Source organism: Methylotuvimicrobium sp. KM1 (genome assembly GCF_044788715.1).
Classification (GTDB): domain Bacteria; phylum Pseudomonadota; class Gammaproteobacteria; order Methylococcales; family Methylomonadaceae; genus Methylotuvimicrobium.
On record NZ_CP173170.1, the window covers coordinates 1498736 to 1960108 of the forward strand.

General features: G+C 48.3%; 367 protein-coding genes, 1 tRNA gene, 1 other RNA gene, 4 pseudogenes and 1 CRISPR repeat array (2 of these 374 only partly in view). Of the genes and pseudogenes, 224 read left to right on the plus strand and 149 right to left on the minus strand.

The window, feature by feature from the left end; all coding sequences use genetic code 11:
- Window positions 1-666: pseudogene (locus ACINK7_RS06395) on the minus strand (IS1595 family transposase); it reaches 359 nt to the left of the window's first position.
- Between the two features lie 136 nt (window positions 667-802).
- On the opposite strand from ACINK7_RS06395, the gene ACINK7_RS06400 reads away from it, so the two are divergent.
- The 5 genes from ACINK7_RS06400 to ACINK7_RS06420 all read left to right on the plus strand — a co-directional run bounded on the left by ACINK7_RS06400 (window position 803) and on the right by ACINK7_RS06420 (window position 3149).
- Entirely contained in the window at window positions 803-1558 is a 756-nt protein-coding gene (locus tag ACINK7_RS06400) for an IS1595 family transposase (protein ID WP_404360478.1), read from the plus strand.
- Between the two features lie 126 nt (window positions 1559-1684).
- The gene (locus ACINK7_RS06405) at window positions 1685-1921 is read left to right on the plus strand and encodes a hypothetical protein (RefSeq protein WP_404360479.1); all 237 of its coding nucleotides are present in this window, start codon (window positions 1685-1687) and stop codon (window positions 1919-1921) included.
- Window positions 1922-1927: 6 nt separating this feature from the next.
- Window positions 1928-2062, plus strand: a complete 135-nt coding sequence (locus ACINK7_RS06410) for a hypothetical protein (RefSeq protein ID WP_404360480.1) — start codon at window positions 1928-1930, stop codon at window positions 2060-2062.
- 491 nt (window positions 2063-2553) lie between these two features.
- Window positions 2554-2784, plus strand: a complete 231-nt coding sequence (locus ACINK7_RS06415; protein WP_404361419.1) for a DUF6516 family protein — start codon at window positions 2554-2556, stop codon at window positions 2782-2784.
- Window positions 2781-3149, plus strand: a complete 369-nt coding sequence (locus tag ACINK7_RS06420; protein ID WP_404360481.1) for a hypothetical protein — start codon at window positions 2781-2783, stop codon at window positions 3147-3149. The genes ACINK7_RS06415 and ACINK7_RS06420 overlap by 4 nt, the downstream gene beginning before the upstream one ends.
- Window positions 3150-3379: 230 nt before the next feature.
- Here ACINK7_RS06420 and ACINK7_RS06425 read toward each other — a convergent pair whose 3' ends face one another.
- Window positions 3380-3598, minus strand: coding sequence for an MbtH family NRPS accessory protein (locus ACINK7_RS06425; RefSeq protein ID WP_014148017.1), 219 nt, complete (start codon window positions 3596-3598; stop codon window positions 3380-3382).
- 98 nt (window positions 3599-3696) lie between these two features.
- Complete coding sequence (locus ACINK7_RS06430; RefSeq protein ID WP_404360482.1) at window positions 3697-4203, minus strand: RNA polymerase sigma factor; 507 nt, start codon at window positions 4201-4203, stop codon at window positions 3697-3699.
- Window positions 4204-5169: 966 nt separating this feature from the next.
- On the opposite strand from ACINK7_RS06430, the gene ACINK7_RS06435 reads away from it, so the two are divergent.
- From ACINK7_RS06435 to ACINK7_RS06485, 11 genes are all read left to right on the plus strand, one after another.
- Window positions 5170-6837, plus strand: coding sequence for a cyclic peptide export ABC transporter (locus ACINK7_RS06435; protein WP_404360483.1), 1668 nt, complete (start codon window positions 5170-5172; stop codon window positions 6835-6837).
- Window positions 6838-6864: 27 nt separating this feature from the next.
- A complete protein-coding gene (locus tag ACINK7_RS06440) occupies window positions 6865-9252 on the plus strand; it encodes a penicillin acylase family protein (RefSeq protein ID WP_404360484.1) in 2388 nt (795 codons plus the stop codon).
- A gap of 177 nt (window positions 9253-9429) precedes the next feature.
- Window positions 9430-10383, plus strand: a complete 954-nt coding sequence (locus ACINK7_RS06445) for a FecR family protein (protein ID WP_404360485.1) — start codon at window positions 9430-9432, stop codon at window positions 10381-10383.
- Window positions 10384-10674: 291 nt separating this feature from the next.
- Entirely contained in the window at window positions 10675-10929 is a 255-nt protein-coding gene (locus tag ACINK7_RS06450; RefSeq protein ID WP_404360487.1) for a PepSY domain-containing protein, read from the plus strand.
- Window positions 10930-11060: 131 nt separating this feature from the next.
- On the plus strand, window positions 11061-12443 hold the full coding sequence (locus tag ACINK7_RS06455) for an efflux transporter outer membrane subunit (RefSeq protein WP_404360488.1): 1383 nt from the start codon (window positions 11061-11063) through the stop codon (window positions 12441-12443).
- Window positions 12440-13615: an efflux RND transporter periplasmic adaptor subunit gene (locus tag ACINK7_RS06460; RefSeq protein ID WP_404360489.1), complete on the plus strand. Its 1176-nt coding sequence runs from the start codon at window positions 12440-12442 to the stop codon at window positions 13613-13615. The genes ACINK7_RS06455 and ACINK7_RS06460 overlap by 4 nt, the downstream gene beginning before the upstream one ends.
- Window positions 13612-16779, plus strand: a complete 3168-nt coding sequence (locus ACINK7_RS06465) for an efflux RND transporter permease subunit (protein WP_404360490.1) — start codon at window positions 13612-13614, stop codon at window positions 16777-16779. The genes ACINK7_RS06460 and ACINK7_RS06465 overlap by 4 nt, the downstream gene beginning before the upstream one ends.
- A 27-nt stretch (window positions 16780-16806) precedes the next feature.
- Window positions 16807-17103, plus strand: a complete 297-nt coding sequence (locus ACINK7_RS06470; protein ID WP_404360491.1) for a hypothetical protein — start codon at window positions 16807-16809, stop codon at window positions 17101-17103.
- A complete protein-coding gene (locus tag ACINK7_RS06475) occupies window positions 17100-17891 on the plus strand; it encodes an energy transducer TonB (RefSeq protein WP_404360492.1) in 792 nt (263 codons plus the stop codon). Before ACINK7_RS06470 ends, ACINK7_RS06475 begins: the two co-directional genes overlap by 4 nt.
- 144 nt (window positions 17892-18035) lie before the next feature.
- Window positions 18036-18731, plus strand: coding sequence for a MotA/TolQ/ExbB proton channel family protein (locus ACINK7_RS06480; protein ID WP_404360493.1), 696 nt, complete (start codon window positions 18036-18038; stop codon window positions 18729-18731).
- 3 nt (window positions 18732-18734) lie between these two features.
- Window positions 18735-19145, plus strand: a complete 411-nt coding sequence (locus tag ACINK7_RS06485) for an ExbD/TolR family protein (protein ID WP_404360494.1) — start codon at window positions 18735-18737, stop codon at window positions 19143-19145.
- A 347-nt stretch (window positions 19146-19492) separates the two neighbouring features.
- On the opposite strand, the gene ACINK7_RS06490 is transcribed toward ACINK7_RS06485, so the two are convergent.
- Together ACINK7_RS06490 and ACINK7_RS06495 are read right to left on the minus strand one after the other, a co-directional pair.
- Window positions 19493-19702, minus strand: a complete 210-nt coding sequence (locus tag ACINK7_RS06490; protein ID WP_404360495.1) for a transposase — start codon at window positions 19700-19702, stop codon at window positions 19493-19495.
- Entirely contained in the window at window positions 19608-20471 is an 864-nt protein-coding gene (locus ACINK7_RS06495) for an IS630 family transposase (RefSeq protein ID WP_404360496.1), read from the minus strand. The genes ACINK7_RS06490 and ACINK7_RS06495 overlap by 95 nt, the downstream gene beginning before the upstream one ends.
- Window positions 20472-20818: 347 nt before the next feature.
- Between ACINK7_RS06495 and mobH the strand changes: the two genes are divergently transcribed.
- The 10 genes from mobH (at window position 20819) to ACINK7_RS06545 (ending at window position 44927) form a co-directional block, all read left to right on the plus strand.
- On the plus strand, window positions 20819-22693 hold the full coding sequence (gene mobH, locus ACINK7_RS06500; RefSeq protein WP_404360497.1) for a MobH family relaxase: 1875 nt from the start codon (window positions 20819-20821) through the stop codon (window positions 22691-22693).
- A gap of 419 nt (window positions 22694-23112) precedes the next feature.
- Entirely contained in the window at window positions 23113-24606 is a 1494-nt protein-coding gene (locus ACINK7_RS06505; protein ID WP_404360498.1) for a sigma-54 interaction domain-containing protein, read from the plus strand.
- A gap of 49 nt (window positions 24607-24655) precedes the next feature.
- Window positions 24656-28027, plus strand: coding sequence for a DEAD/DEAH box helicase family protein (locus ACINK7_RS06510; RefSeq protein WP_404360499.1), 3372 nt, complete (start codon window positions 24656-24658; stop codon window positions 28025-28027).
- Between the two features lie 300 nt (window positions 28028-28327).
- Window positions 28328-29932: an N-6 DNA methylase gene (locus ACINK7_RS06515; protein ID WP_404360500.1), complete on the plus strand. Its 1605-nt coding sequence runs from the start codon at window positions 28328-28330 to the stop codon at window positions 29930-29932.
- Window positions 29929-30987, plus strand: coding sequence for a YhcG family protein (locus ACINK7_RS06520; protein WP_404360501.1), 1059 nt, complete (start codon window positions 29929-29931; stop codon window positions 30985-30987). Before ACINK7_RS06515 ends, ACINK7_RS06520 begins: the two co-directional genes overlap by 4 nt.
- A gap of 60 nt (window positions 30988-31047) precedes the next feature.
- On the plus strand, window positions 31048-32250 hold the full coding sequence (locus ACINK7_RS06525; RefSeq protein WP_404361420.1) for a restriction endonuclease subunit S: 1203 nt from the start codon (window positions 31048-31050) through the stop codon (window positions 32248-32250).
- On the plus strand, window positions 32250-33716 hold the full coding sequence (locus tag ACINK7_RS06530; RefSeq protein WP_404360503.1) for an ATP-binding protein: 1467 nt from the start codon (window positions 32250-32252) through the stop codon (window positions 33714-33716). The genes ACINK7_RS06525 and ACINK7_RS06530 overlap by 1 nt, the downstream gene beginning before the upstream one ends.
- A 222-nt stretch (window positions 33717-33938) precedes the next feature.
- Window positions 33939-35261, plus strand: coding sequence for a hypothetical protein (locus tag ACINK7_RS06535; RefSeq protein ID WP_404360504.1), 1323 nt, complete (start codon window positions 33939-33941; stop codon window positions 35259-35261).
- A gap of 49 nt (window positions 35262-35310) precedes the next feature.
- Window positions 35311-38622 (plus strand): STY4851/ECs_5259 family protein, encoded by a 3312-nt coding sequence (locus tag ACINK7_RS06540; RefSeq protein WP_404360505.1) that lies wholly within the window; start codon window positions 35311-35313, stop codon window positions 38620-38622.
- 14 nt (window positions 38623-38636) lie between these two features.
- The gene (locus tag ACINK7_RS06545) at window positions 38637-44927 is read left to right on the plus strand and encodes a DEAD/DEAH box helicase (protein WP_404360507.1); all 6291 of its coding nucleotides are present in this window, start codon (window positions 38637-38639) and stop codon (window positions 44925-44927) included.
- 244 nt (window positions 44928-45171) lie between these two features.
- Here ACINK7_RS06545 and ACINK7_RS06550 read toward each other — a convergent pair whose 3' ends face one another.
- Window positions 45172-46482: a tyrosine-type recombinase/integrase gene (locus ACINK7_RS06550; protein ID WP_404360508.1), complete on the minus strand. Its 1311-nt coding sequence runs from the start codon at window positions 46480-46482 to the stop codon at window positions 45172-45174.
- A gap of 425 nt (window positions 46483-46907) precedes the next feature.
- On the opposite strand from ACINK7_RS06550, the gene ACINK7_RS06555 reads away from it, so the two are divergent.
- The 7 genes from ACINK7_RS06555 to ACINK7_RS06585 all read left to right on the plus strand — a co-directional run bounded on the left by ACINK7_RS06555 (window position 46908) and on the right by ACINK7_RS06585 (window position 55175).
- The gene (locus ACINK7_RS06555; RefSeq protein WP_404360509.1) at window positions 46908-47576 is read left to right on the plus strand and encodes a hypothetical protein; all 669 of its coding nucleotides are present in this window, start codon (window positions 46908-46910) and stop codon (window positions 47574-47576) included.
- Window positions 47577-48214: 638 nt separating this feature from the next.
- The gene (locus tag ACINK7_RS06560) at window positions 48215-49699 is read left to right on the plus strand and encodes an N-6 DNA methylase (protein ID WP_404360510.1); all 1485 of its coding nucleotides are present in this window, start codon (window positions 48215-48217) and stop codon (window positions 49697-49699) included.
- On the plus strand, window positions 49696-50946 hold the full coding sequence (locus tag ACINK7_RS06565) for a restriction endonuclease subunit S (RefSeq protein ID WP_404360511.1): 1251 nt from the start codon (window positions 49696-49698) through the stop codon (window positions 50944-50946). The genes ACINK7_RS06560 and ACINK7_RS06565 overlap by 4 nt, the downstream gene beginning before the upstream one ends.
- Window positions 50943-53336, plus strand: a complete 2394-nt coding sequence (hsdR, locus tag ACINK7_RS06570; RefSeq protein WP_404360512.1) for an EcoAI/FtnUII family type I restriction enzme subunit R — start codon at window positions 50943-50945, stop codon at window positions 53334-53336. Before ACINK7_RS06565 ends, hsdR begins: the two co-directional genes overlap by 4 nt.
- Before the next feature lie 294 nt (window positions 53337-53630).
- Window positions 53631-53900, plus strand: coding sequence for a hypothetical protein (locus ACINK7_RS06575; protein WP_404360513.1), 270 nt, complete (start codon window positions 53631-53633; stop codon window positions 53898-53900).
- Between the two features lie 240 nt (window positions 53901-54140).
- A complete protein-coding gene (locus ACINK7_RS06580; RefSeq protein WP_404360514.1) occupies window positions 54141-54596 on the plus strand; it encodes a hypothetical protein in 456 nt (151 codons plus the stop codon).
- 96 nt (window positions 54597-54692) lie between these two features.
- A complete protein-coding gene (locus ACINK7_RS06585; protein WP_404360515.1) occupies window positions 54693-55175 on the plus strand; it encodes a DUF5063 domain-containing protein in 483 nt (160 codons plus the stop codon).
- Here ACINK7_RS06585 and ACINK7_RS06590 read toward each other — a convergent pair.
- Window positions 55172-55309, minus strand: a complete 138-nt coding sequence (locus tag ACINK7_RS06590; RefSeq protein WP_404360516.1) for a hypothetical protein — start codon at window positions 55307-55309, stop codon at window positions 55172-55174. The genes ACINK7_RS06585 and ACINK7_RS06590 overlap by 4 nt on opposite strands.
- 79 nt (window positions 55310-55388) lie before the next feature.
- Between ACINK7_RS06590 and ACINK7_RS06595 the strand changes: the two genes are divergently transcribed.
- The 3 genes from ACINK7_RS06595 (at window position 55389) to ACINK7_RS06605 (ending at window position 56855) form a co-directional block, all read left to right on the plus strand.
- Entirely contained in the window at window positions 55389-55994 is a 606-nt protein-coding gene (locus tag ACINK7_RS06595; protein ID WP_404360517.1) for a hypothetical protein, read from the plus strand.
- A gap of 285 nt (window positions 55995-56279) precedes the next feature.
- The gene (locus ACINK7_RS06600) at window positions 56280-56558 is read left to right on the plus strand and encodes a type II toxin-antitoxin system RelE/ParE family toxin (protein ID WP_404360519.1); all 279 of its coding nucleotides are present in this window, start codon (window positions 56280-56282) and stop codon (window positions 56556-56558) included.
- A 9-nt stretch (window positions 56559-56567) separates the two neighbouring features.
- A complete protein-coding gene (locus tag ACINK7_RS06605; RefSeq protein ID WP_404360520.1) occupies window positions 56568-56855 on the plus strand; it encodes a HigA family addiction module antitoxin in 288 nt (95 codons plus the stop codon).
- Window positions 56856-57099: 244 nt separating this feature from the next.
- Here ACINK7_RS06605 and ACINK7_RS06610 read toward each other — a convergent pair whose 3' ends face one another.
- The 6 genes and pseudogenes from ACINK7_RS06610 to ACINK7_RS06635 form a co-directional block, all read right to left on the minus strand.
- On the minus strand, window positions 57100-58416 hold the full coding sequence (locus ACINK7_RS06610) for a hypothetical protein (RefSeq protein WP_404360522.1): 1317 nt from the start codon (window positions 58414-58416) through the stop codon (window positions 57100-57102).
- 497 nt (window positions 58417-58913) lie between these two features.
- Window positions 58914-59321, minus strand: a pseudogene (locus ACINK7_RS06615) (putative toxin-antitoxin system toxin component, PIN family).
- Window positions 59321-59560 (minus strand): ribbon-helix-helix domain-containing protein, encoded by a 240-nt coding sequence (locus ACINK7_RS06620; protein WP_404360523.1) that lies wholly within the window; start codon window positions 59558-59560, stop codon window positions 59321-59323. The pseudogene ACINK7_RS06615 and the gene ACINK7_RS06620 overlap by 1 nt, the downstream one beginning before the upstream one ends.
- A gap of 207 nt (window positions 59561-59767) precedes the next feature.
- Complete coding sequence (locus ACINK7_RS06625) at window positions 59768-63016, minus strand: hypothetical protein (RefSeq protein ID WP_404360524.1); 3249 nt, start codon at window positions 63014-63016, stop codon at window positions 59768-59770.
- A gap of 196 nt (window positions 63017-63212) precedes the next feature.
- Window positions 63213-63761 (minus strand): endonuclease V, encoded by a 549-nt coding sequence (locus tag ACINK7_RS06630; RefSeq protein ID WP_404360526.1) that lies wholly within the window; start codon window positions 63759-63761, stop codon window positions 63213-63215.
- Window positions 63762-63860: 99 nt separating this feature from the next.
- A complete protein-coding gene (locus ACINK7_RS06635; RefSeq protein ID WP_404360527.1) occupies window positions 63861-64403 on the minus strand; it encodes a flavin reductase family protein in 543 nt (180 codons plus the stop codon).
- Between the two features lie 172 nt (window positions 64404-64575).
- Between ACINK7_RS06635 and ACINK7_RS06640 the strand changes: the two genes are divergently transcribed.
- From ACINK7_RS06640 to ACINK7_RS06665, 6 genes and pseudogenes are all read left to right on the plus strand, one after another.
- Window positions 64576-64890: a hypothetical protein gene (locus tag ACINK7_RS06640; protein WP_404360528.1), complete on the plus strand. Its 315-nt coding sequence runs from the start codon at window positions 64576-64578 to the stop codon at window positions 64888-64890.
- Between the two features lie 131 nt (window positions 64891-65021).
- Window positions 65022-65231 (plus strand): DUF3820 family protein, encoded by a 210-nt coding sequence (locus tag ACINK7_RS06645; RefSeq protein WP_125217289.1) that lies wholly within the window; start codon window positions 65022-65024, stop codon window positions 65229-65231.
- 33 nt (window positions 65232-65264) lie between these two features.
- On the plus strand, window positions 65265-66302 hold the full coding sequence (rlmN, locus tag ACINK7_RS06650; RefSeq protein WP_404360529.1) for a 23S rRNA (adenine(2503)-C(2))-methyltransferase RlmN: 1038 nt from the start codon (window positions 65265-65267) through the stop codon (window positions 66300-66302).
- 178 nt (window positions 66303-66480) lie between these two features.
- Window positions 66481-66835 (plus strand): annotated as a pseudogene (locus ACINK7_RS06655) (transposase); the annotation flags it as partial.
- 11 nt (window positions 66836-66846) lie between these two features.
- On the plus strand, window positions 66847-67068 hold the full coding sequence (locus ACINK7_RS06660) for a hypothetical protein (RefSeq protein ID WP_404360530.1): 222 nt from the start codon (window positions 66847-66849) through the stop codon (window positions 67066-67068).
- Window positions 67068-67415, plus strand: a complete 348-nt coding sequence (locus ACINK7_RS06665) for an integrase core domain-containing protein (RefSeq protein ID WP_404360531.1) — start codon at window positions 67068-67070, stop codon at window positions 67413-67415. The genes ACINK7_RS06660 and ACINK7_RS06665 overlap by 1 nt, the downstream gene beginning before the upstream one ends.
- A gap of 279 nt (window positions 67416-67694) precedes the next feature.
- Here ACINK7_RS06665 and ACINK7_RS06670 read toward each other — a convergent pair whose 3' ends face one another.
- The 8 genes and pseudogenes from ACINK7_RS06670 to ACINK7_RS06705 all read right to left on the minus strand — a co-directional run.
- Complete coding sequence (locus ACINK7_RS06670) at window positions 67695-68423, minus strand: tellurite resistance TerB family protein (RefSeq protein WP_404360532.1); 729 nt, start codon at window positions 68421-68423, stop codon at window positions 67695-67697.
- Between the two features lie 15 nt (window positions 68424-68438).
- Window positions 68439-68681 carry a ferritin-like domain-containing protein gene (locus ACINK7_RS06675; RefSeq protein ID WP_404361421.1) on the minus strand — a complete coding sequence of 81 codons (243 nt, stop codon included), beginning with the start codon at window positions 68679-68681 and terminating at the stop codon, window positions 68439-68441.
- A gap of 21 nt (window positions 68682-68702) precedes the next feature.
- The gene (locus ACINK7_RS06680; protein ID WP_404360533.1) at window positions 68703-69359 is read right to left on the minus strand and encodes an exopolysaccharide biosynthesis protein; all 657 of its coding nucleotides are present in this window, start codon (window positions 69357-69359) and stop codon (window positions 68703-68705) included.
- 216 nt (window positions 69360-69575) lie between these two features.
- Window positions 69576-69761, minus strand: a complete 186-nt coding sequence (locus tag ACINK7_RS06685) for a hypothetical protein (RefSeq protein ID WP_404360534.1) — start codon at window positions 69759-69761, stop codon at window positions 69576-69578.
- Between the two features lie 46 nt (window positions 69762-69807).
- Window positions 69808-70266, minus strand: a complete 459-nt coding sequence (locus ACINK7_RS06690; RefSeq protein WP_404360535.1) for a hypothetical protein — start codon at window positions 70264-70266, stop codon at window positions 69808-69810.
- Between the two features lie 89 nt (window positions 70267-70355).
- Window positions 70356-70970 (minus strand): DUF502 domain-containing protein, encoded by a 615-nt coding sequence (locus tag ACINK7_RS06695; protein WP_404360536.1) that lies wholly within the window; start codon window positions 70968-70970, stop codon window positions 70356-70358.
- Between the two features lie 375 nt (window positions 70971-71345).
- Window positions 71346-72329, minus strand: a complete 984-nt coding sequence (locus tag ACINK7_RS06700) for a class I SAM-dependent methyltransferase (protein WP_404360537.1) — start codon at window positions 72327-72329, stop codon at window positions 71346-71348.
- Window positions 72330-72378: 49 nt separating this feature from the next.
- A pseudogene (locus tag ACINK7_RS06705) lies at window positions 72379-72639 on the minus strand (integrase core domain-containing protein); the annotation flags it as partial.
- A gap of 117 nt (window positions 72640-72756) precedes the next feature.
- Here ACINK7_RS06705 and ACINK7_RS06710 point away from each other — a divergent pair.
- The 4 genes from ACINK7_RS06710 to ACINK7_RS06725 all read left to right on the plus strand — a co-directional run bounded on the left by ACINK7_RS06710 (window position 72757) and on the right by ACINK7_RS06725 (window position 75797).
- Window positions 72757-72978: a hypothetical protein gene (locus ACINK7_RS06710; protein ID WP_404360538.1), complete on the plus strand. Its 222-nt coding sequence runs from the start codon at window positions 72757-72759 to the stop codon at window positions 72976-72978.
- Window positions 72975-73157 (plus strand): hypothetical protein, encoded by a 183-nt coding sequence (locus ACINK7_RS06715; protein ID WP_404360539.1) that lies wholly within the window; start codon window positions 72975-72977, stop codon window positions 73155-73157. The genes ACINK7_RS06710 and ACINK7_RS06715 overlap by 4 nt, the downstream gene beginning before the upstream one ends.
- 605 nt (window positions 73158-73762) lie before the next feature.
- Window positions 73763-74443, plus strand: a complete 681-nt coding sequence (locus ACINK7_RS06720; protein WP_404360540.1) for a response regulator — start codon at window positions 73763-73765, stop codon at window positions 74441-74443.
- Window positions 74430-75797: a sensor histidine kinase N-terminal domain-containing protein gene (locus ACINK7_RS06725; protein WP_404360541.1), complete on the plus strand. Its 1368-nt coding sequence runs from the start codon at window positions 74430-74432 to the stop codon at window positions 75795-75797. The genes ACINK7_RS06720 and ACINK7_RS06725 overlap by 14 nt, the downstream gene beginning before the upstream one ends.
- 26 nt (window positions 75798-75823) lie before the next feature.
- On the opposite strand, the gene ACINK7_RS06730 is transcribed toward ACINK7_RS06725, so the two are convergent.
- The 6 genes from ACINK7_RS06730 to ACINK7_RS06755 form a co-directional block, all read right to left on the minus strand.
- Window positions 75824-77587, minus strand: a complete 1764-nt coding sequence (locus ACINK7_RS06730) for a DUF3300 domain-containing protein (protein ID WP_404360542.1) — start codon at window positions 77585-77587, stop codon at window positions 75824-75826.
- A gap of 314 nt (window positions 77588-77901) precedes the next feature.
- Window positions 77902-80952 carry an efflux RND transporter permease subunit gene (locus ACINK7_RS06735; protein WP_404360543.1) on the minus strand — a complete coding sequence of 1017 codons (3051 nt, stop codon included), beginning with the start codon at window positions 80950-80952 and terminating at the stop codon, window positions 77902-77904.
- An 11-nt stretch (window positions 80953-80963) separates the two neighbouring features.
- Window positions 80964-82031: an efflux RND transporter periplasmic adaptor subunit gene (locus tag ACINK7_RS06740; protein ID WP_404360545.1), complete on the minus strand. Its 1068-nt coding sequence runs from the start codon at window positions 82029-82031 to the stop codon at window positions 80964-80966.
- A gap of 225 nt (window positions 82032-82256) precedes the next feature.
- Window positions 82257-83534, minus strand: coding sequence for a TolC family protein (locus ACINK7_RS06745; protein ID WP_404360546.1), 1278 nt, complete (start codon window positions 83532-83534; stop codon window positions 82257-82259).
- Entirely contained in the window at window positions 83521-84135 is a 615-nt protein-coding gene (locus tag ACINK7_RS06750) for a TetR/AcrR family transcriptional regulator (RefSeq protein WP_404360547.1), read from the minus strand. Before ACINK7_RS06750 ends, ACINK7_RS06745 begins: the two co-directional genes overlap by 14 nt.
- A gap of 247 nt (window positions 84136-84382) precedes the next feature.
- Window positions 84383-85030, minus strand: a complete 648-nt coding sequence (locus ACINK7_RS06755; RefSeq protein ID WP_404360549.1) for a DNA-binding response regulator — start codon at window positions 85028-85030, stop codon at window positions 84383-84385.
- Between the two features lie 780 nt (window positions 85031-85810).
- On the opposite strand from ACINK7_RS06755, the gene ACINK7_RS06760 reads away from it, so the two are divergent.
- From ACINK7_RS06760 to ACINK7_RS06805, 10 genes are all read left to right on the plus strand, one after another.
- Window positions 85811-87154 (plus strand): ATP-binding protein, encoded by a 1344-nt coding sequence (locus tag ACINK7_RS06760; protein WP_404360550.1) that lies wholly within the window; start codon window positions 85811-85813, stop codon window positions 87152-87154.
- 104 nt (window positions 87155-87258) lie between these two features.
- Window positions 87259-87594: a hypothetical protein gene (locus ACINK7_RS06765; RefSeq protein ID WP_404360551.1), complete on the plus strand. Its 336-nt coding sequence runs from the start codon at window positions 87259-87261 to the stop codon at window positions 87592-87594.
- Window positions 87595-88147: 553 nt separating this feature from the next.
- Window positions 88148-88244: signal recognition particle sRNA small type (gene ffs / locus ACINK7_RS06770), an RNA gene on the plus strand.
- 41 nt (window positions 88245-88285) lie between these two features.
- Window positions 88286-89914, plus strand: coding sequence for a DNA polymerase III subunit gamma/tau (gene dnaX, locus ACINK7_RS06775; RefSeq protein WP_404360552.1), 1629 nt, complete (start codon window positions 88286-88288; stop codon window positions 89912-89914).
- Window positions 89911-90234, plus strand: a complete 324-nt coding sequence (locus ACINK7_RS06780; protein ID WP_014148863.1) for a YbaB/EbfC family nucleoid-associated protein — start codon at window positions 89911-89913, stop codon at window positions 90232-90234. Before dnaX ends, ACINK7_RS06780 begins: the two co-directional genes overlap by 4 nt.
- A 1-nt stretch (window position 90235) precedes the next feature.
- Window positions 90236-90832, plus strand: coding sequence for a recombination mediator RecR (gene recR / locus ACINK7_RS06785; RefSeq protein ID WP_404360553.1), 597 nt, complete (start codon window positions 90236-90238; stop codon window positions 90830-90832).
- Between the two features lie 10 nt (window positions 90833-90842).
- A complete protein-coding gene (locus tag ACINK7_RS06790; RefSeq protein WP_404360554.1) occupies window positions 90843-91181 on the plus strand; it encodes a histidine triad nucleotide-binding protein in 339 nt (112 codons plus the stop codon).
- Window positions 91182-91311: 130 nt separating this feature from the next.
- Window positions 91312-92262: a cysteine synthase A gene (gene cysK / locus ACINK7_RS06795; RefSeq protein WP_404360555.1), complete on the plus strand. Its 951-nt coding sequence runs from the start codon at window positions 91312-91314 to the stop codon at window positions 92260-92262.
- Between the two features lie 24 nt (window positions 92263-92286).
- Entirely contained in the window at window positions 92287-92949 is a 663-nt protein-coding gene (locus ACINK7_RS06800) for a TatD family hydrolase (protein WP_404360556.1), read from the plus strand.
- A complete protein-coding gene (locus ACINK7_RS06805) occupies window positions 92942-93688 on the plus strand; it encodes a ThiF family adenylyltransferase (RefSeq protein WP_404360557.1) in 747 nt (248 codons plus the stop codon). The genes ACINK7_RS06800 and ACINK7_RS06805 overlap by 8 nt, the downstream gene beginning before the upstream one ends.
- A 302-nt stretch (window positions 93689-93990) precedes the next feature.
- On the opposite strand, the gene ACINK7_RS06810 is transcribed toward ACINK7_RS06805, so the two are convergent.
- Window positions 93991-95652 carry a putative transporter gene (locus tag ACINK7_RS06810; protein WP_404360558.1) on the minus strand — a complete coding sequence of 554 codons (1662 nt, stop codon included), beginning with the start codon at window positions 95650-95652 and terminating at the stop codon, window positions 93991-93993.
- Between the two features lie 271 nt (window positions 95653-95923).
- The gene (locus tag ACINK7_RS06815; protein ID WP_404360559.1) at window positions 95924-96520 is read right to left on the minus strand and encodes a hypothetical protein; all 597 of its coding nucleotides are present in this window, start codon (window positions 96518-96520) and stop codon (window positions 95924-95926) included.
- Window positions 96521-97115: 595 nt separating this feature from the next.
- On the opposite strand from ACINK7_RS06815, the gene ACINK7_RS06820 reads away from it, so the two are divergent.
- The 3 genes from ACINK7_RS06820 to nhaD all read left to right on the plus strand — a co-directional run bounded on the left by ACINK7_RS06820 (window position 97116) and on the right by nhaD (window position 102142).
- Complete coding sequence (locus ACINK7_RS06820; protein ID WP_404360560.1) at window positions 97116-99203, plus strand: cation:proton antiporter; 2088 nt, start codon at window positions 97116-97118, stop codon at window positions 99201-99203.
- 304 nt (window positions 99204-99507) lie between these two features.
- A complete protein-coding gene (locus tag ACINK7_RS06825) occupies window positions 99508-100089 on the plus strand; it encodes a DUF1269 domain-containing protein (RefSeq protein ID WP_404360561.1) in 582 nt (193 codons plus the stop codon).
- A gap of 646 nt (window positions 100090-100735) precedes the next feature.
- Complete coding sequence (nhaD, locus tag ACINK7_RS06830; RefSeq protein ID WP_404361422.1) at window positions 100736-102142, plus strand: sodium:proton antiporter NhaD; 1407 nt, start codon at window positions 100736-100738, stop codon at window positions 102140-102142.
- Between the two features lie 277 nt (window positions 102143-102419).
- Here nhaD and ACINK7_RS06835 read toward each other — a convergent pair whose 3' ends face one another.
- The 3 genes from ACINK7_RS06835 to ACINK7_RS06845 all read right to left on the minus strand — a co-directional run bounded on the left by ACINK7_RS06835 (window position 102420) and on the right by ACINK7_RS06845 (window position 108749).
- Window positions 102420-103160, minus strand: coding sequence for a DUF5020 family protein (locus ACINK7_RS06835; protein WP_404360562.1), 741 nt, complete (start codon window positions 103158-103160; stop codon window positions 102420-102422).
- A gap of 184 nt (window positions 103161-103344) precedes the next feature.
- Window positions 103345-105582 carry a spermidine synthase gene (locus ACINK7_RS06840; protein WP_404360563.1) on the minus strand — a complete coding sequence of 746 codons (2238 nt, stop codon included), beginning with the start codon at window positions 105580-105582 and terminating at the stop codon, window positions 103345-103347.
- A gap of 374 nt (window positions 105583-105956) precedes the next feature.
- Window positions 105957-108749 carry a bifunctional diguanylate cyclase/phosphodiesterase gene (locus ACINK7_RS06845; protein WP_404360564.1) on the minus strand — a complete coding sequence of 931 codons (2793 nt, stop codon included), beginning with the start codon at window positions 108747-108749 and terminating at the stop codon, window positions 105957-105959.
- Window positions 108750-109138: 389 nt separating this feature from the next.
- Between ACINK7_RS06845 and ACINK7_RS06850 the strand changes: the two genes are divergently transcribed.
- Both ACINK7_RS06850 and ACINK7_RS06855 read left to right on the plus strand, forming a co-directional pair.
- Entirely contained in the window at window positions 109139-110194 is a 1056-nt protein-coding gene (locus tag ACINK7_RS06850) for an HD domain-containing phosphohydrolase (RefSeq protein WP_404360565.1), read from the plus strand.
- The gene (locus ACINK7_RS06855; protein ID WP_404360566.1) at window positions 110191-114618 is read left to right on the plus strand and encodes an ABC transporter substrate-binding protein; all 4428 of its coding nucleotides are present in this window, start codon (window positions 110191-110193) and stop codon (window positions 114616-114618) included. Before ACINK7_RS06850 ends, ACINK7_RS06855 begins: the two co-directional genes overlap by 4 nt.
- A 275-nt stretch (window positions 114619-114893) precedes the next feature.
- On the opposite strand, the gene ACINK7_RS06860 is transcribed toward ACINK7_RS06855, so the two are convergent.
- The 3 genes from ACINK7_RS06860 to ACINK7_RS06870 form a co-directional block, all read right to left on the minus strand.
- Window positions 114894-116426 (minus strand): methyl-accepting chemotaxis protein, encoded by a 1533-nt coding sequence (locus tag ACINK7_RS06860; protein ID WP_404360567.1) that lies wholly within the window; start codon window positions 116424-116426, stop codon window positions 114894-114896.
- Window positions 116427-116609: 183 nt separating this feature from the next.
- Window positions 116610-119696, minus strand: coding sequence for an efflux RND transporter permease subunit (locus tag ACINK7_RS06865; RefSeq protein ID WP_404360568.1), 3087 nt, complete (start codon window positions 119694-119696; stop codon window positions 116610-116612).
- Window positions 119697-119968: 272 nt separating this feature from the next.
- Window positions 119969-121009, minus strand: a complete 1041-nt coding sequence (locus ACINK7_RS06870; protein WP_404360569.1) for a hypothetical protein — start codon at window positions 121007-121009, stop codon at window positions 119969-119971.
- A gap of 184 nt (window positions 121010-121193) precedes the next feature.
- On the opposite strand from ACINK7_RS06870, the gene gcvH reads away from it, so the two are divergent.
- The 4 genes from gcvH (at window position 121194) to mazG (ending at window position 124258) form a co-directional block, all read left to right on the plus strand.
- Window positions 121194-121577: a glycine cleavage system protein GcvH gene (gene gcvH, locus ACINK7_RS06875; protein ID WP_404360570.1), complete on the plus strand. Its 384-nt coding sequence runs from the start codon at window positions 121194-121196 to the stop codon at window positions 121575-121577.
- A gap of 577 nt (window positions 121578-122154) precedes the next feature.
- The gene (locus ACINK7_RS06880) at window positions 122155-122517 is read left to right on the plus strand and encodes a diacylglycerol kinase (RefSeq protein WP_404360571.1); all 363 of its coding nucleotides are present in this window, start codon (window positions 122155-122157) and stop codon (window positions 122515-122517) included.
- A gap of 8 nt (window positions 122518-122525) precedes the next feature.
- Window positions 122526-123458 carry a carbohydrate kinase family protein gene (locus tag ACINK7_RS06885; RefSeq protein WP_404360572.1) on the plus strand — a complete coding sequence of 311 codons (933 nt, stop codon included), beginning with the start codon at window positions 122526-122528 and terminating at the stop codon, window positions 123456-123458.
- The gene (gene mazG / locus ACINK7_RS06890) at window positions 123455-124258 is read left to right on the plus strand and encodes a nucleoside triphosphate pyrophosphohydrolase (RefSeq protein WP_404360574.1); all 804 of its coding nucleotides are present in this window, start codon (window positions 123455-123457) and stop codon (window positions 124256-124258) included. Before ACINK7_RS06885 ends, mazG begins: the two co-directional genes overlap by 4 nt.
- A gap of 244 nt (window positions 124259-124502) precedes the next feature.
- Here mazG and modC read toward each other — a convergent pair whose 3' ends face one another.
- Genes modC through ACINK7_RS06910 form a run of 4 tightly spaced genes read right to left on the minus strand, consistent with a single transcriptional unit; the run spans window position 124503 to window position 128568 of the window.
- On the minus strand, window positions 124503-125579 hold the full coding sequence (gene modC, locus ACINK7_RS06895; protein ID WP_404360575.1) for a molybdenum ABC transporter ATP-binding protein: 1077 nt from the start codon (window positions 125577-125579) through the stop codon (window positions 124503-124505).
- Window positions 125580-125582: 3 nt separating this feature from the next.
- Entirely contained in the window at window positions 125583-126260 is a 678-nt protein-coding gene (modB, locus tag ACINK7_RS06900; protein WP_404361423.1) for a molybdate ABC transporter permease subunit, read from the minus strand.
- Window positions 126260-127021 carry a molybdate ABC transporter substrate-binding protein gene (gene modA / locus ACINK7_RS06905; protein ID WP_404360576.1) on the minus strand — a complete coding sequence of 254 codons (762 nt, stop codon included), beginning with the start codon at window positions 127019-127021 and terminating at the stop codon, window positions 126260-126262. Before modA ends, modB begins: the two co-directional genes overlap by 1 nt.
- A 32-nt stretch (window positions 127022-127053) precedes the next feature.
- Window positions 127054-128568 (minus strand): alginate export family protein, encoded by a 1515-nt coding sequence (locus ACINK7_RS06910; protein ID WP_404360577.1) that lies wholly within the window; start codon window positions 128566-128568, stop codon window positions 127054-127056.
- 437 nt (window positions 128569-129005) lie between these two features.
- Between ACINK7_RS06910 and ACINK7_RS06915 the strand changes: the two genes are divergently transcribed.
- From ACINK7_RS06915 to ACINK7_RS06930, 4 genes are all read left to right on the plus strand, one after another.
- Window positions 129006-129917 carry a LysR family transcriptional regulator gene (locus ACINK7_RS06915; protein ID WP_404360578.1) on the plus strand — a complete coding sequence of 304 codons (912 nt, stop codon included), beginning with the start codon at window positions 129006-129008 and terminating at the stop codon, window positions 129915-129917.
- Between the two features lie 298 nt (window positions 129918-130215).
- Entirely contained in the window at window positions 130216-132219 is a 2004-nt protein-coding gene (locus ACINK7_RS06920) for a TonB-dependent receptor plug domain-containing protein (protein WP_404360579.1), read from the plus strand.
- Between the two features lie 14 nt (window positions 132220-132233).
- Window positions 132234-133613, plus strand: coding sequence for a di-heme oxidoredictase family protein (locus ACINK7_RS06925; protein WP_404360580.1), 1380 nt, complete (start codon window positions 132234-132236; stop codon window positions 133611-133613).
- A 52-nt stretch (window positions 133614-133665) separates the two neighbouring features.
- Window positions 133666-134499, plus strand: coding sequence for a TOBE domain-containing protein (locus ACINK7_RS06930; protein WP_404360581.1), 834 nt, complete (start codon window positions 133666-133668; stop codon window positions 134497-134499).
- Window positions 134500-134785: 286 nt separating this feature from the next.
- Here ACINK7_RS06930 and ACINK7_RS06935 read toward each other — a convergent pair whose 3' ends face one another.
- From ACINK7_RS06935 to ACINK7_RS06975, 9 genes are all read right to left on the minus strand, one after another.
- Window positions 134786-135445, minus strand: a complete 660-nt coding sequence (locus ACINK7_RS06935; RefSeq protein WP_404360582.1) for a hypothetical protein — start codon at window positions 135443-135445, stop codon at window positions 134786-134788.
- A 358-nt stretch (window positions 135446-135803) separates the two neighbouring features.
- Complete coding sequence (locus ACINK7_RS06940) at window positions 135804-138623, minus strand: EAL domain-containing protein (RefSeq protein ID WP_404360583.1); 2820 nt, start codon at window positions 138621-138623, stop codon at window positions 135804-135806.
- Window positions 138624-138632: 9 nt separating this feature from the next.
- Complete coding sequence (locus ACINK7_RS06945) at window positions 138633-140288, minus strand: FecR domain-containing protein (protein ID WP_404360584.1); 1656 nt, start codon at window positions 140286-140288, stop codon at window positions 138633-138635.
- A gap of 662 nt (window positions 140289-140950) precedes the next feature.
- Window positions 140951-143179: a CHASE2 domain-containing protein gene (locus ACINK7_RS06950; RefSeq protein ID WP_404360585.1), complete on the minus strand. Its 2229-nt coding sequence runs from the start codon at window positions 143177-143179 to the stop codon at window positions 140951-140953.
- Window positions 143180-143307: 128 nt separating this feature from the next.
- Window positions 143308-143796, minus strand: coding sequence for a hypothetical protein (locus tag ACINK7_RS06955; RefSeq protein WP_404360586.1), 489 nt, complete (start codon window positions 143794-143796; stop codon window positions 143308-143310).
- Complete coding sequence (locus ACINK7_RS06960) at window positions 143793-144446, minus strand: hypothetical protein (protein WP_404360587.1); 654 nt, start codon at window positions 144444-144446, stop codon at window positions 143793-143795. Before ACINK7_RS06960 ends, ACINK7_RS06955 begins: the two co-directional genes overlap by 4 nt.
- 855 nt (window positions 144447-145301) lie before the next feature.
- Entirely contained in the window at window positions 145302-146654 is a 1353-nt protein-coding gene (gene gorA, locus ACINK7_RS06965) for a glutathione-disulfide reductase (RefSeq protein WP_404360588.1), read from the minus strand.
- A gap of 271 nt (window positions 146655-146925) precedes the next feature.
- Complete coding sequence (locus ACINK7_RS06970) at window positions 146926-147447, minus strand: peroxiredoxin (protein WP_404360589.1); 522 nt, start codon at window positions 147445-147447, stop codon at window positions 146926-146928.
- Between the two features lie 21 nt (window positions 147448-147468).
- Window positions 147469-147753, minus strand: a complete 285-nt coding sequence (locus ACINK7_RS06975) for an encapsulin-associated ferritin-like protein (RefSeq protein ID WP_404360591.1) — start codon at window positions 147751-147753, stop codon at window positions 147469-147471.
- Window positions 147754-148086: 333 nt separating this feature from the next.
- On the opposite strand from ACINK7_RS06975, the gene ACINK7_RS06980 reads away from it, so the two are divergent.
- From ACINK7_RS06980 to ACINK7_RS07035, 12 genes are all read left to right on the plus strand, one after another.
- Window positions 148087-149550 carry a DUF3375 domain-containing protein gene (locus tag ACINK7_RS06980; RefSeq protein ID WP_404360592.1) on the plus strand — a complete coding sequence of 488 codons (1464 nt, stop codon included), beginning with the start codon at window positions 148087-148089 and terminating at the stop codon, window positions 149548-149550.
- The gene (locus ACINK7_RS06985) at window positions 149547-150332 is read left to right on the plus strand and encodes a DUF4194 domain-containing protein (protein WP_404360593.1); all 786 of its coding nucleotides are present in this window, start codon (window positions 149547-149549) and stop codon (window positions 150330-150332) included. The genes ACINK7_RS06980 and ACINK7_RS06985 overlap by 4 nt, the downstream gene beginning before the upstream one ends.
- The gene (locus ACINK7_RS06990) at window positions 150325-153678 is read left to right on the plus strand and encodes an ATP-binding protein (protein ID WP_404360594.1); all 3354 of its coding nucleotides are present in this window, start codon (window positions 150325-150327) and stop codon (window positions 153676-153678) included. The genes ACINK7_RS06985 and ACINK7_RS06990 overlap by 8 nt, the downstream gene beginning before the upstream one ends.
- Window positions 153679-154262: 584 nt before the next feature.
- Window positions 154263-154829, plus strand: coding sequence for a Uma2 family endonuclease (locus tag ACINK7_RS06995; RefSeq protein WP_404360595.1), 567 nt, complete (start codon window positions 154263-154265; stop codon window positions 154827-154829).
- Window positions 154830-155104: 275 nt separating this feature from the next.
- Window positions 155105-155962 carry a transposase gene (locus ACINK7_RS07000; protein WP_404360596.1) on the plus strand — a complete coding sequence of 286 codons (858 nt, stop codon included), beginning with the start codon at window positions 155105-155107 and terminating at the stop codon, window positions 155960-155962.
- A gap of 134 nt (window positions 155963-156096) precedes the next feature.
- On the plus strand, window positions 156097-156363 hold the full coding sequence (locus ACINK7_RS07005) for a DUF4160 domain-containing protein (protein ID WP_404360597.1): 267 nt from the start codon (window positions 156097-156099) through the stop codon (window positions 156361-156363).
- An 11-nt stretch (window positions 156364-156374) separates the two neighbouring features.
- On the plus strand, window positions 156375-156620 hold the full coding sequence (locus ACINK7_RS07010; RefSeq protein WP_404360598.1) for a DUF2442 domain-containing protein: 246 nt from the start codon (window positions 156375-156377) through the stop codon (window positions 156618-156620).
- 166 nt (window positions 156621-156786) lie between these two features.
- On the plus strand, window positions 156787-157233 hold the full coding sequence (locus ACINK7_RS07015) for a transposase (protein ID WP_404360599.1): 447 nt from the start codon (window positions 156787-156789) through the stop codon (window positions 157231-157233).
- A 160-nt stretch (window positions 157234-157393) separates the two neighbouring features.
- A complete protein-coding gene (locus tag ACINK7_RS07020) occupies window positions 157394-158071 on the plus strand; it encodes a hypothetical protein (protein ID WP_404360600.1) in 678 nt (225 codons plus the stop codon).
- Between the two features lie 216 nt (window positions 158072-158287).
- The gene (locus tag ACINK7_RS07025) at window positions 158288-159067 is read left to right on the plus strand and encodes a hypothetical protein (protein ID WP_404360601.1); all 780 of its coding nucleotides are present in this window, start codon (window positions 158288-158290) and stop codon (window positions 159065-159067) included.
- Window positions 159068-159070: 3 nt separating this feature from the next.
- Window positions 159071-160252 carry a DUF3322 domain-containing protein gene (locus ACINK7_RS07030; protein ID WP_404360602.1) on the plus strand — a complete coding sequence of 394 codons (1182 nt, stop codon included), beginning with the start codon at window positions 159071-159073 and terminating at the stop codon, window positions 160250-160252.
- A gap of 430 nt (window positions 160253-160682) precedes the next feature.
- Window positions 160683-162302: a SulP family inorganic anion transporter gene (locus ACINK7_RS07035; protein ID WP_404360603.1), complete on the plus strand. Its 1620-nt coding sequence runs from the start codon at window positions 160683-160685 to the stop codon at window positions 162300-162302.
- A gap of 263 nt (window positions 162303-162565) precedes the next feature.
- Here ACINK7_RS07035 and ACINK7_RS07040 read toward each other — a convergent pair whose 3' ends face one another.
- Window positions 162566-163201, minus strand: a complete 636-nt coding sequence (locus ACINK7_RS07040; RefSeq protein WP_404360604.1) for a helix-turn-helix transcriptional regulator — start codon at window positions 163199-163201, stop codon at window positions 162566-162568.
- Window positions 163202-163398: 197 nt separating this feature from the next.
- Here ACINK7_RS07040 and ACINK7_RS07045 point away from each other — a divergent pair, with 197 nt between their 5' ends.
- The 12 genes from ACINK7_RS07045 to ACINK7_RS07100 all read left to right on the plus strand — a co-directional run bounded on the left by ACINK7_RS07045 (window position 163399) and on the right by ACINK7_RS07100 (window position 177252).
- A complete protein-coding gene (locus ACINK7_RS07045) occupies window positions 163399-163782 on the plus strand; it encodes a group 1 truncated hemoglobin (RefSeq protein ID WP_017840409.1) in 384 nt (127 codons plus the stop codon).
- 17 nt (window positions 163783-163799) lie between these two features.
- Window positions 163800-164786, plus strand: coding sequence for a 2Fe-2S iron-sulfur cluster-binding protein (locus ACINK7_RS07050; RefSeq protein WP_404360605.1), 987 nt, complete (start codon window positions 163800-163802; stop codon window positions 164784-164786).
- A gap of 1068 nt (window positions 164787-165854) precedes the next feature.
- Window positions 165855-166193, plus strand: coding sequence for a hypothetical protein (locus ACINK7_RS07055; protein ID WP_404360606.1), 339 nt, complete (start codon window positions 165855-165857; stop codon window positions 166191-166193).
- Complete coding sequence (locus ACINK7_RS07060; protein ID WP_404360607.1) at window positions 166186-166782, plus strand: c-type cytochrome; 597 nt, start codon at window positions 166186-166188, stop codon at window positions 166780-166782. Before ACINK7_RS07055 ends, ACINK7_RS07060 begins: the two co-directional genes overlap by 8 nt.
- A 2-nt stretch (window positions 166783-166784) precedes the next feature.
- The gene (locus ACINK7_RS07065) at window positions 166785-168302 is read left to right on the plus strand and encodes a cbb3-type cytochrome c oxidase subunit I (protein WP_404360608.1); all 1518 of its coding nucleotides are present in this window, start codon (window positions 166785-166787) and stop codon (window positions 168300-168302) included.
- Between the two features lie 357 nt (window positions 168303-168659).
- Window positions 168660-168830, plus strand: coding sequence for a hypothetical protein (locus tag ACINK7_RS07070; protein ID WP_404360609.1), 171 nt, complete (start codon window positions 168660-168662; stop codon window positions 168828-168830).
- A gap of 873 nt (window positions 168831-169703) precedes the next feature.
- A complete protein-coding gene (locus ACINK7_RS07075; protein ID WP_404360610.1) occupies window positions 169704-170294 on the plus strand; it encodes a hypothetical protein in 591 nt (196 codons plus the stop codon).
- Window positions 170295-170325: 31 nt separating this feature from the next.
- On the plus strand, window positions 170326-170454 hold the full coding sequence (locus ACINK7_RS07080) for a hypothetical protein (protein ID WP_404360611.1): 129 nt from the start codon (window positions 170326-170328) through the stop codon (window positions 170452-170454).
- 20 nt (window positions 170455-170474) lie between these two features.
- Entirely contained in the window at window positions 170475-171785 is a 1311-nt protein-coding gene (locus ACINK7_RS07085; RefSeq protein WP_404360612.1) for a TRAFs-binding domain-containing protein, read from the plus strand.
- Window positions 171786-171795: 10 nt separating this feature from the next.
- Complete coding sequence (locus ACINK7_RS07090; RefSeq protein WP_404360613.1) at window positions 171796-174402, plus strand: tetratricopeptide repeat-containing protein; 2607 nt, start codon at window positions 171796-171798, stop codon at window positions 174400-174402.
- A 63-nt stretch (window positions 174403-174465) separates the two neighbouring features.
- Complete coding sequence (locus ACINK7_RS07095; protein WP_404360614.1) at window positions 174466-176211, plus strand: hypothetical protein; 1746 nt, start codon at window positions 174466-174468, stop codon at window positions 176209-176211.
- Window positions 176212-176265: 54 nt separating this feature from the next.
- Window positions 176266-177252, plus strand: a complete 987-nt coding sequence (locus ACINK7_RS07100; RefSeq protein ID WP_404360615.1) for an N-acetylmuramidase domain-containing protein — start codon at window positions 176266-176268, stop codon at window positions 177250-177252.
- Between the two features lie 924 nt (window positions 177253-178176).
- Here the strand turns inward: ACINK7_RS07100 and ACINK7_RS07105 are convergent.
- The 4 genes from ACINK7_RS07105 to ACINK7_RS07120 form a co-directional block, all read right to left on the minus strand.
- The gene (locus ACINK7_RS07105; RefSeq protein WP_404360616.1) at window positions 178177-178572 is read right to left on the minus strand and encodes a hypothetical protein; all 396 of its coding nucleotides are present in this window, start codon (window positions 178570-178572) and stop codon (window positions 178177-178179) included.
- Between the two features lie 847 nt (window positions 178573-179419).
- Window positions 179420-180502 (minus strand): efflux RND transporter periplasmic adaptor subunit, encoded by a 1083-nt coding sequence (locus tag ACINK7_RS07110; protein WP_404360617.1) that lies wholly within the window; start codon window positions 180500-180502, stop codon window positions 179420-179422.
- Window positions 180499-183771, minus strand: coding sequence for an efflux RND transporter permease subunit (locus tag ACINK7_RS07115; RefSeq protein WP_404360618.1), 3273 nt, complete (start codon window positions 183769-183771; stop codon window positions 180499-180501). Before ACINK7_RS07115 ends, ACINK7_RS07110 begins: the two co-directional genes overlap by 4 nt.
- Before the next feature lie 59 nt (window positions 183772-183830).
- Window positions 183831-185096, minus strand: coding sequence for a hypothetical protein (locus ACINK7_RS07120; RefSeq protein WP_404360620.1), 1266 nt, complete (start codon window positions 185094-185096; stop codon window positions 183831-183833).
- A 628-nt stretch (window positions 185097-185724) separates the two neighbouring features.
- Between ACINK7_RS07120 and ACINK7_RS07125 the strand changes: the two genes are divergently transcribed.
- Window positions 185725-187029, plus strand: a complete 1305-nt coding sequence (locus ACINK7_RS07125) for a TolC family outer membrane protein (RefSeq protein WP_404360622.1) — start codon at window positions 185725-185727, stop codon at window positions 187027-187029.
- Window positions 187030-187326: 297 nt separating this feature from the next.
- Window positions 187327-189441: a phosphate acetyltransferase gene (pta, locus tag ACINK7_RS07130; RefSeq protein ID WP_404360623.1), complete on the plus strand. Its 2115-nt coding sequence runs from the start codon at window positions 187327-187329 to the stop codon at window positions 189439-189441.
- Between the two features lie 355 nt (window positions 189442-189796).
- Here pta and ACINK7_RS07135 read toward each other — a convergent pair whose 3' ends face one another.
- The 11 genes from ACINK7_RS07135 to ACINK7_RS07185 form a co-directional block, all read right to left on the minus strand.
- Complete coding sequence (locus tag ACINK7_RS07135) at window positions 189797-189967, minus strand: hypothetical protein (protein WP_404360624.1); 171 nt, start codon at window positions 189965-189967, stop codon at window positions 189797-189799.
- 379 nt (window positions 189968-190346) lie between these two features.
- The gene (locus ACINK7_RS07140) at window positions 190347-191333 is read right to left on the minus strand and encodes an L-threonylcarbamoyladenylate synthase (protein ID WP_404360625.1); all 987 of its coding nucleotides are present in this window, start codon (window positions 191331-191333) and stop codon (window positions 190347-190349) included.
- A gap of 4 nt (window positions 191334-191337) precedes the next feature.
- Complete coding sequence (gene oadA, locus ACINK7_RS07145) at window positions 191338-193164, minus strand: sodium-extruding oxaloacetate decarboxylase subunit alpha (protein WP_404360626.1); 1827 nt, start codon at window positions 193162-193164, stop codon at window positions 191338-191340.
- Window positions 193165-193213: 49 nt separating this feature from the next.
- Entirely contained in the window at window positions 193214-194632 is a 1419-nt protein-coding gene (locus tag ACINK7_RS07150) for an acetyl-CoA carboxylase biotin carboxylase subunit (protein WP_125218856.1), read from the minus strand.
- Between the two features lie 219 nt (window positions 194633-194851).
- The gene (locus ACINK7_RS07155; RefSeq protein ID WP_404360627.1) at window positions 194852-197932 is read right to left on the minus strand and encodes an EAL domain-containing protein; all 3081 of its coding nucleotides are present in this window, start codon (window positions 197930-197932) and stop codon (window positions 194852-194854) included.
- 386 nt (window positions 197933-198318) lie between these two features.
- Window positions 198319-199977 (minus strand): glutamine--tRNA ligase/YqeY domain fusion protein, encoded by a 1659-nt coding sequence (locus ACINK7_RS07160; RefSeq protein ID WP_404360628.1) that lies wholly within the window; start codon window positions 199975-199977, stop codon window positions 198319-198321.
- Between the two features lie 1030 nt (window positions 199978-201007).
- Window positions 201008-201268, minus strand: a complete 261-nt coding sequence (locus ACINK7_RS07165; protein WP_404360629.1) for a hypothetical protein — start codon at window positions 201266-201268, stop codon at window positions 201008-201010.
- Window positions 201269-201555: 287 nt separating this feature from the next.
- Window positions 201556-201795 (minus strand): hypothetical protein, encoded by a 240-nt coding sequence (locus ACINK7_RS07170; RefSeq protein ID WP_404360630.1) that lies wholly within the window; start codon window positions 201793-201795, stop codon window positions 201556-201558.
- A gap of 242 nt (window positions 201796-202037) precedes the next feature.
- Window positions 202038-203684, minus strand: coding sequence for an efflux transporter outer membrane subunit (locus ACINK7_RS07175; protein WP_404360631.1), 1647 nt, complete (start codon window positions 203682-203684; stop codon window positions 202038-202040).
- Window positions 203685-203688: 4 nt separating this feature from the next.
- Entirely contained in the window at window positions 203689-206856 is a 3168-nt protein-coding gene (locus tag ACINK7_RS07180; RefSeq protein ID WP_404360632.1) for an efflux RND transporter permease subunit, read from the minus strand.
- 9 nt (window positions 206857-206865) lie between these two features.
- Entirely contained in the window at window positions 206866-208005 is a 1140-nt protein-coding gene (locus ACINK7_RS07185) for an efflux RND transporter periplasmic adaptor subunit (protein ID WP_404360633.1), read from the minus strand.
- Window positions 208006-208336: 331 nt separating this feature from the next.
- Between ACINK7_RS07185 and ACINK7_RS07190 the strand changes: the two genes are divergently transcribed.
- Together ACINK7_RS07190 and tnpC (ACINK7_RS07195) are read left to right on the plus strand one after the other, a co-directional pair.
- Window positions 208337-208792: a DUF6444 domain-containing protein gene (locus ACINK7_RS07190; RefSeq protein WP_404360634.1), complete on the plus strand. Its 456-nt coding sequence runs from the start codon at window positions 208337-208339 to the stop codon at window positions 208790-208792.
- Between the two features lie 50 nt (window positions 208793-208842).
- Window positions 208843-209727: an IS66 family transposase gene (gene tnpC / locus ACINK7_RS07195; protein ID WP_404360635.1), complete on the plus strand. Its 885-nt coding sequence runs from the start codon at window positions 208843-208845 to the stop codon at window positions 209725-209727.
- 499 nt (window positions 209728-210226) lie between these two features.
- On the opposite strand, the gene ACINK7_RS07200 is transcribed toward tnpC (ACINK7_RS07195), so the two are convergent.
- From ACINK7_RS07200 to ACINK7_RS07215, 4 genes are all read right to left on the minus strand, one after another.
- A complete protein-coding gene (locus ACINK7_RS07200) occupies window positions 210227-212029 on the minus strand; it encodes a Na/Pi cotransporter family protein (protein ID WP_404360636.1) in 1803 nt (600 codons plus the stop codon).
- Between the two features lie 227 nt (window positions 212030-212256).
- The gene (locus ACINK7_RS07205) at window positions 212257-213087 is read right to left on the minus strand and encodes an MOSC domain-containing protein (RefSeq protein WP_404360637.1); all 831 of its coding nucleotides are present in this window, start codon (window positions 213085-213087) and stop codon (window positions 212257-212259) included.
- Complete coding sequence (locus ACINK7_RS07210; protein ID WP_404360638.1) at window positions 213088-213438, minus strand: hypothetical protein; 351 nt, start codon at window positions 213436-213438, stop codon at window positions 213088-213090.
- A 218-nt stretch (window positions 213439-213656) separates the two neighbouring features.
- A complete protein-coding gene (locus ACINK7_RS07215) occupies window positions 213657-214061 on the minus strand; it encodes a PilZ domain-containing protein (protein WP_404360639.1) in 405 nt (134 codons plus the stop codon).
- Between the two features lie 434 nt (window positions 214062-214495).
- Here ACINK7_RS07215 and ACINK7_RS07220 point away from each other — a divergent pair, with 434 nt between their 5' ends.
- The 10 genes from ACINK7_RS07220 (at window position 214496) to ACINK7_RS07265 (ending at window position 224186) form a co-directional block, all read left to right on the plus strand.
- A complete protein-coding gene (locus ACINK7_RS07220; protein ID WP_404360640.1) occupies window positions 214496-215659 on the plus strand; it encodes an ABC transporter substrate-binding protein in 1164 nt (387 codons plus the stop codon).
- Between the two features lie 13 nt (window positions 215660-215672).
- Window positions 215673-216629: a PQQ-dependent catabolism-associated beta-propeller protein gene (locus ACINK7_RS07225; RefSeq protein ID WP_404360641.1), complete on the plus strand. Its 957-nt coding sequence runs from the start codon at window positions 215673-215675 to the stop codon at window positions 216627-216629.
- Window positions 216626-217363 (plus strand): ABC transporter ATP-binding protein, encoded by a 738-nt coding sequence (locus ACINK7_RS07230; protein WP_404360642.1) that lies wholly within the window; start codon window positions 216626-216628, stop codon window positions 217361-217363. Before ACINK7_RS07225 ends, ACINK7_RS07230 begins: the two co-directional genes overlap by 4 nt.
- On the plus strand, window positions 217360-218166 hold the full coding sequence (locus tag ACINK7_RS07235) for an ABC transporter permease (protein WP_341328465.1): 807 nt from the start codon (window positions 217360-217362) through the stop codon (window positions 218164-218166). Before ACINK7_RS07230 ends, ACINK7_RS07235 begins: the two co-directional genes overlap by 4 nt.
- On the plus strand, window positions 218166-219233 hold the full coding sequence (gene rfbB, locus ACINK7_RS07240; protein WP_404360644.1) for a dTDP-glucose 4,6-dehydratase: 1068 nt from the start codon (window positions 218166-218168) through the stop codon (window positions 219231-219233). The genes ACINK7_RS07235 and rfbB overlap by 1 nt, the downstream gene beginning before the upstream one ends.
- 113 nt (window positions 219234-219346) lie before the next feature.
- Complete coding sequence (locus ACINK7_RS07245) at window positions 219347-220504, plus strand: tetratricopeptide repeat protein (protein WP_404360645.1); 1158 nt, start codon at window positions 219347-219349, stop codon at window positions 220502-220504.
- Window positions 220489-221253: a J domain-containing protein gene (locus tag ACINK7_RS07250; RefSeq protein ID WP_404360646.1), complete on the plus strand. Its 765-nt coding sequence runs from the start codon at window positions 220489-220491 to the stop codon at window positions 221251-221253. The genes ACINK7_RS07245 and ACINK7_RS07250 overlap by 16 nt, the downstream gene beginning before the upstream one ends.
- 24 nt (window positions 221254-221277) lie before the next feature.
- Window positions 221278-222033: an ATP-binding protein gene (locus ACINK7_RS07255; protein WP_404360648.1), complete on the plus strand. Its 756-nt coding sequence runs from the start codon at window positions 221278-221280 to the stop codon at window positions 222031-222033.
- 378 nt (window positions 222034-222411) lie between these two features.
- Window positions 222412-223197, plus strand: coding sequence for a YopT-type cysteine protease domain-containing protein (locus ACINK7_RS07260; RefSeq protein ID WP_404360649.1), 786 nt, complete (start codon window positions 222412-222414; stop codon window positions 223195-223197).
- A 413-nt stretch (window positions 223198-223610) separates the two neighbouring features.
- Complete coding sequence (locus ACINK7_RS07265) at window positions 223611-224186, plus strand: hypothetical protein (protein ID WP_341328471.1); 576 nt, start codon at window positions 223611-223613, stop codon at window positions 224184-224186.
- A gap of 586 nt (window positions 224187-224772) precedes the next feature.
- Here the strand turns inward: ACINK7_RS07265 and ACINK7_RS07270 are convergent.
- On the minus strand, window positions 224773-225474 hold the full coding sequence (locus ACINK7_RS07270) for a ComF family protein (protein WP_404360650.1): 702 nt from the start codon (window positions 225472-225474) through the stop codon (window positions 224773-224775).
- 120 nt (window positions 225475-225594) lie between these two features.
- On the opposite strand from ACINK7_RS07270, the gene bioB reads away from it, so the two are divergent.
- From bioB to ACINK7_RS07325, 11 genes are all read left to right on the plus strand, one after another.
- Window positions 225595-226575: a biotin synthase BioB gene (gene bioB / locus ACINK7_RS07275; protein ID WP_404360651.1), complete on the plus strand. Its 981-nt coding sequence runs from the start codon at window positions 225595-225597 to the stop codon at window positions 226573-226575.
- The gene (gene bioF, locus ACINK7_RS07280) at window positions 226572-227735 is read left to right on the plus strand and encodes an 8-amino-7-oxononanoate synthase (RefSeq protein ID WP_404360652.1); all 1164 of its coding nucleotides are present in this window, start codon (window positions 226572-226574) and stop codon (window positions 227733-227735) included. The genes bioB and bioF overlap by 4 nt, the downstream gene beginning before the upstream one ends.
- Window positions 227732-228496, plus strand: a complete 765-nt coding sequence (bioH, locus tag ACINK7_RS07285) for a pimeloyl-ACP methyl ester esterase BioH (protein WP_404360654.1) — start codon at window positions 227732-227734, stop codon at window positions 228494-228496. Before bioF ends, bioH begins: the two co-directional genes overlap by 4 nt.
- The gene (gene bioC, locus ACINK7_RS07290; protein WP_404360655.1) at window positions 228493-229293 is read left to right on the plus strand and encodes a malonyl-ACP O-methyltransferase BioC; all 801 of its coding nucleotides are present in this window, start codon (window positions 228493-228495) and stop codon (window positions 229291-229293) included. The genes bioH and bioC overlap by 4 nt, the downstream gene beginning before the upstream one ends.
- Window positions 229286-229951, plus strand: coding sequence for a dethiobiotin synthase (gene bioD / locus ACINK7_RS07295; RefSeq protein WP_404360656.1), 666 nt, complete (start codon window positions 229286-229288; stop codon window positions 229949-229951). The genes bioC and bioD overlap by 8 nt, the downstream gene beginning before the upstream one ends.
- A gap of 170 nt (window positions 229952-230121) precedes the next feature.
- Window positions 230122-230517 carry a bacteriohemerythrin gene (locus tag ACINK7_RS07300; RefSeq protein WP_404360657.1) on the plus strand — a complete coding sequence of 132 codons (396 nt, stop codon included), beginning with the start codon at window positions 230122-230124 and terminating at the stop codon, window positions 230515-230517.
- Between the two features lie 353 nt (window positions 230518-230870).
- Window positions 230871-231074 carry a hypothetical protein gene (locus ACINK7_RS07305; RefSeq protein WP_404360659.1) on the plus strand — a complete coding sequence of 68 codons (204 nt, stop codon included), beginning with the start codon at window positions 230871-230873 and terminating at the stop codon, window positions 231072-231074.
- 189 nt (window positions 231075-231263) lie between these two features.
- Window positions 231264-232433 (plus strand): cytochrome c oxidase subunit II, encoded by a 1170-nt coding sequence (gene coxB, locus ACINK7_RS07310; protein WP_404360661.1) that lies wholly within the window; start codon window positions 231264-231266, stop codon window positions 232431-232433.
- A gap of 52 nt (window positions 232434-232485) precedes the next feature.
- Window positions 232486-234102, plus strand: a complete 1617-nt coding sequence (ctaD, locus tag ACINK7_RS07315) for a cytochrome c oxidase subunit I (protein ID WP_404360662.1) — start codon at window positions 232486-232488, stop codon at window positions 234100-234102.
- A 181-nt stretch (window positions 234103-234283) separates the two neighbouring features.
- Window positions 234284-234835: a cytochrome c oxidase assembly protein gene (locus tag ACINK7_RS07320; RefSeq protein WP_404360663.1), complete on the plus strand. Its 552-nt coding sequence runs from the start codon at window positions 234284-234286 to the stop codon at window positions 234833-234835.
- Between the two features lie 9 nt (window positions 234836-234844).
- Complete coding sequence (locus ACINK7_RS07325) at window positions 234845-235711, plus strand: cytochrome c oxidase subunit 3 (protein WP_404360664.1); 867 nt, start codon at window positions 234845-234847, stop codon at window positions 235709-235711.
- Between the two features lie 270 nt (window positions 235712-235981).
- Here ACINK7_RS07325 and ACINK7_RS07330 read toward each other — a convergent pair whose 3' ends face one another.
- On the minus strand, window positions 235982-236239 hold the full coding sequence (locus ACINK7_RS07330) for a twin transmembrane helix small protein (RefSeq protein WP_404360665.1): 258 nt from the start codon (window positions 236237-236239) through the stop codon (window positions 235982-235984).
- 80 nt (window positions 236240-236319) lie between these two features.
- On the opposite strand from ACINK7_RS07330, the gene ACINK7_RS07335 reads away from it, so the two are divergent.
- The 6 genes from ACINK7_RS07335 (at window position 236320) to rpoH (ending at window position 242464) form a co-directional block, all read left to right on the plus strand.
- Window positions 236320-237057 (plus strand): SURF1 family protein, encoded by a 738-nt coding sequence (locus tag ACINK7_RS07335; RefSeq protein WP_404360666.1) that lies wholly within the window; start codon window positions 236320-236322, stop codon window positions 237055-237057.
- Complete coding sequence (locus ACINK7_RS07340; RefSeq protein WP_404360667.1) at window positions 237050-237646, plus strand: hypothetical protein; 597 nt, start codon at window positions 237050-237052, stop codon at window positions 237644-237646. Before ACINK7_RS07335 ends, ACINK7_RS07340 begins: the two co-directional genes overlap by 8 nt.
- 26 nt (window positions 237647-237672) lie before the next feature.
- Window positions 237673-239673, plus strand: a complete 2001-nt coding sequence (ftsY, locus tag ACINK7_RS07345) for a signal recognition particle-docking protein FtsY (protein ID WP_404360668.1) — start codon at window positions 237673-237675, stop codon at window positions 239671-239673.
- 4 nt (window positions 239674-239677) lie between these two features.
- Window positions 239678-240334 (plus strand): cell division ATP-binding protein FtsE, encoded by a 657-nt coding sequence (gene ftsE, locus ACINK7_RS07350; RefSeq protein ID WP_404360669.1) that lies wholly within the window; start codon window positions 239678-239680, stop codon window positions 240332-240334.
- 93 nt (window positions 240335-240427) lie between these two features.
- Window positions 240428-241345 carry a permease-like cell division protein FtsX gene (gene ftsX, locus ACINK7_RS07355; RefSeq protein ID WP_404360670.1) on the plus strand — a complete coding sequence of 306 codons (918 nt, stop codon included), beginning with the start codon at window positions 240428-240430 and terminating at the stop codon, window positions 241343-241345.
- Between the two features lie 252 nt (window positions 241346-241597).
- Window positions 241598-242464 carry an RNA polymerase sigma factor RpoH gene (rpoH, locus tag ACINK7_RS07360; protein WP_404360671.1) on the plus strand — a complete coding sequence of 289 codons (867 nt, stop codon included), beginning with the start codon at window positions 241598-241600 and terminating at the stop codon, window positions 242462-242464.
- 648 nt (window positions 242465-243112) lie between these two features.
- Here the strand turns inward: rpoH and ACINK7_RS07365 are convergent.
- Together ACINK7_RS07365 and ACINK7_RS07370 are read right to left on the minus strand one after the other, a co-directional pair.
- Window positions 243113-243685, minus strand: a complete 573-nt coding sequence (locus tag ACINK7_RS07365) for a DNA-3-methyladenine glycosylase I (protein ID WP_404360673.1) — start codon at window positions 243683-243685, stop codon at window positions 243113-243115.
- A gap of 45 nt (window positions 243686-243730) precedes the next feature.
- Window positions 243731-244597 carry a WYL domain-containing protein gene (locus tag ACINK7_RS07370; RefSeq protein WP_404360674.1) on the minus strand — a complete coding sequence of 289 codons (867 nt, stop codon included), beginning with the start codon at window positions 244595-244597 and terminating at the stop codon, window positions 243731-243733.
- Between the two features lie 207 nt (window positions 244598-244804).
- Here ACINK7_RS07370 and cas1f point away from each other — a divergent pair, with 207 nt between their 5' ends.
- Complete coding sequence (cas1f, locus tag ACINK7_RS07375; protein WP_404360676.1) at window positions 244805-245752, plus strand: type I-F CRISPR-associated endonuclease Cas1f; 948 nt, start codon at window positions 244805-244807, stop codon at window positions 245750-245752.
- Between the two features lie 56 nt (window positions 245753-245808).
- On the opposite strand, the gene ACINK7_RS07380 is transcribed toward cas1f, so the two are convergent.
- Together ACINK7_RS07380 and ACINK7_RS07385 are read right to left on the minus strand one after the other, a co-directional pair.
- Window positions 245809-246216: a type II toxin-antitoxin system VapC family toxin gene (locus tag ACINK7_RS07380; protein ID WP_404360678.1), complete on the minus strand. Its 408-nt coding sequence runs from the start codon at window positions 246214-246216 to the stop codon at window positions 245809-245811.
- Window positions 246216-246446: an antitoxin gene (locus tag ACINK7_RS07385; RefSeq protein ID WP_404360680.1), complete on the minus strand. Its 231-nt coding sequence runs from the start codon at window positions 246444-246446 to the stop codon at window positions 246216-246218. The genes ACINK7_RS07380 and ACINK7_RS07385 overlap by 1 nt, the downstream gene beginning before the upstream one ends.
- A 78-nt stretch (window positions 246447-246524) precedes the next feature.
- On the opposite strand from ACINK7_RS07385, the gene ACINK7_RS07390 reads away from it, so the two are divergent.
- The 4 genes from ACINK7_RS07390 (at window position 246525) to ACINK7_RS07405 (ending at window position 248155) form a co-directional block, all read left to right on the plus strand.
- Window positions 246525-246878, plus strand: a complete 354-nt coding sequence (locus ACINK7_RS07390) for a hypothetical protein (protein ID WP_404360682.1) — start codon at window positions 246525-246527, stop codon at window positions 246876-246878.
- 448 nt (window positions 246879-247326) lie between these two features.
- Window positions 247327-247557, plus strand: coding sequence for a hypothetical protein (locus ACINK7_RS07395; RefSeq protein ID WP_404360683.1), 231 nt, complete (start codon window positions 247327-247329; stop codon window positions 247555-247557).
- Window positions 247557-247952: a type II toxin-antitoxin system VapC family toxin gene (locus ACINK7_RS07400; protein WP_404360684.1), complete on the plus strand. Its 396-nt coding sequence runs from the start codon at window positions 247557-247559 to the stop codon at window positions 247950-247952. Before ACINK7_RS07395 ends, ACINK7_RS07400 begins: the two co-directional genes overlap by 1 nt.
- 29 nt (window positions 247953-247981) lie before the next feature.
- A complete protein-coding gene (locus tag ACINK7_RS07405) occupies window positions 247982-248155 on the plus strand; it encodes a hypothetical protein (RefSeq protein WP_404360685.1) in 174 nt (57 codons plus the stop codon).
- Window positions 248156-248192: 37 nt separating this feature from the next.
- Here ACINK7_RS07405 and ACINK7_RS07410 read toward each other — a convergent pair whose 3' ends face one another.
- Window positions 248193-248423: an antitoxin gene (locus tag ACINK7_RS07410; RefSeq protein ID WP_404360686.1), complete on the minus strand. Its 231-nt coding sequence runs from the start codon at window positions 248421-248423 to the stop codon at window positions 248193-248195.
- 77 nt (window positions 248424-248500) lie between these two features.
- On the opposite strand from ACINK7_RS07410, the gene cas3f reads away from it, so the two are divergent.
- From cas3f to ACINK7_RS07440, 6 genes are all read left to right on the plus strand, one after another.
- On the plus strand, window positions 248501-251848 hold the full coding sequence (gene cas3f, locus ACINK7_RS07415) for a type I-F CRISPR-associated helicase Cas3f (protein ID WP_404360687.1): 3348 nt from the start codon (window positions 248501-248503) through the stop codon (window positions 251846-251848).
- Window positions 251838-253352 (plus strand): type I-F CRISPR-associated protein Csy1, encoded by a 1515-nt coding sequence (gene csy1 / locus ACINK7_RS07420; protein ID WP_404360688.1) that lies wholly within the window; start codon window positions 251838-251840, stop codon window positions 253350-253352. The genes cas3f and csy1 overlap by 11 nt, the downstream gene beginning before the upstream one ends.
- Entirely contained in the window at window positions 253349-254368 is a 1020-nt protein-coding gene (csy2, locus tag ACINK7_RS07425; RefSeq protein ID WP_404360689.1) for a type I-F CRISPR-associated protein Csy2, read from the plus strand. The genes csy1 and csy2 overlap by 4 nt, the downstream gene beginning before the upstream one ends.
- 11 nt (window positions 254369-254379) lie before the next feature.
- A complete protein-coding gene (gene csy3, locus ACINK7_RS07430; RefSeq protein ID WP_404360690.1) occupies window positions 254380-255366 on the plus strand; it encodes a type I-F CRISPR-associated protein Csy3 in 987 nt (328 codons plus the stop codon).
- 13 nt (window positions 255367-255379) lie between these two features.
- Window positions 255380-255970, plus strand: coding sequence for a type I-F CRISPR-associated endoribonuclease Cas6/Csy4 (gene cas6f, locus ACINK7_RS07435; RefSeq protein WP_404360691.1), 591 nt, complete (start codon window positions 255380-255382; stop codon window positions 255968-255970).
- Between the two features lie 269 nt (window positions 255971-256239).
- Window positions 256240-256656, plus strand: coding sequence for a hypothetical protein (locus ACINK7_RS07440; protein ID WP_404360692.1), 417 nt, complete (start codon window positions 256240-256242; stop codon window positions 256654-256656).
- 731 nt (window positions 256657-257387) lie between these two features.
- Window positions 257388-261858: direct repeats of the CRISPR family, unit length 28 nt; unit sequence GTTCACTGCCGCACAGGCAGCTTAGAAA.
- An 876-nt stretch (window positions 261859-262734) separates the two neighbouring features.
- Here ACINK7_RS07440 and ACINK7_RS07445 read toward each other — a convergent pair.
- Window positions 262735-262866 (minus strand): hypothetical protein, encoded by a 132-nt coding sequence (locus ACINK7_RS07445; protein ID WP_404360694.1) that lies wholly within the window; start codon window positions 262864-262866, stop codon window positions 262735-262737.
- A 120-nt stretch (window positions 262867-262986) separates the two neighbouring features.
- On the opposite strand from ACINK7_RS07445, the gene ACINK7_RS07450 reads away from it, so the two are divergent.
- The 4 genes from ACINK7_RS07450 (at window position 262987) to ACINK7_RS07465 (ending at window position 265160) form a co-directional block, all read left to right on the plus strand.
- Entirely contained in the window at window positions 262987-263223 is a 237-nt protein-coding gene (locus tag ACINK7_RS07450; RefSeq protein WP_404360695.1) for a hypothetical protein, read from the plus strand.
- Between the two features lie 34 nt (window positions 263224-263257).
- The gene (vap15, locus tag ACINK7_RS07455; RefSeq protein WP_404360696.1) at window positions 263258-263482 is read left to right on the plus strand and encodes a type II toxin-antitoxin system VapB15 family antitoxin; all 225 of its coding nucleotides are present in this window, start codon (window positions 263258-263260) and stop codon (window positions 263480-263482) included.
- Window positions 263466-263600 carry a putative toxin-antitoxin system toxin component, PIN family gene (locus ACINK7_RS07460; protein WP_404360697.1) on the plus strand — a complete coding sequence of 45 codons (135 nt, stop codon included), beginning with the start codon at window positions 263466-263468 and terminating at the stop codon, window positions 263598-263600. Before vap15 ends, ACINK7_RS07460 begins: the two co-directional genes overlap by 17 nt.
- A gap of 546 nt (window positions 263601-264146) precedes the next feature.
- Window positions 264147-265160: a L,D-transpeptidase family protein gene (locus tag ACINK7_RS07465; protein WP_404360698.1), complete on the plus strand. Its 1014-nt coding sequence runs from the start codon at window positions 264147-264149 to the stop codon at window positions 265158-265160.
- A gap of 46 nt (window positions 265161-265206) precedes the next feature.
- Here the strand turns inward: ACINK7_RS07465 and ACINK7_RS07470 are convergent, their stop codons facing one another.
- The 10 genes from ACINK7_RS07470 to ACINK7_RS07515 all read right to left on the minus strand — a co-directional run bounded on the left by ACINK7_RS07470 (window position 265207) and on the right by ACINK7_RS07515 (window position 277404).
- Window positions 265207-265401: a hypothetical protein gene (locus ACINK7_RS07470; protein WP_014147839.1), complete on the minus strand. Its 195-nt coding sequence runs from the start codon at window positions 265399-265401 to the stop codon at window positions 265207-265209.
- Window positions 265398-265601, minus strand: a complete 204-nt coding sequence (locus ACINK7_RS07475) for a hypothetical protein (RefSeq protein WP_404360699.1) — start codon at window positions 265599-265601, stop codon at window positions 265398-265400. The genes ACINK7_RS07470 and ACINK7_RS07475 overlap by 4 nt, the downstream gene beginning before the upstream one ends.
- A 155-nt stretch (window positions 265602-265756) precedes the next feature.
- Complete coding sequence (locus ACINK7_RS07480; protein WP_404360700.1) at window positions 265757-266341, minus strand: phosphoribosylglycinamide formyltransferase; 585 nt, start codon at window positions 266339-266341, stop codon at window positions 265757-265759.
- Window positions 266342-266683: 342 nt separating this feature from the next.
- Window positions 266684-268123, minus strand: a complete 1440-nt coding sequence (gene lpdA / locus ACINK7_RS07485) for a dihydrolipoyl dehydrogenase (RefSeq protein WP_404360701.1) — start codon at window positions 268121-268123, stop codon at window positions 266684-266686.
- Between the two features lie 99 nt (window positions 268124-268222).
- Complete coding sequence (gene aceF / locus ACINK7_RS07490) at window positions 268223-269536, minus strand: dihydrolipoyllysine-residue acetyltransferase (protein WP_404360702.1); 1314 nt, start codon at window positions 269534-269536, stop codon at window positions 268223-268225.
- 16 nt (window positions 269537-269552) lie between these two features.
- Entirely contained in the window at window positions 269553-272231 is a 2679-nt protein-coding gene (gene aceE, locus ACINK7_RS07495; protein WP_404360703.1) for a pyruvate dehydrogenase (acetyl-transferring), homodimeric type, read from the minus strand.
- Window positions 272232-273130: 899 nt separating this feature from the next.
- Window positions 273131-274429, minus strand: coding sequence for a citrate synthase (gene gltA / locus ACINK7_RS07500; protein ID WP_404360705.1), 1299 nt, complete (start codon window positions 274427-274429; stop codon window positions 273131-273133).
- A 248-nt stretch (window positions 274430-274677) separates the two neighbouring features.
- On the minus strand, window positions 274678-275328 hold the full coding sequence (locus tag ACINK7_RS07505) for a bifunctional 4-hydroxy-2-oxoglutarate aldolase/2-dehydro-3-deoxy-phosphogluconate aldolase (protein ID WP_404360706.1): 651 nt from the start codon (window positions 275326-275328) through the stop codon (window positions 274678-274680).
- 55 nt (window positions 275329-275383) lie between these two features.
- Window positions 275384-277204 carry a phosphogluconate dehydratase gene (gene edd / locus ACINK7_RS07510; protein WP_404360707.1) on the minus strand — a complete coding sequence of 607 codons (1821 nt, stop codon included), beginning with the start codon at window positions 277202-277204 and terminating at the stop codon, window positions 275384-275386.
- Window positions 277205-277272: 68 nt separating this feature from the next.
- Window positions 277273-277404: a hypothetical protein gene (locus ACINK7_RS07515; protein ID WP_404360708.1), complete on the minus strand. Its 132-nt coding sequence runs from the start codon at window positions 277402-277404 to the stop codon at window positions 277273-277275.
- Between the two features lie 358 nt (window positions 277405-277762).
- Here ACINK7_RS07515 and purE point away from each other — a divergent pair, with 358 nt between their 5' ends.
- The 3 genes from purE to ACINK7_RS07530 all read left to right on the plus strand — a co-directional run bounded on the left by purE (window position 277763) and on the right by ACINK7_RS07530 (window position 280189).
- A complete protein-coding gene (gene purE / locus ACINK7_RS07520; protein WP_404360709.1) occupies window positions 277763-278257 on the plus strand; it encodes a 5-(carboxyamino)imidazole ribonucleotide mutase in 495 nt (164 codons plus the stop codon).
- On the plus strand, window positions 278257-279351 hold the full coding sequence (locus ACINK7_RS07525) for a 5-(carboxyamino)imidazole ribonucleotide synthase (RefSeq protein ID WP_404360710.1): 1095 nt from the start codon (window positions 278257-278259) through the stop codon (window positions 279349-279351). Before purE ends, ACINK7_RS07525 begins: the two co-directional genes overlap by 1 nt.
- An 82-nt stretch (window positions 279352-279433) precedes the next feature.
- Entirely contained in the window at window positions 279434-280189 is a 756-nt protein-coding gene (locus tag ACINK7_RS07530; RefSeq protein ID WP_404360711.1) for a peptidase, read from the plus strand.
- Between the two features lie 517 nt (window positions 280190-280706).
- Here ACINK7_RS07530 and ACINK7_RS07535 read toward each other — a convergent pair.
- The 3 genes from ACINK7_RS07535 to ACINK7_RS07545 form a co-directional block, all read right to left on the minus strand.
- Window positions 280707-281942 (minus strand): hypothetical protein, encoded by a 1236-nt coding sequence (locus tag ACINK7_RS07535; RefSeq protein ID WP_404360712.1) that lies wholly within the window; start codon window positions 281940-281942, stop codon window positions 280707-280709.
- Window positions 281943-282872: 930 nt separating this feature from the next.
- A complete protein-coding gene (locus ACINK7_RS07540) occupies window positions 282873-283751 on the minus strand; it encodes a flagellar motor protein MotB (RefSeq protein WP_404360713.1) in 879 nt (292 codons plus the stop codon).
- Window positions 283744-284430, minus strand: coding sequence for a motility protein A (locus ACINK7_RS07545; RefSeq protein ID WP_404360714.1), 687 nt, complete (start codon window positions 284428-284430; stop codon window positions 283744-283746). The genes ACINK7_RS07540 and ACINK7_RS07545 overlap by 8 nt, the downstream gene beginning before the upstream one ends.
- A gap of 754 nt (window positions 284431-285184) precedes the next feature.
- Between ACINK7_RS07545 and ACINK7_RS07550 the strand changes: the two genes are divergently transcribed.
- Window positions 285185-285826 (plus strand): response regulator, encoded by a 642-nt coding sequence (locus ACINK7_RS07550; protein WP_404360715.1) that lies wholly within the window; start codon window positions 285185-285187, stop codon window positions 285824-285826.
- Between the two features lie 34 nt (window positions 285827-285860).
- On the opposite strand, the gene ACINK7_RS07555 is transcribed toward ACINK7_RS07550, so the two are convergent.
- Together ACINK7_RS07555 and ACINK7_RS07560 are read right to left on the minus strand one after the other, a co-directional pair.
- The gene (locus tag ACINK7_RS07555) at window positions 285861-286757 is read right to left on the minus strand and encodes an NAD(P)-dependent methylenetetrahydromethanopterin dehydrogenase (protein WP_404360717.1); all 897 of its coding nucleotides are present in this window, start codon (window positions 286755-286757) and stop codon (window positions 285861-285863) included.
- Window positions 286758-286782: 25 nt separating this feature from the next.
- Window positions 286783-287691 carry an NAD(P)-dependent methylenetetrahydromethanopterin dehydrogenase gene (locus tag ACINK7_RS07560; RefSeq protein ID WP_404360718.1) on the minus strand — a complete coding sequence of 303 codons (909 nt, stop codon included), beginning with the start codon at window positions 287689-287691 and terminating at the stop codon, window positions 286783-286785.
- Window positions 287692-287933: 242 nt separating this feature from the next.
- Here ACINK7_RS07560 and ACINK7_RS07565 point away from each other — a divergent pair, with 242 nt between their 5' ends.
- Genes ACINK7_RS07565 through ACINK7_RS07575 form a run of 3 tightly spaced genes read left to right on the plus strand, consistent with a single transcriptional unit; the run spans window position 287934 to window position 290720 of the window.
- A complete protein-coding gene (locus ACINK7_RS07565) occupies window positions 287934-288536 on the plus strand; it encodes a 5-formyltetrahydrofolate cyclo-ligase (RefSeq protein ID WP_404360719.1) in 603 nt (200 codons plus the stop codon).
- Between the two features lie 2 nt (window positions 288537-288538).
- On the plus strand, window positions 288539-289690 hold the full coding sequence (locus ACINK7_RS07570) for a carboxynorspermidine decarboxylase (RefSeq protein WP_404360720.1): 1152 nt from the start codon (window positions 288539-288541) through the stop codon (window positions 289688-289690).
- A 34-nt stretch (window positions 289691-289724) separates the two neighbouring features.
- Entirely contained in the window at window positions 289725-290720 is a 996-nt protein-coding gene (locus tag ACINK7_RS07575; protein WP_404360721.1) for a zinc-dependent alcohol dehydrogenase family protein, read from the plus strand.
- Window positions 290721-290736: 16 nt separating this feature from the next.
- Here ACINK7_RS07575 and ACINK7_RS07580 read toward each other — a convergent pair whose 3' ends face one another.
- On the minus strand, window positions 290737-291600 hold the full coding sequence (locus ACINK7_RS07580; protein ID WP_404360723.1) for an HDOD domain-containing protein: 864 nt from the start codon (window positions 291598-291600) through the stop codon (window positions 290737-290739).
- Between the two features lie 138 nt (window positions 291601-291738).
- On the opposite strand from ACINK7_RS07580, the gene ACINK7_RS07585 reads away from it, so the two are divergent.
- The 3 genes from ACINK7_RS07585 (at window position 291739) to ACINK7_RS07595 (ending at window position 297490) form a co-directional block, all read left to right on the plus strand.
- Window positions 291739-293568, plus strand: coding sequence for a putative bifunctional diguanylate cyclase/phosphodiesterase (locus ACINK7_RS07585; protein WP_404360725.1), 1830 nt, complete (start codon window positions 291739-291741; stop codon window positions 293566-293568).
- Window positions 293569-293905: 337 nt separating this feature from the next.
- A complete protein-coding gene (gene mrcB, locus ACINK7_RS07590) occupies window positions 293906-296275 on the plus strand; it encodes a penicillin-binding protein 1B (RefSeq protein ID WP_404360726.1) in 2370 nt (789 codons plus the stop codon).
- A gap of 390 nt (window positions 296276-296665) precedes the next feature.
- Window positions 296666-297490 (plus strand): YbgA family protein, encoded by an 825-nt coding sequence (locus ACINK7_RS07595; protein ID WP_404360728.1) that lies wholly within the window; start codon window positions 296666-296668, stop codon window positions 297488-297490.
- A gap of 495 nt (window positions 297491-297985) precedes the next feature.
- Here ACINK7_RS07595 and ACINK7_RS07600 read toward each other — a convergent pair whose 3' ends face one another.
- A complete protein-coding gene (locus tag ACINK7_RS07600; RefSeq protein WP_404360729.1) occupies window positions 297986-298543 on the minus strand; it encodes a carboxymuconolactone decarboxylase family protein in 558 nt (185 codons plus the stop codon).
- 496 nt (window positions 298544-299039) lie between these two features.
- On the opposite strand from ACINK7_RS07600, the gene ACINK7_RS07605 reads away from it, so the two are divergent.
- The 3 genes from ACINK7_RS07605 (at window position 299040) to ACINK7_RS07615 (ending at window position 302601) form a co-directional block, all read left to right on the plus strand.
- Window positions 299040-299927, plus strand: coding sequence for an AraC family transcriptional regulator (locus ACINK7_RS07605; protein ID WP_404360730.1), 888 nt, complete (start codon window positions 299040-299042; stop codon window positions 299925-299927).
- A 148-nt stretch (window positions 299928-300075) separates the two neighbouring features.
- Window positions 300076-302223, plus strand: coding sequence for an FAD-dependent oxidoreductase (locus tag ACINK7_RS07610; RefSeq protein WP_404360731.1), 2148 nt, complete (start codon window positions 300076-300078; stop codon window positions 302221-302223).
- A 96-nt stretch (window positions 302224-302319) separates the two neighbouring features.
- The gene (locus tag ACINK7_RS07615) at window positions 302320-302601 is read left to right on the plus strand and encodes a hypothetical protein (RefSeq protein WP_404361424.1); all 282 of its coding nucleotides are present in this window, start codon (window positions 302320-302322) and stop codon (window positions 302599-302601) included.
- On the opposite strand, the gene ACINK7_RS07620 is transcribed toward ACINK7_RS07615, so the two are convergent.
- From ACINK7_RS07620 to ACINK7_RS07630, 3 genes are all read right to left on the minus strand, one after another.
- Entirely contained in the window at window positions 302504-302977 is a 474-nt protein-coding gene (locus tag ACINK7_RS07620) for a DUF1348 family protein (protein WP_404360732.1), read from the minus strand. The genes ACINK7_RS07615 and ACINK7_RS07620 overlap by 98 nt on opposite strands.
- Window positions 302978-303138: 161 nt before the next feature.
- Complete coding sequence (locus tag ACINK7_RS07625; protein ID WP_404360733.1) at window positions 303139-304422, minus strand: pyridoxamine 5'-phosphate oxidase family protein; 1284 nt, start codon at window positions 304420-304422, stop codon at window positions 303139-303141.
- 145 nt (window positions 304423-304567) lie between these two features.
- Window positions 304568-305113 carry a carboxymuconolactone decarboxylase family protein gene (locus ACINK7_RS07630; protein ID WP_125218932.1) on the minus strand — a complete coding sequence of 182 codons (546 nt, stop codon included), beginning with the start codon at window positions 305111-305113 and terminating at the stop codon, window positions 304568-304570.
- A 137-nt stretch (window positions 305114-305250) separates the two neighbouring features.
- Between ACINK7_RS07630 and ACINK7_RS07635 the strand changes: the two genes are divergently transcribed.
- Window positions 305251-306150, plus strand: a complete 900-nt coding sequence (locus tag ACINK7_RS07635) for a LysR family transcriptional regulator (protein ID WP_404360734.1) — start codon at window positions 305251-305253, stop codon at window positions 306148-306150.
- Between the two features lie 81 nt (window positions 306151-306231).
- Here the strand turns inward: ACINK7_RS07635 and ACINK7_RS07640 are convergent, their stop codons facing one another.
- From ACINK7_RS07640 to ACINK7_RS07660, 5 genes are all read right to left on the minus strand, one after another.
- On the minus strand, window positions 306232-307110 hold the full coding sequence (locus tag ACINK7_RS07640) for a phosphate ABC transporter ATP-binding protein (RefSeq protein WP_404360735.1): 879 nt from the start codon (window positions 307108-307110) through the stop codon (window positions 306232-306234).
- Complete coding sequence (pstA, locus tag ACINK7_RS07645) at window positions 307107-307943, minus strand: phosphate ABC transporter permease PstA (protein ID WP_404360736.1); 837 nt, start codon at window positions 307941-307943, stop codon at window positions 307107-307109. Before pstA ends, ACINK7_RS07640 begins: the two co-directional genes overlap by 4 nt.
- Window positions 307930-308814 (minus strand): phosphate ABC transporter permease subunit PstC, encoded by an 885-nt coding sequence (pstC, locus tag ACINK7_RS07650; RefSeq protein ID WP_404360737.1) that lies wholly within the window; start codon window positions 308812-308814, stop codon window positions 307930-307932. Before pstC ends, pstA begins: the two co-directional genes overlap by 14 nt.
- Window positions 308771-309610: a phosphate ABC transporter substrate-binding protein gene (locus ACINK7_RS07655; RefSeq protein ID WP_404360738.1), complete on the minus strand. Its 840-nt coding sequence runs from the start codon at window positions 309608-309610 to the stop codon at window positions 308771-308773. Before ACINK7_RS07655 ends, pstC begins: the two co-directional genes overlap by 44 nt.
- Before the next feature lie 95 nt (window positions 309611-309705).
- Window positions 309706-310458 (minus strand): DUF6969 family protein, encoded by a 753-nt coding sequence (locus ACINK7_RS07660; RefSeq protein WP_404360739.1) that lies wholly within the window; start codon window positions 310456-310458, stop codon window positions 309706-309708.
- On the opposite strand from ACINK7_RS07660, the gene ACINK7_RS07665 reads away from it, so the two are divergent.
- Both ACINK7_RS07665 and ACINK7_RS07670 read left to right on the plus strand, forming a co-directional pair.
- Window positions 310457-310579 carry a hypothetical protein gene (locus ACINK7_RS07665; protein WP_404360740.1) on the plus strand — a complete coding sequence of 41 codons (123 nt, stop codon included), beginning with the start codon at window positions 310457-310459 and terminating at the stop codon, window positions 310577-310579. The genes ACINK7_RS07660 and ACINK7_RS07665 overlap by 2 nt on opposite strands.
- Window positions 310580-311161: 582 nt before the next feature.
- Entirely contained in the window at window positions 311162-311296 is a 135-nt protein-coding gene (locus ACINK7_RS07670; RefSeq protein ID WP_404360741.1) for a hypothetical protein, read from the plus strand.
- A gap of 23 nt (window positions 311297-311319) precedes the next feature.
- On the opposite strand, the gene ACINK7_RS07675 is transcribed toward ACINK7_RS07670, so the two are convergent.
- Entirely contained in the window at window positions 311320-311484 is a 165-nt protein-coding gene (locus ACINK7_RS07675) for a hypothetical protein (RefSeq protein ID WP_404360742.1), read from the minus strand.
- Window positions 311485-311916: 432 nt separating this feature from the next.
- On the opposite strand from ACINK7_RS07675, the gene ACINK7_RS07680 reads away from it, so the two are divergent.
- From ACINK7_RS07680 to ACINK7_RS07695, 4 genes are all read left to right on the plus strand, one after another.
- Complete coding sequence (locus tag ACINK7_RS07680) at window positions 311917-312237, plus strand: thiamine pyrophosphate-binding protein (protein ID WP_404360743.1); 321 nt, start codon at window positions 311917-311919, stop codon at window positions 312235-312237.
- 17 nt (window positions 312238-312254) lie between these two features.
- Window positions 312255-312473 carry a hypothetical protein gene (locus tag ACINK7_RS07685; RefSeq protein WP_404360745.1) on the plus strand — a complete coding sequence of 73 codons (219 nt, stop codon included), beginning with the start codon at window positions 312255-312257 and terminating at the stop codon, window positions 312471-312473.
- Between the two features lie 300 nt (window positions 312474-312773).
- On the plus strand, window positions 312774-313421 hold the full coding sequence (locus tag ACINK7_RS07690) for a DUF3179 domain-containing protein (protein WP_404361425.1): 648 nt from the start codon (window positions 312774-312776) through the stop codon (window positions 313419-313421).
- A gap of 13 nt (window positions 313422-313434) precedes the next feature.
- Complete coding sequence (locus ACINK7_RS07695; protein WP_404360746.1) at window positions 313435-314502, plus strand: cobalamin-independent methionine synthase II family protein; 1068 nt, start codon at window positions 313435-313437, stop codon at window positions 314500-314502.
- Window positions 314503-315196: 694 nt separating this feature from the next.
- Here ACINK7_RS07695 and ACINK7_RS07700 read toward each other — a convergent pair.
- The 3 genes from ACINK7_RS07700 to ACINK7_RS07710 form a co-directional block, all read right to left on the minus strand.
- Complete coding sequence (locus ACINK7_RS07700) at window positions 315197-315961, minus strand: VacJ family lipoprotein (protein WP_404360747.1); 765 nt, start codon at window positions 315959-315961, stop codon at window positions 315197-315199.
- A gap of 982 nt (window positions 315962-316943) precedes the next feature.
- The gene (locus tag ACINK7_RS07705) at window positions 316944-317660 is read right to left on the minus strand and encodes a ZIP family metal transporter (RefSeq protein WP_404360748.1); all 717 of its coding nucleotides are present in this window, start codon (window positions 317658-317660) and stop codon (window positions 316944-316946) included.
- Window positions 317661-317853: 193 nt separating this feature from the next.
- Window positions 317854-318450, minus strand: a complete 597-nt coding sequence (locus ACINK7_RS07710) for a TetR/AcrR family transcriptional regulator (protein ID WP_404360749.1) — start codon at window positions 318448-318450, stop codon at window positions 317854-317856.
- Window positions 318451-318575: 125 nt separating this feature from the next.
- Between ACINK7_RS07710 and ACINK7_RS07715 the strand changes: the two genes are divergently transcribed.
- Both ACINK7_RS07715 and ACINK7_RS07720 read left to right on the plus strand, forming a co-directional pair.
- Window positions 318576-319007: an SRPBCC family protein gene (locus tag ACINK7_RS07715; RefSeq protein WP_404360750.1), complete on the plus strand. Its 432-nt coding sequence runs from the start codon at window positions 318576-318578 to the stop codon at window positions 319005-319007.
- Window positions 319004-319405, plus strand: a complete 402-nt coding sequence (locus ACINK7_RS07720) for a hypothetical protein (RefSeq protein WP_404360751.1) — start codon at window positions 319004-319006, stop codon at window positions 319403-319405. Before ACINK7_RS07715 ends, ACINK7_RS07720 begins: the two co-directional genes overlap by 4 nt.
- Window positions 319406-319491: 86 nt before the next feature.
- On the opposite strand, the gene ACINK7_RS07725 is transcribed toward ACINK7_RS07720, so the two are convergent.
- Window positions 319492-321096 carry an FMN-binding glutamate synthase family protein gene (locus tag ACINK7_RS07725; protein WP_404360752.1) on the minus strand — a complete coding sequence of 535 codons (1605 nt, stop codon included), beginning with the start codon at window positions 321094-321096 and terminating at the stop codon, window positions 319492-319494.
- A 462-nt stretch (window positions 321097-321558) separates the two neighbouring features.
- Here ACINK7_RS07725 and ACINK7_RS07730 point away from each other — a divergent pair, with 462 nt between their 5' ends.
- The 16 genes from ACINK7_RS07730 to ACINK7_RS07805 all read left to right on the plus strand — a co-directional run bounded on the left by ACINK7_RS07730 (window position 321559) and on the right by ACINK7_RS07805 (window position 336887).
- The gene (locus ACINK7_RS07730) at window positions 321559-322326 is read left to right on the plus strand and encodes a DUF547 domain-containing protein (protein ID WP_404360753.1); all 768 of its coding nucleotides are present in this window, start codon (window positions 321559-321561) and stop codon (window positions 322324-322326) included.
- Window positions 322327-322436: 110 nt separating this feature from the next.
- A complete protein-coding gene (locus ACINK7_RS07735; RefSeq protein WP_404360754.1) occupies window positions 322437-323000 on the plus strand; it encodes a sigma-70 family RNA polymerase sigma factor in 564 nt (187 codons plus the stop codon).
- Window positions 323001-323014: 14 nt separating this feature from the next.
- Window positions 323015-323281, plus strand: a complete 267-nt coding sequence (locus tag ACINK7_RS07740) for a zf-HC2 domain-containing protein (protein WP_404360755.1) — start codon at window positions 323015-323017, stop codon at window positions 323279-323281.
- 768 nt (window positions 323282-324049) lie between these two features.
- The gene (locus tag ACINK7_RS07745) at window positions 324050-325030 is read left to right on the plus strand and encodes a DUF3641 domain-containing protein (protein WP_404360757.1); all 981 of its coding nucleotides are present in this window, start codon (window positions 324050-324052) and stop codon (window positions 325028-325030) included.
- Between the two features lie 162 nt (window positions 325031-325192).
- Entirely contained in the window at window positions 325193-325756 is a 564-nt protein-coding gene (locus tag ACINK7_RS07750; RefSeq protein ID WP_404360758.1) for a hypothetical protein, read from the plus strand.
- Window positions 325757-325970: 214 nt separating this feature from the next.
- The gene (locus tag ACINK7_RS07755; protein ID WP_404360759.1) at window positions 325971-326573 is read left to right on the plus strand and encodes a hypothetical protein; all 603 of its coding nucleotides are present in this window, start codon (window positions 325971-325973) and stop codon (window positions 326571-326573) included.
- A 680-nt stretch (window positions 326574-327253) separates the two neighbouring features.
- The gene (locus tag ACINK7_RS07760) at window positions 327254-328039 is read left to right on the plus strand and encodes a hypothetical protein (protein WP_404360760.1); all 786 of its coding nucleotides are present in this window, start codon (window positions 327254-327256) and stop codon (window positions 328037-328039) included.
- A gap of 150 nt (window positions 328040-328189) precedes the next feature.
- The gene (locus ACINK7_RS07765) at window positions 328190-328735 is read left to right on the plus strand and encodes a DVUA0089 family protein (protein ID WP_404360761.1); all 546 of its coding nucleotides are present in this window, start codon (window positions 328190-328192) and stop codon (window positions 328733-328735) included.
- A 231-nt stretch (window positions 328736-328966) separates the two neighbouring features.
- Entirely contained in the window at window positions 328967-329734 is a 768-nt protein-coding gene (locus ACINK7_RS07770) for a hypothetical protein (protein ID WP_404360762.1), read from the plus strand.
- 49 nt (window positions 329735-329783) lie between these two features.
- Window positions 329784-330677, plus strand: coding sequence for a HEAT repeat domain-containing protein (locus ACINK7_RS07775; protein WP_404360763.1), 894 nt, complete (start codon window positions 329784-329786; stop codon window positions 330675-330677).
- 122 nt (window positions 330678-330799) lie between these two features.
- On the plus strand, window positions 330800-331258 hold the full coding sequence (locus ACINK7_RS07780) for a hypothetical protein (RefSeq protein WP_404360764.1): 459 nt from the start codon (window positions 330800-330802) through the stop codon (window positions 331256-331258).
- A 362-nt stretch (window positions 331259-331620) separates the two neighbouring features.
- Complete coding sequence (locus ACINK7_RS07785; RefSeq protein WP_404360765.1) at window positions 331621-331803, plus strand: hypothetical protein; 183 nt, start codon at window positions 331621-331623, stop codon at window positions 331801-331803.
- 27 nt (window positions 331804-331830) lie between these two features.
- The gene (locus tag ACINK7_RS07790; RefSeq protein ID WP_404360767.1) at window positions 331831-332043 is read left to right on the plus strand and encodes a DUF4266 domain-containing protein; all 213 of its coding nucleotides are present in this window, start codon (window positions 331831-331833) and stop codon (window positions 332041-332043) included.
- Complete coding sequence (locus ACINK7_RS07795; protein WP_404360768.1) at window positions 332030-334603, plus strand: DUF3570 domain-containing protein; 2574 nt, start codon at window positions 332030-332032, stop codon at window positions 334601-334603. The genes ACINK7_RS07790 and ACINK7_RS07795 overlap by 14 nt, the downstream gene beginning before the upstream one ends.
- Window positions 334604-334666: 63 nt before the next feature.
- The gene (locus tag ACINK7_RS07800) at window positions 334667-335065 is read left to right on the plus strand and encodes a hypothetical protein (protein WP_404360769.1); all 399 of its coding nucleotides are present in this window, start codon (window positions 334667-334669) and stop codon (window positions 335063-335065) included.
- 274 nt (window positions 335066-335339) lie between these two features.
- The gene (locus ACINK7_RS07805; RefSeq protein ID WP_404360771.1) at window positions 335340-336887 is read left to right on the plus strand and encodes a fused MFS/spermidine synthase; all 1548 of its coding nucleotides are present in this window, start codon (window positions 335340-335342) and stop codon (window positions 336885-336887) included.
- Here ACINK7_RS07805 and ACINK7_RS07810 read toward each other — a convergent pair.
- The 3 genes from ACINK7_RS07810 to ACINK7_RS07820 all read right to left on the minus strand — a co-directional run bounded on the left by ACINK7_RS07810 (window position 336836) and on the right by ACINK7_RS07820 (window position 338998).
- Window positions 336836-337234 carry a hypothetical protein gene (locus tag ACINK7_RS07810; protein ID WP_404360772.1) on the minus strand — a complete coding sequence of 133 codons (399 nt, stop codon included), beginning with the start codon at window positions 337232-337234 and terminating at the stop codon, window positions 336836-336838. The two genes, ACINK7_RS07805 and ACINK7_RS07810, sit on opposite strands and share 52 nt — an antisense overlap.
- 146 nt (window positions 337235-337380) lie before the next feature.
- Entirely contained in the window at window positions 337381-337947 is a 567-nt protein-coding gene (locus tag ACINK7_RS07815; RefSeq protein ID WP_404360773.1) for a Slp family lipoprotein, read from the minus strand.
- Between the two features lie 463 nt (window positions 337948-338410).
- Complete coding sequence (locus ACINK7_RS07820) at window positions 338411-338998, minus strand: TetR/AcrR family transcriptional regulator (protein ID WP_404360774.1); 588 nt, start codon at window positions 338996-338998, stop codon at window positions 338411-338413.
- A 394-nt stretch (window positions 338999-339392) separates the two neighbouring features.
- Between ACINK7_RS07820 and ACINK7_RS07825 the strand changes: the two genes are divergently transcribed.
- The 3 genes from ACINK7_RS07825 to arsS are packed head-to-tail and all read left to right on the plus strand — an operon-like array spanning window position 339393 to window position 342128.
- A complete protein-coding gene (locus ACINK7_RS07825) occupies window positions 339393-340439 on the plus strand; it encodes a methyltransferase domain-containing protein (protein ID WP_404360775.1) in 1047 nt (348 codons plus the stop codon).
- The gene (locus ACINK7_RS07830; RefSeq protein WP_404360776.1) at window positions 340439-341152 is read left to right on the plus strand and encodes a TIGR04282 family arsenosugar biosynthesis glycosyltransferase; all 714 of its coding nucleotides are present in this window, start codon (window positions 340439-340441) and stop codon (window positions 341150-341152) included. The genes ACINK7_RS07825 and ACINK7_RS07830 overlap by 1 nt, the downstream gene beginning before the upstream one ends.
- A complete protein-coding gene (arsS, locus tag ACINK7_RS07835) occupies window positions 341145-342128 on the plus strand; it encodes an arsenosugar biosynthesis radical SAM (seleno)protein ArsS (RefSeq protein WP_404360777.1) in 984 nt (327 codons plus the stop codon). Before ACINK7_RS07830 ends, arsS begins: the two co-directional genes overlap by 8 nt.
- Window positions 342129-342408: 280 nt before the next feature.
- Here the strand turns inward: arsS and ACINK7_RS07840 are convergent, their stop codons facing one another.
- Genes ACINK7_RS07840 through ACINK7_RS07855 form a run of 4 tightly spaced genes read right to left on the minus strand, consistent with a single transcriptional unit; the run spans window position 342409 to window position 344990 of the window.
- Window positions 342409-342984 (minus strand): DoxX family protein, encoded by a 576-nt coding sequence (locus ACINK7_RS07840; protein ID WP_404360778.1) that lies wholly within the window; start codon window positions 342982-342984, stop codon window positions 342409-342411.
- Window positions 342974-343798, minus strand: a complete 825-nt coding sequence (locus ACINK7_RS07845; protein ID WP_404360779.1) for a DUF2063 domain-containing protein — start codon at window positions 343796-343798, stop codon at window positions 342974-342976. Before ACINK7_RS07845 ends, ACINK7_RS07840 begins: the two co-directional genes overlap by 11 nt.
- A 9-nt stretch (window positions 343799-343807) precedes the next feature.
- On the minus strand, window positions 343808-344656 hold the full coding sequence (locus ACINK7_RS07850; protein ID WP_404360780.1) for a DUF692 domain-containing protein: 849 nt from the start codon (window positions 344654-344656) through the stop codon (window positions 343808-343810).
- 16 nt (window positions 344657-344672) lie between these two features.
- Window positions 344673-344990: a hypothetical protein gene (locus ACINK7_RS07855; protein ID WP_404360781.1), complete on the minus strand. Its 318-nt coding sequence runs from the start codon at window positions 344988-344990 to the stop codon at window positions 344673-344675.
- 751 nt (window positions 344991-345741) lie between these two features.
- Between ACINK7_RS07855 and ACINK7_RS07860 the strand changes: the two genes are divergently transcribed.
- The 5 genes from ACINK7_RS07860 (at window position 345742) to ACINK7_RS07880 (ending at window position 354250) form a co-directional block, all read left to right on the plus strand.
- Window positions 345742-347724: an N-6 DNA methylase gene (locus ACINK7_RS07860; protein ID WP_404360783.1), complete on the plus strand. Its 1983-nt coding sequence runs from the start codon at window positions 345742-345744 to the stop codon at window positions 347722-347724.
- Complete coding sequence (locus tag ACINK7_RS07865; RefSeq protein WP_404360784.1) at window positions 347721-349046, plus strand: restriction endonuclease subunit S; 1326 nt, start codon at window positions 347721-347723, stop codon at window positions 349044-349046. Before ACINK7_RS07860 ends, ACINK7_RS07865 begins: the two co-directional genes overlap by 4 nt.
- Before the next feature lie 152 nt (window positions 349047-349198).
- On the plus strand, window positions 349199-349501 hold the full coding sequence (locus ACINK7_RS07870; RefSeq protein WP_404360785.1) for a GIY-YIG nuclease family protein: 303 nt from the start codon (window positions 349199-349201) through the stop codon (window positions 349499-349501).
- Between the two features lie 497 nt (window positions 349502-349998).
- Window positions 349999-350361: a HigA family addiction module antitoxin gene (locus ACINK7_RS07875; RefSeq protein ID WP_404360786.1), complete on the plus strand. Its 363-nt coding sequence runs from the start codon at window positions 349999-350001 to the stop codon at window positions 350359-350361.
- A gap of 682 nt (window positions 350362-351043) precedes the next feature.
- Entirely contained in the window at window positions 351044-354250 is a 3207-nt protein-coding gene (locus ACINK7_RS07880) for a type I restriction endonuclease subunit R (RefSeq protein ID WP_404360787.1), read from the plus strand.
- 327 nt (window positions 354251-354577) lie between these two features.
- On the opposite strand, the gene ACINK7_RS07885 is transcribed toward ACINK7_RS07880, so the two are convergent.
- Together ACINK7_RS07885 and ACINK7_RS07890 are read right to left on the minus strand one after the other, a co-directional pair.
- Window positions 354578-355885, minus strand: a complete 1308-nt coding sequence (locus ACINK7_RS07885) for a cytochrome-c peroxidase (protein ID WP_404360788.1) — start codon at window positions 355883-355885, stop codon at window positions 354578-354580.
- Window positions 355886-357323: 1438 nt separating this feature from the next.
- Window positions 357324-357410, minus strand: a tRNA-Leu gene (locus ACINK7_RS07890).
- Window positions 357411-357626: 216 nt separating this feature from the next.
- On the opposite strand from ACINK7_RS07890, the gene rnr reads away from it, so the two are divergent.
- On the plus strand, window positions 357627-359861 hold the full coding sequence (rnr, locus tag ACINK7_RS07895; protein WP_404360789.1) for a ribonuclease R: 2235 nt from the start codon (window positions 357627-357629) through the stop codon (window positions 359859-359861).
- On the plus strand, window positions 359858-360604 hold the full coding sequence (rlmB, locus tag ACINK7_RS07900; protein WP_404360790.1) for a 23S rRNA (guanosine(2251)-2'-O)-methyltransferase RlmB: 747 nt from the start codon (window positions 359858-359860) through the stop codon (window positions 360602-360604). The genes rnr and rlmB overlap by 4 nt, the downstream gene beginning before the upstream one ends.
- Before the next feature lie 54 nt (window positions 360605-360658).
- Here the strand turns inward: rlmB and ACINK7_RS07905 are convergent, their stop codons facing one another.
- Genes ACINK7_RS07905 through tssJ form a run of 3 tightly spaced genes read right to left on the minus strand, consistent with a single transcriptional unit; the run spans window position 360659 to window position 364586 of the window.
- Entirely contained in the window at window positions 360659-361552 is an 894-nt protein-coding gene (locus ACINK7_RS07905) for an alpha/beta fold hydrolase (RefSeq protein ID WP_404360791.1), read from the minus strand.
- Between the two features lie 24 nt (window positions 361553-361576).
- A complete protein-coding gene (locus ACINK7_RS07910; RefSeq protein ID WP_404360792.1) occupies window positions 361577-364015 on the minus strand; it encodes a caspase family protein in 2439 nt (812 codons plus the stop codon).
- Between the two features lie 49 nt (window positions 364016-364064).
- Window positions 364065-364586, minus strand: a complete 522-nt coding sequence (tssJ, locus tag ACINK7_RS07915) for a type VI secretion system lipoprotein TssJ (protein WP_404360793.1) — start codon at window positions 364584-364586, stop codon at window positions 364065-364067.
- A gap of 309 nt (window positions 364587-364895) precedes the next feature.
- Between tssJ and ACINK7_RS07920 the strand changes: the two genes are divergently transcribed.
- The 3 genes from ACINK7_RS07920 to parC all read left to right on the plus strand — a co-directional run bounded on the left by ACINK7_RS07920 (window position 364896) and on the right by parC (window position 369346).
- Window positions 364896-365735: a transglycosylase SLT domain-containing protein gene (locus ACINK7_RS07920; protein ID WP_404360794.1), complete on the plus strand. Its 840-nt coding sequence runs from the start codon at window positions 364896-364898 to the stop codon at window positions 365733-365735.
- A 905-nt stretch (window positions 365736-366640) separates the two neighbouring features.
- A complete protein-coding gene (locus ACINK7_RS07925; protein ID WP_040575583.1) occupies window positions 366641-367111 on the plus strand; it encodes an acyl-CoA thioesterase in 471 nt (156 codons plus the stop codon).
- Window positions 367112-367114: 3 nt separating this feature from the next.
- Window positions 367115-369346, plus strand: coding sequence for a DNA topoisomerase IV subunit A (parC, locus tag ACINK7_RS07930; protein WP_404360795.1), 2232 nt, complete (start codon window positions 367115-367117; stop codon window positions 369344-369346).
- Window positions 369347-369976: 630 nt separating this feature from the next.
- Here the strand turns inward: parC and folD are convergent.
- The 4 genes from folD to ACINK7_RS07950 form a co-directional block, all read right to left on the minus strand.
- The gene (folD, locus tag ACINK7_RS07935; protein ID WP_404360796.1) at window positions 369977-370828 is read right to left on the minus strand and encodes a bifunctional methylenetetrahydrofolate dehydrogenase/methenyltetrahydrofolate cyclohydrolase FolD; all 852 of its coding nucleotides are present in this window, start codon (window positions 370826-370828) and stop codon (window positions 369977-369979) included.
- 101 nt (window positions 370829-370929) lie between these two features.
- Window positions 370930-372285, minus strand: coding sequence for a PEP-CTERM-box response regulator transcription factor (gene prsR / locus ACINK7_RS07940; protein ID WP_404360797.1), 1356 nt, complete (start codon window positions 372283-372285; stop codon window positions 370930-370932).
- Window positions 372282-374435 (minus strand): XrtA/PEP-CTERM system histidine kinase PrsK, encoded by a 2154-nt coding sequence (gene prsK, locus ACINK7_RS07945; RefSeq protein WP_404360798.1) that lies wholly within the window; start codon window positions 374433-374435, stop codon window positions 372282-372284. Before prsK ends, prsR begins: the two co-directional genes overlap by 4 nt.
- 59 nt (window positions 374436-374494) lie before the next feature.
- Window positions 374495-374800 (minus strand): hypothetical protein, encoded by a 306-nt coding sequence (locus ACINK7_RS07950; protein WP_404360799.1) that lies wholly within the window; start codon window positions 374798-374800, stop codon window positions 374495-374497.
- A gap of 253 nt (window positions 374801-375053) precedes the next feature.
- Between ACINK7_RS07950 and ACINK7_RS07955 the strand changes: the two genes are divergently transcribed.
- From ACINK7_RS07955 to ACINK7_RS07990, 8 genes are all read left to right on the plus strand, one after another.
- Window positions 375054-377522, plus strand: a complete 2469-nt coding sequence (locus ACINK7_RS07955) for a tetratricopeptide repeat protein (protein ID WP_404360800.1) — start codon at window positions 375054-375056, stop codon at window positions 377520-377522.
- Between the two features lie 756 nt (window positions 377523-378278).
- Window positions 378279-378998, plus strand: a complete 720-nt coding sequence (locus ACINK7_RS07960) for a polysaccharide biosynthesis/export family protein (protein ID WP_404360801.1) — start codon at window positions 378279-378281, stop codon at window positions 378996-378998.
- Window positions 378999-379087: 89 nt separating this feature from the next.
- Window positions 379088-380605, plus strand: a complete 1518-nt coding sequence (locus tag ACINK7_RS07965) for an XrtA system polysaccharide chain length determinant (RefSeq protein WP_404360802.1) — start codon at window positions 379088-379090, stop codon at window positions 380603-380605.
- Between the two features lie 468 nt (window positions 380606-381073).
- Window positions 381074-381979 (plus strand): XrtA-associated tyrosine autokinase, encoded by a 906-nt coding sequence (locus ACINK7_RS07970; RefSeq protein WP_404360803.1) that lies wholly within the window; start codon window positions 381074-381076, stop codon window positions 381977-381979.
- 6 nt (window positions 381980-381985) lie between these two features.
- Window positions 381986-383482 carry a TIGR03016 family PEP-CTERM system-associated outer membrane protein gene (locus ACINK7_RS07975; protein ID WP_404360804.1) on the plus strand — a complete coding sequence of 499 codons (1497 nt, stop codon included), beginning with the start codon at window positions 381986-381988 and terminating at the stop codon, window positions 383480-383482.
- A 24-nt stretch (window positions 383483-383506) separates the two neighbouring features.
- Window positions 383507-384364 carry an XrtA system polysaccharide deacetylase gene (locus tag ACINK7_RS07980; protein ID WP_404360805.1) on the plus strand — a complete coding sequence of 286 codons (858 nt, stop codon included), beginning with the start codon at window positions 383507-383509 and terminating at the stop codon, window positions 384362-384364.
- A gap of 30 nt (window positions 384365-384394) precedes the next feature.
- A complete protein-coding gene (locus ACINK7_RS07985; protein ID WP_404360806.1) occupies window positions 384395-385414 on the plus strand; it encodes a FemAB family XrtA/PEP-CTERM system-associated protein in 1020 nt (339 codons plus the stop codon).
- Between the two features lie 3 nt (window positions 385415-385417).
- On the plus strand, window positions 385418-386611 hold the full coding sequence (locus tag ACINK7_RS07990; protein WP_404360807.1) for a TIGR03087 family PEP-CTERM/XrtA system glycosyltransferase: 1194 nt from the start codon (window positions 385418-385420) through the stop codon (window positions 386609-386611).
- A 422-nt stretch (window positions 386612-387033) separates the two neighbouring features.
- Here the strand turns inward: ACINK7_RS07990 and ppdK are convergent, their stop codons facing one another.
- The 4 genes from ppdK to ispG all read right to left on the minus strand — a co-directional run bounded on the left by ppdK (window position 387034) and on the right by ispG (window position 392751).
- Window positions 387034-389784, minus strand: coding sequence for a pyruvate, phosphate dikinase (gene ppdK, locus ACINK7_RS07995; RefSeq protein ID WP_404360808.1), 2751 nt, complete (start codon window positions 389782-389784; stop codon window positions 387034-387036).
- A 76-nt stretch (window positions 389785-389860) separates the two neighbouring features.
- Window positions 389861-390808: a histone deacetylase family protein gene (locus tag ACINK7_RS08000; protein ID WP_404360809.1), complete on the minus strand. Its 948-nt coding sequence runs from the start codon at window positions 390806-390808 to the stop codon at window positions 389861-389863.
- A gap of 166 nt (window positions 390809-390974) precedes the next feature.
- Complete coding sequence (locus ACINK7_RS08005; RefSeq protein WP_404360810.1) at window positions 390975-391469, minus strand: ATP-dependent zinc protease; 495 nt, start codon at window positions 391467-391469, stop codon at window positions 390975-390977.
- 55 nt (window positions 391470-391524) lie between these two features.
- Window positions 391525-392751 carry a flavodoxin-dependent (E)-4-hydroxy-3-methylbut-2-enyl-diphosphate synthase gene (gene ispG, locus ACINK7_RS08010; protein ID WP_404360811.1) on the minus strand — a complete coding sequence of 409 codons (1227 nt, stop codon included), beginning with the start codon at window positions 392749-392751 and terminating at the stop codon, window positions 391525-391527.
- An 88-nt stretch (window positions 392752-392839) separates the two neighbouring features.
- On the opposite strand from ispG, the gene ACINK7_RS08015 reads away from it, so the two are divergent.
- From ACINK7_RS08015 to ACINK7_RS08025, 3 genes are all read left to right on the plus strand, one after another.
- Entirely contained in the window at window positions 392840-393568 is a 729-nt protein-coding gene (locus ACINK7_RS08015; RefSeq protein ID WP_404360812.1) for a metallophosphoesterase, read from the plus strand.
- Window positions 393569-393797: 229 nt separating this feature from the next.
- On the plus strand, window positions 393798-396074 hold the full coding sequence (locus tag ACINK7_RS08020; protein WP_404360813.1) for a DNA translocase FtsK: 2277 nt from the start codon (window positions 393798-393800) through the stop codon (window positions 396072-396074).
- Window positions 396075-396093: 19 nt separating this feature from the next.
- Complete coding sequence (locus tag ACINK7_RS08025) at window positions 396094-396303, plus strand: hypothetical protein (RefSeq protein ID WP_341325288.1); 210 nt, start codon at window positions 396094-396096, stop codon at window positions 396301-396303.
- 504 nt (window positions 396304-396807) lie between these two features.
- Here the strand turns inward: ACINK7_RS08025 and queG are convergent.
- Window positions 396808-397887, minus strand: a complete 1080-nt coding sequence (gene queG, locus ACINK7_RS08030) for a tRNA epoxyqueuosine(34) reductase QueG (RefSeq protein ID WP_404360814.1) — start codon at window positions 397885-397887, stop codon at window positions 396808-396810.
- Between the two features lie 273 nt (window positions 397888-398160).
- On the opposite strand from queG, the gene ACINK7_RS08035 reads away from it, so the two are divergent.
- On the plus strand, window positions 398161-398721 hold the full coding sequence (locus ACINK7_RS08035) for a tetratricopeptide repeat protein (protein ID WP_404360815.1): 561 nt from the start codon (window positions 398161-398163) through the stop codon (window positions 398719-398721).
- A 352-nt stretch (window positions 398722-399073) separates the two neighbouring features.
- Here ACINK7_RS08035 and ACINK7_RS08040 read toward each other — a convergent pair whose 3' ends face one another.
- The gene (locus tag ACINK7_RS08040) at window positions 399074-399643 is read right to left on the minus strand and encodes a PEP-CTERM sorting domain-containing protein (protein ID WP_404360817.1); all 570 of its coding nucleotides are present in this window, start codon (window positions 399641-399643) and stop codon (window positions 399074-399076) included.
- A gap of 806 nt (window positions 399644-400449) precedes the next feature.
- Between ACINK7_RS08040 and ACINK7_RS08045 the strand changes: the two genes are divergently transcribed.
- The gene (locus tag ACINK7_RS08045; protein WP_404360818.1) at window positions 400450-400869 is read left to right on the plus strand and encodes a hypothetical protein; all 420 of its coding nucleotides are present in this window, start codon (window positions 400450-400452) and stop codon (window positions 400867-400869) included.
- Window positions 400870-400930: 61 nt separating this feature from the next.
- Here the strand turns inward: ACINK7_RS08045 and ACINK7_RS08050 are convergent, their stop codons facing one another.
- The 3 genes from ACINK7_RS08050 to ACINK7_RS08060 form a co-directional block, all read right to left on the minus strand.
- Entirely contained in the window at window positions 400931-401800 is an 870-nt protein-coding gene (locus tag ACINK7_RS08050; protein ID WP_404360819.1) for an HDOD domain-containing protein, read from the minus strand.
- 617 nt (window positions 401801-402417) lie between these two features.
- Window positions 402418-403980 carry a flagellar hook-length control protein FliK gene (locus ACINK7_RS08055; protein WP_404360820.1) on the minus strand — a complete coding sequence of 521 codons (1563 nt, stop codon included), beginning with the start codon at window positions 403978-403980 and terminating at the stop codon, window positions 402418-402420.
- Entirely contained in the window at window positions 403932-405143 is a 1212-nt protein-coding gene (locus ACINK7_RS08060) for an alpha/beta fold hydrolase (protein WP_404360821.1), read from the minus strand. The genes ACINK7_RS08055 and ACINK7_RS08060 overlap by 49 nt, the downstream gene beginning before the upstream one ends.
- Before the next feature lie 920 nt (window positions 405144-406063).
- Here ACINK7_RS08060 and ACINK7_RS08065 point away from each other — a divergent pair.
- Both ACINK7_RS08065 and ACINK7_RS08070 read left to right on the plus strand, forming a co-directional pair.
- A complete protein-coding gene (locus ACINK7_RS08065) occupies window positions 406064-406801 on the plus strand; it encodes a protein-L-isoaspartate(D-aspartate) O-methyltransferase (RefSeq protein WP_404360822.1) in 738 nt (245 codons plus the stop codon).
- Between the two features lie 3 nt (window positions 406802-406804).
- The gene (locus ACINK7_RS08070; protein ID WP_404360824.1) at window positions 406805-409249 is read left to right on the plus strand and encodes an SAM-dependent methyltransferase; all 2445 of its coding nucleotides are present in this window, start codon (window positions 406805-406807) and stop codon (window positions 409247-409249) included.
- A 1-nt stretch (window position 409250) separates the two neighbouring features.
- Here the strand turns inward: ACINK7_RS08070 and ACINK7_RS08075 are convergent, their stop codons facing one another.
- On the minus strand, window positions 409251-410312 hold the full coding sequence (locus ACINK7_RS08075) for a PA0069 family radical SAM protein (protein WP_404360825.1): 1062 nt from the start codon (window positions 410310-410312) through the stop codon (window positions 409251-409253).
- Window positions 410313-410611: 299 nt separating this feature from the next.
- Window positions 410612-411073, minus strand: a complete 462-nt coding sequence (locus tag ACINK7_RS08080) for a hypothetical protein (protein ID WP_404360826.1) — start codon at window positions 411071-411073, stop codon at window positions 410612-410614.
- 282 nt (window positions 411074-411355) lie between these two features.
- On the opposite strand from ACINK7_RS08080, the gene ACINK7_RS08085 reads away from it, so the two are divergent.
- The gene (locus ACINK7_RS08085; RefSeq protein WP_404360828.1) at window positions 411356-412879 is read left to right on the plus strand and encodes a sodium-dependent transporter; all 1524 of its coding nucleotides are present in this window, start codon (window positions 411356-411358) and stop codon (window positions 412877-412879) included.
- A 67-nt stretch (window positions 412880-412946) separates the two neighbouring features.
- Here the strand turns inward: ACINK7_RS08085 and grxC are convergent, their stop codons facing one another.
- From grxC to putA, 5 genes are all read right to left on the minus strand, one after another.
- Complete coding sequence (gene grxC / locus ACINK7_RS08090; RefSeq protein WP_404360829.1) at window positions 412947-413201, minus strand: glutaredoxin 3; 255 nt, start codon at window positions 413199-413201, stop codon at window positions 412947-412949.
- A 33-nt stretch (window positions 413202-413234) separates the two neighbouring features.
- Entirely contained in the window at window positions 413235-413885 is a 651-nt protein-coding gene (locus ACINK7_RS08095) for a class II aldolase/adducin family protein (RefSeq protein ID WP_404360830.1), read from the minus strand.
- A 118-nt stretch (window positions 413886-414003) separates the two neighbouring features.
- Window positions 414004-414468, minus strand: a complete 465-nt coding sequence (gene bfr / locus ACINK7_RS08100) for a bacterioferritin (RefSeq protein ID WP_404360831.1) — start codon at window positions 414466-414468, stop codon at window positions 414004-414006.
- Between the two features lie 248 nt (window positions 414469-414716).
- Window positions 414717-414914 carry a (2Fe-2S)-binding protein gene (locus ACINK7_RS08105; protein ID WP_404360832.1) on the minus strand — a complete coding sequence of 66 codons (198 nt, stop codon included), beginning with the start codon at window positions 414912-414914 and terminating at the stop codon, window positions 414717-414719.
- 169 nt (window positions 414915-415083) lie between these two features.
- Window positions 415084-418194, minus strand: a complete 3111-nt coding sequence (gene putA / locus ACINK7_RS08110) for a bifunctional proline dehydrogenase/L-glutamate gamma-semialdehyde dehydrogenase PutA (protein ID WP_404360833.1) — start codon at window positions 418192-418194, stop codon at window positions 415084-415086.
- A gap of 130 nt (window positions 418195-418324) precedes the next feature.
- Between putA and ACINK7_RS08115 the strand changes: the two genes are divergently transcribed.
- Together ACINK7_RS08115 and ACINK7_RS08120 are read left to right on the plus strand one after the other, a co-directional pair.
- The gene (locus ACINK7_RS08115; protein WP_404360834.1) at window positions 418325-419320 is read left to right on the plus strand and encodes a lysophospholipase; all 996 of its coding nucleotides are present in this window, start codon (window positions 418325-418327) and stop codon (window positions 419318-419320) included.
- Between the two features lie 249 nt (window positions 419321-419569).
- Window positions 419570-419731 (plus strand): hypothetical protein, encoded by a 162-nt coding sequence (locus ACINK7_RS08120; RefSeq protein ID WP_404360835.1) that lies wholly within the window; start codon window positions 419570-419572, stop codon window positions 419729-419731.
- A gap of 75 nt (window positions 419732-419806) precedes the next feature.
- On the opposite strand, the gene ACINK7_RS08125 is transcribed toward ACINK7_RS08120, so the two are convergent.
- The 8 genes from ACINK7_RS08125 to ACINK7_RS08160 form a co-directional block, all read right to left on the minus strand.
- Complete coding sequence (locus ACINK7_RS08125; protein WP_404360836.1) at window positions 419807-421129, minus strand: erythromycin esterase family protein; 1323 nt, start codon at window positions 421127-421129, stop codon at window positions 419807-419809.
- Window position 421130: 1 nt separating this feature from the next.
- Window positions 421131-421706: a hypothetical protein gene (locus ACINK7_RS08130; protein ID WP_404360838.1), complete on the minus strand. Its 576-nt coding sequence runs from the start codon at window positions 421704-421706 to the stop codon at window positions 421131-421133.
- Between the two features lie 64 nt (window positions 421707-421770).
- The gene (locus ACINK7_RS08135; protein ID WP_404360840.1) at window positions 421771-422040 is read right to left on the minus strand and encodes a hypothetical protein; all 270 of its coding nucleotides are present in this window, start codon (window positions 422038-422040) and stop codon (window positions 421771-421773) included.
- A 774-nt stretch (window positions 422041-422814) separates the two neighbouring features.
- Window positions 422815-424101: a tRNA (N(6)-L-threonylcarbamoyladenosine(37)-C(2))-methylthiotransferase MtaB gene (gene mtaB / locus ACINK7_RS08140; RefSeq protein ID WP_404360841.1), complete on the minus strand. Its 1287-nt coding sequence runs from the start codon at window positions 424099-424101 to the stop codon at window positions 422815-422817.
- Entirely contained in the window at window positions 424101-425330 is a 1230-nt protein-coding gene (locus ACINK7_RS08145; RefSeq protein WP_404360843.1) for a nucleoside recognition domain-containing protein, read from the minus strand. The genes mtaB and ACINK7_RS08145 overlap by 1 nt, the downstream gene beginning before the upstream one ends.
- Window positions 425331-425663: 333 nt before the next feature.
- Window positions 425664-426647: a response regulator gene (locus ACINK7_RS08150; RefSeq protein ID WP_404360845.1), complete on the minus strand. Its 984-nt coding sequence runs from the start codon at window positions 426645-426647 to the stop codon at window positions 425664-425666.
- A gap of 248 nt (window positions 426648-426895) precedes the next feature.
- Entirely contained in the window at window positions 426896-430297 is a 3402-nt protein-coding gene (locus tag ACINK7_RS08155) for an ATP-binding protein (RefSeq protein WP_404360847.1), read from the minus strand.
- A 597-nt stretch (window positions 430298-430894) separates the two neighbouring features.
- Window positions 430895-431656 carry a hypothetical protein gene (locus ACINK7_RS08160; RefSeq protein ID WP_404360848.1) on the minus strand — a complete coding sequence of 254 codons (762 nt, stop codon included), beginning with the start codon at window positions 431654-431656 and terminating at the stop codon, window positions 430895-430897.
- Between the two features lie 137 nt (window positions 431657-431793).
- On the opposite strand from ACINK7_RS08160, the gene ACINK7_RS08165 reads away from it, so the two are divergent.
- The 3 genes from ACINK7_RS08165 to ACINK7_RS08175 all read left to right on the plus strand — a co-directional run bounded on the left by ACINK7_RS08165 (window position 431794) and on the right by ACINK7_RS08175 (window position 434461).
- A complete protein-coding gene (locus ACINK7_RS08165; RefSeq protein WP_404360849.1) occupies window positions 431794-431967 on the plus strand; it encodes a hypothetical protein in 174 nt (57 codons plus the stop codon).
- A 232-nt stretch (window positions 431968-432199) separates the two neighbouring features.
- Window positions 432200-433117, plus strand: coding sequence for a hypothetical protein (locus ACINK7_RS08170; RefSeq protein ID WP_404360850.1), 918 nt, complete (start codon window positions 432200-432202; stop codon window positions 433115-433117).
- Between the two features lie 492 nt (window positions 433118-433609).
- Entirely contained in the window at window positions 433610-434461 is an 852-nt protein-coding gene (locus ACINK7_RS08175) for an SdiA-regulated domain-containing protein (protein WP_404360851.1), read from the plus strand.
- Between the two features lie 327 nt (window positions 434462-434788).
- On the opposite strand, the gene ACINK7_RS08180 is transcribed toward ACINK7_RS08175, so the two are convergent.
- Together ACINK7_RS08180 and ACINK7_RS08185 are read right to left on the minus strand one after the other, a co-directional pair.
- On the minus strand, window positions 434789-435706 hold the full coding sequence (locus ACINK7_RS08180; RefSeq protein ID WP_404360852.1) for a response regulator: 918 nt from the start codon (window positions 435704-435706) through the stop codon (window positions 434789-434791).
- Window positions 435703-439125: an ATP-binding protein gene (locus ACINK7_RS08185; RefSeq protein ID WP_404360853.1), complete on the minus strand. Its 3423-nt coding sequence runs from the start codon at window positions 439123-439125 to the stop codon at window positions 435703-435705. The genes ACINK7_RS08180 and ACINK7_RS08185 overlap by 4 nt, the downstream gene beginning before the upstream one ends.
- Before the next feature lie 308 nt (window positions 439126-439433).
- Here ACINK7_RS08185 and urtA point away from each other — a divergent pair, with 308 nt between their 5' ends.
- From urtA to ACINK7_RS08220, 7 genes are all read left to right on the plus strand, one after another.
- Window positions 439434-440714 carry an urea ABC transporter substrate-binding protein gene (gene urtA, locus ACINK7_RS08190; protein WP_404360855.1) on the plus strand — a complete coding sequence of 427 codons (1281 nt, stop codon included), beginning with the start codon at window positions 439434-439436 and terminating at the stop codon, window positions 440712-440714.
- A 108-nt stretch (window positions 440715-440822) separates the two neighbouring features.
- Window positions 440823-441749, plus strand: coding sequence for an urea ABC transporter permease subunit UrtB (gene urtB / locus ACINK7_RS08195; protein ID WP_404360856.1), 927 nt, complete (start codon window positions 440823-440825; stop codon window positions 441747-441749).
- 13 nt (window positions 441750-441762) lie between these two features.
- On the plus strand, window positions 441763-443046 hold the full coding sequence (urtC, locus tag ACINK7_RS08200; protein ID WP_404360857.1) for an urea ABC transporter permease subunit UrtC: 1284 nt from the start codon (window positions 441763-441765) through the stop codon (window positions 443044-443046).
- A complete protein-coding gene (gene urtD, locus ACINK7_RS08205; protein ID WP_404360858.1) occupies window positions 443036-443785 on the plus strand; it encodes an urea ABC transporter ATP-binding protein UrtD in 750 nt (249 codons plus the stop codon). Before urtC ends, urtD begins: the two co-directional genes overlap by 11 nt.
- A gap of 24 nt (window positions 443786-443809) precedes the next feature.
- On the plus strand, window positions 443810-444499 hold the full coding sequence (gene urtE / locus ACINK7_RS08210) for an urea ABC transporter ATP-binding subunit UrtE (RefSeq protein WP_017839899.1): 690 nt from the start codon (window positions 443810-443812) through the stop codon (window positions 444497-444499).
- Window positions 444500-444707: 208 nt separating this feature from the next.
- Entirely contained in the window at window positions 444708-445937 is a 1230-nt protein-coding gene (gene fmdA / locus ACINK7_RS08215; RefSeq protein WP_404360859.1) for a formamidase, read from the plus strand.
- 21 nt (window positions 445938-445958) lie between these two features.
- On the plus strand, window positions 445959-446351 hold the full coding sequence (locus ACINK7_RS08220) for a zinc ribbon domain-containing protein (RefSeq protein WP_404360860.1): 393 nt from the start codon (window positions 445959-445961) through the stop codon (window positions 446349-446351).
- Between the two features lie 69 nt (window positions 446352-446420).
- Here the strand turns inward: ACINK7_RS08220 and ACINK7_RS08225 are convergent, their stop codons facing one another.
- On the minus strand, window positions 446421-446642 hold the full coding sequence (locus tag ACINK7_RS08225) for a hypothetical protein (protein ID WP_404360861.1): 222 nt from the start codon (window positions 446640-446642) through the stop codon (window positions 446421-446423).
- Window positions 446643-446883: 241 nt separating this feature from the next.
- Here ACINK7_RS08225 and ACINK7_RS08230 point away from each other — a divergent pair, with 241 nt between their 5' ends.
- The 6 genes from ACINK7_RS08230 to tnpC (ACINK7_RS08255) form a co-directional block, all read left to right on the plus strand.
- On the plus strand, window positions 446884-447999 hold the full coding sequence (locus tag ACINK7_RS08230) for an HD domain-containing phosphohydrolase (RefSeq protein WP_404360862.1): 1116 nt from the start codon (window positions 446884-446886) through the stop codon (window positions 447997-447999).
- Window positions 447996-452735 carry a PAS domain S-box protein gene (locus ACINK7_RS08235; protein WP_404360863.1) on the plus strand — a complete coding sequence of 1580 codons (4740 nt, stop codon included), beginning with the start codon at window positions 447996-447998 and terminating at the stop codon, window positions 452733-452735. Before ACINK7_RS08230 ends, ACINK7_RS08235 begins: the two co-directional genes overlap by 4 nt.
- Window positions 452736-452749: 14 nt before the next feature.
- Window positions 452750-453295, plus strand: a complete 546-nt coding sequence (locus tag ACINK7_RS08240) for a hypothetical protein (protein WP_404360864.1) — start codon at window positions 452750-452752, stop codon at window positions 453293-453295.
- 90 nt (window positions 453296-453385) lie between these two features.
- Entirely contained in the window at window positions 453386-456379 is a 2994-nt protein-coding gene (locus ACINK7_RS08245; protein WP_404360865.1) for a chemotaxis protein CheB, read from the plus strand.
- Window positions 456372-459896, plus strand: coding sequence for an EAL domain-containing protein (locus ACINK7_RS08250; RefSeq protein ID WP_404360867.1), 3525 nt, complete (start codon window positions 456372-456374; stop codon window positions 459894-459896). The genes ACINK7_RS08245 and ACINK7_RS08250 overlap by 8 nt, the downstream gene beginning before the upstream one ends.
- Window positions 459897-460212: 316 nt before the next feature.
- Window positions 460213-461373, plus strand: partial view of an IS66 family transposase gene (gene tnpC / locus ACINK7_RS08255; RefSeq protein WP_404360868.1) — the 5' portion only. It continues 288 nt past the right edge of the window; 1161 of the gene's 1449 nt are visible here — the first part of the coding sequence; the start codon lies at window positions 460213-460215; the stop codon falls past the right edge of the window.

Sequence of the window (461373 nt, forward strand, 5' to 3'; positions counted from 1 at the left end):
CCACAACGCTTTCAATAAAACCGCAAAGCGAATCGGCGCTCCGGTCAGGCACCAAAGCAAGCCGGACGCGTCCGGCGTAGCGGCCACTCCTTCGCGGATTGGGCTTGGTGCCTGGCTTGCGTTGTCGCACCTCGACCGCAGCAGCCACAAGGGTCTTATGGTGGACGCCTCGCCCCTCTCCGCGCGTACGGCCGCCCACCCAGGTTTCATCGGCCTCGACGTGCTCGCCTGGCTTTCCGCCGATCCGATCCTGATCCGGGCGCACCATGCCGACACGCAGCTTGTGAAGGATCTGGAAAGCGGTCTCATAGCGCGAAAGCCCGAGTTGCCGCTGGAATTGAACGGCCGAGATACCGGGTGTTTGGCTGGCAACCAGATAGGCCGCCCAGAACCAGACAGAGAGCGGCGTGTGCGTGCCTTCCATGACGGTTCCGGCTGTGAGACGAGTGTCGCGCGGCGGCACTTCCGGCAACGAAGCACCCCTGGGCGGGTGGTGATGCGATACGGTTCGCCAGAAGCCCCGCAATATGGGCAGGCGAATCCGCCACCCCACCGGGCGCGCTCAAGGTATGCCGCGCACGCCGCCTCGTCTGGAAAAAGCCGCTGAAACTCTGGCAACGAGCGAGGAAATGGCAGGTCGCCTCGCTGAAACACATCGATAGCCATGATCGCCTCGCATTGATGCAAACACTCAACATACTACATATAGTGGGTGTGTGTGGCAACCGGATAAGCACGGAATAAAGCATGGCTTACGGGCAGAGGGTTACTTCGATGTGCAAGTTGTCAGCGGCAGACTTCGGTGATTGCGGGTACGCTTTTCGAAGGCACTCGAAAACCGCTTCGCACATGGTTTCAAGCGATGTGGTATATAACGAGTCAGAAGTACGGTGGTAATGCACTTGGCCTAAAGCGAGTGGTCGGGTTCGGGAGTTATCAGACAGCATGGGCTTGGTTGCATAAGATGCGGCATGCGATGGTACGACCGGGCCGAGATCGCCTCAGGGGTAAGGTTGAAGTAGATGAAACCTATGTTGGTGGAGTAGAGACGGGTGTTCGCGGCCGCGAAACCGAGAAAAAAGCGATTGTGGTAGTGGCTATCGAAATACATAAACCTTTTGGCTTCGGTCGTGTGCGTCTTCGGCAAGTGCCTGATGTGTCAGGAGCTAGTCTTGTTTCCTTCGTATGCGAAATGATAGAGCCCGGATCAGAAGTACTGACCGATGGTTGGGGCGGGTACAATACATTGGAAGAGCACAACTACATCCATAGTAAAACTATTCTCTCATCGTCTGGCGATCCTGCTCATGTCTTGATGCCAGGAGTACACCGGATTGCTGCACTGCTTAAGCGCTGGTTACTGGGTACCTACCAAGGGTCTGTCAGTAGTAAGTATCTTGACTACTACCTTGATGAGTATACGTTCCGATTCAACCGACGTAGCGCTAAATCTCGCGGCTTGCTATTCTATCGTCTAATCGAGCAGGCAGTTCAAGTTGAGCATATTTCACGGAATCAGATCATCCTTGGGGAACAGATAATCGACCACAACATATAGATGTTACGAGATTAAAGTGGATACCCCCCTTAAAATAATTTGCTATGGTTGAAAATTGAAAGATAAGTTGGTTTTTTCGTATACATTGGTAGAAAAAGGGGTTACATATTTGAGCAATTATTTCGGTTGTCGCGCGATTACGCGCGGCTGGATATTATGGAGTTGTTACGGGTCATAGATTGGCTGATGCAGTTCCCGGATGAGTTAGAACGGCAATTAAGCGATGAAATCAAACAACTGGAGGCGGAAACGATGACTTATGTGATGTCGATAGAGCGTTTGGCTCTGGAACAAGGTAAATTGGAAGGTAAGGCTGAAGGAAAAGTGGAAGGAAAAATAGAGGGCGAGGCTAGGCTGCTTTAGCGCCAATTGATCAAGCGCTTCGGCCCGTTGCCGGACGCGATTCAACGGCGACTGGATCAAGCCACGTCGGAACAACTCGAAATCTGGGCCGAGCGCATTCTGGATGCGCCGAACTTGTCGGCGGTGTTCGACGATCATTGAACACCGAAGCCCGGATGGAGCGCAGTGCAATCCGGGACAGGCGAGGCTACGAATTCCCCGTATTCCGCTGGCGCTGCATACGGGCTACGCGCTACGAAAGTATTCGCGGATACATCATAAAAAATTCATTCGCCATGAAGATAAACGATTATAAAGTCAACAACATAATGCCTCATGTAATATGTAACTTATTGTTATTCCGCAATGTTGAATATTGTCACAGGCTCTCCGGTTTGGGAAATCCTTAACGTAAGCTCTTACTTACCGGTTTCGAGAAGCTCTTGCCCTGAGCTCTTGTCGAAGGGGGAGCTTCTCGCACTGCGTTCCCAAGCAAAGAGCTTGGGAACGAGCGATTTGTGGGGGATACCTCAGGATCTGACCTTTTAAAACATTGCTTCTAAGCACTATATTGCTTAGGATGCAATACATGAAAAACTAAAGCCGAACCGGTTTTAAATGAAAAAGTCGTCTTGGGAGAATGGACGGTGCAGATGGTCATTTGGCGGTTAGCCGCGCCGGTGGTGGGTAGCGACCATTTATATAAATACCGTCTATATTGCGGCCGTAATGGTCAATGCCGATTGCGTTATGACAATGAGCGCGGTAAGGGTGATCGCATTCACGATGGCGAGAATGAAAGACCGTATTGGTTTACCGATTATGAAACCCTGATTAGTGATTTTCGCCGCGATGTGCGGCGCGTGATGGAGCGTGAACAATGAATAAAGCGATTATTGAATTGAGCACTCTGGATAGTGTATTTACCCGTTCGCGGGCGTTGGTCAAGGCGATTGACGCCGGCGAGTCAGCCCCGGCCGATTATCATCTGGGGTTTACCGATGCCGGGCAATTGTTTGCCGAGTTTACCGGCGAACGCTGCCGGTTGCTGGATGTGTTGAAAGCTACCGGGGCGCAATCCATTTACGCACTGGCCAAGCGACTCGGATGCAATTACAGTAACGTGCGCCGCGATATTCAAGCCATGATGGCGCACGGGTTGATTGAAAAAAGCGATGAGAATAAAGTGTATGTACCGTGGGATAGCGTAGAAATCCGGGTTACTCTGGGGGAGAGGCGGGCGGCGTGATTCCGGGGTCCGGCAGTAATACTGGCAGAGTTAATCCTATATTCGAATATAAAAAAGCAGCGTAGCCCGGATGGAGTGTAGCGCAATCCGGGGCCGGCGTGGCGATGAATTCCCCGTATTCCGCTACGCTGCATACGGGCTACGTGTTTTTTGGCGGGACGGGTTAAATAACCCGTCCTGCAGAGTTGCCGATGTTTTTTCAACCGCCAACGAGAACAGAATGTAATTTTTTACTCTAATCCGGCTTGCTGCATATGCTGCCGTAAACTTAATGGTCGCATATCCGTCCAGGCTTCGTTGATATAATCAAGGCATATCTGTTTTAGGCCTTTGGGGCCGACGGCTTTCCAACCGTTTGGAATGTCTTTGTATTCCGGCCAAATGGAGTATTGTTCTTCGTGATTGATTACGACCTGATAAATGGTTGTGTCTTCCTCGTCCCAATTCATGTCATTCTCCGTAGGTTAGATTGTCAGTATGTAAGGTTGGGCGCTTTGCCGGTTATAGCCTTTCCTCTGAAGTAAGACGATTTGCTTTCATTTTCACCTCAGTCGTTACTTAAATCGGACTGACGGATTTTGAATTGTTGACGGTAATGCAGTAATGCTCTCGATATCAGCTTTTCTACTGCGCTATCGGATATGTTGAGTTCTATGGCGATTTCCGCGTAGGTCATGCCGTATACGCGGTTTAAAATAAAAGCTTCTCTGACGCGCTCCGGCAATTCGTCGACAATAGCGGAAAAGATGGAAAGTTTTTCTTCGACCAAGGCCTGGTGCTCGGCAGAAGGCGCTTCTTCGCTAGGAAGCAGCAAGATGTTGTCGATATGTTTTTCGGTTACTTTTCGGTGTTTGATGTGGTCGTAGGCAAGGTTTTTGGCGGTACGAAATAGAAATCCCCGCGGATGATCTATCTTTTGTCTCCGGATTTCTGTGGAAAAAATGATAAAGACTTCCTGTACCAGCTCGGCAGCGATCTCCGGACAATCGACGATGCGAGCCAAGTGCAGTTGTAATTCCGATTGATGTTTAGCGTAAACGGATTCAAGATTCATGTTCTATTCCCGATTTTGGTCGGCTGGACTATTTTCCGGCGGATAAAGTTGTGGGCACTTGGGTGGCGGTAACTGCCAAGCTATTCTTTGCAATAGTTAACTTATATTAAGCAATTTTCGAGCTATGGCTTATATGGCTTAAAAATCTAATATATAGCTGCGCAAAGTAAGTTCATTTGGGCATGAATTATGTGATATGCCGCAATTTAGCTATGGTAAATGACGCAGTTTACTATTCCTGCAGTAAGCGCGTAGCCCGTATGAAGCGTAGCGGAATACGGGAATGGCGTGGCTTCGAACTTCCCGGATTGCGCTGCGCTCCATCCGGGTTGCGCTGTTATAAAGACTCATTTGCAAAGTTATGCAAGCAATTATCGAGCCATATATTGTTAGTCTTAAACATCAACAGCTTAGATTCATACAGTAAGTCCATATGAGCATGATGTGTGTGATATACCTTAATTTAGCTATGGCAAATAACACAGTTTAATATTTCTTCCTCCCTTGGCTGTTTACAGACAATGTGCGTTGTTTTGCTTCGCAACGACTGTCTGTCAATTTTAGCTAACTTTTCCTTTTATACCTGCCTTACAACTGTGGTTATTTCACCTTCAAAGCGTCTTCCTAATATAAGAGGGGTAGACAGTTCTTATTTCTATGATTTATCCGAGATGATGAATTCATAATTCGGCTCGAAATCGACATGCCGACCACCTTTTTTACGGGTTCATTATTTCGTGTCGATAGGCATGAAATCGGCTAACTTCCCGGTTGTACTGTAGGCGACATTTCAATTTAACGTTGCAAGTCTTATTCACGTTTTTTTCTAGCCATGTAGCCCGTATGCAGCGTAGCGGAATACGGGACTGCGCGGCTTCGAACTTCCCGGATTGCGCTGCGCTCCATCCGGGCTACGCGAAATGAATAATCGGGCGATACTGTCAATTCGTAACCTTTGGAGTCGATATGTTGTTTTTTTTATGGCGATCATCGTGGATCATCATTACCGGAGTATTTCTATCGGGCGCTGTAAGCGGCCTAAGTAATGCCGCATTGATTGCCTACATCAATACCAGTTTGGCCGGTAAGCTTGATATGGTTGCCGCCCCTTGGTGGTTTGCAGGACTTGCGGTTATCGTATTAGTCAGCCGATTTATCTCGCACTATTTGTTGAATCGATTCAGTACCAAAATGGTTCGGGATCTGCGGTTGCACATTAGTCGGTTGATCTTGAACGCGCCTTACCCTAATTTACAGAAAATCGGGAAACCGGTATTGCTGAGCCATTTGACCGAGGATGTCGCCGCGATTGCTAATGCAAGCGAACTTTTTCCGTTGCTGTGTATAAATTTTGCCATCGTAATCGGGTGCATGACCTATTTGAGCTGGCTGTCCTGGCAATTGGCGTCAGTATTGGCCGGCGTGATCCTGTTCGGCATAACAACGTTTAATCTGTGCAAAGACATACCGATGCGATCCGTGCGCAACGCGCGGGACGAATACGATGTGCTCAGCAGAGGATTTGCCGCATTGACCGAAGGTGTGCGGGAGCTGAAGCTGCATCGCCGGCGAAGCGATCAGTTTATTTCCGAATCTCTTGCCGGCAGCGCGGATGCCTATCGCGGCCATTCTTTCCGCGCTACTGTGGCTTATTTATGGGTAAATCAGTGGATACAATTTCTTTATTATCTAACCATCGGCTTGATTTTGTATGTATTCCCTGTATGGCAAACCCTTAATCAAGAAATTGTGAGCGGTTATGTCATCGTGTTTTTATTCATGATGTCGCCGCTCACTATCTTAACCAACAGCCTACCGGCATTCAGCAAGGCTAAAGTATCGTTGAATAGGATTCTTCAATTAGACGATAGACTGGCTGAATGCCATTCGGCTGATCGATTGGCCGAATTGACCATGCCGGAAAAGTTTAACGCATTAATTTTGTCGGGTCTGACCCATAATTTTCATCGGGAAAAGGAAAACCGCAATTTCATTCTCGGCCCTATCGATTTGGAATTCCGACCGGGCGAGTTAGTGTTCCTGATCGGCGGCAACGGCAGCGGCAAGACGACTTTGGCAATGCTGTTGCTGGGTCTTTATCATCCCGAACAAGGCGTTATCCGCTGGAATGGCCGCGCTATCGAGGCCGGTAACCGCGACGCCTATATGCAGAACTTTTCGGCGATTTTTTCCGACTTTTATTTATTCGATCAATTGTACGGCGTGGATATCGAGCGGAATCGATCGTTGATGGACGATTATTTGCAACGCCTACATCTCAATCATAAGGTCGAAATCGTAGACGGCCGGTTTTCTTCGCTGAATTTGTCTCAAGGTCAGCGTAAACGCTTAGCGCTACTGGTGGCTTATTTAGAGGATAGACCGTTTTATGTATTCGACGAATGGGCGGCCGATCAAGATCCGGAATTCAAACATTTGTTTTATACCGACTTGTTGCCGGCATTGAAAGCACAAGGAAAAACGGTGCTGGCCATCACGCATGACGACAAATATTTTAATCTGGCCGACCGTTGCATCAAGCTCGATGAAGGTCGTATTACAAGTGTTGAGTATCCTCATGCGCATCGGCACCAATCGGCCGATCAAGACGGATTGCAAACTACCGATGCGTAAACATTATCTCTTTGACAACCGTTTTCAATGATGACTAAGACTAACAAAACTTGGTTAACGATTAGCTTGGGAGCTGTTGGTTTGGTAGCCGCGGTGGCAGGCTTCGGCACTTGGTGGTTGTTCCAACCGCTGCCGGTTTTGGATGGCGAGTTTCAGTTGGCCCGATTGTCCGCTCCGGCCGGCATTGACACCGGTAGCCACGGTATTCCGCTGATTCGCGCCGATAACCGGATCGATGCCGCACGGGTATTGGGTTACGTTACTGCCCGCGACCGCTTGTTTCAAATGGATTTGATGCGTCGTAAAACCGCCGGTCGTTTATCGGAAGTTTTCGGAGTAATGGCCGTAAATAGCGACACGCAAGCGCGAATCTATGGTTTCAACGTCAAAGCCAAGCAACTATTGCCAAAGTTGCCCGCGCACCACCGTCAATATTTGCAGGCCTATGCCGAGGGAGTAAACAGCTATCTTCAGCAAAATACTGCATTACCGTTCGAGTTTAAAGTGCTCGGTTATCGCCCAGAGCCTTGGCAAGCCGCAGACAGTTTGCTGATTGTGTTTGGTATGTTCGACAATCTGACCGCTTGGGCCGAACGCGGCGAGCGAATGCTTAGCGTTATGGAGCGCACCTTGCCCGCCGATGTCGTGGCGTTTTTTACTCCGGATAGCGACCGCTTTACCGATGCATTGATGCAACATGCCGCGTCGTTAAGGCCGCCGCAACCAATCCCTGTTCAATCCATGCAGACCTTGTTGGCCAACCGCTCTACCAGCTTCGGAACATTAGCCACCGCTTCGCCCGGCGAAGAGCTGGCCGGTTCGAATGCCTGGGCGGTAAGCGGCAGCAAAACGGGCGATGGCCGAGCGATATTGGCTAACGACATGCATCTAGGCATTAGTGTGCCTAACATTTGGTACCGGGTCGAACTTCACTATCCCAAAGTTAAAGCGGCTGGTCTCAATTTACCGGGTACGCCTTTTCTAATTGCCGGCAGTAACCAACATGTTGCATGGGGTATGACGAATTTAGCCGGCGACTTTCTGGATTTGGTCAAGCTGGAAATCAATCCGGATAACTCCGGGCAATATCGGCATGGCGATGCTTGGTGCGATTTCGGCGAACGCCGGGAAGTGATTGAGATTAAGGGCGAAGAGTCCAAGTTATTAACGGTTAGAGAAACGCTTTGGGGGCCGGTTGCTCAACAACCTATACTGGACGAGCCGGTCGCGATTCATTGGGTTGCCTTGGATGTCGATGCGGTTAATATCAATATTTTGGAACTGGAACAGAGTGAAACGTTGGAGCAGTCGTTGGCGGTTGCCAATCGGGCCGGCGGACCGCAATTGAATGTCGTACTCGCCGATGAACACGGGCATATCGCCTGGACTCTGACCGGTAAAATTCCTCACCGATTTGGCGGAGACGGCTTGATTAGCCGTTCTTGGGCGGACGGCAAAACCGGCTGGAATCACTATGTTCAGCCCAGCGACATGCCTCGGATTGTCGATCCGCCGGCAGGCATTATAGTTTCGGCCAACGAGCGGCGTTTTGCCGCCGATTTCCCTTACACGATCGGTCATCAGTTTGCCAACGGCTATCGTGCCTATCGGATCGATCAGCGCCTCAAGCAAACGAAACAGCATAGCGAATGGTCCCTGTTTAACCTGCAACAAGATACCGAAACCGAATTCTACAGCTATTATCAGCAATTGGCTTTACAAGTGCTGACGCCGGAAGTGGTCAACCAGCAGCCGGCATTGGCGGAATTGCGCGGCTATTTGATGCGTTGGAACGGCCGCGCCGATATCGAAAGCTTGGGGCTGCCGGTCTTGATCGAATTTCGCAAACAATTGATCGATGCGGTGCTCTCGCCGTTTTTGAGCGCATGCAAACAAGCCGACAAGGACTTTGTTTATGCCTGGAATTACGTCGATACTCCTTTGCAGACTTTGTTGAATGAAAAACCCGCGCCATTATTGCCGGACCCAAGGTATAACAACTGGGATCGGTTTATCCTGGCGCAATTGGTCGTCAGTACCGAAAAAGCCATGTCCCGCCATTCGGGCATTACCTTGGCCGACCTAAATTGGGGTAAACAAAATGTCGTCGGTCACGCCCATCCTTTCTCCAAGGCCTTTTCGCTGCTGTCGCCGGTGCTGGATATGCCGCGTCGGCCGGTGGCCGGTTGCGGCGGTTATTGCGTGCGGGTGACAGGTCCCGACTATGGTGCCAGCGAGCGCTTGGTGGTGTCGCCGAATCATCTGCAAGACGGCATTTTGCATATGCCGGGCGGGCAATCCGGCCATCCGCTGTCTGCATTTTACCGGGACCAGCAACCGTTTTGGCTGGACGGTTTACCTCTCTCTCTGATCGCGGACCATCCGGAGCACACGCTTCGTTTGATTCCTGAATAAATAATTAAATGCTGACGGCGCTTTTCGATAAAATACACAAATATTGTGGCTATTCAAGGAAGGTTGAAAATACCCCGGACTATTGTCATTCTCCTTTGAATGACAATAGTCCGGTCGGCGGCATTCGCTGAGTAGTTTCCAAAATATCAATGCAATTTAGAGGTCGGGTGAACTATTGTGGGACCCAATAATAACGACAGCATAGATGAACAAGCCGTAACATGGTTTGTTCGATTGCGTGCCGATAACGTCAGCCGGCAAGAAAGAGCGTCATTTATTCAGTGGTTGGAGCAAGCCGCCGAACACCGCACAGCGTTCTATGAAATCTGCGTCATGTGGGGCGATGAAGCCTTTTTACAAAGCCTTACCGACAGCGCGAACAAACACGGTATTGTCCCGAAGCCCAAAAAAAAACGCCGCATTAAAACCGCAATCCCTTTGGCTTTAGCCGCCTGTTTCGTCCTTGCCGTTTCGCTTTCGGGGCAGCTTCATGTCCTGTTGAATGCGGATTACTCGGCAAGGCAGGGCGAGCTTAAAACAGTTCAACTGGAAGACGGTACGACCGTGATGCTCAATACTGACAGTGCGGTGGCAGTAAAAATGGAAGCCGGGCAACGCTTGGTAGAATTGCTGAAAGGCGAAGTCTATTTCGATGTAAAACCCGACCGCAGCCGCCCCTTTCTTGTAAAAGCGGACCGCTCGACGACTCGTGTATTGGGTACTCGTTTCTTCGTTCATCGCAAAAGCGATAGCGATGAAATCAAGGTGCTTTCCGGGCGAGTTGAAGTTTCTGAAAGCAGGTATGGGAAAAAACCACTGATACTAAGCAATCAGGAGTCCGTGACCGTTTACGAGACAACCATGGGCCAATTGAAAAAACTGGATTCCAAGTTGACTACGTCTTGGATTAACGGCGTCTTGGTATATGAAAATGAGACGTTGGAAACCGTTATCGATCAGATCAATCGATACCGGTTCGGAGTGGTCTATTTCAGAGACGAAAGGTTACGCAATTTAAGAATCAATGGCCGCCTTAAAATCAAGGATTCCCGCGATATGTTGAATGTTTTGCAAAAAACAATGAATATCAAGATAACTTATCTAACCGATTGGGTGGTTATAGTCGGTTAGTCAGCATGCAAGTTTAATCGTCGCATGCGCCTCCAAAAGCGTAGCCCGGATGGAGCGTAGCGCAATCCGGGGAGTACGAAGCCACGCCGTTCCCGTATTCCGCTACGCTGCATACGGGCTACGTGTGCAGCGTGTTACGTCAATTAACAGTATTTTTTGGCGACTCCCAATTGCTTAGCCAATTGTCGGCAGTTTTTCAAACTCTTCGCGGTAGTCGGGTATTTTTAATACTTAATCGTCTTCTTATAAATATGTCTAAACCTTATTGACTGAGAAGACTTTGGAGTTTTTATGAAAATCCGCCCGTTTGGGGTACTCGTTCATCTATATTCGGGGTTGGCGATGACCGTTTTTTTGGTTATTGTCGGTGTAACCGGGAGTTTTTTGGCTTTTTACAAGGAGCTAGATAGCGCTATCAATCCGCAATTGTATGTTGAGGTCGATGTGCAATCATTATGGATGAGTTCTGAAGCCGCACAAATTTCGGTGTCGCCTCGACTTAACGCACAAAGCGGACATATGTTCGAACTGGATACGATCAATTGATCATCGATATTATCGGTGGCCGGTGTCGTGATTTGGCTAAAGAAGCGCCGCTAAAGCCAGTGCCGCATCTGCCCATGAGTTCGTCGAGAATAGCGAATGTTAGCTGTTCCGCAAGGTCCTGCGGCAAAACAATGAAAGTGTCTTCGCGGCTGCTTGCTCAGTTATCGCTAACCATCAGTGTAGCGTTGGCGGGTTGCACTACAGCTCAAGAACGCGATGCTCAGGCATTGGATTTTCCGGTTGCCGAACAATGGCGTGAAGCCGACGCCATTGTCGAGCCGTTAGCCGCTTCCTGGGTGGAGACGTTTAACGACCCGCTATTGACTGCCATGGTACACGAAGGTCTAGTTAACAACTTCGATCTGAAAGCCGCCGTAGCTCGCATCGATGCGGCTCGCGAACAAGCCGTTATTGCCGGCTCGGAGCGCTTGCCTGAATTATTTTTTTCGCCCGGTTACCAAAGAAGCAAGAACGATAGCAACATCGGTGCTTCGGTATTCGGCGCGTTTAGCGCCCTATTCAATTTCAACTGGGAATTGGACGTCTGGGGCCGTATCAAGGCCGGGCAACAGGCGGCCGAGGAAGAGGCCTTGGCCGCCGTCGACGATTTTCGGGCGGCGCAATTATCGTTAGCGGCACGAATCGCTCAGGTATATTTCGAATGGCTCGAAGCGCAATTACAAACGCAGGTTGCGGAACAGTCGGTCAAGGATAGAAGCATCATCGCCGGTCTGATACGCGGTCGCTTCAATAAAGGCTTGAGCCGTGGCCTCGATCTCAGGCTGGTATTGACCGATGTAGCCAATGCCGAGGCGCAACTGGCGCAAGCCCGTAACGATGTGCAGCGTCTTGGGCGCCTGTTGCAAACGCTGCTGGCCCGCTATCCGGATGACAGTTTACTCATGCGGCATCGAGCCTTGCCGCAACAGCCGATGGCTTTAACGGCGGGCCTTCCCTCCGAATTGTTGGCGCGCCGCCCCGATGTGATGGCTGCTTTCAAACGTTTACGCGCTGCCGATTCCCGACTGGAAAGCGCCGAGAAAGCGCTGCTGCCGCGAATTACGTTAACTGCTGCCGGCGGCACCGGCAGTCCAGCGCTAACCGAATTGGTCGACCCGCGCGCTGTGGCTTGGAACGTGGCGATCGGACTGGTACAACCGTTGTTCACCGGCGGTCGCCTACAAGGCGAGATTCGCCTGAACGAAGCCAGGGTCAGTGATGTTTTCAATCAATACCAAAGCGTGGCACTCAATGCCTTTCGCGAGGTAGAGCAAGCGCTGGCTGCCGAATCCCGGCTGCGTGCGCAAGAAAAGGCCTTACGGGAAGCGGTCGACCAAACCGAAGCCAGCCGGAAACTGGCCGTGTATTCCTATCAGCAGGGGCTGATTGAAATTCTGACCTTGCTCGATAGCTATCGTAGTACGCTCAATGCGCAAAGCGCGCATCTACAAGTGCAAAGACAATTACTCAACAACCGAATCACTCTGTACTTGGCATTAGGCGGTGCCGTTTGAACGAACAAAAATACTTGATGAAAGCACTATTACCGATAGCGGTGTTACTGGGTGCCGTGGGTGCGGCCTGGGCCATGATCGAATTACGTCCCGGCATGTTGCCGCAGGCCGAACAATCCACGCTGCCCATGGTGGAAATCGTCCGGGTTAAACCGCAAACCGTTAGACTCAATGTGATGTCGCAAGGCGTTGTAACGCCGCGCGAAGAAATCGATTTAATCGCCGAAGTGAGCGGTAAAATAGTAGAGTTGCATCCTGCGTTGGTATCCGGCGGTTATTTCGAAGCAGGCGATTTATTAGTGATGATCGATCCGCGCGATTACGATTTCGCCATTGTGGCCGCCCAAGCTAAAATCGCCGAGGCCAAACGGGTACTGATCAACGAAAAGGCATTAGCCGAGCAGGCTCAAAGCGAATGGCTGGCACTCGGGCAAGGCGAGGCGAGCGATCTTGCGTTGCGCAAACCTCAATTGGCCGAAGCCGAAGCAAAATTATCGGCTGCCGAAGCCGATCTAGCCAAGGCCAAGCTGAATCGGGGGCGCTGTGAACTCAAGGCACCTTTTTCCGGCCGCGTGTTGAGCAAACAAGCCGGTAACGGACAGTACCTGTCGGCCGGTAGTGCGGTTGCCCGTATTTATGCCAATGATGTTGCCGAAATTCGCTTGCCTATCGGGATCGATCAACTGGCGTTTTTGGATTTGCCGCAGAATAATCGCAGCAAGCACCGTTGGCCTAACGTGACGCTACGCGCCGAAGTGGGCGGTCGACTGCAGCACTGGCAAGGCCGTATTGTTCGAAGCGAAGCGGCACTGGACGGCAGCAGCGGCCAATTAATTTTGGTGGCGCAAGTCGACCAGCCGGAATGGGAGGGTCCGGGTCGTGCGCCTCTGTTGAGCGGATTGTTCGTACAGGCCGAAATTGAAGGCGTCACACGGGAAAAAGTGTTTACGCTGCCGCCCACGGCATTAAACGCTTTACAGCAGGTAAAAGTGGTTAATGGAGAACAGCGCTTGGAATTTCGCAAGGTAGACGTATTGCGTAACCAAACCGACAGGGTGATCGTCAGGTCCGGTCTCTATTCCGGCGAAAGTGTGGTGATTTCCGAAATGCCGATGCCGGTTGCGGGTATGCAAGTCGTGATTGCGAATACGCAAGCGGTTGAAAACCCATGAGTAAGCCGATGAATCAAGTAAAGTTTTCCGGCATACTAGCCTGGTTTGTCAATAACCCGGTCGCCGCCAATCTGTTGATGCTGGTGATACTCACCGGAGGCGCACTCGGCATGATCGATGTCGACAAAGAGGTATTCCCTCGCTTCAGTCCGCATCAGATCGAGGTGACAACTATTTTTCCCGGCGCGGGCCCGGCGGAAGTCGAACAGTCCGTCTGTATCCCTATTGAAGAGGCGGTACACGATTTGCCGGGCATCAAACATCTGCATGGCTGGATCCGCGGCGAAACCTGTACCATAGGGGTTGAGATACTGCCGAACCGCGACCGTGAACAAATGATGGCGCTGTTGCGCAGCCGAGTCCAGTCAATTCAGCGTCTACCGGCACAACTGGAAAAAATCGACGTATTGCCGGCCGATCGCAAAGACGATGACGGCGTGATTTGGGTGGCTCTGCATGGCGATACCGATGCGTTTAGCCTGCAGCAGTTCGGCGACCGGATTCAACAGCAATTGGCGACGATTCCAGGCGTCAGCCGCGTGCGTAATTACGGCGAAATCGGTTACGAAATCAGCATTGAAATTGCCCCGGAACAACTGCGCAAATATCGGCTGACGTTGGATGACGTTGCGGGGGCCATCCGTCAAGCATCGGTCGAATTGCCGGGCGGTTTGATCAAAAACCCGGACGGCGAGTTGTTGTTACGCGTCAACGGACGCGCAAAAGATGCCGACGCAGTCGGCAGTTTGATCATTAAAACCTTACCCGACGGCAACCGTTTGCAGTTGGATCGAATCGCTACGATCAAGGACGGTTTGGAAGAGCGCTTATACACCTGGCGGCATAACGGTCAAACGGCTCAAGGCTGGGAAATACATACCGAACAGGATAGCGTCGCGGTGGCACGGCAGGTGAAATCGACGATTGAAGCCATGCGCGCCAATTTACCGGAAGGCTTGCGTTTGATTACTTGGTGGGACGATTCGCAAGCCTATGATGAGCGGATTGGAACTTTGTTGGAAGACGGTCTAATCGGATTTTTATTGGTTTATTCGGTATTGACGCTGTTCTTACGATTACGCGTAGCCTTATGGGCCAGTGCGGGTATATTTACTTCGGTACTCGGCGCCTTTTGGCTGATGCCGATGCTGGATATTTCCTTGAATATGCTGTCTCTGTTCGGTTTTTTACTGGCAATGGGCGTCCTGGTGGACGACGCCATTATCATCGGCGAAAGCGTTCATAGCCGGCAAATGGAGGGGCGCGAGACGCCCTTACAAGCTGCAATCAATGGCGTGAAAGCCGTTGCACTGCCTGTCACGTTATCGGTCTTGATTGTGCTGGCGGCATTTTTGCCCGGCTTATATCTTCCGGGCTGGGCCGGACAGATGATGCGGCCTATTTGCCTGATCATGATTTTGACCTTAGTCTTTTCTCTGATCGAAGCATTATTGATATTACCCTCGCATTTGGTTGCCGCTGTCGAATCGAACGCTAAACCGACATATTTACAGCAGTTACGTACCCGACTCAATCAAGGCATGGACCGTTTCGTCGACCGGGTGTACCGGCCGTTTTTGACAGTTGCCTTGAGTTGGCGCTATTTGACGGTAGCCTTATTCGCGGCCTTGTTGATTTTATGTTTCGGACTGGTCGCAAGCGATCGCGTCCGGCAGTCGATCAATCCCGATGTGACCAAGGACAGTTTCTGGGTATCGATACAGTTACCGCAAAGCGCGCCCTACAGTGAAGCCCAAGCGTTGACCACTCGCGTTGAAAATGCTTTGTTTGCATTGCGCGATGAACTGGATGGCGTCACTCAGATCGGCCGAGATGTAAATAACAGGGATAACGGAACGCAGACGTATGAACGGAGCGTTATCGTTGGTATTGAAACGATTATTTGGGAGCATGGCGCCGGTATCTGGCTGGAGCTCTCATCGGAAGGACGACAACGAATCAAGGTTGAAAAGTTTATCCGGGATTGGCGGCAACGGATCGGCGATATCGGCCGCGGTAAAGTGGACTTTATTTTCAAGGAAGGTGACGAGCCTTATGACATCGAATTGATGCTGGGCTCCGATCAGCCGAAAGTTTTGGCCCCGGCTGTCGAACAACTCAAGCAGCAACTCAAGGATTTTCCGGGCGTATACGATGTTATCGACTCGGCTGAACCCGGTAAACCGGAAATCCATTTGACGCTGAAACCGGATGCGGAACGGTTAGGGTTGCGTTTGGAACAATTGGCCGAACAAGTCCGTCAGGGCTATTACGGCGCGGAGGTGTATCGATTCATGCGTGGTCGTAAAGAAGTCAAGGTGATGGTGCGTTATCCGTTGCACGAACGGCGATCGCTGGATCGATTGAAAGCCCAGCCGATCCGCTTGCCGAACGGAACGAGCGCACCGTTAACCAATTTAGCAGACGTCCATTTGATTCAAGGTTACTCCCGTATCCACCGGGAAGACCGGCAGCGCGTATTGAAGGTGCAAGCACGCGTCGACCCGACGCTAGCCGATGTCAATGAACTCTATGCCGTACTCGAGCAGGATGTCTTTCAAGCCATGGAAAAGCAATTTCCCGAGTTAAATATTCATACCGGTCAACAGCGTCAAGAACAAAAAGCGTTGCTGGCTGCTTTTAGTAAAAACACACTGATTGCGCTGCTGGTGATTTATGCACTGATTGCGGTGCCGTTTCGTTCCTATAGCAAACCGGTCATTTTTTTGTTAGCCGCCCCTGTGGCTTGGTGCGGTGCGGTGCTGGCGCATTGGGTCGCCGGCTTGCCGTTATCGATGGAATCCTTGGTCGGCATGATCGCCGCCAGCGGGATCGTGGTTAATGACAGTTTGGTATTATTGTACTTCATACGCCAATCCGGCGGCCGAGACCGGCCTATGGAAGCCCTAATCATTGAGGTATGTACTTCGCGCTTCCGCCCCATTTTATTGGCATTTTTGACCACGTTTGCCGGCTTTTTACCGACGCTGCTGGAAACCAGTCCGCAGGCGCAATTTCTGATTCCGATGACCTTGTCGCTGTCCGCGGGCTTACTGGTCGGTATGTTGGCCAGCCTGATCCTGACGCCGGTCTGTTACGCCATTTTGGATCGTCGTAGTTCGCCGGACGTCCCCCGTACTCAGGCCGCTCTATCGTCTGACTGAATTTTAAAAAAATGAGGAGCCAGTTCCATGCATAGCCCATCCGAAACAGAACAATCCGAAACCGAACCGGTTCAATGCGCGGAAACTTCATTCCCGTCGGCGCGCTATTTTCAAATTCATTTTGAGTTTCTGCATCAGCAGTTTCAACAGACATTGGGAATGCTGGAATCTTTACAAACGCGAATGCAGCAGCTTGAGCAGCAAATGGCGAACGGTAAAGCCAGGCAAGAAAGCTTTACAGTCTCATTGCAAAGACTCGACGACCATCGAGATGCGTTATCGCGATCGCCGCGGATGTCGGAAAAATGGGTCGGACGGCGATGAATAGCAAACTGTTCAATTGGTATAGACCCGGGCGAGGAAACCGGCATTTTTTTTTGGCGGATTCCGCGGCGAATGGCCGGGACGATTTTTCACCCAAGCTCATACAAATCCCGGCAAAATCCCGCCACAGGCCTATCGCCGTGGCGCTGGTCACGCTAGTCGTAACGTTGTTGCATGGGTATCTGTTGTTCTGGTATGCAACAAGACCCGCGCCTTTGCCGTTTTCCGCGGCAGCGCCGCTGCCGATGATCTCGATGGAATTATCGGCACCGCCGGCACCTGTTGCGAATCAAGACTTGGCGCCGCCCAAGCCGGATCCTCCGAAGAAAGTTACCCAGCCCAAGCCTGACAAGCCGAAGGTTAAACCTAAACCCAAGTTACGCCCCGCTGAAACGGCTGTGAAACAAGTCGAGGTCCAAAAAGAAGAACAGGACAGTGTGCAGCCTGCCGCCGCGGCACTTCAAACCCAACAACACGACGCCATGGCCGCGCCAAGGAACGACATCTTTGTGCCTGCCGACAGTAATGCCGCTTATCTGAATAACCCCAAGCCGGTTTATCCCATGTTTGCCCGGCGCCGGGGGTGGGAAGGCACCGTCGTGTTGCGCGTCTATGTCGGTGCCGATGGTCATACGCAACGGGTGACTATTCAACGCTCCAGCGGCCATGACGTACTCGACGAATCGGCCCTGGATGCCGTCAAGGAATGGCGGTTTGTGCCGGCTAAACGCGGAGAAATCGCCGAGGCCAGTTGGGTCAATATCCCTATCGTATTTCAATTGAAATAGCTTCCTTGTAATGCCGGGCTGCCTACCTTGTCTGGATGCTAATGGATGCCGGCCTGACCGGATCATGAGGATCCGGCAGGATTACAAGGAGCGGCAAGACATAATTATGATTGACAAAAACTACAAACTATTCAGGAGCAAATCATGAACTTTTCCGAAACCGCCATCGTCGACGGCACGTTATACACGCTGGGCTTTTTTTCATTGCTGACTTGGAGCGTGATCTTGCTAAAGGCCGGCGAAATCGGCTGGCATCGCTATCGCAATCAACGATTGATCAAAAGACTGAGAGGCGAGATGTCGCCGAAATCGGTGTCTTCGCTGGTGGAGCAGCGGCGGCGTAAGCTTCGGTTTATCCAAGCCGGGAGGGTATTGGCGGTCGGCCATCAAACCTATGTTCGGGCTCAGAGCCAACCCCGCTATGAAAAAGCCGACCATGCCGCCTGGCATGAGCTGATCGAACGGACGTTGCGCCAACAGTTACAAAAGGAAAAGGCTTTGCTGGACTCAGGATTGGGCTGGTTGGCCAGCATCGGCAGCACTGCGCCGTTTATCGGTCTATTCGGTACGGTGTGGGGCATCATGCATGCCTTAAAAGATATCGGAGTTCAAGGTTCGGCCAGTCTTGAGGTCGTTGCAGGACCGATCGGCGAAGCCTTGATTGCTACGGCTTTGGGAATAGCCGTGGCCATTCCGGCAGTGATTGGCTACAACTTTTTTCTACGCCGGAACCGTCAGCTGCTAGCCGGTTTGGAACATATCGCCACCGACTTCATGCGCAGTTGTATCGAGACCGATTTAGTTGCCACCCAATCCCAACGCCAAACTCAGGAGATCTAAGCCATGGCCATGCAATTTCCCAGCGAAGAAGATGGCGGAGAAATGAGTGAAATCAATGTCACGCCTTTGGTGGATGTGATGCTGGTACTGTTGGTAGTGTTTATCGTCACCGCACCGTTATTAACCCAAGTCGTCAAAGTCAAGCTACCCAAAACCGAACAGACCGAACCGGCACCGGATAAGCATGTCGCCATTCTGGCCGTTACCGCCGGCGGCGAAGTGCAACTGGATGACAAAACTATCCCGCTACCGAATCTGGAAGGCGAACTGAAAGCCTTGCAAGAACGTGATCCTGAAATCAGCATTCAGCTGCAAGCCGATCGGGCCGCGTTGTTCGAATCGGTTGCCAAGGTGATGGCCAGCGCGCAACGCTCCGGTATCGATAAGTTGTCGTTTGTTACGGTAGCGCAATAGCTTAGGTAAGTATGTCTCTTTGCTGGATTCTTAGCGGGGCGTCGTAATCTTACAGCTTAAGCTTTTTAACTGCCTCTTCAGCGCTTTCATACCGGTCGCGCAAGGCCAGCAGCAACAAATCCCAGGTCCGCTCGACGCGCTTTGCGCTTTGTACAGCCCATAACTATACCTATCGCACATAATTTCGGCAGTTACGCGCAGCCGATGAGCTGAAGACTATCGGTCAATAGCGAACGCAAAGTCTCTCGATAACGATCCGTCGAGGCGGAGAATTGGTCGCAGGCCGCTTTGAATGAATCGAAGGTCTCATAATATCGGCCGTAGAGCACTTTCTTCTTGAAGAACTTTCAATATCGCTCGATCAAATTAAGATTCGGCGCATAAGGAGACAGGAATTCCAGTTGATTCTTGGAATTCTCTAAATACTCGGTCACGAGTCGAGACCGGTAATAACGAGCATTGTCACAAATCAATGTCAATCTTACCGGCATGAGGGTGTTGCGCTTCGATTTGCTGAAACAAGGCAATCGTGGATTGCGCGTTGATGGTGTCGTCATAGCGCACAATGGCGTGCTGCTTCACACAATCGATTACGCCATTGATGTTGAGACGGCGTCGACCGGTGTTGCTGCGAATCTCGCGGTCTTGACCGCGTTTGATCCAGCCATAGCCGGCAATTGGGTTGTGCTGAGGATGGACGGCGTCCATGAAGTAAATCGTATCCTCGGGCGCTTTGGTCGCCTTGAGTTCGTGATAGAGCTTGATGAATTCGCGCTGTTTTTCGGCATTGGTTTTGCCAGGTACCAGTTTCGGTTTTTTATAGACATAGCCCATACGCTTGAGCAATTGCGTAATTCCGCTTTCGCTGTAAGAAACGCCCCACGTCTGTTTCACATAGCGGGCGATTTCTTTGGCCGTCAAATAAAGGTGCTCTTTTAAATGCCGATCTAAAGCGCGTTGTTGTTCTTCTTCGTTGAGGAGCGCCTGACTGCCGCCGGCCTCATTCTGCCGAAGCGCTTCGATACCGCCTTTGCGATATCGCTTAAAGTGATTCCGTACAGTTTCCCGATCAATCAACAGCGCTTCGGCAACTTTAGACGTCGTCCAACCTTTTCCTAACAGGTAGACGGTTTTGATCCTCAGCGAATCAATGGGCCTGATTGGTGAGCAAAGAATATTTAGAGTCCGACGAATGCGCAAAAAATCGTCGTTACAAGAATCGGGAGCAGGCGATATCGGCGTCCAGAGCATGCATCTGGATTCTTTATTTGCCGAGGCAAGCAAAATCAATACCCGACAGTTGCGCCAAACGAGCAAAGATATCATTATTGCAGGGTATTCGATTGCTATTTTCAGGCCTCTAAACCTAACGCTTACTTCAGTCGCACCAGAAAATAGTATCCATCATAAATTCTTATGAAATAAGGATCACCAGAATCTTGAACGACACGACGGTGCTAAAACTTGTATCGCTTTTTCCAAAGGTTTGTTTCTCCAAAGCTATTCGGCGATGGTTCGTTGGTACGGGAGTGGGGCAGGTTTGACTCATTCAGAACTGTGCGCAAAAATGGGTTTGACACGGAGTCGAAAGCCATCGATATCGCACCACTATCTCGCTCCGGATGGGGCATTGCGATAATACCGCGAGAAAGTGTTAGGAGATGAGTAAGCCCATGTTGCATTTTAAGTGGTTAAAAAAAGACCGGAATAAATCCGAAGCAATCACGCCGGCTCCGCCAAATGTTCGCGGTATTCTGACCGTTCGGAAAGTAGACGATCTGTTGGCTCGCCACAAGGGCATGATTGTACAAATCAATGAATTGGCCGGTTTGTCGGAACGTAATTTCAACCGCTATTATCTTCATGCGCTGCGCAATTTCGCGCGATTCGTACAACTGCTGCCGGCCTCGGAAGTGCATCATCATGCCGGCCCTGGAGGCATGCTGGCCCATACCCTGGAAGTCTGTGTCAATGCGTTGAAGCTACGACGCTCGTATCTTTTATCGGAAACCGGCGGTGCCGAAGAAATAGCGGCCAAACAAGACTTATGGACCTACGCCGTTTTCCTGGCTGCGCTCTGTCATGACTTGGCCAAGGTCGCCGTCGACCAAACCGTAACCGTTTACGACCTTGATCATCAAGCAAAGTCATGGTCGCCTTGGGACTCGTTTTTGGACGAGCAGGGCGCCTGGTACAGCACTGCATTCCTGCATGGCCGGCAATACCGCTTACACGAAAAAGCGTCATTATTATTAATCCATCGGATTATTCCTGGCTACGCATTAAATTGGATCTCAGGAGATCGATACATATTTGCTCAATGGTTAGCGTGCGTATCGGGCGACCTCGACAATGCGTCATCCATCGGGGAGATTGTCGGGATCGCCGATGGCAAATCGGTGGCCACCAACTTAGGGGCAGACGCCAGCCGGATGCCGATGGTCAAGACTAAACCGTTGCATGAAAAAATGCTGACGGCTTTACGCTATTTATTGAACGCAGGAGAGCTGCCGTTAAACAGAAACGGAGCCGCCGGATGGATTAGCGGAGATGACTGTTGGTTGGTGAGTAAGCGAACCGTGGATGCGATCAGAGATCAATTAACCCAAGAAGGACATACCGGCATACCCACGAAAAACGGCCGACTGTTCGACATTCTTCAGGAGCATGGCGTATTGATCCCGTGCGGCGATAAAGCCATCTGGCCGGTCGTTGTCCAAGGGGAAGGGTGGCGTAATGAATTGACGATGATCCGGATAGCAGTGGCGAAAATTTGGAGTAATCCTGAAAATCGACCGAAGGCATTCGAGGGACGCATCATTCCGGTCGAAATGGAGGCATCAACGAAGTTAGACGCCTCGGCGGGCAACGAAAAAAGTCGGCCACGTCATGAAATAATGCAAATGAAGACCGGTTCGGATCAAGCACTATTCGAAGAATCACAGCATAATCAGGTAATCGACACGAATTTGACCACGGAGCCAGAAGAGGAGTCATCGGTCTCAATTCGGCAACGACCTCAGCACGAATTCGATTTATTGAATTTCTTACCCTCAGACGAGAGTGCCCTCGATGAAAGTCAACCGGCAAATCCCGATCCGGATACCATCACAACAGAACCGAAAAACCATCTTAATGCACAATCGGAATCGGCTGTACCGGTCAATGATGAAACGGACGATCCAGCCGAAACGTTTTTTGCGTGGCTACGCAACGGCATACAAAGCGGCGAAATAAAAACCAATCGGCCCAAAGCGCGGGTGCATGTGGTCAACGAAGGCGTCGCGCTAATGACGCCCGGTATATTCCAAGATTATGCTTCGGCACAAACCAACGGCAACACAGACTGGGCGTCCATCCAGAAAAAAGTATTGAAGAAAAATTGGCATGTGCGCGATGCCCAAAGCTTGAATGTGATCAAATACCGAGTCGAAGGCGGCAACAAATCGGCCGCGATCAATGTGATACTTTTTCATGAGGTGTCGCTGGTATTCGGAGGAAAAGAGCTGCCAACGGCTAATCCGCATTTGACTAAGATTCATTCTTGATAACAGGGTCATCGGGGGCTGTCGACCCTGAAGGGATATTAAGCCATAGGATAGACGGCTGTCAGCTTCTTCCCTTAATTTTTCCTAATTTAACGGCATTACTTTTAGTCGCTTGTGCTAATTAATTTTTGTTAAAAAACTAAGGCCTTTCCGCATCCCTTAGCCAATCCTGCAAACCAGTAAGCCCGGTCACTAAAAGCATCTTGCAATGCGATAACACGATTAAGTAATGCGCCTATCTGTTTCTTCTGGATCCTCAGTCTTCCGAAATAAGTTAGCCAGCAGCTGGGAACATCTTCAACCATTTCGGTGAAAATGCCTCAACAGGATAGCATTCAAGTAACGATTACAGGATTGACAGTACTTCATTTTCGCGGATACTAAACATAAATTATTTTATTAAATTGATAAAATTATCAATGAAAAATAGATTGCTTTTTTCTTGGATTGGCAACACGGATATTCGTGAGGCATCGAATCCGGAGCGTTCAGGACCGTTAGAAAGTATCTTGGAGGCTTCGCGTTATGATGTCCTATACCTGATATACGATAAACCTGAAACTGAGGTTACTTCGTTTCTCCGCCATATTGAGGAGCGATTCGACGTAACCATTATAAAAAATCCGGTTTCATTATCCGATCCAACGCATTTTGGAGATATTTATCGCGTCTTTGATTCGATGCTGGATAAAGCCCAAAGCGCTTATCCAAACGCCGAGCATACAATCCAAATAACGTCGGGCACTCCGGCTATGACGGCTGTTTCGATACTATTGGGTAAAGCCAAGTACTCGACGAAGTTCGTGCAGTCCTCCATCGAACAAGGAGTCTCTGAGCCGGACTTGCCATTTGATATCGTTGCCGACTTTTTACCTGCATTAGCAAAAAGGACTGATGCGAAGTTTTCAAACTTGTTTTCAGGACAAGCGCCCAATACTGCGGCATTTGCCGACATATTGACGCAATCTGGCATAATGGAAACTTTGAAACAGAAAGCGGCGACTATTGCTCAACGAGACGTTCCGGTGTTGATTCATGGCGAAACCGGAACGGGAAAAGAGTTATTTGCCAAGGCAATTCACAATGCGAGTCGCCGGTCTGACATGCCATTATTGACATTAAATTGTGGTGCAATTCCAAAAGATCTAATAGATACGACGCTATTTGGCCATACTAAAGGTGCGTTTACTGGAGCGAATGTATCAAAGAAAGGATATTTTGAGCAGGCTGATGGCGGCACCTTATTCTTGGACGAGTTTGGCGAATTGCCGTTGGAATCACAGGTAAGACTTTTACGGGTACTTCAACAAGGAACGCTGACTCCGGTAGGTTCTACAACTGAGAAACGGGTCGATGTGCGCATTATTGCTGCCACTAACCGTAACCTGATTGACTGTATTGCCGAAGGCAAATTTCGAGAAGATTTATTTTATCGAGTGGCAGTAGGCATGATTACCCTTCCATCGCTTCGTGAGCGACAAGGTGATTTGCCTTTGCTTGCAAAAAAGTTATTGGAAAAAGTTAACCATGATGCCGCTAATGTTCCTGGTTATATTCATAAAAAATTTTCTGCTAACGCAATAAAATTTATAACGCACTACGGTTGGCCTGGTAATGTAAGAGAGCTTCAAGCGACCATACTCCGTGCATCTCTATGGCAACCGAGTGAGCTTCTGTCCGCGGACGATATTCGCGATGCATTGCTTGAAAGCCGCCCGAGTCAAGACCGAATATTAGGTAGGGATATATCTCAAGGTATTGATATAAGTGAAATTATAAAAGAAGTTAGCACGCATTACATCGAACGTGCACTCAATGAAAACCATGGCAATAAAAGTAAAGCGGCGGCCATGCTAGGTCTGAAAAATTATCAGACATTGAATAATTGGATCGAAAAATACGATGTAAAATAAACATTGGCACGGCTTTCGCTGTAAAGCCGGTATGGACAGAATAATCTTTATGAAATCTATCAATTTTGAATTTCTCAGGCCACAGCATCAGGTGCTGGCCAATTTAGGCGGATTGGCCGAGGCTGTGCTTCATATCGATCCAGGTAGTGCATTAACGCGTTTAAGAAACTTTGCGGAAGAACTCACCAAAACGATCTACAAGGAAGAGCGATTACCACGACTGCCGCAATCCAGCTTTTATGAGCTAATCAAGAATCCGGTGTTTAAAGATTGCGTCAGTCAATCGCTCATTCACCAGATCAATTTTCTACGGATTCAAGGCAACGACACCGCGCATGGCGCCAAAGGCGAAATTCGTAATGCGCAAATGGCTTTGGGTACGGCGCATCAGATTGCCATGTATATGGGGATCAAATACTACGGTAAAACGAAAGACGCCATCCCCGCCTTTCAGGACGTAAAAGATCCTACCTCTACCCTCAACCAGCTGCAAAAATCGGTTTCCAGTTACGAAAAGGAGCTGCAAAAACAGCAAGACGAACTGCAGCGCGTCATGGATGCGCTTGAGCGTGAGCGCACCAAAAACATCGATCGTTTGGAGCCGCCTGCCAAGCCGGATCAGCAAAAACGTAAACAACAAAGCCAGCAGGTGGCCGACAGTTTGCAATGGAACGAAGCCAAAACCCGAGCCTTACTGATCGACGCCATGTTATTGCAAGCCGGTTGGGACATTAAAAATCCACAGCAGATCGGGCAAGAATTTGAAGTACTCTATCCCGACAACCCATCAGGCAAGGGCTATGTGGATTACGTGCTTTGGGGCGATAACGGCCAGCCCTTGGCGTTGATCGAAGCGAAAAAATCCGGTCAAACCAACTTGCAAGCGGGGCGAGAACAAGCCCGTCTATACGCGGATGCCTTTGAATACATGGGTTACCAGCGACCGGTCATTTTCTACGGCAACGGTTACGAGACATTTATCTGGGATGATCATCAATATAACACCTACCGCCCGGTTTATGGCTTTTACAGCAAAGAAAGCCTGGACTACCTGATTTACCAGCGTCATTATCGCGCCGCCGAATTGGAAAAATTCAATCCCAAACTCAGCATTGCCGATCGCCCCTATCAGATCGAAGCAGTTAAAACGGTTGCCGCGCACTTCCAGAACCAACGCCGCAAAGCATTGATCATTCAGGCAACGGGAACCGGTAAAACCCGAGTGGCCATCGCCTTGGACGAACTCCTGTTGCGCACCGGTTGGGCCAAGCGCGTACTGTTCCTGTGCGATCGCAAAGAACTGCGGATACAGGCCGATGAGGCCTTTAAGCAAAACCTGCCCAGCGAACCCCGTTGCATCATCGGTGAAACCAACCGCATCGATCAAACGGCTCGCGTTTTTATTGCAACCTATCCGGGCATGATGAACCGATTTACTCAGCTCGATGTCGGCTTTTTCGATCTCATCATCGCCGATGAAAGCCATCGCAGTATCTATAACAAATACCGGGATCTGTTCGACTACTTTGACGCCTTACAAGTAGGGCTCACCGCCACGCCGGTTAAATTCATCAGCCGTAACACCTTCGAACTATTCGATTGCGAAACCACCGATCCCACCTTCGAATTTGGCCTCGATGCCGCGATCAATAACGAACCGCCTTATCTAGTACCGTTCCGGGCTAAGGATCTCACCACGGATTTCTTGCGCGACGGGATTCATTACAACGATCTAACAGAAGCGCAACAACGCCAGCTCGAAGAAGACCTAGGCGAGGAAGAAGCCAAAAACACTACCATCGCCGGCAAAGACATCGGCCGTAAAATTTTCAGCGAAGATACCGATCGTATCATTTTGGAAAATCTCATCAACAACGGCATTAAAGACGAAACCGGGTCTTTGGTCGGTAAGACCATTATTTTTGCCCAGCGCCAAGATCATGCCGAGCATCTGGAAAAGCTATTTTGCAAACTGTACCCGCAATACGGCAGCAAAGTATGTAAAGTGATTCATAACGCGATTCCGCATGTGGACAGCCTGATCAAAGAATTCAAAAAGCCCGACAATGATTTCCGCATCGCCATATCGGTCGATATGCTCGACACCGGTATCGATGTGCCCGAAGTGGTTAACCTGGTCTTTGCGAAGTCGGTCAAGTCTTGGGTGAAATTCTGGCAAATGATTGGCCGGGGTACCCGTTTGCGCCCCAATCTGTTCGGACCGGGCAAACACAAAACCGAGTTTTTAATCTTCGATCATTACGGCAATTTCGATTTTTTCGAACAAGAATACCAAGAGCCGGAAGACACGGGCGGCAAGTCGCTGTTGCAAACTACCTTCGAAGCGCGCTTGGCACTCGCCCAGGCGGCGCTCAAGCAAAATCATGCATCCGCTTTTGATACGGCCATTGAATTGTTGCGCGCGGACATCAATGACCTGCCCGACACCAGCATTGCAGTCAAACGAGAACTGCGCGTGGTGCATCAACTCCAGCAAACCGATTCGTTAAAAACGCTGGACGCAAAAACCCAACACCTATTGGCGAATACGATTGCGCCGTTGATGGCCGCCCGAGTATTACGCGACAAGCACGCCACCGCATTGGACAAGCTCATTGTAAATATTGAACGTTGCCTGGTTGAGCAAGCCAGTTGCTTTGATGACGGTCGCGATCAGTTATTGGCCGAACTCGACAAACTCGCAGTCAACATTCAAGCCGTTCGTCAAAAAGACGCGGTCATCGCCGAGGTACGCAGCGCCGAATTCTGGCAGCAACCCAGCATCGAAAAACTGGAAACCGCCCGTAAAGAATTGCGCGGCATCATGAAATACCGGCAATCGGGTAGCGGAGGCGCCTATGTCACACCAAACACTAAAACCGGTGATTCGGGAGTTGAGGAATTTGAACGCGAAGTAAGAATCGCCGGCGCCAACGAAGCGATGCTCTACCGTCGCCGCTTGAAAGGCATATTGGATGGCATGATCGCCGCAAACCCGACTTTGCAGAAAATACGCAAAGGCGAAGCCATCGCCGAGTCTGAATTGAAGTCACTGACATCGACCATACTCACCAGCCATCCGGGCGTTAGTCTGGAGATCCTTAATGAATTTTATGGGCGCACCGCAGACCAATTGCAGTTGACGGTGCGCGAATTGATCGGCCTCGATCCAGAAGCCATAGAAGACCACTTCAAAGGCTTTCTGCACGATCATCCCAGCCTCACGGCCCAGCAAGTACGATTCTTAAACTTGCTAAAAAACTACATTGCCCAGCACGGCTCCATCGTGGTGGAAAAACTTTACGAACCGCCTTTCGACAGCGTTTCGCACGAAGGTATCGACGGGGTATTCAAACCGGAGGATGCCGATGATCTGATTGCCGTACTGAAACCTTTCTTAAAGCAGGAGGCGCAAGCATGATGGGTAAGCACTCGATCCCAGAAAACCTTTATACTCGTTGTATGTAGCTCGTTCCCGAGCTCTGCTCTCGCCGTTATACACAAGTGCCAAAAACACTTATAAATCAATGCTGTTGCTAAACGACAACAGCATTGATTTCATTGGCTTATTAAGACTTATGTATAACGATGAGAGCTCTGCTTGGGAATGCCTACCGTCAAGCTCTGCTTGGAGAAATCTGACCTTTCCAATTCGGGAGACACTGTCTCTCGAATTAAGCCGGACACATAATTGCGTACTCACACGGATTAACAAAAACACATGCTAACAGGCCAACTAAGAAACGACATCGACAAACTTTGGGAAAAGTTCTGGACCGGGGGCATCACCAACCCCTTAACCGTAATCGAGCAAATCAGCTACCTGATGTTCGCCCGCATGCTGGACATGCAGGAAGATGTGGCCGAACGCAAAGCCGCGCGCACGGGCAAAAACTTCGACCGGCTATTCCCCAACACACCCGAAGGCCAACTTTTGCGTTGGAAGAACTTTAAGAACCTTAGCGGTACAGAGCTGCACAAACACCTTAAAAATAATGTTTATCCTAACTTTGCCAAACTAGGCCAAAAATCCGATGACGAAGAGGGATTGGGTAACGAAGGCGATGCACTGGAAGCATTGGGTCATATTGGCGAATACATGCAGGATGCCGACCTGGAAATTAAAAACGAGTCGGTCTTGGTATCCGCTATCGAAAGGGTCGACGAACTGCCGCTGATGCAAAGCGATGTTAAAGGCGATATCTACGAATACCTGCTCAGTAAACTGACCACTGCCGGTATTAACGGGCAGTTTCGCACGCCGCGTCATATTATCGATGCGATGGTCGAGCTGATCGATCCGCAGCCGAGCGAGGTGATCGGAGATCCGGCTTGCGGCACCGCCGGGTTTCTAGCGCGGACTATGGAATACTTAAACCGACAGCATTCCAGCGACGCAGGTACTTTCGAAGACGAAGACGGCAACAAGCATTATACCGGCGACTTGTTGGAGCCTTTTCGCGGCCACATCAACAAGCACATGTTCTGGGGCTTCGATTTCGACACCACCATGCTGCGCGTCTCCAGCATGAACATGGCGCTGCATGGCGTCAACGGTGCGAATATTTTGTATCAGGACTCTTTAAGCAAATCCGTTAAAGAGCATTATCCCAGACAGGAAGAAAATTTCTTTGATGTGGTGTTGGCGAACCCGCCATTCAAAGGCAGTCTGGACGAAACCAATACCAATCCTGATGTGTTAGGGCTGGTTAAAACCAAGAAAACCGAACTACTGTTCGTCGCCCATATTCTACGCGCGCTGAAACTCGGTGGCCGGGCCGCGGTGATTGTGCCCGATGGGGTTCTGTTTGGCTCCTCCAAAGCCCATCAGCAATTGCGCCAAGAGTTAATCGACAACAACCAGCTCGAAGGCATTGTCAGTTTGCCCAGCGGTGTGTTCAAACCCTATGCCGGAGTCAGCACCGCCATTCTGATATTCACCAAAGGCGGCGCCACCGAACGGGTTTGGTTCTACGACCTGCAAGCGGATGGTTATTCCTTAGATGATAAGCGCACACCACTGAAAGGCGAGGGGAGTAACGACCTGCCGGACGCCATTGCCCAGTGGAAAAAATATAGGGCGTTCGTTGAAACAAATGCGCCGGCAGCCGAAATTGAAAAAGCCTTTGGCGACAAAACGCAAAAGGCGTTTGTCGTCGATGCCAAAGTCATTGCCGACAACAAATATGATCTGTCCATCAATCGCTATAAGGAAACGGTGTATCAGGAAGAGGAATATGAAGAACCGAAAGTTATATTGAAACGCCTGATGGATTTGGAAACCGATATCATGCAAGACCTCAAGGACCTAGAGGGGATGTTATGAATAAAAATGATGCCATCACGCAAAGCAAAGACTACCAGCAATGGCTTGCCGAACTGAAACAAAGCTTTCGGCAACGTCAGCTAAAAGCTGCCGTTGCCGTCAACAGGGAATTGCTGGAGTTTTACTGGCAGCTGGGTGGTGAAATTCTTGACAAGCAACAAAACAGCCAGTGGGGACAAGGGTTTTTAACCCAATTAAGCCAAGACTTGATGAGGGAGTTTCCCGACGTCAAAGGTTTTTCCAAGCGTAATCTGGAACAGATTCGCAGGTGGTATCGCTTTTGGTCCGGTGATATCGAATTTGCGCAGCAGGCTGCTACGCAATTTTTACAAATCCCATGGTGGCATAATGTCATCATCGTCAGTAAAGCACAAAGCCGGGAAGAAGCCCTATTTTATGTACGCGAAACGCTGGAGTTTGGCTGGAGCCGTAATGTCTTAGTGCATCAGATAGACAGCGGATTATGGCAACGCAAGGGCAAAGCGATAAGCAATTTTTCCAAGACCTTACCCTCTACACAATCCGATCTCGCACAACAAAGTTTAAAAGACCCTTATGTTTTCGACTTTCTGGCGTTGACCGAAGACCACAACGAACATGAACTGGAAAAAGGCCTGGTAAAACACATGACCCAGTTTTTGCTGGAATTGGGCGCCGGTTTTGCGTATATGGGCCAGCAGGTGCCCATTGCCGTCGGTGATAAAGACTTCTATCTGGATCTTTTGTTCTACCACACGCAATTGCACTGTTATGTGGTGATCGAACTCAAGGCCACCGATTTTGCGCCGGAATACGCCGGCAAGCTCAACTTCTACATTAACGCCGTTGACGGCCAATTAAAAAGCGAAAGCGACCAACCCACCGTTGGCTTGTTACTCTGCCGCACTAAAGACAAACTGATTGCGGAATATGCCTTAAGGGGCATTAACACACCCATTGGCGTATCGGAATATCAACTGACCCAAGCATTGCCGGACGACCTGAAAGCCAGTCTGCCCAGTATTGAAATGATCGAGGCGGAATTGGCGAAGGAACTGGGAGAGGATGATGAATAACGCGTTGATTGGGTTTGGTGAGGTTTCGGTTGTGGTGTGGATGTTGGAGGGGGGGTTGTGATGCGTCGTGTTCAGCTTGAATCCGTGGCCACAGTAAATCCTAGGTTGCCTAAAGATATTGACCAAAGCCAAAACGTAAATTTCCTTCCAATGGCGGCTGTTTCGGAGGATGGTCAAATATTGGAAGAAGAAACCAGAGTATTGTCAGACACCAAAAAAGGGTTCACATATTTTGAGCGTGGAGATGTTCTATTAGCGAAAATTACACCTTGTTTCGAAAATGGGAAAGCGGCTTATATTGAGAAAATGAGTCATCAAGTTGGATTCGGATCTACAGAGTTTCATGTCATTCGACCTGATGCAGGTCTGCTTGATGGAAAGTATCTATTCTATCTTTTATGGAATCCAGCATTACGCTTCGTTGGAGAACGAAATATGACAGGTAGCGCAGGACAAAAGCGTGTGCCTGCTGATTTCTTAAAGCGATTAGAAATCCCCCTCCCACCGCTACCCGAACAAAAGCGCATCGCCGCCATCCTCGACAAAGCCGACGCCATCCGCCGCAAACGCCAGCAAGCCATCCAACTCGCCGACGAATTCCTGCGTTCCGTGTTTCTGGATATGTTTGGCGACCCAATATCGAACCCTAAAGGTTGGGAGGTTAAAAAGTTAAAGGATTTATCTTCACAAATTGGGAGTGGTTCTACGCCAAAAGGAGGAAAAGAAAATTACGTTGAGAAAGGAATAACTTTTTTCAGAAGTCAGAATGTCTGGAAAAGAAAATTAATCCTGGATGATGTCGTTTATATCGACGAAGCTACCCATCAAAAGTTGCGAAAAAGTAGCCTGAAAAATAGAGATATTTTGGTGACTAAAACTGGGCGCTTTAACACTGAAAATAGCAGTTTAGGGCGAGCCTCTATGTTCTTAGGTAAGGATGATAGTGCTAATGTTAACGGCCACGTATACTTTATAAGATTAACGGAAAAGATAATCAATGAGTTCGTTTTATACATCCTTACAACTGATGAATATCGTGACTATATTCGCAGTGTTTGCGTTGGCGGGATCGATAAGCGTCAGATTAACAAAGAGCATCTTGAAGAATTTCCAATTATTTTTCCTTCAATTGATGCTCAACAAAAATTCGCACGGTTAATGGGTGCAATCGAAAGGAAGAAAGATAAAGCGATTCAAAGTTTAAAAATCTCTGAAGATATCTTTAATTCACTAAGCCAAAAAGCCTTCTCAGGTGAACTCTAATGGCAGTTCAACTCAACCAAGAACAACTGGCCAGCTTGCTCCGAGAATTATGCAAACTTCCAAAAGAAACGGAATGGGTCGAGTTTAAGCTTAACAACGACGATCCTTCGATGATCGGGGAATATATTTCCGCGCTGGCTAATTCCGCCGCCTTACTGGGTAAACAATCGGCTTATATCGTGTGGGGCATTGCCGATGAAGATCATGCGCTTGTCGGAACCGACTTTAAGCCGTCTAAAGCACGCCATAAACAACAGGAGTTGGAAAATTGGTTATTACAGAAAATGAACCCCAAAATTCATTTTCAGTTTCTGGAGTTCGAGAGTGATGGCAAGCCGTTTGTTATTCTTGAAATTGCCGCAGCAAATCATACACCTGTTCAATTTGACGGCACTGAGTATATTCGTATTGGGTCGTACAAGAAAAAACTTAGGGATCACTCGGCAAAGGAACGTGAATTATGGCGTGCGTTTGATCGAATTCCGTTTGAACGACAGTTGGCGGCAGAAAACCAAAGCAGCGAGCAGGTTTTAAAGAAATTAGATTACCCCAGCTATTTCGATTTACTTGATCAACCTTTACCCGAAAATCGTACCGGTATATTAGAGGCTTTAGAAGCTGACCGCATGATTGTCAAAAGTGACAGTGGAGATTGGCATATTTCCAATTTAGGTGCGGTATTGCTTGCTAAGCAGTTGAACGATTTTCCTCATTTGTCGCGTAAAGCGGTTCGAGTCATCGTGTATAGAAGCAATAACCGGATTGAAACGATTCGCGAGATTAGTGGAAATAAAGGCTATGCTTCAGGCTTTGAAGGTTTAATCGGATTTATCAATAATCTTCTGCCCGAAAACGAGGTGATCGGGCAAGCATTGCGGAAATCGGTTCCGATGTTTCCTGAATTGGCGATTCGAGAATTGGTTGCTAACGCCATCATCCATCAGGATTTTACACTTTCAGGTACCGGGCCGATGATCGAGATTTTTTCCGATCGCATGGAAATTACCAATCCCGGAATTCCTCTGGTTGATACTCAACGCTTCCTTGATAGCCCGCCTCGTAGCCGTAACGAAGGCTTGGCGTCGTTTCTGCGTAGGATAGGAATTTGCGAAGAACGCGGCAGCGGTATCGACAAAGTTGTTTTCCAAACCGAAGTTTATCAGCTTCCGGCACCAGCCTTCGAAGTGACTTCGGAACATACTCGCGCAGTACTTTTCGGTCATAAAGCATTTAAAGACATGGATAAAGAAGACCGTATTCGGGCTTGTTACCTGCATTGTTGCCTTAAATACGTTAATCGAGAGCCCATGAACAATACCTCTCTGCGAGAGCGTTTGGGCTTTGCTGAAAAAAACAGCGCAATGATCAGCCGAATCATCAAACAAGCTTCGGACGTAGGAGTTATTCGCCCTTATGACCCGGATGCCGGAACCAAGGCAATGCGCTACATTCCGTTTTGGGCTTAGCATTTTGCTTGACTGATGCTTGACTGAGATGAATTCCTGCAACAGTCATTAGCTATAACTTTATGATAATCAATACAAATATAAAATATATTTGCTTGACCGTTGCTTGATCGGAATGGAAATAAGTATAGCTCTGTTGGGTTAAAGCCATCCGGCAATTTGCTTAAATCGCTATGTAAACAGGGCATTATTCGCTAATAGCAAAAACATAAGGGGAAAGTAGTGGGCGATAAATTGTTAATTCTTGGCGCAGGCGTCGATCGGACGACTGGTATCGATTTCCCGCTTGCCAATACGTTGTTGGCCGATGTGACCCGTTACCTTGATGGCCCAGGAAAAAGCGTTGATGAAGCATTGCGTGCAATGCTTCCGGGGTTGCGGTTCAGCTTTAACAATATGATTGCTAGAGCAGTGGACAAAATAGCCACCAGAGACACGCACGAGCAGAAAGCGATGGTGCAACGTGTTCAAGAAGTAATAAAAAACCTACCTCCTGGCAAAGAAAATGTCCATAAGCACGGCGAATTGATTATTCGGCTATTTAACAAGCTTGCCTCCATTGCAGAGCAAAGTTACCTGGATGACGAAACGGAAGCACTAATTCGGGAGGTGTTCCCAGTCGATGCAGACGACTTAATCGACAGTGATTCAATCCTTGATATTCATAAGTTGTCACTTTCCGATACTTTTAAAACTGTTCTAAAACGTACTCTGAAAATAGGGTTGAGTGGTGACCGCCACGAAGTGGCTGCTGCCTTGGGTGCGGATATGCTGAATATTGAGAACTTGTTGATAGAGAAGTTTCTTGGTTTTTATAACGATAAACCATCGGATATAAAAAATTACTTGTATATCTCATGGTCACTTTGGGCCTATCTGGTTGCGAAGCAAAAAGAAGTTATTTGTACTCATAGTGGAAAACTACTTCCTTTTTACGGGACGCTTCCTAAAGACCTCAGAGCTATCACTCTTAATTACACCGCATTCTTACAGCAACACCTCGGTGATTCGACGGTTTACTTCCACGGAGGGCTTGCAGACTATGTTCGTATGGATACCCGTGACTTGCTACCTATAGAAAACATTCTTGATTGTGATCCGGCAACATTTATCCGTGAAATTATTGCTCCAAATGTCGATGTGGTGTCAGAGGACCTTCGGCAACAGAAGCACGTTATTCCGGCCTTAGTGCCGCCACTCAAGCTAAAACCTATCCTGTCACATCGCTACATTGAACTTTGGGGTAAAGCTTCGGAATGGGTGAGGAATGCTCAGCATATAGTCGTTATCGGGTATTCCTTCAATAATGCTGATGAACATTTCAACGATATTCTTCGCAGTCATCCTAATAGTAAGATTGACATTGTGGTGCCTGAGGCCACTAGCGAATACTTCCTTTCTAGAATGGAAAAGATATTCGGTACGGCTGCCGCTCAGTATTCTAAAGTCACTGTCAATGGACATAATGCGTTACAAGCGAAGAAAGTTCGTCTCATTGGTGTAACAGCTGCCGAAGTCGATGTTATGAAGCTTTTTGGAGCTTGATGCATTTATCCAGTATGTCCACCTTTCTATTAAAAATAGGTTGAAATATATGGAAGTAAGTATTCAAAAAGTTAAAAATGATTCAGTCTTTACATTTTCTTCCTGGCTCACTGCCTTTTTAACGCGAAGGTCGTTGAAGCAGCCCGATCAGCGACCGCTGTATGAATATCACGTCAGTAATGAGGAGTACGTTGATTTAAAGCGTTTGCTGTCGGAGTGTGGCAATGTGGCTAATTTCACCTCCGATAAGACTGCGAATGCTTGTTTTACGTTGTTCTGTGCGGAGTGGTATCGGCGCGAATACCAGCGTGACTGCGGTTGGAGTTGGGAGTCGATTTGGTCGACTTTGGGCTTTTCTTTTTCTGCAGTTGAGTTGAGCCGGGTTGTACCTAATGGGCTAGAAGGGTTCTGGCACCGCCCCATACGGTATTATGAATCGGAAAGACGGAACTTCCTGGGTTCGCTATTTAGTGAAGGCGGATTGCCATTTCGTCTTCTTAAGCAATCCGATAGTCGTTTTCAAACGGTATTCGGAAAGATACTAAAACAATACGAAAATGCCGAGCTTTTGGGACAAACCACACGACAGCTTGTAACTGGCCTGATTGAACAAGCGGGCCTTCCGCAGGTTTTCATGGAGGACACGTCGGTAGATTTAATTGCGCAAATAGCAGATGAGTTGGTCGCTATTGTTCATTTATACGGGCTGGATACAAAAGATGAACCGGTAAATGAACTCGATGCCGCAAGTCCAAATTGGCGTGAACGTTTTCCGATTCCCCTTGATGAAGAAACCGGTAGTGAGTTTTTGAATGGTCTACTCCAATCAGCTTCAAAAGAAACGCGTACGCGACGAGGAACTGACAGGCAGTGGAATTGCACACACTTCTTTACCAACCAAAGCAGTGATGCTCTTCAATCAGAAATTAGCTTCCCAAAAGAAGTCACTTTTAACCTGGATGGTGATCCGCCTTCATGCCGCTTAGAACTTGCAATTTTTGAAGCAGAAGAACAGTTGGTCAGCTTAGGCGTGGGTTACGCAGTTTTAGAAGAGAAGAGAGCTAGAGTCCGTTTGAAACATAAGCTTGTTAGATGTAAGCGGCAGTCGCCAAGTGATGGCCTGACGCTCGCTGCGTTATACGGTGGCTCCAAACTGGCTGAAATACCCATTCAAAATACTGCCGTCGCAGTTGGCGAAGTGCCGCTTGGTTTTGAGTTTGTTGACGACCATTGGCAACTCTGTGGGCAAGCTAGCTTCAAAACCAAATGTGTCGACGTATTGCTTTTGTTACCCAATGGCTCGGAATTGAACGTTGATGACGGCGTTTACACCGACCGCGAACAATGCCTTGGTTGTCATACCGTCAATGTTCAAGGTACTTGTGTTGCCATGGTATTGGGCGAGGAACGGTTTCGAATTCGGATAGGGGATTCGGCCTCGGCAAATCTGGCTCTTGATTTGAAAGGTCATCTTTTGAAATGGCCGTGTGTGCCCAGCCTAACATTCTTAGGCGTGCCTACCGTCGAATGGGTCAATTCTGAACCGGATCTCGGTGCGAAAGGGGCGCATATCTATCTTTCCGGGCGTCCAATTGATACATGCTCTCTGCAACAGCAACTGGGGCGTCACTATTTGTCGGTTCGTAATAATGATAATGAAACGCTGCTTCGAAAACGTATTGGCTTGCTTCCGGCTGATTTTAAAATTGAGCTAAAAAGCGGCCAGCAGTCCAATCAAGGTAGTATTCATTTTTATTCAAAAATTACTTGCCTTTATCGATTGGAATCTTCTCAAGTTAAAGCACGGCGTGTGCGTCATGATGACCATACCGAATTGTCTCTCGAAGTAGAAGGGATTCCGCCAGCCCATGTGAAGGTACTGGTCACTCCAAATCTCGAAAGCGACCCGATCAGCATTGAACTGCCGTTTCCGGGTTCGGGTTATCTGGCGTTCGATAAAGATGAAAAGCCTTTGCCGAAATCATTGCCTGTTTCGGATCTTTTGGGAGCCCGTATTTATTTATTTGGACGTGCCGAGCAATCGGCAACAAACTATCGGATGGAATTAAGTTTAAAAGGAAATTCAGCCGCACATGCTTTCTATACGTGGCATGCAAAGGTTCGTGATAAACCGGTCGAAGTGAATCTATTTAACCTGAAAGACCAGGTAGAGAGCTTGCTTTCATTACAAACCGGTATTGACCAAGCTGTAGAGCTGTCGATCGATAGCAATATCGTTTGTCGAATTGGTCGGTATGCTGTCGGGATAGATTTCGGTCCCAGTCGTCGTACATTGATTTCATCGGCTAATAACAGGAAAGTACCCAAACCCATGCTAATGCTGTTGAGTGAGCCGGAGCGTCATCCCATCGAGTTACACTCTCGCATGAGCCAAGGCGTTGCTACAGGCGAGTTTGAATTGCCGGCGATTATTGATAGAGCAGGCCCTTGGTTGATCGTTCCTGCCAAAAGTTCATCAGTTACATTTCGGCCGGTATTTATACCCGGAAATTCAAATCCGTCTGAGCCTGTAAGTGAGATACGCAATTTGCAGAGAGCGGTTTTGACATTCGACCCGAAATCGCCTGTGAATGCATTTGAGCCGGTGCTCAATGCAATGGCATTGAATCCAGCGCATAGCAGTTGGCAATTTTTAAAGAATTTATACGACAATTACGGCTACTTACCTCTGTCCACTTTTGAAGTTTGGCGTGCCTTGGTAAGAATTCCTGCTGCTCTAGCAATGGCAATGTTTAAGTTTGAAATGTCCGTCGACTTTATATCTCGCATTGAAACGGAGTTTCCTTTTTTATGGGAGTTGTTTCCAATTGTAGAGATAAGAAACGCAGCGGAAAGATTAAAGCATGACTTATTGCAGAAAGGTGTTAGAGAGGAATTCGTGCCCGAGCTTATCAAGAAAATGTACGACTGTTTCAGCGAGGCAGTTTCATCATACAACGGCAATATTAAAAAGTGGCTAAATGATGGAAGCATTCCTCAAGAGACGCAAATGCCGAACGCCGTGATGCAACATGCCGTCTCCACTTGGTATCAAGAATTGATCCGAACTAGAAGAGATGATAGCTGGCCAGCGTTTGGTGGAACTCGTTTGAAACGCTGGAGCTTAACTCAAGAAGAAAGTCCTATCTCATTCGAGCCCGAGATGGACTATCGCAATGCAGTTGTGTATCTGCCTGTGTTTGCCGCAGCTGTAGCAGCAGGGAAAAGTAACTTTGACGATGTTTTTGCAAATTCAACAGATGCAGTCTTTTTTTTAAGACAAGTAAGAGATTTTGATAACCAGTGGTTTTCCGACATGTATCAGTATTCTCTGCTTCGCTATACCGCTAACAATAAATAAGGGACCGGGTTTCCATGACGAAATATTTTTCTTCTCTTGTAGAGCAATCTTTATCGCGCTCAACCGAAGCAACACTGGGTGTTTTGGGGATTACAAATCCTGCATTACGTGAGCACTTAACCGGTTTAATGAAGTCTGAATGCGGAAAAGAAGGGTCTTTTCTAGCACCACCGATCTTTGAACAAATGTTTGGTTGGCAAGAATCAGGCATTACCATGCATGATTTAGCATTCAAAAAGAAACTTTTAAGTAAGGAAGTTGTGGAATCGCTTGATGGCAAGCAAAATGGACGCTACCGTTTTGGCGCGAACTGGCACCCTTTTACGCATCAGCTTGCGAGTTGGAAATCGCTACTCGAGGATAAACATTCCGTCGTCGTGACTAGCGGTACCGGTTCTGGGAAAACCGAATGTTTTATGGTTCCGGTGCTGGAAGATCTTTACCGGGAATATAAGGATAACGGCAGCAAGCCTTTGATTGGCGTTCGCGCATTATTTCTCTATCCTCTCAATGCACTGATCAACTCTCAAAGAGAACGTTTAAACGCCTGGACACAATCCTTTGATAAAGGAATTCGGTATTGCCTTTACAACGGCAAAACTGAAGAGCTTCACGCGAAAGTTCGGAGTGAGCAGCCCCTGAAGCCGAATGAGATCTTATCTCGTGAACTGATGCGGGAAGAGCCGGCGCCTATCCTCGTCACCAATGGCACGATGCTGGAATATATGCTTGTGCGCCAGATTGATGCGCCGATCTTACAACAGTCCCGGAAAGAACAGTCTCTTCGCTGGATAGTATTGGACGAAGCACATACGTATGCCGGTTCACAGGCAGCGGAATTGGCTTTGCAGTTGCGCCGAGTGATGCATGCCTTTGGGGTGAGCCCCAAGCAGGTTCGCTTTGTGGCGACTTCCGCAACCATCGCAGGCGATGATACTGAACAACAGTTGAAGAAGTTTCTCTCCGACCTGTCGGGAGTTCCAATCGAACAAATTGATGTTTGGGGTGGAAGTCGGGTCATTCCGAGCCTACCGAGTAGCAAGAATATTTCCGTCAAATTGGATGATTTGGAAGGGATACAGAGTGCGAATACCAAGGCACCTCATATTCATCCCGAACGCTACCAAATGCTTGTCCATTCGCCGGAAGCCAGACTGCTTAGGGATATCTTAGTGACTACGCCTAAGCCGCTAAAATTGTCAGAAATCTCAGGCCAGTTTAATCGACGAATAGGCCATAGTCTTTCTCAATCCGAACTTCTACGTTGGCTGGATGTTTGTACAGGTACTCAACCGTCCGAAGATGACCCCGCGTTTTTGAAACTTAGAGCGCATTTTTTTCAGCGGACCATTCAAGGGCTCTGGTCGTGTTTCAATAAAGATTGTGAGGCTAAAAGGAACACGCCTTTACAAGAACACTGGCCTTTCGGCTATGTCTATGTGAGCCAACGCCAAACCTGTAGCTGTGGCAGTCCTGTTTTTGAAGTGGGCTTCTGTAATGAATGCAACGAGCCGCATTTATTGGTAAGGGATAAACGGGGCAAGTTGGTGCAATGGAACGAGTCGGGCGGAGACGAGTTTTCTTTGTTGAGCGAGGCGGGTAGCGAGGACGAAACGCCATCCGATGGGGAATTGTCCCAGCGTTCCGCTAAAAACCCGCTCATTTTGTCCTCCAGCCCCAATGAAGACCTAGGGTTTATTCCTGTTGAGCTGGATAGGAATAGTGCTGAATTTCACGTTAAGTCAGGAGAGACTGTGAGACTTGGTCTGAATGATGGTGACGTGGTTTGTAGTAAAGTTGGCTGCGAATATACGGGTAGCAAGGGTATGTTGCCTTTTCGGCGATCATTATTGGGTGCCCCGTTTTATGTAGCGAATGCGGTACCCACCGTCTTGGAATATTGCCCCGATTTCAAAAATGAAGTTGGGCAAAAAGGGCCTGGCGCACAGTCACTGCCCGGCCGTGGTCGCAGACTGATTACTTTTACCGATAGTCGCCAAGGGACTGCGCGTATGGCGGTGAGCATGCAGCAAGAAGCGGAACGAAATCGCGTGCGCGGCCTTATCGTAGAAGTGCTTTCATCTCACCAAAGGACTTCTTTAGTTCAGTTTAAGCCTGCAGAGGGTGTTACAGCACAAGATATTCTGGAGCAGGCCAAGATATTAAAAAATATGGGAATGGTTCATGAGGCAAAAAATCTGGAAGAAAAAGCGAAAGCTATGTCTTCAGGTGCTCGAATATCATTGGTTGAGCTCACATGGAGTGAATTGGCAAATGAGCTTAGGCAAAAGAATGATATTAAAACGTCGATGCTGCTTTATAACCAATACCATAAACCGGAAATTTTTAAGCAAAATGATGGGCCATTAAAATTAGCTGAAATGCTGTTGTTTCGCGAGTTTAGGCGTAGACCTAAATTAAAAAACAGTCTTGAAACCCAAGGGCTGGTTAAGGTCGGTTATGCGGGTTTAAAAGATATAAGTACGTTGCCGGATTATTGGCAAGAGAGCGGACTCTCTCTAACGGATTGGAAAGATTTCTTAAAAGTTGCACTCGATTTTTATGTCAGAGAAGGGAGCTTTATCCAGCTTGAGGAAGATTGGCGTTCATGGATTGGTACTCGCTTTTCGTCTAAGCTCTTGCGAAACCCTGCTTCCGAAGAAACCGACGATTATCAAGTGAAGCGGTGGCCTAACATTCGTAATGGAAATTTCAGCCAGCGATTGATCAAAATGCTGTTATTGGCCACCAACCTGGATCCAGCCAAAACGGTCGATGTTGACCGAGTGAATCTTTGGTTACGGAAAGCATGGTTACAATTGACCGAAAATAATCGGGTATTGAAGTCCGATGGGAATCGTTTCTATCTGGCAAAAGAACAAATGACGTTCTCATTAGTCGATAAAGCGTTTGTTTGTCCAGTCACCAATAAATTGTTGGATACCGCTTTTAAAGAGTTAACCCCTTACTTGCCCACGAATATCAAATTCAACCGTTTGACTGATGAAGAACGTAACCGCTTTAAGGTTACAGAGGTGATGTTGCCAGAGGTTTGGGAGTTTGATCATTCGCAGGAAGATTATGTTCTCGGATTGGAACAAGTGAGAAAGTTGGTAGGCGGCAATGAGGCGATCAGAAATCTACGGTCGCAAAACCTGTGGACGAACCTTAACGATAGAGCAGTCGAAGGCGGGTTTTACTATCGCACTGCTGAGCACTCGGCACAGCAGTCTTCGGAACGTTTGGAAGACTACGAAGAAATGTTCAAAAAAGGGCAAATTAATGTACTCAACTGTTCCACCACCATGGAAATGGGGGTCGATATTGGTGGTATTGCTGCCGTCGTAATGAATAACGTACCGCCGCACCCGGCTAACTATTTGCAGCGAGCAGGTCGGGCTGGGCGCAGTAAGGAAGCGAGAGCACTCGCTTATACCTTGTGTAAGGGTAATCCGCATGATCAACAGGTTTTTGCAAACCCTTCTTGGCCTTTTGAAACCGTCATACCAGCACCCGCCGTCGCGCTTAATTCCGCTAGATTAGTTCAAAGGCATGTCAATTCTCTGATGTTGGCGAATTTTTTATGTCACGAGGTAGGAATAACAAAAACCGAAAGGACCCGGCTCGATACACAATGGTTTTTTAACGACGAACATGGAGAGTCCCTTTGCGATCGTTTTATCAGTTGGCTTGGCAACGCAGTATTAGATATAGACATAGCTGTAAACGGTTTGGCTAAAGGCACTGCGTTACAAGGTCTCGCGTCATTCCAGTTGCGTACTGAGACTATTGTCAAGATTAAACAACTTCAATCGCGCTGGTTAGAGGATTACCGTTATCTTGTCGCCGAAGAAAGCAATGCAAAACCTGAAAGTCCCTACTTAATGCGTATTCGAATAGAAAAGCGCCGTCATTCAGAAGAATATCTTTTGCGGGATCTGGCCGCTCGTACTTTCTTGCCGGGGTATGGTTTTCCTACCGATGTTGTAAATTTTGATAACTTCACGATTGAAGATTACATTCGAGGGAAGGAAAACAAAAAAAATTCTAAGAAAGACCGTGATGATAATGTATCCAGATATAAAGGATTACCTGCGCGCAACCTTGCTATCGCCATTCGTGAATATGCTCCGGGAGCCGAAGTTGTCTTGGATGGTAGAGTGTTTCGTTCGGCTGGTGTTTCGTTACATTGGCATAATCTACATAGCGACACCAATGAAGCTCAGAAATTTGATATTGCATGGCGCTGTGACAGCTGTGGTGCGCTTGGTTACGATGAAGGTGTTCTTAGAGATTCGGAACTGCTTTGTTCCAATAGTGATTGTAGGAAACCGATAAAGACAGACAATATTAAAAAGGTTATGCAGCCGGCAGGTTTCGTGACGGATGCATATGCAGGTGTATCCAATAATATCGAGCATCAAAAATTTATTCCCGTCGAACCATCTTGGGTTTTCGTGGAAGCAAATAAGGCACCTCTTCCAAATCCAGTGCTTGGCTACATGTCTTATGGCGTCAATGGGAAAATCTTCCACCATAGCTCTGGTGAATTCGGATATGGCTATGCGCTTTGCTTATCCTGCGGAAGGGCAGAATCCATGGTTACAGCTAAAGATTATCCTTCCGCACTGTCGCCATCAGGCAGCCATTTTCCCCCTAGGCCAAGCAAAGAAGATAAGGATAATAACAACAAGCGTTTACCATGTTCAGGCTCGTCGAGTTTAGTTCCAAATGTCGTTTTGGGAGCCTACGCTTACACCGATGTTTTTGAATTGATTCTTCGTCACCCTGTGTCGGGAGAGTTTCTCGCCGATGGTTCGGAAGAAGCCAAGTCAATAGCGATAACTTTAGCCGTTGCGTTACGCGCTGCGCTTTCCGGCATTCTTGGTATTTCCCCTTCCGAGCTAGGTTACGCAACTCGTCCGGCGAGACTAGAAAACGGTGCGGCCATTCGAGTTATTCAACTGTACGACATAATAAGTGGCGGAGCAGGATTCGCTTCTAGTGCGCCGATTCATATCGAAACATTGCTAGCGAAAATGGTTAAACATTTGGAGTGTAGTCACTGCGAAACTGCGTGTAGCGAATGTTTACTTGATTCCCAAACCCGTCATGACCATGACTCACTGGATCGTAAATTAGCATTAGATTGGCTTGGAGCTAACTTTGCGAACTATGCAAGGCTCCCTGAAGAGGAGCAATTGATTACGGATGCCAAATACTGCCCCGGCTCAATCGAAGAAGTGTTGCGTAGGCATATCAATGAAGGCGCTGAACGTCTTACTCTTTGGCTTAAGGGAAATGAAAATGAATGGGATCTTCTCGCTCCAGCGTTTCGAAAAGCAATTCACAATTATCTTCTGCAAGATGAAGTGAAGGTTGATTTGGTTATAGGGGTTGATCCGCTAGACCCGGATTTACAACATGATCTTTATCGCCTGTCCACTGTTGGAGCACGTTTTTTCAAAAGTGCGGTTGGTGACGATAATCCTATCGTTGCACAAGTCGTAAAAGGCGAAGCCGTCTTCACCATTGCATCTAAATTTTCAAATGCGGTGGTTCCAGGCCCTTCATGGCATCAGCGAGGAGAAATCGTGGTTGAAACACTAGCCAATGTTTCAGCCGAAGTAGCAGAGCTCGATACATCTCGGTGGATGCACAGAACCAAAACATCGGTTTTCGATATTGAAATCTGCTCCGAACTTAACGGTGATCTAAACAGTTTCGGCTCTAAATTTTGGGAGCTTATCAGCGGTCAACATGAAGAATTAAGCGACTTATGGGAGAGAGGCGAGGTAACTGAGGTTGTTTATTCCGACCGATACATTCAAAATCCTGCCGCTGTATCGCTTTTGACTGCCTTATTTAAGCCAGTATTTGAAAAGAACCCAAAGATTAATAAATTTACGGTGAATACGCTATTCAAGGCGCGAGACCGAAATGGGAACCGGGCTCATCATGACTGGGCAAAACGAGATGAATTTGCTTCTTTTGCTCAGGAGTGGATCAATAAAAAGCTTAATACCGCTGTCATGTTGAATATTTTCGATAGTAAAAAAGATATACCGCACCACAGAAAACTAATCATAAAATTCGACTCAGGTAAGGCAATAAAAATTCGCTTCGATCAGGGAGTCGCATACTGGAATATACGATTTGCAAAACCTGCCGAGAGCTATTTTGACTTTGGCAATAGCGTAGATTATCAATTGGTTTCCATGTCTGATTCATGTGGAAAGGCGCAGGCAATAAACGGTGAACGATGGTCGACAGATGTACTTTTGGAAGTATTGTGTTTAGATTAGTTGTAGAAATGCAGTATCGAGAGGGTATTGTCTGGGTGAAATTCATACCAGATCGTGGGCTTGGATGCGAAGCCTTGTTAGACAATAGTTTCAGAAAATGTCATTTCTACATAAAAGTTGAATTAGCAATCATTTCATTATTGCGCTAATAAAGTAATAGAGAGCTCATGTGCTTGGTGATTCAAATTCGTTTCACTATCTGATAATAATTAACTATTTATGATTCAGTTATTTCATATATGATTCAATCATTTGTAACTAACTCTTCTAGCCAATCAATCCACAGTTCGATTCCTAGCCGCTTTTCTTTTAAATAATCATATCGGTCATAATGGATGGATCCAATGTCTTGAGAAGCGTGCCCCTGGATTTTGTTTCTAACTTCTAAACCAATCCCGATACTGCCTGCTAATGTTTTCCAAGTTCTACGCAAGTCTCTAGGAGCGAATTTTGGAAAAGAGGAGCGCTTGCTTTTTCCTTGTGGTAAGCAGAACCGGTAAACGGCTTGAGATAATGAATCGCTAGTTCGTGGTTTTGAAGCATCTTGATGATGTGGGAATAAAAATCTACTGCTGCCGGAATATTGCTTAATTTCATCTAACAAGCGAAGATGAAATTCAGTCAAAGGTACTAAGTGAGGTTCTCTGCTTTTATTTTTTTCTCTATTTTTTCTTCGTTCCGCTGGAATGGTCCACAATAATTCTTGGCGATCAAACTCAGGCCAAGTTGCGCTGAGTACTTCCTCAACTCTTTGGCCAGTCGAAATTAAGAGCTTAATGGCAAGGGCCATATCGGCACTCATTGCATCGACACCAATTGAATTCCACAGTTTTTTTACTTCTTCTTTAGTGAGGTAGTTATTTCCGACTCGATTTTCACCTGTCGCTTTTTTGGTATCAATAACAGGATTGATGCGGATATTGAAATCAGGGAGATCTTGGTTTTTCTTCCAACGAGGCGATGATTTACAATGCTGCCCAAAGGTAAATGCAGCTCTGAGGTAAGATCGCGTTCTATTGGCAAGAGTTGGAGCGCCTCTGTTTTCTATAAGGGCGAGAATGTCTACGATGTGATCGGTGCTTACTTCGCAGCATTTGATATGTCCAATGTTAGGACCAATATCTCTTAAGTAAATTGACTTGACTTGTTTGGCAGAACGTTTCTGATCCATTTCCAAGTCAAGCAAATAGAAATTAAATAACTGCTCAACTGTTCCTAATCTTTTTTGATGTTCTTTTTCAGTTATTGCTTTAAGTTTCGATTGTTCGGCATGAGTAATAGGGTCTAAGCCATTGTCAAGTAGTATACGAGCCTGTCTAGCTGCTTCTCGGCCTTCTTTTAAAGACATGGCCGGGTAGGTGCCTAATTTTAAAAATCGTCTTTTACTTGTTTCGGGGCTGGTGAAAGAAAGTACAAAAGTTTTAAGACCGCTAGGTAAGATTTGGAGCATAAAACCTTTCAAAGCAGGGTCAGAGGAGTTATCCCTCAATCTGATGGTATTCGTTCCAGCCTTAGAATTTTTAATCAACCTATCAGTTAAGTTTGGCTTTTTCATTATAATCGCCTCAATCGAAATCGTTCACTAATCGATTTGGAAATTATGGCAAATTATATCATAAAAATGTCGCATTTAATGTCGCGTTGTGCATAATATTTTGTGGGTTTTGGTGAGACGAACTGATTTGAAAAATTTTATAAATATATGATATATAAAATAAATATAGTTAATATGATTCTTTCTGATATATTGTGTTTTGTGACTGTTAATCACTAGGTCGGCGGTTCGAGCCTGTCCGGGGGAGCCAAATAAATCAAGGCCTGTAGAGTTTTTCTCTACAGGCCTTTTTTATTTGTAGTGCCTTTGAAAAAATACAGTATTGCTCCATAATTCCTATAGTGTTCCGGTAGGGGCGGTATCGGGCCGGCAAAAACGATACGGCCTGTTAAGAACAAACTTCGTATCATCATTCAAGATAGCTCATGGCCAATTCTACCTTTACTCCAGCCGATTATCCCGAGATGCGTCATCGAATGATGGATTTGAACAGCAAGATTTTCAGAAAGCTCACGAAAGACGATATTAAAACCTGCGGCAAGCATCTGGGGATTTGGCATCAAAAGACATTGATGGTCAAAAAAGAAAACGAAATGGACTTGTTTACCGATTATGCGATTTACGGCTATCGTCCAAACGGCTTCAACATGGCGGAGAAGTTCTTGCGTCTATTCAGTAAAGAAGCCGACGCATACGAACTTGAATTGCTTCGACGCATGGGCAACGCGCATTATGCGATTTACCGACTGGATGAAACGAATCGCAAAGATACCATCAAAGCGGAGAATGTATTCAGCAAAGCGACTTTTCAGATTATCGATTACAACATGGCGAAAGCAACTAGTTTAGGAGTGGTTCTGGCGGGCTATTTGGTCGATTTCGATGGCTTTTCGATTCAAACAGGTGGAACGGTTTTTCTCAGCAAAGAAATACTCCAAGCGGAGCAGGTCAAACGAATAATTGACCGGATTGATGATAATGAGTTGAGTCATTTTCTGAACAAACCGGCAAACGGCGCCAAGATGGCGAAAGCGATCTTTTCAGCGACTTTCCAATTGGATAAAACCTCCAATTTTGGGCATAGGCCGATTTAAACAGTCAAAGATAGACACTCGATCGGTCGTATATCTCGTCCGCGGTAAATAAAGCAAGGGCTTACGTTAGCACGTAGGCCCTTTTTTATTGACCGAATTTCTGATGGCCTCCCGATCGGCATCGGGCGGAAATATCCCTTCAACAGCATTCCGCAAAGCGGGACGGGGCTCAATCAATTACATTGTGAAGCCTCGGTATCGAGTCGGTTGAATTGTCAGTTACGAGAGAACCACGCATATTTTTCAAAGAGACGAACTGCCCCCATCAAACTTGGCAATTATTTGCCTATTACATCTATGATTGGTGGCAGGTTCGAGCTAATGGTTTAAAATCCTAGGCCGACGGTATTATTCGCTAACTCCCAAAGACAGTATCAAAAATGGTAAGTTGCAATGGCCAGAGTATTTGAAAAATGCATAACAATAACGCTATAGATAGCATTTCTTGCACTCGAAGTGGTTGTTCTCTGAAGTTTGGCGTCTATAGGGGCGATTACAATTGTTACCATTAGAGACTAAAGATTAGGGATAGGCCTTGTATTTTGCGACCGCTGTATTAATTAAAATATAAGGCCTGACATCAAATTGTTTCAACCACACAACTTGGCAAGAAAAGCCAAACTAAAAACAGGGACCCAATGTTCGAACAAACCTTCAAAAATATCGACGATGTACTCTGGAAAGAGGCCGGCTGTACCACCGAGCTGGATTATACCGAACAGACCTCGTGGATGTTGTTTCTCAAATACCTGGACGATCTGGAGCAGGACAAGGCCATGCAGGCCGAGCTACAGGGCAAGAGCTACGAATTTATCATTGATGCACCGCACCGCTGGTCGAGCTGGGCGGCACCCAAGGACGACAAAGGCAACTTTGACCATAACAACGCCCTGACCGGCGATGACCTGATCGATTTCGTCAATCGCGATCTGTTTCCTTATCTACAGGGCTTCAAGCAACGCGCCAGCGGCCCGGCGACCATCGAATACAAGATCGGTGAAATCTTCGCCGAGATCAAAAACCGCTTCACCAGCGGCTACTCGCTGCGCGATGCACTGGAATATATCGACGCGCTGCGCTTTCGCTCACAGAAAGAAAAGCACGAGCTGTCGCATATCTACGAAGCCAAAATCAAGAACATGGGCAATGCCGGGCGCAACGGCGGTGAATATTACACGCCACGACCACTGATTCGCGCCATGATCCAGGTGATTAATCCCAAAATCGGCGAACGTATTTACGATGGCGCCTGCGGTTCGGCGGGCTTTCTCTGCGAAGCCTACGACTACCTGCGTTATGGCGGATTTGAGGCGGCGGAAGGCGGCAAGAGTGTCAATCTCAGCACCGACCAGCTCAACACCCTGCAAACCCGGACCTTCTACGGCAAGGAAAAGAAGAGCCTGGCCTATGTCATTGCCATTATGAACATGATTCTGCATGGCATCGAAGCGCCGAATATTATTCACACCAACACCTTGGCCGAGAATATCAGCGATATTCAGGAAAAAGACCGCTTTGACGTGACTCTGGCCAATCCGCCCTTTGGCGGCAAAGAGCGCAAAGAGGTGCAGCAGAACTTCCCGATCAAGACCGGCGAAACCGCCTTTCTGTTCTTGCAGCACTTTATTAAAAACCTCAAAGCCGGTGGCCGTGCGGCGGTGGTGATTAAAAACACCTTCCTGTCCAATTCCGACAACGCCTCCAAAGCGCTGCGTCAGGAACTGCTGGAAAACTGCAATCTGCACAGCATCCTCGACTGTCCCGGCGGCACCTTTTTAGGGGCGGGGGTCAAAACCGTGGTGCTGTTTTTCGAGAAAGGCGCACCGACGCGCACTATCTGGTATTACCACCTCGACCCCGGCCGCAGTCTGGGCAAGACCAATCCGCTCAACGACAACGACCTGAAAGAATTTGTGCAACTGCAAAAAACTTTTGCCGATTCCGATGAATCCTGGAGCGTGAGTATCAAGGATATCGACCCGACCAGTTTTGACCTGTCGGTGAAGAACCCCAATAAGGTAGAAGAAGACCCGCTGCGCGATCCGGAGGTGATCATCAACGAGATCGAAACGCTGGATGCGGAGAGCGTGGAGATACTGGAAGGGATTCGGGGGATGTTATGAGGGAAGGGTGGAAAATTTCAACTCTTGGGGAACTCTGTAAGTTTGAAAATGGTGATAGAGGGAAAAATTACCCTGGCAGAAAAGCGTTTGTGCCAAGCGGAATACCTTTTATCAATGCAGGGCATTTAGATGACGGTAAGATTGATTGGCAAGGAATGGATTTTATCCCCCAAAATCGATATGACCTCCTAGGTAACGGAAAAGTCCAAAAGTTCGATCTGCTATTTTGTTTGCGCGGTTCACTTGGGAAGTTTGGTTTTGTTGACCGGGATATTGAAGGTGCTATTGCCTCGTCGTTGGTGATAGTGCGCCCCAGCGAACAACTAGAATGTGACTTTCTTGCCGCTTATTTCCGTTCTGCCTTATGTGCCGAGATGATCTCTAAATATGCTAATGGAGCAGCACAGCCAAACCTCTCAGCAAAAAGTTTAAAGGAGTTTCAAATTCCTTTCCCACCTATCCCTGAACAAAAACGCATCGTCGCCATTCTCGATGAAGCCTTTGCCGGCATCGACACCGCGATAGCCAACACCGAAAAAAACCTCGCCAATGCCCGCGAGTTGTTTGAGAGTTATTTGTTAAGTGCATTTGAAAATAAAGATGAGAATTGGGAGGTAAAAAAATGGGGTGATCTTTGTCAATTTGTCAGGGGGCCATTTGGCGGTAGTTTAAAAAAATCTATGTTTAAAGACCAAGGGTATGCTGTGTATGAGCAAAAGCATGCAATACATGATCATTTTAATCAATTACGGTACTTTATTGATGAAAATAAATTCAAAGAAATGAAGAGATTTGAAGTTAAATCTGGTGATATTATCATGAGTTGTTCTGGAGTTACTTTAGGTAGAGTTGCGATCATTCCTGATAATATTCCCAGAGGAATCATAAACCAAGCTCTTTTAAAGTTGACGCCAAATAAATTGATTTCTGTCCATTTTCTTAAATATTGGCTTAGAAGTAAGATTTTTCAAGATATAATATTTAAACATTCTGGCGGCGCTGCAATTCCAAACGTTCCTTCGGCGAAAATATTAAAGGAAATAGTAATCCCATTGCCTTGTTTAAAAGAACAAGAACAAATTGTTAACAGCATTGAAATGCTGTTAACTGAAACCAAAAGGCTACACGCTATATATCAACAAAAACTCAACTCCCTAAAAGAACTCAAACAATCCCTACTCCAAAAAGCCTTCTCCGGCGAATTAACCGCTGAGGCTGACAAACTCATAGACGAGGCGGTGGCATGATAGCAGTCGGCCTTAATGAAGCAGAGACGCGTTCCGAACTGATCGACCCCGCGTTAAAAGCCGCCGGCTGGGGCGTGGTGGACGGCAGCCGAGTGCGGCGTGAGGTGATTACCCTGGGGCGTTTGCAAGGCGCGGGTAAGCGCGGAAAGCAGGATATTGCCGATTATGTGCTCTTCTACAAAGGCCAGAAGCTGGGCGTTATCGAGGCGAAAAAGCAAAGCCTGGCGGATACCGAAGGCGTGGCACAGGCCAAACGCTACGCCGAGCGCCTGCAAACCCGTTTTACCTATTCCACCAATGGCGTCGGCATTTATCAGATCGACATGCACACAGGCAAGGAAGCTTATGTCGAGCGCTACCCCACGCCCGATGAGCTATGGGCGCTGACCTTCGCCAAACCGAACCCCTGGCGTGAGCGTTTCGGCGAAGTGCCTTTTGAAGACAAGGGCGGTTTCTGGCAGCCGCGTTATTACCAGCACAATGCGATCAATAACGCTCTGGAAGCCATCGCCGAGGGCGAGCAACGCATATTATTAACGCTGGCCACCGGCACCGGTAAAACCGCGATTGCCTTTCAACTGGCCTGGAAACTGTTCCACAGCCGCTGGAATTTAAGCAGAGAACCCAATCGACGGCCGAGGATTCTGTTTCTGGCGGATCGCAATATTCTGGCAGATCAGGCCTACAACAGTTTTTCCGCCTTTCCGGAAGATGCGCTGGTCCGCATTGATCCTGAAACCATTCGCAAGAAAGGCCAGGTGCCGAAAAACGGCAGCCTCTTTTTTACCATTTTCCAGACCTTTATGTCGGGCCAGGATAGCCAAGGCAACTCGCTGCCCAGTTTTGGCGAATATCCGCCGGACTTCTTTGATTTGATTATTATCGATGAATGTCACCGGGGCGGTGCCAATGACGAGAGCAACTGGCGCGGCATTTTGGAATATTTCTCGCCCGCCGTGCAGTTGGGTTTAACCGCCACGCCCAAACGCAAACACAATGCAGATACCTATGCCTATTTTGGCGATCCGGTGTATGTCTATTCATTGAAAGAAGGCATTAACGACGGTTTCCTTACTCCGTTTCGGGTGCAGCAGATTGCCACCACGCTCGATGATTATGTGTACACGCCCGATGACACCCTCATTGAAGGCGAAATAGAAGAAGGCCGGCGCTATACCGAAGATGACTTTAATCGAGTAATCGAGATTAAAGAGCGCGAAGCCTACCGGGTGAAACTGTTTATGGACATGATTGACCCGAATCAGAAGACGCTGGTGTTCTGCGCCACCCAGGAACATGCCCTGGCCGTGCGGGATTTGATTAACCAGTATAAAACCAGTAGCGATCCGAATTACTGCGTGCGAGTAACTGCCAATGACGGCGCCGAAGGTGAGCGTTTTCTGCGCCTGTTTCAGGATAACGAAAAAACCATTCCCACCATTTTGACGACATCGCAGAAGCTCTCCACCGGAGTGGATGCGCGCAATATCCGCAATATTGTGCTGTTGCGCCCGGTGAACTCGATGATCGAGTTCAAGCAGATTATCGGTCGCGGCACGCGCCTGTTTGACGGCAAGGACTATTTCACCATCTATGATTTTGTAAAGGCCTATGAGCACTTCAACGACCCGGAATGGGACGGCGAGCCGTTGGAGCCGGAAGTCTGCAAACGCTGTGGCAATATCCCCTGTAGCTGCGCGGTGACACCGCCCGAACCCTGTAAACTATGCGGACGGACCCCGTGTGAGTGTGATCAGCCGTTGCCGGAACCTTGCCCGGATTGTGGTGAATCCCCTTGTGTCTGTAAGAAGGCGGTTAAAGTGAAGATCAAACTGGCCGATGGCAAAGAACGATTGATTCAATACATGAGTTCCACCAGTTTCTGGGGGCCGGATGGAAAACCCCTGTCAGCCGCGCAATTTGTCGAGCGCCTGTTTGGCCAACTGCCGGAATTATTCAAAAACGAAGACGAACTGCGCAACATTTGGGGTCAGCCGCAAACCCGCAAGAAACTGCTCGAAGGGCTGCAAGAACGTGGCTACGGCATGGCGCAGTTGCGGGAAATCGGCAACATGATCCATGCCGAGAAAAGCGATCTCTACGATGTGCTTGCCTATATTGCGTTTAATCTGCCGCCGCTCAGCCGCGCCGAGCGTGTCGAATCACACCGCGCGACTATTTTTAGCCATTACAAGGATTATCCGCAACAGGAATTCCTTCAGTTTGTGCTCGGCCACTATGTTGAACGCGGTGTCGGTGAATTGGATCTGGAAAAACTGCCGCAGTTGATCGAGCTGAAATACCACAGCCTCCACGATGCCGTTAACGAACTGGGCGAGGTAAAGCACATTCGGGAGGTGTTTGTGGGATTTCAGCAGGATTTATACTGAAGGCGATGTTTGCTCGGCCAGGTTGGAGCTCACAAGGCGTTCCATTACCGCCGGTGAGCTTGGCGTTAACGTCGGCTATGGAAACCATCCAAACTAAGGATTACAAATGCTGAAAGTCAAATTATGTCCGTTACCCGCTACAAAAAAAGCCGTTAGGTTTTTGATTTATCATAAATCCTCAGGAAAAGTTTTGCACGAACGGGGTCAATATTAGAAAGAAAGGGAGGCAGACCTGATCCACTTACGCAAATGGTCGCGAATCAAAAACAATAGACTATTCACGGGAGGTGGAGTATGCAGTTTTTAAAGACTTTTATTGCCGCTTTATTCATGAGCGTATTGTTACCCGTCAACGATGCTGTTGCAAGAGATAAAAGGATTGAGTCCTACGATGAAAAAGGCCGGAGGGATTTAGGCCGGGATCTGGTGATAAGAGATGGAAAGGTCTATCAATCGGATCGACGGGGCAGGGTTCTCCATGAGAAAGGCTCCATTCGCTTGAAGGATGGCGAGGAGTTCGATGGTCAAGGACGCCGGACGGGAAGAAGGTATAAACTGTACTGACTTGAACTCAATCTGACATTGATACAATGTCATCGCAATCAAATCGGATGCCGAAAGACCGTCATCGACCCATTGCGGTCATTTAAAACGTGGCTTTGGTATTAACCCGACCGGTTTATTATAAATGAAATGTAGGTTATCCCGTTTAAAAAATCTACCGTTGAAGCTGCATTATTGACAATAAAGCAGGAAAAGCCGTATGTTAGCCCGGTCGGGACAATAACTTGTTAGGGGTATTCAATGAGCACTGAACGCGAAGAAATTGCAAATGAAGTATTCCACGGAATACCTAGCGACGAAAAGCTTAAATCCATGTCATTCTCCGATCTTGCTGTTGAGTGCGGTGATTGCCCAAAGGATTCTCCAAAATTTAAGGTCATAGAACGCGAAATGAAGAAACATCTCGCAAAAGTCCAAGCAGAAATAAATCTGCGAAACGTACTAATTGGTGTTTGCATAGGAGGGCTATTCACCATTATTGGTGCATTTCTTGGTTGGTGGCTAAGAACCTGCCCATCCTGTGAACAAATACCCCCAGCCAGTGCCATGCAACAAATGGAGAACGGCAGTCTCGGTGTACAACAACCAATCCGGGATGTTCATTTTCAGTCGTCTATACCAGCGGTCTCCAGTCAGCCAAAACCCGTACCAAGCCCAGTAGAAAACAATGCACAGCCAAGCCAGAATCACCCCTAACATGTCGCTCAACCGGAGCGCGGCCTCAATATTCGTTTCCATCTTCATTCCTTCGGGCCGCGCCCGGTTAGCTCTACGTTAGAGCTCAAGAAAAGCATGAACGAACCGACGGAAAAATTTGTTTCAGTGGTTAGAGAATATTGCAGTTGGGCTGAATCAAAACCGAAAACAGAAAATGAAGAGGCAAAAGCAGCCATAAGATTACTCGCAAATCTCTATTCTAATGTTCTGAGCCTGCCGAAAAATGGTCCTGGCCGAGACATTGATGGGAAGCGAATATCTGATGAAGAATGGAAAAATATGTTTAAACGGTTTGGAGCATTGCCTTTTAATTACTATTCGGAGTTTTTTAGTCCAGCCAAAGTTGCAGAAGAAGAACCAGTAACAGGTGACTTGGCTGATGATCTGGCGGATATATATAGAGATTTAAAAGAGGGACTAGAGCTATATGAAGCAGGTCACGTTGCTGAGGCGCTTTGGGAATGGAGTCAGAGCTTTAATACACATTGGGGGCGGCATGCCTCAAGTGCTTTGCATGCATTGCACGCCTACGCGGCAGATGAAGACATTGAGCTCTAACAAGCGCATCCAGCCGACGCCAAAAAGCGGCGCGGCTGATGCTTGTCGTTCCCGGCGGCTTCGCCGCCGGGAATCGCGGCGCTCACTTCGTTCGGCCTTGTCCCGTCGCCTTGCGCCGGAACAAGGCGCTTCACCAGACTGCGCAGCCGTCAAGCTTACAGCTTGCCGCCCACTCCGCTGGTGAGCGCCGCGATTATGTGCTAAAGGTAAATCATGTCTTCTGACGACTGGTATAGAAATATAGATTGGAACGAAGAAATAGAAGAAGCATTCTTCTCAAAGTTGAAGCGCGCTAGGTCGCAACGCGATCAATATTTAGTTATCCAAGCATTGACGCTAACAGATGTTCATCCAAAAGTATCACTGCGATTGGTTGATGAGTACTTTGGTTCACGTAAGGATGGATTTGATGATGTTCGTGCTCTTTTGGCTAGAGCAAAATCATATTTGGCTCTAGATGAAATTGATAATGCAATAGTAGCGTTTAGAGCTATATTGGCTCGCGAAGCAGAACTTCAAAAGCATCAATCTACCACTTATGTCGATTATTCATATATTGTTGCAACAAGAAAGATTGAAAAAGAATATGACAATGCTGTTAGGGTTCTAAATGAAAATGTAGAGCGTCTAATGTTTCCAGTCGATTGTTTTAAATGGCATGCTGCTAAGGCATTAATCCAGGAAGATGGAAAGCAAGCCACTAAAGCATTGGAAGCGGCACAAGTAAAAAAGTCAGGGTTTCGCTTTCATCAGGATGTTGGTTTAGTTGGGAAAGAACATGAAAAAACAATCAAACAACTGTGCAAAATCAGCACATAACAAGGCAAATTCACGCGGACAAATTTCCGCAACGTTCGTTTGTGGCGAATGCCACAAGCCTCGCGTTGCTCCAATTTGCCGGTGATTTGCGGCGTTCCCGGCGGCTTCGCCGCCGGGAATCGCGGCGCTCACTTCGTTCGGCCTTGTCCCGTCGCCTTGCGCCGGAACAAGGCACTTCACCAGACGGAGCGGTCGTCAAGCATACAGCTTGCCGCCCGCTCCGCTGTTGAGCGCCGCGATTATGCCACTTGACACCTGATACGTACCAGGTTACGATCTGATTCTATGATTCGAAGCTTCAAACACAAAGGTTTAGCCACGTTTTTCAAATCCGGCAGCACTGCTGGTATACAGGCAGCCCATGCTAATAAGCTTCGCCTCATTCTCGGCAGACTCAACGTCTCTATAGCTCCTAAAGACATGGATTTACCAGGGCTTCGATTGCATGAATTGTCGGGTAACCGCTCTGGTACATGGTCAGTCACGGTTAGTGGCAATTGGCGTGTTACTTTTCGTTTTGAAGGTGAGGATGTTGAGGTAGTGAATTACGAAGACTATCATTGAGGTGTCACCATGTTAATGTACAATCCGCCGCATCCTGGCGAAATTATCAAAGAGCTTTGCCTTGATCCGCTTGACCTTTCTGTTACTGAGGCTTCTAAAGCCCTTGGCGTCAGCCGGAAAACCCTGAGTGCTGTGCTCAATGGTCGTGCAGGCATCAGTCCTGAAATGGCAATTCGATTGTCCATAGCTTTTAATACGTCATCAGAGAGCTGGCTTATGCAACAGACCCAATACGATCTATGGCATGCTGAGCAGCACCGCAATGAATTGCACGTTAAAAAGCTTGTGGCTGCTTGAATCGTCGCATAACGGGTCAGATAAGGAGCGCCCAAGCGCCTGCTTGATCTGATTGATGGCGTTGCGTTTGATACTGTATGTCGTTTTGACATGCTCAAGCTCCTTATCTGACCCGATGGCTCCGCGAAGCGGAGCCATCGCTTAGCTCACCTGCGAATATTGCGGAGAGCGTTTTTGTGTAAAATGAAGCTGCGCGACATACACAAAAACGAGCGCAGCAATATTTGTCAGGTGCAGCTACTTGTTAGTTTTTTTTGATTCTAGGAAGGATCTTTGTAAAAAATTCTTCTGTTTTATCTTCATCGCATAAACTTTCAATAAAGTCATTTGAGTCATCTGAAGCAATTTCATTTTCAAGTAGAATATTACCCAAAATTCTTAACCGATCCAGCTGGCCTGGCCCCCTGATTCTTCTTCTGATTTTGGTGTCTTCTTTAACTATAGAAACAAAAATATCAATACTCTCAACATCAAAAGATTGAAACATTTCTTTGATAGTTGGAGCCGCTGAGTCTGAGTAAAAATTAGTCCTTGAAAATCGACTACTACTGCCTTCATAGCCAACATATGTTCTCGTTATCGCCTGTATGAATTTAGGCAATAATTCTTCTGGTATAAAGCGGGAAAATGGCTTTATTTCTTTCACTAACTTCGATTCTTTATCCCAGTCATCTAAAGAATCAAATAATTCATCGACTACTGGCTCTATAATAATCCGCCTTGAAGCCTTGTTAACATACATCATTCCGGCGACTAAATTTATATATGATAAACCTCGATCTATCTTCTTTTGGTCACTCTCAACAATGAGCTTATCAAAACGCTTACCAATTTGTTTCTTATCCTCTTTTGTTAAAGAAGACCACAATATCGGAGCGCAAAACTCGATGTTTCCTCGCAAGTCACTAGATATGTTCTCACTTATATATGTTGTCAAAAATCGATTGGACAGTTCAGTTTTATATACAGAAGGCAAATCAGTGAATGCTTGATCAACTGCAATTTTGTTCCGCGAATAATCTACCGAGTCCATTTGAGTAAGATAAGTTTCAATATTGATAATTGAAGGAGGGAATTCCTGAGAAAGAACATATTTATTGCAGTCTGATATTAAATTCAAAACCTTAAGCAATCCAGGGTCTGAGCTTTTGGGATGCCCATGAAACATATTTCTTGTTTCACGACATTGATGCATCAACTTCCTACCCTCCCAACTCAAAACTCCAATTTTGTATGCTCCATCAATCAAGTCATTGTCAGTCACATGATCTTGAAAATCTTCATAGTGTACTATTGTTTTCTTAGGATTAACCTCCTTATTAAACAAGTCCAAACTCCTATGAATTATTTTCTGCCTAATGTCGTCAATGACCGCATTCCAGTAAGCTCCAATTGCACTTCTATATCCCTTAACAGGCAAAACCTTTAGCGCCTCCTCTAGGTATGGGCAATCCCGCACTTCTTCCCGAACATTCACAATTTCTTTTGACACAAGATGAGCCTCTTCCTTGGTAATCATCTTAAGTTTCTTTACGTCAAATACAATTAGGTCGTTTCCCATAAAATTTCCATGATAATTGTGAGGCGCTGAAAAACTAATCGCGGCGCTCACCAGCGGAGCGGGCGGCAAGCTGTATGCTTGACGGCCGGTCCGTCTGGTGAAGCGCCTTGTTCCGGCGCAAGGCGACGGGACAAGGCCGAACGAAGTGAGCGCCGCGATTCCCGGCGGCGAAGCCGCCGGGAACAAGTTATTATCTCTACCGGGCTAACATACGGCTTTCCCTGCCAAATTGTCAATAATGCAGCTTCAACGCTAGATTTTCTAAACGGTATAACCGACTTTTCATTCATGATAAACCGATCGGGATAATTGCAAAGACACATATTTAACGACCGCAATAACCTACCCAAGCGACATTTAAACATCTGAATTAAGAGACCGACCGGTTTGGGGCAGACTGTCACATTCATTGAAGTGAAAGAATTAAATTATCGAACGGCTGGTATGGAGAAGCTAAATTTCAATGTTTTTATATCGAGGTGATATTCTGCTTATAGTTATAGCGCCTCAGCGCAAAATTCCGCAGGATTAACAATGCGTGTTCTACCAATGCTGCCGCGTGCAACAAACCTGCACGGTGATCCCTGTCACTAGATAATCGGCATCACCAGTAATAGCTATCGCAAGCAAAAATAGCGTCGTCAGGATCCTCGACTTCAATTTCGATAATGAGTCGCTCTAGGACGATGATACGTTGAAGGTTATTACCATAGTGCCTACTCTAGTCGGTTGAAGGATTTCCTTAAATTTTGGGTATCTGCTTGCTCGGCGTATCTCCTCTAGCTGTTCACGCGAGGTTCCAACATCAAAGCGAGCTGATCGCCATGCCCGATAAATCTTATCCGGAAAACCGTGAGGGGAATTAAAGCACTAAATAAAATATTGGTGTCTAGGACAACCCGCATCAGCGTTTACGAGCCCACTCGAGCGCTTCGTCAACTATTGAGCCTAATTCCTTTTCATTAACCATGGCATTGTCAGCCTTGGCTTGTTCGGCGGTCAGTTCCAGAATATGCGCCCGAACAGCGTCCTCAATAAAGCGTGATAAATCGCCCTTTTTGCCGCCTCCTTGACTGGCCAAAAACATTCGAAGGGAGCGATCAGTTTCGGTGGAGACAGCTAGATTCCAGCGTGTTGTTGCCATAAAAATCTCTAATAATTTGTGTATATATGTTTATGCATCATATTAATAAGAAAAAATTAATTATCAATAAATTTATAAAAAAATATTAAAAAAAATGTTATTTAATGCTTCAAAGGAGGCATTGACTCATATCAACCATTTTTGAAAGAGCGGCCATAAAGCGGACGTAGAAAATTTACAAACGTTTTCCAAATGCCCTATAAAAGTCTAGGAAAAACCTCGAATTCGTAGCGCTATTGATTCAAGGTCATGTTCGCCAACATTTGCCGCTAATTTAACAGTAAGATCACGTTTCAATATGGCGAGATCAAAGACTAATTCGGGGACTCCTGAATCGCCTAAAAGGGCTGGCAATATGTAGAACGCCCCGAAGTGACGGTACGATTCCAGAAATCTTTCTAGATTAGTACCGTTGTCGGGTGTCATAGTTAAAGATCGGCTGGCCATTGTCACCACTTGATTTGGTTTAAAGCTGCCCGTTTCCGACAATTTGGAGGTTATCAGGACGCAATAGTGATGTTCGTTCTGTTCCGGCAGTCGACGGATAATGGATAAAGAAATTTCTTCATTTTTATCCTGCGTACCGAACCGTTCCCGCCAGCGCTCAAAAATTTTCCTGCCGCCTTCTTCATTTTCAAAAAGAAACGCCACACATGGAGGTTGAGAAGAGCTGAATTGAGCATAAGCAGTTCCTCTCCATTGCGCCTGATCCCAAGTATGAATATCAATAACAGATTTAACGCTATACGCCCGATGATCTTTTGGCATGGACGGCTTGTCGCTTTGAGATTCTGGATTATCGTTTTCTTCTGTAAGAGGGATAAACTTGAGTGCCGGGCGCTGGCTGCGCAATTCGTAAGATTGCTGTATAGCTTTTTGCCAATCTGATAGTCGGGAAATGTTTCGCGTCGCGACTCTGTGGTAACTGGTAGAAGCGAGTGCCACCATTGTCATTCTGTGTTGCACTGCTTCATCAGCATAAAGTTTTTTCAAAAATTCCTCAGCATCTTCAATAATGCAGCATGTGGCAAGGACGTGGCCTGATACCTCTGCCCAAAATTTATGGATCTCTCTTTGATTGTCAAAATTGCTGGGAGAAAGATTAGTAGGCCAGGTGATGGTGCCGGTCATATCCATGGCGCTCACCTCAAAGGATGGTTCGGGTATTTCCGCGTTTTCTAACACATTAAGCCGTAATTTTTCTGTGTGGGGGATAATGCGTTGTTCAATCGCCGTGGCAAAAAACGCTTCCAAAGAACCCAGAATAGCTTCCGCAATAAGGACGGATTGAACGCTGCCTTCAATATGGATTTCGACGGCCATACCCAGAATGGTTGTATTTAAAATCTGCGCCTCTTCAGTGTTCAGAACAAGAGGGCCGTGTACATTTTGTGCAACTGGTTGGCTTGCGAGTATTGAAAAAATCCGGTTCACGTCGTCATCGGATTCTTCCTCTGGCAAACTGCCGTCAGCCCGCAAAACATCTCCGTGTCCAAGCGTATAAAGAAGCGCAGACCGCGCCATGAATAATCCCAGCGCCTCAAGTATATCCGGTAGGTCCCTCAGCTTGCGAAGATTGGTTTCACCCAAATTCAGGAACAGACTGCCCAGCACCACATCTAATTCCCGAATATCTTCGCCAACCTTTTCTTTTGAATCATCCGCCAAAGGTAAGGTGGCCAGAGCACCGTTCAGTAATTGAATGGCAAACAGAAAATCAGGAATGTGGCGCAATTCCAATGCTATCCACGCCCAGGTTTTCATTGTTGGAACAAAACTGACCGGCAGTTCACTATCTTCTTCGCCCTTCATAACAAGGGATGCGGCGAGGAAGGCGCAGCTTGCCCGTGCTGCCCACAATAGCCCAGCACTCCGATAGGCAAGCATCAAAAGCTGAAGGGCTTCGATGAGATGATCCGCATATTCCTTTTTTGTCAGCCCTATAGAGGCTTTGCCAAGCAGGCGGATCATTTCAAAGTTATTATCAAAATCAAGTTTCTGCGCCCGCTTAAGAAGTATCAACGCACCTTCAGCCTCACTTTTCCGGTTGGAAACAAATTCCGCTGTTTTCTCCACCAGATCGTTATAAGTGGGATCATTTCCGGCTATATTTCCAGCTATCTCTATCATTTGCACTAGCCTATCAGCTTTAAACTCGCCAAGACCGCTTGCTTTTTCCAAGACGACAGAAAAATCACTCCAAACGCTGGCCAGTTCCTCGCGCTTGTTATCAAGCATAGCTTGGTTCATCCGGATAATGAGAAGAGAAGTTTGCGCTTCAAGAGCGTTATTGGGACGGTCTTTATCTGCGGCTATCTTTTCCAAAGCTTCCTTGAGCCTCTCTGTGCGTTCATCCAGCCTGCATTCATCGCGCGACATATGGTCATGGATAACCGAATTTACGAACAGTTGAAGCAGATTGCTCAAAAATTCCAGATTTAAGGCATGATCGGATTTTAGCGCTAGCTCCTCAAAGACTTCATATGAATCCTTTAAAAACTGAAAATCATCAAACCACCAGAATGCCGTCCAGATATGTTCATATTTAGCTTCCAGCTTTTGCCGATAAGTGCCGTCTGCCTCTGCCACTCGGATAGCCCGAAGAAACCTGCCATCAGTTTCATGACGAGGGCGTTCCATATTACGGGAGAGCTTTGCTGCCAAGAGGGCTTCCGTAACCCGCTGTTGTTCTATGCCCTTGAAGGCGTCAGGGCTATCAATGGACTTTTCAATCTCTGTGAGTTGCTGTGCGCGGGAATAATCCGTTGGCCCCAGCCTAAGCGGATCATCTTTGGCTTCGCCAACTTTCAGGTAATTGTAAGCAATATCTTTGCGGTCATTCTCTATGATCTCTTTTACGATCCATGATCTGTCATGAATTGTAACCGGAATGCCGTATTCTTTTGTAAGGGCATCCTCCACATCTGCACGGTCTTTATCCTTGGCAAATCGGCTCGTGACGAAAAATATCTTTTTATAACCCCTGTCAGTTTCAGCGATTTTCTTTACGTCGTCTTTTACCTTGGTTTTCCAATCTTCTTTTGCGCTGAACGCGAAAGCCCATCTTTCTTCTGCGGCCTTCGTCTCGTCAATGTAAAATAAGGCGGCGATTTCCTCAGCAACGGGATAAGTCTCGGTATCTACTTTGCTGTCACCCCCGCCGTCCGGCCCTGTATGCGCACGCAAGTTCGGGCAAATTGTTCGTTCGCAGAGTTTCCGGCAAAAGATTTCAAAATCATGGGTCTGATTGCGTGAGGTAATAGAATCCAAATGATATTCCAAGGCCAAGGCTTCCAGAAGATAGGCTATACGGCCTTCGGTGTCCGAATAATATTCAGGCCGAAGCTCTCTCATAAACTGAGACGGTCTGACTCTCTTAATATCTTCGCCATCACTTTTGGTCATTAATACCACTACTATATTATTAAACTGCTGCTGAAAACCTAATTCATTCAAGTTTTATATGTCCGCTTTGGGTCGAATTTTGACATAACAAGCTCTGCCAATCAGCGACATTCCAGAATATCAGTGTGATGGCGGTTGCAATCCAGAACGTCACTGTTCGACATTCAATATAATCGGTGGCTAACCCGCGTAGCTGGTTTGAAGTCCGTTTGATGGTGAGGCGAGGCTACACTGCTTTGGTCTGGTCTCAAAGCTTCCCTCTCGCTAATTGGTCAGCCATTCGTGCCAACTTTGGGATTCGGTACTTCCCTGCGATTCCACGCACCCACTGTGCTGCCGATTCGACCTCAATTCCAGCTGCGGTAATATAAAGAGGACGCTTTGACATGCCCCGGTGAACCGGAATGACAAAGGCACAAGCTTCAGTACCGGCGAACGAGCTCTTGGCAATCCCAATCACAGGTGTTGTTTTTCCAAGGGCTTCGTACAGATAGGCACCTAGACCGGAGCGACCTGATGGGGGCAGCCAAACGTAGCCATCGACAACAACAACGGTTGGAGTCTCAGGCAACAATCGAAGCACGGCCATCAGGCATGGTAATTCTCTCCGGTAGAAACTTCCCGGCTTGTAAGGCTCAACTTTCTCAATGAATTGAACATACGTTGAACTTGGCGCTGGCGCTGCCCACGAGTCAGCCAATACGCAAGCTGCACGCGCCCCCTCCTTACGGTAGTAGACGTCAAGCACCGCGACTGTCATTGTGTTTTCTAATTTTGAATACACAAGTCTACGCATTTTTTCGCGCTGTTTCGGTGGAAAGACGGATTTGACTGAGCATCGAAAAACCACCCGACAGCTCCAATTGTTAACACCACATTTTCAAGATTTTCAGCGTTAGACCCCTTCTGGAAGTTTCGATCGCATCATTTCTCGCCGATCCAACTTGTCTCCATCGACTACAAATGTCCCATCACCGACCGCGTGAATGGTGCGCTTCTCTTCTCGGGGTTCATCAAAGTAGGCCTCAACACCTTCAAGGACAAGGATATTGTGCTTTTCGACGATATCGATCACCTTGCATTCAATATTTGCCAGGCATTCCTTGATCAGTGGCGCCGCGACATGCTTTGCCTTGAGTGGGGTTAGTCCAAATTTTTCCAATTTATCCGTATCGGCACCGGAACAAGTCCCCGCCCCAACCACCTGATCTATTAGATCCACCGTGGGTATAGCAATGACGCACTCTTTGCAATTCCGAAGCGTGTTATAGGAATAATTCCAGGATCCCGTCGTTATGGCAAATCTCGGTGCAAAATCCATGACCATCGTCCAAGAGATGGTCATGATGTTATTCTTCTCGCCATCATTTGTCGTAATCAACACAACAGGACCAGGCTCGATCAGCGTGAACGCTTTGCTAATGGGCATTGTCTTCATCACCGTACACCTCATGCTGTTTGCCAAAATATATTCGACAGTACAGAGCTCTTATAATGCCGGCTTTCGATTAGGAGAATCGTAAAATACCGTTGCACTGCTTGCGCCATCGTGCGGGCGACGACACCTTCGCCCAACACGATCTATCCGTCTTCAACCTTTGGCCCGGCCTATGTTCAAAATCTACAAGCGAAGCATTCATATCAGCTCCTCGGAAAATTCTCAGCAGCGACTTAAAAAACAGATTGAAAAAAATTCCCGTTCCAGCATTTCCAATATCCTGGCAATTCCGGCTATCATTGTCGGAGCTATCGTTGGAACACTAGTCTTTTCCGTGTTTTTTGCCGTTTTGCTGATTCCTCTTGTAATTTTGGGATTCAAAGCATGGCGTATGATGAAATCTGCGCAGAAACAAACCATGCACGGAACAGAGGATGACAGAATTACCGCCGAATACACGGTGCTTTCAGATGACGAAAAGGAATAATCCATCCAGCATAGTGGCTAAATTTAATCCACAGAACCTGTGGATAAGCCTGTGTCGATCCCGTTACAAGTAACGACAAGTCATTGTCCACACTAGCGCCAGGTTAAATTGGTTGACTTCGAGCCACCATCATGAATTCGGAAGACTTAAAAAAGCTAGTTACATTTGCTATGCCTTTCGGCAAATACAAGGGGCGAGTCATCGCGGATTTGCCTGGCCATTACCTTAACTGGTTTGCACGAGAGGGATTTCCAAACGGTGAATTGGGCCGGCTATTGGCCTTGATGCAGGAAATTGATCATAACGGTCTTAAGCCACTGCTAGATCCCCTAAGAAAATGAGTCATTGAATTATTAATATGCCAGGAGAAATTTTTGAAACAGTCTTTTTATGACCTAAGCTATTCTGATTTAGAGGCGATTATAAATCAAAATAACTTAAACCCGTCTGTATCAGCCATACTTTTCAATTGGCATTATAAGAAAAAAGAAACCACTCAGTGGCGTGATAAAGTTTCTAAATTGGCGTTAGCTTTTCTTGAGAAAAGTTTCGACTTTTCGCTGCCCGAAATTGATACGGTTTATGAGTCAAAAAAAGATAGAGCAGTAAAATTTCTTTTTAAGCTTAAAGACAATCATAAGGTTGAAACCGTCCTAATCCCATTTAACAATAAATATTCAATTTGCCTTTCATCACAGGTTGGCTGCGCAATGAATTGTTCGTTTTGTTTTACCGGAGAACAAGGGCTGAAAAGGAATTTGACCACCAATGAAATTGTTGGCCAGTTCCTGCAGGCTTGGCGTTGGTTGGCGACAAATAGACCTGGAGAAGAGCGGATTATAAATATTGTTTTTATGGGGCAAGGCGAGCCTTTACATAATTTTGATTCTGTTAAAAAAGCGTGTGAAATTTTCTTATCTCAACACGGAACTTCAGTGGGAGTACAAAAAATCACTATTTCAACAGCCGGTTATATTCCTGGACTTAAAAGGTGGAGCCAGGAAATCCCTGGAGTGAACCTTGCATTGTCTCTTCATTCGCCATTTGAAGAAAAGAGAAATGAACTTATTCCCATTAATAAAAAATATCCACTAGCTGAGGTATTGACCTATATTGACAAGATACCTTTGAATAAAAAACAATTTATTACTTACGAATACATACTAATAAAAGATTTTAATGATTCACTAAACGACGCTGAGCAACTCGGGATGTTACTCGCTGGCAAAAGTGCTTATATCAACTTGATTCCTTTCAACCCATACCCGGGATCACACTACAAGAGCCCGAGTTTGGATAAAGTTGAAAAGTTTAAAGAAGTTTTAGATACTTTTAAAATCCCTACTTTAATAAGAAGCGCTAAAGGCGATGACGTATTAGCCGCATGTGGACAACTTAATTCCAATAATTAAATAACTGCATATTCTGACTCAACCTGAACATCCATTCTGGAGCAATCTGAACACTAGTTCTGATTCAAGTTGAACACTTGGCGTAAAAAAACCCACGTCCACCGATGCGTTAGGTTTTAGGTGTTCAAGTTCGTCCAGAATCAGTGTTCAAATTAGTCAGAATACGCACTTACACGACTGGCTGCACCAAACCCGGTTGCGCACCGCACCGAATACCGCGACCGCCAAAGCCATCGATCACGCGTTAAAACGCTGGAAAGCCCTGACACGATATGCCGAAACTGGCGATTTACCCATAGACAACAACCCGGTAGAAAACGCCATCCGACCGATTGCCCTGGGCAAAAAAAAACTGGCTGTTCGCCGGATCCGAGCGTGCCGGTCAACGGACCGCCGTCATCCAAACCCTGCTCGGCACTGCCAAACTCAATGGCCTCGATCCCGCCGCTTGGTTAAATGAAACACTGGAAAAACTCCCTACCTGGCCCAATAGCCGGATCGACGAGCTATTGCCTTTCGACCATCTGGATTAAATCATGCTCAGTTGAGTACGAATAGGTGGCTCGGCTGGACGCTTACGCTGCAAAAGCGCGGGCGCAAGACCGAGCCGGCTCAGGCCGAGGACCGTCGTGTGCGCCAACTTACCCAGGATAATGAGCGCCTGCGCCGTAGACTCGCTCAGGCCAATGCCATTATTGATGTCCAAAAAAAACTTTGCGTCTTGTTCGGACTGCCGACGGACGAGACGCCGAGCGAGTCCAGCTGATGCAAGCCCTTAACCAGTTGGCCCCGGAGGTCGGCCTGGCTCCGGCTTGTGCAGCCCTGAATTTGAACCGCAGTTCGGTCTATCGCGAGGATGCCCGCAGCCATTGCCAATGCTTCTTCCCGTGGTACAACCAGTCCCATTGCCACTCGGGCATCGGTTACATGACCCCGGCCACCGTCCATTTCGACCAAGCGGCTACGGTATACCAAGCACGCGCAAAAACCCTGGAGATTGCCTTCCTCGCCAATCCCAAGCGATTCAAAGGAAAGTGCCCTTTGCCACCCAGCTTGCCTAACGCCGTTTGGATTAATCCGCCTATAAACACAAAGGAGAACCTCGACCCATAAATACACAACAATTAGACACTAAATAAATCAACTTGGTGTCTCAAAGTCATTGACACATTCCGCCGCTCTCTAAGAGCTGAATGTCTGTTATCGGAAATGGTGTGTGGCTGCTAATGGTCGATTGGGTGAGGTCGCCAACGACTGCATGGAAAAGAAGTTAAATGGAAAGTTATAGAAAGTCTCTGCAAAAACATTAACTTAACCATTCAAAACACGGCCATCCTCGCATCGGTGCGAGGATGGCATGTTATGTAGGGTGTTTCTAATTGGTTAGGCTGCCTACTGTTGCGACATAGCGAGCAGTTCTTGCTGAAGGCTGGCGGTGAAAGCTGGTTCCAGCTTTAGTGCGGTAGCTAAGGACAAGAGAAATTCTTGTTCAAGCTGACATTGGCTGTCGCAAACCAGTAAAGCAGCAAGATAAATCTGTGCTGATTCCTGTGGAGATTTTGCAGCAGCAGCGATGGTACTGACTTCTGGTGTGTTCGCCATCTCCTGCATCAGTAGAATTTTTTCCTGTGCGTTTGCTCCAGCGGATTCAAGCTGCTCCATAATTTTCTGAGTTTCTACTGCATCCATATGCCCATCAGCTTTAGCTGCGGCGATCATTGCACGGATGATAGAAAGTGAAAGTTCGTTGCTTGTTGTTGCAGGAGCAGCGATTGCTTCTGCTGTTTGCGGCTGAGTATTGGTCATCAGTCCAGACAATAATCCGCCAGCTTGTTCTATCATGCCTTGTGCGGACTGAGTTACCGCACTGCCCAAACTCGCATTTCCACCAGCCGCTTTTTGCTGCTGATAGTTCCCAAATGCTTTATAAGCAAGCGTTCCAAGCAGTGCAATACCGCCGACCTTTGCCGCAGTTTCAACGGTATCTTTACCTAGGAGTGATGTCGCGGCGCCTCCAGTTAGCAACCCGGCCGCAAAGTTTTTTGTTGCCATTCCTCCTAGCATTTTACCGACAAGACCATTTGAATCAACATTAGCGAGTAAGTTTTTTGCGTCTAACATAAGTAATCCTCTTCATTAGATTGTTTTAAGGTGGTTTTCAACTTTGGAAATATGCTTTTCCTCGTCAGAAATCATTTGGCGTTCATATTCTTCAAGTACGATCGAATGCGCTTCGACTAGTTTCAGTAGCGTGCGATAATTTTCTGCTTGCTTCTTTTCATGTTCCAAGCTTTTCTGAAGTATGTCGTTTATGGAATGTTTGTGCGTTTCCAGAAGGTTGGAAACTTTAATGGATGGATGACCTTTAAGTGTAGTGATATGTTTACCAGCTGTTTTTGCTCATGGCTGTCCGTTCAAACTGAAGAGCAGGGTGCCGCCCATAAACAAGCCATACAGGATGGATACAGAGAAGATAGCGGCTATCAAACACATCGCGAGTCCGGCCAGACTAATGGCTCCATCATCGTTCAGGAGTCCAAGGCCGGTGACGAAAATGCCGATAGCAGGCAGGGTATTGGAACCCGGAACGGGTACCATCATAAAGAGTGTCATCGAGGCAACCGCGCAGCCGATCATCGCACGACCCGGACCGCTTGAGCATACGAGAGTCAGCCGCGGTTTTGTCAAGCCCTCGATGCGCCGTATCCAGGGAATACCGTGCTTCACGAATGCCTGCAACCGGCTCAAGGCGATTGGCCGGTTTATGATCCACCCTGGTAGCCAAGGACTTTTGCTACCCATCAGCAACTGAACCGCCAGTAAAAACAACAACAATCCAAACGGTAGGGCATATCCCGCCGCCGGAACCGGGAGTGCCGAGGGCAGTGCTAGCAAGACAAACAAAAAACCGAAGGTGCGCTCACCTGCCAACCTCAGTACATTGGCCAAGGTAAGTGGATCGCCAGTCGATTCTTCAAAAAAATAACGCTGAAGGTCTTTGGAAAGCTGAGCCATAATCAGTACGGTAATTTTATGTTGGAACCACGCAACTTGCATCCTTTGTGCAAGATCGTAAGATTTACACGTTTCAGTTTGTTTAGCAAATAGCCACCTTTAAGTTACTTTTTTCTGATTAAAATTCTAATACCGCAGCTTGATGCCTATGATAATTGTTATCTTTTGTTGCGATAACATTTCCCCTTCCTCTCAAAACCAGGAGGAAAGGGAAAAAATTTATCGGGTTTAAGCCGGGTAATTATTGCCTGCTATTCCTTATTGATGCTGCCAGGTCAAATCGGTTGTTTCCGGTTTGTCAGTGCCATGCTGATATGGGGTTCTTTCACAGGCCCCTGTTAGCAAGAATTCACGCAACAGCATAAAGCCCTGCAATAAAAGAGCGGATAATAAAATGCCGGGAATCAAGGATCGTCCCGGGATTTTACTTAAAAAATCATTCACTCACTACAGCCTAAAAAGTATCAAATTGAGATTAAAACAGGTTCATTCAGGTGAAGAGTAAAAGGGTCGCGCTCAGCGAGCTGATGATAAGAGCAATCCGAATCCAGACGACGATTTTAGATGATTCGGCTAGCGCCAACCGCTGTTCCTGAACGTTGGTGTATGCACGTCGAGAAATAACTTTCGCCATGTGTATGAAATACCACGTTAAGCCAATGGCGGCTGCTAGGCTACTCCAGAAAATGATAATTTCCGACGTTCTCTTAGAGAGATGGAAGGCCCACTCAAAGAAATGTTCGGCTATTGTTTCAAAAAGCTCGAACAGTATATGTAAAGCATGTTCGAGCGCTATAAGACCATGTCCGAGCAACGATAACAGGGTATCGCCAAACATGAACAAAGTGGGGATACCTAACACAAGGCCAACTGTGATACCACCCAAAAAGCGATACAGGGTTCTTGCGTAAGCAATCAACTCTGTTCCAAGCAGTTCAATTTTGGTCATGAAATTTTCCTCGCAATCACTCGATAGGCGAGACACCTGCTTTTGACATTTGCTTGGCTAACGATCAGGGCGTTTTGCCGGTGGGGGCTTTATCTGGGCAGATTCCGCGCTTCATGTGATTTGGGAAAATCGGAACCTACGCTGATCATAAAGCTGGTGACTTCCTCAAAATTCAATTCCGATTTAATCACCTTGGATTCATGGATGATCACCGTGAAGCCATTGCTGGGATTCGGCGAGGTAGGTATATAGAGCACATAGCGGTCGTCCTCTCGGTTGGTTACGTAGGCTGGCACCCACACGCCGTCTTTGGGGTATTCCACGTAGACCACTTCCCGCACCGGGTTCCCGCCTTGGCCGCGAAACATGTCGATCACCTTCTTGCTGACCCGGTAAACGCCGCTCAGGAACGGTACCCGCTCGATGAGCATGTCAAACAGGGAAATGATCAGGGACTGCCAGTATTTCGCCAACTCGCGTCCGATATACACCAGCAGAGCATAGACGGCAATGAACACAGCGGCGGTAATCAGATAGTGCCCCATCCATTCCCTGACATCGAAAACGGACTGCAGTACAAAACTGACCAGCCAGACGAAGATCTGCACGACGATATAGACAGGCAGGATGCGAATGCTCCCACCAGGAAGTGATTGAGCGAGAGTTTGACGAATTTTAAAAGTTCGGACATCGATAAGCTCCAATAGTTTTTCTTGGCTAATGTTAGAGGCATCACATCAAGTGCGACTCTTTAAAAGCAATTGCCGGTAAATAAACTCAAAGGTCCGGTTATGAAATAAATAATAATCGGTCAGACGAACTCAATGGTTTTATGTTGACACCTGCACTCCCTGACATTGAGTCAATTCTGCAATGTGCAGCAACTGAGAAATTGGTTTCTTTTAGTGAGCCTCGGGTATATGGCAGAGCACTTCCAGTTTTAGCCACTAAGTTTGTTTGCATTAATAAAATGCCAACACTACTCAAACTTAATTCCGTGTTGATCTTGCCGCATTATTAGCGCGATAGTAATTCGAGGTCAGAGTAAGCTGAGATTAACTTTTCCCTGACCCCCCCGGTTAATTCGGATTTTGAATTGACAACAATTTATTGCATACGGAGTCGCAGATGTCTTTGCCGTTTTTAAACTTATTGATATAGATCTGTTCTTTGTAGTACTGATGACTTTTTCTCAAAAATCTCAAATAAGGGGTAGGTGTAAAGAAATGTCTTTGCATGGTGTGCTGTTGAAGCACCTCTGAGATAGTTTCAGCATTGCCCGCAACCAATGAATTAACTTCTATTTCTGTTGCTGTTGATTCGTCGCATTTTGTTAGCACTATATTGATGTGCTTGGTGCCATTTATAATTTGTATATCATCAATAAGAAAGCCGAGTTGAAGCGCCAAAGCTCGAATTGTATTAGGGTTGTACCAGTAAAGATGACCGACATGAAATATTTTATTCGGAGCATGATATGTCGCCTCGATATTAGGTATCTCCATAAGCACATGCCCGCCTTTTTTAAGTAGTTTGTGCATTTGTACCATTGCTTCGCGAGGATTGGGCAGATGTTCGAACACATGATTAATGGTTATAAGGTCATATTGGTTTTCAGTTGTTAAATCTCGAAGAAACCCTGTTCTTATAGTGTTCAAGTGAAGATTAGATCGCGCATAGTTTGCATACTCTTCGTTAGGCTCAACTCCATCAATTAAGATGCCTATCCTTTGTAAAACATATGCAAAAAAACCTGCACCTGCACCTACATCAAGCACTCGCATACCATCTCTGTATACAGATAGAAAGCGAGTGTTTCTGTCTATGGCTCTCAGCGTTTCTCGATAACAGTGCTTGTGTTTTGGTTGAAAAGCCTTTTTGTACTGTTTTCGATACTCAGAAGCATAAAACTTTTCAGTACGTTCAATAGTCGGCTGAGGATCGACCCATACCAAACCGCAGTTTATGCACATGACATTAATAAGCGGCTGACCATTTCTGTCTTTTTTGGCAATGATTTTTGTCTGATTGTTTCCGCATACTGCGCAAGCGGAATGTGTCAATGACTTTGAGACACCAAGTTGATTTATTTAGTGTCTAATTGTTGTGTATTTATGGGTCGAGGTTCTCCTTTGTGTTTATAGGCGGATTAATCCAAACGGCGTTAGGCAAGCTGGGTGGCAAAGGGCACTTTCCTTTGAATCGCTTTGGATTGGCGAGGAAGGCAATCTCCAGGGTTTTTGCGCGTGCTTGGTATACCGTAGCCGCTTGGTCGAAATGGACGGTGGCCGGGGTCATGTAACCGATGCCCGAGTGGCAATGGGACTGGTTGTACCACGGGAAGAAGCGTTGGCAATGGCTGCGGGCATCCTCAAGGCATCCGAAGCGAAGCTTATAGGGTCAGGTCTGGAATTTTACAAATATGTGCTTGCATAAACGAGATATGATGCAAATTAAAAGACTTGACCCCATGCGCGTGTTGCCGAACGTGTGGCGCATGGCGGTCATAATATTCCGGAGCAAGCCATAGAGCGACGCTTTGCGCGTATTTTTCGCAACTTACTAACTCAGTTTAGTTATGCCGTCGATCGTTGCGCTTGTTTTATGAATACCTGTGACGAAACCACGTTGATCTTTGAACAGCAAGGTGAACAACGCAATGTCATTCACGCCCCTTTTTATCAACATCTTTTAAACAAGGCCGACCTATGAAACTTGCCAAAAATACACCATCACAAAAAAGTCAGGTTATTGAAACGGTATTAAATAAGGCCATTGCCGCCGCCTTGGAAAAAAAGCATCGCCTCGGCCAATATGCCGTGTTCTGGGAGGACGACAAGGTCGTTTACCGCGGCGACGATGCTCCTAGACTGGAGCAAAAACAGGATTAACCACCTGTCTATGCTTCGAATACTGGAATAATTCTGTCTGGTGCCCGGAAACTAGTGGCAAGGCAATGCGTTATATTCTGTTTTGGGCTTAGCATTTTGCTTGACTGGTGCTTGATCGGCCCCACTTAAACTAGGTTGAAATATATGGAAATCAATATGAAAACAGCTAGAGGGGCTACGGTATTTCAATGATTAACTATTTGGGATAATTTAGGTGCTGGGTTCACGGCGGTCCTCGGTAGAGATATCCCATACCTTTTATTCATAGACAGTTTTTCGGTCAAAAGGGCGTACTTGTAGAAGTTATTATTTTGTGTGCATCTTTCTAAGATGGTTGATTCATGACGGCTATAAGCTATAAAGAGTCGAATACGAAATTTTTCCGTATTTCATCATGAACTTTTCCTCGATAATTGTTTCAAGAATCTCTGCGGAGTTGCGTAGAGGAGGGTGAGCATGCCCGTCCAGTGTATAATCGTTGTATAGGAACTGTGGCGATGTTATAGGTCGTTGTTATGTAATGGTAAAAAAGATTCTGGTTTATTTGGCTGTTTGACGGATTTTTTTACGCTTTCGCTTTATCGTTTTGTTTATGCTTTAACTATATGAATATTTTATTGATTGAAGATGACTCAGTTCTTACTGACGGATTGATTCATACGCTTAAAAAAACCGGCTACGTTGTTACCGCCACCAAAAGCGGACGGTATGCCGAGCAATTAGTTGAGGCACAAGATTTCGATTTGATTGTGCTGGATTTGGGGTTGCCCGATATGGACGGTTTAGAATTATTGCGCAAATTTCGAAACAGTAGGATTTCGTTGCCGATTTTGATTTTAACGGCAAGGGAAAGTATGAACGACCGCATCGAAGGTATTCGTCAAGGTGCGGACGACTACATGACCAAACCTTTCGAACTAATGGAGTTGGAAGCGCGTATTCACGCATTGATCAGGCGTTGTTATGGAGGCTTCAGCCATACCATCGAAGTGGGTCGACTTTCGCTCGATACTCAAAATAATCAAGTTTCCGCTGATGGGCAGTTACTGGTTTTATCGGCTCGTGAAGCGGCGGTTCTCGAAATTTTGTTATTACAAGCAGGCAAAGTAGTTTGTAAGGACCGTATCGCGCAGCGTTTGTCTGCGGACGGCGATGCTTTGGCCGATAATGCGATCGAAGTATATGTGCACCGCGTTCGAAAACGCATCGAACCTTATGATGCCGTTATACGGACCGTACGGGGCTTAGGTTACTTGCTGGAGACGGGTAGCGATGGAGCAAAATAGAACGCTAAGAACCGAAATATTGATTCGGTTAATTACGCCGGTTTTGTTGTTTGTCGTATTTGAAGCCGTCAGTTCCTATTACGTTACGCGGCATTATGTCGATGAAGCTTACGATCGATGGCTATTGGATTCTGCAGGTTCTTTGGTGCAGGAAATCAAAGTTAGTGATAATCTGATTGTTGCTGAATTACCGCCAGCTGCGTTAACTATTTTTAAATGGGATGAATTAGACAAGACTTATTTTAAAATCATCGCTGAAAATCAAGGCATGATCGCTGGAGATAGCTTCGTTCCCGAACCTTTCGATGAATCGACCGATTGGTCGGCGCCGGTTTTTTTCAATGATACGGTTCGAGGCGAGTCGGTACGAGGAGTTTCTATCCTTGTCGCGCGGAAAGACCTTCCGGAAATCGTATTCGTGCATGTAGCCGAGACGCTTAACAAGCGCCGCAACATGATGATGGATATTTTATTGGCCGATTTGATACCGCCGATTTTTTTAGCGATTTTTATTGGTTTTTATATGCGTAAGGCCGTTTATCGAGGCTTGAACCCTTTACGCGAATTGGCCGATGAAATTGCCATGCGCTCCCCGAAAGACTTAAGCCCGATTCCTGAAGCACATGTTTTTGCCGAAGTGCGGATCTTGACCGATACCATTAATGGTTTGTTGAAGCGCTTGGACGGCGCGATCGCTTCTCAGCAACGCTTTATCGCCAATGCCGCGCATCAACTTCGTACGCCGCTGGCGGGGCTGAAATTGCAATCGGAAAGAGCGTTACGGGAAGATGACATGGCGGCAATGAAACCGGCTTTACTGCAAATTCAAAGCAGTGCCGACAGGGTTTCTCATATCATCTCTCAGCTTTTGGCCTTAGCCAAATCGGGGGCAATTGAAAGCGGACTACTATTGGCAAAGTTCGATCTATTGACGCTGGTGAGGGAAGTCAGTAGCGAGTGGGTTCCTAAGGCTTTGCAAAATGATATCGAACTCAGTTTCGAAGGTCCTAAACAACCGGTTTATATCAATGGCAATGAAATTTTAATTCGCGAATTGTTGGTCAATCTTCTTGATAACGCGGTCTGTTATGGACGAGAGAACGGTAACATAATCGTAAGGCTTAAGCCGGGGCCTTCGCCTACGTTGACTATCGAGGACGATGGGCCGGGTATACCGGCATCAGAAATGGATAAAATCTTCGAGCGCTTTTATCGAATTCCGGGAAGTCCTGGAGATGGTTGCGGGTTAGGGCTTCCTATTGTTAAGGAAATTGCCGACTTACATCAAGCGGAGCTTTTTCTCGGAACTTCGAGCAACACGGGCGGAACGAAGGCCGATGTGGTGTTCAAGTAAACATCGATTGAAGAGTAGTGGGATAGCTAATTCGATGACTCTCTTCGATTGGATGATCGGCCAGAGGAATAATTGCCTGAGTCGCTGCGTCTATTTTTACTGTTTGAGGATCGATAATGCAGGCCTGTCGATGCGCCGCCTCTATCGCGATTAACAGTCGTTGAGAAAGACGGACTCTGACGTCGGCTTTCGGATCTCGTTACGCGTCCGTTACTGGGGGTTCGGGTTCGTTGACGTTCTGGTGAAACAGCTGGAGACGATGGGCCGAATGAACTGCCACGTTTATTTTGAAGCGTTGTCCCACTAGACATTTGACGCCGGGAATCTTGGTTTCGATTCGCTTCACGGTTAGGGGCGCTAGAGCGTCGTTGCGCAGGAAAATTCCCGGTTTCGCGGTTTGAAGAGATATCTGAGGTCGTTCGCCGCGAAGAAGGTTCTCGGCGCCGCGCATTGTCACGACTATAGCTACTGTTTTGCCTGCGGGTATTGCCGGATGAAGCGCTTTGAGCGCTGGAGCCGGAATTGCGCGAACTTAAATCGCTTGCCAAGCTGTTTGGCGAAATGTTGCTGGATTGGCGCCAACGCTCTCTTGTTGACATTCTGTCGGTGTCGGATCGGTTATTTCTCCGTCCGGTGCTTTGGGGTGTTGATCGATCGTCATGACTTTGCGTGGTTGCAAAACCGCTCCGATCTCGATTGCGCCAGTCGGATGGGGTCGGGTTTGTGCTATTAATGCGCCAACGCTCTCTTGTTGATACTCTGTCGGTGTCGGATCGGTTATTTCTCCGTCCGGTGCTTTGGGGCGTTGATCGATCGCCATGACTTTGCGTGTTTGCATAACTGTTCCAGCCATGGTTGCGCCGCCCGGATTGAGGCCGGTTTATGTTATCGGTGCGATCGAATTTATTTCGGCGGGTATCGGCATAGCCGTTACCGGAACGTCTGGATGTGCCGAATTGCCGCTGCAGCGAATCATGACGATAGGCAACGCCTCGGCGGTGATTCGAATTATGCCGCCATCTAGGATAGTCGGCGTAACGGATATGTCTTCCTGAAACGAAATGCGGCCTGTGATAGTAGTTATGCCGGCGGTGGACAACCACGGTCTGGCGTCGATACCAGTCGAAACTGCTGAAAAAAAATCCCGGCGATACGAAGATGCCGCGTCCCCAGCCCCAATTAAAACCTAGATTCAAATGAATGCCGGGCGGCGGCCCCCAATAAACAGGAGCGTAACCGGGCCACCACCATGAACCGTAAACGACCTGTGGATTATAATAAGGCACATAGACGACTTGAGGGTTGGCAGGTTCGATAACGATAACTTGATTTTCGCGTACGACTCGCGCATTGTTTGTCGAATTGAGATTGCCCGCCTCATAGGCTCGTTGCCGCAAGTTCTGAACGCTACCCATGACTTGCGCTTCTTGAAATAAAAACGCGTCGCCGAGCGCTCGCGTCCAATTCAGGTCTTCATTCATTCGGTTTAGGACTTCCGGAAATGCAACCAAGGCTTTGACGCTGGGGTCCCAGGCTTGATGTTCGACGGCAGTCACAGCCTGTTCGCCTTCGAGGCCCGGATTGGCTGCCGACCAACGGGCCGCTTCGACGACTTCTAAAGGGTAGGTGGCCGCCACCAGTATTTGCGACAATAGTACGTCTGGATATAATGCGATCGGCGCCAGCATTTGATCGAGTTCGGCTTGACTGAAAGCCGGATTCTCTTGTTGAGCGGATGCGGTCGGCACGTAAGACAGCAATGCGATAAGCAGCATGATAATCGTTTTCATCGTAAATACCTCCAGGCTTGGGCCTTGGCGGGTTGGGCTGGGAAAGTATGTCATCGAAGGAGGTCGGTGTCAGTCAATTTCCCCGCGTTTGGGCAATTGTTACATTTGACGCTTAATCTCTGCTGAATAAGGAACGCAACCGACGCCACGATTTTTGTTCTTTGGCGGGACGGGGTTTGCAACTCCGTCCCGCAGGAGAAAAATCTTTTGTGGGAGCGACGCCTTCGTCGTCCCTCACCTAACGCTAGGTGAGGGACGACGTCGTTCAAGTTGCCGTTGTCCTCTTTCGAAGTCTGCAACCGTCCCGCAGAGAGTTATTTCGCCGCTGCTTCGGCTTTTACCCCAAAAAACAACGCATACAACACCGGTACGGCGATCAGTGTCAGCACGGTCGCGAAGGCTAGGCCGCCCATGATCGTGACTGCCATGCTGGCAAAGAAGGCGTCGGTTAATAATGGGATCATGCCGAGTATCGTTGTGCCGGCGGCTAGGAATACCGGGCGAAGACGGCTAACGCCGGCGTCGACGATCGCGGAATGACCGTGTTTGCCTTCGACGATTTGCGCGTCGATTTCGTCGACCAGTACGATCGCATTTTTCATTAGCATGCCGGACAAGCTCAACAGACCGAGTAGGGCCATGAAGCTGAACGGCTGATTGGAAATCAGCAAGCCGATCACGACGCCGCAGACCGACATCGGCACGACCAGCCAGATGATCAGCGGTTGACGCACTTTGCCGAACAACAAAATACTGATGATGAGCATGACGACGAAGCCGACCGGTATCTGAGCATTGAGCGCGGTTTGTGCGTCGGTCGAGCTTTCGTATTCGCCGCCCCATTCGAAACGATAACCGGACGGAAGCGGGATGGCTTCGATTTTCGCGCGGATGCCGCGGAAAGCTTGATCTGCGGTTAGTTCCGGTAGCGGGTCGGCCTGAGCGGTCAGTGTACGCACCCGGTTGCGTCGGTGTATCAATGTATCCTCGCTGACCGTTTCGAAACGCTCGGCGATTTGCGCGACCGGAACATAGGATTGGTCGGCATTACTCCAAACGAGGCGATCGCGTAATTGTTTGGCATCCCGCCGCTCGGCATCCGGCGGGCGAACGACGATGGGGATTTGTTTGTCGTCCTCGCGGTAAGTGCCGGCCTGGACGCCGGTGCTGGCGAATTGCAAGGCCAGCGCCAAGTCGCTCAAACCGATGCCGGCGATGCGCGCGCGTTCTGGACTGTAGACCGGTTTCATCACCAGTTCTTTTTGCCGCCAATTTGTGCGCAGATCGATGAGATTGCCATCGGCGCGCATGATGTCCAAAGCTTCATTACCGAGCCTGCGCAGTACGGCGGAGTCGGGGCCTGAAAAACGCGCTTCGATTTTTGCGCCGCCGCCGGGGCCAAACATCAGTCGTTCGGTACGGATTTCGGCGTTGGGGTAGGCGGCGCTCAGTTCACTTTTCAATTCTGCGGCTAAGGCGGGAATGGGGTCGAGGTTTTCGGTACGGATAATCAATAGTCCATAGGCGCTGTTCGGTTGTTCCGGCGCGTAAGTCAGCATATAACGACTGGCGCCTCGTCCGATGAAGCTTGCCACCGAAACGACGTCCGGTTTGGCGCGGATGATTGCGTTGATTTCGCCGATATCGCGCTCGGTCGAGCGGATATCGCTGCCTTGCGGCAATTGATAATGAATGTAAAACAGCGGGGTATTGGAATCGGGAAAAAAGGCTTGCTTGACCATGCCGAAACCGGCGAAGCAGGCCGCAGTCAACAGGATCATAATCAATGCGGTCAAGGCTCTGGTTTTTAAGGTGCCGGTCAGGATTTTTCGGTAGGTTTGATAAATCCATGCGCGATAAGGATCTTCGCCGGTTTGCTCGACCTTCAAAAACAAGTGCCCGAACAGCGGGGTGACCGTGATCGCCAAAACCCAGCTCAGCAGCAACGACATCCCGATTACCGCAAACAGCGAAAACAAAAATTCGCCGGTGACGTCCGGCGACAATCCGATGCCGGAAAAGGCCATGATGCCGATCACGGTCGCGCCGAGCAAAGGCAGCTGCGTGCGTTTGACCGATACGGTCGCGGCATCCTTGCCGTTCATGCCGTGCTGCATATTGATAAGCATGCCTTCGGCAACCACGATCGCATTATCGACCAGCATGCCCATCGCGATAATCAACGCGCCAAGCGAAATGCGCTCCATATCGATGTGAAAAACGCGCATCAGGAACACCGTTCCGAGCACGGTCAATAGCAGCGTCGCGCCGACGATCAAACCGACCCGCCAGCCCATCATCAGGCACAGCGACAGTATCACGATCGAAACCGATACAGCCAAGTTGACGATGAAGTCGTCGATCGATTCATCGACGACTTTGTGTTGCTCATAAATCGGATGTATCTCTATTCCTAATGGTATTCGCGGCGCCAGTTCCGCTAAGCGTGCTTCGACCGCTTGTCCAACCATGACGATATTGGCGTCGCGGACGCCCGATATTGCCAGCGTAAAGGCCGGCATGCCGTTAAAGTGTATGAGATGATCCGGTATTTCGGTCGGTTCGCGGCGGATTTCGGCCAGATCGATCAGGCTGATTTGTTCCGTGCTGCCGGGGCGGCCGATGCGTAAGGCCTCTATCGCGTCGACCGAGTCGAAGCCGGCGGCTGTGGTAATGCGAATGCGCCGGTCATCGATGGTGACCGCGCCGGCGTCGGCGATTCTGTTTTCCGAGGAAATGGTATTCAAGACCTGAGCCATCGGTAGACCGAAACGTGCGAGCCTGGCATTCGATACTTCGACATAGATGGTTTCGGTGCGCATGCCGGCGGTTTCGACTTTGGCGACATTGGTCACGGTCAGCAGTTCGCGGCGTAAAAATTTGGCCAAATCCAAAATTTCTCGGTCGGAAAATCCGGGAGCGGTGATCGCATAAAAAATTCCGAATACATCGCCGAAGTCGTCGTTGACGGTCGATGGATTCGCGCTTTCCGGCAAGGTTTGTTGAGCATCGCCGACTTTGCGCCTCAGCTCGTCCCAGACCTGCGGCATCGTACGGCCGTCGTAGGTATCCTTGATTTCGACTTCGATTTCGGAAATGCCGGGTTTGGATTTCGATTTGATATGCTTGATTTGTGGTAATTGTTGAATCGCCGACTCCAAGGGTTCGGTGACTTCCAGTTCAACCTCTTCGGCCGTCGCGCCCGGATAGGGCGTAATGACCAAGGCTTGTTTGATGGTAAAGGCCGGGTCTTCGAGGCGCCCGACCGTGGACAGGCCCCACAGACCTCCGATCAGGCAAGTCAGGATGATCAACCAGGTATTGACCGGGCGTTCGATGGCCGCGCGTGCGATATCGATAGACATGGCTATGGTCCTTAAAATCCGGTAAAACGGCGTACCTTCATGCCGTCATGCAGCAAATGGCCGCCGGCCGTGACGATGTGTTCGCCCCCGCTCAAGCCCGACAGCACCGGAACGCGACTGGCTGCTACGGCGCCGATTTCGATAGCCTGTGGAGAGACGATTTCGGTTTGCGGGTCAAATAGCCAAGCCCGGGTCTTGCCGTCTTCATTGGTATCGATCGCCGAGAGCGGTATCGTGATTTCGGTTGATCCGTTGACGAAAGGGCTACCGACAGAGACGCTGACGGTCATGCCCGGTAAAATCGTCATGTCGTTCGTGCGTTGCAATTCCAGTGTCACTTCGTAGGTCTGCGCGACCGCGTCGGCTTCGGTGGCATGTTCAAGATAGCGTAGCGGCAGGCGTTTACCGGGCTGGCCCGGAAACTCCGCCTCGATATTCATTGCATCGGCAAGGCCGATCAGTCTGATTAGATCTTCCGGCACATTGATCTTGACATGCAAGGCGCTAACGTCCTGGACTCGGACCACGGCTTGGTGCGGTGCGACATGAGAGTGGATGTCGAGCAGGCGGCGCGTGACCAGCGCATCGAATGGCGCGGCGATTCGGGTATAGGAGAGATTGCGGCGGGCATTGTCCAGTGCGACTTGGCGCAGTTTAAAAGCGGTTTCGGCTTCGTCCAGCATGACCTTCGGTATCGTATCCGAGGCCGCGAGATTGCGTTTGCGACCGAGATCGAGTTGTGCGAAGGCGTATTGTGTTTTGGCTTCTTGTTCGTTCAGGCGAAAATCGGTCGGATCAAGCGCAGCAATCAAGCCGCCTTTGGCAACCACGGTACCTTGTTGTAACGGCAATTCGGCCAGGCGTCCGCCGACTTGAAACGAAAGGTCGACCGTTTTTAACGCATCCACGCGGCCGACGAAGCGGCGTTGCGCAAGCGCCTCGCTAACCTTGACCGTTTCGATACGCACGGTGCGGACGATTTCTTGTTCAGGCTCTCCGTCGTTATTGCCGCAGGCGCTGATTAGCGCGGTGATAACAAGTAATAAAACCGCATGTCCGGTCGATTTGGATTTCCCCATGTTACGATTCCTTTGCAAAGATAGGTAGAGTGTCAAGATAATGATTATACTCATCGTAGATTAAAATTCGGCACCGGGGGCCCGTCAAAGGACGCCGTGAATACATCCATGTAGGCTCTATGCCAGCATCCATGCTGGCAAAGCCTTTGCCGAGCACCCGGCGCCTCCTTAGGCACTGCCGAAATTTGAAGTGCGAAAGGTATATTTCGAGATGCGTTGGGCGGATTACAAAATCCCGAGCGCACGGCGCAAATTCAGTTTCGCCAATGCAGCATCGTAACGGGCATTATTGAAGTTGTTGTGTGTCGTGATTCTGAGCTCTTCGGCTTTCAATACTTCGGTTTGCGTGGATAAGCCCTGCCGATAGCGTTCGCGGTTGACCCGCAAATTTTCATCGGCTTGGGCGATTGCTTGTTGGTTGACCTCGATACGCTTTTCGGTTTCCTGAATGTCCAGCCAGGCGCGCCGGACTTCGAGTCCGATCATGCTAGCCATGTCATCCCGCTGTGCCTGCAAGGCCAACGCCTGTCTATTGAGCGATTTGCTTTGGTGATGGGTACCGCCGTCGAGTTTCCATTCCATGCCGACATTGACCATCCACATGCCTTCGAAGGCCATGTAACGGTTTTCCTGGTATTGATAGCCGCCGTTGACCGCGACTTGCGGTAATAGGCCGGCTTGAACGCTTCTGGCTTGTTCTTGCAAGGCGGTGATTTGGCTGTTTAATGCGTTGAGCTCAGGACGTTGTGCGAGTGCTTGGGCGGATAATTCGTCCGGTGCGCCGCCGGGCTGCTTAGGAAAGCGTTCTTCCAGTTCGACAGGGTCGTCGAGTCGGCGGTTTAGTAACCGATTATACTGCGCTTTGGCGATATCAAGCCGGTTGCCGTTTTGCACGACGAGTTGCCGGGCATTGGCGTATTCGACTTCGGCGGCAAGTCGGTCGTTTTTCGAAACCATGCCTTGGCTATGTAAGCGCTCAACATCGGCGGCATTCGCTTTCAGCGTTTCGGCGTGGCTTTCCGCTACTTGCAGCGCGCTTTGTGCACGTAATACGGACAGGAAAGCTTCGGCGATCTGCAATTTAATCCTCAATGCGGTTGCGACTTCATTTTGTTGTGTCGCCGATAAGGCGGCTTCGGCCGCGTCGATACCATGGCTGATGCGCCCGCTGGTGAAAATCGGAACCGACGCAATCACTTCGGCTTGCCCGCTGCCGGCTTGTGACATTGGAAATTGCGCGGCTTGGCCTTCGATCTCGGTTTTCGCGGCGGGAGTTTCGCTCAATTGAGTATATCCCCCTTTGATGTTGAGCGAGGGTAGGCGTTGATTTTGCGCCGAGTATAGTTGTTGTTCGGATGCCTCGGTATCGGCCTTGGCCGATTTAATCAGGTGATTTTGGTTCAATGCATGCTCGAAAGCTTCTTCTAGTGTTTCTGCTTGAACGCAAAAAACCGGCAAGATTGCCAACAATGCAATGTATTGTTTAATGCTAATCGGTCGCATTCAAAACACCTCGCAGGTAAAGCGCAATAACTTGGTCAATCAAGAGGCGCTTTTGTTCGGGGGAGGGCGGTGCACTGATGCCGAGCAAGCATTGAAAATGCAAATCACCTTTGAGCAGGCTGAAAAAAGCATCGGCAGCAAATTCAATATCGGAAATATCAATGTGCCCGCTAGCTTTCAAATTATGCAGATAATGCTCCAATTGAGTTAGTGCTATTTTAGGCGCGCTGTCGTATACGACTTGTCCAAGCTCAGGGAAGTCTCGGCATTCGGCGATTACGAGCCGGTAAATTGCCAGGGCCTCCTCGGTAAAAATCAAATCGATAAATGCTTGTGCGATTTCACGAAGATTTTTTTTGATGTCGTTCGAATCGGGTGTGATTTCGGCCATGGTGTCCAGTAAGGATCGGCACAATTCAAAAATGACCGCGGAAAAAAGCGCGTTTTTATTCTCAAAATGTTGGTACAAGGTTGCTTTTGAAACCGGCGCTTCTTTGGCGATTTTGTCCATGCTGACTTGATGAAAGCCATATTTTAAAAACATTCGTGTCGCGCCTTCAATGATGGCTTCTCGTTTGGGTTCGCAAGATTCCGATGGCATAGGTAGATTAAAAGATGATTTGGTTAACGCAATACTAAACTAAACGGTTTAGTTTTTAAAGAGGAGATTATCGTCCTTGGTGATGATTTTTTATCGTCGACATCCATGCCTATGGGGCACTGCCATTAAATTAAGGATTTCTGTTCGACCTGAGCTTAGCCGAAGGGCTCACCACGAAGGGCTTAGCTTAATGGCATTGACGTCTATGGGTAAGTAAGACTAGTTTCTTATGCGGTTTTACGGTTTATTATGGCGAACTCATTTCTTTTAGAAATAATGCTAGATGTAGCCGATCCGGTATTTCTAATTTATTGAAAATAGAGGTTAGATGGGCTTTGACCGTTCTTTCGGATATGTTGAGCTTGGCTGCGATTGCTTTGTTGCTTTCGCCGGTTTTGATAAGCTCGGCAACATCTAATTCGCGTTTAGAAAGCAGGGTTAATTTATTTTCAATATCCTGTTGGTGATGTCGATTTTTTCTTATGTCTCCGCTTAACTCTGACAGTGCATTGATTAAACGAGGGATTAAATGTCTTTGTATCCAGATATCTCCAGTCAGTAGGTGGTTTGCAGCTTTCAAGAGTAATTGGTCGACGGTATCCATTTCGCAATAACCGGAGCATCCGGAAGCCAGGGCTTCGATTTGATTGTCGTCGGACCAATTTTGGCCAATAACAAGCACTTTAAGATTTAGTTGCGCTAGTGAAACTAAGGTGGAAAAACTCGAATCGAGAAGTTTCGCGTCGATAACGACCAAGTTAAAAGTTGCGTTAGCAGTATTTTCAGAAACTTTGTTCAGATCATGCAAAACTTTGGTTTTATGTTCCTTACTGAGGATGCTTGCCCAGCGTTCGGCTTGATTTGGAGCTTCGGATAAAATAATAATATGTGCCACTTTTGCCTGATTCCTTAATTAATCGCCGGCATAAGATTTGCCTATGTAATAGCTCGCGCGTTTAGGAGAGCTTGCGATCGGCTTGGATGCTTAGATTAATTTGTTTCGATTATACCGGCGAATGACGATATAGGGTACGAGTTGTGATTTCTTCATGCAATTCGATGGGTTAATTTTTACTTTAGAGTGAGAATAGGGTCGATAATGATTTCTCAAAATACAAAATAATATGCCCCGAACGACTATTTCCATGGTCGAAAGTGAAACTTCCGACTTCCTGATAGTCAGAATAAACCTGCAAAATGCGTTTTACCATGAAGGTCATGAAGAATAATACTCCCTTTATACTCAAAAATTAGCTAACTTTATGAAGGTATGGGGTGTGGCTAGCGAGGATGTCGGCAGCAGGGCAGATTTTTGCTCCTCGGCAACTGCTCCTGCGTTGCTCTAATACACGCCATCCATGGCGTAATGCAAAATCTGCATTCACGCCATCCTTGGCGTTCGAGCGTTGCCGTCAAGCCCCCATGGACGGGTTCACGGCGTTCCTCGATAGACGCATCCCATACCTTTTATTCTTAGACGGTTTTTCAATCAAAAGGGAGTAAGTTAATTCAATAACTTCTTATTTGTTTGTATAGAGCTTTCGTTCACCCGAAAGATTAGCTGGAATGTTTAGTTGATCTCTTGAAATACTTCATTAACTTCATGTGCTTCATGGTTGAACTGCCGAATTTACGATAAAACCTTTCTTTCCGTCACTTACTACTGTGGTCTGCTTTGAATTCTAAATCGCTTAGTTTTCGTTTATTGGTTTCCGCCGGCGTCGTTTTGGCCTCGTTTTTTATATTGGTTGCCATCGTCTTGGAGCAAGGCTATCGAGAAAGTGCCGAGCAAACGCTCCGGGAAAACTTAAAAATTCAAGTTTACTCGTTGTTGTCGGCAGCTGAGCTGACTCGAGCCGGACGAATCAAAATGCCCAAAGAGTTACGAGAGCCGCGCTTCTCGAATCCAGGGTCCGGCCTTTATGCTTGGATACAGCCGGTCGATGCGGATGTGGTGTGGTTTTCCCCTTCGGCAATCGGTTTGAACGCCTCTTCAGCGCCGGACATGGATTCTGGTCAATTTGTATTCTTGCTCGACGAACAAGGTCGTTATGTGTTGCATTACAGAGTGATTTGGGAAAATCACCGAGGCAAGGAGCAAAAATATATTTTCAGCGTAGCCGAGGAAAGTATGTTTGTCGCTAAGCAAGTCGATCGATTTAAAACTGCATTAGGTTCTTGGTTGTTGGCGATGGGCTTGATTTTAATTTTGATTCAATTTTTAGTGCTGCGCTGGGGCTTGAGTCCGCTTCGTTTGATCGTGAGAGATCTGGAGTCGATCGAGCGAGGAGAAAAGTCTCTTCTTGACGGGAGTTATTCGACTGAATTGCGAGGATTGGCTGGAAATCTTAATGCGTTGATCAGCAGCGAGCGAGCGCATTTAGAACGTTATCGCAATACGTTGGCCGATTTGGCGCATAGCTTAAAGACCCCGCTAGCTATTTTAAGGGGGAGTATTGATTCGCCGGTGTTGGATAAAAAGACCGTACACGATCAGATTTCTCGGATGGACGAAATCGTTGAATATCAACTGCAACGGGCAGCGGCTAAGGGCGAAAAGAAAATTACCGGTACAATGGATGCCGCTCTGGGAGTTGATAAAATTATAGCGTCAATGAAAAAAGTACATGCCGATAAGCCAATTGTGTTTGAGATCAAAAAGCCTGATAAATTTAAGATTTATTGCGAACAAGGGGATTTTTATGAGGTCGCCGGTAATTTAATCGACAATGCTTGCAAATGGTGCGATAAAAAAGTCAGGGTCAGTATTTTGAATAAAAATCAAATCAAGCAAGACGGCTTTTCGTTTTTATTGCAAATCGAGGACGACGGACCGGGAATTCCTGCCGACCATCTGAGTGATATTCTTAAACGAGGTGTCCGGGCCGACCAAAATACCGATGGGCACGGGATAGGCATGGCGGTGGTCAATGAAATTATCGATTTGTTGGGAGGGCAATTGTTGGGCGATAAAAGCCAAAGTTTGGGCGGCATGCGTTGGAGGGTTTATTTGCCGTAAAATTTATATGTGGTTTTCAGTTAATAATTTATACTGTTAGCTAAACTTCTTTAAACAATTTCTATGTTTTTTGGCCAAATTAAAGCTTCTCCGGGGGTATGTCTATGAACGAACCTAAATTATCATTTCCTAATGAATTAACTGAAAATGGCAATGAACCGGAATGGAGTGGCGGGGGGTTCTCGAGACTTAAAAAAGAGCCGCAAATGAATTGGGATAAAAATCCGGTCGATATTACGGAATTTCTAAAAAAAGAACCGGCCGCATCGGCGGTTGAAGTCAAGTCGGTCGATTGGAAAGAATATGCCGTTCCCGATATGAATGAAAAAGAAAAATTGCTGAATGATTTATTGCTGGAAAAAGATAAAACCATTGCGGCTAAAGATGAAATTATCGATTTACAAAGGAAGTTGATCGAGCAATTGTTGAAAGACCGCTAAATTGGCACCATTAACCTTTTTGGCGATAATGCTTTTTCGATAATTGAATCCGCGATGTGACGAAGGGTTGAGACAAGTATACTCATCGTCGTATATCAAAATTCGACGCAGGGGTGTCCGTCAAAGGACGCCGTGAATACGTCCCTATAGGCTCTATGCCAGCTCCATGCTGATCCCCCACCTAGTGTTAGGTGAGGGATCGAACACCCTGGGGCCTCTTCTGGCATTGCCGAAATTTGAAGTGCGAAAGGTATACATTGGATTTAGTTTAGCAAAGTAACGTTCATGAAGGCCTAGCTATCGCCCGGGCAAATGAAAGTTCTCTGGTTGAGAGGGTGCGGTCACTCGCCCGACAGGACGCCGTGAATACGTCCATGTAGGCTCGACGGCGGCTGTCCTTGCCGCCGACGCCTGTCGATCGAGCAACCGCACCCTCTTCGGTTCGCATACTTTCACAGTAAAATAAATTCAAAATTACGGTTGAATTAAACGAATAATTCAAGGATAATGCTCTTTCTCAGCCAAGCAGGCTGTTAAGTAATTATGGTAACCATGTCGGTCCTCCCGCAACGATACGCTGTAAACCCCGCCAGGCCCGGAAGGGAGCAACGGTAGCAGCAGATTCGTGTGCCGGGATGTGGCTGGCAAGGTTACCGCCCAATCTTAAAGTAACCTTCTCCCCGAGTCTGTAATGACTTACCAGGTTCTCGCCAGAAAATGGCGGCCTCATAATTTCTCCGAAATTGTTGGTCAAGAACATGTTGTCAAATCGCTGATCAATGCATTGCAACATGATCGTTTGCATCATGCTTATTTATTCACTGGTACCCGCGGCGTGGGTAAAACCACGATAGCCCGTATTCTTGCCAAAGCCATCAACTGCGAAAATCTCCAAGGTCATAATCCTTGCGGCAAATGTAATGTCTGCGTTCAACTCGACCAGGGCCGCTTTCTGGATTTAATCGAAGTCGATGCCGCTTCCCGCACCAAAGTCGAAGACACGCGGGATTTGCTTGAAAATGCGCAATATGCCCCGAATAGTGGTCGTTACAAAGTCTATCTGATCGATGAAGTCCATATGCTGTCGGGACATAGCTTTAACGCCTTATTGAAGACGCTTGAAGAGCCCCCTCCGCACGTCAAGTTTTTGCTGGCGACTACCGATCCGCATAAAATTCCGGTAACCGTGCTATCTCGTTGCCTGCAGTTCAATCTAAAAAGAATGCTGCCGGAGCAAGTCTTCAAGCAAATGGAATTCATTCTTCAACAAGAGGGCATCGAGTTAGAGCCGGCGGCGCTTAGATTACTGGCGCGCGCGGCCGACGGGAGTATGCGCGATGGCTTGAGCTTGCTCGATCAAGCGATTATTTATGGCAACGGTAAAGTTGGCCTCGACGATGTGTGTTTAATGCTAGGAACCATTGCACAACATCCCGTCAACGATTTGCTGACCGCCTTAGCGGCAGCCAATGCACCGGAAATGCTTAAAGTGATTGGCCAAATGGCCGATTTGACACCCGACTTCGGCGATGTATTGCAACAAATCTTGCAAGCATTGCACAGGATTGCGCTCTATCAAGCGGTGCCGGCCTCGATCGAACACGAGTTCGATGGAGAGATGATTGTCGAGTTGGCTAAACTGTTCAGTCCCGAGGATATTCAGCTTTATTATCAAATTGCATTGATCGGCCGGCGCGATTTAGATTTAGCTCCCGATCCTAAAAGCGGTTTTGAAATGGTCATGCTGAGGATGCTTGCCTTTAAGCCTTCCACGTTACAGACGCCAACTTCGTCGTCCCCGCAACCGGTAAACAGCGAACCGGCAAAAAACACTACAAATAAATCCGTTGCATCGCTCAAGGGTGCCGCACACGCTATAAAACCCGCGGACGCTTTTGAGCCCGGTCCGTCCGGATCGGATACAAGCCAATGGGCCGACATGATAGCCGCGATGAGAATCGGCGGCATGACCCGCGAATTGGCGAATAATTGTGTGCTGCAAAGTATTGATGATAAAGTTTGTATATTGCTGCTCGACCCGGGGCATAAGCAATTAAGCGGCGCTCGAACGGTAGAGAAATTACAAAAATCGCTGCAAGATTTTTGCGGCAAACCGATAAAGCTCAACATTATTACCGAGAAAGCCGAAGTCGATACGCCCGCAGTGCAATTGCAAAAAGACCGAGAAGATTTGCAGCGCTCGGCGGTAGAGTCTATCGAAAACGACGAGACGGTACATGCGCTTAAAGAACGATTCGACGCCAGAATTTTGCCCGGAACGATAGAACCGGTTGCTCAACAAGACAGGAGAAACACATGAAAAATGCCTTAGGCTCATTAATGCAACAAGCCCAAAAAGTGCAGGAAGAATTAAAAAAAGCCCAGGAAGAACTTGCGTTGATGCAAGTACAAGGCGAATCCGGCGGCGGTCTGGTAACGGTCGTGATGACCGGTAAAAGGGAAGTAAGAAAAATCAACATTGATGACTCGTTGGTCGGCGACGATAAGGATATGCTGGAAGATTTAGTGGCGGCAGCGGTTAATGATGCGGTCCACAAAGTCGCTAAAATGAAGGAAGAAAAAATGTCCGCATTCACTTCCGGCTTCCCGATGCCTCCCGGTTTTCAAATGCCGTTCTGATATGATCAGACAGGGGTTGCTCGGGCAACTGATTACAGATTTATGCGCCTTGCCCGGCGTCGGCCCTAAATCGGCGCAGCGAATGGCGTTTTATTTGTTGCAGCGAGACAGGGATGGAGCTATGCGCTTGGCCGAAACATTATTATCGGCCAGCAAAAAAATCGCTTATTGCAAACAATGTAGAACCTTGACCGAGGATACGCTATGCCGGCTTTGCGCCGATAAGTCGAGAGATGCATCGATGGTTTGCGTCGTCGAAAGTCCGGCCGATGTTTGGGCGGTCGAGCAAGCAGCAACCTTTAAGGGCGTTTATTTTGTGTTGCATGGGCACTTGTCACCGCTCGATGGCATCGGTCCCGAAGAAATCGGTTTGAATTTGCTAGAGAATAGATTGGCGGCAGGTGATGTCGGCGAAATTATTTTAGCGACTAATTCGACCGTTGAAGGCGAAGCGACCGCCCATCTGATTGCCGAGATGGCCAAGAAATATCAAGTCAAAGCCACGCGTATTGCACATGGCGTGCCGATGGGCGGCGAATTGGAGTATATCGACAGCGGCACGTTATCGCACGCGTTTAACGGACGCCGTCAAGTTTGAGGAGCTTACGATGACAGATTGTTTGTTTTGCAAAATGGTGAGCGGCGAGATCAAGCCGAATACGGTTTATGAAGACGATAAAGTCTTGGCGTTCAGGGATATTCATCCACAAGCGCCGGTTCATATCTTGATCATTCCGAAAATTCATATTTCCACGTTGAACGAGCTCGACGATGCCGGCTTGGCCGGTCATCTATTACTGACCGCAACTAAGTTGGCGGCTCAGGAAGGCTTGTCCGAGGACGGTTACCGGACCGTCATTAACTGCAACGAGCATGGCGGCCAAGCGGTGTATCATCTGCATCTGCATTTGCTCGGCGGACGTTCGATGCGCTGGCCACCGGGGTGATGGGTTTGCAATAAACGTTTCGCATAATGCCAAGTTGTCAGAATTCGATCGGCAAGAAAAAACTTGCCAGGTTAGGACCAATAATGAAATCATCAGGCCCTCGTCAAGTTAATAAAAACAGGAGGGGGATATGAATATTTTTGATGACAATTCATTATCGATAGGCCGTACGCCATTAGTGAAACTAAACCGTATCGCGGGCAACAAGGCTACGGTATTGGCCAAGATCGAAGGCCGGAACCCGGCTTATTCGGTCAAATGCAGAATCGGCGCGGCAATGATTTGGGATGCCGAACAACGAGGCATCTTGAAACCCGGCATCGAAATCGTCGAACCGACCAGCGGCAATACCGGTATTGCCCTAGCTTATGTCGCCGCAGCGCGCGGTTATTCATTGACGTTGACGATGCCTGATACGATGAGTATCGAGCGGCGTAAAGTCTTGGCCGCGTTCGGTGCGCAACTGATGTTGACGCCGGGTGCCGAAGGCATGAAGGGCGCGATTCAGCGTGCCGAGGAAATCGTGCAAAGCGATCCGGCGCGTTATTTTATGCCGCAGCAATTTAAAAATCCGGCCAATCCCGCGATTCATGAAAAAACCACCGGTCCTGAAATTTGGGACGATACCGACGGCAGTGTCGATGTTTTGGTTAGCGGTGTCGGTACCGGTGGAACGATCACCGGTGTGTCGCGCTATTTGAAGCACACCCAAGGCAAAAATATCTTGTCCGTCGCGGTCGAGCCGAAGGAAAGTCCGGTGATTTCGCAAAAATTAGCGGGTCAGGAATTGCAACCGGGTCCGCATAAAATTCAAGGCATCGGCGCCGGATTCATCCCGGATACGCTCGATTTGTCAGTCGTCGACCGGGTCGAACAAGTCGAAAGTATGGAGGCGGTCGAGATGGCCAGGCGATTAGCGCTCGAGGAAGGCATTCTTTGCGGAATATCTTGCGGCGCGGCCATGGTTGCGGCGATTCGGTTAGCCGAACAAGACGAATTTGCGGGTAAAACTATCGTCGTGATTCTGCCCGATTCCGGCGAACGCTATTTGAGTTCGGTGTTGTTCGAGTCCCTCCACTAACTCACGCTTGAATCCAGTCTATCGATGCCCCCCGGTATTTTTATCGATATTCATAGGCATGGCAAAGGTGAGGGCAGGGGCATTGTCAATTTCGATACCTCGGAATGGACCGGTAAAGAACATTGGGACGGTTATTATTCATTAGGAATTCATCCGTGGTTTATCGAACGGCAGGATTGTAGGGCTGCCCTGCAAACTCTAGAGTCCGCGTTAGCCGATGCGAATCTATTGGCACTCGGCGAATGCGGTCTTGATAGATTGGTCGGCACGCCTTTTTCCGAGCAAGAATCGATCTTCATCGCGCAGCTTGAACTCGCCGAGCAATGCGGGAAACCGGTCGTGATTCATTGCGTGCGCGCCTTCAACGAATTACTCCGTATCAAATCGAAACGAAAATCCTCGGTGCCTTGGATCGTGCATGGCTTCAATAATAAGCCTTCAATCGCCGCGTGCCTGGTTGATCGGGGGTGTTATCTGTCATTTGGCAAGGCTTTATTGCATCCTAACAGCAATGCCGCTAAGGTATTGCCCGCCGTGCCCGGAGACCGCACTTTTTTGGAAACCGACGATTCCGGTCTGGGCATCGATAGCATATACCGGGCCGCGGCGGCTATTTTGCAAATCGATTTGCCCGAACTTCAACAACACCTCGAAAACAATTTTAACCGAGTTTTTTTACATGACTGATTTGAGCTGGCTATCCCGTACCGAATTATTGATCGGGCCGGCCAAACTGGAGAGTTTGCAGAAGGCCCATGTGCTAGTGGTCGGCATGGGCGGAGTCGGCTCGTTCGCGGCCGAATTCATATGCCGCGCCGGTGTCGGTGAAATGACCATCGTGGACGGCGACGTGGTCGAGGCGAGTAACCGTAATCGTCAACTGCCGGCGTTGGCGACGACGCATGGACAATCGAAAGCAGATATCATGGGCGAGCGCCTGCTTGCGATCAATCCCGACTTGAAACTGCATGTCAGGCACGAGTTCATCACGCCCGATACCGCGCCCGAGATATTGAACACGCCATACGACTATGTAGTCGATGCGATCGATAGTTTGACGCCGAAAATTACGTTGATACAGGCGGCTAAGCGACGCAAAATGAAGATCGTCAGTTCGATGGGGGCGGGGGGTAAGCTTGATCCGACACAAATCAAAGTGGTCGATATTTCCAAGACCTATCATTGTCCGTTCGCACAGTTCATTCGGATTCGCTTGCGAAAAATGGGTATTCGGAGCGGCGTTAAAACGGTGTTTTCGCCCGAGGCCGTGATCAAGGAATCGTTGATGATGACCGAAGGTAGTCGGTATAAAAAATCCGCCTACGGAACGATCTCGTATTTACCGGCGGCTTTTGGCGGGGTCTGCGCATCGGTCGTGATACGCGCTTTAATGCAGAAACAAGTACTCGATTCGAAAAAGCCTTGATCCTAGAAAAAGAATTCATTATGAAGAATAAGAAGTGAATACAATAACTTGTCATTCGTTTGTGTACAATTTTCACACACCCGAAAGGTTAGCTGCAATGTTTAGGTAATCTCTTGAAGCTCTATATGAAATTCATGTTCTTCAGGGTTAAAATGCCGGATTTTGATCTGCGATAAGATAATGGGGTCAGTCCATCCAAGCAGGCAAATAGCCAGCCCAACAAGTCCGTGTAGCTTGCCATCGATAAGAGGAGAATCAAGGAGTAAAAACGGTTGGCGATCGTATGGCGTTTCATGGATTCGCTAAATTAACAAGATGATCATCAATTGTGCTGCCATAATTCTGAGAATCATAACTAAGGGATAAACGGTTGCATAGGCGATCGAGACAGCAGGAGAAGGGCTAAGTCCATTTGCAAAAGCCAAGGCCGGCGGATCGGTCATGCTGCCGGCCAACAAGCCGCATAGCGATAGATAATTTAGCTTAAAAAATAGTCGTGCAATGAAACCGACGAGCAGCAATGGCAATAGCGTAATCAATGCCGCGCAAGCCATCCAATAGAAACCGTCACCATGAATTAGCGTGTCGATGAATCGATCGCCGGAATGAAGGCCCACTGCGGCGAGAAATAAAACGATTCCCATATCCTTGAGAATAATGTTCGAGCTTTTCGGTAGATGCCAGGTCATCGTGCCCCAATTGCCTATGCGGCTCAATATAATCGCGATAATCAACGGTCCGCCGGCCAGGCCTAATTTGACCGCCGAAGGCATGCCGGGAATCCAGATCGGCCAACTGCCGAGTAATATACCAAGGCCGATGCCGATGAAAATCGGCACGATTTGCGGATGATTCAAGGTTTCGAGCGAATTGCCCAGCATTTCTTCGAGACCTGCCAGGCCTTCTTTGCTGCCGACAGCCAGCAACTCGTCGCCGAAATGGACATGCATCGCGCCGGTCGGCGTAAATTCGACGTCGGGTCGATGTATTCTCGATATCGTAACGCCGAATAAAGCGCGAAGATGCGCGATTGATTGTCCGACGGCCTTTTTATTAGTGACGACGAAACGGCCGGTGTAAAGGTTGCTGCTTATATCATGAATATTAACGTTAGCCTCAGGGCCGATTAGCATTTTTAGTTTTGCCAATTGTTTTGGGCTTCCAACTACGCGAATTGAGTCGCCGGTATGCAGTCGGCTGTCAATTGAGGCAACATGGACTTGGCCGTCATGAAGTATTCGAGTTACCACGACGCCCATGGCTTCGAAAAATGAAATCTCGCCAATGGCGATATTATTAAGATTCGAATTTTCGACAGTTAGATCCTTCCAGACCGGTGCTTGAGCATTGGCCCGCTGAATTCGAGAGAACACATCGGCTTCGTGCTGAATCATCACGTTGAAAACCCGCTTGATCAGAAGCATGGACAAAATGATGCCGATAATTCCGAACGGATAGGCGACCGCATAGCCCATGCCGGGGAGTTTTAAGGTTTCTGCATTGATCGTCGGTAAACCGCCTAACACTTCTTGAGCCGCTGCAAGCGACGGTGTATTGGTCGTCGCGCCCGAAAATAGACCGACTATCGCGGCAATCGGAATATTTTCGATTAGACCGATCGATACGGCCGTTAGGGCGCCAAGCAACACGATCGTCGCGGCTAAGATGTTTAACAAAATGCCGTGATGATAAAATGCATGAATAAAGCCGGGACCGACTTGAAGTCCGATTGCATAAACGAACAGAATGAGTCCGAATTCCCTCAAAAAATGCAGGATTTCGGAGGAAATAGTGATCTCGAAATGGCCGAAAGCCAATCCAGTAAACAATACGCCTGCAATTCCTAGGTTAAAGTTAAATAGTTTAAGGCGGCCTAGAGCTAGCCCCGACGCGGAAACTAGGCTGATGACGATTAGGCTGTGCGGGACCGATTCTTCGCTGAAAAGCTCGATAAACCAATTCATAGAAAACGAATGACTCCCTAAATGCTCGACTAAAAAAATTGGTTAAAGGCGTGGAGTGTGACAGACAAGGAGCCTATCTGATAAATTTTTATAGTTATTAAGGATATGGCCGCATATTACCAAGAGATCCTGGAATTTAGTAGTTAGAAGCTTGGCGTTAGTTTGAGTGTTACCGGCATTCTCGCAAAATAGAGCTTATGTTGGCTTGTTATTAGGCAACAGTCGGTTAAAATGGAGGTCGACAATAAAATTTGCCGAAGTCAGTCCTGCTTTACTCTTCATCTTCGTAAATTTCATCGTCTCGATAGGCCTGCTCGATTTTGTTTCGGATAGAAGGAAACAAAAAATATTTTTCATAATAGAGTCCTAAAATAATAACGGGTATCACGATGACTACCGAGCGCCCGACTTCGCCTTCTACCGCAATTGTCAGTCCCGCTGTTAGGAAAAGAAAAAAACCGATTAAATAAAAGCGAATGCCGAGTAGCGTTCCGGTTAGGAGCATGGTATGAGCAAGAATGATGTGAATAATCAAGCCGGTTGCTTCGGTTTCGATAATGCTGGCATGCCAAAGTAGCATAATTAACATTACCGCCATGAAAGCACTCAGCCAAAAAATCGATTCGTATTTTAGAAAATGCGGCGTATCTTTTCCGCTTTGCAGTGCCGCTGCTTTTTCACTAATAACTGAGCTAATAAAAAAAATCGGCGTCATCGTCAACCAGTAAAAAAGCACTGCTCGTTCGGAGAGGTATCCGATCAGGTCGCCGATAAAACACAATCCGATTAGGCCTAGAAAAATAATTTCATGGAGGTAGATATTCCGGATAATGCCGTCAATGTTCCAAGTTTTTTTTTGTCGGCTCATGAGTGAGTTCCTAACGATTAGATTAGTCGCTAATATACGGCAAAAATAGGCTTTTTAAAAAATATTGTCTGTGATAACGGTAAATGCTCAACGTATTCTGACTATTATCGTCGAGGAACCGAACCGCCGAAAAGCCTACGACTTGTAGAAGTTCTTTTGTGCATATTTCTAAGTATATTATTCTTATTGAAAACTACATAAGACGCCGCGTAAAACATGGCCATACCTGGTAGAGTAACGCGTTTTTTTATACACCTTTCGCACTTCAAATTTCGGCAGTGCCTTAGGAGGCACCGGGGTGTTCGGCAAAGGCTTTGCCAGCATGGAGCTGGCATAGAGCCTACATGGATGTATCACGGCGTCCTTTGACGGACACCCCGGTGCCGAATTTTGATCTCCGATGGGTATACACGGCCTACCCTCTAACTTCCTTGCAGGCGTCGAACAAAATAGCATTGTCATAAAATCCGCAAACGTGACCGCGCGAAGTATATGTAAAAAGCCGATTGGGCGTTAAAATGATCGGCCGATTCGAAGTCGTTTATGAAAAACTACTTGTCGGTATTACCCGTTCTTTTCTATTCGAGGCTTCTGAATGAATCTTGAAGTATTTTTAGCGTTGTTTAGCTTGATGCTAATTTCGTTGGTTGTATTCATGGTGGCGCAAAAAGCCCGCATTCCTTATACCGTGCTGTTAGTGATTGTCGGTTCGTTATTGGTGCCCTTGTCGCGGGTCGAAGCCTTCGCTTTTATCAACAGTTTTGAGTTGACTCCCGAGTTGTTGTTTTTCGTATTTTTACCGATTTTGATTTTCGAATCGGCTTATAACATCAAAATCGGCGACATGATTAACAATATCCGGGCGATCAGTTTGCTGGCGATACCGGGCATGCTGGCATCAACCTTTTTTATCGGTATTGCCGGTTTTTATGTGTTCAGATGGGTTGGTTTTGAAGTGCCGATTATTGTGACCTTATTGTTCGGCGCGATCATTTCATCGACCGACCCGGTTGCGGTATTGTCTTTATTCAAAGATTACGGCGCGCCGAAAAGACTCACGTTGATTTTCGAAGGCGAAAGTTTGTTTAACGACGGTACCGCGTTCGCTATTTTTTTGGTGTTTCTCGAAATTTTACTGCACGGTTTTGCTGGATCGACCTCGATCGGGAACGGTTTTTTGAATTTTTTCATCATGCTGTTCGGCGGAATTATGTTCGGCTTGTTGATGGGTTTTGTATTCGCGAAACTGATTGAATGGGTTAAAGGTTATGAGCATTTAGAAATTACGCTGACGTTGTTGGTTGCGCATTTTACGTTTATTTTGACTGAGGTGATTTCCGAGCATATTGTGCTCTTCGGTCAGCAGCTTCGCTTCTCATCGATTATCGCGACCTTGGTCGCGTCGATGGTGATCGGTAATTTCGGCCGGTTCAAAATGTCGCACGGCGTCGAAGAATACATGGAAAAGTTTTGGAGTTATTTCGGTTTCGTGACGAATTCGCTGGTTTTCATCTTAATGGGTTTGTTGTTCGTCAAACAATCGATTGATTTGCATGTTGCGATTCTGCCTATACTACTGGCGATTGTTGTCGTGATGCTGGGGCGTGCGTTGTCGATTTATCCGTTGCTGGGCTTGTTGAATCTGACTCGGAAGGAAGAGCCGATTCCCGTTTCTTGGATGCATTTGTTGTCCTGGGGTAGTTTGAGAGGGTCGTTAGCGGTCATCATGGTCTTATTGATTCCTGACGATGCGACCTTGCCGGGATGGACTTATGACTTTTCGGTCAAGGATTTCGTTACCGCAATCACTATCGGTTGTATTTATTTTACCTTGTTGGTCAAAGCGACCACGATCGGTAAAGTGATGCACGCGCTCGGTATCGACGCTTTAACGGATTATGAAGAAGTCAGTTATTACAAAGGTAAGGCATTGATATATGATGAAGTCTTGAGCTCCCTGGAACGTTTGTTTCAACATAGAAAAATCAGCGAGGTACAATACAGGGAGATGCGCGATAGTTATCAGCGGTTACATGACAAGGCTTTGAGCGAATATAAAGGCAAGTTTCCGAATGCCGCGGAATTGACTGAGAAGTTACTGCGTATTTTTGTGCTGGGCATGGAAAAGAGCGAACTGAAAGAAATCTATCAACGCGGCGACATTAATGAGAAAGTCTATAAAAAAATTCTCAATTTGCTGGATATTCAAATGGCCCGTATCGAAAATGGACATTCTCAATTAAATAAGTTGGACGAAAAGTTTCCGGTGGACGGAATAGAGCGTCTGATCAATGGCGTGCGAAGATTGTTATTTTTGTCGTCGCAGAATTTGCAGCCCCAAGAGCTTTATATTTATTACCGAACTCAATATCAAATGCTCGAAATGGTGGTGGGAAGGTTGGAAGGCTTGCAAGATAGCAGTCTAGGCGAGATTTTCGACGACGCCGATGCATTGTGTCGAACTATCGATCTATACAAAGCGTTGGCTGCGAATACCAAGCAAAACCTCGATAAGATGATTGAGTCGAATTACGAATTGTTAACGGATTTCAATTCGGTTAGCGGGAAAAAAACGCTCGATGCTCAGCAAATGGCAACGCTGGCTAAATTGAGTAAAAACGAGATAATTAGCGCGAAACTTTATATTATGCTGTTTAATGAATTACGCGATGGGCGGAAATAGGTGAAAGGTGAAAGGTGAAAGGTGAAAGGTGAAAGGTGAAAGGTGAAAGGTGAAAGGTGAAAGGTGAAAGGTGAAAGGTGAAAGGTGAAAGGTGAAAGGTGAAAGGTGAAAGGTGAAAGGTGAAAGGTGAAAGGTGAAAGGTGAAAGGTGAAAGGTGAAAGGTGAAATTGGCGCTTGACAATCGGTCAAAACCCTGAATCATTTCTCTATTCTCTATTCTCTATTCTCTATTCTCTATTCTCTATTCTCTATTCTCTATTCACCGCTCACTACCGTCAATTTCGAATAATTGTTGAACCGACCCTTGAAAATCGGAATCAATGTAGAGAAGGGAGTTTTATATCGATTTGGATGTTATCCTGCTAATTTTGCGGAGAAGATCATGAGACGAATCTATTTTTTGGTTCCGGATATTGCCACCACGCATAAAATTGTCGATGAACTTAAGTCCGAAGGCATCGAGGAGTGCCATATTCATATTTTGGCGAAACGCGATACGCCGCTCGAAGGGCTGCCGGAAGCGGGCGTGACGATAAAAACGGATTTTCTTGCGGCTGCCGAGCGGGGCGCAGCGCTCGGCGGTTCGACAGGAGTGCTGGCGGGGTTGGTAGGATTACGGTTTGCAGGTTTTGCGATTGCCGGAGGTCCTATATTGGGCGTACTTTTAGCCGGCGCGACTATTGGTTCTTTGATGGGAGGGCTTTCGGGGATGAATTCGGGTAATTCTCGCTTAAGGCAATTCGAGCAAGCTATAGAAGAAGGGCAGCTGTTAGTGTTGGTCGATATAAATAAAAATAAAATTGATGAAATTAGTCGGTTGATTAAAAAGCACCACCCAACCGTCGAGTTCGAAGGCATTGAGCCGATTATGCCTCCTTCTTACTGAAAAATTATTCAACTTTGCAGGGATGCTTCGATAACGGTAAGCATACCCTGCACCTTCAGTAAGCTTTAGCGATTTTCAGTATGAAGGGGTTAGGCTACATACGCGTCAAGCCAAGCCTGCTCCCCGCTTTAATAGCAACTTGGAAAAGAGCGGATATGGGTTGGCCGTTTTAGCCTGATGCGTATGGCCGTCAAGCCCTAAGTACGGGTTTCCCAGCACCTAAATTCCATAGTCCATTGGCTATGATTAACTATCTGGGATAATTTAGGTGCTGGGTGAACGGGGTTCCTCGACAGGCATATTCCACGCCTTAATATCAGCGAAACTGCTCGAACTGGGAATTACTGGCTCCAACTGATTTTCTGATTAAGTATAAGCTTCAGCTTATTTGAAGTCCAAGTTTAGGAGAATCGGAATTCGAGGTTATGAATACAAAAAGTATCGATTCAATACATTTTTACTGTTTATTATATTATTGAAAAATAAGTAAAACATTTTTTTTAAAGGGTATTTTAAGTTTGTTGTTACGGGTGTTTGCTTTGCATCGTTCAACGACTTATTGGATAATGGTTATTTTTTGTGCAAGCGAATTTAACTTCTCCTTGCGACTCTCCTCACGTCATTTAGGATATATTTTGTGAAGAAAATGTTGTCTATCCGATTTATTCCTTTAACCTTATTTTTCTTGTTATTACCGGCATCCGCGTTCGCTTCGGCCATAGGGCTCGAAACGCTCAATTTGACAGATCATGCAGTCGGTTATTTTGCATTATTGATATTTGCCGTTGCTTATGTGTTAGTCATACTCGAAGAGCAAACACATTTGCAAAAATCTAAGCCCGTGCTGCTTGCGGCCGGTATCATTTGGGCGATGATCGCCTATGTCTACGCATCGCATGGACTGAATGAAACGACCGAAGAAGCGTTGCGCCATAACTTTTTGGAATATGCCGAGCTATTTTTCTTTTTGTTAGTGGCGATGACCTATATCAGTGCGATGATAGAGCGGGATGTTTTTCAGGCATTGCACTTCTGGTTGGTTTCGAAAGGATTCAGTTATCGGCAAATGTTTTGGATGACCGGTATTCTCGCCTTCTTTATTTCACCGATAGCCGATAACCTGACGACCGCGCTGATTATGTGTACCGTGGTGATGACGGTCGGCTCAAGTAGGCCGGAGTTTGTCGCGATATCCTGTGTCAATATCGTCGTCGCTGCGAATGCCGGAGGTGCGTTTAGCCCGTTCGGCGATATCACGACACTGATGGTTTGGCAAAAAGGCATTATCGACTTTGGTGACTTTTTCAAGCTGTTTGTTCCTTCGGTCGTCAATTTTGTCGTGCCGGCCGCGATCATGCATTATTTTATTCCGGTGGGTTTACCAACTTTACCGGAAGAAGACAGCGCCGAGATCAAACATGGCGGTTTGGTCATTGTCGGTCTGTTCTTATTTACTATCTTAACAGCGGTACTATTTCATCAGGTTTTGCATCTGCCATCGGCCTTCGGCATGTTAACCGGTCTTGGGTACCTGAAATTTTTCGGTTATTACCTGCGCATGAAGCATCGACGCGAGTTTTCCAGCTTCGATTCGGTTCCGGGCAGCGAAGGTCAAGGCAGCGGTTTCAATGTCTTCAGCCAGATCGCTAAAGCCGAGTGGGATACGCTGTTCTTTTTCTACGGCGTCATCATGTGTGTCGGCGGTTTAGGCTTTATCGGTTATTTGAGCATCGCTTCGGAATTCATTTACGGCGAATTGGGCGCGACTTACGCCAATATTATCGTCGGTGTAATGTCCGCGATTGTCGATAACATTCCAGTCATGTTTGCGGTATTAACGATGAATCCCGACATGCCCGAAGTACAATGGTTGCTGGTCACATTGACTGCGGGCGTCGGCGGTAGTTTACTGTCGGTCGGTTCGGCGGCCGGTGTCGCGTTGATGGGTCAGGCGCGTGGCCATTATACCTTTTTCAGTCATTTGAAATGGACACCCGCAATTGCATTAGGCTATGCGGCCAGTATCGGCGCACATATGCTGATTAACGGTTGATTGATAATTTCCCGCAAAGGCGTGGAGCCTAAAACGTATTTTTACGTTGACTACAACGCTTTGCGTCTTTGCAAAATGATATTGCCCAATTAAGCATTAAAACCTAAATTCGGCAGTTTAACCATGAAGCACACGAAATTCATATAGCCTTTCAAGAGGTTATCCATAAATTTTGAGTAACCTTTCTGGAGAACAAAATTGTTTTGCAAAGTCACGATAACCTATTGAATTAAATTATTGTTCTTCATGATCTTCATGGTGAAATGCTTTTTCTAGGTTAAAAAAATCCGATGATCATAGCTTGAACTGCTCTTTCATCGACACCCTTGACGCCGTATTTGTTGTACCAGTGCGAATATTCGGTGCCGATGTAAATCGTGTCTTTTTTCCAACCGGCCAAATTGCCGATGTCGACCAATAACTGTGGCTGGGCCAGAATGTTGAAGTTTCCCGATGTATTGGTATTGCCGGTTCTGAAATCGGTAAAACCCCGAAATTTAAAGTTCACACAGCCTATCGTAAAAGGGAGGCTCCAAACCGGCGTAAACTGCAAGCCGTAGCGGCTGCTAACATCGTCGGCTTTATAGACGGTCACGTCGAATTGCAGATAATCGAATTGACTATTCGTTAGGTCGAAGCTCAAACCGAACATATAGGCTTTGAAGTGGTCTTGTTCCGGTAGATTGCTGATGTTGAGGCCTAGCGCCAATGAAATATCCTTGACTGGGCCTAGGGTCAGATTGAGACCGGTCACTTTATTCCAACTTAAATAGGTGTAGACCTCGGCATAGACTTCGGTGCCGACATCGTCGCGGGGCATGACGTCGACAAAGAAAAAATTGGTGCCGTATTGCCAGCCATGGGCATGTTCTACCGTGACCGTCGTGCGTTTCGGCTCGCCGAATTCGAAATCCCCTCCGTACAATAGTTGAACATTACTCGCGGTCCAGTCGACCGCGTGAACGGGCAAGGCACAGCAAAACAGTAAGGCAGGTAGGTAACCTGCCGGTTTTTTCATGTTAGGATTTCGTGATAAATAACGTCCTGGAGCTATGAGCTTTGTTGAGGGGTCGGCAACTCGCTTGACAGGACGCCGTGAATACGTCCATGTAGGCTTGACGGCGGCTTTCCTTGCCGCCGACATCTGCCAATCGAGCAACCGAACTCTCCATAAAATAGGGCAGTTATTTACGGCCAAATCCTTATTTCCAAATGCTGATGATATTCGTAAAATCATCGGTCCAAGGCCGCATGTCGAAATACAACGGCATTTTTTCCCAGTTTCCGAGCCGACTGGCGATGAGCGGGGTCAATAGCTTCTCGTCTTTCGCCATCACGACCCAATCGGTAGCCGTGACCAATGGTATTGAGCCGTCCGTTTTAAATTCTTGGATCAATGCGGCTAATTGCATTTGTTTAGCATGGTCGGCCAGCACTTTTTTCAAGGCCAAATGGCGGTTGGTGATATGAAACGCCAAAATACCATTCGGTTTGAGTTTTTCGAAATACAAATCGAGGGCTTCGCGTGTCAACAGGTGGGTCGGTACGGCATCCGAGCTGAATGCATCCATGATCAACAAATCGAATTTACCATCCGGTTCTTCCGCCAACGATAGGCGAGCATCGCCGATGCTGTGAGTCACATTGCGACCGCAACGTTTCAGGTAGGTGAAATAGTCCGGATTTTCCGCTATTTCGACGACTAACGGGTCGATCTCGTAAAAAGTCCATCGTTGATTGTCCTTGGCATAACAGGCCAACGCGCCGGCACCTAGGCCGACCGCGCCGATAACCCAATCGCCGTTTTGTTCGTCGTAACTTTTAAATAACTGGCCCATCGGGCCGGGGCGGCTGTAATAGGTCAACGGTATGGTTTCCAAATGGGTTGCCAAGCGTTGCGCTCCGTGCTTGGTCGTGCCATGAAACAGCTCGTGGTATTTTTCTGGACGGTTTTGTTCGTCGAGTAAAACATTTTCACGCACCGACAGTACGCCAAAAAAGGTTCGATCTTGAAAAATCGTGTTGGACACCAAGCCATGCAGACCCTGCGTGAAGAAGATTAACGCTCCCGCAAGCAAGGCCAAAGATAACGGCTGATTTCTGAACGCATAAGTCAGGCCGGCCAATAGAATCAAGCCAGTGCCTATGGTGTCTAGATATTGCGGCAGATCGTCGACCGTTAAATAGATGATCATTCCGCAGGCAATCACGATGGCCGGAAAAACGGCTTGCATAGTCCAGCGATAACCGGTCGAGATATCCAGTCCGGGGCGCAGCAGTAATGCTGCAATGATCATGATTGGATATTCGTAAACCGCATTGAAAACGAACGGCGCGACAAAGGTGTTGAACATGCCCCCGAGCATGCCGGCGAACGACATGATCAAATAAAAGTCGGTCAAATGCCGCGTGTGGGGGCGTAGTCTGGCTAGTTCGCCGTGACAAACCATGATGGCCAGAAAAAAAGCGGTTGAATGTAGTACCAGATCCAGCCAATAGGGCAAGATTGCCGGATTGATGAACGAATAAGCGATAAACGGTAGCAATATTACCGGCTGCAGTGCCGTCATGATCGGATGTGTTTTTAGGTTCCATTTCGAAAAAACGATGATGAAAGACAGCAAATAGAGCGTTAGCGGAATGATCCACAGCAACGGCACCGATGCGATATCGGTGCTGATAAAGTTAGTTAAGCCCAACAGTAAGCTCGACGGCACGAAGGCCAAGGCTAGCCAATGAAGGCGGGTTTTGTTGTCGAGCTCAGGGGACAGCAGGATGTCTTCCTGTGTCGATGCGTCCGTTCGCGGCGTGTTTTGCCACAAGCTCCACCCGCAACCGACAATCATCAAACATAAGACTGCATAGCCACCGCTCCAAGCGATTTGTTGCAAAGCCAATCCGATATTCGGTTCGATCACAAATGGGTAGCTTAATAAGGCCAACAGGCTTCCGGCATTGCTTGCGGCATAAAGATAATAAGGGTCGTGACTGGTGTGGTGGCCGACTTGCGCGAACCATTTTTGCAACAGAGGCGCTGTGGCCGAAACGACAAAGAAGGGCAGGCCGATCGCCAGGAAAAGTGTGCCAAGCAGCCATAACGTCGGGTTGGTCTCGGTTGGAGGCGATAGATTATCCGGCAAAGCGACCGGCAATATCAACAGACTGATGAATAGGACGGCGGCATGGATCTGAAGCTGTCGCCGAGTGTCTTGGCGTGTCGATAAAAAATGCGCATACATATAACCTAGAAATAGTATGCTTTGATAAAACACCATGCAGGTATTCCAAACCGCGGGCGTGCCGCCCAATTTAGGTAAAATCAGCTTGCCGAACATCGGTTGTAGGCTAAACATCAGTGTGGCGCTGGTGAATAGCGTCGCGGCGAAAAGTAGAATGAGCGAGAATCTGCGGTCTTGTAAGGAGAGTGACGGGGTGTTCATTATTATTATCGGCTGTAAGAGTATGCTGTTTCGAGTGCGCTATGATAAAGCATTTTTAATGGTATTTGGGTGTTGGTCTTTGAAATGGAGGTGGGTTGCCGGCCCGGTGTATGCCTTGATCAACAGCGCCAATATACGCCCCCTTTGCTAATCAAATTTCGGCAACGATAGATATGTCAATTCCGAAATTTGAAGTGTGGATAGGTATATATACTTCGCGCGGTCACATTTGCGGCTTTCTGACGCGCTCTTTTGTCCGAGAGCGGCGTTGCGAAAACAGTTACATAGCTTGCTATGCGCCTGTTTTCGCGCCTTGCTCTCGAACAAAATAGCCTTGCCATAAAATCCGCAAACATGACCGCGCGAAGTATAATTTAGTCGTCTTTATCAAGAAACCATGACAAACTCTTGAGAAAGTTTTCTGCGTCGGCTGCTGGTAGGGGCTTGCTGAAATAGAATCCTTGCACGTTATCGCAGTGGTTTGCTTTGAGAAAATCTAATTGATTTTCACTTTCTACTCCTTCCGCCGTAACAGCTTTACCATGAGCGTGCGCTTTATTGATGATCGATATGACGCTGTCCGCATTTTCGATATTCACAGGTAGAGTGCGAATGAGTGCTCGATCGATTTTGATGGTTTGCGCCGGAAGAGAATCGAGCCGCTCCAAAATAGGCGAGTCGGAATTGATATCGTCTATGGCAACCGAAAGGCCCGCAGCATTTAGTCGATGAAGGATGTTAATGGCATGATCGATATCTTGCATGATCGTGCTCTCTTTAATCTCAATTTCCAGCCAATTCGGAATTGCTCCGAGGTTATCGATATCGCGTAGGATTCTTTCTACCAAGTTCTGTTGTTGAATTTGATTGAGCGAAAGATTAATGCTTATTTTGGCGGGTCTGAGGTTCATCTTTTCCCAAGCCAGTGCCTGACTACAGACCTGTCTGACCACCCAGTCGGTAATTTTATCGATTAAGCCAGATTTTTCGGCGATCGGTAAAAATTCCGAAGGCGACAAGATGCCTTGTTCGGGGTGATACCAGCGGACTAAACTCTCGAAACCGATGATGCCGCTGTTGATTAATGCATGTCGACTCTGATAATAAATCAAAAAGTGACCGTTCATGCCTGGATTTTGAGTATTTTCCAACGAACTTGCTGAGGTTGTCCGGCTTATTCGCAGGCAATGTTTAACGGTTTTCGCCAAGTCTTCGGTCAGTTGTTCGGAGCTTATGAAAGCCGGTTGCATGTCCTCGGAATAAAAAGCATAACCCAATTTTTCTTTCTTGGCGTGATACATCGCGGTATCGGCATGACTGATTAGGCTATCGCCGTCGGTGCCGTTGTCCGGATATACAGAGATACCGATACTGCTGCCGACGGTCAGCATTTGTTCGCCGATGTAATAAGGCTGTTGCAAGACTTTAATGAGCTTTTCAGCGACCGATACGGCGGCTTGAGCGTCGGAATCGGGCAGGAGTATGACGAATTCATCTCCGCCCATGCGGGCCGCAATATCGGAATCGCGTATTACTGACAGTATTTTTTGCGCCGTTTCCTTAAGAACTTCGTCTCCTGCAACATGGCCGAGCGTGTCATTGATCGATTTAAACTTATCTAGGTCAAGATAAAACAACGTAATCGAAGCTTTGTTCCGGTGCGCAAGATTGATCGCTTGTTGTAAGCGATCGGCGAATAAGCGCCGGTTGGCCAAACCGGTCAGTTCGTCATAATAAGACAGCGATGTGAGCAATTCATGCGTTTCTTTACGCTCGGTAATATCGTGTGCAATGCCATCGACGCCTATGCATTGGCCGTTTTGGTCGAATACGGGCGAGTCCATGACTTCAAGCCAATGAATATAACCGTTGTTATCATAAACCTCGACTTCGTAAGGCGGTTGAGGCATGCCTTTTAAGCATAAATCCGTGTTTTTATCGATATTTAAATTAGCGGGGTTGTCGGTCAGGAAATCGCGGTGATTGGCGATAAACTCTTCCGTACTGTAGCCGAGTATATTACTGACCGAAGGGCTCACATAAGTCAGTAATCCCGAAGGGTCTTGACGATAGAAAAAATATTCATGGCGCAGATTCTCGACTAAGCTACGGTATTTTTGTTCGCTGGCTTTAAGTTCGGCAGTCCGTTGCTCGACCAAGTTTTCCAGTTCGTTTTGTAGATTGACTAACTGTTGATTGGCGAGCAACACTTCATCCTTGGATTGTTCGATACGGCGATTTTGTCTCCGGACTTGAACAATCCAAAGCAACATGATGAGTAGCACGAATGCGAATGCAACGATAATTTTTCCGATCAGCACATAGTCGGTGACTACGGTTTCAACCTTGGGTACCCATTTTTCGAAGATCGCCTGTTTTTCATCGGAGCTGAGCGAGTCGAGCCCTTTTTGTAATATCGAAGCCAATTCCGGCCAATCTTTACGTATCGCAATACTTTCGTTTGCGCTGTTGTGATCATAGAACGCCGCTATATTAAGATCATTGAGTTGGTGTTTATCGATTAAAAAATGACCTGTTCCGGTAAAAGTGATTGCGGCATCCGCTTGTCGGTTAGCAACCGCTTTAAGTCCTTCGAGGAAAGATTCGACCGCATGTATTTTGATCGAAGGAAATTCTTCGCGAACGCGGTCGACATATTGATAATTGTCGACTAAGGCGATTTTTTTGCCGGCGATATCGGTGCGGCGCTTGATGGTGAAATTGTCTTTTCGGGCAATGATGACTAGCGATTTGTTGAGATAGGGTTGAGTAAAGAAAAACCATGTACGACGCTCCGGTCTATTAACCATCGTTGCCACGACATCGGTTTTTCTTGCGACGGCTGCTTCGTAAATTCGGTTCCATTCGGTGTGCGGATAAATTTCGAAGTCAATGCCTAGTCGCCGGCTTAGTAGGCTAATGATTTCAACGGCGACACCTTCGACAATGCCTTCATCATTGACAAAGCTAAATGGAGGAAAGTCTCCGTCGAAAGCGATTCGGATTTTTTTATGCTTTTCCAGCCACTTCTGTTCTTCTGGATTCAAAGTTATAGTGCTTACCGGAACCGATGCTGAGGCCGAGTCGATCGTTAAATCAGCGGCAACCGACGGCATCGATAAAAAAAGTAAAATAAATGGGATAATCAGTTGCACAATGAGATTCATGAATGAGTAAGAGTACGGAAAGAGTTTTACGCCCGTAATTTGTAATAAATTATAGATGGTTTTGTATTGAGTATGGGCAAGTTTTAGGCAGTTCGGTTCCCGGGAGCCTATTCTTAACATTTATAGGTCGTAAGTTATTGAAAAAATAATCGGAATGGCGATTCAGGATTCAGTTGGGCATTATTTATAATACTGTTGTTTCAATCATATCCTGCGAGAGCCTTATTGAGTCCAGGCTATCCCGCCGCGATTTGCAATAGAAATCCTTTATATAATTTAAAAATCATTCAAATCGGCAAGTCATTGATTGCTCAATATGGACCATGGACAATTTCGGATTTGATTGCTACGCTTAATAGCACATTTCATGAAGCAATCGAACACACCCTATGCTTACATCCAATCGTATTCTGATTGTCGATGACGTCATCGATAACATTCGTGTCGCCATGAACTTTTTAAAGGAAGACAATTACGATCTCTCGTTTGCCGGTAGCGGAGAGGAAGCGTTGCGACTCATTCGAGATAATCCTGCGCCGTTCGATTTGATTCTGCTGGATATTATGATGCCGGGCATAGAAGGCTTCGAAGTCTGCCGAATTTTAAAAGCTAATCCGCGCTATCAGGATGTGCCGATTATTTTTTTGACCGCTCGTGTCGATGTCGATTCGATGGCGAAAGGCTTTACCGTCGGCGGTGTCGATTATATTACCAAGCCGTTTCATGCCGATGAATTGTTGGCGCGCGTCAAGACGCATATCGATTTGTTTCATGCCAAAAAAATACTGCGCGAACATAACATCGCTCTGGAAGCGAAAGTCGCCTATGAGCGGGTCCGCTTACTTTCGGAGTTGGAGGAAAATCAAAAAGAGATGATATTTATCCTGACCGAATTGATGGAGTCGACTTCGGATGAAACCGGAAAGCATATCAAGCGCTTGTCCGAGATTTCAGCATTACTGGCTAAATATCATAAAAGCCTCTCCGTTCACGATATGGATATGTTGTATCATGCCTCCCCGATGCATGATATCGGTAAGATGTTGATACCTAAGGAAACATTGAATAAGCCGGGACGATTGACCGAGGAAGAATTTAATGTCATCAAGTCGCATACCACCAACGGTTATCAATTACTATGCCGTTCGGATCGAAGAATCATTAAATCCGCCGCCATCATTGCCTACGAACATCATGAAAAATGGGACGGTAGCGGATATCCGCGCGGATTGAAGGGTAACGATATTCATATTTACGGCCGAATCGTCGCATTAGCCGATGTGTTCGATGCGTTGACTCATGCACGATGTTATAAAGCCGTTTGGAGTCGCGATCGGGTTGTCGATTACATTGAGGGACATCGCGAAACGCAGTTCGACCCGGAATTGGTCGATATTTTCCTGGATCATGTCGATGAGTTTTTTGCAATCGCCGATTTAAAGTGAGTGCCGGTTCAATGCCGCCGATGCTTGTAAAAAGCGCTATTGTCATTTTGTTGTGCTTCTTTTATCTATTTTTAAGTGGTGCGTACGCCGCAGCAGACGAATCGGCACTAGACCTGGATTCTGTCAGTATTCAATTACGTTGGGAACATGGCTTTCAATTTGCCGGTTATTATGCGGCCATCGAGAAAGGTTTTTACCGGGACGAGGGACTCGATGTCCGGCTGAAGGAGATCGATTACTCGAAAGACTTTGTCAAACTAGTCCTCGGCGGGGAGTCGGAATACGGCGTAACCGATAGCACTTTGCTGATCTATCATCTACAGGGCGAACCTGTCGTTCTGATCAATCAATTTTTTCAACATTCTCCGCTGGTATTCATAGCCCGCCGTGAATCGGGCATCGTCAGTCCTTATGAAATGATCGGCAAAAAGGTCGCGCTCGATTTATCCAGTCGCGGCGATGCGGCGCTGAATGCGTTGCTGCTGAAAACCCTCGGCAACCTCAATAAAGTGCAACGGATCAAGGCAAGCGGAGATTCCTATCAGGATTTAATCGACGGCAAGATCGATGTTGTTACCGCCTATGCGACTTCTCAACCGTTTCTTCTAAAAGAGCAAGGGATTGAAGTCAATGTCATCAATCCGCAAAATTACGGAATCGATTATTACGGAGACAATTTATTTACCACCCGAGATGAAATCATCGAGCATCCCGAGCGAGTCGAAAAAATCAGCCGGGCGACGCTCAAAGGTTGGCAGTATGCGCTCGATCACCCGGAAGAAATCATCGAGCTGATTATCGCTCGTTATAACCCTAAGCTTTCCCGCGATTATCTGGACTACGAAGCGCGTATGACTCGGCAGATGATTATTCCCGAGTTGATACAGTTAGGCTCGGTCGATCCTAAGCGTTATCGGTTGACGGCCGAGGATTATCAACGTTTGGGATTTGTCGAGCACAGTCGCATCGGGGATGACTTTTTTTTTCGCTTGCCGGATGCCGAGACCGGTCCGGTATTGGCTTTTTCGGCTAAAGAGCGAGCTTGGATAAAACGCAACCCGGTAGTCCATTACGGTGGAGAGCGGGATTGGGCGCCTTATGATTTTGTCGATCGCAACGATGCTCATACCGGCTTGAGTCGGGATATGTTGCAATTGATCGGGCAATATACCGGTCTGACTTTCGAAGCCGAGATCGATGATTGGAGTAATCTTCTGCAAAAGATCCGGCAACGCGAAATCGACTTATTACCTTCGCTTTATTATTCCGAGGAACGAGCGGGGGATATGCTTTTTACCGAACCATACCAATGGATGCTGGATTATTTTTTTATTCATGAAGATGTTCAAGCCAAGTCCTTGGCGGATTTAGCCGGCAAAACGATCGCGATACCGAGAGGTTTTTTGCATGATAAAACCATAAAAAAAATGTTCCCGGAGCTGAATATTCTCGAAGCCGAGGATCTAATGGGAGCTTTGCAAAGCGTTATTGAGAGAAAAGCGGATTTACTGATCGATGCGCATTCGGTTATCACCTATTGGCTGAAACGCAATGCGATCACAACGATCCGTCCGTTTAAGGTATTGCCTCCCGGCGAGGCTCAGCAATTGCACATGGCGGTACGTACGGATTTGCCGGAGTTGCATTCGATCTTGAACAAAGCGCTTGCGGCGATTCCCGAACAGGAAAAACAAGAATTGCAGGACCAATGGTTCGGCCCCAGATTTAAGGGGAGAACGGTCGCTATGACTGCGGACGAGCAAAAATGGTTAGCCGAACATCCGGTGATTCGAATTGCCGCCAAGAGAAATAGGTTGCCTTACGAAAGCGTCGATCGCCAGGGCCGATATATCGGCATGGCGGCGGACTATTTGGCATTGATCGCCAAAATACTCCGTATCGAGTTTGATATCATTCCTGTCGAGTCGTGGCGAGAAACTAGGCAAAAAATCGAGCTCGGCGAAGTTGATGTCGCAATTCAGTCTCTTGAGAGTCTAGACGACGAGCGGTCGGTTTTTAGCAATCCCTTTTTCAGTAGTCCAGTCGTGATTGTGATGAGCGACAGAGAGTCCTATGTCGATAGTATCCGGCAGATTCGGCATCGCCGATTGGCGATCGTCAAGGGATACGGTTATGCCTCGGCCATTGCCGCCCAATATCCGGAAATCGATTTTCATTATGTGGATTCGGTCGCCGAAGGGGTGACTGCGGTTTCGACAGGCAAGGTAGACGCACTGTTTTGTACGCTAGCCGCAGCCGGCTACCAAATGGCTGACCAAGGCATCCATAATATCCGGATCGTCGGTAAAACCGAATTTACCAGCGAGCTGGGTTTCGGAGTTGCTGCGAAGCAGGCACAACTGGCTCCGCTGTTAAATCGTGCCTTACATGCGATCGGCCCCAGTGAACAGCAGAAAATACGCAATGCTTGGGCAAGCAAAAGTATTGCCGAAAAAATCGATTATCGTTTGATCGCGTGGATCGTTGGGGGCTTTTTACTGATATTGGCGTTCGTGTTCTTTTGGAACCGGCGTTTGGCCGACGAAGTGGTTCGGCGAAAGCAGAGCGAACAAAAAGTCGCATTATTGAACGAACGGCTAACGCTCGCGGCCGGAATTGCATCAATCGGAGTTTGGGAGCTAAATTTGACCGGCGAACCCTATTTGCTGTTCGACGATAGGATGTTCGACATATACGGTTTGCCGAAACAGCCGAGTCTTGCCTTTACCGAATGGATAGAACGTATCCATCCGGAAGACCGGTCGCTGGTTCATAGCTCGATCAGTCAGTTACAACAACGCGATGATCAAGCTCATAAGGAATACCGGATTATTCGTCCAGACGGTATCATTCGTACACTTTACAGCGCCAGCCGAATTATTGGCAACGAAAATAAACCGGGGAAAATCATTGGGGTGAGCTGGGATATCAGCGAGCGAAAAAATGCTGAAATCGCGCTGGCCAACGCCAAGGAGCAGGCGGAATCGGCCAATCAAGCCAAATCCCGTTTTCTTGCGAACATGAGTCATGAAATCCGAACGCCGATGAATGCGATTATCGGTTTTACCGAATTGCTCGACGAGCAAATCAAGGAACCCCATCTCAAATCTTTCGTGAAAACGATTAAAGCCGCCGGACAAAGCTTGCTGGCATTGATCAACGATATTCTGGATTTATCGAAAATCGAGGCCGGTAAACTCAGTATCGAAAAGCAAGCTTGCAATCCGCATGAATTATTTGCCGAACTGGGCGGAATTTTTACGATGAAAATGAGAGAAAAAAATTTGGCATTGATTTTAAATGTCGACCCCGCCATTCCGAGCAGCTTGGTGCTCGATGCCACGCGTTTGCGCCAGGTGCTATTCAACTTAATCGGCAATGCCGTGAAATTTACCGATCAGGGTCATATTCGTTTGATTGCGCGTACCGCTAATGAAGACGAGATTCGTAGTCGATTGGATTTATGTATCGATGTCGAGGATACTGGTATCGGCATTTCACAGGAGCATCAACAAGTTATTTTTCAAGAATTCGAGCAATCGGAAGGACAGGATATTCGTAAATACGGCGGTACCGGTTTAGGGCTTGCGATCAGCCGTCGTTTGGTCGAAATGATGGGTGGCGAGATTACTGTGAGTAGCCGTTTGGGCGAAGGCTCTACGTTTACCGTCAGACTTTACAATGTCGATATCGCGTCCATCGACGAATCCGAACAAATGCCAATCGGGACGAGTCATCAAAAAATCCGGTTTCACCCGGCAACGGTTTTGGTCGTCGACGATATCGAAAATAATCGGCGTTTATTGCAGGAGAATTTTTCCGGAACGGCTTTGACTGTTTTGACGGCTGAAAACGGGAGGGATGCCGTTGAAGCGGTTAAACGGCAGACTGTCGATTTGATATTGATGGACATTCGTATGCCGGTGATGAACGGCTACGAGGCGGCCGAGATAATAAAATCGGTTAGCGATACGCCGATTATCGCGTTGACCGCGTCGGTCATGAAAGACGAATACGACCGGGTAAAAACCGCGCACTTCGACGCTTATCTGAGAAAACCGGTGTTGAAAGCCAATTTGATTGAAGAGTTGGCCAAGTTTTTACCGTTCGATAGAGACGAGACGGCGCAAGTCGAGTCAAATTCGCTCGTATTAACGACGGAGCAACAAGCGGTCTTGCCCGAAGTGCTGGCGGCCCTGGAAAAATTAAGCCCGCAATGTGAACTGGCTGCCTCCAGCAATAATATATCGGCAACGAAAACATTTGCCGATAAGGTTCTGGAAATCGGTAATCGATACCGGTTTACAGCAGTCCTTGAGTACGCCGAACGGCTCGAACGGTATGTCGATAGTTTCGATATTGCCGAAATTAAGCAAGGTTTGAATGAGTTCTCGGCTTTACTCGAGAAATTGAGGGATTCGTAGGGCATTGCACTTGTTAGTTGAATCCGCATTTCAAATCCACGAACTTTCACAGTAAGGTTTATGAAGGCCTAGCCATCGCCCCGGTAAATGAAAGCTCTCTGGGGTGGGGAGGGTGCAGTCACTCGCCCCCTCTTCGGAACCGGCATTGTGTTGAATATCGAAAAACTAGATTAAGATTTCAAATCCGCGAACTTTCACAATAACGTTATCCACTATTTTAGGGCAAGTTTTTGAAAGACTTCATGAACTTCATGGTTAAACTGCCGAATTTAGAATTAATGGTTTTGGACGTCATCGTCGACTTTGAAAAAAGCCATGGCTTGCTGGAGTTCCTCGGCATTGCCGGAAAGTTCTTCGGCCGTCGCCGCAAGCTGTTCGGAAGCGGCGGCATTTTGTTGGGTGGCCTTGTCCAGTTGAGTCATCGCTTCGTTGATTTGGGCCAAGCCCGATGCTTGTTCGTTACTGGCGGATGTGATTTCTTCGATCAAGGTTGCGGTTTTGCCGATATCCGGAACGATTTGTTGTAGCAATTGTCCGGCTTGGTTGGCGATATCGACACTGTCGATGGCCAGTTCCCCGATTTGTTCCGCGGCTTTGCGGCTATTTTCGGCGAGATTTCGAACTTCCGATGCGACGACCGAAAAGCCGCGCCCGTGTTCGCCGGCGCGAGCCGCTTCGATCGCGGCATTCAGCGAAAGCAAATTGGTCTTTCTGGCAATGTCTTCGATAATCTCGATTTTATCGGCAATTTCGCGCATTGCCTGCACGGTTCGTGTTACTGCATCGCCGCCTTGTTGCGCTTCCGCTGCCGTTCCTGTCGCGATTTTGCTGGTTGCAACAGCATTCTCGCTATTGTGCTGCACGGATGCGGTCAGTTCTTCCAAGCTAGAGGTTGTTTCCTCCAGTCCCGAGGCTTGTTCCGTGGCGCTTTGGCTAAGGCTCTGCGAGGTCGCGCTAACTTCATTCGCGGCACTGGTCAAATAATCCGCACGGTTTCTTACTTCCTCAACTGTTTGCTTAAGGTTGTTGATCATTTCCGCCATCGATGCATACAAGCTTTCCTGATCGCCAGGTTTGACATCTAATTTCATTGTCAAGTCGCCAAAGGCCATACGTTTCGATATCGCCGCCAGTTCCGCTGGTTCGCCGCCGAGCTGTTTAAGAATGTATCTGACGATGACAGTGGCCAGGATGATACCCGCCAAAACCGCAGCAATTGTAATGACAGTTAAAACGAAACGAGCTTGAGTGCTGTCGTTTTCCATGGCTTGTTGAATGGCGGCTGCCGAAGTATTGACGATGTCGCGCATTTGCCCAAGATAATGCTGCACGCTTTGGAGATTGGGCACTGTTTCGTTTTTATATAGCGCGCTGGTTTGTTGAGTGTCGCTCAGGTCAGTGTTTCGGGTCGTGTTGACGCGTGCATCCCGGATTAATTTCGCCGATTCGTGCAAGAGTCGATGCGGTTCTTCGACATCGGCGAGTAGTGGTTTTAATTCCGGAAAGCGCGATTCGGCGTGCCGTCTTTCCTGACCGTAAAACCATTTTCCGAAGGCACATTGCGTATGATCCAACTGTATATTCAAATCATGCGCATGATCGTCATAAACAAAGTCATTGAGTTGGGCCGCCCAATTTAGATGATCGACCTCGCGCTCGACCAAAGCGGTGCGCAGGTTATCGGCTTCGACGACATTTCGAGTTTCGCCGACGAGTGAAATAAGTCGTTGAATACCGATTCCGGATGTCAACAATAACAGAACCAGGATGCCGGCGAAACCAAGTGAAATTTGCGTTCTGAGTTTCATGGAGGAGATTTGAAATTAAGTGTAAGGTTATTTAAATTTTAGCGCACAAAATTTTAAATGCTGCTATTTATTCTAAGGGTCGGCGTCCTTTGACGGGCACCCCGGGGCCGAATTTTGATCTACGAAGGGTATAACTTCTTCTTCATGATCTTCATGGTGAAATGCTTTTTCTAGGTTCAACGCTTAAAGTTTTCCCTGAAATCTGCCGAATCGTAACAAAATAACCGGCATCAGTAGTAGGTTGAGTAGCGTCGAGGATACCAAACCGCCGATGATGATTGCGGCCATCGGACCCATGATTTCGCGCCCCGGATTATCGCTATTCAGTGCGATAGGCAGCATCGCAAGTGCGGTGACCAATGCGGTCATTAGAATCGACGGCAGGCGTTCTTCCGCACCTTGCATGGCTGTGGCGAAATCCCAGCTTTTGCCTTCGGATTGCACCAGATGCCGATAATGAGCAATCAACATAATGCTGTTTCGTACGGTGATGCCGAACAGCGTAATGAAACCGACGACTGAACCGACCGATAGTGTCGCACCGGTCAAGAATACTGCCGCAACACCGCCGATCAATGAAAACGGCAGATTCACGAGTGTTAATACTGTGTGACGAAAGCTGCCGATTGCAATGTGGATTAGCATCAACACGCCTGCAGCGGCCAACAGCGAATGCAAGATCAATTCTCGGCGCGTTTCGGCTTGTTCGATCGCGGCCCCGGTAAATTCCGGATATATATCGGCCGGAAATTGGATTTCGTCGAATACTCTTTGCTTCAGTTCGGCGACAAACGACTCGTAATCCCGGCCGATAATGTTTCCGGTAACGGTCTGCCGCCTTTGTGCTCCTTCATGCAGGATATTGTATCGCCCAGAGGTTTGTTCGATATTGGCGACTTGTCCGAGGGTCGTGAGCGTACCGTCCGGAGCGCGTATCGATAGTTTTTCGAGCGCTTCGGGCTTATTGCGGAGATTGACATCGAGGGTAACGGCTATGTTGTCAATGCGGTTACCTTCGAGGTGTTTGCCGATGATGCGGCCCTCATAGGCGCTTTGCACGGTGCTCATCACGTGCGCCGGACGCAGGCCCCAAAAGGCCAGTTTGTCCGATCGCAACCGGATTTCGAGTATCGGTGTGCCGGGCGGCGAACGGACCGTTACATCGGCCGCACCCGGAATCGATCGAAGTAGTTGTGCGATTTCCTCGGCTTTAGTGTCGAGAGCGCCCAAATCATTGCCGTAAACATTGACCACAAGGGGCGACGTGTAGCCGGATATGGTTTCGTCGACCCGTTCGGTCAAAAAGGTATTGGCTTCAAACGCGATGCCCGGAACTCCGTCCAAAGTCTCGCGCAATCGGTCCAAGACGTGTTGCTGCTCCAGACCGGACATCGGCTCCAGGCGTACTTCATATTCGCTGTAATGACTGCCGTAGGTATCGGCGCCACGCTCCGCACGCCCGGCCCATTGCGAAACCGAAACGACGCCCGGAATTTGTAAAAGTTGCTCGGTGATTTTCGTACCGATTCGGATCGATTCCTTCAGCGCCGTGCCGGGAATAGTACTGGTATGCACGATATAATGACCTTCACGTAGCGGCGGTAGAAATCGGCTGTTCGTGAAATACAATGCAGTCAGGCCGGCGACACAGATCAGTATGGCAGTCGCTATCGCTAATTTAAAATGCCGGCTAACGAAACCGAGCCAACGCCGGTAAACCGGTTTCAAGAACCGGATCAATGGCGGTTCTTTATCGCTTGAGTCGTTTTTGCTCAATAACAGGAAGCACAGCGCCGGAGTCAGCGTTAATGCCGCGACTAGCGACATGAGTATGGCAAGAATGTAGGACATGCCCAGCGGTGCAAACAGACGTCCGGCGACGCCGGTCAAAGTTAGCAGCGGCACGAAAACCAGGGCGACGATAAAGCTGGCATAGACCACCGAGCCTCTGACTTCCATCGAGGCGGAGTAGATGACTTCGGAAACAGGGCGCGGTGCTGCCGAAAGCCGATTTTCACGCAGCCGACGAAAGATATTTTCGGTATCGATGATCGCATCGTCGACGACTTCGCCGAGAGCAATGGCAAGTCCGCCTAAGACCATGATATTCAAATTGACGCCGAATTCGAGCAGCACTAATACAGCGGCAATCAGCGATAACGGTATTGCCGTTGCGGCGATGAAGGCGGTTCGTATTTCGAATAGAAAAAGATAAAGCACGATCAGAACGCACAAGCCGCCAATCAATAAATGTCCTGATAGATTATGCAGCGAGGTTTCGATGTAATCGGCCGGACGAAACAAGTTCGGATAAAATGATATTCCTTGTTTGGCGAACAGGGTATTGAATTCGCTCAAGGCTTTTTCGACTTGTTTCGAAACGGTGAGCGTATTGGCGCCGTATTGGCCGATGACCATCATGACAACGCCCGGATGGCCCATGATTTGCGCGGCGCCGATCGGCGGTTCCGGACCATAGCGAATATCGGCGACATCGGCGAGTTTGATACCTCGGCCTTGAGTATGCCTAACAATAATGTCTTGTAGTCGTTCCGGGCTGAGGTTTTGTCCGGAAAGCTTGATGCTAAAACGCTGATTGCCGGTTTCGATGAAACCACCGCCTTGAAGGTTCGTCGATTCCGAGGCAGCTTGAACGATTTCGTCGAGCGCCAAGCCGAAGCGCTGCAAACGGGCGGAGTCGACTTGAATTTGCAATTGCCGAATTTTACCGCCGAATACATTGACATCGGCAACGCCTGGGACCGCCATTAATCGCGGCACGATCGTCCAATCGGCAAGGCTTCTCAGCGCCATTAGATCCTGCCGATCCGAATGCAGACCGATCGTTAAAACCGTTGCCGATGACGAAGACAGGGGTACGGCCAGAGGCGGGCCGATGCCTTGCGGCAGACGATTGGCGATACCGGCCAGGCGTTCGCCGACCATTTGCCGATTACGGTGGATATCGCTACTTTCTTCAAAAAGCGCGGTCACGACCGATAAGCCCTGTATCGATTCCGAGCGGACCGTTTTTAAGCCAATCAGCCCCGAGATTGAGCTTTCAATCGCTTGCGTGACCAGCGTTTCGACCTGCTCGGCAGAATAGCCGGGCGCTTCGGTTTGGATGACGACTTGCTTCGGCGAAAATTCCGGAAAAATGTCGAGTCCTGCCACGGCGAAACGATAAAAGCCGTAGACAAATAGCACTATTGCCGAGACGATCACGATGCCATGTTGACGGATCGCAAAGCGTATTAAGGCGCTCAGCATTTTATACCCATCGTAGATCAAAATTCGGCACCGGGGGCCCGTCAAAGGACGCCGTGAACCCAGCACCTAAATTATCCAAGACAATTAATCCTAGCCAATGGGCTATGGAATTTAGGTGCTGGGTGAATACGTCCATGTAAGCTCTATGCCAGCATCCATGCTGGCAAAGGCTTTGCCAAGCACCCCGGTGCCTCCTTAGGCACTGCCGAAATTTGAAGTGCGAAAGGTGTAAAACAGATTTCCCGCCGCCCTGCGTTTCGGTGTTCGGCAAATCAATCATCGTCGTCATCATCATCTTCATCGGGAATTTGGCTTTTGAATTCCTCCGAAAGCAGCATTTGCGCACCGCTTATGACTAATTCCTGACTCGGATGCAAACCGTCCGTGACGAAATAGCCGGCATCCGTGTCGATAAATTCGGTAATGGTCAGTCGCTGAAAATGTTCCGGTGTTGTTTTGACGTAAACGAAAGCTTGACCGAGATGGCGAATGACGGATGATACCGGAATTAACACGCCGACTTCGGCGTTTTCGCGTAATGGAATGAAGGCGGCGATGCGCATACCGGTTCGAATGTTGCCGTTTTCGGTTTCGAAAAAATAACTTTCGCCTTGGGTCAGTGGGTCGGTTTGCGGTGCTGACGATATAAAACGCGCCGGTTCGGTTCGGTTTCGGTCGCCGTAGCGCGAGACCTGGATTTCGTCGAGCGTACCGACCGGTTTATTATTAGGCGGCAACGAGATATGCAATAAATTTTTTTGTCCGGAAAGATAGGGGCGTAGGGTGTCGGTATTGGCATCAAGAAACAATTCGGCAATCACTTGGCCCCAATTGAGTACCGCCTCATTGCGAACGGTTTCGATTTGTAGACGACTGCCTTGAGTTATCGCTTGTTCCGATTGCCATTGCGACTGTTGTTCTTGAAGACTGCGCCCGGAAACGGCGCCGCCACGGTGTAAAAGCCGAGTTCGGTCGATCGATTGTTGGGCCAGTGTCAGTCGAGACTTGGCGCTCTCATGCCCGCTGAGTGCGGCGAGGTAACGGTTTCTCAAATCCAGTAGCGGTTGTAACGCAATCACATTGCCGTACGCGGTCAGTTCTGGACGATACCGATAAGGTTTGAGTTTGATTGTTTTCAGGCCGGAGCGAATTTGGGTGGTCGAGTCGATTTTTAGAGTGCCATTCTTATCGGTTTCAGTTCGAACAGGAGCGGTCTCTTTGTCTTGATTCATCGCAAAGGCAGTGCCGTTAACGCTTAAGGCAAGCGCTACGGTGATCAAAGTCGGCCATTTCCATTGAGTCAGGAAGATCATCGGTCGATTTGAAAAGTGGAAATAGTGGAATCCCATATGCGGAAAAGCGAGTCTGACGATTGGCGGCATGAGCGAATTATATAGGCCGGTAGGGGCGTAACCGAAATTATTTGTTGTTTTTATAATTGATCGCGTTATTCTTTACGGTTTGCGCTGTTAGGCATTTTTGAACGGAGGAGTATTGATGAGCGATTTGCCGGAAAATTTAAAGTATGCAAAAACCCATGAATGGGCAAAACTGGAAAACGATAATGTGGTGCGCGTCGGTATTACCGAATTCGCGCAAGCCGAACTCGGCGATTTAGTTTTTATCGAATTGCCTAAAGTCGGGCGTGTCGTGAAAGGGGGCGAGCAATGCGCGGTCGTCGAGTCGGTCAAAACCGCTTCGGATTTATTCAGCCCCGTGTCCGGAGAGGTCGTTTCGGTCAACGAGGACATATCCGATGCGCCGGAGCAGGTTAACGACGATGCCTACGATGCTTGGCTGTTTTGCGTGAAGGCCGATAATCCGGCAGAATTGGATTGCTTGCTGGATGCTTCGGCCTATGGCCAATTGATCGCCGAATAAGCTGAAAATTGCGTTTTGATGAGTGCCTTAGGATTTGGTTATAAATAACTTCCCTATTTTTTGATTTAGGGTAGGCAGGTTCGGCAACTCGATTGACAGGTGTCGGCGGCAGGGAAAGCCGCCGCCAAGCCTACAAGGATGTATTCACCCAGCACCTAAATTCCATAGCTCATTGGCTATGGTTAACTATCTTGGATAATTTAGGTGCTGGGTTCACGGCGTCCTGTCAAGCGAGTTACCGAACCCGCTAGAAAGCTCATGATTCCAAGAAGTTATTTGTCACGAAATCCTTAGCGGGGCTGCCGACACTTAGCCGGCTGATGATTCGCTCGGTTGTCAGTTACCCACAAAATCTGTGGATAACTCTGTGGATAGCGTCTTGAGAAGGTTCTCAACAATTTGACTTTGCAGGCGTTTTTACAAATCGAACAAGTATTGATCAGCATATAATTTCATTAATAAACAAGCTCTTATCAAAATTATTAAGCTTATTAAGACGCTGTAAAATAATTGTAATTAAAATGACAAAAGGCTTGTGTAATCTGGCGTTTTAATCTACTGAAACTTGTATCAAACTATGGCAAATCAAAACGCAAAAGGTTTTAAACGCATCGTAAACGCTTTTTTCTTTTCGCTGTCGGGCTTTAAGGCCACTTGGTTTCATGAAGAGGCGTTTAGGCAAGAGGTTTGGTTGTTTATAGTCACGACGCCGTTGGCCGTTTGGCTCGGCGAGACAAACATCGAGAAATTGCTGCTTATCGGCAGCATGGTCCTGGTTCTATTGGTGGAGCTGCTGAATTCGGCGGTCGAGGCGGTTGTGGACCGGGTCGGTTTCGAGCATCATGAGCTGTCCGGCCGGGCCAAAGACATCGGTTCGGCTGCTGTCATGCTTTCCTTGGTTTGGGCGGCGATTACCTGGATATTGATTTTATTTTTTTAGGAGAAACAATGAGTGCATTAATCTGTGGTTCGATGGCTTACGATACCATCATGGTCTTTCATGATAATTTCAGGAATCATATCTTGCCGGAAAAAGTCCACATTCTTAATGTTTCGTTTTTGGTGCCGGTCATGCGCCGCGAATATGGCGGTTGTGCCGGTAATATCGCCTATAACCTCAACTTGCTTGGCGAAGATCCTTTGATCATGGCGACGGTCGGGCACGATTTCGAGCCGTATTCGCAGTGGTTGTCTCAATGCGGCTTGTCCAGCGATTTCATTCGCATTCTCGACGACAATTACACAGGTCAGGCTTATATCACGACCGACCAGGAAGACAATCAAATCACGGCGTTCCATCCCGGTGCGATGAGTTTCTCGCATTTGAACTCGGTGCCGACCGACGGTTCGATTAGCATCGGCATCGTCTCTCCGGATGGCAAGGAAGGCATGCTGCAGCACGCCGAGCAATTCGCCGAACAGGGCATTCCGTTCATATTCGACCCGGGCCAAGGCATGCCGATGTTCGACGCCGATGAACTATTGAAGTTTTTGGAACAGGCGAATTGGGTCACGCTAAACGATTACGAATCCGAAATGATGCAGCAGCGCACCGGATTGTCATTGGATGAAATCGCCGATAAAGTCGAGGCATTAATTGTTACCTTGGGCGGCAACGGTTCGAAAATCTACGTCGGCGGCGAATGCATCGAGATTCCGCCGGTTAAGCCCTCAGCGGTTGTCGATCCGACCGGTTGCGGCGATGCCTACCGAGCCGGGCTCTTATACGGTTTGATGAACGATTTGGGTTGGCCGACGACCGGCAGGATCGCTTCGTTGATGGGTTCGATTAAAATTGAGCATCACGGCACGCAAAATCACAGCTTCGACATCGACACTTTTAAAGACCGTTACCGCGAAACCTTCGGGGCGTCGTTTTGAGTCTAAGCAATACCGAAAAATTGCTCGGTATCATGGCGCGCTTACGCTCGCCGGACGGCGGCTGCGCCTGGGATATCGAGCAGGATTTTTATAGTTTGATCCCGTATACGATCGAGGAGGCTTATGAAGTCGCCGACGCGATCGAGCGCGGCGATTTGGATGACTTGCGCCTGGAGCTTGGCGACTTGTTGTTGCAAGTCGTTTTTCACTCGCGTATCGCCGAAGAGCGCGGTTTGTTCGACTTCGAACAAGTCGCCGGCGAAATCGCCGAAAAGCTGGTTCGGCGTCATCCGCATGTCTTCGGCGATGCGGTTTATCACAGTGACGAGGAGCGCAAACAGGCCTGGGAGCAAGCCAAGCTCGAAGAACGCCAGTCGAAACGCTCCGGCGAATTGCCGGACAGCGTGCTCGATGGCGTTCCGGGGAATCTGCCGGCATTGGTGCAATGCGAAAAAATCCAGAACCGCGCCGCAAGTCATGGTTTCGATTGGCCGGAAGTTTTGCCGGTGTTCGATAAAGTTACCGAAGAATTAGAGGAAGTCAGGGAGGCTTGGGAATCGGGCGATCAAGCCCATATTCAGGAAGAAGTCGGCGATCTGCTCCTGGTCGCGGTCAATCTGGCCCGGCACCTGAAAGTCAATCCCGAAATCGCGCTCCGCGAAAGTACGAAGAAGTTTTCGGCTCGTTTTCAATATATCGAAAAACACGTTCAAGAATCCGGGCGCGAATTGAGAGACTGCGAACTGACCGAGCTCGATGCGTTGTGGGATCAAGCGAAACAGGCGTTGAAAAAGAAGTAGGTCGGGTTAGGCGTAAGCCGTAGCCCGACATGTGGGTTGATCGATGCTCTATTCTCCGATTCCCAAATTCAGGTTTGGGATACTATTCATGCAAGTTATAAGCTTGCCGCCTTCGAGAAGCTGGAGCAGGTTTTGCTAAACTCCTGAGCAAAGAGCTTGGAAATGAGCGAAATCACTTGAATTAACCATTGGTTGATCGGCTTGGAATAATTAAATGTTTTCGTGATTTTCGTGGACAAAACGTTCATTCCATCAACGCCACCGATTTGACCTGAAGCCAGACCGATTGGCCGGGTTCGATTTCGAGTAAATGCGCCGCGCGCTTGGTCAAGCGTGCAACTAAAACGCTTGGCCCGACTTTGACGCTGACCAAGGCCAATCCCGGATGTTCGTCGTCCGCGATAGCTTCTACCTCGCCGGGCAGTACATTCTGAATACTGGAATGTTCCCGATTGTCACAGGCCAGACTAATATCCCTCGCCAGCACTCTGACGCGAACGCGGCGGCCGAGCGCAATGCCTTTGTCCCGCGTCCACAGACTACCGCCCGGAAAATCCAATTTTGCCAAATGCCACTGTGGGTCCCGTTCCGCAACGACCGTGTCGAGCACGACGCCGGCCTCTTCGCCGAGACGTATCGGTAAATCGATTCGCGCCAGTGTTTCCTTGAGTGGTCCGTGAGTTACGACCTTGCCGTTATTCATCGCAACCAGATAATCGGCTAGCCGGGCGACTTCGTCCGGCGAATGGCTGACATAAACGATAGGGATATCGAGTCGATCGCGAAGCTTTTCCAAATAAGGCAAAATCTCTTGCTTACGGGCCGAATCCAGGGCGCTGAGCGGTTCGTCCATCAACAGTAGTCGCGGATTGACCGCGAGCGCGCGGGCAATGCCGACGCGCTGACGTTCGCCGCCGGACAGTCTGTCCGGTTTCCGGTCCAATAAATGACCAATGCCGAAAAGGTCAATGATCGGATCGAGATCGCTCTGCCGGGCAGTGGGAATTCTTTTTCGGCCGTATTGCAGATTATTCAGCACGGTCAGGTGCGGAAATAAACTCGCTTCTTGAAAAACATAACCGATCGGCCGTTTGTGCGGGGGCAACCAGGTATTGCCGTTTTGCCAGATTTCGCCTTTGAACGACAAGAATCCCTGTCCGGCGCGTTCCAGTCCTGCCATGCAGCGCAGCAGCGTGGTCTTGCCGGAACCGGATTGTCCGAACAGCGCGCTGACTCCGCGTCCCGGCAGGGTCAGGTCGATATCGAGCGAAAAGCCGGTCCAATTCAATAAAAAGCGGGCTTCGATTTGGTCTTTCGTCATCGTTCAAGCCTTTTTCGCGCCGGGTCGCCAGGCGTAGACGGTCAGCAGAACCAGGAAAGAAAAGATCAGCATGACTGCGGCCAAACTATGCGCCTCGCCGTATTCCAACGCTTCGACGTGATCATAAATCTGCACCGACGCGACGCGGGTGATGCCGGGAATGTTGCCGCCTATCATCAGCACGACACCGAATTCGCCGACCGTGTGCGCGAACGTCAGCACGCCGGCGGTCAGGAAACCGGGCAAGGCCAGCGGCAAGGCGACGGTAAAAAACGCGTTCAACGGCGAGGCGCGCAATGTCGCGGCTGTCTCCAGAGGTCGGTCGCCGATAGCTTCGAAGGCATTTTGCAGCGGTTGCACCATGAACGGCAGCGAATAGAATACTGACGCCAAAACCAGACCTTCGAACGTGAACGGCAACGGATCGACTCCCAGCCCTTTTGTCAATTGGCCGACCGGGCCGCTCGGCCCCATCGCCAGAAGCAAATAAAAGCCCAACACCGAAGGCGGCAAAACCAACGGCAGAGCAACGACAGCGCCGACCGGGCCTTTCCAGTGCGATTTCGTTCTCGCGAGCCACCAGGCAATAGGCGTACCGACGACGAACAGAATCGCGGTCACGACCAGCGCTAGTTTGAGAGTCAGGATGACCGATTGGAGGTCGCCGGTGCTCAATATCATCACTCTTTCGCCGGTAACGTGAATCCGTAGCGGGTCATCACCTCGCGCGCCGGCTTGGAGTCGACAAAGACGGCGAAGCGTTCGGCCAGGGCATTGTCCGCTGCCCGTTTGGTGATGATATGGCCTTGTGTGAGCGGTTCGTGCAGCGTGTCCGGAATCAAATAATGGTCGCCTTGCCTTGCAAGTTCAGGATTCAACGCCAGAGATAACGCGATGATGCCGATTTGGGCGTTGCCGGTTTGCACGAATTGCGCGGTATGCGCGATATTTTCGCCATACACCAATTTCGGTTCTACGGATGCCCACATCTCGGTCGAGCGAAGTGCTTCTTCGGCCCGCTTGCCGTAAGGGGCGTGTTTCGGATTGGCGATGGCAATGCGGGTAATCGATGAGTCGGTCAGGTTTTTCAGTGTCAGTTTGGAGGCATCCATCTGCGCGCTCCATAACACGATGCGGCCCACGGCATAAGGCTTGACTTCGGATGCCGCGAAACCGGCTTTCGCCAGCTTTTCCGGAAACGCGATGTCAGCCGAGAAATATAGGTCGTAAGGAGCGTCCTGCTGAATCTGCGTAAAAAACTTGCCCGACGAGCCGTAAACGATTTCGATCGTGTCGTCGGGATGCGCTTTCCGGAATTCGGCGGCGATTTCATCGAGCGCGAACTTGAGGTCGGACGCAGCCGCAATCACGATTTTTTCGGCTTGAGCGAGTGAGGCCGCCAAACAACAGACGGCCAGTAGTAACGTTTGAATCGTTTTCATCAGTTTATCTCCGCGGGGTCTTGGATCGGCAATCAGAAGCGAAACAGGCTTTGTACATAGAAATAATCGACGTCCTGGCCGTCGGGCGCATTCGGCGCTTCGCGCGCGAAACCGCCTTTGAACAGATGCGTCCAGCCGGTCTCGAAGTTCAGGCTGCTATTGACGTTCCAGCGTGTCGACAGTTCGATCTGGTGGCCCAGATAGTCGCTCGATGCGTCGCTCGTATCGCGCAAGCCCGCTGCTGTCCAAGAGTCGCGGCTTTCGGCGAGCCAGAAAAAGCGATGGCTGAAAAAAGCTTGAAGGTCGTCGCGCGGCGAAATATTGAGCCGGTAGCCGGGCGAATTAAGATTGCCGCGCGCGACGACACCGTAAATGCCGGTCGGGCTGTATTCGAAGCGCCGCGCGCCGAACAAGGTATCGAAGCGCTCGCTTTTGTCGTCGTTCGGATCGCTGTCGCCGCTTGCATAATCGTAGTGCAGGGCGAGACGCGGCGACCACGGCATGTCGACGGTATAGCCGACCGAAACGTGCTGAAACCAGGCCGTATGATCCAAGTCGCGTCCGTCGCCGGACTCGTTTGTCGCGCGGACCGTTCCGAATTGTCCAGCGGTTTCGAGTTGAAAATCGAATTCGCCTCTGGCCGCCTTGCGGTACCAGCGCATGCCCGGCGTGAACAAGCGCCGGTTGCGTGTCGCATTATCGTTTTGATTGCCTTCGCTAAGATGATACAGATAGATTTCGGCATTGGTTTTCCAACTGATGTCGTAAATCTCCAGAAAGCCGCCGGAGAACCAGGTTTTGTACAATTCCTTATCCCTCTCGTGCTTGCCGTCCAGCAGTTCCTGACGGTCGTTCGGATAGCGGCCGACCGGCATCGTCACGAAACCGTTGAAGTGCCATTTGTCGTTGTCCTGTAAACGCAGCCGTGCGCCGGTGAAGGCATTGATCGTGTTACGGAAGACATTGCGCGCTACCAAGCGGCGGCTACCGAAATTCAGCGTCTGTCGGCCGAGAATCATTTCGGCGCCGATGCCGCTGTCGAGAAAATTCCGTTGCGCGAAGGCCAAATAAGCCTGTAGAAAATCGGCTTCGTTGGCATGGGTGTTGTTGATCGGCGATCCCGAATCGCTTCCGAACTGCCGTGAATCGAGAAATTCGACGCCGAAACGAAACGCATCGAAGCTCGCCTCCAGGCTCAGGCATGTTTCCAGCGGAATCTGTTGATCGCCTCCTTGCGCATGGGCTCTAAATTGCCCATCGAGGATTTCATAGCGAGTGCGTTGTTCGAGCGAGATCGAAAGCCAGTCGGGCAGTGTTAACGCGTCATGTAAGTTCCAGAGCGGTTTTTCATAACGCGGCTGATCCGCCAAATGGTCGTTCATTTGACTCGAAAAGCAAGCAAACGGCGGGACGGCCTGTCTCTTGATGGTGGCATCGGCCAGCGCAATCGGACTCGAAATCATGCCTGCGACCGTCAACGTAATGCCCGGTATGGCGGTGTTTGTAGAATATTCCGATGCTAAATGGGAAAGTGGTTTTTTGAACATCGTGTTAATTTTTACGGTCGGGTTGAAATTGTCGCATTTAACGAATCGTGTGGTCAAAATTGATATAACGCTAATCATAAAGCGAATTCCATACCAATCAATGAAGAAAATGGCGTGCAGTTTTTTCTTAGGATTTCGCGAAAAATAACTTTCTGGAGTTATGCGCTTTGTCGAGGGTTCGGTAACTTGCCTGGCAGGACGCCGTGAATACGTCCAGGCAGGCTCTATGCCAGCTCCATGCTGGCAAAACCCCTTTTTCGGACACCCCGGCGCCTCTTCGGGCACAACCGAAATTTGAAGTGCAAAAGGTATATAAAGGGAGAAGTTTTGTGACGCACGTAATTGGGAATCGTGTGTTTGCTCCTATCGTTATGTTGTTAAGTATATAATGAAAGGTATGAATTGAGCCATTTAAAACCACACCAGGAAATGCGGGCATGAAAAAACTCAACTACTTGATTGCGCTTGCTAAGATCGGTCATTTCGGCCGCGCGGCGGAAGCTTGTCATATTTCCCAGCCGGCATTCAGTTCGGCGATTCAGCATTTGGAAGAGGAATTGGGCGTGACGCTGGTTCAGCGCGGCCAGCGCTTCATGGGATTGACGCCGGTGGGTGAAAAAGTCTTGCTTCGCGCGCAACGCTTGGCGGCCGATTGGGAAAGTTTAAAGCAAGAAGCGGCCGCTTCCGCAGAGCAGTTGGCCGGGACATTGCGTATCGGCGTCATTCCGACGGCCTTGACGGCTTCTACATTTTTCACTCAGGCTTATCGAAAAGAATATCCCCGCATGCATTTTAAGTTGTTCTCGCTGTCCGCAGAGATCATCTTTCGTAAACTCGATGCTTTCGAGCTCGATTTAGGTTTCACCTACCTTGGAGACCCGCGCCTGCAAGGTTTGCATATATTGCCATTGTATCGGGAAAATTATGTCTTGCTGGCGCGTCGGTCCTGGGAGGGCGCTAGGCTGTCATCGATGACCTGGCTCGATGTTGCTAAACTTCCGATGTGTTTGCTCACGCCCAATATGCACAACCGGCAATTACTCGATGCCGTATTCCGCGACGCCGGAGCATCGCCGAACGTAGTCGTCGAGACCGATTCGGTACTGACCTTGTATGCTCATGTAGTCGGTGCAGGATTGTTTACGATCTTACCGCATAGCTTGTTGAGTACGATCGGAACAGGGCAAGAACTGGTTGCAATGCCGTTGCATCCACCTTTTTATCGTCAAATCGGCTTGATCGCGCCGCATCAAAAACAATCTTCACAAATGCAAGAAGCTGCATGGAAAATCGCTGAAACGCTTGAATTACAAAAACAATTCGATGGCTTGATAAGCCGTTTCGATTGATCGATTCGAATAATCGATTGGCCTCTGGTGAGGGTAAAGGTCGACAATAACTGGGTGCTGGATGTGCGTTGATACGAGCGATGTGTATCTTCAATTGGCATGGATCATGCTGATTCACGTTATGTAGTCTTATACATAAAGAATATGGGGAAGTCGATTCCTTGGGTTTGTAATGATTGCTACAAAACTTTGGCGGTTGTCATGAACAAGACATTTGCCGGATCGGTTGTTGGCAATCGTTAAACATAATTATTTTGATGGGTGGCTTATGCGAAAGTTAATCTTAGGGATATCTATAGTGGCTTGGCCTCTAGCAACGATGGCAAATCCCGATATATTCAATTTGGGTGTAGTGGAAATAACGGCCGAGGCCGGCCAGGAAAAATTCAGCGGCAAGGAAACCATAACTGCCGAAGACATCGCCCGGTATAACCGCAACGACGTGGCTTCGGCGTTGAACTTGTTGCCAGGCGTGTCGATACAGAATTTGGGGCAACGTAACGAGCGTTTGATATTTATCCGGGGCTTCAATTCGCGCCAAGTTCCGTTGTTCATGGACGGCATTCCGGTGTACGTCCCTTACGACGGCAACGTCGATTTGAACCGCTTCACGACCTTCGATATCGGCCAGATCGATGTCAGCAAGGGCAATGCGTCTGTGATGTATGGACCAAATACGTTAGGCGGTAGCATTAATTTAATCAGCCGACGGCCGACCAAAGAGCTGGAAGCTAATTTAACGCTCGGCATGGGCATGGATTCGCAATTTGACGATAATTATTACCAAACGGCGTTGAACGTCGGTTCCAATCTCGGTTGGGGCTATATCCAAGGGGGATTTTCGTTTCTGGATCGGCAATCTTGGCGCTTGTCCGACGATTTCAATCCGACGGCTTTCGAGGACGGCGGTATCCGCGAAAACTCCGGCAACACCGACTACAAGGGCAGCATCAAAGTCGCGTTGACGCCGAATGAAACCGACGAATACGCAGTCGGCTTCAACACGCAAAAAGGCCAAAAGGATACACCGCCTTACGCCGGTACCGATCCTGACGTGCGAACGCGATTTTGGCGCTGGCCTTATTGGGACAAGGAAAGTATCTTTTTTGTATCGCGTACGCAATTCGCCGATGTTCATACGGTTAAGCTGCGCGCTTACCACGATACCTTCAAAAACAGTCTGATGTCGTTCGACGATGAGACTTACAGCCGAATCAGCCGGCCCTATGCCTTCGACAGCCAGTACAACGACTATACCTTCGGCGGCGGCATCGAATATATTAATACCTGGTTCGATCATCACGAGATCAAGTTGGGTTTCAACTACAAACAGGACGTACACCGCGAAGTCGACAACCTCGATACCCAAACCCATGTCAACACCCGGCCCAAAACGCCGAAAGAACGCTCGGCCGACGAATATTTTTCGTATGCGATAGAAGACGTTTATACGCCGGCCGACGCCTGGCGATTCGTGTTCGGCGCGAGTTACGACCGGCAACACCGTTTGCAGGCGCAGAACTGGACCGGCACCGGGATGCAGTTGTTTCCGTTGAGCAACCAAGATGCTTATAACGCTCAAGGTGCGGCTTATTATGAGCTGTTCGAGGATTTCGTCCTGCATGCTAGTCTGGCGCACAAAACCCGGTTTCCGACGATCAAGGACCGCTATTCGTTTCGGCTCGGCAATGCCTTGCCGAGTCCCGATCTAAAGGCCGAAAAAGCGTTGAATTACGAGTTCGGCGTTGACGGCAAGGCATTCGGCATGCTCGATTACGGTGCGGCGATATTTTTCAATCAAATCGACAGCGCGATCGAGGAGGTCACGCTGGACAGAAACTTTTGTACCGCGCAAGGGCTCAATCCGCGCTGTTTTCAACAGCAAAACATCGGCGAACAGGAAAATCTCGGGATCGAACTGTACACCACCGTCGATATCAACGACGAGTGGCGCTTACATGCCAATTACACCTGGCTCGACCGCAACAATATCACTAACCCGGCTATCAAGCCGCTCGACACGATCAAACACAAGATGTTCGCCTCATTGGAATATCAACCCTTCCAGTATCTGCGTCTTTTGGCGAGCGCCGAATACAATTCCGACCGGTTTAGCGATACGCTGGGCGTGAGAATTGCCGACGAATTCGTGATCGCGAATTTGAAAGCATCTTTTCCGGTGCATGAAAATTTCAGCGCCGAATTCGGCGTCAACAACGTCACCGACGAAAACTATGCTTATCAGGAAGGTTTTTCCGAGCAAGGGCGTAATTATTTCGCAAACCTGAATTTGCGCTATTGAGGCGGAGGGGATAAATGATGAGAATTCAATTCGTAGTTTTTATGATGTCGTGTCTGACTGCTTACGATGCGGTGGCCAAACAAACGTTGACGGTGCTGACGGCCTATCATGAAGAAGTCGTCGCCCAATTTGAAACCGCGTTCGAGCGCGTGCATCCCGACATCGACGTCAAGATCATTTGGCGCATGCCGCACGATGCGCTGCCTTATCTGCGTCAACCCGAGCAAGGCGGCGTCGATGTCTATTGGTCGGCCTCACTGCATAATTTTTTGCAGTTGAAACAGGAAGGCGTTTGGCAAAAGCTCAAATTAGACCGTAGCGGCCTGCCGGAAAAGTTAGGAGCGATGCCGCTGGCCGATCCGGACGGCTTTTACCGGGCAAGCGAAATGGCCGGCTACGGTTTCGTGGTGAATCCGGGTTATTTGCAAAAACACGCTCTACCGCAACCGAACACCTGGCTGGATTTAGCCGATGCGCGTTATGGCGGCCATATCGCGTTGCCTGTGCCGTCCCGATTCGGCTTCGCGCCGCTGATGATCGACAGTGTTTTGCAACAGTACGGTTGGGGACGAGGCTGGGCGTTGGCGCCGGATACGTTATTCTCACCGCGCATCGGGCCGCCGGTATTCGGATTGGGTTTATTGGAGGCGGTTGCCTACGACACGATCCGGCAATTGGCCGAACGCAGCCGTAATCAGGGACTCAACGGCCGGCCGAATATCGTCTGGGATAGCGAGCGGAAACGCAAGGTCATCGGGCGTTTCGGGCTTAAAGCAAATGTCGCGACGTTAAAACAACAAATCACCGGTGCATTCATCGGCGATATGGGCATTACTTCATCGCTGCATCCGAACGAAAATTGCAGTTCCGTACAAATTGCCTGTCAACAGGCTCCGTCGGCTCGGCAGCCGGAATTGGACGATACCCAGCTCGGAGCGGTGCTGACTTATCTACGTCTTTTGCAAGTTCCGGCCCAACGTAACGCCGGCGACTCCGGAGTGCGCCAAGGCGAACGGCTGTTCGCCGAAATCGGCTGCGCGAACTGCCATACGCCGACAGTGCGCACCGGTAATTTTTCCGAATTGCCGGCCCTGTCCAATCAATCCATCCATCCTTATACCGACTTACTGTTACACGATATGGGGGAAGGCCTGGCCGACGGCCGTCCCGATTTCGAGGCCGGCGGCCGCGATTGGCGAACGCCGCCGCTGTGGGGTATCGGTTTGGTCGAGCGCATCAACGGACACACTTTCTTTCTGCATGACGGCCGCGCCCGAAATCTAATGGAAGCCGTGCTGTGGCATGGCGGCGAGGCACGGCTTGCCAGGCAGCATTTCGAACGCTTGTCATCGGACGAGCGTTGGCATGTCGTTCGATTTTTGGAATCATTATGACGTTTCCAATTAAAATTCGAATCGTCTACTGCAAAATTAAGGGATGTCAACCATGACAGAAACCGAAAAACCTTCCACCGCTATTGCTAAAGAAAAGCCGTTCGAACGGCTTGTCGAAGGCGAGCTACGCATTGCTGGCGCATTTACTTGGAAGTTGTGTAATTTACTGAGCGCGATCGAATCGACCGGTTCGCTCAATCGTGCCGCGAAACAGGTCGGTCTGAGTTACAAGGGTGCGTGGGAAATTTTGGAGCGCGCCAACAATCTTTCGCCGCGACTGCTGGTGACGACCGCAATCGGCGGAAAACACGGCGGCGGCAGTGTTTTGACCGACGCCGGAAAAAGCCTGCTGAAACTGTTGGCCAAACTGCGTAAAGAGCACGATCAGTTTTTGGATCGTATCAACTGCGAATTGGCAGCCGATAACGAGTTCAATTACTTAATCAGGAGAACGTTTATGAAAGCCAGTGCACGGAATCAATTTTTCGGAACCGTCAAGGAAATTCACGAAGGCGGTATCAATGTCGAAATCGTCATTGCATTGAAAGGCGGGGATACCTTGGTTGCCGCGATAACCCAGGAGTCGATGAAGAAACTGGGTGTCGCGGTAGGCGTCGAGGTCGTGGCCTTGATCAAGGCGCCGCAAGTGCTGATCGTGAGCGATCTAGGGCCGTACCAGCTGAGTGCGCGCAATCAGTTGTCGGGAACGGTGTCGCGCTTGCAAAAAGGGGGCGTAAACACCGAAGTCGTGGTAGGGCTCCCCGGCGGCAATTCGGTTTATGCGACGGTGACCAACGACAGCGTCGAGGAGCTGGGACTTGTCGAAGGAAACGACGTCATTGCGGCCTTTAAAGCCAATGCGGTGTTTTTGGCGGTAGCCTCTTGACTGACGTTGAAAAGAAACGGAGTTTGCTAGCAAACCCCGCACCGAGTAAACCATAAAATTATCTGAAGTATCCAGGCTTATTGCCGCTCGATCGACAAATCCTTCGCCCAGCAGTCGATAGGTCTATCCAAAGTTAGCGTTTCGTCTTCGAATTATAACCGTCTATTAATCGGATTTTTCGGACCATTACACTAACTAGTCAATTTCGTTTAGAATTAAAATAAAGAATATATAAGATTGCCTTGAGCTTGCCAAAATAACGAGGCAAAGCTCAAGTCCTGTTTTTTTATTGAACAGAAGGAGAATATGGCAATGAGGATTTATGAACGATAATCCTTAGTTTTCCGTCCTTTCCTTTTTTGAAAACCCACGTTTTATCAACCATTACTTCATTACCGTTCTTGTCTGTAACCCATACATTACCCATTGTAATAGCTACCGAACCATATATTTGTATACCTTCGTTATTATTTCCAGCATTATCATAGCGGGCCTTAACCCATGGCTTAAGAGCAAAGCCTTTATCATTCGGATAATCAGGGTCACCACCAACGAAATATGCTAGCGCGCCTTTTCTAGTATTTCTAAATGTCTGGTCGCCAAAAGCCAACGTAGGCTTAAAGAACACTTTCCCAAAATCATAGTTATACGCGTCTGAAAGTAATTTTTCAGCATAGGTCTTGTAATCTCCACCGTCTTCTTTCAATTTTCCTATTTTAACCAGCGCATCGCACCAAGCTTGTTGTGCTGCATTAACTTCATCATAAGTAATAATAGAATGTGTCCCTTCTTCGACGTAGACCAATCCCAGTTCATTAATGACTTTTTGTACTTCCGTGTTTGTTTTTGAAGCCTCTGTTAACGCTTCTTTTTTTTCCGGGGTGGTGCAGGACGCCAATAAGATTATCATCCCAAGAAAAAACAGAATATTTTTATTTGCATTCATATAGCATCTCCGATTAACTAAAAATAAATCACTGATTCTAATTCAAAATATTAATTCCCGCCCCCCTGTCTCGGCAGTTCTCCGATTAGCATGAGAGTAATTGGAATGCTTTGAGCATCCCTTGCCAACGATTGCTTTAAAGCTAATCGTATCTAAAGCCCTGTCACGCACACAATGCAAAAACTTGGGGTCATGGAGCCAGGTCTTGAATTTTGCAAATACGTGCTTGCATAAACGAGACTTGATGCAAACTACAAGGCCTGACCCTAATCACTCCTGTGAACCATGGCCAATGGGCTATAGTATTTAGTTGATTCTTTGACGGGGCCCAGGTTCCGAATTTTGATCTACGGGTATATTATTTTTGTTCGCCATTTTCGCGATCAGCCAACAATGAGTTAACTTCATCGACCGTTAATGGTTTATTGAAGAAATATCCTTGAATTCCGTCGCATGCAAAATTTTGAAAAAATGCCAATTGCGTTGCCGTTTCTACACCTTCGATGACAACGCTCAATTCCAAGTTGTTCGCCAGTGTAATTATTGCTTTGGCAATCGCCGCATCGCCTGAATCGGTTGCGACGTTTTTTACGAAACACTTGTCTACTTTGAGTTGATCGATAGGTAAGTTCCTCAATAAGTTGAGAGACGAATAACCGGTTCCGAAATCATCGATGGCAATAGAAACGCCTTGAGATCTGATTCTAGTTAATAGATCGATAACCGTGTCGATATCGTCGGTTAACACACTCTCGGTAATTTCCAGCTTAATGACGCCTTCGGGGATTTTATGCTCGGTCAACAATTGTGTGATGCTTTCGGCAAGATTCGTCTGTAGAAACTGCCTTGGCGAAAGATTAACCGAAACGGTAAATCCGGTGAAACCGTCATCCGACCAAGCCCTCACTTGCCGGCACACGTCAGCAATAACCCATTCGCCAATCGGGATGATTAAACCGGTTTCCTCTGCCAACCCGATAAATTGGTCGGGGGAAATAAATCCTTTTTCTTCATGGCGCCAGCGCAATAAAGCTTCCAACCCTACTAAACGCTTTCCCCAAAGATCCCATTGCGGCTGATAAAAAACCTCAAATTCTTGCTTTGCTATAGCTTGATGAAGATCCGCTTCAAGGGCCAATCTCTCGGCCGTCCATTTTTCGATTTCCGGACTATAAAAGCCATACCGGTTGCGGCCAAGCGCTTTTACCCGATACATTGCCGTATCCGCATATCTCATTAGATTTTCTTCTTGTTCGGCGTCTTGCGGAAAAAGGCTGATTCCAATACTGAAACTTATATAAAGTAACTTATCTTGAATAACGAATGGTTCTGAACAAGCCAGTCTGATTTTTTCGGCAACTTCCGCAGCGCTTTGAGAATGATGAACATTGGCTAAAATTACTACAAATTCGTCCCCGCCCCATCTTGCGGCACTGTCGACCGATCGAATGCAGCTTTGTAAACGTAGAGCAATATGCTTTAGTAATTCATCGCCGGCATCGTGACCTAAACTATCGTTTATTTTTTTAAAATGATCCAGGTCCATGAAAAATATGGCCGCACCGCTCCGGTCGCGTCGTGCTTGAGCCAATACTTTGTTGAGGCGATCGCTAAACAACACGCGATTCGGCAAACCGGTCAGGGTGTCGTGTGTAGCTAAGTGAGTCATTTGGCGGCTGATTTGCAACGTTTCGCTTATATCGCTAATAGCTAAAACGTAACCTTCTCGGACTCCCTGATCGTTTGGCATGATATTCATTGTTATTCTGACGGCGATCTGTGCTCCATGCCGGTTTATCAAGAATAAGGGCTTTTGTTCGATGCCGGACGAAATATCGGGGTTGCAGTTCCCGTCCAGATCGTAAAATCTGGCCGATGTTTCATATCCGTCCATCAAATTGACGACTTCGTTTAGCGTTCTCCCCCTTACTTCTTCGAAAGAATAGCCGGTCAAGCGCTCGGCTACCGGATTCATAAAACTAATGTAACCGTCGGCATCCGTCGCTACAACACCATCACCTACCGATTTAAGGATAGTAGCGGTATTCTTTTTTTCCCTTGCCAAATAGAGGTCTGCGAATTCTAAACGTCGCGCAGTCCATAGGGCATGGAGGAAAAGCTGCCCAGCTAATGAGGAGGCTGGAGAAAACCAAATCGATACCCGATTCATCAAAATATAAGCGGAAAGGACGGTACATATTAACACCGCCACCGAACCTAATAAGCCGATCCAAGGCATTCGAATCGATTGAGTCCGGCTTGCAAGCACTACCAGTAAACACGACAATAGTAACTGCGATGGATGATTTAACTTATCGATCGATAGATTATTTAAGAGTGCATTGAGGACTTGTCCGTGCAGCTCCAGACCGCTCATGGGGGTCGTGTTGACAGTAACCGGGGTGGGAAACCGCTGTCCGAGACCGGACGCCGTCATGCCGATCAGCACCCAGCGCCCTTCAAGACGGTTTAAAAATCGGTCGTCGGACAAGACATCTACATAGGAAATTTTTTGCAGCTTACCTGATGAATTGATAAAAGGAATTGCAACTGGCTCCGATCGTTGCCAATGCTCGACATCATGGCCGGCCGCATGGGGAAAATTTATCGATTTATTTCCCGTTCGCCAAACGGCCTGAGCAAAATAAGGCCAGGGATAGCCGTCTTCCATCAGCCAAAGAAAGACGCTTCTGACCACATTGTCTTCCTCAAGCCGAATCTCGGTATGGCCTACCGAAGCAGCAGCTTGAGCAAACTCTAAAAGTGGCGGAATGAATTTTTGTTGCGTAGTATTTGGTTGAAGTTCGGGGGCTAACGGTAAAACGACACGGCCGTTTCTAGCGATGGCTCGCGCCAAAAGACGGTCCCCTTGCGAGTCTCCTTGTTCCGCCTCGGCGAATAATATGTCCATTCCAACTGCATTAACGTTTACTGATGTCAACCTGTCCAATAGCCGAGCATGTAGACGACGGGACCAGGGCCAACGGCCCAATTGCCTAATACTTTTTTCGTCGATCTCGACTAGTACTATGTCGGAATGGACGGTATGTTTAGTCAGTCGCACGACCCAGTCGTAAATAAAAATATCCCAATTTCGAAGGTAATCCGAATAAGTCAAACCTATTGTTACAAAGACCGCAAGGATCAAGCTTGAATGGGAAATGGGAAATTTCGTCATTAACTACTATCAAATGGCGAACAAAGCGAAAAGCAACAATAGCAACAGCCACCAATACCAACTTCTTGGCACTTCCAAAGTTTGCGTGGTTCCGAAAGGATTTTCGAATCCGTCTGCATCGATCGTTCGAATCCGCATGTAATACGTGCCACTATCCGGTTTATCGAGTTCGATATTCGGTTCATCGACTGTTTTGTCGACAAGCGGTGCCGAAAACGAAGGCTCATCGGCCAATTGAAATTGATACCGTTGACCGGGTAACCCGGCACGCCACCGGATTTGTAAATGCTCGTCGGATATCTCAGGCTCTTCAAGTGTCGGAGCCGGAACGACTCGGCGAAAATGTTGAGCATCGCTGAAAGGGCCTAACCCCTCATTTTCATCAACTGCAGCCACTCGCCAGTAGTAATCGCCCAAAGGTAATTCGTCAGGCGAGACGAATTGACTTTCGTCAACTTCTAAATTATCGGTAACTAGCTCCCGGAACTCCGAATCTTTCGCCAACTGAAAATGAAATTGCTCGATATCGACGGGCTTAGACCATACAAAAACAGCGCGTTCTTCGGTCACGCCGCTTGCCGGTTTCGGCTCCAACAACAACGGTGGTTCCGGTCTCGCATTAAGCTCGATTCGAGTAGCCGCGTTCAATCCTTCAAGACCGCTGGCATCAATGGCACGAATTCGAAAAAAATAATTCCCGTCGGGTAAATCAGGGCCTTTAAACAGATTCCCGGCAAAAGTATTATCGAGCATCAAACTACGAAAATCTTCCCTTAGACTGATTTGTACCCGATATCCCGAACTACCGGAAACTTCAGGAATCCCAAGTTGAATCGGAACTTGTTCCAATACTCGAGGCAACGCGTCGACATTAGGAGCAGGCAATAAATCGACAGGAGGCGCAGGAGGTTCGGAGCCGCGAATCAACAAACCTTGATTCGCCTTCACGAATCGCGAGACGCCCGCACCGGTCACTTCGATCTTTCCGCCCAGCACTTCAGCACGGCTGACGGCGTTTCCCTCGTCTTGATTGACACGGTAGTCCGTGCCTCTAACGGAAGTAGTAGCAGAAGGCGTTTTAATCTCGAAGCGATTGGCCGGTCCGGTACTCGGCTCGACTTGAGTTTCCAACCTTCCTTTCTCGAGCATCAACCGGTTATCGACCATTCCGGAATCGCCGAATATGCCGATTCGGTCCAAATGCAAATGACTTTTTTCCTGTAGTAACAAAAACGAGCCGTCGATAAATTGCAATCTAACATTGCTGTCGTCCAGGGTTTCAATCTTATCCCCTTCTACCAGCAAGCTACCGGCACTTAATGGCAAACGCCGACCTCCATCTGCCTCTATAACCCATGCTTGGCCATGCATGTCGAAAACCCTTACGAAAAAAGGAGACGTTTTAAGCCACTTGACGGGAACTTTAATTTTGGTGCCCGGTGGAATCTTATAAGGATCTACTATTTGATTGTAGGTTTTGAGGCGTTCGGTAAAAGACACGTTTTTAAGGTAGCGATCGGCCAATACCCACAAGTTTTCACCCGCACTAACGGTGTAAATCCAATCGTCGGAGGCAATAACGCGAGTCGATGACAAAAAGATGAGTATGAGAACGAATAATAGTTTACGTTGGACTCTACCATTCAAGTCATGATGATCTCGCATAAAAAATTTCCTCTCCTGTTTACAGTGTTTGCGGTTTATGGTGCATGCTTCCTTATTTGCCTATTTCATGGCGCCATACTTTAAAGCTTAGTCCACGCCGAATTAATCGTCTACCAGAAAAAAGGGAGTGGGCGAAGAAAGATCGGCTTAAGGTCAGGTGTGACAAGAGAAGCTAATCATTTCTTTCAGTGCCGGATAGGTGTTGAAGGACTGTCCGAGCTATCAGTTTAAATCTTCTGCTAGCCTGGACGAAACGATGTTGTCGGCCTATTTCAGAGGAAAATGTAGCTATCGAGAAATAAGGTATTATTTTGAACTACATTGTACAACTGTCGGTAAAACCATTAGAGAAGCAAGATTAAAAAAGAAAGCCATGAACCTAAGGCATATGCACAAAATAACTGCTACAAGTAATAGGCTTTGCGGCGATTCGGTGACTCGCTTGACAGGACGCCGTGAATACTTCCATGTAGGCTTGACGGCGGCTTTCCCTGCCGCCGACACCAGTCAATCGAGCCACCGAACCCCCTCCCAGAAGTTGTCGAAGTTATTTCATGCTCGTTACTAAGTCGCATTCTTTTAGCAATATACTGTCCTGGTAAGATCGGTTTTGATGGGGGTTGGTTACGCTCATGAAGAAACGGTACTCGCCTTTGCAGTGGTTATGTTTTTTTAAAAGGGGATGATAATAGTCTCTTCAATTTTGATGAGCTCTTCGCGCTCTGAATGGTTTTCTTTAATTCTTGATTTCTGAGGCGGATTGCTTCCAATTTCTGCTGATCATCCGGTGATAGATTATCAACTCGCTGATCGACGCTTGATAACTCTAAAACCTGATCAATATTAGGTATCGGTGTGTTTTTCGAGGACGAATAAAAGCAAAATGCAGGGGTGTTATGCTTCCTGACCGAATTCCTTGCGGCATCGGCTTTTGTTAACAATTGCTTTGCGGTCTCTCCGTCATGAGGATAAAGGCTAATTCCCATCCGAGGTAGCAGGCTATATATGTCTTGGAGATAGGGGTAAGGCAGAGTAAGTACCGAAATGATTTCTTGGGCCAAGATTGCAATTCGTTCTTTGTCGTCCGTCCGGTTAAAAATGATGATAAATTCGTCATTGCTCCAGCGCCCGATGCTATCGCCAATCCGTATGCATGTCTTTAAGCGTTTAGCAATCGCTGATATCAGAAAGTCTTCAGCACTTAGGCTGAGCGTTTCGTCTATTGTTTTAAGATCATCAAAGCCGATAAAACAAATTGCAAAACAGTTATTATCTTTTTCGTCCGCGATGTTCCGGTCAATTAGTTCCTCCAGTTTTATACGATTGGGAAGCCCCGTCAATTTATCGTGAGTTGCCAGATATTTCCAACGACGGCTCATTTTGACGGTCTCTGTTATGTCGCTTAATACAAACATATACTGTTTTGTTTCATGGATAGGCATATCGATCGGATTGCATGATAGACGGATCGTATATTCGTTTCCGTTGGGCGCTTTTAGGTAACAAGTGGATACTGGTTTGTCGGATTTCAGCAACAAAGAAGGGCTCCAAAATTTAGCTTGATCGGTACTTAGACCTATCAGAACAGTATTGATATGTCGATGGGATGCTTCTTGAAGAGTGAATCCGGTTAATATTTCCGCATTTGGATTAAGGAATTCAATTCTGCCCTCGGAATCGGTAATGATGATGGCATCGCCAATTGCCGCAAGGGTCGCTGAATTACGTTGCCGTTCAAAAAGCAATGTGCGGCCAATGTGTTTCATGCTTTGCCAATTTAAGGCAGGAAAACTCAAGATCAAAACCGTTAAAACCGCTACGGGACTAAACCAGGACAAGGCGAAATAAAACAGGGAAGCACTGGTTGCGATGGCAGAAATCATGCCGGCAAGCAACGGAATGAGAGGTTTATTGTTGTAGATGCGCGATGATATTAGCGTGGCGAATAGCAAAATAAAAGTCAGGAGATTTTCTAAGGGTTTGCTCAGTTGGATCAAATTAAAACCTTGCAAACCCGAGTTAAGTACTTGCGCATGAAGCTCGATGCCATTCATGGGTTCCGATTGACCCGATAAAGGTGTTGGAAACCTTGTGGCCAAACCGGCAGCCGAAGCTCCAACCAAGACAATCTTATTTTCCAGAGACAAGTCGGTTGTTTTCTCTTGAAGGATATCGAGATAAGAAATTCTTTGAAACTCGCTGTTATCGGCAAAGGGAATCAAAACGCGTTGATTGCGCCACCAAAGGTTCGAACGGGAAGGATGCGTGTTGGGACGACTTTCGCCTTGCCATTTCAATGTATGGTCTTCATGATGGACCTGCAATAGAACGGAAGCAAACGAACGCCATTTTCTGTTATCGAAGCCTGCTTCGAGAAAGATGGATCGGACCAAGCCGTCACTGTCGAGTTCGATGTCGACATGCCCTAAACCGGCCGCGGTTTCGATAAATTGTTTCAAGGGAAGCGTCGGTTTTATACCCTCTTTCCGGAGGCCGGTGATTTCGGGCAAGACCGGCAAAACGACCTTGCCGTTGTGACGGATTGCTTCAGCCAACAGTCTATCCGCTACAGGATCTGCATTTTCGGGTTCGGCAAATATGATATCAAGGCCGATCGCAGCGGCATTGAGTTGTGTCAGAGTGTCAAGCAATTTGGCATGTGTCCTTCTCGACCAGGGCCAGCGTCCAAGTTCTTTGAGGCTCCGTTCATCGATCTCAATGATCACAAGGCCATCGGTCGCAGGGCGTGGCCAAAGTCTGAGCATGCTGTCGTATACTAAGCGGTCGACCGGTTGTAATGCATTAAAGCTGGAAATTAACAGGCCGAGAAGGGCAAGGCTTAATGCCGTGTTTATAGCGGTATGCCTAAATACACTCTTGAGTCTTTGCATTGAGTGAGCCTAAATAATGATGAACACTATTAAGGTTACCCTTAATAGTAACCAATACAAAGTTGGGAATGCTTCAATTTTTTGCGAATTATCAAATGACCTACTGAAATCGATTGCACCGATGCTTTCTATTCGATTCGGCGATAACACGGCTTCCGTTCCGTCTGCGTTTGGTAATGCGATGAAGCCTTTTGCCGGAAACAGTTTGTAATAACAGATGCAGGCATGAATGCTGTCGTAGGCGATCGGTAGCCCTTGCTGCTTAATGTGACGCGCCAAATCACGCTATCCAACTTACCGCCGTAAAGATCGAACGTGCCCGTTTTTTTGCGCGCCAGCATCCAGACTTGATAAATCAACTGCAACAAATTTTCGTCGTGAAACCGTGTATAAGCGTGTTTGACGTAGACTGTCGGTTTTTCGGTGTCGATCGACGGTTTGCCGTCCGCATCGAGTGTCACTGTACCGATTTTATCGGTTTCGTTGCGCGTGTCGATTTTCCAGACCGGTGCGAATTGCACGAACAGGCGATCAAGTAGCTCAGTTTCGAACAGCGGAATTTGCAGCGGGTTGCAGTAGGCTTTGGCGAATCTATCGGCTGCTTCTTGCCGAGTCATCGACGCAGTTCGGGGCGGCGCGTAGCGTAGCGGATCGGTTTGCCGGTTACCGGAATTTGCTCGATCGGCAGTTGAAAAGGGGCGTTTAATTCAGTGTGCAAGTCGTCGAGCGCAAGCCCGGCGAACCAGCGCAGCAGCGGGTAGGCTCCGGCAACTTGTTGCCAAGTTCGGTAATGGTCGGGCACCGCGACTCGATCGGCTAATTCGGTTTTGTAGTCGGTTTTTTTAAAAGAATCCGAACCGACTAGTGCGCGGCCGCATTCGTTGAGTCTTTGCCGAAACGACGAACCCGGCGGCAAGCGGGAAGTTAGGCCGGCGGCCGCGTCTCGCGGCAAATTCGCGAATTCCGTCAACCTTGCGTTCTCATCCAGTTGCCGCATTTGTTCGAGCCACTGCGCGTAAGCCGAATCGGACATTGACGCACCGGCAAATGAAGCAAAAAAACGATTGCCGCGAAGATAGGGAAAGCCGGGAATCCGCATTTCGCCGGTATCCTCGGTGCTATTTGCGAAAACGGCATCATCGAGGTCTTGATAAAATTGCAAACAAGACGCTTGCTGTCCGCCCTGCGGAGCAATCAAAAGGGCGGAGGTCGAGACACAGCCCGTTAGGAATAGACATGACAATAAGGAGATTCTCATTGCGTGCATCGTGTCAATCCTCCGTGAGAACAGGCGTGAAAGATCGTCATTGTATTCAATTTTCCCTACAGGCTTACTCCCTTTATACTCAAAAATCGGCTTGTGCTTCACGCTGACGCAGCAATAACGCGAAGTTCAAAATTTCCTGCATGAGGGGTTCCGGCTTGGGTTTAATGGTTTGAAAAACCTGTTCGGCAAGGTCCATATCGGTTCACTCTTAAATCTAATCGTTTGTGTCAAACATGGGCTACTAAATCAAAAAGTAACCTGATGTATCCCCACAAAACGCTCGTTCCCATGCTCGGCGCTCTTCTTTATACACAAATATCGGTAAACTTGCTAAACAGAGGTCATCGTATAACTGGAAACGGTGCTGTTTGATAAATCTGCGGATATTGGATATCAGTGGCTCCGAGATCGCGATCTGGGGATCGCTCCCACAGAGCATCCAGCCCCTTGTGGGAGCGACGCCTTCGTCGCGATTTCGAAGTCGGTTACGTTAAGCAACAATAAAGGGTATCGAGGTCACATTCGCCAAGATGGCAAGACGGTATCTACGACTTATGTATAACGGCGAGTGCTCGGCGTGGGAATGCCGCTTTAGACGCTCTGCGTCGACTGCGGCGGGCAATCGGATTAAGAAACTGTAGAGAATGTATCGTTGCTCTTGTCGGGATTATCGACCTCTAGGGACGCAGAGCGTCCCGGGATGTATTCCCACGCAGCGTAGGAACGATGAAAAAAATCAATATATCTATCAATTTTCAGCCATAGCAAATTGTTTTATTTGGCTGTTTCGTGGGGATACCTCAGAACCTGAACCTTTTTTGCCTTCCCTAACCGCATCGTTCTTAAATTCATGTTTTAGCCTACAGATTTGCGCATCGTGACAAATTCTTCGGCCGCAGTCGGATGAATACCGATCGTCGAGTCGAAGACGGCCTTGGTCGCGCCGGCCCGAATTGCGACTGCCATGCCTTGTATGATTTCTCCCGCTTCCGGTCCGACCATGTGGATGCCTAGGACCCGATCGGTGCTTGTTCTGACTATCATTTTCATCATCGTTTTTTCATCGAGACCGGACAGCGTGTGTTTCATCGGCGTAAAAACTGATTTATAGATCTCGATATCGGAGTATCGCTCCTTGGCTTCGGATTCGGTCAACCCGACCGTGCCGATATTCGGCTGGCTGAATACCGCCGTTGGGATATTGTCATAATCGACCGAAGTGGGTTCATCGGTATAGAGATTGTTGACCAGAGCCATCGCTTCGGCGATTGCGACCGGCGTCAGGTTAAGTCCGCCGGTGACATCGCCCAGCGCGTATATCGACGGAATATTGCTTTGATATCGGTGGTCGACGACGATTTCGCCCTTCTCGGTCAACGCAACGCCGAGTTCGGGCAGACCAAGTCCCGCAGTATTCGGTCTTCGCCCGGTCGCGTATAAAATCAGATCGGCTTCAACGATGTGGTTCCGGTCGGTATGGGCTTCATAGCCGCTTTCGTTTCGGGCGACCGATTGAATATTGGTGTTGAGCAAAATGTCGATGCCTTTTTTTTGCATTTCCTGACTGGCAAATGCTCTAACATCGTGATCGAATCCCCGCAGTATTTGCTCGCCCCGATAGCATAATGTTGTGTTAACGCCCAAGCCGTGCATGATGCCGGCGAACTCGACGGCAATATAGCCGCCGCCGACAATCAGTATTCGCTCGGGAAGATTATCCAAGGCAAACATGTCATCGGAATCGGCGACATATTCGTTGCCCGGAAAATCGGGAATAAAGGGCTTTCCGCCGGTTGCGATTAGAATGCGTTCGCTACGGTATCGAGTTTCGCCGACTTGCACGGTATGAGCGTCAAGCAATGTCGCTCGGCCTTCGATCAGTGTTACGCCGGACTTGTCGAGCAAACTGCCGTATATGCCTTGCAGCCGTTTTAGTTCGCGGTCTTTTTGCGACAACAAACGTGGCCAGTCGAAGTCGGGTTCGCTTAGCGACCAGCCGAAACCTTTAGCCGCTTCAAAATCCTCGCGAAAATGCGAGGCATAGACGAACAATTTCTTAGGCACGCAACCGACATTGACGCAGGTACCCCCTAGATGACGGTTTTCGGCGATGGCGACGCGGACGCCGAGGTTGGCGGCAGTTCGCGCGGCTCGAACGCCCCCTGAACCCGCGCCGATAACAAATAGCTCGAAATCGAAATCAGTCATTTGTATATTATTGAATAGGTGGATAACGGCAGCGCATCGGCATTCTTGATTGAATAACCGATGCGAATTATTAAACCTAAAAAGAGCAGTTGGCATGTGTTGTAGACCGTTCGTGCTGAGCCAAGTCGAAGCATGAAGGGTCTGCAACACTTTCACCGGCTTGGTGAAGCCTCAAACTACCCTTCTGAACCCTTCGACAGGGCTCTCCTGAGCTCGGCCGAAGGGTTCAGAAGGGTAGTTTGAGGTACTCAAATGCTCTTTTTAGGTTAAATTATGATCTTAAATAATCGAGCATCGTTTCAGCACCGCTAACCGAGAACGGATCGTCCGGACAATTGTCGGAAAAACCGGGTTCGCTGAACAGCTTGACGATCTTACCGTCCTCGACCAACATCGAATAACGCCAAGAGCGATAGCCGAAGCCGAGATTTTCTTTTTTGACCAACATGCCCATCAGACGCGTAAAATCGCCATTGCCGTCGGGCAACATTTTGACATGCTCGATGCCCAGATGTTTACTCCACTGAAACATCGTGAAGGCATCGTTGACACTTAAACAATAGACATCATCGACTCCCTGACCGATGATGTCTTGGTATTTTGCTTCGTAACCCGGTAAATGTGTGCTCGAGCATGTCGGCGTAAACGCGCCCGGCAGGGAAAACAGCACGATTTTTTTGCCTTTGAAAATATCGTCGCTACTGACATCCTGCCAACGAAAAGGATTGTCGCCGCCGATACTTTCATCGCGCACGCGGGTTTTGAAAACTACATTGGGAACGTTTGAAGTCATTTAGATTCTCCGGTTGGTTGATCAATGAGCGATCGGTTTATCGGTGAATAAATAATCGCGTAGTTCGTTGTCGAGTTTCGGGTCTTGTCGGCGTATCCATTCCAACAGCATCGCCGCGTGTTCCTTCTCCTCATCGCGGTTATGCGCGAGTATCGCTTTGAGGTCTTTATCCTTGCACGCATCGACGCGTTGGTTATACCAGTCGACCGCTTCCAGTTCCTCCATTAAAGAGGTAATAGCCCGATGCATGTCGCGCGTAGCATCGGAGAGTTCTTCTATTGCTTCGTGATAACCTTCGTTTGCCATTTTGGTGCCTCGTCTACTGAATAAATGATTGCCGATTAGGAAGAGAATCTCACGATTTATCTTTCTAATCGACTCATTGACAGTTTAACGCTGTTTTAATGCAATGAATATACTCATCGTAGATCAAAATTCGGCGCCGGGGTGACCGTCAAAGGACGCCGTGAATACATCCATGTAGGCAAAGCCTTTGCCGATCACCCCGGTGCCTCTTTAGGCATCGCCGAAATTTGAAGTGCGAAAGGTATAATGGATTGTCATTATCAAGGCGATTTATTGTATCGATACACGATATAATCCGCAATTGAGCTTTATTCCGCGCCTTAAAACTGATTCATGAGTTTCCACGAACTAAACGCCCGTTTTCGCCGATTGCATAAAGAGCATGCCGCCTGGCGTTTGTTGCGCTCGGACAATGCGCCGTTGATACTGGCCTTTGTCGCCGATTTGTTCGAAGAGGCCGACGAAATCGCGTTCGGCCGCGCCAAGATGGCGCTCGATACCGAACTGGAGCATTGGCGCGAACAGGGCATTATTGAAGTCGAGGTCAATGCCGCGACCTATTTGCGGCAATGGATTCAAGCCGGCTGGTTGCGCGAGTTGGACGATCAATTGAGCAAAACCGATGCTTGCGAGGTCGCGCTGCGTTTCTGCCGGCAATTGGATCAGCGCGAGACCAACGCTACCGCGTCGCATTTGCGTATCGTGCAAGATGCGGTACGGGATCTATCGGTCGCGATCAGTCCCGACCCGGCTGAACGCATTCAATTACTGGAATCGCGCAAGGCCGAAATTCAGCGGGAACTCGATGAACTGGAGGCCGGTATCGTTCATGAATTATCGGATACCGAACAGCGCGAGCGTATCATCGAGATTTATCAATTAGCGGCGGTGTTGACCGGCGATTTTCGCCGTGTCGAAGACGAGATCCGGCAAATCGACCAAACTCTGCGCGTGCAAATGATCGAATCCGGCGGCAGCCGCGGCGATGTGATTCTGAACCTGCTGGAGCAGGAGCAACTGCTGGCCGCGAGTGATGCCGGCCGGGCTTTCGATGGCTTCTTTCATTTGTTGTGCGATCAAAATCGCAGTACCGAATTGCGCGAACAATTGAAAGCGATTTTGAGCCGCCCGGCCGCCAATAATCTCAGCGAGCAACAGGCCCGCTTTCTCGGTAAACTCATGCGCGAATTGAGCCGCGAAAGCGGCAGGGTATTCCAGGTGCGCCGCCGTACCGAGGAAAATCTGCGTCAGTTCGTCGAAAGCGGCGCGGCCGGTGAAATGCGGGCCGTGGACCGATTGCTCGGCAAATTGGAACGCTTGGCGGTCGGATTTAAGGAGGCCGATATTTCGATGCGTCACGAAACCAGTCTCAGACTCGACAGCGGCCATGTCAAAATACAATCCCCGGACAGTTGGTCTTTGAAAATGCCCGAGGAACAGCTTGACACGCGCGATGTGCAGGAACATATCAATACCGGCACGCCTAGCGATACGATGCTGCGGCAATTGCATGCGGTACAGGTATTGGCTGTCGCGGAAAAATTACGCAGCACCTTGCGGGCCAGCCGAATTCCGCTCAGTATCGCCGGTTTGGTTGCGCGACAGCCGATTCAGGCCGGCCTGGAAGAATTGATCGCATTTCTCAGGGTCGCGCGCGCGGTCGGCGCGACCGAATTGCAGGGCAGGGAAACCGTTGAGATTAAAGATAGAAACGGGCAGTGCTTGAAAGCTGAAATACCGCATTATTTGCTCAGCGCCGAGCAATTTCCCGAACGACTTGAGGAGTTGATTTTGTGAGTTTTTTCGATAAACCGCTTGCCGGAAATTCTGCCGAGCAGCCCGATCTGTTCGATATCCTGCGTGGCCGAATCGAGTCGCCCGAGGTTTCAAGTGCGCAGCAAACCGATGAATCCCTCACGCTTCTCACGCTTGACGAGCAGTCCGAAGCTTGCGGCGAGACCGAAGACCATTCCGGCCGATTGCCGCCCGAGGCGCGCCATGCGTTGGTCGGATTGCTGCGCCACGGCGTGATCATGGCCGACAATAAACGCCTGCAATTCGAGACCTTGTGCCGCTACCGAGTGGAGATCGAAGCGCATCTGGCCGATATGTATCTGCGCGTTTTGCTGGACGAACAAGCGGGGCTGGCTATCCTGTTGCAGCAAGAAGCGGAAGAGCTCGACGAGGACGATGAAGTCAGTAGTCTGATCGTCAGGCGAACTTTAACACTGTACGATACCTTGTTGTTACTGGTGTTACGCAAGCATTATCAAGAACGGCAAAACGCCGGCGAGCAGCGCGTCATTATCGATATCGACCGCGTCGATGTCGCGCTGCGGCCGTTTCTGCCGTTGACCAACAGCAGCCGCAGCGACCGGAGGCAGTTGAGCGGCGCATTGAAAAACATGAAAGACCGGAAAATTTTGGCGGCGGTGCGTGGCGATGAAGAACGTTTTGAAATCACACCGGTAATCCGTTATGTCGTTAATGCTGCCTTTCTCGAGCAAATGCTCGAGGAATATCTGAAACTGGCGGCCGGCGCAAGCCTGAGCGAAGAACAGGAGGCTTACGATGTCTGACGGGAAGAGCGCGCAAGTGCGCGATTTATTCGCTTGCGGTGCGATCCGGCTACGAGAATTGTCGGTCTATAATTGGGGCTCGTTTCATGGCCTGCATACGGCCCGGATCGATCCCGACGGTACCTTGATCACCGGCGACAACGGTGCCGGAAAATCGACTCTGGTGGACGGTTTGATGGCCTTGTTGTTGCCGGCCGGCAAGGCGACTTTCAATGTCGCGGCGGCTCAGGGCGACCGGAGCGACCGAAGTTTGATGAGCTATATTCGCGGCAGTTTCGGCAGCGCTCATGACGGCGGCCGAACCCGGATATTGAGCAAGCGCGAAGGCGCGGTCGTGACCGGACTTCGGGCTTTTTATCAGGCCGACGACGGTTCGCAAATGACGCTCGCCGCCTTGTTTTGGATCACCCATGCCGGCAATGCCCTGGGCGACCTAAAGCGGGTTTATCTAGTCGCGCGCCGCAATGTGACCTTGAAAGAATTGCTCGATGCCTTCGGCGACGGCGACCCGCGCGCGTTGAAACAGTATTTACGTCAGGATCCTTTGATCACTCCTTGCGACGACCGGTTTTCCGAATATCAGGAATGCTACCGGCGCTTGCTGCACATGGATAACCCGAATGCGCCGGCGCTATTGGCGAGGGCTTTGGGGCTGAAAAAAATCGATGATCTGACTTCATTGATCCGCGATCTGGTGCTCGAACCCAGCAATGTGCGCGACGATGCGCGTAAAGCGGTCGATGAATTCGCCGATCTGGTCGGCATTCACAATCAGTTACTCGACGCCCGTCAGCAGCGCGATGCCTTGGCGGACTTGCCTGGCGTGACCGAAGACTTGCAGCGCGCCGAACAGGATTTGCAAAGACTGGATGCCGAATTGGACGGCCTGTCGGCTTGGTTCGGCGAACAATGCGCCGGGTTATGGCAGTTGCGCATCGACACCATCGTTTCGGAGCTGCAGCAGGCCAAAAGTCATCTCGAACGGCTGGAAATTCAAGTGAACGAGGCCGCGGAGCGCTCCGAGCAATGCCATGCCGATTATCTGCAGGCTGGCGGCGAGCGCATCGAATTCATCAAGAAAGACTTGCAGACCGCGGAAGCCAAACTGGCCGAAGTCAATCTCAAGGCCGCGCGCTACCAACAAGTCGCCGGCGCCTTGCAGTTGCAGGGCGGGCTCGAAGAAGCTGTTTTTCAAGACAATCAGCGGCGGGCGCAACAGGCCCGAGAAGCCATCGCTAATGAAAAGGCAAAAGCCCAGGACGATTTTGCCGCGCAGGCCGCCAAACTGAGCAATGCCCAGGACCAACAACGGCACTTGCAGGACGAAATCGGCGAAATCGAGGCGCGCCCCGATTCCAATATCGACGCCAAATTTCAAATTTTGCGCGATGAAATGGCCGAAGCGCTCGGTTTGGATCGCGGCAAGCTGATGTTCATCGGCGAATTGCTGGATGTGCGCGATGACGAGCGCGCCTGGCAGGGCGCGATAGAACGTGCGTTAGGCGGGCTTCGCACGACGCTGGCGGTGCCGGAAAGCGATTTTCCGTTGGTCACGCGCTGGTTGAATCAGCGCCATACCGGCTTGCATGTGCGCGTACAGGTCGTTCGCGAGCTCAATCAGGCGCCGGATTTCAAAGCCGACGGTTATTTGCGCAAACTGGCTTGGCGCGACCATCCTTACCGCGACTGGCTGAAACGCCATTTGGCGCGTTTCGATCTGCACTGCGTCGAAAACACTGAACGGCTCGACCGGACGCCTTTTTCGATGACGCGGCAAGGCTTGATGCATATGGATCGCGGCCGCTTCGAGAAAAAAGACCAGCAGCGCATCGACGACCGCCGCGCCTGGCAATTGGGATTTTCCAACAAAAACCGACTGGCTCTTTTGCGTCAGGATGTCGAACGCTTCAAACAAGAAATTCTCGCGTTCGGCGAGGCTGTAGGCAAGGCGCGCGAAGCCATGGATTCGGTCGACCGGCGCGACCGGCAATGGGAAGAACTCGGCAAATTCCGCTGGGCCGATATCGATGTGCCGTATTGGCAAAATCGCATCGCGGGGCATAAACACGATATCGAACAATTGGAACGGGCCGGCGGCGATCTGGCCGCCGCGAAGGCGCGCTGGGAATCGTCGAAAGCGGCATTGCAGGATTTGCAAAAGCAAAAGGATGGCCAAATCGGGCGCGTGAGCGCGATCGGTAAGGACCGTGAAAATGCCGAAAAAAACAGACAACAAGCCTTGAAGCTGGCCGAAACCGGCGTGGCCGACGATTTGCGCGCGGCATTGCTGAAAAAAATAGGCGCACTCAAAGACGCGCAACTGGAGGAAGCCGCGAAAATCGAGGAACGTTATCGTCGCGGTATGGAACAGCAACGCGGAGTCGTTCGCGCCCGCAAAGACCGGGCCAGCCGATCGGCGGTCGGCATCATGACCGGTTTTCGTGCGAAATGGGAAATCATCGCCGCGGATTGGGGCGGGGACTTGGCGAGTCTGCAGGATTATCTGGCGCATTTAGCGCAACTGGAGCAAGAAGGCCTCCCGGCCTTGGTCGAAAAGTTTCGCGAACGCCTGAACCGACACGCGACGCAATCGCTGGCGGGGATACGCACACGAATCGAATCGGAGCGGGAAGACATCGACGAGCGCATCCAAACGATCAACCGGGTGCTGGAGCGGACCGAATTTCGGGCCGGAAGTTATTTGCAATTGGGCATGAAAAACGAGCAATACGAGCATGTGCAGCATTTCAATCGCCTTTTGAGCAAAGTCATGGAGCAATTAACCAGCGACGATCACGAAGCGCGTTTCGCCGGTTTGCAACAGGTCATCGCCATTTTGGACAAGGCTAGTAATCCGGCCACGGCCAATACGCAGGAAAGCCTGCGTTTGCTTGATCCGCGTCATCAGTTGTCGTTTTATGCCGAGGAAATCGGCACGGAAGACGGTAAGATTCGCGATGTGTTGATGTCGTCCAGCGGTAAATCCGGCGGCGAGAAAGAATCGTTCGCGGGCACCATCGTCGCGGCGAGCTTGGCCTATGTATTGACACCGGACGGCAGCGATCGGCCGGTTTACAGCACCGTATTTCTCGACGAGGCCTTTTCGAATACGGCCGAAGCGGTCAGCCGCCGAGTACTGCGCATCTTCAAGGAGCTGCATATTCATGTCAATTTGATCACGCCCTACAAGAATCTTAATTTGGCGCGCGAATCGGCCAGTTCGCTGTTGATTGCCGAACGCGACGGCGCGGCGCATGAAAGCAGCCTGTGCGAAGTGACCTGGCAAGAGATTGACGAGCGTTTGCGGCAACAAGCCGAGGCATTCGATGTGGTGTTGGCATCCTAACGTTCATGGAAGCCAGGCCATCGCCCCAGCAAATGAAAGTTCTCTGGTGGCGGAGGGTGCGGTCACTCGCTCGACAGGACGCCGTGAATACCTCCTTGTAGGCTCGGCGGCGGCTATCCCTGCCGCCGACGCCTGTCGATCGAGCAACCGCACACGCTTCGGAACCAACATTGTTTTTCATATCGAAAAATTAGATAAGGAATGCAAAACTGCGAACTTTCACAGTAACTGGAGCTTGGGAAACAGCGCCGTAGGATGGTGAGCAGCGAAGCGGAAACCCATCGCTTTGTTTGAGCGCAGGTTTGATTGCGATTTAGCTTGATGCGTATGGAAGCGAAGGGTGCCCTATGCGCAGCCTACTGGCTGGCTGCCGGGGTCTAGAGATCATGAATGGCGAAAGTCATCACGTCCTTGTGTTCCGGATCCCGGCAATTCTTGCCGGGATGACGATTTCGATGTCCTTTCCGTTATTAGCGCATTAAGCCTATCTTGCATTTGTCGGAAGAACAGTCAACAATAATTGGGCATGTCTGTCGAGATATGAATTCAAAACCCGAGCCTAATCTTCTTCCCGGTAACCGTTTATGAACCAACCCGCCTATCGTTTAGCCGTTTATGAAGACTTGTTCGATTTGCCCGAGCATGTCATCGGCGAAATTCTGCATGGACAATTGATTACCCAGCCTCGTCCGGCACCTAAACACGCCCGATCCGCCTCGATTATCGGCGGTGAAGTGATGGGGCCTTTCGATCAAGGCAAAGGCGGGCCGGGCGGCTGGTGGATTTTGGATGAACCGGAGCTGCATTTGGGGCCCCATATTTTGGTACCCGATCTTGCCGGCTGGCGTAAAGAACGAATGCCGCGTTTTCCTGATGAGGCTTATTTCAGTCTCGCGCCCGACTGGGTTTGTGAAGTGATTTCGCCCGGCACCGCGCGCACGGACCGGGTTGTCAAAATGCCGATATATGCGGCGGAGTCGGTGCAATGGTTGTGGCTGGTCGATCCCGATCTTCAAATATTGGAGGTCTATCGCCTGCTCGACGGACATTGGCTGTTGGAGCGCACTTGGCAAAACGACGATATCGTCAATGCGCCGCCGTTCGATGCGATTAGCATGAACTTGGGGGATCTTTGGTTGCCGCAAGACTGAATATTGCAAAAGGGTGCTCGTGTTAGATGTTAAAGGGCAAAACCCTAATGCTCTAGGAAAGCGCGCCAAAAAGATGTTTTTCGCGTTAATTTTTTGCTCAAACTGAGGAGTCGGTTTCGATTCGCATTGACGGAGGCCTCATATTCGCGTTTGTTTAAGTGGGTAAAATTTTGGCGTGCAAAAAAATAAGAAAAAATAAGGGTCAGGTCTTTAATTTGACATCCAGGCCTTGTTGTTCTATTTTTAGGCTTAATTTAAATGGACAGGATACGAGAATGGCCAGGCCTTTACGCATTGAATTTGCAGGAGCGCTGTACCATGTGACCGCTCGTGGTAACGCTCAGGAAAAAATCTATCGTGACGATACCGATCGGGAGCAGTTTTTGGCATTGTTACAACATGCCGTTAATCGGTACGATTGGTATTGCCATGCGTATTGCTTAATGGACAATCATTACCACTTGTTGATTGAAACCGGCGCGCCGACATTATCCAAGGGAATGAAATATCTTAACGGCACTTATACGCAAGCTTTTAATCGTCAGCATCACCGCGTCGGTCATGTATATCAAGGCCGATTCAAAGCGATATTGGTACAAAAGGATTCCTACCTGCTGGAGCTGGCTCGCTATATTGTGTTGAATCCGGTAAGAGCGCAAATGGTGAAAACTATCAAACAATGGCGTTGGAGCAGTTATCGAGCAACAGCCGGTTATGAAGAAGCTCATGCCTGTTTAACCACGGATTGGATACTTGCGGGATTTGGCAACACGAAAAATGAAGCGCAGCTGCGATACCGCGAATTTGTAAAAGCCGGCAAGAGACAGCCCTCACCTTGGCAATGCTTAAAAAACCAGATCTATTTAGGCGATGACGACTTCATCAAAGACATGCAGAGCAATCTCGACCCTGAGCAGTCGCTGAAGGATATACCTAAAAAGCAAAAACAGGCGCCGATAAAACCGTTGGCGTATTATGCCGAGCATTATAAAACTCGGAATGAAAGCATGGCGCATGCCTATTTAAGCGGCCACTATACGCTGGCTCAAGTGGGCGAATATTTCGGTGTGAGCTATGCTACAGTGAGCCGCGCAGTGAAACAGGTGGAAAATGAGGGTAAATGTCAAACGTAAGGCCTGACCCCGATTTTTTAATGTCAAACGTAAGTCCTGACCCCGATTTTTGTGTGACCCCGATTTTTGTGACCCCGATTTTTGACCCCGATTTTTGCGACCCCCTTCTTTTGCTGATAGGCTGGAGGAAGTTAATGCCAACAATTTCAATGTTCTACGGAATTATTATTCGGATGTATTACGCGCCGAAGGAGCATCCTCCGCCACATTTTCACGTCTACTATGGTGAGCATAAGGCGACCATTGATATCCGAACATGCGAGGTAATACAGGGCGACCTACCAAGAAAGCAGACTAAGCTTGTCTTGGCATGGGCGGAACTTCATCAGGAAGAACTGATGGCTGATTGGGATCTGGTGATGAATGGTGAGGAACCATTTAAAATCCAACCGTTACAGTAAGAGGTAAAATTATGTATCCATCTGTTAAAAATGTCACTCCGGCTGAAGATTATCTTCTCTCAATAGTCTTTGATAACGGAGAAAGAGGAACTTTAGATATGAAGCCGTATTTGGATTTTGGTGTTTTTCAGAGACTCAAAGAACGCAATGTATTCAATCGAGTCCGTGTATCTTTCGATACCATAGAGTGGGATTCGGGGATAGATCTTGATCCTGAGTTTGTTTACAACAAAAGCGAACGTTCAGTCGCACAATAAGGTACTTCAGCCGACGTGAAAAAACCGCGCGATTGAGGAGTTCGGTGTCAGTCGTTCCTTACAATGACATTCAGGTCTTGGTGATTTAACTTGAGACTCAGTTTAGTCGGACAGCATCCGATTGGCCAGGCCTTTACGCATTGAATTTGTAGGAGCGCTGTACCATGTGACCGCTCGTGGTAACGCTCAGGAAAAAATCTATCGTGACGATACCGATCGGGAGCAGTTTTTGGCATTGTTACAACATGCCGTTAATCGGTACGATTGGTATTGCCATGCGTATTGCTTAATGGACAATCATTACCACTTGTTGATTGAAACCGGCGCGCCGACATTATCCAAGGGAATGAAATATCTTAACGGCACTTATACGCAAGCTTTTAATCGTCAGCATCACCGCGTCGGTCATGTATATCAAGGCCGATTCAAAGCGATATTGGTACAAAAGGATTCCTACCTGCTGGAGCTGGCTCGCTATATTGTGTTGAATCCGGTAAGAGCGCAAATGGTGAAAACTATCAAACAATGGCGTTGGAGCAGTTATCGAGCAAAGAAAAAACGGGGTCAGGCCTTGAAAGAAAAAACGGGGTCAGGCCTTGTAATTGACATATAGATCTTTTTGTTATTGAACGAAAAGGAGTTTGTGGCTTTCGGAATCGTGCTTCAAACATTTTTAGTCGCTTGTTGGATGCACATGGTTTAAGGCGGGACGCTTGAGTTGTGATGGTTAATTGTTTAACATCGCCAGTTTGCTCAGCAGTTTCGTTAATACTATGAAAGCACCCATTGTACTGATCGGTATCGGGGAATTAGGCGGCGAATTCGCGCGCGGTTTTTTACGTTGCGGACATCCGGTTTATCCGATCACCCGGCAAACGGCACTCTTTGACGCGGCTGATCAAATACCGACGCCGGGCCTCGTTTTGATCACGGTGCAAGAAAGCGAACTGGACGGGATATTGAAGGATCTTCCCAAGTCCTGGCGAGATAAAGTCGGACTCGTGCAAAACGAATTATTACCTCGTCATTGGCAACAGCATGGCATCGATAATCCTACCGTTGCCGTGGTCTGGTTTGAAAAGAAACCGGGGATGGCGTTGACCAATATTCTCTATACACCGGTGTATGGCCCTCATGCCGATGAGCTAATTCATGCATTGGAGGCAATCGATATTCCTACGCGCTTGCTGGAAGATGAACCTCAATTGGTATACCAACTTCTGCGTAAATCGCTTTATATCATGACGGTCAATATCTGCGGTTTGTCTTGCGGCGGTACGGTTGGAGAATTATGGATGCGGCATCGCGGACTCGTCCGGGAAGTCGCATTGGAAGCGATCGGTATTTTGGAATGGCTAAGCGGCCAAGAACTTCCTGCAGAGAAGCTGATTGCCGGCATGGTCGAAGGCATTGAAGAAAAAACGGGGTCAGGCCTTGTAATTGATATATAGATCTTCTTGTTATTGAACGAAGAAAAACGGGGTCAGGCCTTGTAATTGACATATAGATCTTTTTGTTATTGAACGAAAAGGAGTTTGTGGCTTTCGGAATCGTGCTTCAAACATTTTTAGTCGCTTGTTGGATGCACATGGTTTAAGGCGGGACGCTTGAGTTGTGATGGTTAATTGTTTAACATCGCCAGTTTGCTCAGCAGTTTCGTTAATACTATGAAAGCACCCATTGTACTGATCGGTATCGGGGAATTAGGCGGCGAATTCGCGCGTGGTTTTTTACGTTGCGGACATCCGGTTTATCCGATCACCCGGCAAACGGCACTCTTTGACGCGGCTGATCAAATACCGACGCCGGGCCTCGTTTTGATCACGGTGCAAGAAAGCGAACTGGACGGGATATTGAAGGATCTTCCCAAGTCCTGGCGAGATAAAGTCGGACTCGTGCAAAACGAATTATTACCTCGTCATTGGCAACAGCACGGCATCGATAATCCTACCGTTGCCGTGGTTTGGTTTGAAAAGAAACCGGGGATGGCGTTGACCAATATTCTCTATACACCGGTGTATGGCCCTCATGCCGATGAGCTAATTCATGCATTGGAGGCAATCGATATTCCTACGCGCTTGCTGGAAGATGAACCTCAATTGGTATACCAACTTCTGCGTAAATCGCTTTATATCATGACGGTCAATATCTGCGGTTTGTCTTGCGGCGGTACGGTTGGAGAATTATGGATGCGGCATCGCGGACTCGTCCGGGAAGTCGCATTGGAAGCGATCGGTATTTTGGAATGGCTAAGCGGCCAAGAACTTCCTGCAGAGAAGCTGATTGCCGGCATGGTCGAAGGCATTGAAGACTGTCCCGATAGGAAATGCCTCGGCCGTAGTGCTCGATTTCGCTTGGATCGTGCCCTGCATTATGCGAAGGAGGCCGGTTTGGAAACGCCCAGACTCGATGATATCTACCGGCAAGTCAAGCAAGCAAAACCGTAATCAATGAGCCGATGGGGACTGCTGCCGGAAGACGTACTGGCGCAATTGCGAACACGCGAGTGGCTGAATGCTGAAAACCTGCGCGGCCGTTTGAGCGGCGATCGTCCTTTTCCTATCCGAATAGCGCTTAAAGCGCCGACCGGCGCTCAGGCCTTGGCCGATCTGGAGCATTTCCGGCGCTTTATCGAAAGCTGGAGACACTGGCCGAATCCGGGTCAAGTGGACTGGCAAACTAAAAAATTCCTGCAACTGGGCGAGCAAGCACTGCCCGTTGCCGTGCAAATCGATTCGATGCCGGCGTTGATAGCCGTTCTGGGTTCGAAAGCCGAAGCCAGAAAACAGCGTTGGGAGCAGTTAATGCGTCCGCTGTTGAGTATCGATGCTCGCTTGTCTACCGTTTTAATCAAACAACTGTCCGTACTGGAAAGCATGGCGCCGGACGATAGCGCGCTATTGGCGCAATTGCTGCCTCAGTTACATCGGGGCATGGGGCAGGGCGCTTATTTGCGCTCCTTGCCGCTGAAGGGCGTCGATACCAAGTTCGTTGAAAATTATCACGGACTGATCGAAGCCTTGGCGGACCGGCTTCATGATGGCTCGGTGACTGAACGAGGCGGCTTGTTGAATTGGTTGAATTGTATCGCCAATCCGAGCGGTTGGCTGCTAGTGCGGCCGTTGTGTCGGCAAGGCCGCGATCGACTAGCCGGTTTGCCGGTTTTGCAAATGGATACGCGGACGCTGCAAAGCTATGTCTTGCCTGCTAGCCGCATTCTGATCGTCGAAAACAAGCAAAGTGGTTATGCGTTGCCGGAACTGGACGACACCATTGCGGTATTCGGCGGCGGCAGGAATACTGCCTGGATGGATACCGAGTGGCTCAAGCAGAAAAGTATCGCTTACTGGGGCGATATCGATAGCTGGGGCCTGACGATTTTGAGCGACGCGCGTCGGCGTCAACCGCATTTGCAGGCGTTGATGATGGATGAGGTTACCGTTCTTGAATATCGAAACCGCATGGTCGATGAAGAAAGTCCCCAGACTAGGCTGCCTGAATATCTGACCGAAGCGGAACAACAATTGTTTGAACGCATGCAAAGTCGGCATTACGAAAAAACGCGGCTGGAACAAGAGCGCTTGGCGCCGGATTATATTCGGGCGTGTTTGCGGAACTGGCATTGTTTATGACCCGCGATGACACCTTTTTATTCTAGAAGACGCATTGAAAACTCAACGATCAAGAAGAAGCTTTCATCGCCCGAAAAATGAAAGTGCTTTGGATTGTGAGGCACGGTTGTTCCCTTACGTATCAAGCTAAAAACGGTCAACCGGCATCCGCTCTTTCCCTCGCTCCAGTTTCCTGAACTGCTGTTAAAGTAGGTAGCCCGTATGTAGCGTAGCGGAATACGGGAATGGCGAGGCTTCGAATTTCCCGGATTGCGCTGTGCTCCATCCGGGCTACGCTGCTTAGATTCGCCGGAAGCGGTCGATGCAAGTTAGTAGTGGTTAGCTTGATGCGGATGCGGTTATTCCCCGGGTAGTAGGTTGGTTATTGAAGTCCGAGTTGGATTATTTATTGCTTGAGTTTTAAGGGTTAATTTTTTTGGTGTTGGGCTTTATGAAAAACTATTCCTTTGCGATGCTGAAAGGCGATATATTTGGCGGGTTGACTGCGGGTGTTGTTGCATTGCCGTTGGCGCTTGCATTTGGTGTCGCATCCGGTGCTGGTGCATTAGCCGGTCTTTATGGTGCGATTGCGTTAGGTTTGGTTGCCGCCGTTTTTGGCGGCACTCAATTACAGGTGAGTGGACCCACTGGGCCGATGACGGTCGTTTTTGCTTCGGCTTTGACGACTTTCGGAGGGAATTTCCAGTTGGCGTTGGCCGTAGTTTTTATTGGCGGTTTGTTACAAATCTTGTTCGGATTGATTCGGTTGGGCGGCTTGGTGCGGTTTATTCCTTATCCGGTGATTTCCGGCTTCATGAGCGGCGTCGGCATGATCATCATCATTTTGCAGATGGCGCCGCTTTTAGGCGGTACACCGTATTCCTCGACACTATCGGCCTTGTTTAATTTACCGTCAGTCATCGAATCGGTCCGGTTCGATTCGATGTTTTTGGGTTCGCTGACCTTGGCAATTGTTTTTTTGACGCCGATCAAAATCAGCCGCTTCATTCCTTCACCGTTGTTGGCGCTTTTTATTGGTACCCAACTGGCCGTCTTTGCGGGCCTTGAAACCGCCGTGATCGGCGATATACCGGCCGGGTTACCTAAGTTGCATTTCCCGTCTTTTAGTCTGGAAAATTGGTCCTCGGTGTTTATGTTAGGATTGACGTTGGCTTTGTTGGGCAGTATCGATAGCTTGTTGACTTCATTGGTAACCGATTCGATTACGCATACGCATCATAAGCCCAATCGAGAGTTGATTGCGCAAGGGTTGGGTAACATTTTGTGTGCTTTTATCGGCGGCTTGCCGGGTGCGGGAGCGACGATGCGCACTGTGGTCAATGTCAAGGCCGGTGCGCAAACACGGCTGAGCTCGGTGATGCATGCTTTATTCCTGTTGTTATTGCTTGAACTCTCGCCGCTGGCAAGTCAAATTCCGTTACCGGTGCTTGCCGGTGTCTTGATCAAGGTCGGTTTTAATATCATCGATTACAGAATGTTCAAATTGGCGTCGAGCTCGGCTCGTTCGGAAGTGCTGATCATGTTTTGTGTGTTGCTACTGACCGTGTTAGTCGATTTGGTCATTGGCGTGACGGTCGGCGTGATTTTGGCCATGGGGATGTTGACTTGGCGTTTAGCGCAGCAGGCCGACATTAGTTTCGAGACCAATCATGACTATCATTTGACAGAAAAACCAGGGGAGGGTGTTAGAATTATGTCGATCAAGGGTCCGCTGTTTTTCGGTTCGACCAGTCAGATGTTGGACCGCATTGAGGCGGTCGACAGCATCATGGATACCGAGGAGGTGATACTCGACTGTCGGCGCGTGGATTTGATGGATCTGAGTGCTATCGTGATGTTGGATGAAGTGGTGCGCTATCTGCAGGGGCGTTCGATGCAGGTTAGAGTTCTGGTTAAGTCAGCTCTGCGCGATCAATTACTCAATGCAAAGAGTTCGAGTTTTAATGAGCGAATTCTTTTTACGAGTCTACACGAAGCGCTGGTGCCGGTTGCGCAATTACAAAGCCTTCATGAGCTCGATTCTATGAGAATTATGCAAAAAGATTATTGAGGGGGCCGAACGAGGCTTTTGGCCCTAACTTCGGTTTCAAATTGATTTTGGGTATGTTGCTGCTGGGTTTCTTTGCCACGGTTGTGAAAAGTAAAAATACTCCCGCAGGGGCGCAGAGTTTTTAATTTTTTAGTTTGTTAAATCCCATAATTCCATTGGCTTGCGGAAACCGGAAAGTGTTTTAAATCTTTATATTCTCAGCGCCTCTGCGGGAGATATTTCAGTTCTTTATTGAAGAAATACGTCTTTCGATTTAACAAAGATCATCCGGACACCTCGGATTTGATTAAAAATGTACAAGAGCAATCTCCTCGAGCCATACAGGCGGTTTGTTCGATCGGTCGATCGAGCAGTGTCGAAATCAAGGCATGGTCAAAATCGCAGAGTTCGCTGAACTGTTGGGCCAAGTCGTGATAGACGCAGTTGGAGGCTTTGATTATTGGCTGGCCTGTGTTGATATCAAGCGATGCCTCATAACCCAAGCTTTGCATCGTGTCGACCAGTGCCGCGACTTTTTCATCGGGTTGTTTGCCGTCAAATTGAGTGAGAAGCGTTTTAGCCAGTTTAACGCCGAGTCGCCACATGAACTGTCGAAATGCATCTTCAGACATTTCAGACTTAAGTTCCGATAACACCAGATTACCGAACCATGAGTATTGCTTCGGAAAGTAATTAATGCCGTGTTCGGTCAAGACATAATTTCGGGACGGCCGTCCTCCCGTGCTTTTGAATATGTCTTTTTTAACCAGCTGTTCTTGTTCAAGGCTGGATAAATGTTGTTGAACCGCATTTCTGGAAATATCCAGCTGCTCGGCAATTTCATCGATACCCAGGCCTAATCGTGATTCGAGCAGTAATTTCAATATTTGCTCGCGTCGCGTACCGATTCCTTTTGTCAAATCAACCTCCTCCCCTTGAATAATCGTTATCGCGCCTGGATTTTTTAGGCTTTTCAAATAGCAAGCATAGCATAGAAAAGCAAATATGTAACTTTTGTAATATAGATATTGCAAAAGCATAGTATCGAGACTAAACTTGTTTTTGAGCCTTTGGTGCTCAGCGATAGAAATATAAACATAAACAAAGGAAGATAACGATGAGTGAAGCTACACCTAATCAATCATTATTTGAACAAATTGGTGGAGAAGCGGCTGTTAATACGGCAGTCGATATTTTTTACCGTAAAGTATTAGCGGATCACCGAATCAATCGCTTTTTCGATAATGTTGACATGGAGCAACAGGCGGCGAAACAAAAAGCGTTTTTAACAATGGCATTCGGCGGACCGAATAGTTACACCGGCGCCGATATGCGCAACGCACATGCTAGATTAGTCAAAATGGGGTTGGACGATTCGCATTTCGATGCTGTTATGGAGCATTTAGGCGGAACATTGAAAGAGTTGAACGTTCCTGATAACCTAATCGAGCAAGTTGCTTCGATTGCAGAAAGTACCCGCAACGATGTATTAGGCAGATAATTAGGGAAGTTTTGACGATGGCCCTGAAAAAAATCCTATTGGACGAGCATGAGACTATTTGCCATGAGGGTGAAACAGTTCTTGAAGCTTTATTGCGCGACAATGTCGATATCCCCTTTAGTTGCAAACAAGGCGCCTGCCAAAGTTGTATGGTGCGCAGTTTGGACGTTCCTCCCCCCGCTCATGCGCAAAAGGGCTTGAAGGATGTATTGTGTAAACAAAACCATTTTTTGGCTTGCTTATGCTATCCCGAACAGGACATGTCTATTACCCTGGGCCATCAACCCGAATACTTCACCGAAGGTACGGTTATCGCAAAGGAATTACTCAATCCTGAGACTGTTTTATTAACGATAAAGTGTAAGGACGCACTAGATTATTATGCAGGGCAATTTGTCAATTTAAAACGTGCGGACGGTTTGATTCGGAGTTATTCGATCTCCAATAGCCGAAGACATGCCGAAAAACTGTCTTTTCATATTCGCCGATTGGCGGGCGGAAAGTTCAGCGAATGGGTGCATCAGGAATTGAATATCGGCGATACCATTGCCGTGTCCGACCCTCAGGGACTTTGTTACTATTTGCCCGATAAAATGGAACAAAGCCTATTATTGATCGGCACCGGTAGCGGTTTGGCGCCGTTGGCGGGGATAATCCATGAAGCCTTGGAGGAGGGGCATAGCGGCCCTATCCATTTGTATCACGGCAGTCGAGACGTGGATGGGCTCTATTGGATTGACGAAATGCGGGAACTCGCTGAAAAATTCGAGAACTTTCACTATACGCCTTGCGTATCGAGAGGCGATGCGCCGGAAGGCGTCGCGCAAGGCCGTGCTAACGATGTAGCAATGGCAAACATTCCCGATTTAAAAGGCTGGCGTATTTATTTATGTGGGCATCCGGACATGGTAAATCAAGCGAAAAGAATGGCTTACTTAAACGGCGCTTCGCTACAAGATATTTATTCCGATGCATTTCATGTCGCATCGCCTACACTGGACTGATATATATACCTTTCGCACTTCAAATTTCGGCATTGTCGGAGGAGTCCTTGGGGGGCTAGGTCGATTTTTGCTCCTGCAAAATCGACATTCACGCCATCCATGGCGCTCGCAAAGGCTTTGCCTGCATGGAGCTGGCATAGAGCCTACAAGGACGTATTTACGGCGTCCTTTGACGGGTACCCCAAGGTCGAATTTTCATCTACGATGGGTATATTCGGATTTTCGTAGGGTACGAATCGCGTACCTATTTCGAGGTTTGTTTTTCTATTACGTTTGTCAATGGTTCGACCTGATTAGCAAGATGCTTCAGCGTACCGAAGCCAAGTGTCCGAGCAGGGGCTAGTCGTAGTCGCAAAAACTAAAATATGCTGTTACCCAAGCTCCAGCTTGGGTAACCTGTTCAGGAAGCTCTAGCTTCCCGACAATCAAGAAAGATTGAACGAGCGAGCGAGCGAGCCGGGGTTGATTGAGAATGTGCGGAGGTTGTGTCGGTCTCAGGAAGCTCTTGCCCTGAGCTTGTCGAAGGGGGAGCTTCCGGGGGGGGCTTTCCCAAGCTGGAGCTTGGGAAAGAGCGTGATGTGGGGTGGCCGTTTTAGCTTGACGCGCATGGCTTGCGAACCCCGTCCTGCTAAGGATATGCTGATCTTTGGGCTTTAGCTGAAGAAACTTGCTAATCAGGTGGTTCGATGCCTCACGTTGAGCCTTAGGATTTCGTGATAAATAACGTCTTGGAACTATGAGCCTTGTTGGGCGTGTATTAGAGCACCAACAGTAGGCGCTTTAGGCGATGCAGGGCAGAAAAATGCTCCTGCATTTTCTGCATTCATTACATCCCTGTAACTCAGCAATTGCCGAGGAGCAAAAATCTGCCCTGCCGCCGGCACCTGCCAATCGAGCAACCGAACCCTCCTTAAAATAGGGAAGTACTTTACGGCCAAATCCTTAGTCCCGTTCCTAATCAAAAATAACCGAGCCTCTTTCGGTTATTTTTGGGATTTCGTTATTCGGCGAGACCATCATTTTCATTCATGCCGGCCGGATTTCGCTGCGCAATTTCTTGAGTAGGTTATGATCGAACCCGTTGCCTTAAAAGATTTTTTCATCACGTTTTTTTCATCCGCTTTGATCATTCTGGCCGGCGCAAGCTATGCGCTGCTCTATGCTTGGTCTAAAGTTAATCCGAATTCCCGAATCAAAATTGCCGCTTACTTTTCTTACGCCGTGTTGGTCATATCGGTCGGCGTATTGTCGAGTGCCGCCAATTTTTCGGGTTACTGGCTGATTGTCACTATTTTGATGATCATCGGCTATTTTTTTGCACCGATAGGCATCTGGCATCTATGTGTTAAAACACATCATAATGAAGAGGCCGCTATAACAATAAATAAGAGGAGGAGCGATGAATGAAACACCGTTGTGGGCATCGGAGTCATTCTGGAAAAAAACCGCGATCTGGGTAACGGCCGGGTCGTTTTTAATTTTAGTCGTATTAACATTCGATTCACTCAAAAAAACTACGGCAGGAACGCAGAGGGTCCCTGCCTATGACGTGATCAATAAACAAATCGATTATCAATTTGATAAAGAATTGAATAAATTTATGCCGGTCATCGGCGGAGAAGAGCTGTTATTCGGTAAGGAATTCACCGAAGAAGAAGCGAGAGAGTTAGTCGATTTAGGTAAAAAAACCACGCAAGCTAAAAATTGCATGAATTGCCATACCTTGCTCGGCAACGGTGCTTATTACGCGCCGGATTTGACCAAAGCCTGGTTGGATCAAGGCTGGATCAGTCCTGAGATGCGCGAGGACATGATGATTCAATTTTTAATGAACCCGGAAAAGAACGCCCGTACTTTCGGTACAGGACGCAAGATGCCGAACTTGGGCATTACCGAAGCCGAAGCTAAAGGCGTTGTGGCCTTTTTGAAATGGATGTCGAGTATCGACACAAACGGCTTTCCCTATAATTTTAAAACCTTGTACGCGGAGGATTGATCATGAAATCGGGTGGATTAGCAGGTGTGATTGAAAACGCGGGCGTATTAGTCGATCGATCGCGCGGTTATTGGCAGGATTTTCAGAACTGGGTGCAACTGGATAGTAGTACCTTAAGTCCCGGCAGACAACTGGCGGTAAAATATTTCATCGTTGCGGTGATTTTGTTTTGTGCGCAGATTCTGTTCGGACTGTTGGCCGCGCTGCAATTTATCTTTCCAGGATTTCTCTACGAATTTTTGGATTTCAGCGTCAACCGCATGGTGCATATCAATGCGATGATTGTGTGGATGTTATACGGCTTCTTCGGTTGCATCTATTGGTTGTTGGAAGATGAAAGCAGCACTGAAATCGTCGGTTTAAAGTACGGGGTTTGGGCTTTTTGGATTTTGACAAGCGCGGTAACGCTTGTCGTATTGGTTTATTTACTCGTGCAAATCGGGCCGGGCAAAGATTCCAGTTTGTGGTTCATCAATGAAGGCCGTGAATACATCGAAGCGCCGCGCTGGGCCGATATCGGTATCGTCGCGGTTGTGTTGACGTTCTTTTACAACGTCGTTGTGACCTTCAGCAAAGGTAAGTGGTCCGGAATCGCCGGTGTTTTGACATTGGACTTGGTTGCCTTGGCCGGTTTGTATGTGGCCGGTATGTTTTATATGACCAATATCACGCACGAACAATATTGGTGGTGGTGGGTCATTCATCTTTGGGTCGAAGCGACATGGGAAGTCTTGGTTGGCGTGATCATGGCCTGGTCGCTGATGAAACTGCTCGGCGTCCGGCGAAAAATCGTCGAAACCTGGCTGTATATCGAAGTCGCGCTGATGTTCGGTTCTGGCATCTTGGGTTTGGGGCATCATTATTTTTGGATCGGCACGCCGGAATATTGGCTCACGATCGGCGGTTTTTTCTCGGCACTTGAACCAATACCGTTGGTCGCGATGGTCGTGCATGCGGTTTACGACTCCGGGGCGCATTCGTTCAAGACCGGCAATCATCCGGCATTAGCCTGGATCATTGCGCAAGCCTTCGGTAACTTCTTCGGAGCGGGCGTTTGGGGTTTTATGCATACGCTTCCGCAGATCAACTTGTACACGCACGGCACGCAATGGTCGGCTTCGCACGGACATTTGGCGTTCTTCGGCGCCTATGCGACGATCAATATCGCTTTTTTCTATTTGGCGATACAGCACTGGCGAGGTGATGTCTGGATGGCTGGAGGCATCAAGAATGCCTGGCGCTGGAAATGGGCCTTGGGTCTACTGAATGTTGGCGTCCTTGGGATGACGATTGCCTTATTGATTGCCGGTTACGAACAATCGTTCGTCGAACGTGCCGTCGAAGGATCTACTTGGGGCGGCTATTTCGCTGCGCAGTCTCAGCCGGCTTTCCAAAGTGCGATGACGTGGCGTTTGTTTTTCGGATTGATCACTGCAAGCGGGTTAGTCTTGTTGGTTTGGGACTTGCTAACGATCGGCAAAGGCGAAGAGCGTAAGGCCGAAATGCCGCAACAGGCTTAAAAAATAAGTCATTTGCCGCATAAAAAAAGGCGCTTTATTCGAAAGAATAAAGCGCCAAGGCCTTAACAAACAATCACAAAGGAGGACACACAACGAAAGCATTTCTGCTTGTTAATACTAAAGCATTTCCTATGCCAAAGTTTTTAAAATACAATAACATTCTGATATTAAATAAGAAATATCTTTATTTAGAAATGCAGTCAAATCACGAAAATCGCTATTAAGACAAAACAATGGCTTTTAATGCACAAAAGTTATGTTTTTTCGATGCTGACTCCCTATTTTGGTGCATGAGTGACTGTGAAAGTTCGTAGATTGGGGCTTCGTTGATTGAGACTCGTTATCTAATTTTTCGATATGAAAAAAAATGTTGGTTCCGAAGCGGGTGCGGTTGCTCGACCGACAGGTGTCGGCGGCAGGGCAGATTTTTGCTCCTGCAAAATCTGCATTCATGCCATCCTTGGCAATCAGTCGCCGCCTTCAAGCCTACATGGACGTATTCACCCAGCACCTAAATCCAGCACCTAAATTCCATAGCCCATTGGCTATGTTTAATATCATGGCTAATTTAGGTGCTGGATGAATTTCATAGCTCATTGGCTATGGTTAACTGTCTTGGATAATTTAGGTGCTGGGTTCGCGGCGTCCTGCCGAGCGAATTACCGAACCCTCAACAAAGCGCATAGCTCCAGGCCGTTATCGTAGCCCACCATCGAAGTTTATCGCAGAGGTTCAGCGTTCTAAGTCTTAAAGAAAAAATGTGACGGGCTTCAATGTTTACAAGTGCCTGTTTCGAATCTACACTGAAGATCTGTTCAGATCCTTTTATGCCACTAATGGGTTTCTATCGTTTGGAATTAAAGCCAATCGAATGCTTCGTCCATCGAAGTCGGTATCGTTGCCGGTTTTTCTTTTCTGACCGATTTGACAAGACCGGTTTAGTATTGGACAGAGGTTGCACGCTATCGACGATTAGTGCCGATAAGGATTTGGTCGTAAATAACTTCCCCATTTTACGGAGGGTTCGGTTGCTCGATTGGCAGGTGTCGGCGGCACGGAAAGCCGCCGTCAAGCCTACACGGACGTATTCACCCAGCACCTAAATCCAGCACCTAAATTCCATAGCCCATTGGCTATGTTTAATATCATGGCTAATTTAGGTGCTGGATGAATTCCATAGCTCATTGGCTATGGTTAACTATCTTGGATAATTTAGGTGCTGGGTTCACGGCGTCCTGCCAAGCGAGTTACCGAACCCTCAACAAAGCGCATAGTTTCAGGAAGTTATTTATCACGAAATCCTAAGCACCGAATTCGATCTTTATCATATTGAGTTCGGTGAGATAGCCGGGATTTGAATCAAAGAATATCCGAACCGGCATCGATACTCCGGGGTATGCCATGAATCAGTTTCGAAAGCCCAAAGGCCAATGGCGCCCGCGTCAGGTTTTATTGTTCAGCGGCCACATGATCGATGCGCCCGATCGGAACCAACCGAGATTTCCACCCGACAAGGAAGTCGTCGCCGCGCAGAAAATAGCAGAAACGCTCGATAAACTCGAAGCCGGTCCGGAAGATTTGGCGATGACCCAGGGTGCTTGCGGCGGTGACATACTGTTTGCGGAAGCCTGTCTGCAACGCGGTGTCGGACTGATTCTGCTACAGCCCTTCGATGAACCGTTATTCATTGAGAAATCGGTGCTTCCGTGCGGAGAATCCTGGAGGAACCGATACTTTAAGATCAAGCCGCATGCGCGAATCGAATCCGCGCCGGCCGTGCAAGGTGCTCCGCCCGAAGACGTCAATCCTTACGAGCGCTGCAATCGTTGGTTGCTAGACTCGGCAATGGCCTATAGTACCGAAAAGGTTCATTTTATTTGTTTGTGGAACGGCGAGGGCGGCGATGCGCCGGGCGGAACAGCACATATGTTCCGGGAAGTCAATGAGAAGACAGGCCAGGTGTATTGGTTGAATACCAGGGAATTGTGGTGAAAAACATTATCGGTAATTTCAGGTATACGGGATGGCGGTTCGGTCCCGAGGCATGAACGACATTAATCCCGCCGATGCTCTGGTTTTTGATCCGATTTTACGTATCAGAAAAATCAGCCAAGCCGGTATCGAATTCGCGGCTAAATACTGCAAACCGTAACATTTCGAAGGATATTTATCATGAAACAATGTTTTGTCATTCAAGGCTACGGCAAGAAAACCGATTACACCAACGGCCGCGAATTGGATCTCGATGCATCGTACGAAATCATTAAAATTGCGGTGGAATCGGCCGGGCTGGAATGCATTCGTGCCGATGAAATCGTTCATTCCGGCACGATCGATGTGCCGATGTACGAGCGGCTGTTGAATGCCGATCTGGTCATCGCCGATCTGTCCACTTACAACGTCAATGCGGCTTTCGAACTCGGCGTGCGTTATGCTTTGCGGCCGCATACGACGATCGTTTTGGCCGAAGAGCAGTTTAAAAGCCCTTTCGATATGTCGCATATCGTGATTCGGCGCTATAAACATTTGGGTGAAGAGATTGGCTACAAAGAGGCTCAGCGCCTTATGAAAGAGTTGCAGGAGGCGATCAAACAAATTATCGGCAACCCCGTAACCGACAGCCCCGTCTATACCTATCTGCCGCAATTGAAGCCTCCGCAACTAGCACCGCAACTGTTTAAATCGGCGGCTTCGCCTTCCGCACCGAAACCGTCCATTACGTTAGCCGGAACTTCGCCGAGTCCGGTCGCAGAAATCATTGGCGAGGATAATCCCAGTGCCAAAAAGATGCTCGACAAGGCGATGGGTAGCATCAAAAACGACGACTTTTCAACGGCCAAACTATTGCTGCAAGAAATCAACAGAATGCGCCCCGAGGACTCGTTCGTGGTTCAGCAATTGGCCTTGGCGACTTATAAAAGCAAGCAACCTTCCGTCCTCGCAGCATTGGAATCAGCCTGCGAGATTCTCAAAGTATTGAAACCGGAAACGTCCAATAATCCAGAGACGCTGGGTTTATGGGGCGCGATACATAAACGGATGTGGGAGGAATGCGGCCGTCTCGCATGCCTGGAAGAGAGTATATCCGCATACGAGCGCGGATTTTATTTGAAACAGGATCATTACAACGGCATCAACCTAGCCTTCCTTTTGAATGTGCGTTCCTTGCAAGCATTGCAAAACGGTAATCAAGAAGAAGCCCTGGTCGATTATGTACGGGCCAAACGCATCCGAATGGATGTGATTCGCTATACCGGTTCGTTAGTCGACAAGTTGGAAGATAAGCATGGACGTTATTGGGTGATCGCTACGCTCTTTGAAGCGGCGATAGGGCTTGGTGACAAACAGGAGGCAGCCAAATGGGAAGCCCAGGCCAAAGCCATGGACGTGCCGAATTGGATGCAGCAAAGCCGCGAAACTCAAGCGATAAAATTGAAAGATTTGCTCACGCAATATGTAGAGTTGACCAACAATAACAATTAGAGGTGGGATAATGAATGCAATCGAAACGGCCGACAACATTTTATCGGGAAGCGAATTTCCGGATTTACCCGACTTAAAAGAATTGATCGGAGTTCTGAAAGGTGAGCTGGAATTCGGTATAGCGCGCAGGGTTTTGGAAAGGGCTCGTGACATTCATCCCGAAGACATTTGGGTCGTTCAACAGTTGGCCTTATGCACCTATAAGGACGAAGAACGCTATCCCAAACATCGCTTTGAAGAAGCATTGACATTGCTGGAATCGATTGGTTTACGCGACTCGAAAAAACGAGACTCAGAAACCTTGTCGTTGGGTGGTGCGATTTATAAAAAGCTTTGGGAATTTTGCGGACAAATCGACTACCTCTATCAAAGCCTGTCTTTTTACCGGGCAGCTTTTGAAACCAATCCGGATCGCGATTTGGGGTATGCTGCGAATAATGCGGCTTATCTTTTAGACTTGCTCGCGGCACGCGCCGAAAGCCTCGAGCAACGAAACGGCATTAAGGCCAAGGAAGCGCAAAAGTTCCGAAAAGAGGCATCGGACTTGCGCAAAAAGAGTTTGGAAATTTTGTTGGCTCGACAAAATGAACCCGAACTAATCAACAATTATTGGTTTTCAGTCACGATCGGCGAGGCTTATTTCGGTCTGGCAGATTATGCTGAAGCGGGGCGATGGTTGGCCAAGGCACGCGCTTCAAAACCGGAACCGAAAGAATGGGAACTTCAATCTACTTTTCGGCAATGGGTAAGATTGGCAAAAAATCAGGGCCTCGATGTCCCCGATGAAACAGAAGAACCGGAAGCTTGGCATGAAGCCTGGCAAGCATTGCATCGACTGTTGGGCGACGAAACGGCCAATGCGTTGATGTGTTATCGCGGCAAGGTCGGATTGGCTTTATCGGGCGGTGGATTCCGCGCTTCGTTCTTTCATCTTGGGGTTCTGGCTAGGCTGGCAGAGGTCGATGCGCTACGCGGTGTCGATGTACTATCGACCGTTTCGGGCGGCAGTATTTTGGGTACTCAGTATTATTTGGAAGTGCAGAAATTGCTGGAAGATTCGTCGAAGAAGTTGGATCGCGATGATTACTTGGATGTCATCGATAAGCTGCAAAAAGATTTTTTGCAGGGCGTGCAAAGCAACATCCGTATGAGGGCATTCAACGATTTTATCGATAATGTCAAGATGTTGTTTTCCAAGCGCTATACGCGCAGTCATAAATTGGGCGAGCTTTATGAAAGCAAACTGTATTCTCAAGTGGACGATGGTAAAGCCTACCTTCCGCGCAAAATGCCGGATTTAATGGTAGAGCCCGCGCACGGAAGGTACCAGGGAAAAGATTTCAGGCCGAATTTCCATAACTGGCGGCGTCGGGCCAAGGTGCCGATTTTGATGTTGAATACCACATCGCTGAATTCCGGCCATAATTGGTTCTTCACCGCCAGTTGGATGGGTGAACCGCCAGGAATGATCGACATCGATAGCAACGAACGCTATCGCCGGCTGTATTATCGGCAAGCACCGGAAGACAGCCTCAAAAATTTCAGATTGGGCTATGCCACGGCGGCCTCGTCTTGTGTGCCCGGATTGTTCGAACCGCTCGTATTGAGCGGCCTGTATCCGAAGCGTGACGTCAAATTAGTCGATGGTGGCGTTTATGATAATCAAGGCATTCAGGGCTTGCTTGCGGAAGGATGCACGCTGATTTTATGTAGCGATGCCAGCGGGCAGTTGAACGATTCGCATGATCCGGCCGATGATCCGGGCGGCGTGGTTCTGCGAACCGTATCTGTGTTGCAGGATAGAATTCGGGAAGCTCAATATCAAGATTTACAAGTCCGCTTGGATAGCAAGGCGTTGGAAAGTGTGTTTTTCGTTCATACCCGAAAGGATTTGGCGCCTCAGCCTTTGGACTGGATAGGTTGCGACAATCCCAGCGGGCAGACTGACGAAGAACACCTGACATCCTACGGTGTTTCGAAGGATCTGCAGGAAAAAATTGCAGGGCTTCGCACCGATCTCGATTCGTTTACCGAAGTAGAAGCGTATTCGCTGATGGCCAGTGGCTATTTGATGGCGGACCGGCAATTGAAGGATTTGGATCAGCGGCACAAGGCGGAGCGTAATCCAGGTACCTGGGGCGATTTCGACATCCATACAGCGCCCCAAAGAGATTGGGAATTCTTGAAATTGAAAGCCATTCTGGCCGAGAAACCAGGTCAACAGGCGACAAAGCAAAGAATGGACTTAGCTTTTCAATTGCAGGTAGGCGGGAGTCTGTTTTTCAAAGCTTGGCATTTGGTCTCCGGTTTAAAGATTGCGGCATTCGTCGCTATCGGCCTCTTGTTATGGGTAATGATCGAGCTTGTTGCCGCACAATGGAATAGTGTCGTGTTTTCGATGTCGGTCGGCGGTTTAATTGTCGTGCTTCTAGGTTTATTGGCGGCATTATTTCTTCCGGCAATAAAATGGTTGAATCCAAAGGAAGAGGTTAGAAGCATCGTGATCAAGGTCGCGATTGCATTAACGGGCTATCTCATGGCCAAACTGCATTTGCTGCTTTTCGATCGTCTATTTTTGAAGCGAGGCCGACTGGCGCGATTGCTGAGTTTGAAATAGACCAGCCTTGTGCAATGCAGGCCGGCAATGCGAAATTAAGGGCGAAAGATAAAGTGAGGTCTTATGAATTTACTGGACGGACAGCTTTTTTTTGCATTAATCGCCGCGCTGATATTGTCTTGGGTTGCGGGTCTACTTATTGCTCGGCTTTATCGCAACAAAGTACTCGAGCTGATGATGGTTGGTGATGCGCCCGATGACTCGGTTGCTAAGGGGTTCGTCGTAAATAACTTTCCTATTTTACGGAGGGCTCGGTTGCTCGATTGGCAGGTGTCGGCGGCAGAGAAAGCCGCCGTCAAGCCTGCAAGGACGCATTTACGGCGTCCTGCCAAGCGAATTACCGAACCCTCAACAAAGCTCATAGATCCCAGGCGTTATTTATCACGAAACCCTAAGACCGATTCAACGTTTTCGGCCGATAGTGGGGATGACCCGTTTTCGTGCGAAGGCGTCGATTTGTTTCAGCAGAATTCCCATGCACTTTGGCGGCTACGCATCGCATTTATACTGGTTTCGGCTATTCTTGCAATAATTGTTGCATTTAGCGCACAGGCAGCCTATGTGGAAGAGGTCTATAGTTGGCGCCGGACGACGATTCTGACTTTGGTTTATGCTTGGCCGTTAGTCCCTGGGGTCGGGTTGTTAGAGCGTTGGTCACGATGGAAAATTCTGGTCGTATCTGTTTCTTATATGTTATTGGCCGGCATGCTGGTCATTGTAAGCTCTTACGAAAAACAGGTTTCGCTCGAAATGATGTTCTGGTTATTCGGTCAGCAGGTGCCGCTATTAGTCTTTGTGTTTTTTATGACCGGTCCGAAATTACGCGCCGTCGGACCGTATTTGTTGGTCTTGTTTTTTTTGTTGGCCGCGTCATCGTTGACCGGATTAAATATTCTCGAACAAGCGCTGGGGGACGAACCGGATTCTTGGGTAATGGATTGGGTTTCAGCAACGAATGCTTATTTCGTTTTTATCTTGTTCAGTGTTGCACCATGGCTGTTGGCTTATTATCCGGTTCACCTGCTGGCGAGAGGCGTTGCTACGGCGTATCGTAAAAAACTATTTTCAGAACCCTTATACCTGTTCTCCGGTTTATGGGCTATTGCCTTGCTTTTTCATGCGATGGTGCTTAGTCATTCGCTCGGTTTTCAGGCGTATTTAGTTTTATTTGCCTGGGTTATTATTCCTCTGTCGTTTGTTGTGTTGGCCCCAGTGTTGCGGCAACGTCATCAAGCGCCGACATTGTTGCTATTGCGCGTGTTTCGGTCGGATAATCGTATTGAATCCTTATTCGATCAAATCGTCGAGCGGTGGCGATATTCCGGCAAAACCTTTTTGATAGCGGGTAAGGATTTATCATTGCGCACGCTTGAGCCCGACGAATTGTTTACGTTCTTGAGCGGACATTTACAAGATCGTTTCATTAGCAGCAAGACGCGATTGCAACAAGCTTTGCAGGATTTGGATTTGTTACCTGACGTAGATGGGCGGTTTCGTATCAATGAGTTTTTTTGCTTCGACAGTACTTGGCAGACGGTGCTATCCGTTTTAGCGCATCGAGCGAATTGTGTTTTGATGGATTTAAGGGGGTATTGCTCGGACCGGCAAGGCTGCAGTTATGAGTTGAGTGTACTCGCCGCTATGCCGCATTTACGCAGGCTGGTCATTTTGTTCGATAAACAGACGGATAGAAAAACGGCGGAACATTTACTGAAAAACAGTCTTACAAAAATTGATTGGATAGACAGCGATGCGAAGAGCGACTCTGAGTTCTCGCAGAAAATTTTGAAACCTTTATTGACAGCATGAATTGAAATGCATGCTAATGATGATTGGTTTATTTCATTTTTGGAGTTTGATGCCATGACTATAACAACCTTAATGAATAATGCGCGAATCGGAAAGATTATCGCAGATGCAAATGATCATGACGATCAATGGAGAGACGATCTACAGCGTTTTTTGAACGGAGATGCTTCATTGACGCGAGCCTCGGCCGGCGAAAGCGGTATCAAGGCGATTCAGCGCTTGCTGATTTTCTTGGGATATTCAACGACATCGACCGGCGCGTTCACGATCGATGGCGATTTCGGTCGCGGTACCAATCGTGCGGTCGCGCAGTTTCAGTTCGAGCACGATTTGAATCCGGCGATTAGCCGAAAAACGATTTGCTACGAGTGTCGATGGAATACCGCGCGGACTCTGATAACAGTGATACCGGACGCCAAATTGACTTTGACTACGTTGGAAAAAATGCTTAAAGCCACGCTTGATAGAATTGACGCCGGACATATCATGACCGGGCGATTCGATGAAGCGATCTTTCATTTGAATGCATTACATAAAAAGCGTTTTTTGGATTGCCGAGGCATTCTCGACCGCTATGGAGAAATGGCGCAACAGGCTTCGAAACAAATCGAGCAAGAAAAAGGCGTTGCTGTCCGTCCCGAATGGATTTTAGCGGTCATTCGCCAAGAAACTGCCGGCGTCATAAGACCGAGATTCGAACAGCATTACTTATCGCGCTTGAACAAACAGCATCCCGACGCGCCCTTGGAAGAATTGCGCATGCAATCGATGAGCCTCGGATTGGGGCAAATCATGGGGGCTAATTTCAAAATGGTCGGAGCGAAATCGGCAACGGAACTTTTTACCGCGCCGGCCGAGCAACAGGTGGCTTTTGTCGCGCGATTCCTAACCGGCAGAAAAGACGCGGTTAAAAAAACGAAGCCTGAAGAGGCCGATTTTCGGAGTGTCGCCAGGTATTACAACGGGCCGAAATACGAAGCCCATCATTATCATGAGCAACTGGCCCGCTGGCACCGGGAGTTTAAGGCTTTAATGCAATAAACCGAACATTCATTGTTAATGGACAATTCATAATCCTTGGATTCAAGTTATAAGTGCAATCCTAGTAGCCCTCCGGCTGCGCTCAGGGGAGTCCTATCGAAGGCTGAAGGCTTCACCATGCCGATGAGTTATACCTTTCGCACTTCAAATTTCGGCAGTGCCTTAGGAGGCGCCGGGGTGTGCGGTCCATAGGCATCAAGCTAAGGATGTCGCTAAAATTAACTTACTGAATTGCCAAAGTTTCATTTAGGGCACTTCCCCGAATATACTGTTACCCAAGCTTCAGCTTGGGTAGCCTGTTCAGGAAGCTCTAGCTTCCCGACAACAACGAAGATTGAACGAGCGGCTTCGATTCGCCACCGGTGGCATTGATGGAGAGCTTATATTCGAGCTTGCTCAAGTGGGCGAATATTTTGGCGTGAGTTATTCTACAGTGAGCCGCGCAGTGAAACAGACGGAAAAGGGAAGAGGCGCTGTCAAATGTAAGGCTTAGGTAAGCTGGCAATGCTGCCAGCTGTGAGAGAGCCGCGTAAGCGGGAAGCTCTCCCGAGTAAGGCCTAGTCAGCCGCTCGGAAGTGTAATGACTGCGAGGCGAAAGCTGAGGAGACAGACAAACGAGTGCAACGAGGTGAAGGGAGGATGCCCTGAATCCGACACATAGCCCCGAGAAGCAAGCCTACGAGGCTCACCTAGCGTTAGGTGAAGGACGACGAAAGTGTTGTACCGCAGAGCGGAGGATGCTCTGTGGGAGCGATCCCCTGATCGCGATTTAGAAGCCGAGAGTGTTAAGTGATAATGAATGGTATCGAGGCCTCATTGGCTAGGGTTGCAAAAGCGTAATTTTTGACTTATGTATAACGATGAGCGCCGGAGCGTGTGAGCCATTTGATAGGAGACGCTCCATCGTCCCCCGATCTACGCGACTTATTCAGAGGTTAATTCGGCCTTGCAACGGGCAATGACATTGCCGCTGGGTGTGGCGGTGAAGCCGCCGAAACCGGTATAAAAGTATGGACCAGGATGATCGTACTTAATACGGCAAGGCACGTCGTCACGTTCGACGAAAGCCGGTTGCACGTCGCTGTCGGTATCCGGAGTGACGGTGCAAGAAGCGATCGCAAAGTTTTTGTTGACGGTGACTTTAACGCTGGCAGGGCCGTGATATACGCTATCGCCCGCTTCCGATGAGATATTGCAAGCGCCATTGCCTTGGTTTCCGAACGGGTTGATGACGATAGGCACAGGTGGCTGCATGGCGTTAGCCGCGCTCGCGGCAAGTAACAAGGGCAATGCGGTGAAAAGTAAAGTGCTATTATTCATAAAGTTTCGAATGTCAGTGTAAGTGTAAATAAATCCCTCATTCCTACGCCTGCGCAAAGGTATGAGGATAACTTTCCTTCATTTGGATTCCCACACTCCAGCGTGGAACCCGGAAAGGACAATCCAGAGCTTATATTCGTTAGTTAGTGTTTTAAGTTTCGCTAACGAAGTCGCTGCCTTTGGCTATACCAGAACCTAACAGCAGCGTGGGGTGGCCCTTCCCCATGTTCCAAAACTCCTTTTATTCGCTCATCGTGAGCTATGCGTCTCCTAGACAGGAACCAACTTGGTTGGTCTAACCGTATAAAGCAAACGGCATGCCAATTTATAACTCATTGAATGGTTATCTATTTTTTAAGGACCGAAAAAATGAAAACGGAAACTGTGTGATATGAAACACCTAAATTAGGTGAAATGACCTATTTAAATGCCTCCTACGTTTCGATGGCGCTTCACTGGGAAAATAAAACAGAAAAGTAGAGAAGGTAGAAAAAGAGTTATTTTTTTAGGTAATAAAGTAACCTGACCCCTTTTCTAATAAAGTAACCTGACCCCTTTTCTACTTTTCTATGTTAGTCAAATTTCGGCGCCGGGGTTCCCGTCAAAGGACGCCGTGAATACGTCCATGTAGGCTCTATGATAGCATCCATGCTATCAAAGCCTTTATCGAACACCCCGGCACCTCCTACGCTAATGCCGAAATTTGAAGTGCGACAGGTATAATGAGGTCGCGTAATGTAGGGTTTGGTCGCAAATAACTTACCTATTTTATGGAGGGTTCGGTAACTCGATTGACAGGTGTCGGCAGGGAGCTGCCGTCAAGCCTACATGAACGTTATGATAAACATCAATCGCCTTCAGCCAATGCGTGTTCCGGCGGAACCAATTGTTCTCCGCCGGATAAACCGGACACGACTTTGATACGATTGTCAGGCAAGGTACGGCCTAGGCGGACGAAACGGCGCTCGATTTGGCCGTTATTCAGTATCCAGACGACATCGAGTTGACCGACTTGATGCACATAGTCTTGCGGAATCGAAAGCAATTGCTCTTCTCCTTGCGGAATGCGGATTCGGACAAACAGGCCAGGGTACAAGCCGGCGCGGCTGTCGATACGCATTTTGATCAAGAAATTACGCGCGCCGGGATTGGCGGCCGGGACAATTTCTTCGATAACCGCGGGCAGGGTTAGCTTCAATGCTTCAATGTCGACTTCTAGTGACTGTCCGGTTTGTAGCCCGATTGCGACCGACTCGCGGATATAGGCTTCGACGCGAAGCGCCGCCGGGTCGTAAAGCGTCAGCAGTTTTTTGCCCGGATAGGCGACTTCGCCGGGTTCGACGTGCCGGTCTATGATTCGTGCGGGAAAGGTCGCGCGGATTTTACTGAAATCCTGTATGGAACTGGCTTCCTGTAACTGCGATCCGGCAGCCGCGCGCTGCGATTTGAGGCTCTCATAATCACTCTTGGCCGAATCCAGTGTTGCTTGGGTTGCGCTTTCTTGAGCGAATAATTTTCGAGTACGCTGATAATGCGCCTCGGCGCCAGCCAGTCGCGCGTTGATCGCATTGATGTTTTGTCTCGCTTGCGCGGTTCGGGCGGCAATGGCTTCATCGTCGAGTGTAATCAGCAAATCGCCCGGCTTGACGCTATCGCCTGATTTAACATGAATCGCTTTGATGCGAGCTTGAACTTGTGCGCTGATATCGCCGGATTGCTTCGATTCCAAAGTGCCGGTGGCCTTTTCGAAGACAGGTACCGTCACTCTTTCGACTGTCAGGCTTGGGCCTTGATAAGCCGGTCCGCTCGCTAAGGTTTCGGGTTTGATTTTGCTTTGAAAGGCGCCTGCCATCCACAGAATCATTAATAACAAGATCAGTAGGGTAACACCTGATAGAGCCAGCGTTTTTAGATTATTCGGTAAAGTCATGTTGTGGCGTTCTCGCTTTTGGCATAGATCAAATAATAAACGGCAGGTATCACGAACAGCGTAAACAATGTCGAGGCGATGATGCCGAAGATAATCGCAATCGCCAAGCCGCTGAATACCGGGTCGAGTACGATAACGAGGTTACCGAGTAAGGTGGTTCCGGCTGTCAATAATACCGGGCGCATTCTGACGCTACCGGCTTGCCGTAAGGAGTCCTTCAATCCCAGTCCTTCGTTTCGGGCTTGTGTGATGAATTCGACCAGAATCAGCGAGTTTCTGACCACGATACCGGCGAGTGCAATCATGCCTATCATCGCCGTCGCAGTGAACAACACTGGGTCGGGACTGCCGTTGATAAAACGTTCGCCGAATTGATTCAACATCCAGAAGCCAGGCATGATGCCGATCACTGTCAGCGGAATTGACGACATGATGATTAGCGACAACGTGGTCGAGGCTGTCTGTATGCGCAATACGAAAAAGATACCGACCAGCGCGAAAGCGAAGGCGATGCCCATGTCACGGAATACGTCGATCGTGATTTTCCATTCGCCTTCGCCGCTCCAACCGATCGTGATATCGTCGGGTAATTGCCAGGGAATGCCGCCGCCGGAATTTAGAAACGTGCGGCTATCCCAATCCGGAGCTGAAGTTTTCGTACCGTTCAAATCGGCATTGATATCGGCGATGACTTCGGCGGGCGTGCGGCCTTCCAGTTCGGCCATGACATAGACAACCGGTTTCAAGTCTTTGTGATAGATCGATTTTTCGGCCTCGGATTCGACAAAAGAGCCCAGTTCGGCCAGCATCAAGGCTTCGGAGGCCGGGTTTCTATCGGGTTTGATTGGTAATACGCCCAAATCGCGCCGGCTGCTTCGCACGTTTTGCGCAAGCCTGAGTTTAATCGGGACCGGGCGGACTTCTCGTTCGAGATGGAAATAGCCGGGAGTATGGCCTCGATTCGCAAGGCCTAAGTTCATGGCCAGGTTTTCGGTGGAAATACCGGCCAGCGCGGCTTTTTCCTTATCGGTTTCGAATCGCCAACGAGGTTGACTGTCTTCAACACTCGAATCGATATCGACGATAAAGGGCTCTTTCGCCATTCTATCCATGACGGCTTGAGCGGCTTGGCGTTGCCCTTCGTAAGGCGTTAGCGTGCCGCCGTAAATTTCGGCGACCAGTGTGCTGATGACCGGCGGGCCGGGCGGGACTTCGACAACCTTGACCGAAATGCCGTCGACATTGAGCGGCGCCAGCAAGGCTCTGAGTCTTAAGAGTACGGCATGCGATTGATGTTCGCGTTCTTCTTTTGGCGCCAAAGTCAAACGGATATCGGCCAAATGCGGCGCGATGCGGTAATCGTATTGCCGAACTAAGCCGTTGAAGTCGATTGGCGACGGCGTGCCGGCAAATGCCGCGATCGCCTTGACCTCAGGCAAACGCGCGGCAATCGCGGCGGCCGAACGGGTAACGGCGGCGGTATGTTCGAGCGTGCTGCCCTCCGGCATGTCGACGATGATCTGCATTTCGTTCTTATTGTCGAAAGGCAGTAATTTTAAAGGTACTAGGCGCAATACCGGCAGTAGTGCGGTCAAAACGAACAAGACCAGCATCGCAATGATGACGATCCAGGCTGACTTGCGATTAGCGATGCAAGGTTCGATCAGTTTTTCATAACGGCTAGGCCCGGTTGTCGTTTCAAGATCGTCTTCGGCCGGTTTCAAAGCCTTGCCGGCTAGCCACGGCGTCACGATGAACGCCGTAACCGTCGATAGAATGACCGCTACCGGCACGTTGAATGCCATTGGCGCCATGTAAGGCCCCATCATTCCGGTAATGAAGGCGAGGGGAATAAAGGCCAGGATGATCGTGATCGTCGACATCAGCAGCGCCGGCCGGATTTCGGCGATCGCCGCGACGATACGTTCATTCAAACTACCTTGGCCGAGGCGCATATAGCGTTCGACATTGTCGACGCCGGTGATCGGATCGTCGACCAGCAGCCCGAGCGACAGGATCAGCGCGAATAAGGTCACGCGGTTGATCGTATAGCCGAAAAACATATCCAGCGCCAAGGTGGCGCCGTAACAGACCGGAATCGCTAAACCGACCACGAGGGCAGGGCGCCAGCCGAGAAAGATACCGATGAATAACACCACCGTGATGACCGCGAATGCGAGGCTCGTGGTTAGGTTGTTGACTTTTTCATCGGCGGTTTGGCCGTAATCGCGCAAGACTTCGATGTCGATTTCGGGCGGCAGCAATTCTTGTTGCAACTGCGCCAATTTACGATGCACATTTTCGGCGACCGCGACCGCATTGGCGCCGCGTTTTTTCGCGACCGCGATCGTGATCATCGGGTAATCGTCCTTGAAATCGGCGGATAAGGGGTGCCCGTCGGCAAATTGAATCCAGCTGTAATGATCCGGTTCTTCCGGGCCGTCGGTGATTTCGGCGACATCGCGCAGATATACCGGAATACCGTCAACGGTATTGACGACCAGCGTGCTTAATTGTTCGACCGTTCTGACGAAGTCGCCCGCTTCTAATTGAATCGAGCGATTATTGGCCGAAACGAGTCCGGCATTATGCAATTGATTGGCTTGTCGGATGGCGCCTGCCACTTCGATCGCCGTGGTTTTCCGGGCCGCCATGCTTTGTGGGTTGAGCATGACATTGATCGTTCTGGCGCGCCCTCCGACCACGTTGATTTGATTGGTGTCGGTGATTTGCTGCAATTGCACGGTAATTTCGTCGGCAAAGCGGCGTAATTCATAGTCGCTGTACAGGTCCTGCGCCCGGCTCCAAAGCGAAGCCAATACGATCGGCACGTCGTCGACTTCGGCCGGTTTGACTTGCCATTCGGTTACCGCCGCCGGAATTTGATCTTGATTCGAATAGAGTTTGTTATAAGTATTTAATAAGGCATCTTCCCGGTCCTCGCCGACAAAAAACCGCAAAGTTACGATGGCTTGACCATAGCTCGACCTCGAATAAACGTGTTCGACACCAGTAATTTGAGTCAGTAGTTTTTCCAATCGTAAGGTAATCTGCTTTTCGACTTGTCCTGCAGATAGGCCCGGAGCGGCAACGATGACATTGGCCATCGGCACGACGATTTGCGGTTCTTCCTCGCGCGGCGTAAACGTCAGCGCAATCGCGCCGAGCGCCAAGGATAGCGTAAAAAAGAATACCGGCAGGCCGCCTTGCAGCGCGTAAGCGACAAGGCGGTCTAGCGGGTGATTGAAGGATGCGGAAGAAGTAGTCAATTTGGTTTAATATTAGTGAACTCTAATATAATAATTTATAGCATAGCTAGCATAGTCTTTCAATCAATTGTTTCGGTCCATTGGCAACGCTTTTTGACAAGTTTAGAGGTATTGGGGTTGCCGATGCCTTTAGCGATCAAAGCTACGACCCGTTTATCGGTGTTGTAGCCGATGTGAGCATCGAGCGGATTGGCAAATTTTCCTAAACCGAAAGCGTCAAAAATTTTCGCGACGTTGATGTTGATATTCGTGACATCGGCGCACAGTCTCGAGTCAATATATTTATCGACAAAATTCTGCTGTATCGCATAACTCAATAAATCGTTCGGGTCGCTGAAAGCAATAATTGGCGTTCCGCTCAGAATTCTTTTATCGTAATGTTCGCCTTCGGGGCTGCAATAAGCGTTCTGTTGGCTATTGATTTTCGGTACTTGACGGCCTAGTTGCAACATCGGCAACTGATTCGACATCATGTAAATCGGAATGACTTTTTGTTGCAGGGCTTTTACCAAATCTTTCGGGCGGTCGAGCTCGGGCCTGAAACTGCTATCGCTAAAAAACCGGGCAAGCCGTTGCAATCCGTCGATTGTGATTCGGCTGCCGAGACTATGCGATACGACAGCGTATTGGTCGTTTTTTAAATTTTCAACCGCCGCTAAATCGTCGAAAGTACAGCTTTTCGCTTGCTGATCGGGTAAATCGTCCCATAAGCCCTTGGTCATCCAGCAAAACGATTGCGTAAACGAAATCAAAATGTCTTCTCGGCTATCGCCGAGATAGATAATCGGATCGGGGCCGGTATCGTTGGAAAATCGTTTCAATAAATCGTTGACTTCGGCACGGCGAAAGGAATACTCGCCGGAGTTGTCATAAGCCAGAATCGCTTTTTGTTGAGCGGTGATTTCGGACCAGGTTAGCTCGTAAAACAATAATTCTTGATCGCGTCTCTTGTTGAGTAAACGATGAATTCTCAAATTGCCGAGTTTTTTCGATTCGTCCAAGGGATCGCGCAGAAAAATGTCTTTGTTACGTTTAGCTCTGACAGTTAGGTTCAGTGATTTGGCGAGCTTTTCGAGAAATTGCGTTGAATAGCCCGGCAGTCTATCGCCGACTCCATGGACCATCAGCACTTTCATTTTACCGCCCGCATTATTTAGATGCGGCTTGATGCCTTCAAAAGGGCTGCCGGTAACTTCACATAATCGGGTATCGGCGGCTTCTTGTTTTTCGAAATAAGCTTCGGCGATGCCTCGTCCGAAACTGGCGCAACCGCTGGAAAGTATACTGAAAATGAGAATAATGAGAAGAGGTGCGATTTTTTTCATGGCAACAGGTTTTGAAGAACATTAATATAAATTACAGAACAAAGGTAACTATTCAGTCCCCTGGCAATTATCGTTTCCTCGCTCTGCGTGGGAACGCCTGAGTACCGCTTCAGCGGTACGAGACGATAGAGCGTCTCGGTCTTCGTTCCCACGCCGGAGCGTGGGAACGATAGGGGCTGTGAATAATTACAAACAAAGTCTACTTTAAATAAGTTATTTAAACTTCTAATTTCACTTTTATTGTCGAGTCTATAATGGGGCGTTGAGAAAATAAATAGTAACGAATTTTTTAGGGTGTAGGTGTTAGAATTGGCTCAGTATGCGGTATTAGTTGAAAACCCCGCCACTACCGGAAACACTTATAAATCCAAAGTGAATTGTAGGGTTCGCTGCGCGTACCTAATGTAAGCACAAGGTAGCACATAAGGGCGTTTTAAACTACGGGTAGGACTGCTGTGGTATGTACAGCGTCCCTTGCAGTCTTCACTTTCAACCATTAACGTGAACATAGTCTTAAAATTATATCTTCTGTGATTCAGAATGGAGACAAGAGTCGAACTAATATGTTTAAAACCGGGTTTATCCACAAATGAATAGTAGTAGGCTTTATTTTTTTAAAAGCGCCATCGTGGCTATATTTGCTTTACTTGTTCAAAATCAGTCCTTTGCGCAAGATCTTATTGAAGTTTATACGCAAGCCCTGGAAAATGATCCGCTATTAAAACAAGCGCTTGCACGGCAGTATGCCAACGCGGAATTCAAGGATCAAGGCATTGCACGTTTGCTACCCACTATTTCGGCGACCGGTGCCAGTAGCCGGGAATGGCTTCACAACAAAAAAGCCGGTGGCTTCGATTTTCGAGGTCCGCAGACTAATCAAGAGTTTTGGAATAACACTTTTAGTCTTAATTTTGTGCAGCCGGTTTTTCATTGGGATCACTGGATACAACTAAGTCAGTCGGATAACCAAATTGCTCAGACCGAGGCCGAATATTTGGCTGAGCTGCAGAACTTAATGGTTAAAATCACCGAGGCTTATTTCAATGTGTTGTCTGCCCAGGATGGTTTAGACTTTGCTATTGCCGAAAAAAATGCGATTGATCGTCAACTGGAACAAGCTCAACAGCGTTTCGAAGTCGGTTTGATCGCGATTACTGATGTTTATGAAGCGAAGGCTGCTTATGATTTAGCCTTGGCCAATGAAATCGAAGCGGATAATAATCTCGATAATCAAAAGGAAGCTTTACGTGAAATCATCGGCGAATTTGACGGGGAGCTTAGTCCCATAGGAAAAGAGTTGCCGTTGATTGTCCCCGAGCCCAATGAGATGAAGGCATGGAGCGATGCGGCGCTAAACGGCAACTTTTCGATCATTTCGGCATTTAATCAGGCCGAGTTCGCCAGGAAATCGGTCGATTTGCAAAATAGCGGTCATCTGCCGCAATTAGATATCGTCGGTTCCTATGGCGTGTCGGATAATACCAGTACTTTCGGTTTTCGCGGCGATACGCAAAGCATCGGTTTGCAATTGAATGTGCCGCTATTCGAGGGAGGTGCTGTGAATTCGCGAACTCGGCAAGCAAGGCAAGAGTTTGAGGCGGCCAAACAAAATCTGATTGCGGCAAAGCGCGCCGTCATACGCCAGGTGAACAATGCCTACCGAGGCGTGAATGCCAGTATCAGTCGCGTCGACGCATTGCAATCGGCCGTTAAGTCGGCTGAGAGTGCGTTGGAAGCAACCGAGGCCGGATTAGATGTCGGAACTCGAACCATGGTAGAAATATTAGCCGAACAAAGAAACCTTTATCGTGCAAAACGAGATCATGCGCGCTCGCGTTACGATTATCTGATCAACAGTATTCGCCTGAAACAAGCGGCGAGCAGCCTAAGTGAAAATGATTTGGAATATATTAACTCGCTACTGTCGCATTAGCATTATGATAAATCCGGGGAGGGCGTTTAGGAACCTAAAAAAGCAGGCGCTTGCAAAATATGGCAAAACGATAAAGTCTTGAGCGAATCACCGAAGTCGCTGCAAAGTTGATAGTTCCAGGAAGTTATTTATCGCGAAATCCTAAAGACCGCTGACATTTAGACTTTTCATCGTTACCACCGCTCCTGCATTGGAATGCATACCGATATTGCCTCGACGACCAAGGTATGGGTTCCCACGGAGGGACTGGGTGAACCAGAAATAATTCTTTCCTCATAATTGATTTTTTAAACAAAAATGTCCCAAGTTTCTAAAAATATTTATATCACCGGTGCCGAACAGGGCAGCGGTAAGTCGGTCATCATGTTGGCTATGATGGAAATGTTTTCCGGTTTTGCCCAAAAGATCGGTTTTTTTCGCCCTATTATTCATGCCGGAGAGGAAAAAGACGACTTGATTGAGCTGGTAAGCTACCGTTATCAGCTCGAATGGCCTTACGAATCGATGTACGGGTGCACCGATGAGGATGCTAGGCGCCTGCTGGCTCATGATCGTTATGACGATTTAATCAAACTGATTCTCGCGAAATACCGAAGCTTAAAAATTCAATCGGATTATGTAATTTGTGTTGGTTCCGACTATAAAAGCGGTGAGTCGATTTTTGAATTTGATTTTAATGCCGATGTCGCGAATAATTTGGATTGTCTTTTGATGCCGATCGTTCAAGGTGGTAACCGATCCAATGATCAGATAATCGATACTTTGGCCGGGATCAGGCATGATGTTCAGGAAAAAAATGCAGCCCTGTTGGCAACGGTGATCAATAGTGTTCCGGCGGCTCAGGTTGGCGAACTCAGAGACCAATTCGGACACGATCCGCAATCAAACTTTCCTGTTTATGTCGTACCCTCCGAGCCGTCACTGGAAAAGCCCAGTATGGGCGATATTGCCAGATCATTGAATGCAAAGTTTTTATCGCATGATTTCGAAACACTCAATCTTGAAGTTTATAACTACAAAGTAGCGGCGATGTTGGTTTCGGATTTTCTCGACTACATTGAGAAAGGCGATTTGATCATTACGCCCGGGGATCGTTCGGATATCATTCTGGCCTGTCTGATGGCTTATCATTCGAAAAGTTATCCGCAAATTGCCGGTTTACTGTTGACTGGAGAGCAAGAGCCCGCGCCGCAGGTGCAATACTTGATCGAGGGATTAGGGGCTTTGCCGTTTGCCGTTTTAGGTGTTGCCACCGACACCTTCACGACAGCGATGAACGTTACTCGAGTACATGCGCGTTTAAATTCCAATAATGAACGCAAGATCGCCACGGCCTTGAGTTTGGTCGAAGATAATATCAACATGCAGGAGCTGCAGCAGCGCCTGTTTACGAGCAAAACACCGCGCGTGACGCCGATCATGTTCGAATATGAAATTTTACAGCGCGCCAAAGCCAATCCGCAGCACATTGTATTGCCGGAAGGCGGGGAAGAACGCATTTTAAGAGCGGCCGAAATTCTTTTCCTCAGGGGGGCCGTCAAGTTAACGCTGCTAGGTAATGAAGAAACGATCAGGCAAAAAATCGCTGCGATGGCTTTGCAATTGGAAGACATCGAGATTATCGACCCGATGACTTCCGAGCTGCGTCAGAAATTTGCCGAAACTTATTTCGAGTTACGCAAGCACAAGGGCGTTCATTACGAATTGGCGTTTGATCTCATGACCGATGTCAGTTTTTTCGGGACCATGATGGTACATCATAATCTTGCCGACGGCATGGTTTCCGGATCGATACATACGACCCAGCATACGATCAGGCCGGCCTTTGAAATCATCAAAACCAAACCGGGAACATCGATCGTCTCTAGCGTTTTTTTCATGTGTTTGGAAGATCGGGTGTTGGTTTACGGGGATTGCGCGGTCAATCCGAATCCTAATTCCAGGCAATTGGCCGATATTGCGATCAGTTCAGCGCAAACCGCCGCAATGTTCAATATCTCACCGCGCGTTGCGATGCTGTCTTATTCAACCGGCGCGTCCGGAAAAGGCGAGGCGGTCGACAAGGTTAGGTCGGCAGTGGCATTGGCTAAACGATTGAAACCGGAGCTGAAACTGGAAGGACCGATTCAATACGATGCGGCGATCGATAGCAGTGTGGCCAAGACCAAAATGCCGGACAGCGAGGTGGCGGGGCGAGCGAATGTATTTATTTTTCCGGATCTGAATACCGGCAACAATACTTATAAAGCAGTTCAGCGTTCGTCCGGTGCGATTGCCATCGGGCCTATTTTGCAAGGCTTGAATAAACCGGTCAACGATTTAAGTCGAGGCTGTACCGTAAACGATATTGTTAATACTGTTGTGATAACGGCGATACAGGCCCAAGAAACCGGTCGAAAACCGGTGGCTTAGGATTACTGTCATTAAGTTAAGGGATTTTCCGTAGTCGTGTGTTTAAGACTGAGGATTTCGTGACAAATAACTTCCTGGAATCATGAGGCGCGTAGAGTACAGGGCAAACGCATTAAAACACTATAGAAAATCAAATAGTTAAAATAATCCTTTTTTCCTGGTTAACTATAAGATTTAGTTTGAAACCTAAGTAAGGCTTTGTGTCGCTATCGCGACGCTTATGTGTAGTCGGTTCGCGGACCGACAACCGCGATACTGCTACGAAACCCATCCTTGGGTTTCGCCCTTCGGGCCAGCTAAAGCTGTTCAAAATCGCTCCAGGCGATTTTGTCTTTGCTTGTCCAAAGAAAAGTATCTAAAAGACCAATCCGCCGGGAGCGGATTGGGACGCCAAAGGCGCACGAAGTGCGAGCGCCCGGATGGCGCGAGTCAGCAGACACCCGGAGGCCGCTGCATCCTGCGCGCTGACGATTTTGCCGAGGGTTTTCGGAAGGGCTATCCCTAGCCCTCCGAAAACGAGCGGCATCCCTGCCGCTCCCCTAACGGGCTATTCTCGGCAAAATCGCCAGTGCTCGGCGCGGCCTAACGGGCCCAGGGAGGGGTGCCATAAGTTAAGCCGAATTGACTAAGCGTTCTAAGAAACAGGATAACATATTGATATGTTGATTATTTTAATGCGTTTGCCCTGGCGTAGGGTACGCTATGCGTACCATGGTAACCCCACCAATGCTAACCAAGCCCTTATGGTTTGATCTGAGCAGGGATTCCGTGCTTAACGGCATAGAGGTACGCGCAGCGTACCCTACGATTTGTTTATAACGATGGGTGCTTTGTGGGAACGATTGAAAACCGAACTGAAGGACCTATTCAATAGTTTGTGGATATTGATAGCCGTGTGGCTAAGCCTAAAATGCCGTAGCCGCTTTTTTCAATCGGTCGTTGATTGCATGCCATTCATTGGATTCTAGTGGTTGTTCGACCAGGATGATGTCCAATCTTTGGCGATCCAGTTCGCGCAGCGCTGCGTACAAACCTTGTGCATAAGCGTCGGCAGTTTCAGGTAAATGAACGATAGTCATCGATGAATTCGGTTTCGATTTGAAGCGATAAGCCAGTAAACCGATTTTTTTTCCTTGTTCGGCCAATTGCCTTATCGTGTCGTTAAGTTGCTCGGAAGAGCACAAACGGGTCGGGGTCGTTGGCGCGTAATGCACTGCCATTTGTCCGGGCGCACGGGGCGTATCGTTGTTCGTAGTGCTTATTTCGATCAATTCGCATTGCAGTTCCTGCTCGATTTCTGCTTTGGTAATGCTGCCTGGCCTTAACAGCAAGGGGTTTGCACCGCTTAAATCGATGATGGTCGATTCGACTCCGACTCGGCAAGGTCCGCCGTCCAAAATCAAATCGATCAACCCGTCAAGTTCTTCGGCGACATGCGAGGCTTGAGTCGGGCTGACACGCTTGAATCGATTGGCTGAAGGTGCGGCGATGCCGCCGCCGAATGCTCGTAAGAGTCGCAAGGCAACCGGGTTATCGGGAATTCTCAGGCCGACCGTATCTTGTCCGCCGGTGACTTCATTCGGTACTTCGGGACGTTTCTTTAAAATTAAGGTTAGCGGCCCCGGCCAAAAGCGTTTTGCCAAGCGTTGAGCAGTCTCCGGGACCTGGCTCGCCCAATCCGATAACTGGGTGGAACTTGCGATATGGACGATCAGAGGATGATCGACCGGACGGCCTTTGGCCTTGAATATCCCGGTTACGGCCTCGGCATCGCCGGCGTCGGCGCCAAGACCGTAAACTGTTTCGGTCGGGAAGGCGACTAAACGGCCTTGATTCAACAATTCAACCGCTTTAGCGATTGCGGCATCGTCGGCAAAAACCGTTTCGGTCATGTTCTTATGCGACCTCGATTTCCACCAACACTTCATCCGGATTGGCCGGTTCGCCTTTGACGACATGCACGGCTTTTACGATACCCGAAATCGGTGCAGTGATTTCCGTTTCCATCTTCATTGCCTCGGTGATCAAAACAGCTTGACCGGCTATGACTTGTTGGCCGATTTTAACCAAGACTTCGAGAATGTTGCACGGCATACTGACTGTGACATCGCCTTCAGAAGATGGGCGGCGACGTTTACTCGAAATTGTGCTTTTTACCGCTCCATGCGTGCCGCCGTCCAGGACGATTTCGTCGAGTGTTTCCACGACGATTTCTTCCGGTACGCCGTCGACCATGAAATAGAAGTGGCGAAGACTTTGATTTTTAGGTCCGGCGCCAGTCACTTTGACATGATATGACTCGCCGTGCAGCGCGACATTGAATTCGGTCGCCGCTTTTTGTACGGCGTCGGTTGCTTGAGTTTCAATTTCCAACGGTTCGGGAACCAAGTTATCGTTCGAGCGCTGCTCGAGAAATTGTTTGCCGACTTCCGGGAACATCGCATAGCTGAGTACGTCTTCGTCACTCAAAGCCAAATGGCCGATTTCCGAGCGTAAATGTTCGAACTCGGGCTTGAGTAGATCGGCCGGGCGGCAGTCGATCGGCTCTTCCTTGCCGATGGCTCTATTTTGTAGACTCTCGTTGACCTGGGCCGGTGACTTGCCGTAGCCGCCTTGCAGGTAACGTTTGACCTCGTTGGTGATTGTTTCATAGCGTTTGCCGGTCAATACATTCAATACGGCTTGCGTGCCGACAATTTGCGATGTCGGCGTGACCAGCGGCGGATAGCCCAGATCTTTACGAACTTCGGGAATTTCTTTGTAAACTTCCTCGATGCGATCCAATGCATTGCGTTCGCGCAATTGGTTCGCGAGATTCGAGATCATGCCGCCCGGCACCTGAAAGACGTGCACACGCGTGTCGATGCCGGTGAATTCGCTCTCAAAGCGGCGGTATTTCTTGCGCACTTCGGCGAAGTAGTTGTTGACCGTTTGCAGTTTATCGAGGTCGAGACCGGTGTCGTAATCAGTGCCTTTCAAAGCCGTGACGAGGCTTTCGGTCGGCGGATGGCTCGTTCCGCCGGACCAGGACGATAATGCGGTGTCAATGTGCTCGCAGCCGGCTTCGACCGCTTTGATTTGACACATTTCGGCGAGTCCGGAAGTGGCGTGTGTGTGTAGGTGCAACGGTAAATCAATTGTATCTTTCAGTGCTTTGACCAGTTCCGAAGCCGCGTAAGGCGTTAGCAAGCCGGCCATATCCTTGATCGCGATCGAGTCGCAGCCCATCGAGGACAGCTCCTTGGCTAATGTCACGAAACTGTTTACATCATGCGCGGGACTGGTCGTGTAGCATAGCGTCCCCTGTGCATGTTTACCGGTCGCCTTGGTGGCTTCAATCGCAGTTTGCAGATTCCGTACGTCGTTTAACGCATCGAAAATGCGAAAGACGTCCATTCCGTTCGCGGCGGTCCTTTCGATGAAGGTCTTGACGACATCGTCCGAATAATGGCGGTAACCGAGCAGGTTTTGCCCCCTTAGCAGCATTTGCAGGCGCGTGTTCGGTAATGCGGCTTTCAGTTGACTCAGGCGTTCCCACGGATCTTCTTTAAGGAATCTCAGGCATGCGTCGAAAGTCGCACCGCCCCAACATTCAAGAGACCAGTAGCCGATATTGTCGAGCATTTCACATGCTGGGAGCATGTCTTCGGTACGCAGTCGCGTTGCGATCAGTGATTGGTGGGCGTCACGCAATATCACATCGGTAATTTGAACTTTTGGCATTTTGTATCCTATTGAATCTTGTCGGCAGTCAGTTTTTTGAATCAGGAAATCACAAGCCGGTATGTGAAGCCATCGCAGCGGCGATGACACTTGCGAGCACTTCCGGGCGAGGCTTATTCGAATAATTAATTAATTCACTATGTTTTTCGACAAAGCCGGTATTGAAACAAGCCGTGCGGAATTCGGGGTGTTTCAGGATTTGTAGATAATACGGAATCGTCGTTTTGATGCCGAACAAGCCCATGTCTTTTAGCGCACGTTCGCCGCGCTGAATGGCATCTTCCCAGGTTAATGCATTGACAATGACTTTTGCGACCATCGAGTCGTAAAACGGCGGAATTTCGTAGCCGGTGTAAATCGCGGTGTCGGTGCGTACGCCCGGTCCGCCCGGCGCGTAATAACGCGTAATTTTGCCGAAGCTCGGTAAAAAACTGTTCTTCGGGTCTTCGGCATTGACGCGAAATTGGATGGCATAACCGCGACGAACGATTTCATGTTGTTTAAAACGCAAAGGCAAACCAGCGGCGATACGGATTTGCTCCTCGACGATATCGACGCCGGTCACGGTTTCGGTGATCGTGTGTTCGACCTGAACACGCGTATTCATTTCCATAAAGTAGAATCGGTCGTTATCGTCGAGCAGAAATTCGACGGTGCCGGCATTGGTATAGCCGACCGATTTTGCCGCGATCACGGCCAAGCCGCCGATGTATTGGCGCTGCGCTTCGTCGAGTTGAGGTGAAGGCGCAATTTCGATCAGTTTTTGATTGCGGCGTTGAATCGAACAATCGCGTTCGTAGAGGTGAATCGCATTGCCGTGGTGATCGGCCAGAACTTGTACTTCGATATGCTTCGGGTTAACGATGCATTTTTCAAGAAAAACATCGGCGCTGCCGAAGGCTTTGGTCGCCTCTGAGATTACGCGGCTGTAATTACGTTGCAGTTCCTCAGCATTATCACAGCGGCGAATGCCACGGCCGCCGCCGCCGGAAGTCGCTTTCAGCATAATCGGATAACCAATCGATTCGGCCACTTCTAAGGCTTCTTCAACTGATTCGAGATTTCCTTCCGAGCCAGGGGTGACCGGAATGCCGGCTGCAACCATCGCTTTGCGTGCTTCGGTTTTATCACCCATACGATGTATGACTTCCGCCTCGGGACCAATGAAGATCAATCCACGTTCCTTGCAGGCTTTCGCGAATAAGGCATTTTCGGACAAAAAACCGTAGCCCGGGTGAATGGCATCGCATCCGGTCGCTGCAGCCAGATTGACCAAAGCATAAATATTGAGATAACCGGACATCGGTTCGCTGCCGATACAATAGGATTCGTCGGCTTTTTTAACGTGAAGGGCGAAACGGTCAGCTTCCGAATAGATCGCGACGGAGCGAATGCCCATTTCGGCGCAGGCGCGAATGATGCGCACGGCGATTTCGCCGCGGTTGGCAATCAGTATTTTACGTAACATAGGTTAGACGTACCCCGAAATTAGGATGGGAATTGAGGGCTGGAATTGGATTTTACAGATATATGCAGGCTTATATCTTAAAGAAATTTATCGAAATATTTAAGTATTAATTATATCAGGTTGGAAAATGCAATAAAGTCATACTTCTCGGACATTAAGTTTAGATGCCTCCAAATGCTAGTGCCGAATGTTGATCTACGATGGGGATACTTGAGTGACTTATCTTGATTGACCTATAAATAAATCCTTACCGCGCAATTGTTCGGCAAACTCATTTGCCGGTAGCGGTTTGCTGAAATAATAGCCTTGTATTTGATCGCATTGATTATTTAGTAAAAACTCCAGTTGTTCCCTTGTTTCAACACCTTCGGCGATAGTTTTAAAACCCAGGCTTTTAGCCATGCTAATGATGGCAGTGACGATTGCTTCGTCTTCGGGGTCGCGGCTCAGTTCGCGTACAAACGATTGGTCGATTTTAAGCTTGTCTATTTGGAATCGTTTGAGATAAGCGAGCGACGAATAACCGGTTCCGAAATCGTCGATCGAAAGTGAGATGCCGAGCTGATGAAATTGACGGAGTAGGCTGATCGTGCGTTCGGAATTATCCATGGCTATACCCTCGGTTAATTCGAGTTCCAGCATTGCCGGATCGAGCCGATTCATCTGTAATTGTTGGGCGACTTTTTCATAGAGCGAAGCTTTTTGAAATTGTAGTCCCGATAGATTAACAGAAACCGGAACGACAGGCAGCCCTTCAGCCTGCCAATCGGCGACTTGGCGAATTGCGGTTTTCAGCACCCAGTCGTCTATTTTTAAAATCAAGCCGCTTTCTTCGGCGATAGGGATAAACTGTCCCGGCGGAATCATGCCTTTTTCGGGATGCTGCCAGCGAACCAGTGCTTCGCAACCAATTATCTTCGAAGTTTTTATATCTATCAGTGGTTGATAATGGAGCCGCAGTTCATTTTGCTCAAGAGCCAAACGTAGTTCGTTTTCGATTTGTAATAAACGGTTGGCTTGTTCGTGCAATTGACGTGTGAAAAATTGAAAATTGTTACGACCGGTTTCTTTAGCTCGGAATAAGGCGGCGTCGGCGGCTTGCGACAGTTGCTCGAAGCTGTTGCCGTCTTGTGGAAATTCGGCAATACCGATACTAGCTGTCAGGATCAAACGTTGATCTTCGATAATAAACGGCTGGGTGATCAGTTGTAGAATGGTCTGGGCAACATGGGCTGTGCTTTCGGTATCAGTGTTCGGCAGTAATAAAATAAACTCATCGCCGCCTTGTCGGCATAAGGTATCGTTAGGGTGTAACTGATCGATTAGCCGATCCGCAATTTTAACCAGCAATCGATCGCCGATAGCGGGACCTAACGAATCGTTAATAATTTTAAAACGGTCGAGATCGATAAACATCAATGCAATGCGTGCATGCGCTCTTTTGGCGCCGCTTATTGCCAGTTCGGTTCTATCGCGGAGCAGACTGCGGTTAGGTAATTGAGTCAATGTGTCGAAATGGCTCAAAAATCGGATGCGCTCCTCGGCTGCTTTATGTTCGCTCAGGTCGCTCATAATGCCGATATGATGAATGATTCGGCCTTGCGGGTTCCGAATAGCCGAAATTGAGAGCCACTGTGGATACAGATCGCCGTTTTTTCGGCGATTAATAACTTCGCCTTGCCAGTGTCCGCGTTGATGAATTTCCTGCCAGATGTTTTCATAGAATGACTTATCTTGTAAACCTGACGAGATCAGACGAGGATTCTTGCCAAGCGCTTCCTCTGCTGTGTATCCACTGAGTTCGATATAGGTGGGATTAGCCGAAATAATGTTGTTTTCAGAGTCGGTAATGATGATGCCTTCGCGACTGTATTCAAAGACTTGTGCATGTAGCCGTAATTGTTGTTCGGCTTTTTTGCGTTCGGTTAAATCGCGTAAGATCGCAAAATAATGTCGGCCATCAAGAGCGTGAACACAGGCTTCGACCGTAAACTTAGAACCGTCCTTACGCTGACAAGTCCATTCTTCAGCATTCGCCGTATCGGAGATGATTTTATCGGCGCAGGGAGTCGATTTCGGCAATTCATCGTGAGTCAATATGTCTTGTAACTGCAAGTCCAACAGTTCTTCATGGCGATAACCCAATAGCCTTAATGCGGAAGGGTTGGCGTCGATGAAGCCATGATCGGTTTGGCGAATCAGTAGTAAGCCGTCTCCCGATTGATCGAAAAGTTGCCGGTAGCGCTGTTGAGCGCTTGTGCGGCCTTTGGCTAGTTGCCAAGTTAGCATTCCGAGTAACAGCGTTACCGTTATACCTGTCTTGGCGATGAATGCAGGGTGATGTTGAGAGACGCCGGCTTCGAAAGCCGGAGTGCTGCGCATTACCAAGGTCCATTGACGACCCGCGATATTGATTTGACGCCGTGTTTCCAGTCTGCTGTCGCCGGATAGCCGATCTGTGGCTAATTCATTCGAGTGATACATTAGTGTTTGATTCGATTGAGGTTCTCCGTCATGAATTTCGAGTTCGATATTCGGATTGAGTTCTTCGTGCAATCCGGCCATCAGATCGTTGATACGAAAAGGTACGTCGACCCAGGCTGAAATGGCGGATTGACGGTCTCTTATCGATTCGAGGCTCTCCTTTTTGTTGTAGATAGGTAAATACATCACAAAGGCGTATGAATCGGTTTTATCGGCATCCTGTATGAGAACAATTCTTGAAGTAATGATGACTTCGCCGGTGTCGCGCGACCGTTGCAAGGCTTCTCGTGCGGCGGGCTCGGTGTAGATATCGAAGCCTAAGGCTTTCCGATTTTCCGCTGTCGAGGGTTCGAGGCGGATAATGGGTGCGTACTTTTCTCGATCGCCATCAGGTTTGATCTGGTAGTTCGGTATGTTTTGTTGTCGAATCTTGGCGATATGTCGGCTTTTGTCGGCATGTGCGACAGGTATCGCCAGCCCCACTGCCTGAATGCCGGGCAAATTGTTTTGAATTTGCAGCGCGCTTACATAATCGCGGAATTCCTCTAAAGTGACATCGTCCGAACCATCAAAAAAGCCTTTGACGCCTTTCATGACGACTTTATAGGTATTGACTCTGTTGTCGATAATATGGGTAATTTGATTTGCCGATAATTCGAAAGCGGTGCGAATATTATCCGAGTCTGCCTGGCTTGCGTGTCGCCAAGAAAAAGCGGTAGTGCCGAGTCCGGCAAGCAGCATTAGACTAGTCAGTAATTGAGGCGTCCATCGACGAATACGGGTGCCGAGGGTGGTTTGATTGAAGCCACGAGTCATACAGTCAGGAGTGTGATGATGAGGTAAGTATAGCAAAAGGCTACGGCTAGGAAGCATCGATTTTAAAGCAAGGCAGGCGCTTGCGTTCGATTTGCTTCGGATAGGATTGCGTTTGATGGGGGGGGAATTGGCTATGTATGCGGCAATTTTCTATTTGAGTGAAAAAAGGGTGTGGAGCATGCTTGGCGAGGGTGTCGGCATGAATGCATGTTTTTGCTTTATGCAAAATCTGCATTCATGCCATCCCTGTAATTCAGCAATTGCCGAGGAGCAAACGAAACCTCCATAAAATAGGGAGGTTATTTACAACTAAACCCTAATACTCCATTAAGTCAATACCGTAAATTGACGTACGAAAGGTAAATCTCAATGCTTGATCGGCTGGTTTATTTTCCCCAAGTGTCCCGCAACGTGACGGTGCGATTGAAGACCGGTTTACCGGGGGTGCTGTTTGCCGCATCAAGGCAGAAATAACCCATGCGCTCGAATTGAAAACGGCTTTCCTGAGGCGCATCGGCAAGGCTTGATTCGACACGCGATTCAGTAAGGATTTCCAGCGAATCCGGATTCAATGCGTCCAGAAAATTATCGAGCGAATCGGGATTCGGCTGGCTGAATAGTCTATCGTACAAGCGTATTTCGGCAGGTAAAGAATGGCGTTCACTGACCCAATGAATCACTCCCTTGACTTTACGGCCTTCCGGGTTTTTACCTAATGTGTCAGGATCGTAACTGCAATGCAGTTCTATTATTGAGCCGTTTTCGTCTTTAACGATGCGGTCGCAGCGGATCACGTAGGCGCCGCGTAAACGGACTTCGCCGCCTTCGATTAGGCGTTTATACTTAGGCGGGGGATTTTCGGCGAAATCGTCCTGCTCAATATACAAAACCTTGCTGAATTCGACTTGGCGGGTGCCGAGTTCCGGTCTTTGCGGATGATTGCCGAGCTCGAGCGCTTCGACTTTGTCGTCCGGATAGTTATCGATGATCAGCTTCAATGGGCGTAGCACCGCCATTGCGCGTGGGGCGTTTTCATTCAAGTCTTCGCGGATGCAGTTTTCCAGAACGGCCATTTCAATCCACGAATCTTTTTTAGTGATGCCGATGCGTTCGCAAAAGTCGCGGATCGCGGCCGGCGTCACGCCCGCGCGGCGCAGGCCGGCGAGCGTCGGCATACGCGGGTCATCCCATCCGCTGACGTACTTTTCAGTCACCAATTGATTCAGTTTTCGCTTACTGACGATGCTGTATTCGAGTTGCAGTCGCGCAAATTCGATTTGTTGCGGATGACAGTCTATCGTGATGTTGTCGAGTACCCAGTCATAGAGCGGTCGATGGTCTTCGAATTCGAGCGTGCACAGCGAATGTGTAATGCCTTCGATTGCGTCGGAAATGCAATGCGTGTAGTCGTACATGGGATAGACGCACCACTTATCGCCGGTGCGATGATGATGCACGCGGCGAATCCGGTAAATGACCGGGTCGCGCATGTTGATATTTGACGAAGTCATATCGATTTTTGCCCGCAATACATATTGACCGTCGGCGAATTCGCCGGCGCGCATGCGCGTGAATAAGTCTAAGTTTTCTTCGATAGATCGGTTGCGGTCCGGGCTTGCCTTGCCGGGTTCGGTCAGCGTGCCGCGATTTTGGCGCATTTGTTCCGGAGTCGAGCTGTCGACATAGGCGAGGCCTTTTTGTATCAACTCGACTGCGTAATCGTAGAGTTGTTCGAAATAATCGGAGGCATGACGCAGTTCGTGCCATTGAAATCCCAGCCAGCTTACGTCGCGTTCGATCGCTTCCATGAATTCGACGCTTTCTTTTTCGGGATTCGTGTCGTCGAAACGCAGGTTGCAAGTACCCTGGTATTCAGCCGCGATACCGAAATTCAAGCAAATAGATTTGGCATGGCCGATGTGCAAATAACCGTTCGGTTCCGGAGGGAAGCGCGTGGCGACTTTGCCGTTATTTTTGTTTTGTTTCAGATCATTATTGATGATCTGGCGAATGAAATTGGAAGGCAGCGTTTCGTTTGTTGACATGAGCGGTCAAATAAGTGATGGGTAATAGTAATGCCGGGTTCGGTAACTCGCTTGACAGGGCGCCGTGAATACGTCCATGTAGGCTTGACGGCGGCTTTCCCTGCCGCCGACACCTGCCAATCGAACTACCGAACCCTCCATAAAATAGGGCGGATGGGATTTAGGGTGTATGGATAACCCGATCCGTAAAGGCTTTATCCTAGTAAAAACAATTCACCATGAAGATGATGAAGTTAATTCAGTAACTTGTTATATGCTTACATAGAACTTTCGTTCACCAAAAAGGTTAGCGAGAATTATTAGGTAATTTTTTGAACTCCTTAATAAACTTCATGTTTTTCATGGTTAAATTGCCGAATTTAGGTTTATGATAGCTCCTTGCGGCGGACATTCTTACCAAATAAACCATATACTTCTAAAATTAGGAGTATTAACGAAATAAAGAGGCACAAAATGACGGGCAATACTACTGCAATTCCCGATTTTCGTAAAGCGAGCTGATCAACCGCAGCAATTTTCAGTTTGAAAAATTTCGCCTTATTCAGGATGTGGGGGATGTCTGTCGAGGAGCGGCGTAAACCCAGCGTCTAAATTATCTAAGGTAGTTAACCATAGCCAACGAGCTATGGAATTTAGGTGCTGGGTGAATGCAGATTTTGCAGGAGCAAAAGTCTGCCCTGCCGCCGACACCTGCCAATCGAGTTACCGAGTCCTCCATAAATAAAGGGAAGTTATTTAAGACTAAATTTTTAGGCACTGCCGAAATTTGAAGTACGAAAGGTATAGATCATTGCTTTTCTCGCTGCGACAAGCTGTCGCGCGTCAATTAGTTACATTTTCAAGGGTTTTTACGCTCTTTATAATGCGTGCAACTCTTGATTGAGTGCGTTATGCAAGCTTTCCTCCTAAAGGATTTTAAGGGTTTCTCAAGCGGACAGTTTCTGTCCGCTTTTTTTTGCCCGTCATACTGCGATGTTGACTGAGAATGCGTTATTTGGTCAGCGGCTTCAAGCATTCGACATTACCTAGGCTACCGGTTTTGCTGCAGCTCCTTGCGAATATTCTGCAAAATATCCAATCCTTTTTTGCGTTGAATCCGGATGATTTCCAATTCGGTTTGATACAACTTCGTCAGTTCCTGATCGGTGGTTTGTTCGAGCGCTTCGGTCAATTTGCGTTCCTTTTTTTTCAGTTTGCGGAGAACGGTTTTTAGTTCCTTGGCGTACTGTTTGGTTTGTTTATGCTCCGGATCGAAGAAATGTTCCAATTGGGTTAAAAGTTTTGCCTTCATGATCTGGTGCCTTTAACTTGGCTATGTTCGCGTTAATAGTCTACACCAATCTCGATACTTGAAGGCTGTAGGGTGGCTGTTCTTACCACAGCAGTACCACCCGCAGTTTAACATGCTCTCATGTATTGCCTTGTACCGACATTAGGCGCAGGTGCGCGTAGTGTACCCTTCAATTCACTGTAAATTTATATGTGCTTCTGGTAGTTGTGGGTGTTTTCAACTATTACCGCACACATAGCCTTTTTTAAGCCTTTGCCGATCGCGATGTAGGTCTTAGGCTCTTGATCTCAGTTATTGATGCCTTTCTCGGCGGCAATATCGCTCAAGCCTTTCAAAAAACAGCTGTAATCGACCTCTGCACTGCTGGATTTCACATAAGCCATCGTGTAATCGGACACTTCGTTTTGGTATTTCTTGTCTTTATCGGAGATTGAAAACGGGCTGCTGATAATCGAACTGGTAGAATTGGAAATACTCCCCGAACTATCCGAAAAAGAACAACCGGAAACGATCAGAGAAATCAGCAAAATCGCGGAATTCAAAAGGGTATTATATGGGCATTTGGGATGTCAAAGCATGAGTTTATTTCCGAATCAAATTAAACCAAAGCGGGTATTTATTCGGCGAGTTGTAATCCTTTGACCAAGAATAATTCAACTATTTTGAGTGCGGGGCATAACCTTTCTAGAGATGCCGTGAACTCGTCCGGGAGCTTTGGATAAAAGATGAGCAGAAAAGACATGGTCTTCCTGCTCATTTTCCGGAAAGATTACCAGTCCGGAAAACGCCAGAGCGTTTTTTTGTCTTCGTCGGTTAATTTCGCCTGCCCGGGGTTGAGTAGCTTACCCCAATCGGTGCGTTGATCCATTTCCTGTTTTATTTCATCCGGAACAAAATCCGTCTCGGTACGGGTTTCCCAGCCACCGCCTAAAGCCTTATACAAAGCGATCAAATTATTCGCAACGTCGCCGCTCACGCTGGTAAACCGTTCCTGGGCGACTATAAGACTGCGCTGCGAATCGAGAACGCGTTGATAATCGACCAAACCTTCGCTGTATTGATAGAGCGACAATTCTGCCGACCGTTTCGAAGCATCGACGCTTTGTTGTAGATTCAACTTTTGGTCCTGCGCCTTTAAAAAACCGATGACGGCATTTTCCGCCTCCCTCGCGGCATTCAGCACGGCGTTCCGGTAGCTGACAGCCAACGCCTGAAATCGCGCATCCTCGACCCTGACCTGATTGGTAATGCGTCCGTAATTGAAAATATCCCACGATACGCTGGGACCGATAGAATATTGAAAACTATTCGACTTAAAAAGATCGCCTAGATTGCTTGCCCCGCCCGTTGCATAAGTCAGCGCGGCATCGCTGGCTCTGAAATTGATCGAACCCAACAATGAAAAATGGGGGTAGAGATCGGCCTTGGCGACGCCTATCAAGGCGCTTTGGGTCATCAATCGATTTTCCGCCTGGCGAATGTCGGGCCGCCGCCTGAGTAGATCGGCGGGAACTCCCACAGCCACTTCTTTAGGTGCCGTAGGAATCGCTCCGGATTCGCCTAGATCACTATCGACCGTTCCGGGCGTTTTACCCAACAATACGCTTAGGCTGTTTTTTGCTTGACGGAGTAAGGCTTGCAAGGGCGGTATGGTCGCTTCGGTATTACTCAACAGTGTTTTAGCTTGTAGATAATCGAGCTCGGTGATCAATCCGCCGCTATAAAGGGCATTGGCGATTTTCAACGTTTCGGATTGGATCTGCAAGTTATCCAATGCTACTTGAATTTGGGTTTCGAGCGTACGAATAAGGACATAAGTTCTTGCCACTTCCGCCGTTAAACTAACCAGCACATCGTCGTAGGACGCGATCGAAGCATCCAGGTTGGCTTGGCCGGCTTCGACGCCGCGCCTGAATTTACCCCATACATCCAGTTCCCAACCGGCGTCAAAGCCGATGCCGGCTGAACCGTACGATCGGTCGATCTGGGGACTGGTATTCGGCGCATGGGCGCTGATTTGCTGAAAACCTAGGTTGCCGTTGGCTTGCTGAACTTGGGGATATTCGAACCCGGTTGCTATGCCGAGTTGGGCACGAGCTTCCAAAATACGGATACCGGCCGCTTGCAGCGTTAGGTTTTGATCGCGTGCTTCATCGACTAGCTTGTTAAGAATGGGATCTTGAAAAACGGTCCACCAGGTCCCCAATTCGACGTCCCCGCGTTTTAACCCAGTATCCGAATCTTCCAGCCAATTTTGTTGGACATCCAGTTTCGGCTTTTCATAATCGGGGCCGACCATCATGCAGCCGGCCGTCATCGACGTTGCAAGCAAAACGGCTGCGCTAAGGCTGAATTCGGCGGAATTTAATAAAGTCATTTGAAGTTTTTGCTTGGGTATCTGCCCTGAAGTATTCATTTTGCTACACCGCCTTTTCAGTTTCGTTAGGTACCTTAAAGAAAATGGCATAGAGTACCGGTACAACGATAAGGATCAAGACGGTTGAAAAGCCCAGGCCGATCACGATGGTTACGGCCATCGAGACGAAAAAAGCATCGGTGAACAACGGTATCATTCCCAGCATCGTCGTGCCTGACGACATACAGACAGGAATCAGCCGGCTAACCCCGGATTTCAAAACGGCTTGCAAAGGTGCCGCTCCTTGTCTGATTTGAACATCGATCTCATCGAGCACGACGATCGAGGCTTTTATCAACATGCCGGAAAGACTCATCAACCCCAGTAGCGCCATGAATCCGAAAGGCTGTGAAAAAATTAACAACCCCGTCGTGACTCCGATCAGCGCCATAGGAACGGTCAGCCAAAGGAGTAAGGTTTTTTTGAGTGAATTGAACAAAATCAGCACCGTCAATACCATCAAACCGAAAAACATCGGTATCGATCCGGCCAGATTGGCATTGGCGCGGGCCGAATCCTCGGCTTCGCCGCCCCATGCCATGTAATAGCCGGGTTTATTCTTGATCGGCCAAAGATCGTTATTTTGTACTTTCAGCGTTTCAGGTCCATGTTCGATCGATGTATCGCCGGTCGCATTGCCGAGTACCGCCGCGACATCGACGTCCAGAGCCTGCTCGATCGGTGCCTTTACTTTGGCAAACAATTCGCTCGGCAAACCTTCCCGGGGATCGGCATGTATTCTGATCATTTTGCGTCTATCCCAGCGCCATAGGTGAGCATCTTCGAATTCGACAGGAAACTCGCTAACCACTTGCCCCATCGGAATCATAGTTTGCGCCGCCGCACTCCACACCGGAATTGCGGCCAAACTGTTCAGATCCCGACGCTCGCTTTCGGGCGACCTCGCCATGATAGGCAGCAGTTCATCGCCTTCCCGGTAGATGCCAGCCTGAGTGCCTTCGAACGATGCGGCCAAGGCCTGCGCTAAATCTTTTCTATCGATACCGGCCCGGCGTGCCTGCATTTCGGCTATCTGAGGCCTCAAGACTTTGATTTTTTCCCGCCATTCATTTCTGATCGCCTTGGCGTTGGCTTCGTTATATAAAATATCCTCGGCCTTAGCAGCCATGCCGCGCAATTCGTTCGAATCGGGACCGTAAATACGTAATTGAATCTTGCCGCCGGTCGATGGACCCAGCACGAACAAGCGCGTGGTTACCATGGCACCGGGAAACATCGACTCCAATTCTCTCTGCGCGCGCTTATTGAGTGATTCGATTTTCCGATAATCGTCGACGTCGACCAAAATCTGAGCATAGCTGGAATAAGGGTTTTCGGGCGCGTAGGTCAGCAAAAAGCGTAACTGGCCGCCGCCGATCAAGCTGGTCAAATGCGTGACGCCTTCTTGTTCCTTTAGATAAGCTTCCGCGCGCTCGATTTGCCGTTGGGTTTCACGAATGTCGGTGCCTTCCGGGAACCAGAAATCAACATAAAACTGCGGTCGCGTAGAGTCGGGAAAAAAACTGTTTTTGATCGAGCCAAAACCGATCACCGACATTGCAAATAGACCTATAACGACGCCGACAACCAGCCAGCGATGACGTATGCAACGAACCAAAAACTTACTGTATACGGCATAAAAACCGCTGTCGTAAGGATCGGTTTCGCCTTCCTCAGTATTCGCATTCCGCTTCAAAAAAATACTGCACAGCAATGGTGTGCACGTAACCGCTGTCAACCAGCTTAACGAAAGCGATACCATGATAACGGTAAACAATGAGCGGCAATATTCGCCGGTAGAATCATTCGAGGTGCCGATCGCGGCAAATGCCGTAATCGCGACCACGGTTCCTCCCAGCATCGGCAAGGCGTTTTGAGCCACTACTTCGCTGGCCGCATCAAACCCCGATTGCCCTCGCTGCATTCTCATGCGCATACCGTCGGCAACGACGATCGCGCAATCCACCAGCATGCCCAAGGCAATGATCAACGCGCCCAATGAAATCCGCTCCAGCGTGATATCCAGTATGTGCATGAAAATAAACGTGCCCATGATCGTGATAGTAAGCACGACGCCCAGTATCAAACCGCTGCGCACCCCCATGAAAACCAGCAAAACACTGACGACGATAATAACGGCCTCGATCAAATTAATGACAAAGCCGTTTAAGGAAGCCGTCACTGCTTCAGCCTGATGCGATATGGTATGAAATTCCATGCCGACCGGTCGTAACGACTCCAGTTCTTTCAAACGTTGATCTATCGACTCGCCCATCGCCACGACATTGCCGCCTTGAACCGTAGAAATACCGATTGCAATCGCCGGTTTACCCTCAAAACGCACCCTGCTTACCGGCGGATCTCGATACTCCCGCTTGATTTCCGCGATATCGCGCAGATAAATCAGGCTTTGCGACTTCGGATTTCTTGGCGTGATCAATAAATCGCCGAAATCCTGTTCGGATTTGAATTCGCCGGTAGGATTGATCGGAATGAATTCTTGTCCCAAATTCAACTTACCGGCATCGGCAACCAGATTCTTGTCCCCCAAGGCTAGGTAGATATCTTGCGGCGAAATGCCAAGTCGGGTCATTTGTTCTCGACGCATCTCGATATAGATTACTTCCTTCTGATCGCCATAGAGACTGATCCGCTTGACATCCTTAGCTTTGAGCAATTCCCGCTGTAACAGCTTGGCGTAATCGTAAATCTCTCTATAGCTATAACCTTCTCCGGTAATCGCCAAATAGATGCCGTAAACATCTCCGAAATCGTCGTTGACTAAAGACGGCCCGGCTCCCGGCGGTAATTTTCTTTGCGCATCGTTCACCTTTCTGCGCAGCTCATCCCAGACTTGAGGAAGTCCGTTTTTGTCATATTGATCCTTGATTTTGGCTTTCACCGATGAAATCCCGCGGGAAGATCTTGACTCGATCTTTTCCAGTTGCCCCATCTCCTGCACCGCTTTTTCGATGACGTTTGTCACTTCTTCTTCGACTTCGGCTGCGGAAGCGCCCGGATAAGGAGTAGTAATCACGGCCTCCTTGATCGTAAACTCGGGGTCTTCCAGTCGGCTCAACGATTGGTAAGATTTCATACCGACAACCAAGGCAAGAACGATCAATACCCAGGTAATCAGGCTCTTATTAATGCTCCATTCCGCCGGATTCATCTGCTGCTCCTATTCAAATGCTCTGACGATTTGACCTTCTCGGAGCGTGCTGACGCCGCTAATCGCAATAGTTTCGCCCAAGTCCAGACCCGCCGTAATCATAATGTTATCGCTACCTGTCAGCGCGCCCGGCGTGACGGACCGACGTTGAACCTTCATCGTTTCGTCGTTTAGAACCCAAACGAAAGGTTTACCCTCCGTATCGGCTAACACAGCAATAGCCGGAATGCTAATCTCGGAATCAGCGATTTCCGTATCGGACAAATCGAAAATAACGGTTGCCGTCATCCCCGGAAGAACTCTGATGCCGGTAGGAGCCGGCATGACGAAAACGACCTGATAGGTTTGCGTCAAGGCATCGGCCTGGGTTGCGAACTCCTTGATCGACAATTCGAAGAGGCTGCCGGGAGCGCTGGCGAATTCCACGTTGATTCGCGGCATAACGCGGCGTATAGGCGCTACAATCAATTCAGGAAGATCGACCAATACTTCGATATTGGTGGTGTTCTGCAAACTGACAATCGCCTGCTTGGCTTGCACCTCCTGATAATTATCGACATATTTTTTAGCCAAAACGCCGTTGAATGGTGCGCGCAAATAGGTATAGGCTAATTGATCTTTCGCTGCTTCAACGCCGGCCTGCGCTGATTGTAGATCGGCTTTGGCGACGTTTTCAGCGGCTTTCTTTAAAGACAGCATGGAATCGCTGACAGCGCCGGACTCTTTTTCCTTCACTTTGAAATAGCGTTGGTACTCGGCAATATCATATTCAAGCTTGGCTTTGGCTTTGGCTAACGTACCCATCGCGTTACGCAGACTCGTTTCGTAATCCCGGGGGTCGATGCGCGCTAGCAGATCCCCTTTTTTGATCGATTGGCCTTCTTTGATTGGCATTTGAATTAGGCGGCCCGGAACTTGAAAAGCCAGATCGACACGATCTGAAGCTCTCACAGTACCCGGCATTTTTAGGGTTTTATCGGATGAGACGTCACCGACTTTTAGTAACTTAACCGGCCGAACGGGCTGTTCATTTATTTTATTCTCTTGTTGTCCTTGACAGCCATTCAAAATCAGGATGACTCCAAAAACAACCGCCGGTATCAACATCTTTTTCTTCAACGAACGAAGCATTTGTCCCCCATTTTTCATCTATAACCCCTCATTTCGTTAACTACTCCGATTGACAGTAACGGATGTTACGCAACCTCAGAGCTTGCAGTTCTGCATAAGCCAGTCGGGTTGCCTTGAGAAAGAGCATGGCTCTTAATGCAAAATGATTAGCCTTGTGTTTGAGTTTTAGGCATTCTAGCTTAAAAATCGAATAAATCGACATAAACGTACGGAAAAAGGGTAACGGTGTCCGCTGTTTAATTATAGATACGCCATCAAAGCGTAACTATTCAGACCCCCACTACAAAAATCATCCAATCAGTCACTCAAAAACTGTATTTTTAAGCCACCAAGACGTAACCTGAGCACCATGCAACTGAGTGATCACGACCTAAGCCAACTGGATGAAGACAAGCTTTTTGACCTGCCGGAAGAGGATTTGCGTCGCCTTTCGATTCGCTTGCTCAACGATCTCAAGGAAGCACGCGAGCGCTTGAAGCAAAACTCGCGCAATAGCTCCCGGCCACCCGGTAGTGAAGTACCGTGGGATAAAGCGAACGATACAGCCAGTGACACCGATGCGATAGACGCTGGTGAAGACACGCCGGACCAGGAGGCAGAGAATACCTCTCTCGCGCCACCCGCTAAAAAATCCAAACAAGAGTCTCAAACCGACTCGTCTCAAGCTTCGGATGATGTGCGTAAACCCGATAAGCAGCCTGGTGCGCAAGGCTTCGGTAGACAGCAAGTTTTGCCGGTGACCGACTATCAAGATCATCGTCCCGAGCTTTGTGCGTGTTGCAGTACTGTGTTCACGGCAAGTTAGCAAAAAGCGTATACCGCTTTTGATACCGTTGACCTCACCTGGCCTATCGCATGCGGCTATCCCGAGAACGCATCCGCGAATTCTTGCAGGATTGGTTAGGGTTAAGTCTCAGTGTCGGCACCATCAACAACACCCTGCATGAACGCGGCGCGGCGGCGCTGCCGATTGAAGACGAACTCATTGACGCCGTGGTCAATAGTCAATTACTGCATGTCGATGAAACGTCCTGGATGGAACTGACGACCTTCTTGTGGCTGTGGGTGTTCAGCACCGATAGCGTGACCGCCTACTGGATTGCCTACCGCAGCGCCGAATTGATCGAGAACCTTTTGGGCGCGGATTACTTGGGCTGGCTCATGAGCGATGGCTACCAAGCCTATCGCAGATACCCGAATCGTGCGCGCTGCTGGGCGCATCTGCTGCGCAAAGCCCAAGGGCTGGAAGAGAGTTTCGACCCTGTGGCCCGCCAGTTCGGCAAACAAACACTGGCGTTGCTGAATACGCTGATGAACGCGATTCGAGAGGCCTGTGTCGACCCACCCGACAAACCGTTGACGGAAACCTTTCAAGAATCACTGGCGCTCTATCGAGCGCTATGCGAAAGCCTGCGCGAAGCAACGCATAAAAAGACGCGTGAGCTGACCGGTGAAATGCTCAATGATTGGGATGCGATCTTTCAGGTCGTTGCGTCCTATCATTTGCCGTTGACCAACAACGAAGCCGAGCGGGCACTGCGGCACTGGGTGGTTTTGAGACGCATCAGCTATGGCACTCGTACCGAACAAGGCTCGCAGGTATTCGCCATTTTAATCAGCGTGATCGAAACCCGCCGTAAAAGACAACAATCCCCTTGGCTTTACTTGGCTCTCGTTATTGATCATCAGCGGACCGGGTGGCCGATTCTAAAATTGCCTCCAGTAGCCTGGGGGGCCTGAATAGTTACATCAAAGCAGGCCGTAACTTGAGTTCAAAGAGCCGCTGAGAGCTTTTTTTAAGAAAATTGTTTTTGACGAAGCGCCAAGCCTGTTTGGTTATTTTTGAGAACTTTTTGAAAAAAGTCCGATTATAGTTTCCTTCCCAGTTAACAATGTAATCCGCGGCTTTTTTTTGCTCATGCCTTCTTTGTTGGGTTTGATGATCTTCCTCTAAGCCCAGTTCTTGTGCTTTTTCATACAGAAACAGCCGCATCAAAAGATGTGTCGCTTATACCCATCGTAGATCAAAATTCGGCGCCTGGGTGTCCGCTAAAGGACGCCGTGAACCCAGCACCTAAATTATGCAAGATAGTTACCATAGCCAAAAGGCTATGGAATTTAGGTGCTGGGTGAATACGTCCATGTAGGCTCTATGCCAGCTCCATGCTGGCAAAGCCTTTATCGGACACCCAGGCGCCTCCTCAGGCAATGCCGAAATTTGAAGTGCGAAAGGTATAACTTAGGGGTTGACTGTTTCCACGACCGTTTTGATTTCCGTTTCGTTCAAAGCCAGATTAGGTTCGGGCTCAAGATGTTGTATGTTGTGCAAAAACAAGGTTTCGACGGCTTTGACCAGATTGGTTTTGATACTAAACATGTAAGCGCTGTCATTAATCAGCGATGAACCGGTTTCGGCGGTGATTTTATTTTCGCGGATCAGTGTCTCGATGCTGCGAGTGATCTGCTGGTCGTCTTCCTCGATCTTGGCCTTGAGGGCATCGAGCGAAACAAAAGGCAGTTCGTCGGCCTCGACATTTTCCATGAATGCATCGATTTGCTTGATTAGTAGTGCGATTTGATAAGCGATTTTGTGATACTCATCACGGGCGTAGCGATAACGCGAAGTGGCGAAATGGAGCCAGTTGGTTTGCAGATGCTTGGTGTCTTTGATTGCCTCGACGATATGCCGGTTCGCGTCGCGCAGCCAATAAAGTTTTGCGGCGGGTTTATTTTCCGGAGAAAAAGAGGCGCGGCTGATGAAGGCGATAATGGCACTGTAAATTCCTTTAATGCGTTTTTCGTAGGCATTTTCGATATCGTATTCGGCCGGATTTTCTTGATTCGTCAATGTTTGCAATAACTGTTCATTGTCTTGAAGATCCCGGCGGCTCAATCCGAAAGTTCTTAGGATGACATAAACGGCATTGTCGTATAGATGCAGCGTCTCTAGTCTTATTGATTCGTTCATCGTTTCAGGAAATTCGACCGCCGAGTTATTTAAATATTTCGGCATGAAAATACTGATTTTTCTTTCCTTGATGAAGCGTTGCAAAAACATGACCATATACCCGATAAAAGGAAATAATAGCGCGATTCCCGCAAAATTGAACAAGGTGTGAAAGACGGCAAGTTTTAATGTGTAGTCGCTGGGGTTTATTCCGATCTTAATGCTAAGCCAATCCACGGACAGGACGAAATAAGGAATAAATATGAGTGTGATGATGCCGGTCAAAAAATTAAAAATCAAATGCGCCCAGGCTAGACGTTTGCCGTCGATGTTGGCGCCGAGTGCGCCGATAATGGCCGTGATCGTCGTGCCGATGTTCGAACCGACCGCCAAGGCCAGAGCATTTTCGTAAGTGATTTGTTGCGCCGCTAGCGCGGTGATGATCAATACCATCGTGGCATGGCTCGATTGCATGACGATCGTGGCCGCAACACCGACCGCCGTGTAAACCAATAAGCCCTTGATGCCCGGCATCGCAAATTCGACGAGATCGATGGTTTCCTTGATGCGCTCGAAATTATCCTTCATATAGTCGATGCCCAAAAACAGAAACCCGAGCCCGGTCAGAATGAAACCTATACCTTTTACTTTTTTCCGGGCTTGAAAAATAAATAATATACCGAAAACCAACATAGGCAGCGCGTATGCGGCGATATCAACTTTAAGTCCAAAGCCGGCGATCAGCCAGGCGCCGGTCGAGGTGCCGAGATTAGCGCCGAAGATAATTCCGATACCCGAAGCCAAGTCGAGCAAACCCGCGCTAAGAAACGATATCGTGATGATCGATACCAATGAGCTCGATTGCATCAAGGTCGTGGCGACGATGCCGAAGCCCAGGCTTTTTATTCGCGTATCGGTGGTTTTTTGCAGAATGCGTTCTAGCGTGCCGCCGGTAAATGCCTTGAATCCTTGTTCGAGCGACAACATACCGAACAAAAAAATAGCAACACCGGCCGCGATGCCTTTGAATTCTTCGCTAAACCAAAAGCCGATACTCAATAAGGGAATACCCAGGATCAGGAAAATTTTTTGCATCTTGCTTTTAATCCAGCTTTAACAAATGTAGTGTAATAATATTTATTTTTACTTATTATTCAATTATCTATGATCGACTAATGTTAAGGCTGGGTTAAGATAAATACAAAAAAAATTTACAATGGCTTCTTGAACAGGTTTAGGAAGTTTCAGTGAATCGAGACGTCTTAACCTTGATAGTTTTGCCATTGTATTGAGCGTGATCATGGCTGCATCAATATTTAGTTTTAGACTATCGGGGGTTGTTTAGGTCCGGTTTTATAGATGCTCACTTGATCGCCGGTGTTTAATGTCCCGGTATTGTCATGCAAGGCATTTTGTCCGAAATAAACTTTTTGATTCCATTTGCGGATTCTGCTTAGTGTGAGCAGCGGCTCTTGTCCGGATTCTGCCGTTTCCGGATCGATGGTCGGTACCGAGCAGCGCGCGCAGGGTTTAGGTAATCTGAAGCTGATTTCGCCGATGCTTATCGTTCGCCAGTTGTCTTCGGCGTAGCTATCGCAGCCTGAAAGGACCAAATTAGGCCTAAAACGGGCCATTGGATAATTCAGATTCATGGCGCGGTTGAGTGAGGCCAGAGAGCTTTCCGAAAGAATCAAGAATGGGAAGCCGTCCGAAAAATAAACTTTGTCGTCGGGCCGTGCGTAATTCGGATCAACCGGGCGAATCGTTTCTTCCGCTTGGTAGACCAATTTACAGTCGATATGTAAAAAAGCACTGAGCCATCGGTTTGCTTGTGTTGAAACCTCGTGCGCTAGGCAGCGGTCATGCCATATTTCGCATTCGAGCGATTCACCGTTTGTTGCCTCCAGCGGTAGCGCCAAATCGTCCAAACCCGGCGCCGATAGAGTCAGACAACTTTCGGTCAAAGCGGTGCGAATCAATGCCATTTTAGGCAGGCGTCGTTGGGATAAAAATTTTCTGTTTTTATCAACCAACATCCATTGCCTATCATAGCGCAGACCTTTTTCAGTCACAGGCCAGCGGTCGACCGCGATACCCGCCAATGATTTAACCGGATAGATATAAATTTCGCTTAAGAGTGGCGAAGGCATCATTTAGCCAAGCAGTCCTTTCACGACGGTCGATGTCAGGTTGCTCTGAGCGGCTAGACCGTTCGACGGGAATTGTTTAATCAAGTCGGCGGTTTGCCTGACAATATCGTTAGCCTGTTCCGGTTCGGTGACCGGTGGGGCTGTAGTGACATTTTGCGCTTCACGGTTACGAAACGATTCGGAAAGTTGCAGCGCGTTATCCGATAATTCGAGATTTTGTTCGTCGCTGACAATAGGCGCTCCTGGTGCGGCGCCTTGATTTAGCTCTTCAGTCAGTCTGCGATTTAGCTCCGGCTGAGAAGTATCGTTCGATACGGTATTATCGATGCGTGGTGTTATGGCTTGGATTTCCATTTTGGACTCCTCATTCGAAAAGATTCCTAACTAACAAAGTATTCATTGGTACCGATATGGCATCAAATTGCCGGTATCGGGTTGCTCAAGATGTAAAGGTTTCCGGCACAATAAGCCAGTTTAAGGAAAAGCGCGTCATTCAGCCAGGGATTGGCAGAATCCTGTGGCATGGATGGCAATGCCTGGCTATGAATTTGGCAATAATTTCCTTTGATCGTTCATTTAAGCAGTAAATCCGTTTGAGTTTCAAGTAAATGATCACCAAGATCGTTTTGTCGTTCCTCGAACTTAATACCGTAGTCAAACTTATTGCTGCTGGATTGGCGGACGACTTTGGCTTTCATATTAAATCGTCTGCCGTCTTTGAATTTAAGCGCCACAGTAATTTTTTTATTAATGCTCAGTTTTTCTTCGGCGCTTACGCGTAACCCTTTACTGCTGATGTCTTGAAGTTGAGCCTGTATCTTTTTATCGAGCCCGAGAAGGTTTTTAGAAATCAACACGACTTTAATATCGTTTCTGACATAGCGAACCGATCTACGGCCATTATCTTGAATCGTATCATCGGTATCTAAATCGAAAATATCGCGATGATTTTCTGAAGGAGGATTGATGTCGGCCATGGAGATTACGAAATCAGAGGTAATGTTGGGTTATCGAATAATGTGGCGCTATTTTTAAATTATAGTGTGTTTTCGCTTGTATATAGTGGTCAGTTTATTATTGGCGGTGTCGATCCATAAGGAAACCCTGCGCAGTTATGTTTATAATGCTTGATTGAGCAATACCTCAAGCGCTAGAAAATTGTTAACCCAACCTTAACAAATGTAGCGCATGCGGTCTATATTATTGAATTTTAAGGATTAAAAAGCATTTCAAAAATAGCTTTGTAGTGCCGCATCATTACTTTTATCATAATATTCAAAAGATTATGCTCGGTAAATGTTAAAGCTGGGTTAAGTTAAACAGCGAATGTTGAATGGATTGGTTCTGTATAGTCTTCATTTTACTTTCTTTATCTTTATTTCAGCCACAGCAAATGAATGGAGTATTAAAAATGATCGTCCGATCTTTATTGTTAGGTATTAGCATGCTGTCGTTGACTGTTTTTGTTGCGCAAGCGGAACAAAAACAGGAAATCGAAATTGTTTACTTTACCCAAGAAAAAATAGCCCCGCCGGCCTTGTCGAATCTTGATCCGTTTATTAAGGACAAGGGCGAACTCGGCGCCGAACTAGCGATCGACGATAACAACACTACCGGACAGTTTACCGGACAATTGTATAAACTGAACAAGGTTATCGTGCCGGTCGACGGCGACGTCGCCCAGGAATTTAACGACAGAATAGCCGGGAAATTTTCCTTTGTTGTCGCCAATTTGCCAGCCGATGATTTGCTGAAAATCATCGATGCGAATAAGCCGGAGCATACCTTGATTTTCGATGCGGGAACGACGGACGACAGTCTGCGGCAGCGTTGCGCTAGCGATGTGCTGCATATCTTGCCGAGCCGCGCAATGCGTGCCGATGCCTTGGCTCAATATATGTTGAAAAAGCGCTGGACCAAGTGGTTTTTGGTGACCGGTGCGAGCGATGAAGATAAATTATTCGCCGCCGCGATCAAGCGATCGGCGAAGCGTTTCGGCATGAAAATCGTCGCGGAGAAAGCCTGGGATCATACCTATGACGCACGACGAACCGCTCAATCGGATGTGCCGGTGTTCACGCAGGGCGTCGACTACGATATATTGGTTGTTGCCGACGAACAAGGTTTGTTCGGCGAATATCTGGATTACCGGACCTGGATTCCGAGACCTGTTGTCGGAACGCAAGGCTTGATCGCGACTTCATGGCATCGGACGCATGAACAATGGGGCGCGGTGCAAATTCAAAACCGTTTCAAAGAACAAAAGGGCCGCTGGATGGAAGAGCCGGATTATGGTGCATATCTGGCGATTCGTGCCGTCGGCGAGGCTGCGGCCCGGACCCAATCGAGCCAATTAAACGATATCAAGCCTTATTTGTTGAGCGACAAATTCGTGTTGCAAGGTTATAAAGGCAGGCCCTTGTCGTTTCGGGTTTGGAGCGGTCAGTTGAGACAGCCGGTATTGCTGGCAGCTCCACGTTCCTTGGTTGCGGTCGCTCCGATCGAAGGCTTTTTACATCCGAAAACCGAATTGGATACCCTAGGGTTTGATCAACCCGAAATCAAATGTAAGTAAAAGGAAGACACCTATGAGAAATACTTTATTGACTCTCGCGCTATGCGCTGCCGTTACGGTCCAAGCCGAAACGGTTTATGTCACACTGGAAAAAGACAATGCCTTGGCCATCGTCGATCCGATTGCCGGGTCGTTAACCAAAACGGTACCGGTCGGGCAAAGACCACGCGGTATTGCAATTAGTCCCGATAATAAGTTCCTATATATAGCCACCAGCGACGACGATACGATTAAAATCATCGATGCCGAAACGCTTGAGGAAGTCGGACGATTGCCGTCCGGCGAGGATCCCGAAACCTTTGCGGTCAGTCCCGACGGCAGCCGGATGTTTGTATCGAACGAGGACGACAGTCAAGTCACCGTGATCGATTTGCAAGAACGCAAAGCGATCAAGGAAATCAAGGTCGGCGTCGAGCCGGAAGGCATTGCCGCGAGCCCCGACGGGCGTTGGGTTATCAGTGCTTCCGAAACGACCAATATGCTGCACTGGATCGACACCGAGAACCTTGCTATCGTCGATAACACGCTAGTCGATCCACGCCCGCGGGCTTTGAGTTTTACCGCCGACAGCAAATTCGTTTGGGCGACGTCGGAAATGGCCGGGACCTTGACGATACTCGATGCGGAGACTCGGCAAATCATCAAGAATATTAAACTGGAAGTTCCGGGCGTGACTTTCGATAAGATTCAGCCGGTCGGTGTCGCGATCGACAAGGACAATCGTTGGGGCTATGTCGCACTGGGGCCGGCAAATCGAGTCGCGGTGATCAATGCCAAGACTTATGAGGTCGAAAAATTTTTGTTGGTTGGCGAAAGAGTCTGGAATTTGGCGTTCTCTCCCGATCAAACGCGGCTTTATACGACTAACGGCGTCAGCAACGATATTTCGATCATCGACTTGGCTAGCCATAAAGTCACCAAATCGGTCGGGGTAGGGCGTTATCCCTGGGGAGTGGTCGCGAAGCCATGAATTCGATCGCGTTGTCCGTCGAGGATTTAAGTTTTTCCTACAGCGGCAAGAAAGCGCTGGATAAGGTCGGCTTTTCGATAAATCCCGGTGAATGTACGATTCTTCTCGGGCCGAACGGCGCCGGAAAAAGTACCTTGTTTGCGTTGATTACGAGACTTTATGATACGCGTTCCGGGCGTATTGAGCTGTCCGGCTTCGATGTCAAGAAAAACACTGTAAAGGCTTTGGCAAAGCTTGGCGTCGTGTTTCAACAAACCACGCTCGATATAGACCTGACGGTGATGCAGAATTTGCGTTATCACGCGGCCCTGCACGGCATGAGGCGTAAAGTAGCGAAACAGCGTATACAAGAAGAACTGGAGCGATTCGATATGTACGAGCGCCGTTTCGAAAAAATACGCCAACTCAACGGCGGGCACCGGCGGCGTGTCGAAATTGCGCGGGCCTTGTTGCATAAGCCGTCGCTGTTGCTGCTCGACGAACCGACGGTCGGACTCGATGTGCCGAGCCGCAAGGCGATCGTCGAACACGTTCATCAATTAGTTAAGGACGGGCAATTATCGGTGCTGTGGGCGACGCATCTTATCGATGAAATTTATCCGGACGATCATTTGGTTGTGTTGCATCAAGGTCAAGTCAAGGCGAACGGCGCGATTCCCAAGGTTTTACAACAGACCGGAAAAGAGTCGATCGACGAGGCGTTTTTTGCACTGACTCAAGGAGGACGCGCATGAGGCTATTGCATTATTGGCGGGCGATGTGGGGCATTATCGGCCGCGAATTGCTACGCTTCGTCAAGCAGCGCGAACGTTTTATTTCCGCCCTGGTTCGGCCCTTGCTTTGGTTATTCGTATTCGCGGCGGGATTTCGCGCAGCGCTCGGCATCGCGATTGCGCCGCCTTACGAAACCTACATCTTGTACGAGGTATATATCACCCCCGGTCTGATCGGCATGATTCAATTGTTCAACGGCATGCAAAGCTCGTTGTCGATGGTTTACGACCGCGAAATGGGTAGCATGCGGATTCTGATGGTTGCGCCGCTACCGCGTTGGTTTCTGCTGTTTTGTAAGCTGATTGCCGGAACCGCCGTTTCGGTCTTGCAAGTCTATGTTTTTCTCGGCATAGCCTGGCTGTATGAGATCGAGGCGCCGCTTGAAGGTTATCTCTGGGTACTTCCGGCCTTATTGTTGTCCGGGATGATGCTCGGTGCGTTGGGCTTGTTGCTGTCGTCGTTCATCAAACAGTTGGAAAATTTTGCCGGCGTGATGAATTTCGTCATTTTTCCGATGTTTTTCATGTCGACTGCGCTATATCCGCTTTGGAAAATTAAGGAGTCCAGCGAATTGCTGCATGATATCGCTCGGTACAATCCGTTTTCGCAAGCGGTGGAATTGATTCGTTTTGCGTTGTATAACCAATTCAATCAAGAGGCTTTTATCTACACACTATCGGCCTTTGTCATCTTCATGACGGCGGCCATACTCGGTTATAACCCATCGAAAGGCATGATGACTCGAAAAGGAGGGGGCGCCTAATGCAACACAAAACAATTTTGGTAACCGGCGGTGCCGGTTTCATCGGCGGCAATTTTGTCCGTCGCTTAGTGGAAAAAGGCGGTAGCAAAGTCATCAATCTGGATGCCTTGACCTACGCCGGTAATTTGGAAACCCTGGCGGATTTGGACGGTAACGACAATCATCGTTTCGTGCTCGGGTCGATCGGCGACAAAAGCCTGGTCGATTATTTGTTGGCGCGTTATCAACCCGATACCATCGTCAATTTCGCGGCCGAGAGCCATGTCGATCGATCTATCGACAGCCCCGGTGCGTTTATTCAGACCAATGTGGTCGGCACTTATGGCTTGCTTGAATCGGCCAAGAATTATTGGCGGCAACTCGATAGCGAAGACCGGCAAAATTTTCGGTTTCTCCATGTCTCGACCGATGAAGTCTACGGGTCGCTGGGCGCGGAAGGCAAATTTACCGAGCAAACGCCTTATCAACCGAATTCGCCGTATTCGGCGTCGAAGGCTGCGTCCGACCACTTGGTCAGAGCCTATCATCACACATACGATTTTCCGGTATTGACGACCAATTGCTCGAACAACTACGGACCTTATCAATTTCCGGAAAAGTTGATTCCGCTAATGATTTTAAACGCGCTTAGCGGAACGTCCTTGCCGATTTACGGGGCCGGATTGAATGTGCGCGATTGGTTGTATGTCGAGGATCATTGCCGCGCGATCGAGACCGTGCTCGAAAAAGGCCGTATCGGAGAGGTATATAATATCGGCGGCAACAATGAAAAAACCAACTTGGAAGTCGTCGAAACGATTTGCGCCGTGCTCGACGAATTAATGCCGGATTCGAATTTCAGGCCGCACAGAAACTTGATGCAATTCGTTCAGGATCGTCCCGGACATGATCTGCGTTATGCGATCGATGCCGGTAAAATCAAACGCGAATTGGGCTGGGAGCCGCAAGAAACCTTCGAAACCGGTCTGCGAAAAACCGTGCAATGGTATCTCGATAATAAAGCCTGGTGGGCCAATGTCTTGGACGGCAGTTACCGGGGCGAGAGACTGGGGTTGCAGAATCTTTGAAATTGCTAAAGTTTAATTGATTGTCTGCTTTAAGCTCGGAACACGCCGACACTGCCTACTTTACGAACCGACTCAATTTTTTCCAATCATGAAGTATTACCGAGGAAATAGACATGGCTGAACGATTGCCCTCTGTCAGCGTGCAGCGCAATCTCTCTTCCCCTTTTTCGTCATCGACAAGCATGGTCGGGCGCGGATTGGAGGCCATTCGTAACCCTCAAGCCAATGATCCAGCGGGTAATTCGGACGAGCGTTACCGCTTAGCCCGCGATAGTTATAATCGCATTACCGATGACGGCAATGAAATCCGATTTAACTGCGATGCAAAGGTTAAAGTCATAAACGGCAATGAAAGTGAAGCACTGCGGCCCTTGTTTTCGATGAGGCAGCAGCTGAAACAAGATTTCTCGACGTTCCAAGAATTAGTTGATCAAGGTTACGGCAAGGCCTATTTACCGCTTGCGAGAATGTATTTGGGCGGACAAGGGATTCCTCGAAATGCCGAAAAAGCCGAATATTATATGCGCATGGCGTTCAACTGGTGTACGACTCATCAAGCGCTTGCCGATCCGGAAATTTGGATGGATCTGGCAGAAATGTACGGTAATGGTTTTGGCATTGAACAGAATCCGGTTCAGTCATTGTCATGGTGCCGCAAGGCTGCCGAAGCAGGTCTGGCCTGCGCTCAATATAATTTAGGTTTAAAAATAGAATACGGATTAGGCGTCAAGCAGGATGCAATCCAGGCCGTTTTTTGGTACCGCAAGGCAGCCGATCAAGGCTATGCCGGAGCGCAATGCAACCTTGGTTTGAATTACGAATGCGGTTACGGGGTCGAGCAAGATCCAGTGCAGGCGGCATTCTGGTACCGCCGCGCCGCCGAGCAAGGCTACGCTTATGCGCAAATCGAACTGGGGGCGCTCTATGAGTTCGGTGTCGGTGTGGCGCAAGATGGCGAGCAAGCAGCGTTTTGGTATCGAAAAGCGGCCGAGCAGGGTCATCCTTATGCGCAAGATTTTTTAGGCGAATTGTATTGGTCCGGCTTTGGCGTGGCGCAAAATTATGAAAAAGCCGTGTTTTGGTATCGACAAGCCGCCGAGCAAGGTGCGCCGAGAGCGCAAGATATGCTGCATCGAGTTTATCCGAACGGTCCGGCGGTTGAAACCGTCGATCAGCAAGCCTTGTATTGGTATCGCAAGATTGCCGGTCGTGGGCATGTGAAAACGCAAGAATTTCTGTCGAAATTCGGTATCAATTGGAAAAATCGATAATGCTACCGGAAGAACAAGAACTCAAGCGTTTGGAGACCGAAGAAGCCGAGCTCGAGGAGCAGGTCGCATCCTCTGAGTTGGCGTTGGAAACGTTAAAAACTGAAATGTCGCAGTTTCATTACCGCTACTACCGTCTGGTGGGGTATTTGTACGTCGAAATGGATGAGTTGGATGCCCGAATTGCATCGGAAGAGGCAGAGCGCTACCCCGACAATATCGAGTTGCAAGCGTGGGCCCAGGATGCCGAGAAGCAGGCGAGGCGATCGGCCGAAGAAGCCGGTTTAACCGAAAACCAGGTGCCGCCGGCCAAAATTACGCCGGAAATTAAACAAGCCTACCGTAAAGCGACTAAGCTGATGCACCCCGACCGCGCCACCAACGAGATCGAACGCGAACGTCGCACAATCATGATGGCTCGCGTCAATCGTGCCTACGAGGCTGGCGCTTTGGCGGAAATCGAACAATTGATTATCGATTTCGGCGAAGATTCGGAAGCCGTCGAAGGTAGCGATACCGGCGCGCGCTTGGTCAAAGTGATTCGACGTATCGCACAATTGCGCCGGCGTTTGTCCGAAGCCGAACAGGAACTCAGCGAACAAAAGCAAACGGAATTATACGAATTGATGAACACGGTCGGCGAAGCCGAAGTGAGCGGTGAAGACCCGCTCGGCGACTTGGCCGGGCAATTGACTCAGCACATCAGCGAGCGCAAGGTGCGTTTGGAATTATTGTCTCAACCGGTGAATTAAGCGCTAATAAAAGGTGGAGCTGTCATGATCGATTGGAATCAAACTCACGCCGCCATTTGGCGGCGGAGGAAAGAATGTTTGCGGTCGGTCAAGCAACTGGATGCTATTCGGCTCGATGATTTACTCGGTATCGATCGGCAAAAACAATGCTTGATCGACAATACCGAGCGCTTTTTAACCGGAAAGCCAGCCAATAACGTCTTGCTATGGGGCGCGCGAGGTACCGGTAAATCGTCGTTGATCAAGGCCTTACTCAATGAATACATGGATCGCGGTCTGCGTGTCATTGAAGTGGACAAACAAGATTTGATCGATCTGCCCGAAATCGTCGACGACATTCGCGAACAAGAGCAGCGCTTCATCGTCTATTGTGACGACCTTTCCTTCGAAGCCGATAACGGCTTGTATACGGCGCTGAAGAGCGTCATGGAAGGTTCCATCGAATTACCGCCGGAAAATGTATTACTCTATGCCACATCGAACCGGCGCCATTTGATGCCGGAGCAGATGCGCGATAATCTCGACACCCGCTTAGTCGACGGCGAAGTACATTATTCCGATGCGGTCGAACAAAAAATATCGCTCTCCGACCGCTTCGGCTTGTGGCTATCCTTTTATCCGCCGAATACCGAAACTTTTCTGGAAATCGTCGATAGTTTGTTTACCGGTTATGACGGCGACCGCGAACAATTGCATCAAGAAGCCCTGGAGTTTGCCAAGCTCAGGGCATCGAAAAGCGGCCGAACCGCAAAGCAGTTTTACAATGCCTATAGCAAATGAAACGGCATTCGCCTTAGTTTTCCCGATTCACGTCCAAACAGCGATACAAAGCTTGTTTTTATACTGATATAAAGCATTCCTAAGTAAAAATTCAGCCTCCCTCTTTCAAAAAGACGACTGCATGGATACTGGAGGTAAGGTAGCCATTGATTAATATTGGAGGGGTTTCCATGGTGCGCACGGCGTACACTTCGGAGTTCCAACGATTACGTAATTTTCGCGCAGGATGACCAACAGAGTATCTCAAAGAGATGCGTATAACAGCGAGAGCAGGAGCTTGGGAAATTTAGTTGCTCGGAGATCGGGCCTTAAATTTGATATCTACCCCTCCCTTTTTTTAAATAACCGCAAATGTCAAACAACTCATGAGGAGAAAAAATGGCTAGAACTTCTGTATTACCCTATGCTCAGGCTATTGATTGGGAAATTGATATGCCGTTTAAACATCAACGAATTCATGCTGTTGCACTAACTCATGGTGGCGCATGTACCAAAAAATTCAGTCAAGGAAGCGATGAAAAAAACAAAGGTGTAGGGTCGATTTACCATCTGCGGATGAAATCACCGGGCGTAAAATGGAGCGGTGTCTGTAAGGCTCTATGTATGTTTTGGATTGCGTTCCATGCTAATGACGAGGACTTTTGGGGATGGCTATTTGGCCCAAATGGTGATGTCGATGTTGAGGTTGCCGGATTTATTTGTGATCTACATGGTTCTTATAGCAGTAGAGTCGACCACGGTGATGTCCCTACTCGTGAGATTTCAGGTCTATCCAAAGTTGAATTTATGCGAAAGCAATTGGCTAAGGCAGGTGTAATTCCACGTACTACTGCGACAGGCGGAAGTCTTTCAACCAACCAGCAAGCATTAACCAGTGGCACAAGTCTTGGTCGTGGACGAGAAATTGCTGCTGTGTTGGCTCCTGATTACAAGATGGGAGGCGCGATGTATAAGCAGTTAAGTTTTTCCAGTGCAGGTGGGGCTCATGCAACAGCTGCCTGGGTTGCCCAAGACGTATGTTTTTTTGACCCTAATTATGGCGAATACTGGTTTGAAACTGTAGTCGATTTCCGTAGATGGTTTGAGCTATTCTGGGTTTATAGCGGATACGGTAGCAAGTATGACAAAAACTTTACGATTCATTGTTTCGGTACAAAAGCATAAAAGGTCCTGGTTAGAAGAAAGGGGGGCTTTAATTGACAATCATTAAATTGAAAACCGGAACAGGTGTTTATGTGTTTAGATAATTGGGGTAAGTGAAAAAAATGCCTAACTGATCCTCCGTAGCAGGTGCGCCCTTACTTTATGCCTATGGTAGATCAAAATTCGCCACCGGAGTGCCCGTCAAAGGACGACATGAACCCAGCCCTAAATTATCCAAGACAATTAACCATGGCCAATGGGCTATGGAATTTAGGTGCTGGGTGAATACATCTATGTAGGCTCTATGCCAGCTCCATGCCAGTCGCCCACCTAGCGTTAGGTGAGCGACAGAGCACCCCGGCGCCTTCTAAAGCTTCGCCGAAATTGGAAGTGCGAAAGGTATATAATGAATGAAATTTTTTAGGTAAGTAGCTATGACCGATGATGAATTGCGGGAAATTGTTGCTAATTTAGCGCTGTCCCAAGCCAAAACGGATGCACAGCTGGCTAAGACGGATGCGCAGCTGGCTAAGACGGATGCACAGCTGGCTAAGACAGATGCGCTGTTGGCAAAAACAGATGCTAAATTGAGCAAACTGGCCGATATGTATGGGGGAGTCGGCAATAATCAAGGCAAAGTTGCCGAAGAGTTTTATTATAATTCGCTAAAGCACAAGCTGGAACTCAACGGTATTCAGTTTGATTTTATTGAGAAGAATGTCACGCGAAGCAAAGGCGATATTGAAGAAGAATACGACTTATTGCTGGTCAATGGTAAAGACGTATTTATTGTGGAAGTTAAATATCGCTTACATCCTAAAGATATAGCGTGTTTATTAGGCCGTAAACGAGCTAATTTTATAAAATTATTTCCTGAATACCGGGACTACAAAATTCATTTAGCATTAGCGAGTTTTGCCGTGGAAGAAGATGTTAAGCGAATGGCTTTAGAACAAGGCATTACCGTATTACAGCGTCGGGGTAATATCGTAGAAACATTGGCAGCATAAAAGCAGGAAGCGCTGCTGGGGCAATGTTGTTGACCAAGTATTAAAGCGGCCCCTTTCTTTATTGCTAAGTCATTTTTATGCGGTTACCCAAGCTCCAGCTTGAGTAAGGAATATGCACAAAATAACTTCTACAATTAGTAGACTTTGCGGTGGTTCGGTGACTCGCTTGACAGGACGCCGTGAATACTTCCATGTAGGCTTGACGGCGGCGACTGATTGCCAAGGATGGCGTGTATTAGGGCAATGCAGGGCAGAAAAATGCTCCTGCATTTTCTGCATTCATTACATCCATGTAACTCAGCAATTGCCGAGGAGCAATCTGCCCTGCCGCCGACTCCTGTCAATCGAGCCACCGAACCCCCTTCCAACAGTTGTCTAAGTTTTTCATGCTCGTTCCTAACCTGTTCAGCAAGCTCTAACTTCCCGACAATCAAGAATAATTGAACAAGCGAGTCAGGGTTGATTGAAAATGTACGGATGTTGTGTCGGTCACAGGAAGCTGGAGCTTCCGGGGGCTCTTTCCCAAGCTGGAGCTTGGGAAAGAGCGACTATTAACGCGAAGATAGCCTTTAGAAATCGCTATTTCTCATGCTCGTGCACAAACCCAAACATCGACTCGGACCGCGCCGGCTTTTTTTAACGCTTGCGCCAGTTCGGAAACGGTCGTGCCGGTGGTCATTACATCATCGACGATTGCAATATGATCGAATCTTAGCGGTCCGTTGACGGTAAATGCGTTTCTCATGTTTTTACGCCGTTCTTTGGCCGGCAAGTCGATTTGGTGTGGCGTGTTGCGGTTGCGAATGCAACAGTCGAGATCAACCGGTATCGCTAGTTCACGGCTTAGCGTGCGAGCAATTTCGATCGACTGATTAAAACCGCGTTCCCGATAGCGGCGAGGGTGCAATGGTACCGGTACCAGGCAGTCGGGCATTTCGGCGGATATTTTCAAGTAATCCGCCATCAACAATCCTAGCAGCCGCGCATTTTTGAATTGGCGGCGGAATTTCAATCCTGAGATTAAAAAACGGATAGCACTTTGATGTTTAAAAGGCGCATGCGTTTCGTCGAAGCCGGGCATGCGTTTTTGACAATCGCCGCACAATACCGGCCCGGTTGGCGCGTGTTCGAAAGGGATGCCGCAGCGGTAACAGCAATACGGGTTAGTGATCAATAGCTCCGCGCAAGGCCCGCAAATATCCCTCGAAGCTTGTCCCGGATTGCCACATAAAATGCAGGTGGGCGGCAATAAGTAATTCTGTATAATATTGAGCCAGTTGTTTACCATTTTAAAGTCGTCAGGTTGACAAGTGGTGCGTCATTGAAAAAGATCGGTACCGGGTGCAGCTCGAATCCGACAAAAGCCTGATCGATATCGCTCAATTTTTATAATCCGGAGATTAACAGAATGTCAGCAAACCCAGCAATAAGCACGATTCGCCACGACTGGCGCCCTGAAGAGGTCCAAGCTTTATTCGCACTGCCTTTCAACGATTTGATATTTCGCGCCCAATCGATTCATCGCGAACATTTCGATCCGAATGAAATTCAGATTAGCAGTTTATTGAGTATTAAAACCGGCTCGTGTTCGGAAGATTGCGCTTATTGTCCGCAAAGCGCCCGTTATGATGCGGATTTGCAGCCGGAAGCGTTAATGCCGGTCGATGACGTGTTGAAGGCTGCGCGGCGAGCGAAAGATGAAGGTGCTTCTCGGTTTTGCATGGGTGCGGCCTGGCGTCAGCCGAAAGACAAAGATGTCGCGCGCGTCGTCGAAATGATTCAAGGCGTTAAAGCGTTGGGCATGGAAACCTGTGTGACCTTGGGTATGTTGACCGATACTCAAACCGCGACGCTCAAGGAAGCCGGACTCGATTATTACAATCATAATCTCGATACTTCGGAAGATTATTATTCGGAAATTATCACGACCCGTAGCTATCAAGACCGTCTCGATACCTTGGCGAGGGTTCGGGATGCCGGTATCAATGTCTGTTGCGGCGGCATTGTCGGCATGGGCGAGAGCGAACAAGACAGAGCGAAACTGTTGATCGAATTGGCTAATTTACCGAAGCATCCGGAAAGCGTGCCGATCAACATGCTGGTTCAGGTCGAGGGTACGCCGCTGAACGGTACCGAAAAATTGGATCCTATCGTATTCATTAGAACGATTGCGGTCGCGCGTATCCTAATGCCGACTTCCCGCGTGCGTTTGTCGGCCGGCCGGAACGCTATGAGCGACGAAATGCAGGCTCTATGTTTTCTGGCCGGCGCCAATTCGATTTTCTACGGCGAAAAATTGTTGACGACCGACAACCCGATGACCAATCAAGATCTAGCGTTATTCGAACGCTTGGGCGTGCGTTCCGGCGGGTCTTGCCACGTTCAATGATTGGTATCGATTTCGGGTTGGAGGCCGAGCTCGAACGCTTGGCGCGCGAAGATTTATATCGGTCGCGACGGGTTGTCGAATCCGCTCAAGGCGTCGAATTACAGTGCGGCGGACGAAAGCTAATCAATTTTTGCAGCAACGATTATCTCGGCTTGGCTAATCATCCGTCGGTCGTCACGGCTTTTCAAGACGGTGCCGATCGTTACGGCGTCGGCAGCGGCTCCGCGCATTTGATTTGCGGACATAGCCGTGCCCATCATGCCTTGGAAGAAGAGCTTGCGGAGTTTACCGGCCGCGATCGTGCGCTCTTGTTTTCGACCGGGTACATGGCCAATATCGGCGCGATCTCGGCGCTGACGGGCAAGGGGGATACGGTTTTCGAAGACCGCTTGAATCATGCCTCGTTACTGGACGGCGGTTTGTTATCGGGCGCGCGCTTCAAACGTTACCGACATGCCGATACGGACGGGTTGCTTGACAGTTTGAGTAGAGCCGAAGGGCGGACGATGATCGTGACTGACGGCGTGTTCAGCATGGATGGAGATTTGGCGCCGCTCGATGTGTTGTCGAAAGTCGCAAATGAACAGGATGCTTGGTTGATGGTCGACGACGCGCACGGTTTGGGCGTGATCGGCGACAAAGGACGGGGAATCGTCGAGCATTTCGGCTTGACGCAACAGCAAGTGCCGATATTAGTCGGAACGCTCGGCAAGGCCTTCGGTACTTTCGGCGCCTTTGTCGCCGGCTCCGAAACGCTGATCGAGACCTTGATTCAAAAGGCTCGAACCTATATCTACACGACCGCATTGCCGCCCGCCGTCGCTGTAGCAACCCGTGCGGCTTTGAACATCGTTATCGAAGAACAGTGGCGCCGGGAGAAATTAAACGATTTGGTGCGGCGATTTCGCCGAGGCGCCGAACAGCTTGGTTTTCCGTTGATGCCGTCGAATTCGCCGATTCAGCCTATCCTAATCGGCGATAGTTGCAGAGCTGTCGAAATCGGCAAGCGTTTGCTCGATGACGGTTTTTGGGTCGGCGCAATTCGACCGCCTACCGTTCCGCAAGGCAGCTCTCGACTACGCGTGACTATTTCAGCGCTCCACGAAGCGCAGCAAATCGATCGTTTGCTCGAATCCTTGGCAAAATCTATATCGCAATGACTATTCATTATCAAGTTTACGGCGAAGGCGAGCCAGTCGTCTTGGTTCATGGTTGGGCGATGCATTCAGGCATTTGGCGCGATTTTGCCGAGCAATTGGCGCAAACCCGTCGCGTCGTTTGCGTCGATTTGCCGGGGCACGGCTTAAGCGCCGAAATGCCCGAGTTTACGCTTGAGTCGGTATGCGAGCAGTTGAGCCGAATCGTCGACAGTAAAGCTTGTTGGATCGGTTGGTCGTTAGGCGGGTCGGTATCCTTGGCAATGGCTAGGTTGTTTCCGGAAGCCGTCTCGTCGGTCGTTCTCTTGGCCAGCAATCCTTGTTTTGTCGAAAATGCGGATTGGCCGGGTATGCCGGAAAATCAGCTGGATCTATTCGCCAAGAATCTCAGTGTCGATTGCGAATCGACGCTGTTACGCTTCTTATCATTGCAAATCAACGGGTTGCCCGAGTTTAAGACATTGTCTAAAAAACTTTCGGCCGCGCTTCGAGAATCCCGCATGCCGACGGCAAAAACGTTGCAGGACGGCTTGACCGTTTTAAAGCAGGCCGATTTACGGCAGGTGCTTGCAGAGCTTCGCTTACCGGTCGCGGCGATGTTGGGCGAAAAAGATACTTTGGTTCCGGTTAGGATCGGTGAAGCAATGCAGGCAATCAATCCGTACCTGCATTTGAGCGTGATTAAAAATGCCGGGCATGCGCCGTTTTTATCGCATCGTCCGGAATTGATCGAGAGTCTTAATGAATTTTTGGCACAACCATGAGCGGGGTATTTGAACTGGATAAAACCAAGCTCAGAGAATCGTTCGGATCGGCGAGCCTCTCTTATGACCGTGTTGCCGGTTTGCAAAGAACGGTTGGCTTAAATCTATTGCAAAGAGTGGAACCGGCACAATTGACAGGAACAGTTGTCGATTTGGGCTGCGGTACCGGATTTTTGACTAAAGCGTTGCTCGATGCCGAAAATGTCGAGCGAATTGTTGCGCTCGACATTGCTTTGCCGATGCTGCATGCGGCAAGGCAAAAGCTCGGCGATACAGGTCGTTTGCATTATATTTGCGGCGATGCGGAGAGCCCGCCGTTAAATACGAGCTCGGTCGATACGGTGGTTTCCAATCTTGCCTTGCAATGGTGCCGCGATTTAACGGCGGTTTTCTGTGGCTTGCATCGTATTCTCAAGGCGGATGGCGAATTAGTGTTTTCGACCTTCGGTCCGCAAACGCTCTGCGAGTTAAAAAGGGCGTGGGCCGAAGTCGACGACTATCATCATGTCAACGAGTTTTACCGCGAAACTGAAATCAGGCGTTGCCTGGCCGACGCCGGGTTTAAGGAAATAGCGGTGCAATCCGAAATTTATCGGCCGGTTTACGGTTCCGTATTGGATTTAATGAAAGAGCTTAAATCGATGGGTGCGCATAATGTGTCTTCCGGACGTAATAAAAGGCTAACGACAAAACAGGAAATGACAAACATGATCGAGGCTTATCCGCTTAATGATGCCAATATTGAGGCGACATTTGAGGTTTTTATCGTTTCGGCGAGAGTAGAGAACAATGACTAAAGGGCTATTTATAACCGGCACAGATACCGGTGTCGGAAAAACCTGGGTGACGGTCGCGTTGATGCGTCATTTCAAAAATCAAGGGCATACGGTTATCGGCATGAAGCCAATCGCTTCGGGTTGTCTCGAAATCGACGGCAAACTGAGAAACGAAGATGCGCTGTTATTACAGCAAAACGCCTCGATACCGGTGCAATACGAATGGGTTAATCCTTACGCCTATCGGTTGCCGGTCTCGCCGCATTTGGCTGGAGTAGAGCATCCGCCGGTTTTGGATGATATACGTTCGATTTTTCAAACGTTGCAACAAAATGCCGATATCGTTTTGGTCGAAGGCGTCGGCGGTTGGCAGGTACCGTTGAATGCCGATTCCGATGTTTCCGATTTGGCGCGCGTACTGGGCTTGCCTGTCATCATGGTGGTTGCGATAAGACTAGGTTGTATCAATCATGCCAGATTGACTTATGAGTCGATTGTGCGGTCCGGACAAGATTGCGCCGGTTGGATAGCCGTTTGCTCCGATAACAACATGCTGCTGCGCGAGGAAAATATTGCCACGATTCAGGCAATGATCGACGCACCTTTATTAGGAGTAATTCCTTTTATGTCCGAGCCTGACTTCGATCAGATGTCGTCGGCATTTGTAAAAACCTTATAAAAAGTATTGAAATAAGACTCCAAATAAACCATAATTCTTTTGCGGTTATTTCGGCATGCAAAACAGTTTGTAATGCAAGGGGAGGGCGAATGCGCCGCATTCTCATTATTCAAAGCCTTGACGAGTGAAAAGCTTAAACAAGGCAATTAATCAACACAGGAGAGGAAATTATGGCTTTAATCACTTGGACGGCCGATCAATTCGGCACCAATGTCGGTTTTGCCGACGATGAACATAAAGTTTTGTTCGAGAAACTCAATAAGCTTTACGATTTGGCGACAGGCGGGGCGGAAAGATCCGCAATCGGCGCGCAACTCGATGATTTGATTGCCTATGTCGTAGGGCATTTCGCGCATGAAGAAAAAGAAATGGAAGCGGCCGGTTTTGCCGGTTTGGCGGCACATAAAGCCGAACACGAGGCTTTGGTGGGGACTTGCGCCGATCTACAAAAAAAATTCCATGCCGGCGAAGCCGATGTAACCGATGAGGTGGGGCAAATGGTTAAAAGTTGGTTGGAAAGTCACATTCCCACTTTCGATAGAGGCTATGCTGCTGTTTTGAGTTAATAGATAAAAAAATGAATGGATGCTTTTTCAATATGAAGTTAGCATTTTTCCAAAAAATTTCGATACAGTTGTAGCTTAAGGATTAGACCGAAAATAACTTCTCTGCTTTATAGAGGTTTTGGTTGCTTGATTGGCAGGTGTCGGCGGCAAGGAAAGTCGCCGTCACGCCTACACGGACGTATTTACCCAGCACCTAAATTATCTATGTAATCAATCATGGTCAATAGGTTATGGAATTTAGGTGCTGGGTTTACGGCGTCCTGTCAAGCGAGTTATCGAACCCTCAGCAAAGCTCATAGACCCAGGACGTTATTGATCACGAAATCCTAAATTGACGGTTAAGGTCACTGTCGATGAAGACTGTTAGCCCGGAATGGATTGTGAAAATGGAGACCATTGAAGCCCGTGAAGGAGGAGTCACGGGCTTTTTTGTGCGCGTTAGTTTTAAGGCATCGGCAAAGCACTTCTGGCTTACCGTCGCATCATGGGTTAAAATTCTCGTTTTTAAAATAGCTATTATAAAAACAGGGAAATTAGTGAATGTTGATTTGCTTTGAACCCCGGCTAAGAGTAGCTGATCAGCGAGAGAAACTTTTTCTCTATTTCATTGACCTAGGATAGGGTGCTTGCCGTTAGAAAGCCAAACTGAACAAGTCTTGATTTTAAAACAGACTGGCGCTGATGACGTTACTAAAAATTTATCAATTGCATACAAGAGTTTCTAACTACCACCGGGAGGCTGCTCCGTGAAGAAAACCAAGCAACTGTTCGCAAGCCTGTTCTTGATGTCCTTCGGACTAGGGACTGCACAGGCCGAATATACCCTGAATCTGAGGCAAGGCGTCACTCAGATCAGTCAAGAAGTCTACGATTTGCATATGTTGATTTTATGGATATGCGTGTTTATCGGTATTGCTGTGTTCGGCGCAATGTTCTACTCGATTTATCACCATCGCAAATCGAAAGGTCATGTCGCATCTCAATTTCATGAGAGCACCAAAGTCGAAATTATCTGGACGATCATTCCGACTTTGATTCTGATTGGTATGGCGATTCCGGCCACAAAAACGATGCTCGATTTGGACGATGTTCAAGATGCGGATATGTCGATCAAAGTCACCGGTTGGCAATGGAAATGGGAATATGAATATCTGGATAACGGCATTCACTTTTTCAGTACCCTGGACGAAGCCAGTAATAGAGCGCGTCAGCTGGGTTCCGGTATCGACCCGAGGTCCGTGCCTCATTACTTGCTTAATGTTGATCATCCGTTGGTTGTTCCGGTCAATACGAAAATCCGCTTTTTATTCACAGCGGCCGATGTGCTGCATTCCTGGTGGGTACCTGATTTAGGATGGAAAAAAGATACAGTCCCCGGCTTTATAAATGAAGCCTGGACGTATGTAGAAAAACCAGGAACCTACCGCGGACAGTGCGCCGAACTCTGCGGAAAGGATCATGGTTTCATGCCGATCGTCGTGATCGCGATGGAGCAGGACGACTACAATGCATGGGTTGAATCTCAGAAGGCGGGGGCCGAAGTCGAAAAACAACAGGCGGATAAGGAATGGACCACAGACGAGTTGATGGCCAAGGGCGAAACCGTTTATACCAATAACTGCGCTTCCTGTCATATGGCCGACGGCGCGGGCATGGAAGGCACATTCCCGGCTTTGACCGGCAGTTCTGTCGTCACGGGCGATATCGATGCTCAAATCGAGTTAATGTATAACGGGAAAGGAATGATGCCTGCATTTGGACAAATGCTGAGCGAAACCGAATTTGCTGCGGTCGTCACCTATACCCGCAACGCATTAGGTAACTCGGTGGGTGACTCGGTTCAACCCGCTGCGATTAAGTCATTGAAATCATCCGCACCGATGGATGAAGAGGAAGATGAGGATGATGAAGAGTAATGTTTAACTTTATTCAAATTCTAATCTTTTTAAAATTTATAGAGGTAACAATATGTCTGCGGTAGTAGCTGAACATGATGATCATCACGATCATCACGACCATGGTCCGGAAAAGGGGCTGTTAAGATGGATCATTACCACCAATCATAAGGATATCGGTACACTGTATTTGCTGTTTTCGTTAGCAATGTTTTTTCTAGGCGGCGCGATGGCTTTGGTTATCCGCGCGGAGTTGTTCGAACCGGGCTTGCAATTCGTTGAGCCTCAGTTCTTCAATTCAATGACGACAATGCATGCGTTGATCATGGTATTCGGCGCGGTTATGCCGGCATTTGTTGGATTAGCCAACTGGATGATTCCATTAATGATCGGTGCGCCTGATATGGCGTTGCCGCGTATGAACAACATGAGTTTCTGGCTGTTAGTTGCCGGTGCCTTGTTATTGGCAAGTACCTTGTTCATGGAAGGTGGTGCTCCGGCTTCCGGCTGGACGCTCTATCCGCCATTGGTGCTGCAAACCGGCGCTGCTTTGCCGTTCGCGATCTTCTCGGTGCATTTGCTCGGTATTTCATCGATCATGGGTGCGATTAACATTATCGCGACGATCTTTAACATGCGCGCCCCTGGCATGACGTTGATGAAAATGCCGTTGTTTGTCTGGACTTGGTTGATCACGGCGTTTTTATTGATCGCGATCATGCCGGTTTTTGCCGGTGCGGTAACTATGTTATTGACCGATCGCTTCTTCGATACTAGTTTCTTCGATGCAGCCGGCGGCGGCGATCCTGTCCTTTATCAGCACATTTTCTGGTTCTTCGGTCATCCTGAAGTTTATGTGATGATTCTGCCGACTTTCGGCGTGGCTTCGACGATCATTCCGGTCTTCGCACGTAAACCGTTGTTCGGTTACAGCTCGATGGTCTATGCGACCGCTTCGATCGCGTTTTTGTCGTTCATCGTTTGGGCTCACCACATGTTCACGGTCGGCATGCCGGTAGCCGGAGAGCTCTACTTCATGTATGCGACGATGCTGATTGCGATTCCAACCGGCGTCAAGGTTTTCAACTGGACCGCGACCATGTGGAAAGGCTCGATGACCTTCGAAACGCCGATGTTGTTTTCGATCGCGTTCGTCGTGCTGTTCACGATGGGCGGTTTCACCGGATTGATGATGTCGGTCGCGCCTTCGGATTTCCAATATCACGACACCTATTTCATTGTCGCGCATTTTCATTACACGCTGGTACCTGCGTCTATCTTCATTTTGATGGCGGCGGGTTATTTCTGGCTGCCGAAATGGACCGGCAATATGTATGACGAAAAATTGGGACAACTGCATTTCTGGTTGTCTGCGATTTCGGTCAACGTATTGTTCTTCCCTCAGCATTTCTTAGGCTTGGCAGGCATGCCTCGTCGTATCCCTGACTATGCCGTGCAATTCGCCGATTGGAACATGGTATCGAGTATCGGTGCATTCGTATTCGGTTTCAGCCAGTTGTTGTTCCTGTATATCGTGATCAAAACGATCAGAGGCGGAACCGGCGAAGAAGTGACCGGCGAAGTCTGGGAAGATGCGTCTAAACACAGCTTGGAATGGACTTTACCTTCCCCGCTTCCTTACCATACGTTCACGACGCCGCCGAAAGAAATTCCAACTGAACATTTCTAATCGGATAGCGCTGTAATCGTTTTTGTACAAGGATTGACTTTTCTCAGAAACTTTACCCGTCTAACGGCGGGTAAAGTGGTGATGTTATGAATACGAAAACAAAGAATATTTTGACAGCTGTGGTGCTGGTCGCTGTCGCGATTGCGATATACGTATTTGCGGTTTTAAGAGCTATTTCGCAATGAATGATGATACAAAGCAAAAAAACAGAAAGCTGGTCCGCAATTTAGTATTGATTGCGGTGGGCATGTTCGGTTTCGGTTATGTGCTTGTACCGATTTACGATGTATTTTGTGACATAACGGGTCTGAACGGCAAAACGGCCTCGGTTGCGGTCGCAGAAACGGCACGCGACGTCGATGAAAGCCGTGAAGTAACCGTTGAGTTTGTCACTTCGTTGAACCAAGCCGCGCCGATGACGTTTCGTGCCGAGACGTACAAAATGAAGGTGCATCCCGGACAATACTATACGGTCAATTTTTATGCCGAAAACCTCACCGATAAGCTGATGATTGCCCGGGCGATCCCTAGTATTACGCCGGGTCAGGCTGCGGAATTTTTCACCAAGACGCAATGTTTTTGTTTTGACGAACAAAGTTTCGAAGCGCATGAAGCTAAAACGATGCCGGTTCGTTTCGTGGTAGATCCGAAACTGCCTGAAAAGTACAAAACAATTACGCTTGCATACACATTTTTCGATAACACTGAATTAACAGCAAAAAAGCAAAAATAGGGGAAGGTTATGTCTACAAACGCTTATTACATTCCTCATAAGGCGACCTGGCCGATTATCGGTACGGTTGGTCTTATGATGACTCTGGCAGGATTTGCCAATGTGTTAAACGGCTCCTCGATCGGCCCGGCGATGATGATTATGGGCTTCGTCGTATTTATTATCATGCTTGCCGGCTGGTTTACGCTTCAGTCCGTGGAAAGCGAATCGGGAATGTACAGTACTCAAGTCGGTATTTCCTATCGCATGGGGATGATGTGGTTCATTTTTTCGGAAGTCATGTTCTTTGCGGTATTCTTCGGTACCTTATGGTATACGCGAAATCTTTCAGTACCTTGGCTTGGCGGTTTCGGCGACGGTCCCGGGCGTGCGACTCATGAAACCTTGTGGCCGGCATTCGAAGCCATGTGGCCGACTAACGGACCGGGTGAAATCGGCGGCGAATACGAACCGATGGGGGCTTGGGGCTTACCGTTTTTAAACACATTAATTCTGTTGACCAGCGGTGTCACATGTACTTGGGCGCATCATGGTTTGTTGGCAAAAAACCGCGATCAGCTCATTAAAGGCTTAATCGCGACGGTTGCGTTAGGTTTTCTGTTCGTCGGCTTTCAAGCGATAGAATATCACGAAGCTTATACCGAAATGGGCTTGACCTTAGGTTCAGGTATTTACGGATCGACATTCTTTATGTTAACAGGCTTCCATGGTTTCCACGTTTGTGTCGGTGCGATTATTCTTTCTGTGGTATTGTTCCGCACCTGGAAAGGGCATTTTAAACCGGAGAATCATTTCGCATTCGAAGCGGCCGCCTGGTATTGGCATTTTGTCGACGTCGTCTGGCTGGGATTATTTATCTTCGTTTACATGATGTAAGTCGATAACAAGGCATCAAATTAAAGCGCTGCCTGCCAGGTAGCGCTTTTTTTTTGTCGTTTGATTTAAGAAAAAAGAAAGATGAAAGATGAAAGGTGAAAGGTGAAAGGTGAAAGGTGAAAGGTGCGGGACGGGTTATTTAACCCGTCCCTAACGTTTCGAATTGGTTTCGCAGCGGTCGAAGCGCTCAAAGTTCCCCGGCAATTATCGTTCCCACGCTCGAAACGCTTAGGCCTGGCTAACAAACCTCGGCCTGCTTGAGAGAGGGTTTTATCGGCTTTGTTCCGCTTGAGGCGGTTTTTTGGCATGAATGACCGAGCCGATGCCGTGAGGTTTTAATAAGCCGAAGGCCATCGCCAGGAATAATAAAATGAATAACACGATTGATAATGAAATTCGGACTGTTAATGCTTTGACGGCTTTATCCGACCGGTCTTCCGGTTTGCGGACAACGATATGATAAAGCGCGGAGCCCAAGCTGATAAGAATTGCAACAAACGCAATAATGAAGATAGTTTTAATAAGCATAAAAAGTCTAAAAGCGATCGATGATAATCGGGTATTCTCAACGATTAATCGACGCTTGCCAATAGGACAACCCAAAAACCATGACGATCAAAATCGGTCTTTGTAAGCTTAGACTCACATTAATTCCATCAATTGCCTATGTGCTGTTGATGGCGCTGCTGATTTCACTAGGGAATTGGCAATTATCGAGATCTTCGGAAAAAGCCGCCTATCTGGCCGAACAGGAGAAACAAAGCCAATTACCGCCGTTGTCGTTGACATCGGAGTTGCCGGCCGATGCCGCGAGTATTCGTTATCGAGTTGTCGAATTAACGGGGCGTTACGATGCCGATCGTCAATTTTTGTTGGATAATCAAATCAGACACGGAAAAGCCGGTTATTTCGTGATGACGCCGCTGCTGCCGGAAAACTCCAATACGGCAGTCTTGGTTAATCGGGGTTGGATTGAGGCGGGGAGTGATCGACAAACGCTGCCTGACATAGCCTTGCAAAAAAGTAAGGTTATAGTCAAAGGACGAATCAATACTTTTCCTGATGTCGGTTATCATCTGGAAGGTGCGGAAATTCCGACTGATACGTGGCCGTCTCTCGTGCAACTGATCGACAACAACGTTATTGCTGAGAAACTGGGTTACCCGTTGGCCGATTATCAAATTGAACTACACCAAGCCGAGGATGAAGGTTATTTGCGGGAATGGCATATCGCGACTGTCATACCGCCTGAAAAGCATGTGGCTTATGCGGTGCAATGGTATGGCTTGGCTTTAACCTTAACGGCTTTATTTATATGGTACGCGTGCAAAACAAAACATGAATAATCAACAGAAAAAAAATCGCAACCTAATTCTGATTATTTTCGGAATGTCGATCATCCCGTTTCTTTTTGCGTGGTATTTAAAAGAACATCCTAATCTACTTAAAGGCGCAACCAATCATGGCGAATTGATTATTCCGCCGTTACTGACCGAGCGGCCCGATCTCATCGGTATCGATTCGTTCTCGGCCGAAAATATTGACGAATTAAAAGGCCGCTGGGTTTTAATCAATGTGGTGCCTGATGCGGATTGCGATCAAACCTGCCTTGATTCCGTTTATAAGTCCAAACAGCTCTTATTGATGATGGGCAAGGAATTAACCCGTATTCGCCGCACTGTGGTGTTGCTGGATCCCAATGCCGAGCAACATCTAAAGGTGTGGTGGCAGGACGACGACCGATTGTTAAAGACTCGCCCCAGTTCGGATTTGTTGAAGCAATTGGCAAAGCTCGACGGAAACGGGATCGCGAACGGTATGCTGTTGATCATGGACCCATTGGGCAATATCATGATGCGCTATCAGCCCGGATTTGACCCTTATGATGTTAAGAGCGATCTCAGGAAATTGCTGAGTGTTTCGCAAATCGGATAAATCATGTTTCGTAAATCGGATAGACCATGTTTAGAAAAATAACTTTTGTTTCCGCCTTTTTGGCTTTACTGCTTATCGTAGCCGGTTCCGTCGTCAAGTTGACCGGAGCGGATTTGGCATGCCCGGACTGGCCTGAATGTTACGGTCAATGGTTTATCGCCGATAATGCCGAGTTTAAAGCTTCGGCCGAACAGCTTTATCTGGGAAAAGCGGTCGATGTAAGTAAAGCTTGGCAAGAAATGGCGCGACGCTATGTATTCGGCTTATCGATGTTGACCGTCTTGCTGTTGGCATTGATCGCATGGCGCCAGCAATTTCACCGGTCTGTGGCGACAACTGGAGCGGTGGCGTTGCTTATCCTGGCGGCTGCGCAAGTTTGCACGGCTGTTAAAGCGGTCGAATTGAATGCGATGCCGATTATAGTTAGTGCTCAGGCATTGCTTGGATTTATCCAGTTTTGGCTATTGAGTTGGCTATTTGTACGATTAAATCCTGCCTTAAATAAGCTGGATCGAATAAGCGGTCCCATCTGGCTTGCCGGGTTCGCCGGCTTGTTGCTGTTGGTGCAAACCCTATCCGGTTTATGGGTTAACGCCAATCATGCGGGACAAGTCTGCAGCGGTTTTCCGCAGTGTAACGGGCAATGGTGGCCCATGGCCGATTACCGTACTGCATTGAATATATTCAATGGTCTGGTTACCGGTTATCAAGGGATTTTATCCTACGATGCACAGGTGGCTGCCCATTGGTTGCATAGAGTCTTTGCCCTACCGATTTTTGTTGTCTTAACTTGGCTGGTGCTGCGAGCCACCTCGGCTCATTGCGCCAAACCGGTCAGAAAAGCCGGCATGATGCTGAGTATTTTATTATTCGTGCAAATCGGCTTTAGCGTAATTGCGGCCAAATACGGACTACCGGCATGGTCGGCCATTGTGCATAATTTTGTTTCGGCATTATTGATGCTGCCATTGCTTGCGATTGCCGTCTATAGCCGCTACGGATATGCGGGCGAGGTGTTGCCCGGCGAAACGGTCGAGCGTCCTGTCGCCGAGGTTGAAGCTGCCGAAGCTGTAATCGAAGTCGGCTATGTCGAGCCGGAACCGGAATCGCTGACGCGTCGTCTCAAATCGCAGCTGCAAAAAACCCGGTCCGGTCTTAGCGGATTGATGGCAACGATTCCTATTGGTCAAAAAGCCATCGACGACGATTTACTGGAGGAAATCGAAGCCCGATTATTGATGGCCGATATCGGTATCGAAGCGACGACAGCAATCATTCGGCGATTGACCGATAGCCTCGAACGGCATCAATTAAACGACGGGGAAGCATTGGAAAATGCGCTGAAACAAGAATTATTGGCTATTCTTAAACCTTGTGATGATCCCTTACAGATTCCCAAACAAGATAAACCGTTCGTGATTTTGGTTGTCGGCGTCAACGGTGCCGGCAAAACTACGACGATCGGTAAAATGGCCAAGCGTTTTCAATCTCAAGGCCATAGCGTGATGCTGGCAGCGGGCGACACCTTCAGGGCAGCGGCAGTCGAACAGTTGCAAACCTGGGGCGAGCGTAACAACATTCATGTCGTCGCGCAGCACACTGGCGCCGACTCAGCCTCGGTGATATATGACGGTGTGCAATCGGCACAGGCCAAAGGTATCGACGTATTGATTGCCGATACCGCGGGACGTTTACACACCAAATCCAATCTGATGGACGAACTGAAAAAGGTTAAGCGCATTATCGGAAAGCTCGATGAAACCGCGCCGCACGAGGTTTTGTTGGTTTTAGACGCGGGAACTGGTCAGAACGCGTTGTCTCAGGCGAAACAATTTAACGAAACTGTGGCATTGACTGGTATCGCATTAACCAAGTTGGACGGAACCGCGAAGGGTGGGGTTATTTTTGCATTAGCCAAGCAATTCAGCGTGCCGATTCGTTTTATCGGTATCGGTGAAGGGATCGACGATTTGCAGGATTTCGATGCGGAACAGTTTGTCGACGCCTTATTTGTTAAAGATCAATAGATTTATGCTCAAATTCGATCATGTCAGTAAACGGTATCCCGATGCCGGCGATGCCTTGCAGGATGTCACATTCCATCTACAGCGCGGAGAATTCGCTTTTTTGACCGGTCATTCCGGAGCCGGTAAAAGCACTTTGTTGAAATTGATCGCGGTCATGGAACGATGTTCGCGAGGTCAAGTTTTGTTGGACGGGCAAAATCTAAACAAGGCGTCCGATCGACAAATACCCTATATACGAAGGAAGCTGGGCTTAATATTTCAGGATTATAAATTGCTGCAAGATAGAACCGTTTTCGACAATGTCGCATTGCCGTTGGTGGTAGCGGGTTACAGCCATTTTGATATCGGTCGGCGAGTTCGAGCTGCGCTCGATAAGGTCGGCTTGCTGGGTAAAGAAAAAAAACTTCCGCAGACTTTGTCCGGCGGCGAACAGCAGCGCGTCGGTATTGCCCGCGCCGTTATAAACAAACCGCCGTTGATTCTCGCCGACGAGCCGACCGGTAATTTGGATCCGGAATTGTCGTCCGAGATTATGAAATTATTTGAGGATTTTCAACAAGTCGGCGTAACGGTGTTGATTGCCACACATGATATCGCCTTGGTTGAGCGAATGGGACATCGTGTATTGCAATTGGATCATGGCCGCCTGGTCGCAAGTTAACAGATGAAAAAGCCGAATATCAACCACAGAAGACCGCAACCCCGACAGAAAAAGGAAGTCCGACGAAAAGTTGTTTCCGGTAGGCTAAGTGTTATGCTACAGACTTACCTGGATATTCATGCGCAAGCCTTGTTTTCCAGTTTAGGTCGTTTGGCGCGCGCACCTGTGACATCGCTGATGACCGTCAGCGTATTATCCATTGCAATTTCGTTAGCCGCCGGATTCTATCTGTTGGTCGCCAATATTCAACAATTAACCGGCGGACTCGAAGATAGCAATCAAATTTCGTTGTTTTTAAAAGATCACGTCACCGATGATACCGGCGTAAAGTTAGCCGATAAAATTAAAAAATTCGATCATATACAGGACGTCAAGGTTATTACGAAAACCCAAGGTCTCGCCGAATTTCGCGAATATAGCGGTTTCGGCGATGCACTAAAGGCGTTGGATAAAAACCCCTTGCCGACCGTCATTCAGGTTATGCCGGAACATAGCCTCGAAGAAGGGCCACAACTGGACGAATTGTTTAAAAAATTAACGGACTTACAAGAAGTCGATTTTGCACAATTGGATATGCAATGGATCAAACGCTTGTATTCGATCATGGAACTGGCGAATCGTGGCGTTACGTTACTCAGCTTTATATTGGCCCTAGCCGTATTATTCATTACCGGCAATACGATAAGACTGGAATTACACAATCGACGTGATGAAGTTATCATCGCTAAACTGGTGGGCGCGACCCATCGTTTTATTCAACGGCCGTTTTTGTATACCGGTTTTTGGTTAGGGTTTTGTTCCGGCATTTTGGCTTGGATTTCTGTGACGATCATGCTATTCATTCTGCAGCAGCCGATCGATCGATTGTCCGGTCTTTATGACGGCGTATTTTCGATGCGTTATTTGAGTTTCGGCGAAATGATGTCGTTAATTGCGATTTCTTCACTGCTTGGAGTAGCCGCTGCCTGGGCGGTGCTTTGCTATCAATTAAGACTGACTAAGCCCGAATAAACTGTGAGTAAGTATTCAGCTCTTTCCTCCTTACTAAAAAAGTACGCCACCCTAACCACTTTCATTATCCGAGCCCTTGACAAAGCTCATGGTTCCAGGAAGTTATTTATCGTGAAATCCCTAGTGTATTAGGGTCGACCTGAGTCTTATCGATAATGAATAACTCACAAAACAATGCGGAACTTATAAAAATTTTAGCACTCATAACGCGAGAGTGCTAAAATCGGGCAAACTTAAAAATAAGGGGAAATCATGAGTAACGCATTAGCCTTTGCTTTGCCAACTAATCTTTCCGTAGGAACATTTGATTCATATTTGAATGCGGTCGCGCAAACGCCGACTTTATCGCATGAGCAAGAGCGTAAACTAGCGCTTCGTTATCGCGATGAAGGCGATTTGGAAGCAGCGAAGGAGCTAGTTATGTCGAACCTTCGATTTGTCGTTCATGTCGCGCGTGGATACAGTGGATACGGACTGCCGCTGCCCGACATCATTCAAGAAGGTAACGTCGGCCTCATGAAAGCCGTCAAACGCTTCGATCCCGATGTCGGGGTTCGCTTAGTGACCTTTGCCGTGCATTGGATCAGAGCGGAAATACATGAATACGTCATCAAAAACTGGCGTATTGTCAAAATCGCTACAACCAAAGCTCAGCGTAAACTGTTTTTTAATTTACGCAAATCGAAAAGCAACCTAGGCTGGTTGTCGCACGACGAAGCGAAAGCTGTCGCCGACGATTTAGGCGTTGATCTCAAAACCGTTTATGAAATGGAAAAACGCATGGACGGCTCGGATATGGCTTTCGACATGCCGCATGATGAACCGTCCGACGAAACCACTTACGCCTCGCCTGTCAGTTACTTAGAGCAACATAACTCGGACCCTGCGGATCTGCTGGAAAACGAGCAATGGCAAGGTTATGAAGAAAACATGCTAAGCGAAGCAATGGCAGAACTTGACGAGCGTAGTCTCGATATTCTCAATAGCCGCTGGCTAAGCGAAGAAAAAGCGACATTGCATGATTTGGCCGCACGCTACAATGTTTCAGCCGAGCGCATCCGGCAGTTGGAAAAAAACGCCATGAACAAGCTGAAAGCCGCATTCGTGCTGGAAGCATAATACATCGAACACTTCACGCGGGGCGAGTTATTTAACACGCCCCGAGCGTTTTCCGGTTTTCATAGTCCTCCGTGAGAATCCATATTTTGGCAGGACGGGGTTTTATAACCCCGTCCGAAACGTTTCAACCGTGGCCGAAGCAAGCCGAAACGCTTAGGATTCGGTTATAAATAACTTCCCTATTTTTATAATATAGGGTAGGCGGGTTCGGTAGCTCGATTGACAGGTGTCGGCGGCAGGGAAAGCCGCCGTCAAGCCTACACGGATGTATTCACCCAGCACCTAAATTCCATAGCCCATTGGCTATGTTTAATATTATGGCTAATTTAGGTGCTGGATGAATTCCATAGTTTATTGGCTATGGATAACTACCATGGATAATTTAGGTGCTGGGTTCACGGCGTCCTGTCAAGCGAGTTGCCGAACCCGCTACAAAGCTCATAGCTACAGGAAGTTATTTGTCACGAAATCCTTAGTCCAAACCGAAACGCTGGGGACGGGTTAAATAACCCGTCCCACAGGAAGATTGCTGCCGTCAAACCCCCATGGGTTCACGGTGGTCCTCGATAGACACACCCCCATACCTTTTATTCTTCGATGGTTTTTCAAGCAAAAGGGAATAATCACCTTCTCGTAACAGGTAGTCTATCAATCCGAACCCCGCGCAATTTCCCCATAACGAAAACAATCGACGGTATGATCGTTGACCATGCCGACCGCCTGCATGAACGCATAGCAAATCGTTGAGCCGACGAATTTAAAACCGCGTCTTTTCAATTCCTTGCTGAGCCGATCCGATAAAGGCGTATTCGCCGGCAACTCGGCGTGCGTCCGCCAAGCGTTCTGGACTGGCTGGCCGTCGACAAAATCCCATAGAAACGCGTCGAAACTCCCGGCTTCTTCTTTGATGTTCAAAAAAGCGCGTGCATTGGTCACAGCGGCATTGACTTTGAGCCGGTTGCGTATGATGCCCGGATTCTTCAGCAACTCCGAGATTTTTGACTCATCATAGCGGGCCACCGATACGGGATCAAAATTGTCGAACGCCGCCCTGAAATTGTCTCGCTTTTTCAAAATCGTCGACCAACTCAAGCCCGCCTGCGCGCCTTCCAAAACCAAAAACTCGAACAACAGGCGGTCGTCATGCACCGGCACGCCCCATTCGCGGTCGTGATAGTCCTCTTCAAGCGGGCTGGACAAAGCCCATCGGCATTTGTTCATGTTAATTGAAAGGTATTCTTAGATCTCAAGGAAGGTTTGCGTGCGTTAAAAAAAGATAAAGTCCTTGATCTCATCGCGATTCAAAAGCACGATTTGCTGTTCCATCGCTTCCCGATGCAGATCATCCTTACCGATTCGCATACTCAAAAGAAAATATGACAACAAGGCGGCCCGGATTTGAGTAACGCATTTACCGTCGACCATCCCGAAATCGCGCTCGATCACGCTTTTTTGCGCATCGTTCAACCCCGGGTGCGGACCGATTTCGACAGTCAACCATTTGTTCCACAAGGTGTCTGTAAAAGGAGGTTCGTCAGCCTTACCCAAAATAGCGACGCGATGAATACGCGCAAGGACGAAATCGCGATAATCATTATGCGTTACGCTGAAAGACCGAACATGCCAACGCAAACCGTCGAACACCAAAGTATGAGGGTTGACTTGCAAAGTCTTGGGTTCCGGGCTGGATAACGATTGGTATGAAATCTCCAGCTCGAATTTAAAACGCACCGCCTGCACAATGCCGCGCAAAATTCGTGCATCAATTTGCCGTGCCAATGGATTGACGATTTCAACGGTAGGAAGGTTACCGACTAATGCGATCAAGGTTTCATAACCGTTTTGTTGCTGTAATTTTAAAACCTGTAACAGCTCGCCGGTCGTTCCATCCATGAAGCCCGGTTTAAACGATTCGTCGACCACATAGCGTTTCAAATACTTATCGTAGCGAATATTTCCAGGGCATAGCGATTGATAAAGCGTCAAATCCTTCGATGCCTGTACCCGACTGATGCCGAAATAATTAACCAACGTACCGGTCGAAATTTCGCCGCTCCAAAACACCGTCGCTTCCAGCAAAGTTAATCGATGACGCTGTTCCCACTTTAAATTCGATTGCAAGAGATTACCCATGGTGCTAGAGTCATGAAAACTAAATTTATATATTTATTGTGGAATGGTTAAGAATTCTATCAGTAGCTTAGCAGTAAACAAACTTTAGAGAGGAGAAGAGATAAAAAATTTCTTTTCGAATATAAATAATGGTTATTAACAATGATACTGGATAGGCGATAGCATGTTTATAGATACGAATTTGACTGGCATAGCGGGTACTTAACAATGGAACAACTCACCGATCTAAAAGCGATATTGCATTCCAAACGCGCTAATATCTACTACCTGGAAAAATGCCGGGTCATGCAAAAAGATGGCCGCGTACTTTATCTGACCGAAGCTAAGGAAGAAAAACAATACTGGAATATTCCGATCGCGAATACCACCGTCATCTTGCTCGGTACCGGTACATCGATCACGCAAGCGGCAGTCAGAATGCTGGCTTCGGCCGGCGTGTTAATCGGATTTTGCGGAGGCGGAGGTACGCCGTTGTTAATGGGCAATGAAATCGAATGGCTGACCCCGCAAAGCGAATACCGACCCACGGAATATGTACAAGGTTGGCTGTCGTTTTGGTTCGATGCACAAAAAAGGTTACAAGTCGCAAAGCAGTTTCAACACGGACGCATCGACTATTTAAGCCGCATCTGGGCCAAAGATAAGGATCTCAAAACCGAAGGGTTTGACAGCAACGACGAAGACATAGCAGGCGCGTTAGCGAATTGCACAGCGAAAATCGACAGCGCGAAAAACGTCACCGAATTATTGGTCAGTGAGGCGCAACTGACCAAAAGCCTGTACAAAGCCGCCGTCAAACGAACTAAGCACAGTGATTTTAGCCGTAATGCCGAAAGTGTCGATGACGCCAATATTTTTCTCAATCACGGCAACTATCTGGCCTACGGCTTGGGCGCCACGACGCTGTGGGTACTCGGCATCCCGCACGGTTTCGCCGTCATGCACGGCAAAACAAGACGCGGGGCATTGGTGTTCGACGTCGCCGACCTGGTCAAAGATACGTTGATATTGCCGTGGGCCTTCATCAGCGCCAAGGAAAAAACGACCGAACAGGAATTCCGCCAGCAAATCCTGCAAAAATTTACTGAACATAAAGCGCTGGAATTTATGTTTGACACTGTTAAGGATATCGCCTTGCAGGGAGATAAGGCATGAGTTTAGCGGATCGAATCATTCCTACGCGTCCGCGTGAAAACGCTCAAAGCTTAAAATCACTCAACCCAATTTTCAAGCCGCAAGCCATCAATACGTCTAAACTCCCTTGTGTTATTAGTGACCAATGTCAAATCCAAAGCAACTGCGTGAGCGGCAATCCAAAGGTCATTGCCCCCAATCAGACAACCTTTTCTTTCCAAGTCACTGCGAATAGAGGCATAAACCTCCGCGACCTCAATCAGCATAGGTTGCACCGGCAAACGAGCCGCCAGCAGTTGGACATTCGTGATGGCCGCTTCTTTTTCCCGGCTTTTCAATGCACCCGAAAACAATTCACCATAGGTAATCATCGAAATCACTACCTCACCATGCCGCAATTGCTTAAACCTCTCTGCTATGCAAGCCGGACGGCGTTTTTTAAGATAAATACAAATATCCGTATCCAGCATGAAACGAGCCGGCATCAGTCAAAATCCCGATCCTGTGGTGGCGGGTCAATCCTTTTTTCCGCCATAAAATCATCTGAGAAGCTGGCGAAAATGTCCATCACATCCGCAAGATTATCCGGTTTTTGGCGCAACACCACCTCATCACCGCGTCGAAAAATCTCCACCTCATCCGCATCAAACTGGAACTCTTTGGGAATCCGCACCGCTTGCGAATTGCCGCTTTTAAAAACGCGCGTTGTCGTCATAAAACACCTCATGTATATATCATATGTGTTTACATTAGCACTAAGCCGGTATAGACACAATTATTTGGAGATCCCATCATGATGGTTACCTTCATTTGCGAATGCGAGAAAAAAGCGCTGAACCGCACTAGTCGCGTCCTCGACGCCTTCGCCAACCGCATAGGCAGCCGCACCTGGCAAACCGTGATCACCGAGGAAGGCTTACAGGCGGTGAAAAAGCTACTGAGAAAAAGCGCGACCAAGAATACGGCGGTGGCGTGTCATTGGATACGGAGTAGAAGCCGGAGCGAGTTGGTTTGGATTGTGGGGAATCGGAATCAGTTTAATCATGCTGGAATCGTTTCAGTAAACACAACGAGTAAAGAGTTAATTATGGATATCGCATCAGAAAAACCTTTAGCCAATGTTTTGTACGCCAACACCCACCTGTAACCGCTCGCTGAGCATTTGTTGAAAAAGAACTGATAGAAGGGTACGGTATTAGTGAAAAAAGTTTGCTCGCGCACATGGCAAAAAAACACCATCAAATTATGGGCAGGAAAGCGCCATTCAAAGATTACATGCTCTTGAATGAAGCCAGAGATCCGGAAAACCCAATTTACCTAAGTTATACTTCGCACGGTCATGTTTTCGCAACGCAGCTACCGGACAAAAGAGCGCGCCAGAAAACTGAAAATGTGGCCGTGCGAAGTATATACACCAGAAGACCTGGACAAAGCAGGTAGAGAAAGCGGACGGCACCCTTGGGCAATTTATTATGCCGAATGCGATAAGCAGCCCATTGGCGCAATTTCCATCAAACAATTAACATCAACTGAGGATTGAACTCTGCCAAAATTAAGGAACAAAAAGCGCTAGACCAACAAAAATCGAGGTCATTATGAAACAGCTACTACTAGAAATAGACGAAACCACGGAAGCAAAAATTAACGCCGCCGCTAGAACTGCGGGACTTTCCGCCCAGCAATGGTTACGCCGGATTATTGAGGAAAAAACAGCGACAAGCTGGCCGAATTCCATTAAAGCATTAGCCGGAGCTTGGCAAGATGCGCCTTTCGCAGAGGATTTACGCGCCGCTGAAGGTCGCGACATTGCCAGGGAAGATTTTTGATGTACGCCCTCGACACCAATACCGTGATTTATTTTTTTAAAGGCATGGGCAATGTTGCAAGTCATTTATTTAGTGTTCCGCCCCATGAAATCGCGTTGCCTTCGGTGGTTTTGTATGAACTGCAAGTCGGCATTGCCAAATCAAGCTCGTCCGAAAAACGGAGCAGCCAATTGGATGAATTACTTACGGTGGTGCGCGTATTGCCGTTTACCGAACATGAAACCGCGATTACCGCTGGGATCAGGGCGGGCTTAGAAAAAGCAGGCACGCCCATTGGCCCGTTAGATATGATAATTGCGGGGATTGCCTTAGCCCATCAAGCCACCTTGGTAACACACAACACCAAAGAGTTTTCGCGCATTGATGGCTTGCGGTTAGAGGATTGGTTTGATTGATATAATTTATTTTTTCAAGGAAAAACGCAATGAATAAAATTACCGGAATTAGAAGCGTTGACTTTAAAATCACAGCTTTAGGTTATGGTGTTGTAAACTGGAACGGACCAACAACATTAATGGGTGATGAGGGGAAAACGGTTGACAATTACACGTTACCAAAACTGAGGGCTATGCAAGCCGGACGGCGTTTTTTAAGATAAATACAAATATCCGTATCCAGCATGTAACGAGCCGACATCAGTCAAAATCCCGATCCTGTGGTGGCGGGTCAATCCGTTTTTCCGCCATAAAATCATCTGAGAAGCTGGCGAAAATGTCCATCACATCCGCAAGATTATCCGGTTTTTGGCGCAACACCACCTCATCACCGCGTCGAAAAATTTCTATCTCATCCGCATCAAACTGGAACTCTTTGGGAATCCGCACCGCTTGCGAATTGCCGCTTTTAAAAACGCGCGTTGTCGCCATAAAACACCTCATGTATATATCGCATGTGTTTCATTAGCACTAAGCCGGTATAGACACAATTATTTGGAGATCCCATCATGATGGTCACCTTCATTTGCGAATGCGAGAAAAAAGCGCTGAACCGCACTCGCCGCGTCCTCGACGCCTTCGCCAACCGCATCGGCAGCCGCACCTGGCAAACCGTGATCACCGAGGAAGGCTTACAAGCGGTGAAAAAGCTACTGAGAAAAAGCGCTACCAAGAATACGGCGGTGGCGTGTCATTGGATACGGAGTCGGAGTCGGAGCGAGTTGGTTTGGATTGTTGGGAATCGGAGTAAGTTTAACCGGGAAGGGATTGTGCCGGTGAATTTAACTTCAGAATCCAAGGACGTAGAAGAAACTTTCAATATGAATACCGAAGTTATTGCTTTGTTAGCTTCATTAGCAGGTTTCTTTCATGACATTGGCAAAGCCATGTTGTTATTTCAAAACAAGCTTGATCCTGAATATCATGGCAAAGGCTATGAACCTTTTCGGCATGAATGGGTTTCTTTACGATTATTTCAAGCTTTTGTTAATAGTAGAAGCGATAGAGAATGGTTAAAGGAACTTGAAAAAATCGATAATGATGTAGAGAACAGGATTTTATCAAACCTTGAACAATTAAAAGATGGTTTATGTAAAAACATCAAAAATCCATTTGAAGGGTTAGAGCCCATTGCCAAAATCGTTGCTTGGCTGATTGTATCCCATCATCGTTTGCCGCAATTTCCCAAATATCAGGATACGCCACCTTCATTGAGCCAAATCAAAGAATGGCTAGCCTTGTTAGAACCCTGTTGGAATTCACCCCAATGTTTGAAGCAAGATTGGGATGAAAAGGCATTGACTGATAATTGGATATTTCCTTATGGCACACCATTTAAAAGTGCCCACTGGCAAACCGAAATCAGCTTGCTTGCAGAAAGAGTTCTAAAAAACGAGTATCTTTTTACTGAAGACTGGTTCACTCAACGATTTACAGCACATTTATCGCGTTTATCATTGATGCTGTCTGACCATTACTATTCATCACAACAGGAAGTCACCAAGAAGTGGCAAGATAGAAATTACAAGGCTTACGCCAATACAGGGATTGATGATGAAACGGGTAATAAATACCGCAAACAAAAACTGGATGAACACAATATAGCAGTTGGCACCCATGCCAGGAGGATTGCCCGCAAACTTCCTAAGCTTAAACAGGATTTGCCTAGTCTCACATCGAACAAGGCATTCAGCAAACCAGTCGATAAGGATTTTCAGCTGGACTATGGCTGGCAAAATAGCGCTTTTAAAACTGCGCAAGGATTATGCGAAGAAAGCCAAAAACTTGGTTTTTTTGGCATCAATATGGCCTCGACCGGCAAAGGAAAGACCCGAGCCAATGCCCGGATTATGTATGCTTTATCTGAAGAAGGTCAGTGCCGTTTTAATGTGGCATTGGGCTTGAGAACGTTGACCCTACAAACCGGCGATGCGTTAAGAAAGCACATGAACTTATCCTATGCGGAATTGGCGGTACTGATTGGTTCTCAGGCAGTTAAAGATTTACATCAGTTAGGCTCGCAGATCAAACACAGCGTGCAAGAGCAGCAAGGAAGTGAATCAGCGGAATCTTTGCTGAAAGATGAGTTGGAGTTACACCATGAGTTACCAGAATATGATGGTGAATTTGCAGAATGGTTTGAACACGATGAAAAAATATTAAAACTGATTCAAGCCCCCGTGTTGGTCAGCACCATTGATTATCTAATTCCGGCAACAGATGGATTACGCGGAGGTCGGCAAATTGCGCCCATGTTACGGTTATTAAGCTCTGATTTGGTGATTGACGAACCGGATGATTTTGGTCTGGAGGATTTACCGGCTTTATGTCGATTGGTAAATTGGGCGGGAATGTTGGGGGCAAAGGTGCTGTTATCAACAGCAACGCTATCGCCTGAATTAGCCTTTGCTTTATTTGAAGCCTATCAGAAAGGTCGTAAACATTACACGCAAGTCAATGGTGAACTAGGACAAACTGAAGCTGTATGTTGCGCCTGGTTTGATGAGTTCAAAAAACCAATGCAGCAGAAAATAGATACAAAAAATGGGTTTAATGATGCGCATAAAGAATTCATCAGAGAGCGTATCGAAAATCTTGGTAAATCGGCTAAACCTTTAAACAAAACCAAAATCAATTCAATTGAAATAACGAATAAAAACGCACAACCTAGCCGAATTTATGCGCAGAATATTCAAGCAGCGCTTGTTGATTTGCACCAGAAAAACTCGGTCGAGCATCCGTCAGGTAAAAAAATCTCTATCGGTTTGGTCAGAATGGCAAATATCGATCCACTGGTTGCGATAGCCAAACATCTGTATGCGATCCAGCCAGCAAACGATAGCAGAATCTACTATTGCGTTTATCACAGTCAATATCCTTTAGCATTACGCTCACAGATTGAAGAGAAACTGGATAAAGCCTTGACCCGGCATGATGAAGATAAATGGTGGCAAGCAAGTGGTATTGAAACCTTAATCAAAGAAAGCGATGTACAAAACCATATTTTTGTCGTGTTAGCCACCTCGGTTGCGGAAGTCGGTCGTGATCATGACTATGACTGGGCGGTAGTGGAACCAAGCTCCATGCGTTCAATCATTCAGTTGGCTGGTCGCGTGCAACGCCATCGAAAAAAGTCGCCTACTTTTGAAAATATTGTTTTACTGGATAAAAACTTCAAAGGGTTAAGGGGGCTTTCACCCTGTTTTCTGCGTCCCGGATATGAGTCAAGCAAAAGGCAGTTTGCTGGCACAAAGCTTTCAGAATTATTGACGGAAGAGGAATACCAACCCATTAGCGCAATTCCAAGAATCAAAAATAGTTCCCCGCCTTTTTCTTTAACTGACGACAAGCCACCAAAATTTAAACGTTTTAATGAACTGGAGCATATTGTTCAACATATTCGACTGTTTGGGAATAACAATGAACAGGATTGCGCCTATTTATGGTGGCGGCATGATGTGACTTGGTGCGGCGAAATACAGCGTATTCAACCATTTAGAAAATCAGAGCCGATGGAGGACTATAACCTGAACCAGTCCTACCACCAAGAAATGATTTGGCAGAAGAAAAATACTGAGATTCGTCCCGCTAAATTTGAGACAACCAACGATATATGCAGATTAAAAGCGGAACATCTAACGGTAGCTTCCGGAAATCAGGCTTGGTTTGATCTGACAATAGAAAACAGTATCGCCTACCTGATGAAAGAATTAAAAATTTCTGAAGACGAGGCTTATAAACGATTTACAACGGTGCAACTGCGTAAGCCAAAAGAAGGTGAAGCCACTAACTGGCGGTTTCATGAAAAACTGGGTGTATTTAAAGAACTGCTAAAGGATAGATTGAATGATGATTGATGAAACTGAGGTGCAAAAATCTATAAGAGAATTTATTGATTCTGTTGGTGATACTAAAATTGAAAAATATCATAATGATGATATTAAGGCAGCTTACAAAGCCTTTTTTGATGATGTTTTTGAAAAAGTTAAGCCATTATGTAAGAAAAGTTCAGAGGTTAAACAAAAAGTTGAAGTTATTAAAAAATTAAAAAAAGAGAAAGGTCAGAGTGACTTGGAATTTTTTAATATTAAATACAAAACTATCACTTATGAAATAAAAAATAATAATTTATTAAAAAGTGTTGAGCAGTTGGGTAATGAGTTTGAGAAACTTATTGCTAGCTTAGAAAAACGAAATAAATATGAAAAATGGATTGAATGGGCATTAAACAATGGAAGAGGTATTTATTTGGCAACGCACATTGCTAAGTTGTCACATTCAAGCTGTAAGTCATCTTCTATTGATTATAGGTATTACGAGGGATCAATAAAATCTAAAGAAGGATATGTTTCCACACAAGTTGACGAAAGCCTAAATATTGATCGAGCATATACCGATAATGCTCTTTCATCCATTGCTTCATTCTATTATCTATTAGTTGGTGATTATTTTATTGGAGATTTATTTCGACGTGATGCCTTTCCATATCTAAAAGTGTTTACAAGTTCAGAGGAAAAATCGAAAAAGTGGGCTGAGTTATTTCGGTCATATATCAGAGAAGATAAAAAAAACAGTCATTTTTTATCCAAACAGGTTTATTTTCCAGTTAATGAGGACAAGTATCATTTACTGCTGCCGTTGGTTTCATCCTCAATGGCGCATGTGCTCCATCTAAAATTTCAAGAATTTTTTGACGAAAATAGTCGCCAGGCAAGGGAGCAGCGAAAAATTAATAAATACTATCCTGAAGAAATGGTTTCATTTCCTAATAGAGCTAATTTGAAAGTAACACAAAGCAATCACTCTAACGCATCTTCATTAAACGGCAAGCGGGCCGGCCGTTTGACATTATTGCCATCAACGCCCCCCAAATGGACCGGCAAACAAACATTACCGCGTCATCAAGCAAATTTATTTGACAGAAATATGGGCTATAAACTGTGCGAAGAAATAAAAGAATTGCAAGATTTGTTACGGGTTATTAAAGCCAAAGAAGCCGGTTTGAAAAAGCCGGAAATGTATCGGGCGATTGTTAAAAATGTAAATCTTATTGCACAAGCGCTGTTTGATGAAATCACCAAGATCAATATGCTTAGCGAACAAAAAGGCTGGACGGAAGATAGCGATTTTTCAACACACCAACAATTACTGTTAGAGCCTGATCGTGAAGATGAAGCAGCTCTCGCAGAAAAAAACAACAAGCAATGGTTGGAGCGCATTGCGGATGATTTTTCAGCCTGGCTAAATGCACAGCTTAAACATAAAACGCTTAATTTAACCCCCGTGCAGCAAAGACTATGGAAAGATATTTTTTTCCCTGTTTTACGTGAATATATCGCTATTCAGGAGGCAAAACAATGAGCCAATATTTAGTCTTAAGTAAGATGAGGGTGCAAAAGGCAAACTGTATAGCCGGATTCACTTGGGGATTTCCCGCTATCACCCAATTTTCAGGTTTTACCCATGCTTTACAACGAAAGCTTGCCCATAAATATGACATTGCCTTTAGTGGTTGCGCTGTCATCAGCCATGACTATCAGCTTCATGTTTATAAGCCCAAGCCACAAGCCAATTTTGAGTTTATTCAAAGCAGAAATCCGGCTGTGTTAGCACAACATAAAACGCGTTCATCACCTCCCATCATTGAAGAAGGCAAGATGAATCTGACGGTATCTCTAGTTATTGAACTATCAAAAGAACTGCTTGCTACGTCTGAACAGATTGAAGCTTTTAAGCAATTAGTACAGGAAAAATGCTTAACCAGTCGTTTAGCTGGCGGAAGCGTATTAGCGATTGGTCAGGTAGATTTTCTATCTGCATCTACGCAAGAACAATCAGAACACTTAAATCGAAGAGTCAAACGCTTGACCATGCCCGGATTTATCTTGCAAGACCGGTCTGATTATCTCAAGCAACTACAAGCAAAAAATCCAGACGCAGAACAGATTGATGCCTGGCTGGATTTTTCAGCATTGAAATATCGTGCAGTTCCAAAACTAAAAGACGACGAGGAGCAACCTACCGAACAAACAGAGGCTGATTGGGTGCAAGTACCAAAACCTTTTAAAGGCTGGTTGGTTCCCATTATGACAGGCTACAAAGCGATTAGTGAGCAATACTCAACCGATGAAATTAGCGATTTGCGAGTATCGGATGCGGATGACAGCGTACTCGGTTGTTGCTTTGTAGAAGCCATACACAGTATCGGTGAATGGAAAGGCGTTCATCGAATAAAAGATATTTGTGACATGATCTGGAAATACCATGTTGAAAACGACTGGTATCTCTGTGCTCAAAAAATAGAACCACCACCGGAAGAACCGATAGAAATAGAAAGCCAACCCCAAACTTTTGAAGATGCAATTGCAAACTTATAAGGAAAAATAAAATGACTGAATTAACCATGCCTTCCGTTCTCGCTTTCGATAGAAAACTGGAACCTTCCGACGCTATTATGTATTCCGGCAATTGGGCTGATATTGATAATACTGGCAAGTGGCAGCCTATTGAATTGTTTGAACGGAGAAATCGTGCAGTAAAGAGTAATTTCAAGAAAGAAGTCCTCAACGATGAAGAAGAACTACAAAAACAAATAGAAGAGCCTAATTTAGCCTGGGGTGATGATGCAGCGTTACCAGCAGATGCTGATACGTTGAAAGTCGGTTTTAGTTTGCGAGTCTTGAGCGGCGTGAATATGCCATCTGCTTGTAATAAAAAAGAGTATCAGGATAAATTCTCGAAAATCATCAACAAATATATTGATGAAATTGGTTTTGAAGAACTGGCGAAGCGTTATGCTTATAACATAATCAATGGTCGTTTTTTATGGCGTAATCGAGTGGGAGTGCGGGAAATAATTGTTTATGTCAACCATGAAAGTTTTGAAAAGCCATTAAAGTTTAATGCTTATGATTATCCGCTTAAAGAAACAACAACATCAGATGAAAAAATATCACCACTAGTTGTGTTGATAAAGAAGGGATTAAAAGGTGAGGCGAATATTTTTCTTGAAGTTGAAGCCTATGTGAAACTCGGAAATTTGCAACGAGTATGGCCATCTCAAGAAATGGTTTTAGAAAAAGGTGATAAAAGTCGCCACTTATTCGCACTGGATGGCAAGGCCGCCATTCATTGTGAAAAAATTGGCAATGCCATCAGAACCATTGACGACTGGCAAACGGGGTCGGAAATGCCTATTGCGATCGAGGCTTATGGACAAGTCACTCAACGAGGTATGGCATATCGATCTACCCGAAATGATTTTAAAACACTGATTGGTAAATGGATTAATGACAGGGAAATTACCGAAGAAGAAAAGCATTTTGTCGTCGCCATGTTGATTCGCGGTGGCGTATTCTCGGAAGGAGAAAGCTAAATAAGGAGCTTTTATGAAATACTACCTAGACATCACTCTTCTGCCCGATGCGGAAGCCAACCTCGGCTTCCTCTGGCATAAGGTTTATCAGCAAATCCATTTGGCGCTTGCGGACAATAAAATCGCAGAGAACCAATCGGCGATTGCTGTTTCTTTTCCGGATTACGGGGCCAAACTATTTCCATTGGGGGATAAACTAAGGTTGTTTGCTGATACCCAGGTTCAATTGGAGAAAATAAATATAAACCAATGGCTGTCCCGCTTAACCGATTACACGCATGTGAAGCCCATTAAGCCAACGCCGGAAGCGATTAGTCAGTATGCTTGTTTTAAACGGAAACAATTTAAAAGTAATTTGCTGAAAGAGGCGGCAAGAAGGGCTCAATATAAGGGTGAATCATTGGAAGAAGCATTGGTGCATTTTGCTCATTATGAAAAAGAAAGCGCATTGCCTTATATCAATATGACCAGCTTATCGATGGAGGACAACAACAGTCCTCGAAATTTTAAACTGTTTGTGGCGCGTGAACTTTTTGATAAGCCTCAAACAGGATTTTTTAATTGTTATGGCCTTAGCAAAAACGCTACCGTCCCTTGGTTTTGAAGAGGTAATGATTTCGTCCTACGCTCATCGTTATTCATAGGTCTGCGTGGGAACGAGAGATAGTAACAGTCAAGCCAATGGCCATCGTTACCCAATTTTTATCGCTATGTAAAAAACCGATGTAGAACCAAGAACGACTGCCTTCAGTTCATATGGTTCAGCAATGACTGTTCCGTGCCACTTTATGAGGAATGAGGGTGTGAATAATTTGGATCAATTGTAGCAAATGGCTACGATTGGTTCGTTTGATTCGATTAACGAGGTGCAGAATGGCTAAAGCAGCATCGCCGATTCGTTTGCAAAAGGAATTGATGAGCGCGGCGGAATTAACAGGAAAACGTTTTCATCGGAGCACTGCCGAACAAATCGAATATTGGGTGGAAATGGGGCGCAATATTTCAGCGTTTTTGGACCCGGACGATTTGGCGGCTATTTCGGCAGGTTTGGCAAAACTTGAGTTGGTTCCGGTATACGGTAAAAAGGTTGATCCGGCTACGGTCTTTCAAACGCTTGAGGACGAACGCGCTGCGGGAAGCTTGGCCCAGCGCGTTACAAACAGTCCGTTAAGATATCAATCGTCTATCGAGTATCCCGGCTGCTTGGAACAAATCGACCGCAAAGGTCAAATCAGGGTCGGCAAGTTTATTGACGGCGAATTTGTAGAAATCACTAAAACCTTATCTTAATGGCCAAGAAACAGACTGGGATACTTACGGGCGGCAATGGTGCCGGGAAAGCTCGATGTATCGAACGCAGTTAACAAGGCGCGGCATTCTATTGTTGATGCCATTATTTTGGCTAAGCAACTGTATTTCCTAGCACCGGAAGCGCACAGCTTTGATGCGTCAATGATTGCAGCGCAACTGGATTCGCAATTGTTATTGTAAGGGCGCAGCTTTTGTTTTGAAACCGTATTCTCACATACCTCGAAGGTCGTTTTTGTTGCCCATGCAAAAGCATTAGGCTACGAAATTGTTTTGGTCTTTATTCATTTAGACAACGTAGCGCTTAATCAGGCGCGAATTTCTCTGCGGGTCAGCGAAGGAGGGCATCTGTTCCCGACGAAAAAGTACGAAGCCGAATACCCCGGCTGTTATAGCTTATCAAGCAAACCTTGCCGCTATGCGATCAAGTCTATCTGCTGGATAATTTCCGTGCGGACAACCCGTTTAAACAAGTTTGAATTATTCGAAACGGGAAAGCCGAGTTAAAACGGGACACAATTCCGGAATGGGCGAGGGTGTTGTTGGCAAATTATTTGCTTGAGACTAAAAATTAAGCAATTGGACCCAAAAAATTTAGGCTCTTTAACAATATAGAAAAATCAAATAGTTATAAAGCAACGAAAAATAATGGTTAAAACGGTTATTTGCAGATAAGTAACTGTTGCCATTATTTTTTTGAGCTTTATACTACAGTTCACTGCCGCACAGGCAGCTTAGAAACACGACACAGCCGATGCGACATGGGAGTTAGGGTTCACTGCCGCACAGGCAGCTTAGAAACCAACAAAATACCCAAGATGCTGACATGAGAAAGTTCACTGCCGCACAGGCAGCTTAGAAATGGACGAAATAACCGTGGAAACCGTCAGAATTGTTCACTGCCGCACAGGCAGCTTAGAAATTACTACAATTTGTAGTTAATTTATAAAGAGGGTTCACTGCCGCACAGGCAGCTTAGAAATTTATATTTTTGCATGTAGGATGCGGTGAGGCGTTCACTGCCGCACAGGCAGCTTAGAAAATCTGTCCGCCGACCATTTGTCTGAATATGCAGTTCACTGCCGCACAGGCAGCTTAGAAAGTCCAAGTGGCACGGCCAATGTGCCGGCACTTGTTCACTGCCGCACAGGCAGCTTAGAAAGACATACAGATGGTTCTAAAATACGGCCATCTGTTCACTGCCGCACAGGCAGCTTAGAAATTCGGCTTTTGATGAAAAAAGAGCCGCTGAAAGTTCACTGCCGCACAGGCAGCTTAGAAAAGTTGCCGGTGCGACCGCTTATCTCATTCAATGTTCACTGCCGCACAGGCAGCTTAGAAACTGAGTGGTATCGCCGCTCGAGGTTGGTAGAGGTTCACTGCCGCACAGGCAGCTTAGAAAGGTAAGACGGTGCTGTTGGTCGAGGGTGAAAAGTTCACTGCCGCACAGGCAGCTTAGAAAGTCCGGTTTTGTCGTAGCGTAATAGGTGAATCGTTCACTGCCGCACAGGCAGCTTAGAAAGCTTGGTAATAATTGCCGTCCGCATCTTGAACGTTCACTGCCGCACAGGCAGCTTAGAAAGCGGCTCAGCCCATTGCATCCAACGCCATTCTGTTCACTGCCGCACAGGCAGCTTAGAAAAGTGTAAAGCTGCGCGGCAACTTGTTGAGCCATGTTCACTGCCGCACAGGCAGCTTAGAAATGACTCATTACTAGCTGATACTCATAGTTGCTGTTCACTGCCGCACAGGCAGCTTAGAAAAACGGTTCATGAGTTGACCGGTCGATTAGTCAGTTCACTGCCGCACAGGCAGCTTAGAAATGATCGGGCACCGCGTCATCATAAAGATAGTAGTTCACTGCCGCACAGGCAGCTTAGAAAGACAAATCAGCGGAACTCGGGGCCGAACAGCAGTTCACTGCCGCACAGGCAGCTTAGAAACGTTACGGCTTGTCCAACGTTAGAACTAGATAGTTCACTGCCGCACAGGCAGCTTAGAAAGACCGACCCGGAGCCCGGCAACTCCGGCGAATGTTCACTGCCGCACAGGCAGCTTAGAAACTCAGACGACAGACGCAACAAATCAAACGGCGGTTCACTGCCGCACAGGCAGCTTAGAAATTACAAAGTAACTGCAAAATCGTGTACAAGCAGTTCACTGCCGCACAGGCAGCTTAGAAATGAAGGCCGACAATCATTTGCCGGCGAACAATGTTCACTGCCGCACAGGCAGCTTAGAAATAGCTCTGGCAGCGGCTCCGGCGGCGGCGAGGGTTCACTGCCGCACAGGCAGCTTAGAAAACTAATCGCTTCAGCTCCACCGGCTGCCTGGAGTTCACTGCCGCACAGGCAGCTTAGAAATAGATGCCATCAATCGAGCGGCCTGAAGCTGTGTTCACTGCCGCACAGGCAGCTTAGAAATGACGTACTCTATACCGAGGTCACGCATGGCTGTTCACTGCCGCACAGGCAGCTTAGAAACGCGTACGGTAATGAATTTGACGCTGTAATCGCGTTCACTGCCGCACAGGCAGCTTAGAAATTCAGATTACCGCTCTAGCCCTCACCCGCTACGTTCACTGCCGCACAGGCAGCTTAGAAAAATTAACACCGCTGTCAAGCACGTCGCGAATCGTTCACTGCCGCACAGGCAGCTTAGAAAAGGTCGGCATACTATGCGCCTTGGGTCGAAACGTTCACTGCCGCACAGGCAGCTTAGAAAGCCTGACATTAACAACCCATCTCTCGGGTGTAGTTCACTGCCGCACAGGCAGCTTAGAAACGAGGATATTAAGCATGAATCTTTGCTTGTTGGTTCACTGCCGCACAGGCAGCTTAGAAATTTGAATAAACAAGACCGCCGAACAAAAAACCGTTCACTGCCGCACAGGCAGCTTAGAAAAACGGAACGTCCTCAGGTAACGGGTCATTATTGTTCACTGCCGCACAGGCAGCTTAGAAAAATATGTGATGTTTGCGCCGATGTTTCCGAGGGTTCACTGCCGCACAGGCAGCTTAGAAATCAATGGCAGGGTGTGCCGTCTTCGGTTTCTGGTTCACTGCCGCACAGGCAGCTTAGAAAGCGCGAGAATCGACCCCGAACTATTAGCATACGTTCACTGCCGCACAGGCAGCTTAGAAAGTCACGCGCAATTTTAATTTTGTCAATACCTTGTTCACTGCCGCACAGGCAGCTTAGAAATGTTACAAATGCTTTGATATATGATTCAGGAAGTTCACTGCCGCACAGGCAGCTTAGAAAATGTTATTATATGGGGGGGTAACCGGCACCGGTTCACTGCCGCACAGGCAGCTTAGAAATTGAGTCAATGCGTGCTCAATATCAAGCTGATGTTCACTGCCGCACAGGCAGCTTAGAAACCCGGTCGACTTGGTATGCGATTGATAAAAACGTTCACTGCCGCACAGGCAGCTTAGAAAAGCCCGAGCTCAGCCAATTGCTGCAAGTTCTGGTTCACTGCCGCACAGGCAGCTTAGAAAGTATCTACGAAAAAGGTAAGCAGCTTGGCGATGTTCACTGCCGCACAGGCAGCTTAGAAAATTAACAATCCGTCGTCATAATCAAGATTATAGTTCACTGCCGCACAGGCAGCTTAGAAATGTCCTGACTTCAACACTTCCGGCTTGACTTCGTTCACTGCCGCACAGGCAGCTTAGAAACGTCTCTAGGATGCAACGTGTTGTAGTGTGCAGTTCACTGCCGCACAGGCAGCTTAGAAAAACACTTGCCCCGCATAACACGGCAGTCTATAGTTCACTGCCGCACAGGCAGCTTAGAAACCATGCTGCCAAAATTGGCATTTCCATGAACGGTTCACTGCCGCACAGGCAGCTTAGAAAGTCAATCTTTCTAAATTGGTGATGAGTCTATGGTTCACTGCCGCACAGGCAGCTTAGAAAGATCGACAGCGCGCGCGCATGCAATACCTGTCGTTCACTGCCGCACAGGCAGCTTAGAAATCGATCACGGTGCATTGTGTTCAACGCCAATCGTTCACTGCCGCACAGGCAGCTTAGAAAGAGGCGCTTCGATCGGAACCGAACGAGGAAGGGTTCACTGCCGCACAGGCAGCTTAGAAAGATCGTCATCGTTGTCGATCAACCACGCGCTGGTTCACTGCCGCACAGGCAGCTTAGAAAGCTCGAATTGCCTATGTTAGCCGATTTAGACGGTTCACTGCCGCACAGGCAGCTTAGAAAAGTTGCCGGTGCGACCGCTTATCTCATTCAATGTTCACTGCCGCACAGGCAGCTTAGAAAGCCAAGTGCCGATAGCGTATAGCCGTTTGCTGGTTCACTGCCGCACAGGCAGCTTAGAAATAGTGCCGTGTTATGCGGAGGGAGATTGAAATGTTCACTGCCGCACAGGCAGCTTAGAAAGGTAAGCTACTCCGATGTAGACGGGGCCGGACGTTCACTGCCGCACAGGCAGCTTAGAAACGGTGCATTGCGGTTACGCGGTGGCCGGGCATGTTCACTGCCGCACAGGCAGCTTAGAAAATTGAACGCCGATGCCGTGCAAGTCATCCGCGGTTCACTGCCGCACAGGCAGCTTAGAAACAAAGATTAGCTGTAGATTTTAATTTGTTCAAGTTCACTGCCGCACAGGCAGCTTAGAAAACAAACGGTAAATGTCGGTTTACTCCAAAACGGTTCACTGCCGCACAGGCAGCTTAGAAAAAGTGCCGCGGGAAGCGGTTCAGCGTGACAAAGTTCACTGCCGCACAGGCAGCTTAGAAATACTTGCCCGGTAGACGGTTCGCTGACTCCGCGTTCACTGCCGCACAGGCAGCTTAGAAAAACCGATGCAGACATATAACCATACTCACAAAGTTCACTGCCGCACAGGCAGCTTAGAAAGTTGAAAAATAGGTATTTCTGATATGAAAAAAGTTCACTGCCGCACAGGCAGCTTAGAAAAATAGACTCCTGATGTCGCCTAACCGCTTCTCTGTTCACTGCCGCACAGGCAGCTTAGAAAAGTTATTTTGCTAAATTGCGCCGCGCTCATCTGTTCACTGCCGCACAGGCAGCTTAGAAAGCGATAAGGCCACGTTCCGAGCTATATCGAAGGTTCACTGCCCCACAGGCAGCTTAGAAATCCGCCGGAAGAGATCGAAGGGCAAGAGATCAGTTCACTGCCGCACAGACAACTTAGAAATGCAACCAAAGAAAAGACTGGCAAAGTCCATACCATTTCACCCCTCTACGCAGCTAAGTAAACGCTCTTCATATAATTGTCGAAAGTAGTCGATTCCACATAAAAAATGGAAAAATGGGAAAAAATAGTCCGAATCTAATTGAAATAAAATGATTTTTTTGAATCCTTTGATAGAATACGCGCCGATCTCGTCTTTGCGCCGTTATCGTTTTGAGTTAGATAGGCTGTTTGCGTTTTAAAACAGGTTCATTTAAAGCGTTCGGTGTAATGATTGAGTTATTTCGCTGGGTGCTTAATTCGGCAATTTTGTAGATATACTTTGTAAGCATTCAGCCCCCCGGCCATTCTCGGTCCCATGCTCTGCGCTCATCGTTATACATAAGTCTTGAATTATACTTTTGCAATCTTAACCAATGAGGCCTCGATACCATTGATTGTCGCTTAACACACTAGGCTTCGAAATCGCGATCTGGGGATCGCTCCCACAGAGCATCCGACCCTTTGTGGGAGCGACGCCTTCGTCGCGATTTTCGAAGCCATTGTCTTTCAATATCCATTGATTTTTCAAACAGCACCGTTCCCAGGTATTCGATAAACTCTGTTCAGCACCTTTACCGGTACTTGTGTATAACGGCGAGCTCCGGAGCGTGGGAACGATAGCCGGTAGTAATAGCGACTACGCGACACGCCGGTTAACGCGCACTGACAACTCAATGAGGGTTCCGGGACCGGTTCCAGCCACTAGCGCCGTTCGCTTACAGGGACAGCCCGGACTTTTTTTAAGCCAGTCCAGCTCGACTTTCAACCACCCGATTTGGCTATAAAGCGCTTCCTGGTTCCTGGTCGGCTTCATGTTGCCGGTTCTTTCGGCCTCGTTTAACGGTAAAGCACTTGACCAGCCCGGCTTGCGCTTCTTTTTTCCAGTTCGACACCTGATTCGGTGTGGACCAGGTGCGCGCCGGCGATCTCATTGATGGTCTTATCGCCTTTTAAGGCTTCTAGCGCCACTTTTTGGCTTTAAATTCGGCACTGTGTTTCTTTCTCTGCATGGTTTTCCTCTACACTTTTCGGGTTTATACATGCAGGTTACCACCTTAATTAGTTGTTCAGTTTTTGGGGGCCATTATAATGTTGGACACTGACTACAACGGCATGAGCTTTTGTGCGCGTCAGGTGTTTTTTCCGAAAACTTATGCGTGGGACAATCTGCAAAAATCCCTGAAAGGTCGGTTTAACGATTCGGTATGGGAGCATTTAGCCGGGGTGGAAAGCGAGCCGTTTGTCTTAGGCACGAACAAACGTATTGCGATGAAAGTGATTGATGAACGCGGTAATGAGTTGATGGTCATCAGGGATGTGGCATGATAAGAAACCTAATTAACATTATGCGAGGTGAGCGATGAGCATTTCAGTATCAATAGATTTTACCCAACTTAAAAATGCCATTGAGCAGTGCGATGTCAGCGAAAAAATGGAGCTATTTCGGCTGTTGGAAAATGAAACGTTTCCTGACCGGTTTAAGCAGTTTTTAGCACGGGTCAAAACCGATGAATTAACCTTGGATGAGATAACTGCCGAAGTGGAAGCCGTTAGACAAGCAAATTTCGATGCGCGTAATAATTGATACCAATTTGTGGATCAGCTTTTTAATTGGCAAATCACTGGCTGGTCTGACGGATGCACTCATTTCCAACAGGATCACGATCGCTGAAAATCTTGGAAACGGAGCGCTAGCGAAGTGAAGATTTTTAGTCCCCGATAGCCGTAGCGCCGGGTGTTTTGCCGGAGTCTGCGCGAATAGCGCAGGCGGAGGCAAAATACAAGGCATCGAGACACGGCGTAAAGCCATTTGTGGGAGTGCTACGGAGCCGCATCGAGTTGACGATGATGTGGCGTAGTGGCACGGACGCAGGGCGAATCGGGGCCGCCGAAGGCATCAGTGGTCGCGTAATTTTTGCTGATTTTTCGAGCAGGATGCCCGGAAAAATCTTTCGCAAAAATAGCGACTCCCCTTAAAATCATTTCTGTAAATGACCCCGGCAATATAGACGGGTAGGATAGACAATATTGGTTCGCGAATCTAATTGAAATAAAATGATTTTTTTGAATCCTTTGATAGAATACGCGCCGATCGTCTTTACGCCGTTATTGTTTTTGAGTTAGATAGGCCGTTTGCGTTTTAAAACAGGTTCATTTAAAGCGTTCGGTGTAATAATTGAGTTATTTTGCCGGTTGCTTAATTCGGCAATTTTGTAGATACCCTTTTTGCTATTGAGATAGTTATTTTGATGAATACGCGCGGATTATTCGCTTTGTTGGTTCTGGGTTTCTTGGGTAGTGCTCATGCTGTAACTTATTCTTGGCCGGAAGATCTTAACGATAATGTCGTTACCGAGCATGTTGATGACTTTCCTTTTACTCGTTCAGATCAGGACGAAACGCTCCTTGATATCGCGCGGCGTTTCTCGTTAGGGCAAGTCGAAATCGTGCGTTTAAACCAGGACGTCGATCGCTGGTCGGTCAAAAAAGATGAGGTTGTGCGTTTGCCTAATCGCCGCGTGCTACCGGATACGCCGCATGAAGGTATCGTGCTCAATATCGCCGAATATCGCATGTATTACTATCCGCCGGTTCAAGAAGGTATGCCGCGTACGGTAATGTCGTTTGCGCATGGCGTCGGGCGTCAGGATTGGCAGACGCCGTTGGGTTTAACTAGAGTCGCTAAAAAAGTTAAAGACCCGTCTTGGTATCCTCCGGAGTCGATTCGCCGGGAACACGCGGCGATGGGCGATCCGCTGCCGACTGTTGTTCCGCCGGGGCCGCATAATCCTTTGGGTGCTTATGCCTTGCATTTGGCGTTGAAGGGTGAATATCGGATTCATGGTACCGATATCGATAAAATTTATGGTATCGGCATGCAAATTACTCACGGTTGTGTTCGCATGTATCCCGAAGATATCGAGCAGTTATATCATTCGGTTTCAGTTGGTACGCCTGTGCGAATCGTGCAGCAACAGATTAAAACGGGTTGGCTCGATAATCAGCTCTATATCGAGGCGCATCCGGATTTAGAGGGTGTTGAAACGACTTTCGAACAGCGCCTCGATACAGCAATGCAGCTCATTGCCAAAGCGAATAACGGGGTGATTCCTGAGTTGAATGAAGCGGTTTTGAAAAAAGCGCTTACCGTTCTCGATGGCGATCCTGTGCCGATTTTTGAACGTTTGCCGGATATGCCCGATTTTGAGGAGGAAATCGGTTTGCGAGAAGCGGCGGTCGAATCAACTTATCGCTTGCAGTGATTTTTTGTTTTAGGTCTACAACACATGCCATCTGCTCTTTTTAGGGTTAAAGATCTTGTTTGACATCTTCTTTTAAGTTGGGCCAATGACAGAAAGCAAAAACCCATATCATGAAGATGTTAACGATCGGGACCAATAAACATAAAACCCAAGCTTTATGTAGTCCGGCTTTGTCCATGATTTTCGTGCCTAGCCACATAACCAAGAGCACCATTAGCGTGATTAGAAAAACTTCCATCATGAGCTCCTATCATTTGCTTTTTGATTAGGCCATGGCAATAAGGCTAATTGTAAAAAAATCAGCAGTAAGCCGAATCCCGGTAAAAAAACCAGTAATGCCCAGGCAGGATGAAAGCCGGCCTTTCGGTAGATCAACATCACGGGAATAACAATCATTAGTGCAACAATGATGATGCGTCCCATTTCAGGAAATACGTACATAAGCGTCTCCTTTTCGATGCGGTCGAAGTATAACGGCGATAGTACTCCTACTTTTCCGGTAATGAAAGCAACTCGATACACCCGATTGTAAGAATTCAACTTCCTTGAATTTATATAATAAATGCAGAGGTCTGAACAATTACCATGGCCAAATTCTAAGTATCGGCAGTCGCAAGGAGTCTTTTGAGTGCACTGATATACAAATCACCTTCGATCGAGCGGACTCTTTGGCCGAGCGATTCGACCGTGTCACCGGATAGCACAGGGACTTCTTTTTGTAGAAGCAATGGTCCTTCGTCATAGGCGTCGGTGACGAAATGTACAGTGGCACCTGAGGTGGTTTCTCCCGCTTCGAGTACGGCGGCATGCACAAAATCGCCATACATGCCTCGACCGCCGAATTTCGGCAGAAGAGATGGATGAATGTTTAGTATTTTGCCGGAATAGGCCGATAGCGTTTGCGGCCCGATTTTTTTCATGTAACCGGATAATACGATCAATTCGGTGCCGGCGGACTGTAAGGCTTTTTTGATGGCTTGGTCTTCGTAGTCGGAATGCGTTTTACTGCTGATATGGAAGACTTCGATGCCGTGTGCTAAACACCAGGCATAAATTGCCGAATCTTTGTTGTTTGTGATTAATATGCCGATCTCAAAACCGGGCAATTCGCCGTGTTCGATCGTTTCGATGATTTTCCGTGCGGAACTGCCGCCGTGTGAAGCTAAAAAGCTTATTTTCATAGATGTTATGATTTAACTAATGGTTCGTAGCGCACCTTGCTCTCCCTCACCTAACGCTAGGTGAGGGACGATCTGGGGATCGCTCCCACAGAGCACCCGATGCTTTGTGGGAGCGACGCCTTCGTCGCGATTTCGAGGCCGAGAGCGTCAAACGACAATAATTGATGTCGAGGACTCATTGGCTAAGTAACTGTTTAAAACCTGCCTCCCGATTTTATCGGGCGAGTTACTGAACCCTCAACAAAGCGCATAGTTCCAGGACGTTATTTGTCACGAAATCCTTAAGTTGGCGCTTATGCGGGACGTATCCTGCCATACTTTTTTGTCTCTCCTTTTTAGGTATCAACGTTTTTTGCCAAGATATAGGTCTGTGATCGTTCCGGCGACGACTTCGGATGCGAAGGCAAAGGTTTCCGATAAAGTCGGGTGCGGGTGAATCGTTAATGCGACGTCTTCGGCGTCAGCGCCCATTTCCAACGCCAATACGGCTTCGGCAATCAAATCGCCGGCATGCGGACCGACGATGCCGGCACCGAGGATGCGGCCGGTTTCCTTGTCGCAAATGACTTTGGTCATGCCTTCGCTGCGGCCCATGCTCAACGAGCGTCCGCTCGCGGCCCATGGGAATACGCCTTTGTCGATCTCGATACCTTGTTCCTTCGCTTGATTTTCGGTCAGTCCCATCCAGGCGATTTCAGGGTCGGTATAGGCAACCGATGGAATCGTCAGTGCATCGAATGCGGCTTTGTGACCGGCGATGACTTCCGCGGCAATTTTACCTTCATAAGCGGCTTTATGCGCCAGCATTGGATTGCCGACGATGTCGCCGATCGCGAAGATGTGCGGAATGTTCGTACGCTGTTGTTTGTCGACTTCGATAAAGCCTTGTTCGGTGACTTGAATGCCGACATTCTCCGCGCCGATTTTGTTGCCATTAGGACGGCGACCCACGGCAACCAATACCGCATCGAAAACGGCGGATTCGGGAGCTTTATCGCCTTCGAACGAGACCTTGAGGCCTTCTTCGAGAGCTTCGATCGCGGTCACGCGGGTTTCTGTCCAGATGGCCTCATATTGCTTTTTAATGCGGTTGTGTAATGGCCGAACCAGGTCTTTGTCGCAACCGGGAATAATCTGATCCATTAATTCGACCACGCTGATTTTGGAGCCAAGGGCATGATAGACCGTTGCCATTTCCAGACCGATGATGCCGCCCCCGACTATCAGCAGTTTTTCCGGAATTTCGCGTAATTGGAGCGCTCCGGTCGAATCCCACAGGCGCGGGTCGTCATTCGGGAAAACCGGGATTTTCGTCGGCTCGGACCCGGCCGCGATAATGGCTTGATCGAAGCTAATCAATTGGGTGCCGTTATCATTATCGACTTGCAATTGATTGGCCGATACGAACGATCCATTTCCTTGTATACGCGTGATTTTGCGTTGTTTTACCAGGCCGTCCAACCCTTTGTTCAGGCCTCCGGTAACGCTTTCTTTCCAGCTCCTGATTTTATCCAGGTCAAATTTAGGTGCGCCGAAATCAACGCCATGGCTTGCGAACTCCTGCGCTTCATGAACGATTTGGGCCATGTGCAGCAGCGCTTTGGAAGGAATGCAGCCGACATTTAGGCAAACGCCGCCCAATACCGGGTAGCGTTCGACGATGACGACTTGTTTGCCCAGGTCGGCCGCACGGAATGCGGCTGTATAACCGCCTGGGCCACCGCCGAGGACCAGGACTTCGGCATGGAGATTGGATTCGTTTGCAGCAGCATTTGCAGTCATGAGTATTCCTTATCAAGTATGCGTTTTGGCGCCGAGCATCTTTCGTCAATCGGTGTTTATCCGGCGAACGGTGCTCGACGTTTGAGTCTAGGCGCTTTTTTAAAGTATCAACCGTCTGATATCGGTCAAAAAATCTGTTAATTTGACCATAAAACGCGCCGCTTCGGCACCATCAATGACTCGATGGTCATAGGTCATGTCTAGCGGTAACATCAAACGCGGTTGGAATTCCTTGCCGTCCCATACCGGCTGCATTTTGGCGCGCGTGACACCGAGTATCGCGACTTCCGGCGCGTTAACGATCGGTGTGAATGCGGTGCCGCCAATGCCGCCGAGACTGGAGATCGTCATCGAACCGCCTTGCATTTCGTTCGGCATCAGTTTGCCGGCACGAGCTTTATCGCTCAATGTTGCCAGTTCCGCCGATAATTCATAAATGCTTTTTTGGTCGACGTCACGCAGTACCGGTACGACAAGGCCGTTAGGCGTGTCGACGGCGATGCCGATGTGACAGTATTTTTTCAGGATCAGGCTTGCGCCGTCCGGCGATAACGAAGCATTAAAATTCGGAAACTGCTTCAACGCGTTTGCCAATGCCTTGATGATGAAGATCAAGCCGGTGACCTTACCGTTTTGACTGTTTTCGGCATTGATCTGCTTGCGAAAGGCTTCCAATTCTGTGATATCGGCTTCGTCATGATGGGTCACCATAGGCAGATTCAGCCAAACCCGGGTCATGTTTTGTCCGGTCAGGCGTTTGATTTTACTCAATGGCAAGACTTCGGTTTCGCCGAACTGCGAGAAATCCACGGCAGGGATCGCCGGGATGCCTGCTCCGGAAGATTTGACGCCTTCGCTGAGAGCTTGCTTGACATAGGCCTTGACGTCTTCTTTTAGAATTCGGCCCTTTCGGCCGCTGCCTTGTCTAATAAGACTTAGGTCGACGCCCAATTCACGGGCGAATAATCGGATAGCCGGCGTTGCATGCGGAAGGTGTTGGCCGCTAAGTTCGGTATCGATCGTAGCGGCCGGCGTCGGAGCAGGGGAGGCGGCTGGTGCCGAAGCGGCACTTGCAGCCGGTTTTTCCTCGGTTGGCTTGTCATGCTTATCTGAAGCTTCGGAAGCCGGTTCCGGCTCTGAAACCGGAGGCTTTTGTTCAGGTTCGGAGGATTCGCTAGCTTCGACGGTCGCGATGGTAATCCCTTGGGATACTTTGTCGCCGACTTTAATTTTGAGTTCCCGAACCGTGCCGGCAATCGTCGATGGCATATCCATTGTAGCTTTATCGCTTTCTAAGACGACTAAGGGCTGTTCAATTTCTATCGTATCGCCGGGTTGAACAAGGATTTCGACCACGTCGACTTCGCTGGAGCCACCGAGGTCAGGTACTTTAATCTCAATCAATTCACTCATGTGCCAATTCCTTTAATTAAAGCCGCCACGGGGCAACGGTTTCCGGGTTAATGCCGTATTTGGCAATGGCCGTTTCGACTTTTGCGAGTTCAAATTCGCCGATATCCGCAAGGCTTTTCAGTGCCGCGACAGCGATATGATAACGGTTGACCTCGAAGAACCGGCGCAAGGCTTCGCGAGTATCCGAACGGCCGAAACCGTCGGTACCCAAGACAGTATAAGGTGCCGATAGGTAAGGGCGAATTTGTTCGGCATACAGGCGAACGTAGTCGGTTGCGGCGATAATGGGCCCTTTGGCATTTTCAAGGCATTCGGTGACATGAGGCTTTTTAGGGGCTTCGGTCGGATGTAGCCGATTCCATCGTTCGCAAGTTTGTCCGTCGCGGGCCAATTCGGTAAAGCTTGTGCAGCTCCAGAGATCGGCTGTTACGTTCCAGTCGTTTTGCAAAAGTTCGGCTGCGGCGATGGCTTCGCGGAAAATCGTGCCGGAACCCAGCAATTGCACGCGCGTTTTAGCGCGGCCGTCGCCTTTCTTGAACGAGTACATACCTTTAAGGATCGACTCCTCGATACCTTTCGGCATTGCCGGATGTTCGTAATTCTCGTTCATTACGGTGATGTAATAGAAAATGTCTTCTTGATCGACATACATCCGGCGCAAGCCGTCTTGAATGATCACCGCGAGCTCGTAAGAAAAAGTCGGGTCGTAGGAAATGCAGTTCGGGACGGTTCCGGCAAAGATGTGGCTGTGACCGTCTTCGTGCTGCAATCCCTCGCCGTTCAGCGTCGTTCTGCCAGCCGTTCCGCCGAGCAAGAAGCCGCGTGTGCGCTGGTCGGCAGCCGCCCAAATCAAATCAGCGACGCGTTGGAAGCCGAACATCGAGTAGAAGATGAAAAACGGAATCATCGGCACGTTATGGGTCGAATAGGATGTGCCGGCCGCGATCCAATCGCACATGCCGCCTGCTTCGTTGATGCCTTCCTGCAAGACTTGGCCGTGTTTGTCTTCTTTGTAAAACATTAATTGGTCCGCATCCTGCGGGGTATAGAGCTGTCCGACTTGCGACCAAATGCCTAATTGGCGGAACATGCCTTCCATGCCGAAAGTGCGCGACTCGTCCGGTACGATCGGTACGATGCGTTTACCGATGTTTTTGTCCTTGACCAAAATATTCAGCATTTTGACGAAAGCCATCGTCGTCGAGATTTCGCGTCCTTCACCGGTGGCTTCCAAGAGCGATTTGAAGTCTGACAGAGCCGGAACATTCAAAGCGTAGGATTTCGCTCTTCTGTTCGGCAGATAACCGCCCAATTCGGCGCGGCGCTCTTTCATGTAGGCCAGTTCTTTCGAGTCCTCGGGGAACTTTAGATAAGGCATTTCGTGTAACTGCTCGTTGGTTACCGGCAGTTCGTAACGGTCTCTGAATCGTGTCAGGGAGGTGACGCTCATTTTCTTTTGTTGGTGCGAGATATTCTGGCCTTCGCCCGACTCGCCCATCGAATAACCTTTGATCGTTTTGGCCAGAACCACGGTCGGTTGCCCTTTGTGGTTGACTGCGGCCTGGAAGGCCGCATAAATTTTTGCAGGGTCGTGGCCGCCTCTATTGAGTAACCAAATGTCCAAATCGGACAAATCGGCGACCATTTCTTTCAATTCCGGCGTGTTGAAGAAATGTTCGCGAACATAAGCGCCGTCTTTGGCTTTGAACGTTTGATAATCGCCGTCCACGCATTCCATCATGCGTTTGACAAGTAAACCTTGATGGTCGCGGGCCAGCAGTTTGTCCCAATGGCGGCCCCAAACCAGTTTAATGACATTCCAGCCGGCGCCCCGGAAGGTGCCTTCCAGCTCTTGAATGATTTTGCCGTTGCCGCGAACCGGCCCATCCAGGCGTTGCAGGTTGCAGTTAACCACAAAAATCAGGTTGTCCAATTTTTCGCGGCCAGCCATGCCGATTTCGCCGAGTGACTCCGGTTCGTCGGTCTCGCCGTCGCCAAGGAAGCACCACACTTTGCGATCGGAGGTGTCTGTTAGACTTCGGCCTTGCAAATAGCGCATGAAGCGGGCTTGATAGATGGCCATAATGGGACCTAGGCCCATCGATACGGTCGGGAATTGCCAGAATTGAGGCATCAGCCATGGGTGCGGATAAGATGAAAGTCCGTTACCGTCGACTTCTTGGCGAAAATTGTCCATCTGTTCTTCGGTCAGTCGGCCGAGTAAAAAGGCCCGGGCATAATCGCCAGGTGCCGAATGGCCTTGCACGAACAATAGGTCGCCGTCGTGTTGCTCTGACGTAGCGCGCCAGAAATGATTTTGACCGACATCGTAGAGCGTGGCCGCCGAAGCGAAACTAGCGATATGGCCGCCGACATTGGTGTTTCTGTTGGCGCGAAGCACCATCATCATGGCGTTCCAACGGACATAGGACCGTATTTTTTGCTCGATAGTAGTGTTGCCGGGGAATTGAATTTGCTGATCGACGGGTATCGTATTGATGTAGTCGGTGGTCGCGCTAAACGGTATGTCGGAACCCGATTGTCTGGCTACGGCGACCAGTTTTTCAATTAGAAACTGAGCACGGGTTTCGCCCTCGATTTCCATCACTGCTTTCAGTGCATCGATCCATTCCTGGGTTTCGGTAGGATCGACATCTTCCTGTTCGACAACCGCAGGACTTTTATTGTTTTTCATTTATAACTCCACTAATCAGGTAGGTTTTTCTACCTGAGAATCGCTGTTAGTTTGTTGATCATTTGTCGTTAGTAACGATTAGAACGCGAATTTTATAACGGTCAAGGGTCGCTTGTCTTGTTATTCGCATGTTTGTCTAAGTTGTTAGGGATCGACCGGTGATGTTTTTGGTATTCATTATACCGATTGCTAACAAAATTTCGGCACCGATGTGCATCTAAACTTTAGCTTATCCTGGGGTATATACAGATTTCAGATGGTTTCGTTGAGTTCGAAGCCTAAGAAGGTGCGCGATGCGCACCTTCTTAGGCGGTAAATGTCAACGTAGTTGTCGCATAAGTTAAAAAGAACGGAAGTGTCGGTATTTTTCACCGCATTATCGGTCTGTTTCTCAGGGTTAAAACAAAATCCCGCCTGACAATCTCAGCTTCGGGTGTTATGACACCAGCGCTCCGGTTTTTTGAGTCTTAGCGGCGGAGGATGTGGCAGCGAAACGGAAGCCCGTCGCATTGTTTGAGCGCAGGTAGAGTTGTGGTAACGCAGCCATTTATCAAACCCGCGATTTATTACAAGTTGGCAGGGCGGGGCATGCAACCCATGTGCATCAAGTTAAAAACAGCCAACCCGCATCACGCTCTTTCCCAAGCTCCAGCTTGGGAAAGACACCCCGGAAGCTCTAGCTTCCTGAGACCGACACAACCTCTGCACATTCTCAATCAACCCCGACTCGCTCGTTCAATCTTCCTTGATTGTCGGGAAGCTAGAGCTTCCTGAACGGGTTACCCAAGCTGGAGCTTGGGTAACAGCATAAAAGGGGGCAAAGTTCTAACTTGTTTTAAATGCAGGAGTCTGAATAGCTACTTCCATGATGGGTTTCGCTCCGCTCTACCCATCCTACATTAACGCGCGCTGATTGAAACAACATCGCGCTGTGTGTGACCTTTGTATAGTTGGCGCGGACGCCCGATTTTTTGTTCGTCGTCGGAAATCATTTCATCCCAGTGAGCAATCCAGCCGATTGAGCGGGCCATCGCAAAAATTGCCGTGAACATTACTGTTGGAATGCCCAGGGCTCTCATGACGATGCCGGAATAAAAATCGACATTCGGATAGAGTTTTTTCTCGATGAAGTATTCGTCTTCCAAAGCGATGCGTTCCAGTTCCAATGCCAACTTGAATAACGGATCGTCATGGAGTCCGAGTTCGTTAAGCACTTCATGGCAGGTTTCGCGCATGAGTTTGGCGCGCGGGTCGTAGTTTTTATAAACCCGATGCCCGAAGCCCATTAATCTAAACGGATCGTTTTTATCTTTGGCTTTGTCGATGAATTCGCCGATTCTCGAGACATCCCCTATTTCGAGCAGCATTCTGAGTACCGCCTCGTTAGCACCGCCGTGAGCGGCCCCCCACAGGCAAGCAATGCCGGATGTGATGCACGCATAAGGATTGGCGCCGGAAGAGCCGGCTAGTCTGACCGTGGAGGTTGATGCATTTTGTTCATGATCGGCATGCAGAATCAAAATTCTGTCCATTGCTCTGACTAAAACGGGGTTTTGTACATAGTCTTCGCAAGGTGTCGCATGCATCATATACATGAAGTTTTCGACATAACCCAGTTTGTTTTGCGGGTACATGAACGGCATGCCGCTACTATATTTGTGGCTCATCGCAACGATCGTCGGCATTTTGGCAATGAGGCGGATGGCGGACAAGTTTCGGTCTATGGGACATCGAATGTCCAGTTCATGGTGATAAAACGCGGATAGCGCACCGACAACGGCCACAATGGTCGCCATTGGATGGGCGTCACGGCGGAATCCCTTATAAAAGTCGGTCAGTTGATCATGTACCATTGTGTGATAGGTGATGTCATTGACAAACTCTTGCATTTGCCGACCATTCGGCAATTCATCATGCAGCAATAAGTAGCAGACTTCCATAAAATCGCATTTTTCGGCGAGTTGTTCGATAGGGTAGCCTCGATAAAGAAGAATTCCCTTGTCGCCGTCGATGAATGTGATTTTAGAGCTGCAACTGGCGGTGGATGTGAAGCCCGGGTCGTATGTGAATACGCCGGTATCTCGGTAGAGCGTTCGGATATCGATGACATCGGGACCGATAGTACCTTGTAGAACAGGTAGTTCGCATGAAATCCGGTCGTCCTCATTTCGTATCGTTACTTGGTTGTGGTTTGTCATGGTATTACCTTTCTGTTAAGTATTCGTGATATCACGGCCTGTTAAATTTATAACCATTAACGCGCGGGCGTACTGTTGTCAACAATTATAATGCAACGGCACAAACGTAAGACGCTACGTATTTCTTTTTAATGTCGGAATTTAAAATACCGATTATAAAGTTTCCATAAACTATTTCGTGGTTGTGCAATCAGTTCCCGTATTACGCCAAGCTGCATGTTTAAAAAATAAATAGGCCTGGCAGTACATTATTTTTTTACGGCATTCTCGATTGCGGTTTTAGCTAATTCGGTAATTCTGGGCCAGTCTTTGGCGGCGACGGCATCATCCGGTGCTAACCAGGACCCGCCAACACAGGCAACATTCGGTAAGCTTAGATACTCGTTATAGTTACTCGCCGATATTCCTCCGGTTGGGCAGAATGTTACTGAAGGAATGGGGCCGGCAATACCTTTCAGCATGTTCACGCCGCCGGCTGCAGCCGCAGGAAAAAACTTAAAGTGATCCAGGCCGTATTCCATGCCTAACATGAGTTCTGAGATCGTTGATATTCCAGGAATTAATGCGATGTTACTATTCGTCGCGGCTTTCAATAATGTCGGCGTCAGTCCGGGGCTGATCGCAAATACCGCGCCGGCATCTTCGGCTGCCCGCAATTGTTCCGGATTTGTCACTGTGCCTACGCCAACGATGGCATCCTTGACTTGTTCGCTGATGAGCCTGATGGCATCGAGCGCAATCGGTGTGCGTAACGTGATTTCAAGAACTTTGATGCCGCCCTCGGTCAATGCTTTCGCCAGAGGCACGGCGTCCTCGAGATTTTTGATGACCATGACGGGCATGACGGGCCCCGCATTCAGCACTGCGGAGGGTTGAAGTTTCCAATTGTTCTGTGTCATTTAAATTGAGTTTCCGATAGATTTGTTATGTGTAGTCAATCGATTGACAAGGCGCTTAGTCGTTTAGGAACACATTGGTTGCTCCGGTTTCCGCCGAAGAGGCGTTTAAGCGGAAGCCTGCAAACAATTCACGGCCCATGCCGTGATGGTGGTCTTTGGCGTGGTTTGCCGCCGGGCGGCGCGCATTGAACTCGGCATTGTCGACCAATACATTGATTTCGCCGGTTTGTGCATTTAAACGAATCATATCACCATTACGAACTTTTGCTAGCGGGCCGCCGTCCTCGCATTCCGGACACATATGAATCGCCGAGGGAACTTTGCCTGAGGCACCGGACATGCGTCCGTCTGTCACCAGAGCTACTTTGAACCCTTTGTCTTGTAATAAACCCAGTGGCGGAGTCAGTTTATGCAGTTCCGGCATGCCGTTGGATTTCGGTCCTTGGAATCGTAGTACCGCAATAAAATCCTTTTCCAGTTCGCCGCGCTTGAAGGCCGCCATTAGGTCATCTTGATCATCGAAGACAATGGCCGGTGCTTCGACGATTTGATGTTCTTCTTTCACTGCGGAAACTTTTGAAATGCCGCGTCCCAGATTACCGTGCATGACATGTAAGCCACCGCTCTTGGCAAAAGGTTTTTCCACGGTAGACAATACTTCGGGATCAAGGGAGGCTGCCGGGGAAGGCTCCCAAGTTAATTGGCCGTCGATGAGTTTGGGCTCCTGAGTATAGTGTTGCATACCCCGTTCGTCGGCGACAGTGATGATGTCTTCGTGCAACAAGCCGTTGCGTAATAGCTCGCCGATCAACACACCCATACCGCCGGCTGCTTGGAAATGATTCACATCGGCAGGGCCGTTCGGATAGATTTTGGCGATTAACGGCACTACTTTCGATAGATTATCGAAATCGTCCCAATTGATCACGATGCCCGCCGAGCGTGCGATGGCGACTAAATGCATCGTGTGGTTAGTAGAACCGCCGGTGGCGAGCAGGCCGACGATGGCATTGACGATGGCTTTTTCGTCGATGACATGGCCGATGGGGCGGAAATCGTTGCCCAGTGCCGTGAATTTCAGTGCCTGCTTAGTAGCCGCTTTAGTCAGTTCGTCACGTAGCGGCGTGTAAGGATTAATGAATGAACTTCCGGGAAGATGCAGGCCCATGATTTCAACCATCATTTGGTTGCTGTTCGCGGTACCGTAAAAAGTGCAAGTGCCGGGGCCGTGGTAGGCTTTCGATTCGGATTCAAGCAGTTCCTTGCGTCCGATTTTGCCTTCGGCGTATTTTTGGCGGGTGCGTGCTTTTTCTTTGTTGGTAATGCCGCTGGTCATCGGGCCGGCCGGCACGAATACGGCAGGCAGATGACCGAAGCTCAATGCGCCTATTAATAAGCCGGGTACGATTTTATCGCAAACTCCCAAATATAGGGCGGCGTCGAACATGTTGTGGCTTAAGCTAATTGCGGTCGACATCGCTATGACGTCACGGCTGAACAATGAAAGCTCCATGCCGGGTTGGCCTTGCGTGACGCCGTCGCACATTGCAGGAACGCCTCCGGCAAATTGCGCGACGCCGCCGGCTTCTTTCGCTGCATCTTTGATTAGAGTGGGAAAATCTTTATAAGGCTCGTGAGCCGATAGCATGTCGTTATATGCGGATACGATTGCGATATTGGCTTTTTGGTCGCCGGCTAGGTCTGCTTTTTCCGTAGCGGCACAAGCGGCGAAGCCATGCGCGAGATTGCCGCAGCCAAGCACCGAGCGATGAGGGCCTTTTTTGACCGCCGAATCAATTCTAGCTAAATATAAGGCGCGGCTTTCACGGCTGCGTTCGATAATCTCTTCGGTAACTGAATTAAGAATAGGATGCATTTTATCTTCCTGCTGTTGGAGGTCGCGTATGAATCGCCAATTATCTCAACGATGATAAAGAGTCTTTATCACTTCGCTCGAAAGGTGACTGCCGTTAAGTTATCGTGTCTTGGGAATGGCGTCGGTTCGGCCTGGGAGGCATCGGTAACGTTGCCGGATAAGACTAAGTCGCGTTGTTTTAAAGTTTTTTGCGATTGCATAAGCGATAAGGTAAAAGTGTTATTTAGCAGAAGGCGATTGAGTTATTGTTCTATCACTTTAAGCAAATATTGGGCCGGTAGAATTATTTTGTAAGCCTTTGTTTTTCATGTGTTCTTGTTTTGCGCTCGCTGGTGTCCAAATCATTGGGAGGGCGAATTTAGGCTGCAATTATACATCTAAACCGGTGCTTGCACCAAAATAGCCAAAAATCGTCCAGTCGTGCGTATCGGATGGTGTAGGTAGGGAACCAGGAATTGGGTTAGCATCAATGACAGATTTTAAACTTTATCGATGTCGGGTACAATTGCCGGCCTTTGTTGATCCGGTATCGGAAATGGTGCTTAGAGGAAATCATAAATGACTGTTTTAGTTGGAATCATTATGGGGTCGACTTCCGATTGGGAGACGATGCAATTTGCGGCCGAGAAGCTGGAGCAATTCGGTATTGCTCATGAAGTTGAAGTCGTCTCCGCGCATCGAACGCCGGATAAATTATTTGCTTATGCCGATGCTGCGGAAAGCAGAGGTTTGGAAGTGATCATCGCCGGCGCCGGCGGGGCAGCTCATTTGCCGGGCATGGTCGCGGCAAAAACGGCGGTTCCAGTGTTGGGCGTGCCGATTCAATCCAAAGCGCTCAACGGCATGGATTCTTTATTGTCGATAGTGCAAATGCCGGCCGGTATTCCGGTCGGAACATTGGCGATCGGTAAGGCGGGAGCGATCAATTCGGCGTTGCTGGCGGCGGCAATAGTCGGTAATAAATATCCCGAATACCGGGAAGCTGTGCACCATTTTAGGCAGAAACAGACTGATGCAGTGCTGGCAAATGCCAATCCTAGGAGTGTCGAATAATGATGATTGGTATCTTGGGTGGTGGACAGTTGGCAAGAATGCTGGCTTTGGCGGGAAAACCCTTAGGCTTGCAATTCATGTTTTTGGATCCGGCGGACGAGGCTTGTGCGAGCGAATTAGGCGAGCATTTGCAAGGTGACTATACGGATCGTACTCTATTGACGCAAATGGCCGAACGTTGCGATGTAGTGACTTACGAATTCGAAAACGTTCCGGTCGATATTATCGATTTTATTGCTGAAAAAACGCCTGTTTACCCGTCGGCTAAGGCCTTGGCGGTAGGCCAGGACCGCTTGACGGAAAAGGATTTTTTTCGAGAGTTGAGTATTCCGACCGCGCCTTATTATGCTGTCGATAGTTTCGAGCACTTACAAGAAGTTATGCCGGAAATTGGTTGGCCGGCGATTTTAAAGACTCGAAGATTTGGCTATGACGGAAAAGGTCAAGCTGTTTCACGTTCCGCGGCCGATTTACAGGAAGCTTGGCGGGAACTGGAAGGCTCGCCGGTCATTGTCGAAGGTTTCGTGCCGTTTCGCCGAGAGGTTTCTATCATTGCCGCGCGCAATGTTTCAGGAGCTATCGTTTATTATCCATTGTCGGAAAATCAGCATCGAGGCGGTATTCTTCGTTTGGCCAAGAGTTGTGATAACGATCCGTTGCAATCCCAAGCGGAGTCGATGATAGCAAGATTGTTGGAAGCCTTAGATTATGTTGGAGTACTGGCTCTAGAGTTGTTCGATCTCGACGGGCATCTAGTCGCTAACGAATTTGCACCGCGCGTACATAATTCGGGTCATTGGACGATCGAAGGCTCTGAAACCAGCCAATTTGAAAATCATTTGAGAGCGATACTCAATCAGCCCTTGGGCAACACCAAGACACGCGGTTTTGCCGCAATGCAAAACTTTATAGGCGGTGTGCCGAGCCTGAAAGAGGTGTTGACTTTGTCTGAAGTTCACATGCATTTGTATAATAAGACGCTAAGAAAAGGCCGTAAAGTCGCTCATGCCACAGTCAGGTCGGATACTCCGGAGGCTTTATCCGGGCGGATAGCGGCATTGGCAAAGCTGGCCGAGCAGACCGACGATTCTTGAATGTAGGCTTCCGGCATCCGTTTCTGGACCCCGTCCTTATTTATAGGATAGACTGACCGGATTATTTTTTCAGATCTTGATTATGACTTACTGTATCGCCGCTTCACTCAATGAAGGTCTCGTTTTGGTGTCCGATTCAAGGACCAATGCCGGGATCGATAATGTCAGCACATATGGGAAAATGCACGCGTTCGATACGAATGCCGATCGCAAAATCGTTATGCTGAGCGCGGGTAATTTGGCAACGACGCAGGCCGTTTTAGAGCAGTTGAAACGCGATAAGCTCAAGGATGCGAAGATTAATATCAATTCGGTTGACTATTTGTCGGATGCGGCCAATTACCTCGGTCAAGTTAGTCTCGAAAAACAAAAACAGCATCTCGATACCGAAGGGCAATCGGCGTTCAATCCGTCTGCCACGTTTATTATTGCCGGTCAAATCGGTAATGAGCCGCCGGGGGCTTATATGGTCTATGCCGAAGGCAACAGTATCACGACTTCTCCGCATACACCGTTTCTGCAAATCGGCGAAATTAAATACGGTAAGCCGGTGTTGGATCGTTTTCTGAAGCTCGATACGCCATTGGACGAAGCCGCGCGCTGCTGCTTGGTTTCGATGGATTCGACGATACGCAGTAATGCTAGCGTCGGACCGCCGGTCGAAATGTTGATTTATCGTAGGGATAGTTTCTGTCTGGATGAGTATTATTGTTTCGAGGCCGAAAACCCTTATATGGTTAATCTAAGAAAAAGTTGGGAAAGTACGTTGCGTGATGCCTTTGCGAAGTTGCCGCCCTTAATGCCGCAGTACGCTAAGCCATTGGAGCCCGATCTTTGAGTCGTAATTATTCATGCCTCTATCGTTCTCATCCTCCAGAGCTCGCCGTTATACACAAGTAACGTCATGTGTATTGGTAAACGCTTATCGTAATTTCGGTGAGCTGTGTTGTTTAATAAGCTACAGAACATTGCACACACGGGCTTCGATAAAAACCATGGTTACCAGCATTAATGGCTCCGATAGTCGCGACGAAGGCGTCGCTCCCACAGAGAGCGGCAGACGCTATGTGGGAGCGATCCCCTGATCGCGATTTCGAAGTCGAGAGTGTTAAGTGACAATAAATGGTATCGAGGTCTCATTGACTAAGTTTGCAAAAGGGTAATTTTTGACTTATACCTTTCGTATTTCAAATTTCGGCGATGCATCCATGGCACTGGATTCCGTCAATTCCTGGCGGAATTGCGGGTTTTTCTGCGGGGCCGGTTGTTTACCTGTCCCTAACGTTTTTATTCTTAGACTGTTTTTCGATCAAAAAAGAGTAGTGCCAGGTTGCAAACCATTTTGCCACGGGCGCTTATCGCCACCGTTGTCCTAAGGGGCTTGCTACTGCGGCTTCCCACCAATTTAATTCGCGTACGATCGGATTTTGACAGTTTTCATAACCGCTGTATTCGATGCCTTTAAATATCTCTTTCTGTAACCAGGCATAGGCTTCCGGCGATTCGCTTTTCAATCGCTGCGGAATCAAAATATACTGACTAAGCAGTTCTGCGAGTTTTTCATTGATTTTGCCGTTATAGCGACCATCATTGACTTCCCATAGAAATTCAAAGGCGTCGAACCAGCGCGATGGCCATAACGCTAAATCAGCATCCTTGATCATATGCATATAGACGATATCGGTCGAGAGTTTGCGATACCAAAAGAAAAAATACAGCGATTCATGTCCGTCCCAAAAATGAAAGTTGTCGATCACATGAGCTAGTTCATGCACGATCAACGGAATTCTGAAATCTACTAGATATTTCAACCCGATGTCCTTATAAAACTGACCCTCTTTGGCTTTATCGAAATTCTTGATCGTGAAAACAATGCGATTACTGCCGCTGTACACCTGGGCGACGACTTGGTTTAAAAAACCGACGCCGGGAATGATAGTTAAGGGGTGTGTGTCGTCCGCCCAAATTTGGCTTTCGGTGTCGTCCGGAAATGCATCGAGGATCAATCGCTGCGTTTTTTCCGGGATTTTAGCATTAATGAATACGTTATCGAGATCCCTGATCGGCTTAGCTTTGACGATAAAGTCGCGCATGAACGGCGGAATCTTTCTTAGGCCTTTTTCAAATGCATATAAATGATCGGCTTCAAAACGCGGCAGGCGGTAATGGTTACTATGCTTGATCGCGGTTTTGGTGTCGTAAAACAGCGCTAAAACGCGACGCGCATTTTCTTTGTCATCCCAATAACCTTCCAGAATACATAACTCGTCTTGGCTTTGATTACGGCAATTTTTCTTGATTTGCTTTAGGTCGTCGAGGTGATCTGGGTGGGTGTGTCGGGTTAGGAAAGCGACTGCCGCTTGCCGGAGGCCTGGATTATCGTTTTCGTAATGGTGAATGACTTCATTAAGTCGCTCGATCGGCAAATAGCCGGATTCGCTGGTGGTGCATAATAATTCGGAGTCTTGGGAAAGCGTGAAGAAGCGGTTTTGGAAAAGGCCGCTAAACACTGGCTCTTGCGCCGATGCTTGTAGGTGCGTGGCAGTCAGCAGAATGAGCCCCATAATTCTTAAATTCGGCAGTTTAATCATGAGGCACTTGAGGTCTTTCAATCGCTTGTCCTAAAATTTTGAATAATCTTTTAGGGGAGCAAAAATGATTTGCATAGGCAGAATAAGCCATCGAATTAACTTCTTATTCTTCATGGTTGTCATAGCGAAATGCTTTTTTAAGGCTTGTATGCGGTAATATACCCATCGTAGATCAAAATTCGGCGCCTGGATGTCCGCTAAAGGACGCCGTGAATACGTCCATGTAGGCAAAGCCTTTATCGGACACCCAGGCGCCTCCTCAGGCGCTGCCGAAATTTGAAGTACGAAAGGTATAGTTGAAAAGTGAGTATTCAGTCCCGCGGCCATTCTCGTTCCCATGCTCTGCGCTCATCGTTATACATAAGTCAAAAATTACCGTTTTGTAATCTTAGCTAATGAGTCTTCGATACCATTTATTGTTACTTAACACTTTCGACCTCGAGATCGCGATCAGGGGATCGCTCCCACAGAGCATCCGCCCCCCTTGTGGGAGCGACGCCTTCGTCGCGATTTCGAAGCCACTGATGTTCAATATCCGCAGATTTATCAAACAGCACCGTTTCCAGGTCTACGATGACCTCTGTTTATCAAGTTTACCGATACTTGTGTATAACGGCGAGCGCTGGAGCGTGGGAACGATAGGGGGTGTGAATAATTACGTTGAAAACACCCGCCACTACTGGAAGTGCTTAAAAGTTCAATGTGAATGTAGGGTACGCTGCGCGTACCTAATGTCGGCACAAGGCAACACATGAAGGCGCGCTAAACTACGGGTGGTACTGCTGCTGTTGTTGTTGTTGTTGTATGCGCAGCTTACTCTACAGTCTTCAAGTTTCGAGATTGGTGTAATATTTACTTCAACTAATAACGGGAACATAGCTTTTTTAAGGTTTATGTTTCAGGGTTCGTAATAGCAATGCTTTGATAAAATCATGGAGAGGTTTGTTCCTTAACCTTAATCAAAATATTCACGCGTCGATTCTTTTCCCTGCCTTCAGGTGTATCGTTGTCGGCAATCGGTTGCGTGTCTGCGTAAGTAACTGCGCGCATTCGAGTGCTCTCAAGGCCTTGTGTCGTCAAGTAGTGTAAAACACTTGTGGCTCTAGCGGCACCTAATTCCCAGTTTGACGGAAATTGAACGGTTTTGATCGGACGATTATCGGTATGACCTTCGATGAAAATCAATCCGACAGCCTGTTGCAACAGAGGTACTAGATCGTCTAGTAAATGTTTGCCCGGGTCGGTCAAGTTGGCTTGCGACGACTCGAATAAAATATTGTCTTGGATTTCCAGTTGTGCATAATCCTCCGTTACCTTGATCGCTACCGACTTATCCAATCCCATTTGTTCGAGTTTTTCCGATAATTTTGATTCTAGTGTTTCCTGTGGTGGTGTTTCCGGACCGGGTATTAAAATAGTTTCTTCCAGTTCAATATCGGGCGTTATTTTGTCGCTAACAATCGGTTCCTCAGGTTTTTCAATCGGGGGTAAGGGAGGCCCTATAAATGGTGCGGCAGTCGGCTCGGGTTTCGTTTCGATAACCGGAGGCGGTTCTTTGATAATCCGTTCGGCTTTGGGTAAGGCCGGTTTAGGTTTTTTAACCGGTTGCGGAGTGGCAATCAATGCCTTGGGTTCGGTTTCGACAGAAAAATCGCTGAGCGCCATGAGCGTAATGATGAACATTAGAATCAATACGAATACGTCGAGATAGCTGATTAGCCAGTTTTGATTTCCGGGCTTATGGCTGTCTTCCATTAATTCCTCAAATGTTTGCGAAGACTGCAGTTTGAAAAAAGGGTCTTTATTCATCGATTTTCAGTTCATTATCATAATGAGCAATAAATGATTTGAGCGTTTCTCGAACAAACGAAGGGCTGCGATTGTCGGCGATTAAAGTGATGCCCTCCATGACCATGCTCATAATCATCACGCGATGTTCGGTGCGTCTTTCTAGTTTGATTGCGATCGGGGTAAAAACGAGATTGGCTAGTATCAAACCGTAAAATGTCGTGATTAGAGAAACCCCCATGTTGAAGGTAATGGCGCCAATATCCCTCATGTCGATGATTTGCAGCATATTAATCAAGCCGATCAACGTGCCCAGCATGCCGAAGGCCGGTGCAAAGGTTGCCATGCTGTGAAAAATATTGGCTTCCGCTTTTTCTTTGGCTTTCAGTCGAGCGATTCGCCATTTCAATAACGATAAAATATCATCGACAGGCGTTTGATCGACAACCAATTGAAAGCCGGTTTTCAGATAAGGGTTATTAATCGTATCGATAATGTTTTCAATGGCAGTGAAGTTTCGAGTGAACCACATTTTCGAAACATTAATGATCTCATCGGCTTCATGTTGAGGGTTTAGGCTTTCGTAAAGAAAAATCAGTTTGACCGATTTTAATCCATTAATGATATCTCTTAAGGGGTAGCTCAACAGTACCGAAGCAATCGTGCCGACAACGACAATAAAGAGTCCAGTCCAATTCATGAATGATTTGGAATCATTGGCAGCATAAAGAACGATAAATAAGCACAACACTATGCCGCATAAAAAGCCTAGAGCAGTCGAGTAATTTAATTTCTTTTTAGTATTCTGAAAAGTGTGGTTTAGCAAGTTGCTTTTTTTCATCGGCTTATTTTAGGCAATGCTATGCAAATGGTTTAAGGAAAAAAGGGACTTTGCGGAATGTTGAATTAAACATTCGAAGCTATTTAGCGTCTCTGGTCGGTTTGGCTTCAGTATTGATTATAAATCAACGCCCTCCATAAGTTAGGGAAGTTATTTACGAACAAGTGCTTATGCTGAATAATGACAAACATTCGCTCATTGAAACTATTCAGTCCCCTGGCAATTATCGTCCCCATGCTGGAGCGTTGGAATGAAAGGGGATATGAACAATTACCGCTCATTAGGTTATGAAATTTTGGCAGCACTTGGTTAGGAAATATTCCTTTAGATAGTGGGGGTGGATTATCTAAGTAATCAGTAAAGACAATTGTCATGTGAATTGAAATATAATATCGATTTTGGCACACTAGAGTAAAAAAGAAATCGGAGATTTATTTTTTACATGTCTATCGAACGAGCCAAGGTAAAATCAGGGGGTCGATCCTATTGATTTTATATTGCTTTTAACGTAAGTATTCAGCCCCCTGAATTCCCCTTTTTCAAAGAGGGGAGCAAAGTTCTAGTTTTTTTTAAATGCAGGGACTAAATAATTACCTTTTAACGAATTTTTAATATGATAAAAGTTTTGCTTGTTGATGATCATGAAATTGTTCGTTCCGGAGTTGAAGCGCTTTTAAATAAAGCCGGTGATATTCATGTTGTGGCGGTGGCAAAAACCGGTGAGGAGAGCGTCGAGGCGGTGACAGAGTTGCACCCCGATGTGGTGGTCATGGATATCAGCATGCCGGGCATTGGCGGCGTTGAAGCTTGTCGGCGAATTCTGCAAGATAATCCGGATATGAAAATTATTGTGCTGTCTGTTTGTAACGACGGACCGATACCGTTGCAGCTTTTAAAAATGGGGGTGTTAGGCTTTATTTCCAAAAGTTCGCCGGTCGATGAAATGGTAGCCGCGATTCGAAAAATTATGGCCGGGCAGCGCTATTTGTGCGCGGAGGTAGCCAACAATTTAGCATTCATGAAGTTGCCCGGTAATGATTCCCCTTTCTCAAAGCTTTCCCAAAGGGAGTCGGAAGTGGTTTCGTTAATCCTGCAAGGCAAAACGATAAAAGAAATGTCGGGTATGCTGACGCTTAGCGATAAAACGATTAACACTTACCGCTATCGGCTTTACGATAAATTAAAAGTGAAGAACGATGTCGAATTAACGCGGCTTGCCATCAAATTCGATTATATCGATTCCGCATCGATTTAGGCGATACGGAATCATGGAGCAAGAGAAAGGTTGTTTATAAAATTTCCCTGGCTTTGGCAAAGGCATTTCTAAAGTCTAAAAATAAAGGTTTATCGGTAGTCAGCATTGATGCTAACAACAGGTGTTGTAACTGATATTTAACATTACCGACTGCTAGTGCGCCGACGCCGCTTGCATTAGGTGCGTGTTCCATGGGTTTGCCAAAATCATTGAGTTTTATGCCTTCGATACCGGCCGGTGGGACCGCATTGACATCGCCGGCTACCTTGAGTGCTTTGGCGTGGCTCAGTATTTTGCTGCTGATGACTTGTATGCCGGCTTTCGCGGTACAGAAAATGATGTCGGCATCGGCGATCAGTTCCACTTTCTGTTCGTCCGAAGAAGCGCAGGCACCTTTTAGGTTGGATTTGAAGCGTCTGTTATATTCTTTAGCTAAATCATTGGCGGTTTCGGCTGAAAGATGATCGACCAATACAGTTTCTGCGCCTTCCAGCGAAGCGATGACTCCTGTGGCAATCCCGACCGGTCCGGTGCCGCCGAACACCAATGCTTTGGCGTCTTTCAAGTCAAGGTTATGCTTGGTCTTCAGTTCTTTTTCAACGCAACCCACTAGTGCCGCAGCGGTTGTGAATGCACCGCTGGGATCGGCGAATACTGAAATTTCAAAAGGCGGAACCATCGCTTGTTCTGCGGCGCTCAGCATGTCTATTGCCAGACCGATATCCCGTCCTCCGATAAATAGACCGGTGCGCTTCACACCGTTTGGCCCCCTGGAAAAAATGGCATCTTGCGTCAATCCGTGAACGCCGTCCAGTTTGACATTGCTGTAAGGTATTAAAACATCGAATCCCGCGTCCAAAGCCATATTGACATCGAAAGGGCTATTATTGGGCATCGGGTCCAGCATATGCAGGATGCTGCGCTTCTCCATAGGATTTCCTCTTTATTTAAAATCGTTAGGCTTTGGTTTTGATGAAGTCCCGAGCAACTTCGAATGCATGGGTAAAATGCAAGTAGACAGGTTTTTCGGCATCAAGCATTATCTTCAGCAGTTTGTTTTGCGCTTGGTATTTGACATTGCCGATAGCCAATGCGCCAATGCCGACTGCGCCGCTTTTCGATCCGGGCAGAGGCGTGCCGTTATGGAAGGCGTCGAGTCCGGCGATTCCTGATGGCGGAACGGCGTTGACATCGGCCGCGACTTTTAATTGCGGTGCCGAAGCGATTAGCTCGGCGCTTAAGAGTTCGATTCCGGCGGCTCCGGTAGCGAAGACGATATCGGCGGTTTTCATAAATTCGGCTTTGTCCGCATCCGCGCCGGCCATGATTTGGATAGAGCCTTCACCGAATTCGTTGCTGCAAAGATCGGCAATACGCTGGGCTTTTTCGAGTTGGCGTCCGACGATTCTGACGTTTGCACCGGCCTGAGCGGCTATAACCGCTGCTGCTTGACCTACCGGTCCGGTACCTCCCAAGGCGAGCACGTTTTTGCCTTCAAGAGTGGTGTTGAAATTTTTTTGCAACTCGTTTTCAACCGCTGCGACCATGCCGGCTGCCGTCGTAAATGCACCGCTCGGGTCGGCGAAAACGGAGACTTCAAAAGGCGGGACCATCGAGTTTTTGGCGGTTTTAAGCATATCGAGCGCTTGTTTGGTATCCCTGCCGCCGATAAAAATGCCGGTTTTTTTTAAGCTTTTAGGGCTGCGTGAAAAAATAGCATCTTGCACTAGGCCGCGTACTTCGCTGGGTTCTACATTGATGTAAGGTATTGCCGAAACCCAGCCCGCGTCGAGCGCCATATTGACGTCGAACGGACTTAGGTTTTTAGCGGTTGTGAGCATATGTAAAATAAATGGTTTTTCCACGGGTTCCCCCCTCTTTAAAGTTTAGCTACCCAGTATAAAAGAAAATAAAGCATTTTAAAAATGGCTAGCGCTTTTTGTGAGCGGTAAATTGCGACTGGGTATACCTTTCGTACTTCAAATTTTGGCATTGCTTAAGAAGTAGGTGATAAGAGACTTTGTCATGACCGAGCTGATAATGGCGATGCCTCTTAATGTCACAGCCGGTATAATGGATCTTGAATCGAAAATCAATCTGATGAACCATGATGCACATTGATAAAGTCCAACAGCGCCGAAAGGCTTATGATGCTCGAAATGCTCAGAAGGATAAGGACGCAGCGAGCCGGAGGATAGTCGATAAGTTTCTTGAGCATGCAGCTTACCGGCGGGCCATGACTGTCATGTTTTACTTACATTGTCGCTCCGAAGTTAGAACGCGCGATAAGGTTCGCGAACAGTTATCGGGCGATAAGCAGGTGGTTGTTCCTTATTGCACCAAGGATGCCGATGGTCAAAACCGATTGGGTCTTTGGAAGCTCGAGGACTTGCAAGAATTGCAGCCTGGAACGTGGGGCATACTCGAGCCGCCGAAGGAGCGGTGGGGGGAGTCCGGGAAGGAAATAGCGCCCGAAGCTTTGGATGTAGTCATGGTTCCGGGTGTTGCTTTCGATAGAAGCGGAGGGCGCTTAGGTAATGGCGCCGGTTATTACGATCGTCTATTGAAAAGTGTCGGAAAAGATACGGTGCTAATCGGCGTCTGTTTCGAAGCACAGATAATGCCTAAAATTGTCATGGAGGCGCATGATATTTTTATGGATTATGTCATAACCGAAGCTGAAATTTATCGGGGTAGAGGTAGATTTTGACGATGTCATGGACGAAATTAAAGGAACAGCTTGCAGAAACACCGGCCTTTGTTTACGACCTCAATGCGATTGAAACAACATTGCAGACCTTAACTCGTCTTCGCGAGCGGTCAGGTTGTAAAGTTTTATATTCAATCAAGTCGTTACCATTTTTACCGATTTTGCATATGATGCGGCCTTATCTCGACGGCTTTTCGGTGAGTTCTTTGTTCGAAGCGAGGTTGGCTTCTGAAGTATTGGCAGGAAAAGGCTCGGTGCATTTGACTACGCCCGGCATACGAGCGGACGAAGTCGAAGAGCTGGCGCGGATTTGCTCGCATGTCAGTTGCAATTCCTATCGTCAGCTAGATTTGTTTACAAAGTATTGGGAACAAGGCGCTTCGGTCGGTTTACGTTTGAATCCTAAGCTCTCGTTCTTGGATGATCGGCGCTATGATCCATGTCGGCCTTATTCGAAACTCGGCATCGATTTGGAGGGGTTGGATATGAATGACCTGAGCGGTCGAATTGAAGGATTGCATTTCCATAACATCTTTTCGGCGTCGGACTTCGAGCCGCTCGTTCAAACCTTGGAGACGATAAGAAATCGGCTCGGCAACAGTTTTTCCAGGTTGGAATGGTTGAATCTCGGGGGAGGTTATTTATACGATCAAATCGGACAGTTCGATATTTTTATCGATTCGGTCAAGCAATTGCGCAAGGAATTCGGACTCGAAGTATTGATTGAGCCGGGCAAGGCCTTGGTTGGAAGGGCCGGCTATTTGGCGACTTCGGTTGTCGATTGTTTCGTCAGCGACGGCAAATCCATCGCGGTATTGGATACCTCGGTCAATCATCATCCCGAAGTCTTCGAATACCAATGGCATCCACCGTTGCTTGAGCATTGCCCTAATGGGCGGTATTCGGCGATTTTAGCGGGATCGACATGTCTGGCCGGAGATATTTTCGGGGAATATCGTTTCGATCGACCGTTGAAAGAGGGAGATCGATTGGTGTTTTCGGATGCCGGCGCTTATGCCTTGGTCAAAGCGCATCGTTTCAACGGCTATAATCTACCGGATATATACGGCATGACTTCGGGAAATGTATTTTTGCTGAAGCGCCATACCTATCAACATTATTACGATCAGTGGTCGGGGCTTGCGCCGGCTTGAACCGCGCGAAGTATATCGACAGGAGAAATATCATATGAAGGCAGTTTTAATGACCGGAGCCGGCGGCCCCGAGGTTTTGCAATGGACGGATATCGCGGAGCCGAATATCGTTGAACCGACCGAGTTGAAAGTCAGGCTCAAGGCGGCCGGCATTAATCCGATCGATACCAAGGTTAGAAGTAACGGTTTGTTTTATCCGGACGCCTTGCCGGCAGTACTAGGTTGCGACGGTGCCGGCGTTGTTGTCGAAGTGGGCACCGAGGTACAAAATTTCAAGCCCGGCGATGAAGTTTGGTTTTGTAACGGTGGGTTGGGGCGGGAGCCCGGCAATTATGCAGAATATACCGTGCTCGATAGCCGTTGGGTCGCGCTTAAGCCTAAGTCTTTGTCATTCGTCGAGGCGGCGGCCTTGCCATTGGTGTTGATTACCGCGTGGGGCGCGTTATTCGATCGCGGCGGTTTGCAGGACGGCCAAACCGTCCTGGTTCATGCCGGGGCCGGCGGCGTCGGTCATGTCGCGATACAATTGGCTAAATTAGAAGGAGCCGAGGTTCTAACGACGGTAAGTTCTGAATCGAAAGCTGATTTTGTCTTAAGCCTAGGTGCGGATCAAGCAATCGATTATCGCCAATGCAACTTCGCCGAAAGAGTTAATGAATTAACCGGCGGGCGAGGGGCCGATGTCGTTTTGGATACGGTCGGATCTGAAGTGTTCAAAGACAGCATCGAAGCCACTGCGCATTTCGGAAGTTTGGTCACGCTGCTTGACCCCGGAGCCTTGAATTGGTCGGAAGCGCGGATGCGCAATCTCAAAATCGGTTTTGAATTGATGTTGACGCCGATGTTGCGAGATCTGGATGCGGCGCGCGATAAACAAGTCGAAATCCTTAATCGTTGTGCCGAATTTATCGAATCCGGAAGTTTGCGAGGGGTTGTCGGGCATTGCTTGTCGTTAGATCAAGCCGCAGAAGCGCATCGCTTGATCGGAGAAGGGCATACTCAAGGCAAGATTGTATTAGAAATAATTTAACCGGCGGAATGGCGTGTTACCGGTGCGGGTAAAATATGTTGAAAATATCCTCGAACTGATCGTGGACTTTGTCGATGATATCGCTTAATTGCTCGTCGGAAATACCGACTTCCGATAGGTCTGTTTCAGTATCGAAAAAGGCCATTTTAGCGATCCGGTTGGCCGATCTGACAATAGCGGCCGCAGCTTGATAGCGGCCGGAGCTGTCGGGATGGGCATGCAAGGCAATCGTTTCGCTAATGATTTCAGGCAGTTTCCATAATTTGGCGAGTTCCGCTCCGGTTTCATAATGATCGAAACCGATTAGGTTTCGTTCGGTTTCGATTTCATCAGCATCGGTCGATTCGACTAGTAGTCCGACTTCTCGGGCTAATTCGGGAATGCGGCGATAAAATACCAGTTTGCCGATTTCATGGAGTAAGCCGCAAATAAAAATAGCTTCGTCGTTTTCGTCAGTGTCCCAATGGGCTGCTAATTCTCTGGCGGTTAATGCGCTTCTTAGGCTCATCGCCCAAAAGTCATGCATGGACAGCATACCGTTCGGTAGCATCGAGAACCGATCTATGATCAATGTGCTCAACACTAAGTTTTGAAGTTCTTGCGTGCCGATCAGCGTGATGGCATGGCTGATCGTGACGATGCGTGATGGGAAACCGAAAAAAGCGCTATTGACCAATTTCAATAAGCGTATCGATAAAGCCGGGTCCTTTTCGATAATTTTGCCGGCATCGACGATCGATTTATACGGATCTTCGAGCGTTTTTTTTAGCTCGAAATAAATTGCCGGCGGCGATGTTAATTGAAGATCGCCTTTCAATAAATCGGCTGCGGTTAAATTGGACGAGTCGGAATGCGGCATTGGCAAAACGGATTTCTTCATTATACTTGTTAAAGTTTTGACATTTTATAGTGTATTGCAGTCAAGCTTAGGTGAGGCTTGCGATAAATCAAGGGCTTCATCGAGAAATAGTCCGAATCGGAAGCCGTCAAGCATTTAACACATCAACCAGTGAATACGATGTTAAGTAACTCTCAGCGACAAAGTAAAATCATCATTGCCGGAATGGATCGGAAAACTGTCGCACAAATTGAAACGATTTTGATAGATAAAGGGTTTTCTAATTTTGCGATTGCCGCTGAATGCGGCGATATTTATCGCATCATTCGACCCTATGTAGACAACGCCGAAGAGTTAGGCTTGATTATTGTCGATGAAGATTTGCCCGGCGGGCACGTTAGAGATATGTGTTATTCACTTTCGGGTGAACAAGCGGGCGTTTTTTTACCTTTTATCATTCTTAAAAACGAACGCCCAAGTCAAGTGTCCGATGCTTCCGCTTCGTCGTCGCTGATCTACGAGCTATGTAAGCCGCTTCGTGGGCCTGAGCTCGTTATTTTAGTAGAAATGTTGTTGCTACTTAAAATCGAGCGTTCTATGCGTTACCAGCAACAGGAAAGGTTGATCAACGAGTTGGCGACGCGAAAATTGCTCGATGCGAAATTAAAATATTTGGTCGCTCATGATGAATTGACCGGCTTGATGAATAGAACGCAATTAGAAAACTATATTCGATTAAGTTTGACGCGGAACCAAAAGTTGCAGCAAAACGGCGCATTGTTGTTGATAGACTTGGATCGGTTCGGTTTGATTAACGATTTGGAAGGCTTCGATATGGCCGATAAATTGATTATCGATGTTGTGACAACGATTCGAAAGCTAGTGAGACTAGATGCTTGGTTTGCTCGCATCGACTCGGATGAGTTTTGTCTATATTTCGATAATATATCCGGTCTTAAGGCGCGTGAAGTTGCCGAGGATATCCGTAAAGGGCTCAATGAAAGCCGATTTCAAACCGGCAATATTTGTTACAGTATTACCGCGTCAATCGGCATCGCTACGTTGCAATCGGCGAAAGTTATTCAGCATCCCGAGGAGTTAATATCTAGAGCGCACCAAGCTTGTTGCTTGGCGAAACAAAACGGCCGAAATATGGTCTGGTTTTATAACGAAGAAGATAAAGCCATCAAAGAACGGCATCGCGATGTTTATTGGGTCCCTTTGATTAGGGATGCTCTGTTAATGCGAAATTTCTTTTTGATGTTTCAACCGGTAGTGAATCTTAGAACAGGCGAGGTTTCGCATTATGAGGTACTGATTCGAATGCGGGGGCATGAAAACAAGGTCATTAGCCCTTCCGAGTTTATTCCGGTTGCCGAACGAATGGGTTTAATACATAGCATCGACTTATGGGTGGTTGAGAATGCGATTGATTTTTTAGCGGCGCTTCCCCCCGAATTGTCCAATGTATCGTTGTCGATCAATTTATCCGGAGTCGCTTTTCAGGACGATGCTTTATTGCCGACCATCAAAAGAAAACTGGAATTGTCTTGGGTCAATGCCGAGCGGATCACCTTTGAGATTACCGAGACCTCGGCGGTCGATAACTTCGAGCAAACTCGGCATATGATTAATCAAATTAGAGCTTTGGGTTGTCATTTTGCGTTGGACGATTTTGGCGCGGGTTTTTGTTCGTTCAATTATTTAAAGAAGTTTCCGGTCGATTTTGTAAAAATCGATGGACAATTTATTCGAAATTTAGTTAATGACGATACCGATCAAGTTTTGGTCCGATCAATGAGCGAAATTGCCAAGCAACTCGGTAAAAAAACGATTGCCGAATTTATCGAGTGCCCGCGGGTGATTAAAATTTTGGTTGATCTAGGTATCGATTATGGACAAGGTTATATTTTCGGTAAGCCAAGCCAGTTATTGATCGAGCATGGTTATATTCCGCTGCAGCAACTATTAATAGAAGGCGATAAAAGCACGCGTTTTCTATATAATTAGTGTTCTTCTAAGTTCAAATAATACCTCGTCGGGTCATATCAAGGTTCGGCAGAGGCTCCAGCCCAGCCTTAAGAAATGTAGTGTTTATGTCCTAAGGTATTGAAAATTATGGGGTCACCCAGCTTTTAAAAATTATTCAATACTTTATGGTCGGTAAATGTTAAAGCTGGGCTAGGATAACGCTTCTTTAAGCAATCATCGCTACTATAGTCATAATACTCGCGTCTTCCGGATTGTCGATAGTTTCCTCTTTTCAAAAAAGACTGGTAAGTCATGGGCTTACTATTCGTGTGGACGCATATTTAAATGACTTCTTGGTAATTAAAACCGCAACATCATGGCAAGACAACCCAAAAAATCCGTAACGCCCAAGAAAACGACCAGAAAGCCGCGTAGGCGTGCGACTCGCAATAAAAAGCGCCCGGAAACTCATCGCCGTTTCGGGTGGTTTAAAAAAATCCTGTTATTAGGCTTTGTATTTTCTGTATTTATATTATCCAGTTACATCGGTTATTTGGATTATAACGTTCGTAGGCAATTCGAAGGCAAGCGTTGGGCGATTCCGGCGCGTGTCTATGCTAATCCGGAAGAGCTTTATGCCGGATATAGAATGAACATCGCCGATTTCGAAAAGCTTCTGCAGCAATTGAGATATCGTCAAGATTCTCAGTTATCTTCCGAAGGGACCTATTATCGGTCGGGATTGTTTATCAATGTTAAAACCCGTGCGTTCGATTTCTGGGACCAATCTCAGGATAGTCGTGCATTGCAGATTCGATTTTCACCGGGTGAAATTTCCGATATCTCCGATTTATCGGGCAAGGGGGCGGTTGCTGTTGCTCGTTTGGACCCCATTCAGATAGGCAGCTTTTATCCGACTCGTAAGGAGGACCGGGTTTTGATTAAACTATCGGAAACTCCGGATACCTTGATTCAAGGCTTGCTCGCGACAGAAGATCGTGATTTTTATAATCATTACGGTATTTCGATCAAAGCGATACTGCGGGCGATGTTGGCGAATATCAGGGCGGGCGGCATTGTTCAAGGCGGTAGCACGATCACCCAGCAATTGATCAAGAATTTTTATTTGACGTCCGAGCGAAGTTTTTGGCGTAAGATCAACGAAGTATTTATGTCGTTGATCATCGAATATCGTTACGATAAAGACGAAATTCTTGAGGCCTATCTCAATGAAGTCTATCTGGGGCAGGATGGGGCCAGCGCTGTCCATGGTTTCGGCTTGGCGAGCGAATTCTATTTCGGCAGAAGCCTAAAAGACTTACCCTTGGCGCAGATGGCGACTCTAGTCGCATTGGTTAGAGGCCCCTCTTATTACGATCCGCGTCGGCACGCCGAACGTGCATTGAAGAGGCGGGAGTTAGTACTCGATAAAATGCATGAGCAAGGTTTTATCACGTTAAAACAGGCTGAAGAAGCGAAAAACCAGCCGCTGGAAGTGATGCCGCAAACCCATCGTGCGGTCAATCGTTATCCGGCTTTTATGGACTTGGTCAAGCGTCAATTGCAGCAAGAATACAAAGACGACGACCTGACTTCCGAAGGCTTGAGAATATTTACGACGCTCGAGCCTCGAGTGCAAAACGCCGTGGAAAAATCCTTGGCCGTAAAAATGCGCGAACTCGAAAAAAATCCTCGCGCGAATGAATTGGAATCGGCAGTGATCGTGACGCGTCGGGAAGGCGCGGAAATTGTTGCGATGGCGGGAGGCAGGGATAAAACCTCGGCCGGTTTCAATCGGGCTCTGGATGCGGTGCGCCCGATAGGGTCGTTGATAAAACCGGTGGTGTATCTTACCGCGTTGGAATATCCGGCTAAATATACGATAACGACTCCGGTCAGCGACACTCGGATTACTGTCAAAAGCGGCAAAAGCAATTGGACGCCGAAAAATTATGATAATACCGAACATGGCGAAGTGCCGCTGCATAAGGCATTGACGAATTCTTACAATCTCGCGACCGTTAGAATCGGCATGGATGTCGGTATCGCAAGAGTGGCAAAGACCTTAAAGGATCTGGGCGTGAATCGATCTGTCGATTTATATCCTTCTCTGTTGTTGGGGGCCTCGCCGTTGTCGCCTTTAGACGTCACGCAAATGTATCAAACCCTAGCAGGAGACGGCTTCGTCACGCCGCTTAGAGCTATACGCGGCGTGGTCGACGGCAACGGCAAGCGCTTACAAAGTTACCCGTTTAACGTGCGGCAATCGGTCGATCCGGCGGCGACTTATATTACCAATACCATTTTGCAGGCAGTGATGACTGACGGTACCGGCAGATCGGCCTATAATTATTTGCCGAGAGACTTCGGGTTGGCCGGCAAAACCGGAACGACCAATGAATTGCGAGATAGCTGGTTCGCCGGTTTTAGCGGTGATTATCTGTCGGTCGTATGGGTAGGGCGAGACGATAATAAACCTTCGGGATTAACCGGGTCGACCGGTGCGTTAAAGATTTGGTCCGACGTGATGCAGCAGATTTCCAGTATTCCGGTCGTTTTGACGCCGCCGGATAATGTCGACACGGTTTGGATCGACCCGTACACAGGGTTATTGGCTAATCAGGACTGTGAAAATGTCAGGCAATTTCCTTTTATTCGCGGATCGGCTCCCACTAGCAGCTCGCCATGTGTACAAACCGAGGAGGAAAAAGCGAAGGATTGGTTTCAGGATTTTTTTAAGTTTTAGCGTACTATAATCATAGTAACGCTCATGAAGGCCTGTTTATCACTCCGGTAAATGAAAGTTCGAGGCGTGGGGAGGGCGCGGTCACTCGCCCGACAGGACGCCGTGTATACGTCCATGTAGGCTCGACGGCGGAATCTGATTACCATGGATGGCATGAATGCAGATGGGTGTGTTTCCCAAGCCGGAGCTTGGGAAACAGCTAAATGGCGGGGCTGGAAGGCTGGCTTCGTCTGCGCAGGCAGGCAAAGTCAGCACTCCAGCGGCAATAATGATGATGACATATGCTGTTAATGGTTAGTAACGCATTTGAATTGATAACGCTGTATCTTCAAGTCCTTCATGCTCTTCATGGTAAAAAATAAATGACATTTTTTGGAATCAGCACTCGCTATGAATAAAATCCCATTGGGTATCAGTGGTTGTTTGCTTGACCAACCCGAAGAAAAAGAAGTGGTTAATCGCGATAGTGTGATTAGCGAAGTGCTCGAGAGTTTTTTTGAATGGAAGCCGTTTTCGGACGAAGAAGAAAAGTCCTTGCTTGTTCAGGATGCTTCGGCAATTTACGATTCCGGCACGGATAAGATGGCTGTTATCTGCGGTTATATTATGAAAAGACCGGAGCAAGCAGTTACAAAAACGGGTGGTGCTATCGAGGGTTTGGCGATCGAAACATTGAGAATCATGCATCGATTTCCGTTGGTGCCTATCGAAGAATCTATCCGGCTACAAGATCCTTGTTTACGCGATCTTTTTTTCAAGCGGGTTTATGTTATGTATCGCTGGCAAAGGTTGTTGAAAGAAGGTCTTAGCGCCCGTGCCTTGATAGATTTTCATGCGAGGCATAAATTAATCATCATGAGTCACGGCGACTATCGGGATCTCGGGCAATTATTGGCTGGCTTGAGCAAAGACAATTTAACCGAGATTGCCGATCAATATATTTTGCAGCTGATGAGCATGTTGTTGACGATGCCGACCCGGGCTAATCACGTCAATGTTTTGCAACATATTCAAGGACATTTAAAAAAAGACATCAGCCGCGACGATAAAGCCGAACTGTGCGAATTGATCGACAGTTATCGGAACTACGAAGTACCTCTCATTGCTCCAATAATCTTGTTGAAGCATCATTTTCGAAAATCGCCGGATCCCTATATTCAATCGTCGTATTATTTTTCCCCTTATCCGAGCGCATTGGGTTGTGTTAGTCCTTAAAAAATGGCTATGTTCGCGTTAATAGTCGAAGCGAATGCTACGCTAATTTCGAAACTTGGAGGCTGTAGGGTACGCTGTGCGTACCGTAGGGGGCTCATCCGCAGCTAATGTGACCTTAATGTGTTGTTCTGCGCCGACATTAGGTACGCGCATCGTACCCGTACCCTACAATTCACTTTGGATTTTCAAGTGTTTTTGGCCGTGATAGGGGTTTTAAATTTTTACCGCATATAGAGCCATTTGTTTGGGCAAAATGTAAGAATTAGGCTCTTGGCTAATTTCTGTGCTTCAGTTTTTTAATCTCAAAATAGCTTGCAAATGGTTGGTGATCATAGCTTATAAAGCGCCAGCTGTAGGGTGCGCATCGCGCACCTGCGTCGGGACTTGTCGTCGGGTTCGGTGCTGTAGGGTGCGCGATGCGCACCTTACAGTGCTACAGAATTTAGGATTATCGATTTTCTGATCAATACCTAATATGATGTCGATATGGTTTTCTCAATTGTCTTTCGACCATTCCTCTGCTTTGAATTCGGCATCGAGCGGTGTGTCCATGACATGATTGGCGTAGTTGCTGAGTGTCTTCATCGTAACGCCGAGAATGACTTCCAAAACGTGCTTGTTCGAATAACCGGAGGCGGTAAACGCGCTCAAGGCCTGTTCGTCGATAAACCCGCGATTTTTGACCACGCTCCGGGTAAACTCTGCCAATGTTTGCAGTTTGTCATCGGGGATGGGATTTTGTTCGCGTAACGCATCAATGATTCGAGCATCGGCCTTGACCATATTTTTGGCAATGATCGAGTGCGCGGCGACGCAATAGGTGCAGTCATTTTCGATGCTGGCGGCGACTAAAACGATCTGGCGCTCCACCGGGCTTAGCGAAGTTTTGTCGAAGATCGAATTCAGCGTCAGATAGGCTTCGAGCGTTGCCGGCGCTTCCGCCAATTCGCCCAATAAATTCGGAACGAAGCCGAATTTTTGTTGCGCGCCGGTCAATATTGGCCGGGATTCGACCGGCGCTTGTTCGATTGAATGGATTTTGAATAAAGACATTAGGGATCTCCGGATTAAAATAATTAACAAACCAGGCCGCTAGCTTAGGATTTAGTCGCAAATAACTTCCTTATTTTACGGAGGGTTTGGTTGCTCGATTGGCAGGTGTCGGCGGCAGGGCAGATTTTTGCTCCTGCAAAATCTGCATTCATGCCATCCTTGGCAATCAGCTAGCCGCCGTCAAGCCTACATGGACGTATTCACCCAGCACCTAAATTCCATAGCTCATTGGCTATGGTTAACTATCTTGGATAATTTAGGTGCTGGGTTCACGGCGTCCTGCCGAGCGAGTTACCGAACCCTCAACAAAGCGCATAGCTCCAAGACGTTATTTATCACGAAATCCTTACCGTCTGCCGGACAGCAATACGGTTAATGCTTGGCGGCCGATTTCGGTATGGCGCTGCAATACCGATGCCTACAGAGTAAGCAATCGGCACCGTGCATGCCATGCCCGGAATTCCGGTGTTTTTGTTCGATCGTTCGGGAGGCTTTTATGGATGTGTTGACTTCGCTCGTCAACGGCTTGAATTTACATGCAAAATTGATTTATTCCGGCGGCGTGTGCGGGCGTTGGCTGATGGATCACAATTCGGATCGATCCGTTTTTTTTCATATGCTCAGCAAAGGCGAGGGTTGGGTTTACACTTCGAAATGGGACGCTCCGCTGTTATTGGAAAAAGACGACCTTATTTTATTTTTACCGCATTCGGATGAACATTTTCTTTCCTACAGCAAGGAACATTTGCCGGACACGATGAGCGATACGCAGCTCACGCCCTGGGCGGACGGGGAGGCAGGATTCGTGTGCGGCGAGATCGAATTGGGAATGCCCGAATCCTTGATATGGCGCGCCTTACCGCCGGAAATCGTGATCAAACGAAGCCAGGCCGGTGATACGTTAACTTGCTTGATCAAGTTGATCGACATGGAAGCGTCCGCGCCGCGATTCGGCAGCAGCTCTGTCGTCGAACGTTTATGCGACAGCATATTCATCTTGGCAATGAGGCATTGCATTGAGAACGAGCTTGTCGATCGAGGCGTGTTTTCGGCAATGCAAGACCGAAGATTAGCTACCGTCCTGAATTTGATTCACGAACAACCTTGGAAGCCTTGGACTATCGCCGAGTTCTGCCGCCGCGCCGGCATGTCGAAGACCGTGCTCGCTGAGAAATTCGCGGCGTCCATCGGCGCATCACCGATCGAATATCTCGGACAATGGCGCATGCAGATTGCGTCGCATTGGCTGAGGGAGCCGGGCATGACCATCGAACGCGTGGCCGAACGTTGCGGCTACGAATCGGTGCCGGCTTTCAGCAAGGCTTTCAAGCGGACCTTCGGGAAAACGCCGGGGGCCTATCGCCGAGAGGGTCCTGGTGAGTAAGTTATAGTAGTGGGTCTGATCGATCTCTAAGCGGCCGGCGTCAAGCCATTCTGCATTTTTTCTGTAAGGAAACCGCTGTTGCAACCGACTGAAAAATATACTCACCAACTATTGAGATTCAAGCCATGAAAACGACAAGGAAAACACGATGAAAGCCCCGAAGTTAATATTGATTGCTGTGATCGCGATGCTGATCGGCGCCTTTTTTTATTTCGGATATTCCGATTTTTTGACCCTGCATGAGCTGAAAACGCACCAGGCCGCGATCGAAGCCCGGATCGCTGCGCAACCAGTCGCCACGGCCTTTGTTTATGCACTGATTTATGTTCTGGTCACGGCCCTGTCTCTGCCCGGTGCAGCGGTGATGACCCTGGCCGGAGGCGCGCTGTTCGGCTTACTCTGGGGTACCGTGATCGTATCGTTTGCCTCGACGATCGGCGCGGCCCTGGCTTTTCTAGCCGCGCGCTTTTTGTTTCGCGATGTCGTCAAAGGCCGCTTCGGTTCGGCGATACGAACGATCGATGCCGGCATCGATCGAGACGGTCCGTTTTATCTGTTCACGCTACGCTTGATTCCGTTGTTTCCTTTTTTCATGATCAATCTGGTGATGGGCTTGACTGCCATTCGCCTGTCGACATTTTACTGGGTCAGTCAAGTCGGTATGTTGGCCGGCACTTTGGTCTATGTCAACGCCGGCACTCAGCTTGCGGGGATCGAATCGTTATCGGATATTTTGTCGCCGGGCTTGCTGGGTTCGTTCGCGTTATTGGGCCTTTTTCCGTTACTGACCAAGAAAATCGTCGAGCATATACAAGCCCGGAAAGTCTTCGCCGATTGGCCGAAGCCGGCGCATTTCGATAACAATATCGTCGTGATCGGCGCCGGTTCCGGCGGCTTGGTGACCGCTTACATTGCTTCGGCGGTCAAAGCCAAAGTCACCCTGGTCGAAAAACACAAAATGGGAGGCGATTGCCTCAATACCGGTTGCGTGCCGTCAAAAGCTTTGATCCGCTCGGCAAAATGGCTGGCCCAGCACCGGCGCGCCGAAGAGTTCGGCATCAGACAGAGCAGCGCCGATTTCGATTTCGCCGATGTGATGGCGCGCGTGAAATCGGTCATCGAAAAGGTCGAGCCGCACGATTCGATCGAACGCTATACCGAACTCGGCGTCGAGGTCGTGACCGGCGAGGCGAAAATCATCTCGCCCTGGGAAGTGCGGGTCGAAACGGCCGAAGGCAGTAAAACGTTGACGACGCGAGCGATCGTCATAGCTGCGGGCGCCCGCCCGTTCGTGCCACCGATACCCGGCATAGACAGCATCGAACCGCTGACGTCCGACAACTTGTGGAACTTGCGCGAATTGCCGAAACGCTTATTGGTACTCGGCGGCGGACCGATCGGCTGCGAATTGGCGCAATGCTTCGCTCGTCTCGGAAGCCTTGTGACTCTGGTGGAAATGGCGCCGCGCCTATTAGCCCGCGAAGACCCGGAAGCCTCGGAAGCGGTGATGGCAAGTTTTAGACAGGATGGCGTCGATTTGAGATTGGAACATACCGCGAAGGAATTCATCATCGACAACGGCGAAAAAATCCTGATCGCCGAATACGACGGAAACACGGTCCGCATTCCGTTCGATCAAGTGCTGGTCGCGATCGGACGGGCCGCGAATATCGAAGACTACGGCGTCGAGGCACTGGGCATTGCTCTGTCGCCGCGCAAAACCATAGCAACCGATCCGTTTCAGGCTACCAATTATCCGAATATCTATGCGGTCGGCGATGTGGCAGGTCCTTATCAATTCACTCATGTTGCCGCGCATCAGGCTTGGTATGCCGCCGTCAATGCCTTGTTCGGCACGTTCAAGAAATTCCGTACCGATTATTCGGTGATTCCGTGGTCAACCTTCACGGACCCCGAAGTCGCGCGGGTCGGCCTAAACGAGCAAGAAGCCGAGCAGCAAAACATTCCCTATGAAGTCGTGACTTACGGTATCGACGAACTGGACCGAGCGATCGCCGACGGCGAGGCGCACGGCTTCGTCAAAGTGCTGACCGAGCCCGGCAAGGACAAAATCCTCGGCGTGACGATCGTCGGCGAGCATGCGGGTGATTTACTTGCCGAATATGTATTGGCGATGAAACACGGCATTGGCCTGAACAAGATTCTTGGCACGATCCATATCTATCCGACTCTGGCAGAAGCCAACAAATACGCGGCCGGCGCCTGGAAGCGCGCGCATGCGCCGGTTTCGGTGTTGAATTGGCTACGTCGCTATCATAGCTGGCGGCGCGGGTGATCCGGTTTTTAAGCTGTTGACAAACAGGGGGGCAAACCAATGACCGGTCAAATTTCGACAACGAAAAAATGCCCGCCGGTCGGCGCGCCCGCCTGGATGGCGACATTTGCCGACTTGATGTCGTTGCTGATAGTGTTTTTCGCGCCTTGCCAAGCAGAGCTTGGCAAGGCGCGAAAGGATTCGCCAAAGTGGGAGCAACGCCGTCGTCGCGACTATCGAAGCCACGGGCACTCGGCAGCCATGGTTGTCATCGAAGCCCCGTCGCGTCAACTGTCACCGTTCACAATCCCAAATCACTCAGACTGGCGTGATCGTCAGGTCGGCGGCCCAGTGGCCAATGGAACAGGCGTTGCTCCACCTCGATCGGCAGATCGTTGATGCTGGCAAAGCGTCGTTGCATGAAGCCTTGCGGATTGAATTCCCAATTCTCGTTGCCGTAACTGCGGAACCAATGACCGGAATCGTCGTGCCATTCGTAGGCAAAGCGCACCGCGATACGATTATCGGAAAACGCCCAGAGTTCCTTGATCAAGCGATAATCCAATTCTTTCGCCCATTTTCGTTGCAGAAATTGCCGCACCTGTTCGCGGCCTTGCGGAAATTCTGCGCGGTTGCGCCAGACCGTGTCTTCGGTATACACCAGCACCACGCGCTCCGGATCGCGCGAGTTCCAGGCGTCTTCGGCCATACGCACTTTTTGTGTCGCGCTATTGAAGGTAAAGGGCGGAACGGGGGCTTTGATTTCTTGAGTCATGATGTTTCTCCGTTTGATGGGTGTATGAACAGTCTTGGATAGGCTGCTTGGGTTTGATAGACTGACCGCGGCAAGCTTAACATTAAGCGGACTTCATGACAGTTGCCGGATAGTGACGTGTCGTGTCGTATCGTATAGCATTATCATTTACTCTCCTTCGGTTAAATGAAACTTTCAAATTGCACCCGTTCGTCGGCGATGCCGAGCCGGCGGGCGCTTTGACGAACGCTTTCGATTAGGCGGGTTGGGCCGCAGACATAAATGACGGTTTCATCGGATAGACGACCGAGCAAAGCCGAAACGTCCAGCCGGGTCGGATTTTGCGATCGGCTGAAATAAAACCGGCAACGATCGGGAAACCGCCTCTGCAAGTCTTTGACAAAGGCCATTTCGTGCGGAGTACGGCCGGTATAGTGCAATTGAAAATCCATACCTCTCGCGGCCAATGCTTCGGCCATCGCTTTGATCGGCGTAATGCCGATACTGCCCGCAATCAACAGCGCCTGGCGGTCATCGTCGTGCAGCGGGAAATAGTTCTCGGGCGCATCGATGTTGATGCGTATTCCCAGCTGCCAGCAGTCCTGCAATGCGCGCGATCCCCCGTCGCCGTCTTGCACCCGCAATACCGCGATACGATAGCAATCCGGATCGCCCGGCGCGTCGGTCAATGAATACGCACGGCCGGTCAAACTGCCGTCGGGTAGAGCGATCGGTACGCGCAGATGCGCCCCGGCCCGGTAGGCAGGCAGCGGCTCTCCGTCGGCATGGTGCAGTTCGTAAGCGCGAACGCGCGGCGTCAATTGGCGAATTCCGCTAATGGTCAACGGCAATGCGCCGGTGCCCAATGTGCGAGGGATTGGCTTTTCCTCCGCTACGGGTTGGCTGCGAGCTTGAGCCAGCAGAGCTTCGACTTGTTTCTGATTGTAGCGTGGCGTGATGTATTTCGGGCAATTCCAATCGAAGGCCTCGACTCGAATCACGATGCCGCGCTCGACCGGAGCGCGAAAATCGGGCGACTCCAGCTTGGCCAGCAATTCCGGCTCGGCGCGTTCGTCGACAACGCGTGCCCGACCCCAGATTTTCAGGCGTTGCCGCCCTGGGTAGTCCATCAGCAGCAGACTAACCCGGTCGTCGCCGCGTAAATTGCCGACCGAAATGTACTGGCGGTTGCCGCTGAAATCGGCGTAACCGATGTTCCGTTCGTCCAATACTTTCAAGAATCCCGAAGGTCCTCCGCGGTGCTGAACATAGGGCCAGCCGGTCTGGTTCACCGTGGCTTGATAAAAGCTGTCGCGCTCGGCAATGAACGCTTGTTCGAAGGTGCTCAGCGCCACCGTTTCGGCTTCGCCGAGTTCGGTCGCTCGATACGCCATACGGCTGCCCATTTCGGCTTGTACTGCTTGTACATCGGGTGTGAAACTGATTTTGGCGAATGCACGGGCCATGGTCTTTACTCCTGATGGGGGATCATTAATGGGTACTCTGGCAAAGTTATCTGCTGTGTTGAATAGGCCTAATTTGCAATAACATATTCCATTCAGTGTAATAAACCGGGCATAAGTTCGTCCTTGTGCTTCGCCCGGTTCGGGGTTAAGCGGCCTGTTTCAGCGTCACTTTCGGGAAGTCGACATCGACCCGGCTGGCTTTGCCCAAGATATTGGTCATGAAATTCATGCCGACGTGGGTGATCACCTCAACGAGGTCGGCCTCGCTGAACCCTACATCACGCATGGACTGCAACTCGGCATTAGTGACCTCGCCTTTATGCTCGACCAAGGCGCGGGCGAAACGGACCGCCACCGCCGCTTTGGCGTCCTGGCTGGTACCGGCCCGATTGGCTTCAATTTCCGCCCCGTTCAAACCGGATTTACGGCCGATGGCAGTGTGGGCGGACAGGCAGTATTCGCATTCGTTCTGTTGCGCCAGAGCCAGCGCGATGCGTTCGCGGGTAGCGGCGTCCAACGATCCGTGGCCCGCGATGTGGTGCAAACCGAGAAAGGCTTTCAAAGCATCCGGCGAGTGGGCGAACACCCGCAAGAAATTCGGTACCATGCCCAATTGGCTGTGGATGGCTTCAAACAGTGCGCGTTGTTCGATATTGGCGGTTTCGTTGTTTACTGTAGTTATACGGCTCATATGTGTTCTCCAAATAATGTAAAGAGACTGTCGTATGCCTGAGCAGAATTAAACAGGCGAGTACAGTGTGTCTTATTGCACAAAAAAGAAGAATACCTATAATTATCAATTTACTATTACGTAAATTGGAATTATCAATGGATAGGTTGCATTTAATGAGCGTGTATGCCGCGGTGGTCGAAGCCGAGGGCTTTGCCGGCGGCGCGCGCAAGCTGCACATGTCGCCGCCCGCTGTGACGCGCGCGGTGGCGGCATTGGAGGAACGCTTGGGTGTTAAACTGCTGAATCGCACTACCCGCTATGTGCGAATGACCGAGGCAGGTCAGAAGTATTACGAAGACGCCAAGCGCATCATCGCCTTGGCCGACGAAGCCGACGACGCGGCGCTAGGCGTCAATGCCGAACCGCGCGGCCAACTCACCGTCACTGCCTCGGTATTGTTCGGACGCTTGTTCGTCATGCCGGGCATCGTCGAGTATTTACGCCGCTATCCGGGAGTGGAAGTGAATGCGCTGTTCGTCGATCGGGTGGTCAATATGCTCGAAGAAGGCGTGGACGTTGCAATTCGCATCGCCGAATTGCCGGATTCGTCGTACCGGGCGCTACGGGTCGGATCGGTAAGACGAGTGTTGTGTGCATCGCCGGAATATCTGGCCGAACACGGTATTCCGCAAACGCCGGACGATTTAGCCAAACATCGCATCATCCTGGCGCGCGGCTTGAATCCTAACAATGAAATGCGATTTCAGCACGATGGTCAAACTCAGACGGTCAAGTTGCAACCGTTATTGAGCGTCAGCGACAACGACTCGGCGGCCGGCGCGGCCATGGCCGGTTTGGGTATCACCCGTCTGCTGAATTATCAAATCGCCGAGCCGTTGCGGACCGGCAAACTGAAAATCGTACTCGGCGAATATGAAAGCCTGCCGGTTCCCGTCCATATCCTACACCGCGAGGGCCGCCATTCGTCGGCCAAAATCCGTTCGTTCGTCGATCTAATAGCAGAGCTTTTGCGTGCGGAATTGGCGCTGAATTAACGGGCAACTTTTACTTTCGCCGGTACGTATCGGGCCATGCGCGGAAATGGCGTTCCAAACGTTCGCCGAAAGCTTGCATATTCAGCCTCGCGCCCCGCTGATGTATGCCGCAGTCAACTCATGCGCCGGTTGCGCGAAAATTTGTCGACAGCGGCCGAATTCGATCAGGCGGCCTGCGCGCTCAGTGACCCAGAACAGACCGGCATAATTGGCGATACGCCGAGCTTGGGCCAGATTGTGCGTGACGATGACGACCGTGTAGCGGCCGGCGAGGCTTTGAATCAAATCCTCGACCATGCCGGAGGATATCGGATCAAGTGCGCTGCACGGTTCGTCCATTAGCAACACTTTAGGACGTAGAGCCAGCGCACGGGCAATGCATAACCGCTGTTGCTGACCGCCGGACAGCGCCATCGCGGGATCGCTTAGACGATCCTTGACCTCATCCCATAAACCGACATCGCGCAACACCTGGTAAATCCTTTCGTCGAGCTCGGCCTGCTTGCGCATGCCGTGTTCGCGCAATGGCAGTTCGATATTGCGGCGTATCGAAAGCGGGAACGGCGTGGGATTTTGAAAAATCATGCCGATATCGCGGCGAAGCTGCCTCACGTCGGTCCCGGGTTCATGAATATCGTGTCCTTCGAAACGAATCGTACCGCTGATGCGGCAGCCGGCGATCATGTCGGTCAAACGATTCAGCGCAGACAGTAAACTGGTCTTGCCGCATCCTGACGGCCCGATCAATGCGGTAATACAGCCCCGGTAAATATTGATCGAGACGGCTTCGAGCGCTGGCTTGCGTCTGTAATTCAGCGATAAATTTTCGACGGTAATGACCGGTTCGGGAACGCAACAAGGCGCCCCGGCATGCAACTCCCCCAACGTATAGGCGGTGTCCGGACAGGTTGAGACGGTGCTGTGAGAAGAGTGATCGGCGAAAGGTAATGAGGTCTTCATGATGCGGCAATGTTTTGCTTTTGCCAATGCCGGAGCAGGCCAATGGCGGCGTTGTTGATGATTAGTAGAAAAATGATCAAAATCAATGCCGTTGCATGCGCATTGGCATCGCCGCCGGCCACGTTCATCGACAAGTCGTAAATATGGACCGATAGCGCTCGTCCGGAATCGAACAGCGATCCGGGCATGCGGTCGACGTAACCGCTGGTGAAGATTAGCGCTGCGGTTTCGGCGGCGGCTCGGCCGATGCCCAGAAGCAAACCGGCTGTCAACGCGGGCGCCGCGGATGGCAGCAATAAATGCACCAACGCCGAGCCGCGCGTCATGCCCAGCGCGGCGGCCACCATTCGATAGCCGTCCGGCACCGCGCGTAAACCGTCGGCAACGGTGCGGATCAAGATCGGCAAAGTCATACAGGCCAGCGTCAAGCCGCCGGAAACGATCGAAAAGCCGAGTCCCAGATAAACGCAAAAGAAAGCGTTGCCGAACAAGCCGAAAACAATTGATGGAACGCTCGCTAGCACGTCGATGCTGAATTCGACGAAGCGGCTGAAAATACCGTCCGGACGCGTGAATTCGACCAGCCAAACCGCCGTGGCCAACGCCAGCGGCGCGGCGGCGCTCATCGCGACTAAGACTATCCAGCCGGTAGCAATGATGATCGGCCCGATGCCACCGGCGCGGCCGGCATCGCGAGGCGCCTCGAATAAAAAAGCCGGCGATAGTTTCGGCAGTCCCTGGATCAAAAGATCGGTCAACAGCCACAAAAACAAGCCGGAGACCGAGAGCGCGGCACAATAAATCAAAACGGTGGCGGCATTATTTTTGATCATAAAAGTCACGCGCTTTGTACCATTGAACGGTACCGGCCAAAATCAGCACGATACACAGCAAAACCAGGCCCGAGGCGAACAGTGCGGCGCGGTGATCGCCACCTGCGTATGCCATTTCCAAGGCAATGTTGGCGGCTAATGTGCGAACGGGGTCGAATAATCCATGCGGATGTCGTACGACATTACCGGCCACCATCAGCACCGCCATCGTTTCGCCGACGGCCCTGGCCGCAGCCAGTAAAATGCCGGAAACGATGCCCTTACGCGCGGACGGCAACAGGACACCGCTAATCGCGGTCCAACGCGACAAACCTAAAGCCGCCGCGCATCGATGCCGGCTTTGGGGAACGGCGGCCAAGGCAGCATCGGCAGTCAGGGCAACGGTCGGAAGTATCATGACAGCCAGCACCAGAATTGCCGTCAGCAAACTCACTCCCGGCGGTTCGAAGCGTGCGACCCAGGGCGCCAGCGAGGTGAGTCCCCAAAATCCGTAGACCACCGAAGGAATGCCGGCCAACAATTCGATCATGCGGCGGTATCCCGAAGCGAGCCAAGGCGAAGCATAATAGCGCCCGAACAGCGCCGAGCCTATGCCGACCGGCACGGCCAACAGCAATGCGCCAATACTGGCAAGCAGCGTTGCCGACAGCATCGGCGACAAATCGTACAAGCCCTGTGTCGGGTGCCAAGAAGCGTCAAGGATGAGCCGTGCAGGGGAAATGCGGTTGAGCAGCGGTCGTGATTCATCGATTAAAAAAAACAAGATCGACACGGCAACCAGGGCCGCGCTAACCGCTAGGAGACCGAGGATAGCGCCTAGCCGTCGTTCAGCGGAAGATAGGGACAAAGTATTGCGCTTCGATGAGATCATGGACTTGATCGGATTGAGCGAATTCGATGAACGATTCGGCGAGACCGTAAGGTTTACCATGGGTCACCAGGTTCAACGGACGAGACAGCGGAAATGAGCCGTTGCGCACATTGTCGATAGTAGCTTCGGCATCGTCGAGAGGCAACAATTTAATCGGTGCGCCGTGTTCGGCTTCGTACGCGGCGCTGCCGATCGACACATAGCCGATTGCATTGGCGTTGCCGGCGACCGTTTTGATGCCTTGCTGATTGTCGCCGATGATCACATGCGATTTGACATCGGTGCTTTGCAAGCCGAAAAATTGCAAAAACAGTTCCAGCGTCGAACGCCCCTCGGCCTTGTTGACCACGGTAATCGGCGCATCGGTACCGCCGACATCGCGCCAATTGTTTATTTTGCCGGTAAAGATTTCGACGATTTGCTTCCGTCCGAGCGCCGGAACCGGATTGATTTGATTGATGATGAGCGCGATGCCGTCCAGTGCGATAGTATGCGCAAGCAGATCGCTTTCATCGGCTTTCAATGCTCTGGACGCCAAGCCGATATCCGCCAGTCCGGTTCTTGCGTCGCCGATGCCGCGTGACGAACCGCCGGATTGGACGTCGATACGCGCGCCCGGATGCAGCATCTCGAAGCGTTTGCCGATTTCGGCGGCCAGCGGCGCTATGGTGCTTGAACCCGTCAGTGTCAGTTTTTCGACTGCTGGATCGATCCGGAACGCATCGGGAGTCGATACGGTCCACCCGATTGCCGCCAGGACGGTTAAAACAAGTATGATGAAACCGGTGTTTTTCATGGACAATTCCTTCAGGTTCGGTTTGGTTTTAAATCTTAACTTGGATTCAAGTCGAAAGTGTAATCAAAGTTCATAAAGCTGGGCATGCCGGTAGCTCAATCCGGCATAATCGTTAGAACTTGCTTAATTTGCATTTCAACATCGATCGGTAAGAAAGAAGTAATGTCCAGATCGCGGTCTTCGTAAACGTCGATACCGGGATGATCCCCTTGCCGGTGTTCGATCGCCAGGTCGCGTTGCATCAATAACCATTCCACTTGCGGCCTGAACAATTTTAGCAAATGGGTAAGCCAAATGTTTACCGGCCAGGACGGATAGGCATGATCGATACAAAAAATATCCAGCATGGCAATGATGTCCGATGCCCGGTACCAGGTTTCACCCGTGACCCAACGGTTGGTCGTGAACAGACCGGTCGGAAAGCCGTAACTGTCCATTGAAACGGCGACTATATGGGTAAGCGCATTTTCGCCGGCCGGCCAGGCGATATCGCCGTCATGAGAAATGGGGGACATACCTTCCGGCATGCCGGGTTGTCTAATGAAAGTGTGTATATGGCCATGTTCGCTACTGTTCCGCCGATGAGCGTGATAGTAATACTGGCTATGTGTCGCATCATCGAATACGTCGTTTTTGGGGTAGTGTTCCAGTTCGTAAAATGTGCCTTGATCTTTCAACAATTCGCCGACGATATTGAGTCCGCCTTTACTCAGAACACGGTAGCATTCGAGGATACGAGAACCGGCATCGGCCATGATTTCGATTCGACGATCACCCAACTTGGCGAAATCGAAGGTCGGATGAATGCCGGGCATTATATTTTTAATCGGGAAAGATGTTATGGACATGATGAACGAAAAAAAACCGGTAAAGCAACTACCAACTTTACCGGCCGGATGGGTAAATTATCTTGCAGCGCAAGGATTTCTAGCCGCGCAAGGATTACGGGCAGAGCAAGGATTTTGCTGAGCGGAACGAGATTTGGGCGAGCAAGCTCCGCACATCATCGCGCAGCCGCCAGTGCCTAGTGAAAGTGAAACCATGGCAGCGGAAAGTAAGGCTTTTTTGTTCATGTGTAAGTCCTCTAAATGATTAAGATTATGTATTTTTTTGTGTTTTCAATGACTGTCCGCCGATTCGAAGCGGATCTGCAATTTAGTCGTCGGTGCAAAGTTTTCCTTACAATTGTATGAAAATAAATTCAAATGGAAGTCGTTAGGTTCGTCAGCCACTCAGGAGCATGGGTCAATACCCAAGCTTCGAAGCTTTTATCCAGGTAGGTCAGAATCTTAATGCCCAGTATTAGCAGTAAAGCCCCCAGTAGCCATTTACCGGTTTTGCTGATGGCGGATAATTAATCAAAGGCAAACCCCCGGCAATGCCGGGTGGTTCTCAACGATTCGACCTATACGGCGGTCAATGAGATTCTCCGATGCTCAACCAGAAGTTAGGAACGGGTAAAAATCCTGCGTCTGTTGCCTAATTTATAAAATGCACGTTCCTTAGTAACTTGTCAGATAAGTTTTTACACTTTCGGCAAACTGAAGCATCTTGCTAATCAGGAAACTTGTTCCGCTCGGGCATGACCTGGCTCTGCTGTCCTTGGAGACCGATGAGCGTGCCGATATCAAGCTGGATGCGCCGGTTTGGCTTTGGGACGAGAGACTTCGCTATCGACTGCTCTAGAACAATCCCACCGCGGTTCGCCATTACATATCGAACTGCGCCGATTCGAACAACGCTTCGAGACGGCTGACCGGTCGCATGTGATCATGACAATCAGAATTCAAGTGCGAGACAATCACGGCCGGCGAACGCAACGGATTTTTTGATTGGCGGCAATCAACCACGACATCGGATGCGGCAGGGGCCATCGCGGCGTATATGGTATTGCTGGAACGCGTCGAAAGGGATATCGAGGATTGGCTACGGCATCGCAACAGCGAAGCCTTGTAGCACGGATGGAGAACGTCGCAATACCGGAGTTTCGGCTTTTTTGTGCCGGATTCTTACCCGGTAAGGATTTCGTGATAAATAACGTCCTGGAACTCTGCGCTTTGTTGAGGGTTCGGTAACTCGCTTGGCAGGACGCCGTGAATACGTCCTTGTAGGCTTGACGGCGGCTTTCCCTGCCGCCGACACCTGCCAATCGAGCAACTGAACCCTGCATAAAATAGGGAAGTTATTTACGGCCAAATTCTAAGTTGTAAGTATTCAGCCATTCGAACGACCAAATTGTATTCACGGTGGATTCGTTGTCACCCACGTTTCTTTTTTTATGATGCGCTCGATAGTGGAGAAAGCCAATGGCCAATGCAGCCGAAGGGTTTGTTCAATGCCTTGAAAACGAAGGCGTCAATTATATCTTCGGCATTCCTGGAGAGGACAATCTGCATGTCATGGACGCCTTGCTGGATAGCCCCATTCAGTTCATAACCGTGCGTGATGAGCAGGGAGCCGCGTTCATGGCCGATTTTTACGGGCGCTTGACCGGCAAAGCCGGTGTTTGTCCCGCGACTTTAGGACCGGGTGCCACCAATTTAATCACCGGTTTTGCCGATGCTAATACGGACCGTGCGTCGATCGTCGGTATCCCAGATCGAGGAGCTAGGACGCGTTTGAACTAGTTTCCCGCTACTGTGCGATGATGATGGAGCGGGAAAGCAACCCGGAAATTATCCGTAAGGTGTTTCAGGAAGCGCAAGGCCACAATTCCGGCGGCGCATTTGTTTGTTTACCGGAAAATATAGCCGCCGAAATGGTGGAGGATACGGATCGGCCACTGTCAATGCGCCGGCCGGCGTTGCCCAGGCCGACCGAGGCCAGTATCGATTATGCTGTGCGGTTGATTCACGAATACTAACCGCCGAGGAGACGGTCATGAATCAAAAAACACAATCCCTGCTGTTAAGTGTGCTGTTGTTATGGATAACCGCGTGCACGGCGCAAAGCAAAAACGGTTTCGATCTTACCGGATCGCTGGTGCCGCCGAGTGAAATATTGAGCGGCGGTCCCGCCAAGGACGGCATACCTGCTATCGACAAACCGCGTTTCGTGGAAGCAGGTCGAGCGGATTTTTTATCGAACGATTCGCGTGTCTTGGGCATGAGTTACCAGGGGGGTCGCCAAAGCTTATCCGATCGATATTCTCAATTGGCACGAAATCGTCAACGACCGATTCGGCGACGAGCCGGTCGTCATTACTTTTTGTCCCTTGTGCGGCAGCGGCATGGCCTTTTCGGCAATGTTAGACGGCAAGCTACATACGTTCGGCGTTTCCGGTCTTCTGTATAATAGCGATGTGCTGCTCTACGACAGGCAAACCGAATCGCTGTGGTCGCAAGCGATCGCGGGACATTACATAGGACGACGTTTTACCGATTTGCCGGTATTACACACTACTTGGCAGGATTGGCGCGAACGCCATCCGGATACGATGGTGTTGTCCGTCGATACCGGTTTTCGACGCGATTATAGCCGAGGGCCGTATGAAACTTATTTGAAAAGTCCGCAAATCATGTTTCCGGTTTCAGCAGTCAGCAAACGTTATCACCCGAAAGAGGAGGTGCTGGGTTTGTCGATAGACGGCGTCGCCAAGGCTTATCCGTACGTTGAATTGGAAAAAGGCCCCGCGACATTTGACGACACGGTCGGCGGTAAAGCCGTAACCATTCGCTATGACCGCCGGCATCGCAGCGCCGAGGCGCTGGACGAGCAGGGCGAGCGTCTCTCAGGTGTCAGAACCTTCTGGTTCGCTTGGTATGCATTCAATCCGGACACCGAAATTTATACAACCCCAAAAACCCGATAGAGGGAGAAGCACAATGATACTACCCACCGAACCGATCGGCAGCATACCCAGATCGCCCGAATTGCTGAAAGTTTTGCGGCGTTTCCGCGACGGCCTCGCAACAGCCGCAGAAACGGCGGAAGCTTACGATGCCGCGCTACAAGATACCGTGCGGCGCTTCGAAGCGACCGGTTCGCCGGTCATTACCGACGGCGAGCAACGTAAATCCAGTTTTTTGACTTATCCGCTCGACGGACTTATCAATATTGCCGCCGACGGTCTCGTGATTCCGTTCGAGGACGGTCACAACCGGCAACTTCCACGGTTGACGAAAGGACCGTTTCGCTACCGGAATTACGCGGTCAAATATCTGCAGTCGGCGCTCCACTTTGCGAATGTACCGGTCAAACAAGCCGTCATTTCGGCATCGGCACTCAGTTTGCTGTATCCGGCGCAAGGGTTGGCCGATTATAGCCGGGAGCAATTTATCAATGACTTAGTGCTAGAAGTCGCCAAAGACATTCGCATGTGTCTCGAAGCCGGCGCGCATCGGGTTCAGATCGATTTTACCGAAGGCCGTCTGGCGGTGAAGATGGATCCCTCGAAAGCCCTGCTTCGGCAGTTCGTCGAGCTCAATAACCGGGTATTGGCGCAATTCAGTCCCGAACAGAGAAAACGAATCGGCGTTCATACCTGTCCCGGCGGCGATCACGATTCGACGCACAGCGCCGATGTCGATTATGCCGAATTGTTACCCGATTTGTTCAGGCTCGAGGCCGGTAATTTTTATGTGCAGTTAGCCAGCGAAAAGAATCCACGCCGTGTTCTGGAAGTCATCAAGCAAAATTTACAGCCGCACCAGCGCGTCTTCATCGGCGTCATCGACGTACTCGACAACGCACTCGAAACGCCTGAAACGGTGCGCGACCGGGTGCTGCTAGCCGCCGAGTATATCCCTCCGAAACAATTGGGAACGACCGACGATTGCGGATTTTCGCCATTCGAAGACGATACGTCGACCGGTCGCGATCTGGCGTTTGCGAAGATTCGGGCTCGCGTTTTAGGAACGCGAATGGCGGGCGCCGAAATACGGTCGCTCTAATTCTGACAATTCAGTTCGAGCCTGTCATTCCCAATCAAAAGTCCGATACCGAGCCTATCGAAGGAGTAACTACTCGCCTATTTGCTTTATACCACGCTGGATTGGGTCGATACCTATTGTCGGACTGTGTGCGGCTTGCGGTTTTCGCGCCGGACTTTTCTTGAACATCTTTGCGCGTTAATGCGTTGTATTCCTTTCGATGACTGGAATTATTTGATGCTGTTCATGCCCGTTCCATAAGGATTTGATCATACTCCCTTTATACCCAAAAAATAGCTAACTTTATGAAGGTATGGGGTGTAGCTAGCGAGGATGGCGTGAATGCAGATTTTTGCTCCATGCAAAATCTGCATTCACGCCATCCTTGGCGTTCGAGCCCCGTCAAGCCCCTATGGATGGGTTCACTGAGGTCCTCGACAGACACATTCCATGCCTTTGATTCTTAGACGGTTTTTCGATCAAAAGGGAGTAAATGATTTCCTTATTTTATGGGAGTTCGGTTGCTCGATTGGTAGGTGTCGGCGGCAGGGAAAACCGCCGTCTAGGAGGGCGAGCCATGAAATCCTGCTATTGATGTTTGGGGGCCACTCTTAAGTCAATATGACAAAGTAGAATCAGCCATTCACACGATGGCTTGAATTCATTACTCCGACCACTCTATCGACGACAGTATAGTGTAGTTAAATAGTGATCATTATTCAGGTGTTTCTTTGTCGCTATCGATAGCATCGAATAAATCCTCCTCAGGAAGATTGCCGTCATTAATCAGGTATTCGCGGTGTTGCCGGTAGGAATTTCTGATGAAGGCGTAGCGGTCTATCGCCGCTTCATCGACGATTTTCTCGGTCGTCATCAGGCCGGCACGACGGTCGGTCACGTCCAGCAGATCTGAGGCCGTGCCGGCGATATTGGCGGCGACGCCGCCGAATACCGTATAGTTGATAGGATCCATGGCGGCATCTCCGATCAGGCCGCCCACGCCACGAGGCGAACTGGGACCCCAAAACGGGATGACCAGATAAGGGCCGGAGGAAACGCCCCAAACGCCCAGGGTTTGCTCGAAATCTTCATTGTGTTTCGGTAAACCGATCAGCGCCGCGATATCGACGAATCCAGCTACGCCCACCGTAGTGTTGACCAGAAACCGGCTTATGTCCATGCCCGCTTGTTGCATTTTAAACTGAAGCAAGTCGTTGATTGTGACGACAATGTCGTCGACGTTGTTGAAAAAATTGGTAATTCCACGGTCAACCGGCTCCGGAGTTGCGAACAGATAGCCTTTTGCGAGCGGTTTCATGATGGTCTCGTCAAAATCGTCATTGAACTGCTGCGCGCCCCGGTTCCAGCTTTCCCATGGATCGTCCGGGTCCTCGAACGGAACGGATACGCAACCATTCAAAATGGCTAGCACCATGACGGTGAGGGTGATTCGAATCCGTTTTCGTGGAATTATTTTCATGAGGATCTCCTGATAGCGATACTGAGATGGTTTGTTAATGTTCATCAATGAGTCGCATCGTCGAGGGTTTTATTACAGCAGATCGGCTGATGAGCGTTGCTTTATCCCGAGAAGCTGCGTCCATGCCGCACGCAATCGTTGAACAATGCGTGAGGATAGGGATACGGATTTTCGCGACGGCGAAAAGGAAATTGGTCCGGCATCGGATTGCGCAACATTTTCCTTACATTCGTTACTGTATTGCCTCCCATGTCGCGCCAATCGCCGTCTTTCCGCTTTCAATGTTTGATTGCGTTCATAGCAGGCCGAAGCGTTGCGAAGCATTGTTGCATACGCTTGATAATCCTCCGGTTCGATGCATTTTATTCTGATCGTCCGCAAGGACGAGGCGCTTTTTGGGGTGCTGCACATTTCGATTCTCCAATTGAAAAAATGAATAGGTTTCTAGACGCCAATGCCATTCAGTTAAGCCGTTCGTGGCGAACCCTTCGGCTAAGCTCAGGGGAGCCCTGTCTAACTTAGGATTTCGTGATAAATAACGTCCTGGAGCTATTAGCTTTGTTGAGGGTTCGGCAACTCGCTTGACAGGACGCCGTGAATACGTCCATGTAGGCTTGACGGCGGCTTTCCCTGCCGCCGACACCAGTCAATCGAGTTGCCGAACTCTCCATTAATTAGGGAAGTTATTTACGACCAAATCCTTAACTTATCGACTTGGGCTATTGACAACAAACGGGGCGTATTACGAAAGCAGGCCGTCAAGCTTGTTTTTTCAAACCACAAAACATGGGAGTTCTTCAATATCAGAGTAGTGACGAGAACTTATCCGAATAGTTGGTTTGTCATCCTGAAAGGACAAGCGATCCGTTCCGGCTGGAATTTGGCGCATTGATTTTATGCTTTCAATGGTAGAGGCTTGCGAGAAGAGCCGTGTACGAACCCGTATGCATGGTTCTGGATGCTGGCCCTGATTCCCGATAGTTCAATGAATCCACATCGTGCCCGCCATTCCCAACAGAAAGCCCGATACGGCGCCTATCGCGGGGAAACTTTTATTTTTCATGCGGGCTCCGGGAGCGATATCCTGAAAAATCAGAAACAAAATTCCGCCGCTGCAAAACAACATGATATTGCCCACTATCGAGTCGTTTGCCGATAGATAGGTAAAACCGAATCCTGCCGCAATCGGCCCTATAAGAGGGGCTATCCAAAAAAGCGTCCACAAGCGGCGACGGGAAACCCCGCTCTCTTGCATTTCATGATGGGCAGCAAAACCTTCCGGCATGTTTTGCAGTGCGATCAAACCGGTCAACAAATAAGCCGTAACCAGGTCGTTGGCAACGGCAACGCCCAATAAAATAGCCTCGGGAAAGAAGTCCATCACCATGCCTACGAATAACGTGACCGTATTGCGCGTGCGCAACGCCCAAGCACTGAATTGCCAAAATAATAATCCCCCCAACCCGAAAGAAACGGAAGCGGAAAAAATCGATGAAGTTGCCACGCCGTGTGGGATTAAAACAAGCGTGACGGCTGCCAGCAAAGCGCCGCCGCCGAAGTAGGATACAAAACTGTCCAGCGCCTTGCGTCGGCAAAAAGAACCGATCACGAGGTTCGACGAGACCAGGGCGCCGGCCGGTATCGATAATCCGGCCGCAAACGCCAGCAGGAGAGCAAAATCGAAGTTTATTGTCGACATTAATTCAAGCTTCCCGGTGAAAACACTATCGAGTTTATGTTTTGCCTGTTGTTTTTCATTGGGCGCATTCTGCGAGTAATCTTAGCAAGATTAAAACCAAGGCCGCTGCCGCGTTTCTATCACCCGACTCGTTACGAGTCTCTCTTCGTTGGTCGGGCTACTGCGGGAAACCTTACAAGACATTTAGCTTTTGTTACGGTTCATAAGAGGGTATGACTGAAGCCACTAACAGTTTGGCAAGCGTTTCGAGCTCTTCTCTGGGCGGGCGGGTTTTACTGAATAGACGTAAGCCGAAGATGCCGGTTACCAGAAACCGGGCCGATATGGCGGGACCACTCTTGTCGTTAAGCAATCCCGCCCTCTCGCAATCGAACAATACAGCGGTTAATTCGCGCTCAACTTCGCCGAACATTCGCTGAAGCCGAACGCCTATTTGTTCGTCCTGAAATCCGATTTCGGCTAGGGTGTTGATGAGCAAACAATCGGAATTGCCGCTATCGCCGCAGGCGTTGTCGATCAATTTCATGAAAAAAGCTTCCAGACGCAGGATAGGCGGTTCGTCTCGATGCAACAAGCAAAACATCGATTGTTTCATGTTTTCGAAATAAGCGTCCAGCGCCATCAGAAACAGACCGCGCTTATCGCCGAAAGCCGCATAAAGGCTGCCCGGGCGGAGTCCTGTCGCATCGACTAAATCTTTGATGGAAGTGGCGTGATAACCTTTGAGCCGAAACAAACGAATGGCTTGTTGTAAAACATGGCAGCGGTCGAAAGAGGCAGGTCGAGCCATAAAATCGGGGTTAGTTGAGTAAAAGGCTGTTTATTATTGAACAATCATTCAAATAAAGCTATTCTTCGCTCGTTATTGAACGTTTATTCAATAATAAATCTTTTACTATCAATGTGGAGAACATCATGCCTCAATGTTATCAATCGATTTTGGTCCAGGCGCCAATACAACAAGTATGGAGCACCGTCAAGGATTTTCATGATATGTCATGGGCTAGTCAGGTCGTTCAACAATGTACCGCCGTCGGCGAACTGACCGGAACGGAAGCCGGCGCCAAACGAGTCTTGAACGGCGTGTTTCACGAGACCTTACTGGAATGCAACGACGCGGAAAACCGTATACGCTACTCGATCGACGACGGGCCGTCCCCGGTTTCGCAGGCAGAGGTCAAAAATTATGTCGGGCAGGTTCAATTGCGACCGGTCACGCTTGGCGATAAGACTTTTGTCGAATGGAGTTCCTCCTGGGAATCGGCTTCCGAGGAAGCACGGGATTTTTGCCATCAGATCTATGTTGCGCTGCTGAAGGCGCTGGCCGACAGGTTGAATGTGCAATGAACCGCTCGTTCAGACTGAAACTGTCGTTGCTGACGATGCGTCTTTCCGTGTTCGTCGTGATGTCGATGTGGATGATCGATAAATTTATCAATCCGGGGCACGGCGCGAAAATATTCGAAAAATTTTATTTTATTCCCGGGCTTCCTGAAACGACCATGATGGGCATCGGTGTTCTGGAGTCGATTGTTTTGGTTTGTTTTGTCCTCGGACTTTTTAAAAAATGGACTTACGGCGCGGTTTTGCTCTTTCATGCTGTGTCGACGTTTTCGTCTTGGCAGCAATATCTGTCTCCGTTCGAAGGTCCGCATTTACTTTTTTTTGCCGCATGGCCCATGTTGTCTGGTTGTTTACTGTTGTTTTTGTTGCGTGAAGAAGATAGTTTGTGGGCATTGAGTTGACGTGTAGAGATGAGCATTTAATTTCAACAAAGAGCGGCTCTTCGCTTCAGTCGAAACGCCGCTCGTCTTATTTTTTATTATCGTAATCAATCAATCGAGCAGTAACTCGGGCTGAACAGCTCGGGATTCGCGTTTTCAATGTCGCGGATATAGCTCCCGGGCATGTCGTCGCGCAGGAAACAACCCGCGGCCAGACTGGGATAAATATCTTCGTAGGTGTTGATCTCGGCAGTATTGACACGGCGGTACACATGCGATCGGTTTAATTCGGTAGTGTTGGATAAGCCGGCCGCGGCGATGATTTCGGCAACGCTTTCGACGGTTGCTCGATGATAATTCGACACCCGCGTTTTCTTATCGGCGACGACCAGTCCCTTGGCCAGCTTCGGGTTTTGCGTCGCGACGCCGGTCGGGCAGGTATCCTTGTTGCATTGCAGCGATTGGATGCAGCCCAAGGCCAGCATCATCCCCCGCGCGCTGTTGCATAAGTCGGCGCCGAGCGCTATGCGCTTGACCAAATGAAAACCGGTAAAGACTTTGCCTGAGGCGATGATCTTGACATGTCTTCTCAAATCGAATCCGGTTAAACAATCACTGACGAAAACCAGCGCATCGGCCAAGGGCATGCCGATGGAGTTGGTGTACTCGACCGGCGCCGCGCCGGTTCCGCCTTCGCCGCCGTCGACGGTAATGAAATCGGGTGTGATGCCGGTTTCGAGCATGGCCTTGCAAATCGCGATGAATTCGCTGCGCCGGCCGATACATAGCTTGAATCCGATCGGTTTGCCGCCCGATAAATCGCGCAACTTTTGTACGAACCGCATCAGGCCGACCGGCGAAGCAAAGCAAGCGTGCGTGGCCGGCGAGTTGACCTGCTTATAGGGCTCGACGCCGCGTATCGAAGCGATTTCCGGGGTGTTTTTACAGCCAGGCAAAACTCCGCCGTGACCGGGTTTGGCGCCCTGAGATAGCTTGATTTCGATCATTTTGACCTGGGGTAAGGCAGCCTTTGCGGCAAATTGCTCGCTGTCGAACATTCCCATGACGTTACGGCAACCGAAATAAGCCGTACCGATTTGCCAGATCAAGTCGCCGCCGGGTTCGAGATGATGTCCGCTTATCCCGCCTTCGCCGGTGTTGTGCGCGAAGCCGCCGGCTTTAGCACCCCCGTTTAGGGCTTTGACCGCATTGGCGCTCAGGGCGCCGAAACTCATTGCGGAAATATTGAAAATACTGGCCGAATACGGCTGCGTACAATGTGGGCCGCCGATCGTGACACGTAAATCCTTATCGATTTCGGTTAGGTTTCGTGCAGCCAGCGAATGCGCCAGCCATTCATACCCGACCCGGTAAACATCGAACTTGGTTCCGTAAGGTACAGTATCCATTTCGCCTTTCGCGCGCTGGTAAACGACCGATCGAAAAATACGGTTGATCGGCGAACCGTCGGTGTCCGATTCAATAAAATACTGTTGAATCATCGGCCTCAGGTTTTCCATGCCTTTGCGGAATCGGCCGATCACCGGAAAATTTCGTAGCAGCGAATGGCGTGTTTGAATCATGTCGTGAACGCCCAATAGAAAAATCGGCATCCATAACGCAAAACCCAAGAGCGTGTGGGGCCAAAAGAAGGCTAGGATTCCGTTGAGTGTAAAAACGGACGACATAAAGACTAAAAATAGTAAACGCATGGTGTCCTCTGGTTGGTTTAATAGCACTCGAATCAGCGAAAGTATTGAATGGATTCCCAATTGAGTCGTTGACTAGCCGGTTGCCTTACACCATCTAAGGATTTCGCGAAAAATAACTTCCTGGAGTTATGAGCTTTGTCGAGGGTTCGGTAATTCGCCTGGCAGGACGCCGTGAATACGTCCTTGTAAGCTTGACGGCGGAATCTGATTGCCATGGATGGCATGAATGCAGATTTTGCATTACGCCATGGATGGCGTGTATTAGGGCAATGCAGGAGCAATTGCCGAGGAGCAAAAATCTGCCCTGCCGCCGACACCTGCCAATCGAGCAACCGTACCCTCCAAAAATGGGAACTTATTGATGACCAAATCCTAAACCGTTTACAAACAAAATCATGGATTCTGTTGTAAGGAAGTAGCGTATTCGACGACTTATCGTCAAAATAAACGAATAAGGAGTCAATGATGTATTTCGTTAATCGATATGTTTTGGGTATAGCTCTTACGTTAATCACTGCGTTCTCATACGGAGCCGAACCGGATTGGACCGATTATAGAGCCGTGCTTGAGCATATTCGTCCCGGCAATAAGAACGGCGTTTCGTTGATGCTTGTCGATTATAAGACCATTCGTGACGATGGCAGTCTCGACCGGGCATACCAAGCGCTTTCTACATTTCCAGTTGCGAGTCTGGCGGGACGGGAAGAGAAACTGGCGTTTTATATCAATGCTTACAATATCTTGGCTTTAAAAATGGTCGCCGATCATTGGCCTTTAAAGAGCATCAAGGATGTCGGTAGTTGGTTCAGCCCGGTTTGGAAGAAGCCGTCCGGCGAGTTAGGCGGTAAAGTTGTTACGCTCGATGAAGTCGAACACGAAATATTGCGGCCGATGGGTGAGCCTCGCATGCATATGGCGGTCGTTTGCGCCTCAGTCAGTTGTCCGGATTTACGCAAGGAGCCGTTCGTTGCCGCAAAGCTCGACGAGCAGTTGAACGATCAGGCGACGAAGTTTTTAAACAATGCCGGCAAAGGCTTGCGAGTATCGAAAGAGACCATAAGAGTATCGAAAGAGACCATAAGAGTATCGAAAATTTTCGATTGGTTCGAAAAGGATTTTAGCGGGCAGGGCGGTGTCGAAGCTTTCGTCAGACGCTACCATCCTGATTTGCCGGATTACCGTCTGAAGGCCAACATTCCGTATGATTGGGCGGTCAATGCATTGCGATGAAACATATAAATGGGTGAAAAAAAGACCAAATGGTCTTTAAAGTTTTAACGTATCCGATGAGTTTTTTGTATAGAATGCCTCTTCAACACAAATAATAAACAGGTTTTCAAATGTCTCATCAACTGTCCCGGCCGAGCGAATGGCTCGGCCTGTATGGCGATATTCTCTACCGGTATGGTTACGCGCGGCTTAGCGACCGGGACGCTGCCGAGGATTTGGTCCAAGAAACGCTGATTGCGGCGTTGAAAGCCAAGGATAACTATGCCGGCCAAGCTTCGGAGCGGACTTGGTTGATCGGCATTCTCAAGCACAAAATCATCGATCATTTTCGGAAAACCGCGAAAGAACCGAACCAGGAATACGACGACGGTCTTGCCGGCGTTGCCGAAGACGAGTTTTTCGACGAACGAGGCAATTGGCAGCACGACGTTTCCTCTTGGTCGAAACCGGACAAGTCTTTGGAACAGACGCAATTTTTCGAAGTGTTGCAACGCTGTATCGATCGTTTGCCGCCGAGGTTGGCGCAACTGTTCGTGCTTCGCGAAATCGACGGCATCGATACCGAAGAAATTTGCGGATTGATGACGATTACCCCGAACAACTTTTGGGTGATGATGTCTCGGGCCAGAGTGCAGCTGCGCCATTGTCTGGATCTGAATTGGTTTAATGCGTAAGGGGCCGAAGAATTATGTTGACGTGTAAAGAAGCCAGTGTTCTGGCAACAAAAGCGATGGACGGTAAACTGACTTTTCGGGAACGAGTCGGCTTACGTCTGCATATTGCGATGTGTGGCTTGTGTAGGCGGTATGTTCGAGATACGAAACGATTGCGCGAGGCAATACGAAATGCAGGCCCATTCGTGTCGGCAATGATGCCCGAATCGGTCAAGCTATCCGAAAGATCGTGCGAGCGTATAACACAAATGCTGAAGGAGTATTCGGATGAAAGCCGTTGAATTTTCAGGAAATCGTGTTTTTCTTTCGGATTACGAATGAGCTTTAGCCTGGGCTGTCGAAAATAAATCCATTTTAGCTAATTTTTGTGTTTCCCCTTTTTAATCTCAAAATTCTTGGAAATAATTGTTGGTGATCATAAGTTATAAATCACCCTACTGCTGGCTTGTGTATACCAAGTGCTTTCTGAGTGGAAACGCTTAAAAAATCGGGCAATTATTTGCTGCTGTATCCTAAGAAACTCAAGCCATGTAACTGTTTTCGCAACGCATCTATCGGACAAAAGAGCGCGTCAGCTTACCAGCAAATGTGACCGCTCGAAGTATAATTACAGGGATGTAATGAATGCACAAAATGCCGGAGCATTTTTGACCTGCATTTGCCTTTCCTTTTCCTACATACTTGCAATACCCTCTAATTTAATCCAATCGAATGGATTGAAAGTTCTAAGATATCAGGAAAAAATTGTAAGCATTCGCGTGTTTATCCGACTCATCGGAGAATGATCGTTTTAACCCAGCCTTAACAAATGTAGTGCCTATAGGCTAAAGCATTGAATTTTAAGTGTTAAAAATCATGTCAATTTCGATGATCTAGTATTATAGTATATATTTATCAATGCCTTATGGAAGAAAAATGTTAAAGCTGGGTTAAGAGTTCGATTGTCGCGTTGATGATATCTATTTGACCGCGAAATTCCGGATTCTCTACAAATTTCGATTGCGGTCATTCTCTATTTGTCTTTAAGCCGGTTTAAATTGAGAAAAGCCATGGGTAGTACAACCGTTCCGTTAGTCGATAACCGGTTTCCTAGAATTCGGCGGAATGCTTTAACCACATTGCAATTGAATCTAGGATACGTCGGTGAATTCAATACAAATGATTATCAGGCCATACCGCTTTTCGAAAATATCGAATGGATGGCGAGGGAAGTGATGGAATCGGCTGTAAAATTCGCCGTCGACCATCGCTTGTCGACAATCGATATGACCGGAATCGCACCGGAAATGCATCCTGATTTCCGGTGGCTCGTAACGACCGCCAAGCGCCGGGGGATGCACATCAAGGATCGTTGTAACCCGGGTTTGTTGGTTAAACCCGGTTATGAATGGTTGGCAGGATTCATGGCCGAACAGCATGTCGAACTAGTCGCGGGGCTTGACTGTTTGATTAATGAGGACGCCGAAAGCTATTTCGATAATTCTGTATTTTTCTCGGTGATTCAAGGTCTTAGGTCGCTCAACGAGCTTGGCTATGGCATGCCGGATAGCGGATTGATTCTAAAACTTAGCTGTAAACCCCACGGCGCCTTCATGCCGAACTCGCAGAAGTCGCTCGAGTATCGTTATCGTGAGCGTTTGAAAGATGAGTTCGGTATTTATTTCAATGCCATGTGCGTCATGACGAATATGCCTATGTCTTATTTCGGCTCGAAGCTACTTGCTCATGGCCGGCATGAAGATTATTTAAACGTGGTATTCGGCGATTATTTACGGCTGTTGAAGGACGCTTTTCATCCGGACAACCTCGGTAAGGTGATGTGCAAGAGTCTGATTAGTATAGACCAGCTCGGCTTCGTTTATGACTGCGACTTTAATCGCATGTTGAAATTACAGCTAAGCCAAGGCGAACCTGTTCATATTTTCGATCTATCGGATAAAAAACTTGAGTCGGAGCTTATTCACGTAGCCGAGCATTGTTTCGGGTGTACTGCCGGACAAGGCTCCGGTTGTAACGGCGCATTACGGTAAACCGACCTCGTCACCGAAAATGCTATGCATCGGGCGGAACAGCAAAATTTGCCCGTATCGACGACAATAGATCGTTAAGAAATTGTAAGAAAAACATGATTATTAGTAGAAGAAACGGTTTTACCGATCCGTTTCATATTTTGATATCGATGGGAGTCCAGAATGAAATGCTATTACTATTTGACTTCGACGCGCGATAGCGTACGGAAAATTACCGAAGATTTGCACAACGCAGGTGTCGACGATTGGTTTATACATACGATGAGCAAAGACGAGGTTGGTCTTAAACGAGATAAAATTCATTCTAGTAATTATCTGGAACAATTGGATTTTTTACGATTCGTTCTGCTTGGCGGCGTAGCCGGATCGATTTTTGGTGTGGTGATTGCCGCGATATTCAAGTCAGTCGATCTTTTCGGACAAGAGGTACCTAATAGCGCGTATTATGCGATCGTTTTATTCGCATTGATGTTTGGCGCCTGGGAAGGAGGCTTGGCGGGTGTGGCGCTTGAGAACAGAAAAATCCGACCCTTTCACGACGATTTGGAGGCAGGCGCTTATTTATTGTTGATTTACGCTAAAAATAAATTCGAGAACCCGGTAATAGAAACCATGAAATCGAAACATCCCGAAGCCGAATGGGTTGCAGTCGATAGCGGTTTTTATAATCCTTTGTCCAAATTGAAACGGATAGAGCCGAAACGGAGCGAAGCAACGGCTCTTTGACGAAATAGCAATTTAATCGTCGCCGCTCGGCGATTATGAGAAGAGGTTCGGTATTTGTTGCATATATTATCATCGTAACCTGAAGGTGATAAAAACAAAGATTAAATACCTCGCATTGCAAAATTAAGCAAACTAAATTTTTCCTAAAGCTTACATGAAATCAGGAAATTTTCGTTCGAATCTTTTTATCGGTTGGTTCCACGAGAGAAAAATTATGAGTCTTTCCAATTTGTATAACAAAGCAATGCTGCTCTTCGTTTTTTGGGGAGCGGTTCAGACCGTTCATGCCAACACGTATACATCGGACTTTGAAATCATAGGTGGGTTGCTTGCAAGCGGCGCCGGCGCCACCGAGTTCGTTATCGGGCCGGCGAGCTTTACCGGCGGCGTATCGGGTGCGGCCGGCGTGTTCGAGTTATATCGTTCCGGGAGCCATGCTTGGATGGTTAGAGGAGGAGACACCGGTGTTATCGGATTCGAACCCGGTCAATACGTGGTCGAATTTTATGCCAAGGCTTATTCTTCAAGTGCGGGAACGACCGAGATCAGAGCATACGGCCTTGACGAAGATTTACTCGCCACAGCCATTCTCAATGTAAGCGACCCGTTTACCAGATTTAGCTTATCAGGTTTATTGGGGCGTATCGAACTGATCAACAACGATACGAATAACACCCGTTTCAATGCATTGGACGATATAACCATAACTGCAGTACCTTTGCCTGGCGCATTCTGGCTTTTCGGGTCTTTAAGCTTTGGTTTGATTGCGCTTAGAAATCGAGGCAAGCAGGTCAATCGACAAGAGGTACAAAATTAGTTTAGAGGTATGGCTTAAGTTTGATAAGGCCGCCCGGACTGTAGGTCTCGGCGGTTTTTTTATGTCAGCGTCTTTATTAGTCCGTTTGTGGCGGTTGGTTTTTTTAATTAAATGTCGAAAACGACACCTGGAATACGATTCGATTAGTTGAGGTTATATGGAATCAGAAAGTTATTATGTATACTAATCGGTACAAAAGTGTGTTTAATAACTGTGTTATTTAACGCATATAAGAGTTAATTATATAAATCAATTGCATGAATGAGTGTAGATTGCGGCAAATGACGTATATTCAGTCGAACGCTCGCTGGAAGACTGTTGCTGTCGTGCGCTTTTTTACGTTAGTGCGAATACACTCCAACTCAAAAGCCTATTGATTATTGTTTGAAATCAATACAAACTCAATAAAACAATAGTTTAGAAAAACAAGGGGAAACATGTTTTAAACTGGATTGATTGGTACAAAAAGTGCAATATATTGTGTACCGATTGATACATTAGTCGGCGATTCAATCGTTCAGATGCTGCTATGCCTCAAAAAGACTTCCATTCATGGCGGAATGACGAGTTTCCTTAATGACATTGGCGGTCTGGGTGCGAAGGCATTACTGGGGGAAATCTCTTCGCGATCTGAGCTTAACGTAAATAATTCATAACCATAACTTTGTCGGAGTACAAATATGAAACTAAAAGCGCATAAATTATTACCGGTTGCCGTGATTATGCTGGCTACAAGTAGCGGAGCCATGGCGCATACCGTGATTGCGGAACAAGCAACCGAAGGCATGGCCCTTCTCAATGGCAGTAGAATTACGCACGGTTGCAATACGCCCGGACTCGACGACAGACTCGGCATCATGGCGCAAGGCATCGTTTTCCCGAACGGTTTCAGTTCTCAAGCCTTCAAGCTGGTCGATGGCGGGGAGGAGCCGGTTACATTAGGTGACGAATTAGCCGATACGCTGGGTAACAATGTGGGGGTGACACCGACTTTAATACAAGATCGGGATGTATTTTTGAACGCTCACATTCTCAAAGACGAAACCGGCGCGCGCCGGGCATTCCATTATACGGCCGGCAAGATGCCCGGTAGCGATGTCGAAGGCTTGATTCCGTTTAGACATACAACACCGCGTTTCCTACCCGAATCTTGTGCTAAAAGATTGTTGGTGCGCATTGCAATCGCCAACTGGTGTTCGAAAAGTTCGAGTACGGCAGACGGCAATCGCGTCGATGTCTGGATGGGACATACGACTCCTAAATTTAACGACCCTATCGTCATGCCGTTCGGCGATGACGGCGGCGCCGGCGTGTTTTGGCCGACTTTGACCATCAATCGCGATCTGGCTGCAAATCCGCTGCCTGACAGTTGCGGAGAAGGCTATGACATTGCCGTACAGCCGTCAGATGCCGATATCGACCAATTCCTACCGATTCCGGGATTATGGCCGGCCAACGCCAATTAAAGGGTGAGGCAGAGCTAGAAGCCGGATTGCGTATATTCCGGTTTTATTGACAAGACCGCTGAGTCGAACCGTGTACGAAAGCCTTTCATTGGCAGTCTAAAGCGCCCTATTCAGCGGCTAACAACTCATGAATTTTAAGGAGACTTCGCGATGAAACGATTATTTATTTTTTTCCTGGTTTTGGGAGTGTCGGCCGGCCAGGCCTATGCAGCTACTATGACCTTTAACGGCGTTCAGGGTACGCAAGAAGATGAACCTTACAATCAGGTGGATATGTTTCGGTTCGAAACAGTCGGCCCTGGCGAAGTCGGTATCTGGGTGAATTCCGACCCTTTGGATGGCTTCGATTCGATTCTGACGCTATGGCAGCATGACGGCGGCGATTATACGCTGCTGGATTCCAACGACGATGCGAACGGCGCATTCGGCAGCTTTAACCCAAAAGATTCGGGTTTGAGTCTCAATCTCGACCCCGGTTCATTTCTGGTCGCCGTCAGCCAATGGGCCAACGTACCGAATGGAGATTTATATTCGCTCGGCTTCGACGGCAATGGCGATCCTTTTACATCCGGTTTCGAGTTTCCGTACACGCTAACCGTTGAAGGCGCAAGCGTCGTTCCGGTGCCGGCCGCAGTTTGGTTGATGGGGTCGGCGTTGCTGGGGCTATTGGGTTATCGCCGAAAAATCGGGCGATGAACTGAAACCATCCTAGGGGCTACGCCTTGTGAGTCTTTTTTGCAAACTTGGCGCCGCTCCAAGGCTTTATGCATTAATTCTTCGGGTTAAATTGAGAATTTCCCGGCAGGTCGGGTTAGCGGTTCGGCCTGCCGGGTAATACGGCGATTTGACAGCGAAGGTTAAAGACAATTCCGGCAAGTAAGCCTCGGGATGTAATTATTCATTTCGATCAATAAAGAGAGATTAATTATGAGACATTTTATATACGGTCTGGCAGTAGTAGGCCTGTTCTCGGTAGGTTCGGCCCATGCGAACAGCCTGGTGTTTGAGGATCAATTTACTTCGATAGAAGCTTCTGCGGTTTCGGATGCGCCGTTGAAAACGTTCTTTTTTCAGAACGGTAGTCAGCAGGATATAACGTTCTTGTTGGATACCTCATTCAGAACTGTTCAAACAAATTTGGGGGATCCGATAAATTTGATGGCCGATTTGTTTATATCGGTATGGCAAGCGGACAACACTCATTGGCGTCTGGCAGGTTTCAATAACGATGCGGAGCGTGATTCTTCCAATAACGGTAATGATATATTCGGACGCCCCATACTAGATTTTAATAGCGATGAACCTGTTAATTCGGGTAAAGCCAATCCAGGGTTGGCGTTGAATGGAATATCCGAAGGCTTATATATGGTTATGGTCAATGATGCCGGCCTCTTTCCGGCCGGTACACATGATTTCCTGGGTATACCTGTTGATGATCAGCCTGGAGAAGTGTTGGCATCGATCGGTCCGGACCCTTATTTTCGCGATGGATTGGATATAGCTATTTTTGGAGTATTGCCACCTACCAATGATGAAGAATGGACAGCGCCTATTACTCTGCAGATTGTTCCAAGCATAGCCGACAGCTTGACGGCGGCTGGAGCCCCTGCGCCGGTGCCGGTGCCGGCTGCAATCTGGTTGTTCGTGAGTTCGCTGACGCTGTTGCTCGGTTCGCGGATTCGCGGTACAGCTTGATTTACAGCCGCCGAAACTATCGCAAAGCAACAGCGGACGAGGTGTCGATATGTGCCGAATAATTGCGTTTGCCGCCTGGGTGTTATGCGCTTCAGTCTCGATCGCGCATGCTGCCGACAAGCCGCTTCCGGCGCACGCCGAGTCTCCACGGATCGCCTTTTCCGACACCTCGCAAGGTTTGCAGGTGTTGGTTCGTCAAGTGATACCGGGAGAAGTCGTGAAAGCGCTCGCTCGGCAGTTCGGCATTCGTTTTCATTATGCAGCCTTGCCGCTTAAATCGATCAACGCCGATTGCTCTGTAGCCGATTGGCCTGCCTTGATCGATTGCTTGTTCGGCCGTCCGGTCGATGCGGTGTACCGTTACGACCGCGATAGCGCATCCGGCTCCGCGATGCAAACCGTGGTTGAGGTTTGGCTGATGCCTTTGGGGCAGGATGGCTCTACCGGACAACAAGGCTTGCCTGATCGAAAGTCGGACGGTAGTCATACGTCTCCTACCCATGTTGCAATCGGGTCGGACGTTGCCAAGCGGCGAGAGGCCATCCCGGATCAATCGGACAATCAGAAGGCTTTGCTTGCCGCTGTCAATGACGGCGACGCCGCCAAACGCGCCGATGCCATTCGGCGTTTGGCGTTCGAGCAGGATTTGGCGCCGGAAAAATTGCGGGAAGTCATGCAACAGACGCTGAACGATGTGGATGCCGGGGTACGCGCGCAGGCGCTGGAGGCGATGGCGAACGCTGAGGGTTCGGAAGGACTCGAACCGATATTGCGCGAAATGCTGCAGGATAAAGATCCTCGCGTGCGCTCGATGGTCGTCGAACATGCCGATCGATTTCCGGATATCCTGAATGCCGCGCTAACGGATCGGAATCCGGAAGTGAGCGAATTTGCCAGACTCAAGCTGGAAGCGTTCTTCGGCGGACAAGCCCATCATCCGTGAACCCATCAAGCCGATTCCAAGAGTATGGAATCTTACCTAGATGAAAACATTACCAATAGTGAAATGCTTCGTTCTTACGGCGGTTTTTAAAATAAATACTCAACATAAAAGAGGAAACAATCATGACTAACAAATCAATCAACCCGTTTTTATTGCTCGTATTGTTCGGGCTGAGCCTATTCATCGCTCCCGGCGCCTACGCTCATACCATCATCGGCAGTCTTGAGTCTTTAAGCGGCGCTAGCGCGACCGATCTGTATCAAGTGGAGTGCTTTACCGACGGCGGCGGCGTGACCGACCATCTCGAAATCAGTATCCGCGATTTAACGCCGGGCAGCGGTCAGCTGAATGTAACAGGATACAAACTGAGCAATCTCCATGCGCGCGGCGGCACCGACCCGAAAACCGGGGACAATCAAGCCTCTCCGATCATTCGTGTGCCCGGCGGTTCGGGCGGCTATTTAATTTTCATTACAAGAACGGCGGGAGGTGCACGTAAATTTTACGAATTGGTCTTTCACTGCACCGCAGCAACGGGCACGCATACCGGGACCGATTCGGTTCGCTTCCAGAATCAGTAAATCCGATTCCGCAGCATTGCTGTGACCGGCGATGCCGAGTTCGTCGAGCCGACCACTGTGCCGGCTCGACGGACAATTGACTATTTTGCAATTAATAGTTTTGCATTTAATGAGCTGCTAAAGCGTCGTCGCAGTATATCGTTTTCATGGGATTTCGAAAAACCGGCTACCCACTTAACGCGGGACAATTTAAGGTTAATCCGATTGTGGTGAGCCCTTCGGCTAAGCTCAGGAGAGCCCTGTCGAAGGGCGGATTAACCATTCACCCTTCGACAGGCTCAGGGCGAACGGAATTTAGAATACTCAACTGATTTTTTACTGTGAAAGTTCGCAGATGCGAAGGCCTTATCTAATTTTTCGATATGAAAAACAATGTTGGTTCCGAAGAGGGTGCGGTTGCTCGATCGACAGGCGTCGGCGGCAGGGAGCCGCCGTCGAGCCTACATGGACGTATTCACGGCGTCCTGTCGGGCGAGGACCGTACCATCACCCCGCCCTTGAACTTTCATTTGCCGGGGCGATTGCCTGGCTGTCATGAACGTTAGGATAAATCAATAAAGAACAGAAAAACGATGAACTTCAAAATACTATTTTTTATAAACGCCCTGTTATTGCTGCAAGGCTGTGCGCCGGTCGCGCCGTGGGAACGGGGAAATCTGGCCAAACCGCACATGGCGCTGGATCATAATCCGATGCGCAGGGCTCTGAGAGCTCACAATTACGGCAGCCGCGAAGCGGCCGCCGGCGGCGAAGCGGGCGGAGGCGGCGGTTGTGGTTGCTATTGATCGATGCGGAACCGGGCTTCCGGACTGTAAAGCCGCATCGGGAACCCGCGGGCTTCAAGCACTCACGGCCGCCGCGCTCGCTTTGCCGGGTATGTTTGCGTCCGGCGATTCCGCGGCGGCCGACAGCGAATTCGCCTTTCAACAAAGCCGCTACGAAGAAGGGAACCGTAATTTATTCGATGCCAAAGTTAACAATCCGATACAGGTCGATAGCATTCACGCATCGGGCAAGCTGTCGCTTACCGACCGGATCAAATTTTCCTTCAATTTCCTGCAAGATACCTGGTCCGGTGCGACGCCTATGAGTAGCGCGCCGTTGGCTGGATCTATTCGCCCTAATATTCCGGTGGAACGTGACGGCGTGGTCAGCGGCGCATCGCCTTTTTTTCAAAGAACCATACAGTTCAATGAAAACTTCGAGCCTTTGGCGGTCGACCCGGTGACTAATCAAACGTTGGGCGTCGATAAAAGGGCGGTGCATGTCATGTCTACGGCATCGCCGGAAACCCGCAACCAGGGCGATTTTAAACTGACCTACGAATGGGACGAGTTAGCGCTCGATCTGGGCGGGGGGATTTCGATCGAGCGCGATTACGAGTCGCGCTTCGTTAATTTCGGCGGGCGCTGGGATTTCAATCAGAAATCGACGACGCTGAATTTCGGCTTGAGTTATACCAACAGCGATACTTATGCGATTATCGATCATGATGCGCAGGTCTATATCGAGAACACAAACGAAGGAAGCCAATTCACCCAAGCGTTCCGTAATCAAATCAAAATTGAAAAAGGCGATTACATCTTGCAAGGCAACCGCGAAGACTGGGGCGTCAATCTGGGATTGACTCAGATCGTCGGCAAATCCACGGTGCTCGACCTCAGTTTCGGCTATGCGCGCGGCACCGGGTTCATGGAAAATCCGTACAAGATCATGACGCTGGTGTTTGTCGATCCCGATACCCTGGAAGGCGAAACCCGAGCCGTGCTCGAACAGCGGCCGGACGAACGCAACCAATTCAGCTTCGGTGCGCGTTTGGCCCAGTATATCGAACCGCTCGATGCGGCTTGGCATTTCAACTACCGATTCAATCACGACGACTGGGGGATCGATGCGCATACCTTCGAGTCGGATTGGGTACAGCCGCTCGGCAGCGGCTGGAAGGTCACGCCCCATGTGCGTTACTACAGCCAGAGCGCGGCCGATTTTTACAGTCCGTTTCTGTTAATCAAGCAGGCATTTTCGAAAGCTGTTTTTGTTCCGGGAGTAGGTATTACGAGACAAAGTGCCGATGACAGCGTCCTGCCGGCTAACTTTTCCAGCGACCACCGCCTGTCCGGTTTCGGTACTTTAAGCGGCGGCGTGTCGATCAGCAAAGAATTTACCAAGGGCTTCACGCTCGAAGCCGGGTTCGAATACTACACGCACGAAGGACGGCTCAAACTCGGCGGCGGGGGCGAAGCCGGCTTCGCCGATTTCAACTATTACGTCGCCAACGCCGCGTTGAAGGTCGATCTCGACAATCTCGGGCGGGCCTTGGATTTTTCCGGCGACGGTCACGGCCATCATCACCATCATCACGGCGCCGGCAATCCGGCCGGACTGATGTTCGCGCACATGATGGACGAACCCGGCAGTTTCATGGTCGGTTATCAATTCATGTACGGTAGGCAGAGCGGCAACATGCTGAACGGTTCGAGTGTGCCCTTGGATTCGGCGATAGTCGACAACGGTTGCAGCACGGATATTCAATGCCGTTTTACGCCGAAATTCATGAACATGAAAATGCACATGCTGATGTTGATGTATGCACCGACCGATTGGTTGAATTTGATGGTGATGCCGCAATTCGTCGACATGGATATGAATTTGCGCGAACTCTCCGGACGTCCGCCGCCCGCGCCGGGCGTGCACGAACATACCGGCGTCGGCGGCCACGAGACCGGAGGAGTCGGCGATACCTCGTTGTCGGCCTTAATCAAACTATACGATTCCGGCATGCATCATCTGCATGCCGGAATCGGGGTGACCGCACCGACCGGCGATGTCGATTTGGAGTTTCGGCGCATCGTGCAGGAAGACGGCGGCTTGATCCATTTCATGATGCAACTCGGCAGCGGCACTTGGGATTTTACCCCCAGTTTGACTTATACCGGTACGTTGGATCGCTGGTCGTGGGGTGCGCAAGCCAGCGGCGTCAAACGTTTGCAAGACAAAAACGAGTCCGGGTACGCGCTCGGCGATTTGTTTCAAACATCGGTATGGGGCGGTTATAACCTAACTTCTTGGCTGTCTACGACAGTCCGCGGTATTTATACCGTGCAGGGTTCGATTCGTGGCGATTTCAATAAATTCAACGGCCGAGGCGGGCCGATGGACTTTCCGAAAAATCACGGCGGGCGGTTTTGGGACTTGGGTTTGGGCGTCAGCGCCTATGTGCCGTCCGGCGATTTAGCCGGTAATCGTTTGAGTTTCGAGTGGATTCAACCGCTAAAAGACGATGTCAACGGCTTTCAATTGGAGCGTGACGGCGCGTTGTCGGCATCCTGGAGTTATGCTTTTTAGGGCTTGTAAGTGCTTCAGGTAAAACTTACGAGGCAGGTTTATCAATTTTTATGGGAGGTCGCCATGAACCAAAAAAATCAATGGATCACCCTGAGCTTCGGTCTTGTGTTAACGATCTTTATTCCGCTTGATCGAGTTTGGGCTGTCAACCCGGTCGATCAATTAGTCAGACCGGTTAAGGCTCAAACCAAATTGAGTCATTCCCCGAAATTCGAAGGCCGGGGCGATGGTGTCGAAACCTGTCCTGTGACCGGCGATAACATAATGGGCAAGGATTGGAAAGCCGAGCTTCATGGGCGAACGGTTTATTTTTGTTGCAAAGGTTGCATGCAAAGGGCTGTTCAGTTGCCCGACAAATATGTCAAACCGACATTGACGGAACAAAAGCAGGCCGTACAACAGTATTTGGCTTCCAACAAGTCCGCCGGACGGGAGTTCGACCCGGAAATGTGCGATGAATAAGTCCTGCAAAGGGTGCTCAAGTTTTTAGCCAAATAAAAGCAGTTGGCATGTGGTAGACCGTTCGTGCTGAGCCAAGTCGAAGCATGAAGGGTCTACCACATATTCATCTGCTTGGTGAAACCACAAACTACCCCTCACCCTTCGGCAGCGCTCAGGAGAGCCCCTTCGACAAGGTTCTCCTGACTGCACCAACCACACCTCTCACTTTTATTTGCTAGGGCAATTGCCAAGACTTCATGAACGTTAGGTTTAGTCTTTTTAGATAGGAAAAATTATGATGATAAAAACGTTTACAAGCCGTCCGTTAGGTTTGTTCGGAACCGTGTTTTTGACCGGCGCGTCGGTCATGGTTATCGAGCTACTCGGTACGCGTATGATAGCGCCTTTTTACGGCACCAGTCTTTATGTATGGTCGTCGTTGATTTCGGTGACGATGATCGCATTGGCAACCGGTTATTTTCTCGGCGGTCGTTTAGCCGACTCCTCCAAACCGATCGGTCTATCGCTTATTATCGCGCTGGCGGCATTATTTACATTACTGATCCCTTGGATGACGAGGCCGGTATTACTGATGACCGATCCGCTCGGTTTGCGCGGCGGCGCTTTTACCAGTTCCTTGTTGTTGTTCGCGCCGGCTTTGACGATGCTCGGTATGGTCGGTCCCTTCGCCATCAAACTCGCTACACTGGAATTCGACTCGGTCGGTTCGAGCTCAGGAACCGTTTATGCGGTGAGCACCTTGGGCAGTGTGATCGGAACGTTGTTTTTGGGGTTCTTTCTGTTCCCGTTGGTGGGTTCGCGCGAGATTCTGATTGCGCTCGGCCTACTGTTAATGCTTTTGGCGTTGGGGGTCGCCTGGAGCGAAAAAAGGTCATTGGGATTTCGCTACAGCATGACGCCGTGCATTGCCTTGGCGTTTCTCGGCTTGATTCTGTTACCGAGCATCGTCGGTGCGGGTAACGTATTCGATGGGAACGGCAAGTTCAAAATCGTTTCCGAACATGAAAGCTTGTATGGCTGGGTACGCGTGATCGACCGGCCGGACCGCGATTTGCGTATGTTGACATCCGATGCCTCGACGATCGGCGCGGCAAGTATCGCCACCGGGAAAAGTTTGCTGACGTATCAGGAAATCGTCGGGTTGATTCCGGCTTTGCGCCCGTCGCTGCAGAGAGCTCTGATCGTAGGTTTGGGAGCGGGACATATGGCTGAAGTCTTACGCGAGCGTTTCGGTATCGCCGTCGATACGCTCGAAATCGATCCGGCTGTTGCCGGGGCGGCGGTTGCGCATTTCGGTTATGCTTCGAACGGTCGCGACATTGTCGGCGATGCGCGTTACGAAATAAGACGTTTGAAGGGGCCTTACGATCTGATCATTCACGATTGTTTTACCGGCGGCTCGGAGCCTTCGCATTTGCTAACTGCGGAGGCGTTGCTGCAATTGAAAGGTCTATTGACCGAACACGGCATTCTGGCATTGAATTTCGTTTCCTTTACGCAAGGCAATAACGAAGCATTATCTTCGGTCGCTAAAACGCTCGATCAAATTTTTTCTCGGCAAAGTACCTACCTTTCCGAACCCGGTGAAGATTTTAACGATTTCATTTTTTTGGCATCGGATGCGGCTATCGAAAGCGAGTCTCCGAAATTAACCGCACGCGAGCGATTCTGGCTCGAAAAAAGACAGTACTCCGTGTCGCGAACGCAAGGAATTGTATTGACGGATAATTTCAATCCGCTCGAATACATGCAAACGCATAAGGCGGAACATTATCGTAACGTCGTTTTGGGATGGTTCGGTGCGGATTTGCTGATACGCTGACGTCCTTGTTGCGATAGGCCGACGTTATTCGCTACATTCCGGTCGGATAACGCCAAGTCGGGCAGGGCAGCGCGCCGATATCGCTCAAACACCTCCATTTTAGCGATACCGCCGGTAAGGTCTTCGGTAATATGAATGGGGTTTACCATAACCATATCCGCCGTAATAAGGAGAATGGCCGTAATGCCTAGGGCTATAATATCCGCCCCGAAAATGCCGTCCGCCGTAGCCATGGTAACGGCCAAATCCGGTGTGTCTTCCATGAAAACCGTGACGTAAATGCGTGCCCCCTCGAAATCCATGGTGCGAATACCCGGATCCGCCCCGGTAATAACCTCTTGCCTCAACCGATTGGCTAACGAATAAGGCGGATAATGATAAGGCCAAAATAACCATTTTGATCAGTTGCTTAACGTTCATAATAAACCTCCTCGGTCTTTACGATCGCACTCTATACTCAGGGCACTGAATCACGCATGAATAGCGGGATAATTTACCAACGATAACCGCGCCGGCCGTAAAACCCGAATCTGCGATACGGCCTGAAACCGTAACCCAGCCCGAAACCGGCTCTATATCCGCCGTAGCCATATCCGCCATAACCGTAAGGATAGGAATAGCGTGCCGACACGGCGGGCCAAAAATAAATCAGAGAGGCCTGAACGACGGGCAATGTAATGGGGTGTTCCCCGACCTTTCCCTCGGTCTGCTCGCTGATGCGGCCGGCGATAGTCACTTCGCTGCCTTTCGGGTAGGCTTCAGGGTCGACAAAAGTCGGCGTTATTGCTAGAAACCGTCCCAGAGGCTGATCATTGCGGTCAGGGCGGCCGCTTCTAGTCAAGGGGTAACCTAAAAGATGAAGTGTCGTGGAGTCTTCTTCATTGATAACGTCAACCAATATGCCGCCCCAACGGACGTTTTTATCGCGGACGTAGGAAAAGTTGTCGAGCGCGTCTTGCATGACGATATCCGGTTCAGGCGCTCGCCGGATTACATCCGGTAGTTGGGAGCAACCTGTAATCAAAACAAGTGCGGCAGTGAGTAATAATCGAATTAACATGTCAGCCTCCAGCATGTATCCGCTTGCCTAGAGAATACAAGAAACTTTTTTTCAATGGGCCGAACGGCAAGTCGTTTCTAGAATCGGTCGATAAATCTCAGTCGAGATAAAAAGGAAAAGCTGAAAAATTGAACGCTTATCGAACCGGCTTATTTACTCCTTTTGATTGACAAACCGTCTAAGAATAAAAGGTACGGGATGTATCTATCGAGTACCGCCGTGAACCCATCCGAGGGGGCTTGACGTCAGCAATACCTGCTGCCGACATCCTCGCTAGCTACACCCCATATCTTCTTCATAAAGTTAATTAATTTTTGAGTTAAAAGGGAGTAGCTTCGGTTAGTAATTTAACGCTTTGCCGTTTTAAATACTTTGATGAGTCGTATAAGGAAGACAATCCTTACAATCGGTTGATGTTTTAGGATTGAATGAGAGGTCACTCGATCATGCGAAGCGGATAGTATCAATTGAGAACCGATAAGATAATTTTTATAATATTGCGTAGACTTTTTTTGTCCTTTCCGGCTTTCAACAGACTGTGTAGACCGTTAAGGTTACATAACAAGAAGTGGGACAGTGCTTCGGGATCTTTGCTGGTTGGTATGGTGCCTCGGGATTGAGCGAGCACAATCGCATCATAAAAAATTCGGCTAATTTTATCCGTGCTGTCCGAAACCAAATCGGCGATAATCGGGTCTTTTTGCGCGAACTCCGTTGCCGTATTCATAATCAGACAGCCCAGCTTAGTATCCGGTCTTGCTGCCTCGTCGGCGCAAGCATAAAAAATATGTTCGATAAAATCTCTACCGGTTTCGCATTTTTTCAAGGAATCCAATAAATCTTTGCGCAACATATCGCGGTAATGTTTGACACATAATTCGAAAAGGTCGTGCTTGCTGCCGAATGCTTGATAAAAGCTACTTCTCGAAATTCCCATCGCAGTCAGTAATCCTTGCAATGAGGCGGCTTCATAGCCCATTTTCCAAAAATAGCGCATCGCTGCGTCGATGGCCTGTTCGATTTCGAATTCTCTTGGTCTTCCTATTGCCATGATTTAGCTTCTTTCAGTTTAGAACGGCGTGTCTGTATATGCACATTCGATATCCGCTTGTAATACTTTAAATTAAAGAATGAAAATATCAGTTCAGTTGGATCGAGGTGATACAAGTAAAGGCGGATAATCCAAATATTTTTGAAATTATTCAGATTAAGTTATGTACACCAAGTTGCATTCTCGTGCTGAATAGTTACATATTTTTTTAGCTCCGATGCTAATGATACCGAAGTCGATTAAAAAGATTGTAAGATTTTTTGAGGCGTTCCGACTCATGGTTTAAAGTGTAGCGTCAAACGTTAGAAGAGAAGCTATTGAATACCGACAAATTAAAACCAGACAAATTTTGGCAATCGCGAAATATTTCAATTTAAATCCTACAGATAAAAACATGAATAAAATGGTCATTACCGATTCGATAAAAAATTATTACGGCAAAGTGCTCAATTCGAGCCGGGATTTGAAAACCAGCGCGTGTTGCACGGCCGATGCTTTTCCAAAGCATTTGCGTTCTTTGCTCAAAGATGTCCATCCCGAAGTCGTCGAGCGTTTTTACGGCTGCGGTTCGCCGTTGCCCCCGGCCTTGGAAGGCCGCACGGTTTTGGATTTGGGCTGCGGGACCGGGCGCGATTGTTATTTGTTGTCCCGGCTGGTCGGCGGGAACGGGCAGGTTATCGGCGTCGATATGACCGATGAACAGCTCGATATTGCGCGAACCTATCGCGATTGGCATGCCGAACGCTACGGTTATGCACGTTCGAATGTCGAATTCAGGCAGGGCTATATCGAGAATTTGGCGGCGTTGGACATCGCCGATAATTCGATCGACGTGGTCGTGTCGAATTGCGTCGTCAACCTATCACCGGACAAGCGGCGCGTGCTTTCGGAAATTTTCCGCGTACTCAAACCCGGCGGGGAATTGTATTTTTCCGATGTCTATGCCGACCGGCGCATCCCCGAAGCGCTCAAACTGGAGCCGGTGTTGCTCGGCGAGTGTCTGGCCGGGGCGTTTTATTGGGAAGATTTTCGCCGCGCCTTGCAGGGTCTGGGCTGTCCCGATGTGCGAATCGTCAGCGAAAGCCCGATCGACATCGATGATGACGAGGTGCATGCCAAAATCGGCATGATCGGTTTTCGTTCGGTCACGATACGAGCATTCAAGCTGCCGCTCGAAGACCGCTGCGAGGATTTCGGGCAAGTCGCGACTTACCGAGGCACGATCGCAGGTCATCCGCATTTTTTCGATCTTGACGATCATCATCATTTCGAAACCGGAAGGCCCTTGCGCGTGTGCGGCAACACTGCCGATATGCTCGGCGGCAGCCGCTACGGCCGTCATTTCGAGCTATTAGGCGACAAAAACGTGCATTTCGGTCTGTTCGACTGCGCGCCGCCGAACAGCAGTTCCAATCTAACTTCCGGCGCGGCGTGTTGTTGATGACCGCACGCGGCGCGATTGCCTTATTCGTCAAAACCCCGGGGCTCTCGCCGATCAAAACACGCTTAGCAGTCAAGCTTGGAACCGACAGGGCCGAGCAATTTCATTGGCAGGCAGCACGGTCAACGGCAGCCGTCATCAAACAGGCAGAACAATCATGCGAGCTTCAAGGCTATTATGCCGTGGCCGAAGAAATCGCGGCGACTAACGAAATTTGGCGAGGCATGCCGTGTCTGTGGCAAGGCGAGGGTGGTTTGGGCGAGCGCATGCGGCATGTTTATGAACATTTACTGCAAAATCATGATTTTGTTATGTTGGTAGGGGCCGACATTCCGCAAATGATCGTTGCCGACTTACAGCAAGCTTCACGTTGGCTGGCGCACGACGAGCAAGCCCGGTTTGCCTTCGGGCCGAGTCTCGACGGCGGCTTTTGGCTGTTTGGCGGCAATTGTTCGCTGCTCGGGCCTTGGTGGACCAATGTCGAATACGGTACCGCCGATACCGGCGCGCAATTTTTCAATGCGGTCAAACAATGGGGCGAGGTACAAACGCTACGTGTGCTGCAAGATGTTGACGAATCGTCCGATTTACTTGTCTTACATAAAGCACTGCAAGCACTGGCTTCGCCGGTACCGGAACAGGTACAACTGATGCGTTTTTTGTATGGGTTGACGACTGGGTTCACGACACTCGATGAGGAGCCTCATGTATAACAGCAAGCCGTTATTACTCAAAAGCGAATTCCCTGCCTTGCGCAGAGCGCAATTGACGACGCTACAGATGAACCTGGGCTATCTCTGTAATCTGAGCTGCGTCCATTGCCATGTCAACGCGGGGCCGAAGCGTACCGAACTGATGACGCGCGAAGTCATGGAAAAAGCGTTGCAATTCGCCGAAAAGCGAAGCATACAAACTTTAGATCTGACCGGCGGATCGCCGGAAATGAACCCGGATTTTCGCTGGTTGGTCGAGACCGCGAGACGACAAGGATTGCACGTCATAGACCGCTGCAATCCGACCATTTTGGTCGAGCCGGGCTACGAATGGGTCGCCGAATTCCTGGCCGGACAGCAGGTTGAAATCATCGCATCCTTGCCGTGTTATATCGGCGATAACGTCGATGCGCAGCGCGGTAAAGGGGTATTTTCGGCCTCGATTGCCGCGCTCAAACGGCTCAACGAACTCGGTTACGGCCGCCCGGACAGCGGCTTGGCGCTGAATCTGGTATTCAATCCGCAGGGCCCGGTGCTGCCGCCGCCGCAGGAAGCGTTGGAGCAGCAATACCGGGATCATTTGGCACGGGAGTTCGGTATCGTTTTCAACCGCTTGTTGGCCATTACCAACATGCCGATACAACGTTTCGGTGCGGTATTAATGGCGGGCGGCAAGCATGAAACCGATAGCCGGCAGGTTTTTGACGACTATCTGCGATTGCTCAAGGACGCCTATCGACCGGCAAACCTGAGCAAGGTCATGTGCAAAAGCTTGTTGAGTATCGATTGGCAAGGTTTCGTCTATGACTGCGATTTCAATCAAATGTTGGATTTGCCGCTGGGCGGCAAAAATCCGGTTTATATCGGCGATTTGTTGTCTGAAGACCTGGATTCGGCGCCGATTCAAGTGGCCGATCATTGTTTCGGCTGCACTGCGGGTCAAGGTTCCAGTTGCGGCGGTGCGCTCGAACCTTGACCCTTTGCTAATTAAATTTCGGCGCCGGGGTGCCCGTCAAAGGGCGTCGTGAATACGTCCATGTAGGCTCTATGACAGCATCCCTGCTGTCAAAGCCTTTGTGAGCGCCATGGATGGCGTGAATGTCGATTTTGCATTACGCCATGGATGGCGTGTATTAGGGCAATGCAGGAGCAATTGCCGAGGAGCAAAAATCGACCGAACACCCCGACGCCTCCATACCTTAATGCCGAAATTTGAAGTGCGATAGGTATAAACGGTAAATGTCTTGTCGGCGGCATCAAACGGTTCGGCAAAAAACGCGCTTAATTGCATGATCCAGGCTCCATTTGCCTGCACCGCCGAACAAGAGCGGCAGGAACATTAGTAGATACAGCAGTGGCAGCTTGTAATTTCCGAAACCTTTATTGCTGATGCTATAACCTTTCCAGAGCTCCGATAAAGTATTCCATTCGGCGGGCCAGTGAACGGTGTTGATCGCCACGACTGTCAATATCATCAACGAAAGCGAAAAAAAGCGAGTCGCAAATCCTAATATCAGCGCGATCGCACCGATAATTTCAAACCATGTTCCCATCAACCAGAGGAGATCATTGGATAATAAATCGAATGGAAAAGGAAATTTTAGATTATCGAACCAGTTTTCGCCTTGGTATTTCATCACTCCGGCTTCCCAAAATTCGTAGGCGAGGACCAAACGAAGCAATAAAGGCGGTAACCCGTCCGTATTACGATTTAGAAAATCGGTCGATTTTAGATAAACTCCTGCGAGTTTACCGAACATAACTCCGCATATTCCATGTGTGCCGAGTTGGGTCGAATCGGCTTCGGTTTGACCTAGGCTTTCATTTTTCATTAGTCACTCCAACTATAATTTGTTGATGCTTAAGATCTTCAATGATGTTGCGGCAATGGTTCAGAAATGGGGTGTGGTCGTCGATCTGCATTTCAATCGCCAATTGAAGAGCGGCTTGTTCGCCGGTCCGAAAGTTATCCTGGAACAATTCGATTAGCCTAGCCGATGCAGGACTCAATTGGATAAACTGAACGCGGTAATTCTTATCGCGGAGACCAGCCAAATAAATCGGCCGTTCTTTGATTCTATGCAATCTTTTTCGCCATCTTTTCCAGCCTGACCAATCGGCGTTTGTAGGGTTAATTTTATGGACCGGATACGCGTAGCGAAGTAAGTGTAAAACCGGATTCAGCAACGGAATGCCCGTCATCAAGTCGGGATGAGTTTGTAAACGGCTGCAGGCCGGCCCGTCATCGGCGGTTTCCAGCACCAATTCCATCCATTCGAAATGCGCCAGGTTTTTCATGAAGGCCGGTATCGAAGGCGTCGGGGTCTCGTTGATCAAGTAATCGATGAATTCGTCGGGAATCTCGCGGTAAAGCGGAGTTTGGCACCGGTGATCCCTGATGAAAGAGCGAACTAGATTTCGCCATTCGGCTTCATCGAGCAACTGGCGGAAAATCGGAAAACAAAGATGCAAGCTGCCTTCAATCTTGTTGAACAACAAACGGGCGTAAACACCTATCCGGGGCGGAAGATTGGAAGGCATGGTTTCGTTTTTCAGCGGATCCCTTAGATAATTGGTGAATTGACGTTGATAGGCCGAAATATCGGGGTTGTGGCTCGGATGGGTGCTCTGAACATGTTGCGTCATCGTCGGCTCCTACGCGCTTTGTTTGATGTAACGGCTTCGCCACTTGTATTGCAACGACTCGATTTGCCGTACTTCGACGAGCAATTCAGCCAATGGCGGAATGTTGAAATCCCGCTCCAACAGCGTTGGAAACAAACCGAAGCGCAAATAAGCAATGTCCAGTAATTCCCACACCGGATCGATCACCGCCTGGCCGTGCGAATCGATGATCAAATCGGGACCGTCGCGGTCGTGGCCCGCGACATGGCCGTACACGATTCGCTCTCCGGGCAGGCTCAATAAAAAATCGACCGGATCGTAGTCGTGATTGACGCTGTTGACATAGATATTGTTCACGTCCAGATGCAGCCAGCAGTCCGCTTCTTCGACGACGGCGCGAATGAACGTCGATTCGTCCATTTCTGATAGGGGCGATGCGGCGTAATAGGATGCGTTTTCGATCGCGATGCGATGTTCGAGAACATCCTGCACCTGCCGGATACGAGCTGCGGTGTAATGGACGGCCTGTTCGGTAAACGGAATCGGAAATAGGTCGTACAAATGGCCGTTGTTTGCGCAATAACTCAGGTGTTCGGTGTAAAGCTTAATTTGATGGTCGAACAAAAACCCTTTGATGCGCAGCAAAAAATCGAAGTCCAACGGGTCGGCGCCGCCGATAGAGAGCGACAGGCCGTGCGCGACAAAAGGGTAACGCTCGGTAAACCAGCGGAAATCGCGGGCCCGTTTGCCGCCCAGGTCGAGCCAGTTTTCCGGCGAAATCTCGAAAAAATCGATAGAGGGAGGAACACCGTCCATCAGCGGAAGCATGAGCTCCCGCCGAAGGCCCAGTCCGGCCCCGTCGAGCTGAAGTCTTTTCATGACGGGAGCCTCCGATTTATTCTTCGCCGGATTGCGACATACTGTCGCTGCAACCGCCTTCCTTCATTTTATCGCCGCACTTGCCTTCGCCGCATTTTCCTTCCTTGCTTTTACCCATCGAGGCGCCGCTACAGCCGCCTTCTTTCATTTTGTCCCCGCATTTGCCGTCGCTGCATTTGCCTTCGCCGGATTTGTCTCCGGCTTGAGCTAATAGCGTCGAAGCGGTTACTTTTTGCAGCGCGAAAGGGTTTTCGGACGCTTGCGCCAGCGGCGATGCCAACAGAGATACCGCGACCGCGCCGCTCAATGAAGAAATCAGTTTGCTTTTGTTCATGAAATAACTCTCCAAAAAATTGAAAAAAATACGGACCGGAACAAGGGGTACCGGTCCGTAGTCAGCGGAATCACCACCACAGCAACCGCAGACATGGGTTTAGTCGGGAGAGATCGAAAACCCTTACAAGAAAACTTAAAATAGATGATCGACCAATGCTGGATGAATAGACAGTGTTGGTATAGGGTGCCATGGTATGGGTAGTCATGCGTGGCAGGCGAACTGAATATTGCCGGTCAAGTACGAACGCAAATCGTCTCGATAACGATTCGGCGAGTGAAGAAATCGGTCACAGGCCGTTTTGAACGAATCGAAGCTCTGATAATATCGGCTGGTGAGCACTTTCTTCTTGAAGATCCGAACAGCGTATAAGATAGTCCGTAACGATCCAGCGCGGCGATGTTAGAATGACGCCCCGGTTTGAAGGCCTGCCACTAGCGGAAGGCCGCTCCCATCATGGTTGGAAAAACCGGTTCATTTTTGGCTACTCACTTAACGCGGGACAGTTTAACCTAAAAAGAGCAGTTGGCATGTGTTGTAGACCGTTCGTGCTGAGCCAAGTCGAAGCATGAAGGGTCTACAACACTTTCACCGGCTTGGTGAAGCCTCAAACTACCCCTCGCCCTTCGACAGGGATCTCCTGAGCGTAGCCGAAGGGCTCAGGGCGAACGGTAGTTTGAGGCGCTCAACTGCTCTTTTTAGGTTGACGGCATTCGACCGACATCAAGCGATTAAAAAAAATAACGATCTAATGGATAGTATTAAAACCAGCGACAGCACGACCCTTTCCAACTTCATCTGGAAAATAGCCGACGACCTGTGGGGCGATTTCAAACATACCGACTTCGCCCGCATCATCATTCCGTTACTGCTGCTGCGCCGTCTCGAATGCGTGCTGGAGCCGACCAAGGACGTCGTGCTCAAAGAATACGAAAACGAAAAAGATTCCGGCATCGATCTCGATCTGATCCTGCCGTCCTTCTCCGGCTTGCCGTTTTACAACTTCAGCCGGTACACGCTGGATACCCTGGGCGGCACCAATACCCGCGCCAATCTGGAAGAATACATCAGTAAATTCAGCGCCAATGTGCGCGTGATTTTCGAAGAATTCGGCTTTATCAACACGATTCACGAGCTGGACAAAGCCCGCCTGCTGTACCGCATGACGCGTCAGTTCGCGGCTATCGACCTGCATCCCGAGGTCGTGTCCGACCGGGTGATGTCCAATGCCTATGAAGACCTGATCCGGCAGTTTGCCGCCAGCATCAACGAAAAGGCCGGGGAATTCATGACCCCGAAAGACGTGGTGCGCCTGGCCACCAAACTGGTACTGGTTCCGGATGAAGCCGTGTTCTCGGAAAAAGGTGTGATCCGCACCGTGTACGACCCGGCCTGCGGTCTGCTCGGTTTTATCAGCGACGCCGTCGACCAGATCAAGCAACTGGGCTCAACCGCCACCATCGTGCCTTACGGCCAGGAACTGGACCCGAAAACCCATGCCATGGCGCTCACCGCGATGCTGATTCGCGGCTACAAGTCCGAAAACATCGCCCAAGGCAGCACGCTATCCAACGACCGGCACCGCGACAAACGCTTCCACTACGGGCTGGCCAATCCGCCGTTTGGGATCAAATGGGACAAGGACAAAGAAGCGGTCGAGAAAGAACACAAGGAACTGGGCTACGCCGGACGATTCGGCCCGGGCCTGCCGCGCGTCAGCGACGGCTCCATGCTGTTTTTGCTGAATTTGGTTAGCAAAATGGAGCGTCCGGAACACGGCGGCGGACGGGTCGGCATCGTGCTGTCCGGATCGCCGCTGTTTACCGGCGACGCCGGTTCCGGCGAGAGCGAAATACGCCGCTGGTTGCTGGAGCAGGATCGGGTCGAAGCCATCGTCGCGTTGCCGACCGATATGTTCTTCAACACCGGCATCGGCACCTATGTGTGGATTCTCTCCAACCACAAAGAACAGCAACGCAAAGGCAAGGTGCAGTTGATCAACCTGAGCGATACCTGGACCGCGATGCGCAAATCCGAAGGCACCAAGCGCCGCTATCTGAGCGACGAACAGATCGACGAGGTCGTGCGCGAATACGAGGCCTTCGCGGAAACCGCGCGCAGCAAAATTTTCGACACCACCGACTTCGCCTACCGTAAGATCGCGATCAAGCGTCCACTGAAAGCCAAGCTGGCGATCAGCAAAGAAAGGATCAAGACCTTGTTCGAGCAAAAGGCCTTCGAAAAACTCGACGAAGCGCAGCAAAGCGCCTGGATCGATTTTTTCAGGGACAACCTCGGCGACAAGGAATATCAATGGACCTTCGAGATCGTCAACGCCAAAAACAAAACCGAAGGCTTCGGTAAAACAAGCAAGGCGCTGGCCAATGCCTTCATTGCCGCCTTCATCGAACGCGACGAAGCCGCCGAGCCGGTGCTGGACGACAAAGGCCGGGTCATCCCCGACACCTCGCTCAACGACAGCGAAAGCATCCCCTTCGGCACGCCGGTGGAAGACTATTTCAAATCCGAAGTGCTGCCGCATGTGCCCGATGCCTTCATCGACTACAGCGTGCGCGACGCCAAAGACGGCGAAGTCGGCATCGTCGGTTACGAAATCAACTTCAACCGCTACTTCTATCAATACGTGCCGCCCAGGCCGTTGCATGAAATCGACGCGGATTTGAAGGCTTGCGAGGCTAGGATTCAGGCTTTGTTGGATGAGGTGGCGGAGTGATTGTTTCCGCTTATCCGCAATACCGGAACTCAGGGGTTGATTGGTTAGGTAAAATTCCAGAACATTGGAATGTAATTTCTGTAAAAGGGGTGTACCAACGGGTAAAAAGGACGAATTTTCCTGAAGCCGAATTGCTCTCTGTTTATCGCGACTATGGCGTTATCCCAAAGAGCAGTAGAGATGATAATAACAATAAAGAGTCAGATGATTTGACCCCCTATCAACTGGTCAAAGTGGACGATCTTGTCATGAACAAGATGAAAGCTTGGCAGGGTTCAATAGCAGTATCAGAGTACGAGGGGATTGTTAGTCCCGCTTATTATGTATACAGCCCAAGGCCGCGTCATGAAAAACTCCTATATCCACGATACATACACTACTTGCTGAGAAGCACAATATATATTACTCAATATCTGGCCCGTTCAAAGGGTATTAGGGTAAATCAATGGGATTTAGATGCTGGGGCTTTTGAGCGTATTGAAATTCTGCTCCCTTCCAAACAGGAGCAAGAGTACATCTTTACATTCCTAGACCGCGAAACCGCCCGCATCGACAAGCTGATCGCCGAAAAGCAAAACTTTATCAAGCTGCTCAAAGAAAAGCGCCAAGCGCTGATCAGCCACGTCGTCACCAAAGGCCTTGATCCCAACGTCAAAATGAAGGATTCCGGCATCGAGTGGATTGGCGAGGTTCCGGAGCATTGGGAGCTCATCAAATTTTCACATTTCGTCAGCATCAGAAATGGGCAAGTTGATCCAACTGAAGAACCTTGGAATAACTTTATTTTAATTGCTCCAAATCATGTTGAATCTTCATCTGGACGTATCCTTAAAAAAGAAACAGCTAGTGTGCAAGGTGCTGATAGTGGAAAGTATTTGTGTAAAAAAGGTGAGGTTATTTACAGCAAAATACGCCCAGCTCTTGCCAAGGCTTGTATTTGCGAAGACGAGGAAACAATTTGCAGTGCAGATATGTATCCACTGAATTGTGACTCGAGAATGCTGAATGAATATCTACTGTGGTTAATTTTGAGCAACGAATTCACTCGTTATGCAATTCTTGAGTCTGATCGCGTTGCTATGCCAAAAATCAATCGGGAATCCTTGGCAAAAATAAAGTTTCCTGTCCCACCCATTAACGAGCAACTATCTACGCTTAATTTGATTCACGACAATACCTCTCGTTTAGAAAAAGTCATTGAAGAAACCAATATTTCAATCGATTTGCTGAAAGAACACCGCACAGCCCTAATCAGCGCCGCCGTGACCGGCAAAATCGACGTGCGTCATAATAACCGTTGCCCGCCAAACCGTTCGTGCTGAGCCCTTCGGCTACGCTCAGGAGAGCCCTGTCGAAGCATGAACGGTTTGGCGCGGGGTGGGCGCCGGATTTCCCCGTCCCTCCTTCGACAAGCTCAGGACGAACGGGAAAATCCTTGTATCCCCAGAGAACAACAAATAACAAGGAGGCAAAAATGTTTTGGGTTTATATTCTTCGCTGCGCCGATGGCAGTTACTATACGGGCCATACCGATGATCTTGACAGGCGAATGGCGCAACATCAGGCAGGCGAATGTTGCGGATACACGGCTTCACGTCTTCCCGTGCAGTGCATCTGGTCTCAGGAAACCAATACCCGAGAAGAAGCGTTAGCGGCAGAGCGTCAAATAAAAGGTTGGAGTCGAAAAAAGAAAGAAGCCATGATGCGCGGTGACTGGGAAGAAGTTTGCCGCCTTGCGCGGAGTAAATCCGCTCATCCTTCGACAGGGCTCTCCTGAGCGTAGCCGAAGGGCTCAGGATGAACGGATTTACTTTGATCAGCGTCTGCTGTTTCCCAAGCTCCTGTGGCTGTGAAAGTATTGGCGAATACATCATAAAAAATTTATTCACCATGAAGAGCATGAAGAAAAACTTTGATATCAATAACTTAATTCTTCATCCTAAATAGAGCAGTTAAGGCTTGAAAAATCCCGTTCGTCCTGAGCCGGTCGAAGGATGGATGGGATTTTTCAATCACCCGGTGGGTGAGCGTGTTGTAGGCTGTCCACGCTTCGACTTTGCTCAGCGCGAACGGCCTACAACAGCCCGCGTAGTTATGGATAACCTTCGTTCCTCCGATTACACTAAGCTTTTATCCTAAAAAAAGCATTTGAGGCTTCACCAAGCCGGTAAAAGTGTTTTAGCCCCTTTATGCTTTGACGTGGCTCAGCACGAACGGTCTACAACACATGCCAACTGCTCTTTTTAGGTTTATTACCATTGAAAGAGGTAGACCATGAGCATTTCTATTGATGAGATTGATTCTGTGGATTTTTCTGATGTAACTGACATCAGCGGTGGCAAGCTGCCGCCCGTTCACCCGGGTGAAATCTTGCTGGAAGAGTTTCTCAAGCCGCTAGGCATCACTCAGTACCGGTTTGCCAAAGGAATTAACGTGCCGCAGCGGCGTATCGGTGAAATCGTTGCCGGTAAACGCGCCATCACCGCTGATACAGGACTGCGTTTGTCGCGTTTTTTCGGTATGAGTGAGGGTTTTTGGGTGGGTTTGCAAACCGATTACGACACGGCAAAAGCCAAGGATGCCTTGGGCGAGGTGTTGACGCGCATTCATCGACTTGAAGCATCGGGGGCAGGCTGAAGCCGTGCGACAGGGGGATTCGTGCCTCGACGCAATTTTAAGTTATATCTTTCGCACTTCAAATTTCGACAGTGCCGGAAGAGGCGCCTGGGTGTCCGATAAAGGCTTTGCCAGCATGGAGCTGGCATAGAGCCTACAGGGGACGTATTCACGGCGTCCTTTAGCGGACACCCAGGCGCTGAATTTTGATCTACGACGGGTATAACGAAACCGGGTTTTGTTTAACTAAAGGGCGGGCTAAGTTAACGGAAACGGCTCTGTTTTAACTTAGCGGGCCAGTGATTCAATGTTGACGTGAAAAGCGAACGGCCCGGTGAGCGTACCGAAGCCGAGACGCCGGTTGTGTACTGCTAATCCATTTGGGAGCAAACTTAACCAAATTCCTCCTGAATGGCGAGTTGGCAAAAAATAACCTGATTACTTACAAGCTTCAGCTAAAATCGGTACTTTATCGATCCCATGAATTCAGTTCATAGCGTCACCCCGATATACCCGAAGGGCATAAAGAGATTGCCAGGGTCCAGATCGCATGGATGCAACTATGCAACGTATTAAAAGGAAAATGAGTACGTCCCTGTACACTGGATACCGGCAATCCCTGCCGGTATGACGGGTCGTTTGACCTTTATCAAATTGGCTGAATGTTCTAAGTAATCAGGAAAAATAATACATCAATCCAGAAATGACTACGGCAGCCCATCACGAAGTTCACTTAGAAACCTATATCGTCAAAAAGCTGGTCGCTAACGGCTGGGTGGAGGGCGCCGATAGTCATTACGACCCGGTGCGTGCTCTGTACCCCGAAGATGTGGTGAGCTGGATTAAAACCTCTCAGCCGCAAACCTGGGAAAAACTCACCCGATTGAATGGCGGCGATGCCGATAAAGCGGTGTTGGATAGACTGGAGAAAGCGCTGGCGGCCAAAACCGGCGGCACCATCAATGTTCTTCGCCGAGGCTTCGATATCGCGGGCGCGGGCAATATAGCGATGAGCCAGGCCGCCCCGGAGGATGACCGCAACAGCAAGGAGGTCGCGAAATACCAAAACACTATTCTGCGCGTGGTGCGGCAATTGAAATACTGCCCCACGCGAGAGTGGGCGATTGATTTGGGCTTTTTCATCAATGGTATTCCTGTGGCGACGGTAGAACTAAAAACCGATTTTACCCAGGCCATCGAGGATGCGATTTGGCAATACAAGCGCGACCGCTTGCCGCAAGATCCGATAACCCGGCGAAAAGAGCCCTTGTTGACCTTCAGGCGCGGCGCCGTCGTGCATTTTGCGATGAGCGACAGCGAGATTGCAATGACTACCAAGCTGGACGGCGAGAAAACCTTCTTTTTGCCCTTCAACAAAGGCAATGACGGTCATGCGGGCAATAAGGCCCGCGACGACGGCGAATATCCGGTGGCCTACTTTTGGGAGGAAATTTGTCAACGCGATGCCTGGCTGCGCATTTTTCACAGCTTCGTGTATGTGGAAACCAAGGATACGGTCGACAAGTTCGGCATGCCCTACAAGGCCGAGACCTTGATCTTTCCCCGGTATCACCAGTTCGAAGCCGTGAATGCGATGATCGCGGACGCCAAGGCGCTGGGTCCGGGTCGGCAGTATTTGTGCGAACATTCTGCCGGGTCAGGCAAAACCAGCACCATCGCCTGGACGGCTCACGATCTGATCAAGCTGCGCTATCCCGATGGCAATGCCTATTTCAACTCGGTGATTATCGTGACCGACCGAACCGTGCTGGACGCTCAATTACAAGATGCCGTCAAACAATTGGATCACCAGTTCGGTGTGATCGAAACCATCAATGCCAATCTGCGCGGCGGCCGGTCCAAAAGTCACCGGCTGGCTGAAGCGCTCAAGCAGGGCGTGCCGATCATCGTCGTGACCATTCAAACCTTCCCGTTTGCGATGGAAGCCATTTTGACCGAACAATCGCTCAAAAACCGTCATTTTGCGGTGATCATCGACGAGGCGCATACCTCGCAAACCGGTTCTACCGCCCAAGGATTGAGGGCGGCGCTGTCCTTGGATTCCAAGACAAAGCTCGAAGAGATGAGTCTGGAAGAGGTGTTGCTGGAGATTCAGAAATCCCGTGTGCGCCCCGCCAATGTCAGCCATTTTGCGTTTACCGCAACGCCGAAACACAGCACGTTTACGTTGTTCGGTAGACCGGAAAACCCAGACTTGCCGGTATCGGACGACAACAAGCCGGTAGCCTTTCATCGCTATACCCAGCGGCAAGCGATTGAGGAGGGCTTTATTCTCGATGTGCTTAGAAACTATACGCCATATTCGCAAGCCGTTCATTTGGGCGATCAGGGGTTAAACGATAAACGCGTGGACAAAAAATTCGCCCGCCGATCGTTGGCGCGCTGGAAGTCGCTTCATCCGACGATCGTTTCTCAGAAAGTGGAGTTCATCATCGATCATTTCACCCGCAATATTGCGGGGCTTTTGAGCGGCGAGGCGAAAGCCATGGTGGTCACGAGCGGGCGAGCGCAGGCGGTCAAATATAAATTGGCTTTCGATCGATACATTAAAAAACACAATCTCCAACATATCAAAGCCTTGGTCGCATTCTCCGGCAAGGTGGAAGGCCAATTGCTCGGCAAAGACGACGAGAAGGATTCCCTCGGTATCGATATCGAAAAAGAATACACCGAATACAATCTCAATCCCGATGCCACGGGAGACTTGCGTCAGGAATTCGAGCGTTCCGAATATCGGGTGATGATCGTCGCCAATAAATTTCAGACCGGTTTTAATCAGCCGAAGCTGGTGGGCATGTATTTGGATAAGAAAGTCAGCGGCGTCGAAGCGGTGCAAACGCTGAATCGCCTCAACCGGACCTATCCGGGCAAGGACGTGACTTATATCATCGATTTCGTCAACGACCCGAAAACCATTCTGGATGCCTTCAAGCAATACGACGACGGCGCGGAATTGGAGTCCGTTCAAGATTGCAATGTCGTCTATGACGCGAAGGCCCTATTAGACAATGCGGGCATCTACCAATTCGAAGACCTTGAAGCCTTCAAAAAGGCCAGAGGCAAAGCGGTTCCGGGCAAGGAAACGGACGAAAGCCTGCATAAAAAGCTCTATAGCGCGACCCAGCGTCCCACGGACGTCTTCAACAGCAAATTGAAAGTACTGTCCGACGCCATCGAAAAATGGGATGCCGCGATCGAAAAAGCGGTTGCCGAAGGCGATAAAAAAGCGCGGGAATACGCGGAAGCTCAGCGCAGCGAATTTGCCATAGAGCGGGAAGGCTTGATGCGGTTTAAAACCGATCTGGGCCGTTTCGTGCGAATATACAACTATATTGCGCAATTGGTCGAACTCGACGATGCGGAACTGGAAAACTTCGCCGCGTTCGCGAAGATTTACAGTAAACGCTTGGCGGGCATTTCCCCCGAACAGATCGATTTGACCGGGCTGGTGCTGGCAAACTATCAAATCCGCGCCGAACAAAAAGTCGATGAGGAAGGCGAAAAATATCTGCTAAAACCGATCAAGCCGAATGAAGCGGAGCCGAGCGACAGGGAAAAAGAGTTTATCAGTCAAATCATTGCGCGGATGAATGAGCTGTTCGGCGATATTTCCGGCGATGTGGGTCAACGGCACTTTACCTCTCAGATTGTCGATATTGCGATGAGAAATAATCGCGTGACGGAGCAGGTGGAAAACAACACCAAAGAGCAGGCATTGCAGGGCGATCTTCCTCGGGTGGTTCGGGCGGCAACGGTTGACGCGATGAAATCGCATAATGATTTGGCTAGGGTACTGTTGAAAGATAAGCAAACCATGGGCGCATTTTTCGATCTCGTTTACGACATTATGAAGCGAGGCGACGCCAAGGATCTGATTGACCGGCCTTGATTTGCCGACGTTATCCGGCAGTTTTATCCGGCTCAAGAATACGGGCCCAATTTGCCTTAATGCCCGTTGAAAAAAGTGCTGAGGACTGAGAGGCTCTAATCGAGCACATCCTTGATGATCTTGCCCTTAATACTTCGACTTGGCTCAGCACGAACGGTCTACAGCACATGCCAACTGCTCTTTTAGGTTAGAAGGTTAACCGCCTTTAGACGATTCATAAAGAGGCTTCTTTGAGGGGGTAGCAGAAATAAGCCCCGGCTATGCCCATGTGCAACAGTATTGAATCAGTTTTGGTCGTTAGCATCGGGTTCGCCGGGGGATATATCACTAATCGGCTATTGGTAAGCCGCTCGGTACTCGATAGGGTACTTTATTGCGCATATCCAAACTAGCAGTGTCGGTTAGTGCATTCAGGAAATCGAGTAAAGAGTCGATTTCTTGGTCGGTCAGGTTAACCGGCTGAAGTTCGATTCTGGCCTTTAACTCTGCACGGCTGATTTCATCGCTGTGGATGATGCCATCGATTTCATTCAAGTCGTCCCGAGGCGGTAGACGAGCTTGGCTGATATCGTAATTATCCAGGCTTTGTTCAGGGTTAAGGTGATGTCTAATCATGCCTTCCAATGTGTCATAGGCGCCATCATGACCCCAAGGTCCGGTAATGGCTACGTTTCGCAGAGTAGGGGTTCGGAAACGATAGCGATCGTCATTGTTTCCGGTAACGCGCTCGCGACCGAAGTCGTCGTAACCGAACAATCCGTCGCCTTTTCCCGGGCCAATTTGTGGAATTCCCAAAGCGTGAAATTGGTGATCGGTTTGTAGAGGACCGCTGTGACAAGACATGCAGTTGTCTTTGAAAACTTTATACCCCTTTTTTTCCGAAGAGGAAGGGCTGTATTCGCCTCTTAAGTAAAGGTCATAACGGCTGTTGTCGGCACGAAATGCAGTCGCTTCGAAAGCACCGATAGCATTGGCGATATGGACGAAAGTTACATCCTGATCGGCGAGGCCAGGATAGGCTTGGTGAATTAAGTCGCGATATTCATCGATTGCCATTACCCGAGCCGTCAACAGTCTCCATACTTCTGTAAAGTTATCTGCAGTTGCGGCATCTCCCACGGGATTTTCTCCGGCTTGCCCAGCCATCTCGGTGGTGGAAGTCACTGGAAACATGGCTTGAGCTGCAAGAGAATGATCCAAGCCTTCAGGTAAAGCGTCACCGGCCGGGGAATCGAAGCCGGAGGGGTGATTAGGGGTCGTTGTTAAACGCCCGTCATGAAACATGGTGACGAATTCTTTTGCGCCCAGGTTGAATAAATGAGGTGCATTTCTTGGTACCCGCTCATGAATAGCGTCGATGCCGCTGCCGGTATCTCGCGTAACTCCCAATCCTTTGCCTCCTTCGCCGACCGACAAAGCCAAGCCGTCGCCTGTGCCGGCCATTGGGTGGTGGCAAGAAGCGCATGAGATATTGAGATTTCCGGATAATATTTTGTCATAGAAGAGGAATTGTCCTAGTTTGATTTTTTCCGAACTGGAATTGTGAAAATCCATGTCGGTCAGGGCATTTTGGTTAGCGTATGTTGTCGGAGCAAACATTGCGCCGAGTAATCCTATTTTGATTATTTTTTTCATTCTGGTCTTTGCTTGTTTAATTAACACAGTCTGAATAAATGCAAACAATATGCCAGGAGTAATTTTTAATCAAAAAAAATGAAAAAATCCCCTAAATTTTAGTCTTCTATTACGAATTGTCGGGTTATCTTACTTGGATAAGTGAATAATGATGGCAATACAATTTAGGTTAAATCACCCAATAGTTTAGGTTGAGCAGCAGCGTTTAGGTTAAATAACATAGTTGATAATGAAATTCGGGTAAATATTCAGTTACCCTCTTGAAAAAGACGAATACATTGAGGCAGATGGTAGGGCGCCAACAGTAGGCGTTTTAGGTGATGCAAGGCCGTAAAATGCTCCTCGGCTCTCCTGCATTGCCCTAATACACGCCATCCGTGGCATAATGTATTTTCTGTATTCGTGGCATCCTTGTTACTCAGAAGTTACCGGGGGGTTAGAGGAGATTTTTTAAATAAATTCCCCTCAACCCTTAAGGTATCCCCAAAACCGCTCTTTCCCATGCTCTGCGTCACGGCCATTAAGTTAAGCCGTTCGTGGTGAGCCCTTAGGCTAATCTCAGGAGAGCCCTGTCGAACCATGGGCGGCTTAACTTATCGATTCGGACTTTTCCATTCACCATTCGACAAGCTCTCAAGAAATAGCTTTTTTGTATATGTAAAATCAATGGCTTGCGAATATATAAAAATACCCAAAATTACGTCAAACAGCGACTGTTTCCTGGTAACGCCATGCGACCGAAGGGCGCTTAGTTTGCTCAGGGCGAACGGAAAAGTCCTTAACTTAATGGCAGTGATGCTCTGCGTGGGAATGCCGCTTTAGACGCTCTGCGTCGATTGCGGCGGGCAATTGGATTAAGAAACTGTTGAGAATTGTATCGTTGCTCTTGTCGGTATTATCGACCTCTGGGGACGCAGAGCGTCCCGGGATGCATTCCCACGCAGAGCGTAGGAACGATGAAAAAAATCAATATATCTATCAATTTTCAGCCATAGCAAATTGTTTTATTTGGCTATTTCGTGGGGATACGTCAGCCTCAATCCCCCCTTTTTCTAAGGGAGAGGCAAAGTTCCAACTTGTTTTAAATGCAGGGGGTCTGAACAATTACATTGAAACGTAGACATGAATAATCGGCGGACGGGTCGAACCGCCGATGTGCGAATTCTGTATGAATATCGGAGATTAAAAAATTTTTCATGTTGAAGTGCTTCTTTGCCAGTAGGCGCCCGTTACGTCAAGAGAGTGAACGGCCTGATTGTTATCTACAATCTAAAATTCGACCGTTATGTTAGTCGATGTAGATAATCGCTAAGTTCTGGTATTATTGCAGCAAAGGGCTTTTGATTAAAATGATGATTCGTAGCTAACTGTTCAGTGAGCACACAAAGAAAATTAATTGAAGAAAGTTCCAGAAATTTAACGGAAGGTAATCAAGAAGTGGTGCCGAGGAGAGGACTTGAACCTCCACGCCCTTGCGAGCACTAGCACCTGAAGCTAGCGTGTCTACCAATTTCACCACCTCGGCAAAGGTGTGCTGTATCAGCGAAGTGAGCGCGCACTATACCGATTGCTTGATATACTGTCAATACTATCAACGTCTAAAATTGCTGAGGTCTGTCTGTTTACTGTCCATTAACCGCTTGATGCACACGTTGATTTTTGATTTGCATAGGGAATTGTTAAAATACGCGTATATCAGTTAAGCTATGGTCTTCATTCTAAAATTTAGGAAACGACGACATTGAAGTCTAAAGATAAAAAACCAAATTTTACTCCGACCCGAGACCCTTATGCAGAGCGCGAGGCGGCGAAATACGAGAACCCGATACCTAGTCGGGAGTTGATCCTCGATCTGCTCGCCCATGTCGGTAAACCCTTGTCGCGCGATCAAATTTCTCAGGAATTTCAACTCGAGTCGCCCGACCAGTTGGAGGCCTTGCGCAGACGGCTTCGTGCAATGGAGCGCGACGGACAATTATTATTCAATCGCCGCCAAAAATATTGCCGAGTTAACAGCAAGGATTTAATTGCCGGGCGCATCATCGGTCATGCCGATGGCTTTGGATTTTTAAAGCCGGACGACGGCTCCGACGATTTATTTTTGTCTCCCCGTGAAATGCGTTCGGTTCTGCATAATGACAGAGCCGTCGCGCGAATCGCCGGTCTCGACCGAAAAGGACGCCGCGAAGGGGCTGTCGTCGAGGTGCTGGAACGCAATACCAAACAAGTGGTCGGCCGTTTTTTCACCGAAAAAGGCGTTAATTACGTCGTGCCGGATAATAAAAACCTAGCGCAAGACGTTTTGATACCGGGTGATGAAACCGGCAAGGCAAAAAAAGGCGATATCGTTGTCGCCGAAATCCTGGAGCAACCGAGTAAGACCAATCAACCCATCGGACGTGTTGCCGAGGTTCTGGGCAAGCATTTGGCTCCGGGCATGGAAATCGAGATGGCGATTCGCAGCCATGGACTGCCGCATGTTTGGCCGGAAGAGGTTGAACAGGAAATTCAGGCATTCAGCGATGAAGTGCCGGAGGTTGCTAAGGAAGGTCGTGTCGATTTGCGTGATGTTCCGCTGGTGACGATAGACGGCGAGGATGCGCGCGATTTCGACGATGCGGTGTATTGCCGTAAGACGGGAAAGGGCTGGAAGCTTTTTGTCGCGATCGCCGATGTATCTCATTATGTCGCGATCAATAGCGCGTTGGATATTGAGGCCAAAAACCGAAGTACCTCGGTTTATTTTCCGGAACAGGTGATTCCGATGTTGCCGGAAATTCTTTCGAATGGACTCTGTTCGCTCAATCCTAATGTCGACCGCTTATGTATGGTCTGCGAGATGACGATCAATGCGGAAGGGCAGATGATTCGTTCGCGTTTCTTCGAAGCTGTGATGCGTTCTCACGCACGACTGACATATACCGAAGTCGCTAGCATGCTGGTAGATGGCAACAAGGCCTTAATTAAAAAATATAAGCCTTTAATGCCGCATTTACAAGAACTGTATGCGTTGTACAAAGCCATGCGTCTGAGTCGGGAAAAACGCGGCGCAATGGATTTCGATACTCAGGAAACGCGGATTATTTTTGGTTCCGAACGTAAAATCGAAAAGATCGTTCCGGTTGAGCGTAACGATGCTCATAAATTGATTGAAGAGTTCATGATTACCGCGAACATGGCGGCGGCTAAGTTTCTCAATCGCCGAAAAATGCCGAAGTTATTGAGAATTCATGACGGGCCCGGACCGGAAAAATTATTGGCGCTGAAGACGTTTTTAGGTGAATTGGGTCTGAGTTTGGGTGGTGGTGATAAGCCGACGCCGCTCGATTACATGCATCTAGTCGAGAGTATTAAGGGGCGTCCGGATGCCCATTTGATTCAAACGGTTTTGTTGCGTTCGATGTCGCAAGCGGTTTACAGTCCCGATTTGAAAGGCCATTTCGGCTTGGCGCTCGAAGCCTATGCTCACTTTACGTCGCCGATTCGTCGATATCCGGACTTGTTAGTGCATCGGGCCATCCGGCATTGTTTACAAGACAAAAAGCCGGAAAGTTATCATTACGGATTTCCCGACATGGTCACGCTTGGCGAGCATTGCTCGACGAACGAGCGTCGAGCCGATGATGCGACGCGCGATGTCGTTAGCTGGCTTAAGTGCGAATACATGATGGACAAGGTCGGCGAAGAGTTTCCGGGTATTATTTCGGCTGTGACGTCGTTCGGGTTCTTTGTTGAGCTTGCCGATATTTATGTCGAGGGCCTCGTGCATATCAGTAATCTTGCCCAAGATTATTTTCATTTCGATGCGGCCAGTCATCAGTTAATCGGCGAACGTACGGGTATTCGTTATCGTCTTGGCGATACTGTGCAAGTGCAAGTCGTACGCGTCAATCTTGACGACAAGAAAATCGATTTCGAACTGGTTAAGGTTACTGCCTTGGCAAAGCGCCCTAAAAAAAGACGGCGTAAAAAATGAGCCGAGTCAAAATCTACGGCATTCATTCGGTCCAGGCGGCACTCGATTATTCGCCTCAGCATATTCATCAGGCTTGGGTTGACTCGCACCGACAGGACCGACGTTTAAGTCAATTGCTCGAAGACTTGAAAAAGCTCGGTATTAACCCCGAAAAAGTCGACCGAAAAAAACTGGATCGCCTTGCCGACGGTAATAATCATCAAAGTATCGTGCTTGAAATCGAACTACCTTCGGCGCAATCGGAAGATGCATTGAAGCAGGCGGTTTCCAGTCTTACCGGCATGCCTTTGTTTTTGGTTTTGGATAATGTTCAGGACCCGCATAACCTCGGAGCATGCTTAAGGACGGCCGATGCCGCCGGCGTGCATGGCGTGATTATCACGAAGGACAATGCGGTCGGTATTACGCCGACGGTTTGTAAGGTCGCGAGCGGAGCGGCCGAGACCGTGCCGGTCTATCAAGTCACGAATCTGTCCCGAACCTTGCGTTGGCTAAAAGATCAGGGGATTTGGATTTTCGGTGCAGCCGGCGAGGCCGAGCAAACGCTTTATCAATGTGATTTTAAATTACCTATGGCCTTGGTGATCGGTGCCGAGGGTAAAGGTATGCGGCGTTTGACTCGTGAGCAATGCGATTGGTTGGTCAAATTACCGATGCAGGGCAGTGTCTCCAGTCTCAATTTGTCGGTCGCGACCGGCGCGATGCTGTATGAGATCGTTCGTCAAAGATCTATCCCGTCATAGCTCCAGGAAGTTATTTATCACGATATGCTAAGTGTATTTGTAGATTAACCGTTTTTAACGGTCAGGCTGATAGTCAGTTGGCGTGATATATTTTTTAAGAATATTGGGCCATAAGTCTGCCCAACAGCACATATGATCGAATCCGTCGATCGGCAGGTAAACGGCATTGGCTTGTCGCCGGCTAAAAGATTCGATGATCAAAGCGGGAACATTGTCGTCGTTTACGCCGGCTAGATGAATTTGTTTTATTTTGGCCGGCAAAGGTTGGGCGTCAATCGGGTTTAAAGATGCGTCGAGCGGCAAATAGCCATGATGCAGGCTCCAGGCTCTTGTGTTTAGGTTGGCTGCGACAGTAACAACGATGCTGGTGTGTTCAAAGTAAGGCGCGAGCAATGTGGCGAGTGTTCCTCCGCCGCTATAACCGATTAAAACAACGCTTGCTGTTTTTGAGTTTGTTAGCCATTTTCGCAAGGCGGTCGCCATGCTTTCGACAACTTCGGTCGAATAACGTTTCGACGTCCATAGTGAATTGTGACACTTATCCGTCGAATGTAAGCCGTAGTAGCAAGGCCGGCCCAGTAATATTGCCGGTTCTTCATCTGCTGCCATTAAATGCAATATCAGCGGGTTTCTCGGTGTCGGGTCTTCGGCAATCCAGCGGTTCATTTCCCAAGGCGTGCCGTCGCCATCTAAATAAACATGGACTAACGGAATAATGTCGGATTGCGCCGCAGTTCGGTTCAAATAGGCTCGATGATGAAATGGATCGCCGCTTATTTCTATACTTGTAAGCCCTAAGCTCTTGGCGCTCGATTCAAAACGCTCTGAAGGTGTCGCGCAACCGCTAAGTTGTATGAGCAACACGATTAAGCCGACTATTTCCGGCTTGAGTCTTATTGTCGTTTTTAGGGCGTCCGGGTAGTCTGTTGAGAAGCGAAGTAAACCCATTCTTTCGGCTTAACGGTACTGTCGTTAAACACCGGGAACGAAAAAGAACGGGCTGCCCTCGTGGCCGGCATGTTGAAGCGGCGCGTATTGAGGTGCTTGAGTAAAGCCCACACGGGATGCCGAAGTTCGAACTTGTTTCGATACTGAACGGAAAATATCATAATCTTCGACTAAACCCCGATTGCTTTGTAGTGCATCGATAAAGGCTCTGGCAAATATTGAATGCTGACCATCCCCTTCGTCGAGAACTGGTGCGACGCCTCCTGATGTCAAGACGGTTCGTGCTTTCCGTGTTGCCATGAATTTCAGCCATTTTTCGCGTTTATCTTCGGGCATACCGTCCGGTAGTCTAGCGATCGCCGTTCCGGTCATCGCGCCCGAGTAGCAAGAATCGGCTACAACTAGGATGTGTCGTGCGGCGATGATGTTTAGATAGCGGGTGATATCGTCGCTGGAAATCCAGTTTGCGGTATTGTCGATTTCGGCATCTGTAGGTAGCCAGTAAGCCGCCAGGCTGGTTTTGTCTCGTTCTCCGTGACCCGCATAATAAATCAATAAGTTATCATTTTCTTTCAAAGAATTGCGAATAGTATTCAGCGCCGTCATGATCTGGTGACGATTGGCATTTTGCAGCAATGTGGTTTTGAAGCCATAGCGTTGGCGCAAAATCGACTCGACCGCTTTGGCATCGTTGATCGCGGTTTTCAGTGTCGGTAGCTCCGTATAATCGTTATTGCCGATGATGAGCGCATGATAACGCCCGAAGTCTACATCATAAAATCGGCCGGGTTTTCTAGGTGTCGTCGGTCGGCTGTCTATGCTTGAAGTGGAGATTTCTTCTTGGGTTACGATGTTGAAATTCAGACTGGTTCTTTTGTCTTTTTTATCGATGGCGACGATTTTGATCGGTGTTGTCGCTTCTGTGGCAGTGATATTTATCTTAAAGAAACCCTGCGTATCGATGTTTTCAGGTTTATCATTGACCACTAATGTTTTAAGCCCTGCAGGCGCCTCGACTTTGCCGGTGATGGTTCTTGATGGGGCTATCGATCTTAACAATAAACTCGGAACGCCTCGAGTCAATACCATCGGCGGATCGATAATTTGAATTGTTGGAGCGGCAGAGGCTAACTGTATCAATTGACCGCTTTCCAATTTTGTTACGACTTTGCGTTGTTCGTTAATTCGGTTTTTTAAGGTATTGATTTCCTGTGCAACCGTTTGCAACGATTGTTTTTGCCGGTCCAAATTAGCCCTGATTTCCTTCGCTCTTAGTTGTTCTCTCGGCGAATCGCTTTGTTCGGCCGATGATGAGCCCACAGCTTCTAAGGATCGTTTGATTTCATTAGAGATCCTTATGTAATGACTTTCTTTTTCTTGAAGTAAGGTTTCGTTTTTTTGCAGTTCGCTACGAGCATTAGCGAGTGTTTTGGCGGATTGGTCGTCGATGATCGGTTTTTGCGGAGCGCTAGCGACGATTTTTTGTTCCTGGACTAAGGCGGCTTGAGTTCTATGCTTGATGGATTTCTGTTTGGTTTCCAGGGAGCGTTCTAATTTTGAAATTTGAGTTTGTCGCGCTTCGAATTCGGTTTGATCGGCTTTTAATTCCTGTTCCAACGCTTTCAGTAGCGATTCGTTACGGGTGGATTTGTTTTTTTCCTGTTCGAGCTGTTGTTTTTTTTGCTCTAAGTTTCTTTGTATCGAGCGTAGATTGTCTTGCTGTTGTCTGAGTTGGCGTTGTGTGTCGGCTAGTTGGCTTCGTAATTGATCCGCCTCGAATTTACGTCGAGCGGCATCTTGCCGTAAAGCTTCCAATTCTTGTTCATGAGCGCTGGAAAACTGTGCCTCGACAACCGAAGCAAATTGCAAGTCGGTGTTTTCTAAGCCTGATGCCTTACGATACCAATTTAATGCAGTAGTCAGGTCTTTTTCAACGCCGAGACCTTTTTCATATAAATAACCGAGATTAATTTGCGCTCTCGAATGACCTGTTTCGGCGGCTTTTCGGTACCATTCGGCGGCTAGGCGAGGATCCGCTTGCGCGCCTAGTCCTTTTTCGTAGATTTCGCCGACGTTGATTTGCGCTTCGGGATCACCTTGTTGTGCAAGCGGTAGCCATATTTTTAAAGCGCTGGCTAAATTAGCTCGATCATAAGCGACATATTCGCCTCCGCGAATTTCGCATTCACCCGCAGTCGTTTTGATAGCGCGTCTGGCTGTTAAGTAGGTCATTTGCGTGCCGAGCTTTCTGACTTGTCCGGGTAGCAGGCAATCGACGACGAATAGCTTGTCGGTGTCTTGAGGTTTAAAGCCTTCTAAAGCTTTGAGGCCTTCTGGGCTGGTTGGGTCGGTTGTTTGGCAGCCGAGGGATAATATCAATGATGTCAATATCGCAACAAACAGAGTTTTTTTGGTGCTGATCTGTTTATACTGTGTCGGTAGTTTTGAAATGTTGCCTGACATGTTTTCCCCCTTTGTTAAACAAGGCGATGAATGGTTCTATTGATTTCTTTTAATCGGCATTTTTTGTATTCAGTGTCACAGTATATTGATCGAAATTAATAGTAACTTTATTAGTTTGATTGGGGAAGATCTTCACCGATGCTTTCCATTGTGCGGTATCGAGGTTGCGAAATGCCGCGAAGATAGCCAAATAACGAGCTTCAGGTTTGCTTTCTAAGCTTAAATTCCTGTTTGTATCAGGTTGAAGTTCCAGTTCCTTGCGAAAAATAATGTCTTGGCCCAACAGTGCTACGTCATTGTCGTAAATGGCGAAAAAATCGCTTGTATTGAATTTATCGATTGCCTCGAATTGGTATATTCTAACGACCAATGGCGATGCGCGGCCTTCAATATCGGGATTTAGAAGTTTGCCGGCTTTTAGTTTTAGCTCGAGTATCGTGGGGTCCGGTGTCGGTGCAATTACCTCCTCCTTGGTAGAGCATGCCGTAGTGTTGAGTAGTAATGCGCTTAATAATAAGATTCGCCATTGCGTGTTTAGGCGTGAGAGATCAATTCTATTGCTTTTATTCATGATTTTGTATTGATTATTCAAGCCTAGGTAGGCGCCATGCACTGATTAATTTTGAAGTCTAGCTGCAATTTTATAATTCGGTCAACTTTCGAGTTATTCATGAAGCGGTTCCGAGTTTTCGTAGTGTTCCCGGTGTTATATTTGTTTCATCTCAATTTTCGGCATTGGCACTAAGAGTAATGTCGGAATTTTTTACAGTTATCTAGCCAAACAAGTGGTGTGATCATTATAAGTAATAGGAAAATAATGGATATTATTTTATGGCTTTAAAATTGCTTTTCTTAATGTTATGCAAAACGAGAGACTGACATGAGTTGGCTATTAAGGCTATTTGCCGTAATTCTATTTTTTCCCTCGCCGTTATTTGCAGCCGAAGTTGCGGACGATCATCCTAGCGGAATTCGTAAAATGGCGATGGTTTACGAACACGGCCGCGGCGTGAAAAAAAATTATCGGAAAGCTTACGAATTGTATTGTAAGGCGGCATTAATGTCTGATGTCGAATCGGCTTACCATTTGGGTTTTATTTATTTCAATGGCCGAGGGGTGTCGAGAAATTTATCGATAGCGCTTTATTGGTTCAGGTTGGCGGCAAAAGCAGGAGATCCCTATGCCAGGCGCATGGTGATCAAATTTAAAGATATTAAACCGACGAAGGATTCCCGCTGTCGCCGCCCTGAGCCAGAATTAACGATAACGGCCGAGCAGCATGCAAATCCCAATCGCCAAATTGTCAAATCGTGGGTCGAAAAAATTGCTCCGAATTACGGTATCGATCCTGAGCTGGTTATGGCGGTTATTCAGGCCGAATCTGCCTTTAATCCTGGCGCGTTATCGAACAAAAATGCTCAAGGTTTGATGCAATTGATTCCGGCAACCGCCGAGAGATTCGGTGTCAAAGACACTTTTAATCCTATTCAGAACATCAAGGGCGGTACGGCTTATCTGCATTGGCTGATGCGCCATTTCAACGGCAATGTGGAATGGGTATTGGCGGCTTACAATGCGGGAGAGGGTGCCGTCGAACGCTATAAAGGTGTGCCTCCTTATCGAGAAACGCAAAATTACGTTAAAACGATACTTAAGAAATATCCTAATAAAACACATCCTATTCCGGGTGAGCATCCGCAACAAATGGATGCTTCATGAAAATTTTCATGTGATTTACTTTTACTATTCCCTTTTGATTCGCTGTTTCCCAAGCTCTGCTCTCATCGTTATACATAAGTCAACAATTACTGTTTTGCAATCTTAGCTAATGAGGCTTCGATACCACTTTTTGTCGCCCAACGTTCCCGACTTCGAAATCGCGATCTGGGGATCGCTCCCACAGAGCATCCGCCCCCTTGTGGGAGCGACGCCTTCGTCGCGATTTCGAAGCCACTGATGTTCAATATCCGCAGATTTATCAAACAGCACCGTTTCCAGGTATACGACGAACTCTGTTTAGCAAGTTTACCGATACTTGTGTATAACGGCGAGAGCTCTGCTTGGGAAGGAGCGAACCCGGTCAACGCCGCGCACTTTCATGAACTTCACTGGAATCCGCGGGTTTTCATCCGTCCCGTGGCGCAATCATTCTTGAAACCGGTTAAAATAAGTCGTTTGTTAGCCTTTCATTCGAATTGGAATACGAATCGATAAGATTTGTTTGGTCGAAAAGGCGTTATAAAAGGCTATGTTCGCGTTAATAGTTGATACTTTATGAACTGAAAGCCAACATGAAATCCAAGGATACAACTTTTAGTAACTTTCCTTTTTTCAATATCACGCCAATGGTTGAAAGGAGGGTGCGGTTGCTCGATTGACAGGTGTCGGCAGCAGGGAGCTGTCGTCAAGCCTACATGGACGTATTCACGGCGTTCTGTCAAGCGAGTAATCGTACCCTCTGCTACGCTCAAGTGTATCGGAAAGCAATCATTGGCTATTTCCTAATGGGTTTATTTAGAGTAGGAAAGAGGACCGTTTCAACTGCTAACGCGAACATAGCCTTATAAAACAACTCCGGAAAACATGTGAATCAATCGAAAAAACAACAAGAGAAAACATTGCAGATGGCTGTTTTGATGACGCCGGATATGGCCAATTTTTCCGGTGTCGTGCATGGCGGTTCGTTATTAAAACTGCTCGATCAGGCCGCTTATGCTTGTGCGGCACGGTATAGTAAGAACTATGTTGTAACGGCATCGTTAGATCAAGTTTTTTTTAAGGAAAAAATTCAGGTTGGCGAGTTGGTGACTTTATCCGCACATGTCAATTATGTCGGGCGGTCTTCAATGGAAATCGGTATCAAAGTGGTTGCCGAGAATTTGCGCACGCAAGAAAAAAGACACACCAATTCGTCTTATTTTACGATGGTGGCGGTCGACGAGAATGGCAAACCGGTGCCTGTTCCGCCATTGACCATAGAAAGCGAATTGGAACAGAAACTATACGATGCCGCGTTGATGCGCAAAAAAATGCGCCAGGAAATCATGGAAAAACATATGGCACTACATGTCGACTTACCAAAGGACGATCTTTAATTTATGGGTATTCAGGAAAACTTCGAACAACTTCCGTTAAAGGAATTTACCGAAAAGGCATATCTCGATTATTCGATGTATGTGATTTTGGACCGCGCCTTACCGCATATTGGAGATGGTCTCAAGCCGGTGCAGCGGCGCATTGTTTATGCAATGTCGGAGCTGGGGCTGACTGCGGCGGCAAAATTCAAAAAATCGGCGCGAACGGTCGGTGACGTGCTCGGTAAATATCATCCACATGGCGACTCGGCCTGTTATGAAGCGATGGTGTTGATGGCTCAGGATTTTTCCTATCGTTATCCGTTGATCGACGGTCAGGGGAACTGGGGTTCGCCGGACGATCCGAAATCGTTTGCCGCGATGCGCTATACCGAATCGCGTTTGACGCCTTACGCACAAACCTTGCTGAGCGAACTGGGGCAGGGGACCGTCGATTGGACCGACAACTTCGACGGTACATTGAAAGAACCGGTATTGTTACCGGCGCGGTTACCGAATGTATTGTTGAACGGTACGATGGGTATCGCGGTAGGCATGGCGACCGATATTCCGCCGCATAATCTTAGAGAAGTAGCTGCGGCATGTGTGCAATTGCTCGATGACCCCGATACGCCGTTGGAAAGATTGTTCGACCATATCAAGGGTCCTGATTATCCGACTCACGCCGAGATCATTACACCCGTCGAAGAGTTACGAAAGATGTATGCATCCGGGAACGGTTCGGTCAAAATGCGTGCTCGTTATGAACTGGAAGACGGTAATATCGTTATTACCGCCCTGCCGCATCAAGTGTCAGGAGCCAAATTACTCGAACAAATCGCGGCGCAAATGAATGCAAAAAAATTGCCGATGATCGATGATTTGCGCGACGAATCCGACCATGAAAATCCGACGCGTTTGGTCGTGATGCCGAAATCCAAACGCATCGATGTCGAAGCGGTGATGTCACATTTGTTCGCGACGACCGATTTGGAGAAAAATTTTCGCGTAAATTTAAATATGATCGGCTTAGACGGTCGGCCGCAAGTCAAAAATCTTAGAACGATATTGACCGAATGGCTGATTTTTCGAACCGAAACGGTTAGACGCAGGTTGCAATACCGGTTAGACAAGGTCTTGGCTCGTTTGCATATCCTAGAGGGATTATTGATCGCCTATCTGAATATCGACGAAGTCATTGCGATTATTCGGTACGAGGACAAGCCGAAACCGGTGTTGATGGAGCGCTTCGGTATCAGTGATCTTCAGGCCGAAGCGATCTTGGAATTGAAACTGCGGCATTTGGCTAAATTGGAGGAAATGAAAATTAAAGGCGAGCAAGCAGAGCTCGAAAAAGAGCGGCAAGCCTTGGAAAAAACCTTGGGTTCGAAAGCTTTGCTGAACCGTTTGATCAAAAAAGAAATTCAAGTCGATGCCGAAAAGTTCGGTGACGAGCGGCGTTCGCCGATTATTGAGAGAGGTTCGGCAAAGGCGCTCGACAGCACCGAATTAATCGCGAATGAGCCGGTCACGGTTATATTGTCGCAAAAAGGCTGGATTCGTGCCGCGAAAGGTCATGACATCGATGTTGATGGCTTGAATTATCGTTCCGGAGACGGCTTTCTGCATGCGGTCAAGACCCGCACGACTCAGCCGGTTTATGTATTGGATTCGACCGGACGCGTTTATGCAACCGCAAGTCATGATTTACCTTCGGCGCGCAGTCAAGGCGAACCGCTGACCGGTCGATTCAATCCGCCTGCAGGCTCGTTATTTATCGGTTTGTTGGCTGGTAACCCGGATGATTGGTATGTGCTGGCCGGATCTACCGGTTACGGCTTCAGGGTGCAATTGAAGGATTTATTCAGCAAGAATAAAGCCGGTAAAACGGTTGTTACCTTACCAGTGGGCGCGAAGGCGTTGTTGCCGGTTCGAGTGCATCGCGATAGCGATTTGCTGGCGATTGCGACGCTACAGGGCAGGTTATTGATTTTTCCGGTCAATGAGTTGCCGGCTTTGACGCGGGGTAAGGGCAATAAACTGATTCAAATTCCGCCGAGCGACTTGGCCGACGGTAGTGATGCGGTCATGGCATTGGCCGTGATTTCCGAGCAAAGCGAATTGAAGCTCATTTCAGGAAAACGCACGCTGACGCTAAAAGCAGCCGATATCGAGCATTACAAGGGCGTCCGAGCGAAGCGGGGCTTACATTTACCGCGCGGTTTTCAGAAAGTTGACGGTTTTGTAGTCGCGTAGTTATCCCCATCGTAGATCAAAATTCGGCGTCTGGGTGTCCGCTAAAGGACGCCGTGAATACGTCCATGTAGGCTCTATGCCAGCTCCATGCTGGCAAAGCCTTTATCGGACACCCAGGTGCCTCCTCAGGCACTGCCGAATTTTGAAGTGCGAAAGGTATATTTCGCGCGCGGAGGCGCCCGGGTGCGGAGATGATAGTTCGTTATTCCCATCGCTCCAGCGTGGGAATGCATACCGATCGAGGCTCGACAGCCAAGGTATGGGTTCCCACGGAGGACCACTCATCGTTATACACAAGTCCCGTCATACCCGCCGGGAAGCGGGTATCCAGTGCTAGGGATGGCAAGGCCAATACATCCCTGTAGCCTGGATTCCGGCAATCCATGCCGGAATGACGTGGTTCACATAAAGATGTGTATAACGATGAGAGCTCTGCTTGGGCATGAAGTCTTGGAAGCTCCAGCTTCCCGAAGCCGGCAAGCAGAGCTTGCGAGACGGGTTTCCCAAACAGAGTTTGGGAAACAGCGTAAGATGTGTATAACGATGAGCGGAGGACCATGGGAACCGGAAGAGCCGCGATAACGAACTATCATCTTAGCGCCCCAGCGCCTCTGCGCGAGATTGAAAGATTTAGCTATGCGCTTGTTCGGCGGCAATGACGGTGTTGGCGACCAGCATCGTGATCGTCATCGGACCGACGCCTCCCGGTACCGGCGTGATGTAACCGGCGACTTCTTTGACGCCTTCGAAATCGACATCGCCGACTAATTTTCCGTCTTCGAGCCGGTTGATGCCAACATCGATGACAGCCGCGCCGGGCTTGACCATGTCTGCTGTAATCAAATTAGGTTTGCCGGTTGCGACGACCAGTATGTCGGCCAATGAGGTGAATTGCTTCAGATCACGAGTTTTCGAGGTGCAAATACTGACCGTCGCATTTTTTTGCAACAGCATCAGCGCCATCGGTTTGCCGACGATGTTGCTGCGCCCGACGATGACGGCATTTTGGCCTTCGATCGGAATGTCGCAATATTCAAGCAGACATTGCACTCCATAGGGTGTGCAGGGCGGAAATATCGTATTGCCGGCCATCAATGCGCCCAGGTTATACAAATGAAAGCCGTCCACGTCCTTATCGGCATCGATGGTTTCGAGAACTTTGTTGACGTCGATATGATCGGGGAGGGGCAGTTGTACCAATATGCCGTGTATTGACGGGTTGTCATTAAGGCGTTCGATAGCCGATAGCAATAACGTTTCGCTGATATCTTCGGGCAGGTCGATCAATTCGGAATAAATGCCGACTTCGTGACAGGCTTTGATTTTATTGCGCACATACACTTGCGAGGCGGGATTGTCGCCGACAATGATGACAGCCAGGCCCGGAAGAACGCCTTTTTCTTTGAGTTGAGCTACGCGCTGTTTCCATTTTTTGCGGACGTCCAATGCGACCGCTCTACCATCGATGATTTTTGCACTCATGATTCAATTGTTTATGTAGTAAATATTATCGGCAAGCATAAGGAAGAACGTGCAAGAACGCAAACCCTCCACTACCGGTGGGACACCCTCTTTCAATGCGATTAATCGCCCAAAACGATGTTGTATTTACCGAGCAGGGAGTAAAGCGTCGGGCGTGTAATGCCTAATAGTTTTGCCGCATTTGAAACGTTATGGTTCGAGAAATTCAGCGCTCTTTTTATCGCAAGTGTTTCGGCAGCTTCCCGAACTTCTTTTAAGTTAAGCGGCAGGGCGTCATGGTTTTCGCCGTCCATTTCGAGGTCGTTTAACGTTATCAACGCTTCCTCCGCCATGATGACCGCGCGTTTAATTTTATTTTCCAATTGACGAATATTTCCCGGCCATTCATATGTTTCGATGGCTTGAGCGGCTTCTTTGGTAAATCCCTTAATCGATTTTTTATGTTGGTCGTTGAATTTTCTCAATAAGCCGGTTGCGATAATGAGAGCATCTCCTTCGCGTTCTCTGAGCGGAGGAATATTGATGGTCATTTCACTGATACGATAATACAAGTCTTCTCGAAATGCACTTTGTTGAATCAGGTTTTGAATATTCTGGTGGGTCGCGCAAATAATGCGAACATCGACCGGTATCTCACCGCGCCCGCCCAAGCGCTCAATGGTTCGCTCCTGAATGAAACGTAATAATTTCGATTGTAGATTGAAAGGTAGATCGCCTATTTCGTCGAGAAAAAAAGTACCGCCGTCGGCATATTCTATTTTTCCTTTGGTTTGTTTGACGGCACCGGTGAATGCCCCTTTTTCATAACCGAATAATTCACTTTCTAATAGGTTTTCAGGAATGGCCGCGCAATTGACCGGTACGAAAGGCTTTTTAGCCCGGTCGCTGAGGTCGTGAATCGCTCTGGCGAAAACTTCTTTACCGGTTCCGCTTTCTCCGAGTAATAAAGTAGTGATTTGCATCGGAGCGATTTTTTCCACGGTTCTGGAAATTTCTTGCATTTTTTTGCAGGCTGCGATAATACCATTTAACGGTTCATGGTTTTTTTGCTGAAGTTTCGAGTTTTCATTTTCCAGCGAGGTCAGATGAAAGGCGCGCTGGATAATAGTGTTCAAGACATCGAGATCGACCGGTTTCTGGTAAAAATCGTAGGCCCCCAATGCGATGGCCTGGAGTGCGTTGTCTCTATCGTCATTGCCGGTCACGACGATGACTTTAGTGGTTGGAGCCAGTTGCAGGATTTCTTTTAAGGTTTCGAGGCCTTCGCTGGCGTTGGTCGGATCGGGAGGCAGGCCCAAGTCTAGTGTCACAACACTCGGTTGATAACGCCTCAATGCGGTAATGGCCTCTGGTCTGTCGCCCGCTATGACGATCTGGTATTTTTCAAAGCCCCATTTGAATTGTTTTTGCAAGCCGGGATCGTCTTCCACTATGAGTAAAATACTGTCGTCGCTCATTTCTCGCCTTTTAATATTGCTTGGGTCATATCAAGTTGAACGTTCGATTTGACGCTGGTTTGAGTCGGTTGCTTGTGCCGTTTATAAAGCGGCAAGGTGATCGTAAAAGTTGTTCCCCTACCGGGTAGGCTTTTAACATCGATCGTCCCCGATTGTTTTAAAATGTAATCTCGAGCTTCGTAAACGCCGATCCCCATACCCGCGTTGCCTTTTGTCGTATCGAAAGGCTTAAATAACCTTTCGGCAATAAACTTGTTATCCATTCCGGCGCCGCTATCGATAATTTTGATGATTGCTCTATCAGCCTTTTGTGTTAACTCCAATTTAACAAAGCCATCGTCATCGGTTGCTTCTTGAGCGTTTTGTATTAGGTGTCCGAGAACGGCTGTTATTTTAGCTTGTTCGCCTTGAATTTCGCAGTCTTGGTTAAGACCGAAGGCAATTTCCAAGGTCGGGCGGTTGCTTGACTGTTGTTGCGCGACGTCTTGTATGATGTCATTTAGGTTAAGTACGGCTTGGGTTTCTGATTGTATATTGCCTTTTTTCAATTGATCGATGATGTGTTGCATTTTTGTCACGACATTTTGCAAGGTATCGATGGAATCTTCAATGAATTCGGGGTTATGTTTATGTTTTTCTGCATTTTTAACTATCATCGCAACTTGCGCGATCAAATTTTTTAAATCGTGCACTACGAATGCGGATAGTCTGCTGTAGGCTTCGAATTGTCGAACACGAGACAATTCGTCAAGCGTTTGGTTTAAGGCGAGGGCATTACTCAATTGGAATCCGACAGTCTTTAGTAAGTCGAGATCCTCCCAGTTAAGTGCCCTGGGTACGCGCGCTTGGGTAAGAACAACGAAGGCTTCTAATGAGTTTAGCCTGTACAGTGGGATAATGAGCCAAATTTTGTTGTCGTCGAAATTCCACTTCGACAAATCAATATCATCGTACAGATCCGGATTATCATTGTATTGTACGAAATCGATGACCCATTGCTTGTCGGCTAAGAATCGAATAAAAGGTTCGTCTTTATCAAACAATTGTTCCGGTTCGAAGCCTAAGTGTTTGTGTTCGGCTAAATAAAAATCGCCTTGTTCGTTTTTTAGCCAGAGCCCTCCGCCGGAACTCTCCACTAAGTCGGCCATGGTTTTAATAATGAGTCCTGCCAATTCGCTGACCGAATTTAATTGCGCGAGGGTTTTACTAAGCTTGATCCATTCTTCTCGATAATCATAGCGATATTCAAGAAAATGTTTACTCAAATTAACTTTGACTAATGCTCTAATTTTTCCGGAAATAAAAAGAACGATCAGCAATAAAATCGCTAAAAAAATAAAGGTAAATTGAGCGACTTCCCCCCAATTGCCGCCATAGTCACGTATATAAAATCCGGCAACTGACATCAGGACCAAGTATAATCCGGAGCCGAATAAAACTGTGGTATGAAAAACGATTTTTCTTGAAACGGTCAATTCGGTGTCTTTTTCTTGTAAACGCAGCATGGAAACCGCGAGCATAGGCGCTATTATGGCATTGATAATTCCCCGTGAACTCCATATCGCCGAATCCAACGAAAAAAACAGTAATGATTTGCTGTATAGAATAAAGTCGACTATAAACAAAGCGCCAAGACCTACGCATAAGAATTTTATCGACCAACGTTGATCGGAAAATGCGTTGCGATAAATTTGCTCAATTAGCATTAGACCGACAATTGCAAAAATGACATGGATAAATAAGCGCAAGTCCCTTTGCAGTAACTGGTTGATGGCTTGTAGTAAGCTTGAATTGACTTCGTAAAGAAAAACAAGAATTGTGCTAAACAAGATTAACAGGACATTTTTCGATCTAAAAAATAACGATAAGCGTTCCCCCTTGCGTTGTTTGAAGCTTATAAAGCAAAGAAAAATCAGCCAAGCTCCATTGCGTAAAGTCTCTAACGGTAGCGCATCGGAACTGAAATAGAACTGGTCTTGCAGGGTAAACGTTGTGTAACCTAACCAAATCAAAGAAAGAGAAATTGCCAGAAAGAAGGGTAGGAAATAAGGGCTTTTTTTTAGGCTTATAAATGCAAATGGAATTAACAATGCATAACTGGTTGTAGCGGTAAGGTAATTGTAAAAGCTGTAATGTTCCAGGGTGTCCATGTTATTCGTAGCGGTCAGAGAAGGTTAAGAGCCGATGTAAAATCGGTGAAATCTCAATTTCAATGGTAAGGTTTGAGATCAGCAATTCCCAGTTTGAGCATTCTCACTGGATTAGGGTGTGGGGTATCCCTGTCGAGGAACGCCGTGAACCCATCCATGGGGGCTTGACGGCAGAAAAATGCTCCTGCATTTTCTGCATTCGTTACATCCTTGTAACTCAGCAATTGCCGAGGAGCAAAAATCTGCCCCTGCTGCCGACATCTTCGCCAAGCATACCCCACACCCTGTTTGACCCCCAAATTGGGAATTGCTGGTTTGAGATGAAGTCTATATTGAATGATACGGGTTTGTGCTTTAATAACCAATAGGTCATGCGTGGTTGATAAAGAGATCTGTAGCCCAAATTGCGGTGGAAGAATGTCCGGTGTAATTATTCACATCGTCCTATCGTTCCCTCGCTCCAGCATGGTAATGCATGCCGATCTTGTCTCGGCGACGAGGTAGGGGTTCCTATGGAAGACTGTGGGAACCAGAAAAGCCTTCCGTTCATGGCGACTGGACTCTGATAATCCATGACAGAATGACGTGTTTTCGTTAACTTAATGGCAGTGATGTCTATTGGGACCTAAACTGTTTTTCCGCCAAACTAAAGTAACTAAAATTTCCTATGAAGGTTTAGCGACAATGCTGATAAGAATTATTAAGAATTTAACTGTTGTTTTGTGTTTTTCGCTGTTAACGGCGTGTAGTTCGCCTGAAGAAATCGCGATGGATAGTCAAGCGAAAGGAATTGAACTTTATAATCAAGGTGAATATGCGAAGGCCGAGTTAGAGTTGAAAAGTGCAATTCAGCAGGATCCTACTGTCGCCGATGCTTATTATTATCTCGCGCTGGTGAATGAAAAAAATAGGAATTTTAAAAGCATGAAAGATAACTTGATTGAAGCAATCAAGTTAAAGCCTGAGAATCTAGATGCCAAATTACGTTTAGCTAAGGTTTTATTACTGCTGAATGAAGCCGAAAATGCGCTGGTTCAGGTTAAGGAAGTTTTAGAGCAGGAAGCCGATAATTTGGATGCAAAAACCTTGGAGGCATCGATTCTTATCAGACAAAATAAAATGTCTGAAGCGTTGCCGATTCTGGACGAAGTGCTCAAGCAAGATCCAATGCATAATGATGCTTTGTCGCTGAAAGCGGCTTTATTGATGGAAGGTCAAAACTTTAACGAGGCGCTTTCGTTGATTCAGCCGGCTATCGATTCGGATCGCGATAATTTGTCATTGCGGTTATTGAAAATCAAAATTGACGCTCAAAATAAAGATATCGATGCAGTCATAACGGATTATCAAGATCTCATCAGAATTTTTCCGGAAAAGGACGAACTAAAGTACGCGTTGGCTAAGATCTATTCCGCAGCTAAAAAAAATCAAGAGGCCGAACACATTCTGACCGAATTGGTTGACCAGCGACCTAATGATATTCAACAAAAGTTAATTTTATTGGGTTTTATCTATCAAACGGACAGGAACAGAACGGACGAGGTTTTACAAAGCTTTATAAAAAGCAGTCAAGAAAATCCCAAGCACTTGCTGGAATTAGCAAAATGGACTTTGATGGTCAATAACGTAAGCTCTGCAAAACAACAATTAAAAGAAATTGCCGAAAATAAAAAGTTTAAAGCTGATGTTCGTACCGAAGCCGATTTATTATTGGCCAATATTTATTTTGAGCAAGGAGATTATAAGGCTACCTCTGAAGCGGTTCAGGCGATTTTAAATAAAAATCCAAATCAAATCGGCGCAAAAATCCTTAAAGCGAAAGTTTGGGTTCAAGAAGGTCAATTGGAGGAAGCGTCTGCATTACTAAATACGGTGCTCTGGGACATGCCGAATTCCGATGAGGCGATCGTATTAATGGGCGATATTTTTTTAAAGCAGGGCGAGTTAGATAAAGCTCAAAAGAACTTTAAAGAAGCACTCGATATTAATCCGGCTAATTTACAAGCCTTATTTCCAGTGGTTGAAAAAGCGGTCAAGGATAACCATCTTGATTATGCGGCAGAATTGCTTAGAAAAGCATTAGCTAGGAGGCGTAATCAAGTTTCGTTATTAAATAAATTAGTGCAGATCAAGATGGTTCAAAAAGATTGGGAGACGGCCGAAAAATTGATTTCAGCAATGGAGTCGCAACCTAAGTCTATATTTCTGGCTAAGTTTTTAAGAGGCAAATTATACCAAGAGCAGGGCGACTGCAGCAAAGCCATACCTTTATTCAAGGAAACCCTGGCAAGATATCCGTCTCAAGCCGATAGCCTAACAGAAATGGCGCGTTGTCATGAGATGCTGAAACAGCGACCTAAAATGCTTACTTATCTAAATGATTTAATTAAGGATGGCCCGGCAAATATTTCCGCCATTGTGTTGAAAAGTAAGTTGATGACCTTAGATCGCCAATTTGACCATGCCGTTACCTTGTTAAAAAAAGCGATAGACGATTATCCGAACTCGGTTTCGCTGTATTCTGAATTAGCCAGAGTCTTTGTACAAAAAAATCAAATAAAAGATGCACTGAAAACTTATCAACTGGGCTTGGAAAACAATCCAGGGAGTCTTGAGCTTTCTATGTTGTTAGCTTCAACTTATGTCGATCAAAAAAACTACGATGAAGCGGTTACAATTTATTATCAAGTCATAGAAAAAAATCCAAAGCTCGATATCGCTAGGAATAATTTAGCGGCTATTCTATTGGACCATTATGGACAGTCGGATGATATCGAAAAAGCAGTGCAGTTAGTTCAGCATTTCAAATACAGTGATCAGCCTTATTTTATCGATACCTACGCATGGGCTGAATTTAAGGCTGGACGATTAAATCAGGCTTTGTCGATTTTGCAAGAAGTTATTGTTGCGGCTCCCCATGTGCCGGTGTTTAGGTATCATTTGGCTTCGGTTTATCATGCTCTTGGAAATAAATCCGCAGCAATATCGGAATTGAGAGAAGTGATGGAACTCGCAAAATCTACTCAATTCGATCAGCTTGATGATGCGAAGCAACTGATGAGGCAGTTATCCGGGAACCGCGAATAACGTGATTATACCCATCGTAGATCAAATCGGCACTGGTGCCCGTCAAAGGCAGGCACAGCGCCTAAATTATCCAAGACAATTAACCTTGGCCAATGGGCTATGGAATTTAGGTGTTGGGTAAATAGGTCCCTATAGGCTCTATGTCAGCTCTATGCCGGAATCATCTTTGTCGGATACCCCAGCACCTCTTCGGGCACTACCGAAATTTGAAGTGCGAACGGTATAAATACCTACGCACTGGAAGAGGATTAAAGTGAAGAGTTAAAAAACTAATTCTGGTGTGTAAAGAAGTGCGTAACATAAATTTTCGAAGAGCGGGTGTAATGATCGCTTTTTGGTAATGCGAGTGAATTTATGGTTAGTAAGTTTTAGGAAATGGTAATAGGGGTAAGGTATAAATTAAAATTATGCTGTAAGTCACCTATAATTGCATGAGAAAGACGCAGATAGAACCTGGCGAGTCGTAAGGATACGAGCTATTTTCTTGAAAATCATAGATTATTTGAGCGTCGAAGTTGATAAGAATGAACGGAATTCATCGAGCCAGCCGTCTACTATCTGTAGACTTCAACTTCTTTAGCAATTTTTGGGTTGATTCCCTTTGTAAATCAAATAGGATTTACATCGATTTTGGCTTCATTTTTTTGAAGTTTGAGTAAGGACCTATTTCGGTATCAGACAAAACCGAGTTATTTTCGATGCACCATTAGAAAAGGCGCGTGTCAGATTTATTTTCAAATCTAGAGTTTAATTGGTATGACAAAAAAAATATTTATCTTATCTCTGTTCTTCTTGCTTTTGTCCGGGTGCGGCTATCCTCCCTTGACCGATGAATCTGAATTGCCGCAGGACTATACCTATAGAATTGGTCCGGGAGACAGTGTGGAGATATTTGTATGGGGTTATCCGGAAATATCGACAACAGCGACTGTTCGACCCGATGGAAAGATAACCACGCCATTGATCGACGATGTCGATGCACTTGGCAGAACGCCTTCCGAATTGGCGCGTGAAATGGAAGTCATTTTGAGCGAATATGTCAGAGACCCTCAAGTTGCTATCATTGTGGGCGGTTTTCAGGGTATTTACGAACAGCAAGTAAAAATTATCATGACCGGTAGCGGCATGGGAGGAGGAATGGGCGGCGGCATGGGAGGAGGTATGGGCGGCGGTATGGGAGGAGGTATGGGCGGCGGCGGAATGGGAGGAGGAATGGGCGGCGGCGGAATGGGAGGAAGCGGTACCGCTAAAGCCTTTCCTTATAAAAAAGGCATGACATTGCTCGATTTAATGATACAAGTTGGTGGGTTGGGAATTTTTTCCGATGGTAATAGAGCAAGTATTATTCGAAAAATCGATGATGACGATTATCAATTTGGTGTTCGAATAGATGATTTATTAAGCAATGGCGATTTGTCGGCGAATGTTAGGATAATGCCGGGCGATATTTTGATTATTCCGGAATCCTTTTTCTAAATGGGGATGATTTTTAATAGTTGTATTCCGTATAGACTTCGCGCGAAGCATGGTTTATGTGCGGATTTATTAAGAGGTAGTGTTTAGACATGCAAGAGCAATTTGCTGAAATTCTTTATTATATAAAGGCAACATTCCGATATAAGTGGTTTATTATTATCTCGGCCTGGCTCATTTGTCTTCCCGCTTGGTGGTATATACTGAACCTGCCCGATAAATACTCGTCTACTGCACGCGTTCAGGTTGATACTAGAACCATGCTGAGGCCATTATTGAGCGGCTTAGCGATACAGTCTGACATTAGAGGCATGGTCGCGATCATGAAACAGCTGATGTTTACTCGATATCATTTGGAAAAAATATCTAACCTCGCAGGCTTGGATACGAATCTAAACACCGAAAGTGAAAAGTTAGCCTTAATTAATAAGCTGAAAGAAAACATTAAGATAGATGGTGGAAAAAATGATATTTTTTCCATTAGCTATGAGGCAACAGATCCGCTCGAAGCCAAGCATGTCGTTCAATCCGTGCTTACGGTTTTTTCGGAACAAGCGCAAAAAACAGCCCTGGATGATGCCGATTCCACACAGCGTTTTTTATTGACTCAAATTCAAGAGTACGAGCAAAGACTTCGAAACGCTGAAAAAGCGCGGGAAAATTTCAAACGCGCTAATGTCGGGATGCTGCCAGGACAAAGCGGCGATCAAGTTGGTCAAATACAAGAATTGAATAGAACCATTGAAGAGGCTAAATTAGCTTTAAAAGAACTGGATTCGCGAAAACAAGTTTTAAAAGAACAGTTGGTGGAAGCTCAAGAAAGTGCGGAAGACGAATGGGGTCTGTCTCTCAATACCAACAAAGCGGAAGACCCAAGGTTAACGGCCCTGGTCTCTCAGCGTGATGAGTTATTGCTGAAATATACGCGTAAGCACCCAAGCGTAAAGGTTATTAACGATCAAATTAGATCTATTTTGAAACGCAAATCGCAAGAAAAAGAAGAGCTCGAAACGGAAGGTGCGGCTGCGGCGCATTCCAATCCGTTTGTTCAATCTATCAAGGCATCCCTTAACGAAATCGATGCACAGATAGCATCGATTAAATCGAGAATAGAATCTTATGAACAAAAAATCGTTAAGCTCGATGATGAATTCAATCAACGATTGAACGTTGAAACGGAGATGCAGAACCTGAATAGAGACTATAGTGCAATTAAGAAAAATTACGATGCCTTGCTGCAAAGAAAAGAGCAGATGAACTTAACGGAAAAGGTTGATGCCGAAGGTACATCATTACGGTTTAAAGTGGCCGATCCGCCTAATAAACCACTGTCTCCATCCGGGCCTAAAAGAGCCATTCTTTATTCCGCCGCTTTAGGGGGCGGGTTAGTTGTAGGTATCGCGATCGCTTTTTTAGCGGTATTGATAAAGCCGACTTTTATTGCATCCAATCAAATCAGAACGATGACGGGGATTCCTGTTTTAGGCAGCGTCTCTATTGTTAGAAATCGTGAACAAACGAGAAAAATGAGGATGCAAATAGTTCAATATGCGATGGCTTGCGGATTGTTAGTGACTGCTTATGCCGGAATTATGGTTTTTAAAGTTTAGAATGCCGTAATGATATCTTTTGCTCATCAAGTTTGGACATTGCGAATGAAGTGCGAATATATACCTTTTGCACTTCAAATTTCGGTAGTGCCTGGAGGTACCGGTGTACTTGGTCCCTCACCTTACGCTAGGTGAGGGGCCAGGATGGATACTGGCATAGAGTCTACCGTTGCCGAATTTTGATCTACGATGGGTGTATATCAAGGGCAACAATTAACGGAATGATCTATAGTCCGCGGCACGTAAAGATGCCTCATTGCGTCTTTTTAGTGTTTGATAGGTTTGAAATCTATTAAATAATATCTGGAAGAAAGTCGCTAGTCCTTAACAAAATCAATAATATAAGATATATTTGTAAAATAATTCTGAATAGTCGTCGAAACAGAGTAATATTAATGGAAAAAGTATGATTATATCGATCCAAGGACATCTGACAGGCCACGGAATGATGAAATTTTGGAGTAATGAATGAGTATTGAAAAGGCTTTAGAAAAAGCTAGCTTAGCCGAGAGTCTCGGTTCTGCGAAAAGATCCAACTCCATTGTTGATAATCAAACAGAATCGACGCACCCCAATGATGCATTTGATGCATTTTTTTTAACTGACGATAATAATGGTAATGCCAACGCGCACTCCTCAAACGTCGGCGAAAAAAATATCGAACGGTTTAATTGGGAGTTTCTACACGAGCATGGTTTTATCGATCCGTCAGTCGGGCACATGAAGATTGCGGAAGAATTTAGAAGCATTAAGCGGCCGATCATGTCCAATGCACTGGGCGGCATTGAAAAAGGCATCGAGCGTTCTAATCTTATTTTGGTGACTAGTAGCGTTCCGGGAGAAGGAAAAACCTTTTCCGCTATTAATTTAGCTATCAGCATCGCGGCCGAGCGCGATAAGCAAGTGTTGTTAATCGACGCGGATGTTGCAAAACCATCGGTTTCCAGGGTATTGGGTATCAAAAGAACGCCCGGGCTCATTGAATATTTGGAAGGTAACAAGATCGATTTTTCGGATATTATTTTACAGACCGAAATCGCCGGACTTCGTATTGTTCCGGCTGGAAAAGCGCATCAATTCTCGACCGAATTGCTTGCAAGTAACAAAATGATCAACCTTTCGAGAGAGTTGAGCGAGCGTTATGCCGATCGTATCGTGATTTTCGATTCGCCTCCGTTATTGGCGGCCACGCAAGCGGAAGTTTTATCCAGCATGGTCGGTCAGGTTATTTTGGTGATCGAGGCCGAAAAAACGGCTCAAAATATTGTGATGGAAGCGGTCAAAAAATTGGAGTCCTGCGATGTGGTTCTTGCTTTGTTGAACAAAACGCAAAGAAGCATGGATATGAACTACTATGGATACGGGCAATATTGATTTTTTATGAAACACCTTAAATTAAGGCGGTTCATTGTCGCTTCGGTCAGCGGTTACTTGGTATGGGGTTGTTCTACTAATGCCTGGGCTTTAAATCTTAATTTCAGGCCCAGTGTTTTTTTACAAGAAGTTTACTCGGACAATATTAGACTCGCACCGAAAGGCGAGGAACAAAGCGCTTGGGTAACCGCGATTACGCCCGGTTTTTTTGTTAACGGTCAATCGGGCCGCTATAATTTAAATCTGAATTATCGATTGCAAGGTATATATAATGCCGGCGGCGATTCCGGCATCGATTTAAACCATCAATTACAATATAACAGCAACTACATTCTTTCGCCGGGACGATTTTTCGTTCAGTCCCGTAGTTCCATTAGCCAGCAAAATATTTCCAATACGCGGATCGTCAGCGATAACTTTACCGGTGATCAAAGCAATACTTCAACGATTTCTACATTTGGGATTGCTCCGACATGGACCCCAAGGTTTGGAAGCTATGCTAACGGGTTGGCTCGAGCCAGTTACGATAGGGTGAGTTCCAGCGAAGGGCCTTTATCCGATACCGATAGTTTTTCGCAAAATGTCATGCTGAATAGCGGCAGGTATTTTTCGAAAGTGGGTTGGCGTTTAAATTTCAATAATAGAATCAATCAAAACAGTAGCGGAGAGGACATACGCTTTCAAGATTCCAATGCTTTACTCCGATACAATTTGAACAGAAAATTTAGCTTGATCGCGCAAGGCGGCTATGCAAACAACGATTTTCAGTCGACCACCGGGTTCAGCCGAAACGGCTTTTATTATAATTTCGGCGGGCAATGGAGGCCCAGTCAACGATTCAGCGTATCGGCGGGATATGGGAATAACTCCTATGTCACGGTTTTCTTTTCGCCGTTTCAACGTTTACAAGCATCCGTGACCTATCGTAACAACGATATCGGCACGAATACCGGCGATGTCTGGCAAGGCAGTCTGCGTTATTTTACCCCGCGATCAGTAGTTAATTTAACCTACAACGAGGATACTACCACGGTTCAGCAGGTGTTGATTCCTCCCGAGGAGGATGAATCCGGCAACCCGATAACCGATCCTATATTGTTTAATCCCGCCAATCCAAGTTTGATCGATGACGTTTTTGTCAGAAGAAGAGGCCAGCTATCGTATTCCTACCGCACAGGTAAAAGCATTCTTAGTGCGAATGTTTTCACCGAAAGAAGAACCTTTCAAGAGAGTCAAGTCAAGGACGAGGTTTATGGTATCAGAGGAACTTGGATGTGGAATTTTATGCCCAGAACCAATACCTTTTTAAGTTCCGGTTATCAGGTGACCGACACCGACTTTTCAACGGACAACCGTTTCGACATGGCTTTTCGAGTGCAAAGAAGCATCTTGCGGCAATTGAACGGTAACATTGAATATCGTTATATCAATCAAAGTTCAAACACTAACATCAATAGTTTCGATGAAAACCGCGTTACATTGAATTTGATGGCTTTTTTCTAACTTTAAACGATAATTGGTCTTTAAATGGAGAATAATAAAATAACGAATGCGATGACCGTGGATGTAGAGGATTATTTTCAAGTCTCCGCGTTTGAGAAAACAATTGCCAAATCCGACTGGGAAACATTGCCGCAACGGGCGGATTACAATACGCATCGTTTCTTGGATTTATTCGAAAAGCACAATATCAAAGCGACTTTTTTTACTCTCGGTTGGGTTGCCGAACGGCATCCGGCATTGATACAAAGAATCGTCAAGGAAGGTCATGAACTGGCCTGTCACGGTTATGATCATATTCGGGTCACCGAACTCGATCCCGAACAATTTCGACGAGACATCGTAAAAACCAAAAAAATGCTGGAAGATATCGGCGGCCGGGAAGTGATAGGCTACCGGGCGCCGAGTTATTCGATCGGCGCGAGCAATCCTTGGGCGCACAATATTCTCGCTGAAGCGGGATTTCGATACAGTTCCAGCGTCTATCCGGTCAAGCATGATTTATACGGCATGCCGGAAGCGCCGAGGTTTATCTACGAACCGATTGCGGATAATAATTTCAAGGAAATTCCGATTACCACGTTACCATTAGCCGGTAAGAATTGGCCGTGCGGCGGCGGCGGTTTTTTCAGGTTTTATCCTTATTTTTTATCTAAATGGGCCTTTAACGCCATTAATCAAAAAGAACATCAGGCCGGAATTTTTTATTGCCATCCTTGGGAAATCGACCCCGAACAACCGAGACAGAAAAACGTGAGTTTCAAATCGAAATTCCGGCATTATTTGAATCTCGATAAAATGGAAGGGCGCATCGTCAATCTGCTCAACGATTTTTCCTGGGATACGATGTCGAATGTTTTTCTTGATAACCATTCGCGCCGATAAACCGGTTTTATTTTTCTTATATCTTATACAATGCTCAAATTACTGGACTCAAACAACTATAACAAATGGGACGCCTTCGTAGAGCAGCAACCGGACGCCACTTTTTTTCATCTGTCCGGCTGGAAAGACGTCATAGAACGCGCCTTCGGCCATAAAACTTATTTCTATTACATCGAAAAAAACGGGAAAATCACCGGCATATTACCGTTGGCCCAAATCAAAAGTCCGCTGTTCGGGCATGCCTTATGTTCGTTATCGTTTTGCGTTTACGGCGGTATAGTCGCCGAGGACGAAGAAAGTTATGCCATGCTCGATCAAGAAGCCTGCCGTTTGGCCGAACAATTGAACGTTGATTATCTGGAAATGCGAAACCGGGTTCAAAAATCGCCGGAGCGTCCTTATAAAGAACTCTATGTAACTTTTCGAAAGACGCTCGATCCGGATCCTGAAAAGAACATGCTGGCGATCCCGCGTAAACAACGTGCGATGATCCGAAAAGGCATCAATGCCGGCTTGGTGAGCGTTATCGACCAAGACGTCGAACGTTTTTATCAAGCGTATTCGGAAAGCGTCAGAAACCTCGGTACGCCGGTTTTTTCCAAAAAATATTTCCAAATTTTGCAGGATGTATTTAAGGATCAATGCGAGATATTGACGGTCGAAAAGGACAGTCAACTGATTGCCAGTGTCATGAGTTTTTATTTTAAGGATGAAATACTGCCTTATTACGGCGGCGGTAACGATCAGGCTAGATCGGTGCAAGGTAACGACTTCATGTATTGGGAAGTGATGCGACGGGCCGTCGATAAAGGCGTAAAGATATTCGATTACGGCCGCAGTAAAATCGGCACCGGTTCCTACCGTTTTAAGAAGCATTGGGGCTTTGAGCCCGAACCGTTATTTTACGAGTTCCATTTAGTCAAGGCCGATCGATTGCCCGATATCAATCCGTTGAATCCGAAATATCGATTATTTATCGAGGCCTGGAAACGTTTACCTTTGCCGGTCAGTCGGGTCGTCGGACCTTGGCTATCAAAAGATTTAGGGTGATGCATGAGGGAAAATTTATTATTTCTGGTTCATCGTATTCCCTATCCTCCGAATAAAGGCGATAAAATCCGCTCGTTTCATTTTCTAAAGGCGTTATCGCAGCAGTATCAAATCTTCTTGGGTAGCTTCATCGATGATCCCAACGATCGGCAGTACGCCGACACGGTCAAAAGTTACTGTCATGAATCCTGCATCGAATCGCTAGATCCGTTGCAATCCAAAATCAAAAGCCTTACCGGGTTATTGACCGGCAAGGCCCTAAGTCTGCCTTATTACAAGAATCCTAAGCTCCAGCAATGGGTGAATGACGTCATCGAGCGCCATCAGATTCGCAAAGTGCTGATTTTTTCGTCGGTCATGGGGCAATATGTCCTTAATCGAGAAGATTTGACGCTAATTGCCGATTATGTCGACGTCGATTCGGATAAATGGCGGCAATACGCCGAGAAAAAGACTTGGCCGGAAAGCTGGATCTATCGGCGCGAGTCCGAACGCTTGCTCGAATTTGAGAAGCAATTGATCTCTCAAGCCAAAGCTGGTTTTTTTGTTTCCGAACAAGAAGCTAGTTTATTTAAAACCTTGGCTCCGGAATTCGAGGCTCGAATCGGTTCGGTCAATAACGGCGTCGATACCGATTATTTTTCGCCGGATCATGCATTCGACTCGCCGTATCGCCCGGAAAGCCAAGTATTAGCGTTTACCGGCGCGATGGATTATTGGGCCAATGTCGATGCGGTTAAATGGTTTGCCGAAAAGGTATTTCCTGCCATTCGGAAAAAACACCCCGATACCGAATTTTATATTGTCGGTTCCAAGCCGACCAAGGACGTGTTGTCGCTCGCCCAAATAGACGGTGTGGTCGTGACCGGTAGTGTGGACGATGTTCGCCCCTTTATCGCGCATGCCGATTTGGTCGTTACACCTTTGCGTATTGCCCGAGGCATTCAAAATAAAGTCTTGGAAGCAATGGCCATGGCTAAACCCGTCATTGCGACATCGATGGCGATTGAAGGCATTCCGGTCGATGACAGTTTGAATGTCGCGATAATCGACGATGAACAGCCGTTCGCCGATCGAGTTTGTGAGGCGCTTGCCCAAGGTAAAGGAGGCAAGCGGTCGGAAGGCAATCGGCAGTTCGTGCTGGAGAATTTCAGTTGGCAAACGTCGGCCGACCGATTGATCGAGTTGATCGGTTGATCCTATAAACCTAAATTCGGCAGTTCAACCATGATGCACATGAAGTTAATGAAGCATTTCAAGAGATTGCCTACTCCCTTTGTACCCAAAAAATGGTTAACTTTATAAAGGTATGGGGTGTGGCTAGCGAGGATGTCGGCAGCAGGGCAGATTTTTGCTCCTCGGCAATTGCTGAGTTACAAGGATGTAACGAATGCAGAAAATGCAGGAGCATTTTTCTGCCCTGCATCGCCTAAAGCGCCTACTGTTGGTGCCCTAATACACGCCATCCTTGGCGTTTAGCCGCCGCTAAGCCCCCATGGATGGGTTTACGGCGTTCCTCGACAGGCATACCCCGCACCCTGAACACGGAGAAATTTCTCAAACTGAGAATTGCTGATGCGTACCCTGTCTGACTAACAAAGGGAGGTTTGCGTCACAAGTTAGAACTCTATGCTGTATTCGTTTTCAAGCAACTTGGCATGAGCCGCTGCGAGCCTTGCGATAGGAATTCTAGGTGCCGAACATGAGACATAATCCAGTTTGATATGATGGCAAAAGCGGATCGATTCCGGATGTCCGCCTTGTTCGCCGCAAATACCCACTTTGATATCGGGCCGGGTTTGTCGCCCCAATTCAACTGTCATTTTCATCAATTGACCGACACCCTTAGCGTCGAGCACTTCAAACGGGTTATCCGCTAGTAGCCCGGATTCGTTGTACAAGGGCAGGAATTTATTTTCGGCATCTTCCCTGGAAAACGAAAAAGTCGCTTGCGTCAGATCGTTGGTACCGAACGAGAAAAATTCGGCGACATCGGCCAGTTTTGCCGCGCGCGTGCAAGCCCTAACGGTTTCGACCATTGTGCCGAATTTGAATTCCAAGTCTATGCCATACTGTTTTTCGACCTCTTTTTGAATTTGATCGACGTAAGACTTAACTTTTATCAATTCCTGAACGGTAATGACTTGAGGCACCATGATTTCGGGCAAAATCGGTTTGCGTTGCTTAATACATAGCGCTGCCGCTTCAAGAATCGAGCGGATCTGCATTTGGTAGATCTCAGGGTAGGACATACCCAGTCTGACGCCTCGATGGCCGAGCATCGGGTTCACTTCGTAGAGCTCTTTGACCTTACTCAGCATCAATTCCTTTTTTGCGATCGCTTTGTTGATGACCTCTTCGTTCAGATGATTGAACGGCGACGGCAATAAGGCATGTGAACCCAAGGTGTCGAGTGTAACTTGTTGACCTTGAATCATGATTTTATATTGATTCAAGGCCCGGATTTCATCTTCCAATTGATGTTCGCCGGGCAGGAACTCATGCATCGGCGGGTCCAGCAGGCGGACCGTGACCGGATAAGGTGACATGGCCTCAAAAAGTTCTTGAAAATCGTCGCGTTGAATCGGGAATAACTTGGCTAAAGCTTCCTGGCGCGCTTCCTTGTTGCCGGCAAGAATCATATCGATAACGAGCGGCAGGCGGTCGGAGGCGTTAAACATGCGTTCGGTGCGGCATAAACCGACTCCTGTAGCCCCATAGCTTGCGGCCAAGCGGGCGCGTTCCGGCGTATCGACATTGGCATGCACTTCCAATTCGGCAACTTCATCGGCCCAAGATAACAGGGTTTTCAATTCTTCCGAAAAAGAGGGTTCGATCGTGGGGATTCTACCTAAAAAGATCAAACCGGTACTGCCGTCGATTGTGATCATATCGCCTTCACGGATATGCAATTCGCCTATGACGGCTTGACGCGAGCGGACATCGATTTTGATGTCCTCGGCGCCGGCTACGCAAGCCTTGCCCATGCCTCTGGCCACAACGGCGGCATGCGAAGTTTTCCCGCCGCGACTGGTCAGAATGCCTTGCGCGGCAAAAAAACCGTGAATATCCTCGGGCTTGGTTTCTTCTCTCAGTAAAATGACCGCTTCGCCCGCACGACCTAATTGTTCGGCCGTGTCGGCTTCGAATACGCATTTACCGCAGGCTGCGCCCGGCGAGGCCGGTAAGCCTTGTGCAACCGCTTCGGCTGTTGAATTAGGGTCGAGTTGCGGATGCAAGAGTTGTTCAAGCAATTCGGGGTTGATCCGCAATAAGGCGCGATTTTTGTCGATCAAGCCTTCGGCAACCATTTCGACCGACGTTCTGACCATCGCAGTCGCATTCATTTTGCCGTTACGCGTTTGCAGGCAATAGAGTATGCCTCGCTCGATCGTGTATTCGTAATCCTGAACTTCTTTGTAATGGGTTTCGAGTTTATTGCGTAATTCGACCAGTTGTCGGTAAAGATCGGGCATTTCATTAGATAGTTCGTGCACCGGTTTCGGAGTGCGAATGCCGGCAACGACATCTTCGCCTTGCGCATTGACCAAATATTCGCCGTACATCTCATTGGTGCCGGTTCCCGGATTGCGTGTAAAGCCGACCCCGGTCGCGCAGTCGTTGCCCATGTTGCCGAATACCATCGTCACGACATTGACGGCGGTGCCATTGGCCATTTTCGGAGTGATATGGAATTCCCGGCGGTAATCGACCGCGCGTTTACCCATCCATGAATTAAAAACCGCTTTTATCGATAGTTCCAGTTGTTCATAGACATCTTCAGGAAAGGGTTTTCCGGTTTCTTCATGAACCACTTGCAGGAACAGTTCGCTGATTTGGCGTAAATGTTCGGAGTCAAGACCGACATCGGCTTTAATGCCGGCTTGTTTCTTGATGGCATCAAAATGCTGATCGAATTTTTCGTCGTCAATACCCAAAGCGACCTTGCCAAACAGTTGAATGAAGCGCCGATACGCGTCATAGGCAAAACGCGGGTCGCCGGTTTGATCGATCAAACCGGCTAGGGTTTGTTTGTTGAGACCAAGGTTCAAAATCGTATCCATCATGCCCGGCATCGATATCGCCGAGCCGGAACGTACCGAGACTAGTAAGGGGTTGTCGCGGCCGCCGAATTGTTTTTCGGTTTGCGTTTCGACTTCGGTAATGTGAGCTTTGACTTCATCCATTAAGCCGTCGGGTAAGCGCTGGTTGTTTATATAATCTAGGCAGGCGGTCGTGGTTATGACAAATCCTGGAGGAACGTTGAGTCCGATTTGCGTCATTTCGCACAGATTCGCGCCTTTTCCGCCCAATAGCATTTTGTTTTTGCCGTCGCCTTTTTGGAACGAGTAAATATATTGTTCAGTCATGGTAGATCCGTATTTGAGCTGATGGAAAAAAGAGAGGGTCTTTGAGTGTCTTTAGCATACGGTAATTCGCAATAAATTAAAAAGCGTTTCTAACAGGGTTCATGAGGGATTTAACATGCGCGGCAACACTCTCGGCCAAAGCTTTAATATGATAACCGCCCTCCAATACGGATAAAACTCGGCCCTTAGCGCTTTCTTCGGCAATGGCTTTTATATGTTCGGTGACCCACTGGTAGTCTTCCGTAGTTAGCCGAATGCCGGCTAACGGATCGTCTTGGTGAGCGTCGAACCCTGCGGATATCAATATCAGATCAGGCTTGAAATGTTGAACCGCCGGTAAAATAATCGAGCTGTACAGCTGTCTGAATTCGGTGCTGGAAGCCCCAGGATGCAGCGGCACATTTACGATGTTGCCGACGCCGGTTTCCTTGGGGTGCCCCGTGCCGGGATAATGGGGCATTTCATGAGACGAAGCGTAGAGTATCTGAGGTTGTTTGTAAAACGCAGCTTGTGTTCCATTGCCGTGATGTACATCGAAATCGATGATCGCAATCTTGCCGACGGAATAATGCAACCGTGCATATTCCGCCGCGATGGCAATATTATTGAATAGGCAAAAGCCCATCGGTCGATCGGGTTCGGCATGATGTCCGGGCGGGCGAACCGCGCAAAAAGCGGAAGTCGCCTGATGTGTGCAGAGTTTATCCACTGCATCGCAAACGGCAGCGACCGCGAGTAAGGCGGCGGTCCCGGAGCCGGGAGAGAGGATGGTGTCGTGATCGAGCGCATGCAAGCCCTGGTTGGGAATGCTGTTGAGAATGCCGTCGATCATAGCTGGACTATGAATTAACGCAACTTTTTCTTGAAGATCGTCACGCCATTTAGGTTGCACCCGGATCAAGCGCTTAAAATTCGGCGCGTTTAAGGCTTCGTCGATTGCCAGCAGCCTAGCGGCGCATTCAGGGTGGCCGGGGCCGGTATCATGCTCTAAAAAGGCCGGATGTGTGTAGTACAGTGTGGGCATGCGTTTTAGTTCTGACGATAAATAATTGCTTAGACTTTTTTGTTAGCAGTGAATAGTGAATAGTGAATAGTGAATAGTGAATAGTGAATAGTGAATAGTGAATAGAATTGGCGAAATAAGACTTATTGTTATTGACTGCTAAATCGGTAAAGCTATGGTCAATATCTCAAGTACGTTGCTCAGTTGTCGAGTTTTGGGTCATTTCGAACATTGTTCGATCCGGTTTGCCTTGGATATAGGACGCTCCCGGGTCGATAATAAATTGACCGCGCATCGCGGTTCTACCCAGCAGCATACGGAATTTCATATTGTCGCGATTGGTTAGAGTCAGTTCTGCTGTGATCAGTGAAGTGCCAAGAAGAAGTTCGGTTTCAATCACATAACGGCGACTTTTGTGTCCGCCGGAGTCGGTCACCATGCGCAGATCTTTAACTTGAGCATGGCATTCGATGACCGTATCGATGCGATGTTGGTCGGGGTGAATGTTGAACATGATCCAATGATCCTTGCCTTTTTTATAGGGGTCGATATAAAAGGCGTGTAAAGCCGAAGTGCGAGCACCGGTATCGATTTTGGCTTTTATCCGGGGGATATTTAAACCCGGCAAGGCCAGCCATTCTCTCCAGCCTAATTTTGGCAGTTCAACGAATTCTGAAGTCATGGTGTCTGATTCATCAAAAAGCCCCGGTATCAAAACCGGGGCTTATGGTTGCCGGCTACTGAGCCGTGGTTCCGTAGTGAGTTTCAATATAGCGTTCGACCAGCGCTTGAAATTCCTCGGCTATATGATCGCCTTTCAAAGTGACTGTTTTGACACCGTCTTCATAAACCGGAGCGACCGGAGTTTCTCCGGTGCCGGGCAAGCTGATGCCGATACTGGCATTCTTGCTTTCTCCGGGGCCGTTTACGACGCAACCCATGACCGCGACTTCCATTTCTTCGACGCCGGGATATTTAGTGCGCCAAGACGGCATACTGACGCGCAGATAATTTTGAATTTCCATCGCCAATTTTTGGAAATAGTCGCTGGTCGTTCTGCCGCAACCGGGGCAGGCGATAACCATCGGGGTAAACGAGCGAAAGCCCATGGTTTGCAAAATTTCCTGTGCGACAACGACTTCTTGAGTTCTGGCGGTGCCGGGTTCAGGCGTTAGCGAGATCCGAATCGTATCGCCGATACCCTGTTGCATGAGGACGGATAGGGCAGCCGAAGAGGCTACGATACCTTTCGAGCCCATGCCGGCTTCGGTTAGACCTAGGTGTAATGCGTAATCGCAGCGTTTACTCAGGTCTTGATAAATGCTGATTAATTCCTGAACGTTGCTGATTTTACAAGACAATAAAATTTTGTTGGCGGGTAGGCCTATTTCCTCGGCGCGGGCTGCGCTTTCGAGTGCCGAGACGATGATCGCTTCTCGAGTAACGGCAGGTAGTTCGTCCGGATTTTCTTTTTGTCTGTTTTCATCCAAAAGGCGCGTTAAAACCGCTTGATCCAGACTACCGCCGTTAACGCCGATTCGAACGGGCTTGTCGTAGCGGCAAGCGAACTCGATCATTTGTTGAAATTGCGGGTCGCGGTTTTTACCGCGTCCGACATTCCCGGGATTGATGCGATATTTATCTAAGGCTTCGGCGCAGGCGGGGTATTTTTCGAGTAATTTATGTCCGTTAAAATGGAAATCGCCGACGATCGGAACGGTAAAACCTTTTTGATTGAGTTGGTTGCGGATTTCGGGAACGGCTTTAGCCGCGTCTTCGGAGTTGACGGTAATCCGTACGATTTCCGAGCCGGCCTTCGACAGTTCCATGACTTGGTTGACTGTCGCTTTGATATCGGCGGTATCGGTATTGGTCATCGATTGAACGACGATTGGCGCGCCGCCGCCCACTTTGATGTCGCCGATTTGAACTTGATGGGTAATTTTTCTTGGGCTGATTGACATAGACTTAAATCTTTATGGAAATGGTTGACATTATCTGAAAGAATGATCGCAATTATACTCTATACGGACAATTCTAAAGAGTTAAATCGTGAAGATTAATTATTTTTCTGATGTTCATTTGGAATTCGGCAATTTACAAACACCAAGCAATGACGCCGACATCATCATTGCCGCCGGCGATATTGGTGTAAATAAACAAGGTGTGGATTGGCTGAAATCCTTCAACAAACCGGTCATTTATGTGGCCGGTAATCACGAGTTTTATACCGGGGAATATCATGACGTGCTGAAAATGCTACGAATGGAATGCGCTGGAAGCCGAGTTCATTTTTTGGAAAATAACATCTTCGTTTATCAGGATGTCAGGTTTGTGGGGTGTACGCTGTGGGCTGATTTAATGATTGACGGGGTGGAGACTGCTGAGGCGTTAGGCAAAACCTTGAATGATTTTAGAAAAATCACTTATAGCGGTCATGCTTTCGATATTGAAAGCTTTTATAAATTACATCAGCGATCGAAACAATGGCTTGAAGCCGAATTGCGACGGCCATTCGACGGCAAGACCGTAGTAGTGACACATCATGCGCCGACTTCATGGAGTTGGAACGATTCGCCATATGCGTTGAAAAAGTTTGCTTATTGCAATGATTTAAAAGCCTTTTTACATGAGTACGAGGTAGCGGCTTGGTTTCATGGTCATGTGCATAGCATAAGCGACTATCGTATCGCCGGCGCTCGAATACTTTGCAATCCAAGAGGTTATATGGGGCGTAAAACGGTTGACGGTTTTGATGTGAATAAGGTCGTTGAGATTTGAAGGCTGTGTGTGGGGGTAAGCGGTAAGTCGTGAAGGGGAAGTGAAAGCATTCTTTCCCTTTCTGGATCTTCACCGAAATTTGAAATTCTGCTTTCGGCAGCTTCCGCATCGACGTATTTGCCCTAGGTTAGCGATCATCTGTTTTTCCCGGTCTTGGGCTAATTCATGTTACATATTCAATTAATCATCTATAATGATGTTTTATCGAATAAATTAAGAGAACTTGTTTATGTCTGCAGTGATTGAAGAAAAAACATTTCGAGGTTTGCGAGAGGTTGCCTTATTAGGTTTGGCGGCCTGTGCATTGTTCTTTTTAATTTCACTCGTCACTTTTAGTAATGAAGATGCCGGCTGGACCCATAGCGGCACCGGGCAAGGCATCAATAACGCCGGCGGCATGGTGGGTGCCTGGCTGGCCGATTTTACGCTCAGCGTTTTCGGATTGATGGCGTATTTGTTTCCGATCATGATAATTCGCCAAGCCTATTTGATGTATGTCGGAAAAAGCCGGGAAACCGCTAAACTGAGCATTGCGGTTAGTTGGTTAGGGTTTATCGCTACCTTGATGGCTGGAACTTCATTGATCTATCTGCATTTTCTGAGAATTCGCATCGATTTGCCCGGTTCGACAGGCGGCATTTTAGGCCAGGAAACCGGGGATATTTTTGTGTTGGCGTTGGGAGATTCCGGTGCGACCTTAATGTTATTGGCGATTCTATTGGCCGGTGTGACGCTATTTACGGGCTTGTCTTGGTTTAAATTGATGGATGGCGTGGGTAAATACACCTTACTGTTTTTTCGTTGGTTAGGCCAAGGACTGTTCGGGGTGCTACAAAATCAATATGAAAGACGGGTCGCGGAGTCTCCGGTTTCGGCCAAGCCTCGTGAAAAATCGAAAGGAAAAATCCTGAAAAAAACCAAAGCCGCTCCAGTAGTGGATTTGCAAGAAGAATCGTTTGTTCCACCAAGTAAAACCAAGCAAAAGAAAATCGATTTTAGTAAGGTTTCAGAAGGCGAATTGCCGCCTTTATCTTTGCTCGACGAACGCAATATTCGAGTCAAAGGTTATTCGCCAAGCGAATTGGAGGATATGTCCCGTTTGGTCGAGGAAATACTACAGGATTTCAATGTCGTGGCCGAAGTGGTTGCTGTCCATCCCGGTCCGGTAATCACTCGTTTCGAATTGCAACCGGCGGCCGGCGTTAAAGTCAGTCGAGTCAGTAGTTTGTCGAAAGACCTTGCTCGTGCGTTATCGGTAACCAGCGTTCGTATCGTCGAAGTCATTCCCGGCAAGCCTTATATCGGTCTGGAGATCCCGAATCAAGAACGCGAAATGGTGACTTTACGCGAATTGTTGGCTTCGCAAGGTTTCGAGAAAGCTAAATCGCCGCTGACCTTGGCGATGGGCAAGGATATTTCCGGTGCGCCGGTCGTTGCCGACCTAGGCAAAATGCCGCATGCTTTGGTGGCCGGTACGACCGGTTCCGGTAAGTCGGTTGCGATCAATACGATGATTTTAAGCCTGCTGTACCGAGCCACGCCGAAAGAAGTTCGAATGATCATGATCGATCCGAAAATGTTGGAACTGTCGGTTTACGAAGGCATTCCGCATTTATTGACGCCGGTCGTGACCGATATGAAAGAGGCCAGTAATGCCTTGCGTTGGGCTGTCGCCGAAATGGAGCGCCGTTACAAGTTGATGTCCAAGATGGGGGTCAGAAATCTGGCTGGTTTCAATCAATTGATCAACGATGCCGATGCGAAAGGTGAAAGCATACGCGATCCGTTTTTTGTGTTGGAGAGACCGCTCGAAGAGGGCGAGGAATTTCCGGTTTTGACGACCTTGCCGAGTATCGTTATCGTAATCGACGAACTGGCCGATATGATGATGATCGTCGGCAAAAAAGTCGAGGAGTTGATCGCAAGATTGGCGCAAAAAGCCCGGGCGGCCGGCATTCATTTGATTCTGGCGACGCAACGGCCGTCGGTCGATGTCTTGACCGGTTTAATCAAGGCCAACGTGCCGACTCGGATATCGTTTCAGGTGTCTTCGCGCATCGATTCTCGAACCATTTTGGATCAGGGCGGGGCGGAAACGTTATTAGGCAACGGTGATATGTTATTTTTGCCCTCAGGAACCAGTATTCCCATTCGCGCGCACGGTGCGTTCGTCGACGATCACGAAGTGCATCGTATTGTCGAGTTTCTTAAAGAAACGGGGCCTGCCGATTATTTGGACGAAATTACCCAAGAGCGAAGCGATAATAGCGATGGGTTCGGCGGGCTTTCCGATACTGATAGTGAAACCGATGCGCTTTACGACGAGGCGGTTCAGTTTGTTACCGAAACGCGTAAGGCGTCGATATCCAGTGTGCAGCGCCGTTTTAAGGTTGGCTATAACCGTGCGGCTCGCATGATTGAGGATATGGAGGCGGCAGGTGTCGTGAGTCCGGCGGAATCTAACGGTTCGCGCGAAGTATTGGCGCCACCGCCGCCGAAAGATTGATGTTGCGTAGAGCTCGAAAATGAATATAGCACTGGTTGGCGGTTTGATTTTGATCGTTTCCCTCGTCGGAGGCTGGTTGTTGTCGGCACAAAAAAAATCGGAAGAAAAACCGATCAAGATTATGCTCTTCATGGTGTATTTCTGGCTGTTGTTTTTTGTTCAACTGGCCATTTTGGCGATCGTCTATTACTACGATAAAAAATATGGCCTTGAATGGGTTATCAGCTAATGCCATTTAGTGTTTTATCCACGGCAACAATCGACCCCTTTATCCTAAATTTGGCTGTTTAACCATGTTTGATGATTTTCAGGGTGTAATACTTTTTCTAAATTACTGTGAAAGGTCGTAGATTTAGACTCATTATCTAATTTTTCGATATACAAATCTCCGTTCTGGCAATTCCGGTTCCGAAGAGGGTGCGGTTGCTCGCCCGACAAGCGTCGGCGGCAAGGCAGATTTTTGCTCCTCGGCAACTGCTCCTGCGTTGCTCTAATACACGCCATCCATGGCGTAATGCAAAATCTGCATTCATGCCATCCTTGGCAATCAGTCGCCGCCGTCGAGCTTACAGGGACGTATTCACCCAGCCCCTAAATTCCATAGCCCATCGGTCATGGTTAATAGTCTTACTAATTTAGGGGCTGGGTCCTGTCGGGCGAGTGATCGCACCCTCCGCCACTAGAGAGCGTTTATTTGCCGGGGCGATGGCCAGGCCTTCATGAACGTTACGTTTTATGTAGCCTTTCTTCTTTCGGATTGCTTTGCAATAGCCCATAAAACATGTTCTTTGACTAAGTCGGACGGGTGCTCGAGCTTGGCTTTCAGGGCCGAAACGATCGATTCCGAATAAGGGGCGTTACCGAGCGCGACCGCAATATTTCTTAGCCAGCGCTCGTGACCGATTCTTCGTATCGCCGAACCTTCGGTATATTTCAGAAAAGTCGGTTCGTCCCATTCAAAAACTTCGAGTAATTGCCGGCTGTTGAGTTGCTGTCTGGGATTGAAATCTTTTTCGTCGGTCAAGCGGGCGAAGCGGTTCCATGGGCAAACGATCTGGCAGTCGTCGCAACCGTAAATTCGGTTGCCGATCAACGGTCTTAACGGTTCCGGAATCGATCCGTGCAATTCGATCGTCAAGTATGACACGCACAAGCGCGCGTCGACTTGATAGGGTGCAACGATCGCCCGTGTCGGGCAGATGTCGAGGCACGCCATACAACTTCCGCAATGATTGCCGGCTTTTGTATCGGGCGGCAGAGCTAAATCGGTATAAATCTCGCCGAGAAAGAACCAAGAGCCGGCCTTACGATTGATGACATTGGAATGCTTGCCTATCCAGCCCAGTCCGGCTTTCTCGGCCAACGCTTTTTCGAGAACCGGCGCGCTGTCTACGAACACCCGGTAGCCGAAGTCGCCGATTTCGTTTTTAATCCGGTCGGCCAATTTTTGGAGGCGCTGTCTCATTAACTTGTGATAATCCCGGCCCAAGGCATATCTTGAAATATAAGCGGCTAGTGGTTCCTCAAGGTTGCGATTCATCGCTGCTGGAGGCTCGGGCAAATAATCCATGCGCACCGAAATAACACTGCGCGTTCCCGTCTGTAAAACGGCAGGCCGGCTGCGTTTGAGTCCGTGCCGCTGCATATAATCCATTTCGCCGTGAAAACCTTTGTCCAACCAATGATTGAGATGGGCCTCTGCTTCGGCCAAATCGGTGTCGGCGATGCCGACTTGTTGAAAACCCAATTCCAGACTCCATTGTTTGATCCGTTGAGTCAGGGAAGAAAGCTGGTTTATGTTTGTTGTAGTCATTGATGATTGCGCTATTCACTCGATTGCTTTGAGTTTAATGGTTTAACAGGCTCGTGTGGGTTTCTGTTCCTGTCAGGTGCTTGCACTGTTGATGCTCGATTAGAATTCGTGTTCTGAAGGTGTTTCGAATATACTGCAACGGATGGCATCAATTGATGTGATGCGAAATTTTTTTTCGAGTTGGTAGGATTAATTTCAGCCACTTAGCTTTAATTTAATTTCCGGTCGATTTTGTATTGCCGGGTAATTAAAACTTTATTGAATAGTATCTAAATGCGATTGAACAAGTACTTTATATCCATGCTGCCGATGCTGGCGGTCGGTTGTGCCGGTTTAACCGGACAACAGGCGGCCGCTCCGGTTGAACCGTATTATAAAACACCGGTTCCGCAACCGCCGAAGCCTATCGTCAAAGAAAAGCCTGTTGCGCCGCCGGAAGTCAAAACCCCTCCATTAGAGCCGTCGGCTCCTCCGGCATGGGCAACTCCTGCCGAAAAAGTGCAATCGACTCAATTGAGCCCGGTTGCAATTGCGATGATTTCCGATGCAGATCGAAGCGCCGGTGCGGGTAATCTGGATTCGGCGGCTGCTGTTTTGGAGAGAGGGCTAAGAATCGAGCCGAGAAACGCGACTTTGATTTATAAATTGGCTGAAGTTCGTCTTAAACAAGCGAAGCCTAAACAAGCCGAGGACTTGGCTAAAAAATCGGCGATATTGGCGGGTTCCGATAGCAGGTTAAAAAAACGTTGCTGGCTCTTGATCGCCGAAGCAAAAAAAATGCAAGGGGATTTGGCGGGGGCTATGGATGCGCGATTGAAAGCCGAAAATTTGTAAATGATAGTTGAAAGTTCGATTAGAGCTTTCAACTTCGCAAAACTATGTTGATCGGCTAGTACCCAGTCATTTTTACACTGTCGGGTAAAAATCGTTTAGCTCAGCGTAAATCCGCTCATCCTTCGACAGGGTTCTCCTGAGCGCAGCCGAAGGGCTCAGGATGAACGGATTTGCTTTTACCCGTGAAGACAAGATTGGCTGAGTACTAGGGTATTAATTTTTAAAAGAGCAGTTCATTAAATCATTGAGGCTCTAAACTGCCCATCCTTTGCGTTCAGGTCGATCGCTATTTGAGTACTTGAACTGCTCTTCCGGAGTTGAGGGTTGTTGCTACACAATGCCCGACTTGTTTCTACTCGGCGCGATTGCGGCGAAAAACGTTCAGACTTGCTAAAGCGATTCCGAACAGAACCAATGCGCCGGGAAGCGGAACCGGAGCAGAAAAGTTGCTAATTGTTGATTGAGCTGAACCAAAAAGGCTGTCCAATGATGCTTGGCGAAAACCGAATACATCTCCAAGCTGAACATTAAATTCAAAAACACCAGATTGAGTTAAAGAGCCTCCATCTGCCGATAAAGCATATTCAGTGCCGTTATGGAGAAAAGACAACGGATCCCATTCGGCTGATTCATCGGTTGTTTCATAAGACCAATTGAATGAGAGCATGCCGGTAGCATCCGCGCTTATTGTAAAGTCGATAGTTGCAAAGAGTTCTTCCGGATCAATGGCGTTATCGCCTCCAATCAATGTAATGGAGTTTGGTGCATTGTTAAGGTCGATAGAGGCATCGGATCCTGGGGTAATCGCAGTTTGCCAATTACTAACATCATAATAGCCCTCGAAACTAGCGTTTGCCGGCGAGATAACGATCATAGTGCCTGCGATTATAAATGATTTAAATAGCTTTATTTTATGCTTCATGGTGATAATCCTTGTTATTGAGGTCAGAAGAATAGATTTTTGATATATTAAGCAAAATTGTTGCCTATATGTTAATTCTATTTAAAAACAATTGCTTATGTTTTAAAAGAAAAAAGGAAGTTGATTGTTTGTAAAAATAGCTGACAAATTATCGGCACCTTGTTGTTTTTTAAAATTATTGAGTCGTTGAGCTAATATGAAATATCTTTATGCGCATTGTTCCAAGAAAAGCCCAATCAATTGGGTAAAGCAACTCGCTCTTTTATCCTAAGACGCCCGAAAAATCTATTTGTCAGCAAATGGTTTGTTAATGCTTAAAGCGCTATCAATTTATGAAAAAAATAGAACTTATTTGAAAAATACAATATTATCTAAGAACCTTGAAGATTGGTTTTTTTCATTCTATAGATTTTAATATGGTAGGAAAATATTTAATTATCAATGGTTAATCTATTTTTGGTTTATATGTTTTTTTATCGTGGGTGTTGCGACAGCAGGGAACTACCGTCAGTATCTGATTTCAGGTTTTCTTGATTAAGTTTAACTATCCTAGAGGGTTCAGGTGTTTGGACTCCTCGACAGGCAATGTCTCGCGCCTTCATGAAGATGAACGATTCCGTGTGCGAACGAATTTGGTAAACAAATGCTTGAAAGGTATTCGGCATATCTCGGGATAAGTGTAAATAAAGTCGACAATCCCGATTTTCGTTAATGCTAGTCTACGTGAGTCGTGGTCCTAAAATTTAATTTTTTATAAAAGACAGGGTCCGAGAATTTTTCTTTATTCTTTTTGAATGGGTTTAACTATGAAAAAAATGATTATGCTTGGGATTTTCCTATCTGCCGGGATGGCTGGCGAGGTTGCCGCTGACTGTGAACCAACGACAAAACTTTCGCCTACCGCCTTAACTACTCTTTTAAGGGGTAATACTGTTTGTGCTCAAAAGGCTAATGGCGATAAATGGCAGGAATTTCATGAGCCAAGCGGAAAGTTATTCGACTATAAGAAAGGCCCGAACGATCCGATTGATCCGACTAAAGAATTAGGAATATGGGAATTTGCCAGTCGAGGTCAGATTTGTTACCGCTACGGTGGCGGTGCATTTAATTATTGTTACTCTATTCATAAAGTACCCGATCAAGAGCTTTACCAGTTTTGCAATACAAATGGTTTGGACGTAACGGCAAGCATTGTACCGGGAAATAATGGCTGCGGATTTAATTGAGGCGGTTTTATAAAAATTGATAACGGGCCATTCTTACCGCTACGCTAGTAGGTATGAAAGATCAAAAAATCAAAGTCGCTCCCGGCCTAATAATTCCCAAGATCTCGAATGCTTGTAATGAGGCATCCAGCGTTAAAGGCTTAATCGATTCGTCGCTTAGGCCTAATGTCTCCCAGGCTTCCGGCAGATAGGTCGGGTTGAAGTCTTCGAAGTCATAGGTTTTTACCGAGCAAGGCTCGATACTCGCGGCGATTTTAGCCGCCACATGCAGGATGCAAGCATCCTGAAGAATATCGGTTGCGTTCATCGGATCGGTTTGCGCGGCGACCAATTGCCAAATGCTGCTCGGTAATTTCCATTCCTTCAATAATTCGGCGCCGAGTTCTGCATAGGTAAAACCGAAAATGCGTTGCTCGGCTTCGGCGACCGCATCCTCGCCTTGGTCTTTAAAACTCAAGGCTTCGCCGGCTTTTTCCGGAAACTGGCTAAACAAAATCAACTTGCCGATGCTATTTAATAAGCCGGCGATGAAAAAACGTTCGCGCTCCCTTCTCTTACATTGTTCTGCCAATAGTCGGGCCAATACGCCGCAGGTGATGCTGTGATACCAAAACGTCTCCATGTCGACCAAGTCTTCCGGAATGTCCTGAAAGGTTGATGCCACCGACGTCGCGATAACTATATTTCGTAATTCTTGCCGGCCAATCATCGAAATCGCGCGAGAAACCGTATCGACTTTTCCCGGAAATCCATAAAAGGCACTATTTACCAATTTTAACAATTGGGCCGTCAATGCCGGGTCGTGAACGATGATTTCTTCCAATTGATCGTTGCTGGCTTTATCGGAGCTTAGGAGTCCATTGACGCGCAATGCAACATCCGGCAAGGTATATAAAGAACCGACTTTTTCGATCAATGACTTAGGTACCATAATGCTCTCTCGAACTTTGTTTTTTAAAGTGATGATAAGTATAGGTGCTCTAGTAAATTTTGCGTAATTATTCACATCCCCCTATCGTTCCCACGCTCCAGCGCTCATCGTTATACATAAGTCAAAAATTACTGTTTTGTAATCTTAGCTAATGAGGCTTCGATACCATTTTTTGTCGCCCAACGTTCCCGACTTCGAAATCGCGATCTGGGGATCGCTCCCACAGTGCATCCGCCCCCTTGTGGGAGCGACGCCTTCGTCGCGATTTCGAAGCCACTGATGTTCAATATCCGCAGATTTATCAAACAGCACCGTTTCCAGGTATACGATGACCTCTGTTTAGCAAGTTTGCCGATATTTGTGTATAACGAAGAGCGCAGAGCGTGGGAGCGATAATTACGCGGGACTGAATGGTTCGACTTTGTCATGTTTAAGTATTTGAATATTTTCGTGTCTTTCGTGGACAAAATGCTTTTTATGAGTTTAAGGGGGTAAAATAATTTGCACAGGCAGAATAAACCATTAAATTAACTTCTTCTTATCCTTCATGATCTTAATAATGAAATGCTTTTTCTATGATGATTAAGAGATAGCGAATCCGAACAGCTTTTTTGTGGTCATGCCTTTTCATTAATCAAACCCATTGGTATCAATGGGGCGCTTTCCTGCCGGGGCGGAGTGCCGTCCAAAGCATCGATAAAGCCGGGATTGAGTCCTTCGGCTTCGAATTGTTTTTTTAAATGTTCGATATTCTGCTTGATAAGGCCGGTTACTGCCTGTTGTTCGCTCCAGAAATGCGCATTGATTTTGTCGTCCAGATAAGACAATTTGCAGTGCAGCGTTCCTAAATTAGGTGGCGTTATCGTAAGATATACCGACCATTTTGCTTGTTCGTTCTGTTCGGAACCGTTATGTTTATCGCGCTCGATTTCTATTTTGACCGATTGCGCCTTGCTCTCGCCGAGAAACGGTATTTCCAGAAGCCAGACTTGTTTCGGCGAGTCGTCCTTGGGTAATGAGGCGAGTTGATCCAGAGTCAACTTGGCGACGCTATTTTCGGTCTTTTGCAGCAAATTTTTGAGTTGTTCCATTTCCGTAGCGTTGACCGGTTTTTCCGATTGAGGGGCCGTTTCCGGTTTGAGAATCTGGATCAATTTTAGTAATAAGCCTTTGAAATCCGATTTAAGAAGATCCGGTTGCTGTTTGGTCAATTCGAGCAATCGGGCTTCGAGGAACAAACCGGAGCGTTCGACTGCCGTTTTAAGTGTCTTACCGTCGGTCAATTGTTCCGGTCTTTGGAGATTTTGCAGTATTTCTTGGGCCAATTTTATCAATGTTTCGGAAACGGTTTTATTGGTTTGCAGAGACGGCAGGTCGGCAATGAGTTGATTGAGCAGTACGGTTGGCGTTTCGTGTCTCGGTAAAATGTCACGGACGACTGCCGGAATGTCACGGCGCGCGATCGGTAAGGTTTCGATTCTGCCGGTATTTTCGCGGCCAAGGGTAGCCGGAATATCTCTGAGAGTTGCCGGTACGATTTTAATTTCCCGGGATTGTCCGTGCCGGGCAATCTCCACGATAACGTTTTGTCCGGGCTTCAGATTTTGAACGGAATTTTTATCAGCCGGTAATTCAACCGTTTGCCGAGGCGTGCCCGCAGTTGATTTATCGGTCGAAAACGAAAGTTGAATTCTATCCGGGCCTACCGATACGACTTTAGCCTGTATCGTTTCACTGGACGGTGGCGGTAAGCGGTTAAACGAGGTCTTGTCGGGCGTGGCGGTATCGAGTTTGGTTGGGGGAGCAGTCGCTTGTTCCGTTAGAGTAATCGGCGCGTTCTTAGTTTGTGGCGGATGGCCCTCGATCTTAAATTCGAGCGTCGGTATCAGCCGGGTAACGATGAGTTTTAAGGGTTGGCCATTTTCCAATGGTAAAGGCCGGTTGCTTTGAACCTCTACGGTATGATCGTTAATTTTTAAAGTGATGCCGGTTTGTTTGTTGTCGATCCGTATCACTGTAGCATTGAGTGCTTGACCGATTTTTTGCGCCAGCGGATGATCTTTTACCTTGGCTAACGCGGTAAGCGTTTGAGCATTGACCGGTAATTTTATGTCCACCGCGATGACCTCAATCAGTATTCGTTCGGTTGTTTGTGTTTCGCAATCAACGATTCGATCCATCGATCGATTTTATCTACGATTTCTCGGCGCAACTTCGGTTTGGAAAATAATTGTTCGTGATGGCTTTTTCCGATAAGCGGCACGACTTCGTTCAGCGGATGTTTTTCGAGCGTCACGGCCGCAAAGTCGATGTTGCCCCAAGCAGCGGTTATCGGGTCGAATTCGGAATAAATCAACAAATAGGGCGTGTCGAAATCGGCCATGTTTCGTCTGAATTGAATGATTTCCTTTTGCACGCCTTGCACGTAACGCAGTATCGTCCGGTGCATGATGTAGCGGTCGTGTTTATGGCGCAAACGTTCGACTTCCCAATCGCTGAGATAGGCTGAGACCCAATCTGGGCTGCTGGGTGAAAATATATTTCGTATGCCGGGCAATGATAAAAATTCAATGATGCCGTTTTGTAACGGGACGGTCAGTAAAGCCGTGAATTGATTGAACAGCATCAGCGGGAACGCTTCGTCATGGGGATGGAGGAAATGCTCCTGGGTGTGGTAGGTAAAATGGATCAAAGGATTTTGAAACCAACCGCGCCAGCCTGGCACTTCGGTCACCGCGAACGCGGGGCCGGTGAAAATGATGCCGTCGACCGTATCTTGCAGTTTGGCTTCGAGTAAATAAGAAGCGCTGACCAATGACCCGAGGCTATGCGATAGAATAACCAGCGGCTTGTCGTTTCCCGCACTTTCATCGCAGCGTTGTCTCAGGTGCTGGATCGCCAATCCCACGTCGCTACGCATCGCATCGAGGTTTCTAAGTTGGGCTTGTTTCAAAAACGCCGAGCTGACATCAAACTCATCGGCGCCGGCTTTGAGGCTTTCATGCGCCTCTAAATAGACCGGATTACTCAAACCATGTGCGGTCATATCGATGCCGGCGACGAGGTAACGGTTTGCGAAATGCCGGGCGATTTCAGCATAGCGGCCGGTATGTTCGTTCATGCCGTGTACGATCAAAATACAAGCTTGGATATCGTCGGCCGATTGCGAGGGTTCCCGGATTTGCATATGACGCCGTGATTCGCCGTTTTCCACCGGCAAAAAAATCGACTCTCCCCAAATCGGGTAAGGTTCCGTTGCGATTTGCGAATGCGAGCAGCCGCTCCCGATAAGCGGCAGGGCTAAACAGCACGAAAAAGCGATCAGTTTGAATAAGTTTGTCATGAAGTGAACAATGCTACTCGGTTAATTTTTTAGCAATGAATTTTTAAAAGGCTTGTACAAATTACGATTAACGAAGATTTCGATTCACAATAAACCGAACTTTTAACGCTGACAAGTTTCGTAAATGAATGAGTGCGCCATGAGTTATGCCGACTACGAGACTGTTCTACAATAACGTTCATGAAGGCCTGGCCATCGCCCCGGCAAATGAAAGTTCTCTGGTGGCGGAGGGTGCGGTCACTCGCCCGACAGGACCCAGCCCCTAAATTAGTAAGACTATTAACCATGACCGATGGGCTATGGAATTTAGGGGCTGGGTGAATACGTCCGTGTAGGCTCGACGGCGGCGACTGATTGCCAAGGATGGCATGAATGCAGATTTTGCATTACGCCATGGATGGCGTGTATTAGAGCAACGCAGGAGCAGTTGCCGAGGAGCAAAAATCTGCCCTGCCGCCGACGCCTGCCGGTCGAGCAACCGCACCCTCCTCGGAACCGTCATTGCCGCAGCAGAGTTTTGTATATCGAAAAATTAAATAATAAGACTGGCTCCATGAACTTTCACAGTAACGTTCATGAAGGCCTAGCCATCGCCCCGGCAAATGAAAGTTCGCTGGTGACGGAGGGTGCGGTCACTCGCCCGACAGGACCCAGCCCCTAAATTAGTAAGACTATTAACCATGACCGATGGGCTATGGAATTTAGGGGCTGGGTGAATACGTCCGTGTAGGCTCGACGGCGGCTGTCCTTGCCGCCGACGCCTGCCGGTCGAGCAACCGCCCCCTCTTCGGAACCGACATTGGTTTTTTTTATATCGAAAAATTAGATAAGGAATGCAAAACAGCGAACTTTCACAGTAATTAACCCTAGACCTTTTTGGCATATGCTGAAATGATCGGCGAGGAAGGGAGACGGAAACAATGAATAAACAATTTCGATTATTAATTTTTGCATTCTTGCTGTTTGGTGTTGTCGATTATGCAATGGCCGGCGAGACGGCCTATGAACGACAACGCAACAGCTTGATCGATCTGATTCAGGCGGATGTCAGATCGACGAGCTATTTTCTCGGTAAAGACGCATTGGACGAGAAAGTTTTGCAGGCATTGCGTAAAGTGCCCCGCCATGAATTCGTGCCGGAGGCACAGCGCCCCAATGCCTATTTAAACAGGCCCTTGCCGATTGGGCACGGGCAAACGATCTCTCAGCCTTACATCGTGGCAATCATGACCGATTTATTGGAGCTCGATGAAAATAGCCGCGTATTGGAAATCGGAACCGGCTCGGCCTATCAGGCAGCCGTTTTGGCCGAGGTGGCTGGTAGCGTGTACACGATAGAAATTATCGAGGCCTTGGCGGATCGGGCCGCGCGCGATCTTAAACGTCTCGGCTACGATAAAGTGCAATTGCGCATGGGTGACGGATATTACGGTTGGGAAGAGGCCGCGCCGTTCGATGCGATCATGGTAACCGCAGCCGCCAGTCATATTCCGCCTCCGTTGATTAAACAATTGAAACCCGGCGGGCGCATGATCATTCCGGTCGGAGGCCGTTTTGCCGTGCAGCATCTCGTACTGGTGAACAAGGATCAAGAAAACCGCATCACGAGCCGTCAGTTACTGCCGGTCAGATTTGTGCCTTTAACGGGAGATCGTTAAGCCATGACACGAAGACCGGCTTTTCCGTTATTATTGGCGGTAGCGGCTACTTCGTCCGGTTCGCTGGCCTATGAAGTGCTGTTGATGCGCTTGTTTTCGATCGTACAATGGCATCATTTTGCCTATTTGATCATCAGTTTGGCCTTGCTCGGATACGGCGTGAGTGGCGTGTTTTTGGCATTCAATCGAGAGCGTTTGATCGGTGTCTACGGGTTGGCTGTCACGATTAATCTGCTGTTATTCGGTATTGCCGCGTCTGCTTGTTTTCTAATAGCGCAACAAATCCCGTTTAACCCGGCCGAACTGTTATGGGCGCCGGAACAGCTTGGCTATTTAAGCGGTCTGTATTTATTACTGTCATTGCCGTTTTTTTTCGCCGCGAATGTGATTGGTTTGTCTTTTTTTCGCTATCGCCGCGATGTCTCGTCGATTTATGCAGCCGATTTATGCGGCGCGGGCATCGGTAGCCTGAGCATCATTGCCTTGTTGTTCGTCTTATTCCCGGAAAAAATATTGCCGGTCATCGGCGGTTTGAGCATTGTCGCCAGCTTGTTAGTGCAGAGCTTGTTCTTCCGGCGCTGGCGAGTCGGGGTGAGGTTCTCCGTCGGCGCGGCAACCATGACCGCGGTTTTCGTATTGGCCCTGCCGGACTGGACTCTAAACATCTCGCCTTATAAAGGCTTGAACCAACAATTGAGGATTCCGGGAACTGAAGTCGTCGAGAATTATTCCAGTCCTCTGGGTCTTTTGAGCGTCATCGAAAGCACGCAAATGCCGCTACGCCATGCGCCCGGCTTGAGTCTGAATGCCGATGCCGAGCCGCCCGAGCAATTGGGCGTTTTCACCGATGCCGATAATTTGTCGGCGATCACCCGATATGACGGTGATTCGGTTAATCTGGCTTATTTGGATCAAAGTACATCGGCCTTGCCTTATCATTTGCAAGCCCAAGAAAAAGTGTTGATTTTGGGGGCGGGAACCGGCGGTGATGTGTTACAGGCATTTTATCACAAGATACCGGCTATCGATGCGGTCGAGTTGAGCCCGCAAACGATTGCTTTAGTCAAGGATAAGCATGCCGATTTCGCCGGCCATATTTACAGCGATCCTCGGGTTCAGTTGCATACCGCCGAAGCGCGCGGTTTTGTAGCGACTTCGCGTGATCGCTATGACTTGATCAATCTTTCACTGCTCGACGCGTTTGGCGCTTCGTCAGCCGGACTTTACGCGTTGGCGGAAACCTATCTTTATACCGAGGAAGCGCTTAAGGCTTATTTGGAACATTTGACGCCGGGCGGATATCTGAGCATGACGCGCTGGATCAAGATGCCGCCGCGCGATACGCTTAAATTACTCGCGACCGCCAGTGCTGCCTTAAAAATGTTGGGTAGCGAAAACCCTGAACAAAGCATCGTGTTGATTCGCAGTTGGCAAACCGCGACGATGCTGATCAAAAACGGGACGTTTTCCGAAGCGGAGGTGGCCGCTTTACGGCGATTTTGCGATGAAAGAGGTTTCGATGCCGATTATTATCCGGGGGTTGCCGAGACTGAAGTCAATCGCTTCAATATTTTACAGGAGCCGTATTATTATCAAGCGGCAACGGCATTGCTAGGCGAGGAGCGCGAAGCGTTTATAGCCGATTACAAATTCAATATCAAACCTGCCACCGACGATCGGCCGTATTTTTTCCATTTTTTCAAATGGCGGACCTTACCTGAAATCTGGTCGCTGCTGGGCCAAGGCGGCATGTCCTTATTGGAAAGCGGCTATTTATTATTGATTGTCGGTTTAGCGCAGGCGGTCGCTGTCAGTTTTTTGTTGATCATCGTGCCGCTTTGGTTTTGGAAGCGCAAACTGGGTATCGAAACCGGCTCTGCGATGCATTGGCGTATCTTCTTTTATTTTTCATGTCTCGGTTTGGCTTTTCTGTTCGTAGAAATTGCGTTTATTCAAAAATTTATCCTGATTCTGCACCATCCGCTGTATGCCATTACCGTTGTGGTCAGTACCTTTCTGTTGAGCGCCGGTATCGGTAGCCGTTTTTCCAAAAAACTGTCCGACAAGAATAACCGGTTATGGATTACCATGCCGATTGCCGCGATAGTTCTGTTGAGTGCAGCATATATCTTGGAATTTCAATTTATTACCGGTTTTTTATTGCAACGTAGCGAATTCAGTAAGGTACTCGGTTCGATAGCCTTGATCGCACCGCTAGGATTTTTCATGGGCATGCCGTTTCCGATGGGCATGGCGAGCCTTGGGCGTAGCGTTCCGGCATTGATTCCTTGGGCTTGGGGCGTAAACGGCTGTGCTTCGGTTATAAGCGCGATATTGGCGGCACTGATAGCGACCGAATTCGGCTTTACCGTCTTGGTGTTTTCGGCATTGTGGCTCTATGCGTTGGCGGCGTTGAGTTTTCCTGCCGCTGAGAACAGAGTTCGTTGATTCAGAATAGATCCATTTGAATCGGGCCGGATTTAAAACGGGAACAATCGAGTGCCGGCATGCCGGTATCGAGTCCGAGCCGGCGCGTAGCAATGCGAAAGCGTTGCGCTATTAGATCGGCATAGACGCCTTCTCCGCGTAGCCGGGTACCGAAACGCGGATCGTTAGCGCGCCCGCTTCGGCAGTCTCGAATACGATTGAGTACATGCTTGGCTTGATTTGGAATGTGCGTATTCAGCCATTCTTCGAATAATTCCGACACTTCAAGCGGTAGCCGGATCAGGATATATTCGGCGGATTGCGCGCCGGCTTCGGATGCTGCTTTGAGAATGCTTTCCAGTTCCGAATCGGTGAATACCGGAATCACCGGGGCGAGCATGATATTGACCGGTATTTTATTCTCATGTAGCCGTGTAATGGTTTGCAGTCGGCGCTGCGGCGAACTTGCTCTAGGCTCGAGTGTTCGGGAAAGTTCGGGCTTTAATGTGGTGAGAGAAATATTAACTTGAACTAAATTGTTTTCGGTCATCGGCGCCAATAAATCAATGTCGCGTTCAACCATGGCTGATTTGGTCGTAATCGTGCATGGATGACGGAATTCGCTCAATACTTCGAGTATTTCCCGGGTGATGTGGTATCGGCGTTCGATGGGTTGATACGGGTCGGTGTTGGCGCCTAATGCAATCGGCGTACAGCGGTATTTGCGGCTTTGAAGTTCTTTGCGCAATAATTCTGCGGCTTCGGGTTTTGCAGTGAGTTTAGTTTCAAAATCCAGTCCCGGTGACAAGCCCAAGTAAGCATGGGTCGGGCGAGCGAAACAGTAAATGCAGCCGTGTTCGCAGCCTCGATACGGGTTGAGCGATTGTTCGAAGGGGATGTCGGGCGACCGGTTACGGCTGATGATCGTTCGTGCAGTTTCCTGAGAAACTTCGGTGCGCAGCGGCGGCGCAACGTCGTCGAAATAGTCCCAACCGTCGTCGAACGCCTCATGAGTTTCCAAGTTATAGCGGCCGTCCGGGTTGCCGGTCGCGCCTCGGCCTTTATACCGCGGGTTGGAAATCATTGATCGAGTTGGACTTTACTGTGAAGGTTCGTAGATTTAGACTCTCTATCGAATTTTTCGATATACGGCGCTAGACAGAGCAAATGCCGGTTCTGGAGAGTGTGCGGTTGCTCGACCGACAGGCGTCGGCGGCAAGGACAGCCGCCGTCGAGCCTACATGGACGTATTCACGGCGTCCTGTCGGGCGAGTGACCGCGCCCTCCACAACGCACGCGCTTTCATTTGGCGGGGCGATTGCCAGGCTTCCATGAACGTTAGTTTCAAGTCGCGGTCGTGCCAGCCGCGACTTGAAATCGTTCTTACATCTTATGGCCCTTCATCATTTTATGCATTTTCATCATTTGCATATGATGTTGTTCCATCAGTTTTAATTGTTCGTCTTTAAGCTTTTGTTGTTTGGCAGGGTCTTTCTCGGCCAGAATTTTATTCGTTAGCCCATGCAATTTCAGTTGGTATTCTTGTTTCATTTTTAAATGCTCGCGCATTTTTTCATGATCCATACCGCCCATGTCACCCATGCCTCCCATTTTTCCTTGGTCCATCTCGCCCTTTCCTTGCATCTTTCCGTGATCCATTTTCCCCATGTCGCCCATCTTTCCTTGGTCCATGCCTTCCATTCCTCCCATTTTTCCTTTTCCGCCCATGTCATGATCCATTTTCATTTCATGTTTCGGATTTGCAGCCGTATCTTCCGCCGCAACGGATACTTGGCTTAGTGCGGATAATGCAATGATTGAAGCTAGGCTGATTATTTTTTTCATTAGGATTCCCTCGGTTGTGTGATTGATTTTTAGATGTTCACAATTTGAGTTTGAAACATTCTATGAGCTAAAGTGTAGCCAGCACAATAATGCAAAAACTTAAATGGAACGCAGATAAATCCTGACATAAAAGCCCGCGAATCGCCAGCGATAAAAAAGACTCAATTAAGATTTGTCCGGTTCGATCATTCAGGCCGTTGCTTGTTGAACGATGAATGATGCTAAACTCGAAACTCAGCAAATGATTCGATCGTTTCGAACGATAAGTTGGGGGAGGCAATCATGGCGCGTGAAAGGTGGAACTCGCAGCTTGGTTTTTTGATGGCCGCAGTCGGTTCGGCGATCGGATTGGGTAATATTTGGCGGTTTAGTTATCTGGCTTACCAGCACGGCGGCGGGGCTTTTCTGATTCCTTATTTGACGGCGTTACTAACGGCCGGCATTCCGCTGTTGATACTGGAAAACGGCATTGGCCATGAGCGCGTCGGTTCCGCGCCGTTGGCTTATCATAAAATAAGCCCACGCTGGGAATGGCTCGGCTGGTGGTCGGTGATTTTCGTCATGTTCGGCATCGAGCTCTACTATTCGGCGATTATCGCGTGGTGTTTGAATTATTTTGCGCTCTCGTTCGATTTGGCTTGGGGAGACGATCCTAACGCCTATTTTTTTAAGCATTTTTTACGAGTAAGCGATAGTCCTTTTCGATTAGGCGAAATTCGAACGCCTATTTTATTCGGTCTTATCCTTACATGGCTCGCGATTTGGTTGGTTGTCTACCGTGGCGTCCAAAAAGGCATCGAACTCGCCAACAAAATTATGATGCCTGTTTTGTTGTTACTGACCATTGTCTTAGTAGCTTGGTCCCTACAATTGGACGGGGCGTGGCACGGCATTCAAGTGTATGTCACGCCGGATTTTTCCAAGCTCAACGATCCGCAAGTCTGGATCGATGCCTACAGCCAGATTTTTTTCACGCTGAGCCTCGGTTTCGGAATCATGATCGCTTATGCCAGTTATTTGCCGGATAAAACCGACATCACTCGAAATGCAGTGTTGATTGCATTGATCAATAGCGCGTATTCGTTGCTGACCGGTTTCGGCGTGTTCGCGGTGTTAGGCTTCATGGCGCAAAGTGAAGGCAAGGAAATTGCCGATGTGGTGACGCAAAGCATTGGTTTGGCGTTTGTTGCTTATCCGAAAGCCATTGGTCTAATGCCGGGCGGTAATCTGTTCGGGGCGATTTTTTTCCTATGCTTAACGGTTGCCGGATTATCATCGGCAGTATCGATCGTCGAAGCTTTCGTTTCGGCGGTGATCGATAAATTCAATTTCGATCGTAAGTTGCTGGTGACCTTCGTTTGTGTATTCGGCTGTCTCGGCGGCATCGTGTTCACGACGCAAAGCGGTTTACTTTGGCTGGATATCGTCGATCGTTTTATCACGCATTATGGCTTGGTGACGGTCGGTATTTTGGAATGCATCGTGATCGGTTGGGCTTTTGACTTATTTAAGTTGCGTCAGCATATCAACCGGATATCTAGTTTGAAATTAGGAATGGGCTGGATTTTGTTGATTAAGTTATTTGTTCCGTTGATGCTTGGTATTATCTTTTTAGGGGATCTATTCAACGAATTGCAAAGGCCTTACGGGGGGTATAGTTGGACCGCGTTAATTCTAATCGGAAGGGATTGGTTGATACTGACTTTGATCGCGGCCTTTATCGTTGCCGGCAGACCTTGGCGAAGCGATCGCCCGAGTAAACCAGGGCGATCGGTCAAGAGCAGAGTGGGTCCGAGTGCCTCATAGCCGCGCCTTGGCTATCGAAGCCATTGACGCTCAAATCGGTGAAGAGGGTATTTTGGCTGGTACTTGTTTATGAGGTCAACAACGGGTCTAATCGGCTTTGTTGCTCCAGCGCGTACAAATCATCGAAACCGCCGACATGGAAATCGCCGATATAGATTTGCGGTACCGTTCTGCGCTTGGTTTTCTGCATCATTTCCTGTCGTAAGCCGGGTTCGGAATCGACATTGACTTCGTTGTAAACCGCGCCTTTTTTATCGAGTAGGCGTTTGGCCATGGTGCAGTAAGGACAAAGGTTTGATGTATAGATAAGGATGTTCGGCATAATATTAATAGTTGCTAATATAGTGTGGCTATTCTACTGTTTATCGATCGTGTCTTCAATGCGTAATGCATCGCCTAGCGCTTTTATCAACAGCCATGCCGCGTGTTCGATCGAAGCGCCGAAGGCGACGATGCCGTCTTGATGGCCGAGCATACTGAATATCGGCCTATCGTCGAGTCGTCCGGATTGAAAGAGTTCGGCGATGGCCCGGGCCATTTGCGGAGTTCCGTAAGCGGCATCGGACGGTGTATGGGGAAGGGCGAGTTCGGCGGTTTTTTGCCAAATTTCGGGGCTATGAATATGAATGACCGATCGAATCGAGGCGTCTTGACTATAAACGCAGGCATGAGTAATCGCTTCCGAAGACGGCTTGGACAGGCCTTTCGATTGAAGAAAATAGCGCTTGATATCGGTATTCCATACTTCACAGTAATGCTCGCGGCTCAATTCTGGGATATGGCCGGTTTGCGTTCCGCTGATGATAAACGCATTGCTACTGAGATCCGGCTTCAAACTGATGTTGCCGTATCCGAGCCCGTCGTAACGCGGGGGGGCTCTGCCAATCAAGCCGAGTTTGAATAAGATCGAACGCCATGCGTTGAGAGAGCTTAAGGAAATTACTTGATCGATAGGCTGGTTTTGATGATCGAAGCGAAATTTAATGACGCCTTCTTGTTCTTGCATAAATGATGGCGATTTACGAGGGAAGGGAGGCGCTAAAGCCAATCGGCTTGGCAGTGTGCTTGATAAGAGGTCGGTTTCGTTGAATATGAAGGCGCTGCCGAAGCAGCGCCTGATAGAGTTACATCTGCGATTGCAGATAATTTTGCAGGCCGATTTTGCCGATCAATTCCAGTTGCGTTTCCAGCCAATCGAGATGGTCTTCCTCGCTGTCGAGAATATGCTCAAAAATTTCTCTGGAGACAAAGTCTTGTACCGTTTCGCAATAAGCGATCGCTTCTCTGAGAACCGGAATCGCTTGTTGTTCGAGTTTTAAATCGCAAGCCAGCATTTCTTCGGGGTTTTCACCGACTAATAATTTACCGAGGTTTTGAAGATTTGGTAGGCCTTCGAGAAACAGTATTCTTTCGATCACTAGATCGGCGTGCTTCATTTCATCGATCGATTCGTGATATTCCTTCTCGTTGAGTTTGGCAAACCCCCAGTTTTTATACATCCTGGCATGCAAAAAATATTGATTGATCGCGGTGAGTTCGTTTTCCAAAACTTGGTTAAGGTATTCGATGACTTTTGCGTCTCCTTTCATGGCGGCTCCGATAATGATAATGAAATGGTTGATGTTCGGCAAAGACTTGTGCGGCATCTATTGGTCTTTGACGAGATAGGGAATTCAATGATTTTTGAATAATACAATATTGTATAAATTCTGCATATTCAATAAAAAATGCTGCTGTATTGGCGTGATGGTTCCAAGGCTTTAAGAAATTTAAGCAAAAAAACGGGCAAACCGATGGAGGTCAAGCATCGGTTTGCCCGGTAACAGCAAGTAATCAATTAGGCGAAAGCAGCTTGCGGCATCAACTGATGTTCGGCATGGCTTTCGTCGAGAATTTGTTTGACGTGGCGGCTGCATTTGCCGCATACACTGCCGACGCCTAAACACTGATTTAGGTGTTTGCGTGAACAGTGGCCGTTTTCAATAGCGGATTTGATTTGCTTATCGGTAACCGCCTTACAGACACAAACATACATGAGTCATGCTCCAATAAATGTTGGTTATGTAAATAATAACAATTCTCATTAGAATGTAAAGTGATTTTTTTGAATTTGAGTAGTTGATCGCAAATAGATTGTTGAGGGGGAAGATGAAAGGTTAAAGGTTAAAGATGAAAGGGGAAAGGGGCGGTGATTTTGTTGGTGTTTAGCGTAAATCTTGGTTCAGTAGACTGGCATTGCCGCCGATCGCGGCGGTATTGATTGTGACGGTTTGTTCGACTGCGAAGCGTTTTAGATAATCGGGTCCGCCGGCTTTCGGGCCGGTTCCGGATAGGCCCATGCCGCCGAAGGGTTGTACGCCTACCGTCGCGCCTATCATGTTGCGGTTGATATAAAGATTACCGACTTTGGCTTGCTGCTGAATCTTGCGTGCCGTTGCGTTGATTCGGCTCTGAATTCCCAGCGTCAAGCCGTAGCCGGTAGCATTGATGTCATCGATCACTTGCTCGAGGGCATCGCTGGGATAGCGGACGATATGCAGTATCGGGCCGAACACTTCTTCGGTCAGTTGCGAAAGCGAGTCGATTTCGATCAATGTGGGTGCAAAATAAGTTCCTTTCGGTAATTCGGGCGGTAACGGTGATTGAAATAAAATGTCGGCATGATGACGTATGGCTTCAACGTGAGCGTTTAATTTATCCAAGGCCTTACGGTCGATGACCGGACCGATATCGGTTGCATAATGGCCCGGATCGCCGATCGTCAATTCCCGCATAGCTCCGATCAGAAGTTCGATAATTTTATCGGCGGTTTCGTGAGGCAAGAATAATACCCGCAAGGCCGAGCATCGCTGGCCGGCGCTGTTGAACGCAGATTGCACCGCATCCAGTACCAATTGTTCCTTATGCGCCGACGTATCGGCGATCAGCGCATTTTGTCCGCCGGTTTCGGCGATTAACGGCACGATATCGTCGTGTTCGGCGAGTTGTCGATTGATAGAATGGGCCGTTGCGGTAGAGCCGGTAAATGCGACGCCGGCAAGACGTGTATCCCGAAGCAACACGGGGCCGATTTTAGAACCGATGCCCGGTACGAAATTCAATACCGAGCCCGGAATGCCGGCTTGATGCAGTAGCTTGATGCAAGCTGCGGCGGTAAGCGAAGTCGCTTCGGCAGGTTTTGCCACGACCGTATTGCCGGCCGCTAGCGCCGCTGCGATTTGACCGGTAAAAATGGCAATTGGAAAATTCCACGGACTGATGCATAAAAATACGCCGCGGCCGTAATAAGTCAAAAAATTATCTTCGCCGCACGGCCCTGGTAAGGCCATCGGGCGTTCGAACAACTCAAGAGCGCGTGCGCTATAGTAGCGGCAAAAATCGACCGCTTCTCTGACGTCGGCCAAGGCATCTTTGATTGTTCTGCCGCCTTCGCGGACGCATAAAGAGACCAGTTCGGTACAGTTATACTCGAACAAATCGGCAGCATTGTTAAGATAGCGCGCTCGTTTTTGCACGTTAGTCGAACGCCATGCATCAAAAGCCTCCGAAGCAGTGTCGAGAGCGTCGACAACGGTATCGGCATCGCAAAATGCAACGGTACCGACTTTATGCGAATGATTGGCGGGATTTACGATACCCCGTTCGAAACCGGCCAGGCTTTTTCCGTTAATCAACGGGCCGGCATGATGAGAGATGCCGGATAGTTCGTCGAGACGTTTTTGCAACGAGTACAACTGTTCGGTATCGGCCAGATTGAAGCCTTCCGAATTGCGCCTTTCCTTACCGAAGAGGTCGACCGGCAGCGGTACGCCGATTTTTTCGAAATCTTTGAGTTCAAGCCAGAAAGTGACTGGATTTTGCACGATGCGTTCAATGTCGATATCGGAGTTTTCGATTTGATTGACGAAAGAGGTATTCGCGCCGTTTTCCAGCAAACGCCTGACCAGATAAGGCAATAGTTCTTGATAATGGCCGATCGGCGCATAAACCCGGCACGGAATAGACCCATTCGGGCGCTTCGCCAAATTTTGGTAAAGCGCCTCTCCCATGCCGTGTAAACGCTGAAATTCGTAATCGGTTTGATTACCGGCCATTTGTTTGATTGCGGCGACGGTATGGGCATTATGGGTCGCGAACTGCGGATAAAATGCGTCGGGTTCTGCCAATAAGCGCGCTGCGCAAGCCAGATAAGAAATGTCCGTGGCCGATTTTCGCGTGAATACCGGGTAACCGGAGAGCCCTAATTCCTGCGCGCGTTTGATTTCGGTGTCCCAATATGCGCCTTTGACTAAACGGACTGGTATTTTTCGGCGTTCCGATTTCGCCAAGGCAGAAAGCCAAGCGATGACATACGGCGCCCGTTTTTGATAGGCTTGGACCGCAAGGCCCAATCCGGGCCAATCCTTCAGGCTCGGATGAGTGAAGACCGCCTCGAAAATCGTCAGCGACATGGCCAATCGCTCGCTTTCCTCGGCATCGACTGTAACCGTCAAGTCGCTTTGTCGCGCGCATTGAGCCAGGGCGAGCAGTTTTGCAGTTAACTCCGGGGCTGCTCTTAGGTGTTGCAAGGGTTCATAGCGCGGACACAATGCCGACAGTTTGATCGAAATTCCCGGTTTATCGAACAACGAAGCAGTCATGGAGCCATGCGACAGTTGCCGAATGGCATCGAGATAGGCCGAAAAATAACGCTCCGAGTCTGAGTCGGTGACCGCCGCTTCGCCGAGCATATCGAAGGAGTAACGGTATTCCGGGTGCATTTGGCTGGCATGTAGCGCATCGGGAATCGTTTCGGCCATCACGAATTGCGCCCCCAGAAAATGCATCGCTTTTTGTAATGCCTTTCGAATGACGGGTACACCTAGTCGGCCAAGCAATTGATCGAATACTTGCTTTCCGTCCGGCTTGAAATGTCGTTCGAATAATCCTGTCAATAATAAGGCGCCGGTCGATAAATTTACCAGCACCGAGTCGCTGTGATTGAGATGTTCTTGCCAATGGGCCGAAGTCAATTTATCGGCGAGAAAACGATCTTGGGTTGCGGCATCCGGAATGCGCAGCAAGGCTTCGGCAATGCTCATCAATATCAGGCCTTCAGCGCTATCGAGTCGGTATTCATGCAAAAAAGCATCGACAACGGATTGCTTGTCTTTATCGGCCCGGATCTGTTCAACCAGTAAACGAGCCAACGCTTCGACATCAGCGGGATTATAATCGGTCAAGCCAACCATTAATTCGATTACGCTAGCCGTTTCATCGTTCAAATAGGCTTGATCGATAGCTTTGCGCAAGGCCGATAAAGAAAGATTAACCATAGAAAGTTTACGTTATTATGTGAACGAATTAACTATTTTAAGGAAAAGATCTGCCGATACCATATTAAGTTGAATCCTTGGTATTTTTTATACTCCAAAAAATGTTTGTCCACAAATAACTGTTGTATTGATGATTAGATTTTCGAGAATTTTGTTTGTTGTGCTTTTAAGTTGGCTCGTCGGGTGCGCGCCGGCCGTTTATAAGCCAGGTCAACCCGTCATAGAAGCGCTATTGCTGGAAGATCGCTATATCACACCGGACGGTTCCTGGTTGCCGGTTAGAAAGTGGCTCCCGGAGCAGGGTCAAACGAAGGCTGTATTGATCGCTTTACACGGTTTCAACGATTACAGCCGGTTTTTCGAGGAGCCTGGAGTATTTCTGAAAGAAAAAGGAATCGCCAGTTATGCCTACGATCAACGCGGTTTCGGTCAAAGCCCGCGTCGGGGTTTGTGGAGCGGTATCGATGCGTATACTGAGGATCTGGATTTATTTGTCAGACTCATAAAAAGCAAGCATCCTGGGTTGCCGGTTTATCTGTTGGGCGAAAGCATGGGCGGAGCCGTCATCATCGCGGCTATGTCCCGCGAGGAGGCAACGCCGGTCAGTGGTTTAATTTTATCGGCACCTGCCGTTTGGTCCCGCGAAACGATGCCGTGGTATCAACGCAGTTTGTTGTGGCTTATGTCTCATACGATGCCCTGGATGACATTGACCGGGCGGGGCTTAAAAATACAAGCCTCGGATAATATTGAAATGCTTCGAGAGTTGGGCAGTGATCCGTTGGTGATCAAGGAAACTCGCGTCGAAACGATTCATGGCCTAACCGATTTAATGGATTCGGCATTCAATAATGCTCAGAATATTCATGTCGATACTTTGATGCTGTATGGTGAAAAGGACGAAGTCATACCAAAGCAGCCGACGCTGCGTTTTTTGCGGGATTTTCTCGACACCGAAGGAGCCGATAGAACCGTTGCTTTCTACGAGAACGGCTATCACATGCTGTTGCGCGATTTGCAGGCTAAGGTGATTTGGCGGGATATCGCTGCATGGGTCAAAGCATCGCACAAGCCGCTGCCGTCAGGTGCTGACCAGCGCGATTGGCGAATGTTGGCGAAAAGATAAACTTAGAAAAAGTATTTTGCCTACGCAAATTATTTTTGCTCTCCTAATGCTCATGAAGGACTGGCAGTAGCCCTGCAAATGAAAGTGCGAGGGGTGGGTGAGAGTGCGGTCAATCGCCCGACAGGACGCCGTAAACCCAGCACCTAAATTCCATAGCCTATTGGCCATGATTGATTACATAGATAATTTAGGTGCTGGGTAAATACGTCCGTGTAGGCTCGACGGCGGCGACTGATTGCCAAGGATGGCATGAATGCAGATTTTGCAGGAGCAAAAATCTGCCCTGCCGCCGACGCCTGTCGATCGAGCAACCGCCCCCTCTCCGGAACCGGCATTGTGCTGAATATCAAAAAATTAGATAAGGAATGCAAAACTGCAAACTTTCACAGTAAAGGCTATTCAAAATTTTAGAAATTTTAGGGCAAGCTGTTGTAAGACTTCATGTTTAAACAAAACAGCCGAACTTAGGTTCCTACGAACATAGGACTATCGAACCGGCGTCAATTCCTGAGTCTTTTTGATGAAAACAAAACTATCGTAACGCCGCGCAATGCGTGATCCGACATACTGGCCGTAGTCCCGTCTTGGATCATAAATTACCCCGATCGCTCGGTTTCCAATCAGTTGATCGAGCGGTTCGTGGCGCCGTTCTTCGTCACCGAACATCAAATAAAACGCTTCCGGTTCGAGCCTTGCCAAGACTTCCTCTATGCTGCCTGGCTGGCCTTTGGGTATGGTCATGATCGACATCGGCGCGCCCCAATAAGCCCCGGCGTTTACCTTGCCTTGATCTGTTCCGAAACCGACAATATATACCAGGTCCGCGCCTAGCGATTGCCGGCTCAACTGACCGATATTCAAGGTTTCTCGCAGAATCATCGTGGATTTACTGGCATCGCCGACATGCGTGTTGTGCGCCCAAATAATACCTTTTGCATCGAAGCCATGACGTTCGAGTAAGCCTTCAACCGATACCCACATGTGTTTGGCACGACTGTTCCAGGCATCGGGCCCTTCGCGGATCGCTAAGCGGAAAAAATCCTCGGCATTCTTTATGACCAAGGCTTTTTGCCTGGCTCGAAAGCGGATTTTAGAATCGTTATCAGCGGCTTTAGGCTTTAGGTCTTGAATGATTTTAAGGACTTCGGCCAACTCCTTTTCACATGAAAAACCGCCTTGCGCCGTAGCTTTCGCGTACATCCATTCATCACGGTCGTACTCCTTGAAACAGTTCAGCCGGCGTTCGATTTCGGGAAGCTTCTCGGGAAAATACGCTCCGGTTAGCGCTAGTAGGTCGTCGATCGCTTCCCATTGCCCGTAGACATCCATGCCAAACAAGCCGATTTTATCCGCTTCCGGACGGGTTTTGTTGAATTCGCGAAGCCATTCGGCCAAGGCTTCAATATCCCGGTTCGCCCACATCCATTGCGGCCAGCGGGCGAAGGTTTTGAGCACATCGACAGCCGTTGTGCCTGGCTTGGTACGGCCTTTGACATAGTCGTTGAGGCGATAGAGCGAAGGCCAATCGCCTTCAACGGCAATGAATGAAAAGCCTTTTTCGGTAATTAAGCGCTTGGAAATTTCGCTACGCCAATGGTAGAACTCATGCGTACCGTGCGTCGATTCGCCGAGTAAGACCAATTTTTTGTCGCCGGCCGTTTCGATTAAACGGTTGAGGTCCGAATTTTGTCTGAGAGCAACGGCTTTCGGTGCTAAATAAGCCGACAAAGACTCGGATTCAGCATGCGCGAGCGTTACGCCGAACAATAAAAAGACTGAAAAAAACAAAAATTGAGTGATGATTTTCATATCATGTAAGAGATTTGAGATACCGAATGAAAGCAAGCCGGGATCGGTTTATCGATAAGAATAACGATGATTTCTTAACGGTTTGAACCCAATTTCTCGGTAATAGTTTCTCAAGTTTTTGTTTCACATTGACGATTTGGCCAACGATACTTTGATGTATTGCGCTGGTCTTGATCGTATCGATGATCCATATCAAAAAATCATAGGATACTTTGAACCACGCAAATGTTAGGAGCTTGACTTTGGCAATGCGAAAAAGCCAGAAAGTAAATGCAGCGACCGGAATTTTACCGATATAAAGAGTAATGCCGAAAGCTAGACTACCTTTGGCAAGCAAGCCGATTGCGATAAAGCCGAGTAGCTCGACCTGAATGAATAAAAACAGAAAAACGCACAGCAGCGCGTAGCGGTTCAAGTCGACAACCGAGGATTCTATTCGTTGCAAAACCTTTAGGCTATGGACAAACCTAAAAACCGGAATAGCGATCGTATCCCAGATCAGCTCTTCCAGCAGAATATAAATAAAAACCCAAAAGCCTAAGAATAAATTGCTGATTTTTTTTATAAATTTTGCCATAGAAAAGCCGGGGTGCAAAAGTAATCAAGCATTGGGTGAAAAAGATTAGAAAAGCGTATGTTTTTTAAATGGTGTAAGCCGAGACGATTTCGCCTTTGTTGTTCATCATCAGTTTTAAACGGCCATAGCATGACTTTTGGTCGCATTGGCATCCTGAACCTTCCATGATGCTTTCAAGGAATGTGACATAAATCAACCATTCGCCGGGTTGCCGGTCCAAAACCTCATATTGTATCGACTCGTTGATAATCCAACCGTTTTGGCTGCAAAAATCAGTCAATACATGGGTGTTTTCCAAAAACTTTTTTATCGGGTCGTCTTTCGTTTCAAGCATCGCCGTTACCGTTACTAGTTATTTGTTGTCGATTAAGATAAACAACCGGCACGGCTAAAGCAACCGACTCAACGGAATAAAGTCGAATCTGGTTTCAAGTATTGTAAACTTCTAGCCGACCGGAGAAACGGGCAGTTTTTGGAAGGTGCGGAATGTGTTGGGCGAATACACCTCAGCCTCCATATCTACTCCCTTTATACTCAAAAATTAATTAACTTTATGAAGGTATGGGGTGTGGCTAGCGAGGATGTCGGCAGCAGGGCAGATTTTTGCTCCTCGGTAATTGCTGAGTTACAGGGATGTAATGAATGCAGAAAATGCAGGAGCATTTTTCTGCCCTGCATCGCCTAAAGCGCCTACTGTTGGTGCCCTAATACACGCCATCCGTAGCGTAAATGCAAAATCTGCATTCACGCCATCCCTGGCGCTCGATTGCTGCCGTCAAGCCCCCATGGATGGGTTTACCCAGCACCTAAATTCCATAGTCCATTGGCTATGGTTAACTATCTGAGATAATTTAGGTGCTGGGTGAACGGCGGTCCTCGATAGACACATCCCATACCTTTTATTCTTAGACGGTTTTTCAATCAAAAGGGAGTGCTAACCTAACGATCATGAAGAAGCTGTCATTACACCGGCAAATGAAAGTTCGAGGTGTGAGGGATAGTGCGGTCGCTCGCCCGACAGGGCGTCCTTTGACGGTCACCCCGGTGCCGACTTTTCATCTATTGATGGTTATAAATGCTTTTTTAGGTTTAACGCTGAAGAAATTTCCTAGATCAGTGTCGCAACTAAATGATTGTGATCGGTCGCCATTAGCTTGGCATCGATAATTCGGTTTTCAATCGCTTTGGGTTCGTCGACCTCACAGCTGACTCGCAGATAATTCGGCGTATAACCGAAAATTCGATGTTTACCGTTGTCAAGGGACTCGGTTTGGCTTTCCCAAAGTATCGGTATGGTTTGTCCGAGATTTTCTACTTGGAATTGCTGTTTCATCATGTCGGCGAGTGAATGTAATTCTCGGCTGCGTTGTTTCTTGATCGTTTCCGGTATTTGATTCGGTAATGTAGCGGCTTTCGTGCCTTCGCGGCGCGAATAGGCGAAAATATGAATATGACCGAAACCGGTGTTTTCGATGAAATCGAAGCTTTCTTGCCATTCTTGTTCAGTTTCGCCTGGGAAACCGACGATGATGTCGGTCGTGATGTTGAAGTGCGGAATCGCAGTTCTCAAGCCGGTCACGATTTCACTGAACTCTTCGGTTTTGCAGCGTCTGGCCATGCGTCGCAGCACCGAATCCGAACCGCTTTGCAGTGGTAGGTGCAGATGCGGCATCAAGCGAGGACTATCGAAAAGCTCGACAAAATTGTTTGGCAATTCCCAAGGCTCCAGAGAACCCAGCCTGAGTCTCGGAATATCGGTATCGCTAAGAATTGCTTTGATCAGGTCGGACAGACTTCGATCGGTGTCGGATCCGTAACCGCCGAGATGCACGCCGGTGATGACGGCTTCATTGATGCCTTGGCTGTGTAGCGCATTGATTTCGTAGACGATTTCTCGTATCGGTCGGCTTTTTTCCTCGCCGCGAGCGACCGTTACGATACAGAACGTGCAGCGATAACGGCAGCCGTCTTGTACTTTGATAAACGCGCGTTGCCGGCCTCGGCTGAATAATGAGACTTCGCCGGGTTCGGTCGACATGGCCGGCATGCTGTCCATGTTCAGTTCGGTCAGGGTTTTGGCGACCAAACTATCTTTGTCTTGATTGCCGACGATGAGATCGACGCCCATCAATTGCTCGGCTTCTTCGCGGTTGAGTGTGGCGTAACAGCCGCTGACGACTAGTTTCGCAGCCGGATTGGTGCGATGTATACGCCGTATCAGTTGGCGCGATTTACGTGCCGCATCTTGCGTGACCGCGCATGAATTAATCACGATCAGATTCGCGTTCTCGGCTTGGCGAGTGATTTGATGGCCTTTTTGTTGGAAGGCCTGAGCCCAAGTTTCGAGCTCGGCTTCATTGAGACGACAGCCCAATGTTTTAAGATGTACGTACATTATCCAAAAAACCAATAGGTAATGAGTATGGCGGCTAAGATGCCGAAAAAGTCCGCTATTATCCCACAAGCGGCCGCATGGCGAATATTTTTGATGCCGACTGCGCCGAAATACACGGCTAAAACATAAAAGGTCGTTTCGGTGCTGCCTTGCACGATAGAGGCAAGACGTCCCGCGAATGAGTCGGCGCCGAGTGTTTGCATCGTATCGATCATCATCGCCCGCGCGCCGCTGCCGCTGAACGGTTTGATCAACGCGGTCGGCAATGCGTCGATGAAACGGTCATCCCAAGACAGCATTTTGACCAGTGCTCTAACCCCTTCAGCCACCAAATCCAACGCGCCGCTCGCGCGAAACACGCCGATGCCGACCAGCATTGCGACCAGGTATGGAATGATGCCGATTGCGGTTTGAAAGCCTTCCTTTGCGCCTTCGATAAACGCTTGGTATGCGTCGATTCGCCGGTATATCGCACCGCAGATAAATACGATGACCAACGTGAATAGAATGATGTTGCTGATCAGTGCGGACTGTTCGAGCATTTGTTCCTTAGGTAGCCGGTAAAAATATCCGACCACGGTAGCAATCAATATACTGAAGCCGCCAAGATATAATGCAACGACTCGATCGAACAAGTTGATTTTCTGAACCGCCGCGACAGCAATCAAGCCTGCCACGGTTGAAAAATAAGTGGCAATTAGTATAGGAATGAAGACGTCGGTCGGATTAGCGGCACCCAATTGTGCGCGGTATGTGAAAATCGTCACCGGAAACAAAGTGACCGCCGAAGTGTTGATGACCAGGAATAGGATTTGCGCGTTACTCGCGCTATTCGGGGTAGGATTCAAGGTCTGCAGTTCCTTCATTGCCTTGATGCCGAGCGGTGTAGCGGCATTGTCGAGACCGAGCATGTTCGCGGCGATATTCATGACCATCGCGCCCAAGGCCGGATGGTTTTTCGGTACTTCAGGCATCAGGCGCGTGAACAGCGGCGTCAAGCCGCGTGTTAGTAAGAGTATGAAGCCGCTACGTTCTCCGATACGCATGATACCGAGCCATAAGCTCAAAACGCCGGTCAAACCTAACGATATTTCAAAAGCCGTTTTTGAAAGCGCGAACATCGAAGACATGATGCGCTCGAAAACCTGATGGTCGCCCATAACGATCAGTTTGATGACGGCCGTCATGAAGGCGCTCAAAAAAAAGAAAATCCAGATGATGTTCAGCATGATCGGCGATGGTGTTATCGCGAGGTTCGGAGGACATGAGAATAGCGGAAGTATAACATGCACCGATTAGCGATAAAGCCGAGACTGAGATAAATCGGGAAAAAGAGGGCTGCCTCCAGGCAGCCCTAAAGTGGGGGTCAATCGAAAATTGACTATCTATTACTGCTATATTTTAGTTCAAAGCCTAAAATAATAAAAAGATAGCGGTTACGATTATTTCAGACGCTACAGTTTTTAATTGCGATTTTGTTCGCAGAATAGAGTATTCGCTAGTATCCTTCGCGCGGTCACATTTGCTGGTAAGCTTACGCGCACTTTTGTCCGATAGCTGCGTTACCTATATGGATGTAGGTAAGGAGCGTGAGCTGGAGCGGAAGCTTTTTGCATGACCATGGCTACGGCGGCGGCTCGCGTGACAACGCCGAGTTTTTCGAAAATATGCTCCAAATGCTTGTTGACGGTGCGTGGACTGCTGCCGAGGATGATGCCGATTTCTTTGTTGGTTTTGCCGCGAGAAATCCACATTAGTATTTCCGCTTCTCTCAAGGTAAGGCCTAAGGAGTCTTTCAGCGACTCAAGATCCCATTCTCGTGAGTCTACTCGATTTTGTAATAAGAGGAGAAATTCATGGGAATCGGCGCTTCGAGACAGTTTGATCGATAAGTCTCCGAGTGTGTGATCTATTTCCGAAGGTAATTTCCGGCCTATATGATCGGCCTGAAGTTGTTCTCGAAGCCATTCCGAAATCGGTTTCGGAGGGAGTGCGCCGATTTCGATTTGCGGGCCTGATTCAAGTTTTTCGGTTAATTGATTCAACAACTTTTCCGCGGATGGCGTTAACCAAGTAATACGCCCTGAGCTATCCACAGTTAAAGCGGCGAACGGGGCATGCTTTAACGCGGTTTTGGCACGTAGGATCGTTCTGGCTTGGGTTAGATGAACTTCGATTCGTGCCAATACTTCGTTCGGTTTGATCGGTTTGACGATATAGTCTAAGCCGCCTTCGTCGAAGCCTCTTAAAAGATTATCCAATTCGCCTAAGCCGGTCATGAACAAAATAGGAATGTCGGATGTTGCAGGGTTGCTCTTTATTTTTCGACAGGTTTCGAAACCGTCGATTCCCGGCATAACGACATCGAGTAAAATGATATCGGGTGGCAAAAAGTCGATTTGCTCAAGCGCGGAAAGTCCGTCTGTGGCGACTAATACCCGATATCCGGCTTCCGAGAGCGTGTCGGATAAAAACGCCAAATTACCGGGCGTATCGTCGATGATCAATACTGTGCCCTTATTATCGGAATGATTTGCCGCAGTCATAGTTTAAAATTGATTCCAAGCCATTTTGATAAATGTTAAAAGCAGGACCATAAACCTAAAAAAGCATTTCACCATGAAGAACATGAAGTTAATTCAATAGCTTGCTATGAGCTTGTATAGAACATTAACTCAGCCAAGATGTTAGCGAGAACGCTTAGGTGATATCTTGAAATTCTTCAGGAACTTCATGTGCTTCATGGTTAAACTGCCAAATTTAGGATAAAGGCTGAATATTCAGAATCGCAAGTTCAAATCTTATCGATCGAATCGGTCTTCACTCGCGTAATTTCAAGATCGTTACTCGATAACAGCAGTTTTTTGATTTCCCCGATTTGAAATTCGTAGGCCAACTTTTTTATTTTGGCGACGAATAGCGCGTATTCCGAAGCTAGAGGGTCTAATCGAGTCTTCAATCCAGTTAAATCGCCGATTCGAACGAATCCGGCGAGTTCGTCGATTACTTGTTTCGGGGGGAATACGATCGCATTATCTGCCGATTGATTCAAAACATGCGTGTCATCATGGTGCGGAATCCATTCCAGCGAGAGATGCAGACCAAGTTTGTATAATAACTCGCGAATGTTTACCGGCTTGGATAGAAAATCGTTGCAGCCGGCGTTGATTGCGGTGATTCGGTCCGTTAAATAGGCGTTAGCGCTCAGCACAACGATGGGGTTTTTAAAACCTTTCTCGCGTAGCTTTGTGGCAGTTGCTAAACCGTCGATATCCGGCATCGAAAGATCGAGTAGAATGAGGTCGAAAGGAATGTCCGAAACGATGTCGATACAGGCTCTACCGGATTCGGCTTCGTCCATGGCGAAACCGAGGGGTTCCAGAATCGAGATGATTAAATCGCGGTGTTCGGCCTGATCGTCGACGACGAGCAAGCGTTTACGATGTCCCGAGTAGCCTTGGACGTCAGTGTCTCTGACGGCTTCCGGCGTCGCGCCTTGATTCGGTAAAAATAGGCGCACCGTGAATGCCGAGCCCCGACCGGGCTCGCTCGTGACCGACAGTTCTCCACCCATGATTTCGGCGAATATTTTGCTTATCGTAAGCCCGAGTCCGCTGCCTGAAACGGCATTGCCGCCATTGTCGTGTATTCGTGTGAAGGGTTGGAAGATGTTTTGCAATTGATTTGGCTCGATGCCTTTTCCGGTGTCGATAATTTGAAAGTTGGCGACCTCGCCGCTGTAACCGATGCGAAAGATAATGCCTCCCGTTTCCGTGAACTTGACGGCGTTACTGAGCAAATTCATCAGAATTTGCCCAATCCGTTTTTCATCGCCGCGAATTCGCTGGGGCAGGGAATGGGTGAACTGGCAGCAAAACGATAAACCTTTTGATTCGGCCTGGGGTTTGTAGACACGCACCAAATGATCGATAAAAGCCGGAAAATGAAACGGCGCCGATTTAATTTCGAATTTACGCGCCTCGATACTCGCAATATCGAGAATATCTTCGACCAGCGATGATAGATGTTCGCCGCTGCGTTTTAATGTTGCGACCGCTTGTCGGCGGCGTTCGGGTATCTCCGGATCTTTTTGAAGAATATAGGCGTAGCCGATGATACTATTCAGCGGCGTTCTGATTTCGTGGCTCATGTTGCTCAAAAAACGACTTTTCGCGCTATTGGCAGCGTCGGCCATTCTTAAAGCTTGGGCCAATTTTACGTCGGTCTTTTTATGCTCCTCGATTTCCATCAATAATAATTGCGTTTGTTTAGCCGTTTCTTCATGGGCGACACGGCGGCTCTCATCGTTCAAAATCAGCCACCAGGTACACAAACCGATAAAAACCAACAGCGACGCATAAATCTTGACGAAATTTTCTAATAGCAGTCGAAAAGCAGGCAAATAAGGCTGAGCGGTCAATAAATCCTGATAATAAATAATTCCGACAAAAATACTGGTTAATACCGTTAGAAACAAAAACAGCAGGCCAAAACGCAGCAATCGCAAACGAGTCTGTAGCGATAATGTTTTCGGCATGAAGCGCCGGGCTACTATTTCCAAATAATCGTCGAGTCGTGCTCCGGGCTTGCAAGCATCCAGGCAACGCGCCTCAAGTGTGCAGCACAACGAACAAATACTGCCTTGATAAGCGGGACAATAGGCGACGTCTTCCTGCTCGAATGAGTTACCGCAAATGCTGCAGTGTTGATGAGACGCTTTGTTGTTTTCGTCCCTGTCGCGGGCCAGATATTGTTTCGGTCCGGCAACGACTGCGATGAGAGGAACAAGAATAAAAGCTAAGCCAAGCGAAATAAACGCCGAGAAAGCGCGCGGATAATCGCCGAATGCGCCAAGGTAGGCCAGTATCGAAACGATCGACGCGCATAAGGTTGCGATAATGCCGACCGGATTGAGGTCGGGCAGGTAGGCGCGCTTGAATTCGACGATTTTGGGGCTGAGGCCCAACGGCTTATTGATCATTAGTTCGGCAGCAACCGCGCTGATCCAAGCGATCGAGATGTTGGAAAACAAACCCAACACTTTTTCCAAAGCGCCGAAAACACCGAACTCCATCAACAATAACGCGATCGAGACATTGAATACTAACCAAACGACGCGTCCGGGATGACTGTGCGTCACGCGCGAAAAAAAATTCGACCAGGCGAGCGAGCCGGCATAGGCATTGGTTACGTTAATCTTTATTTGGCAGATGACGACGAATAGCGTCGTGACGGCCAGTGCAATTGCCGGATTGCCGAATAGGTCGTTATAAGCGATTAAATACATTTGAGTGGGTTCGTGTGCGTGCTCCGCTGCGATGCCGTTACGCAATGCGAGATGTGCGAGTAGAGCACCGCCTAATTGTCTGAGCATTCCGAATAATACCCAACCGGGGCCGGCGGCAATGGTGCCGAACCACCAACGAAAGCGGTTCTTCCGAGTTTTTTCGGGCATGAAGCGCAAAAAGTCTACTTGTTCGCCGATTTGAGCGATCATCGAAAATGCCACCGTCGCGGCGCTGCCGAACAGCAGCCAGTCGAAATCGCGTCCGCTGCCGGCGATCCAAAAATAGGTTTTGAGTGTTAGTAGTGCTTCAGGTTCGTGCCGGTAAACGGCGATATAAGGTGCGATCAACAAAATTAGCCAAATCGGCTGAGTCCATAGTTGCAGCCGACTGATCGTCGTGATACCGAATGCGACCAGCGGTATGACTATCACCGCGCTAATGACGTGGGCCAGTGCGATCGGGATTTGAAAATAGAGTTCGAGCGCGAGCGACATGATCGACGCTTCGAGTGCAAAAAGCGTGAAGGTAAACGAGGCATAAATCAAAGAGGTAACGGTCGAACCGATATAGCCGAAACCGGCGCTGCGAGTGAGTAAGTCTATATCGATGTTATACCTGGCGGCATAATAGCTAATAGGAAAGCCGGTGATAAAGATGACTAGGCCAACCACTAAAATTGCCCAGAACGCGTTGGTAAATCCGTAATTGATCGACAGAAAACCGCCAATGGCTTCCAAAACCAGAAACGAAGTCGATCCGAAGGCCGTATTAGCCACTTGGAATTCGGACCATTTGCGGAAACTACGCGGCGCGAAACGCAGAGCGTAATCTTCCAAAGATTCGTTAACAACCCAGGCGTTATAGTCGCGGCGAATTTTCGAGATGTTCTGATGAATTGGGGCGCTCATTGGTAGTCAAGCATGAGATTTCGGCTTTGAAAGCAAGTCATTGAACAATGAATAATTACAGCAATTTATATGCCGTAATTGTAATAAACTGTTTTCGAGCCGGACGGCACCCGATCGGTGCGCATGTGTCGAATAAAGGCGGCGGCGTGTTTTGATATGGTGCGAATGACGAAAAAACGCACATTATTAGTGCTGCGGAAAAAGGGCAGTGGGCGGAGCAAGGTTTTCCTATACCTTGTGCATATCGAACATTGTCATCATGCGCTCTCCCCGAAAGGGAAAGTGCAGAGGTAAATTTTAAACCTAACGCTCATGAAGGCCCGGCAATCGCCCAACAAATGAAAGTTCGGGGCGTGGGGAGGGTGCGGCCACTCGCCCGACAGGACGCCGTGAATACATCCATGTAGGCTCGACGGCGGCTGTCCCTGCCGCCGACGCCTGTCGATCGAGCAACCGCACCCTCTTCGGAACCTGCATTTTTACAGCAGCGTTTTGCATATCGATAAATTAGATAAGGAATGAAATTCCGCGAACTTTCAACTGCTCTCTTTAGGTTAAAAAATCGGAAATTTAACAAACGAGCGCGATAATTCCGATTTATTTTCTTTCATGGCCGAGTTTCAAAATAACAGGCGAACCTTGGTTATGGATCGTAATTTGTTTATAGCTTTTCTTTTCGACATCAATGTCATTTGACTTGGAGGGCTCGGGCTTGCCTGGTTCGGTTTGCGTTTCCGGTTCCTCAACGGTTTCGATTAAAACATCCGGAGCCCAGCTGGGACTGATCGCTTGAAGCGTATCCGTACGTTCTTCCGGTTGAACCTTGAGCGATTTCAACAAATTCAGGCAAACGGTGCTCACTTGGTCGATCAATCGCGAGCGTTTTTCGCCCCCTGAAAGCGGTTTTGCGATAAATTCCATCGTATAGTCCGCCGACTCGTTACTGTTCTCGGTCGAGATTAGTTTACAGGTTACCGGCACGATTTCCGCTTTTTGAAAATTTACGGCTCGCGGGTCGGAATTTCCGGCAGTAAATGAAAAACCGGTCGGGGTGCTACCGTTCTTGACGGCTTCGATCGTTGCCTGCATCCGATGGTCGGCGGGTTTATCGGCATCAATGCCGATGGTATAACCCCATTCGTTTAAATGACTTGCGATTGAGTCGGCCATTTCATGCTTCGCCGTGTCATCGGCTTGATAGCCGGCCGCTTCGATATCGAAAAAGATTTGCTTTACCGAAGCGGCATCGATCGGCGCTCGTTTCATATCGGGGCCTATCGTGCATCCGGTTAAGGTTGTCGCGATAACCGAAAGAGCTATGAAAACGCTTGATTTTAGGTGATGCAACGGTTCGATCATGGCTATCCTATGATTGGTAAAAATAAAAATTTACTTCTTTATGCCTTTCGCACTTCAAATTTCGGCGTAATCGCTTCCACTCTCTTAGGAAAAGTTCAGGGGAGAGGGAAGCCAAAAAATGAAAATGGGTGCGATCAATGAAAATTAAGCAACAGCGATGCCAAATCGAATTCGATCGCTTGGTAACCGATTTGATTATCAGCGATTTTAGTATCGAGTCATTCGGCATATCGACACACCAAAACTATGTATCCGTTACGGTTTTGGCCGGTACACTGCGAGCGTGTTTAATAAAGCTTGAAGCACTTTAGAATGCCTACCGGTATTTCGGTATACGTCATTTACCCGATAGGCTAAATAAACGAAAAGGGGTCAAACGAAAAGGGGTCAGGTTACTTTTTTTGATTGATGGCGCCCGATAAGAATGGTAACCGGGCCTCTTTTTTCAAACCGAAGTCGATTATGTTTATGTGAAAAAACTTTCCGATTAATCTCAATCCGCAACTAAAATGATCGTTTTCGAATTATCGCGGCTAATTAAGCATGAAAGAGCAATTGTTTACTTTTGAACAAATTCATATTGAAGTCGCACGAAATGCTTCCGACGACTTCAACCTGTTTCACGATAAACACAAATGGTTGCAGATTACTCATAATCCATTTAAAGGCCCCATCGTGCTGGGTTTTCAGTTGAACACACTGATCGAATACCAGATGCGACTGTACCGCGAGGCGCAGCATGAGGAGCAGATCATAGCCGATAAACAATTGCGATTTAGCAATTACCAGATTATTTTCGTCAATGCCTTACGGCCGAGCCAGGAATTTTCGCTGGAAATTAAAAAAACCTTGATTAACACGATTCCCGATTTGACGTTGACTAACCGCGTCGTCATAAAGTCGCAAGGCAAAACGATTTTGCTCGGCTATAAAAAAGAAACCCAAGCGCCGCTGTTTTTAGCGAATACTGATTTAGACGGCTTGCCGGATCTGCATACGGTTGCCGATAAAACCCTGGTGCCGGGCAGCGATTACTTTTTAATGCGAAAATGGATGCACAATGGCAATGTCAAAAATTTTCTATCGGGCTCTCTGGCCGAGCAATCTGATTATTTTGACGAACTCGCCGATGTTGCCCATTATCCTGAAATATTTCCTTGCAGCTTAACTTCCGGAGTCTTACTAGAAAAGGCCCAACTGGAGAATCACGATTTCAAGGCTAATCCAATGGTCTATACCTCGCATGAGTTATCGATCGACCGTCATTGGGTCGGGCAACTGAAAAACAACGATAAAGTTTATATATTGGTCAAACAACTGCCGGAGTCCAAAAACAATACCCTCAATAACACTAGAATCTTGTTGCGTTCTTACGAATGCTACGGGGTGCTGGAAAATAGGCAGATTCTATTCAGAATCAAACTAAACTTGGTGCCGTTGGAGGAAATCTTAAAAATTTGAAATTAAAAAGCTAACGGGGTAGTCGGTAGTAGACCTTAATATACCTTCCGCACTTCAAATTTCGTCAGTGCCAGAGGAGGCGCCTGGATCACCTGCAAATAAGCAAAAAAGGGTTGCTTTTTGGTGCGATGTTTTGGTTTTTAGGTGTCATTATCCTAAATTTGGCAGTTTAACCATGAAGTACATGAAGTTCCTGAAAAATTTCAAGATATTACCTAAGCGTTCTCGCTAACCTTTTGAATGAGTGCTCTATACAAGTTCCACAGCAAGTTATTGAATTAACTTTATATTCTTTATAGTGAAATGCTTTTTTAGGATTATTAGGTTGTTTTCTGTTTCTTTGAACGGATCGAAACAGCATAAATGCCATGTTGCGAATTCGATGGTGGATTCCCGTTTGTAAATATTATTAATTTTTAATTTAAGTTCGAGTTAACATAAACAATCGAGAATCCGAACTTGTGTAAATTTACGAAGGTGTAATGAAATCCAGTGTCAGGAAAAAAACGTTTGTGGTTGTTATTGCTGTTGTTACTGATATCCGGATGGATTGCATGGCATTTTCCTGATTACTCACCTTTAAAAAGCGGAATAGAAACGGAGTGGGATCTGAGCCGCTATCAACCGATTGGACCTGCTCGACGTGTCGACGGCATCCGAGAAAATCTCTCGGGAATCACCTATCATCCGCCATCGGGTCTGCTTTATGCCGTGACCAATAACCCCCGTAAGATTCATGTTCTCAATAAAAATGGCGAGTTGCAGCGGACAATTGATTTACCCGGTTTTCGGGATACCGAGTCCATAACCTACCTGTATGATAATTTTTTTGTGATTGCCGAAGAAAATCTCTACAACCTGATGCGGGTGGAAATCACTGAGGCAACAGAATCGATATCGCACGATCAGTCTGTAAGGTTTAATCTGGCAGAAAAAGATGATGACAATAGCGGTATCGAAGGCGTAGCGTGGTCGCAACAATTTGGCTTATTTGCGGTGAAAGAAACGCCTCCCGGCATTTTGCATCAGCCAGTTGATGGGCGGGGTATGGGCGTAGATTTGTCAGGATTATTGTCTATGCGACTGAAGGTAAGGGATTATGCCGGATTGAGTGTATTGCCTGGGAAGGAAGATAGGTTATTGATATTGAGTGAATCCTCCGACAGTCTGCATGTCGTCGATATGCAGGGGCGGGAATTATCGCGGCTCAGTTTACGCGAAGGAAAATTGGGTTTGATTGGCTGGCTATGGCAACCGGAAGGCGTGGCTGTTGATGACGACGGCCGAATTTATGTGGTCGGAGAGCCAAATCAATTTCTAGTTTTGGAACGGAGTCCGGGTTGATAGATTTCGCAGCCTCGCTATTAACAGATAATTGAAATCATTCGGCGTAGGCGATAAAAAGAAGCAGGACGGTATGTGCTTGAGCGTTGGAAGTGTTGAGCAAAAAATGGGTTCATAATAAAAATAAGCTCACCTATTTGCCTGTCGTAGTCTGCGTATTAGCCTTGAAAAGTAACCCGACCGCTTTTCCAAAAAGCCAAGTTTTCTGGCTTGCTTTAGTTGTAGGGAGTAACAATTGCTCCGTGAGCGGAATCATTAAAAAATCATAAATCAAAAGCCCCTCGTGCGTTTCTTTTTTGCTAAATACTTAAATGCTTCATACCGGTATCATGATTTCAGATATTTCAATGCCATCACTGCGGCGCTGGTGCGGTTTTCAACGTTCATTTTTTTAAACACTTGCTCTAGATGTTTATTGACGGTGCGAGGGCTCATTTCTAGGATCGATCCAATCTCGCGGTTGGTTTTACCTTTCGCTATCCAAAGTAGCACTTCGGATTCGCGCTCTGTTAAAAAAAGGTTGGCTCGTAATATTTCCTCTTCCGTTGCGTGTTCGGAATCGACGATTCGTATCAGATGTTCTTTGTTACCGGTTTGACCGATATATTTCATTTCAAGAGATTTTGTTTCCAGGTTTACCGTTTGCCCTTTTTCTCTGTTGTATTGAGGCGATAGCATGAGTCTGAGCGGTTTTATCAACGATTCATCGAGCTGTTCGGTATTCAAACCGGAGACCGAGAATAATTGAACGGCTTGTGGAGTGGCCCAAAGCAAGCGGCCGTTAGAATCGATCGAAAATAAATATTGTCCTGCTGAATCCAATGCGGCGCGCGCGCTTTTGGTTAATCTGGCATTTGCCAAATGAACCCGCATTCTTGCGATGAGCTCCTCTCCTTTTACCGGTTTCGTGACGTAATCGACTCCGCCGGCTTCCAATCCTTTGACGATGCTTTCAGAGTCCGATAAACCGGTCATGAAAACGACGGGAATATCGGCCGAATTGCGATGTTGTTTAAGTTTTTTGCAGGTCTCGAAGCCGTCCATGTTGGGCATGAGTGCGTCCAACAAGATAATGTCGGGATTGATATTGTTTAGGATTGTTAGTGCTTGCGAACCTTCCAGTGCAACTAAGACGGCAAATCCCGCTCTATCCAATGTGTCGTTCAGCATGCTCAGCGTGTCCGGCGAATCGTCGACGACCAGTACGACATCTTTTTTCAATTCTAATGGGCGTGTCGGATTCATAACATTTCTTCAAGGCAAGTAACGAGTTCATCGAATCGGTAGTTTTTAACAAGGTTTGTAAGGCGATCAGCATGTTGCTTTTTTAGTTTTCGATCTTTTTCCAAGCCTTTCAAGAAACTGAGTAATTCGTTCATATAGCCGATTTTAGCGAGCTGGATCATCGTTTCTCGATCCGATCGATTGAGCATTCGGTAGGGTAGCAATGTTATTTCTGAATGGCTTTCAATCTTCCTAGGTGGAGAACTTTCACTCGCTAAGGGAGGGGGTATTTTCCCTTCATCGGAAAAAGAGTCGCCGGTGCTGTAGACCCAACGAATCGGCAAATATTTTTGGATCAGATCCATCATATTGGTCAATTTTATCGGTTTGACGAGATAAGCATCGTAGGGTAGGTGTTCCGCGAATATCGAATTCGGTTGATGGGCGTTAGCGGAAACCATGATTACGGTTGCCGATGGAATTTGGCTTCGAATGCGACCGGCCAATTCCCAACCGCTCATGCCGGGCATGGCTATATCCAATAAAAAAATTTGGGGTTTTTTTTTGCAATATTGCAACATATCCAGGCAAGTTAACCCATCTTGGGCTTGAAACACGTTGAATCCCAGAGGAGATAGCATGTCAATCAACAAGCCGCGATGACTGGGGTCGTCGTCAACGATGAAAATCGTCTGCTCGATGCCTTGATAGCCGCTGGGTATGGCGGCCGGTTGATCGTGCGGTGCCTTAATGGCGTTAACACTGGAAAGCATTAAAGAAACTTTGAAAAGACTGCCTTGATTGGGACTGCTTTTTACGGTGATCTCGCCACCCATGATATCGGTCAAGAAGCGCGTAATCGTCAAGCCAAGGCCTGTGCCCGAAATGTAAGGCGCTCCGGCTTTTCGAATTCTTTCGAAAGGTTGAAAGATTTTTTCAATATTTTCCGGTTCGATGCCTTCACCTGTGTCCTTGATCGAAAAGACGGCGACTTGGTTGCGATAGGATACCGAAAAATATACTTCGCCCTGATGCGTATATTTAACGGCGTTAGAAATCAAATTGATCAATATTTGGCGTAACCGTTTTTCATCGGTTCGAATAGTTTTCGGTAAAGGTGTTAACTGTTCGTGCACGAATTGAATACCTTTGGCTGTAGACTGAACCTTAAACATATTCACGATTTGATCGAGCATCGCGATAAAGTCGACATCGTTCTTAGAGATTTGTAGCCGGCCGGCTTCTATTCTGGAAATATCCAATAGGCCTTCGATAATGTCCGCCAAATGTTCGCTACTGCGCCGAATGACCGACAAAGCGTCTCTCCGGTTGCCGGGAATGGCTTTATCTTTCTCCAGTAGTTGAGCATAGCCGAGTATCGCATTGAGCGGCGACCTCAATTCGTGGCTAATACCGGTCAGATAACGGCTCTTGGCTTGATTCGCGGCTTCCGCTACCTCTTTCGCTTGCTGCAGCTTAAGATCGGTCATTTGATGGGCTTCGATTTCAGCAATCAACAGATCGGTTTGATTGCGGGATTCTTCCAGCGCCAATTTCCTGCTTTCATGAAGCAGTGAGAACATCCACGATACGACGCCTGAAATAATCAGCAAGATGAAGAAAATATTGATTAGGGCATCGGTGATTAGAGCTTTATCGATAGTTTCGTCCGACGTGATCTGGAAATAAATCAGCGCAAGCAAGGAGGACATCAAAATGCCGGTAAGTACAAACAAGCCGAAAAAGTTTCCTAGCCTTGCCGTGATGATTCCGCTCCAAGTATCCGGCATGATTTTGTTCAATGCCGAGGAAATTTGATCCGCCATGCCGGCATTGGTTTTACACATATCGTGACACCGGCTGTCGAGTGAGCAGCATAGCGAGCAGATTGCTCCGGCATAGGCCGGACAGAGCGACATGTCCTCCGGCTCGAAGTGATGTTCGCAAATACAACAAACCTGGTCAGGATTATTGCCGGCATTCTCCGGATCCCTGGCGATGTAATAACGTCCATTCGTCAACCAGGCAATCAAGGGCGTACAAAAAAAAGTAAGGGCTAATGTGAGATAAGGCGACATGGCCTGAAAGTTAATACCAAACAAGCCGCTATAAGCGATCAAACCAATCAAAGAGGCGGTCAGCATAGAACCGATACCGACCGGGTTGATATCGTATAAATGAGCCCTTTTGAATTCCATTTTTTGAGGTCTTAGGCCAAGAGGGAGGTTGATAGTCAAATCGGCAGCCAATGAACCGACCCAAGCAATTGCGATGATGGCAAATAAGCCAAGGATTTCTTTAAGCGCATGATAAATTCCCAGTTCCATCAACATCAGTGCGATGACGACGTTGAAAACCAACCAAACTACGCGTCCGGGATGATTTTGAGTCGTTCTGGAAAAAAAATTAGACCATGCGATGGACCCGGCATAGGCATTTGTCACATTGATTTTCAGTTGCGAGAATATGACAAAAATGCCGGTCAATAACAACGGCAGTTCCGGGGATGAGGTCAAATAGCCGAATGCGGTCAGATACATGTGATTCGGGTCCGAAGCTTGCTCAAAGCCGATGCCGTGCTCGATAGCCAAAACGGCAAGAAATGAGCCGATAAGGATCTTAGCTATTCCGGGGAAAATCCAGCCGGGGCCGCCGGAAATCAAAGCGGCCCACCAAGTAAACTTGTTTCGCTTGCTCTTTTCGGGCAGAAACCTGAGAAAGTCGACTTGTTCGCCCACTTGAGCAATCAAGGAAAACGCAACGACGGATGCAGCGCCGAAAGCCGCAAGATCAAAGTCTTCTGTCGCCGTTATCGGCTTATACCCTGTCCAGAGAGCCATTGCATCGTCCGATTTGAGAGCGATACAAACCAGAGGAATAATTTGGAGAGCTATCCAAAGAGGGTGAGTCCATACTTGAAACCGGCTGATTAGGGTAATGCCATGCGTAACCAGAGGGATCACGACCAACGAGCTAATAAGATAACCGATAGACAATGGGATGTTTAGCGTGAGTTCCAGCGCCATTGAGAGAATGGTGGCTTCCAGTGCAAAAAATATGAACGTGAACGACGCATAAATTAAAGAAGTGACCGTGGATCCGATATAACCGAATCCTGCTCCGCGGGTTAGAAGATCAATGTCCGTGCCTAGTTTGGCCGCGTGATAACTGATCGGTAAACCGGTTAAAAAAATGATCGCACCGACGGTTAAAACGGCTGACACCGCGTTGACGAATCCGTAGGTCAAGGTCAAGGTGCCGCCGATCGCTTCGAGCGCGAGAAACGAAATCCCGCCGAGCGCAGTCAACGATACTTGCCATTCGGACCATTTCCTGGATTTTTTAGCGGTAAAGCGGAGCGCATAATCTTCGAGCGTTTGATTGGCGACCCACCGGTTGTAATTGCGCCGTACTCGAAAGATTTTTTGTTGTCCGTTCATGCAACGAAGCTCATGGTATTAATCGATCGATGCCGATGGGTGTTGGATTGATGAAAAGTACTCTGATCGACTTTATATCTATTGAATTCATAACGAAATACACTCGTTGGAATGGCTTGCTATATGCTAAAAATATAATAATAAATCAGCATGTTATGAGATTTATATTGGAAGGTTAACAGCAAGCTATAGAGAAGGGCATACGTCAAATGACGTAAGACGGGTGAGCATCCGCCTAATGGTTAAACGAAGCGCTTTGCCGGACACTGTCAGCGAACCAAACAAAATTTAATTTGGAGAGCTTAAACATGTGTATCTTTAATTATGAAAGTGGGAGCCGGGATAATTCTCCGGTATTCAAGCGCCGGAGTTTTATTAAAACATTGATCGCTTTTCCGCTGGGTCTGATCTTGGCATCTTCCTCCCTTAGTTGGGCCACCCCCCCGACAAGTGAAGTCAATACAACAGGATTGGCTGTGACCGACGATACGGTTACGGTCGGTATTTTGCACTCTGTTACCGGTACGATGGCTATTAGCGAAACCGGATCGGTGCAAGCGGAAAAGCTCGCAATCGATCAGATTAACGCCATGGGCGGCGTACTCGGCCGCAAGATCGAATACATTCAAGAGGACGGCGCCAGCGATTGGCCGACTTTCGCCGAAAAATCGAAAAAATTATTGGTCAACGACAAAGTCGCTTCCGTGTTCGGGTGTTGGACTTCGGCCTCGCGCAAGGCCGTTCTACCTGTTTTCGAGCAATATAACGGCATGCTGTACTATCCGACTTTCTATGAAGGGCTCGAACAGTCTCCAAATGTAATCTATACCGGCCAGGAAGCGACGCAGCAAATCATCGCCGGTATCGATTGGGTGGTCAAGGAAAAAGGAGCGAAAACATTCTTCTTGTTGGGTTCGGATTATATCTGGCCGCGTACCTCCAATAAAATCGCCAGAAAACATATCGAAAAACTGGGATTAAAGGTCGTCGGCGAAGAATATTATCCGTTAGGACATACGCAGTTCAATTCAGTGATCAACAAAATCAAGTTGAAAAAGCCGGATGTGATTTATGCCATCGTGGTCGGCGGTTCCAATGTTGCCTTCTATAAGCAGCTCAAAGCGGCCGGTATCGACTTGACCAAAGAGAAGCCTCTTCTATTGACGATTTCGGTGACCGAAGACGAAATTTTGGGTATCGGCGGTGAAAATATCGAAGGGGCTTATGCCGCGATGAAATATTTTCAAAGCCTCGATAATCCGAACAACACAGCGTTCGTGCAAGCATTCAAAGACAAATGGGGACAAGATATCGTTATAGGCGACGTCACCCAAGCAGCTTACTTGGGCCCTTGGTTATGGAAAGCTGCCGTCGAAAAAGCCGGCTCGTTCGATATCGATAAAGTTCGTGCCGCATCGCCGGGTATCGAGTTGACGACCGCACCGGAAGGCTACGTTCGCATTCATGAAAATCATCACTTGTGGTCCAAGACTAGAGTCGGTTTAGCGCAAAAAGACGGTCAATATAAAGTTGTTTATGAAAGCGAGGAATTGATCGAACCGAACCCTTTCCCGGTAGGTTATCAATAAAGCCTTAGATTTCGGCACTGCACCGTTTATGTTCGAAGCCTCTCTCCCGGGATTTGAGGGAGAGAGGAAATTTAAAAAAGTCCGACCGTTAGCAAAGAGGATTGAGTCATGTTTGAAGAATATTCAATGGCGGAACTGACAGATATTTTATTCATGCAGGGTTTTGCCGGTTTGATTTTATTTTCGGTTTTGGTGCTCATGGCATTGGGGTTGGCGATCATTTTCGGTCAGATGGGCGTCATCAATATGGCCCATGGCGAATTCATGATTTTGGGCGCCTATACAACCTATTTAACGTCTCATCTATTCGAAACCTATCTACCGGCTTTATTCGACGGCTACTTTTTTGTAGCCATGGCTTTGGCTTTCTTAGTGTGTTTCGCGCTGGGCGTGTTGGTTGAGTGGGGTATGATCCGGTTTCTATTCAAGCGGCCCCTCGATACCTTGTTGGCGACTTGGGGGCTCAGTTTAATTCTTCAGCAATCATACCGAACCGTTTTCGGTGCCCGAGAAGTCGGCGTGACTCTTCCGGAATGGATGATGGGATCGTATGCCATGACCGAAACGATAGAGGTACCGATCAATGGCATCTTCGTGATGGTTTTGACCTTGTTTATAGCGTCGGGCGTCTATTTCTTGATGTTTCGCTCACTCTGGGGCAAGCAAGTGCGGGCCGTCGTTCAGAATAGGCCCATGGCAGGAGCGGTCGGCATCGATACGGGGAAGGTCGACCGTTACACATTCGGCATCGGTTGCGGCATCGCCGGTATTGCAGGCAGTGCGTTCACGATGATCGGTTCGACAGGACCGACTTCGGGTCAACTCTATATTGTCGATACCTTTCTAGTCGTCGTATTCGGCGGTGCGCAGAGCCTTATCGGCACGATCGCCTCCGCGTTTACGATTTCACAATCACAATCGACTTTGGAATTTTTCTTGAGCGGCTCCATGGCCAAGGTCATCACGCTTTTGATTGTGGTCGGCATATTGATGCTGCGTCCTCAAGGGCTTTTTGCTCTCAAAATTCGTCAATAAGGGGGAGTTTCCTATGCGGCAACGGAGCAATACTCGATTTATGTCAAGGCAGGAAGTGCTTGGCTATGTCATGTTGGCGGTAATCCTGTTAGCGATTATCCCGCTGTCTTTGGATGTATTTCGATTGAATTTGATCGGTAAATATCTGACCTATGCTTTTGTCGCGCTCGGCTTGGTGTTGTGTTGGGGGTACGGCGGCATTTTGAGCTTGGGGCAGGGAGTATTTTTCGGCTTGGGCGGATATTGCATGGCTATGTTTCTCAAATTGGAAGCCAGCGATCCCGAGTCGACCAAAATTCAATCCACTCCCGGCATACCCGATTTCATGGACTGGAATCAGATCACCGAATTGCCATGGTGGTGGGAACCTTTTCGGCAACTTCCTTTTGCGTTGTCGGCGATCGTTCTATTGCCGACGCTGTTTGCATTCATCATAGGCGTTGCGATGTTCAAGCGCCGGGTCGGCGGGGTTTATTTTGCGATTATCACGCAAGCCATCGCTGCAATCATGACCATTTTGATTATCGGCCAACAAGGCTATACGGGCGGAGTCAACGGAATTACGGATTTACGCACGTTGTTAGGTTGGGACATTCGTTCCGATTCTGCCAAAGTGATTTTGTATTATGTCTGTTCGGCCGCTCTTTTTATATGTTTGTTACTTTCACAATTTATTCGTTATAAAAAACTGGGACGTATTCTGGTCGCGATGCGCGATCGAGAGGACAGAGTCCGGTTTTCCGGTTACGACGTAGCCAACTTCAAAATATTCGTCTTTTGTTTAAGCGCGATGTTTTCTGCGATCGGCGGCGCGATGTTCACGCTGCAGGTCGGCTTTATGTCGCCTTCTTTCGTCGGCATCGTTCCATCGATCGAAATGGTGATTTATTGCGCGGTGGGCGGTCGGCTTTCCTTGCTTGGCGCAGTTTACGGGACATTGTTGGTGAATTGGGCCAAAACGATATTTTCCGAGACATTTCCCGAGCTTTGGCTATTTGCGATGGGGGCGCTGTTCATAGCAGTCGTGATGGCATTTCCAAATGGCTTGGCCAGTCTATTCAAACGCTATATCGAGCCGAAATTGCCTGCTTGGTATACCGGAAAAACCATTGATTTCGAACCGGAGGCCTTGCGCACAAGTTTGTTGAAAGCAGATGAGGATGAGAGCGCGCACCCGGACGTTTTGGCTTTGGAGAGCAACATAACAGCCTCTCAACCCGCTCGTAAAACCGATACAACCGGGAAAATTTCGCCTCATTCCGATGAAAAGTTGGACGGAGGTGTCTATGTCGACTAATCGCAGTGATTTCGTTTTAGCCGTCGAAGGGCTAACGGTTTCTTTCGACGGTTTCAAGGCGGTCAATGACTTGTCATTCTACGTCGACGAGGGGGAAATACGCGTCATCATCGGACCCAACGGCGCCGGAAAAACGACGGTACTCGATTTGATATGCGGACGAACTCAAGCCACCTCCGGATCGATCAAATTTCGCGGAGAAGAATTAACGCGAATGAAAGAGCACCAAATCGTCCATCACGGCGTTGGACGAAAGTTTCAAAATCCTTCGATATACGATGATTTGAGTGTGTTTGAAAATCTTGAAATTTCATACCCGCGAGGACGGTCCGTGTTCGGCTCGTTAATGTTCAAGCGCGACCGTGAAGTGATCGAAGAAGTCGAAAACACAGCTGAAATCATTTTTTTGCAGAACGATCTCGATAAACCGGCCGGCTTGTTGAGTCACGGACAAAAGCAATGGCTTGAGATCGGTATGTTGCTGATTCAAAAACCGGATTTATTGATGCTGGACGAACCGGTTGCCGGCATGTCGGTTGCGGAGCGCAAAAAAACCGCCGAGCTGTTGAACCGGATTACGCAAGGACGCTCGGTAATCGTCATCGAGCACGATATGCAGTTTGTCGAAGACATCGCTCATCGGGTTACCGTTATGCACCAAGGCAAGGTGCTGTCCGAAGGTTCGATGGAGCGAGTCAAAAACGATCCCAAAGTCATTGAAGTCTATCTCGGTCATTAATCGGTCGAATCAGGAGAAAACAAAATGCTGAGCGTTAAAGATTACCACGTGGCCTATGGGCAAAGCGAAGTGCTGCACGGATTGAATTTCGATGTAAAGCCGAAAGAAATCGTAGCCGTGATGGGGCGCAACGGCATGGGCAAGTCTACGTTGATGAAATCGTTAATCGGAATGATCCCTACCGCAAAGGGCGAGGTTCAACTTGACGATGTCGACTTGACGTTACTCAAAAGCCATCAGCGGGTGTCTAAAGGCCTGGGTTTCGTTCCGCAAGGGCGAATGATTTTTTCGACGATGACGGTCAAAGAAAATATTGAAACCGGTTTAACCAGTACCGGGGAAAAGATCGTTCCTAACGATCTATACGAGTTATTTCCGGTTCTCGAAGAGATGCGAAATCGCCGAGGTGGAAATTTATCTGGAGGACAGCAGCAGCAATTGGCAATCGCCAGGGCATTGGCCAGCAAGCCGAAGTTATTGCTGTTGGATGAACCGACCGAGGGCATTCAACCTTCGATCATTCGCGAAATGGCTCGGACGTTAAAAAAAATACGCGATACCCGTGGTTTATCGATTGTCGTGTCGGAGCAAGTGTTGAGTTTTGCGCTTGAAATCGCCGACCGCATCATCGTCCTCGAAAAGGGGGAAATCGTTCATCAGGAAGAGCGGGCAACGCTCAATGAAGCCAAGGTAGCGGCTTATTTATCGGTATGAGTATTAACCTAAAAAGAGCAGTTGACATGTGTTGTAGACCGTTCGTGCTGAGCTAAGTCGAAGCATGAAGGGTCTACAACACTTTCACCGTCTTGGTGAAGCCTCAAACTACCATTCACCCTTCGACGGGCTCAGGGCGAACGGTAGTTTGAGGGTATCAACTGCTCTTTTTAGGATTAATCATTAAAACTTTGTCAGGAGAAAGGCTATGGCTGAAACCATTATCAAAATCGATTTAAGTAAATCACCTTATGAAAACGACATGATACATAACCGGTGGCACCCGGACATACCGATGGTGGCGATGGTTAAACCAGGTGACGATTTCATCATCGAATCCTACGATTGGACCGGCGGACAAATTCACAACAACGACAGTGCCGATGATGTGCGCGACGTCGATTTGTCGAAAGTGCATTTTTTATCCGGGCCGGTCGGTGTGGAAGGTGCGGAGCCCGGGGATTTGCTGGTCGTCGACATTCTCGATATCGGGGCTTTTGAAAACAGTCAGTGGGGGTTTAACGGTTTTTTTTCAAAAAAGAACGGCGGCGGCTTTTTGACCGAACATTTTCCCGAGGCGCAAAAATCGATTTGGGACTTCAACGGTATGTTTACGAAGTCTCGTCATGTTCCCGGCGTCGAGTTTGCCGGCTTGATTCATCCCGGATTGATCGGCACCCTGCCGTCCAAAGAAATGTTGGATGAATGGAATACGCGGGAAAAAGCCCTTTACGATACGGAGCCGGACCGGGTTCCGCCCTTGGCGACGTTGCCTTATGCCGATACGGCTCATATGGGACGTATGAGCGGCGATGCTGGAAAAGCGGCGGCGGCCGAAGCAGCGAGAACGGTGCCACCGCGCGAGCATGGCGGAAACTGCGATATCAAAGATTTATCTCGGGGTTCGACAGTCTATTTTCCGGTTTATGTGAAGAATGCCGGTCTTAGCTTAGGGGACTTGCATTTTAGTCAAGGCGACGGCGAAATCACTTTTTGCGGTGCGATAGAAATGGCCGGTTGGACGCATCTGCGTGTCAGTTTGATCAAAGACGGTATGAAAAAATATGGAATCAAAAACCCGATTTTCAAGCCGAGTCCGATCAAACCCCAGTATGACGACTATTTAATCTTCGAAGGTATTTCAGTCGACGAGTCCGGCAAGCAACATTATCTCGATGTGCATATCGCTTACCGTCAGGCTTGTTTGAACGCAATCGAATATTTGACGAAGTTCGGTTATTCGAAAGCCCAAGCGTATGCCATTTTAGGGACCGCGCCGGTGCAAGGGCACATCAGTGGCGTCGTGGATATTCCGAATGCCTGTGCGACGCTTTGGTTGCCGACCGATATCTTCGAATTCAACGTCAAGCCGAATTCGGAAGGGCCGAAAAAAGAGTTGTCCGGCGATGTCGACGTGCCCTTGTCTCCCGATCTGTAATAGTAATTTTGGAGGATAGCAATGCCGCTCTATGACTATAAATGCCCGAAACACGGTATTTTTCACGACTTAGCTACATTGGAACAAAGCAGCGCTCCACAGGCTTGTCCGCACTGCCATACCTCAAGCCCTCGGATCATCATAATACCGCCCGAGGTGCTTGCAATGGCGCCGGACAAGCGTAAAGCGATGAGTATCAACGAGAAGTCGCGTCACGAACCGGCTTTCTCGACGGTAGACAGCCGGGAGGATCAAATACTCGAACACAAGCACACAAAGAATTGCGGGTGCAGTAGCAACAAAGGGTTGCTTCTGAAGCATCCCGATCGTAGCAGTTTGAGACAGCAAGTAATATTGATGCAAAACGGAAGTAAAGTTTTTCCTTCGCAAAGGCCTTGGATGATTAGTCATTAAGCGTGTTCAAGCGTTCAAGCAACCCGTCTCTTACCCTCGAGGGTAAGAGACGGGTTGCTTTAATGAGGGCTACTTTTTTAATTCGGCACCGGGATGGCCGTCAAAGGATGCCTTGAATGCTTTACTGTAGATACTCTTTGCCAGCTCCAAGCTGGCAAAGCCTTTGTTCCTGCATTGCCCTAATACACGCCATCCATGGTGCAATACAAAATCTGCATTTATGCCATCATTGGCATCAATCGCCGCCGTCAAGCCTACAGGAACGTGTTCACGGCGGTCCTCGATAGACATTCTCATACCATTCTATTCTTAGACGTTTTTGCGATCAAAAGCGAGTATGTCCGACAATTTAATCGGTATGACCTCCATAATAACGCTAACCCAATATCTATAGAAACGTTGAAAGTCCTTCGGCGATAATTGAAAAATGATATGCGCTAAGTAATCATTCGAAGGTATGCTATTCTTTAATCCAAAAAATAGTGAGTTCGATGATATCCATCAGCTCTCGGCATTTTTACTCGAAGGAACCATGACTCAATCGACTGTTCTTATCGTAGACGACGAGCCTTCCAATCTGGCGCTGATCAGCGAAATTCTAAAGTCCGATTACAGCGTGCGGGTCGCCAATTCCGGTCGTCGCGGTCTAGTGCTGGCCGAAGCGGAACCCATTCCCGATTTGATCTTGCTCGACGTGATGATGCCCGATCTAAGCGGACACGATGTTCTGCAAACGCTCAAATCCGAGCCTTCGACCCAAAACATTCCGGTTATCTTTATTACCGCTTTGGACAGCCAAGAAGACCAAGTCAACGGTTTCCAATTGGGCGCAGTCGATTATATTACCAAGCCGATCATGCCGCCGGTCGTACTGGCTAGAGTGCAAACGCATATCGAATTAAAAAGCGCCCATGATCGTCTGTTCGACCAAAACACATGGCTCGAAAGTGAAGTTAAAAAACGCATGCTCGAAAACGATTTGATTCAACAAATCAGCATTCGTGCATTAGCCCATTTGGCCGAAACCCGCGACCCCGAGACCGGCAATCATATTCTGCGCACCCAGCATTATGTGCGCGAATTGGCGATGCAACTGAAACAAAATCCATCTTTCAAGGCCATCTTAGACGATCATTACATCGAACTCTTGACTCGCTCGGCACCACTGCACGATATCGGTAAAGTCGCGATTCCGGATCAGGTATTATTGAAACCGGGGCCACTAAGCGATAAAGAATGGATCATCATGAAAACCCATGCTGAACGAGGTGCGGCGGCAATCGAGCTGGCCGAACAAGATGTTTCGATTAAGGTCGACTTTTTGATGCTGGCCAAAGAAATCGCGCATTGGCATCACGAACGCTGGGACGGTAAAGGCTATCCGGATGGGTTGAGCGGCGATGCGATTCCGCTTTCTGCACGCATCATGGCTGTTGCCGACGTATTCGATGCACTGACGACGAAGCGAGTTTATAAACCGCCAATGCCGTTCGGTGAGGCGAGAGACCTGATCGTCGCCGGTCGAGGCAGTCAGTTCGACCCCGATATGATCGATGCATTTCAACACTGTTACACGATATTCAAACAGATCGCCAAACGATTCGACGATGATACCGCAGCGTCGTTATCGGCAATCTCAGCGACATGAAAAACACGGCAAAACCGATTCAGCGAAAAACTTATAATCTTTTCATCGTATTACCGTTGTTATTGGCGATTAGTGGAGTGACGCTGACCGGGCTCTATTGGCAACAAGTCAAGATCAATCAAGAAAACACGTCTCAACAACTCTTCGAACGTCAATTCGACCGATTGCTCTATTTGACTGAGAACAAAATCAAAGACAGTGAGCAAGTATTGCTTAGTATCGCAAGTCTGTTCGGGAGCAGCGAACGCGTAAACCGTCAGGAGTTTCAGCAATTCATAACCGGACTCGACATCCAAAACTATTTTCCCGGCGTCAACGCGTTCGGTTTTGCGCCGTTGATCGAACGCAACGCACTTCACGCGCACATCGAAGCGGTAAGGGCCGAAGGCTTGCCGGACTATCGTGTCTGGCCGGAAATGCCGAATGACATGCATGCGCCGATTGTCTATATCGAACCGTTCGACGCACAAAACCGGCAAGCGCTAGGTTATGACAGTTATTCGGAAAGGTTACGCCGTATGGCAATGGATAGGGCCCGAGACAGTGATCGTGCTGCAATGACGGCAAAAACGATACTCATTCAGGAGCCCGCAGCCGAAGCACAGCCCGGATACATTCTGTATATGCCCGTTTATAATCCGGTTACGCCCGGCAATGCTGACTTGTCCAAATCCAACCGTAAATTTATCGGTTGGGTGTTCTCCGCCGTGCGCATCAACGACATGATGCAAACGTTGCTGACGCGTCCACAATACAATCTGTGTTCATCGCTGTCTCTGAAAATACATGACGGTATCATGACCACGCCCGAACATTTGCTCTTCGCACAAAACAGCGACACAGCATTGGACGCTAGATCGCTGATCCGTCGCTTGACCTTGGCCGGAAACACTTGGACTGTGACTGCAACAATGCCGCCTGAATGCGCTACCGAATCTGCGTCGCATCGACCTTTATGGATCGCATTGACCGGACTCGGAATGACATTACTGCTGACATTGATCGCCGCGATACTGCCCCATCATTATTTGCTTATCCAACGTTACCTGGGACAAAAAGAGTCCATACAAGAATATGCATCGCTTTTGCGTATCGCCGAGCGCTTAGGTCGCATGGGTGGCTGGAGCGTCGATTTAAGCAGCAACCGGGTCAAATGGTCCGATACGGTTGCGGCGATTCATGACAAACCGGCCGGTTATTCGCCGACACTCGAAGAAGCCATAAGCTTTTATGCGCCGGAATGGCACGATAAAATCCGCGAGATATTTAATTTCTGCGCCACGCAAGGAATCGCTTATGATGAAGAAATGGAAATCGTTTCTGCCACAAGCCGACGGGTTTGGATTCGCGCGATCGGCGAAGCCGTTCGTGACGGTGCTGGCAAAATTATTAAAGTGCAAGGCGCATTTCAGGATATTTCCGAAAAAAAACGCGCAGAACTGGCCTTGCGCGACAGTGAACGCCGCTTTCGATTTTTGTTCGAACAAACGCCCAGTATTGCCGTGCAAGGTTATGATGAACAGCGCCGCGTGACCTTTTGGAATAATGCCAGCGAAACTTTGTATGGTTATACAAAGGAAGAGGCGTTAGGGCGACGTTTGGAAGACTTGATTATTCCCGATGCAATGCGAGATGACGTGATTACTCTTGTCAATAACTGGATAGCCGGTGGCCCTAGCATTCCGGCTGCCGAACTGACATTGCGATGCAAAGACGGCGGCTCGGTCACGGTCTTTACTAATCACGTCATGCAAAACGGTCCAGCCGGTAAGGAAATCTATTGTATAGACATCGATTTAACCGAACGCAAACGAATCGAAGAGGTATTGCAGGAAAGAGAAGAGCGCTTTCGCATCGCTTCGACGATTGCGAACGATTTGGTTTACTCCTGTAAAAAAGGGTGGGATGGTCATTACCGATTGGACTGGATTGTCGGCAACGCCGAAGCGATATTCGGTGACGACAATGACGCACTCATGGCGCGTGGCTGTTGGCGCCATTATGTCACGCCAGATGATCAAATGCTGTTTTCGAGGGCTATTACCGCGCTCGAACCCGGCAAATCGAGTCATGTCGTTTTGAGCATAAAACATCGTAGTGGCGAACGACGATACATTCAATCGGCGGCTTATGTCGAAACTGGACAGCCTGTTCTATTCGGTGCTTTAGAGGATATCACCGCGCGCATTCAAATGGAGATGGAATTAACGCATTCGTATGAACTGATGCGCTATGTCATCGAACATAGCCGAGGCGGCATTGCAATTCACGACGGCGATTTAAACTATTTATATGTCAGTCAGCGCTACCTCGATGATTATTGCATCACCGACCCCGGCATCATCGGCAAGCACCATTACGAAGTGTTTCCCAACTTGCCGCAAAAATGGCGCGATGTACATCAAAAAGCGTTGCAAGGGATGGCCTCGCATAACGATGAAGATACCTATCTGCGCGAAGACGGAAGCTTGGAGTGGGTTCAGTGGGAATGCCGTCCTTGGTATAACGCCGACGGTTCGGTTGGCGGTATTATTGTTTATACCGAAATGATTACCGAGCGTAAAAAATCCGAAGATCAGTTGAAAAAACTTGCACTCGCGGTCGAGCAAAGCCCCGAGAGTATCGTGATTACCAATGCCGACGCGCAAATCGAATACGTCAATCAGGCTTTTACCGCTAACACGGGCTACATGATCGACGACGTTCTATTGCAAAATCCGCGCATTCTGCATTCCGGTAAAACGCCGCAAGCAAATTATGAAGCGATGTGGCAAACCTTGACGGGCGGCGAAACCTGGAAAGGTGAGTTTTACAACCAACGCAAAGACGGCAGCGACTACATCGAATTTGCGGTCATTACGCCGCTTCGTCAACAAGATGGATCGATCACACATTATGTCGCAGTCAAAGAAGATATTACCGAAAGAAAGCGAATTGCGACCGAACTCGACAATTATCGCAATCATCTTGAAGCCTTAGTCGAATCGCGCACGGCGGAATTGCAAACAGCCCGGCAGCAAGCCGAAGTTGCGAATAGAGCTAAAAGCGCGTTTATCGCCAATATGAGCCATGAAATCAGAACGCCGTTGAACGCGATACTCGGTTTGGCGCATTTAATGCGCATCGACGCGACCGTCGCGCAAAGCGACCGTCTGAATAAAATTGAAATCGCCGGTCGGCATTTGTTGTCGATTATCAATGATATTTTGGATTTATCTAAAATCGAAGCGGGTAAGATACAGCTTAATCATGTCGATTTTCATTTATCGTCGGTACTCGATCATGTTCGGTCTTTGATCGCCGAATCCGCATACGTGAAAAATTTGACGATTACGCTCGACGATGATTCAGTCCCGGAATGGCTGTATGGAGACGTAACGCGGCTGCGCCAGGCGCTATTGAATTTAGCCAGTAATGCCGTTAAATTCACCGAGCAGGGTCGTATCGACATAAGGGCAAAACTACTCGAGGTACACGATGATGATTTACGGGTGCGTTTCGAAGTGCAAGACAGCGGTATCGGTCTCGAAGCGGAACAATTGCAACGTTTATTTCGCCCGTTTACGCAAGTAGACGAAACGATTACGCGGCAATACGGCGGAACCGGGTTAGGCTTGTCGATTACCCTCCGACTTGCCGAGCTTATGGGGGGTGATGCTGGGGCCGAAAGCAAGGCGGGACAAGGCAGCACGTTTTGGTTTACCGTCAATCTGCAAAAAGGTCACGGCGTATTACCTGCAGCGGCGGAAACCGGACCAATAGACGCCGAACAACAATTGCGCGATACCCGCCGGGGGCAGCGCGTGTTATTGGCCGAAGACAATCCGATCAACCGCGAAGTCGCGCTTGAATTGCTGCATAGCGTTGGCCTATCGGTCGATGTCGCCGAAGACGGCATCGAAGCGGTCGAAAAAGCGAAACGACAACACTACGATTTAGTGTTGATGGACATGCAAATGCCCAATATGGACGGATTGGCGGCGACTCTGGCCATTCGCGAATTACCAGGCTACTGCGAAACGCCAATTTTGGCGATGAGCGCTAATGTATTCGATGATGATCGAAAGGCTTGTTTAACTTCTGGCATGAACGACTTTATCGCCAAACCGGTCGATTTGGAGCAGCTTTATGCGACTTTGCTAAAATGGCTTCCTGCATCGCCCAAAACAGTTAGCTCCGCGTATATTCAAACCGATCCGGCACCGCTCAGCACGATGTTGCAACCCGATTTACCGCAGCGATTATTGTCATTATTTGTCAAACATCACCGAGACGATGTACAGAAACTGCACGACGCTCTTCAAGCCAACGATACGGACAGGCTTCAACAGCTTGCCCACGCATTGAAAAGTGCTGCCGGCAATATCGGCGCGCAATCGTTGTCGGTACTGGCCTCACAGCTCGAAATTGCGGTGCGTACAAAACGCGATAACATTACGGATTTGACACGGGGTCTCGCGCAACAACTTAAAGAGGCGATGCGACAATGGCTTGAAGTACTTGAAGCTTGTCAAACCGAAGAAATCGAGATCGACTCGGAGCGGGCTGAATTAATTATCGAACCACTTAAAGCCTTGCTTCGAATCGGCGATATCAAGGCCATCGATATCGCCGAACGCGAAGCGGCGTTATTGCGCGGGATTTTAGGGCAAACGCAAGGCAACGAATTGCTGCATCTGATTTCAATATTCGAATGGGAAAAAGCGCTCGACATACTCGAGCGGCACGATGATTAGGGCCATGTTAGACCATGAAAGACAGAATCCTTTTAGAATTTAGCGTTGACGCCAATAATGTCATTATCGCTATTAATGGCCGCTGGGATGAGTTTGCCGGCGCTAATGACGCACCGCAACTCAAGAAGAAACAAGTCGTTGGTAAATCATTGTTCGATTACATTAGTGGCAATGTTACTCGGCAGTTTGTGCAAAAGTTACTCGATATCGCCCGGCAAAAAAATACCAGCATCTGTTTTGATTATCGGTGTGATGCGCCAAACTTGCGCCGTTATTTACAAATGCAGCTGATGGCGAATGAGCGTGGCGAAGTGCGAATTAGTAACTACCAATTGCATACTGAGCCGCGTATGGCCCCTATTTTTTTTATACGATCCAACCAGCGTGATCGGCACACCCGAGTACGTTGCAGTATTTGCAATTTACTCAAGCAAGCTGAGCAGTGGGTTGAAGCGGAAAGCTTGCAAAAAGATAAAAATCCGTTAACGCTATCGGTAATTTATGGTGTTTGTCCGTCGTGCCAACATCAACTGCAACAATTACAATCCTCTCCAAGCTAACGTTTGAAAAATATTACCAAGGATTATGAGCCATTGTTACAATGGCTCCGTTTTAATTGCTCTTAACATTTATATAGGTTTCTTCGCATCATGGCGCGAAACAAAAAATACTCCAGGCGAGCCCTCGCTAGCGGCCTTGCTACGCCCGTCGAAGACTCGCTTGATTCCTCGCAAGTCTCTACTTTCAACCGCTCACCAAAAACTACTCGCCTGTTTAAAGGTTATGTGGTCGCGATTGGCGCATCCGCCGGTGGTTTAGATGCGTTAGAACGTTTTTTTGACAAACTCCCGGTCAACTCGGGTGCTGCCTTCGTTGTCATTCAGCATCTTTCCCCTGATCACAAAAGCATGATGGATAATTTGTTGGCAAGGCACACCGCTATGCCCGTGTTGATGGCCGAAAACGGTATGCAAATTAAGCCTAACCAGGTCTTTTTAATTCCGCCGGGGAAAAATATGACGGTGGCTGGCTGTCAACTACGTTTGTTGCCCAAAAATCCGCACGGCTTGAGTTTACCGATTGATTTATTTTTCACCTCCCTCTCCAAAGAATTTGGCAAGCATTCGGTTGGCGTGATTCTCTCCGGCACTGGTTCTGACGGAACTCGAGGCGCGGTAGCCATTAATGATGCCGGTGGTTTTCTTCTGGCACAAGACCCGGCGACCGCTAAATTCGATGGTATGCCGCGTAGTGTGATTGCTACCGGCTTAGTCGATGAGGTCATGCCGCCTGAAACGCTCGCAGCTAGAATTGTCGGTCATGTGAGTAACAGTATTCAACCGACGGTCAAATTAAACAATCCCAGAGAAATATTACTCGGTGATCCTTTAGAAAATATTTTGCATTTACTGCATCAAGTCGGCGGTATTAATTTTAAAGAATACAAATCGGCAACGGTAGAACGTCGTATTGAACGACGTATGCAAGTGCGGCATGTACGTGATTTAAGCAATTATTTACACTTACTGGAAAGTGATCGAAACGAAATCATTACGCTGAAACGCGATATTTTGATTCCAGTGACCAGTTATTTTCGTGATGTCGAAACGTTTGAATTATTAGAAAAAATGGCTATCCAGGCCTTGGTGGAAGAACACCGCGATAATCAGTCGCTCCGCGTATGGGTGGCAGGGTGTGCGACCGGTGAAGAAGCTTATACACTATCCATTTTATTTGCTGAAGCCTTCGATAAATTGCGCCGTTGGCCTTTGCTCAAAATTTTTGCCACCGACGTTGAACAGCAAAACATTGATTTTGCAAGTGCCGGGGTTTATCCGGAAGCCATCGCCAACGAGTTGTCACCCGATCGCCTCGAACGCTTTTTTAATCGCAGTGGCAATCAGTTTGTCGTCAAAAATGAAATCCGTCAGCATATCGTTTTTGCGCGGCACAATATTCTCGACGATCCACCGTTTACCCGCATGAATCTAGTCAGTTGCCGTAATACACTGATTTATTTTGATGTAGCGGCACAAGAACGCGCCTTGCTGTGTTTTCAATATGCATTGGCACATAACGGTTATTTATTACTCGGTTCCAGTGAATCTTTAGGCGCATTACATAAAGATTTCAGCGTCATCAATGCCAAACATAAAATTTATCGCGTGCTGCGACCGGTTTCGTTACCGCTTAATTTTAAAAGCAGTACTAACAGCAATGATAACCGCTTGCGGGTGAGTCAGCCGCACCGAGAAAAACATCGGAACGCTGAAACCAGTATTATCGAAGCGGGCCAAGCATTGCTAATGCAAAGTTATGCACCGCCTGCATTATTGATCAATGAGGACCGCGAACTGGTTCATGTGTATGGCGATGTGCAACGCTATATGCAAATTCAAGCCGGTAGCGCTAGTTTAGAAATTTCTAAATTACTGGTGGGCAAGTTAGCACCGGTATGCGTAGCCTTGCTGCATAAAGTTGCTAAAGACAATACCCCCCTAAATTCAGAAATTCAGTTGCTGGATGCGGGTAAGCATCAAAGCGAACGGGTGCGAATTGTTGTTAGACCGTTAGTAGACGAAAGGCAGACAGAACGGAATTTTTTAATGTCGTTTGAAGTGCTGGCGCAGAAAGAAATGTCCTTAGTCGGCGCCGATAATATTGATGTCGCGGAAGTTTCAGCTGATCGTATTCAAAGCTTGGAATGGGAGTTGTCGATCACCCGCGATAGTTTACAAGCGACGATTGAAGAGCTGGAAACCTCAAATGAAGAACTGCAAGCGACCAATGAAGAATTAATGGCTTCGAATGAAGAGCTACAAAGCACCAATGAAGAATTACAGTCGGTGAACGAAGAGTTGTATACCGTTAACGCCGAAAATCAGGAAAAAATCGATATTCTCAACCGCCTGAACGCCGATTTAGACAATATGACGCGTGCCGTGCTGATTCCTACGATATTTGTGGACAACAACTTGAAATTAAGCCGCTTTACTCCAGAAGCAGGGTCTATTTTCCGTATTCGAGAAGGGGATATTGGGCGACCGATTGATGATTTTACTCATCAAATGGAATATCCCGAGTTCTTACATGATTTGCAGCGTGTAATCGACACTGCTCAGTTGATGGAGCGTGAAGTCAACACCCGCAATGATCATTGGTATTTGGTGCGTATCTTACCGTATATCGATCGCCCGAAAAACCTCAATGGCGCGGTATTGACCTTTGTCGATATTACTCACATTAAAGATGCGCAACGCCTGCAAGCGATTTTAGATTCCCTGCCCGAACATATTGCCGTATTAAATGCTAAAGGAGTGATTACCGTAGTTAACAAAGCCTGGCGAGATTTTGCTGAAAGCAATGGTGATCATGGGCTGACTCATACTGGTCCAGGCATTAACTATCATGACGTATGTAAGACTCAACATGCCCCTGATAATGCGATTGCACAGCAAGTTCTGATTGGCATGAGGCAGATTCTGAGCGGCGAGCTAGCGCATTTTTCGATTAAATATCCCTGTCACTCACCTACCGAGCGCCGCTGGTTTTTGATGCACGCCACGTCAGTCAAACATCCGTTGGGCGGCATTATTGTCAGTCATGTCAATATTACAGCCTGGATAGAGGGGGAAGATGAGTAAGATTAAAAAATTAGCTAGCGAGGCATTGCAACGCGGCGATTTTGATTTTGCCTTACAAGAAGTGGCGCGTGGTGAAGTGGATGTTTCCCGCTTAGTGGAAGACCTCAAAATCTATCATGCAGAATTAGAAATTCAAAATGAGGAATTACGCCAAAATCAAGTCATTACCGAAAATGCTATGCGCCGCTTTAGCGGTTTGTTTGCGGCTTTGCCGGTACCGGCTTTAGTTATTGATGAAGTTGGGGTCATCCATGAGTGTAATGCGATAGCTGAACAACGGTTTGCCTTAAGTCGCAAGCAATTACGTTCACATTATTTTCCTCGCCTGCTACCTAAAAAAGAGCATGGTCGTTTGCGGGAATTATTGCAGAGGGCTCGAGGCGAAGGTTCCGCGAGAATAACCGGTATCGAGTTAAAATCGGCCGATGAACAACAGTTTATAGCGGATATGCATGTTTCGTTATTGCCCGAGTTAGTAGAAAATAATGCGCAGCATTTTGTCGTTTTATTGGTCGATCAAACCGAAGTGGTTAAGCAACATGTGCTGCTGGAAGAAAGTCGCCGACACTTTCAGGCTTATTTTGATTCAGCACCGGTCGGCATGGCAGCCATCAGTGCCGATAAACAATGGCTGGAAGTCAACGATAAACTCTGTGACTTGTTCGGATATTCGCGTAATGCGCTGATTAAGCTGACCTGGGTGGATTTAACGCATCCTGTCGATCTTGACGCCGAATTAGAGCAGTTTAATGACATACTCACAGGCAAACTTGAGGGTTATGCGCTGGATAAGCGCTGTATTCGCGGTGACGGCGAAATCATTGATGTGCATGTGATCAAGCAAGGGGTGCGTGATGCCAACGGCCAACTTGATTATATAGTGGTCATCATCGAAGATATTTCTGCACGCAAGCAGGCTGAGCTTGCCTTGATGGAGCGTGATCAGGCCCTTGAAAATCAGTCCTTGAGCTTACGCGAGCGTATTAAGGAGCTAAAAGCGATTTATGCTATTTCCCGAGCGTCACAATTAATTAGCGATCAAGATGCTTTTTTTGCCGACGTGTTAAGACTATTGCCAATGGGCATGTATTACACGGACGATGTCTCGGTGTGTATTAATTTACCTTCCAAAACCTATGGCAACAATACCTTTTCAGCCACAATGGATAAGCTGGAAAGCGATATTCAGGTTGACGCGCAAGTGGTCGGTAAGATTAGCGTCGGTTATAGGAAGCCGCGTATTTTACCAAACAACAAACCGTTTCTTGATGAAGAAAAACAATTAATTGAGGGCATAGCGGAATTAATTGGTTTATTTCTCACGCGTATACGAAGTCAACAAGCCCAAGATTTAACCAGTCAACGCAATGCCGCTCTATTAAGCTTAACCAGGCAAGCTACGAAAATGGATGAACAGTCTCTGCTACGTTTTGCCCTAGAGCATGCCGAGGCGCTAACCGATAGCCACATCGCTTATGTACATTTTGTCAACAGTGATCAAAATTCCATTAGTTTAGGGGTATGGTCAGGTAAAACTCTGCAACATTGTGCAGCGGTGCATGATAATCATTATCCGTTAGCGAATGCCGGTGTGTGGGCGGATTGTTTTCGTTTGCGTCGGCCGGTTATTCATAATGATTACCCGGCATTGGCTAACAAAAAAGGGTTGCCGGAAGGCCATGCGACCTTATTACGTCACATGAGCGTACCGGTTCTCGAAGACGATAATGTCGTGATGATTATGGGAGTTGGTAATAAACAGGACCCTTATGATGCGGGTGATTTGGCCATTTTAGAAATGTTTGCCAATAATGTATGGGCCTTGGTACAACGTAATCGGCAACAACGCAAACTCGAACTCGATGCGATGGTGTTTCGTTATAGCCGAGAAGCCGTAGTCGTCACAGACGGTGAGAAACGGATTCTCTCGGTTAACCCCGCCTTTACCCTAATTACGGGTTACACGGAAGCCGAAGTGCTGGGTTTAACCCCACGTTTGCTCAAGTCAGGGAAGCATGATGATAGTTTTTACCAGCAGATGTTTACGAAACTCAATCTTGAAGGCTATTGGCAAGGGGAAATTTGGAATCGGCGTAAGAATGGAGAAATCTATCCGCAATGGCTTGGTATTTCGGTGGCGCATACGACAACAGAGGGGCATCCGAGTGAATACATTGCCGTATTTATGGATATTACCGAACATAAACAAGCCCGAGAGTATATTGAGTTTCTCGCGCATCATGACCCTTTAACGGAACTGCCCAACCGCACTTTATTAAAGGATCGTTTTCAACAAGCGGTGTCTTATGTACAGCGCCAAGGTAAGAAACTAGGCTTGTTGTATTTGGATTTAGATAATTTTAAAAATGTTAACGATAGCTTAGGTCATCCCATAGGTGACAAGCTGCTTTTACAAATAGCCCGTTGCCTTCGCGATTGTGTGCGCGAAGCGGATACCGTCAGTCGTATAGGCGGTGATGAGTTCGTTATTATGCTGGGCAATATCCACCATGCCGAGAATTTAGCCGAGATTTCCACTAAAATCTTGGTAGCGCTGTCACGCCCATTTGACATTGACGTCCATAAGCTACAGCTATCATGTAGTATCGGCGCGTGTTTGTATCCCGATGACGGTGAGGAATTTGATGGGCTGCTCCAAAAAGCCGATACCGCCTTGTATCAGGCTAAAGCCAGTGGACGCAATAACTATAAGTTTTTTACCGCAGCCATGAATGTGCAGGTGATGCGCCGCATGTCTTTAGAAAATGCCATGCGTTTGTCGCTGGAGCGCGAAGATTTCTTTGTGGTTTATCAACCCCAATTTGACATTAAAAGCGGACAGATTGTCGGTGTTGAAGCCTTAGCGCGTTGGCATCATGCCGAACTGGGGATGATTTCACCGGCAGAATTTATTCCGGTTGCCGAAGAGTGTGGATTGATTGTTACCTTAGGGCAGTCGGTGCTGCGCCAAGCCTGTCGGCAAATGCAGCAATGGTTGCTACAAGGGCATTATTTGCGCGTGTCCGTCAATGTGTCTTGTGTGCAATTTTTACGGCATAACTTATTGCAAACGGTCACTGAAATCTTGGAAGAAACCGGTTTGCCGCCGCACCATCTGGAGCTGGAATTAACCGAATCCATTTTGGTTACCGATCCAGAGTATGTGTTGCAGGTGGTGAATACGTTAAACCAACGAGGCGTACAATTTTCGATTGATGATTTTGGTACCGGTTATTCCAGTTTAAGCTATCTCAAACGCTTCGCGGTGGACAAACTTAAAATTGATCAATCCTTTGTATGCGATATTCCAGGTGACGCCGACGATGAAGTATTGGTAGAAGCCATTGTTAATCTGGCCCACAATTTACGCCTTAAATGCATTGCCGAAGGCGTGGAAAACCAGGCGCAAGCGGATTTCTTACGCCAATTAGGCTGCGATCAAATTCAAGGGTATTTATTAAGCAGACCATTATCAGTAGATGCAATGCAGCAATTATTGAGTAGTCAGTCACGGTAACTATAGAGTCGGTTAAGATATCGCGAAAGCCTACTCCCTTTTGATTGAAAAAACCTTCAAAAAATAAAAGGTAACTACTCGCCTCATAAAATAAATCAAAAAAAGCTTGACAGGTTTTTCGCGTCTAAAAATAGAAATTATGCGACCCTGATTTAATTGCGGCCTTTTTGGTTACTCAGTGCGCGCAGCGTGGATTTCTCGCTGTGTAAGGGGTTTAGCTTCAAAAATTCGGTTTACAGCGCTAATACGTGGCCAGCGGAGGCCGAAAAAAACCATGATATGATGAGTTTGTCGAAAACTTACCCTATCAACGTGGATGGCCAACCTCGATAAAGCCTCGGTTCGAACTGAAGTCAGTCGCTTAAAAGCGGACTTCGAGAGGCTGTGTGCCGAAGGCAAAATCACCTGTGAAAGCCAGGCTATTATGACTAGCTTGTTTCTGGTGGTTGAATTGATACTGGCCATTTTTCTGGAACGCACCACGAAGAAGGATACGACTAATTCCAGCAAACCTTCGTCGCAAACAGAGAAAGATGAATCTTCATTAGGGCGGGCTGGCAGTAACGGTAAAGGCAAAGCCGATAACAAGGCTTCTGCGCACAACAGTCGTACCGTGGAAACCGTGACGCTGTCCAAGACCCTGACCTGTGACGTCTGCGGCGAAGATTTAATCGACGTCCCGTGTTCGCACGTTGAAAGACGGACCAAGATCGATATCGTGCTCGAGAAAGTCGTCGAGCATGTGGATGCCGAGATCAAACACTGTCCGACCTGCGCTGCCACGGTCAAAGGCCGGTTTCCAGCCGATCTGCACGGGCCTTTGCAATATGGCGATGGTTTAAAAGCCTTTGTGATCAATCTGCTGGTGTGCCAAATGGTGGCGCTGAATCGCGTTCAGAAGCTGGCCACCTCCATGCTGGAGGTGGTCATTGCCGAAGCGACCTTACTGAAATTCGTACTGCGCTTGCATCAGGCCTTGGAAACCTGGGAAGCGCAAGCGGTCGAACAACTACTGAAAGCGCCCGCACTCCATGTGGATGAAACCTCGCTGCGAGTGGATCGGAAAAAGCATTGGATACACGTCTATTCGGCCGGAGACATCACGTTGAAATTTTTGCATCGAAAGCGAGGCAAGGAAGCCATCGAGTCGATTAATCTCATTCCGCGCTATGGTGGTGCCATCATCCATGACTGTTGGTCATCGTATTTCGCCTATCAACACTGCGGGCATGGCCTGTGCGGTTCACACTTGCTGCGCGAGCTGACCTTTATCGTGGATGCCCATGACTATCGTTGGGCCAAACAGATGAAACGCCTGTTGCAGGAAACCTGCGTCACCGTATCAAAAAGCGCCGACAAAAAACTGACAGCCATAGAACTGGCCAACTTGCAAAAGCGCTACCGGGCCATCCTGACCCGCGGCGAAAAAGAGCTGCCCATTATTCCGCCGAAACCCAGTGGCAAACGCGGCAAGCTG

Coding starts and splice junctions, on each gene's coding strand:
- ACINK7_RS06415 (WP_404361419.1), top strand. CDS start 2,554: ATGGTCATTTGGCGGTTAGCCGCGCCGGTGGTGGGTAGCGACCATTTA.
- ACINK7_RS06420 (WP_404360481.1), top strand. CDS start 2,781: ATGAATAAAGCGATTATTGAATTGAGCACTCTGGATAGTGTATTTACC.
- ACINK7_RS06425 (WP_014148017.1), bottom strand. CDS start 3,598: ATGAATTGGGACGAGGAAGACACAACCATTTATCAGGTCGTAATCAAT.
- ACINK7_RS06430 (WP_404360482.1), bottom strand. CDS start 4,203: ATGAATCTTGAATCCGTTTACGCTAAACATCAATCGGAATTACAACTG.
- ACINK7_RS06435 (WP_404360483.1), top strand. CDS start 5,170: ATGTTGTTTTTTTTATGGCGATCATCGTGGATCATCATTACCGGAGTA.
- ACINK7_RS06440 (WP_404360484.1), top strand. CDS start 6,865: ATGATGACTAAGACTAACAAAACTTGGTTAACGATTAGCTTGGGAGCT.
- ACINK7_RS06450 (WP_404360487.1), top strand. CDS start 10,675: ATGAAAATCCGCCCGTTTGGGGTACTCGTTCATCTATATTCGGGGTTG.
- ACINK7_RS06455 (WP_404360488.1), top strand. CDS start 11,061: ATGAAAGTGTCTTCGCGGCTGCTTGCTCAGTTATCGCTAACCATCAGT.
- ACINK7_RS06465 (WP_404360490.1), top strand. CDS start 13,612: ATGAGTAAGCCGATGAATCAAGTAAAGTTTTCCGGCATACTAGCCTGG.
- ACINK7_RS06470 (WP_404360491.1), top strand. CDS start 16,807: ATGCATAGCCCATCCGAAACAGAACAATCCGAAACCGAACCGGTTCAA.
- ACINK7_RS06475 (WP_404360492.1), top strand. CDS start 17,100: ATGAATAGCAAACTGTTCAATTGGTATAGACCCGGGCGAGGAAACCGG.
- ACINK7_RS06480 (WP_404360493.1), top strand. CDS start 18,036: ATGAACTTTTCCGAAACCGCCATCGTCGACGGCACGTTATACACGCTG.
- ACINK7_RS06485 (WP_404360494.1), top strand. CDS start 18,735: ATGGCCATGCAATTTCCCAGCGAAGAAGATGGCGGAGAAATGAGTGAA.
- ACINK7_RS06490 (WP_404360495.1), bottom strand. CDS start 19,702: ATGACGACACCATCAACGCGCAATCCACGATTGCCTTGTTTCAGCAAA.
- ACINK7_RS06495 (WP_404360496.1), bottom strand. CDS start 20,471: ATGATATCTTTGCTCGTTTGGCGCAACTGTCGGGTATTGATTTTGCTT.
- mobH (WP_404360497.1), top strand. CDS start 20,819: ATGTTGCATTTTAAGTGGTTAAAAAAAGACCGGAATAAATCCGAAGCA.
- ACINK7_RS06505 (WP_404360498.1), top strand. CDS start 23,113: ATGAAAAATAGATTGCTTTTTTCTTGGATTGGCAACACGGATATTCGT.
- ACINK7_RS06510 (WP_404360499.1), top strand. CDS start 24,656: ATGAAATCTATCAATTTTGAATTTCTCAGGCCACAGCATCAGGTGCTG.
- ACINK7_RS06515 (WP_404360500.1), top strand. CDS start 28,328: ATGCTAACAGGCCAACTAAGAAACGACATCGACAAACTTTGGGAAAAG.
- ACINK7_RS06520 (WP_404360501.1), top strand. CDS start 29,929: ATGAATAAAAATGATGCCATCACGCAAAGCAAAGACTACCAGCAATGG.
- ACINK7_RS06525 (WP_404361420.1), top strand. CDS start 31,048: ATGCGTCGTGTTCAGCTTGAATCCGTGGCCACAGTAAATCCTAGGTTG.
- ACINK7_RS06530 (WP_404360503.1), top strand. CDS start 32,250: ATGGCAGTTCAACTCAACCAAGAACAACTGGCCAGCTTGCTCCGAGAA.
- ACINK7_RS06540 (WP_404360505.1), top strand. CDS start 35,311: ATGGAAGTAAGTATTCAAAAAGTTAAAAATGATTCAGTCTTTACATTT.
- ACINK7_RS06545 (WP_404360507.1), top strand. CDS start 38,637: ATGACGAAATATTTTTCTTCTCTTGTAGAGCAATCTTTATCGCGCTCA.
- ACINK7_RS06550 (WP_404360508.1), bottom strand. CDS start 46,482: ATGAAAAAGCCAAACTTAACTGATAGGTTGATTAAAAATTCTAAGGCT.
- ACINK7_RS06555 (WP_404360509.1), top strand. CDS start 46,908: ATGGCCAATTCTACCTTTACTCCAGCCGATTATCCCGAGATGCGTCAT.
- ACINK7_RS06560 (WP_404360510.1), top strand. CDS start 48,215: ATGTTCGAACAAACCTTCAAAAATATCGACGATGTACTCTGGAAAGAG.
- ACINK7_RS06565 (WP_404360511.1), top strand. CDS start 49,696: ATGAGGGAAGGGTGGAAAATTTCAACTCTTGGGGAACTCTGTAAGTTT.
- hsdR (WP_404360512.1), top strand. CDS start 50,943: ATGATAGCAGTCGGCCTTAATGAAGCAGAGACGCGTTCCGAACTGATC.
- ACINK7_RS06575 (WP_404360513.1), top strand. CDS start 53,631: ATGCAGTTTTTAAAGACTTTTATTGCCGCTTTATTCATGAGCGTATTG.
- ACINK7_RS06580 (WP_404360514.1), top strand. CDS start 54,141: ATGAGCACTGAACGCGAAGAAATTGCAAATGAAGTATTCCACGGAATA.
- ACINK7_RS06585 (WP_404360515.1), top strand. CDS start 54,693: ATGAACGAACCGACGGAAAAATTTGTTTCAGTGGTTAGAGAATATTGC.
- ACINK7_RS06595 (WP_404360517.1), top strand. CDS start 55,389: ATGTCTTCTGACGACTGGTATAGAAATATAGATTGGAACGAAGAAATA.
- ACINK7_RS06600 (WP_404360519.1), top strand. CDS start 56,280: ATGATTCGAAGCTTCAAACACAAAGGTTTAGCCACGTTTTTCAAATCC.
- ACINK7_RS06605 (WP_404360520.1), top strand. CDS start 56,568: ATGTTAATGTACAATCCGCCGCATCCTGGCGAAATTATCAAAGAGCTT.
- ACINK7_RS06610 (WP_404360522.1), bottom strand. CDS start 58,416: ATGGGAAACGACCTAATTGTATTTGACGTAAAGAAACTTAAGATGATT.
- ACINK7_RS06620 (WP_404360523.1), bottom strand. CDS start 59,560: ATGGCAACAACACGCTGGAATCTAGCTGTCTCCACCGAAACTGATCGC.
- ACINK7_RS06630 (WP_404360526.1), bottom strand. CDS start 63,761: ATGCGTAGACTTGTGTATTCAAAATTAGAAAACACAATGACAGTCGCG.
- ACINK7_RS06635 (WP_404360527.1), bottom strand. CDS start 64,403: ATGAAGACAATGCCCATTAGCAAAGCGTTCACGCTGATCGAGCCTGGT.
- ACINK7_RS06640 (WP_404360528.1), top strand. CDS start 64,576: ATGTTCAAAATCTACAAGCGAAGCATTCATATCAGCTCCTCGGAAAAT.
- ACINK7_RS06645 (WP_125217289.1), top strand. CDS start 65,022: ATGAATTCGGAAGACTTAAAAAAGCTAGTTACATTTGCTATGCCTTTC.
- ACINK7_RS06665 (WP_404360531.1), top strand. CDS start 67,068: ATGCAAGCCCTTAACCAGTTGGCCCCGGAGGTCGGCCTGGCTCCGGCT.
- ACINK7_RS06670 (WP_404360532.1), bottom strand. CDS start 68,423: ATGTTAGACGCAAAAAACTTACTCGCTAATGTTGATTCAAATGGTCTT.
- ACINK7_RS06680 (WP_404360533.1), bottom strand. CDS start 69,359: ATGCAAGTTGCGTGGTTCCAACATAAAATTACCGTACTGATTATGGCT.
- ACINK7_RS06690 (WP_404360535.1), bottom strand. CDS start 70,266: ATGACCAAAATTGAACTGCTTGGAACAGAGTTGATTGCTTACGCAAGA.
- ACINK7_RS06715 (WP_404360539.1), top strand. CDS start 72,975: ATGAAACTTGCCAAAAATACACCATCACAAAAAAGTCAGGTTATTGAA.
- ACINK7_RS06720 (WP_404360540.1), top strand. CDS start 73,763: ATGAATATTTTATTGATTGAAGATGACTCAGTTCTTACTGACGGATTG.
- ACINK7_RS06725 (WP_404360541.1), top strand. CDS start 74,430: ATGGAGCAAAATAGAACGCTAAGAACCGAAATATTGATTCGGTTAATT.
- ACINK7_RS06730 (WP_404360542.1), bottom strand. CDS start 77,587: ATGAAAACGATTATCATGCTGCTTATCGCATTGCTGTCTTACGTGCCG.
- ACINK7_RS06735 (WP_404360543.1), bottom strand. CDS start 80,952: ATGTCTATCGATATCGCACGCGCGGCCATCGAACGCCCGGTCAATACC.
- ACINK7_RS06740 (WP_404360545.1), bottom strand. CDS start 82,031: ATGGGGAAATCCAAATCGACCGGACATGCGGTTTTATTACTTGTTATC.
- ACINK7_RS06745 (WP_404360546.1), bottom strand. CDS start 83,534: ATGCGACCGATTAGCATTAAACAATACATTGCATTGTTGGCAATCTTG.
- ACINK7_RS06750 (WP_404360547.1), bottom strand. CDS start 84,135: ATGCCATCGGAATCTTGCGAACCCAAACGAGAAGCCATCATTGAAGGC.
- ACINK7_RS06765 (WP_404360551.1), top strand. CDS start 87,259: ATGAACGAACCTAAATTATCATTTCCTAATGAATTAACTGAAAATGGC.
- dnaX (WP_404360552.1), top strand. CDS start 88,286: ATGACTTACCAGGTTCTCGCCAGAAAATGGCGGCCTCATAATTTCTCC.
- ACINK7_RS06780 (WP_014148863.1), top strand. CDS start 89,911: ATGAAAAATGCCTTAGGCTCATTAATGCAACAAGCCCAAAAAGTGCAG.
- recR (WP_404360553.1), top strand. CDS start 90,236: ATGATCAGACAGGGGTTGCTCGGGCAACTGATTACAGATTTATGCGCC.
- ACINK7_RS06790 (WP_404360554.1), top strand. CDS start 90,843: ATGACAGATTGTTTGTTTTGCAAAATGGTGAGCGGCGAGATCAAGCCG.
- cysK (WP_404360555.1), top strand. CDS start 91,312: ATGAATATTTTTGATGACAATTCATTATCGATAGGCCGTACGCCATTA.
- ACINK7_RS06800 (WP_404360556.1), top strand. CDS start 92,287: ATGCCCCCCGGTATTTTTATCGATATTCATAGGCATGGCAAAGGTGAG.
- ACINK7_RS06805 (WP_404360557.1), top strand. CDS start 92,942: ATGACTGATTTGAGCTGGCTATCCCGTACCGAATTATTGATCGGGCCG.
- ACINK7_RS06810 (WP_404360558.1), bottom strand. CDS start 95,652: ATGAATTGGTTTATCGAGCTTTTCAGCGAAGAATCGGTCCCGCACAGC.
- ACINK7_RS06815 (WP_404360559.1), bottom strand. CDS start 96,520: ATGAGCCGACAAAAAAAAACTTGGAACATTGACGGCATTATCCGGAAT.
- ACINK7_RS06820 (WP_404360560.1), top strand. CDS start 97,116: ATGAATCTTGAAGTATTTTTAGCGTTGTTTAGCTTGATGCTAATTTCG.
- nhaD (WP_404361422.1), top strand. CDS start 100,736: ATGTTGTCTATCCGATTTATTCCTTTAACCTTATTTTTCTTGTTATTA.
- ACINK7_RS06835 (WP_404360562.1), bottom strand. CDS start 103,160: ATGAAAAAACCGGCAGGTTACCTACCTGCCTTACTGTTTTGCTGTGCC.
- ACINK7_RS06840 (WP_404360563.1), bottom strand. CDS start 105,582: ATGAACACCCCGTCACTCTCCTTACAAGACCGCAGATTCTCGCTCATT.
- ACINK7_RS06845 (WP_404360564.1), bottom strand. CDS start 108,749: ATGAATCTCATTGTGCAACTGATTATCCCATTTATTTTACTTTTTTTA.
- ACINK7_RS06850 (WP_404360565.1), top strand. CDS start 109,139: ATGCTTACATCCAATCGTATTCTGATTGTCGATGACGTCATCGATAAC.
- ACINK7_RS06860 (WP_404360567.1), bottom strand. CDS start 116,426: ATGAAACTCAGAACGCAAATTTCACTTGGTTTCGCCGGCATCCTGGTT.
- ACINK7_RS06865 (WP_404360568.1), bottom strand. CDS start 119,696: ATGCTGAGCGCCTTAATACGCTTTGCGATCCGTCAACATGGCATCGTG.
- ACINK7_RS06870 (WP_404360569.1), bottom strand. CDS start 121,009: ATGATCTTCCTGACTCAATGGAAATGGCCGACTTTGATCACCGTAGCG.
- gcvH (WP_404360570.1), top strand. CDS start 121,194: ATGAGCGATTTGCCGGAAAATTTAAAGTATGCAAAAACCCATGAATGG.
- ACINK7_RS06880 (WP_404360571.1), top strand. CDS start 122,155: ATGGCAAATCAAAACGCAAAAGGTTTTAAACGCATCGTAAACGCTTTT.
- ACINK7_RS06885 (WP_404360572.1), top strand. CDS start 122,526: ATGAGTGCATTAATCTGTGGTTCGATGGCTTACGATACCATCATGGTC.
- modC (WP_404360575.1), bottom strand. CDS start 125,579: ATGACGAAAGACCAAATCGAAGCCCGCTTTTTATTGAATTGGACCGGC.
- modB (WP_404361423.1), bottom strand. CDS start 126,260: ATGATATTGAGCACCGGCGACCTCCAATCGGTCATCCTGACTCTCAAA.
- modA (WP_404360576.1), bottom strand. CDS start 127,021: ATGAAAACGATTCAAACGTTACTACTGGCCGTCTGTTGTTTGGCGGCC.
- ACINK7_RS06910 (WP_404360577.1), bottom strand. CDS start 128,568: ATGTTCAAAAAACCACTTTCCCATTTAGCATCGGAATATTCTACAAAC.
- ACINK7_RS06915 (WP_404360578.1), top strand. CDS start 129,006: ATGAAAAAACTCAACTACTTGATTGCGCTTGCTAAGATCGGTCATTTC.
- ACINK7_RS06925 (WP_404360580.1), top strand. CDS start 132,234: ATGATGAGAATTCAATTCGTAGTTTTTATGATGTCGTGTCTGACTGCT.
- ACINK7_RS06930 (WP_404360581.1), top strand. CDS start 133,666: ATGACAGAAACCGAAAAACCTTCCACCGCTATTGCTAAAGAAAAGCCG.
- ACINK7_RS06935 (WP_404360582.1), bottom strand. CDS start 135,445: ATGAATGCAAATAAAAATATTCTGTTTTTTCTTGGGATGATAATCTTA.
- ACINK7_RS06940 (WP_404360583.1), bottom strand. CDS start 138,623: ATGACGAAATTTCCCATTTCCCATTCAAGCTTGATCCTTGCGGTCTTT.
- ACINK7_RS06945 (WP_404360584.1), bottom strand. CDS start 140,288: ATGCGAGATCATCATGACTTGAATGGTAGAGTCCAACGTAAACTATTA.
- ACINK7_RS06950 (WP_404360585.1), bottom strand. CDS start 143,179: ATGCAAAGACTCAAGAGTGTATTTAGGCATACCGCTATAAACACGGCA.
- ACINK7_RS06955 (WP_404360586.1), bottom strand. CDS start 143,796: ATGACTCGGCAAGAAGCAGCCGATAGATTCGCCAAAGCCTACTGCAAC.
- ACINK7_RS06960 (WP_404360587.1), bottom strand. CDS start 144,446: ATGCACGCAATGAGAATCTCCTTATTGTCATGTCTATTCCTAACGGGC.
- gorA (WP_404360588.1), bottom strand. CDS start 146,654: ATGACTGATTTCGATTTCGAGCTATTTGTTATCGGCGCGGGTTCAGGG.
- ACINK7_RS06970 (WP_404360589.1), bottom strand. CDS start 147,447: ATGACTTCAAACGTTCCCAATGTAGTTTTCAAAACCCGCGTGCGCGAT.
- ACINK7_RS06975 (WP_404360591.1), bottom strand. CDS start 147,753: ATGGCAAACGAAGGTTATCACGAAGCAATAGAAGAACTCTCCGATGCT.
- ACINK7_RS06980 (WP_404360592.1), top strand. CDS start 148,087: ATGAGTTTCCACGAACTAAACGCCCGTTTTCGCCGATTGCATAAAGAG.
- ACINK7_RS06990 (WP_404360594.1), top strand. CDS start 150,325: ATGTCTGACGGGAAGAGCGCGCAAGTGCGCGATTTATTCGCTTGCGGT.
- ACINK7_RS06995 (WP_404360595.1), top strand. CDS start 154,263: ATGAACCAACCCGCCTATCGTTTAGCCGTTTATGAAGACTTGTTCGAT.
- ACINK7_RS07000 (WP_404360596.1), top strand. CDS start 155,105: ATGGCCAGGCCTTTACGCATTGAATTTGCAGGAGCGCTGTACCATGTG.
- ACINK7_RS07005 (WP_404360597.1), top strand. CDS start 156,097: ATGCCAACAATTTCAATGTTCTACGGAATTATTATTCGGATGTATTAC.
- ACINK7_RS07010 (WP_404360598.1), top strand. CDS start 156,375: ATGTATCCATCTGTTAAAAATGTCACTCCGGCTGAAGATTATCTTCTC.
- ACINK7_RS07020 (WP_404360600.1), top strand. CDS start 157,394: ATGAAAGCACCCATTGTACTGATCGGTATCGGGGAATTAGGCGGCGAA.
- ACINK7_RS07025 (WP_404360601.1), top strand. CDS start 158,288: ATGAAAGCACCCATTGTACTGATCGGTATCGGGGAATTAGGCGGCGAA.
- ACINK7_RS07030 (WP_404360602.1), top strand. CDS start 159,071: ATGAGCCGATGGGGACTGCTGCCGGAAGACGTACTGGCGCAATTGCGA.
- ACINK7_RS07035 (WP_404360603.1), top strand. CDS start 160,683: ATGAAAAACTATTCCTTTGCGATGCTGAAAGGCGATATATTTGGCGGG.
- ACINK7_RS07045 (WP_017840409.1), top strand. CDS start 163,399: ATGAGTGAAGCTACACCTAATCAATCATTATTTGAACAAATTGGTGGA.
- ACINK7_RS07050 (WP_404360605.1), top strand. CDS start 163,800: ATGGCCCTGAAAAAAATCCTATTGGACGAGCATGAGACTATTTGCCAT.
- ACINK7_RS07055 (WP_404360606.1), top strand. CDS start 165,855: ATGATCGAACCCGTTGCCTTAAAAGATTTTTTCATCACGTTTTTTTCA.
- ACINK7_RS07060 (WP_404360607.1), top strand. CDS start 166,186: ATGAATGAAACACCGTTGTGGGCATCGGAGTCATTCTGGAAAAAAACC.
- ACINK7_RS07065 (WP_404360608.1), top strand. CDS start 166,785: ATGAAATCGGGTGGATTAGCAGGTGTGATTGAAAACGCGGGCGTATTA.
- ACINK7_RS07070 (WP_404360609.1), top strand. CDS start 168,660: ATGAAAAAAAATGTTGGTTCCGAAGCGGGTGCGGTTGCTCGACCGACA.
- ACINK7_RS07075 (WP_404360610.1), top strand. CDS start 169,704: ATGAATCAGTTTCGAAAGCCCAAAGGCCAATGGCGCCCGCGTCAGGTT.
- ACINK7_RS07080 (WP_404360611.1), top strand. CDS start 170,326: ATGGCGGTTCGGTCCCGAGGCATGAACGACATTAATCCCGCCGATGCT.
- ACINK7_RS07085 (WP_404360612.1), top strand. CDS start 170,475: ATGAAACAATGTTTTGTCATTCAAGGCTACGGCAAGAAAACCGATTAC.
- ACINK7_RS07090 (WP_404360613.1), top strand. CDS start 171,796: ATGAATGCAATCGAAACGGCCGACAACATTTTATCGGGAAGCGAATTT.
- ACINK7_RS07095 (WP_404360614.1), top strand. CDS start 174,466: ATGAATTTACTGGACGGACAGCTTTTTTTTGCATTAATCGCCGCGCTG.
- ACINK7_RS07100 (WP_404360615.1), top strand. CDS start 176,266: ATGACTATAACAACCTTAATGAATAATGCGCGAATCGGAAAGATTATC.
- ACINK7_RS07105 (WP_404360616.1), bottom strand. CDS start 178,572: ATGAATAATAGCACTTTACTTTTCACCGCATTGCCCTTGTTACTTGCC.
- ACINK7_RS07110 (WP_404360617.1), bottom strand. CDS start 180,502: ATGACTTTACCGAATAATCTAAAAACGCTGGCTCTATCAGGTGTTACC.
- ACINK7_RS07120 (WP_404360620.1), bottom strand. CDS start 185,096: ATGAAAAAAATCGCACCTCTTCTCATTATTCTCATTTTCAGTATACTT.
- pta (WP_404360623.1), top strand. CDS start 187,327: ATGTCCCAAGTTTCTAAAAATATTTATATCACCGGTGCCGAACAGGGC.
- ACINK7_RS07135 (WP_404360624.1), bottom strand. CDS start 189,967: ATGCCGCTCGTTTTCGGAGGGCTAGGGATAGCCCTTCCGAAAACCCTC.
- ACINK7_RS07140 (WP_404360625.1), bottom strand. CDS start 191,333: ATGACCGAAACGGTTTTTGCCGACGATGCCGCAATCGCTAAAGCGGTT.
- oadA (WP_404360626.1), bottom strand. CDS start 193,164: ATGCCAAAAGTTCAAATTACCGATGTGATATTGCGTGACGCCCACCAA.
- ACINK7_RS07150 (WP_125218856.1), bottom strand. CDS start 194,632: ATGTTACGTAAAATACTGATTGCCAACCGCGGCGAAATCGCCGTGCGC.
- ACINK7_RS07155 (WP_404360627.1), bottom strand. CDS start 197,932: ATGACTCGTGGCTTCAATCAAACCACCCTCGGCACCCGTATTCGTCGA.
- ACINK7_RS07160 (WP_404360628.1), bottom strand. CDS start 199,977: ATGTCAACAAACGAAACGCTGCCTTCCAATTTCATTCGCCAGATCATC.
- ACINK7_RS07165 (WP_404360629.1), bottom strand. CDS start 201,268: ATGAAGGCAAAACTTTTAACCCAATTGGAACATTTCTTCGATCCGGAG.
- ACINK7_RS07175 (WP_404360631.1), bottom strand. CDS start 203,684: ATGAATACTTCAGGGCAGATACCCAAGCAAAAACTTCAAATGACTTTA.
- ACINK7_RS07180 (WP_404360632.1), bottom strand. CDS start 206,856: ATGAATCCGGCGGAATGGAGCATTAATAAGAGCCTGATTACCTGGGTA.
- ACINK7_RS07185 (WP_404360633.1), bottom strand. CDS start 208,005: ATGAAAAATGGGGGACAAATGCTTCGTTCGTTGAAGAAAAAGATGTTG.
- ACINK7_RS07190 (WP_404360634.1), top strand. CDS start 208,337: ATGCAACTGAGTGATCACGACCTAAGCCAACTGGATGAAGACAAGCTT.
- tnpC (WP_404360635.1), top strand. CDS start 208,843: ATGCGGCTATCCCGAGAACGCATCCGCGAATTCTTGCAGGATTGGTTA.
- ACINK7_RS07200 (WP_404360636.1), bottom strand. CDS start 212,029: ATGCAAAAAATTTTCCTGATCCTGGGTATTCCCTTATTGAGTATCGGC.
- ACINK7_RS07205 (WP_404360637.1), bottom strand. CDS start 213,087: ATGATGCCTTCGCCACTCTTAAGCGAAATTTATATCTATCCGGTTAAA.
- ACINK7_RS07210 (WP_404360638.1), bottom strand. CDS start 213,438: ATGGAAATCCAAGCCATAACACCACGCATCGATAATACCGTATCGAAC.
- ACINK7_RS07215 (WP_404360639.1), bottom strand. CDS start 214,061: ATGGCCGACATCAATCCTCCTTCAGAAAATCATCGCGATATTTTCGAT.
- ACINK7_RS07220 (WP_404360640.1), top strand. CDS start 214,496: ATGATCGTCCGATCTTTATTGTTAGGTATTAGCATGCTGTCGTTGACT.
- ACINK7_RS07225 (WP_404360641.1), top strand. CDS start 215,673: ATGAGAAATACTTTATTGACTCTCGCGCTATGCGCTGCCGTTACGGTC.
- ACINK7_RS07230 (WP_404360642.1), top strand. CDS start 216,626: ATGAATTCGATCGCGTTGTCCGTCGAGGATTTAAGTTTTTCCTACAGC.
- ACINK7_RS07235 (WP_341328465.1), top strand. CDS start 217,360: ATGAGGCTATTGCATTATTGGCGGGCGATGTGGGGCATTATCGGCCGC.
- rfbB (WP_404360644.1), top strand. CDS start 218,166: ATGCAACACAAAACAATTTTGGTAACCGGCGGTGCCGGTTTCATCGGC.
- ACINK7_RS07245 (WP_404360645.1), top strand. CDS start 219,347: ATGGCTGAACGATTGCCCTCTGTCAGCGTGCAGCGCAATCTCTCTTCC.
- ACINK7_RS07255 (WP_404360648.1), top strand. CDS start 221,278: ATGATCGATTGGAATCAAACTCACGCCGCCATTTGGCGGCGGAGGAAA.
- ACINK7_RS07260 (WP_404360649.1), top strand. CDS start 222,412: ATGGCTAGAACTTCTGTATTACCCTATGCTCAGGCTATTGATTGGGAA.
- ACINK7_RS07265 (WP_341328471.1), top strand. CDS start 223,611: ATGACCGATGATGAATTGCGGGAAATTGTTGCTAATTTAGCGCTGTCC.
- ACINK7_RS07270 (WP_404360650.1), bottom strand. CDS start 225,474: ATGGTAAACAACTGGCTCAATATTATACAGAATTACTTATTGCCGCCC.
- bioB (WP_404360651.1), top strand. CDS start 225,595: ATGTCAGCAAACCCAGCAATAAGCACGATTCGCCACGACTGGCGCCCT.
- bioF (WP_404360652.1), top strand. CDS start 226,572: ATGATTGGTATCGATTTCGGGTTGGAGGCCGAGCTCGAACGCTTGGCG.
- bioH (WP_404360654.1), top strand. CDS start 227,732: ATGACTATTCATTATCAAGTTTACGGCGAAGGCGAGCCAGTCGTCTTG.
- bioC (WP_404360655.1), top strand. CDS start 228,493: ATGAGCGGGGTATTTGAACTGGATAAAACCAAGCTCAGAGAATCGTTC.
- bioD (WP_404360656.1), top strand. CDS start 229,286: ATGACTAAAGGGCTATTTATAACCGGCACAGATACCGGTGTCGGAAAA.
- ACINK7_RS07300 (WP_404360657.1), top strand. CDS start 230,122: ATGGCTTTAATCACTTGGACGGCCGATCAATTCGGCACCAATGTCGGT.
- ACINK7_RS07305 (WP_404360659.1), top strand. CDS start 230,871: ATGAAGACTGTTAGCCCGGAATGGATTGTGAAAATGGAGACCATTGAA.
- ctaD (WP_404360662.1), top strand. CDS start 232,486: ATGTCTGCGGTAGTAGCTGAACATGATGATCATCACGATCATCACGAC.
- ACINK7_RS07320 (WP_404360663.1), top strand. CDS start 234,284: ATGAATGATGATACAAAGCAAAAAAACAGAAAGCTGGTCCGCAATTTA.
- ACINK7_RS07325 (WP_404360664.1), top strand. CDS start 234,845: ATGTCTACAAACGCTTATTACATTCCTCATAAGGCGACCTGGCCGATT.
- ACINK7_RS07330 (WP_404360665.1), bottom strand. CDS start 236,239: ATGCTTATTAAAACTATCTTCATTATTGCGTTTGTTGCAATTCTTATC.
- ACINK7_RS07335 (WP_404360666.1), top strand. CDS start 236,320: ATGACGATCAAAATCGGTCTTTGTAAGCTTAGACTCACATTAATTCCA.
- ACINK7_RS07340 (WP_404360667.1), top strand. CDS start 237,050: ATGAATAATCAACAGAAAAAAAATCGCAACCTAATTCTGATTATTTTC.
- ftsY (WP_404360668.1), top strand. CDS start 237,673: ATGTTTAGAAAAATAACTTTTGTTTCCGCCTTTTTGGCTTTACTGCTT.
- ftsE (WP_404360669.1), top strand. CDS start 239,678: ATGCTCAAATTCGATCATGTCAGTAAACGGTATCCCGATGCCGGCGAT.
- ftsX (WP_404360670.1), top strand. CDS start 240,428: ATGCTACAGACTTACCTGGATATTCATGCGCAAGCCTTGTTTTCCAGT.
- rpoH (WP_404360671.1), top strand. CDS start 241,598: ATGAGTAACGCATTAGCCTTTGCTTTGCCAACTAATCTTTCCGTAGGA.
- ACINK7_RS07365 (WP_404360673.1), bottom strand. CDS start 243,685: ATGAACAAATGCCGATGGGCTTTGTCCAGCCCGCTTGAAGAGGACTAT.
- ACINK7_RS07370 (WP_404360674.1), bottom strand. CDS start 244,597: ATGGGTAATCTCTTGCAATCGAATTTAAAGTGGGAACAGCGTCATCGA.
- cas1f (WP_404360676.1), top strand. CDS start 244,805: ATGGAACAACTCACCGATCTAAAAGCGATATTGCATTCCAAACGCGCT.
- ACINK7_RS07380 (WP_404360678.1), bottom strand. CDS start 246,216: ATGCCGGCTCGTTTCATGCTGGATACGGATATTTGTATTTATCTTAAA.
- ACINK7_RS07385 (WP_404360680.1), bottom strand. CDS start 246,446: ATGACGACAACGCGCGTTTTTAAAAGCGGCAATTCGCAAGCGGTGCGG.
- ACINK7_RS07390 (WP_404360682.1), top strand. CDS start 246,525: ATGATGGTTACCTTCATTTGCGAATGCGAGAAAAAAGCGCTGAACCGC.
- ACINK7_RS07395 (WP_404360683.1), top strand. CDS start 247,327: ATGAAACAGCTACTACTAGAAATAGACGAAACCACGGAAGCAAAAATT.
- ACINK7_RS07400 (WP_404360684.1), top strand. CDS start 247,557: ATGTACGCCCTCGACACCAATACCGTGATTTATTTTTTTAAAGGCATG.
- ACINK7_RS07405 (WP_404360685.1), top strand. CDS start 247,982: ATGAATAAAATTACCGGAATTAGAAGCGTTGACTTTAAAATCACAGCT.
- ACINK7_RS07410 (WP_404360686.1), bottom strand. CDS start 248,423: ATGGCGACAACGCGCGTTTTTAAAAGCGGCAATTCGCAAGCGGTGCGG.
- cas3f (WP_404360687.1), top strand. CDS start 248,501: ATGATGGTCACCTTCATTTGCGAATGCGAGAAAAAAGCGCTGAACCGC.
- csy1 (WP_404360688.1), top strand. CDS start 251,838: ATGATGATTGATGAAACTGAGGTGCAAAAATCTATAAGAGAATTTATT.
- csy2 (WP_404360689.1), top strand. CDS start 253,349: ATGAGCCAATATTTAGTCTTAAGTAAGATGAGGGTGCAAAAGGCAAAC.
- csy3 (WP_404360690.1), top strand. CDS start 254,380: ATGACTGAATTAACCATGCCTTCCGTTCTCGCTTTCGATAGAAAACTG.
- cas6f (WP_404360691.1), top strand. CDS start 255,380: ATGAAATACTACCTAGACATCACTCTTCTGCCCGATGCGGAAGCCAAC.
- ACINK7_RS07440 (WP_404360692.1), top strand. CDS start 256,240: ATGGCTAAAGCAGCATCGCCGATTCGTTTGCAAAAGGAATTGATGAGC.
- ACINK7_RS07450 (WP_404360695.1), top strand. CDS start 262,987: ATGTTGGACACTGACTACAACGGCATGAGCTTTTGTGCGCGTCAGGTG.
- vap15 (WP_404360696.1), top strand. CDS start 263,258: ATGAGCATTTCAGTATCAATAGATTTTACCCAACTTAAAAATGCCATT.
- ACINK7_RS07460 (WP_404360697.1), top strand. CDS start 263,466: ATGCGCGTAATAATTGATACCAATTTGTGGATCAGCTTTTTAATTGGC.
- ACINK7_RS07465 (WP_404360698.1), top strand. CDS start 264,147: ATGAATACGCGCGGATTATTCGCTTTGTTGGTTCTGGGTTTCTTGGGT.
- ACINK7_RS07470 (WP_014147839.1), bottom strand. CDS start 265,401: ATGATGGAAGTTTTTCTAATCACGCTAATGGTGCTCTTGGTTATGTGG.
- ACINK7_RS07475 (WP_404360699.1), bottom strand. CDS start 265,601: ATGTACGTATTTCCTGAAATGGGACGCATCATCATTGTTGCACTAATG.
- ACINK7_RS07480 (WP_404360700.1), bottom strand. CDS start 266,341: ATGAAAATAAGCTTTTTAGCTTCACACGGCGGCAGTTCCGCACGGAAA.
- lpdA (WP_404360701.1), bottom strand. CDS start 268,123: ATGACTGCAAATGCTGCTGCAAACGAATCCAATCTCCATGCCGAAGTC.
- aceF (WP_404360702.1), bottom strand. CDS start 269,536: ATGAGTGAATTGATTGAGATTAAAGTACCTGACCTCGGTGGCTCCAGC.
- aceE (WP_404360703.1), bottom strand. CDS start 272,231: ATGAAAAACAATAAAAGTCCTGCGGTTGTCGAACAGGAAGATGTCGAT.
- gltA (WP_404360705.1), bottom strand. CDS start 274,429: ATGACAAACCACAACCAAGTAACGATACGAAATGAGGACGACCGGATT.
- ACINK7_RS07505 (WP_404360706.1), bottom strand. CDS start 275,328: ATGACACAGAACAATTGGAAACTTCAACCCTCCGCAGTGCTGAATGCG.
- edd (WP_404360707.1), bottom strand. CDS start 277,204: ATGCATCCTATTCTTAATTCAGTTACCGAAGAGATTATCGAACGCAGC.
- ACINK7_RS07515 (WP_404360708.1), bottom strand. CDS start 277,404: ATGCAATCGCAAAAAACTTTAAAACAACGCGACTTAGTCTTATCCGGC.
- purE (WP_404360709.1), top strand. CDS start 277,763: ATGACTGTTTTAGTTGGAATCATTATGGGGTCGACTTCCGATTGGGAG.
- ACINK7_RS07525 (WP_404360710.1), top strand. CDS start 278,257: ATGATGATTGGTATCTTGGGTGGTGGACAGTTGGCAAGAATGCTGGCT.
- ACINK7_RS07530 (WP_404360711.1), top strand. CDS start 279,434: ATGACTTACTGTATCGCCGCTTCACTCAATGAAGGTCTCGTTTTGGTG.
- ACINK7_RS07535 (WP_404360712.1), bottom strand. CDS start 281,942: ATGATTAAACTGCCGAATTTAAGAATTATGGGGCTCATTCTGCTGACT.
- ACINK7_RS07540 (WP_404360713.1), bottom strand. CDS start 283,751: ATGAATAAAGACCCTTTTTTCAAACTGCAGTCTTCGCAAACATTTGAG.
- ACINK7_RS07545 (WP_404360714.1), bottom strand. CDS start 284,430: ATGAATTGGACTGGACTCTTTATTGTCGTTGTCGGCACGATTGCTTCG.
- ACINK7_RS07550 (WP_404360715.1), top strand. CDS start 285,185: ATGATAAAAGTTTTGCTTGTTGATGATCATGAAATTGTTCGTTCCGGA.
- ACINK7_RS07555 (WP_404360717.1), bottom strand. CDS start 286,757: ATGGAGAAGCGCAGCATCCTGCATATGCTGGACCCGATGCCCAATAAT.
- ACINK7_RS07565 (WP_404360719.1), top strand. CDS start 287,934: ATGATGCACATTGATAAAGTCCAACAGCGCCGAAAGGCTTATGATGCT.
- ACINK7_RS07570 (WP_404360720.1), top strand. CDS start 288,539: ATGTCATGGACGAAATTAAAGGAACAGCTTGCAGAAACACCGGCCTTT.
- ACINK7_RS07575 (WP_404360721.1), top strand. CDS start 289,725: ATGAAGGCAGTTTTAATGACCGGAGCCGGCGGCCCCGAGGTTTTGCAA.
- ACINK7_RS07580 (WP_404360723.1), bottom strand. CDS start 291,600: ATGAAGAAATCCGTTTTGCCAATGCCGCATTCCGACTCGTCCAATTTA.
- ACINK7_RS07585 (WP_404360725.1), top strand. CDS start 291,739: ATGTTAAGTAACTCTCAGCGACAAAGTAAAATCATCATTGCCGGAATG.
- mrcB (WP_404360726.1), top strand. CDS start 293,906: ATGGCAAGACAACCCAAAAAATCCGTAACGCCCAAGAAAACGACCAGA.
- ACINK7_RS07595 (WP_404360728.1), top strand. CDS start 296,666: ATGAATAAAATCCCATTGGGTATCAGTGGTTGTTTGCTTGACCAACCC.
- ACINK7_RS07600 (WP_404360729.1), bottom strand. CDS start 298,543: ATGTCTTTATTCAAAATCCATTCAATCGAACAAGCGCCGGTCGAATCC.
- ACINK7_RS07605 (WP_404360730.1), top strand. CDS start 299,040: ATGGATGTGTTGACTTCGCTCGTCAACGGCTTGAATTTACATGCAAAA.
- ACINK7_RS07610 (WP_404360731.1), top strand. CDS start 300,076: ATGAAAGCCCCGAAGTTAATATTGATTGCTGTGATCGCGATGCTGATC.
- ACINK7_RS07615 (WP_404361424.1), top strand. CDS start 302,320: ATGGCGACATTTGCCGACTTGATGTCGTTGCTGATAGTGTTTTTCGCG.
- ACINK7_RS07620 (WP_404360732.1), bottom strand. CDS start 302,977: ATGACTCAAGAAATCAAAGCCCCCGTTCCGCCCTTTACCTTCAATAGC.
- ACINK7_RS07625 (WP_404360733.1), bottom strand. CDS start 304,422: ATGGCCCGTGCATTCGCCAAAATCAGTTTCACACCCGATGTACAAGCA.
- ACINK7_RS07630 (WP_125218932.1), bottom strand. CDS start 305,113: ATGAGCCGTATAACTACAGTAAACAACGAAACCGCCAATATCGAACAA.
- ACINK7_RS07635 (WP_404360734.1), top strand. CDS start 305,251: ATGGATAGGTTGCATTTAATGAGCGTGTATGCCGCGGTGGTCGAAGCC.
- ACINK7_RS07640 (WP_404360735.1), bottom strand. CDS start 307,110: ATGAAGACCTCATTACCTTTCGCCGATCACTCTTCTCACAGCACCGTC.
- pstA (WP_404360736.1), bottom strand. CDS start 307,943: ATGATCAAAAATAATGCCGCCACCGTTTTGATTTATTGTGCCGCGCTC.
- pstC (WP_404360737.1), bottom strand. CDS start 308,814: ATGATCTCATCGAAGCGCAATACTTTGTCCCTATCTTCCGCTGAACGA.
- ACINK7_RS07655 (WP_404360738.1), bottom strand. CDS start 309,610: ATGAAAAACACCGGTTTCATCATACTTGTTTTAACCGTCCTGGCGGCA.
- ACINK7_RS07665 (WP_404360740.1), top strand. CDS start 310,457: ATGATGAACGAAAAAAAACCGGTAAAGCAACTACCAACTTTACCGGCC.
- ACINK7_RS07660 (WP_404360739.1), bottom strand. CDS start 310,458: ATGTCCATAACATCTTTCCCGATTAAAAATATAATGCCCGGCATTCAT.
- ACINK7_RS07675 (WP_404360742.1), bottom strand. CDS start 311,484: ATGGCCCCTGCCGCATCCGATGTCGTGGTTGATTGCCGCCAATCAAAA.
- ACINK7_RS07680 (WP_404360743.1), top strand. CDS start 311,917: ATGGCCAATGCAGCCGAAGGGTTTGTTCAATGCCTTGAAAACGAAGGC.
- ACINK7_RS07685 (WP_404360745.1), top strand. CDS start 312,255: ATGATGATGGAGCGGGAAAGCAACCCGGAAATTATCCGTAAGGTGTTT.
- ACINK7_RS07695 (WP_404360746.1), top strand. CDS start 313,435: ATGATACTACCCACCGAACCGATCGGCAGCATACCCAGATCGCCCGAA.
- ACINK7_RS07700 (WP_404360747.1), bottom strand. CDS start 315,961: ATGAAAATAATTCCACGAAAACGGATTCGAATCACCCTCACCGTCATG.
- ACINK7_RS07705 (WP_404360748.1), bottom strand. CDS start 317,660: ATGTCGACAATAAACTTCGATTTTGCTCTCCTGCTGGCGTTTGCGGCC.
- ACINK7_RS07710 (WP_404360749.1), bottom strand. CDS start 318,450: ATGGCTCGACCTGCCTCTTTCGACCGCTGCCATGTTTTACAACAAGCC.
- ACINK7_RS07715 (WP_404360750.1), top strand. CDS start 318,576: ATGCCTCAATGTTATCAATCGATTTTGGTCCAGGCGCCAATACAACAA.
- ACINK7_RS07720 (WP_404360751.1), top strand. CDS start 319,004: ATGAACCGCTCGTTCAGACTGAAACTGTCGTTGCTGACGATGCGTCTT.
- ACINK7_RS07725 (WP_404360752.1), bottom strand. CDS start 321,096: ATGCGTTTACTATTTTTAGTCTTTATGTCGTCCGTTTTTACACTCAAC.
- ACINK7_RS07730 (WP_404360753.1), top strand. CDS start 321,559: ATGATGTATTTCGTTAATCGATATGTTTTGGGTATAGCTCTTACGTTA.
- ACINK7_RS07735 (WP_404360754.1), top strand. CDS start 322,437: ATGTCTCATCAACTGTCCCGGCCGAGCGAATGGCTCGGCCTGTATGGC.
- ACINK7_RS07740 (WP_404360755.1), top strand. CDS start 323,015: ATGTTGACGTGTAAAGAAGCCAGTGTTCTGGCAACAAAAGCGATGGAC.
- ACINK7_RS07745 (WP_404360757.1), top strand. CDS start 324,050: ATGGGTAGTACAACCGTTCCGTTAGTCGATAACCGGTTTCCTAGAATT.
- ACINK7_RS07750 (WP_404360758.1), top strand. CDS start 325,193: ATGAAATGCTATTACTATTTGACTTCGACGCGCGATAGCGTACGGAAA.
- ACINK7_RS07755 (WP_404360759.1), top strand. CDS start 325,971: ATGAGTCTTTCCAATTTGTATAACAAAGCAATGCTGCTCTTCGTTTTT.
- ACINK7_RS07760 (WP_404360760.1), top strand. CDS start 327,254: ATGAAACTAAAAGCGCATAAATTATTACCGGTTGCCGTGATTATGCTG.
- ACINK7_RS07765 (WP_404360761.1), top strand. CDS start 328,190: ATGAAACGATTATTTATTTTTTTCCTGGTTTTGGGAGTGTCGGCCGGC.
- ACINK7_RS07770 (WP_404360762.1), top strand. CDS start 328,967: ATGAGACATTTTATATACGGTCTGGCAGTAGTAGGCCTGTTCTCGGTA.
- ACINK7_RS07775 (WP_404360763.1), top strand. CDS start 329,784: ATGTGCCGAATAATTGCGTTTGCCGCCTGGGTGTTATGCGCTTCAGTC.
- ACINK7_RS07780 (WP_404360764.1), top strand. CDS start 330,800: ATGACTAACAAATCAATCAACCCGTTTTTATTGCTCGTATTGTTCGGG.
- ACINK7_RS07785 (WP_404360765.1), top strand. CDS start 331,621: ATGAAAAACAATGTTGGTTCCGAAGAGGGTGCGGTTGCTCGATCGACA.
- ACINK7_RS07790 (WP_404360767.1), top strand. CDS start 331,831: ATGAACTTCAAAATACTATTTTTTATAAACGCCCTGTTATTGCTGCAA.
- ACINK7_RS07800 (WP_404360769.1), top strand. CDS start 334,667: ATGAACCAAAAAAATCAATGGATCACCCTGAGCTTCGGTCTTGTGTTA.
- ACINK7_RS07805 (WP_404360771.1), top strand. CDS start 335,340: ATGATGATAAAAACGTTTACAAGCCGTCCGTTAGGTTTGTTCGGAACC.
- ACINK7_RS07815 (WP_404360773.1), bottom strand. CDS start 337,947: ATGTTAATTCGATTATTACTCACTGCCGCACTTGTTTTGATTACAGGT.
- ACINK7_RS07820 (WP_404360774.1), bottom strand. CDS start 338,998: ATGGCAATAGGAAGACCAAGAGAATTCGAAATCGAACAGGCCATCGAC.
- ACINK7_RS07825 (WP_404360775.1), top strand. CDS start 339,393: ATGAATAAAATGGTCATTACCGATTCGATAAAAAATTATTACGGCAAA.
- ACINK7_RS07830 (WP_404360776.1), top strand. CDS start 340,439: ATGACCGCACGCGGCGCGATTGCCTTATTCGTCAAAACCCCGGGGCTC.
- arsS (WP_404360777.1), top strand. CDS start 341,145: ATGTATAACAGCAAGCCGTTATTACTCAAAAGCGAATTCCCTGCCTTG.
- ACINK7_RS07840 (WP_404360778.1), bottom strand. CDS start 342,984: ATGAAAAATGAAAGCCTAGGTCAAACCGAAGCCGATTCGACCCAACTC.
- ACINK7_RS07845 (WP_404360779.1), bottom strand. CDS start 343,798: ATGACGCAACATGTTCAGAGCACCCATCCGAGCCACAACCCCGATATT.
- ACINK7_RS07850 (WP_404360780.1), bottom strand. CDS start 344,656: ATGAAAAGACTTCAGCTCGACGGGGCCGGACTGGGCCTTCGGCGGGAG.
- ACINK7_RS07855 (WP_404360781.1), bottom strand. CDS start 344,990: ATGAACAAAAGCAAACTGATTTCTTCATTGAGCGGCGCGGTCGCGGTA.
- ACINK7_RS07860 (WP_404360783.1), top strand. CDS start 345,742: ATGGATAGTATTAAAACCAGCGACAGCACGACCCTTTCCAACTTCATC.
- ACINK7_RS07870 (WP_404360785.1), top strand. CDS start 349,199: ATGTTTTGGGTTTATATTCTTCGCTGCGCCGATGGCAGTTACTATACG.
- ACINK7_RS07875 (WP_404360786.1), top strand. CDS start 349,999: ATGAGCATTTCTATTGATGAGATTGATTCTGTGGATTTTTCTGATGTA.
- ACINK7_RS07880 (WP_404360787.1), top strand. CDS start 351,044: ATGACTACGGCAGCCCATCACGAAGTTCACTTAGAAACCTATATCGTC.
- ACINK7_RS07885 (WP_404360788.1), bottom strand. CDS start 355,885: ATGAAAAAAATAATCAAAATAGGATTACTCGGCGCAATGTTTGCTCCG.
- rlmB (WP_404360790.1), top strand. CDS start 359,858: ATGAGCCGAGTCAAAATCTACGGCATTCATTCGGTCCAGGCGGCACTC.
- ACINK7_RS07905 (WP_404360791.1), bottom strand. CDS start 361,552: ATGGGTTTACTTCGCTTCTCAACAGACTACCCGGACGCCCTAAAAACG.
- ACINK7_RS07910 (WP_404360792.1), bottom strand. CDS start 364,015: ATGTCAGGCAACATTTCAAAACTACCGACACAGTATAAACAGATCAGC.
- tssJ (WP_404360793.1), bottom strand. CDS start 364,586: ATGAATAAAAGCAATAGAATTGATCTCTCACGCCTAAACACGCAATGG.
- ACINK7_RS07920 (WP_404360794.1), top strand. CDS start 364,896: ATGAGTTGGCTATTAAGGCTATTTGCCGTAATTCTATTTTTTCCCTCG.
- ACINK7_RS07925 (WP_040575583.1), top strand. CDS start 366,641: ATGGCTGTTTTGATGACGCCGGATATGGCCAATTTTTCCGGTGTCGTG.
- parC (WP_404360795.1), top strand. CDS start 367,115: ATGGGTATTCAGGAAAACTTCGAACAACTTCCGTTAAAGGAATTTACC.
- folD (WP_404360796.1), bottom strand. CDS start 370,828: ATGAGTGCAAAAATCATCGATGGTAGAGCGGTCGCATTGGACGTCCGC.
- prsR (WP_404360797.1), bottom strand. CDS start 372,285: ATGAGCGACGACAGTATTTTACTCATAGTGGAAGACGATCCCGGCTTG.
- prsK (WP_404360798.1), bottom strand. CDS start 374,435: ATGGACACCCTGGAACATTACAGCTTTTACAATTACCTTACCGCTACA.
- ACINK7_RS07960 (WP_404360801.1), top strand. CDS start 378,279: ATGACAAAAAAAATATTTATCTTATCTCTGTTCTTCTTGCTTTTGTCC.
- ACINK7_RS07965 (WP_404360802.1), top strand. CDS start 379,088: ATGCAAGAGCAATTTGCTGAAATTCTTTATTATATAAAGGCAACATTC.
- ACINK7_RS07970 (WP_404360803.1), top strand. CDS start 381,074: ATGAGTATTGAAAAGGCTTTAGAAAAAGCTAGCTTAGCCGAGAGTCTC.
- ACINK7_RS07975 (WP_404360804.1), top strand. CDS start 381,986: ATGAAACACCTTAAATTAAGGCGGTTCATTGTCGCTTCGGTCAGCGGT.
- ACINK7_RS07980 (WP_404360805.1), top strand. CDS start 383,507: ATGGAGAATAATAAAATAACGAATGCGATGACCGTGGATGTAGAGGAT.
- ACINK7_RS07985 (WP_404360806.1), top strand. CDS start 384,395: ATGCTCAAATTACTGGACTCAAACAACTATAACAAATGGGACGCCTTC.
- ACINK7_RS07990 (WP_404360807.1), top strand. CDS start 385,418: ATGAGGGAAAATTTATTATTTCTGGTTCATCGTATTCCCTATCCTCCG.
- ppdK (WP_404360808.1), bottom strand. CDS start 389,784: ATGACTGAACAATATATTTACTCGTTCCAAAAAGGCGACGGCAAAAAC.
- ACINK7_RS08000 (WP_404360809.1), bottom strand. CDS start 390,808: ATGCCCACACTGTACTACACACATCCGGCCTTTTTAGAGCATGATACC.
- ACINK7_RS08005 (WP_404360810.1), bottom strand. CDS start 391,469: ATGACTTCAGAATTCGTTGAACTGCCAAAATTAGGCTGGAGAGAATGG.
- ispG (WP_404360811.1), bottom strand. CDS start 392,751: ATGTCAATCAGCCCAAGAAAAATTACCCATCAAGTTCAAATCGGCGAC.
- ACINK7_RS08020 (WP_404360813.1), top strand. CDS start 393,798: ATGTCTGCAGTGATTGAAGAAAAAACATTTCGAGGTTTGCGAGAGGTT.
- ACINK7_RS08025 (WP_341325288.1), top strand. CDS start 396,094: ATGAATATAGCACTGGTTGGCGGTTTGATTTTGATCGTTTCCCTCGTC.
- queG (WP_404360814.1), bottom strand. CDS start 397,887: ATGACTACAACAAACATAAACCAGCTTTCTTCCCTGACTCAACGGATC.
- ACINK7_RS08035 (WP_404360815.1), top strand. CDS start 398,161: ATGCGATTGAACAAGTACTTTATATCCATGCTGCCGATGCTGGCGGTC.
- ACINK7_RS08040 (WP_404360817.1), bottom strand. CDS start 399,643: ATGAAGCATAAAATAAAGCTATTTAAATCATTTATAATCGCAGGCACT.
- ACINK7_RS08045 (WP_404360818.1), top strand. CDS start 400,450: ATGAAAAAAATGATTATGCTTGGGATTTTCCTATCTGCCGGGATGGCT.
- ACINK7_RS08050 (WP_404360819.1), bottom strand. CDS start 401,800: ATGGTACCTAAGTCATTGATCGAAAAAGTCGGTTCTTTATATACCTTG.
- ACINK7_RS08055 (WP_404360820.1), bottom strand. CDS start 403,980: ATGGATCGAATCGTTGATTGCGAAACACAAACAACCGAACGAATACTG.
- ACINK7_RS08060 (WP_404360821.1), bottom strand. CDS start 405,143: ATGACAAACTTATTCAAACTGATCGCTTTTTCGTGCTGTTTAGCCCTG.
- ACINK7_RS08065 (WP_404360822.1), top strand. CDS start 406,064: ATGAATAAACAATTTCGATTATTAATTTTTGCATTCTTGCTGTTTGGT.
- ACINK7_RS08070 (WP_404360824.1), top strand. CDS start 406,805: ATGACACGAAGACCGGCTTTTCCGTTATTATTGGCGGTAGCGGCTACT.
- ACINK7_RS08075 (WP_404360825.1), bottom strand. CDS start 410,312: ATGATTTCCAACCCGCGGTATAAAGGCCGAGGCGCGACCGGCAACCCG.
- ACINK7_RS08080 (WP_404360826.1), bottom strand. CDS start 411,073: ATGAAAAAAATAATCAGCCTAGCTTCAATCATTGCATTATCCGCACTA.
- ACINK7_RS08085 (WP_404360828.1), top strand. CDS start 411,356: ATGGCGCGTGAAAGGTGGAACTCGCAGCTTGGTTTTTTGATGGCCGCA.
- grxC (WP_404360829.1), bottom strand. CDS start 413,201: ATGCCGAACATCCTTATCTATACATCAAACCTTTGTCCTTACTGCACC.
- ACINK7_RS08095 (WP_404360830.1), bottom strand. CDS start 413,885: ATGCAAGAACAAGAAGGCGTCATTAAATTTCGCTTCGATCATCAAAAC.
- bfr (WP_404360831.1), bottom strand. CDS start 414,468: ATGAAAGGAGACGCAAAAGTCATCGAATACCTTAACCAAGTTTTGGAA.
- ACINK7_RS08105 (WP_404360832.1), bottom strand. CDS start 414,914: ATGTATGTTTGTGTCTGTAAGGCGGTTACCGATAAGCAAATCAAATCC.
- putA (WP_404360833.1), bottom strand. CDS start 418,194: ATGGTTAATCTTTCTTTATCGGCCTTGCGCAAAGCTATCGATCAAGCC.
- ACINK7_RS08115 (WP_404360834.1), top strand. CDS start 418,325: ATGATTAGATTTTCGAGAATTTTGTTTGTTGTGCTTTTAAGTTGGCTC.
- ACINK7_RS08120 (WP_404360835.1), top strand. CDS start 419,570: ATGAATGCAGATTTTGCAGGAGCAAAAATCTGCCCTGCCGCCGACGCC.
- ACINK7_RS08125 (WP_404360836.1), bottom strand. CDS start 421,129: ATGAAAATCATCACTCAATTTTTGTTTTTTTCAGTCTTTTTATTGTTC.
- ACINK7_RS08130 (WP_404360838.1), bottom strand. CDS start 421,706: ATGGCAAAATTTATAAAAAAAATCAGCAATTTATTCTTAGGCTTTTGG.
- ACINK7_RS08135 (WP_404360840.1), bottom strand. CDS start 422,040: ATGCTTGAAACGAAAGACGACCCGATAAAAAAGTTTTTGGAAAACACC.
- mtaB (WP_404360841.1), bottom strand. CDS start 424,101: ATGTACGTACATCTTAAAACATTGGGCTGTCGTCTCAATGAAGCCGAG.
- ACINK7_RS08145 (WP_404360843.1), bottom strand. CDS start 425,330: ATGCTGAACATCATCTGGATTTTCTTTTTTTTGAGCGCCTTCATGACG.
- ACINK7_RS08150 (WP_404360845.1), bottom strand. CDS start 426,647: ATGACTGCGGCAAATCATTCCGATAATAAGGGCACAGTATTGATCATC.
- ACINK7_RS08155 (WP_404360847.1), bottom strand. CDS start 430,297: ATGAGCGCCCCAATTCATCAGAACATCTCGAAAATTCGCCGCGACTAT.
- ACINK7_RS08160 (WP_404360848.1), bottom strand. CDS start 431,656: ATGATCGAACCGTTGCATCACCTAAAATCAAGCGTTTTCATAGCTCTT.
- ACINK7_RS08165 (WP_404360849.1), top strand. CDS start 431,794: ATGAAAATTAAGCAACAGCGATGCCAAATCGAATTCGATCGCTTGGTA.
- ACINK7_RS08170 (WP_404360850.1), top strand. CDS start 432,200: ATGAAAGAGCAATTGTTTACTTTTGAACAAATTCATATTGAAGTCGCA.
- ACINK7_RS08180 (WP_404360852.1), bottom strand. CDS start 435,706: ATGAATCCGACACGCCCATTAGAATTGAAAAAAGATGTCGTACTGGTC.
- ACINK7_RS08185 (WP_404360853.1), bottom strand. CDS start 439,125: ATGAACGGACAACAAAAAATCTTTCGAGTACGGCGCAATTACAACCGG.
- urtA (WP_404360855.1), top strand. CDS start 439,434: ATGTGTATCTTTAATTATGAAAGTGGGAGCCGGGATAATTCTCCGGTA.
- urtB (WP_404360856.1), top strand. CDS start 440,823: ATGTTTGAAGAATATTCAATGGCGGAACTGACAGATATTTTATTCATG.
- urtC (WP_404360857.1), top strand. CDS start 441,763: ATGCGGCAACGGAGCAATACTCGATTTATGTCAAGGCAGGAAGTGCTT.
- urtD (WP_404360858.1), top strand. CDS start 443,036: ATGTCGACTAATCGCAGTGATTTCGTTTTAGCCGTCGAAGGGCTAACG.
- urtE (WP_017839899.1), top strand. CDS start 443,810: ATGCTGAGCGTTAAAGATTACCACGTGGCCTATGGGCAAAGCGAAGTG.
- fmdA (WP_404360859.1), top strand. CDS start 444,708: ATGGCTGAAACCATTATCAAAATCGATTTAAGTAAATCACCTTATGAA.
- ACINK7_RS08220 (WP_404360860.1), top strand. CDS start 445,959: ATGCCGCTCTATGACTATAAATGCCCGAAACACGGTATTTTTCACGAC.
- ACINK7_RS08225 (WP_404360861.1), bottom strand. CDS start 446,642: ATGTCTATCGAGGACCGCCGTGAACACGTTCCTGTAGGCTTGACGGCG.
- ACINK7_RS08230 (WP_404360862.1), top strand. CDS start 446,884: ATGACTCAATCGACTGTTCTTATCGTAGACGACGAGCCTTCCAATCTG.
- ACINK7_RS08235 (WP_404360863.1), top strand. CDS start 447,996: ATGAAAAACACGGCAAAACCGATTCAGCGAAAAACTTATAATCTTTTC.
- ACINK7_RS08240 (WP_404360864.1), top strand. CDS start 452,750: ATGAAAGACAGAATCCTTTTAGAATTTAGCGTTGACGCCAATAATGTC.
- ACINK7_RS08245 (WP_404360865.1), top strand. CDS start 453,386: ATGGCGCGAAACAAAAAATACTCCAGGCGAGCCCTCGCTAGCGGCCTT.
- ACINK7_RS08250 (WP_404360867.1), top strand. CDS start 456,372: ATGAGTAAGATTAAAAAATTAGCTAGCGAGGCATTGCAACGCGGCGAT.